General features: G+C 72.8%; 417 protein-coding genes, 7 tRNA genes, 3 rRNA genes, 2 other RNA genes, 1 pseudogene and 1 riboswitch (2 of these 431 running past the window's edge). Of the genes and pseudogenes, 305 read left to right on the top strand and 125 right to left on the bottom strand.

The genetic code is table 11. The features are described from left to right. The 5 genes from prfB to FB476_RS11235 all read left to right on the top strand — a co-directional run. Nucleotides 1-753: the 3' portion of a peptide chain release factor 2 gene (prfB, locus tag FB476_RS11255; RefSeq protein ID WP_141818827.1), read on the top strand. The gene continues 360 nt to the left of window position 1, outside the view; only the last 753 of its 1113 coding nucleotides appear in the window; its start codon lies off the left edge, out of view; it ends in the stop codon at nt 751-753. Nucleotides 754-769: 16 nt separating this feature from the next. Beyond that, nucleotides 770-2272: an aldehyde dehydrogenase family protein gene (locus FB476_RS11250; protein WP_141818826.1), complete on the top strand. Its 1503-nt coding sequence runs from the start codon at nt 770-772 to the stop codon at nt 2270-2272. A gap of 138 nt (nt 2273-2410) precedes the next feature. Continuing rightward, nucleotides 2411-3103 carry a cell division ATP-binding protein FtsE gene (gene ftsE, locus FB476_RS11245; RefSeq protein WP_141818825.1) on the top strand — a complete coding sequence of 231 codons (693 nt, stop codon included), beginning with the start codon at nt 2411-2413 and terminating at the stop codon, nt 3101-3103. Further along, complete coding sequence (ftsX, locus tag FB476_RS11240; RefSeq protein ID WP_141818824.1) at nt 3100-4023, top strand: permease-like cell division protein FtsX; 924 nt, start codon at nt 3100-3102, stop codon at nt 4021-4023. Before ftsE ends, ftsX begins: the two co-directional genes overlap by 4 nt. Nucleotides 4024-4034: 11 nt before the next feature. After that, nucleotides 4035-5693: a M23 family metallopeptidase gene (locus FB476_RS11235; RefSeq protein ID WP_141818823.1), complete on the top strand. Its 1659-nt coding sequence runs from the start codon at nt 4035-4037 to the stop codon at nt 5691-5693. A gap of 72 nt (nt 5694-5765) precedes the next feature. On the opposite strand, the gene FB476_RS11230 is transcribed toward FB476_RS11235, so the two are convergent. Together FB476_RS11230 and smpB are read right to left on the bottom strand one after the other, a co-directional pair. After that, complete coding sequence (locus tag FB476_RS11230; RefSeq protein ID WP_141818822.1) at nt 5766-6590, bottom strand: SDR family NAD(P)-dependent oxidoreductase; 825 nt, start codon at nt 6588-6590, stop codon at nt 5766-5768. A gap of 56 nt (nt 6591-6646) precedes the next feature. Further along, nucleotides 6647-7132, bottom strand: coding sequence for an SsrA-binding protein SmpB (smpB, locus tag FB476_RS11225; RefSeq protein ID WP_141818821.1), 486 nt, complete (start codon nt 7130-7132; stop codon nt 6647-6649). 165 nt (nt 7133-7297) lie between these two features. Between smpB and ssrA the strand changes: the two genes are divergently transcribed. Next, nucleotides 7298-7664: a transfer-messenger RNA gene (gene ssrA / locus FB476_RS11220) on the top strand. 162 nt (nt 7665-7826) lie between these two features. Further along, a complete protein-coding gene (locus FB476_RS11215; RefSeq protein ID WP_141818820.1) occupies nt 7827-9020 on the top strand; it encodes a tyrosine-type recombinase/integrase in 1194 nt (397 codons plus the stop codon). 66 nt (nt 9021-9086) lie between these two features. On the opposite strand, the gene FB476_RS11210 is transcribed toward FB476_RS11215, so the two are convergent. The 3 genes from FB476_RS11210 to FB476_RS11205 all read right to left on the bottom strand — a co-directional run bounded on the left by FB476_RS11210 (nt 9087) and on the right by FB476_RS11205 (nt 10821). Then, the gene (locus FB476_RS11210) at nt 9087-9845 is read right to left on the bottom strand and encodes an IS3 family transposase (protein WP_272949397.1); all 759 of its coding nucleotides are present in this window, start codon (nt 9843-9845) and stop codon (nt 9087-9089) included. 114 nt (nt 9846-9959) lie between these two features. After that, entirely contained in the window at nt 9960-10253 is a 294-nt protein-coding gene (locus FB476_RS17135; protein ID WP_022920031.1) for an IS3 family transposase, read from the bottom strand. A 229-nt stretch (nt 10254-10482) separates the two neighbouring features. Then, nucleotides 10483-10821 carry a histone-like nucleoid-structuring protein Lsr2 gene (locus FB476_RS11205; RefSeq protein ID WP_141818819.1) on the bottom strand — a complete coding sequence of 113 codons (339 nt, stop codon included), beginning with the start codon at nt 10819-10821 and terminating at the stop codon, nt 10483-10485. A 757-nt stretch (nt 10822-11578) separates the two neighbouring features. Here FB476_RS11205 and FB476_RS11200 point away from each other — a divergent pair. From FB476_RS11200 to FB476_RS11130, 15 genes and pseudogenes are all read left to right on the top strand, one after another. After that, nucleotides 11579-12694, top strand: a complete 1116-nt coding sequence (locus FB476_RS11200; RefSeq protein ID WP_141818818.1) for a queuosine salvage family protein — start codon at nt 11579-11581, stop codon at nt 12692-12694. Further along, nucleotides 12631-13800, top strand: coding sequence for a substrate-binding domain-containing protein (locus FB476_RS11195; protein ID WP_337678352.1), 1170 nt, complete (start codon nt 12631-12633; stop codon nt 13798-13800). Before FB476_RS11200 ends, FB476_RS11195 begins: the two co-directional genes overlap by 64 nt. 13 nt (nt 13801-13813) lie before the next feature. After that, on the top strand, nt 13814-14572 hold the full coding sequence (locus FB476_RS11190; RefSeq protein WP_202876965.1) for an ATP-binding cassette domain-containing protein: 759 nt from the start codon (nt 13814-13816) through the stop codon (nt 14570-14572). Beyond that, nucleotides 14569-15615, top strand: coding sequence for an ABC transporter permease (locus FB476_RS11185; RefSeq protein ID WP_141818816.1), 1047 nt, complete (start codon nt 14569-14571; stop codon nt 15613-15615). The genes FB476_RS11190 and FB476_RS11185 overlap by 4 nt, the downstream gene beginning before the upstream one ends. A gap of 12 nt (nt 15616-15627) precedes the next feature. Next, entirely contained in the window at nt 15628-16725 is a 1098-nt protein-coding gene (locus FB476_RS11180) for a phosphotriesterase family protein (RefSeq protein WP_141818815.1), read from the top strand. A gap of 32 nt (nt 16726-16757) precedes the next feature. Further along, complete coding sequence (locus tag FB476_RS11175) at nt 16758-17486, top strand: GntR family transcriptional regulator (protein WP_141818814.1); 729 nt, start codon at nt 16758-16760, stop codon at nt 17484-17486. Between the two features lie 3 nt (nt 17487-17489). Beyond that, entirely contained in the window at nt 17490-18626 is a 1137-nt protein-coding gene (locus tag FB476_RS11170; RefSeq protein WP_141818813.1) for a M20 family metallopeptidase, read from the top strand. Continuing rightward, entirely contained in the window at nt 18623-19387 is a 765-nt protein-coding gene (locus FB476_RS11165; RefSeq protein WP_202876964.1) for an MBL fold metallo-hydrolase, read from the top strand. Before FB476_RS11170 ends, FB476_RS11165 begins: the two co-directional genes overlap by 4 nt. Nucleotides 19388-19449: 62 nt before the next feature. Then, entirely contained in the window at nt 19450-20442 is a 993-nt protein-coding gene (locus FB476_RS11160) for a phosphoglycerate dehydrogenase (protein ID WP_141818812.1), read from the top strand. Next, complete coding sequence (locus tag FB476_RS11155) at nt 20439-21230, top strand: hydroxypyruvate isomerase family protein (RefSeq protein WP_141818811.1); 792 nt, start codon at nt 20439-20441, stop codon at nt 21228-21230. The genes FB476_RS11160 and FB476_RS11155 overlap by 4 nt, the downstream gene beginning before the upstream one ends. Next, nucleotides 21227-23176 (top strand): 3-oxo-tetronate kinase, encoded by a 1950-nt coding sequence (gene otnK, locus FB476_RS11150; protein ID WP_202876963.1) that lies wholly within the window; start codon nt 21227-21229, stop codon nt 23174-23176. The genes FB476_RS11155 and otnK overlap by 4 nt, the downstream gene beginning before the upstream one ends. Continuing rightward, entirely contained in the window at nt 23173-23823 is a 651-nt protein-coding gene (locus FB476_RS11145) for a class II aldolase/adducin family protein (protein WP_141818810.1), read from the top strand. Before otnK ends, FB476_RS11145 begins: the two co-directional genes overlap by 4 nt. After that, nucleotides 23820-24521, top strand: a complete 702-nt coding sequence (locus FB476_RS11140; RefSeq protein WP_141818809.1) for a substrate-binding domain-containing protein — start codon at nt 23820-23822, stop codon at nt 24519-24521. Before FB476_RS11145 ends, FB476_RS11140 begins: the two co-directional genes overlap by 4 nt. Before the next feature lie 26 nt (nt 24522-24547). Then, on the top strand, nt 24548-25333 hold the full coding sequence (locus FB476_RS11135; RefSeq protein ID WP_141818808.1) for an NAD-dependent epimerase/dehydratase family protein: 786 nt from the start codon (nt 24548-24550) through the stop codon (nt 25331-25333). Between the two features lie 396 nt (nt 25334-25729). Next, nucleotides 25730-25894, top strand: a pseudogene (locus FB476_RS11130) (winged helix-turn-helix domain-containing protein); the annotation flags it as partial. 105 nt (nt 25895-25999) lie between these two features. On the opposite strand, the gene FB476_RS11125 reads toward FB476_RS11130, so the two are convergent. Both FB476_RS11125 and FB476_RS11120 read right to left on the bottom strand, forming a co-directional pair. Continuing rightward, nucleotides 26000-27676 carry a choice-of-anchor I family protein gene (locus FB476_RS11125; RefSeq protein WP_238329676.1) on the bottom strand — a complete coding sequence of 559 codons (1677 nt, stop codon included), beginning with the start codon at nt 27674-27676 and terminating at the stop codon, nt 26000-26002. A gap of 174 nt (nt 27677-27850) precedes the next feature. Continuing rightward, entirely contained in the window at nt 27851-28255 is a 405-nt protein-coding gene (locus tag FB476_RS11120; protein ID WP_141818807.1) for an FAD-dependent oxidoreductase, read from the bottom strand. Nucleotides 28256-28369: 114 nt separating this feature from the next. Between FB476_RS11120 and FB476_RS11115 the strand changes: the two genes are divergently transcribed. The 6 genes from FB476_RS11115 to FB476_RS11090 all read left to right on the top strand — a co-directional run bounded on the left by FB476_RS11115 (nt 28370) and on the right by FB476_RS11090 (nt 32536). After that, a complete protein-coding gene (locus tag FB476_RS11115) occupies nt 28370-28738 on the top strand; it encodes an ArsR/SmtB family transcription factor (RefSeq protein ID WP_141818806.1) in 369 nt (122 codons plus the stop codon). A gap of 117 nt (nt 28739-28855) precedes the next feature. Continuing rightward, nucleotides 28856-29965 (top strand): ACR3 family arsenite efflux transporter, encoded by a 1110-nt coding sequence (gene arsB, locus FB476_RS11110; RefSeq protein ID WP_141818805.1) that lies wholly within the window; start codon nt 28856-28858, stop codon nt 29963-29965. After that, the gene (locus FB476_RS11105; protein WP_141818804.1) at nt 29946-30593 is read left to right on the top strand and encodes an arsenate reductase ArsC; all 648 of its coding nucleotides are present in this window, start codon (nt 29946-29948) and stop codon (nt 30591-30593) included. Before arsB ends, FB476_RS11105 begins: the two co-directional genes overlap by 20 nt. Further along, nucleotides 30590-31051 (top strand): arsenate-mycothiol transferase ArsC, encoded by a 462-nt coding sequence (locus FB476_RS11100; protein WP_337678351.1) that lies wholly within the window; start codon nt 30590-30592, stop codon nt 31049-31051. The genes FB476_RS11105 and FB476_RS11100 overlap by 4 nt, the downstream gene beginning before the upstream one ends. Further along, nucleotides 31048-32118, top strand: a complete 1071-nt coding sequence (locus FB476_RS11095) for an ArsO family NAD(P)H-dependent flavin-containing monooxygenase (RefSeq protein WP_141818803.1) — start codon at nt 31048-31050, stop codon at nt 32116-32118. Before FB476_RS11100 ends, FB476_RS11095 begins: the two co-directional genes overlap by 4 nt. Before the next feature lie 4 nt (nt 32119-32122). Then, nucleotides 32123-32536 carry an arsenate reductase ArsC gene (locus FB476_RS11090; protein ID WP_141818802.1) on the top strand — a complete coding sequence of 138 codons (414 nt, stop codon included), beginning with the start codon at nt 32123-32125 and terminating at the stop codon, nt 32534-32536. Between the two features lie 22 nt (nt 32537-32558). On the opposite strand, the gene FB476_RS11085 is transcribed toward FB476_RS11090, so the two are convergent. Beyond that, entirely contained in the window at nt 32559-32936 is a 378-nt protein-coding gene (locus tag FB476_RS11085; protein WP_141818801.1) for an ArsR/SmtB family transcription factor, read from the bottom strand. 273 nt (nt 32937-33209) lie between these two features. Here FB476_RS11085 and FB476_RS11080 point away from each other — a divergent pair, with 273 nt between their 5' ends. Next, nucleotides 33210-35210, top strand: coding sequence for a PhoX family protein (locus FB476_RS11080; RefSeq protein WP_238329675.1), 2001 nt, complete (start codon nt 33210-33212; stop codon nt 35208-35210). A 207-nt stretch (nt 35211-35417) separates the two neighbouring features. Here FB476_RS11080 and FB476_RS11075 read toward each other — a convergent pair whose 3' ends face one another. The 5 genes from FB476_RS11075 to trxA form a co-directional block, all read right to left on the bottom strand. Next, nucleotides 35418-36464 (bottom strand): zinc-dependent alcohol dehydrogenase family protein, encoded by a 1047-nt coding sequence (locus tag FB476_RS11075; RefSeq protein WP_141818800.1) that lies wholly within the window; start codon nt 36462-36464, stop codon nt 35418-35420. A gap of 165 nt (nt 36465-36629) precedes the next feature. Then, on the bottom strand, nt 36630-37445 hold the full coding sequence (locus FB476_RS11070; RefSeq protein ID WP_141818799.1) for a FadR/GntR family transcriptional regulator: 816 nt from the start codon (nt 37443-37445) through the stop codon (nt 36630-36632). 102 nt (nt 37446-37547) lie between these two features. Continuing rightward, entirely contained in the window at nt 37548-38741 is a 1194-nt protein-coding gene (locus tag FB476_RS11065) for a M14 family zinc carboxypeptidase (RefSeq protein WP_238329674.1), read from the bottom strand. 170 nt (nt 38742-38911) lie between these two features. Beyond that, nucleotides 38912-40333 carry an MFS transporter gene (locus FB476_RS11060; RefSeq protein WP_141818798.1) on the bottom strand — a complete coding sequence of 474 codons (1422 nt, stop codon included), beginning with the start codon at nt 40331-40333 and terminating at the stop codon, nt 38912-38914. Between the two features lie 114 nt (nt 40334-40447). After that, nucleotides 40448-40816, bottom strand: a complete 369-nt coding sequence (gene trxA, locus FB476_RS11055; RefSeq protein ID WP_141818797.1) for a thioredoxin — start codon at nt 40814-40816, stop codon at nt 40448-40450. Between the two features lie 70 nt (nt 40817-40886). Here trxA and FB476_RS11050 point away from each other — a divergent pair, with 70 nt between their 5' ends. The 11 genes from FB476_RS11050 to FB476_RS11000 all read left to right on the top strand — a co-directional run bounded on the left by FB476_RS11050 (nt 40887) and on the right by FB476_RS11000 (nt 53106). Continuing rightward, complete coding sequence (locus FB476_RS11050) at nt 40887-42518, top strand: ABC transporter substrate-binding protein (RefSeq protein WP_141818796.1); 1632 nt, start codon at nt 40887-40889, stop codon at nt 42516-42518. Then, nucleotides 42503-43498 (top strand): ABC transporter permease, encoded by a 996-nt coding sequence (locus tag FB476_RS11045; RefSeq protein WP_238329673.1) that lies wholly within the window; start codon nt 42503-42505, stop codon nt 43496-43498. Before FB476_RS11050 ends, FB476_RS11045 begins: the two co-directional genes overlap by 16 nt. Continuing rightward, nucleotides 43491-44378 (top strand): ABC transporter permease, encoded by an 888-nt coding sequence (locus FB476_RS11040; protein WP_141818795.1) that lies wholly within the window; start codon nt 43491-43493, stop codon nt 44376-44378. The genes FB476_RS11045 and FB476_RS11040 overlap by 8 nt, the downstream gene beginning before the upstream one ends. Next, nucleotides 44375-45892, top strand: coding sequence for an ABC transporter ATP-binding protein (locus FB476_RS11035; protein ID WP_141818794.1), 1518 nt, complete (start codon nt 44375-44377; stop codon nt 45890-45892). Before FB476_RS11040 ends, FB476_RS11035 begins: the two co-directional genes overlap by 4 nt. A 63-nt stretch (nt 45893-45955) precedes the next feature. After that, nucleotides 45956-47371 carry an NAD-dependent malic enzyme gene (locus tag FB476_RS11030; protein WP_141818793.1) on the top strand — a complete coding sequence of 472 codons (1416 nt, stop codon included), beginning with the start codon at nt 45956-45958 and terminating at the stop codon, nt 47369-47371. Between the two features lie 56 nt (nt 47372-47427). After that, nucleotides 47428-47754 carry a VanZ family protein gene (locus FB476_RS11025; protein ID WP_141818792.1) on the top strand — a complete coding sequence of 109 codons (327 nt, stop codon included), beginning with the start codon at nt 47428-47430 and terminating at the stop codon, nt 47752-47754. Nucleotides 47755-47773: 19 nt separating this feature from the next. Further along, complete coding sequence (locus tag FB476_RS11020) at nt 47774-48334, top strand: YqgE/AlgH family protein (protein ID WP_141818791.1); 561 nt, start codon at nt 47774-47776, stop codon at nt 48332-48334. A gap of 65 nt (nt 48335-48399) precedes the next feature. Continuing rightward, on the top strand, nt 48400-48741 hold the full coding sequence (locus FB476_RS11015; protein WP_141820206.1) for a DUF3039 domain-containing protein: 342 nt from the start codon (nt 48400-48402) through the stop codon (nt 48739-48741). A 102-nt stretch (nt 48742-48843) separates the two neighbouring features. Next, a complete protein-coding gene (locus FB476_RS11010; protein ID WP_141818790.1) occupies nt 48844-50595 on the top strand; it encodes a DEAD/DEAH box helicase in 1752 nt (583 codons plus the stop codon). 95 nt (nt 50596-50690) lie between these two features. Beyond that, nucleotides 50691-51362, top strand: a complete 672-nt coding sequence (locus FB476_RS11005) for an IclR family transcriptional regulator (RefSeq protein WP_141818789.1) — start codon at nt 50691-50693, stop codon at nt 51360-51362. A 58-nt stretch (nt 51363-51420) separates the two neighbouring features. Then, nucleotides 51421-53106 (top strand): ABC1 kinase family protein, encoded by a 1686-nt coding sequence (locus tag FB476_RS11000; RefSeq protein ID WP_170233601.1) that lies wholly within the window; start codon nt 51421-51423, stop codon nt 53104-53106. On the opposite strand, the gene FB476_RS10995 is transcribed toward FB476_RS11000, so the two are convergent. Beyond that, nucleotides 53089-53574: an Lrp/AsnC family transcriptional regulator gene (locus FB476_RS10995; RefSeq protein WP_141818788.1), complete on the bottom strand. Its 486-nt coding sequence runs from the start codon at nt 53572-53574 to the stop codon at nt 53089-53091. The genes FB476_RS11000 and FB476_RS10995 overlap by 18 nt on opposite strands. A 109-nt stretch (nt 53575-53683) precedes the next feature. Here FB476_RS10995 and hppD point away from each other — a divergent pair, with 109 nt between their 5' ends. Next, nucleotides 53684-54904, top strand: a complete 1221-nt coding sequence (gene hppD / locus FB476_RS10990) for a 4-hydroxyphenylpyruvate dioxygenase (RefSeq protein ID WP_141818787.1) — start codon at nt 53684-53686, stop codon at nt 54902-54904. A gap of 95 nt (nt 54905-54999) precedes the next feature. Beyond that, entirely contained in the window at nt 55000-55845 is an 846-nt protein-coding gene (locus FB476_RS16990; protein WP_141818786.1) for an RDD family protein, read from the top strand. Nucleotides 55846-55933: 88 nt separating this feature from the next. Here the strand turns inward: FB476_RS16990 and fahA are convergent, their stop codons facing one another. Both fahA and FB476_RS10975 read right to left on the bottom strand, forming a co-directional pair. Beyond that, a complete protein-coding gene (fahA, locus tag FB476_RS10980) occupies nt 55934-57145 on the bottom strand; it encodes a fumarylacetoacetase (protein WP_141818785.1) in 1212 nt (403 codons plus the stop codon). Nucleotides 57146-57197: 52 nt separating this feature from the next. Further along, nucleotides 57198-58100 carry a hypothetical protein gene (locus tag FB476_RS10975; protein ID WP_141818784.1) on the bottom strand — a complete coding sequence of 301 codons (903 nt, stop codon included), beginning with the start codon at nt 58098-58100 and terminating at the stop codon, nt 57198-57200. Between the two features lie 122 nt (nt 58101-58222). Between FB476_RS10975 and FB476_RS10970 the strand changes: the two genes are divergently transcribed. Beyond that, complete coding sequence (locus FB476_RS10970; RefSeq protein ID WP_141818783.1) at nt 58223-59530, top strand: homogentisate 1,2-dioxygenase; 1308 nt, start codon at nt 58223-58225, stop codon at nt 59528-59530. 4 nt (nt 59531-59534) lie between these two features. Here the strand turns inward: FB476_RS10970 and FB476_RS10965 are convergent, their stop codons facing one another. Continuing rightward, entirely contained in the window at nt 59535-60836 is a 1302-nt protein-coding gene (locus FB476_RS10965) for a nicotinate phosphoribosyltransferase (RefSeq protein ID WP_141818782.1), read from the bottom strand. A 114-nt stretch (nt 60837-60950) separates the two neighbouring features. On the opposite strand from FB476_RS10965, the gene clpS reads away from it, so the two are divergent. The 7 genes from clpS (at nt 60951) to FB476_RS10930 (ending at nt 65439) form a co-directional block, all read left to right on the top strand. Continuing rightward, the gene (gene clpS / locus FB476_RS10960; protein ID WP_238329765.1) at nt 60951-61208 is read left to right on the top strand and encodes an ATP-dependent Clp protease adapter ClpS; all 258 of its coding nucleotides are present in this window, start codon (nt 60951-60953) and stop codon (nt 61206-61208) included. Beyond that, the gene (locus FB476_RS10955; protein WP_141818780.1) at nt 61208-61792 is read left to right on the top strand and encodes a DUF2017 family protein; all 585 of its coding nucleotides are present in this window, start codon (nt 61208-61210) and stop codon (nt 61790-61792) included. The genes clpS and FB476_RS10955 overlap by 1 nt, the downstream gene beginning before the upstream one ends. A gap of 37 nt (nt 61793-61829) precedes the next feature. Then, the gene (gene gltX / locus FB476_RS10950; RefSeq protein WP_141818779.1) at nt 61830-63389 is read left to right on the top strand and encodes a glutamate--tRNA ligase; all 1560 of its coding nucleotides are present in this window, start codon (nt 61830-61832) and stop codon (nt 63387-63389) included. Nucleotides 63390-63392: 3 nt separating this feature from the next. Then, nucleotides 63393-64256: an HAD family hydrolase gene (locus tag FB476_RS10945; protein WP_141818778.1), complete on the top strand. Its 864-nt coding sequence runs from the start codon at nt 63393-63395 to the stop codon at nt 64254-64256. 49 nt (nt 64257-64305) lie between these two features. Next, nucleotides 64306-64377: transfer RNA gene (locus tag FB476_RS10940), tRNA-Gln, on the top strand. 97 nt (nt 64378-64474) lie between these two features. Next, nucleotides 64475-64547 (top strand) — tRNA-Glu (locus FB476_RS10935). A gap of 157 nt (nt 64548-64704) precedes the next feature. Then, nucleotides 64705-65439, top strand: a complete 735-nt coding sequence (locus FB476_RS10930) for an HU family DNA-binding protein (RefSeq protein ID WP_238329672.1) — start codon at nt 64705-64707, stop codon at nt 65437-65439. A 135-nt stretch (nt 65440-65574) separates the two neighbouring features. Here FB476_RS10930 and FB476_RS10920 read toward each other — a convergent pair whose 3' ends face one another. Then, nucleotides 65575-65808, bottom strand: coding sequence for a hypothetical protein (locus FB476_RS10920; protein ID WP_141818777.1), 234 nt, complete (start codon nt 65806-65808; stop codon nt 65575-65577). A gap of 9 nt (nt 65809-65817) precedes the next feature. After that, a complete protein-coding gene (cofC, locus tag FB476_RS10915; RefSeq protein WP_202876962.1) occupies nt 65818-66510 on the bottom strand; it encodes a 2-phospho-L-lactate guanylyltransferase in 693 nt (230 codons plus the stop codon). Between the two features lie 38 nt (nt 66511-66548). On the opposite strand from cofC, the gene FB476_RS10910 reads away from it, so the two are divergent. The 3 genes from FB476_RS10910 (at nt 66549) to FB476_RS10900 (ending at nt 69550) form a co-directional block, all read left to right on the top strand. Further along, nucleotides 66549-67316: a lysophospholipid acyltransferase family protein gene (locus FB476_RS10910; RefSeq protein ID WP_141818776.1), complete on the top strand. Its 768-nt coding sequence runs from the start codon at nt 66549-66551 to the stop codon at nt 67314-67316. Beyond that, nucleotides 67313-68314 carry an NAD(P)H-dependent glycerol-3-phosphate dehydrogenase gene (locus FB476_RS10905; protein WP_141818775.1) on the top strand — a complete coding sequence of 334 codons (1002 nt, stop codon included), beginning with the start codon at nt 67313-67315 and terminating at the stop codon, nt 68312-68314. Before FB476_RS10910 ends, FB476_RS10905 begins: the two co-directional genes overlap by 4 nt. A gap of 102 nt (nt 68315-68416) precedes the next feature. After that, nucleotides 68417-69550 carry a D-alanine--D-alanine ligase family protein gene (locus FB476_RS10900; protein WP_141818774.1) on the top strand — a complete coding sequence of 378 codons (1134 nt, stop codon included), beginning with the start codon at nt 68417-68419 and terminating at the stop codon, nt 69548-69550. Between the two features lie 33 nt (nt 69551-69583). On the opposite strand, the gene FB476_RS10895 is transcribed toward FB476_RS10900, so the two are convergent. Further along, a complete protein-coding gene (locus FB476_RS10895) occupies nt 69584-70006 on the bottom strand; it encodes a DUF3515 family protein (RefSeq protein ID WP_238329671.1) in 423 nt (140 codons plus the stop codon). 32 nt (nt 70007-70038) lie between these two features. Beyond that, on the bottom strand, nt 70039-70272 hold the full coding sequence (locus tag FB476_RS10890) for an Lrp/AsnC ligand binding domain-containing protein (protein WP_141818772.1): 234 nt from the start codon (nt 70270-70272) through the stop codon (nt 70039-70041). An 83-nt stretch (nt 70273-70355) separates the two neighbouring features. Here FB476_RS10890 and thiL point away from each other — a divergent pair, with 83 nt between their 5' ends. Beyond that, nucleotides 70356-71366 (top strand): thiamine-phosphate kinase, encoded by a 1011-nt coding sequence (thiL, locus tag FB476_RS10885; RefSeq protein WP_141818771.1) that lies wholly within the window; start codon nt 70356-70358, stop codon nt 71364-71366. A gap of 110 nt (nt 71367-71476) precedes the next feature. Here thiL and rpmB read toward each other — a convergent pair whose 3' ends face one another. Continuing rightward, entirely contained in the window at nt 71477-71662 is a 186-nt protein-coding gene (gene rpmB, locus FB476_RS10880) for a 50S ribosomal protein L28 (protein ID WP_141818770.1), read from the bottom strand. 240 nt (nt 71663-71902) lie between these two features. Here rpmB and FB476_RS10875 point away from each other — a divergent pair, with 240 nt between their 5' ends. From FB476_RS10875 to mutM, 10 genes are all read left to right on the top strand, one after another. Continuing rightward, on the top strand, nt 71903-73660 hold the full coding sequence (locus FB476_RS10875; RefSeq protein ID WP_141818769.1) for a DAK2 domain-containing protein: 1758 nt from the start codon (nt 71903-71905) through the stop codon (nt 73658-73660). Next, entirely contained in the window at nt 73660-75945 is a 2286-nt protein-coding gene (locus tag FB476_RS10870; RefSeq protein ID WP_141818768.1) for an ATP-dependent DNA helicase RecG, read from the top strand. Before FB476_RS10875 ends, FB476_RS10870 begins: the two co-directional genes overlap by 1 nt. A gap of 7 nt (nt 75946-75952) precedes the next feature. After that, nucleotides 75953-76534, top strand: a complete 582-nt coding sequence (rsmD, locus tag FB476_RS10865) for a 16S rRNA (guanine(966)-N(2))-methyltransferase RsmD (protein ID WP_141818767.1) — start codon at nt 75953-75955, stop codon at nt 76532-76534. A 114-nt stretch (nt 76535-76648) separates the two neighbouring features. Beyond that, nucleotides 76649-77386, top strand: coding sequence for a class I SAM-dependent methyltransferase (locus tag FB476_RS10860; protein ID WP_141818766.1), 738 nt, complete (start codon nt 76649-76651; stop codon nt 77384-77386). A gap of 58 nt (nt 77387-77444) precedes the next feature. After that, a complete protein-coding gene (locus tag FB476_RS10855) occupies nt 77445-78002 on the top strand; it encodes a hemerythrin domain-containing protein (protein WP_141818765.1) in 558 nt (185 codons plus the stop codon). 38 nt (nt 78003-78040) lie between these two features. Then, on the top strand, nt 78041-78529 hold the full coding sequence (gene coaD, locus FB476_RS10850) for a pantetheine-phosphate adenylyltransferase (RefSeq protein ID WP_141818764.1): 489 nt from the start codon (nt 78041-78043) through the stop codon (nt 78527-78529). Nucleotides 78530-78679: 150 nt separating this feature from the next. Beyond that, nucleotides 78680-79285: a YceD family protein gene (locus tag FB476_RS10845; protein WP_141818763.1), complete on the top strand. Its 606-nt coding sequence runs from the start codon at nt 78680-78682 to the stop codon at nt 79283-79285. Between the two features lies 1 nt (nt 79286). Next, entirely contained in the window at nt 79287-79481 is a 195-nt protein-coding gene (gene rpmF, locus FB476_RS10840; RefSeq protein ID WP_022920602.1) for a 50S ribosomal protein L32, read from the top strand. Nucleotides 79482-79497: 16 nt separating this feature from the next. Further along, nucleotides 79498-80259 (top strand): ribonuclease III, encoded by a 762-nt coding sequence (gene rnc / locus FB476_RS10835; protein ID WP_141818762.1) that lies wholly within the window; start codon nt 79498-79500, stop codon nt 80257-80259. A gap of 5 nt (nt 80260-80264) precedes the next feature. After that, complete coding sequence (gene mutM / locus FB476_RS10830; RefSeq protein WP_141818761.1) at nt 80265-81170, top strand: bifunctional DNA-formamidopyrimidine glycosylase/DNA-(apurinic or apyrimidinic site) lyase; 906 nt, start codon at nt 80265-80267, stop codon at nt 81168-81170. Here mutM and FB476_RS10825 read toward each other — a convergent pair. Next, a complete protein-coding gene (locus FB476_RS10825) occupies nt 81167-82186 on the bottom strand; it encodes a Gfo/Idh/MocA family protein (protein WP_141818760.1) in 1020 nt (339 codons plus the stop codon). The genes mutM and FB476_RS10825 overlap by 4 nt on opposite strands. A 24-nt stretch (nt 82187-82210) precedes the next feature. Between FB476_RS10825 and FB476_RS10820 the strand changes: the two genes are divergently transcribed. Continuing rightward, complete coding sequence (locus tag FB476_RS10820) at nt 82211-82492, top strand: acylphosphatase (protein ID WP_141818759.1); 282 nt, start codon at nt 82211-82213, stop codon at nt 82490-82492. Here FB476_RS10820 and FB476_RS10815 read toward each other — a convergent pair. From FB476_RS10815 to FB476_RS16490, 3 genes are all read right to left on the bottom strand, one after another. After that, a complete protein-coding gene (locus FB476_RS10815) occupies nt 82489-83181 on the bottom strand; it encodes a helix-turn-helix transcriptional regulator (RefSeq protein ID WP_141818758.1) in 693 nt (230 codons plus the stop codon). The genes FB476_RS10820 and FB476_RS10815 overlap by 4 nt on opposite strands. A gap of 149 nt (nt 83182-83330) precedes the next feature. Beyond that, nucleotides 83331-83807: a helix-turn-helix transcriptional regulator gene (locus FB476_RS10810; RefSeq protein WP_141818757.1), complete on the bottom strand. Its 477-nt coding sequence runs from the start codon at nt 83805-83807 to the stop codon at nt 83331-83333. 171 nt (nt 83808-83978) lie between these two features. Beyond that, a complete protein-coding gene (locus FB476_RS16490; protein ID WP_170233600.1) occupies nt 83979-84128 on the bottom strand; it encodes a hypothetical protein in 150 nt (49 codons plus the stop codon). 182 nt (nt 84129-84310) lie between these two features. Here FB476_RS16490 and smc point away from each other — a divergent pair, with 182 nt between their 5' ends. From smc to ftsY, 5 genes are all read left to right on the top strand, one after another. Further along, entirely contained in the window at nt 84311-87958 is a 3648-nt protein-coding gene (gene smc, locus FB476_RS10805; protein ID WP_141818756.1) for a chromosome segregation protein SMC, read from the top strand. Continuing rightward, nucleotides 87955-88479, top strand: a complete 525-nt coding sequence (locus FB476_RS10800) for a tetratricopeptide repeat protein (protein ID WP_141818755.1) — start codon at nt 87955-87957, stop codon at nt 88477-88479. Before smc ends, FB476_RS10800 begins: the two co-directional genes overlap by 4 nt. Next, nucleotides 88476-89126 (top strand): pyridoxamine 5'-phosphate oxidase family protein, encoded by a 651-nt coding sequence (locus FB476_RS10795; protein WP_202876961.1) that lies wholly within the window; start codon nt 88476-88478, stop codon nt 89124-89126. Before FB476_RS10800 ends, FB476_RS10795 begins: the two co-directional genes overlap by 4 nt. Before the next feature lie 133 nt (nt 89127-89259). Then, nucleotides 89260-89571 (top strand): hypothetical protein, encoded by a 312-nt coding sequence (locus tag FB476_RS10790; RefSeq protein ID WP_141818754.1) that lies wholly within the window; start codon nt 89260-89262, stop codon nt 89569-89571. 78 nt (nt 89572-89649) lie between these two features. After that, entirely contained in the window at nt 89650-90834 is a 1185-nt protein-coding gene (gene ftsY / locus FB476_RS10785; protein ID WP_141818753.1) for a signal recognition particle-docking protein FtsY, read from the top strand. 386 nt (nt 90835-91220) lie between these two features. Here the strand turns inward: ftsY and FB476_RS10780 are convergent, their stop codons facing one another. Then, a complete protein-coding gene (locus FB476_RS10780) occupies nt 91221-92153 on the bottom strand; it encodes an oxygenase MpaB family protein (RefSeq protein WP_238329670.1) in 933 nt (310 codons plus the stop codon). An 82-nt stretch (nt 92154-92235) separates the two neighbouring features. Here FB476_RS10780 and ffh point away from each other — a divergent pair, with 82 nt between their 5' ends. From ffh to FB476_RS10760, 4 genes are all read left to right on the top strand, one after another. Beyond that, on the top strand, nt 92236-93879 hold the full coding sequence (ffh, locus tag FB476_RS10775; protein WP_141818751.1) for a signal recognition particle protein: 1644 nt from the start codon (nt 92236-92238) through the stop codon (nt 93877-93879). Nucleotides 93880-93972: 93 nt separating this feature from the next. Further along, on the top strand, nt 93973-95022 hold the full coding sequence (locus tag FB476_RS10770) for an LLM class flavin-dependent oxidoreductase (protein WP_141818750.1): 1050 nt from the start codon (nt 93973-93975) through the stop codon (nt 95020-95022). Between the two features lie 66 nt (nt 95023-95088). Next, nucleotides 95089-96327 (top strand): M4 family metallopeptidase, encoded by a 1239-nt coding sequence (locus tag FB476_RS10765; protein ID WP_141818749.1) that lies wholly within the window; start codon nt 95089-95091, stop codon nt 96325-96327. Continuing rightward, nucleotides 96320-96922: a mismatch-specific DNA-glycosylase gene (locus FB476_RS10760; RefSeq protein WP_141818748.1), complete on the top strand. Its 603-nt coding sequence runs from the start codon at nt 96320-96322 to the stop codon at nt 96920-96922. Before FB476_RS10765 ends, FB476_RS10760 begins: the two co-directional genes overlap by 8 nt. Here the strand turns inward: FB476_RS10760 and FB476_RS10755 are convergent. Then, the gene (locus tag FB476_RS10755) at nt 96912-97574 is read right to left on the bottom strand and encodes an N-acetyltransferase (RefSeq protein WP_141818747.1); all 663 of its coding nucleotides are present in this window, start codon (nt 97572-97574) and stop codon (nt 96912-96914) included. The two genes, FB476_RS10760 and FB476_RS10755, sit on opposite strands and share 11 nt — an antisense overlap. Nucleotides 97575-97660: 86 nt before the next feature. Here FB476_RS10755 and FB476_RS10750 point away from each other — a divergent pair, with 86 nt between their 5' ends. After that, on the top strand, nt 97661-98764 hold the full coding sequence (locus tag FB476_RS10750; protein WP_141818746.1) for an amidohydrolase family protein: 1104 nt from the start codon (nt 97661-97663) through the stop codon (nt 98762-98764). A 54-nt stretch (nt 98765-98818) separates the two neighbouring features. On the opposite strand, the gene FB476_RS10745 is transcribed toward FB476_RS10750, so the two are convergent. Both FB476_RS10745 and aceA read right to left on the bottom strand, forming a co-directional pair. Then, nucleotides 98819-100411: an aldolase/citrate lyase/malate synthase family protein gene (locus FB476_RS10745; RefSeq protein WP_170233599.1), complete on the bottom strand. Its 1593-nt coding sequence runs from the start codon at nt 100409-100411 to the stop codon at nt 98819-98821. Between the two features lie 110 nt (nt 100412-100521). Continuing rightward, the gene (gene aceA, locus FB476_RS10740) at nt 100522-101829 is read right to left on the bottom strand and encodes an isocitrate lyase (RefSeq protein ID WP_141818744.1); all 1308 of its coding nucleotides are present in this window, start codon (nt 101827-101829) and stop codon (nt 100522-100524) included. Nucleotides 101830-101949: 120 nt separating this feature from the next. On the opposite strand from aceA, the gene FB476_RS10735 reads away from it, so the two are divergent. The 5 genes from FB476_RS10735 to trmD all read left to right on the top strand — a co-directional run bounded on the left by FB476_RS10735 (nt 101950) and on the right by trmD (nt 105686). Continuing rightward, nucleotides 101950-103443, top strand: a complete 1494-nt coding sequence (locus FB476_RS10735) for a helix-turn-helix transcriptional regulator (RefSeq protein WP_141818743.1) — start codon at nt 101950-101952, stop codon at nt 103441-103443. 175 nt (nt 103444-103618) lie between these two features. Next, a complete protein-coding gene (gene rpsP, locus FB476_RS10730) occupies nt 103619-104077 on the top strand; it encodes a 30S ribosomal protein S16 (protein ID WP_141818742.1) in 459 nt (152 codons plus the stop codon). Nucleotides 104078-104079: 2 nt separating this feature from the next. Beyond that, complete coding sequence (locus FB476_RS10725) at nt 104080-104322, top strand: RNA-binding protein (protein WP_141818741.1); 243 nt, start codon at nt 104080-104082, stop codon at nt 104320-104322. A gap of 105 nt (nt 104323-104427) precedes the next feature. Then, nucleotides 104428-104952, top strand: a complete 525-nt coding sequence (gene rimM / locus FB476_RS10720) for a ribosome maturation factor RimM (protein ID WP_141818740.1) — start codon at nt 104428-104430, stop codon at nt 104950-104952. After that, nucleotides 104949-105686 (top strand): tRNA (guanosine(37)-N1)-methyltransferase TrmD, encoded by a 738-nt coding sequence (trmD, locus tag FB476_RS10715; protein ID WP_238329669.1) that lies wholly within the window; start codon nt 104949-104951, stop codon nt 105684-105686. The genes rimM and trmD overlap by 4 nt, the downstream gene beginning before the upstream one ends. Nucleotides 105687-105717: 31 nt before the next feature. On the opposite strand, the gene serB is transcribed toward trmD, so the two are convergent. Next, complete coding sequence (gene serB, locus FB476_RS10710) at nt 105718-106596, bottom strand: phosphoserine phosphatase SerB (protein ID WP_141818739.1); 879 nt, start codon at nt 106594-106596, stop codon at nt 105718-105720. A 252-nt stretch (nt 106597-106848) separates the two neighbouring features. Between serB and rplS the strand changes: the two genes are divergently transcribed. From rplS to FB476_RS10660, 10 genes are all read left to right on the top strand, one after another. Beyond that, nucleotides 106849-107211, top strand: a complete 363-nt coding sequence (gene rplS, locus FB476_RS10705; RefSeq protein WP_141818738.1) for a 50S ribosomal protein L19 — start codon at nt 106849-106851, stop codon at nt 107209-107211. 123 nt (nt 107212-107334) lie between these two features. After that, nucleotides 107335-108102, top strand: a complete 768-nt coding sequence (gene lepB / locus FB476_RS10700) for a signal peptidase I (protein ID WP_238329668.1) — start codon at nt 107335-107337, stop codon at nt 108100-108102. Next, nucleotides 108099-108827, top strand: a complete 729-nt coding sequence (locus FB476_RS10695) for a ribonuclease HII (protein ID WP_238329667.1) — start codon at nt 108099-108101, stop codon at nt 108825-108827. Before lepB ends, FB476_RS10695 begins: the two co-directional genes overlap by 4 nt. Beyond that, nucleotides 108824-109144, top strand: coding sequence for a DUF2469 domain-containing protein (locus FB476_RS10690; protein ID WP_141818737.1), 321 nt, complete (start codon nt 108824-108826; stop codon nt 109142-109144). The genes FB476_RS10695 and FB476_RS10690 overlap by 4 nt, the downstream gene beginning before the upstream one ends. Nucleotides 109145-109262: 118 nt before the next feature. Beyond that, nucleotides 109263-109640, top strand: a complete 378-nt coding sequence (locus FB476_RS10685) for a YraN family protein (protein WP_238329666.1) — start codon at nt 109263-109265, stop codon at nt 109638-109640. Then, entirely contained in the window at nt 109640-111169 is a 1530-nt protein-coding gene (locus tag FB476_RS10680; RefSeq protein ID WP_141818736.1) for a YifB family Mg chelatase-like AAA ATPase, read from the top strand. The genes FB476_RS10685 and FB476_RS10680 overlap by 1 nt, the downstream gene beginning before the upstream one ends. After that, entirely contained in the window at nt 111166-112293 is a 1128-nt protein-coding gene (gene dprA, locus FB476_RS10675) for a DNA-processing protein DprA (RefSeq protein ID WP_141818735.1), read from the top strand. Before FB476_RS10680 ends, dprA begins: the two co-directional genes overlap by 4 nt. A gap of 179 nt (nt 112294-112472) precedes the next feature. After that, nucleotides 112473-112988, top strand: a complete 516-nt coding sequence (locus FB476_RS10670; protein WP_170233598.1) for a M23 family metallopeptidase — start codon at nt 112473-112475, stop codon at nt 112986-112988. A gap of 17 nt (nt 112989-113005) precedes the next feature. After that, the gene (locus FB476_RS10665) at nt 113006-113542 is read left to right on the top strand and encodes an SRPBCC family protein (protein ID WP_337678350.1); all 537 of its coding nucleotides are present in this window, start codon (nt 113006-113008) and stop codon (nt 113540-113542) included. Then, nucleotides 113539-114138, top strand: coding sequence for a DinB family protein (locus tag FB476_RS10660; RefSeq protein ID WP_425563823.1), 600 nt, complete (start codon nt 113539-113541; stop codon nt 114136-114138). Before FB476_RS10665 ends, FB476_RS10660 begins: the two co-directional genes overlap by 4 nt. A 29-nt stretch (nt 114139-114167) precedes the next feature. Here the strand turns inward: FB476_RS10660 and FB476_RS10655 are convergent, their stop codons facing one another. From FB476_RS10655 to FB476_RS10645, 3 genes are all read right to left on the bottom strand, one after another. Beyond that, on the bottom strand, nt 114168-114920 hold the full coding sequence (locus tag FB476_RS10655) for a VOC family protein (protein WP_141818733.1): 753 nt from the start codon (nt 114918-114920) through the stop codon (nt 114168-114170). 83 nt (nt 114921-115003) lie between these two features. Further along, a complete protein-coding gene (locus FB476_RS10650; protein WP_141818732.1) occupies nt 115004-115912 on the bottom strand; it encodes a tyrosine recombinase XerC in 909 nt (302 codons plus the stop codon). A gap of 54 nt (nt 115913-115966) precedes the next feature. Then, on the bottom strand, nt 115967-117133 hold the full coding sequence (locus FB476_RS10645; RefSeq protein ID WP_141818731.1) for a pyridoxal phosphate-dependent aminotransferase: 1167 nt from the start codon (nt 117131-117133) through the stop codon (nt 115967-115969). 245 nt (nt 117134-117378) lie between these two features. On the opposite strand from FB476_RS10645, the gene rpsB reads away from it, so the two are divergent. Together rpsB and tsf are read left to right on the top strand one after the other, a co-directional pair. Further along, nucleotides 117379-118278 carry a 30S ribosomal protein S2 gene (gene rpsB / locus FB476_RS10640; protein ID WP_141818730.1) on the top strand — a complete coding sequence of 300 codons (900 nt, stop codon included), beginning with the start codon at nt 117379-117381 and terminating at the stop codon, nt 118276-118278. Nucleotides 118279-118319: 41 nt separating this feature from the next. Next, nucleotides 118320-119147 carry a translation elongation factor Ts gene (gene tsf, locus FB476_RS10635; RefSeq protein ID WP_141818729.1) on the top strand — a complete coding sequence of 276 codons (828 nt, stop codon included), beginning with the start codon at nt 118320-118322 and terminating at the stop codon, nt 119145-119147. Nucleotides 119148-119275: 128 nt separating this feature from the next. Here tsf and FB476_RS10630 read toward each other — a convergent pair whose 3' ends face one another. Beyond that, entirely contained in the window at nt 119276-120190 is a 915-nt protein-coding gene (locus FB476_RS10630) for an NUDIX hydrolase (RefSeq protein ID WP_141818728.1), read from the bottom strand. Between the two features lie 97 nt (nt 120191-120287). On the opposite strand from FB476_RS10630, the gene pyrH reads away from it, so the two are divergent. Genes pyrH through rlmN form a run of 4 tightly spaced genes read left to right on the top strand, consistent with a single transcriptional unit; the run spans nt 120288 to nt 123819 of the window. Continuing rightward, nucleotides 120288-121067 carry a UMP kinase gene (gene pyrH / locus FB476_RS10625; RefSeq protein ID WP_238329665.1) on the top strand — a complete coding sequence of 260 codons (780 nt, stop codon included), beginning with the start codon at nt 120288-120290 and terminating at the stop codon, nt 121065-121067. A 47-nt stretch (nt 121068-121114) separates the two neighbouring features. Continuing rightward, entirely contained in the window at nt 121115-121681 is a 567-nt protein-coding gene (gene frr, locus FB476_RS10620; RefSeq protein ID WP_141818727.1) for a ribosome recycling factor, read from the top strand. 26 nt (nt 121682-121707) lie between these two features. Then, nucleotides 121708-122589 carry a phosphatidate cytidylyltransferase gene (locus tag FB476_RS10615; protein WP_141818726.1) on the top strand — a complete coding sequence of 294 codons (882 nt, stop codon included), beginning with the start codon at nt 121708-121710 and terminating at the stop codon, nt 122587-122589. A 36-nt stretch (nt 122590-122625) separates the two neighbouring features. After that, on the top strand, nt 122626-123819 hold the full coding sequence (rlmN, locus tag FB476_RS10610) for a dual-specificity RNA methyltransferase RlmN (RefSeq protein WP_141818725.1): 1194 nt from the start codon (nt 122626-122628) through the stop codon (nt 123817-123819). 3 nt (nt 123820-123822) lie between these two features. Here rlmN and FB476_RS10605 read toward each other — a convergent pair whose 3' ends face one another. Continuing rightward, nucleotides 123823-124395: a mycothiol transferase gene (locus tag FB476_RS10605; RefSeq protein ID WP_141818724.1), complete on the bottom strand. Its 573-nt coding sequence runs from the start codon at nt 124393-124395 to the stop codon at nt 123823-123825. 113 nt (nt 124396-124508) lie between these two features. Further along, on the bottom strand, nt 124509-125675 hold the full coding sequence (locus tag FB476_RS10600; protein WP_141818723.1) for an LOG family protein: 1167 nt from the start codon (nt 125673-125675) through the stop codon (nt 124509-124511). 125 nt (nt 125676-125800) lie between these two features. Here FB476_RS10600 and FB476_RS10595 point away from each other — a divergent pair, with 125 nt between their 5' ends. The 11 genes from FB476_RS10595 (at nt 125801) to FB476_RS10550 (ending at nt 137273) form a co-directional block, all read left to right on the top strand. Next, the gene (locus tag FB476_RS10595; protein WP_141818722.1) at nt 125801-127714 is read left to right on the top strand and encodes a propionyl-CoA synthetase; all 1914 of its coding nucleotides are present in this window, start codon (nt 125801-125803) and stop codon (nt 127712-127714) included. A gap of 149 nt (nt 127715-127863) precedes the next feature. Beyond that, on the top strand, nt 127864-128166 hold the full coding sequence (locus FB476_RS10590; RefSeq protein WP_141818721.1) for a hypothetical protein: 303 nt from the start codon (nt 127864-127866) through the stop codon (nt 128164-128166). After that, nucleotides 128163-129437 carry a hypothetical protein gene (locus tag FB476_RS10585; protein WP_141818720.1) on the top strand — a complete coding sequence of 425 codons (1275 nt, stop codon included), beginning with the start codon at nt 128163-128165 and terminating at the stop codon, nt 129435-129437. Before FB476_RS10590 ends, FB476_RS10585 begins: the two co-directional genes overlap by 4 nt. Continuing rightward, nucleotides 129434-130315 (top strand): hypothetical protein, encoded by an 882-nt coding sequence (locus FB476_RS10580; RefSeq protein WP_141818719.1) that lies wholly within the window; start codon nt 129434-129436, stop codon nt 130313-130315. Before FB476_RS10585 ends, FB476_RS10580 begins: the two co-directional genes overlap by 4 nt. After that, nucleotides 130312-131553 (top strand): 1-deoxy-D-xylulose-5-phosphate reductoisomerase, encoded by a 1242-nt coding sequence (gene dxr, locus FB476_RS10575; protein ID WP_141818718.1) that lies wholly within the window; start codon nt 130312-130314, stop codon nt 131551-131553. The genes FB476_RS10580 and dxr overlap by 4 nt, the downstream gene beginning before the upstream one ends. Continuing rightward, nucleotides 131553-132872, top strand: coding sequence for a M50 family metallopeptidase (locus tag FB476_RS10570; protein ID WP_337678361.1), 1320 nt, complete (start codon nt 131553-131555; stop codon nt 132870-132872). The genes dxr and FB476_RS10570 overlap by 1 nt, the downstream gene beginning before the upstream one ends. A 31-nt stretch (nt 132873-132903) precedes the next feature. After that, on the top strand, nt 132904-134079 hold the full coding sequence (gene ispG, locus FB476_RS10565) for a flavodoxin-dependent (E)-4-hydroxy-3-methylbut-2-enyl-diphosphate synthase (RefSeq protein WP_141818716.1): 1176 nt from the start codon (nt 132904-132906) through the stop codon (nt 134077-134079). 54 nt (nt 134080-134133) lie between these two features. Next, complete coding sequence (locus tag FB476_RS10560; protein ID WP_141818715.1) at nt 134134-134982, top strand: GNAT family N-acetyltransferase; 849 nt, start codon at nt 134134-134136, stop codon at nt 134980-134982. Between the two features lie 251 nt (nt 134983-135233). Continuing rightward, on the top strand, nt 135234-135710 hold the full coding sequence (locus FB476_RS16485) for a collagen-binding domain-containing protein (protein ID WP_170233597.1): 477 nt from the start codon (nt 135234-135236) through the stop codon (nt 135708-135710). Next, nucleotides 135707-136510, top strand: a complete 804-nt coding sequence (locus FB476_RS10555) for a VaFE repeat-containing surface-anchored protein (RefSeq protein ID WP_202876959.1) — start codon at nt 135707-135709, stop codon at nt 136508-136510. Before FB476_RS16485 ends, FB476_RS10555 begins: the two co-directional genes overlap by 4 nt. Nucleotides 136511-136556: 46 nt before the next feature. Next, a complete protein-coding gene (locus tag FB476_RS10550; RefSeq protein ID WP_238329664.1) occupies nt 136557-137273 on the top strand; it encodes a nucleoside/nucleotide kinase family protein in 717 nt (238 codons plus the stop codon). Nucleotide 137274: 1 nt separating this feature from the next. Here FB476_RS10550 and glpK read toward each other — a convergent pair whose 3' ends face one another. After that, entirely contained in the window at nt 137275-138798 is a 1524-nt protein-coding gene (gene glpK, locus FB476_RS10545) for a glycerol kinase GlpK (RefSeq protein ID WP_141818713.1), read from the bottom strand. Continuing rightward, on the bottom strand, nt 138795-140522 hold the full coding sequence (locus tag FB476_RS10540) for a glycerol-3-phosphate dehydrogenase/oxidase (protein ID WP_141820183.1): 1728 nt from the start codon (nt 140520-140522) through the stop codon (nt 138795-138797). The genes glpK and FB476_RS10540 overlap by 4 nt, the downstream gene beginning before the upstream one ends. A 134-nt stretch (nt 140523-140656) precedes the next feature. On the opposite strand from FB476_RS10540, the gene FB476_RS10535 reads away from it, so the two are divergent. Then, the gene (locus tag FB476_RS10535; protein WP_141818712.1) at nt 140657-141502 is read left to right on the top strand and encodes a GNAT family N-acetyltransferase; all 846 of its coding nucleotides are present in this window, start codon (nt 140657-140659) and stop codon (nt 141500-141502) included. A gap of 10 nt (nt 141503-141512) precedes the next feature. On the opposite strand, the gene FB476_RS10530 is transcribed toward FB476_RS10535, so the two are convergent. Then, a complete protein-coding gene (locus tag FB476_RS10530) occupies nt 141513-143582 on the bottom strand; it encodes a prolyl oligopeptidase family serine peptidase (RefSeq protein WP_141818711.1) in 2070 nt (689 codons plus the stop codon). Between the two features lie 194 nt (nt 143583-143776). On the opposite strand from FB476_RS10530, the gene FB476_RS10525 reads away from it, so the two are divergent. The 6 genes from FB476_RS10525 (at nt 143777) to FB476_RS10500 (ending at nt 151292) form a co-directional block, all read left to right on the top strand. Further along, nucleotides 143777-144979, top strand: coding sequence for an alpha-hydroxy acid oxidase (locus FB476_RS10525; protein ID WP_238329663.1), 1203 nt, complete (start codon nt 143777-143779; stop codon nt 144977-144979). An 81-nt stretch (nt 144980-145060) separates the two neighbouring features. Continuing rightward, complete coding sequence (locus FB476_RS10520; RefSeq protein ID WP_141818710.1) at nt 145061-146230, top strand: ABC transporter substrate-binding protein; 1170 nt, start codon at nt 145061-145063, stop codon at nt 146228-146230. A gap of 1 nt (nt 146231) precedes the next feature. Further along, nucleotides 146232-147107 carry a branched-chain amino acid ABC transporter permease gene (locus tag FB476_RS10515; RefSeq protein WP_141818709.1) on the top strand — a complete coding sequence of 292 codons (876 nt, stop codon included), beginning with the start codon at nt 146232-146234 and terminating at the stop codon, nt 147105-147107. Next, on the top strand, nt 147107-148804 hold the full coding sequence (locus FB476_RS10510) for a branched-chain amino acid ABC transporter ATP-binding protein/permease (protein ID WP_238329662.1): 1698 nt from the start codon (nt 147107-147109) through the stop codon (nt 148802-148804). The genes FB476_RS10515 and FB476_RS10510 overlap by 1 nt, the downstream gene beginning before the upstream one ends. Then, nucleotides 148801-149511 (top strand): ABC transporter ATP-binding protein, encoded by a 711-nt coding sequence (locus tag FB476_RS10505; protein ID WP_141818707.1) that lies wholly within the window; start codon nt 148801-148803, stop codon nt 149509-149511. The genes FB476_RS10510 and FB476_RS10505 overlap by 4 nt, the downstream gene beginning before the upstream one ends. 167 nt (nt 149512-149678) lie before the next feature. After that, nucleotides 149679-151292, top strand: coding sequence for a M20/M25/M40 family metallo-hydrolase (locus FB476_RS10500; protein ID WP_141818706.1), 1614 nt, complete (start codon nt 149679-149681; stop codon nt 151290-151292). Nucleotides 151293-151409: 117 nt separating this feature from the next. Here the strand turns inward: FB476_RS10500 and FB476_RS10495 are convergent, their stop codons facing one another. Further along, on the bottom strand, nt 151410-152393 hold the full coding sequence (locus FB476_RS10495; RefSeq protein WP_238329661.1) for a DMT family transporter: 984 nt from the start codon (nt 152391-152393) through the stop codon (nt 151410-151412). 115 nt (nt 152394-152508) lie between these two features. On the opposite strand from FB476_RS10495, the gene FB476_RS10490 reads away from it, so the two are divergent. The 3 genes from FB476_RS10490 (at nt 152509) to FB476_RS10480 (ending at nt 156470) form a co-directional block, all read left to right on the top strand. Next, nucleotides 152509-153753 carry a cysteine desulfurase-like protein gene (locus FB476_RS10490; RefSeq protein WP_141818705.1) on the top strand — a complete coding sequence of 415 codons (1245 nt, stop codon included), beginning with the start codon at nt 152509-152511 and terminating at the stop codon, nt 153751-153753. Nucleotides 153754-153846: 93 nt separating this feature from the next. After that, on the top strand, nt 153847-155658 hold the full coding sequence (locus FB476_RS10485) for a proline--tRNA ligase (RefSeq protein WP_141820180.1): 1812 nt from the start codon (nt 153847-153849) through the stop codon (nt 155656-155658). 14 nt (nt 155659-155672) lie between these two features. Continuing rightward, on the top strand, nt 155673-156470 hold the full coding sequence (locus FB476_RS10480) for a TSUP family transporter (RefSeq protein ID WP_141818704.1): 798 nt from the start codon (nt 155673-155675) through the stop codon (nt 156468-156470). A gap of 9 nt (nt 156471-156479) precedes the next feature. On the opposite strand, the gene FB476_RS10475 is transcribed toward FB476_RS10480, so the two are convergent. Beyond that, on the bottom strand, nt 156480-157745 hold the full coding sequence (locus FB476_RS10475) for a CapA family protein (protein ID WP_141818703.1): 1266 nt from the start codon (nt 157743-157745) through the stop codon (nt 156480-156482). Between the two features lie 10 nt (nt 157746-157755). Continuing rightward, nucleotides 157756-159723, bottom strand: coding sequence for a thioredoxin domain-containing protein (locus tag FB476_RS10470; protein WP_141818702.1), 1968 nt, complete (start codon nt 159721-159723; stop codon nt 157756-157758). 323 nt (nt 159724-160046) lie between these two features. Here FB476_RS10470 and FB476_RS10465 point away from each other — a divergent pair, with 323 nt between their 5' ends. Then, complete coding sequence (locus FB476_RS10465; protein ID WP_141818701.1) at nt 160047-161030, top strand: hypothetical protein; 984 nt, start codon at nt 160047-160049, stop codon at nt 161028-161030. 202 nt (nt 161031-161232) lie between these two features. Here FB476_RS10465 and FB476_RS10460 read toward each other — a convergent pair whose 3' ends face one another. Then, nucleotides 161233-162198 (bottom strand): aminoglycoside phosphotransferase family protein, encoded by a 966-nt coding sequence (locus FB476_RS10460; protein ID WP_170233596.1) that lies wholly within the window; start codon nt 162196-162198, stop codon nt 161233-161235. Continuing rightward, a complete protein-coding gene (locus FB476_RS10455) occupies nt 162195-163205 on the bottom strand; it encodes a DUF4439 domain-containing protein (protein ID WP_170233595.1) in 1011 nt (336 codons plus the stop codon). The genes FB476_RS10460 and FB476_RS10455 overlap by 4 nt, the downstream gene beginning before the upstream one ends. A 76-nt stretch (nt 163206-163281) precedes the next feature. On the opposite strand from FB476_RS10455, the gene FB476_RS10450 reads away from it, so the two are divergent. From FB476_RS10450 to FB476_RS10405, 10 genes are all read left to right on the top strand, one after another. Beyond that, the gene (locus tag FB476_RS10450; RefSeq protein ID WP_170233594.1) at nt 163282-163839 is read left to right on the top strand and encodes a ribosome maturation factor RimP; all 558 of its coding nucleotides are present in this window, start codon (nt 163282-163284) and stop codon (nt 163837-163839) included. Then, nucleotides 163839-164870: a transcription termination factor NusA gene (nusA, locus tag FB476_RS10445; protein ID WP_141818697.1), complete on the top strand. Its 1032-nt coding sequence runs from the start codon at nt 163839-163841 to the stop codon at nt 164868-164870. The genes FB476_RS10450 and nusA overlap by 1 nt, the downstream gene beginning before the upstream one ends. Nucleotide 164871: 1 nt before the next feature. After that, nucleotides 164872-165198 (top strand): YlxR family protein, encoded by a 327-nt coding sequence (locus tag FB476_RS10440; protein ID WP_337678349.1) that lies wholly within the window; start codon nt 164872-164874, stop codon nt 165196-165198. Between the two features lie 192 nt (nt 165199-165390). Beyond that, a complete protein-coding gene (gene infB, locus FB476_RS10435) occupies nt 165391-168300 on the top strand; it encodes a translation initiation factor IF-2 (protein ID WP_141818695.1) in 2910 nt (969 codons plus the stop codon). 114 nt (nt 168301-168414) lie between these two features. Then, a complete protein-coding gene (gene rbfA / locus FB476_RS10430) occupies nt 168415-168873 on the top strand; it encodes a 30S ribosome-binding factor RbfA (protein WP_141820178.1) in 459 nt (152 codons plus the stop codon). Then, nucleotides 168860-169816, top strand: a complete 957-nt coding sequence (gene truB / locus FB476_RS10425) for a tRNA pseudouridine(55) synthase TruB (protein ID WP_141818694.1) — start codon at nt 168860-168862, stop codon at nt 169814-169816. Before rbfA ends, truB begins: the two co-directional genes overlap by 14 nt. A 10-nt stretch (nt 169817-169826) precedes the next feature. After that, nucleotides 169827-170789, top strand: a complete 963-nt coding sequence (locus FB476_RS10420) for a bifunctional riboflavin kinase/FAD synthetase (protein WP_141818693.1) — start codon at nt 169827-169829, stop codon at nt 170787-170789. A gap of 18 nt (nt 170790-170807) precedes the next feature. After that, complete coding sequence (gene rodA, locus FB476_RS10415) at nt 170808-172010, top strand: rod shape-determining protein RodA (protein ID WP_238329660.1); 1203 nt, start codon at nt 170808-170810, stop codon at nt 172008-172010. Between the two features lie 2 nt (nt 172011-172012). Then, entirely contained in the window at nt 172013-173869 is a 1857-nt protein-coding gene (locus tag FB476_RS10410; RefSeq protein WP_141818692.1) for an AMP-dependent synthetase/ligase, read from the top strand. 83 nt (nt 173870-173952) lie between these two features. Beyond that, nucleotides 173953-175920 (top strand): TIGR03960 family B12-binding radical SAM protein, encoded by a 1968-nt coding sequence (locus tag FB476_RS10405; protein ID WP_141818691.1) that lies wholly within the window; start codon nt 173953-173955, stop codon nt 175918-175920. A 3-nt stretch (nt 175921-175923) separates the two neighbouring features. Here the strand turns inward: FB476_RS10405 and FB476_RS10400 are convergent, their stop codons facing one another. The 4 genes from FB476_RS10400 to serC all read right to left on the bottom strand — a co-directional run bounded on the left by FB476_RS10400 (nt 175924) and on the right by serC (nt 179794). Further along, entirely contained in the window at nt 175924-177075 is a 1152-nt protein-coding gene (locus FB476_RS10400) for an MFS transporter (protein WP_141818690.1), read from the bottom strand. A 139-nt stretch (nt 177076-177214) separates the two neighbouring features. After that, nucleotides 177215-177424: a dodecin gene (locus FB476_RS10395; RefSeq protein WP_141818689.1), complete on the bottom strand. Its 210-nt coding sequence runs from the start codon at nt 177422-177424 to the stop codon at nt 177215-177217. Between the two features lie 92 nt (nt 177425-177516). Then, entirely contained in the window at nt 177517-178707 is a 1191-nt protein-coding gene (locus FB476_RS10390; RefSeq protein WP_141818688.1) for a phosphoglycerate dehydrogenase, read from the bottom strand. Nucleotides 178708-178711: 4 nt separating this feature from the next. Then, nucleotides 178712-179794 (bottom strand): 3-phosphoserine/phosphohydroxythreonine transaminase, encoded by a 1083-nt coding sequence (serC, locus tag FB476_RS10385; protein ID WP_202876957.1) that lies wholly within the window; start codon nt 179792-179794, stop codon nt 178712-178714. A gap of 150 nt (nt 179795-179944) precedes the next feature. On the opposite strand from serC, the gene FB476_RS10380 reads away from it, so the two are divergent. The 7 genes from FB476_RS10380 to FB476_RS10350 all read left to right on the top strand — a co-directional run bounded on the left by FB476_RS10380 (nt 179945) and on the right by FB476_RS10350 (nt 189050). Further along, nucleotides 179945-180706, top strand: a complete 762-nt coding sequence (locus tag FB476_RS10380) for a TIGR03936 family radical SAM-associated protein (RefSeq protein WP_141818687.1) — start codon at nt 179945-179947, stop codon at nt 180704-180706. Nucleotides 180707-181026: 320 nt separating this feature from the next. Next, on the top strand, nt 181027-184068 hold the full coding sequence (locus FB476_RS10375) for an Rne/Rng family ribonuclease (RefSeq protein WP_238329659.1): 3042 nt from the start codon (nt 181027-181029) through the stop codon (nt 184066-184068). 183 nt (nt 184069-184251) lie between these two features. Then, complete coding sequence (gene rplU, locus FB476_RS10370; protein ID WP_141818685.1) at nt 184252-184566, top strand: 50S ribosomal protein L21; 315 nt, start codon at nt 184252-184254, stop codon at nt 184564-184566. Between the two features lie 27 nt (nt 184567-184593). After that, nucleotides 184594-184863: a 50S ribosomal protein L27 gene (rpmA, locus tag FB476_RS10365; protein WP_141818684.1), complete on the top strand. Its 270-nt coding sequence runs from the start codon at nt 184594-184596 to the stop codon at nt 184861-184863. A gap of 131 nt (nt 184864-184994) precedes the next feature. Next, nucleotides 184995-186503, top strand: coding sequence for a GTPase ObgE (gene obgE / locus FB476_RS10360; RefSeq protein WP_141818683.1), 1509 nt, complete (start codon nt 184995-184997; stop codon nt 186501-186503). 63 nt (nt 186504-186566) lie between these two features. Further along, a complete protein-coding gene (gene proB, locus FB476_RS10355; protein WP_141818682.1) occupies nt 186567-187691 on the top strand; it encodes a glutamate 5-kinase in 1125 nt (374 codons plus the stop codon). Nucleotides 187692-187763: 72 nt separating this feature from the next. Next, complete coding sequence (locus FB476_RS10350) at nt 187764-189050, top strand: glutamate-5-semialdehyde dehydrogenase (RefSeq protein ID WP_141818681.1); 1287 nt, start codon at nt 187764-187766, stop codon at nt 189048-189050. On the opposite strand, the gene FB476_RS10345 is transcribed toward FB476_RS10350, so the two are convergent. Then, nucleotides 189038-190024: a glycosyltransferase family 2 protein gene (locus tag FB476_RS10345; protein WP_141818680.1), complete on the bottom strand. Its 987-nt coding sequence runs from the start codon at nt 190022-190024 to the stop codon at nt 189038-189040. The two genes, FB476_RS10350 and FB476_RS10345, sit on opposite strands and share 13 nt — an antisense overlap. 43 nt (nt 190025-190067) lie before the next feature. Here FB476_RS10345 and FB476_RS10340 point away from each other — a divergent pair, with 43 nt between their 5' ends. The 5 genes from FB476_RS10340 to FB476_RS10320 all read left to right on the top strand — a co-directional run bounded on the left by FB476_RS10340 (nt 190068) and on the right by FB476_RS10320 (nt 192083). After that, nucleotides 190068-190295, top strand: a complete 228-nt coding sequence (locus FB476_RS10340; protein WP_141818679.1) for a hypothetical protein — start codon at nt 190068-190070, stop codon at nt 190293-190295. A gap of 14 nt (nt 190296-190309) precedes the next feature. Further along, nucleotides 190310-190882 carry a nicotinate-nucleotide adenylyltransferase gene (gene nadD, locus FB476_RS10335; protein WP_238329762.1) on the top strand — a complete coding sequence of 191 codons (573 nt, stop codon included), beginning with the start codon at nt 190310-190312 and terminating at the stop codon, nt 190880-190882. Then, nucleotides 190879-191262, top strand: a complete 384-nt coding sequence (gene rsfS / locus FB476_RS10330) for a ribosome silencing factor (RefSeq protein WP_141818677.1) — start codon at nt 190879-190881, stop codon at nt 191260-191262. Before nadD ends, rsfS begins: the two co-directional genes overlap by 4 nt. Nucleotides 191263-191270: 8 nt before the next feature. Further along, a complete protein-coding gene (locus FB476_RS10325) occupies nt 191271-191906 on the top strand; it encodes a histidine phosphatase family protein (protein WP_141818676.1) in 636 nt (211 codons plus the stop codon). 104 nt (nt 191907-192010) lie between these two features. After that, nucleotides 192011-192083, top strand: a tRNA-Ala gene (locus FB476_RS10320). Between the two features lie 81 nt (nt 192084-192164). Here the strand turns inward: FB476_RS10320 and FB476_RS10315 are convergent. Further along, nucleotides 192165-192689 carry a type II toxin-antitoxin system PemK/MazF family toxin gene (locus FB476_RS10315; protein ID WP_141818675.1) on the bottom strand — a complete coding sequence of 175 codons (525 nt, stop codon included), beginning with the start codon at nt 192687-192689 and terminating at the stop codon, nt 192165-192167. Continuing rightward, nucleotides 192686-193465: an IclR family transcriptional regulator gene (locus FB476_RS10310; protein WP_141818674.1), complete on the bottom strand. Its 780-nt coding sequence runs from the start codon at nt 193463-193465 to the stop codon at nt 192686-192688. The genes FB476_RS10315 and FB476_RS10310 overlap by 4 nt, the downstream gene beginning before the upstream one ends. A gap of 176 nt (nt 193466-193641) precedes the next feature. On the opposite strand from FB476_RS10310, the gene FB476_RS10305 reads away from it, so the two are divergent. After that, on the top strand, nt 193642-195438 hold the full coding sequence (locus FB476_RS10305; RefSeq protein WP_238329658.1) for an L-lactate permease: 1797 nt from the start codon (nt 193642-193644) through the stop codon (nt 195436-195438). A gap of 91 nt (nt 195439-195529) precedes the next feature. Here the strand turns inward: FB476_RS10305 and glcF are convergent, their stop codons facing one another. Genes glcF through aceB form a run of 4 tightly spaced genes read right to left on the bottom strand, consistent with a single transcriptional unit; the run spans nt 195530 to nt 201401 of the window. Continuing rightward, a complete protein-coding gene (gene glcF / locus FB476_RS10300) occupies nt 195530-196951 on the bottom strand; it encodes a glycolate oxidase subunit GlcF (RefSeq protein ID WP_337678348.1) in 1422 nt (473 codons plus the stop codon). Further along, nucleotides 196952-198256 (bottom strand): FAD-binding oxidoreductase, encoded by a 1305-nt coding sequence (locus FB476_RS10295; RefSeq protein WP_202877025.1) that lies wholly within the window; start codon nt 198254-198256, stop codon nt 196952-196954. Beyond that, nucleotides 198256-199734 (bottom strand): FAD-linked oxidase C-terminal domain-containing protein, encoded by a 1479-nt coding sequence (locus tag FB476_RS10290; RefSeq protein WP_141818672.1) that lies wholly within the window; start codon nt 199732-199734, stop codon nt 198256-198258. The genes FB476_RS10295 and FB476_RS10290 overlap by 1 nt, the downstream gene beginning before the upstream one ends. A gap of 47 nt (nt 199735-199781) precedes the next feature. Then, a complete protein-coding gene (gene aceB / locus FB476_RS10285) occupies nt 199782-201401 on the bottom strand; it encodes a malate synthase A (protein WP_141818671.1) in 1620 nt (539 codons plus the stop codon). 201 nt (nt 201402-201602) lie between these two features. On the opposite strand from aceB, the gene FB476_RS10280 reads away from it, so the two are divergent. From FB476_RS10280 to trmB, 4 genes are all read left to right on the top strand, one after another. Beyond that, nucleotides 201603-202100: a GNAT family N-acetyltransferase gene (locus FB476_RS10280; RefSeq protein ID WP_141818670.1), complete on the top strand. Its 498-nt coding sequence runs from the start codon at nt 201603-201605 to the stop codon at nt 202098-202100. Nucleotides 202101-202238: 138 nt separating this feature from the next. Continuing rightward, nucleotides 202239-203627, top strand: a complete 1389-nt coding sequence (locus tag FB476_RS10275) for a M20/M25/M40 family metallo-hydrolase (RefSeq protein WP_141818669.1) — start codon at nt 202239-202241, stop codon at nt 203625-203627. A 139-nt stretch (nt 203628-203766) separates the two neighbouring features. Next, the gene (gene lepA, locus FB476_RS10270) at nt 203767-205638 is read left to right on the top strand and encodes a translation elongation factor 4 (RefSeq protein WP_141818668.1); all 1872 of its coding nucleotides are present in this window, start codon (nt 203767-203769) and stop codon (nt 205636-205638) included. Next, nucleotides 205635-206429, top strand: coding sequence for a tRNA (guanosine(46)-N7)-methyltransferase TrmB (gene trmB / locus FB476_RS10265; RefSeq protein ID WP_141818667.1), 795 nt, complete (start codon nt 205635-205637; stop codon nt 206427-206429). Before lepA ends, trmB begins: the two co-directional genes overlap by 4 nt. A gap of 165 nt (nt 206430-206594) precedes the next feature. Here the strand turns inward: trmB and ppk2 are convergent, their stop codons facing one another. Then, complete coding sequence (gene ppk2, locus FB476_RS10260) at nt 206595-207485, bottom strand: polyphosphate kinase 2 (protein WP_141818666.1); 891 nt, start codon at nt 207483-207485, stop codon at nt 206595-206597. Between the two features lie 88 nt (nt 207486-207573). Between ppk2 and hemW the strand changes: the two genes are divergently transcribed. Further along, nucleotides 207574-208830: a radical SAM family heme chaperone HemW gene (gene hemW, locus FB476_RS10255; protein ID WP_141818665.1), complete on the top strand. Its 1257-nt coding sequence runs from the start codon at nt 207574-207576 to the stop codon at nt 208828-208830. Nucleotides 208831-209300: 470 nt separating this feature from the next. Here hemW and FB476_RS10250 read toward each other — a convergent pair whose 3' ends face one another. The 3 genes from FB476_RS10250 to fumC are packed head-to-tail and all read right to left on the bottom strand — an operon-like array spanning nt 209301 to nt 212131. Next, nucleotides 209301-209792 carry a DUF4870 domain-containing protein gene (locus tag FB476_RS10250; protein WP_238329657.1) on the bottom strand — a complete coding sequence of 164 codons (492 nt, stop codon included), beginning with the start codon at nt 209790-209792 and terminating at the stop codon, nt 209301-209303. A gap of 12 nt (nt 209793-209804) precedes the next feature. Further along, on the bottom strand, nt 209805-210674 hold the full coding sequence (locus FB476_RS10245; RefSeq protein ID WP_202876956.1) for a DUF3097 domain-containing protein: 870 nt from the start codon (nt 210672-210674) through the stop codon (nt 209805-209807). Between the two features lie 50 nt (nt 210675-210724). Next, nucleotides 210725-212131, bottom strand: a complete 1407-nt coding sequence (gene fumC, locus FB476_RS10240) for a class II fumarate hydratase (RefSeq protein ID WP_141820164.1) — start codon at nt 212129-212131, stop codon at nt 210725-210727. A gap of 145 nt (nt 212132-212276) precedes the next feature. Here fumC and hrcA point away from each other — a divergent pair, with 145 nt between their 5' ends. The 11 genes from hrcA (at nt 212277) to ptsP (ending at nt 224704) form a co-directional block, all read left to right on the top strand. Then, entirely contained in the window at nt 212277-213296 is a 1020-nt protein-coding gene (gene hrcA / locus FB476_RS10235; RefSeq protein WP_141818664.1) for a heat-inducible transcriptional repressor HrcA, read from the top strand. Nucleotides 213297-213399: 103 nt separating this feature from the next. Next, nucleotides 213400-214521, top strand: coding sequence for a molecular chaperone DnaJ (gene dnaJ / locus FB476_RS10230; RefSeq protein ID WP_141818663.1), 1122 nt, complete (start codon nt 213400-213402; stop codon nt 214519-214521). Between the two features lie 12 nt (nt 214522-214533). Continuing rightward, the gene (locus FB476_RS10225) at nt 214534-215271 is read left to right on the top strand and encodes a 16S rRNA (uracil(1498)-N(3))-methyltransferase (RefSeq protein WP_141818662.1); all 738 of its coding nucleotides are present in this window, start codon (nt 214534-214536) and stop codon (nt 215269-215271) included. Further along, nucleotides 215268-216653 carry an MFS transporter gene (locus tag FB476_RS10220; RefSeq protein WP_141818661.1) on the top strand — a complete coding sequence of 462 codons (1386 nt, stop codon included), beginning with the start codon at nt 215268-215270 and terminating at the stop codon, nt 216651-216653. Before FB476_RS10225 ends, FB476_RS10220 begins: the two co-directional genes overlap by 4 nt. A gap of 34 nt (nt 216654-216687) precedes the next feature. Then, nucleotides 216688-217716 (top strand): PhoH family protein, encoded by a 1029-nt coding sequence (locus FB476_RS10215; protein ID WP_141818660.1) that lies wholly within the window; start codon nt 216688-216690, stop codon nt 217714-217716. Further along, entirely contained in the window at nt 217713-218213 is a 501-nt protein-coding gene (gene ybeY / locus FB476_RS10210; protein ID WP_141818659.1) for an rRNA maturation RNase YbeY, read from the top strand. The genes FB476_RS10215 and ybeY overlap by 4 nt, the downstream gene beginning before the upstream one ends. After that, complete coding sequence (locus FB476_RS10205; protein WP_141818658.1) at nt 218210-219574, top strand: hemolysin family protein; 1365 nt, start codon at nt 218210-218212, stop codon at nt 219572-219574. Before ybeY ends, FB476_RS10205 begins: the two co-directional genes overlap by 4 nt. Beyond that, nucleotides 219564-220520 carry a GTPase Era gene (gene era / locus FB476_RS10200; protein WP_141818657.1) on the top strand — a complete coding sequence of 319 codons (957 nt, stop codon included), beginning with the start codon at nt 219564-219566 and terminating at the stop codon, nt 220518-220520. The genes FB476_RS10205 and era overlap by 11 nt, the downstream gene beginning before the upstream one ends. Before the next feature lie 37 nt (nt 220521-220557). After that, nucleotides 220558-221565, top strand: a complete 1008-nt coding sequence (dhaK, locus tag FB476_RS10195) for a dihydroxyacetone kinase subunit DhaK (protein ID WP_141818656.1) — start codon at nt 220558-220560, stop codon at nt 221563-221565. An 8-nt stretch (nt 221566-221573) separates the two neighbouring features. After that, entirely contained in the window at nt 221574-222200 is a 627-nt protein-coding gene (gene dhaL / locus FB476_RS10190; RefSeq protein ID WP_420359358.1) for a dihydroxyacetone kinase subunit DhaL, read from the top strand. Nucleotides 222201-222208: 8 nt separating this feature from the next. Then, nucleotides 222209-224704 (top strand): phosphoenolpyruvate--protein phosphotransferase, encoded by a 2496-nt coding sequence (gene ptsP / locus FB476_RS10185; protein ID WP_141818654.1) that lies wholly within the window; start codon nt 222209-222211, stop codon nt 224702-224704. Nucleotides 224705-224733: 29 nt separating this feature from the next. Here the strand turns inward: ptsP and FB476_RS10180 are convergent, their stop codons facing one another. Continuing rightward, nucleotides 224734-225369 carry an alpha-ketoglutarate-dependent dioxygenase AlkB gene (locus FB476_RS10180; RefSeq protein ID WP_141818653.1) on the bottom strand — a complete coding sequence of 212 codons (636 nt, stop codon included), beginning with the start codon at nt 225367-225369 and terminating at the stop codon, nt 224734-224736. Nucleotides 225370-225463: 94 nt separating this feature from the next. Between FB476_RS10180 and recO the strand changes: the two genes are divergently transcribed. Both recO and FB476_RS10170 read left to right on the top strand, forming a co-directional pair. Continuing rightward, the gene (gene recO / locus FB476_RS10175) at nt 225464-226195 is read left to right on the top strand and encodes a DNA repair protein RecO (protein ID WP_141818652.1); all 732 of its coding nucleotides are present in this window, start codon (nt 225464-225466) and stop codon (nt 226193-226195) included. After that, complete coding sequence (locus tag FB476_RS10170) at nt 226192-226989, top strand: isoprenyl transferase (protein ID WP_141818651.1); 798 nt, start codon at nt 226192-226194, stop codon at nt 226987-226989. Before recO ends, FB476_RS10170 begins: the two co-directional genes overlap by 4 nt. A 60-nt stretch (nt 226990-227049) precedes the next feature. On the opposite strand, the gene FB476_RS16480 is transcribed toward FB476_RS10170, so the two are convergent. The 5 genes from FB476_RS16480 to FB476_RS10150 are packed head-to-tail and all read right to left on the bottom strand — an operon-like array spanning nt 227050 to nt 230576. Further along, nucleotides 227050-227445 (bottom strand): Fur family transcriptional regulator, encoded by a 396-nt coding sequence (locus FB476_RS16480; protein ID WP_170233593.1) that lies wholly within the window; start codon nt 227443-227445, stop codon nt 227050-227052. Continuing rightward, nucleotides 227442-228458, bottom strand: a complete 1017-nt coding sequence (locus tag FB476_RS10165; RefSeq protein ID WP_170233592.1) for a metal ABC transporter permease — start codon at nt 228456-228458, stop codon at nt 227442-227444. Before FB476_RS10165 ends, FB476_RS16480 begins: the two co-directional genes overlap by 4 nt. Continuing rightward, nucleotides 228455-229216 (bottom strand): metal ABC transporter ATP-binding protein, encoded by a 762-nt coding sequence (locus FB476_RS10160; protein WP_238329656.1) that lies wholly within the window; start codon nt 229214-229216, stop codon nt 228455-228457. The genes FB476_RS10165 and FB476_RS10160 overlap by 4 nt, the downstream gene beginning before the upstream one ends. Beyond that, complete coding sequence (locus tag FB476_RS10155; protein ID WP_141818650.1) at nt 229213-230205, bottom strand: metal ABC transporter substrate-binding protein; 993 nt, start codon at nt 230203-230205, stop codon at nt 229213-229215. Before FB476_RS10155 ends, FB476_RS10160 begins: the two co-directional genes overlap by 4 nt. Nucleotides 230206-230246: 41 nt before the next feature. Beyond that, nucleotides 230247-230576, bottom strand: a complete 330-nt coding sequence (locus FB476_RS10150) for a DUF6703 family protein (protein ID WP_141818649.1) — start codon at nt 230574-230576, stop codon at nt 230247-230249. A gap of 56 nt (nt 230577-230632) precedes the next feature. Between FB476_RS10150 and FB476_RS10145 the strand changes: the two genes are divergently transcribed. The 3 genes from FB476_RS10145 (at nt 230633) to FB476_RS10135 (ending at nt 234366) form a co-directional block, all read left to right on the top strand. Continuing rightward, nucleotides 230633-232042: a glycine--tRNA ligase gene (locus FB476_RS10145; protein ID WP_141818648.1), complete on the top strand. Its 1410-nt coding sequence runs from the start codon at nt 230633-230635 to the stop codon at nt 232040-232042. Nucleotides 232043-232147: 105 nt separating this feature from the next. Continuing rightward, a complete protein-coding gene (locus tag FB476_RS10140) occupies nt 232148-233671 on the top strand; it encodes an alanine/glycine:cation symporter family protein (protein ID WP_141818647.1) in 1524 nt (507 codons plus the stop codon). Between the two features lie 146 nt (nt 233672-233817). After that, nucleotides 233818-234366 (top strand): type 1 glutamine amidotransferase domain-containing protein, encoded by a 549-nt coding sequence (locus FB476_RS10135; protein ID WP_141818646.1) that lies wholly within the window; start codon nt 233818-233820, stop codon nt 234364-234366. Nucleotides 234367-234469: 103 nt separating this feature from the next. Here FB476_RS10135 and FB476_RS10130 read toward each other — a convergent pair whose 3' ends face one another. Then, the gene (locus FB476_RS10130) at nt 234470-235081 is read right to left on the bottom strand and encodes a LysE/ArgO family amino acid transporter (RefSeq protein WP_141818645.1); all 612 of its coding nucleotides are present in this window, start codon (nt 235079-235081) and stop codon (nt 234470-234472) included. Between the two features lie 82 nt (nt 235082-235163). Here FB476_RS10130 and FB476_RS10125 point away from each other — a divergent pair, with 82 nt between their 5' ends. From FB476_RS10125 to trhA, 3 genes are read left to right on the top strand one after another with little or no spacing between them, the layout of a single operon-like run. After that, a complete protein-coding gene (locus tag FB476_RS10125; RefSeq protein ID WP_141818644.1) occupies nt 235164-236102 on the top strand; it encodes a LysR family transcriptional regulator ArgP in 939 nt (312 codons plus the stop codon). Continuing rightward, nucleotides 236099-237322, top strand: a complete 1224-nt coding sequence (gene dusB, locus FB476_RS10120) for a tRNA dihydrouridine synthase DusB (protein WP_141818643.1) — start codon at nt 236099-236101, stop codon at nt 237320-237322. Before FB476_RS10125 ends, dusB begins: the two co-directional genes overlap by 4 nt. Nucleotide 237323: 1 nt before the next feature. Next, nucleotides 237324-238022, top strand: coding sequence for a PAQR family membrane homeostasis protein TrhA (gene trhA, locus FB476_RS10115; protein WP_170233591.1), 699 nt, complete (start codon nt 237324-237326; stop codon nt 238020-238022). Nucleotides 238023-238054: 32 nt separating this feature from the next. On the opposite strand, the gene FB476_RS10110 is transcribed toward trhA, so the two are convergent. Further along, nucleotides 238055-238936 (bottom strand): sulfurtransferase, encoded by an 882-nt coding sequence (locus FB476_RS10110; protein WP_141818642.1) that lies wholly within the window; start codon nt 238934-238936, stop codon nt 238055-238057. Between the two features lie 61 nt (nt 238937-238997). Here FB476_RS10110 and FB476_RS10105 point away from each other — a divergent pair, with 61 nt between their 5' ends. The 7 genes from FB476_RS10105 to FB476_RS10075 all read left to right on the top strand — a co-directional run bounded on the left by FB476_RS10105 (nt 238998) and on the right by FB476_RS10075 (nt 245256). After that, a complete protein-coding gene (locus FB476_RS10105; RefSeq protein WP_141818641.1) occupies nt 238998-239264 on the top strand; it encodes a DUF2277 domain-containing protein in 267 nt (88 codons plus the stop codon). Continuing rightward, nucleotides 239264-239776: a hypothetical protein gene (locus tag FB476_RS10100; RefSeq protein ID WP_202876955.1), complete on the top strand. Its 513-nt coding sequence runs from the start codon at nt 239264-239266 to the stop codon at nt 239774-239776. The genes FB476_RS10105 and FB476_RS10100 overlap by 1 nt, the downstream gene beginning before the upstream one ends. 47 nt (nt 239777-239823) lie before the next feature. After that, on the top strand, nt 239824-241116 hold the full coding sequence (locus FB476_RS10095; RefSeq protein ID WP_238329655.1) for a deoxyguanosinetriphosphate triphosphohydrolase: 1293 nt from the start codon (nt 239824-239826) through the stop codon (nt 241114-241116). After that, the gene (locus FB476_RS10090; RefSeq protein ID WP_202876953.1) at nt 241113-242141 is read left to right on the top strand and encodes an NAD(P)H-dependent flavin oxidoreductase; all 1029 of its coding nucleotides are present in this window, start codon (nt 241113-241115) and stop codon (nt 242139-242141) included. Before FB476_RS10095 ends, FB476_RS10090 begins: the two co-directional genes overlap by 4 nt. Then, a complete protein-coding gene (locus FB476_RS10085) occupies nt 242138-243334 on the top strand; it encodes a hypothetical protein (protein ID WP_141818640.1) in 1197 nt (398 codons plus the stop codon). Before FB476_RS10090 ends, FB476_RS10085 begins: the two co-directional genes overlap by 4 nt. A 69-nt stretch (nt 243335-243403) precedes the next feature. Continuing rightward, nucleotides 243404-243910 carry a SigE family RNA polymerase sigma factor gene (locus tag FB476_RS10080; protein WP_141818639.1) on the top strand — a complete coding sequence of 169 codons (507 nt, stop codon included), beginning with the start codon at nt 243404-243406 and terminating at the stop codon, nt 243908-243910. Continuing rightward, nucleotides 243907-245256, top strand: coding sequence for an AMIN-like domain-containing (lipo)protein (locus FB476_RS10075; RefSeq protein ID WP_141818638.1), 1350 nt, complete (start codon nt 243907-243909; stop codon nt 245254-245256). The genes FB476_RS10080 and FB476_RS10075 overlap by 4 nt, the downstream gene beginning before the upstream one ends. A 6-nt stretch (nt 245257-245262) precedes the next feature. Here the strand turns inward: FB476_RS10075 and ligD are convergent, their stop codons facing one another. Beyond that, nucleotides 245263-246222 (bottom strand): non-homologous end-joining DNA ligase, encoded by a 960-nt coding sequence (ligD, locus tag FB476_RS10070; protein ID WP_141818637.1) that lies wholly within the window; start codon nt 246220-246222, stop codon nt 245263-245265. Nucleotides 246223-246230: 8 nt separating this feature from the next. Beyond that, nucleotides 246231-247733, bottom strand: a complete 1503-nt coding sequence (locus FB476_RS10065; RefSeq protein WP_141818636.1) for a DHA2 family efflux MFS transporter permease subunit — start codon at nt 247731-247733, stop codon at nt 246231-246233. Between the two features lie 155 nt (nt 247734-247888). On the opposite strand from FB476_RS10065, the gene dnaG reads away from it, so the two are divergent. From dnaG to FB476_RS10050, 3 genes are all read left to right on the top strand, one after another. Beyond that, a complete protein-coding gene (dnaG, locus tag FB476_RS10060; RefSeq protein WP_141818635.1) occupies nt 247889-249823 on the top strand; it encodes a DNA primase in 1935 nt (644 codons plus the stop codon). Beyond that, nucleotides 249824-250399: a hypothetical protein gene (locus FB476_RS10055; protein WP_141818634.1), complete on the top strand. Its 576-nt coding sequence runs from the start codon at nt 249824-249826 to the stop codon at nt 250397-250399. Between the two features lie 62 nt (nt 250400-250461). After that, nucleotides 250462-250534 (top strand) — tRNA-Asn (locus FB476_RS10050). Nucleotides 250535-250669: 135 nt separating this feature from the next. Here FB476_RS10050 and FB476_RS10045 read toward each other — a convergent pair. The 7 genes from FB476_RS10045 to FB476_RS10015 all read right to left on the bottom strand — a co-directional run bounded on the left by FB476_RS10045 (nt 250670) and on the right by FB476_RS10015 (nt 255695). Then, nucleotides 250670-251641, bottom strand: coding sequence for an amino acid ABC transporter permease (locus tag FB476_RS10045; protein WP_141818633.1), 972 nt, complete (start codon nt 251639-251641; stop codon nt 250670-250672). Beyond that, nucleotides 251638-252321 carry an amino acid ABC transporter permease gene (locus FB476_RS10040; RefSeq protein ID WP_141818632.1) on the bottom strand — a complete coding sequence of 228 codons (684 nt, stop codon included), beginning with the start codon at nt 252319-252321 and terminating at the stop codon, nt 251638-251640. Before FB476_RS10040 ends, FB476_RS10045 begins: the two co-directional genes overlap by 4 nt. Before the next feature lie 94 nt (nt 252322-252415). After that, nucleotides 252416-253255, bottom strand: coding sequence for a glutamate ABC transporter substrate-binding protein (locus tag FB476_RS10035; protein ID WP_141818631.1), 840 nt, complete (start codon nt 253253-253255; stop codon nt 252416-252418). Between the two features lie 38 nt (nt 253256-253293). Next, a complete protein-coding gene (locus FB476_RS10030) occupies nt 253294-254064 on the bottom strand; it encodes an amino acid ABC transporter ATP-binding protein (RefSeq protein WP_141818630.1) in 771 nt (256 codons plus the stop codon). 75 nt (nt 254065-254139) lie between these two features. Continuing rightward, nucleotides 254140-254216, bottom strand: a tRNA-Ile gene (locus FB476_RS10025). A gap of 34 nt (nt 254217-254250) precedes the next feature. Next, nucleotides 254251-254670, bottom strand: coding sequence for a CBS domain-containing protein (locus FB476_RS10020; RefSeq protein WP_141818629.1), 420 nt, complete (start codon nt 254668-254670; stop codon nt 254251-254253). Nucleotides 254671-254795: 125 nt separating this feature from the next. Continuing rightward, nucleotides 254796-255695, bottom strand: a complete 900-nt coding sequence (locus tag FB476_RS10015) for a C40 family peptidase (protein WP_141818628.1) — start codon at nt 255693-255695, stop codon at nt 254796-254798. 530 nt (nt 255696-256225) lie between these two features. Between FB476_RS10015 and FB476_RS10010 the strand changes: the two genes are divergently transcribed. Beyond that, nucleotides 256226-256741 (top strand): DUF3145 domain-containing protein, encoded by a 516-nt coding sequence (locus FB476_RS10010; protein ID WP_202876952.1) that lies wholly within the window; start codon nt 256226-256228, stop codon nt 256739-256741. A 118-nt stretch (nt 256742-256859) separates the two neighbouring features. On the opposite strand, the gene FB476_RS10005 is transcribed toward FB476_RS10010, so the two are convergent. From FB476_RS10005 to FB476_RS09975, 7 genes are all read right to left on the bottom strand, one after another. Further along, on the bottom strand, nt 256860-257981 hold the full coding sequence (locus FB476_RS10005; RefSeq protein ID WP_141818627.1) for a glycosyltransferase: 1122 nt from the start codon (nt 257979-257981) through the stop codon (nt 256860-256862). 62 nt (nt 257982-258043) lie between these two features. Continuing rightward, nucleotides 258044-259507 (bottom strand): acyl-CoA carboxylase subunit beta, encoded by a 1464-nt coding sequence (locus tag FB476_RS10000; RefSeq protein ID WP_141818626.1) that lies wholly within the window; start codon nt 259505-259507, stop codon nt 258044-258046. Beyond that, the gene (fabF, locus tag FB476_RS09995) at nt 259504-260766 is read right to left on the bottom strand and encodes a beta-ketoacyl-ACP synthase II (RefSeq protein ID WP_141818625.1); all 1263 of its coding nucleotides are present in this window, start codon (nt 260764-260766) and stop codon (nt 259504-259506) included. Before fabF ends, FB476_RS10000 begins: the two co-directional genes overlap by 4 nt. Nucleotides 260767-260940: 174 nt before the next feature. Further along, on the bottom strand, nt 260941-261189 hold the full coding sequence (locus FB476_RS09990; protein ID WP_141818624.1) for an acyl carrier protein: 249 nt from the start codon (nt 261187-261189) through the stop codon (nt 260941-260943). A 77-nt stretch (nt 261190-261266) separates the two neighbouring features. Continuing rightward, nucleotides 261267-262289, bottom strand: coding sequence for a beta-ketoacyl-ACP synthase III (locus FB476_RS09985; protein WP_238329654.1), 1023 nt, complete (start codon nt 262287-262289; stop codon nt 261267-261269). After that, nucleotides 262286-263464: an acyltransferase domain-containing protein gene (locus tag FB476_RS09980; protein WP_337678347.1), complete on the bottom strand. Its 1179-nt coding sequence runs from the start codon at nt 263462-263464 to the stop codon at nt 262286-262288. The genes FB476_RS09985 and FB476_RS09980 overlap by 4 nt, the downstream gene beginning before the upstream one ends. A 127-nt stretch (nt 263465-263591) precedes the next feature. Continuing rightward, the gene (locus FB476_RS09975) at nt 263592-264770 is read right to left on the bottom strand and encodes a PucR family transcriptional regulator (protein ID WP_238329653.1); all 1179 of its coding nucleotides are present in this window, start codon (nt 264768-264770) and stop codon (nt 263592-263594) included. 33 nt (nt 264771-264803) lie between these two features. Here FB476_RS09975 and FB476_RS09970 point away from each other — a divergent pair, with 33 nt between their 5' ends. Next, nucleotides 264804-265898 carry a glycerophosphodiester phosphodiesterase family protein gene (locus FB476_RS09970; protein ID WP_238329652.1) on the top strand — a complete coding sequence of 365 codons (1095 nt, stop codon included), beginning with the start codon at nt 264804-264806 and terminating at the stop codon, nt 265896-265898. Between the two features lie 89 nt (nt 265899-265987). On the opposite strand, the gene aceE is transcribed toward FB476_RS09970, so the two are convergent. Then, nucleotides 265988-268741 carry a pyruvate dehydrogenase (acetyl-transferring), homodimeric type gene (gene aceE / locus FB476_RS09965; protein WP_141818621.1) on the bottom strand — a complete coding sequence of 918 codons (2754 nt, stop codon included), beginning with the start codon at nt 268739-268741 and terminating at the stop codon, nt 265988-265990. Nucleotides 268742-268919: 178 nt separating this feature from the next. Between aceE and FB476_RS09960 the strand changes: the two genes are divergently transcribed. From FB476_RS09960 to FB476_RS09935, 6 genes are all read left to right on the top strand, one after another. Next, complete coding sequence (locus FB476_RS09960) at nt 268920-269354, top strand: DUF3052 domain-containing protein (protein WP_141818620.1); 435 nt, start codon at nt 268920-268922, stop codon at nt 269352-269354. Continuing rightward, a complete protein-coding gene (locus tag FB476_RS09955; protein WP_141818619.1) occupies nt 269351-269851 on the top strand; it encodes a redoxin domain-containing protein in 501 nt (166 codons plus the stop codon). The genes FB476_RS09960 and FB476_RS09955 overlap by 4 nt, the downstream gene beginning before the upstream one ends. A gap of 94 nt (nt 269852-269945) precedes the next feature. After that, a tRNA-Val gene (locus tag FB476_RS09950) sits at nt 269946-270018 on the top strand. Between the two features lies 1 nt (nt 270019). Beyond that, nucleotides 270020-270943, top strand: a complete 924-nt coding sequence (locus FB476_RS09945) for a Nif3-like dinuclear metal center hexameric protein (protein WP_141818618.1) — start codon at nt 270020-270022, stop codon at nt 270941-270943. After that, nucleotides 270940-271677, top strand: a complete 738-nt coding sequence (locus FB476_RS09940) for a zinc ribbon domain-containing protein (RefSeq protein ID WP_141818617.1) — start codon at nt 270940-270942, stop codon at nt 271675-271677. Before FB476_RS09945 ends, FB476_RS09940 begins: the two co-directional genes overlap by 4 nt. Beyond that, complete coding sequence (locus FB476_RS09935; protein WP_238329651.1) at nt 271674-273020, top strand: bifunctional RNase H/acid phosphatase; 1347 nt, start codon at nt 271674-271676, stop codon at nt 273018-273020. The genes FB476_RS09940 and FB476_RS09935 overlap by 4 nt, the downstream gene beginning before the upstream one ends. Nucleotides 273021-273083: 63 nt before the next feature. Here FB476_RS09935 and FB476_RS09930 read toward each other — a convergent pair whose 3' ends face one another. Further along, nucleotides 273084-273833, bottom strand: a complete 750-nt coding sequence (locus FB476_RS09930; RefSeq protein ID WP_141818616.1) for a YaaA family protein — start codon at nt 273831-273833, stop codon at nt 273084-273086. A 58-nt stretch (nt 273834-273891) separates the two neighbouring features. Between FB476_RS09930 and FB476_RS09925 the strand changes: the two genes are divergently transcribed. From FB476_RS09925 to FB476_RS16475, 3 genes are read left to right on the top strand one after another with little or no spacing between them, the layout of a single operon-like run. Then, complete coding sequence (locus tag FB476_RS09925) at nt 273892-275349, top strand: RNB domain-containing ribonuclease (protein WP_141818615.1); 1458 nt, start codon at nt 273892-273894, stop codon at nt 275347-275349. Next, nucleotides 275346-276176, top strand: coding sequence for an HAD family hydrolase (locus tag FB476_RS09920; protein ID WP_141818614.1), 831 nt, complete (start codon nt 275346-275348; stop codon nt 276174-276176). The genes FB476_RS09925 and FB476_RS09920 overlap by 4 nt, the downstream gene beginning before the upstream one ends. Next, on the top strand, nt 276173-276310 hold the full coding sequence (locus FB476_RS16475; protein ID WP_170233590.1) for a hypothetical protein: 138 nt from the start codon (nt 276173-276175) through the stop codon (nt 276308-276310). Before FB476_RS09920 ends, FB476_RS16475 begins: the two co-directional genes overlap by 4 nt. Before the next feature lie 3 nt (nt 276311-276313). On the opposite strand, the gene FB476_RS09915 is transcribed toward FB476_RS16475, so the two are convergent. The 9 genes from FB476_RS09915 to FB476_RS09880 all read right to left on the bottom strand — a co-directional run bounded on the left by FB476_RS09915 (nt 276314) and on the right by FB476_RS09880 (nt 282722). Next, nucleotides 276314-277279, bottom strand: a complete 966-nt coding sequence (locus tag FB476_RS09915) for a nucleoside hydrolase (RefSeq protein WP_170233589.1) — start codon at nt 277277-277279, stop codon at nt 276314-276316. Further along, on the bottom strand, nt 277276-278184 hold the full coding sequence (locus tag FB476_RS16470; protein WP_170233588.1) for a hypothetical protein: 909 nt from the start codon (nt 278182-278184) through the stop codon (nt 277276-277278). The genes FB476_RS09915 and FB476_RS16470 overlap by 4 nt, the downstream gene beginning before the upstream one ends. After that, nucleotides 278181-278759, bottom strand: a complete 579-nt coding sequence (locus tag FB476_RS09910; protein WP_141818612.1) for a hypothetical protein — start codon at nt 278757-278759, stop codon at nt 278181-278183. Before FB476_RS09910 ends, FB476_RS16470 begins: the two co-directional genes overlap by 4 nt. Further along, complete coding sequence (locus FB476_RS09905) at nt 278756-279610, bottom strand: ABC transporter ATP-binding protein (protein ID WP_141818611.1); 855 nt, start codon at nt 279608-279610, stop codon at nt 278756-278758. The genes FB476_RS09910 and FB476_RS09905 overlap by 4 nt, the downstream gene beginning before the upstream one ends. Then, nucleotides 279607-280455, bottom strand: coding sequence for a cupin domain-containing protein (locus FB476_RS09900; RefSeq protein WP_141818610.1), 849 nt, complete (start codon nt 280453-280455; stop codon nt 279607-279609). The genes FB476_RS09905 and FB476_RS09900 overlap by 4 nt, the downstream gene beginning before the upstream one ends. Beyond that, nucleotides 280452-280991 carry an RNA polymerase sigma factor gene (locus FB476_RS09895; protein WP_202876951.1) on the bottom strand — a complete coding sequence of 180 codons (540 nt, stop codon included), beginning with the start codon at nt 280989-280991 and terminating at the stop codon, nt 280452-280454. The genes FB476_RS09900 and FB476_RS09895 overlap by 4 nt, the downstream gene beginning before the upstream one ends. 108 nt (nt 280992-281099) lie before the next feature. After that, an RNA gene (gene rnpB / locus FB476_RS09890) (RNase P RNA component class A) lies at nt 281100-281486 on the bottom strand. A 16-nt stretch (nt 281487-281502) separates the two neighbouring features. Then, the gene (locus tag FB476_RS09885; RefSeq protein WP_202876950.1) at nt 281503-282066 is read right to left on the bottom strand and encodes a nitroreductase family deazaflavin-dependent oxidoreductase; all 564 of its coding nucleotides are present in this window, start codon (nt 282064-282066) and stop codon (nt 281503-281505) included. Next, nucleotides 282063-282722 (bottom strand): MBL fold metallo-hydrolase, encoded by a 660-nt coding sequence (locus FB476_RS09880; protein ID WP_141818609.1) that lies wholly within the window; start codon nt 282720-282722, stop codon nt 282063-282065. Before FB476_RS09880 ends, FB476_RS09885 begins: the two co-directional genes overlap by 4 nt. Nucleotides 282723-282788: 66 nt before the next feature. Here FB476_RS09880 and FB476_RS09875 point away from each other — a divergent pair, with 66 nt between their 5' ends. Beyond that, nucleotides 282789-284246 (top strand): GuaB1 family IMP dehydrogenase-related protein, encoded by a 1458-nt coding sequence (locus tag FB476_RS09875; protein WP_141818608.1) that lies wholly within the window; start codon nt 282789-282791, stop codon nt 284244-284246. A 177-nt stretch (nt 284247-284423) separates the two neighbouring features. Then, nucleotides 284424-285344, top strand: a complete 921-nt coding sequence (locus FB476_RS09870) for a type IV toxin-antitoxin system AbiEi family antitoxin domain-containing protein (RefSeq protein ID WP_141818607.1) — start codon at nt 284424-284426, stop codon at nt 285342-285344. A 113-nt stretch (nt 285345-285457) separates the two neighbouring features. Here FB476_RS09870 and ppgK read toward each other — a convergent pair whose 3' ends face one another. Both ppgK and map read right to left on the bottom strand, forming a co-directional pair. Next, nucleotides 285458-286213, bottom strand: coding sequence for a polyphosphate--glucose phosphotransferase (ppgK, locus tag FB476_RS09865; protein ID WP_141818606.1), 756 nt, complete (start codon nt 286211-286213; stop codon nt 285458-285460). A gap of 64 nt (nt 286214-286277) precedes the next feature. Beyond that, the gene (gene map / locus FB476_RS09860) at nt 286278-287138 is read right to left on the bottom strand and encodes a type I methionyl aminopeptidase (protein WP_141818605.1); all 861 of its coding nucleotides are present in this window, start codon (nt 287136-287138) and stop codon (nt 286278-286280) included. A 58-nt stretch (nt 287139-287196) separates the two neighbouring features. Here map and FB476_RS09855 point away from each other — a divergent pair, with 58 nt between their 5' ends. Genes FB476_RS09855 through FB476_RS09825 form a run of 7 tightly spaced genes read left to right on the top strand, consistent with a single transcriptional unit; the run spans nt 287197 to nt 294513 of the window. After that, the gene (locus tag FB476_RS09855) at nt 287197-287436 is read left to right on the top strand and encodes a methionine aminopeptidase (protein ID WP_141818604.1); all 240 of its coding nucleotides are present in this window, start codon (nt 287197-287199) and stop codon (nt 287434-287436) included. Nucleotides 287437-287455: 19 nt separating this feature from the next. Then, nucleotides 287456-287872 (top strand): MGMT family protein, encoded by a 417-nt coding sequence (locus tag FB476_RS09850; RefSeq protein WP_141818603.1) that lies wholly within the window; start codon nt 287456-287458, stop codon nt 287870-287872. Next, entirely contained in the window at nt 287869-289197 is a 1329-nt protein-coding gene (locus tag FB476_RS09845) for a glutamine synthetase family protein (RefSeq protein WP_141818602.1), read from the top strand. The genes FB476_RS09850 and FB476_RS09845 overlap by 4 nt, the downstream gene beginning before the upstream one ends. Before the next feature lie 14 nt (nt 289198-289211). Beyond that, the gene (locus FB476_RS09840) at nt 289212-292397 is read left to right on the top strand and encodes a bifunctional [glutamine synthetase] adenylyltransferase/[glutamine synthetase]-adenylyl-L-tyrosine phosphorylase (protein ID WP_141818601.1); all 3186 of its coding nucleotides are present in this window, start codon (nt 289212-289214) and stop codon (nt 292395-292397) included. A gap of 9 nt (nt 292398-292406) precedes the next feature. After that, nucleotides 292407-293048: a hypothetical protein gene (locus FB476_RS09835; RefSeq protein ID WP_141818600.1), complete on the top strand. Its 642-nt coding sequence runs from the start codon at nt 292407-292409 to the stop codon at nt 293046-293048. Further along, a complete protein-coding gene (locus FB476_RS09830) occupies nt 293045-293755 on the top strand; it encodes a HisA/HisF-related TIM barrel protein (RefSeq protein WP_141818599.1) in 711 nt (236 codons plus the stop codon). Before FB476_RS09835 ends, FB476_RS09830 begins: the two co-directional genes overlap by 4 nt. After that, the gene (locus FB476_RS09825) at nt 293752-294513 is read left to right on the top strand and encodes an SseB family protein (protein ID WP_141818598.1); all 762 of its coding nucleotides are present in this window, start codon (nt 293752-293754) and stop codon (nt 294511-294513) included. The genes FB476_RS09830 and FB476_RS09825 overlap by 4 nt, the downstream gene beginning before the upstream one ends. Nucleotides 294514-294672: 159 nt before the next feature. On the opposite strand, the gene FB476_RS09820 is transcribed toward FB476_RS09825, so the two are convergent. Then, entirely contained in the window at nt 294673-296253 is a 1581-nt protein-coding gene (locus tag FB476_RS09820; RefSeq protein WP_141818597.1) for a catalase, read from the bottom strand. A 371-nt stretch (nt 296254-296624) separates the two neighbouring features. Here FB476_RS09820 and FB476_RS09815 point away from each other — a divergent pair, with 371 nt between their 5' ends. From FB476_RS09815 to aspS, 31 genes are all read left to right on the top strand, one after another. Then, complete coding sequence (locus FB476_RS09815; protein ID WP_170233587.1) at nt 296625-297254, top strand: winged helix-turn-helix domain-containing protein; 630 nt, start codon at nt 296625-296627, stop codon at nt 297252-297254. Between the two features lie 159 nt (nt 297255-297413). Then, the gene (locus FB476_RS09810; protein WP_238329650.1) at nt 297414-301787 is read left to right on the top strand and encodes a S8 family serine peptidase; all 4374 of its coding nucleotides are present in this window, start codon (nt 297414-297416) and stop codon (nt 301785-301787) included. Between the two features lie 350 nt (nt 301788-302137). Continuing rightward, entirely contained in the window at nt 302138-302767 is a 630-nt protein-coding gene (gene infC / locus FB476_RS09805; RefSeq protein ID WP_141820139.1) for a translation initiation factor IF-3, read from the top strand. A gap of 84 nt (nt 302768-302851) precedes the next feature. After that, a complete protein-coding gene (rpmI, locus tag FB476_RS09800; RefSeq protein WP_141818595.1) occupies nt 302852-303046 on the top strand; it encodes a 50S ribosomal protein L35 in 195 nt (64 codons plus the stop codon). 51 nt (nt 303047-303097) lie between these two features. Next, nucleotides 303098-303469: a 50S ribosomal protein L20 gene (rplT, locus tag FB476_RS09795; protein ID WP_141818594.1), complete on the top strand. Its 372-nt coding sequence runs from the start codon at nt 303098-303100 to the stop codon at nt 303467-303469. A 29-nt stretch (nt 303470-303498) separates the two neighbouring features. Continuing rightward, on the top strand, nt 303499-304314 hold the full coding sequence (locus tag FB476_RS09790) for a TrmH family RNA methyltransferase (protein ID WP_238329649.1): 816 nt from the start codon (nt 303499-303501) through the stop codon (nt 304312-304314). 10 nt (nt 304315-304324) lie between these two features. Next, entirely contained in the window at nt 304325-304930 is a 606-nt protein-coding gene (locus FB476_RS17130; protein ID WP_141818593.1) for a pentapeptide repeat-containing protein, read from the top strand. A gap of 68 nt (nt 304931-304998) precedes the next feature. Further along, on the top strand, nt 304999-306093 hold the full coding sequence (gene pheS / locus FB476_RS09780; protein WP_141818592.1) for a phenylalanine--tRNA ligase subunit alpha: 1095 nt from the start codon (nt 304999-305001) through the stop codon (nt 306091-306093). Then, nucleotides 306093-308660: a phenylalanine--tRNA ligase subunit beta gene (gene pheT, locus FB476_RS09775; RefSeq protein ID WP_141818591.1), complete on the top strand. Its 2568-nt coding sequence runs from the start codon at nt 306093-306095 to the stop codon at nt 308658-308660. Before pheS ends, pheT begins: the two co-directional genes overlap by 1 nt. Beyond that, nucleotides 308657-309430: an SDR family NAD(P)-dependent oxidoreductase gene (locus tag FB476_RS09770; protein WP_141818590.1), complete on the top strand. Its 774-nt coding sequence runs from the start codon at nt 308657-308659 to the stop codon at nt 309428-309430. Before pheT ends, FB476_RS09770 begins: the two co-directional genes overlap by 4 nt. Before the next feature lie 68 nt (nt 309431-309498). After that, nucleotides 309499-309996, top strand: coding sequence for an arginine repressor (gene argR, locus FB476_RS09765; protein WP_141820135.1), 498 nt, complete (start codon nt 309499-309501; stop codon nt 309994-309996). Between the two features lie 73 nt (nt 309997-310069). Further along, on the top strand, nt 310070-311491 hold the full coding sequence (gene argH, locus FB476_RS09760) for an argininosuccinate lyase (RefSeq protein ID WP_141818589.1): 1422 nt from the start codon (nt 310070-310072) through the stop codon (nt 311489-311491). 4 nt (nt 311492-311495) lie between these two features. Continuing rightward, nucleotides 311496-312158, top strand: coding sequence for a DNA-3-methyladenine glycosylase (locus FB476_RS09755; protein ID WP_238329648.1), 663 nt, complete (start codon nt 311496-311498; stop codon nt 312156-312158). A 69-nt stretch (nt 312159-312227) separates the two neighbouring features. After that, entirely contained in the window at nt 312228-313487 is a 1260-nt protein-coding gene (gene tyrS, locus FB476_RS09750; RefSeq protein ID WP_141818588.1) for a tyrosine--tRNA ligase, read from the top strand. 361 nt (nt 313488-313848) lie between these two features. Continuing rightward, a 16S ribosomal RNA gene (locus FB476_RS09745) occupies nt 313849-315368 on the top strand. A 414-nt stretch (nt 315369-315782) separates the two neighbouring features. Further along, a 23S ribosomal RNA gene (locus tag FB476_RS09740) occupies nt 315783-318904 on the top strand. Between the two features lie 96 nt (nt 318905-319000). After that, nucleotides 319001-319117, top strand: a 5S ribosomal RNA gene (rrf, locus tag FB476_RS09735). The 16S, 23S and 5S rRNA genes sit together here, the layout of an rRNA operon. Nucleotides 319118-319223: 106 nt before the next feature. Beyond that, a complete protein-coding gene (locus tag FB476_RS16685; protein WP_202876949.1) occupies nt 319224-320489 on the top strand; it encodes a tetratricopeptide repeat protein in 1266 nt (421 codons plus the stop codon). After that, nucleotides 320486-321322 carry an HAD-IIA family hydrolase gene (locus FB476_RS09725; RefSeq protein WP_141818587.1) on the top strand — a complete coding sequence of 279 codons (837 nt, stop codon included), beginning with the start codon at nt 320486-320488 and terminating at the stop codon, nt 321320-321322. The genes FB476_RS16685 and FB476_RS09725 overlap by 4 nt, the downstream gene beginning before the upstream one ends. 2 nt (nt 321323-321324) lie before the next feature. Next, nucleotides 321325-321546: a hypothetical protein gene (locus FB476_RS09720; protein WP_141818586.1), complete on the top strand. Its 222-nt coding sequence runs from the start codon at nt 321325-321327 to the stop codon at nt 321544-321546. Continuing rightward, entirely contained in the window at nt 321543-322391 is an 849-nt protein-coding gene (locus FB476_RS09715; RefSeq protein ID WP_141818585.1) for a TlyA family RNA methyltransferase, read from the top strand. The genes FB476_RS09720 and FB476_RS09715 overlap by 4 nt, the downstream gene beginning before the upstream one ends. Continuing rightward, nucleotides 322388-323347 (top strand): NAD kinase, encoded by a 960-nt coding sequence (locus tag FB476_RS09710; RefSeq protein ID WP_202876948.1) that lies wholly within the window; start codon nt 322388-322390, stop codon nt 323345-323347. Before FB476_RS09715 ends, FB476_RS09710 begins: the two co-directional genes overlap by 4 nt. Continuing rightward, nucleotides 323344-325113 (top strand): DNA repair protein RecN, encoded by a 1770-nt coding sequence (gene recN, locus FB476_RS09705; protein ID WP_141818584.1) that lies wholly within the window; start codon nt 323344-323346, stop codon nt 325111-325113. The genes FB476_RS09710 and recN overlap by 4 nt, the downstream gene beginning before the upstream one ends. Beyond that, nucleotides 325110-326291 carry a putative cytokinetic ring protein SteA gene (steA, locus tag FB476_RS09700; RefSeq protein WP_141818583.1) on the top strand — a complete coding sequence of 394 codons (1182 nt, stop codon included), beginning with the start codon at nt 325110-325112 and terminating at the stop codon, nt 326289-326291. Before recN ends, steA begins: the two co-directional genes overlap by 4 nt. Beyond that, nucleotides 326292-327401 carry a copper transporter gene (locus tag FB476_RS09695; protein WP_141818582.1) on the top strand — a complete coding sequence of 370 codons (1110 nt, stop codon included), beginning with the start codon at nt 326292-326294 and terminating at the stop codon, nt 327399-327401. Further along, entirely contained in the window at nt 327398-328207 is an 810-nt protein-coding gene (locus tag FB476_RS09690) for a hypothetical protein (protein ID WP_238329647.1), read from the top strand. Before FB476_RS09695 ends, FB476_RS09690 begins: the two co-directional genes overlap by 4 nt. Continuing rightward, entirely contained in the window at nt 328204-329862 is a 1659-nt protein-coding gene (locus FB476_RS09685; RefSeq protein ID WP_141818581.1) for a lipid II flippase MurJ, read from the top strand. Before FB476_RS09690 ends, FB476_RS09685 begins: the two co-directional genes overlap by 4 nt. Then, complete coding sequence (locus FB476_RS09680; protein WP_141818580.1) at nt 329859-331004, top strand: glycosyltransferase family 4 protein; 1146 nt, start codon at nt 329859-329861, stop codon at nt 331002-331004. Before FB476_RS09685 ends, FB476_RS09680 begins: the two co-directional genes overlap by 4 nt. 69 nt (nt 331005-331073) lie before the next feature. Then, nucleotides 331074-332768, top strand: coding sequence for a CTP synthase (locus FB476_RS09675; RefSeq protein WP_141818579.1), 1695 nt, complete (start codon nt 331074-331076; stop codon nt 332766-332768). Between the two features lie 7 nt (nt 332769-332775). Then, the gene (locus FB476_RS09670; protein WP_141818578.1) at nt 332776-333393 is read left to right on the top strand and encodes an NUDIX domain-containing protein; all 618 of its coding nucleotides are present in this window, start codon (nt 332776-332778) and stop codon (nt 333391-333393) included. A gap of 296 nt (nt 333394-333689) precedes the next feature. Continuing rightward, the gene (aspS, locus tag FB476_RS09665) at nt 333690-335501 is read left to right on the top strand and encodes an aspartate--tRNA ligase (protein ID WP_141818577.1); all 1812 of its coding nucleotides are present in this window, start codon (nt 333690-333692) and stop codon (nt 335499-335501) included. Between the two features lie 48 nt (nt 335502-335549). Here aspS and FB476_RS09660 read toward each other — a convergent pair whose 3' ends face one another. Continuing rightward, nucleotides 335550-336359: a GNAT family N-acetyltransferase gene (locus tag FB476_RS09660; protein WP_170233586.1), complete on the bottom strand. Its 810-nt coding sequence runs from the start codon at nt 336357-336359 to the stop codon at nt 335550-335552. A gap of 196 nt (nt 336360-336555) precedes the next feature. Here FB476_RS09660 and FB476_RS09655 point away from each other — a divergent pair, with 196 nt between their 5' ends. The 11 genes from FB476_RS09655 (at nt 336556) to nusB (ending at nt 347944) form a co-directional block, all read left to right on the top strand. Next, complete coding sequence (locus FB476_RS09655; protein ID WP_141818575.1) at nt 336556-337851, top strand: replication-associated recombination protein A; 1296 nt, start codon at nt 336556-336558, stop codon at nt 337849-337851. A 90-nt stretch (nt 337852-337941) separates the two neighbouring features. Continuing rightward, nucleotides 337942-340632, top strand: a complete 2691-nt coding sequence (gene alaS / locus FB476_RS09650; RefSeq protein ID WP_141818574.1) for an alanine--tRNA ligase — start codon at nt 337942-337944, stop codon at nt 340630-340632. Further along, nucleotides 340629-341147, top strand: coding sequence for a Holliday junction resolvase RuvX (gene ruvX / locus FB476_RS09645; protein ID WP_141818573.1), 519 nt, complete (start codon nt 340629-340631; stop codon nt 341145-341147). The genes alaS and ruvX overlap by 4 nt, the downstream gene beginning before the upstream one ends. A 9-nt stretch (nt 341148-341156) precedes the next feature. Further along, on the top strand, nt 341157-342404 hold the full coding sequence (mltG, locus tag FB476_RS09640) for an endolytic transglycosylase MltG (protein WP_141818572.1): 1248 nt from the start codon (nt 341157-341159) through the stop codon (nt 342402-342404). Next, nucleotides 342398-343240 (top strand): shikimate dehydrogenase, encoded by an 843-nt coding sequence (locus FB476_RS09635; RefSeq protein WP_202876947.1) that lies wholly within the window; start codon nt 342398-342400, stop codon nt 343238-343240. Before mltG ends, FB476_RS09635 begins: the two co-directional genes overlap by 7 nt. After that, nucleotides 343237-343956 carry a prepilin peptidase gene (locus FB476_RS09630; RefSeq protein WP_141818571.1) on the top strand — a complete coding sequence of 240 codons (720 nt, stop codon included), beginning with the start codon at nt 343237-343239 and terminating at the stop codon, nt 343954-343956. Before FB476_RS09635 ends, FB476_RS09630 begins: the two co-directional genes overlap by 4 nt. A gap of 23 nt (nt 343957-343979) precedes the next feature. Then, complete coding sequence (gene aroC / locus FB476_RS09625; RefSeq protein WP_141818570.1) at nt 343980-345254, top strand: chorismate synthase; 1275 nt, start codon at nt 343980-343982, stop codon at nt 345252-345254. After that, nucleotides 345251-345766 carry a shikimate kinase gene (locus FB476_RS09620; protein WP_141818569.1) on the top strand — a complete coding sequence of 172 codons (516 nt, stop codon included), beginning with the start codon at nt 345251-345253 and terminating at the stop codon, nt 345764-345766. Before aroC ends, FB476_RS09620 begins: the two co-directional genes overlap by 4 nt. Next, nucleotides 345763-346860 carry a 3-dehydroquinate synthase gene (aroB, locus tag FB476_RS09615; protein WP_141818568.1) on the top strand — a complete coding sequence of 366 codons (1098 nt, stop codon included), beginning with the start codon at nt 345763-345765 and terminating at the stop codon, nt 346858-346860. Before FB476_RS09620 ends, aroB begins: the two co-directional genes overlap by 4 nt. 108 nt (nt 346861-346968) lie before the next feature. Then, nucleotides 346969-347529, top strand: coding sequence for an elongation factor P (gene efp, locus FB476_RS09610; protein ID WP_141818567.1), 561 nt, complete (start codon nt 346969-346971; stop codon nt 347527-347529). Nucleotide 347530: 1 nt separating this feature from the next. Beyond that, nucleotides 347531-347944 (top strand): transcription antitermination factor NusB, encoded by a 414-nt coding sequence (gene nusB, locus FB476_RS09605; protein WP_141818566.1) that lies wholly within the window; start codon nt 347531-347533, stop codon nt 347942-347944. A gap of 25 nt (nt 347945-347969) precedes the next feature. On the opposite strand, the gene FB476_RS09600 is transcribed toward nusB, so the two are convergent. Next, on the bottom strand, nt 347970-349643 hold the full coding sequence (locus FB476_RS09600; RefSeq protein ID WP_170233585.1) for a SulP family inorganic anion transporter: 1674 nt from the start codon (nt 349641-349643) through the stop codon (nt 347970-347972). 123 nt (nt 349644-349766) lie between these two features. Here FB476_RS09600 and pyrR point away from each other — a divergent pair, with 123 nt between their 5' ends. The 21 genes from pyrR to rpe all read left to right on the top strand — a co-directional run bounded on the left by pyrR (nt 349767) and on the right by rpe (nt 375967). After that, nucleotides 349767-350360: a bifunctional pyr operon transcriptional regulator/uracil phosphoribosyltransferase PyrR gene (gene pyrR, locus FB476_RS09595; RefSeq protein WP_141818564.1), complete on the top strand. Its 594-nt coding sequence runs from the start codon at nt 349767-349769 to the stop codon at nt 350358-350360. Further along, nucleotides 350357-351289 (top strand): aspartate carbamoyltransferase catalytic subunit, encoded by a 933-nt coding sequence (locus tag FB476_RS09590; protein WP_141818563.1) that lies wholly within the window; start codon nt 350357-350359, stop codon nt 351287-351289. Before pyrR ends, FB476_RS09590 begins: the two co-directional genes overlap by 4 nt. Further along, entirely contained in the window at nt 351286-352638 is a 1353-nt protein-coding gene (locus FB476_RS09585; RefSeq protein ID WP_141818562.1) for a dihydroorotase, read from the top strand. The genes FB476_RS09590 and FB476_RS09585 overlap by 4 nt, the downstream gene beginning before the upstream one ends. Continuing rightward, nucleotides 352635-353897 (top strand): glutamine-hydrolyzing carbamoyl-phosphate synthase small subunit, encoded by a 1263-nt coding sequence (gene carA, locus FB476_RS09580; RefSeq protein ID WP_141818561.1) that lies wholly within the window; start codon nt 352635-352637, stop codon nt 353895-353897. The genes FB476_RS09585 and carA overlap by 4 nt, the downstream gene beginning before the upstream one ends. Continuing rightward, the gene (carB, locus tag FB476_RS09575) at nt 353884-357249 is read left to right on the top strand and encodes a carbamoyl-phosphate synthase large subunit (protein WP_141818560.1); all 3366 of its coding nucleotides are present in this window, start codon (nt 353884-353886) and stop codon (nt 357247-357249) included. The genes carA and carB overlap by 14 nt, the downstream gene beginning before the upstream one ends. A gap of 12 nt (nt 357250-357261) precedes the next feature. Continuing rightward, nucleotides 357262-358074, top strand: coding sequence for an iron-sulfur cluster-binding protein (locus tag FB476_RS09570; RefSeq protein WP_141818559.1), 813 nt, complete (start codon nt 357262-357264; stop codon nt 358072-358074). Continuing rightward, nucleotides 358071-358931, top strand: a complete 861-nt coding sequence (locus tag FB476_RS09565; protein ID WP_141818558.1) for a beta/alpha barrel domain-containing protein — start codon at nt 358071-358073, stop codon at nt 358929-358931. Before FB476_RS09570 ends, FB476_RS09565 begins: the two co-directional genes overlap by 4 nt. Next, nucleotides 358928-359767: an orotidine-5'-phosphate decarboxylase gene (gene pyrF, locus FB476_RS09560; RefSeq protein WP_141818557.1), complete on the top strand. Its 840-nt coding sequence runs from the start codon at nt 358928-358930 to the stop codon at nt 359765-359767. Before FB476_RS09565 ends, pyrF begins: the two co-directional genes overlap by 4 nt. Before the next feature lie 214 nt (nt 359768-359981). Continuing rightward, complete coding sequence (gene mihF / locus FB476_RS09555) at nt 359982-360299, top strand: integration host factor, actinobacterial type (RefSeq protein WP_202876946.1); 318 nt, start codon at nt 359982-359984, stop codon at nt 360297-360299. Continuing rightward, a complete protein-coding gene (gmk, locus tag FB476_RS09550; RefSeq protein WP_141818555.1) occupies nt 360296-360910 on the top strand; it encodes a guanylate kinase in 615 nt (204 codons plus the stop codon). The genes mihF and gmk overlap by 4 nt, the downstream gene beginning before the upstream one ends. A gap of 5 nt (nt 360911-360915) precedes the next feature. After that, nucleotides 360916-361179, top strand: coding sequence for a DNA-directed RNA polymerase subunit omega (gene rpoZ, locus FB476_RS09545; RefSeq protein WP_141820124.1), 264 nt, complete (start codon nt 360916-360918; stop codon nt 361177-361179). A 17-nt stretch (nt 361180-361196) separates the two neighbouring features. Further along, nucleotides 361197-362432: a bifunctional phosphopantothenoylcysteine decarboxylase/phosphopantothenate--cysteine ligase CoaBC gene (coaBC, locus tag FB476_RS09540; protein ID WP_141818554.1), complete on the top strand. Its 1236-nt coding sequence runs from the start codon at nt 361197-361199 to the stop codon at nt 362430-362432. Nucleotides 362433-362519: 87 nt separating this feature from the next. After that, nucleotides 362520-363734 carry a methionine adenosyltransferase gene (metK, locus tag FB476_RS09535; protein ID WP_141818553.1) on the top strand — a complete coding sequence of 405 codons (1215 nt, stop codon included), beginning with the start codon at nt 362520-362522 and terminating at the stop codon, nt 363732-363734. Nucleotides 363735-363751: 17 nt separating this feature from the next. After that, nucleotides 363752-365839, top strand: a complete 2088-nt coding sequence (locus FB476_RS09530; protein WP_238329646.1) for a primosomal protein N' family DNA-binding protein — start codon at nt 363752-363754, stop codon at nt 365837-365839. 241 nt (nt 365840-366080) lie between these two features. Then, the gene (locus FB476_RS09525) at nt 366081-367919 is read left to right on the top strand and encodes an ABC transporter substrate-binding protein (RefSeq protein WP_141818552.1); all 1839 of its coding nucleotides are present in this window, start codon (nt 366081-366083) and stop codon (nt 367917-367919) included. A 240-nt stretch (nt 367920-368159) separates the two neighbouring features. Then, nucleotides 368160-369686 (top strand): ABC transporter permease, encoded by a 1527-nt coding sequence (locus FB476_RS09520; RefSeq protein ID WP_141818551.1) that lies wholly within the window; start codon nt 368160-368162, stop codon nt 369684-369686. Nucleotides 369687-369753: 67 nt separating this feature from the next. Next, complete coding sequence (locus FB476_RS09515; protein WP_238329645.1) at nt 369754-370866, top strand: ABC transporter permease; 1113 nt, start codon at nt 369754-369756, stop codon at nt 370864-370866. After that, nucleotides 370866-372668: an ABC transporter ATP-binding protein gene (locus FB476_RS09510; protein WP_141818550.1), complete on the top strand. Its 1803-nt coding sequence runs from the start codon at nt 370866-370868 to the stop codon at nt 372666-372668. Before FB476_RS09515 ends, FB476_RS09510 begins: the two co-directional genes overlap by 1 nt. An 88-nt stretch (nt 372669-372756) precedes the next feature. Then, nucleotides 372757-373695, top strand: a complete 939-nt coding sequence (fmt, locus tag FB476_RS09505; RefSeq protein WP_141818549.1) for a methionyl-tRNA formyltransferase — start codon at nt 372757-372759, stop codon at nt 373693-373695. Further along, entirely contained in the window at nt 373688-375268 is a 1581-nt protein-coding gene (locus FB476_RS09500; protein ID WP_141818548.1) for an RsmB/NOP family class I SAM-dependent RNA methyltransferase, read from the top strand. Before fmt ends, FB476_RS09500 begins: the two co-directional genes overlap by 8 nt. Nucleotides 375269-375292: 24 nt before the next feature. Continuing rightward, nucleotides 375293-375967 (top strand): ribulose-phosphate 3-epimerase, encoded by a 675-nt coding sequence (gene rpe, locus FB476_RS09495; protein WP_238329644.1) that lies wholly within the window; start codon nt 375293-375295, stop codon nt 375965-375967. Between the two features lie 111 nt (nt 375968-376078). Here rpe and FB476_RS09490 read toward each other — a convergent pair whose 3' ends face one another. Further along, a complete protein-coding gene (locus FB476_RS09490) occupies nt 376079-377377 on the bottom strand; it encodes an HNH endonuclease signature motif containing protein (RefSeq protein WP_141818547.1) in 1299 nt (432 codons plus the stop codon). Between the two features lie 127 nt (nt 377378-377504). Further along, nucleotides 377505-377633, top strand: a riboswitch (FMN riboswitch). Nucleotides 377634-377780: 147 nt separating this feature from the next. On the opposite strand from FB476_RS09490, the gene pnuC reads away from it, so the two are divergent. Together pnuC and FB476_RS09480 are read left to right on the top strand one after the other, a co-directional pair. Continuing rightward, on the top strand, nt 377781-378500 hold the full coding sequence (pnuC, locus tag FB476_RS09485; RefSeq protein WP_141818546.1) for a nicotinamide riboside transporter PnuC: 720 nt from the start codon (nt 377781-377783) through the stop codon (nt 378498-378500). Further along, nucleotides 378497-378970, top strand: coding sequence for a PH domain-containing protein (locus FB476_RS09480; RefSeq protein WP_141818545.1), 474 nt, complete (start codon nt 378497-378499; stop codon nt 378968-378970). The genes pnuC and FB476_RS09480 overlap by 4 nt, the downstream gene beginning before the upstream one ends. Nucleotides 378971-378983: 13 nt before the next feature. On the opposite strand, the gene FB476_RS09475 is transcribed toward FB476_RS09480, so the two are convergent. Further along, nucleotides 378984-379589, bottom strand: coding sequence for a nucleoside/nucleotide kinase family protein (locus tag FB476_RS09475; RefSeq protein WP_141818544.1), 606 nt, complete (start codon nt 379587-379589; stop codon nt 378984-378986). Next, on the bottom strand, nt 379579-380229 hold the full coding sequence (locus FB476_RS09470) for a TIGR03085 family metal-binding protein (RefSeq protein ID WP_141818543.1): 651 nt from the start codon (nt 380227-380229) through the stop codon (nt 379579-379581). The genes FB476_RS09475 and FB476_RS09470 overlap by 11 nt, the downstream gene beginning before the upstream one ends. A gap of 118 nt (nt 380230-380347) precedes the next feature. On the opposite strand from FB476_RS09470, the gene FB476_RS09465 reads away from it, so the two are divergent. The 13 genes from FB476_RS09465 to FB476_RS09405 all read left to right on the top strand — a co-directional run bounded on the left by FB476_RS09465 (nt 380348) and on the right by FB476_RS09405 (nt 392406). Next, nucleotides 380348-382180 (top strand): ABC transporter ATP-binding protein, encoded by a 1833-nt coding sequence (locus FB476_RS09465; protein ID WP_141818542.1) that lies wholly within the window; start codon nt 380348-380350, stop codon nt 382178-382180. Beyond that, nucleotides 382177-383982, top strand: coding sequence for an ABC transporter ATP-binding protein (locus FB476_RS09460; protein ID WP_141818541.1), 1806 nt, complete (start codon nt 382177-382179; stop codon nt 383980-383982). Before FB476_RS09465 ends, FB476_RS09460 begins: the two co-directional genes overlap by 4 nt. Continuing rightward, nucleotides 383979-384590 carry a Trp biosynthesis-associated membrane protein gene (locus tag FB476_RS09455; protein ID WP_141818540.1) on the top strand — a complete coding sequence of 204 codons (612 nt, stop codon included), beginning with the start codon at nt 383979-383981 and terminating at the stop codon, nt 384588-384590. The genes FB476_RS09460 and FB476_RS09455 overlap by 4 nt, the downstream gene beginning before the upstream one ends. Before the next feature lie 82 nt (nt 384591-384672). Continuing rightward, on the top strand, nt 384673-384882 hold the full coding sequence (locus FB476_RS09450) for an HGxxPAAW family protein (protein WP_141818539.1): 210 nt from the start codon (nt 384673-384675) through the stop codon (nt 384880-384882). Nucleotides 384883-384955: 73 nt separating this feature from the next. Beyond that, the gene (gene trpC / locus FB476_RS09445) at nt 384956-385792 is read left to right on the top strand and encodes an indole-3-glycerol phosphate synthase TrpC (protein WP_141818538.1); all 837 of its coding nucleotides are present in this window, start codon (nt 384956-384958) and stop codon (nt 385790-385792) included. After that, a complete protein-coding gene (trpB, locus tag FB476_RS09440; protein ID WP_141818537.1) occupies nt 385789-387063 on the top strand; it encodes a tryptophan synthase subunit beta in 1275 nt (424 codons plus the stop codon). Before trpC ends, trpB begins: the two co-directional genes overlap by 4 nt. Further along, nucleotides 387060-387875 (top strand): tryptophan synthase subunit alpha, encoded by an 816-nt coding sequence (trpA, locus tag FB476_RS09435; RefSeq protein WP_141818536.1) that lies wholly within the window; start codon nt 387060-387062, stop codon nt 387873-387875. Before trpB ends, trpA begins: the two co-directional genes overlap by 4 nt. Beyond that, a complete protein-coding gene (locus FB476_RS09430) occupies nt 387872-388405 on the top strand; it encodes a MauE/DoxX family redox-associated membrane protein (RefSeq protein ID WP_141818535.1) in 534 nt (177 codons plus the stop codon). The genes trpA and FB476_RS09430 overlap by 4 nt, the downstream gene beginning before the upstream one ends. A 3-nt stretch (nt 388406-388408) precedes the next feature. Continuing rightward, on the top strand, nt 388409-389134 hold the full coding sequence (locus FB476_RS09425; protein WP_141818534.1) for a DsbA family protein: 726 nt from the start codon (nt 388409-388411) through the stop codon (nt 389132-389134). After that, on the top strand, nt 389134-390021 hold the full coding sequence (gene lgt / locus FB476_RS09420) for a prolipoprotein diacylglyceryl transferase (protein ID WP_141818533.1): 888 nt from the start codon (nt 389134-389136) through the stop codon (nt 390019-390021). The genes FB476_RS09425 and lgt overlap by 1 nt, the downstream gene beginning before the upstream one ends. Before the next feature lie 43 nt (nt 390022-390064). Then, entirely contained in the window at nt 390065-391522 is a 1458-nt protein-coding gene (gene pyk / locus FB476_RS09415; RefSeq protein ID WP_141818532.1) for a pyruvate kinase, read from the top strand. Nucleotides 391523-391583: 61 nt separating this feature from the next. Then, nucleotides 391584-391666, top strand: a tRNA-Leu gene (locus tag FB476_RS09410). A gap of 62 nt (nt 391667-391728) precedes the next feature. Then, a complete protein-coding gene (locus FB476_RS09405; RefSeq protein WP_141818531.1) occupies nt 391729-392406 on the top strand; it encodes an ANTAR domain-containing response regulator in 678 nt (225 codons plus the stop codon). Between the two features lie 29 nt (nt 392407-392435). Here FB476_RS09405 and FB476_RS09400 read toward each other — a convergent pair whose 3' ends face one another. Together FB476_RS09400 and FB476_RS09395 are read right to left on the bottom strand one after the other, a co-directional pair. Further along, the gene (locus tag FB476_RS09400) at nt 392436-393212 is read right to left on the bottom strand and encodes a DUF554 domain-containing protein (protein ID WP_141818530.1); all 777 of its coding nucleotides are present in this window, start codon (nt 393210-393212) and stop codon (nt 392436-392438) included. A gap of 61 nt (nt 393213-393273) precedes the next feature. Then, on the bottom strand, nt 393274-393714 hold the full coding sequence (locus FB476_RS09395; protein ID WP_141818529.1) for a PaaI family thioesterase: 441 nt from the start codon (nt 393712-393714) through the stop codon (nt 393274-393276). A gap of 19 nt (nt 393715-393733) precedes the next feature. On the opposite strand from FB476_RS09395, the gene polA reads away from it, so the two are divergent. Next, complete coding sequence (gene polA, locus FB476_RS09390) at nt 393734-396436, top strand: DNA polymerase I (protein WP_141818528.1); 2703 nt, start codon at nt 393734-393736, stop codon at nt 396434-396436. A gap of 246 nt (nt 396437-396682) precedes the next feature. Then, nucleotides 396683-397966, top strand: coding sequence for an ABC transporter substrate-binding protein (locus FB476_RS09385; RefSeq protein ID WP_337678346.1), 1284 nt, complete (start codon nt 396683-396685; stop codon nt 397964-397966). A 456-nt stretch (nt 397967-398422) separates the two neighbouring features. Here FB476_RS09385 and FB476_RS09380 read toward each other — a convergent pair whose 3' ends face one another. From FB476_RS09380 to FB476_RS09360, 5 genes are all read right to left on the bottom strand, one after another. Beyond that, nucleotides 398423-399196, bottom strand: a complete 774-nt coding sequence (locus tag FB476_RS09380; protein ID WP_141818526.1) for an ABC transporter ATP-binding protein — start codon at nt 399194-399196, stop codon at nt 398423-398425. Further along, nucleotides 399193-400047 carry an ABC transporter ATP-binding protein gene (locus tag FB476_RS09375; protein ID WP_238329754.1) on the bottom strand — a complete coding sequence of 285 codons (855 nt, stop codon included), beginning with the start codon at nt 400045-400047 and terminating at the stop codon, nt 399193-399195. The genes FB476_RS09380 and FB476_RS09375 overlap by 4 nt, the downstream gene beginning before the upstream one ends. A gap of 166 nt (nt 400048-400213) precedes the next feature. Beyond that, nucleotides 400214-401191, bottom strand: coding sequence for a branched-chain amino acid ABC transporter permease (locus FB476_RS09370; protein WP_141818524.1), 978 nt, complete (start codon nt 401189-401191; stop codon nt 400214-400216). 13 nt (nt 401192-401204) lie between these two features. Beyond that, entirely contained in the window at nt 401205-402488 is a 1284-nt protein-coding gene (locus FB476_RS09365) for a branched-chain amino acid ABC transporter permease (protein ID WP_141818523.1), read from the bottom strand. Between the two features lie 210 nt (nt 402489-402698). After that, on the bottom strand, nt 402699-403523 hold the full coding sequence (locus FB476_RS09360; RefSeq protein WP_141818522.1) for a class I SAM-dependent methyltransferase: 825 nt from the start codon (nt 403521-403523) through the stop codon (nt 402699-402701). A 191-nt stretch (nt 403524-403714) separates the two neighbouring features. On the opposite strand from FB476_RS09360, the gene rpsA reads away from it, so the two are divergent. The 4 genes from rpsA (at nt 403715) to FB476_RS09340 (ending at nt 411136) form a co-directional block, all read left to right on the top strand. Next, entirely contained in the window at nt 403715-405169 is a 1455-nt protein-coding gene (gene rpsA / locus FB476_RS09355) for a 30S ribosomal protein S1 (protein ID WP_141818521.1), read from the top strand. Between the two features lie 119 nt (nt 405170-405288). Then, complete coding sequence (pepN, locus tag FB476_RS09350; RefSeq protein ID WP_141818520.1) at nt 405289-407727, top strand: aminopeptidase N; 2439 nt, start codon at nt 405289-405291, stop codon at nt 407725-407727. A 74-nt stretch (nt 407728-407801) separates the two neighbouring features. Then, complete coding sequence (gene uvrB / locus FB476_RS09345) at nt 407802-409907, top strand: excinuclease ABC subunit UvrB (protein WP_141818519.1); 2106 nt, start codon at nt 407802-407804, stop codon at nt 409905-409907. Between the two features lie 212 nt (nt 409908-410119). Next, nucleotides 410120-411136: a TerC/Alx family metal homeostasis membrane protein gene (locus tag FB476_RS09340; RefSeq protein ID WP_141818518.1), complete on the top strand. Its 1017-nt coding sequence runs from the start codon at nt 410120-410122 to the stop codon at nt 411134-411136. A gap of 42 nt (nt 411137-411178) precedes the next feature. Here the strand turns inward: FB476_RS09340 and FB476_RS09335 are convergent, their stop codons facing one another. The 6 genes from FB476_RS09335 to gltB form a co-directional block, all read right to left on the bottom strand. Continuing rightward, nucleotides 411179-412117, bottom strand: a complete 939-nt coding sequence (locus FB476_RS09335) for an EamA family transporter (RefSeq protein ID WP_238329643.1) — start codon at nt 412115-412117, stop codon at nt 411179-411181. Further along, nucleotides 412114-412806, bottom strand: a complete 693-nt coding sequence (locus FB476_RS09330; protein WP_141818517.1) for an MBL fold metallo-hydrolase — start codon at nt 412804-412806, stop codon at nt 412114-412116. Before FB476_RS09330 ends, FB476_RS09335 begins: the two co-directional genes overlap by 4 nt. Before the next feature lie 10 nt (nt 412807-412816). Beyond that, a complete protein-coding gene (locus FB476_RS09325; protein WP_238329642.1) occupies nt 412817-413473 on the bottom strand; it encodes an FAD-dependent oxidoreductase in 657 nt (218 codons plus the stop codon). Continuing rightward, the gene (locus FB476_RS16965) at nt 413389-414039 is read right to left on the bottom strand and encodes an FAD-dependent monooxygenase (RefSeq protein ID WP_238329641.1); all 651 of its coding nucleotides are present in this window, start codon (nt 414037-414039) and stop codon (nt 413389-413391) included. Before FB476_RS16965 ends, FB476_RS09325 begins: the two co-directional genes overlap by 85 nt. Nucleotides 414040-414193: 154 nt before the next feature. Beyond that, nucleotides 414194-415651 (bottom strand): glutamate synthase subunit beta, encoded by a 1458-nt coding sequence (locus tag FB476_RS09320; protein WP_141818516.1) that lies wholly within the window; start codon nt 415649-415651, stop codon nt 414194-414196. Next, complete coding sequence (gene gltB, locus FB476_RS09315) at nt 415644-420209, bottom strand: glutamate synthase large subunit (protein WP_141818515.1); 4566 nt, start codon at nt 420207-420209, stop codon at nt 415644-415646. Before gltB ends, FB476_RS09320 begins: the two co-directional genes overlap by 8 nt. 148 nt (nt 420210-420357) lie before the next feature. Here gltB and uvrA point away from each other — a divergent pair, with 148 nt between their 5' ends. The 11 genes from uvrA to FB476_RS09260 all read left to right on the top strand — a co-directional run bounded on the left by uvrA (nt 420358) and on the right by FB476_RS09260 (nt 432895). Next, entirely contained in the window at nt 420358-423366 is a 3009-nt protein-coding gene (uvrA, locus tag FB476_RS09310; RefSeq protein ID WP_141818514.1) for an excinuclease ABC subunit UvrA, read from the top strand. A 12-nt stretch (nt 423367-423378) separates the two neighbouring features. Next, entirely contained in the window at nt 423379-423849 is a 471-nt protein-coding gene (locus FB476_RS09305) for a Rieske (2Fe-2S) protein (protein WP_141818513.1), read from the top strand. Next, on the top strand, nt 423842-425794 hold the full coding sequence (gene uvrC, locus FB476_RS09300) for an excinuclease ABC subunit UvrC (RefSeq protein WP_141818512.1): 1953 nt from the start codon (nt 423842-423844) through the stop codon (nt 425792-425794). The genes FB476_RS09305 and uvrC overlap by 8 nt, the downstream gene beginning before the upstream one ends. 75 nt (nt 425795-425869) lie before the next feature. Next, nucleotides 425870-426784: an RNase adapter RapZ gene (gene rapZ, locus FB476_RS09295; RefSeq protein WP_272949401.1), complete on the top strand. Its 915-nt coding sequence runs from the start codon at nt 425870-425872 to the stop codon at nt 426782-426784. Beyond that, entirely contained in the window at nt 426781-427743 is a 963-nt protein-coding gene (locus tag FB476_RS09290) for a gluconeogenesis factor YvcK family protein (protein WP_141818511.1), read from the top strand. Before rapZ ends, FB476_RS09290 begins: the two co-directional genes overlap by 4 nt. 142 nt (nt 427744-427885) lie before the next feature. Then, on the top strand, nt 427886-428866 hold the full coding sequence (whiA, locus tag FB476_RS09285; protein WP_141818510.1) for a DNA-binding protein WhiA: 981 nt from the start codon (nt 427886-427888) through the stop codon (nt 428864-428866). 132 nt (nt 428867-428998) lie between these two features. Beyond that, nucleotides 428999-430003 carry a type I glyceraldehyde-3-phosphate dehydrogenase gene (gap, locus tag FB476_RS09280; protein ID WP_141818509.1) on the top strand — a complete coding sequence of 335 codons (1005 nt, stop codon included), beginning with the start codon at nt 428999-429001 and terminating at the stop codon, nt 430001-430003. Nucleotides 430004-430008: 5 nt separating this feature from the next. Further along, complete coding sequence (locus FB476_RS09275) at nt 430009-431220, top strand: phosphoglycerate kinase (RefSeq protein WP_141818508.1); 1212 nt, start codon at nt 430009-430011, stop codon at nt 431218-431220. Then, nucleotides 431220-432023 (top strand): triose-phosphate isomerase, encoded by an 804-nt coding sequence (tpiA, locus tag FB476_RS09270; protein ID WP_141818507.1) that lies wholly within the window; start codon nt 431220-431222, stop codon nt 432021-432023. Before FB476_RS09275 ends, tpiA begins: the two co-directional genes overlap by 1 nt. Nucleotides 432024-432156: 133 nt before the next feature. Then, nucleotides 432157-432399: a preprotein translocase subunit SecG gene (secG, locus tag FB476_RS09265; RefSeq protein ID WP_141820111.1), complete on the top strand. Its 243-nt coding sequence runs from the start codon at nt 432157-432159 to the stop codon at nt 432397-432399. 130 nt (nt 432400-432529) lie between these two features. Continuing rightward, entirely contained in the window at nt 432530-432895 is a 366-nt protein-coding gene (locus tag FB476_RS09260) for an RNA polymerase-binding protein RbpA (protein WP_141818506.1), read from the top strand. Nucleotides 432896-432969: 74 nt separating this feature from the next. Here FB476_RS09260 and pgl read toward each other — a convergent pair whose 3' ends face one another. The 5 genes from pgl to tkt are packed head-to-tail and all read right to left on the bottom strand — an operon-like array spanning nt 432970 to nt 441413. Continuing rightward, entirely contained in the window at nt 432970-434814 is a 1845-nt protein-coding gene (gene pgl / locus FB476_RS16675; RefSeq protein WP_202876944.1) for a 6-phosphogluconolactonase, read from the bottom strand. Next, nucleotides 434811-436361, bottom strand: coding sequence for a glucose-6-phosphate dehydrogenase (zwf, locus tag FB476_RS09250; protein WP_141818505.1), 1551 nt, complete (start codon nt 436359-436361; stop codon nt 434811-434813). Before zwf ends, pgl begins: the two co-directional genes overlap by 4 nt. Further along, complete coding sequence (locus FB476_RS09245) at nt 436358-438019, bottom strand: glucose-6-phosphate isomerase (protein WP_141818504.1); 1662 nt, start codon at nt 438017-438019, stop codon at nt 436358-436360. Before FB476_RS09245 ends, zwf begins: the two co-directional genes overlap by 4 nt. Further along, nucleotides 438016-439140 (bottom strand): transaldolase, encoded by a 1125-nt coding sequence (gene tal, locus FB476_RS09240; RefSeq protein ID WP_141818503.1) that lies wholly within the window; start codon nt 439138-439140, stop codon nt 438016-438018. The genes FB476_RS09245 and tal overlap by 4 nt, the downstream gene beginning before the upstream one ends. An 11-nt stretch (nt 439141-439151) precedes the next feature. Continuing rightward, nucleotides 439152-441413: a transketolase gene (gene tkt / locus FB476_RS09235; protein ID WP_420359357.1), complete on the bottom strand. Its 2262-nt coding sequence runs from the start codon at nt 441411-441413 to the stop codon at nt 439152-439154. A gap of 213 nt (nt 441414-441626) precedes the next feature. Here tkt and FB476_RS09230 point away from each other — a divergent pair, with 213 nt between their 5' ends. Together FB476_RS09230 and FB476_RS09225 are read left to right on the top strand one after the other, a co-directional pair. Further along, nucleotides 441627-442598, top strand: coding sequence for a heme o synthase (locus FB476_RS09230; RefSeq protein ID WP_141818501.1), 972 nt, complete (start codon nt 441627-441629; stop codon nt 442596-442598). Nucleotides 442599-442612: 14 nt separating this feature from the next. Continuing rightward, nucleotides 442613-443644, top strand: coding sequence for a COX15/CtaA family protein (locus FB476_RS09225; RefSeq protein ID WP_141818500.1), 1032 nt, complete (start codon nt 442613-442615; stop codon nt 443642-443644). 26 nt (nt 443645-443670) lie between these two features. Here FB476_RS09225 and FB476_RS09220 read toward each other — a convergent pair whose 3' ends face one another. Next, complete coding sequence (locus FB476_RS09220) at nt 443671-444483, bottom strand: ABC transporter permease (protein ID WP_141818499.1); 813 nt, start codon at nt 444481-444483, stop codon at nt 443671-443673. After that, nucleotides 444480-445172, bottom strand: coding sequence for an ABC transporter ATP-binding protein (locus tag FB476_RS09215; RefSeq protein WP_141820108.1), 693 nt, complete (start codon nt 445170-445172; stop codon nt 444480-444482). The genes FB476_RS09220 and FB476_RS09215 overlap by 4 nt, the downstream gene beginning before the upstream one ends. A 153-nt stretch (nt 445173-445325) precedes the next feature. On the opposite strand from FB476_RS09215, the gene FB476_RS09210 reads away from it, so the two are divergent. From FB476_RS09210 to FB476_RS09165, 10 genes are all read left to right on the top strand, one after another. Beyond that, nucleotides 445326-446114 carry a helix-turn-helix transcriptional regulator gene (locus FB476_RS09210; protein WP_141818498.1) on the top strand — a complete coding sequence of 263 codons (789 nt, stop codon included), beginning with the start codon at nt 445326-445328 and terminating at the stop codon, nt 446112-446114. Next, complete coding sequence (gene sufB / locus FB476_RS09205) at nt 446111-447532, top strand: Fe-S cluster assembly protein SufB (RefSeq protein ID WP_141818497.1); 1422 nt, start codon at nt 446111-446113, stop codon at nt 447530-447532. The genes FB476_RS09210 and sufB overlap by 4 nt, the downstream gene beginning before the upstream one ends. Next, nucleotides 447532-448746, top strand: a complete 1215-nt coding sequence (sufD, locus tag FB476_RS09200; RefSeq protein WP_141818496.1) for a Fe-S cluster assembly protein SufD — start codon at nt 447532-447534, stop codon at nt 448744-448746. Before sufB ends, sufD begins: the two co-directional genes overlap by 1 nt. Next, complete coding sequence (locus FB476_RS09195; RefSeq protein ID WP_141818495.1) at nt 448743-449078, top strand: non-heme iron oxygenase ferredoxin subunit; 336 nt, start codon at nt 448743-448745, stop codon at nt 449076-449078. Before sufD ends, FB476_RS09195 begins: the two co-directional genes overlap by 4 nt. Before the next feature lie 48 nt (nt 449079-449126). Continuing rightward, on the top strand, nt 449127-449885 hold the full coding sequence (gene sufC, locus FB476_RS09190; protein WP_141818494.1) for a Fe-S cluster assembly ATPase SufC: 759 nt from the start codon (nt 449127-449129) through the stop codon (nt 449883-449885). 11 nt (nt 449886-449896) lie between these two features. Continuing rightward, nucleotides 449897-451219: a SufS family cysteine desulfurase gene (locus FB476_RS09185; protein WP_141818493.1), complete on the top strand. Its 1323-nt coding sequence runs from the start codon at nt 449897-449899 to the stop codon at nt 451217-451219. Further along, entirely contained in the window at nt 451219-451704 is a 486-nt protein-coding gene (gene sufU / locus FB476_RS09180) for a Fe-S cluster assembly sulfur transfer protein SufU (RefSeq protein WP_141818492.1), read from the top strand. Before FB476_RS09185 ends, sufU begins: the two co-directional genes overlap by 1 nt. Then, nucleotides 451701-452033, top strand: a complete 333-nt coding sequence (locus FB476_RS09175; protein WP_141818491.1) for a metal-sulfur cluster assembly factor — start codon at nt 451701-451703, stop codon at nt 452031-452033. Before sufU ends, FB476_RS09175 begins: the two co-directional genes overlap by 4 nt. An 18-nt stretch (nt 452034-452051) precedes the next feature. Continuing rightward, complete coding sequence (locus FB476_RS09170) at nt 452052-452699, top strand: acVLRF1 family peptidyl-tRNA hydrolase (protein WP_141818490.1); 648 nt, start codon at nt 452052-452054, stop codon at nt 452697-452699. A 140-nt stretch (nt 452700-452839) separates the two neighbouring features. Next, on the top strand, nt 452840-454195 hold the full coding sequence (locus tag FB476_RS09165) for a dicarboxylate/amino acid:cation symporter (RefSeq protein WP_141818489.1): 1356 nt from the start codon (nt 452840-452842) through the stop codon (nt 454193-454195). Nucleotides 454196-454293: 98 nt separating this feature from the next. Here the strand turns inward: FB476_RS09165 and ypfJ are convergent, their stop codons facing one another. Further along, complete coding sequence (gene ypfJ / locus FB476_RS09160) at nt 454294-455169, bottom strand: KPN_02809 family neutral zinc metallopeptidase (RefSeq protein ID WP_141818488.1); 876 nt, start codon at nt 455167-455169, stop codon at nt 454294-454296. Nucleotides 455170-455336: 167 nt separating this feature from the next. Here ypfJ and FB476_RS09155 point away from each other — a divergent pair, with 167 nt between their 5' ends. From FB476_RS09155 to nhaA, 3 genes are all read left to right on the top strand, one after another. Then, on the top strand, nt 455337-456935 hold the full coding sequence (locus tag FB476_RS09155; protein WP_141818487.1) for an ABC-F family ATP-binding cassette domain-containing protein: 1599 nt from the start codon (nt 455337-455339) through the stop codon (nt 456933-456935). A 17-nt stretch (nt 456936-456952) separates the two neighbouring features. Further along, a complete protein-coding gene (locus FB476_RS09150; protein ID WP_141820106.1) occupies nt 456953-458815 on the top strand; it encodes an ABC transporter ATP-binding protein in 1863 nt (620 codons plus the stop codon). Between the two features lie 88 nt (nt 458816-458903). Continuing rightward, nucleotides 458904-460766: a Na+/H+ antiporter NhaA gene (nhaA, locus tag FB476_RS09145; protein ID WP_238329639.1), complete on the top strand. Its 1863-nt coding sequence runs from the start codon at nt 458904-458906 to the stop codon at nt 460764-460766. 17 nt (nt 460767-460783) lie between these two features. Here nhaA and FB476_RS09140 read toward each other — a convergent pair whose 3' ends face one another. Continuing rightward, nucleotides 460784-461373 carry the 3' portion of an SDR family oxidoreductase gene (locus FB476_RS09140; protein ID WP_141818485.1) on the bottom strand. Its footprint extends 178 nt past the window's final position, so the window shows 590 of its 768 coding nt (coding positions 179-768); the start codon falls outside the window, past its right edge — the gene reads right to left on this strand; it ends in the stop codon at nt 460784-460786.

Raw genomic sequence — 461373 nt, 5'->3', positions numbered from 1 at the left:
TACGACGAGCGTGAGGCCGTCGTGACCATCCGGGCCGGCGCCGGTGGCGTCGACGCCGCCGACTTCGCCGAGATGCTCATGCGCATGTACCTGCGCTGGGCCGAGCGCCACGGCTACCCGACCCAGGTGCTCGACACCTCCTACGCCGAGGAGGCGGGCCTGAAGTCGGCCACCTTCGAGGTCAAGGTGCCCTACGCCTTCGGCACCCTCGCCGTCGAGGCCGGCACCCACCGCCTGGTGCGCATCAGCCCCTTCGACAACCAGGGCCGTCGCCAGACCAGCTTCGCCGCGGTCGAGGTCATCCCGCTCATCGAGAGCACCGACTCCATCGAGATCCCCGAGTCCGAGCTGAAGATCGACGTCTTCCGCTCCTCGGGCCCCGGCGGCCAGTCGGTCAACACCACCGACTCCGCGGTGCGCATGACGCACATCCCGACCGGTCTGGTCGTCTCGATGCAGAACGAGAAGAGCCAGATCCAGAACCGCGCCGCCGCGCTCCGCGTCCTCCAGTCGCGACTGCTCCTGCTCAAGAAGGCCGAGGAGGACGCCGCCCGCAAGGAGATGGCCGGCGACGTCAAGGCCAGCTGGGGCGACCAGATGCGCTCCTACGTCCTGCACCCCTACCAGATGGTCAAGGACCTGCGCACCGGTCACGAGGTCGGCTCCACGGCAGCCGTGCTCGACGGCGACATCGACGACTTCATCGAGGCGGGCATCCGCTGGAAGCGCGCGCAGGAGAAGGCGACCGACTGATCCGTAGGCTGGGGGTATGACGAGCACCTCGCCGGCCCCCGCCCTCGCTCCCACGGCTCACGAGGCCGACGCGACGGACCAGATCGACCTCGGGCTGGACCTCGACCTGCTGCGTCGGACCGCCCGCGACGGCACGACCTACGACCTCGCCTGGCGGCGGGCGCAGCTCGCCGCGCTGCGCGACCTCGTCGTCGAGCACGAGGACGAGATCACCGAGGCGATCACCGCCGACGTGGGCAAGCCCGCCCTCGAGGTGCGGCTCACCGAGACCTCCGCCGTCGTGCAGGAGATCGACCACCTGCTCGCCCACCTCGAGGAGTGGACCGCACCCCGCACGGTGCCCGTCCCCGCCGTGATGCGGCCGGCGACCGCCGAGGTGCAGCTGCAGCCCAAGGGCGTCGTGCTCGTCATCGCGCCCTGGAACTACCCGCTCCAGCTCCTGCTCTCCCCGCTCGCCGGGGCGCTCGCCGCCGGCAACACCGCGGTGCTCAAGCCCAGCGAGACCGTGCCGCGCGTGGCCGCCCTGGTCGAGCGTCTCGTCCCGCAGCACCTGGGCCGCGAGGTCGTGCAGGTCGTCACCGGCGGCGTGCCCGAGACCACCGCCCTGCTGGCCGAGCGCTTCGACCACATCGTCTTCACCGGCTCCACGCGCGTCGGCCGCATCGTCATGAGGGCCGCGGCCGAGCACCTCACCCCGGTGACCCTCGAGCTCGGTGGGCGCTCGCCCGCCTTCGTGGACGGCACGATGGACCTGCAGGTGGTCGCCCGCCGCCTCGCGTGGGGCAAGTTCACCAACGCCGGCCAGACCTGCATCGCCCCCGACCACGTGCTCGTCACCCCCGAGGCCCGGGAGCCCCTGGTCGAGGCGCTGCGCGCAGCGGTCGAGGAGTTCTTCGGCCCGGACCCGCAGCGCAGCGGCGATCTCGGCCGGGTGGTCGACGCCGGGCAGCACGCCCGGCTCGTCGGGCTCCTCGACGGGCACGGCGGCCAGGTCGTGATCGGCGGGCAGCACGACGCCGCCGACCGGTTCTTCGTCGCGCCGACCGTCATCGTCGACCCCGCGCCCGACTCCGCCGTGCTCGGCGAGGAGATCTTCGGGCCGATCCTGCCGCTGGTGACCGTCGCGGACGTCGAGGAGGCCACCGCGCTGGTCCGGGCGGGGGAGCACCCGCTCGCGCTCTACGTCTTCTCCGACGATCCGGCCGTGCGGGCCGCCTTCACCACCGGCACCACCTCCGGCGGCATGACGATCGGGGCACCGCTGCTGCACATCGCCGCCCCCGGGCTGCCCTTCGGCGGCGTGGGCTCCTCGGGCATGGGCGCCTACCACGGGCGGGCGTCGATCGAGGAGCTCAGCCACCACCGCTCGGTGCTGACCAAGCCCGCGACGCCGGACACGCTGCGGGTCGTCTACCCGCCGCACCCGGCCTGGAAGCAGTCGGCCATCCGCCGCGTTCTGATGCCGCTGCGGCGGCCGGACGTGCTCGCGCCGGTGCGGCGCATCCTGCGGCGCGGCTGACGACCGCCCTCCAGCACGGCATACCCCGGTGGGGGCGGTGGGACCACGGCCGCCCGGCGCGGGCCCTTGGCCTCACCAATCACATCAGTTACCGTGTGTCACGGCCGCCACCCCTGTCCCGGAGAAGCCCCACGCCGCATGATCACCCTTGAGAACGTCAGTCTGCGCTACGCCAAGGGCGACCCGTGGGCCCTGCGCGAGGTGGACCTGGACGTCACCCGGGGCGAGTTCTGCTTCGTCGTCGGCCAGTCCGGGTCGGGCAAGAGCTCGCTGCTGCGGCTCATCAACCTCGAGCAGCAGCCGACCAGCGGCCGCGTCCTCGTCGCCGGCCACGACCTGGGGCAGCTGCCGCACCGTCGCGTCCACCTGCTGCGTCGTCAGATCGGCATCGTCTTCCAGGACTTCCGCCTGCTCTCCGGACGCACGGTGGCCCAGAACGTCGCCTACGTGCTCCAGGTGCTCGGTGCCTCCCGGCACGAGATCCGCCAGCGCGTCCCCGAGACGCTCGCGCTCGTCGGTCTGCAGGACAAGGGGCGCCGGCTGCCGCACGAGCTCTCCGGCGGCGAGCAGCAGCGCGTCGCCATCGCCCGCGCCATGGTCAACAAGCCGCCGATCCTGCTCGCCGACGAGCCGACCGGCAACCTCGACCCCGACACCAGCTCGGAGATCGTGGCGATCCTCGACCGCATCAACCGGGCCGGCACCACCGTGGTGATGGCCACCCACGACACGACCATCGTCGACCAGTTCCGCAAGCGCGTCGTCCAGCTCCACCAGGGGCAGGTCGTGCGCGACCAGGCCGAGGGCGGCTACCGGGAGGTGGCGCCGTGAGGCCGGGGTTCCTGCTCGGGGAGGTCGCCAACGGGCTGCGGCGCAACGCCTCGATGTTCGTCTCCGTGGTCCTGGTGACCATGGTCTCGCTCTTCTTCCTCGGCATCGGGCTGCTCGCCCAGGCGCAGGTCAACACGGCCAAGGGCTTCTGGTACGACCGTGTCCAGGTCTCGATCTTCCTGTGCACCCCCGACGCGGGCGAGGTCGCCTCGTGCGCCGGCGGCGCCGTCACCGAGGAGCAGCGCGACCAGATCCGGGAGGACCTGGAGAGCTTGCGACCGCTGGTCACCGAGGTCTTCTACGAGTCCAACGAGGAGGCCTACGAACGCTTCCGCGAGCAGTTCCGCAACTCCCCGGTCCTGGACTCCATCCCCCAGGAGGCCATCCCCGAGTCCTTCCGCGTCAACCTCTCCGACCCGAGCAAGTACGAGGTCATCCGGGCCGCCTTCGAGCAGGCGCCGGGCGTGGAGAGCGTGGAGGACCAGCGCGAGGTGGTGGACAAGCTCTTCACCTTCCTCGGCGTCCTCAGCGTCGGTGCGCTCGCGCTCGCGGTCGCCATGGTGGTCTGCGCGGTGCTGCTCATCTCGACCACGATCCGGCTCACGGCCTGGTCGCGGCGTCGAGAGACCGCGATCAAACGCATGGTCGGCGCCTCGGCGTTCTCGATCCACCTGCCGTTCATCCTCGAGACCGTGCTCGCCACGCTCGCCGGCGCCGCCCTGGCGATCGGTCTGCTGTGGGCGACCGTGCGCTACGGGATCAGCGGCTTCCTGTCCGAGCTGCTGGCCGGCGACAGCGGCCTCATCAGCCTGGTCGGCCCGCGCGATCTGTGGCTGATCACCCCGTTCCTGGTCGGTGGGGCGCTCCTGCTGGCCGTCATCACCGCCTGGTTGGCGCTGCATCGCCACGTGAGGGTATGAGGAGAGTTGCCATGAGCACACCCGTCGAGCCGCGCCGTCGCGGCCTGCTGGTCCGGCACCGGCTCCGGGGCGCCGTCGCCCTCGCGCTGGCCGGCGTCGTCCTGGGCGGACCCGCGCTCGCGTCGGACCTGACCGACATCCGCGAGAAGATCCGCGAGGTCGAGCGCAAGGAGAGCAGGACCGACCAGCAGCGCAAGGACGCCGAGAAGTCGGCCAAGGAACTGGGGCACGAGCTCGAGCACACCAGCTCGGCGCTGGTCGCCGCCGACAAGCGGCTCAAGGAGACCACGGCCAAGGTCGAGGCCGCCCGGATCGTGCTGGAGGAGGCCGAGGCGGACCTCGCCGACGCCGAGGCCGAGGCCCAGCGCATCGAGGCCGAGCTCGCGATCGCCCGCGCCAACGAGGCCACCATCGAGGAGTCGCTCGAGGCCAACGAGGCCGCGCAGGCCGACAGCCGCGCCACCGTCGGCGCCATCGCCCGCGACTCCTACAAGCAGGGGGGTATGGGGTCGCTCGCCACCACCCTGGAGCTGCTGGCGGGGGAGTCGGACGCCGTCGACCGGATGGCCATGGCCCGGACCGTGCTGCGCGTGCAGGACCAGCAGATCCGCGCCCTCGCCACCCAGGAGGCCGAGGCCGTCGCCGAGCAGGACCGCCTCGCCGGTGTGCGCCAGGACATCGCCTACCTGCTGGCCCTGGCCGAGGCCAACGTCGTCGCCAAGGAGGAGGCCCGCGCCGCCGCGGATGCTGCCAAGCAGGAGCTGGAGGCGCTGGAGGCGCAGCAGGCCGAGGACAAGGCCGCCCTCGAGACGGAGAAGGCCAAGGTCGAGGCCGAGCTGGCGGCCGAGCAGGCCCGTTCGGACGAGCTGGCCGACCAGCTCGCGCAGCTCGCCTCCAAGAAGCACCGTCTCAAGACCGAGGAGCGGGCCGAGGTCAAGCGTCTCGCCGAGGAGGAGGCCAAGCGCAAGGCCGCGGCCGAGGCCAAGCGCAAGGCTGAGGAGGAGGCCGCCAAGCGCCGGGCCGAGGAGGAGGCCGCCCGTCAGCGGGCCGCCGCCCGTGAGGCCGAGCGGCAGCGCCAGATCGCCGACGAGGCGCGACGCCGCCAGGACCAGGCCGCCGCCGACGAGGCCGCCCGCCGCGCCGCCCAGGCCCAGGCCGAGGCCGACCGGGCCGCCCGCGCCGAGCGCGAGGCCCGCGAGCAGGAGGCCGCCCAGGAGGCCGAGCGCGAGCGGGAGCGGCAGCGCGAGCGCGACCGGGCCCAGGGTGGTGCGTCCTCGGGCTTCCTGAGCCACCCGATGGCGGGCGGCATCACCAGCGAGTTCGGGATGCGCCTGCACCCGATCCTCGGCATCTACGTGCTGCACTCGGGCATCGACTTCGGCGCCGCCTGCGGCACCCCGGTCAAGGCCGCCGCCGACGGCGCGATCGTCTCGACGCCCTACGACAACAGCCGCGGCAACTACGTCGTCATCGACCACGGCGTGCAGCGCGGGGTCAACCTCACCACCGCCTACCTGCACCTGCAGAGCTTCGCGGTCTCTCCGGGGCAGTGGGTCAGCCGGGGCCAGGTCATCGGCTACGAGGGCACGACGGGCAGCTCGACCGGCTGCCACCTGCACTTCGAGACCCGCGAGAACGGCAACCCGGTCAACCCGCGCACCTGGCTCTGAGCGGTGGGGCGAGCGGCCGCTGCACACCTCTCGGTGCGCAGCGGCCGGTGGCCGTCCTCAGGGGTATGACGTTCAGACCCGGGCGGGCTCGCGCGTCAGCAGGCCGGCCATCTTTGTCGCGACGAGCTCGGTGGTCCGACGCGGCGCGAGCCGCGAGAGCCGGTCGAGCATCGTGGCGTCGGAGCCGACCGTGACGCGGTATCGGCCACGCTCGACGGCGCCCTCGATGATCTGGCGCGCCGCCTCCGGAGCGGGCAGCATGCGCGGGGCCGACCCGGGCTCGGCGTCGGCCTGACCGGGCAGGGTCACACCGGAGTTGGCGGAGATGTCGGTCGCGATGGCGCCGGGGTAGACGATGGTCACCGCCACGGGGCCGCCGTGCAGCTCGGCGTAGAGGCCCTCGGTGAGGAGCTTGACCGCGGCCTTGCTGGCGCCATAGAGCGTCTGGCCCGGGACGGGGACGAAGCCGCCCATGCTCGAGACGTTGACCAGGCAGGCCTCCGGGCGCTGCTGCAGGTGGGGGAGGAAGGCCCGCGTCGTGTGGATGACGCCCCAGAGGTTGACGTCGAGGACGCGCTGCATCTCCTCGTAGGACAGGTCCTCGAAGAGGACGAACTGCTGGATGACCCCGGCGACGTTGAGCAGGCCGTCGACCTGCCCATGGGCGGCGATCACCTCGTCAGGCAGCGCGGCGACGGCGTCGCGGTCGGTGACGTCCACCGCGTGCAGGCTCAGCCGGTCGCCGGCGTCCGTCATGGCGCGGGTGTGCTCGAGCGACCCGGCGCGGAGGTCGACGGCGGCCACCCGGGCGCCGCGCTCCAGGAGCCCCAGGACCACGTGACGACCGATGCCGTTGCCCGCTCCCGTGACGACGAAGACCTTGCCGTTGACCTGCATCAGAACCTCCTGGATCGATGGCTCCAGGATACTCCTACATGTCGTAGGAGATGGGCTTACGAGGTCTGCCGCTTCAGGTGCGCCGACATCGCGCGGTCGGCCTCGCGGCGGTCCTGACGCTCGCGGAGAGCCTGGCGCTTGTCGTGCAGCTTCTTGCCCTTGGCCAGGGCGATCTCGACCTTGACGCGCCCGTCCTTGAAGTAGAGCGAGAGCGGGATGATCGTGTGACCGGCCTGCTCGGCCTTGGCGACCAGCTTGTCGATCTGCTCGCGGTGCAGCAGCAGCTTGCGCCGGCGGCGGGTGGCGTGGTTGGTCCACGTGCCCTGGGAGTACTCCGGGATGTGCACGCCCTCGAGGTAGAGCTCGCCGTTGTACTCGGTGGCGTAGCCGTCGACGAGGGAGGCACGCCCCTGGCGCAGCGACTTCACCTCCGTCCCGGTCAGCACGAGGCCGGCCTCGACGGTGTCCTCGATGAGGTACTCGTGACGGGCCTTCTTGTTGCTCGCGATGAGCTTGCGACCGGGTTCCTTGGGCTTCGACATGGCGCGCCCAGTGTAGGTCAGGCGGCCCCGGCGCACCTGCGGTTATCCGGTGCCCGGCCGACCCGGGAATCCCCGTGGACCCCCGCGCGTTGACCACCTAGACTGAACGTCTGCCGGCACCGTCCGGCACGGGTCTTGACAACTGCACAGCGTGAGACACCCCATGGGGGTGATCGGTTTCGACGTTGCACGGCACTTCAGGGGAAGCGGGTCGAGGATGCAAGGTCATCTCGTCAACGCTCCTTGCGAAACCAATAGCTGCCAATTCCAAGCGCAGCGACTTCGCCCTCGCCGCCTGAGCGAGCCCGAAGTCTGTCAGCCTGAGCTAGTCCTCGACTCAGTGTCTGGCATCAGCTAGAGGACTTGCTGCGCCGTCATGTCACGGGACGGTGCGGGACTCCTACGTGACTGGGCCTGTCAGGGAACGTGTGCGCGCGAGCCCTGGGGCCGAGAAAATCCATAGCGCACTGCACCCGGAGAAGCCCTGATTTCCCGGTAACGGACGCGGGTTCGATTCCCGCCACCTCCACTCACGTGTCTCACGCTGTGCGAGTCGTCGCACGTCAGCCCCCGGATTCCGCACAACGACGCGGAGTTCGGGGGTTTTGTCGTTGGAGCACGTCCGAGCAGATGTAGGCTCTTGTGAGCAGTCAAACTGACACACAGCTGACACAGCAGTCGGAAGGCTCAATGGATGGGTAACTTGCGCTTCAAAGAACCCGACAAGCCGCTCCCCAGGGGAATCGTCCGGGTCCGGGACCGCTACCGGGTCCGGATGGACTACGAGGGCAAGACCCATTCCCTCGGGATGTTCGACACGATCACGGATGCGAAGGCCGCTCTCAGCATCGCCAAGGCTGATGCGGCTCGAGGCATCTTCGTCCCGCCTGCGGAACGTCGAGCGGCCAAACGTGCCAACGACGAGAAGGATGAGGCTCAGGCGGTCACCCTCAAGGAGTGGTCAGAGGTCTGGTTGGCGCGGTTGGAAGCCAACCCCGAGCGGTCCCGCGCCACCGTGCTCTCATACCGCTCGGTGATGAAGAATCACGTCTGGCCCGAGCTTGGAGATGTTCGCCTGCAGGATCTGACGACGCAGCAGGTCGCTGACCACCTGGGGCTTCTTGCGAGCCGCCCCAGCAAACGTCACCCCCACGCCCGGGTCAATGGTGTGACACCCAACGTGGTGATCGCGCTCCGCTCCTGTCTCAATGCCGCGGTCAAGGCCAACGCAGGGGGTCTGCAGTCCTTCACCTTCCCGGAGGCTCCCAAGCACCGTCGGGTCCGTCCCGAGGACGAGCATGGAGACGTGGCCACTCCCGAAGAGGTCCGAGCCATGACTGAGGCCATGCCCGTCCGCCTGCGCATCGCTGTGCCCCTCGCGGCGTGGTGCGCCCTCAGGCTAGGGGAGATCCTCGGCCTGGAACGTCGAGACCTCGAGCATCTCGACGAGCCCGAGCGGGCGGTTCTGCACGTCCGTCGGCAGTTCAACGTCAAGGCGAACACGCTCACCCCGCCGAAGGCGGACAGTGCGCGCACCATCGCCATCCCAGCCGCGCTGTTGCCCGCGCTGCGCCAGCATCTGGATGCCTATACTCCCGCCGCTCGAACAGGACCCGTCCTGGCCGGACCCACGGGCCAGCGCATCTCTCAAACCACCCTTGACCGGCACTGGAGGGCCGCCCGGGAGGAGGCCGGCCGCCCGGGCTTTCACTTCCACAACCTCAGACATACGGGCCTTAGTGCGTATGCCGTTCAAGGCGCGACGTTGGCCGAGCTGCTCCACAGGGGCGGCCACACCGACGTCACAGTCGCCTTGCGGTACCAGCACGCGACCGCAGCGCGCGACAGGGCGCTGACCGAGCGACTGAGCAGGGAGATCGCCCTCTAACCCTGCCTCAGTACCGTCTGCATACGCGTTAGGAGGGACTGCTGCACGGGTAGGTGACAGGGTGGGTCAGGCTGCGTGAGCGGCCGGTGTGGTCATGATGGTCTCGTACTCGATGGGGGTCAACCGGCCCAGGGCCTCCTGCCGGCGGCGGCGGTGGTAGGTGCGCTCGATCCAGGTGACGATCGCGATGCGCAGCTCCTGGCGGGTGGTCCAGGTGCGGCGGTCCAGGACGTTCTTCTGGAGCAGGGCGAAGAAGGACTCCATGGCGGCGTTGTCGCCGGCCGCGCCGACCTTGCCCATGGAGCCGACCATGCCGTGGCGGTGCAGGGCGCGGACGTGCTTCCGGCTGCGAAATTGGGACCCGCGGTCGGTGTGCAGGATGCAGCCGGCGACGTCACCGCGCCGGGCGACGGCACTGCTCAGGGCGTCGACGGCCAGGCGTGACTTCATCCGGTCGCTGATCGAGTAGCCCACGATCCGGTTGGAGAAGACGTCCTTGATGGCGCACAGGTAGAGCTTGCCCTCGCCCGTGCGGTGCGCGGTGATGTCGGCCAGCCACAGCCGGTTCGGTGCCTCGGCGGTGAAGTCGCGCTCGACCAGGTCGTCGTGCACCGGAGGCCCGGGCAACTTGGGCGTTCTTGCCGCGCTTCTTCCCGAACGCGGACCACCAGCCGTTCTGTGAGCACAGGCGCCACGCGGTCCGCTCGCACATGTCCTGACCAACGTCGCGGGCCTCGTCGGCCAGGTACCGGTAGCCGAACTCGGGGTCGTCCTCGTGCGCGTCGAACAGGGCGTTGGCGCGGTAGGCGGCCGCCCGCTCGGCATCGGTGACCGGGTCCGCGAGCCACCGGTAGTAGGGCTGGCGAGCGACCTTGAGCACCCGGCACGTCACCGTGACGGGGATCCCGTCGCCGGCCAGCTCGCGGACGAGCGGGTACATCATTTTCCCGGCAGGTTCGCCTGGGACAGGTAGGCCGCGGCGCGGCGCAGGACCTCGTTCTCCTGCTCCAGCAACCGGATCCGCTTCTTGGCCTCGCGCAGCTCGGCGTTCTCGGCCGCGGTGGTCCCGGGCCGGGCGCCGTCGGCGACGTCGGCCGCGCGCATCCAGTTGCGCAGGCACGACTCGGCGATGCCGAAGTCGGCCGCGATCTGCTTGATCGTCTGTCCAGGCTCACGATTCCGAGCGACGTTCACGACGTCGTCACGGAACTCCTGGGGATAGGGCTTGGGCACGGTGCACATCCTTCCAGCGACGCCTCGCAGCGTCACAGATCAGATGTCACCTACCCGTGCAGCAGTCCCCAGTGGTGACGGAATGCCCACGCGCAATCTTCGCACTCATCGGAAGTCCCCGATCAGGACCAGGTCGACGTGTGACACGAGGCTGAGATGGGCCAGGCTGCCTGTTACTGCGACACCCCCCCCGCAGATCAAGTCGGCCGGGGGTTGTCGTGTGGGTGGCTCAGTTCGCCGCGTGGTACGCGTCCTGAATTTCTTGGGCGATGCGTCCGCGGCTTGACACCTTGTAGCCGTTCTCCTTCGCCCACTCTCGCATCTTGCGAAGCTGCTCACGGTCGGTCGGGGCGCTGCCGCGGCTGCCCCCAGACTGGCGACGGCCACCGACACGGCGGGCGGCGTCGGTGTACTTCTCGAGGACGTTGGCGAACTCGTCCGCCTCCTGCTGCGAGAGGTCAATCTCGTAGTCCGCGCCGAGGAAGCCGAACTTCACGGTCTGCCCGTCCTCGCCCAAGTCCTTGCCACTCAGGTCCGAGACAAGGATGGTCTGCACCTTCTGCGCCACTATGGCTCCTACGGGGTGTGTGGAAATGACGTTTGATCCTACGCACTGTGCGGCCCCAGCCCCAAGAACGCGCACGCGGCCTCCGGCCACCGTGCCGACTGCTCCTTACCCCCGGGGTTGGACAATCGAAAGCTTCTGTGTGCGCGCTCTGGGTGGGCTCGGTACTCAGGGCCTCGCGCGGGTTCTCGGTGGGGGGCGAGACCTCAGGACATCTCCGGGTAGATTCCGTTGAGCGGCTCGGGCCGTTGGAGGCGCAGCCACATCGCTGGGCCGTGCCGCTCCGTCCGGACCGCGGCTTCGGTCGCGGCGCTTCGGTCGTCAGTGACGGCTGCCATCAAGCGGCTCCGGCCAGGATGGTGACCGTGCAGGCGGCCGCCTCCGGGTCCAGGTAGCCGCCGGCGTTCTCCGCCAGCGCCACCCGGCCACCTTGGACGACCCGGACCCTCGGGACCCCGGTCTACTTCTGCGACTCTCACTCACCCACCCCCTGGTCAGCACGGGCGTCGTTCAACATCCTGTTGCCCCCGTGTGAACCGTCGTGGGGGCTGAGCGGAACGAGCGGGCAGACCTCTGGTCGACGGCTTGCCATCCAAGGTGTCGACGGCACTCCTGGTCTGCCCGGCGGAGATGCTTGACGCGGCGTGGGCCGCTCTGTAGTCTCTTTTATATATTATCTAGAGCAGCGAGGCTCAGTGCAGCGCCGCTCTTCCGGCACCCGGACGGCGCAAGTCGTGACGAAACAGTCGAGAGGCTCCAAATGAGTGCGGCAGTGATCACGCGAGCGGCCATGGCCGCTGCTGTAGACGAGATCGTGGCTGGTGCGCAGCACGTGTCCATCAATGAGGAGAGACTGCAGTCGTTGGCGCAGAGCGTCCAGGACTACTTTCGTCATCGGCCCGTGTCCGACCTGGACGGCAACGCCGTCAACCCGGCCGAGGCGCCCGTGGTCAACGACCGGGACACCTTGCAGTACTTCCTCATGCGTCGGGCCCAGAGTTTCGTGATCTGGCGCTGGACCGGCCAGACGCAGCCGGCGGTGGAGGCGTTTGACTGCCAGGTCAACGGCGTGCTCTACACCGGCGAACGTGCGGTCAACGCTTGCATCATGCGGGCGGTGAACGAGGGCGTGCCGCTGCTCGACCCGAGCTACCTCAGCTCCATGACGATGGCGGACGTCGAGCACGTCTACCGGGACGAGCGAGGCGGCCCGCCGACCTACCAACTGCTGGACCGCCGACTAGCCAAGTTCAGAGAGGTAGGCCAGGTTCTGTCCGACCGCTACGACGGTCATATGGCCAACCTGCTCGAAGCAGCCGACGGTCAACTCTTTCGGTCAGACGGCAACGGCTCGATCCAGGCCCTCGTCCGGGAGTTCCCGCAGTGCTACGGCGACTACCCGTTCGCCAAGCTCGCCGTCACCTTGATGACGGCGTTGTACAACCGCCGCGACCTCGACATTCCGACGACGAATGAGTACATGCGGCTGACCCGGATCGACGACCCGGAGAACCTCTTCGGTCCAACCGACTACTACATCCCCATGTTCCTCATGCGCTGGGGCGTATTCGACCTCAGCGATGAGTTCAACGCCCATCTCGCCGAGCGCACGCTGATCGACCAGGACTCCGACATCGAACGCGAGTTCCGAGCCTGCACACTGCACGTCTTCGATCGGGTGCGCGAGCTTGCCGGTGTCTCGATGGCTGAGCTTGACATCGAGTTCTGGTACCAGGGCGCATTCCGGTGCCGGCCCTGCTCGCCGGCCGACCCTGACCCCGTGCCTTGCCCTCACCGGTCCGGTTGCCTCGCGTGGAACCAGGACCGGCGACGCATGGACCTGGGCTGGCCGCTGGTCTACACGCCCTTCTACTAGTCCGCCCACAGGGTCGGCTCCGGCACGACGTGCCGGGCAGCGGTCCCGACGGCCACCGGGCGTGCTCGTGTGCAAGCGCGCCACGACACCATCACGGCAGTACCCCGGACACCGGGCCTCTTCAAAGGAGAAGGATCTTGACAGTTTTCAATCGGCGAGGGCGCGGACGCGCCGCCCTGGGGATCGTCACCCTGACGGCCCTGGTCAGCCTTACGGCCTGTGGCAGCTCGGCTGGGAGTGACGAGGGTGGCGAGAGCGCGCCGCGTGTCGCTTTCGTCCAGGCTCACATGGCCTCGACCTTCCGGACGCAGATGATCGCCGGAGTCGAGGAAGCCGCAGAGGCCGAGGGCGTGGAGGTCGACGTCTACAACTCCAACAACGAGGTCATCAAGCAGAACGAGGCGATGGAGAACTACGTCACCCGTGGCGTGGACGTGATCGCGGTGGCGGCTATCGAGCTCGAGAGCGCCCTGCCTGCCGTCCGCGCCGCTAGCGAGGCCGGGGTGAAGGTCATCGCCGTCGATGCCCGGATCGAGGACCCGGCAGTGTCGGCCAACGTCGGCGTCGACAACCGCGCCGGCGGAGAGACCATGGGCAAACTGGTCGCCGAGGACGCTGCCGCGAGCGGCGGTGACGCCACCGTCGGGATTGTGGGCGCTCTTAACTCTGAGATCCAGAACGCCCGTGCGGATGGTTTCCAGGACGCCTTGGGTGGCAAGGTCGAGGTGGTCCAGATCGTGGACGGACAGAACCGGCAGGAAAAGGCGGTCGACGAGGCGGAAAACCTGCTGACCGCCTTCCCTGACCTGACCTACATCTACGCCACGGGTGAGCCGGCGCTCATCGGAACGCTTGCTGCTATCGAGTCTCAGGGCCGCACCGACGTCAAGGTCTACGGCTGGGACCTGTCGGCCGAGGGCATCCGTGCACTTGATAACGACTTGGTGGAGGCCATCGCCAACCAGCCTGCCAAGGAGGAGGGCGTCCAGGCCATCGAGATTGCGGCCCGCCTTGCCCGCGGCGAGGAGGTCGAGCGAGACAACCTGCTCGACATCAACGTGATCACCAAAGACAACGTCGACGAGTACCGCGCGGACTACTCCTGAAAGGGAGCCTGACATGACTACACCCCAGACGCTGGTCCCGCCCCGGATCCAGATGAAGGACATTTCCAAGTCGTATGGCATGGTGACCGCGCTCCAGGGCGTGAACCTCGAGATCGCCCCAGGCGAGGTCGTCGGGATCGTCGGTGACAACGGCGCCGGCAAGTCAACGCTAATGAAAGTCCTAGCCGGAACTGTGACCCCCGGGTCCGGTGAGATTTACGTGGACGGAGAACTAAAGCACTTCTCAGGTCCAAAGGACGCCAAGGATGTTGGCATCGAGATGGTTTACCAAGACCTGGCGTTGTGTGACGACATCGACGTCCCCGGGAACCTCTTTCTGGGGCGTGAGCCCAAGAAGCTGCTCGGGACGACCCTCGACAGGGAAAAAATGCTCAAGGACGCCAAGGAGCACCTGTCCAACTTGAACATTAGGGTGCAGCACTACGGCATCCCGGTCCGCAACCTTTCCGGTGGACAACGGCAGGCGGTCGCTATCGCGCGAGCGCTGACCTTCAACCCCCGGTTGCTGATCCTGGACGAGCCGACCTCCGCGTTGGCCGTGGAACAGGTCAGAGACGTGCTCCGGCTGATCAAGGAGACCGCCGCCAAGGGCGTCAGCGTCATCCTCATCACCCACCGTCTGCAGGACCTGTTCGAGGTCTGCGACCGGCTGTGCGTCATGTACGAGGGGTCGGTCTCCTCCAACCTTGACGCGCGGACCACCTCTCTGGAAGTTCTTGTCGAGCACATCGTGGGAAGGGCCGCAGCATGACCACCACCCCAGTCCAGACCCAGCCGCAGAAGGCCGGCGGCGGCAGGCAGCCCGCACCGGCGCGCACGACCGACCTGGGAGCGCGTCTGCGCATGGCCCTAGGCCTGAACGTGGCCCTCTACGCGGTCCTGCTCTTCCTGATCGTGATGGTCATCCTCTTCGCCATCACCACCCCCGGCTTCATGACCGGCGGCAATTGGATGAACATCCTGCAGCAGACGGCCCCCCGCCTCGCGGCGGCACTCGCCGTCACCTTCGTCATGACCTCCGGCGGAATCGACCTGTCGACAGGCTCGAATGTCGCCCTCAGCGGGTCTATCCTCGCCCTGCTCATCGCCGACGGGGTCAGCGTCACCCTCGCTGTCGGGATCGTCCTTGTCGTCGGCGCGGCCATTGGGGCTTTCCAGGGCTGGTTCGTGGCCTACCGCGGGGTGTTCGCGTTTATCGTCACGCTCGCGGGCTTCTACGCCTTCCGGGGGGTTGCCCTAGTCCTGACAGACGGCTATTCGGTGGCCATCCCCACGGACGCTTGGGTCCTGGGCCTGGGTCGGGGGTCGTTCCTCGGCATCCCGATCTCGGTTCTGTTGGTGACGGTCATGATCGCCTTCAGCTGGTACGTGTTCAACCGCACGAAGTTCGGGCGCTACGTCGTAGCAGTGGGTTCCAACAAGGAGTCCCTGCGACGCTCCGGAGTCAACGTAAAGCACGTGCTCCTGGGTGTGTACATCTTCTCCGGGGTGTTCTCGGCGATCGCCGGCCTGATGATCGCTTCCCGCCTGGCGTCCGGGTCCTCGAACGCCGGCATGTTCTTCGAGCTGGAAGTCATCACGGTCGTCGTTCTCGGCGGCACGGCGCTGTTCGGCGGCCGCGGCTCGATCATTGGCACGGTGATCGGTGCGCTGGTCTTCGGCGTCATCCTCAACGGCATGGTCCTCATGGGCGTCTCTGCGTTCTGGGTGCAGGTCGTCCAAGGGGCGATCCTGCTGGCCGCGGTGACCGTCAACGCGATGCTGGACTCGAAGCACTCGGTCCTGCGGTCCTGACGGCGCGATCCGATGACCAGCACCACCTCCGTCCCCGTGCAGTGCGTGGATAGGACGGTCCCGTCCGACACCCTGGGCATGACCCTGTTCCACGAGCACATCTTCACCGACAACCGGCGCCGCGCCCCGCGGCCCGACCCCACGGTGGAGGATGCCTGCGAGGTCTGGGCATCCCCCATGGATGCGCGCCTGGCGGCGCACCTCAGGGACAATCCCATGGCCTGCGAGGACAACTGCGTCCTGGAGGACGTCGACGTCGCGATCGACGAACTCGGCTACTTCGTGCGTGCCGGTGGCAGGACCGTGATCGAGCAGACCCCGATCGGTGCGGGTCGTCGGCTCGCGGACCTGGCGACTGTTGCCGCGGCTACTGGTCTGAACATCGTCGCCGGAACCGGCTTCTACATGGAGGTCATGCATCCGGAGGCCCTGAGCACGATCTCGGACCGGGAGATCACCGACCGCATGCTGAACGACCTGACCACGGGCCAGGACGGCGTACGGTGCGGGCTGATCGGGGAGATCGGCGTCTCGGCGGACTTCTCAGCCGCCGAGCGCCGCGTCCTCCAGGCAGCGGGACGAGCGCATGTGGAGACCGGTGTCCCCGTGTCGGTCCACCTGCCGGGCTGGCACCGCCTGGGGCACCAGGTTCTGGACTCTCTCCAGGCAGAGGGCGTGCCCGCGGAGGCCGTGGTCCTGTCCCACATGAACCCCAGCGTGGAGGACTCGGACTACCAGCTGTCGCTGGCGGAGCGGGGGGCCTACCTGTCGTTCGACATGATCGGCATCGACTGGTATTTCTCCCACACGGGTTTTCAGTCCCCATCGGACGTGCAGGTAGCTGGCGCGGTCCTCGGGCTTTGGGAAGCCGGTTTCGGTGCTCAAATCCTGCTTTCCGGCGACACCTTCCTCAAGATGCAGCTCCGTCGCTATGGGGGACCGGGGTACGACCACGTGCCCCGCCGTTTCGCCTCGCGGCTCCAGCGGGTCGGTCTAGAGGCCCACGACGTAGGGGCCCTGCTGGCTCGCAACCCGGCGAGGGTCTTCGAGACCGCAGCCCGGTCGGTGCGCTCGTCGGCAGGTGGTATGGCGTCCGGACCGGAAGGGTAGGGCGGGACGATCTTTGTTTCTGGTGGAACTCGGTGGTCAAGGAGAAGTACGTGACACGCATTGATCAACTCCCGTTAGCCGACCGGGTTTACGACGCACTGATGGTGGAGTTCATGAACGGCGTCCGGCCGCCGGGCCAGCGACTGAAGATCGAGGCGATCGCGGGAGACATGGGTATCAGCCCCACTCCGGTGCGCGAAGCGTTGGCGCGGCTGGAGCAAACCGGCTTCGTCGAGCGCCACGCGCGACGCGGGTACGTGGTGGCCCGGCTGCTCGACGGCTCGGAGATGGCGCAGCTGATGGACGCTCGACTGCTCATGGAGCCGACCATGTCCGGCCTCGCCGCGCAGCGCTGCGACGACGACTTCCTCGACAGCCTCCGGGCGACGATCGAGGCGATGGACCGCGCAGGCAACTCTGCTGATGGTCAGGCGCTGATCGAGTGCTGGATGGCGGACGAGGCCTTCCACACACTGATCGCCGAACGTTCGGGCAACCGCTTCATGGCCCAGGCGTACCGGTCGATCGGGGGCCAGTTGCAGCGGTTCCGGATCATCGGTGGAGCCGGTGTCTCGCACGCGCGGGCCGCCTGCGGCGAGCACCGACGAGTCTTCGACGCCCTGGTTGCGGGCTCGGATGAGGAAGCCAGCGCGAGCATGGCGACCCACCTCGTCAACGCCAAGGCCCGCGCCCTCGCGGACCTCCAGCGAGCCAGTGACCGGATGGACGGTCGCGGCATCAATCTGCGGGCCGAGGGGTGAGCCGTGCTCGCGAGTGACGACCCCGTCGGCCTGACCCAGCAACTCGTGCGCCTGGACACCTCCGCCGGCGACGAGGACGCCTGCACTGAGCCCTTGGCCAGCACCCTCGCCGCGGCCGGGCTGGAGGTCTCCTTGGTCGAGAGCGGCCCACGACGCAACAACCTGCTCGCGCGATGGCGAGGTGGGGGCTCGCTCGTGCTCTCGGGGCACCTGGACACGGTGCCCTTCACGGAGGCCGGCTGGGCCGAGCACCCGCTCTCCGGAGCCGTCGTCGGGGATCGGATCTACGGCAGGGGCACCAGCGACATGAAAGGTGGCCTCGCGGCGATGACCTCCGCCGCCTGCCGGGCGGCCCGAGAGGGTGCTCCCGCGTTCACCCTCCTATTCACCATCGGTGAGGAACTGGGCTGCCAGGGTGCCCGGGACGTCCTCGAACATGGCCCCCTGCCGAGCAACCCCGTCATCGTCATCGGAGAGTCGACCAGCAACACCCTGCGGTTCGGGCACAAGGGCGCCACGTGGCTGCGGCTGACCAGCCAAGGACGAGCTGCGCACGGCTCACGCCCCGAGCTCGGGAGCAACGCTGTGCTGTCACTCATGAGGGCCGTTCTGGCCCTCACCGACTCCTTCGCGCCCGCGCACCACGCTCACCTGGGGCTCCCCACCGTCAACGTGGGAACCTTCGCCGGCGGCGTCCAACCCAACATCGTGCCTGATGCGGCGAAAGTCGAGCTCGACTTCCGCACGGTGCCCGGCCTCGAACACAGCGACATCCTGAGCCTTGTACGCAGCTACGGACCAGACCTCCGGACCGAGACGATGCTGAACCTCGCACCGGTCTGGACGGACCCGGCGAGCGCAGTGAGCCGGCACTTGAAGCAAGTGGTGGACGAGGTCCGCCAGGGACCGCCCGGGGAGGAGTTGGCGGTCAGCTACTTCACTGACGGCTGCGTCCTGTCGGCGCTGCCCGGGTCTTCCGTCTACATCTGCGGACCGGGTGACCCGGACCAGCCGCACACCGCGGACGAGTCCTGCGCCGTCTCCCGGATCTACGAGGCCGCGGCGATCTACCACCGATTGATCCACTCCCTCTCCGAGGTCTCGAGGCCCGGCCAACTGCAGGCACAGGGGGAGCCGTGAGCCCGAGCACTCGCTACACCGTCACGAGCATCGTCGACGGCTTCCCGGGCAAGTCGGCCTCCCACGGCGCCTTCGGCTGGAGCAGCGCCCACCTGGCGCTCGGCTCCGACCGGGTCGTCCTGATCGAGACGGGGCCGCCCTCCTACATCCCCCTGTTGACCGCCGGGCTGGCCGCGCACGGGCTAACGCCCTCTGACGTCACTGACGTCCTGCTCACCCACGCTCACTGGGACCACCTGAGCAACATCATGATGTTCCCAAGGGCCCGGGTGTGGATCGGCGCAGGCGAGCTCGACTGGGCGCGGTCGCTACCCGACGACGCGCCGTTCATGTCCAGGCTGCACATCGACGAGCTGCACCGGCGCGGCGACGATGTCGGTCGGGTTCGGGACGGTGACAACATCCTCCCCGGCATCACGGTGATCGACACCCCCGGGCACACCCCCGGCCACCTCGCCTACGAGCTTGACGCGCGTGACGGGCCGATGATCTTCGCCGGTGATGCGGTGAAGAACGTCTACGAGCTGTCGACGGGTGAGGTCGACTCGACCCTCGACCGCACCGCCAGCCAGGCCAGCATCGACCGGCTGCGAGCGCGCATGAGCGCGACGGGCGCGCTCCTGGTTCCCGGCCACGATGTGCCGCTGCGGTGGGACACAGGCACAGCTCAGCGCGTTCGCCCCCAGTTCGCGCAGATCGACTTCTTCGCCACCAGCCATCACCCGGCCCTGGACCGCTCCATCACGGACGGCAGCGCGTGAGCCCTGAGCAAAGCCCTGCGGTCGGCCTCGGCCGCCGCCCCGACACAGGAAGTAGGAAACGCATGGAGCAGCACCGCGTCCTGATCACCACGAGTTATCTGGAACCGGGGGACGAGGTTCACCGCCTGCTTACCGAAGCCGGGTGCACGGTGCTCTACTCGCGCCCGCAGGACCGGAACGGCGGATTGTCTCGAGAAGCGGTGGCCGAGGTAGACGCCATCATCGCCGGCACGGAACCGCTCACGGCCGAGCTCATCGAGGGCGCGCCGGAACTACGGATCATCGTTCGGACCGGAGCGGGCTACGACAACGTCGACGTGGAGGCTGCGACTCGCCGTGGCGTCGTGGTGTGCACCACGCCAGGGGTCAACCGCCAGTCGGTCGCTGAGCTCACCGTGGGCCTGCTGCTGGACTGCGCCAGGGGGATCTCAGCGTCAACCGCCCAGGTCCGGGCAGGGGCGTGGGTGCAGAAGAGCGGGCGAGAGCTGTCGGGTTCCACGCTCGGCGTTATCGGACTCGGGGCGATCGGAAAGGAGGTGGCCAGCGTGGCGCAGGCACTGGGCATGACGGTGCTAGCCCACGACCCCGCCCTCGACCCGGCGTACGCAGACGAGCACGCCATTGCGTCACGCTCCTTCGAGGACCTCCTCCGGGAGTCGGACTTCGTCACGCTCCACATCGCCCTAAGCCCTGCGACATACCGGATGATCGACCGCGAGGCCATCGCGGCCATGAAGCCTGGAGCCTTCCTCATCAACACGGCACGTGGAGGGGTGGTGGACGAGCAAGCGCTCGGCGATGCCCTAACTGCGGGCCACCTTGCAGGAGCGGCGCTGGACGTCCTCGAGACCGAGCCGCTTCCCGCCGAGCACCCCCTACGGCACGTCCCTAACCTCGTCATCACCCCGCACATCGCTGCGGCCACAGTCCAGTCGCGCGCGCGATCCGGACTGCTGGCTGCTGCCCAGGTCCTCGAGTACCTCCACGAGGGCAGAGCCGCACACCTGGTCCCCGAATCCCGGCTTGTGCCGAGGCTGGAGCTGGAGCGACAGTGACCGAAGCGCCTTTCAAGTTCGCCGCCAACGTCCGCTGGCTCTATCCGGGAACCAGCCTCAAGGATGCCTTCCACGCCGCCTGGACCGAGGGCTTCCGTGGTGTCGAGATCCCGAACCCTTATTCCGAACCGGCGGAGGAGGTCCGACGCCTCCTCGTCGAATCGGGACTCGAGGCGGTGCTCATCAACACCCCCCTGGGTTCGCCGGGCTCGTCGACCGCCAACGGAGCTGCGTGCGTCCCTGAGGCGGTGGCGGAGTTCCGCGCAGGCGTGGAACGGGGCCTGCAGTATGCCGTCGCGCTGGGGTGTCCCACGCTGCACGTCGTCGGGGGACGCAGGCCCGAGGCGGTCAGCCGAGAACGAGCCTTCGCCCAGTACGTGCACAACATCGGCTGGGCGGCCGAGCAAGCGCGCTCGGCCGGGGTGCGGCTGGTGCTCGAGATGCAGAACCAGAGGAGCGTGCCGGGTTTCTTGCTCGACTCCCAGGCGACGACGGCGGCCGTGGTCGAGACTGTCGGAGAGCCGGTCGGGCTGCTGTTCGACGTCTTCCACACCCAGATGGCCGAAGGAGACGTGGTGGGCACCTTCGACGCAGTCCGTTCGCTCATCACGCACGTGCAGCTGGGCGACGCACCCCTGCGCAGCGAACCCGGCACGGGGGAGCTGTCCTGGCCCTTCGTACTCGGACACATCCAGCGATCGGGCTACAACGGCTGGCTCGGGTGCGAGTTCCAGCCCGACGGCAGTGCCAACGGCCTGCTGACCCGACTGGTGGAGGTGGCGCAGTGACGGAGCCTGACTATCTGGTGGCACTGATCAGTGCGACGCCACTCGCGATCCCTCCCGCGTCCGATGCGATGGCGGAGCACTTTCCCGAGGCGTCGGTGTGGAACCTCCTGGATGACCGGTTGCTCAAGGATGCGGCGCAGGCGGGAGGTCTGACGGAGCCACTCGCTGCCCGGATGCAGCGGCTGATCGCGCACGCGGTTGACGCCGGCGCCGACGCGGTCATGCTTACATGCTCCATGTACGGCACTGTGGCCCACGAAGCCGTGGCCCCGGTGCCACTGCTGGCGCCGGACGACGCCGCCTTCGCCGAGGCAGCGTCCGGCGCCTATTCCAGCGTTCTGCTGGTCGCGTCGCTGGAGTCAGCCCTGACTGACTCGCTGGAACGCTTCAAGGCCGTAGTGGCCGAGAGTGGCCACGAGATCGCGGTTAAGGGTGTTCACGTCCCGGCCGCCCTGGCCGCCACAACCGCGGCCGAGCTGGCGGAGGCGCTGATCGAGGCATGCCGACCTGTCGCCGATGGTGCCGATGCCCTCCTGCTCGCCCAGTTCTCGCTGGCCCCCGCCCAGCGGGCGCTCACCGCGGCACTGGGCAAACCGGTGATCTCTGGCCCTCAGAGCGCCGCCAGCAAACTCCGCGAGACCTTGTCCTCGACGCCGCAACGGACCTCGGTCGGCGTCGTCGCCGACGACTACACCGGCGCCACGGACGTGGCTCTGGCGCTGCGCGGGGCCGGCCTGCGGACCGTGCTGCTCTTCGGTCCGCCGGCACCGGACGTGGTGCTCCCGGCACACGACGCCGCCGTGATCGCCCTGAAGACGCGGACCGTGCCCGCTTCGGACGCCGTCGCTGCCAGCCTTGAGGCCGCGGACTGGCTGCAGGCGGCTGGGGCGCGGCAGCTGTACTTCAAATACTGCTCGACGTTCGACTCGACGGCGGAGGGCAACATCGGTCCGGTGCTGGACGCGCTCGCGGCGGCCTCAGGAGCCGACGTCGTCGTGACCACGCCCAGCTCGCCGGACCATGGACGGACTGTCTACCATGGCCAGCTCTTCGTCGACGGCACGCCGCTCGCCGAGTCGCACATGGCGCATCATCCTCTGACCCCGATGACGGACTCGTCCCTGCCGCGCCTGCTAGGTGCGCAGACAGAAGCCCAGGTGGATTTGCTCCCGTTGTCCACGATCCGGGAAGGCGTGCCCCGGGTGGGTGCAGCGATGCAGGAGGCCAAAGCTGGGGGTGTGGGCTATCTCGTCGCGGACGCACTCGACGATGCCGACCTGGCCGTCCTGGCCCGCGCCTGCGCCGACCAACCTCTAATCGCAGGGGCCGCCGGGTTGGCAAAAGCCCTCGGTCTGGTCACACCCGGGGCCATCGGCGGACAGGACCATGGGCCGACGCCAGACCCGGTCGGCACGGCTCGGTCGGCCGTGCTGGCTGGTAGCTGCTCCGCACGGACACTGCAGCAAATCGCTTACTTCGAGGAGGCGGGAAACCCGAGTCTCCGCCTGGACGCGCGTGAGCACCGAGAGCTGGACGAGATGGTCGCCCACGCCCTGGACTGGGTGGACGGTCTGTCGGACTCTGCGACGCCGCTGATCTACTCGTCCGTGCCGGCCGACCAGCTGCGTGAGGCGCAGGAGGCACTGGGCGCCCAGCAGTCGGCTCAACTGCTCGAGTCTGCTCTGGCCTTGATCGCGGTCGGGCTTATAGCCAGGGGTTTCAGGCGCCTGGTTTCCGCTGGAGGCGAGACCTCCGGCGCAATCGTCGACGCGCTACGGGTGAGCGGTGTCGAGGTGGGTCAAGAGGTCGCCCCCGGGGTGCCGTGGGTGTTCACCCTGGCGGACGCACCGCTCGCGCTGCTGTTGAAATCCGGCAATTTCGGCGACGTCGAGCTCTTCTGTCGCGCCGTGGACCCAGACCGAGGGTGGGGAGTTGACGACGCATGACTGACGCAGACCTCAGGGAAGAGCTCGTGCGAGCGGCACGCGCGGTCAAGCAGCGAGGGCTGAGCCACGGGACGACCGGAAATGTGTCTGTCCGCGCCGGAGACTCGATCATCATCACGCCAACGGCCTGCGACTTGGCGACCGTCCGCCCGGAGGAACTTGCCGCCGTGAGCCTTGACGGCGAGCCGCTCACCGACGCAGTGCCGTCCAAGGAGGCGTATCTGCACGCCGCGGTCTTCCGCAACCGTCCTGAGGCGAGCGCAATCGTGCATACCCACTCCCTGCACGCGACTGCAGTCGCGTGCCTGGCAGAACTGGACGTCCAGGACGCATTGCCGGCCCTGACCGCCTACTACGCGATGAAGGTGGAGGCGCTACCGGTGATCGACTACTGCGCGCCCGGGGACCGGCGCTTGGCCGACCTGGCTGGAAGCGCGGCCAGGAGACACGCCACAGTGCTGCTGCGCAACCACGGCCCGGTCATCGCGTCACCGTCCGTCGCCACCGCGGTGGACGTGGCCGAGGAGATCGAGCAGACCGCCAAGCTGTTCCTCCTGCTCCAGGGCAGGCCCTCGGCACCCCTCGACGACGTCGAACGACGGCGACTTTTCGAAGCAACCACAGCACGGGAGAGGAAGACACGATGAGTGACATGGTGACGCTGTTCAGCGGGCTGGCCGTCAAGGGGGTTTTAGAAGCTACGGTGCTTCCAGCCTTCACGGAGGAGACAGGCATCGAGGTGCAGCCGACCTACGAGCCCACCAAGGTCCTCGAGAGGCTTGTGTCCGAGGGTGCTCGCCCGGATGTCTTCCTCGGGGTAGCACCGGCTGTCCAGCAGCTCGCCGCAGCGGAGGTGCTCGATGAAGGGAACCTGCAGCCGCTCGTCCGGTCCGGGATCGGGCTGGCTGTGGCGCCCGGTGTGTCCGGCCCACGCATCGGTACCGTCGAGGAGCTCGTGGACGCCCTCCGATCTGCCCGGTCCGTGGCGTACTCCCGCACGGGAGCCAGCGGTGTCTACTTCGCCAGCCTGCTCGACCGGCTCGGCATCGCTGAGGAGGTCAACGAACGGGCCACCGTCCTCGCGGGTGGCTTCACCGGCGAGGCGCTGCTCGACGGTCGAGCTGACCTGGCCGTCCAGCAGGTCATCGAGCTCAAGGCGGTGGAGGGCGTGCACGTGGTCGGGCCCCTGCCGGACGATATCCAGCAGCACGTGGAGCTGTGGGCAGGGGCCGCTACAGGTGCCCTCGCACCAGCACAGCGGCTGCTGACGTTCCTCACCAGCCCCGCGGCGGTGCGCGCCTATGGCGAGGTCGGTCTGGACCCTGTCGTTGCCGAGCGCACCTGAGCATCAGCCGCGACCCGAGGAGGAGCATGAGCACGTTGCTACTGACCGGCGCGAGCGGCCGGATGGGCACTGCGATCAGACCTGCCCTGGCACAAGACCACGACCGCGTGCGGCTCTTTGCGCGAGACGCGCTCGACGACACCAGACGCGGTGAGGAGGTGGTCCTGGGGACACTGGAGGACTTCGACGCCGTGGCGCGAGCGGCGGAGGACGTCGACGTGATCGTTCACCTCGGCGGCAAGGCGGACGAGGCATCCTTCCCGGAAATCCTGTCGGCCAACATCGTCGGCACCTATAACGTCTTCGAGGCGGCTCGCCGGGCAGACGTACGCCGTGTTGTCTACGCCAGCTCCCACCATGTCACCGGTTTCCACCCCGTGACTGATCGCGTGAGCGTCCGCTCCGACGTCCGGCCGGACACCTACTACGGCGTGAGCAAGGTCTTCGGTGAGGCGCTCGGCAGGCTGTACCACGACAAGTGGGGGCTGGAGGTCGTGTGCCTGCGCATCGGCGTCTGCCGGGAGGAGCCGGAAAGTTCCGACCAGCTGCGTACGTGGCTCAGCGTGCCGGACAGCATCCGGCTCGTCCGAGCGGCCGTGACGAACGAGCTGGAGAATGGCTACCTCACGGTGTACGGGGTGTCGGACAATGCAGGGTGCTTCTGGGACACCGACACGGCCGAGCAACTCGGCTTCTTTGCTCAGGACAGCGCAGACGCTTACGAGGCTTCACTCGGGGGACGCCAACCCTTCTCTACGACGTGGCAGGGCGGCGCGTTCACTGATGTCGACTATCGCGGAGGGATCTGGTGACCGTCACGTCCTCGTGCAGGCCCAGTGGAGACCGTCTCTGTCAGGGACACTTGGTGCAAAGTGAGCAGAGGGGCGTAAGGAGACTGTCACAGAACTGACACGACGCACGCACGCCGTCCGACGCTGCAGATGAGAGCGATGTAGGTGCGTTTCCCGCCACCTCCACGAACGTGTCTCACGCTGTGCAGTACCCCTTCAACGTGGCCGAGATCCGCGCAACGGCGCGGATCTCGGCATGTGTATAAGTCGCCGTGGCGGCCGCCGTGTCGAGCAGGATGCCCAGGTTCCGCGCGCACGCAGCTGTCACAGGATTGTGCTTCGGGCGCGGCGGGTAACTAACGCGTGAAAGAACCCGATGGGTCATCGCGCGGGCTGCCGGGGGATGGGCAGTGACAGCGAGGGCAGCTCACCGACCAGGTCTGGGGCAGCGACTACGCCGGCGACACCAAGGCCCTCGACGTCCACATCAAACGCCTGCGCGCCAAGATCGAGCCGGACCCAGCCGCACCGCAGCACATCGTCATCGTGCGCGGCCTGGGTTACACGTTCGCCAGCCACTGAGGAGGCACGCGTGGGCCTCCTTCCCTGACCGACGCCGCCGCCCACCTCCTGGGCGGGGTCGGGCCACCGCGACAATACTGCCGTGGCCGGCCCACCCGTGGTTGTTCAACGCAGGTCGGTGACCTCGAAGAAGGTCGTCGTGCCGGACACCTCGTTGGCCACAATGAGCAGGGGTGACCCGGTGGGCGACTCAGCGGCCGGGACGAAGGCCAGGCCCTCGGCGCCGAGGTCACCGGCGGCTGCGAGTGCTGCGTCCACGTCCTGGGCGTCTTCGACCGAGACCGAGAAGTCGCGGTTGTTGACGTAGGTGACGAAGGACGCTTCTGCGGGGACGGTGACGTCGTAGACCATGACACCGCCGATGCGCTCCAGGCCGATGAACGCGTAGGTCCGCCCGTCGACCTCACCCAGGACCAGGCCCTCGGGCTCGGGGCCCTTGTCATCCGAGCGGCCCTCGAGGTTGGTCTCGGAGTGGTTGGAGTTGAAGAACTCCGGGACGGCCTCGGCGATGTTCTCCTCGAACTGAGAGCCGGAGTCGAAGACGAGGGCGCCCTGGCCGTCGAAGATGGAGAAGCCCCGGGTCCCGTAGGTGAACAGCTCGGCGTAGCAGCCGGCCTCCTCCTCCAGGCCCTGGGCCAGGGTGATGTTGAGGCGGCCGAGGTTCGCGTCGGCCTGCAGCTGCTCCACGCTCATGCCCGCCTGCTCGGCGACACCCTCGCAGACCGGGGGTAGGCCGTCCTGACCCAGGTCTTTGACGCGCGCCTCCTCGGAGTAGGCGTCGTAGTCGCGGGCGTCGCCCTCGTTGGCGGTGATCACGTAGTCGGTGCCGCGCACCCGATAGGAGTCGATCGCGTCCGGCAGCCGGTACCCCTGGACCGGCCAGGTGCCGAGGTTGATCCCGCCGTCACGGTCGGAGGGGTCGAAGGCGACCTCACGTCGGTCCACCGTCCCCAACGGCAGCAGGTCGGTCACCGTGGCGGTCCGGACGTCGAGGACCGCGAGGGTGTTGGCTTCCTGCAGCGACACCCACGCGGTGCGGCCGTCCTGGGAGACGGTGATGTACTCCGGCTCGAGGTTCTCCGACACGGGGAACGCCGGGGTCCCCGTGCCTGCGTCCTCCCTGCCGCCGAAGACACGCACGCCCTCGGGCAGGGCGTCGCCCTCGAAGGCGCGGAAGTCCGCGGTGGCTACCGCGTCCTGGGTGATCGCGGCGGTCCCGTGCTGGGCCGAGCGGCCACGGTTGGTCAACTGCTTGGGCAGGGTCACCACGGAGACGCTGCCCTCGGGGTCGATGCGGTAGTCGTCCGTCGGCTCGCCCTCGTTGGCGACCAGCGCACGGTCCCCGCGGGGGGTCAGGGTGACCATGTCCGGCAGTGCCCCGACGCGGTAGGCGCCCAGGACCACCGGCTCCTGCTCCCGGATGTCCGCGACGAGCAGCCAGCCCTCGTCGGTCTTCTGCGGGGCCTCCAGGGCGACGACCGCGAGCCCGTCGGCGCGGACGGCGACCGAGTTGGCAACGGTCCCCTCGGGCACCACGGACCCGTCGGCGGCCGTGAGTCCGACGGCGGAGACCTCGGCCACCTTGACCGGGTTCGTCGGGTCGGCGACATCCAGCATGTCCACCGTGCCGGTGCGCGCGTTGACGACCAGGGTGCGCTCGTCTTCGGCGTACCAGGCGACGATCTCCGCCGCGGACGCGTCGAACACACCGGTCTCGAAGCTGCCGACCGGGTCCAGGGTGAAGGCCGCGTCCGGCGCCGAGTGGCGCACGGGCGCGGGCACGACCCCGGCGACGGCCGGGGAGGCGGCAAGCCCGCCAAGGAGACACAGGACGAGAACCGAGCGGGCAGCACGAGTACGGAGAGGACGGTGAGGCCAGAGGGTGAGAGTCACGCCCAGGACACTAGGTAGCGCGCGTTCCCACCGGGTGACACCGAGGTGAACAGGACCGGTCCATCAGATGGTGACTGGACAGCACCCGGACTCGCCCGACCAGCCTGAAGCGGGACCGGAAACGCGGAGCGACGACACGGGTTCCATGACGCCACGGGACTGTAGCTCCGCGGGGAGAGGGCGCAGGTAGTGCTCCACCAGCTCCGCACCTGTGGGTGGGACCGGGGTGGACGGGCGGGCCCAGCCGGTCGGTGCGAGCAGTTCTTCCGCCGTGGCGTCGACGATGTACTGCCACGGCGTGAAGGTGCGGATGTGCCCCCACTCGGAGACGGCGGCACCGACGTCGTCCCCGGCCTCGAGGACCAGGAACGGCATTCCCCGGTCGGCCAGGTGCGCGGCGGCGGCCAGACCCACCGGCCCGGCGCCGATGACGACGACGGGGTGGTCCTCACGGATAGCAGTGCTCATGATGGTGTGTTGCCTCCTGGCGACGCCGCCGGTCGATTGGCCTATTATCGACGTCTGTCGATGAAGTGCATCGTGCATCCAATATTGATAGATGTCAATGAAGGAGCAGCCGTCATGTCGGGTCCCGTCCCCGCCTCGCCCGTCGTCCCTGCCCAGCCGGAGGTGGCGCAGTGCTGCGCTCCGCTGCGGGCGACGACGCTGGGTGCGGGGGAGGCCGCTGAGCTCGCCCGCCGGTTTGCGGCGCTGGGCGACCCGGTGCGTCTGCGCCTCCTGAGCCTGCTGGCCACCAGCACCGACGGTGCCGTGTGCGCCTGCGACCTGGTCGAACCGGTCGGCAAGAGCCAGCCCACGGTCAGCCACCACCTCAAGATCCTGCGCGAGGCGGGGCTGGTCACCAGCGAGCGGCGAGGCACCAACGTCTGGTACGCCGCCGTCCCGGCGGCCATCGAGTCGCTCCGCGAGACGCTGGCCGCAGGATCCTGACCGGGCGAAGCGCCGGGCGCCGGGCCACGAGATGGCCCACCTCGGACCTCTGATTGACATTCGTCTATGTGGCCGCCACCATGGCCGCATCGATCTTCGTCCATAGATTGGATCACGATGAGCCGGGCCACTCCCACTGCGCGCAACCAGGTTGCGAGCCCGTCGACCGCCCATCTGTCCACAACCGACAAGTACCTGCCCGTGTGGATCGGCGCGGCGATGCTGGTCGGGCTGCTCCTGGGCCGGCTGGTCCCGGGGCTGGACGACTGGCTGGGGGCCGTGGAGGTCGACGGTGTATCGCTGCCGATCGCCCTCGGCCTGCTGGTGATGATGTACCCGGTGCTGGCCAAGGTCCGATACGACCGGCTCGACACCGTGGTCGCCGACCGGAGGATGCTGGTCAGCTCCCTGGTCCTCAACTGGCTGGTCGGTCCGGCACTGATGTTCGCGCTGGCGTGGATCTTTCTGGCCGACCTGCCGGAGTACCGCACCGGGCTGATCATCGTCGGCCTGGCCAGGTGCATCGCGATGGTGATCATCTGGAACGACCTGGCCTGCGGCGACCGTGAGGCGGCCGCCGTGCTGGTCGCGCTCAACTCGGTCTTCCAGGTCGTCGCGTTCGCCGGTCTGGGCTGGTTCTACCTGTCCGTGCTGCCCGGCTGGCTGGGACTGGACCAGGCCGCCCTCGACGTCTCCGCCTGGCAGATCGCGAAGTCGGTGCTGATCTTCCTGGGGATCCCGCTGCTGGCGGGCTTCCTGTCCCGGGTCTGGGGGGAGAGGGCCAAGGGGCGCGCGTGGTACGAGGAGCGCTTCCTTCCCGCCGTCAGCCCGTGGGCGCTGCGCGGGCTGCTCTTCACGATCGTGCTGCTCTTCGCCCTGCAGGGTGACCGGATCACCTCCCAGCCGCTGGACGTGGCCCGCATGGCCGTGCCGCTGCTGCTCTACTTCGCCCTGATGTGGGGCGCCGGCTTCGCCCTGGGCAAGATCCTGGGTATGTCGTACGCGCGCACGACCACACTCGCCTTCACCGCGGCCGGCAACAACTTCGAGCTGGCCATCGCGGTCGCGATCGCCACCTTCGGAGTCACCTCCGGCCAGGCCCTCGCGGGCGTCGTGGGACCGCTCATCGAGGTGCCCGTCCTGGTCGGCCTGGTCTACGTCTCCCTCGCCCTGCGCGACCGCTTCTTCTCCTCGGAGGTCCCCGCCGATGTCCGCACCCACCCCTGAGACAGCCATGGCCCCCGGCGACCGCGACGATGCCGTGGGACAGATCGTCCAGGACCTGACCTACGCCTTCGAGGGCACATTCACCGCTGCGGAGGTGCGCCGCGCGGTCGAGGTCGCCTGGTCCGAGCTCACCGCGGTTTCGCGCATCCCGACGTACCTTCCGGTGCTGACCGCCCGCCTGGCGCGCCAGCGGCTCACCGCCGCCGCGCAGGCCGGCGGCCGCATCGTCAAGACCGTGCCCGAGCTGCTGTTCGTCTGCGTCCACAACGCCGGCCGCTCGCAGATGGCCGCCGCCCTCGCCGCGCACCTGGCCCCCCTCAAGGTGCACGTGCGCTCGGCCGGCTCCGCGCCCACCGGTGAGATCAACCCCGTCGTGGTGCAGGTCCTCGCCGAGCGCGGGATCGACCTGCGGGAGGCGTTCCCCAAGCCGCTGTCCGACGACGTGGTTCGCGCCGCAGACGTCATCGTCACGATGGGCTGCGGCGACAGCTGCCCGGTCCTCCCCGGAAAGCGGTACGAGGACTGGGACGTGCCCGACCCCGCCGGGCAGAGCATCGAGGTTGTCCGCGACATCCGCGACCAGATCCAGGGCCGCGTCACCGCACTGCTGCGCGAGCTCGACCTGTGACGGCACCCACCCACGGCCCGTCCGGAGAGGCCGCCCTCGTGTCCCGGATCCCCACGGTCCTGTTCGTCTGCGTCAAGAACGGCGGCAAGTCGCAGATGGCCGCCGCCCTCATGCGCCACAGGTACGGCCCCGCGGTGCGGGTGCTGTCCGCCGGCACCCGGCCCGGCAGGGCCCTGAACATCGAGTCGGTCGCGGCGCTGGAGCAGGTGGGCGCCAGCACCGCCGGGGAGCACCCCAAGCCGGTCGACCCCGCGATGGTCGAGAAGGCCGACCTGGTGGTCCTGCTGGGCGAGGAGGTCGAGCTCGAGACGAGCAGCACACCGGTTCAACGGTGGGTCACCGACGAGCCGTCCCGACGTGGGATCGAGGGCGCCGATCGTATGCGGCTGGTGCGTGACGACATCGCGGCCCGGGTCGCCGCCCTGGGCAGGCAGCTGGGGCTGCGACCGCAGGCATGACCGAGCGCTCTGCGCAGCAGGTCCGCGCACTGGTCGTCGGCGGCGGTCAGGCCGGTCTCGCGACGGCGTTCTACCTGCGCCGCCGGGGCATCGAGCACGTCGTGCTCGACGACCAGGCCCGCCCGGGCGGGGCGTGGCTGCACACCTGGGACTCGCTGCGTCTCTTCTCCCCGGCCGCCTACTCCTCCCTGCCCGGATGGCCCATGCCCCCGCCTGCCGATGAGGGTTATCCCGACGCCGCGCACGTGGTCGACTACCTCGCGCGCTACGAGCAGCGTTACGACATACCGGTCCGGCGGGGGGAGCGGGTCACCGCGGTCGAGCATGCCGAGAACGGCTTCACCGTGAGGACCTCACGCGGCACCTGGCACGCTGCGGCTGTCCTCAACGCCACCGGCACCTGGTCGCGACCCTTCGTCCCCACCTACCCCGGCGCCGGGGCGTTCTGCGGCAACCAGGTGCATTCCGCGGCCTACCGGTCGCCCGAGCGTTACGCCGGGCAGCGCGTGGTCGTCGTCGGCGGTGGCAACTCGGGAGCCCAGGTCGCCGCCGACCTGGCCCCCCACGCGCACGTGACCTGGTGCACCCTGCGCCCCCCACGCTTCCTGCCCGATGACGTCGACGGCCGCGAGCTCTTCCGGGTGGCCACCCTGCGTGCACGCGGCCAGGGCGAGGGCGTCGGCGGCCTCGGCGACATCGTCGCGGTCCCGCCCGTCCGCGCCGCCCGTGACGCCGGAGCGCTGCGGCGCACCCCGATGTTCGCGCGGTTCACGAGCGACGGCATCACCTGGGCCGACGGCACCACCCAGAAGGTCGACACCGTCGTCTGGTGCACCGGCTTCCGGCCCGCGCTGGCTCACCTTTCCCCGCTGGGGCTGCGCCGCACGAACGGCGTCCCGAACACCGATGGCCCGTTCGCAGCCGATCCCCGCCTCGCCTTCGTCGGCTACGGCGACTGGTGCGGCCTGGCCTCGGCCACCCTGATCGGCGTGGGCCAGTGGGCCCGCCGGGCCGTCCACCGCGCGTTCCCCGAAGATCCCGACACCACCCACCGACCGAGAGGCTGAACCCATGTCCGACAAGCCCACCGTCCTGTTCGTCTGCGTCCACAACGCCGGCCGCTCCCAGATGGCCGCCGCCTACCTCAAGCACCTCTCGGGAGGTGAGATCGAGGTCCTCTCGGCCGGCTCCGCCCCCGCCGACCAGGTCAACCCGGCCGCGGTGGCCGCGATGGCCGAGGAGGGCATCGACATGTCTGCCGAGCAGCCAAAGCTGCTCAGCGACTCCGCCGTCCGCGCCTCCGACGTCGTCATCACGATGGGATGCGGAGACACCTGCCCCATCTACCCTGGCAAGCGCTACGAGGACTGGGAGCTGGAAGACCCGGCCGGCCAGGGAATCGAGGGCGTCCGCCCGATCCGCGACCAGATCCGCCAGCGCGTCACCCTGCTCATCGAGTCACTCGGGCAGCCCGCCACCGACTAGTGGTGTCTCGAGGGCGACAGTCTCAGCAGCAGCGCTCTCGGACACCGCTCACCGGAAGGTCGAGGAAGCTGCGCACCCGGGCCAGCGCTTCGGGCCGCACCGTGTAGTGAACCCAACGACCTCGCCGCTCGCGCTCCACCAGCCCGGCATCGTGCAACTTGCGCATGTGGTGGGACAACGTCGGCTGAGTGATCCCCAGCGCGTCCGGCAGGTGGCACGCGCAGGCCGTCCCCAACGCGGACTCGGCCAGGTACTGCAGCAACCGCACCCGCGTCGGGTCGGCCAGCGCCCGCAGCACGGTGGCAAGCTCCTCGGCCTCGTGCTTGGGCATCAGCTCGCAGTCGGCCCCAGCGCAGCACTCGTCGTTCACCGAGACCACCGACCCCTGAACCTGTGTCATGGCACCAGCGTAGGCCCACATCGAAGATCGTCCATCAACCTAATGTGCGCAGGAGTGAGCAGAGTCCCCTTCAGGGCCTGTCAGGGAACTGGCACACCCGGCCGCGTGGAGGGCGGCGCCCGCGAGCCCGCACTGCTCGGGCAACGGTTCACTGCACTGCCGCGCGGGGTTCACCTGGGTGTCGCCCGTCCGATCACCTGTGCGCCCTAACGTCCGTGACGCCACGGGTCCCACCCGCGGGGCCTTGCCCAGAACGACGAGAAGGACGTGAACGTGTCGACTCCCACGACCCGACGCTCGATGCTGTCGCTGACCGCGGTCGGTGAGCACGTGACCAACCGCAGCGCCAAGACCTGCCTGTACCGCTGCGGCAACCAGTGTGCCCATCCGGTGCCCAACACCTCCGCGAACAGCTACTTCGGTGACATGATCGCGGCCGCCGTCTCCCGGCGCTCGGTGGTGCGGGGCGCCGCCGGCGCGGCGCTCATCAGCACTCTCGCCTGGAGCACCGCCGAGAACGCCTACGCCGCCCCTGGCAGGGGGAAGCCCACGATGGCGGGCTTCGAGCCGATCGCGCCGACCCCCAACCACGTCGACGACGTCGTGGTGCCCGAGGGCTACGCCTGGACGCCGGTCATCTCCTGGGGCGACCCGGTCGAGCCGGGCGCCCCCGACTTCGACGTGCACAACCAGTCCGTCGAGGCACAGAAGAGGCAGGCCGGCTACAACGCCGACTACCTCGCGCTGCGCCGAGGGGGTGCGGGCAACAACGCCGCCAACAAGGGTCTGCTCATCTTCAACAACGAGTACACCAACCCCGAGCTGATGTTCCCCGACTACGACGAGGCGAACGGGCCCACCGCCGAGCAGGCCGCCATCGAGATGGCCGCGCACGGTATGACGATCGTGGAGGTGCGACGCCAGGGCCAGTTCGCGCCCTGGACGTACGACCGCCACGGCGCCCGCAACCGGCGCATCCACGCCTGGACCCCGTTCCACGTTGACGGCCCAGCCGCGGGGGCGGAGTGGATGCGCACCAGCGCTGACCCGAGCGGACGGACCGTGCTGGGCACGCTGAACAACTGCGCCGGTGGCGAGACCCCATGGGGCACGTCCTTGTCCGGTGAGGAGAACTTCAACCAGTACTTCAACACCACCGGAACCGCCGACCCCGACGGCAGGCTGGCCCGGTACGGCATACAGTCCTCCGGGCGGGGTTGGGAGCGCGCCGACGGGCGGTTCATGGTCAGTAGCGAGCCCAACGAGGTGAACCGGTTCGGCTGGATCGTGGAGGTGGACGCCGACGACCCGACCTCGACGCCGGTGAAGCACACGGCCCTGGGACGTTTCAAGCACGAGGGCGCCACCATCCGGATCGCGACGGACGGCCGGGCGGTCGCCTACATGGGCGACGACGAGCGCTACGACTACGTCTACAAGTTCGTGTCCAAGGGCACCTACCGCAAGGGCGACAAGGCCCACAACAAGACACTGCTGTCGGAGGGCGACCTCTACGTCGCGCGGTTCGACGGGGACGGTCTGGGCGACGGTGAGTGGGACGGCACCGGGGTGTGGCTGCCGCTGGTGGTCGACGGCACCTCGCACGTGCCCGGCTGGTCCGTGGCCGAGGTCCTCACGTGGACACGGCAGGCGGCTGACCTCGTGGGCCCCACCAAGATGGACCGGCCCGAGGACGTGGAGCCCAACCCGCACACCGGCCACGTCTACCTCGCGTTGACCAACAACACCAGCCGCCGTCCGGCCGAGATCGACGAGGCAAACCCGCGGGCCAGCAACAAGCACGGGCACATCATCGAGTGGCGCGAGGCCGGCAACGACGCGGCGGCCCTCGAGTTCTCCTGGCGGATCGTGCTGCTGGCCGGCCAGCCGAACGACCCGACCACCTACTTCAACGGCTTCGACCGCCGCCTGGTCAGCCCGATCAGCTGCCCGGACAACGTGGCCTTCGACAGCGAGCCCGACCACCTCTGGATCTCCACCGACGGTGCACCGGGCACGCTGGGAACGTGCGACGGCATGTTCCTCATGCCGACCGACGGCCCGGACAAGGGCAAGGTGCAGCAGTTCCTCTCGGTGCCCGCGGGCGCCGAGTGCTGCGGACCCGTCGTGGAATGGACCGACCGCTCGGTGCTGATCTGCGTCCAGCACCCCGGGGACGGCCTGCCGAGCTCCTACCCCTATCTTGGCGACCCCGTGCCGCGCCCCGGGGTGGCGCACATCTACCGCCCGAACGGCCGGGGCACGGGCAGCTGAGCCTGACCCGGTGTCCCGTCGCTGGCACGAGGCCGCTCGCCGGAACCAGCAGGGCGAGGCCGGACCTACGTGGGGTAGGTCCGGCCTTCGTCCTTGGCCTGGCGCCGTCGGCGGGTGCCGCGGTGGCGTCGGCGGGGTCCGGGGCCAGCTCGGGCAGGACCCCGCCGACGGGGTGGCCGGATCGGCACGTCCCGGGGACGGAGCGGGTCAGGCGGTCACGATGACCTTGAGCGCGTGCTCGTCCGCCGCCCGCGAGAAGGTGTCGTAGGCCTGCTCCCACTCGTCGAAGGTGAAGCGGTGGGTGACGAACTTCTCCGGCGCGATCTTCCCGGTGGTGATGTCGGCCAGCAGCTGCTCGGTGGTCGTGGCGTTGACCAGGCCGGTCGTGACGGTGATGTTGTTGATCCAGTCGCGCTCGATCGGGAAGCTGACCGGAGCGCCGTGCACGCCGACGTTGGCCACGTGGCCGCCAGGGCGGATCGCGTCGAGGCAGGTGGCGAAGGTCGCCGGGATGCCGACGGCCTCGATGGCGACGTCGACGCCCAGGCCGCCGCGGCTCATGGCCTTCAGCTCGTCCACGACGTCCGGGCCGGCCTCGAGCGTGTCGGTGGCGCCGAACTCGCGTGCGGCCTCCAGCCGGAACTTGTTGCCGTCGACCGCGATGACCTTGGAGGCCCCGGACGACGCGGCGGTCATGATCGCCGCGAGCCCGACCGGGCCGGCGCCGATGACGGCGACGACGTCACCGTCGGAGACCTGGCCGTACTGCACGCCGATCTCGAAGCCGGTGGGCAGGATGTCCGAGAGCATCGCCCCCTGCTCGGCCGTGACGCCCTCGGGCAGCGGGATGAGGCCGTTGTCCGCGAACGGCACGCGGACGTACTCGGCCTGGGTGCCGTCGATGAGGTGGCCGAAGATCCAGCCGATGCCGCCGAGGGTCTGGCAGTGGGAGGTCAGGCCTTCCTTGCAGTAGTCGCACTCCATGCACTTGCTGATGCAGGAGATGATCACGCGGTCGCCGACCTTGACCCTGGTGCAGGCCTCTCCGACCTCGGTCACGACGCCGACACCCTCGTGGCCCAGGATCCGGCCGTCGGTGACCGCGGGCACGTCACCCTTGAGGATGTGGAGGTCGGTGCCGCAGATGGTCGTGGTCTCGACCTTGACGATCGCGTCGGTGGGGTCCTGCAGGACCGGGTCCGGGACCTCCTCCCAGGCTTTCTGACCAGGTCCGTGGTAGACGAGTGCCTTCATGGTGCGTCCTCTCCTCAAGCCTGCTCCCGGGTGCCGACGGCGGGTCCGGCGACCACTCCGACGAAGCTGCCTTCCGCCTGATACTACGCGCCGTAGGAGGAATCCGTCGACCGTGTGGGAGCTCGCCGACCACGCCGGGCTGGTGCGCCACGACCACGGTCTCGCTCAGGCGCTGCGGTAGAGCTCGGCGAGGCGCTCGAGGTGGCGGCGGGCGGCGTCCTCGGCGGCGTCGGGATCCTGCCGCCGCACCGCCTCGGTGATCTCGACGTGGTCCGCGTGCACGGCCTGCACGGTCTCCGGCTCGAGCGCCGGGGGCTTGAGGATGGAGGCGAGGACGGCCAGCAGCGGGTCCGCCAGGACCTGGAGCACCTCGTTGCCGCTGGCGGCCACGAGGGAGGAGTGGAAGGAGCGCTGGCCCACCGTCTTGCGCAGCCAGTCGGGCTCTCCCGCCTCCATGAGCAGCCCGGCGCTCATCCCCTCCAGGTCCTCCTCGGTCCGCCGTTCGGCAGCCAGCCGGGCGGCGGGGATCTCCAGGATGAGCCGCGCCTCGATGATGTTCTCCAGCGTGATGTCCTGGGCGCCGGACATCATGCCGATGCTCGCCTCGAGGTAGTCGCTGACGTCCTCGCCGCGGATCCGGTTGACGAAGGTGCCACCCGTCGTCCCGCGCAGGGTGTAGACGAGGCCGCGCGAGGACAGCACGCGGATGGCCTCCCGGATGGTGGAACGGCTCACCCCGAAGCTCGCGCACAGGTCCGCCTCGTTGGGCAGCCGGTCGCCGGGGGAGAGCGAGCCGCCGAGGATGAGCTCGCGGAGCTGGTCGGCGACCTGCTGGTAGGCCGGGCGCAGCCGGGAGACCGGCAGCGGCTCCGCCGGTCGGCGTCCCTGCTCGCCAGCGCCCACGGCGACCCTCCTCGGCACGATCTGGCCCCGCCGGTCGGCGGGGACGTCCCCGAGGATACGCGCGACGGCGGTGCTCACGGGCGGATCCGGGGAGGGGGGACGGAGCGACCCCGGTGCCGTCCGCGGGAGGACGGCACCGGGGTCGGTGTCCTGGTCAGGGGCGCGGCCCCGACCGGGGGATCAGTTGCGCGGGACGTTGCGACGCTCGGGGATGAGCTCGTAGCGCTCCGGGTCGATGTCGTCCAGCGTGCCGTCGGTGACGGAGTCGAGGATGGCGGTGAGGCCGGTCTCGACCTGCTTGGCCAGCTGGCCGTTCATCTTCTGGGCCGTCGTCTGGGTCATGCCGATGGTCTCGAAGAGGATGGTGGCACTGCCGCGGAGGGCGAAGGCGCCCAGCGCGGTGCCCGGCAGGTTGGTGTTCTGCGGGTAGAGCGTCACCTTGCTCTGCGGGGAGTTGTTGCCCTGCAGGGCGTCGTAGACCGCGACGTTGACGCGACGCGAGGCGTCGTAGTCGAACTTCGGCCAGTCGCCGAACTGGGTCGGGTCGGCGATGAAGCGGGCCGAGATCGACAGCGTGCTGTAGTCCTCGAGCGCGTCGTCGGTGTAGCACGGGCCCTGGTTGTGCAGGTCGACGAAGATGTCGACGGTGCCGAACTCCTGCTCCAGCGCCTTGTAGACGTCGCGGGAGGTGCGGGCCTCGGGCGTGATGTACCAGCCGGTGGACGCGCTGTTGCCCGGGAAGTCGCTCGCCTGCGGGACGAAGTCGAGGTCGGGGTGGAAGTCGCGGTTGACGTCGAAGCCGCCGTTGGCGGTGTTGAAGTTCCACGCGCGCGGCGCGCCGGCCAGCTGCGGGAAGTCCTCGACCACGTCGGCCCAGGTCATCGAGTTCTGGCGCTGCTGCAGGTCCGCGCCGTCGCCGTTGAGCTGCGGGAGCGCGACCACGGTGACGGCCTTGCGGATCTCCGCCGAGCGCTTGGAGTCGTTGGTCAGCGTCTTGAGGACCTCGAGCAGGGCGACGGTGCCGTGCGGCTCGTTGCCGTGGATCTGGCTCTCGATGAAGACGACCGTGTCGCCCTCGCCGACGCGAGCGGTGTGGATCGGCTTGCCGTTGTTGGTGTAGCCGGCCACGTCGAGGTCGAGGCGGCCCTTGCTGTTCTTCTCGATCTTGCGCAGCGAGTCGACGACCTCGGCCGAGGTCAGGAAGGACTCGTTGACCTTCTTGCCGGGCAGGTTGCCGCAGCTGGCCTCGAGCGGGCGCGCCTCGGACTGGGCGGGCATGGAGAGGGTGGCGAGACCGGACGCGGCGAGCACCGCGGCGAGGGTCAGCGCCATGCGCTTGCGGGCCGGGGACGGCGCGACGGAAGCGAACGACATACGGATGGACCTCCTGTGATGGATAACAACGTCGATACCCACAGACACAGCCTCCCCCGAGGTGCAGGTGCCCTGAAGTCTGACCCGTCAGGAGGCGGTCATCAATACCTCAGACATATCCATCTGTGATGCCGGGCATCGTTTCCCAGGCCCGGTATGTCGATATGTCGCTACGTCCGATCGTCGCCCTGTGGCGGCGCGGCGGGCTCGTCCGGGTCCTCGTCCTGCCGACCGGTCCCGAGGTCCGCCGGCGGCTCGGCCGGGAGGGACAGCCCGGGCACGATGGCCTCGCCACCGCGGAGCGCCTCCATGGCCCCCGGGTGCTCGGCGATGAGCTCGCGCCCCTTGCGGCGGTAGCGCAGCAGCTGGAGGGCGCCGATCGCCCAGAACGGGAACTGCACCGCCATCGCGATCCGGAAGTCGTCCAGCGTGTAGGTGCTCGGGCCCTCCGGGGCGAGCCGGTCCAGCACGAACCCGATGAGCCCGATCGTGCTCAGCGACGCGACGAAGCCGCCGACGTTGATCATCCCGGTCGCCCGGCCGTAGCGCTCGGAGGGGTGGAAGGTCCGGGCGAGGTCGAAGCTGACCATCGAGCCCGGGCCGCCGATGGCGGTGATCATGACGAGCAGGACGAGCAGCCACACTGGCGCCGGTCCTGGCCACAGGAGCGTCACGGCCCAGACCGTGGCGATCGCCCCGACGAGGACGAGCACGATCGTCGACCGGTGGTAGGGGATGCGGCTGGTGAGGATGCCGATGAACGGCCCGGCGACCATCGCCGTGGCGGTCATGAGGATGAGCATGCTGCTGGCGGCGGTCGAGCTCATGCCCTGGGCGAGGAGGAAGGGATAGCCCCAGAGCATCGTGAAGACGGTGGGCCCGAACTGGGAGGAGAAGTGCACCCAGAGGCCGAGCCGCGTCCCCGGGTTGCCCCAGACCTCGGCCATCGTCCTGGTGAGCGCGCCGATCTTGATCCGCTCGACGGACTCGCCGGTGTAGGGGGAGTCGCGTACCACGAGCAGCAGGAAGATGCCGAGCACGACGCCCATGCCGGCCGAGACGCCGTAGGACCAGGCCCAGCCGAAGGTCGCGAGCGCCGCGGCGAGCGGGGTGGCGGCCGCGACCGCGCCCAGCTGGCCGACCATGCTCGTGAACTGGGTGACCATGGGGGCCTGCTTGACGCGGAACCACAGCGCGATGAGGCGCAGCAGGCTGGTGAAGATCATCGCATCGCCGCAGCCCAGCAGGACGCGGGCGGCGACGCCGGCCTCGAAGGTGCCGGCGAGGGCGAAGCCGAACTGCCCGACGGTCATCAGCGTCAGACCGACGAGCATGAGCCGTCGGGAGCCGAAGCGGTCCAGCAGGACGCCGACCGGGATCTGCATGGCGGCGTAGACGGCCAGCTGCAGGACGGTGAAGGTCGACAGCTGGCTGGCGGAGATGTCGAAGCGCTCGGCGGCGATGATGCCAGCCACGGACAGGGAGGTCCGGTGGAAGACGGCGAGGGTGTAGATCGACAGGCCCACGGCCCAGATCGCCCAGGCGCGGCGTCGCCCGATGTTGTGCACCTGGCGTCTCAGGTCGGCGGCCACCCGGCCCCTCCTCGTCTCGTCGTGATCGTGTCCGGTCCGCTCCGCCCCCGAGCACAGCCGGACCCCGTCACCGGTCTGGGTGACGGGGTCGGTGTCCGCGGGGTATGGAGTCGGTCAGGCCTGCGAGGCCTGCTGCTCCATCCGGGCGCGCACGTCGTCCATGTCGAGGGCCTTGACCTGCTCGATGACCGAGTCGAGGTCACGGGCCGGGAGGGCACCGGACTGGCGGAACACCAGCATGCCCTCCTTGAACGCCATGATGGTCGGGATCGAGGTGATCTGCGCGCCGGCGGCCAGCGCCTGCTGGGCCTCGGTGTCCACCTTGCCGAAGACGACGTCGGCGTGCTGCTCGGCCGCCTTCTCGTAGACCGGGGCGAACATCTTGCAGGGACCGCACCAGTCGGCCCACCAGTCGACCAGCACGATGTCGTTGCCGGTGACGGTCTCCTCGAAGTTCTCCACGGTCAGCTCTTGCGTGCTCATGCGGGTGCCAACGCCGCGGGCCCCGGATTCCTTCCATGCCGTCCCTGGCCCGGTGAGAGGATGTCCGGCGATGAGGACCGACCAGACCCGCAGGCCGACGACCCGCAGGCGCACGCTGGGGGCGGCGCTGGCTGCCGTGCTGCTGCTCGGTGCCTGCGTGGACCCGGGGGCCGGGCCTTCCGGGGGCCAGGAGGACGGGTCGGCCGGCCCCGGCGACGCGACCAGCGTGGTCGTCGCGCTGGCAGGCGAGCCCGACACCCTCAACCCCGTTCTCGGCGCCGCCCGTTGGGGCGACGGCAAGGTGGTGGAGGGTCTCGTGGCCCTAGACGCCGACCTGCAGCCCGTGCCGCTGCTCGCGGCCGACCTGCCCGACGTCTCGGGCGACGGCCTCACCTGGACCTTCGAGCTGCGCGAGGGGGTCACCTTCCACGACGGGTCGCCCCTGACGGCGGCGGACGTGGTCGCCACCTACGAGGCGGCGCTCGACCCCGCCCTCGGCTCCCCGGTGGCCGCGGACCTGACGGCGCTCGCGGCGGTCGAGGCGCCGGACGCACGGACGGTTCGCTTCACCCTGGAGCACCCGCAGGCCTCCTTCCTCACCGCGACCGTGCTCGGCATCGTCCCGGCCGCGCGCCTGACCCCGCAGGCCCTGTCCTCGGGCCGGGGGCAGATCCCGGTGGGAACGGGCCCCTACCGCGTCGAGGACTGGCGCCCGGGGGAGCGGTTGGTGCTGGCCGCCGTCGACGACTACTGGGGAGACGTGCCCGAGGTCCGGCGGGCCACCTTCGTCTTCGCCCCCGACGACGCCGCCCGCGCCGCCCGGCTCGCCGCCGGCGAGGTGGACGCTGCCGTCCTGCCGCCTCAGGCCCTGGCGAGGTTCGAGGACGACCCGGCCTTCGAGGTGGTGCGCCGCGACACCGCCGACTTCCGCGCGCTGGTGCTGCCCGAGGCCGGACCCGTGACCTCCGACCCCGCCGTCCGTCACGCCCTGCACCTGGGCCTGGACCGGCAGGCCGTCGTCGACGGTGCTCTCGCGGGCGCCGGGCGCGCGGCACACGGACCCCTGCCGCCGGAGGCCGCGGACTACTCGCCGGCCCTCGAGGTCGAGCCCGACCGGGAGGCCGCGCGCCGGATCCTCGAGGAGGCCGGCTGGTCCGAGGGGCCTGACGGTGTCCGGGCCCGCGACGGCCTGCGTGCCTCGTTCCCGCTGATGTATCCCGCCGGAGACACCCTGCGGCAGAACATCGCCCTCGAGGTGCAGGACCAGGCGGCCGACCTCGGCCTCGACGTCCGCCCCGAGGGGCTGTCGTGGGAGGCGATCGAGCCGCGGATGCGCACCGACGCGCTGGTCTACGGCTCCGGCAACCCCTACGACGGCGATCTCGCCATGTATCCCCTCTTCCACTCCTCGCGTGCCTTCGTCGGCTTCGACAACCCCGGCGGCTACGTCTCGCCGGTCGTCGACGAGGCTCTCGAGCGCGGCCGCGCGAGCCTGGATCCGCAGGAGCGGGCCGCCGCCTACGCCGAGGTGCAGGAGCAGCTCGCGCAGGACCTGCCCTGGATCTTCCTCGTCCACGTCGAGCACGACTACGTCATCCGCGCCGGGGTCTGGGACGGCTACGACGTCGACCTGGTCGAGCCGCACGAGCACGGCCTGCAGGGCGGGCCGTGGTGGAACCTGCAGGCGTGGACGGCGCCCTGAGCCCGCGGCGCCCGCTGCTGCGCCTCGTCGCGTGGCGCCTGGCCGCGCTGCCGGTGCTCGTCGCGGCCGTCACGCTGTTGATGTTCGTGCTCGCCCAGTCGGCACCCTTCGACCCCGTGCTGGCGCTGCTGGGGGAACGGGCGCTGACCATGGACGGCCCCACCCTCGAGGAGATGCGGGCCCGCTACGAGGACGCCGGCCAGCTCGGCCGCTGGCTCGAGTGGTGGGGGCAGGTCCTCACCGGAGACCTGGGTGCCTCGACCAGCCAGCGGGCCCCGGTCGCCACCGTGCTCGCCCAGCGGCTGCCCTGGACCCTCGGCCTCATGGCCGCGGCGCTCGCCCTGGCGGTGGCCACCGGGCTGGCCCTGGGTGCCTTCCTGGGCACCCGCCCCGGCAGCCTCGCCGACAGGGTGCTCGGCCCGGGGCTGCTCGCGCTGCAGGCCGCGCCGCCGTTCTGGCTCGGCCTGGTGGCGGTGTGGCTGGTCGCGGTGCGGTGGGGTCTGCTGCCCACCGGCGGGGCCACGACCCCCGGTGCGGACGGGGTCGCGGTCGGTGACGTGCTGCGGCACGCCGTCCTGCCGGTGGGCGTGCTGGCCCTCTCGCAGCTGCCCTGGTTCGCCCTCGTCGTCCGGGACGCCACGCGCGACGCGCTAGCCGGCCCCGCGGTGCGCGGGGCCTGGGCGCGCGGGGTCCCGGAGCGTCGGGTGCTGCTCGCGCACGCCGTGCGGCCCGCCCTCCTGCCCCTGGTGACCGTCGTCGGGGTGCGGGTGCCCGAGCTCGTCACCGGGGCCGTGCTCGTCGAGGCCGTCTTCAGCTGGCCCGGCGTCGCGGCCGCGACGGTCGAGTCCGCGCTGCGGCTCGACTTCGCCCTGCTGGCGGCGTTGACCGTGGTCACGACGGTGCTGGTCGTCCTCGGCAACCTGGCTGCCGACGTCGTCTACCGGCTGGTCGACCCGAGGGTGGGAGCCGCCGATGGCTGAGCCCGGCACCTGGGCACCCGTCCCCGACCACGGCCGACCGTGGGACCGGCTCGCCCGGGGTCGCACGCCCCCTGGCCGGCTTCGCGGCGCCCGCGTCGCGGTGGCGGCCGGCCTGGTCGTCCTGGCGCTCGTGGTCCTCCTCCCCGGAGGAGAGGCGCACCGGGCCGACTTCGCCCACGCCCTGCTCCCGCCGTCGGGGGAGCATCCCTTCGGCACCGACCAGGCCGGCCGCGACCTCCTGACCCGCAGCCTCGCCGGCGCCCGCGTCTCCCTCCTCGTCGGGCTGGCGGCCGCGGTCTCGGCCGCCGTGCTCGGGACGCTCGTGGGTGGCGCGGCCGGCGCCCTGGCCCGTCGCGGTGGCGGGGGAGCCGACGCCCTGCTCATGCGGGTCGTCGACGGCGTCAACGCGCTGCCGCACCTGGTGCTGGGCATCGTCGTGGTGGCCATGCTGGGTCCCTCGCTGACGAGCGTGGTGATCAGCATCGCGGTGACGCACTGGACCACGACGGCCCGGCTGGTGCGCGCCGAGCTGCTCGCCCTGTCCACCGCGGGCTTCGTGGAGGCCGCCGTCGGCGCCGGGGCCTCCCGCCGCTCCGTGCTCGTGCACCACCAGCTCCCGCACGTCGCCGGGCGGGTGCTGCTCGCGACGGTCCTCATGGTCCCGCACGCCATCATGCACGAGTCGGCGCTGAGCTTCCTCGGCCTCGGTCTGGGAGACGACCGCACCTCGCTCGGGACGATCATCGAGCAGTCCCGCACCGCCGTGCTGGCCGGGGCGTGGTGGCCGGCCGTGCTCCCGGGGCTGGTGCTCGTGGGCCTGAGCCTGCTCGTCTTCCTCGTGGCCGAGCGGGTGCGCCCGCGCTCGGTGGGTCGCGCATGACCGGGCCGGCGGATCCCCACGGACCCGGGCGCACCCCCGACGGGCTGGTCGTGGAGCGGCTCGGCGTCGCGCTGCCGGACCCGCGGTCGGGCTGGTCGACGGTGCTGCACGAGGTCGACCTGCGGGTGCCGCCGGGCCGGGTGGTCGTCCTGCTCGGACCCAGCGGGGCCGGGAAGTCCACCACCCTCGCGGCCCTGCTCGGGATGCTGCCGCCCGGCGCCCTGGTGCGGGGCGGCGCCCGCTGGCACGGCACGGACGAGACGTGCGACCTGCTGCACGCCGGCACGGCGGAGCGGGAGCGCCTCCGGGGCCGGACCGTCGCCTGGCTGCCCCAGGCGCCGGTCGCCACGCTCACCCCCGTGCTCTCGGTGGGCGCGCACCTGCGCGAGAAGGCCCGTGTCCACGCCTCCGACCCACGCGCCGTCCAGGACCTCGTGACGGCGGCCTCGCGGCGGCACGAGGTCGAACCCGCCTGGTGGCGCCGCCTGCCCTCCCAGCTCTCGGGCGGGCAGGCCCAGCGGGTCTCCAACGCCCTCTCGCTCCTCGGCGACCCGGCCCTCGTCCTCGCCGACGAGCCGACCGCCGGGCTCGACGCGGCCCGCGCCCGCGCCGCCGGCCAGCTGCTGAGCCGTCTCGCGCACGAGGAGGGCCGGGCCGTGCTGGCCGTCACCCACGACCTGGCGCTGGCCGAGCAGGTCGCCGACGAGGTGGTCGTGCTCGACGCCGGCCGCACCGTCGAGTCCGGCGACGCGGACCGGCTCGTCGCCCGCGCCCGGACGGCGGCCCACCGGCAGGTGCCGCACCGCACGGCCCGGGAGGCGCTGGCCGCCGCCCCGACCGGGCGGGAGCTGCGCGTCGATCGGCTCACCGTCGTGCGCGGCGCCGACCGCGTCGTGCTGCGCGACCTCTCGCTCGCCGTGCCACGCGACCGCACCACCGGCCTGATGGCGCCGTCCGGATCGGGCAAGACCACGCTGCTGCGCACCCTCGCCCTCCTGCACCCGCCGCGCTCCGGCGCCGTCGTGCTCGACGGCATACCCCTGAAGGGCTGGGGGTATGCCGTGCCGGCGCGGGTCCGGCGCCGCATCGGCTACGTCGCCCAGGACCCCCGCGGCGCCGTCGACCCCCGCTGGACGGTGGGGCAGATCGTCGCCGAGCCGCTGCGGCTGGCGGGCCGACAAGAGCGAGGGCGCCGGCGGGCCAGCGTCCCCGAGGGCGCGGTCGTCGACCTGCTGGCCCGCGTCGGTCTCCCGCCCGACCTCGCCGGCCGCCGTCCCGACGAGGTCTCCGGCGGCCAGCTGCAGCGGGTGGTGGTCGCGCGGGCGCTCGCGCTCGACCCCGACTACCTGCTGCTCGACGAGCCGACCTCGATGGTCGACGCCGCGACCGCCGTCGACGTGCTGTCGGCGGTCCACCGGCACCAGCACGCCACCGGGTGCGGGGTGCTCGTGGCCTCCCACGACGAGGAGCTGCTGCGGCGCTGGTGCGACACGGTGCTGCGCTGGGAGGACTGACCCGACACGACGGGGGAGGGCACCGTGGCCGGCACGGGCCTCTCCATCGGAAACAATGGGGTCATGTCTCCCGTGCCCTCCGTCAGCAACTCCATCACCGTCCGTCTCGAGCTGCCCGCCCGCGTGACCGCCGTCAGCGAGATCACGACCGCCGTGGCCGAGGTCGGCGGCATGGTGACCGCCGTCGACATCAGCGAGTCGGGCACGGAGCGACTCCAGGCGGACCTGACGATCGCCACGCACGGCACCGACCACGCCGCGGAGGTGGTCGAGGCGATCAGCACGGTGGACGGCGTGGAGATCGGGCGCGTCAGCGACCGCACCTTCCTGGCGCACCTCGGCGGCAAGCTCGAGGTGCGTTCGCGGCTGCCGATCCGCAATCGCGACGACCTGTCCCTCGTCTACACCCCGGGCGTGGCCAAGATCTGCCAGGCCATCGCCCAGAACCCCGCCGACGCCCGGACGCTGACGATCAAGCGCAACACGGTCGCCGTGGTGACCGACGGCACCGCCGTGCTGGGCCTGGGCAACATCGGCCCCCTCGCCGCGCTGCCGGTGATGGAGGGCAAGGCGGCGCTCTTCAAGCGGTTCGCCGACATCGACGCCTTCCCGATCTGCCTCGACGCCCACGACGCCGACGAGATCGTCCGCATCGTCAAGGCGCTCGCGCCCGGCTTCGCAGGCATCAACCTCGAGGACATCTCCGCCCCGCGCTGCTTCCACATCGAGGCGCGGCTGCGCGAGGAGCTCGACATCCCGGTCTTCCACGACGACCAGCACGGCACCGCGATCGTCGCGCTCGCCGCGCTGAAGAACGCGCTGCGGGTCGTCGGCAAGGAGCTGGCCGACGTCAAGATCGTCATGTCGGGCGCAGGTGCCGCCGGGTCGGCGATCATCCGCCTGCTGCTGCGTGCCGGTGCCCGCGACCTCGTCGTCGCCGACGTCGACGGCATCATCCACTCGCGCCGCGAGGACGTCGTGCGCGGCAACAACGGCAACCTCGCCTGGATCGCCAGCCAGACCAACCTGGCCCTGGAGACGGGCACCCTCAAGGACGCGCTCGTCGGGGCCGACGTCTTCATCGGCGTCTCGGCGGGCAACATCCTCACCGGAGACGACATCGCGACGATGAACGAGGACGCCATCGTCTTCGCGATGGCCAACCCGGTGCCCGAGGTCGACCCGGTCGAGGCCGGGCGGCACGCGACGGTCGTGGCCACCGGCCGCAGCGACTTCGCCAACCAGATCAACAACGTGCTGGTCTTCCCCGGCGTCTTCCGCGGCCTGCTCGACGCCCGCAGCGACCACATCGACGACGAGATGCTGCTCGCGGCCGCCGCAGCCCTGGCCGACGTCGTCCACGCCGACGAGCTCAACCCGACCTACATCATCCCCAGCGTCTTCAACCAGGAGGCGACGACCGCCGTCGCGCGGGCGGTGGAGACCGCGGCCCGCGCCCGCCAGGAGCGCACGCCCTGACCGCCGCGACCGGGCCGCAGGCCCGCGCCCGAGGGCGTCTCCGGGCGCTGGGCCAGGTGCTCCTGGTCGCGGCGCTGGCGCTGCAGGTCGCCGGGCTCTACGCCCCGACGGTGCCGGGCCCCGACACCGGGCTGCCCGGCCTGGACAAGGTCGGCCACCTCCTGATGTTCGCGGCGCCGGCGGCCCTGGCCACCCTCCTCGGGGCCAGGTGGGTCCTGGTCGCCCTCGTCGTGCACGCGCTCGTCAGCGAGCCGCTCCAGGGCTGGGTGGCGCCGCAGCGCGAGGCCGACCCGCTGGACGCGGTGGCCGACCTGCTCGGGATCGCCGCCGGCGTGGCGCTTGCCCGCGCGCTGCGGCGACGGTCGGCCATCATGGAGGGATGAGGGCGCCGCGGGAGGGACGATGGACGACAGCGTGACGGGGCAGCTGCTGGTCGCGACCCCGCTGACGGGTGACGTCTTCCGGCGCACCGTGGTGCTCGTCCTGCACCATGACGAGGACGGTGCCCACGGGCTGGTCCTCAACCGCCCGCTCGACGCCACCGTCGACGTGGTGCTGCCGGAGTGGCAGGAGTTCGTCACCGCCCCCGGCGTGCTCTTCCAGGGCGGGCCGGTCGGCACCGACACGGCGATGGGGCTCGTGAGCGTGCCCGGGCACGACGTCACCGACCCGCCGTTGGGCACCTCCCTGCTCTTCGGCGGCATCGGCCTGGTCGACCTCGACGCCCCGGCTCCGCTGGTGGTCCCCGAGATCGCCGGCTTCCGGATCTTCGTCGGCTACTCCGGATGGAGCGCGGGGCAGCTGGACTCCGAGATCGCCCAGGGCGCCTGGTACGTCGTGGACCGTGAGCCCCGCGACCCCTTCTCGGAGCACCCGGAGGGCCTGTGGCGCGAGGTGCTGCTGCGGCAGCGCAACAGCCTGTCGTTCGTCACCACCGCGACCGACCACCCCGAGCTCAACTGAGCTCGGTCCGGTCCCGGGCCGTCAGGGGCGTGCCGCTCTACACTGAGGGCATGTCGACCGTCCGCATGTCCGACCAGCCGCTCGACGCGCCCGAGGCCCCGAGCGCCCCGCAGACCCAGACCGCGCTGCTGGAGCGGACCGACACCCGCGTCGAGCCCGACCTGTCCGAGCCGGGCGACCACGAGCGCTTCTCGCACTACGTGCGCAAGGAGAAGATCCTCGAGAGCGCGATGACCGGCAACCCCGTCATCGCCCTCTGCGGCAAGGTGTGGGTGCCCGGCCGCGACCCGGAGAAGTTCCCGGTCTGCCCCATGTGCAAGGAGATCTACGAGGGCCTGCGCGACCCGCAGGACGGTGGCGACGGGGGCTCCGGCTCCGGCGGCGGATCGGGCTCCGACGGCTCCTGACGGGGGTCGTGGCGACACGCCATAGCACGCCCCGAGGGGGTGCTCCGGTGCGTCGGGAGTCCGGGTGAGTCGCCCGAGAAGGGCACCTACACTGGACCGGCCATGTCGACCTCCGCCGCCTCCCATCTCCCTCCCGCCTATCCCGGACGCGCCGCGTGGGGCACCGCCCGCAAGCTGCGGGCCTGGCAGGCCGCCGCGCTCGAGCGCTACCTCGCCGAGCGGCCCCGCGACTTCCTCGCGGTCGCGACGCCGGGGGCCGGCAAGACCACCTTCGCCCTCCGGGTCGCCACCGAGCTGCTCGACCGCGGCGAGGTGCAGCGGGTGACGATCGTGGCCCCCACCGAGCACCTCAAGGTGCAGTGGGCCGAGGCCGCCGCCAAGGTCGGCATCCGCATCGACCCGCGCTTCGTCAACGCCCAGGGCAGGCACGGCCGCGACTTCGACGGCATCGCCGTGACCTACGCCGGGGTGGCGAGCAAGCCGCTGCTCCACCGGGCCCGCACCGAGGCCGCCCGCACCCTCGTCATCCTCGACGAGGTGCACCACGGCGGTGACGCGCTCTCGTGGGGCGACGCGATCCGGGAGGCCTTCGAGCCGGCCACCCGCCGCCTGTCGCTGACCGGCACGCCGTTCCGCTCGGACACCGCGGCGATCCCGTTCGTGCGCTACGAGATGGACGCCGAGGGCGTGTTCCGCTCCTCGGCCGACTACACCTACGGCTATGCCGACGCCCTGCGCGACGGGGTCGTGCGTCCGGTCCTCTTCCTCTCCTACGGCGGCACCATGCGGTGGCGCACCAAGGTCGGCGACGAGCTCGAGGCGCGGCTGGGGGAGCCGCTGACCAAGGACCTCACCAAGCAGGCCTGGCGCACCGCGCTCGACCCCGCCGGTGACTGGGTGCCGTCCGTGCTCCGCGCCGCCGACAAGCGCCTCTCGGAGGTGCGCCGCCACGTCGAGGACGCCGGCGGGCTGGTCATCGCCAGCGACCAGGCCTCGGCCCGCGCCTACGCCAAGCAGCTGCACGAGATCAGCGGCGAGCGTCCCACCGTCGTCCTCTCCGACGACTCCGGCGCCTCGGCGCGCATCGAGGAGTTCGCCGAGGGCACCTCGCGCTGGATGGTCGCGGTCCGGATGGTCTCCGAGGGCGTCGACGTGCCCCGCCTCTGCGTCGGTGTCTACGCCACCTCCACCTCGACCCCGCTCTTCTTCGCCCAGGCCGTCGGCCGCTTCGTGCGGGCCCGCCGCCGTGGCGAGACCGCCTCGGTCTTCCTCCCCAACGTGCCGATGCTGCTGGGCCACGCCGGCTCGATGGAGCAGGAGCGCGACCACGCGCTCAACAAGCGCAGCACCGACGACGAGGACGCCCTGTGGTCGGAGGAGGAGGGCCTGCTCGCCGCCGCCAACGCGACCGAGTCGGCCTCCGGCGAGCTCGAGGGCAGCTTCGAGGCGCTGCACTCGGCCGCGGAGTTCGACCACGTGCTCTTCGACGCCGAGCAGTTCGGCCTCGGCGGCCTGCCCGGGTCGGAGGACGAGGAGGACTTCCTGGGCCTGCCCGGCCTCCTCGAGCCCGACCAGGTCGCCACTCTCCTGCGCGAGCGCCAGAAGAAGCAGGTCGGGCGTGGCGGCGGCCGGCAGCGTGCCGAGGCCGTCTCGGCGCACCGGGCCCTGGCCGAGCAGCGCAAGGAGCTCAACAAGCTCGTCTCCGCCTACGCGCAGAAGACCAACCAGCCGCACGCGATCGTCCACGCCGAGCTGCGCCGCACCTGCGGTGGTCCCGAGCTCGCCACCGCCTCCACCGAGCAGGTGCAGGCCCGCATCGAGCGCATCCGCAACTGGTTCGTCGGGCGTCGCTGACGACCCGGGCGGGTCGCCCCGCCTGACCGGCCGCGACGGCCCGCCGCGCGGGCACGGCATACCCCGGGCTCGGCGCGGATGAGATGCTGCGGGGCATGCCCGACCCCCAGGAACCCCGGCCCGAGACCGCGCAGACGCTCGACCGCGGCCTGCAGGTGCTTCTCGAGCTCGGCCGGCCCGGGGGAGTGGGCGGGCTGACCGTGAGCGAGCTGGCGACCCGCCTCGGTGTGGGGCGCTCCGTGGTCTACCGACTGGTCGCGACCCTCGAGGCGAGGAGCTTCGTCAGCCGCGGCGACGACGGGCGGGTGCGGCTCGGCCTCGGCGTCGCCCGGCTGCAGTATGCGGTGCGTCCGGTCCTCGTCGAGGTCGCCCGCCCCGTGCTGCAGGAGCTCGCCGACCAGGCCGGGGCGACCGCCCACCTGACCCTCGCCGAGGGCGACCAGGCGGTGGCCCTGCTCGTCACCGAGCCGACCTGGACCGACTTCCACGTCGCCTACCGCGTCGGCAGCCGCCACCCCCTCGAGCGCGGTGCGGCCGGGCGGGCGATCCTCGCGGGCCGACGGGGGGACGTGGACCGCCCGGCCACCACCACCGGCGAGCTGCAGCTGGGCGCCCACGGTGTGGCCGCGGCCGTCCCCGACGTGCCCGGCCTGGAGGCCTCGGTCGGGGTCGTCACCATGGGGCCTCCGCCGCCCGTCGAGGAGCTCGTCCTCGCCGCCGCCCGGCGCCTGTCGAGACACCTCACGGGCGGCCCGACCGACGGGTAGGGTGACGCGCGAACGCCGCCGTGCACCCCGCCGGGGCGACCCGACGACGGAGGCCCGCGTGTCCCAGGCATCCGGCTCGCTGAGCCGCTACGCCGACCTGGTCCGGCTGCTGATCCGCTACGGCCGGTCCGACCTCGTGACCGGCAGCGGCCTGGCCGGCGTCGAGGTGGGCACGGCCGCGGCGGCCCCGGGCGACCCGGTCACCGCGGAGGCCTTCGCGGCCGACCTGGAGCGGATGGGTCCGACCTGGATCAAGCTCGGCCAGCTGCTCTCGACGCGCCACGACCTGCTGCCGGCCGCCTACACCGAGGCGCTCTCCCGGCTGCAGGACCGCGTGGAGCCCTTCGACGGCGACGAGGCCGTGGCGGTCGTCGAGGCCGAGCTGGGGGCGCAGCTGCGCCACCTCTTCGAAGAGTTCGACCGCGAGCCCCTCGCCGCCGCCTCGCTCGGCCAGGTGCACCGGGCCCGCACCCGCAGCGGCAAGGACGTCGTCGTCAAGGTCCAGCGCCCCGGCGTGCAGGAGGCGGTGGCGCAGGACCTGGCCGTGCTGACCCGCCTCGCGACCACCGCCGACCGGCGCACCGAGCTGGGCCGCACCTTCGGCGCGGCCGACCTGCTCCAGCAGTTCAAGCGGTCGCTGCTGGGAGAGCTCGACTACGTGCAGGAGGCGCGCAACCTCGTCACCTTCGGCGAGCTCACGGCCGACCACGAGCACCTCTTCGTGCCGCAGCCGTTGGCCGACTACACGACCGCGCGCGTGCTGACGATGGACTACGTCCCGGGCCGCAAGGTGACCTCGATCGGCAACCTCGGCATGCTCTCGGTCGACGGCGAGGCGATCGCCGAGGACCTCTTCGCCGCCTACCTGCGGATGATCCTCGACGAGGGGGTGCTGCACGCCGACCCGCACCCGGGCAACATGATCCTCACCGACGACGGCCGCCTGGCGCTGCTCGACCTCGGCATGGTCGCGACGGTGCCGCGCCGGGTGCAGGACCAGGTCCTCAAGCTGCTGCTGGCCGTCTCCGACGGTGACGGCGGGGAGGCGGCGCGGGTGCTCGCCGACATGGGTCATCCCCTGGAGGACTTCGACGCCGCCCACTTCCGCGACGACGTCAGCCACCTGGTCTCCTCCTCGGTGGCCGCCGGGGCCCGGCTCGACACCGGCGGGGTGATGGTCGAGCTGTCCCGGCTCTCCGGTGCCCACGGCCTGCGGCCGCCGCCGGAGATGGCGATGATCGGCAAGGCGCTGCTCAACCTCGACCAGGCGACCCTGCACCTCGACCCCGGCTTCGACCCCTCGGAGGCGGTGCGGGCCAACCTCGACCAGCTGATGCGCAGCAGCATGCGGACCAGCCCCGGCTCGGTGCTGGCCGCGGCCATGGAGGCCAAGGACTTCGCCGCCCAGCTGCCGCGCCGGGCCAACAGGCTGCTCGACGCCCTCGACGACGGGCGGCTCACGCTGCGCGTGGACGCCTTCGACGAGGAGCGGCTGCTCCGGGTGCTCCAGCACCTCGCCACCCGGCTGGTCGCCGGGATCGTGCTCTCCGCCGTCATCCTCGGCGCGGCGCTGACGATGCGGGTCGAGAGCGACGTGACCCTGCTGGGCTATCCGGCGATCGCCACGATCTTCTTCCTCGTCGCGGCCGTCGGCGGCCTGGCCCTGGTCGTCTCGGTCCTCGTCACCGACCGCCGCGACGCGCGGCGACGTGCCGAGCGTCCGGGGTCACCGACCGGCCGCTGAGGCGGCGGGCTCCACCAGCGGCATCGTCCGGAACGGGATCGGTGTCGACAGGCAGATGACGGTCGAGGAGCGTGCGACGAGCGGATGCCCGTCGATGAGGTCGATGACCCGCTGCAGGTCGCCGTTGTCCCGGGCGACGAGACGGATCATGACGTCCCCGGAGCCGGTGATCGTGTGCGCCTCCAGCACCTCGGGGATGGTGCGCAGGTGGTCCATGACCTGCCCGTCCCGGGTGCCCTGACGGATCTCCAGGGTCGAGAACGCCATCACCGGATAGCCCAGGCCCGCCGGGTCGACCTGGGGCGCGAAGCTGCGGATGGCGCCCCGACGCACCAGCTTGTCCAGCCGGCTCTGCACGGTGCCCCGGGCGACGCCCAGGGCGCGCGAGGCACCGAGCACGCCGACGTGCGGGTCCTCCTCGAGCAGGCGCAGGAGTCGGGCGTCGAGCTCGTCGATGGCGCTGGGCATGGTCACAGTGTGCAGTATGGACCCCTGTGGGCAGGACAGTCTGTGCAGTCTGACCATCGTGTCGGGCTCGGCTTGCACGCTGTGGCCAGGACCGCGAACCTTCCCTGTTATGACCGACATCGATGTCCGTTTGACCGACCAGGAGCGTGAGGCCGAGCTCGAGCTCGACCAGCTCAAGCAGCTCGTCGGGCTGGTGCCCTACGACGAGACCACCGACGTCTTCCCGGTGACCGGCTGGGACGCCATCCACTTCGTCGTGGGCAACGCCACCCAGACCGCCCACTTCTACGAGTCCGCCTTCGGGATGCAGCTCATCGGCTACTCCGGCCCGGAGACCGGCAACCGTGACCACAAGGCCTTCGTCCTGAAGTCCGGCTCCATCCGCTTCGTGATCAAGGGCGGCGTCGACCCGGACAGCCCGCTGCACGACCACGTCCGCCGCCACGGCGACGGCGTCACCGACATCTCCCTCGAGGTGCCCGACGTCGACCGCTGCATCGCCCACGCCCGCTCCATCGGCGCCACCATCCTGGAGGAGCCGCACGACCTGACCGACGAGCACGGCACCGTCCGCGTCGCCGCCATCGCCACCTACGGCGAGACCCGCCACACCCTCGTGCAGCGCAAGGGCGAGGGCATCGACTACACCGGCCCCTACCTGCCCGGCTACGTCGAGCGCACCTCGACCTACGTCAAGCGGGAGGGCGAGCCCAAGCGCCTCTTCCAGGCCCTGGACCACATCGTCGGCAACGTCGAGCTCGGCAAGATGGACGAGTGGGTGACCTTCTACAACAAGGTCATGGGCTTCGTGAACATGGCCGAGTTCATCGGTGACGACATCGCCACCGACTACTCCGCGCTCATGTCCAAGGTCGTCGCCAACGGCAACCACCGCGTGAAGTTCCCGCTCAACGAGCCGGCGATCGCCAAGAAGAAGTCGCAGATCGACGAGTACCTCGAGTTCTACCGCGGCCCGGGCGCCCAGCACCTGGCGCTGGCGACCAACGACATCATCTCCACGGTCGACCACATGCGCGCCAACGGCATCGAGTTCCTCGAGACCCCGGACTCCTACTACGAGGACCCCGAGCTGCGCGCCCGCATCGGCAACGTCCGCGCACCGATCGAGGAGCTGCAGAAGCGCGGCATCCTCGTCGACCGCGACGAGGACGGCTACCTGCTGCAGATCTTCACGCGACCGGTGCAGGACCGCCCGACCGTCTTCTTCGAGCTCATCGAGCGGCACGGCTCGCTCGGCTTCGGCAAGGGCAACTTCAAGGCCCTCTTCGAGGCGATCGAGCGCGAGCAGGAGCGTCGCGGCAACCTCTGATCCGTCCCACCAGGCCCGCCCCGATCCGCGTCCGGGGGCGACACCGACCCGGAGGGTGTGACCGGCGCCCCGCGCCGTCGTGGGACAGTTCTCCCATGACTCAGCAAGCAGGGTGGTACGACGACCCGCAGAACCCGGACAACCTCCGCTACTGGGACGGCGTGCAGTGGACCGACCACACCAGTCCCAAGCAGAAGCCCAACCTGGAGCAGGCGGGGCGGGCGATCGCCGCCGAGGACGGCTGGGGCACCGCGCCGGGCGCCCAGCAGGGCCAGGGTCAGCAGGGCTACGGCCAGCAGGGGTATGGCCAGCAGGGCGGCTACGGCGGCCAGGGCTACGGCTACGGCCAGCAGCCCGGCGGTGCCCAGCCGCCCTACCAGGGCCAGTGGCAGCCGATGCCCGGCGCCGGGCAGCAGCTCGCCGCCGGCCGGCCCACCACGCCGGACGGCCAGCCGCTGGCCGGCTGGTGGCACCGCGTGGGCGCACGCCTCATCGACGGCCTCCTCATCGCGATCGTCGGGTCCATCGTGGCCAACGTCGTGGTGCCGGGGGTGTGGGGCGACTACGTCGACTGGTTCATGGAGGCGGCCGACCCCGCGACGGCGGGCGCGGCGACCAACCTCGACCCGCCGGCCGACCTGCTGGCCCGGATCTCCACCTGGTCCCTCGTCGTGGCCGCCGTCGGCATGGTCTACGAGATCGTGATGGTCACCCTGGCCGGTGGCACGCTGGGCAAGCTGGCCCTCGGGCTGCGGGTCCGGCTGCGCGAGCAGGCCGGCAAGATCGGGTGGGGCAGCTCGATCCTCCGGGCCCTCGTCTACCAGGTCTGCGGCCTGTTCACGCCCGTCGCGGTCCTCAACGTGCTGTGGCCGCTGTGGGACGCCAAGCGCCAGGCGCTGCACGACAAGGTGGCCCGCACCAACGTCGTCCGCGTGCGCTGACGCAGACCCCCTGACGACAGCAGCAGAGCCCCGGCCGTTCCGAACGACCGGGGCCTCTGCCGTGCCCGCGGGCCCGCCGCGACCTCTCTCAGCGGGCGGGGAGGATGGTGCCGCTCACCTCGGCCAGGCCGACGACGGTCCCGTCCGGGCCGGGTGCGGTGGCGGTGATCGTGACGGTGTCGCCGTCCTCGAGGAAGGTGCGGGTGCTGCCGTCAGGCAGCGCCAGCGGCTGGCTGCCCGACCAGGTCAGCTCGAGCAGGCTGCCCCGGGTGGCGGGGTCGTCGCCGGAGACGGTGCCGGAGGCGAAGAGGTCGCCGCTGGACAGCGCGGCGCCGTTGACCGTCAGGTGGGCGAGCATCTGGGCGGGGGACCAGTACATCGACCGGTAGGGCGGTCGTGAGACGACAGTGCCGTTGAGCCGGACCTCCATCGTGATGTCGAGGCCGAAGAGCCCGGGCCCGGAGCCGCGCAGGTAGGGCAGCGGCTCGGGCTGCTGCTCGCCCAGCGGCACGCGGGCCGCCTCGAGGGCGGCCATCGGGGTGATCCAGGCGGCGAGGGAGGACGCGAACGACTTGCCGAGGAAGGGTCCGAGGGGGACGTACTCCCAGGCCTGGATGTCGCGGGCGGACCAGTCGTTGAAGAGGGCGACGCCGAAGAGGTGGTCGGCCGCGTCGTCGACGTCGACACGGGTGCCGACCAGGGTGCTTCGGCCGACGACGAAGCCGAGCTCGGCCTCGATGTCGAGGCGCACGCTGGGGCCGAAGACCGGGGCGGGGTCCTCCTTGCCCTTGCGCTGGCCGGTGGGGCGCACGACGTCGGTGCCGCTGACGACGACGGTGGAGGAGCGGCCGTGGTAGCCGATCGGCAGGTGCTTCCAGTTGGGGGTCAGCGGCTCGCCGTCGGGGCGGAAGATCCGGCCGACGTTGGTGGCGTGGTGCTCGCTGGCGTAGAAGTCGACGTAGTCGCGCACCTGCAGCGGGAGGTGCGCGTGGACGGTGTCCAGCGGGTGCAGGTGGGCGGCCATCGCCCCGCGCCGCGCCGGGTCGGACAGCCCGTCCTGCAGCCAGGTGCGCACGTCGGCCCAGGCCTGCGGCCCCAGCTCGAGGAAGGCGTTGAGCGTCGGGGTGCCCAGGGTCTGCGCCCACGGGGTGTCGGCCGAGGCGGCGCGCAGGTCGAGGGCGTGGTCGCCGACGCGGACGGCCAGGCGCACGTCGTCGTCACCCTGGGTGCTGATCGCGCCGTAGGGCAGGTGGTGCAGGCCGAACGGGTGGTCGGCGGGCAGGTCGAGGGGTCCGGTCACGGGGGGCTCCTTCGCGGTGGGGTGTGGTGCGCGCCGGGAGGCGGCGCCGGGGTCAGGGGGCGAGCAGGCCGAGGTCGACGAGCTCGCCGACGGGGTCGAGCACGCCGCAGCAGCCGAAGGACCGGAAACGGGCCCGCAGCCGGGCCACCGCCCGCTCGTCCAGGCCGCGCACGAGGGCGGCCAGGGCGGGCGCGTCGCGCAGCTCGAGGGTCGCCTCGAGATCGCGCAGCGTCGCGCCGCCCTCGAGGTGGTGCACGGCGACGAGGACGTTGAGCAGCCCGTGCTGGGGCTCGCTGCCGCCACCGGCGACCGGCTCGTCGTGGGCGACGACGTGGTGCAGGCCGCCGGTGAGCTTCAGGGGCAGGGCGCGCTCCCGGGCGGCCGTGAGGAACTCCGCGAGCTCCCGCGGCGTGGGCACCGGCGCGGCCGGGGTCGACTGGGTGCGCAGCTTGGCCAGCACCTCGACCGACCCGCCGCCCGCAGCCGCGGCCACCGCGTCGAGCGCGGCGTGGTGCACCGCCCCGTCCCGGGGGACCTCGACGGCGACCGGGACGCCCAGCTCGAGCGCACGGCGCCAGGAGCCGGCGTCGTCGTGCGCGAGCTCGACCGAGGCCACCCGCAGGGCGGGGGTGCCGCGCAGGACGTCCACGGCCTCGACCAGGTCCTCCACCGGGGTGCCCGGGCGGGCGATGACGCCCACCTCCACCGTTCCGGGGTAGGCCGTGCCGGCCGTCTCCGTGTCACGCCCGGGCGGAGACGCCGCCGCGACCGCGGCCAGCGCGCGTGCCGCGGACGCCCCGATCAGCAGCGGGCCGACGACGTCGCCGTAGGGGCCGGAGCGCAGCCGCAGGTGCTCGGCCCAGGCCACCTCGACCGGGGCGTTGCCGGGCGGGAAGACCGCCGCGTCGTCCACGAGCCGGTCGAAGAGCGACCGCGGCGCCGGAGTCGTTGACATGGCTGGCACCGTACTGCATGGTGACGAACGAGAGGACGCAGGTGTCCGCATAGCGGACGCCCAGACAGGCCTCGCCCGACCCGCACCCACCACCTCGCCCGAGCCACCCGAACGGAGCGCCCATGGCCCACTACCGCAACGTCGGTTTCGTCCCGCCCAAGCGGCACACCCAGCACCGCGACGAGCAGGGCCGGCTCTACTACGAGGAGCTCATGGGGGAGGAGGGCTTCTCCTCCGACTCCTCGCTGCTCTACCACCGCAACATCCCCTCGGCGATCGCCGGGGCCCGGGCCTGGGACCTCGGTGACATGTCGACCGTGCCCAACCACCCGTTGCTGCCGCGCCACCTGAGGCTGCACGACCTCTTCGTCGAGTCGCGGGCCGAGGACGGCACCCCGGTGCTGCAGCAGGGCGTCGACGTCGTCACCGGCCGCCGGCTCGTGCTCGGCAACGGCGACGTGCGGCTCCTCTACGTGGTCGCCGACACCCCGAGCCCCTACTACCGCAACGGCATCGGCGACGAGTGCGTCTACGTGGAGCGTGGCGGTGCCCGGGTCGAGACCGTCTTCGGCGCCTTCGAGGTGGCCCAGGGCGACTACCTCGTGATCCCGCGCGCGACCACCCACCGCTGGATCCCGCGGGTCGAGGGCGACGAGGACTACACCGAGCCGCTGCGCGCCTACGTCATCGAGGCCAACAGCCACATCACCCCGCCGAAGCGCTACCTGTCCCGCTTCGGCCAGCTGCTCGAGCACGCGCCCTACTGCGAGCGCGACCTGCGCGGCCCGGAGGGCCCGCTGCTGGCCGAGGACCTGGGCGCCGACCGGGACGAGCACACCGAGGTCTACATCAAGCACCGCGGCAGCGGGCCGCAGAGCACCGGCGGCATGGTCGGGACGATCTACACCTACCCCTACCACCCGTTCGACGTCGTCGGCTGGGACGGCTGCCTCTACCCCTACGCCTTCAACATCCGCGACTACGAGCCCATCACCGGCCGGGTCCACCAGCCGCCGCCCGTGCACCAGGTCTTCGAGGGCTACAACTTCGTGGTCTGCAACTTCGTGCCGCGAAAGGTCGACTACCACCCGCTGGCGATCCCGGTGCCCTACTACCACTCCAACGTCGACTCCGACGAGATCATGTTCTACGTCGACGGCGACTACGAGGCGCGCAAGGGCTCGGGCATCGGTAAGGGCTCGATCTCGGTGCACCCCGGCGGCCACGCCCACGGCCCCCAGCCCGGCGCCATGGAGGCCTCCCTCGGCGTCGAGTACTTCGACGAGACGGCCGTCATGGTCGACACCTTCCGCCCGCTCGAGCTCGGCGAGGCCGGCCGCGCCGTCGACGACGGGGTGTACGCCGCGTCCTGGAACCGCGGCCTGCCCGGTCGCGACGCGGGGGAGGGCGAGGTGTTCTCGACGACCTGAGCCGTCAGCTCCAGTCGGACAGGTAGGTGGTGGGCAGCGCGGGCTCGCCGTGCGAGAGTCGCAGGGCCCGGCGCGGCAGCTCCGCGCGCGCCATCGCGTGGTGCTCGCGGGCGGTGGCCGCGTCGGTGGGCACCACGACCTCGCCGCGCTCGACGAGCCGGACCATGAGCTCGCGGTCGTCGCCGTCGTCCTGGGGCCGCTCGTCGATGCCGACGATCTCGGCCCGGGCGACGCCGTCGGGGCCGCGGCGGCGCAGCCCGAACTTGCGACCCGCCACCGAGGTCTTGTCCTTGCTGGCCTTGGCCACCCCCTCCATCGCGCCCGAGTCGCCCTGGCGGCTCACGAGCTTGTAGACCAGGCCCGCCGCCGGGTGGCCGGAGCCGGTGACCACGCTGGTGCCGACGCCGTAGACGTCGACGGGCGCGGCCTGGAGCGCGGCGATCGCGTGCTCGTCGAGGTCGGAGGTGACGACGATGCGCGTGGACGTGGCGCCGAGGGCGTCCAGCTGGGCCCGCACCTCGTGGGCCTGCTCGACGAGGTCGCCGGAGTCGATGCGGACCGCGCCCAGCTCCGGCCCGGCGAGCTCGACGGCCAGCTCGACCGCGGCCGTCACGTCGTAGGTGTCGACGAGCAGGGTCGTGCCCAGGCCCAGGCTGGCCAGCTGGTTGGCGAAGGCGTCGCGCTCGTCGTCGTGCAGGAGGGTGTAGGAGTGGGCCGCCGTGCCCGCGGTGGGTATGCCGTGCCGGCGCCCGGCCTCGAGGTTGGAGGTCGAGCCGAAGCCCGCGACGTAGGCGGCCCGCGCGGCGGCGACGGCGGACCCCTCGTGGGTGCGGCGGGAGCCCATCTCGATGCACGGCCGGTCTCCGGCGGCGGCGGTCATCCGAGAGGCGGCGGAGGCGACGGCCGAGTCGTGGTTGAGGACGGAGAGCGCGAGGGTCTCCAGGACGACGCCCTCGGCGAAGGTGGACTCGACCACGAGGAGCGGCGAGCCGGGGAAGTAGACCTCGCCCTCGGCATACCCCCAGATGTCTCCGGTGAAGCGGTAGTCGGCCAGCCAGTCGAGGGTGCGCTCGTCGACGATCCGGTGCTCGCGCAGGAAGGCGAGCTCGTCCTCGCCGAAGCGGAAGTCACGCAGCGCCTCGAGGAACCGTCCCGTGCCCGCGAGCACGCCGTAGCGGCGACCGTCGGGCAGCCTGCGGGCGAAGGTCTCGAAGACGCAGGGCCGGTCGGCGTGGCCGCTGCGCAGCGCGGCCTGCACCATCGTCAGCTCGTAGTGGTCCGTCAGCAGGGCGGTGCTCGGGTTCACGGGCCCACCCTAGTTCGGCCCGCCTAGAGTGGGACCGTGCCCACCGACCCGCCGCAGCCGCCCGCTCCGCCCCCCGGTCCGTCGACGACGCCCGAGCGCGAGGGCAGCGTCGCCGTGCTCGACCGACCGGAGGCCGACACCCCCTGGGTGACGCTGGTGTGGAACGACCCGGTCAACCTCATGACCTACGTCACCTGGGTCTTCCAGACCCACTTCGGCTACCCGCGCGAGAAGGCCGAGGCGCTGATGATGGACGTGCACACCAAGGGCCGTGCCGTCGTCTCCACCGGCACCCGCGAGAAGTGCGAGGCCGACACCGAGGCGATGCACGGCTACGGCCTGTGGGCGACCTTCCAGAAGGCCGACGACTGATGGCCACCGCCTTCCGCCGCAGCGGCAACCGCCTGGTCGCCTCCTTCGACGAGGAGGAGATCGGCGTCGTGGCCCACGTGCTCGAGCTCACCCGCGCCTTCGTGGCGCCGGAACGTCCGGAGACCGGCGACCCCTTCCTCGACCTCGTCGCCGGGCTGGGGGACGAGATCGACCCGCAGGAGCCGAGCGACCCCGCGCTGGCCCGGCTGCTGCCGCCCGCCTCGCGCGAGGACCCCGAGCAGGCCGCCGAGTTCCGCCGGCTCACCGAGCACGGGCTGCGGTCGCGCAAGGCCGCCACGATCAGCACAGCGATCGCCGCGCTCGAGCAGGCCACCCCGCCGGCGCTGGAGATCGACCTCGACCAGGCCCGGGCGCTCGCCGTCGCCCTCACCGACGCCCGGCTCATCCTCGGCGAGCGGCTGGGGCTGCGCACCGACGAGGACTCCGAGCGCCTCCACGGCATCCTCGAGGCGGCCCTGGCGGGGGAGGAGGACCTCGACCCCGCGACCGTGCAGAAGATGGCCTACTACGACTTCCTCTCCTGGATGCAGGAGTCGGTCACCGCAGCGCTGCTCGACGGCTGAGTCGGCCGCGCGGCGGGCGGATAGGCTGGCCCGCATCATGACCACTCATCCCGCTCCTGCCGCCCGGTCGGCGACCGAGGACCACGAGGTCACCGGTGCCGACGTGCGCGTCCGCTTCTGCCCCAGCCCGACCGGCACCCCGCACGTGGGGATGGCCCGCACCGCCCTGTTCAACTGGGCCTTCGCCCGCCACCACGGCGGCACCCTGGTCTTCCGCATCGAGGACACCGACGCGGCCCGCGACAGCGAGGAGTCGGCCGAGCAGCTCGTCGACGCCCTCGACTGGCTGGGCCTGGACTACGACGAGGGCCCCGGCGTCGGCGGCCCCTACGGTCCCTACCGCCAGAGCGAGCGTCGCGAGACCTACGGCGACGTCGCGACCAGGCTGCTCGAGGCCGGCTTCGCCTACGAGTCGTTCTCGACCCCCGAGGAGGTCGAGGCCCGCCACCGCGCCGCCGGCCGCGACCCCAAGCTGGGCTACGACAACTTCGACCGCGACCTCACCGAGGAGCAGCGTGCGGCCTACCGGGCCGAGGGCCGCGAGCCCGTGCTGCGCCTGCGCATGCCCGACGAGGACATCACCTTCACCGACCTGGTCCGCGGCGAGGTGACCTTCCGCGCCGGCTCGGTGCCCGACTTCGTCATCGTGCGCGGCAACGGCCAGCCCCTCTACACGCTGGTCAACCCGGTCGACGACGCGATGATGCGCATCACGCACGTCATCCGCGGCGAGGACCTGCTGTCCTCCACCCCGCGCCAGATCGCGCTCTACCGCGCGCTGGTCGAGATCGGGGTCGCCGAGCGTGTGCCGGTCTTCGCCCACCTCCCGCTCGTGCTGGGGGAGGGCAGCAAGAAGCTCTCCAAGCGCGACCCGCAGTCCAACCTCTTCCTGCACCGCGAGCGCGGCTTCGTCCGCGAGGGCATGATCAACTACCTCGCGCTGCTCGGCTGGGCCATCGGCCCCGACCGCGACGTCTTCACGCCCCAGGAGCTCGTCGAGGCCTTCGACGTGCGCCAGGTCAACCCCAACCCCGCCCGCTGGGACCAGAAGAAGGCGGAGGCGATCAACGCCGACCACCTGCGGATGCTCAGCCTGCAGGAGTTCACCACCCGCCTGCTGCCGGTGCTGCGCGAGGCCGGCGTGCTCGGCCCGCAGAGCGACATGGGCGAGCTGGCCCGCCTCGAGGCCGTGGCCGAGCTCATCCAGACCCGCATCCAGGTGCTCTCGGAGGCCGTGCCGCTGGTCGCGCCCTTCTACGTGCGGGGCGAGGAGCTGCAGATCGCCGACGACGCCCGGGCGACCCTCAAGGAGGACGCCGGGGCGGTGCTCGACGCGGCCATCGCCGCCCTGGAGCCGCTCTCGGGCCGTTATCCGGAGCCGCTGGGCGGCGGGGTGGAGTGGACGACCGAGCGCATCGAGACCGCGCTGCGCGAGGCCCTGATCGACGGGCTGGGCCTCAAGCCCCGCTTCGCCTTCGGCCCGCTGCGCACGGCCGTCTCCGGCCAGCGCATCAGCCCGCCGCTCTTCGAGTCGATGGAGATCCTCGGCAAGCACGAGACCCTGGCCCGCCTGCGCAGGCTGCGCGCGGAGGTCTGACCGGTGGCGGCCCCCGCCACCGGTGCGCTGCGCTCCTGCCCGGCCTCCGGCCTGGCGACCCCGGCCGGTGGGCCCACGCCCGTGGCGCTCCCGGCCGGGCCCGTGCGCGGCCTGCTCCTCGACCTCGACGACACCCTGCTCGGCACCCGCGAGGCCATGGTGCGGGCCGGGGCGCAGGCCGCGGCGCGGCTCTGGCCCACCGCAGACCCCGGCCGCGTCGCCGAGGCGGGGAGCCGGTTCCGCGAGGACCCCGGAGGCTACTTCCGGGCCTACACGCGCGGCGAGCTCGACTTCGCGACCATGCGGGCCCTGCGACTGGCCGACCTCGCCCGCTGGCTGGGCGTCGAGCCCTCCGCCGACGACGCCCGCCGCTGGGAGCAGCTCTACGAGGAGGCCTTCGCCGGGGCGCTCCGGGCCTTCGACGACGCCGTGCCGGCGCTCGAGGCGGCCTGCCGGGCCGGGCTGGCCGTCGGCGTGCTCACCAACAGCTCCGAGCCCTACACCCGGCTCAAGCTCCGCGTGACCGGGCTGGACGGGGCGGTGGAGCGGTTGTCGCCCGTCGTCGTGACCAAGGACACCCTCGGGATCGGCAAGCCCGCGCCAGAGGTCTTCGCCCATGCCTGCTCCCTCCTGGGCCTGGAGCCGGAGGAGGTGGTCTACGTCGGGGACGAGCTCGACGTGGACGTCTGCGGGGCCCTGGCCGCCGGCCTGGGCGCCGCCTGGTTGCGCCGGACCGGCTACGACCGGGTCGAGACCGACGTCGAGCACGCCACCGGTCACGGCCTGGCGGCCTGCGGCACCCTGCTCGAGGTCGTCGAGATGCTCTCCCGGGGACCCGGATTTGGGTCCGAGGAAGGGTCAGGGTAAGGTTTCTCCTCGGTTCGCCGCCCTGGGAAACCAGAGCGGGGATACCCCTTGGGGTATGGTGTAATTGGCAGCACGACTGATTCTGGTTCAGTTAGTCTAGGTTCGAGTCCTGGTACCCCAGCGCGGAGGAACGACCGGTCGCCAGACCGGCCCGATTTCGCGGAGAACATACCGATCAGGTAAGGTTTCTCCCCGGCGCGGAAGCGCCGGAAACACACGGCCCCGTTGTGTAGTGGCCTAGCACGCCGCCCTCTCAAGGCGGTAGCGCGGGTTCGAATCCCGTCGGGGCTACGCCGTGACAAGACCCCCACCACGTACGTGGTGGGGGTCTTGTGCTGTTCCGGGCGGACTGCTGCGAGCGGGATCACTGCGCGTCGCCCCTCCCGCCGCCCTCGTCGGCGACGTAGCGTGGGGAGCGCACAGGGACGCCAACGAGGAGGACACGCCCGTGGTGAACAAGAACGACCTGGTGGAGGCGCTCGCGCCCCGCCTCGGGGGCAGGTCGGCCGCAGCGCTCGCGGTCGAGACGATCGTCGACGTGGTGCTGCGGGAGGTGGCGGCCGGCGAGTCGGTGACGATCACCGGCTTCGGCACCTTCGAGCCGGTGGAGCGGGCACCGCGCACCGGCCGCAACCCGCACACGGGCGAGCCCGTGCCCATCCCCGCCACCCGCACGCCCCGCTTCCGACCGAGCAGCTACTTCAAGGCCGTCGTCTCCGACCCCCTGCGCCTGCCCACCCACGGGCTCGCGGGCGTCCGGACCCACGCCGTCGAGGGCGACGGCAACGGCGCCGACCACTGGGGGGCCTCCACCGGCCGCGCAGGGGCACCGGCCTCGATCCGCCGCTCGGAGGCTCCCGCCCAGCCCGAGCCCGAGCCCGAGCGCGGGCCGAGCGAGCCGGAAGCGCCCGCGCCCCCGAGCCGCGGCGGGCAGCCGGCGACGGTGCGCGCCGAGCGGCCCGCACCGGAGGAGCCGCCGGCCGTCGAGCCCGCCCGCGACCCCAACCCGGCCGCCGGCCGCAGCATCGGCGGCGACCAGATCACCGCCGACATGATCAGCGCCAAGAAGGCCGCCCGGGCGCGTGCCGCCAGCCAGCAGGGTGGCGAGCCCGAGCCGGGCAAGAAGAAGAAAAAGAAGAAGAAGGGCAAGAAGGACGGCAAGAGCGCCAAGAAGGGCTCCTGACGACCTGGCACCGCCCCCTCAGCACGCCCTCCCCGGCATGGCATGGCAGGGCTACTTCCACGACTCCGAGAACAACGTCCTCGGCGTGCACCAGCCGGACCCAGAGGCACGCTGAGCGGGGGCTGTCGGGCCCGGCTAGCGGATGACCTCGCCGTCGCCCACGCCGACCATCCACAGCCGCGTGAGGCGGGCGTCGGGGTGCTCCGGGTCGGCCGGGTCCACCTCGACGCTGACGCGCTGACCCATGCGCAGGTGGCGCAGCCCGCTCGCCTCGAAGACCTCGGGGGCGAAGGGCACCAGGCGCCCGGTGTCGAGCAGGACGGAGCCGCTGCCCGTGGTCAGGTCGAAGGTGTGCACGGTGGCCTGCATGCCGTCACCCTATGCGCCGCGCGCGGTCGCGAGGAGGGTGTGCGGTCCCGCGCCCAGCGCCAGGACCGACCGCAGGTCCGCCGCGACGTCGACGTCACGGCGCAGCCGCGGCAGGTCGAGCTCCAGCCGCACCGCGCCGGCCGCCTCGTGCCGGGCCGCCGACCCCGGGCCGAAGCGCCCCTGCGGCGGGGCCGTGGTCGAGGTGAGCAGCACGGTCCCCGTGCCCTCTGCGTCGGGCACGACAGCGGCGCGGTGGCCGGCGCAGGCCGCGAGGGCCTGGTGCAGGTCCTCCGGTCGCAGCGCCGCCAGGTCGCCCAGCAGGGCCGCCCACCCGATCCTGCGGCCGCCGAGGTCTGGCTCGTCCCGCCAGCCCGCGGCCACCGCGGCGTCGAGCCCGTCGCCGGGGTCGGCGACGACGCGGGCGCCGAGACCGGAGGCCAGGGAGGCCACCACCTCGTCGGAGGTGACCACGGTCAACGACTCCGCGCCGACCGCCGCGCAGGCCGCCTCGACGGTGTCTGCCGCCACCGCGCGGGCGAGGTCGGCGCGTCGCAGCGGTGCGGGGGCCTCGAGACGGCTCTTGGCGAGCGAGGCGTCCTTGACCGGCACGACGAGGTGCCAGTACACCCCGCCGGGGCGGGTCGACGTGGTGCCGGCGGGAGCGGAGCCGGTGCCGGGGAACGGGTGCGGATCGCGGGTCACCACGGCATCCTCGCTCACCGCCCCCACCGGGTGACAAGATGACCCCCGTGAGTCGTCAGCCGATCAATGACCGGATCCCGTGGTCCTACAAGGCCGTGATCGCCACCCTGCGACCGGTGCTGATGGGGGTCACCCGCCGCAACTGGTCCGGCGCCGAGCACATCCCGCGCACCGGCGGCTTCATCGTGGCGAGCAACCACTACTCCGAGGTCGACCCGCTCATGCTGGCGCACTTCCTCGTCGACCAGGGCCGGCCGGCCTTCTTCCTGGCCAAGTCCTCCCTCTTCGAGGTGCCCGTCCTCGGCGCGGCGCTGCGCCATCTCGAGCAGGTGCCCGTCTACCGCGCCACCTCGCGAGCCCAGGACGCCCTCGTGGCGGCGCGCGAGGCGCTCGCGGAGGGCAAGCCGATCGCGATCATGCCCGAGGGCACCCTGACCCGTGACCCCGACCTGTGGCCGATGAAGGCCCGCCCCGGCGTCGGACGCCTCGCGCTGACCAGCCGCGCCCCCGTCGTCCCGATCGGCCAGTGGGGCGCCCAGGAGGTGCTCGGCCGCTATGCGCGCACGCCGGGCAACCTGCTCCGCCGCCCCGTCCAGCACGTCAAGGCCGGGCCGCCCGTGGACCTGTCCGACCTCTACGACCGTGCCGACGAGCCGCGGGCGCACGTCGAGGCGACCGCGCGCATCATGCGCGCGGTGACCGAGCTGGTCGGCGAGCTGCGCGGCGAGACCCCGCCCGCCGTGCCCTACGAGCTGGGGCCCGGCGAGATGGACCGCCGTCCGAAGCGGAAGAAGAGCCGCTCGTGACCCGGGCGGCCGTCTTCGGCGCCGGCAGCTGGGGCAGCGCCTTCGCCCAGGTCATGGCCGACGCCGGGGTCGAGCGCATCACCCTCTGGGCCCGGCGCGAGGAGGTCGCGCGGGCGATCGCCGACGACCACCGCAACCCCGACTACCTCGACGACGTCGTCCTGCCCGACGCCGTCACCGCCAGCACCGACCCGGCGGAGGTCACGCGCGAGGCGGACGTCGTCGTGCTCGCCGTGCCCTCCCAGACGCTGCGGTCCAACCTGGCCGAGTGGGGCTCCGTGCTGCCCCCTCACGCGCTCGTCGTCTCCCTCATGAAGGGCGTCGAGCTCGGCACCGGGTTGCGCATGAGCGAGGTCATCGAGGCCTCTGGCATCGAGCGGGAGCGCATCGTCGTCGTCTCCGGGCCCAACCTCAGCCGCGAGATCGCGGCCCGGCAGCCGGCCGCGAGCGTCGTGGCCTGCACCGACATCGACGGCGCCGAGCGGGTCGCCGCGATGACGGCGGCGCCCTACTTCCGCCCCTACACCCAGACCGACGTGGTGGGTGCCGAGATCGGCGGCGCCGTCAAGAACGTCATCGCGCTCGCGGTGGGTATGGCGGAGGGGCTCGGCTACGGCGACAACACCAAGTCCTCGCTCATCACGCGCGGCCTCGCCGAGGTGGCGCGCCTGGGACAGGCCCTGGGCGCCGACCCCGGCACGCTCATGGGGCTGGCCGGCGTCGGTGACCTCATCGCCACCTGCATGTCGCCGCTCTCCCGCAACCACCGTGTCGGGGTGGCGCTGGGCCAGGGCCGCACGATCGACGAGCTGCTCGCGCTGCCGCACCAGACGGCCGAGGGCGTGAAGTCGTGCCGCTCGGTCGTCGAGCTCGCCGCTCGCAACGGGGTCGACATGCCGATCTGCGAGGGCGTGACGGCCGTCGTCGACGGCAGGGTGACGCCCGAGCAGCTGACGGCCGGCTTCATGTCCCGGGCCCGCAAGCACGAGCTCGCCTGAGCACGGGTGTCGACCCCGGGCTCGGCTGGGCCGGAGCGGATCTCGGGGCGGCGCGGGGCGTCATACCCGTCCGGGGGCCAGGCCCGGTTAGGCTCGGGCGCGATGGACAGCCAGCCCGCGCCCGACCCCGCCCAGCGCCACCGCGTCGCCCTCGTCTTCGGAGGTCGCTCCGACGAGCACGCGATCTCGTGCGCCACCGCCGCGAGCGTGCTCCGCGCGATCGACCGTGACCGCTACGACGTGCTGCCGGTCGGCATCACCCGCAAGGGCCACTGGGTGCTCGTCGAGGACGATCCCGAGGCGCTGGAGATCCGCGACGGCCGGCTGCCCGAGGTGCCCGACACCGGGCGGCAGGTCATGATCCCGATGGGCGGCGTCGACCAGGTGCTGCGCGTCGTCGAGCCCGACGGGTCGACGGCCGAGCTGGGCGCCGTCGACGTGGTCTTCCCGCTGCTGCACGGCCCGTTCGGCGAGGACGGCACCCTGCAGGGGATGCTCGAGCTCGCCGACATCCGCTACGTCGGCTGCGGCGTGCTCGCCTCGGCGGCGATGATGGACAAGCACGTCATGAAGGTGCTCTTCGCCTCGGCCGGGCTGCCCGTCGGCCCCTACACGGTCGTCCAGGACGTGCAGTGGCGCCGCGACCGGGCGGCCTGCCTCGACGCCGCCAACGCGCTGCAGTTCCCCGTCTTCGTCAAGCCGGCCCGCGCCGGCTCGTCGGTGGGCGTCTACAAGGTCGACGCGCCCGAGGAGCTCGAGGCCGCGATCGACAAGGCCCGCGACCACGACCCCAAGGTGCTGGTCGAGCAGGGCATCGTCGGGCGCGAGATCGAGTGCGGCGTGCTCCAGGGCCGTGGCACCGAGCCGCCCCGCGTCTCCCAGCTCGGCGAGGTGGCCGTCGTCGCCGGGCACGACTTCTACGACTTCGAGGCCAAGTACCTCGACGAGGGCAACGTGCGCATCACCGCGCCGGCCGACGTCGACGAGGAGGTGCGCGAGAAGGTCGGCGAGCTGGCGCGGACCGCCTTCGAGGTGGGCGGCTGCGAGGGCCTGGCCCGCGTCGACTGCTTCGTCACCCCGGACGGCGAGGTGCTGATCAACGAGATCAACACGATGCCCGGCTTCACGCCCTTCTCGATGTACCCCCAGGTGTGGGCCGCCACCGGGGTCACCTACCCCGAGCTCATCGACGAGCTGGTGCAGCTGGCGCTCGAGCGCCCGCTCGGCCTGCGCTGAGCCGACGCGCGGGCGCCGCGGTCCGACAGTCGCTCAGTCCGTGACCGAGGAGCACTCGCCGAGCGACTGCTCGACCTGGCGCACGGCCTCGCCGAAGGCGGGCAGCCACAGCGGTGCGGTGTCGTAGGCGTCCGGCACGAGGACCTCGATCGCCGGAGTGCGCCCGTAGGTCGTGAACATCGTCCCGTCGTCCAGCTCGGTCGCCACCCAGTCGATCCCGTCGATGTCGATGCACGGGTCGGTCGTGGGCTCCGGCGGCAGCTTGCCGCAGCGGGCCACGATCGGCGGATCGCCCCAGGCGGCCACGCCCGTGGACTGCACCGCGGTGACCCGGGGCTCCAGCCCGCCGACCGTCGACGGCCAGTGCTCGGCCACGGCCCGGCAGGCGGGGGAGTCGGACAGGTCGAACGGGACGGCGCGCACGGCGTCGTCCCCGCACGCGGCGAGCAGCGCCACGGGCAGGAGGGCGAGCAGCGTGCGGGCGGTCCTCAGAACTCGACGACCGTGCACGTCGTGGTGCGGGTGATGTGCGGCACGGCCTGGACGCGGGCGATGACCTCGCGCCCCAGCCCCTGCACGGTCGGCGACTCCACGAGCGCGATGACGTCGTAGGGCCCGGCCACGTCCTCCGCCGAGATGACTCCCGGCAGCTCGCGGATGGCCCGGGTGACCTGCGCCGAGGCGCCGACCTCGGTCTGCACGAGGATGTAGGCCCGGATCACGTGGCACCTCCTGGTCGCTGGTGGTTCGCAGGCTACCGTGCTCGGGTCAGGACGGGCAGCAGGGAGCAGGCAGGAGGGTCGGGATGGTCGACGACGGTGCGACGCTGGGCGGGCGGGGCGAGCGCGGCGTGCTCGCGGAGGTCTTCGCCGCCTACGCCGGCCTGCCGACCGACGGCGTGCTCGTCGGCCCCGGTGACGACACCGGGCTGCTGGCCGTGCCCACCGGCCGCGTCCTGGCGACCACCGACACCGTGGTGCGCGACCGGGACTGGCGCGACGACTGGTCCACGGCCCAGGACGTCGGCGTCAAGGTCGTCACCCAGAACCTCGCCGACCTCGCCGCCATGGGTGGGCGGGGCACCGGCCTGCTCGTCGCGCTCGCCGCGCCGCCGTCGCTGCCGCTGGCCTGGGCCCGGGGTCTCGCCGAGGGCATCGGGTATGCCGCGGGGCTGGCCGGGGTGCCGGTGCTCGGCGGTGACCTGTCCTCCACCGCGGGCGACGCCGTTCTGGTCGCGGTGACCGCGCTGGGCGAGCTGGCCGACGGCGTAACGGCACCGGTGCTGCGGTCCGGGGCGTCCCCCGGCGACGTGCTGGCGGTCTCCGGGCCCCTGGGGCGCTCCGGTGCCGGCCTGGAGCTGCTGCTGGGCGGTGTGACGGAGGCGCGCGACGAACAGGAGCGTCGGCTGCTCGACCACCACCGCCGGCCGCTGACCGACCTGGCCCAGGGCCCGTCGGCCGCCCGGGCCGGGGCCACCGCGATGATCGACGTCTCGGACGGACTGGTGCGCGACGGCGACCGCGTCGCGCGGGCGAGCGGGGTCGCGCTGGTGCTCGACCCGGGGGCGGTCGACCGTCTCGCCGGCGAGCTGGTCCCGGCCCTGCCGCTCGACCGGGCACGTCGCCAGGTGCTGTCCGGGGGAGAGGAGCACGAGCTGCTCGCGACCTTCCCGGGGGACCGGTCGCTGCCGGAGGGGTGGAGGCGTCTGGGGCAGGTCCTGCCCGTCGGCAGCGACGGCGCGGACGCCCCCGGCGTCTGGCAGGACGGCGCACGGCTGGACCCCGCCACCGGTGGCTGGGACCACTTCGAGGGCTGACGGCAGACCCCGGCACCAGGTGGCCGGGGACGCACAAGAGCCGACGCGCACCCTGAGGTGCGGCCGGCTCGCGTGCTGGTCCCGCGCGGTGCGCGGGCGCCGTCGTCAGGTCAGCGGCTGACCTTGCCCGCCTTGAGGCAGGAGGTGCAGACGTTGAGACGCTTCGGGGTCGCACCCACCATGGCGCGGACGCGCTGGATGTTGGGGTTCCAGCGGCGCTTGGTGCGGCGGTGGGAGTGCGAGATGCTGTGACCGAAGCTCGGTCCCTTGCCGCAGACGTCGCAAGTGGCAGCCACGGTGTTCTCCTGGTGTCGGTCTGGTGCGATGGTCGATGTGCCCGGTTCCGGCGGACATCCGTCGCGACCGGTCGCCAGGCAACCTCGCAAGCGTACCGGACCTGCGGGCGGGCGCCCAAATCAGCCCCGTCCACGCCCGCTCGGCGGGCTCCTCCACATCCCCGAGGAGGTGGCGACGACGCGTGGACATGCGTCGGGGACGACGGTCCGGACGTGCACGGTCAGGGATAGGTTAGGGCCGTGCCCCGCCCTGTCCTCGACCTCGTCACCGCCCGTCGGTGGGCCATGACGGCACGCATCCTGCTGGCGGGGGCGCGGGAGCGGATCGACGCGCTCAACGTCTTCCCGGTCGCCGACGGCGACACCGGCACCAACATGTACCTGACCATGGACGGGGCCCTGGAGTTCCTGCGCGGGCAGTTCGAGCTGGGCGCGGGCACCGAGAGCCTCGACGAGGGGCTGGCGCTCATCTCCCGCGGCATGCTCCTGTCGGCCCGCGGCAACTCCGGCGTGATCCTCTCGCAGCTGACCCGGGGCCTGTCCGACTCCGTCGGCCCCGACGTCGAGGCCGCCGGCCCCGAGGACCTCGCCGCCGCCTTCGAGACCGCCGCCCGCACCGCGTGGGACGCCGTCGCCGCGCCCGTCGAGGGCACGATCCTGTCGGTGGCCCGGGCCGCCGCCGAGGGAGCCCGCGCCGCGGTCGACCGGGGCCGCCCGCTCTACGGCGACGACGAGCCGCTCGACACCCTGCACGTCGTCCGCGAGGCGCTGGAGGCCGCACGGCAGGCGCTGGCGCACACCCCCGAGCAGCTCCCGGCCCTGCGTGCCGCGGGCGTGGTGGACGCCGGGGGAGCGGGGCTGGTCCTGGTCATCGAGGCGCTGGAGGCGGTCCTCGAGGACCGTCCGCACCGTCCCGCCGGCGACCTGCCCACCTGGTGGGAGGTGCAGCCCCGCCCCGCGGCCGTCGCCGACGGCACGCGCGCCTGCACGGAGGAGGACGCCGACCTCGGCGCGGGCAGCATCGAGGTCATGTACCTCCTCACCGCCAGCGACGAGGACCGCGCCGCCCGGCTCCGCGCCCACCTCACGCGGCTCGGCACCTCGGTCGTGGTCGCCGGCGGCCCCGAGGACTACCGCGTGCACGTCCACCTCGACGACCCCCGGCTCGCCGTCGAGGCCGGCGCCATGGCCGGCACCGTCGAGGACGTCCGGCTGACCTCGTTGGCCGACGGCAGCCGCCTCGACCCCCTGCCGGGCCCCGCCGGGCCGGGCTCCGGGCGGTCGCCCCACCAGGAGGCGCTCGCCGCCGCGACCCTGCCGTCCGACGAGGGCAGCACCGCCCTGGGTGTCGTGGCCTGCGGTCTGGGGGAGGGTGTGGCGCGCCTGCTGACCAGGGCCGGCGCCCAGGTCGTCCCGTCGGGCCCGCGGCGCCGGGCCTCCGCGGGCCAGCTGCTCGCGGCCGTCTGGGCCAGCGGTGCCCCGCGCGTGATCCTGCTCCCCAACGACGGCGACACCGTCATGGTGGCGATGGCCGCGGCCGAGGCGGCCGCCCGCGAGGGCGTCGTCGTCGACGTCGTGCCCACCCGCACGCTCGTGCAGGGGCTCGCGGCGCTCGCCGTGCTCGACCCCGAGGGCGACCCCGACGAGGTCGTGCCGGCGATGACCGCCGCCGCCGAGGGGGTGCGGCCCGGGGCACTGACCCAGGCCGAGCGCACCGCGGACACCCCCGCCGGCCCCGTCCGCCCCGGGCAGTGGATCGGCATCGTGGACCACGACATCGTCACGGTCGGCGACGAGCTCGAGCCGGTCGCCACCACGGTGCTCGACCTGCTCTGGCACGACGGGGCCGAGGTGCTCACCGTCCTCGACGGCGCCGACGCCCGCGACGGTGCCCTGGACCCCGTGCTCGACGCCCTGCTCGCCCGCCACCCGGGGGCCGAGGTGACGCGGATCGAGGGCGGGCAGCCGACCTACCCCTACCTGCTGGGGGTGGAGTGATGGCGGTCGACCTCGACACCCGCCTGCGCACCGTCGTCGGTGCCGCCGCGGCCAAGCTCGAGAAGGCCAGGGGCTTCACCACGGTCCGCGACCTGCTCGACTTCCTGCCCCGCACCTACCTCGACCCCGCGCGGCCCGCCGCCTTCCGCGACCTGCCGCAGGGCGAGGACGTCGTCGTGGTCGGCACGGTCCGGTCGGCCACCACCCGGCAGATGAAGAGCCGACGTGGACGGCTGCTCGTCGTCGACGTGGAGGACGAGGCCGGCGGCGGCACCCTCCAGCTGACCTTCTTCAAGCCCTTCGGCCACCAGGACCGCCTGGTCCCCGGAGCGCGCGTCGTCTGCTCGGGGCAGATCACCACCTACGGCCGGCAGCTGCAGCTGACCCATCCCGACTACGCCGTGCTCAACGACCCGACCGGCTCGTCCTCGGGCGGCTGGCTGCTGGGCGGCCTGGTCCCCGTCTACCCGGCGACGCCCAAGGTGTCGCCGATCGTCCACGGCGACCTCCTCGACCTGGTGCTGCACGCGATCGTCGACCTGCCCGACCCGCTGCCCGAGGAGGTGCGCCGCGAGCACGACCTGCCCGACCTGCTCGAGGCCTACCGGATGGCTCACCGGCCGCAGACCGAGGCCGAGGCGCGGCGGGGGAGGTGGCGCCTGAAGTTCCAGGAGGCCTTCGTGGTGCAGGCCGCGCTCGCCCGGGCGCGCCTGGCCAGCGACGCCGTCCCCGCGGTCCCGCGCGAGCCGGTGGAGGGCGGGCTCCTCGACGCCCTGCTCGAGCGGTTGTCGTTCGAGCTGACCGCGGGCCAGCAGGAGGTGCTCGCCGAGCTGCGCGCCGACCTGGCCCGCCCCGTGCCGATGCACCGGCTGCTGCAGGGCGAGGTCGGCTCCGGCAAGACCGTGCTGGCCCTGCTGGCGATGCTCGCGGTGGTCGACGGCGGCGCCCAGGCCGCGCTGCTCGCCCCGACCGAGGTGCTGGCGGCCCAGCACCACCGCGCCATCTGCGCGATGCTCGGCCCGCTCGCCGAGGGCGGCCTGCTCGGCGGCGCCGACAACGGCACCCGCGTCGCGCTCCTCACCGGCAGCCAGTCCGCGGCCGAGCGTCGCACCAACCTGCTGGCCGCCGCCTCGGGGGAGGCGGGGATCGTCGTCGGCACCCACGCCCTCATCCAGGAGCACGTGCAGCTCGCCGACCTCGGGCTGGTCGTCGTCGACGAGCAGCACCGCTTCGGGGTCGAGCAGCGCAACGCCCTGCGCGACAAGGCCGGCACCGCCCCGCACGTGCTCGTCATGACCGCGACCCCGATCCCGAGGACGGTGGCCATGACCGTCTACGGCGACATGACCACCTCCACGCTGCGCGAGCTGCCCCGCGGCCGCCAGCCGATCAGCACGCACGTCGTCACCGCCGATCGCCCCGGTTGGCTGCAGCGCACCTGGGAGCGCGTGGCCGAGGAGGTGCGCGGCGGCGGCCAGGTGTATGTCGTGTGCCCCCGGATCGGCGAGGAGGACGACCCCGACCTGCCGGGTGCCGACACCGTCGGTCCTGGCGGGCCCACCGACGTCCGCCCACCGGTGGCGCCGCAGGGCGAGGAGGCCGACGACCTGCTGTCCTCCGCCGTCGACCCGGATCCGGACGCCGAGGAGGTGGGCTCCGCGGCGGGGCCGTCGCTGCACGGCGTGCACCAGGTGGTGCGGGCGCTCAGGGCGCTGCCGTCGACCCGCGACCTCCGGATCGAGGCCCTCCACGGGCGGATGAGCGGCGACGAGAAGGACGACGTCATGCGGCGCTTCGCCGCCGGCGAGGTCGACCTGCTGGTCGCCACCACCGTCATCGAGGTCGGCGTGGACGTCGCGGACGCCACGACGATGGTCGTGCTGGACGCCGACCGCTTCGGCATCTCCCAGCTGCACCAGCTGCGTGGCCGCGTCGGCCGTGGCGGTCGCCCCGGCCTGTGCCTGCTCGTCACGCAGGGCGGCTCCGGCGACGAGGGGGCCGTGACGCGGCTCGACCACGTCGCCTCGACCACCGACGGCTTCGAGCTGGCGCGCCTCGACCTGGAGACCCGCCGCGAGGGCGACGTGCTCGGCGCCAGCCAGAGCGGCGGCCGCAGCGGGTTGCGCTTCCTGCGCCTGGCCCGCGACGAGGAGCTCATCGTCACCGCCCACGCGGCCGCCTGGTCCGCCGTCGAGGCCGACCCCGACCTCACCGGCAACCCGGCACTGCGCCGCGAGCTCGACCAGCTCGACGCCGAGCGCGCCGCCTTCCTGGAGCGGGGGTGAGCAGGCCGTGACCCGCATCATCGCCGGCCGCGCCGGGGGCAGGAGCATCGCCACCCCGCGCGGCGCCAGCACCCGGCCCACGACCGACCGGGTCCGCGAGGCCGTCTTCTCCCGCCTCGAGGCCCTCATCGACCTCGACGACACGCGGGTGCTCGACCTCTACGCCGGGTCGGGGGCGCTCGGGCTCGAGGCGGTCTCCCGCGGGGCGGCCCACCTCCTGGCGGTGGAGAAGCACCGGCCCACGGCCGCGCTCGTGCAGCGCAACGCGGCCGACCTCGGCTTCACCTCCTCCGTCGAGGTGCGCAACGCCTCCGTCGCGAGGGTGCTGGAGGGCGGCCCCGGCGAGGGCGGCGGCTACCACGTCGTCTTCCTCGACCCGCCCTACCCGTTGCCCGAGGCCGAGCTCGGCACCGTCCTCGAGCTGCTCGTCTCCCAGGGCTGGCTCGACCCCGAGGCGGTCGTCGTCGTCGAGCGCAGCGCGCGCTCGCCGGAGCCCGCCTGGCCGGAGGGGATGGAGCATCTCGGCACCCGGTCCTACGGCGAGACGGCCGTGCACGTGGCCGAGCCGGCACGGCATACCGAGGACTGATCGGGGCCGGCCCGGCCCCGCTGGTGACGGCATGAGGGAGCCGGAGACCCGGGAGGAGCCGCGATCCCGGAAAAGCGTTCGGTGACCGACCCCGTGACTTCCTAGGGTGGCGGGATGCCGGACGCGATCTTCGACCACCCCCGGGTCGCCGCCGTCCTCGACGCGCTCGACCCCGACCGCAGCGACCTGGACACCTACGTGGACCTGGCCCGACGGCTGGGAGCGGCCGACGTGCTGGACGTGGGCTGCGGCACGGGGATCCTCGCCTGCCGGCTCGCCGCCCTCGGGGTGCGGGTCACCGGCGTCGACCCCGCCGCGGCGTCGGTCGCCGTGGGCCGAGGCAAGCCGCACGCCGACCCGGTGACCTGGATCGTCGGGACCGCGCCGGACCTCCTCGCCCTCCCGGACCAGGAGGGGCGCTACGACCTGGCGACCATGACCGCCAACGTGGCGCAGGTGTTCCTGGAGGACGACGAGTGGCTGGCGACGCTCCGCGCGGTCCGGACCTGCCTGCGGTCCGGCGGGACGCTGGCGTTCGAGTCGCGCGTGCCCGCCGACCGCGCCTGGGAGCGCTGGACCGAGCAGCTCACCCGGCAGGTCGTGGACGTCGAGGGGGAGGGACCGGTCGAGGACTGGGTCGACGTCGTCTCCGTCGAGGGAGACCTCGTGACGTTCGCGTCGCCGACGATCTTCCACGCCGACGGGGAGCGGATCGACTCGGTGTCCACGCTGCGCTTCCGCCCGGAGGAGGAGCTGCGGCGGTCGGTGCTCGCCGCCGGCTTCGCCGAGGTGTCCGTCCAGGACCTGCCCTCCGCGCCGGGGAAGGGCGGGCTCGTCCTCGCCCGGGCCTGACCCGCCGCCGCACCCCGTCCGACGTGCGGCGACGTGCCCCCGGTGCCACGATCGCCCCATGACCGACTACGTGATCCCCCGGCCCGTCTCCGGCGACGTCGTGGACCTCATCCTCGAGGACCACCGCCTCTTCGAGTCCCTCATGCGCGAGATGCGCGACAGCACCGCCGACCGCGCGGCCGCGCGCCAGGCCTTCGCCGACGTCCTCGTGGCGCACGGGGAGGCCGAGGAGAGCCACGTCTACCCCCGGCTGGTGAAGAAGACCGAGGGCGTGGGGGAGCACGAGGCCCACCACGGCGAGGAGGAGCACGCCGAGATCAACGAGGCCCTCCTGGCCCTGATGGAGTGCAAGGGCACCGACACCCAGAAGTTCGACGACGCCGTCGAGGAGATGAACGAGGTCCTCCAGCACCACATCACCGAGGAGGAGCTGACGATCCTCAACCCGGCGCGCGAGGAGGTGCCCGAGGAGGAGCGGGCGGCGCTCGGCGAGGCCTTCCTCAAGGCCCGCAGCGAGCACCTCGACGCCGGTGCGGGCTCGATCGAGAACGTCCGTCGGATCGTGCAGGAGGCTCACGAGGAGGGCCTCCTGCCGGCCGACGACGAGGAGGAGTAGGCGACCGGGCGGGACCGGCGCCCACTAGGCTCGCCGCCATGACGCGTCCCACCCGCCGCTGCGTGTGCCCCGGCTCCTTCGACCCGGTCACCAACGGCCACCTCGACGTCATCGCCCGCGCGACCGCGCTCTTCGACGAGGTCGTCGTCGCGATCCTCCACAACCCGGCCAAGCGGGGGACCTTCCCCGTGGAGCGCCGGATGGAGCTGGTCCGCGAGGCGCTGCCGTCGGACCTCGCGGACCGGGTGCGCGTGGAGGCCTTCGCCGACCGGCTGCTCGTCGACGTCTGCCGCGACCTCGACGCCGGCGCCATCGTCAAGGGGCTGCGGGGCGGCACGGACTTCGCCTACGAGCTGCCGATGGCGCGCATGAACCGCCACCTCACCGGCGTCGAGACGGTCTTCCTGCCCGGCGACCCGGGGCTCGAGCACGTGTCCAGCTCCCTGGTCAAGGAGGTGCACCGCTACGGCGGCGACATCTCGGGCCTGGTGCCCGACGGGGTGCTGGCGGCGCTGCGCGCGCTCTGAGCGTCCGACGTCCAGCGGCACCGCCGGACCTCGGTTTGAGTCGGGGGCGGTCGAGCAGATAGTCTGATGCGTCGGTTTGTGTCCTTGCTGCGTCTCGCCCCGGGCACCGACCGTCCCCACCGACACGAGTGCACAAGGATGAGAACAGTCATGGCTGCTGCCGAGCTGGAGAGCCCCTGGGTGGTCGACACCCGGGAGCTGGTCCGGCGACCCGGCTCCATGCGTGAGCTCTCCCGCACCGTGTCGGCGCCCGAGCGCATCGGGACCGACGTCATCGCGATCCAGGCCGACCACACGGTCGAGATGGAGCTGCGGCTGGAGTCGGTCGTCGAGGGCGTGCTGGTGACGGGGACGGTGCAGGCCGAGGCGAGCGGGCTGTGCGTGCGGTGCCTGGACGACGTCGGGGAGACCCTCGAGGTCTTCTTCCAGGAGCTGTTCGCCTATCCCGAGCGGGCGTCCCACCACTCCGCGGTGGCGGCATCCCACAAGGGCGGCAAGGACCAGCAGACCGACGAGGAGGAGCAGCACGTGCTCGACGGCGACCTCATGGATCTCGAGGAGATCGTGAGGGACGCCGTGGTCACCGCGCTGCCCTTCCAGCCGGTGTGCCAGGACGACTGTCCGGGTCTGTGCTCCGAGTGCGGAGCACGCCTGGCTGACGACCCGGACCACCACCACGACGTGATCGACCCCAGGTGGTCGGCGCTCGCCTCGCTGAGCGTCCCGACCGACGACGACGAGAAGAAGAGGAACTGACGTGGCCGTCCCCAAGCGGAAGATGTCGCGCTCCAACACCCGCAGCCGCCGGGCCAACTGGAAGGCCGCGCCCATCGCGCTGTCGACCTGCCCGCAGTGCGGCTCCGTGCGCACCCCGCACCAGGCCTGCACCTCCTGCGGCACCTACGCCGGCCGGCACTACGCCGCTGCCGAGCGCACCGAGCACCAGGACTGAGCGCGGCTCCCGCAGCATGCGTCCTGCGAACGAGCTCAACGACTACCTGGAGGGGGTCGTCGGGCAGCGTGTCGACGAGGCGCTGCTGCTGCGTGCCCTGACCCACCGCTCCTACTCCTACGAGAACGACGGGCTGCCCCACAACGAGCGCCTGGAGTTCCTCGGGGATGCGGTCCTCGGGATCGTCGTCACCGACACGCTCTACCGTGAGCACCCCGACCTGCCGGAGGGCAAGCTCGCCAAGCTGCGGGCCGCCGTCGTCAACTCCAGAGCTCTCGCCGAGGTCGCCCGGGTCATCGACCTGGGCGACTTCGTGCTGCTCGGGAAGGGTGAGGAGACGACCGGCGGCCGCAACAAGGCGTCGATCCTGGCCGACACCACCGAGGCCGTCATCGGGTGCGTCTACCTGTCGGCCGGCCTGCCCGCCGCCGGCACCTTCGTGCACCACCTGCTCGACCCGCTCATGCGGCGCAGCGCGGCGCTCGGAGCCGCCCTCGACTGGAAGACCAGCCTCCAGGAGATGGCCGCCGACAGCGCGCTGGGCAGCCCGACCTACGAGGTCGAGTCGGAGGGTCCCGACCACGACAAGACCTTCACCGCCGTCGTCGTCGTCGACGGCCGGACCCTCGGCACCGGGGTGGGACGCTCCAAGAAGGGTGCCGAGCAGCAGGCCGCCGAGAACGCCTGGCGCGCGCTGAGCGAGGCGGTGGGGGTGACGGAGACCGACGGCTCCGAGGCCACCGAGGACACCTCGGACGCACCGGCCTCGAGCGTCTGAGGCCGGTGCCCGAGCTTCCCGAGGTCGAGGTCGTCCGCCGGGGCCTGCAGGACCACGTCCTGGGCCGGACGATCAGCCGGGCCGTGCTCACCGGGGCGCGCGTCGCGCGTCGGCACGCGGCCGGCCCGGCCGACCTCGCCGCCCGCGTGGCGGGCAGCCGGGTCGTCGACGTCGACCGCCGCGGCAAGTACCTCTGGTTGGTCCTGGACCCACCGGCCGACGACCCGCACGCCCTCGTCGTCCACCTCGGCATGAGCGGCCAGCTGCTCGTCGAGGACGCCGCGGCGCCGCGGGAGAAGCACCTGCACGCCGCCTTCGACTTCGCCGACGACGGCCCGCAGCTGCGCTTCGTCGACCAGCGCACCTTCGGCGGCCTCGCCCTCACCGGGCTCCTCCCGGACCGGCGCGGCGACGCCGGCCACCCGCACGGCATACCGGAGCCGGTGCTGCACATCGCCCCCGACCCGCTCGAGCCCGCCTTCGACCGGGCAGCGACGGTGAAGCGGGTGCGCGGCAAGGACAGCGAGATCAAGCGGGTGCTGCTGGACCAGACGGTGGTCAGCGGCGTCGGCAACATCTACGCCGACGAGGCGCTGTGGCGCGCGCAGGTCCACGGCCGCCGCACCGCGTCGGCGCTCACCGGACCGACGGTCGGCCGGGTCCTCGACCACGCCGCGGAGGTGATGCGCGAGGCGCTCGCGCAGGGCGGCACGAGCTTCGACGAGCTCTACGTCAACGTCAACGGCGCCAGCGGCTACTTCGACCGCTCGCTCGCGGCCTACGGCCAGACCGGCCGCCCCTGCCCGCGCTGCGGCACCCTCATCGCGCGCGAGCAGTTCGTCAACCGCTCCTCGCACTTCTGCCCGCGCTGCCAGCCGCGACCGCGGCCGCGGCGCACCCTGCCGCGCTAGGCGCGCAGCGGCTCGTCCTCCTGCGGGTAGCGCACGCCGATCTCGCGGCGCACGCTCTCCAGCACCGTCATGACCGCGATCGTGTCGTCGTGGGGGACCAGGGGCGACTCGACCAGCCCCTCGCGCAGGCAACGGTGCACCTCCTCGACCTCGTGCGCGAAGCCGCGCCGCTCGGCCGAGACGTGCTCCTCGTCCTCGCCGGGGCGGTGCACGGTGAAGGACTCCGGGTCGTTGACCGGGCCGTGCACCTCGATCCAGCCCGCGGTGCCACGCAGCACGGTGCGGGAGGCGCCGTGGCTGCGCGAGTCGCACAGCACCTGCACGAGGGCGCCCGAGTCGGTGTGCCACTGCAGCGCCACCTGGTCGTCGGCGCCGGTCGGCACGGTGCTCCCGAGCACCTGCACGTCGGTGGGGTGGCCGGCGAGCAGGTGGGCCAGGGTCACGGGGTAGACGCCGAGGTCCATCAGCGCCCCGCCGCCGTTGGCGAGGTCGAACAGCCGGTTGGTCTCGTCGTAGGGGAAGGGCACGGTGAAGGCCGCGGCGAAGGAGCGCAGCGCCCCGATGTCGCCGCGCGCGACCCGGGCGTGCAGCTCGCGCACGACGGGCAGGCAGCGTGTCCACATCGCCTCCATCGCGAACAGCCCGCGGGCGCGGGCCCGGTCCAGCACCGCCTCGGTGTCGGCGACGGTGAGCGCGAACGGCTTCTCCACGAGGACGTGCTTGCCGACGTCGAGGCACGCGAGAGCCTGGGCCGCGTGGAAGGGGTGGGTGGAGGAGACGTAGACGACGTCGACCTCCGGATCGGCGCCCAGCTCGGCGTAGGAGCCGTAGGACCGGGGTATGCCGTGCTCCTCGGCGAAGACCCGCGCGCGCTCGCCGTCCCGGGCGGCCACGGCGACGACCTCGCCGCCGTCCACGGAGGCGATGGCGTGGGCCATGGCCGAGGCGATGCGTCCGGCGGCCAGCAGGCCCCAGCGGATCGGGCGGTCGGGGACGGGCGGGTATGCCGTGCTCACGCCCCCACCGTAATGTTCTGGGCCATGGAGCGGGTAGTGGTCTTCGTCCGGGGTCGCGTCCAGGGCGTGGGCTTCCGCTGGTGGACCCGTGCCCGCGCGCTGGAGCTCGGCCTCGTCGGGCACGCGCGCAACCTGCCCGACGGCCGCGTGGAGGTCTGCGCCCAGGGGGCGACCGAGGCGGTCGACGCCCTCGTCGCGCTGCTGGGGGAGCAGCCCTCCACTCGCTCGCGCCCCGGCCACGTCGACGGCATCACGGTGCAGCGGCACGCCCCCCGGGAGGGGCTGGAAGGCTTCGTCGAGCGCTAGAGGGGCAGCGTCCCGGCGCGGGGTGCCAGCCCGTGCTCGATGCCCCACCGGACCGCCTCGGAGCGGCGGGTCAGACCGGCCTTGCGGTAGGCGTTGCGGATGTAGGACTTCACCGTGTTGGGCGACAGCCCGGTCCGCGTGACGATGTCGTCGTTGGTCAGCCCGAGGCTGATCATCCGCAGGACGTCGCTCTCGCGGGGCGAGAGACCGGGCTCGGCACCGGGCCACCGCCGCTCGGCGCCGATGCGGCCCTCCGGGCAGGTCGCCGACTCGAGGGCCTGCACGAGCTCCACCGCGGAGGAGCCCAGGTCGACCGATCCCGCGCAGCCACCGGCGATCGCGCGCCGCAGCTGCCCGGGCGGGAGCTGCCGGCCGTAGAGGAGCACGGCCGCCGTGCCGGGATGTGCCGCCACCCGCAGGGCCGCGCAGACGCAGGCCCCCGGGCCGACGAGCAGGACGTCGGCGTGCGCGGTCCCGGCGGAAGCGAGGTCCACGCCCGTCGTGCGGACCCGGCGGGAGTAGGGGGTCAGCCGGGCGGCGACGCCCATCCGGATGACGGGGGAGTCGCTGGCGACGGCGACCTCGAGGGGGCGTTGCCGGCTCTCGGCAGCGCGCGGGGCGACGTCGTCGGGGCGACGTCGTCGAGGGTCCTCGGCCGCGCTCGGCGGCTCCGCGATCAGGATGGTCATACGGTCTCCTGCCGGCTGGTGTGCACGTGGTGGGAGGCGCGGAGGCACCTCACCACTTTCCATAGGACCACGCCGGGGGCGTGGGGCCTAGTGCCGTACGCGCACGCTCCGGCCCGGTTCGCGCAACGTGGCGGACCCCGCCGGTCGGCTCAGCCGCGCAGGGTGCGGCTCGGCGGCTGCGCGTAGACCTGCTGGTAGTGCGCGGCGAACCGGCTCGAGCTCAGGAAGCCCCACCGGGCGGCGGCGGCGACCGTCGTCTCCTCGGGACTGCTGCGGAGCAGGTCGCGGTGCGCCTGCTCCAGCCGGGCGCGGCGCAGGTAGGCCGAGGGGGTGGTCCCCAGATGGCGCTGGAAGGCGAGCTGGAGGGTGCGGACGCTCACCGCGGCCGCGTCGGCGAGCGAGAGGTCCCGGTCGAGGTGGCCGTCGATGTGGGCCAGGGCGCGCCGCAGCGCGCGGGGGTGGGCGTCGGCGCTGTCGCGCCGGAGGTCCGGGGGCCGGTAGGTGCTCGGGAAGGTGGCCAGCGCGGTGGCCGCGAGCAGGCGGGACGCGGCGGCGTCCAGGAGCGGGGTGCCTCCTGCACCGCCGCACGACCCTGACTGCGGAGCAGGGCGACCGTCGCCCGCCAACGCCCCGCCGCGGCGGAGGACATCGGGGCGGCGCCAGTGAACCGGACCTCGCCGTCGCGGTCGCCGCCCGCGAGCTCGAGGAGCCCCTCGTGCGGGAGCTGGACGACGTCGACCACGGTCCTGTGGTGCTCGACGGCGAAGGGGATGCCCTGCTGGGCGGTGAGGCAGACGTCACCGGGGAGGTAGCAGGCTGTGCAGCTGCATCCGGCTCGCGCCGGGGTCGGTGGGGAGCAGGCGCATGGCGCCCTGGTACTGGCGGGAGAGCGCGTCCTCGACCGCCTCGACGCCCACGACCTCCAGGTCGTCCTGCCGCGTCCGCACCTCCTCGCGCGCGAACCACCGTCGGTCCTCGGCGCAGGTCCGATCCTGCGGGCACCGCTGACCTCGTCCCGACTGTAGCGCCGGGTTGGGGCGCGACGCGGGTGCGCCTGCCAGGACGGGAGCGCGCCCGCCGGTATCGTGACGGCACCAGCACCGTCGCCGACCGATAGAAGCCTGCCCGCGTGTACGTCAAGAGCCTGACCCTCAAGGGGTTCAAGTCGTTCGCCTCCGCGACGACGATGCGCCTCGAGCCGGGCATCACCTGCATCGTGGGACCCAACGGCTCGGGCAAGTCCAACGTGGTCGACGCGCTCGCGTGGGTGATGGGCGAGCAGGGGGCCAAGAGCCTGCGCGGCGGCAAGATGGAGGACGTCATCTTCGCCGGCACCTCCGGGCGCCAGCCGCTGGGTCGCGCCGAGGTGTCGATGACCATCGACAACACCGACGGTGCGCTGCCGATCGACTACACCGAGGTGACGATCACCCGGACGATGTTCCGCTCCGGCGGCTCGGAGTACGCCATCAACGGCACCTCGTGCCGGCTGCTCGACGTGCAGGAGCTGCTCTCCGACTCCGGCATCGGCAAGGAGATGCACGTCATCGTCGGGCAGGGCCAGCTCGACAGCGTGCTGCGGGCCACCCCCGAGGAGCGGCGCGGCTTCATCGAGGAGGCCGCCGGCGTCCTCAAGCACCGCAAGCGCAAGGAGCGGGCCCTCCGCAAGCTCGAGTCGATGGAGGGCAACCTCACCCGCCTCGCCGACCTCACCGCGGAGATCCGCCGCCAGCTCGGGCCGCTGGGTCGCCAGGCCGAGACGGCCCGGCGGGCCGCCACCATCCAGGCCGACGTGCGCGACGCCCGGCTGCGGCTGCTGGCCGACGACCTCGTCCAGCTCACCAGCGCCCTCGAGCAGGAGATCGCCGACGAGCAGGCGCTCGTCCGGCGCCGCACCGAGGTCGCCGAGGCCGTCGAGGCGGCCGACCGCACCGTCGCCGAGCTCGAGCGGGAGCGGGCCGAGGCCGCGCCCGCCCTCACCGAGGTCCAGGACCGCTGGTACACCCTGTCCTCCTCGCTGGAGCGGATGCGCGCCCTGCGCGACCTGGCCCGCGAGCGGGTGCGGCTGCTCGGCGCCGAGGAGGAGGAGACCCGCGAGGGCTCCGGAGGGGCCGGCCGCGACCCCGAGCGGCTCCGCGCTCAGGCCGAGCAGGTCCGTGCCGAGGAGGCCGAGCTGCAGGCGCGGGTCGCCGATCTCGCGCGTGCGCTGGAGGAGGCCGAGGAGGAGCGGGTCGCCGCCGAGCGGGCCCACGCCGAGGAGCAGAACCGGCTGCAGCGCCTCGCCCGGGCCGCCGCCGACCGCCGCGAGGGCCTGGCCCGGCTCGCCGGCCAGGTCGCGGCCCGACGCTCGCGCATCGAGGCGGGGGAGGGCGAGATCCAGCGGCTGGAGGCCAGCGCCGCCGCCGCGCTGGAGCGGGCCGCCCGCGCCGAGCGGGAGTTCGCCGCCCTCGAGGCGACGGTGCTGGACGTGGAGGAGGGCGAGGAGGGCCTCGACGCCGAGTACGAAGCGGCCGAGGAGGCCCGCGCCGCGGCCGAGGCCGAGGTCGTGCGGCTGGGCGAGGAGCTGCGCGCGGCGCAGGCCGAGCAGGCCACGCTGTCGGCGCGCGTCGAGGCGTTGTCCCTGAGCCTGCGCCGCACCGACGGCGCGAGCGCGCTGCTCGGGGCCGACGACGTCACCGGCCTGCACGGCACCCTCACCGGTCAGGTGCAGGTCGAGCCGGGCCGCGAGGCCGCGGTCGCCGCGGCCCTCGGCTGGGCGGGGGAGGCGCTCGTCGTCGAGGGTCTCGAGCCCGCGCGCGGCGCCCTGTCCTGGCTGCGCGAGCACGACCAGGGGCGGGCCGGCCTGCTCGTGCCCGGCATCGCCCCGGAGGTCGACCGCTCGGGCTGGCCGTCCCTCCCGGGGTATGCCGTGTGGGCCGCCGACGCCGTGCGCGTCGCCGACGAGGGCCTTGCCCGGGCCGTGACGGGGCTGCTGTCGCGGGTGGCGCTCGTGGAGACCTCCGACGAGGCGGTGCGTCTGGTCTCCGAGGTCGCGGACGTCACCGCGGTGACCGCCGACGGCGACGTCTACGGCCCAGGGTGGGTCCGGGGCGGGTCCAGCGCCGCGCCGAGCCTGCTGGAGCTGCAGTCCGCCCTCGACGAGGCGAAGGCCGGTGTCGAGGCCGCCACCGCGCTCGCCGAGCGGCTGACCTTCGCGCTCAAGGGAGCGCGGACCACGCTGGAGGAGGCCGAGCGCCGCGCCGACACCGCGATGGACGCCCTGCACGACTCCGACGCCCGGATGACCGCGGTCGCGGAGCAGCTCGCCCAGCTGGGCCAGACCATGCGCGCCGCGCGCTCGGAGCACGAGCGCACCACCGCCGCCGTCACGACCGCGCGCGCGGGCCTGGAGACGACCCGCACCGAGCTCGCCGAGCTCGAGCAGCGGCTCGCCGACGCCGAGTCGACGGCCTCGGAGGTCACGGTCGAGCCGGACACCTCCGAGCGGGAGCGCCTGGCCGAGGCCGCGGCCCGGGCCCGCACCGCCGAGACCGAGGCCCGGCTGTCGCTGCGCACCGCCGAGGAGCGCGCCCGCGCCCTCTCCGGCCGGGCCGAGTCGCTGGAGGCCGCCGCCCGCAACGAGCTCGCGGCGCGTGAGCGGGCCGCCCGCCGTCGGGCCCGCCGGGCCGAGGAGCGCCGGGTGGCCGAGGCCGTGGCGACCGGTGCGGCATACCTCGCCGAACGGGTAGAGACCCTGGTCGCGGTGGCCTCGAGGGAGCGCGAGAGCCTGCGCGAGGAGCAGGCCCGCCGCGACGAGCAGCTCGCGGCCGCCCGGTCCCGCGCCTCCGGCCTCGCCACCGAGCTGCGCGAGCTCACCGACTCCGTGCACGCCGACGAGATCGCCCGCGCCGAGCAGCGGCTGCGCATCGAGGCGCTGCAGACCCGGGCCGTCGAGGAGCTGGGCGTCGACCCCGAGACGTTGGTCGAGGAGTACGGCCCCCACCAGCCGATCCCGGCCATCCCCGAGCCCGGCCAGGACCCCGACGACCTGCCCGAGCCGCAGCCATTCGTGCGTGACGTCCAGGAGAAGCGGCTGCGGTCGGCCGAGCGCAAGCTCGCCCAGCTCGGCCGGGTCAACCCGCTGGCGCTGGAGGAGTTCGCCGCGCTCGAGGAACGCCATACCTTCCTCACCGAGCAGCTCGAGGACCTGCGGCGCTCCAAGGCCGACCTGCTCGAGATCGTCAAGGAGGTCGACGAGCGCGTCGAGCGCGTGTTCACCGAGGCCTTCCACGACACCGCGGCGCAGTTCGAGCGGGTCTTCGCGCGGCTCTTCCCCGGCGGCGAGGGCCGCATCACCCTCACCGACCCCGACAACATGCTGACGACCGGCATCGAGGTCGAGGCGCGGCCGCCCGGCAAGAAGATCAAGCGGCTCTCGCTGCTCTCCGGCGGAGAGCGCTCGCTGACCGCGGTCGCGCTGCTGGTGGCGATCTTCAAGGCCCGGCCGAGCCCCTTCTACATCATGGACGAGGTCGAGGCGGCGCTCGACGACACCAACCTCGGCCGCCTCATCACCCTCTTCGAGGAGCTGCGCGACTCCTCCCAGCTCATCGTCATCACCCACCAGAAGCGCACGATGGAGATCGCGGACGCGCTCTACGGCGTCTCGATGCGCGGCGACGGCGTCACCACGGTCGTCAGCCAGCGGGTGCGCGACGTGGCGCCGGCGGGGGCGAAGGGTCCGGGCGAGCCGGTCGGTGCCGGAGCGTCGGCCGGCCCCGGGGGCGCCCCCTCGTGATGCAGGTCTACGGCGGCGGCGAGTACCCCGCCTACGTCATCGACGACGACACTCTCCGCGAGGAGCTGCTCGACCCCGAGGAGGCCCGCGAGTGGTGCGAGGAGACACCCGACCACCCCGACGCCGTCTCCTTCTGGCGGATGCTGGGCGAGCTCGACCGCGCCCTCGTGGCCGGCGAGCGCGTGCTCCTCGACCGCGAGCCCGGCACCGTCGGCTGGGCCTCGGGCGCGGTGCGGCTGGCCCACGTGCACCACTGGCGCGAGGAGTATGCCGAGGCGCACGAGCTGCTCGACGCCGCCGAGGAGGTCTTCGCGACGGGGGAGGGTGCGCCGCTGCTCGCCTTCGTGCACCAGCACCGGGCCAAGGCGCTGCTCGACGAGGGCCGTCTCGAGGAGGCCGCCGACGCGGCGCGCCGCGCGCTCGCCCTGAGGACCGGCCGGGTCGGCGACGGCCTGCTCGCCTCCTCCCGCCAGACCCTGGCCCGCATCGAGCGGGCCCTCGCAGAACGGAGCACCCCGTGACCGCACCCCGCGCCATCCGCCGCCTGGGCGAGCGCTCCCGCTCCGAGCGGGACGACCTCGACGCCGTGCTCGACGCCGCATTCGTGGGCACCCTCTCGACCGTCGTCGACGGAGCCCCCTGGGTGGTGCCGATGCTCTACGCCCGGGATGGCGACCGGCTGCTCCTGCACGGCTCCACCGGTGCCGGGGCGCTCCGGCACGTGGCGGCCGGTGCACCCGCCGCGCTCAGCGTCGTCCACCTCGACGGCGTCGTCGTCGCGCACACCACCTTCGACTCCTCGGCGAACTACCGCTCGGCGGTCGTCTACGGCGAGCTCCGCCCGATCACCGACCCGGACGACAAGTGGGACGCCCTGACCAGGGTGTCCGAGGCCGTGCTGCCCGGCCGGGAGGCCGAGGTCCGGCCGATGACCGCCAGGGAGATCGCCGCCACCCAGGTGATGGAGCTGGCGATCCGCGACGGCGACTGGCTCGTCAAGGTCCGCACGGGCGGGCCGGGGGACCCCGACGAGCCGACCGAGGCCTGGACCGGCGTGGTGCCGCTGCGGGTCGTCGCCGACGAGCCGGTGCCCGACCAGCGCTCGGCCGAGCGGCCCGTGCCGGCCTCGGTGCGCGAGCGGGTCCGGAGGGGTGCAGGGGCCGTCTGATCCTGCGCCCGGGGCCGGGTGCGGCGACACGCCCGGGCGCGTGGAGGGGCGGGATCCTGTGACGTCGGTCGCGACCCGCTGACACGCCGCAGCCGATTCGTCGCGCGCGGCCCGGTGGCGTCACACTGGTGACATGCTCGCACTCATCCTGGCCATGCTCTTCTGCGTCGCGATCGGCGCGGGTGTCGTCGGCTACGTGATGGTCGAGGCCCGGCGCGAGGGCCGCGGCGACTTCTGGACGCCCGAGGGCGAGGAGCTCCTCGCCGGCGCCCGGCGCACCGGCGAGAAGGTGCGGAACCAGGGCGAACGCCTCGGGCGCACCGCCGCCGAGCGGACCCGTGACCTCAAGGCTCGACTGCCCGAGCGTCGCGCGGACCACGGCGGGGAGACCGCCCCGCGCGAGACCGACGCGCACAGCGGCGACGACTTCCGCGCCGCCAGCTGACCGCATACCCGACCTGCACCGGCCGAGGCCCCGCCCGGCCCGTCCGGTGCTGCCACCGAACTCTGGGAGACTGACCGCGTGGGACCGATCGATGAGCTCTGGGAGATCCTGACCCTCGTCACCGTGGTGGCGCTGGGCGGTCTCGCCGTCCTCGTGGCGCTGGTGCGCGGCGGCGGTGGCAAGACCAAGACCGCACCGCGACCGCCGCGCGTCGACGAGAAGGAACGCGCCGAGGAGCTGCCCTCGCCCGAGGCGCCGGCCGAGGTCGAGAACCGCGGCGGTGGTGTCGCGGTCGAGCCCGAGGTCGTCGAGCCCACGGCGCCCGAGGTCGAGCGCCCCGAGTCGGCCCGCGGCCGCCTCCAGCGCCTGCGCGCCCGGCTGGCCCGCTCCAACTCCGCCATCGGCAACGCGCTGCTCGCGGTGCTCTCGCGCGGTGGCCTGTCCGAGAGCGACTGGGAGGACGTCGAGGACACCCTGCTCGCCTCCGACCTGGGCGTCGAGGCCACCGAGGAGCTCGTCTCCTCGCTCCGCACGCAGGTCAAGGTCGACGGCACCACCGACCCCGAGCAGGTGCGGCGCTGGCTGCACGACGACCTGCTGCGGCTCGTCGACCCGACGATGGACCGTCGGATCGCCGCCAGCCGCGAGGGCGACCACCCCGCGGTGATCCTCGTCGTCGGCGTCAACGGCACCGGCAAGACGACGACCGTCGGCAAGCTCGGGCGCGTGCTCGTCGCCGAGGACAAGGACGTCGTGCTCGGTGCGGCCGACACCTTCCGCGCGGCGGCCGCCGACCAGCTGCAGACCTGGGGCGAGCGCGTCGGCGTGCCGACCGTCCGCTCCGACCGCGAGGGCGCCGACCCCGCGTCGGTCGCCTTCGAGGCCGCCAGGGCCGGCGTCGAGATGGAGGCCGACGTCGTCCTGATCGACACGGCTGGCCGGCTGCACACCAAGCGCGGCCTCATGGACGAGCTGGGCAAGATCAAGCGCGTCGTCGAGAAGGTCGCCCCCGTCAGCGAGGTGCTCCTCGTCCTCGACGCGACCACCGGCCAGAACGGCATGCGCCAGGCCGAGGAGTTCGCCCGCGAGGTCGACATCACCGGCATCGTGCTGACGAAGATGGACGGCACCGCCAAGGGCGGCATCGTCGTCAACGTCCAGCGCAAGCTCGGCGTCCCGGTCAAGCTCATCGGCCTGGGCGAGGGACCTGACGACCTGGCGCCCTTCGACCCGGAGGCCTTCGTCAGCGCCATCGTCGGCTGACGGGTTCGCGAGGACCCGCAGCGGAGCGAGGACCGGGGCCACCAGACAAGGTTGTGCCGCTGATGCGTCGTCGCTGACGTCGCCCGACCGGCACAACGTCGCCTCGGGCGGGGCGACCGGCGTCCGGCCGGCACAACCTTGCCTGCGGTCGCTCGTCCCTCGCTCGACACGCGATCTGCATCATCCGCGCACGCTCGAGCAGGGGCGGATGTCGCACTTCCGGTGTCGTCGTGCGCGCGCTCGGGAGTTGATGCGTCAGACAAGGTTGTGCCGCTGATGCGTCGTCGCTGACGTCGCCCGACCGGCACAACGTTGCCTCAGGCGGGGCGACCGGCGTCCGGCCGGCACGGCCTTGCCTCGCAAGCGCGCGGCAGCCGACGAGCCCCTCAGCGCGAGCGGTCGACGACCGCGGAGCTCTGGGGCGAGTTGCGCAGCTCGGAGGGGTCGGCGAGCGCCCACTCCACGACCCGCGTCCCGGCGATGCCGAGCGGGCCGGCGACGGCGCGCAACGCCATACCCTCGGCCGGGCGCAGCGGGCCGGGCAGCCGCAGGCCGAGCATCTCGCGGGCGTGATCGGGCAGGATCTCGACCGCGCCGGCGGCGAGCATCCAGAATCCGGGCCGGGCCGCCCATGGCAGCGGCGGCTCCTTGAGCAGGAAGCGCACGACGTCGAGCGCACCGGGTGTCGTCTCGAGCTCGGGGCGGTAGGAGTCGAGCACCCGCTGCAGGTCGGCGACCGTGTGGGGCGGGTCGGGGATGCCGAGGCGCGTGGCGACGTAGGCCGCCTGGTCGACGTAGGTGTCCGCCTCCTGCAGCGTCAGCGGGGTGCGCGACCAGCGCTGGTGCGCCACGAGGAAGCTGTCGATCTCCGCGACGTGCACCCACTCCAGCAGGTGCGGGTCGGTGGCGCGGTAGGGGCGGCCCTTCCGGTCGGTGCCCGAGACGGTCTCGTGCAGCCGGTTGATCCGGTCGATCAGCCGTTCGGCCTGCTCCACGGGCCCGAAGGTGGTCATCGCCAGGAACTCGCTCGTCCGCTGCAGCCGGCCCCACGGGTCGTCGCGGTAGCCGCTGTGCTCGCCGACGCCGGCCATCGCCAGCGGGTGCAGTGCCTGGAGCAGGAGGGCGCGCATGCCGCCGGCATACATCGCCGCGTGCCCCTGCACCCGGCAGATCGGGGCGTCGGGGGCGAACCGGCGCTCGCCCGGCGCCAGCCAGATCGCGTGGGCGCGCCGCTCGGCGTCGGGGCCGGCGACGCGGTCGCGCAGGGCCGTCGCCAGGCGGCTGCGCAGGCGGTCGGTCAGGGCGGGAGCGGCGGGCACGATCCCAGTATGCGGTGGGTCCGCCGGGTCGGGCTCGCGGAGGCGGCTGGGGGCTGGGCGCCCTGGCACGTATCCTTGCCGGGTGTTCACAAGCCTCTCCGACCGTCTGACGCTGACCTTCAAGAACCTCAAGCGCAAGGGCACCGTCACCGAGTCCGACCTCAACGCGACGATCCGCGACATCCGGCTCGCGCTGCTCGACGCCGACGTCGCGCTCCCGGTCGTGAAGCAGTTCACCCAGCGCATCCGCGACCGCGCGCTCGGCGCCGAGGTGCACCAGGCGCTCAACCCGGCCCAGCAGGTCGTCAAGATCGTCAACGAGGAGCTCGTCGAGATCCTCGGTGGCTCGACGCGCCGCCTCAACCTCGCCAAGAACCCGCCGACCGTGATCATGCTCGCGGGTCTGCAGGGTTCGGGCAAGACGACCTTTGCCGGCAAGCTGGCCCACCTGCTCAAGGGCGAGGGCCACACCCCGCTGCTCGTCGCGGCCGACCTCCAGCGCCCCAACGCCGTCACCCAGCTCGAGGTGGTCGGCGAGCGCGCCGGCGTGCCGGTCTTCGCGCCCGAGCGCGGCAACGTCTTCGGCCACGACGCCGCGCTGGAGTCCGGCGAGGGCACCCGCTCCTTCGGCGACCCGGTCGACGTCGCCGTCGAGGGCGTCGAGGAGGCCCGCCGCAAGGGCTACGACGTCGTCATCATCGACACCGCCGGCCGCCTGGCCGTCGACGTCGACCTCATGCGCCAGGCCAGCGACATCCGCATCGAGACCGGCGCCCACGAGGTGCTCTTCGTCATCGACGCGATGATCGGCCAGGCCGCGGTGGAGACCGCCAAGGCGTTCGCCGACGGCGTGGGCATCACGGGCTCGGTGCTGACCAAGCTCGACGGTGACGCCCGCGGTGGTGCGGCGCTCTCGGTGGCCACGGTCACGGGCCAGCCGATCCTCTTCGCCTCCACGGGCGAGGGCGTCAAGGACATCGAGACCTTCCACCCCGACCGGATGGCCTCGCGCATCCTCGACATGGGTGACGTGCTCACCCTGATCGAGCAGGCGGAGAAGGCCTTCGACCGGGCCCAGGCCGCGGAGATGACCCGCAAGTTCCTCGCCGACGAGGACTTCACCTTCGACGACTTCCTCGAGCAGATGGCCGCCATCAAGCGGATGGGCAGCCTCAAGCAGATGCTCGGCATGATGCCGGGCATGCAGGGCATGCGCGCCCAGCTCGACGCCCTCGACGAGCGGGAGTTCGACCGCGTCGAGGCGATGGTCCGCTCGATGACCCCCTTCGAGCGCAACCACCCCAAGCAGATCAACGGCTCGCGCCGCGCGCGCATCGCCCGCGGTTCGGGCGTCTCGGTCTCCGAGGTCAACCAGCTGCTCGAGCGCTTCGCCGACGCGCAGAAGATGATGCGCCAGCTCAAGAAGGGCGGCGGCATCCCCGGTATGCCGGGCATGCCCGGCATGGGCGGCGCCGGTGGCGGCAAGCGTGGAAAGCAGGCGCCCAAGAAGAAGGGCAAGTCGGGCAACCCGGCCAAGCGTGCGCAGCAGGAGCGGGAGGCCGCGCAGAAGGCGCAGGCCGCGCGCACCGCCTCGCTGGAGAACGCCTTCGGCGGCGCGGCCCTGGGTGCAGGTGCCGACCAGGGCGCCGGCGCCGGTGACGACGCGCTCGCCGGGCTCAAGCTGCCCCCGGGCTTCGAGAAGTTCCTGGACCAGGGCAAGAAGTAGGCCCGGACCCCAGCGGGCTGCCGCCGGGGGAGGGTCCGGCGGAATACGGCATACCGTAGAGTTGGTTGACACGTCAACGAACACGACGTGTCGATGTCGAGAGGAACGACCGTGACGGTAGAGCTGGGCCTGGACACCTTCGGCGACCTGACGCTGGACGACGACGGGGCTCCCGAGCCCGCCGCCCGCGTGATCCGCCACCTCGTCGACCAGGCGGTGCTGGCCGACTCGGTCGGCGTCGACTTCATCGGGGTGGGGGAGCACCACCGCCCCGACTTCGCGGTGAGCGCCCCGGACGTCGTCCTCGCGGGTATGGCGACGCGCACCAAGCGCATCCGGCTCGGCTCCGCGGTCACGGTGCTCAGCTCCGACGACCCGATCCGCGTCTTCGAGCGCTTCTCGACCATCGACGCCCTGTCCAACGGGCGCGCCGAGGTGGTGCTCGGCCGCGGGTCGTTCACGGAGTCCTTCCCGCTCTTCGGCTTCGACCTGCGCGACTACGAGGTCCTCTTCGCCGAGAAGCTCGACCTCTTCACGAAGCTCCTGGACGAGGGTCCGGTCAGCTGGCAGGGCTCGACCCGCCCGCCGCTCGTCGACCAGGAGGTCTGGCCCAGGACCGAGTCCGGGCGCCTGACCACCTGGATCGCGGTCGGCGGTTCGCCGCAGAGCGTCGTGCGCGCGGCCTCCTACCGGCTGCCGCTCATGCTGGCGATCATCGGCGGCCCGGCGCAGCGCTTCGCGCCCTTCGCCGACCTCTACCGTCGTGCCCTGGACGAGGCCGGCTCCCCGCACCTGCCCGTCGCGGTGCACTCGCCCGGCCACGTCGCCGAGACCGACGACCTCGCGCTGGAGCAGCTCTTCGGCCACTTCAAGGCCAATCGCGACCGGATCGGCGCCGAGCGCGGCTGGCCGCCCATGACCACGGACGAGTTCGTCTCCGAGGTCCGCTCCGGGGCGCTCTACGTGGGCTCGCCGGAGACGGTGGCGCGCAAGATCGCCTCGACCGTGCAGGCCCTGGGACTGTCGCGCTTCGACCTCAAGTACGCCAACGGGCCGATGCCGCACAGCCAGCTGATGCGCTCGATCGAGCTCTACGGCACGCAGGTCGTCCCCCGCGTCCGCGAGCTGCTCGCCGAGGGCTGACGTCCCGGCGAGGGGACGGGCCTGCTCGCGAGGCGACCTGTCGGCGGTGCGTGGCAGGGTGCTGGCATGACCTCCTCGCACTGCTCGATCGTCCCGCCCTACGTGCTGCGGCAGATCGCGACCGCCGAGCCCGACCTGGCGCCGGCGATCGAGTTCGCGCTGCACGACGGCGCCGAGCTGCGTCACCGGCGCGAGGTGACGGCGACGCGCTGGCCGCAGGGCGAGCCGCCGGCGGGCCAGGGGATCATCGCCTGGCCGATGCTCCAGCGGGTCGAGACCCCGGAGCGCGCCGAGCGCGGGCTGCTGGCGGACGTGCCCCCGGGTGCGGGGCCCCAGCGGTCGGTCCACGACGCGCAGCACGGCACGTCGCTGCCCGGAGTGCTGGTGCGCGACGAGGGTGACGGGGCGACGGGTGACGCGGCCGCCGACGAGGCCTACGACGGTCTCGGCGCGACCTGGGAGGTGCTGGCGCGGGCCTACGGCCGCGACTCCCTCGACGGCCGCGGGCTCGGGCTGGTCGCCACCGTCCACTACGCGCGCGACTACGACAACGCCTTCTGGGACGGTCGCCAGATGGTCTTCGGCGACGGCGACGGCGTCTACTTCGCCGGCTTCACCCGCAGCGTCGACGTCATCGCCCACGAGCTCGCCCACGGCCTGACGCAGTACACCTCGGGCCTGACCTACGTCGGGCAGTCCGGGGCGCTCAACGAGTCGGCCTCCGACGTCTGGGGCGCGATCGTGCGCCAGTGGGTCCGTGGCGAGACCGTCGACACGGCCGACTGGCTCATCGGCGCCGAGCTCTTCACCGACGCGGTGCAGGGTGTGGCGCTGCGGTCGATGGCGGCGCCGGGCACGGCCTACGACGACCCGGTCCTCGGGCGAGACCCGCAGCCCGGCCACATGGACGGCTACGTCGTCCTGCCGCACGACGCCGACCACGACAACGGCGGGGTGCACATCAACTCCGGCATCCCCAACAAGGCGTTCCACCTCTTCGCGACCGCCCTCGGTGGCAACGTCTGGGAGCGGGCGGGCCAGGTCTGGTTCGACACCATGACCACCCGCGGGCTGCTGCCGCGGGACGCCACCTTCGCCCGGTTCGCGGCGGCGACGGTCGACCGGACCGTCGCCCGCTACGGCCCGGGCTCGGAGGAGGAGCAGGCGCTGCGGGCGGCCTGGTCCGGGGTCGGGCTGGACGTCCCGGAGGACATCTCCGACGCGGCACCCGACGTCGACGGGTCGGTCGCGGCCCACCTCGACCTCGGCGAGGCCGCGCTGCGGGCCGACGACAGCGATGGCTGAGGCCGCGCCGCGGCGTCGCTTCACCCGCGAGGAGCTCGAGGCCTTCCGCGACGCGGAGGTGCCCGACCTGCTGCCGGTGGAGGGCTCGGCGACGCCGGTGCGGCTGCTCGTCGTCGGCATCAACCCCGGGCTGTGGACCGCGGCGACCAGCACGCACTTCGCCCACCCGGTCAACCGCTTCTACCCGGCGCTGCTCGAGGCCGGCATCATCGCGAGGCGCATCGACCCTTCCGCCGGGATGACCGACGACGACCGGGCCCACCTGCTGGCCCGCGGCATCGGCATCACCAACCTGGCGCCGCGCGCCACCGCACGCGCCGACGAGCTCACCGCGCAGGAGCTGCGCGACGGGGGCCGGCGGCTGCGCGCGACCGTCGCCCGCGTGCGTCCCGCCGTGGTCGCGGTGGCCGGCATCACGGCATACCGGAGCGCCTTCGGGGTGCGCACCGCGCGGGCGGGGGAGCAGCCCGAGCCGCTCGAGGGGGCCCGCCTCTGGGTCGTGCCCAACCCCAGCGGTCTCAACGCCCACGAGACCGTCGCCTCGCTCGCGGCCGCCTACGCCGAGCCCGCGCGGGCGGCCGGCGTCATCCCCTGATCCGGCGCGGGCGCCACTGCTGCACCGAGCCGACCGGCACGAAGCCGGAGCGGAGGAAGAAGCGCAGCGAGCGGGCGTTGCCCGGCGTGACCGAGGCCAGCACGACCTCGCCCTCGGGCACCAGCGCCAGCGCGCCGGCGAGCAGCTCGTCGGCCGGGGCGCCGAGCGCGTGCACGCCGAGCTCGGGCAGGCCGGCGATGCCCCGGGAGAGTGTCACCAGGGCGTCGCTGCCCGGGTCGGGCAGGCCGTGCACCGTGACGTCGTCCCTCCAGTCCCGCGCGTGGAGCGCCCGCTCGGTGGTGCCGAGGTCGGGGCGCGGCACCAGCGCAGACGGCCCGGGCCGGCCACGACCGACCATGAGCACGTCGAGCACGCCGATCTCGCCGTCCCCCGCGAGCGCGACGGTGGCGCGCGGGTCGTGCGCGCCGCCGTAGCCGTGCACCCCGAGCCGGGCCAGCTCGGCGTCGGTGACGTCCTCGCCCACGACCATCACCGCGTGGCCGGTGAGGGCCACCGCGGCCTCCACGCCCGGCCGCCACGGGGCCGCCCGGGAGAAGCCACCGTCGGGCTCGGGGAAGCGTCCGTCGGCGGCGTCGCGCAGCACCCGGGCCAGGTCGACCCGGGGCCCCGGGAGGTGTCCGTCGTCAGCCACGCCCGGAGTCTACGAGCCGGCGACGGCGCCGGGGCCGCGCCCGATAGCCTGACCGCGAGAGTCCCCCGACGACGAGGAGCACGACGATGAGCGCACCGGTCCTGCACGTCCGCGGCACGATCCTGGTCGGCCCCGAGGAGGTGCTCGACGAGCTGTGGGTCATCGACGGCCGGGTCAGCCTCACCCCGCCGGCGGGGGGAGAGGTCGAGACCGTCGAGGGGTATGCCGTGCCGGGCCTGGTCGACGCGCACTGCCACGTCGGCCTGGAGTCCCACGGTGCCGTCGAGCCCGAGCGGGCCGAGGAGCACGCGCTCGCCGACCGCGACGCCGGGGCGCTGCTGCTGCGCGATGCCGGCAGCCCGCTCGACACCCGCTGGGTCCAGGAGCGGGACGACCTGCCGCGGCTCATCCGCGCCGGTCGCCACATCGCCCGGACCAAGCGCTACCTGCGCAACTTCGCCTGGGAGATCGAGCCCGAGGACCTGGTCGAGTACGTCCGCCAGGAGGCCCGCAACGGCGACGGATGGGTCAAGCTGGTCGGCGACTGGATCGACCGCGAGACCGGCGACCTGGGCATCTGCTGGCCGGTGGACATCCTCACCGACGCCATCGCCGCCGCGCACGAGGAGGGTGCCCGGGTGACAGCGCACTGCTTCGGCGAGCAGTCGTTGGTCGACTTCGCGGCCGCCGGCACGGACTGCATCGAGCACGCGACCGGGCTGACCGACGACACGATCGACACCTTCGCCCGGCAGCAGATCGCGATCGTGCCGACGTTGGTCAACATCGACAACTTCCCCAAGTTCGCCGAGGCCGGGCGGGGCAAGTTCCCGACCTACGCCGACCACATGATGGACCTCTACGAGCGGCGCTACGAGACGGTGGCCAAGGCGCGCGAGGCCGGTGTGCCCGTCTACGTCGGCACCGACGCCGGCGGGCAGCTGCCGCACGGGCTCGTCGCCCGCGAGGTCGAGGCGCTGACGCGCACCGGCATGTCCAACCTCGAGGCGATCGGCGCCGCGACCTGGGGGGCGCGGGAGTGGCTCGGCCGCCCGGGCATCGCGGAGGGCGAGTCGGCCGACATCGTCGTCTACCGCGACGACCCGCGCCAGGACATCCGCACGATGGCCACCCCGCACCGCGTCATCCTGCGCGGGGTCGGCCACGAGCACTCCGGCGCGCGCGGCTAGCGACCTCGGACGCCACGTCCGGTCGCCGACCCGCAGGACGGCGACCGGAGCGGGTCAGGCGGCCGAGGTGCCCGCCGTGCCCTCGAGCGAGACCAGCGCCTCGTAGGCGAGGGTGCAGAGGAAGGGCGGCGGCTCCTCGGCCAGGACCGAGTCGCGCAGCAGCCGGACGGCGTGCTGCAGCAGGTCCTCGCGCGCACCGCGGCGGCGCAGCAGCGCGATCTCGTCCTCGAGCATCCGGTCGAAGAGCCGGACCGACATGGTGGGGCCCTCGGCGAAACGCTCGCCGTGCAGCATCCACTGCCACAGCTGCATGCGCGCCAGCTCGACGGTGCCGAAGTCCTCGATGTGCCCGGAGATCGTCAGCGTCCCCTCGCCGGCCAGCCAGCCGGTGAGGTAGGTCAGGGAGGAGCGGAGGGCGGTGCGCATGCCGGTCAAGGTGGCCGAGCCGGGGAGCGTGCTGACGTCGCGCAGCGCGTGCGCGTCGACGACGACCTCGGGCTGGGACTCGTCGCGGTGGCGCAGCCGCTCCTGGGCCCCGCTGCCCGCGCGCTCGTCGCGCACCTCGAAGGGGGCCCGGACGACCGGCACCAGGGCGGGGTGCAGCGCCCACGCGCCGTCGAAGCCCTGCGCCGCCTCGCGCGCCTTGTCGCGGTGGACCCGCGCGTGGGTCATCGCGACCGACTCGTCGAACGGCCCGCTCGCCGACAACGAGATGGGGCCGCCGATCGCCTGGACGCCCCGGCGGTGGCAGGTGCGGACGATCAGCTCGGTGTAGGTCCGCAGGAAGCGGGTGTTCATCGTGAAGGACGCGACGTCGGGCAGCGCGTGCTCCGGGCGGTGGCCGTAGGTGCGCAGATGGGAGAAGACGTAGTCCCAACGGCCCGCGGTCAGGCCGGTGACCCGGTCGCGCAGCGTGTGGAGGATCTCCTCCAGCTGGTAGGCGGCCTGCACCGTCTCGACGAGGATGCTCACGCGGGTGCACCCGGCGGGCAGGCCCAGCAGCTCCTCGGCCCGGGTGAGCAGGTCGCCCCACCAGCGGGCCTCCTGCCAGGACTCGAGCTTGGGGAGGTAGAGGTAGGGGCCCGAGCCGTTCTCGACCAGACGCCGGCCGCTGCGCGCGAGGAAGCACAGGACGTCGACGACCGAGGCGCTGGCGGGCGTGCCGTCGACGAGGACGTGGGCCTCGGGCAGGTGCAGCCCGCGTGGGCGGACCATGAGCGTCGTCACCCCGGGTGCGGGATCACCGGTCCGCGTCGCCGCGGTCTCCTCGATGACCTGCTGGGCCGCGAGCAGCCGGTCGGGGGTGGGGACGAGCATGTCCTCCAGGTCGGCCACCCAGACGTCCGCGCCGACCGCGAGCGCCGCCTTGGCCGCCTCGGCGGTGGCGGGGGTCGCGAGCTCGACGAGCCGGTAGGTCAGGTCGGCCGGGGGCGGGGCCACCCGCCAGTCCGGGTCCGTGCGGATGTCGGCCGTTTCCGGGAGGAGGCCCAGGTCCTCGCCGGCGTGCACGCGGCGGGCGAGATCCTTGCGCGCCTGCAGGAGCGCGGCGCGCTCCTCTCGGGTGGCACGCTCGAGCGTCTCGAGGGCGGCGAGACCACCCTCGTCGAGCAGGTCGGCGACGAAGCTGCGGCTGCGCGGGGTGTTCACGGGTCCATCCTCCTGGTTGGGCCAGCGGTCGGCCAGTGGGGTGCGGGAAAAGCCTGGGGCCCCGCCCGGCACCGGGGTCCGGTGCCGGGCGGGGCCCGCAGCGGTGCGGGTCAGTGGGAGAACTGCTCGGACTCGGTCGAGCCGGACAGCGCCGTGGTGGAGGAGTCGGGGTTCACCGCGGTGCTGACCGCGTCGAAGTAGCCGGTGCCGACCTCGGCCTGGTGGCGGACCGCGGTGTAGCCGCGCTCGGCGTCGGCGAACTCCGCCTCCTGCAGCTCGACGTAGGCCGACATGCCGGTGCGGGCGTAGCCGTGGGCCAGGGAGAACATCCCGTGGTTGAGGGCGTGGAAGCCGGCCAGGGTGATGAATTGGAAGGCGTAGCCCAGCTCGCCCAGCTTGTCCTGGAACTCGGCGATCTCGGTGTCGGAGAGCGCCGCCTTCCAGTTGAACGAGGGGGAGCAGTTGTAGGCCAGCTTCTGCCCGGGGAACTCCTTGTGCAGCTCCTGCGCGAACTCGCGGGCCAGGCCCAGGTCCGGCGTGCCGGTCTCGACCCAGATGAGGTCCGCGTAGGGCGCGTAGGCCTTGGCGCGGGCCAGCACCGGCTCGATGCCGTTGCGGACCCGGTAGAAGCCCTCGGAGGTGCGCTCGCCGGTGGTGAACTCCTGGTCGATCTCGTCGACGTCGCTCGTCAGCAGGTCCGCCGCGAGGGCGTCGGTGCGGGCGATGACGAGCGTCGGGACGCCCAGGACGTCGGCCGCCAGGCGGGCCGAGTTGAGGGTGCGGACGTGCTGGGAGGTGGGGACCAGGACCTTGCCGCCCAGGTGTCCGCACTTCTTCTCCGACGCCAGCTGGTCCTCCCAGTGCACGCCCGCGGCGCCGGCGGCGATCATCGACTTCATCAGCTCGAAGACGTTGAGCGGGCCGCCGAAGCCGGCTTCCGCGTCGGCGACGATCGGCGCGAAGTAGTCGGTCGAGGTGTCGCCGTTCATCCACGCGATCTGGTCGGCGCGCTTGAGCGCGTTGTTGATGCGGCGGACGACGGCCGGGACCGAGTTGGCCGGGTAGAGGCTCTGGTCGGGGTAGGTCTCGCCGGCCAGGTTGGCGTCGGCGGCGACCTGCCAGCCGGACAGGTAGATCGCCTCGAGGCCGGCCTTGACCATCTGGACGGCCTGGTTGCCGGTCAGCGCACCCAGCGCGCGGGTGAACGGCTTGGTCTCGATGGCCTCCCAGAGCTTCTCCGCACCGCGCCGGGCGAGGGTGTGCTCCTCGACGACGGAGCCGCGCAGCCTGATGACGTCCTCGGCGGAGTAGCGGCGCTGCACGCCGGCCCAGCGGGGGTCGGTCGCCCACTGGTGCTCCAGCTCGACGGCGAGCTCGGCGGGGGTGAGCGGGGTCTGGGTGGTGGTGGTGGCAGTCATCGGGGCGGTCCTTCCCTCGGCGGAACGATCGGGCTGTGTTGACAACTGTGGGGCATGTTCTGGCCTCGACAACCCCCTCAGGCTTGTCAACAAACGTCGAAGTTTCGCTATCGTGCACCCATGTCGATCGTTCACGAACGGGTGCTGCCGTTCTCGCCCACCCCGGCCCTGGAGGCGACCGAGGCCCCGGGTGGCGGGGCCGACCCCGTGTCCATCGGGCGCCGCGTCCGTCACCACCGCCGCGCGGCCGACCTGACCCTCGCGCAGCTCGCCGGGAGGGTGGGGATGTCGACCTCCGCGCTGTCGCTGCTGGAGAACGGCCGCCGCGAGCCGCGGGTCACGACGCTGACCGCCATCGCGTCCGCCCTCGGGGTCGACCTGGGCCGGCTGCTGGAGGGCGGCCCCCCGACCCGCAGGGCCGCGCTCGAGGTGAAGTGGGAGCGCGCCCAGCGCTCGCCCGGCTTCGAGAGCCTCGGCATCCCCGAGGTCCGCGTCGGTCCCGGTCTGCCCGACGACGCACTGGAGGCGCTCGTCGGCCTCTACGAGTCCGTGGTCGGGCTGCAGCAGCAGCGGGCCGCGACGCCCGAGTTCGCCCGCGCCGCCAACGCCCAGCTGCGCCGGCTCATGCGCGAGGCCGACAACTACTTCCCGGCCATCGAGCGGCAGGCGGCCGATCTGGTCCGGGCGGTCGACCACGGCGCCGGTCCGATGACCCGCGAGGCGGTCAACCGCATCGCGCGGCACATCGGCTTCGAGATCGAGCCGGTGCCCGACCTGCCGGCCTCGACCCGCACCGTCACCGACCTGGAGAACAGGCGGATCTACGTGCCCGTGCGCGGCGGGCACGACCTGCGCGCGACCGCGCTGCAGGCGCTCGGGCACGTCGTGCTCGGGCACGAGGCCCCGCGCGACTACGCCGAGTTCCTCGCCCAACGCGTCGAGATCAACTACTTCGCCGCCGCCGTGCTGCTGCCCGAGGCCAGCGTCGTGCCCTTCCTGCAGCGGGCGAAGGCAGCCCGCGACATCGCCCTGGAGGACCTGCGCGACGCCTACGGCGTCTCCTACGAGACCGCCGCGCACCGGTTCTGCAACCTGGCCACCCGCCACCTCGACCTGCGCGTGCACTTCATGCGCACCAGCGCCGACGGGGTCATCTACAAGGCCTACGAGAACGACGGCGTGCGCTTCCCGATGGACGCCACCGGTGCTATCGAGGGAGCGCGGGTATGCCGTTCCTGGACGGCCCGCGTCGTCTTCGAGCGCCCGGCCGGGGAGGTCTACCACCAGTACACCGACACCGGTCGCGGCACGTTCTGGTGCACCGCGGTCGCGGAGCAGACCCCCAACGGGCGCTTCTCGGTCAGCATGGGCGTGCCCTTCGACCAGGTCCGGTGGATGCGCGGTCGCGACACCACCGAGCGGCGGGTCTCGCGCTGCCCGGACCCGCGCTGCTGCACCGAACCGCCTCCGGTGCTCGCGCGCCGCTGGGAGGGGAAGGTCTGGCCCAGCGCCCGGGCGCACTCCCACCTGCTCGCGGTCATGCCGCCCGGCGTCTTCCCCGGCGTCGACGACACCGAGGTGCTGCAGTTCGTCGCCGAGCACGCACCGGAGTGATCGGCAGGGCTGCCGCACACGTTGGGAGCGGTGCCGAGGATCTGGCACAATGGACGGCTGTACCCGTCCGGCCGCCTCGGCTGGACCGGACGCCTACACACCGGGCAACGACTCCCCGCAGTGAATCGCCTGCGGTCTTGCCGTGCCCACAACCCCAGACAGGAGACACCCACTCGTGGCTGTCAAGATTCGCCTGAAGCGCATGGGCAAGATCCGTGCACCGTACTACCGCGTCGTCGTCATGGACTCGCGCACCAAGCGCGACGGCCGTGCGATCGAGGAGATCGGCAAGTACCACCCGACCGAGGAGCCCTCGCTCATCGACATCGACTCCGAGCGTGCGCAGTACTGGCTCGGCGTCGGCGCGCAGCCGACCGAGCAGGTCGCCGCGCTCCTGAAGATCACCGGTGACTGGCAGAAGTTCAAGGGCGAGCCGGGCGCCGAGGGCACCCTGAAGGTCAAGGCCCCGAAGCCGGACAAGAAGGCCCTCTACGAGGCCGCTCTCGCCGCCGCCGACGGCGCCGAGGACACCTCCGCCCCGGAGACCCGCAAGAAGTCGCCCAAGAAGGCCAAGGCCGAGGAGGCCCCGGCCGCTGAGGAGTCCGCCCCGACCGAGCAGTCCGACGAGGCCTGATCGTGCTCGAGGAGGCGCTGGAGCACCTGGTCAAGGGCATCGTCGACCACGACGGTGACGTGGCCGTGCGCACCAAGAGCGCGCGCCACGGCGACATCCTCGAGGTCCGCGTCCACCCGGACGACCTGGGCCGGGTGATCGGCCGTCGCGGCCGCACCGCCAGCGCGCTGCGCACGGTGGTCGGCGCCCTGGCCGGCGGGCAGAAGGTCCGCGTCGACATCGTCGACACCGACCGCGTCCGCTAGGACCAGCAACATCGGCACAGCACGGCCCGCCCGGCGCAACCCGCGCCCGGCGGGCCGTGCTGCGTCACGGCATACCCGTTCGACCCACGACCCCCGGAGGTAGGCATGAGCCCGGAGCCCGAGGCCTTCGTCGCCGCCCGCATCGGCAAGCCCCACGGCCTGCGCGGCGAGGTGACCGTCCAGGTGCACACCGACGACCCCGAGGGGCGGTTCGTCGTCGGTGCGGTCTTCGAGACCGAGCCGACCGAGCGTGGCCCGCTCACGCTGCGCAGCGTGCGGGTCCACCAGGGCGTCTACCTGCTCGGCTTCGAGGGGCACGCCGACCGCAACGCGGCCGAGGCGCTGCGCGGCACCCGGCTGCTCGTCGCCGAGGAGGACGAGTCCGACGACGACGCGTGGCGCGAGGAGGACCTGCTCGGCTTCGAGGTCGTCCTGCCCGACGGCAGCCCGATCGGCACCGTCTCCGGGCTGCACGTCCGTCCGGTGCAGGACCTGCTCGCGGTCCGCACCGACCGCGGCGAGGTGCTCGTGCCCTTCGTCGACGAGCTCGTCCCCGAGGTCGACGAGGAGCAGCGGCGCGTGGTCGTCGACCCGCCGCCCGGCCTGCTCGAGCTGGGGGAGGACGCGTGACGCTGCGCATCGACGTCGTCACGATCTTCCCCGACTACCTCGCGCCGCTCGACCTCTCGCTCATCGGCAAGGCGCGTCGCGACGGCCTGCTCGACGTGCACGTCCACGACCTGCGCGACTGGACCCACGACCGGCACCGCACCGTCGACGACACCCCCTACGGCGGGGGAGCGGGCATGGTCATGCGTCCCGAGCCGTGGGGCGAGGCGCTCGACGAGATCTGCGCGTCCGAGCCCGGCCGCACCCCCCACCTGATCGTGCCGGGGCCCGGCGGTGACCGCTTCACGCAGGCGGTCGCCGAGCGGCTCGCCACCGAGGAGGACTGGCTGGTCTTCCTCTGCGGGCGCTACGAGGGCATCGACGAGCGCGTCTACGAGGAGTACGCCGCCCGCTACCCGCTGTCGGTCCTGAGCCTGGGCGACTACGTCCTCAACGGCGGCGAGGTCGCCGTGCTGGCGATGACCGAGGCGGTGGCGCGGCTCGTGCCCGGCGTCATCGGCAACCGCGAGTCGCTCGTGGAGGAGTCGCACACCGGCGGGCTGCTCGAGTACCCCGTCTACACCAAGCCGCCCGTCTGGCGCGAGCACGCGGTGCCCGAGATCCTGCTCTCCGGCGACCACGGCCGCATCGCCCGGTGGCGTCACGAGCAGCGGCTCGAGCGCACCGCCCGTCGCCGGCCGGACCTCATGCGCGACTACCAGCAGCAGCAGGACGGGCAGGGCTGGGACGCCTGATCGGCCCGTCCTCCTCCGGTCGGACCGACCGTCAGGGGCGGACGAACTCCTCCACGGCATACCCCTGGAGGTAGAGGAGCGCGGTGAGGTCGCCGTGGTTGACCCGGACGTCCACCTGCGCGGCGACCGCCGGCTTGGCGTGCAGCGCGACCCCGGTGCCGGCCAGCTGCAGCATCCCGAGGTCGTTGGCGCCGTCGCCCACGGCGATCGCGTCGTCCGGGGTGAGCCCGAGGCGGCCCGTGATCTCGCGCAGGGCCGCGACCTTCGCGTCGCGGCCCACCACGGGCCCCACGACCGTGCCGGCGAACCGGTCGCCCTCGACCCCGAGGGTGTTGGCGCGGTGCTCGTCGAAGCCGAGGGTGGTCGCCACCGCTTCGGTGAAGGGCGTGAAGCCGCCGGAGACCAGGGCCGCGTAGCCGCCATGCGCGCGCATGGTCGCGACCAGCTCGAGCCCGCCGGGGGTGTAGGTGATCCGCTCGGCGAGGACGGTGTCCACCACCGACGTGGGCAGGTCGCGCAGCAGCGCCACCCGCTCGGTGAGGGCCTCGACGAAGTCGAGCTCGCCGTTCATGGCGCGGGCCGTGATGGCGGCGACCCGCTCACCCACGCCGGCGTGCGCGGCGAGCTCGTCGATGCACTCCTGCTGGACCATGGTGGAGTCCATGTCGGCCAGCAGGACCCGCTTGCGCCGGGCCTCGTCGGGCTGCACCGCGAGGTCGACCCCGCGCTCCTGCCAGCGCTGCCAGACCTCCTCGCGGTCGTCGGGCACGAGCGCCAGCTCCGCCTCGACGGCGACGCCGGGGGAGAGCCAGCGGTGCCGCCCCAGCGGCCACGCGGCCGCCAGCTCGGCGACCGCCGCCTCGGTCAGGTCGGCGCGCTCGGGGGAGGCCAGCAGGGTGAGGATGGGCACGCCGCGATGGTATGCGGCAGACCTCGCCCGGGACGGGCCGGCGCCGACTTGGTCACCACCGCACCGTTCTGGCAGACTTGACCCTTGCGTCCCGAGCCGGACCGATGCCCCACGCCCCTGCCACAGGGGGAGCTGCGTGGGAGACCGGCCCCGAGGGCGTCGACCGAGACCGTGCCCTCCCGCGCCGCGTGCGCGAGGCGGGCACCAGACCGCCGTGGGTGACCTGTGGCAGCCGTGGTGAGGAGAACGAACATGCACAAGCTCGACGACATCGATGCCGCCAGCCTGCGGACCGACATCCCGGAGTTCCGCGCCGGCGACACCGTCAACGTCCACGTGAAGGTCATCGAGGGCAACCGCTCCCGTGTCCAGATCTTCAAGGGCGTCGTCATCCGCCGTCACGGCGGTGGCATCGGCGAGACCTACACCGTCCGCAAGGTCTCCTTCGGCGTCGGCGTGGAGCGCACCTTCCCGGTGCACTCCCCGAACGTGGAGAAGGTCGAGGTCGTCACCCGCGGTGACGTCCGTCGCGCCAAGCTCTACTACCTGCGCGAGCTCAAGGGCAAGGCCGCCAAGATCCGCGAGCGCCGCGACACCCCGGCCGCCAAGGCCTGAGGCTCCGGCCCAGCAGCACCTCTCGATCCCCCGTCGGCACCGTCCGGCGGGGGATCGGTGCTCTCCCCAGGGGCGCGGGATAGTGTCTGACGGCGACCACGAGAACGAGAAGGACGGCACAGCTTGAGCGACCGGAGCAACGACCAGGTCCTTCCCGAGCAACCCGGGGACGGGAGCGAGGGGCAGGCCCGCGCCGGGCGTCGGCGCAGCGCCGGCTCACGGCTGTGGCACGGCTTCCGCGAACTGGTGATGATCGCGGCGACCGCGCTGGTCATCTCCTTCGTCATCAAGACCTTCATCGCCCAGGCCTTCTGGATCCCGTCGGGCTCGATGGAGAACACCCTCGTCTACGGCGACCGGGTGATGGTGAGCAAGATCCAGGCCGGCGCCTTCGACGTGGACCGCGGCGACATCGTCGTCTTCGAGGACCCGGGCGGCTGGCTCGCGACGAGCCCGCCCGCGGACCGGGGTCCGTTCATGGACCGCGTGTTCTCGGTGCTGGAGTTCATCGGCGTCGCCCCGGTCTCCGAGGGCAACCACCTGATCAAGCGGGTCATCGGCCTCGGCGGCGACACCGTCGCCTGCTGCGACGACGAGGGCCGCCTCACGGTCAACGGCGAGCCGCTCGACGAGCCCTACATCTACCCCGGCGACGAGCCGAGCTCGGTCGAGTTCGAGGTCCAGGTGCCCGAGGACCGCATCTGGGTCATGGGCGACCACCGCTCCAACTCGCGCGACTCCCGCGCCAACGACGACGGCAGCGGGGAGACCGGCTCGGTGCCCCGCGACCATGTCGTTGGCCAGGCGTTCGTGCTGCTCTTCCCCCTGGACCGCATCACGTGGTTCTCGGTGCCGGAGACCTTCGCGGCCGTGCCCGAGGTGGCGCCGTGACGGCGACCACCGCCGCCCGCAGGACCCGCCGCGCAGCGCGGTCCGGACCGGCCAGCCCCAGCCTGCGCGTGGAGCGGGCGCTCCAGCGCGAGGGGCACGCGGTGCTCGTCGGCATGGACGAGGTGGGTCGCGGTGCGCTGGCCGGCCCGGTGACCGTCGGCGTCTGCGCCATCGACCCGACCTGCCGCAGCGCCCCGCAGGGCGTCCGCGACAGCAAGCTGCTGACCGCCGGCGCGCGCGAGCGTCTGGTCGCGCCCATCCGGCGCTGGAGCCTCGCCTCGGCCGTCGGGCACGCGTCCCCGGCCGAGATCGACGAGGTCGGCATCATGGCCGCCCTCCGGCTGGCGGGGGAGCGGGCGCTGGCCCAGCTCGACCTGGTCCCGGACCTCGTCCTGCTCGACGGCAACCACGACTGGCTGACCGACCCGGTCCGCGACGGGCTGCTGGGCCTGGTCGGCGACCTGCCCCCCTGCCCGCCGGTGCGCACGATGATCAAGGCCGACATGCGCTGCTCCTCGGTGGCGGCGGCCTCGGTGCTGGCGAAGGTCACCCGCGACGCGCTGATGGTGGAGATGGCGGGCGAGCATCCGGTCTACGGTTGGGAGCACAACAAGGGTTACGCCGCGCCGGAGCACCAGGAGGCGCTGCGCACCCACGGCCCCAGCCCCTACCACCGGCGCAGCTGGCGGCTGACGGGCACCTGCACGGAAGGAGCGGTCCAGTGAGCGCCGAGGACCTGGAGCGGTACGAGACCGACATGGAGCTCGCGCTCTACCGCGAGTACCGCGACGTGGTCGGTCTGTTCTCGCACGTGGTGGAGACCGAGCGCAGGTTCTACCTGTGCAACGAGGTCGACGTCCAGGTGCGCACCGGCGGGGGCGAGACGTGGTTCGAGGTGACGATGGCGGACGCCTGGGTGTGGGACGTCTACCGCCCGGCCCGCTTCGTCAAGAAGGTCCGCGTCATCACCTTCAAGGACGTCAACGTCGAGGAGCTGGCGAAGTCGGACCTCGAGATCCCCAAGGGGTCCTTCGGCGGCTGAGAGCCGCACACATCCCACCCCGACCCCCGGCCTGCGTCCACAGGACCGGGGGTCGTGCGTTGTCCGGCCCTCCCGTGCCCGGTTGGCTCGAGGACATTCGTCGTCGAGGAGGGGACACATGGGCACAGGTATGCCGTGGCGCCAGGCGCGCGCGGTGGGCGACCGGGGCGAGGAGCTCGCCTGCGCGCACCTGGAGGCGCTGGGCTGGCAGGTGGTGGACCGCAACTGGCGGTGCCGCGAGGGGGAGATCGACGTCGTGGCGCGCGACCCCGACGGGGAGCTGGTCTTCGTCGAGGTCAAGACGCGGCGCTCGACCCGACTGGGCGGCCCGCTGGAGGCGGTGGGCCACGCCAAGGCCCGGAGGCTGCGCGTGCTCGCGTGGGCCTGGCAGGCCGCGCACGAGGTGCGCCCCGGACGGTTCCGCATCGACCTCGTGGCCGTCCTGGCGCCACCGGACGGCGAGCCGCGGCTGGAGCACCTCGAGGCGGTGGCCTGATGGGCTTCGCGCAGGCGCGCGGGGTGACGCTCTCCGGCGTCGAGGGGCGGGTGGTGACCGTCGAGGCCCAGTGCAGCTCGGGTCTGCCGGTCTTCGTCGTCAGCGGCCTGGCTGACAGCGCCTGCCGCCAGGCCCCCGACCGCGTGCGACCCGCCATCCGCAACCTGGGGGTGACGCTCCCGCAGGGCCGCTGGACCGTGAACCTCAGCCCCGCCGGCCTGCCCAAGGTGGGCAGCGGCCTCGACCTCGCGGTCGCCGCCGCGCTGCTGGCGTCCGAGGACCACCTCGACCCCGACCTCGTGTCTCGCACGGTCCACATCGGCGAGGTCGGCCTCGAGGGCGAGGTGCGCCCGGTCACGGGGGTGCTGCCGATGGTGGCGGCGGCCGCGCAGGCCGGTTTCGAGGAGGTCGTGGTCCCGGTCCAGGCTGCGCGGGAGGCGGCGCTGGTCACCGGGGTACGGGTCCATCCGGTGCGCACCCTGCGCGACGTGCAGCGCACCTACGAGGCGCGCGCGGCCGGGCTCGACCCCGGCGGGCAGCTGCCCGAGCCCGCACCGGTCGAGCCTGCCCGTCTTCCCGACCTGCGCGACGTCGTCGGGCAGGCGGTCGCCCGTTCCGCCCTGGAGGTGGCGGCCGCCGGGGGTCACAACCTGCTGCTGGTCGGTCCGCCCGGCGCGGGCAAGACGATGCTCGCCGAGCGGCTTCCCGGCCTGCTGCCGAGCCTGGCCCAGGACGACGCGCTCGCGGTCACCTCGGTCCACTCGGTGCTGGGGCTGCTGCCCGGCGGGGACGCGCTGGTCACCACCCCGCAGTTCGTGGCGCCGCACCACAGCGCCTCGATGGCGGCAGTCATCGGCGGCGGGTCGGGCGCGGTCCGGCCCGGAGCGGTCTCGCGGGCCCATCGGGGAGTCCTCTTCCTTGACGAGGCGCCCGAGTTCCGTCGCGACGTGCTGGACGGGCTGCGTCAGCCGCTGGAGTCCGGTGAGGTCGTCATCGCCCGCGCCGACCGGCACGTCCGCCTGCCGGCCCGCTTCCAGCTCGTCCTCGCCGCCAACCCCTGCCCGTGCGGCGGCGGCAACGGCCGGTGCATCTGCCCGCCCGCCCGGAGGGCCGGCTACCTCTCGCGCCTGTCCGGCCCCCTGCTGGACCGGGTGGACATCAAGGTCGCCGTGCAGCCGGTCGCGCGGGCCGACCTCGCCGGCGGCCCCGGCGAGCACACCGAGGTGGTCGCCGCCCGGGTGCGCAGGGCACGCGAACGCCAGGCGCGCCGGTGGCGCGGCCAGCCGTGGGGCGTCAACGCCCAGGCGCCCGGGTCGGCGCTGCGGCAGGGACCGTGGCAGCTGGCAGCGGCCGACCGCAGGCCGCTGGACGACGCGCTCGACCGAGGGACGCTCACGCTGCGCGGGCTGGACCGCTGCCTGCGCGTGGCCTGGACCCTCGCGGATCTGGAGGGCGTCGAGCGCCCGCGCTACCCGCACGTGCGGCACGCCCTGCACATGCGCGAGGCCGAGGGGGTGAAGGCGGCATGACCGGGACGGACGGGGCCGGAGCCCGGCTGGGGGAGCGCAAGGCCCGCATGCTGCTGGCCCGCATCGCCGAGCCCTACGACGACGTGGTCCGGCGGCTGGTGGCCACCTACGGCGTCCTCGACCTGGTCGGCTACGCCATCCACGACGGCCGCACCCCCGACGGGGTCGGGCTGGAGCGGCTCCGGACCCGGCTGCCCAGGGCACAGGCCGTGGACGACGACCAGATCTGCCGGGCGCTGGGGCTGCGGGTGCTCACCCCCGAGGACGCCGACTGGCCAACCGGTCTGGACGACCTCGAGGACCCGCCGTGGTGCCTCTGGGTCCGTGGGCCGGCCGCACCCGCGGACTGGGCCGGCAGGAGCGTCGCCCTCGTCGGGGCCAGGGCGAGCACCGCCTACGGCGACGAGGTCGCGACCCGGATGGCCTTCGAGCTGGCGGAGCGGGGATTCGCCGTGGTCTCGGGCGCCGCCTACGGCATCGACGCTGCCGCGCACCGGGGCGCGCTGCGGGCGGGCGGCACCACGGTCGCCGTCCTCGCCGGCGGCGTGGACGTGCCCTACCCCCGGGCCAACGCCGGGCTGCTGTCCGGCATCGCCGACACCGGCTGCGTCCTGAGCGAGACACCGCCGGGCGGAGCACCGGCCAGGATGCGCTTCCTGGCCCGCAACCGGATCATCGCCGCCGTCACCCCCGGCACGGTCGTGGTGGAGGCCAACGTGCGGTCCGGCGCCCGCACCACCGCCAAGATCGCCCGCGAGCTGGGTCGCCACCACATGGCCGTGCCGGGACCGGTCACGAGCGTCATGTCCTCGGGCTGCCACGAGGAGGTGCGTCTCGGTGCCACGCTCGTCACCGACGCGGCCGAGGTCGCCGAGCTCGTCGGCCGGATCGGCGACGACCTGGCGCCCGTCCGCCGGGGCGAGGTGCGTCCCGAGGACGGTCTGCCCGAGGAGACCAAGCGGGTGTGGCAGTGGCTGCGGCCCCGAGCCTCGGTCAGCGTCGACGAGCTGATGGTGCGGGCCGGTCTGGGGGTGTCCGACGTGCTCGTCGCCCTCTGCGAGCTCGAGGAGCGCGGACTGGCCGAGCAGCTGCTCGACGGCTGGCGACGGGCGGGTGGGCGATGAGACGGGCAACGACCCCTGCCGGGACCAGAAGCGTGGGCCGGGCACTGGCCCTGGTGGCGGCGCTCGCCCTCCAGACGGTCGGGGATGCGGTGACGGTCCCCGGGACGCCGCCGCCGGCGGTGGCGACGAACCACGGCGCACGACCTCCGGTGGCGGAGGATGGCGGAGGGACGTCCGAGGTGGCACGCCAGGCCGGCGCGACCTCCGCCGTCCTCGGCCTGCGGGTGGAGTCGCCCCGGCACGCCTTCTCGTCCGACTCACGACGCACCACCGTCTGGGACTGGCCCCTCTTCGGGCGCCCACCCGTCGCGCGCACCTTCGACCCGCCGGAGCATCGCTGGGGGGCCGGCCACCGGGGCATCGACCTGGCCGGGGTGGCGGGCGAGCCGGTCCGGGCCGTCGACGCCGGGGTCGTCGCCTTCAGCGGGACCGTCGCAGGCGTCGGCGTCGTCTCGGTCGACCACGCAAGCGGGCTCCGCAGCACCTACCAGCCCGTCACCGACGGGGCCCCCGCGGGATCGCGCGTCGGCAGGGGCGAGCGGCTCGGTCATCTCGGCACGGGTGGTCACTGCCTGCTGGCCGACTGCCTGCACCTGGGGGCCCGGACCGGGCGGGACAGCTACGTCGACCCGCTGCTCCTCCTCGAGCCGGTCGAGCTCTCGCTCCTGCCGATCGCCGGACAGGGAGGGGGCTGACGTGCTTGCATGGAGGCATGAGCGAGGACGGTCGGGAGCAGCAGGTGGTCAGCGCGTCACGGGCGGTGGCGGCACCGCCGGGGACGATCTTCGAGCTGATCGCCGACCCGTCGCAGCAGCCGCGCTGGGACGGCAACGACAACCTCGCCGAGGCCGAGACGGGCCAGCGCGTCACAGCCGTCGGGGACGTCTTCACGATGGTGATCACCAACCAGGCGATGGTGCGGGAGAACCACGTCGTGGAGTTCGCCGAGGGGCGGCTGATCGCCTGGCGCCCGGCGGAGCCCGGCCAGGAGCCGGCCGGGCACCTCTGGCGCTGGGAGCTGGAGCAGCTGGGCGACGGGCTCACGCGGGTCACGCACACCTACGACTGGAGCGAGCTGCACGACCCCACCGGTTCGCGCGTGCTCGGGCGACGACGCACGAACGCCTGCTCGCCTCCGTCGACCGGCTGGCGGTGCTGGCGGAGGAGCTGGCGGCTGGACAGGGCGGGACGGGCGCCGGCACGGACGCCGCCACCTCCAGGGGGTGCAGAGGGGCCGGTGGCGGGGTGAGCACCGGCGGCGCGGGGCCCATGGGCCCCCATGACCTGATCCACCACCTGCACGAGCAGCTCGACTGGCACTGGAAGGTCGCCGCACGGCCACGCCTCGACGGCCTCACCGACGAGGAGTACCTCTGGGAGCCCGCCCCCCGCTCGTGGAGCCTTCGACGTCGTGACGAGCCAGCGCCCGCCGGCGTGACCGACCGGCTGGGGTCGGGGGAGTGGCTTCTGGACTTCTCCGACCCGGAGCCGGAGCCGGTGCCCGTCACGACGATCGCCTGGCGGCTCGGTCACGTCATCGGGGGCGTGCTCGGTGCCCGGGCGCACTCGCACTTCGGCGGCCCGCCCACCGATCCGCAGACCTGGGCCTACGCGGGGACCGCGGCCGAGGCCCTGGCCCAGCTCGACGAGGCCTACGCGGCGTGGTCGGCCGGGGTGGTGGCCCTGACCCCCGAGGCGCTCGACCGCCCGGTGGGACCGGCCGAGGGGCCGTGGGCCGAGCACCCCATGATCGAGCTGGTCCTCCATATCAACCGCGAGACCATCCACCACCTGGCCGAGGTGGCGCTGTTGCGCGACCTCTGGGCCCACGGGCTCGGTCGCTGACGGCGAACCGGCTCCTCGGCGTCGGTCCGTCAGTCGAGGAGCCGGCGCGCCACCTGCTCGGGCGAGTTGTCGGTGACGCAGAACTCCGAACCGGCCGGGTCGCGCAGCACGTGCCACCCGCGCCCGGGACGGACGTCCTCGGCGCCGAGGGCCACCAACCGGTCGACCTCGGCCGCGCGGTCGTCGGTGCCCAGGTCGAGGTGGGCCCGCACGGGCCCGCCGATCTCGTCCAGGCGCTGGAACAGCAGCTGCACCGGTGCCCCGGCGTCGTCGTGCCACTTCCCGTCGAACTCCGACGACGGTGGCGACGAGACCCACCGGCCCTCGGGCAGCAGGTCCTGCCAGAACGCCTTCTCCGCCTCGTGGCGGTCCGCAGGGGCGTCGACGCACACCTGCACGAGCCGGGAGCGGTGACCGTCGGGCCAGGTCACCGGGCCGGGTGCGACGCGATCCCGACCGTGCACGACGCAGAACGGCAGCCCGCCGGGGGAGCGGAGCGCCACCCACCGCCGGGCGCGGCCGACCACCGTCGCACCCGCGTCGACGGCCGCGGCGACGGTGCGGTCCGGGTCCGGGGAGTCCAGGTCGAGGTGGACGCGGGGCGGACCGCCGATCTGCTGCAGGTGCACGTAGGGGTCCCCGTCCGCGGGCTCGAGGCTGCGCAGCTCGGGGTGACCCTCCCAGGGCGGCCCCGGGGCCCAGCCCAGCACGGACGACCAGAACCGGGCGCCGGTGGCGGCCAGCTCGGGCGGCAGGTCGATCACGGCGTGCACCCAGGCCATCCCTCGACCCTACGGCCCGCCCGCCCGGTGCGTCGGTTCGCGGCCCCGGACCACCTCGCGCGGCCGGACCACCGGGAGCGGCCTCAGGCCCGTGGGTGCGCCTGCTGGTAGGCCGCGCGGAGCCGTTCCACCGACACGTGGGTGTAGATCTGCGTGGTGGCCAGGCTGCTGTGCCCCAGCAGCTCCTGCACCGTCCGCAGGTCGGCGCCACCCTCGAGCAGGTGGGTCGCGGCGCTGTGGCGCAGCCCGTGCGGGCCCAGGTGCGGAGCGTCGGGCAGGTGCTGCAGCAGGCGTTCCAGGGCCGAACGCACCTGGCGCTGGTCCAGGCGCCGACCACGTCGCCCGAGGAAGAGCGCCGGTCCGGAGGCCTCGTTGACCAGCCGGGGGCGGCCGGTCGCGAGCCACGCCCTGAGCGCCTCCTCGGCGGGCCGGCCGAAGGGCACGATCCGCTCCTTGGCGCCCTTGCCCAGCACCCGCGCGGTGCCCGCGCCGAGGTCGACGTCGTCGACGTCCAGGCCGGTGAGCTCCCCGACCCGCATCCCCGAGGCGTAGAGGAGCTCGAGGACGGCGCGGTCGCGCACGTGGACCGGGTCGGCGTCGTCGGAGGCGACCGCGGCCAGGCCCATCAGCTCCTCGGCCTGGCCCTGGCGCAGCACGCCGGGCAGGTGCTTGTCGCGGCCCGGAGCCGCGAGCCGCACCGCAGGATCGGTCTCGACCCGGCCGGTCCGGGCGGCCCACCGGAAGAAGGTGCGCACCGCCGCGGCCCGGCGCGAGATCGTCGAGCGTGCGGCGCCGCCGGCGCCCTGGGCGCCGAGCCAGGCGCGCAGGTCGGCCAGCCGCACCTCCGACAGCCGCTCGACACCCGCTTCCTCGAGGTGCTCGACGAGACTGCCGACGTCGCCGAGGTAGGCCCGCACCGTGTGGGCGGACCGACCCTTCTCGTCCCGCAGGTGCTGCTCGAAGTCCGCGAGCAGGGCGTCCGCGTCCCTCACCGGACGGCTCCGGCGGAGGGGGACGGCGAGGGGGACGGCATACCTCTCAGGCTGTCACGCGCTCCCGAGACGCTGGAGGCGGCGCGCCGCCTCGCGGAGCACCTCCTCCTTCTTGCAGAAGGCGAAGCGCACGAGGGAGGCGACGGGTGCGGGGTCGGAGACGAAGACCGAGACCGGCACGCCCACGACGCCGATCTCCTCGGGCATCCGCCGGCACAGGTCGACCGCGTCGGTGACCCCGTGCGGGGCGAAGTCGGCGATGACGAAGTAGGTGCCCTGGCAGGGGGAGACCGGCACCCCGATGTCGCTCAGCGCCTCCACGAGGACGTCGCGCTTGCCCTGCAGCTCGCGGGCGAAGCCGGTGAAGAACTCCTCCGGCATCCGCAGCCCGTGCGCCACGGCGGGCTGCACGTGCGTGACCCCGACGAAGGAGAGGAACTGCTTGACCGCGGCCACGGCGTCCACCAGCGGCGCCGGCCCGGTGACCCACCCGGTCTTCCAGCCGGTGAGCGAGAAGGTCTTGCCCACCGACGAGATCGTCAGCGTCCGCTCGGCCATCCCCGGGAGCGTCGCGAAGGGGACGTGCTGCAGCCCGTCGAAGACCAGGTGCTCGTAGACCTCGTCGGAGACCACGATCAGGTCGTCGTGCTCGGCCACGATCGCGGCGAGCCCCTCCAGCTCGGCGCGGTCGAAGACCTTGCCGGTCGGGTTGTGCGGGCTGTTGATCATCAGCACGCGGGTGCGGGGCGTGACGGCGTCGCGGACCGCGTCCAGGTCGAGGTGCAGGTCGGGGAAGCGCAGCGGCACGGCGCGGCGGACCCCGCCGGCCATCGCGATGGAGGCGTCGTAGGAGTCGTAGGACGGCTCGACGACCACCACCTCGTCACCCGGCTCGACCAGCGCCAGCAGGGCGGCCGCGATCGCCTCGGTCGCACCGACGGTGACCAGCACCTGCGTCTCCGGGTCCAGGGGTATGCCGTAGAACCGGTCCTGGTGCTCCGCCACCGCCTGGCGCAGCACGGGCAGCCCCCGGGCCGGCGCGTACTGGTTGAGCCCGTCGCGCAGCCCCTCGGCCGCCAGCTCCCGCATCTCGGCCGGCCCGTCGGTGTCCGGGAAGCCCTGGCCGAGGTTGACCGCGTCGAAGCGCAGCGCCCGCTGCGTCATCTCCGCGAAGACGGTGGTGCCGAACGGCTGCATACGGCGCACGAGCGGGGAGGTCATGACGGCCACCGTAGCGACCCGGCGCGATTCGTTCCCGACCCCGTCCCTGCCGTAGGATGAGCGGCACGTGTGGTGTGCCCTGCCCTCCGGCCCGTCCGGGAGTCGAGGACCCGCACGAATTCGCGCCCGGGCGAGGTCGACCCGCTCGACGGCGTCCTCCGCGGTCCCGACACCATCCGGTGCCGGGTGGGGGACGTCCCCGGGCCAGGACAAACTGCACCTTCTCCAGAAAGCGAGACCTCGGCATGGCCGTCGTCACCATGCGCCAGCTCCTCGAGAGCGGCGTCCACTTCGGGCACCAGACCCGTCGTTGGAACCCCAAGATGAAGCGCTTCATCATGACGGAGCGCAACGGCATCTACATCATCGACCTGCAGCAGTCGCTGACCTTCATCAACGAGGCCTACGACTTCGTCAAGCAGACCGTCGCCCACGGCGGCTCCATCCTCTTCGTCGGCACCAAGAAGCAGGCGCAGGAGAGCATTGCCGAGCAGGCCACCCGCGTGGGCATGCCCTACGTGAACCACCGCTGGCTGGGCGGCATGCTCACCAACTTCCAGACCGTCTCCAAGCGCCTCACGCGCATGAAGGAGCTCGAGGAGATCGACTTCGACGACGTGGCCGGCAGCGGCCGCACGAAGAAGGAGCTCCTCATGATGCGTCGCGAGTACGAGAAGCTGAGCAAGACGCTCGGCGGCATCCGCGACATGCAGAAGGTGCCCTCGGCCATCTGGGTCGTCGACACCAAGAAGGAGCACCTCGCCGTCACCGAGGCCCGCAAGCTCGGTCTGCCGGTCATCGCGATCCTGGACACCAACTGCGACCCCGACGAGGTCGACTACAAGATCCCGGGCAACGACGACGCCATCCGCTCCGTCACCCTGCTGACCCGCGTCGTGGCCGACGCGGTCGCCGACGGTCTCATGGCGCGCTCCGGCGGCGGCTCCACCGAGGGCGACACCGCCGCGGCCGAGCCGATGGCCGAGTGGGAGCGCGAGCTCCTCGCCGGCTCCGAGGCCGAGCAGGCCGCGACGGAGTCCCCCGTCGAGGCTCCGGCCGAGGAGGCCCCGGCCGCCGAGGCCTCGGCCGAGCCGACCGTCGCCGAGGAGTCCCCGGCCGCGGACGACCAGTCCGTCCAGTCCTGATCATCTTCCGCACGCATCCCTGAAGGAGCGACACAGCACTCATGGCGAACTACACCGCCGCTGACATCAAGACCCTGCGCGAGTCCACCGGCGCGGGCATGATGGACGTCAAGAAGGCTCTCGACGAGGCCGAGGGTGACCTCGCCAAGGCGACCGAGATCCTGCGCGTCAAGGGCCTCAAGGGCGTCACCAAGCGTGAGGGCCGCTCGGCCTCCAACGGCCTGGTCCGCGCCCACGTCGAGGGTGGCAACGGCACCCTCGTCGAGGTCAACTGCGAGACCGACTTCGTGGCCAAGAACCCGAAGTTCGGCGAGCTGGCCGACCGCATGCTGGCCCAGGCCGTCGCGGTCGAGGCCGCCGACGCCGAGGCCTTCCTGGCCTCCGAGCTCGACGGCAAGACCGTCAAGGAGGTCCTCGACGAGGCCAACGCCGGGCTGGGCGAGAAGATCGAGGTGCGTCGCGTGGCTCGCGTCACGGGCGACAAGGTCGTGAGCTACCTGCACAAGACCAACCCCGACCTGCCGGCGCAGATCGGTGTCGTCGTGGCCTTCTCGGGCGACGACGAGCAGACCGCTCGTGACATCGCGATGCACGTCGCGGCGTTCTCCCCGACCGTCCTCTCCCGCGAGGAGATCGACGCGGAGACCGTCGAGAACGAGCGCCGCATCGCCGAGCAGACCGCTCGCGAGGAGGGAAAGCCCGAGCAGGCGCTGCCCAAGATCGTCGAGGGTCGCGTCAACGGCTTCTTCAAGGAGAACGTGCTGCTCGACCAGCCGTTCGCCAAGGACGCCAAGAAGTCGGTCGGCGCGATCGCCGAGGCGGCGGGCATCACCGTCACCGGCTTCGCCCGCTTCAAGGTCGGCGTCTGACCGCCTGACCGCACCGCGGACCTGACAGGGCCCGTCGCAGCCTCGGCTGCGGCGGGCCCTTCGCGTGCCCCCGGCGGGATGCACCGCACCCGGTGGGTATGCCGTGCCGCCGGCGACCCGACCCCTCGTCAGCGGGTGCGGGGCAGCTTGGTGCCGGCGACGCCGCGCTCGTCGAGCACCTCGCGCCGGAAGCGGTAGAGGCGGGCCGGGCGACCGCCGGTGTCGCTGTGGGTGGCGCCCGTCGGCTCGACGAGGTCCTGCTGGGTCACCAGCCGGCGGAAGTTCTGCTTGTGCACGGCCTGGCCGGCGATCGCCTCCACGGTGGCCTGCAGCTGGCCGAGCGTGAAGGCGTCGGGCATGAGCTCGAAGACCACGGGGTGGTACTGGATCTTGGCCCGCAGCCGGGCCAGCCCGGTCGAGACGATCCGGCGGTGGTCGCCGGCCATCCGCTCGCCGGGCACGTGCGCGGGGCCCGGACCGGCGTCGTCCCCGTCGGCCTCGGGGATCAGCCCGGCCTCGTAGAGCAGCTCGTAGCGCTGCAGCACCAGCTCGGGCGACCACGGACGCCCGTCGACGGCGAAGCAGACCCCGGCGCGCAGCTCGCGGCGCTCGCGCTCCTCGCGGGTGGACGCCATACCCGCCCAGTCGGCCAGCCGGGGCGCGACGAGGTCCTCGACGAGCGTGGCCCCGGGGGAGGAGGGGCGCCGGTCCTCCCAGGGGAAGAAGGCGTACCAGTCGCGCCAGCGGTCGTCGGCGCCGCCGGGGGCCCGGGTGAGGCCGAGGTAGGAGACCGAGACCACGCGGCCGCCCGCGAGCGAGCGGTCGGGGTCGGCGAAGGTGTAGAGCTGCTCGACGTAGCCCAGCGAGTGCCCGGTCTGCTGCTCGACCCAGGCCTGCAGGCCCGCCTGCATCGACCGGTGCTCGGTGCGCAGCGGGCCGGAGGGCAGCCGGCGCCCGTCGTCCGCGGTCAGCACGAGCGGGGTGCCGTCGGAGACGGCTGTCAGCACGGCCACGAGCTCGGCCCCCACACGCTCACTGGTCACCGCCCCATTCTGCCCCGGCAGCCCGCGCGTGCCCGCCACCGGTGCGGTGTGGCAGGATCGACCGACCGCCCCACGCGACCCCTCGGAGGAACTGCGCATGCCGACGTCCGCGACCAGCCCCGCCACCCTCCCCACCCCGACCTCGCCGGCGGTGCCGGACGAGCCGCACAGCGGCCGCCGGGTCCTGCTCAAGCTCTCCGGAGAGGCCTTCGGCGGCGGGAAGGTCGGTCTCGACCCCGACGTTGTCCGCGGTATCGCCCGCCAGATCGCGGCCGGTCAGCGCGACGGCGTGCAGGTCGCCGTCGTCATGGGCGGCGGCAACTTCTTCCGCGGTGCCCAGCTGCAGCAGCGGGGCATGGAGCGTGCGCGCGCCGACTACATGGGCATGCTCGGCACGGTGATGAACTGCCTGGCCCTCCAGGACTTCCTGGAGAAGGAGGGCGTCGACACCCGCGTGCAGACCGCCATCACCATGGGCCAGGTCGCCGAGCCCTACATCCCGCGCAAGGCGATCCGCCACCTGGAGAAGGGCCGCGTCGTCATCTTCGGCGCCGGCGCGGGTATGCCGTACTTCTCCACCGACACCGTCTCCGCCCAGCGCGCGCTGGAGATCAAGTGCGACGCCGTGCTCATGAGCAAGCACGGGGTCGACGGGGTCTACACCGCCGACCCCCGGGTCGACGACACCGCGGTCAAGCTCGACGAGCTGACCTTCACCGAGGCGCTCACCGGCAACCTGCGGGTCGTCGACGCCGCGGCCTTCAGCCTGTGCATGGACAACGACCTGCCCATGCTGGTCTTCGGCATGGACGGCGAGGACGCGATCACCCGGGCCATCCGGGGTGAGAAGATCGGGACACTGGTCACGGCCGGCTGAGTGCCCGCCACCCCTACGCACGACCCCACGAAGGAGCGAATGCACTGATGTCCGAGGTCATCGAGATGGCCCTCATGGAGGCCGAGGAGAAGATGGAGAAGGCCCTGGAGGTGGCGCGCGAGGACATGGCCTCGATCCGCACCGGCCGGGCCCACCCGGGCATGTTCGCCAAGATCGAGGTGGACTACTACGGTGCCCCGACACCGCTGCAGCAGCTGGCCTCGTTCACCGTGCAGGACGCCCGCACCCTGCTCATCACCCCCTACGACAAGGGCGCGATGGGCGCGATCGAGAAGGCGCTGCGCGACTCCGACATGGGCGCCAACCCCAGCAACGACGGCAACGCGATCCGCATCGTCATCCCGCAGCTGACCGAGGAACGTCGCCGCGAGTACGTCAAGCTGGCCCACACCAAGGGCGAGGAGGCCAAGGTCTCCGTCCGCCACGTCCGGCGCCACGCCAAGGACACGATCGACAAGGCCGTCAAGGACGGCGAGGTCGGCGAGGACGAGGGCACCCGCGCCGAGAAGGAGCTCGAGGCGCTGACCAAGCGTCACGTGGAACTCGTGGACGAGGTCCTGAAGGCCAAGGAGGCCGAGCTGCTCGAGGTGTGAGCGGACAGGGCGAGCGGGGTCGGACGATGACCGAGACGACGGGGGAGAGCCCGGCATCCCGGCGGGACTACCGATCCCGCCGGGAGCAGCAGGCTGCCCACAAGAAGCCCGGCAAGGCCGGTCGCAACCTGCCCGCCGCCATCGGCGTCGGCCTGTTCCTCATCGGCCTGGTCGTCGCCAGCCTCCTCGTCTACCAGCCGATCTTCGTCGCCCTCGTGACCGTCGTGGCGGTCATCGGGGTGTGGGAGCTCGACCACGCGCTGCGCGTGGCCCGCTACTCCGTCCCGCTGCCGCCGCTGCTGCTCTCGACGGCCCTGGTCCCGCTCGCCTACTGGGGCGGGCCGACGGTGCTGGCCGCCGGCTTCGCCGGGGCGGCGGCCCTCGTGCTGCTGTGGCGCTCCGTCGGGCCGCCCGAGGACGCCCTGCGCGACGTCGCGGGCGGCACCTTCGTCGTCGCCTACGTCCCGCTGCTCGCCGCCGTGCCCGCCCTCATGGTCGCCGAGCCCGACGGCGCGGCCCGGGTGCTCACCTACGTGCTGGTCACGGTGGCCAGCGACACCGGCGGGTATGTCGTGGGCGTGCTGCGGGGGCGCACGCCGATGGCGCCCTCGTTGTCGCCCAAGAAGTCGTGGGAAGGCTTCGGCGGCTCGGTCGGGCTCAGCACGATCGTCGGTCTGCTGGCCGTCGTCCTCCTCCTCGACGGGCCGTGGTGGGCCGGGCTGCTGCTCGGCGCGGTCGCGGCGGTCTTCGCCACCGTCGGCGACCTGGCCGAGTCCTCGCTCAAGCGCGACATCGGCATCAAGGACATGGGCAACCTGCTGCCCGGCCACGGCGGCATCATGGACCGCCTCGACTCGCTGCTCGTGACCGCCCCGGTGTGCTGGGCGCTGATGCGGCTCTTCGTCTAGGCGCGAGGACGCGCCAGGGATGGGACACTGGTGGGGATGACCACCGAGCTGCCCGAACCCACCACCCGCCGTCCCGAGCCCGGACGGCTGACCTTCAGCGCGCCCCGCAGGGGCAAGCCGCCGACCCACCTGGCGGACCTCGACCTGGCCGGCCGCAAGGCCTGGGCCAAGGAGCTCGGCGTCCCGGCCTTCCGCGCCGACCAGGTCTCGCGCCACTACTTCGAGCGCCTGACGACCGACCCGGAGGAGATGACCGACCTGCCCAAGGCGGGCCGGGCCGAGCTCGTCGCGGGGCTGCTGCCCCCGCTGCTCACGCCCGTGCGCACGCTCTCGGCCGACGAGGGTGCCACCCTCAAGCAGGTGCACCGCCTGCACGACGGCGCCCTGGTCGAGTCGGTGCTCATGCGCTACCCCGGCCGGGTGACCATGTGCATCTCCAGCCAGGCCGGCTGCGGCATGAACTGCCCCTTCTGCGCGACGGGGCAGCAGGGCCTGACCCGCAACCTGTCCACCGCCGAGATCGTCGAGCAGGTGGTGGCCGCGGCGCGCGCCCTGCGCCACGGCGACCTGCACCGGGGCACCGCCGTCGAGCACGGCGACCCGGACGGTCCGACCACGGTCGAGCAGGCGCTGCGCGTGAGCAACGTCGTCTTCATGGGCATGGGCGAGGCGCTGGCCAACTACAAGGCGGCGCTGGGCGCCATCCGGCGCCTGGTCGACCCCTCGCCCGAGGGTCTGGGCATGTCCGCCCGCGGCGTCACGATGTCGACCGTCGGGCTGGTGCCGGCCATCGACAAGCTCGCCGGCGAGGGCATCCCGGTCACGCTGGCGCTGAGCCTGCACGCCCCCGACGACGAGCTGCGCGACGAGCTCGTGCCGATCAACACCCGCTGGAAGGTCGACGAGGCGCTCGACGCGGCCCGCCGCTACTTCGACGCCACCGGCCGCCGGGTGAGCATCGAGTACGCCCTCATCAAGGACATCAACGACCACGCCTGGCGCGCCGACCTGCTGGGGGAGAAGCTCAACGCCCGCGGGCGCGGCTGGGTGCACGTCAACCCGATCCCGCTCAACCCCACGCCCGGCAGCAAGTGGACGGCCTCGCGCCCCGGCGTCGAGCAGCAGTTCGTCGAACGGCTGCGCGCGCACGGCATACCCACCACGGTGCGCGACACCCGCGGCTCGGAGATCGACGGCGCCTGCGGCCAGCTGGCCGCCGTGACCGCCTGACGCCTAGGAGGTCTCCTCCGGCGGCGGCAGCATCGGCCAGTCGCGCGGCGGGTCCTCGCCGACGCGCCCGTCGAGGGCCTCCCGCAGCAGGTCCATGTGCCCGGTGTGGCGGCCGTACTCCTCGATGAGGTCGTGCAGGTGCCGGCGCACCGTGGGGTGGATGCCCTGGAACTCGAGGTGGCCGGGCTGGTCGAGGCCGCCGGAGGCGAGCAGCTCGCGGATGCTCTCGCGGGAGCGGGCCACGGCGGCGGCCCAGAGGCCGTAGACGCTCTCGGCGGTCTCGTCCGGGTCGACGGTGAACTGCCAACGGGCGACGTCGTCCTCGGGCACCATCAGCCAGGTGGTCGGCGGTCGCCCGCGCATCCGCCAGGAGAAGACGTCGTCCTCGCAGACGGCCAGGTGCTTGAGCAGGCCGCCGACGGTCAGCGCGGTGGTCGGGATGGGTCGGGCCCGCAGCTGCTCGACCGTCAGCCCGTCGGCCTTCCAGCGGAAGGTGGCGCGGAGGCGCTCGAGCGTGCCGAGCGCGTGCTCGACGTCGGTCCCGGCGAGCGGGGGTTCCCAGAGCGGGTCGTCCATGGCGGCTCCTCGTGTCGTGGTCGGACCGATCCGACGCTAGTCGTGAGCCGTCCACCCGTCACCGGTCCGCGCGAGCACTCAGGACAGGTCGTGTCCGCGAGGTGCCGAGGCCCTCAGGTCGTGACGACGTCGGCCGCCTCCTCGACCGAGTCGACCAGGTGCAGCGCCCCGGCCATCGGTCGGCCGCTGCCGAGTGCCCGCAGCAGCGGCTCCACCGGCAGCCGCTCGGTCCAGTGCTCGCGCCCGACGAGCACCAGCGGCGGGAGCACGTCCGGTCCGTCGACCTCGTAGTAGAGCCGCGTGGCCATCTGGAAGACCTCCTGCACGGTGCCCGCGGCGCCGGGCAGCACGACCAGCCCGCCGCGGGAGTGGGCGAGCAGCAGGTCCTCCCGCAGGGCGTTGGAGAAGAACTTCGCGACCAGCTGGGCGAAGGCGTTGGGCGGCTCGTGGCCGTAGTACCAGGTCGGGATGCCGACGCTGCGCAGGCCCTTCGGGGAGGGCACGGCCCCGGAGCGCAGCGCCAGGGCCGGGCGCACCCAGGCCTCGATGTCGGGGACGAACTCCGGCACCTGCGCGACGGCGTCCAACGCCGCTGCCAGGACCTCCTCGTCGACCGCCCAGGCGCCCAGGTTGGCCGCCTCCATCGCGCCGGGGCCGCCGCCGGTGAGGACGAGCGCGCCCGACCGTGCGACGCGGTGGCCGAGCAGCGCGGCCTCGGCGAACTCCGGCGTGCCGCGCCGCAGCGCGTGCCCGCCCATGATCCCGACCACCCGGCGGTCCTCGAGGAGGGCGGTGAGGGCGTCGGACATCGCGTCGTCGTGGATGGCGCGCAGTGCCGTCACGTAGGCGTCGTGGCGCACCGTCGCGTCCTCGAACCACCGGTAGGCACGGGCGTCCACCGTCGAGTCGTAGCCACCCTCCTCGAGGCCGGCGTAGAGCTCCTGCGGGGTGTAGAGGCGGGCGCGGTAGGGGTCGACCGGGGCCCGAGGGACGCTCGGGAAGATGATGGCGCCGTGACGGCGCAGGTGGCGCTCGACCTCGCGGTCCAGCTCGCCGCCCAGCACGACGATGTCCTCCAGGTCGTCGCGGGCCAGCAGCTGCTCGCGGTGGCGGGTCAGGTCCAGGCCCTGCAGCCGCAGTGCGTGCAGCGGCTCGGGGGAGGCGAGCAGCCGCGCCCAGGTGCGATCGTCCTCGACCTCGCGCCCTGCGGTCGGGGCCAGGCCCTCGACGCGGTGGTAGCGCACCTCGGTGCCGGACAGGGGACGCTCGCTGCTCTGCATACCCGCACCCTAGGAGGCCCTCCCGCCGCCCGCGCACGGCCGTCGGTCGCACGATCCCACCCGCTGGTCGCCGCCTGCCGCCGGGATCCCGGCGCGGGCCGACCCCAGGGGTGTTGACTAGGACCATGAGCACCGACGCCCAGCAGAGCTACCGCGACACCGTCGCCGCGAGCCTGGCCGACCCCGCGTCCTTCTGGGGCGAGGCTGCCCGGCTCGTCGACTGGATCACTCCTCCCAGGCAGGTCCTGGACGACAGCAACCCCCCGTTCTACCGGTGGTTCCCCGACGGGCGTCTCAACGTGTGCTTCAACGCCCTCGACCGGCACGTCGTGCACGGGCGCGCCGACCAGACCGCGCTGATCTACGACAGCCCGGTGACCGGCACCACGAAGGAGTACACCTACGCCCAGCTGCTCGACCTCGTGGCCCGTTTCGGTGGCGTGCTGCGCGACCTGGGCGTCAGGAAGGGCGACCGGGTCGTCATCTACATGCCGATGATCCCCGAGGCGGCGATCGCGATGCTGGCCTGCGCGCGCATCGGCGCGGTGCACTCGGTGGTCTTCGGCGGCTTCGCGCCCGCCGAGCTCGCGGCGCGCATCGAGGACGCCGAGCCCACCGTCGTGGTCTCGGCCTCGTGCGGCATCGAGCCCTCCCGCACCATCCCCTACAAGCCGATCCTCGACGAGGCGATCCGGCGCTCGGAGCACAAGCCGGACCACTGCGTGATCGTCCAGCGCGAGCAGCTCACCTGCGACCTGGGCGAGCGGGACCTGGACTGGGCCCAGGTCATGCACCCGGATGCCGTCGCACCCGCCGAGTGCGTGCCCGTGCAGGCGACCGACCCCCTCTACGTGCTCTACACCTCCGGCACCACCGGCAAGCCCAAGGGCATCGTCCGGGACAGCGGTGGGTATGCCGTGGCGCTGCGGTGGTCGATGACCAACCTCTACGGCGTGCAGCCGGGGGAGACCTGGCTCTGCGGCTCCGACGTCGGCTGGGTCGTCGGCCACTCCTACATCGTCTACGCGCCGCTGCTGACCGGGGCGACGACGATCCTCTTCGAGGGCAAGCCGGTGGGCACGCCCGACGCCGGCACCTACTGGCGCCTGATCCAGGAGCACGGCGCGGTGGCCGCCTTCACGGCCCCCACCGCGATCCGGGCGATCAAGAAGCAGGACCCGGACGGCGAGCTCGTCAAGGCCTACGACCTGTCGACGCTGCGCACCCTCTTCCTGGCGGGGGAGCGGCTGGACCCGGACACCTGGCAGTGGGCCACCGACCAGCTGGGCGTGCCGGTCATCGACAACTGGTGGCAGACCGAGACCGGCTGGCCGATCGCCATCAACCCGGTCGGGACGGCGCAGTTCGAGATCCGTCCCGGCAGTCCGGCGCTGCCCACCGTCGGCTACGACGTGCGGGTGCTCGACGAGCGGGGCGAGGAGGTGCCCCCGGGCACCGAGGGGGCGATCTGCATCAAGCTGCCGCTCCCGCCCGGCACGCTGCCCACGCTGTGGCGCGACGACGAGCGCTACGTGTCCTCCTACCTGTCCGCCTACGACGGCTACTACCTGACCGGTGACGGCGGCTTCGTCGACGAGGACGGCTACCTCTACGTCATGGGCCGCACCGACGACGTGCTCAACGTCGCCGGCCACCGCCTGTCGACCGGGTCGCTCGAGGAGGCGCTCGCCGGGCACCCCGCGGTGGCCGAGTGCGCGGTCATCGGCGTGGCGGACTCCCTCAAGGGCCAGGTGCCGCGGGCGCTCGTGGTGCTCAAGGCCGGGATCGACCTCGACGAGAAGGGCACCGAGCAGCTCGAGGCCGAGCTCGTCCAGCGGGTCCGCGACGAGGTGGGTGCCGTGGCGGCGCTGCGGCAGGTCGACGTCGTAGAGGCGCTGCCCAAGACCCGGTCCGGCAAGATCCTGCGCAAGACGATGCGCCAGATCGCCGACGGGCAGGAGGCGCAAGTCCCCTCCACGATCGAGGACCCGTCGGTGCTCGAGGCTCTCGGACCGGTGCTGCGCACGCCGTCGGCCTGAACGACGCGGTCGACGCGGCACGGGGCGATGCGGGTCCCCGAGACCGGGCGCCCGGCTGTGGACAACTCCGGCCGGGCGTCCGCCCGTTCTCCTAGGGTCGTCCCCACGCGCCGGGCGACCGTCCCGGGGCGCACCGGGGAGGAGGCCCCATGGGGGGAGCGGCGCACGTGGAGGTCCACGACGGTGCCCTGACGGCGGGGGCGCGGCAGCTGGAGTCCGCCGCGGGGACGCTCGAGGGCCTGGCCTCGACGCTGGCCGGGCTCTGCTCGCGCGCTGGTGAGGCGGTGGGCCCGTCCGAGCTGGCGGGCGCGCTCGCCGGTCTCGGCACGGATTTCTCCCGGGCGGTCGGGACGGGAGGTGCGGTCGTCGCCGAGGTCGCGGAGCAGACGCGTCAGGCGGTGGTCGCCTACCGGACGCTCGAGGAGACGCTGGCCGGCCGGTGGGCGTCGTGAGCACACTGCCGGCCCACGACGAGGGTGGCGCGGCCGCGGTGCTGGCCTGCGACCCCGACGCGCTGGAGGAGGTCGCCGCCGGTCTGCGGCGGCTGGCGGCGGAGCTCGACGCGACCGCGACGGCGGTCGCCGAGCCGGGCCCGGCCGGCTGGAGCGGTCTCGCGGCCATCGAGCAGGCCAGGTGCCGCGCCAGCACGGGTGCTGCCGTCGGCCGGACGAGGGAGCCGGTGGGCCGGGCCGCGGCCTGCCTGGACCTGCTGGCGGGGACGGCGCGCGAGCAGGCGGTGGTCGTGCGCCGCCACCAGCGGCTGGCGGAGGAGGTCGACCTCGCCCGGGCCCGCCTGGCTGCCTACGGCGCGCTGTCCGACGCGGACGCGCTGGTCCGGACGGTCCGGCTGCGCGAGCTCGAGGAGGAGTCGCGCTGGCACCGGCGGGCCGTGGCCGCAGCCGTGGAGGCCTTCCAGGAGGTGCGGCGGTGGGTCACGCGGTTGCTGGAGGAGCTGCGCGCCTCCCTGTCCGAGCTGGCCTTGAATCTCGCTGTCGTCGTCGGTGCCGTTTCCCGCGTGACCCGAAGCGCTGGCCAGGTGCTGGCCGTCGAAGCGATCGCCGACGCCGGCCGCCGGTTGCGCCGGGTGGGCGACCAGGAAGCGCCGCGGACCCGGCACCAGATGGACGAGCGGCTCAAGAAGAACGTCGCGCGCTTCCGAAGCCCGAAACCATCGGAGACCCTCCCGGTCGGGAAGATGCCGTTCGGCGCCGCGGTGCGACACTTCGGCAGGCTCGTCCCCGTGGTGGCCCTCGCCGACGCCGGATACACCCTGTGGACCGGCGGCGGCTACGACGGTTGGCGGGGCGGTGTGACGCGTGGCCTGGCGGCCGCCGGGGTGGTGGGGGTCGGCCTCGTCGTCTTCCTCCCGATCACGGCTCCGGCCGCCGTGGTCGGCGCCGGTGCGATGGCGGTCTACGGGGCGTGGATGACCGGCAACTGGATCTACGACAACCGCCACCGGCTCGGACGCCTCGCCTCGCGCGGCTGGTCGGGTGCACGTCGGGTGGGCGGCCGGGCGTGGACCGGGACCCGGGACGCCGCCGGTCGGGCCTGGACCGGTGGCACCGATCTGGCGAGGCGGGCGCGGGACCGGGTCGGCTCCGGGCTGTCTCGATTGCGCGACCGCGTCCGCAGGGACCGGGGCCGGCCGACGCAGCCGGAGCAGCCGGTCACCCCGCCGGTCGCGCCGGGCACCGCCCCGCCCGTCGGGAGCACCGCATGAGCGCGGCCCTCGGCGACGCCTCCGACCCCGGGTCGATCCCCGGCACCGAGCAGGAGTCCGTGTCGCTCGGCCCTGTCGTGGTGACCGACCTCGAGCTGGCGGTCCTCGAGGAGGAGCACCTGCGCTCGCTGGGCGAGCGGCCGGAGGGGCCCGGCTCGGACGACCCCGCCGAGCAGGCCGCCCGGGACCAGGCCCGCCGGTCGCTCGTCGCCCGTGGTCTTCTCGGCGCCGACGGCCGTCTCGGCGAGGACGACGACGTGGGGGTCCTGATGACCACCGTGCTCGACGTCCGGCTCGGTGCCGACGTCGTGCTCGTCGTCGAGTGCACCACGGTGGCGCCTCCCGCGCGGCGCAGCACCCGGCTCGTGCACGTCCTGGGCGACGCAGCCTGCGTCGAGGACCTCGGCGACGGGGGCGCGCACCACCTCGCGCTGGTCCTGGACAGCGCCGAGGTCGACGCCTGGGTGGCCGCCGGGGTCGTGCCCGACGACGCCGCGCCGGTGACGGGTCCCGACCGGGTCGTCCGCGCGACAGGGGAGGACCTGCCCACGGCTCTCGGGCACCCCACCGTGCTGGCCGAGCTGGCCGAGCTGCGCCACGGGCCCGAGGACGACCACGACGGCGACCACGACGGCGACCACGACGACGAGGGCGAGGACGCCGGCGCCCCCCACCACCTGGTCGCGCTCGGCCCACGCGGGTGCTGGGTGGCGCTCGTCCACCCCGGACGCCCGCTGCCGCGGCAGATGATCTTCGACGCCGTGGACCCGGGGTGGGTCCGCCGCTGGGCACGCTCCGCGATCGCCGGGTCGGTCCGCGGGAGCGAAACCACGGAAGGCACGGAAGGAGCAGGAGGGCAGGGCACAATGACCGGGTGAGCCAGCGCAGCGTGACCATCCTGGGGTCGACCGGGTCCATCGGCACCCAGGCCATCCAGGTCGTGCAGGCCCACCCGGAGCGTTTCCGGGTGCGTGCCCTGTCGGCCGGCGGCAGCGACGTCGGGCTGCTGGCCCGGCAGGCGGTCGAGCTCGAGGTCGAGCAGGTCGCGGTCGCGCGCGACGACGAGGACACGGTCCGGCAGCTGCACGACGCCCTGGTCGAGACGGCCCGGGCCGCCGGTCGCACGGCATACCGCCCGGAGGTCGTCGTCGGGCCCGAGGCGGCCGAGCAGCTCGCGGGCAACGGCGCCGACGTCGTGCTCAACGGCATCACCGGCAGCATCGGCCTGCGCCCGACCCTAACCGCGCTCGCCGCCGGCAGCACGCTGGCCCTGGCCAACAAGGAGTCGCTCATCGTGGGCGGGCCGATCGTGCACGCCGCGGCGAAACCCGGGCAGATCGTCCCGGTCGACTCCGAGCACAGCGCCATCGCCCAGTGCCTGCGCGGGGGCCGCGCCGAGGAGGTGCGCCGGCTGGTGCTCACCGCGAGCGGCGGTCCCTTCCGCGGGCGCACCCGTGAAGAGCTCGCCCGCGTCACGCCCGCCGACGCGCTGCGACACCCCAACTTCGCCATGGGCCTGGTCATCACCACCAACTCCGCCACCCTGGTCAACAAGGGCCTGGAGGTCATCGAGGCCCACCTGCTCTTCGACGTGCCGTTCGACCGCATCGACGTCGTGGTCCACCCCCAGCAGCAGATCCACTCCATGGTGGAGTTCCACGACGGGTCGACGCTGGCGCAGATGGGCCCGCCCCGGATGCTCGTGCCGATCGGCCTGGGGCTCTCCTGGCCCGACCGGCTCGAGGACGTCGACGTCCCGTGCGACTGGAGCACGGCCAGCACCTGGGAGTTCCACCCGCTCGACCACGAGACCTTCCCGGCCGTGCGGCTGGCCGAGCGTGTGGGCCGTGAGGGCGGGACCTTCCCGGCTGTCTACAACGCCGCCAACGAGGAGGCCGTCGCGGCCTTCCACGACGGCCGCATCGGCTTCCTCGACATCGTCGGCGTCGTCGAGCAGGTCGTCGACGAGCACGCCTCCGGCGCCGGGAACTCCGTCCGGGGCTCGTCGGTTGAACTCACCGTGGAGCACGTGCTCGCCGCCGACGCGTGGGCACGCACGACCGCGGCCGCCCGGATCCGGGCGACCTCCGAGACCGGGCAGGAGGCCCTCCGGTGATGTACCTGCTCGGCGTCCTCGTGATCGTCGTCGGCATCGCGCTGTCGATCGCGCTGCACGAGGTCGGGCACCTGGTGCCGGCCAAGAAGTTCGGCGTCAAGACCACCCAGTACATGGTCGGCTTCGGCCCCACCGTGTGGTCGACCCGGCGCGGCGAGACCGAGTACGGCCTCAAGGCCGTCCCCCTGGGCGGCTACGTGCGGATGATCGGGATGTTCCCGCCCCGGGCCTCCGACGGCGGCAAGCTGCGACGCGCCACCTCCAACCCGTTCCACCAGATGATCGAGCAGGCCAGGCAGGACAGCCTCGACGAGGTGACCCCGGGCGACGAGCACCGCGTCTTCTACCGCCTCCCGGTGTGGCAGCGGCTGGTCATCATGGCCGGCGGGCCGCTGATGAACCTGGTCATCGCCACCGTGCTCGTCACCCTGCTGCTGACGGTCCACGGCATCGGCGTCCTCACGCCCACCGTCGCCACGGTGGCGCAGTGCGCCAACACCGACGTGGCCGACGACGACTGCACCGGCAAGGACCCCTCGCCGGCGCTCGCGGCCGGCTTCCAGGAGGGCGACACGATCGTCGCCGTCGACGGGCGCGCCGTCTCCACCTGGCCCGAGACCACGTACGCCATCCAGAACGCCGGCGAGCAGGCCACCTTCACCGTCGAGCGCGACGGCCGCGAGGAGACGCTCGTGGCCGACCTCGTCATGCGCGAGCGGCCGCTGGTCACCCCGGAGGGCGAGTACCAGCTCGACGACGAGGGCGAGCTCGTGTGGGGCGAGGTCGGATTCCTCGGGGCCACGCCCACCTTCGAGTACCAGCCGCAGCCGATCACCGACGTGCCCGCCTTCGTCGGCGACATGTTCGTCCAGACCGCGCGCATCGTGATCACGCTTCCCCAGCGGCTCGTCGACGTCTCCCAGGCCGCCTTCGGCACCGAGGACCGCGACCCCGAGGGACCGATGTCGGTCGTCGGCGTCGGTCGGGTGGCCGGGGACGTGGCCTCCGGCGGTCTCGGCGACCTCACCCAGGGCGTGGGGGACCGATTGTGGGTGCTGCTCTCGCTCATCGCCTCGCTCAACATGGCGCTCTTCGTGTTCAACCTCATACCCCTGCTGCCGCTGGACGGCGGCCACATCGCCGGGGCGCTGTGGGAGGGCGTGAAGAAGACCTGGGCCCGCCTGCGCAACCGCCCCGCGCCCGGCCCCGTCGACACCGCCGCGGCGCTGCCCGTCGCCTATGCCGTCGCGATCAGCCTGCTGGGCATGACCGCGCTGCTCATCTACGCCGACATCGTCAAGCCGATCAGTCTCGGCTGACACCCAGGCTGGGCCTGCGATACTGGACGGCATGACTGCTGGCACCCCCATCTCCCTCGGTATGCCGTCCGCCCCGGCCCCGGTCCTCGCCCCGCGACGGCAGAGCCGGAAGATCCGGGTAGGCAAGGTCGAGGTCGGTGGAGACGCCCCGATCTCGGTGCAGTCGATGACGACCACCCCGACCACGGACGTCAACGCGACGTTGCAGCAGATCGCCGAGCTCACCGCCGCCGGCTGCGACATCGTCCGCGTGGCCTGCCCGAGCCAGGACGACGCGGAGGCGCTGCCGGCCATCGCCCGCAAGTCGCAGATCCCGGTCATCGCCGACATCCACTTCCAGCCCAAGTACGTCTTCGCCGCGATCGACGCCGGCTGCGCGGCGGTCCGCGTCAACCCCGGCAACATCCGCAAGTTCGACGACCAGGTCAAGGAGATCGCCCGCGCAGCCAAGGACGCCGGGGTCTCGATCCGGATCGGCGTCAACGCCGGCTCCCTCGACAAGCGGCTGCTCGACAAGTACGGCAAGCCGACCGCCGAGGCCCTCGTCGAGTCGGCGGTGTGGGAGGCGAGCCTCTTCGAGGAGCACGACTTCCACGACTTCAAGATCTCGGTCAAGCACAACGACCCGGTCGTCATGGTGCGCGCCTACGAGATGCTCGCCGAGCGGGGCGACTGGCCGCTGCACCTCGGCGTGACCGAGGCCGGGCCGGCCTTCCAGGGCACCATCAAGTCCTCGGTCGCCTTCGGTGCACTGCTCTCCAAGGGCATCGGCGACACCATCCGCGTCTCCCTGTCGGCCCCACCGGTGGAGGAGGTCAAGGTCGGCAACCAGATCCTGCAGAGCCTCAACCTCAAGCCGCGCAAGCTCGAGATCGTCTCCTGCCCGTCGTGCGGCCGCGCCCAGGTCGACGTCTACACCCTGGCCGAGGAGGTGACCGCCGGCCTGGAGGGCATGGAGGTGCCGCTGCGCGTCGCCGTCATGGGCTGCGTCGTCAACGGTCCGGGCGAGGCTCGCGAGGCCGACCTCGGCGTCGCCTCCGGCAACGGCAAGGGCCAGATCTTCGTCAAGGGCGAGGTCATCAAGACCGTCCCCGAGTCGCAGATCGTCGAGACGCTCATCGAGGAGGCCATGCGCATCGCGGAGGAGATGGAGTCGCGCGGCGAGCTGCCCGAGGCGGGCGGCACGCCGGACGTCGTCGTCGGCTGATCCCCTCCTGGGACCGCCGGACGCACCCTGGCCGGGCTGCGGTAGCGTCACCCCATGGCAGACGGGCCGATCAGTCGTGAGACGGCGCGCCGTACCACCTGGGACGACGTGTGCGAGGCCTTCCACCTGCTGGACCGCAACGACCTCTCGGTGACCCAGGAGGTCCTCCCGCCCGGCACGAGCAGCCGGGCGCACGCCCACGACCGGGTGCGGCAGTTCTTCTTCGTGCTCGCCGGCGAGGCCACGATGCTGCTCGGGTCGACGTCGGTTCCGGTCCCGTCCGGGTCCGGCCTGGAGGTCGCGCCACGCACCCGCCACCAGCTGCGCAACGACGGCGACGAAACGCTTGAGGTGCTCGTCGTCTCGAGCCCGCGCGTCTCCGGCAACCCGCACGGCCGGAGACCCGCGCGCCGGGACCGGGTGGTCGTCGGCACCTACGTGCGGCCGACGCGACCAAGCGACCTCGACGCCGTCGTGCGCATCGAGACGGCCGCCGACACCAGCCACTGGTTGGGGGAGGGCGGTGCCGACTGGCACCGGCGCGTGCTCGAGGACCCTGACATGGAGCACTGGGTGCTCGTCGACCGGCTCGACCACGTGCTGGCCTTCGGCATCCTCGCCGGCCTGCAGCAGCAGGACACCACGGCCGCGGTGGAGGTCCGGAGGATGGTCGTCGCGAGCGAGGGTCGTGGTCAGGGTCTGGGCCGCCTTCTCATGCGCCAGCTCCTCGAGCAGGCGCTGGCCCGGCCGCAGGTCTCCACCGTCTGGCTCGACGTGGGTGAGGACAACGTGCGCGCGCAGAGCCTCTACCGCAGCTTCGGCTTCCAGCAGAAGCCGGCACCGTCCTGGGCACGGCTGCTGGACAACGGTATCTACATGGAGTGGTCGGCCCGCCGGGCCTGATCCATCTCCGTTCCTGATCGACATCATCCCGCGTGATGATGCGTGCCGCCTGCCCGGCAGGCCGCGTCGACCCGGCGTGCAAGTGGAGAGTTACCTTCCAGTAGAGTCGTGGAGCACGAGTCTGCGTGCAGAGGTCTGCGCGCCGCAACCGGCGCGTGGGAGAACGAGTCCCGTGACGGACTCCTCTGAATTTCTAGGAGAGAATTCATGCCCCCGATTTGTCGCGCCCGAAACCGGGACGAATCAAGAAGATGCTGGCCTCCGCCACGACGGCGTTGCTGGTCGCGAGCGGTCTGACCGCAGCTGGTTCTGCATCTGCGGAGACCACCACCATCAACCCCTTCGCCACCAACAACGGGTTCTCGATCGTCGCCAAGGGAAATGCGACGCTCGGCAACAACGAGATCGAGGGGTCGATAGCCGCATTCGGCTCGATCGCCGCGACCTCGTCGAACTACCCCCTGGTCCACAAGGTGGCAGGGGTGGGGGACTGCGCCATCCCGACGATCGACGGCGACCCCCGTCCGCATCCTGGCCGGTCCTTCGTCGGGATCGGCAACATCGCGGTGACGAATGCCGGCCATGGAGGGGGCCCCCGGCGTGTCCGGCGCGATCGCCAAGCTTGCGAGCGTGGATGGCCTGAAAGGGCGGCCCGCGCGGCGACTGGCTCCGCGTCAGCAACAGCTACGGCAGCTCCGAGCAGGGCAACCTCGACCTCGAGGCCTTGAAGCTGTCCACGAACCCCACGCCCGAGGGGAACGTGAAGACCAAGCTCGGCCCGGTCGCCGCCTACTTCGGCTGCCTCGACCAGCCGGTGCAGCAGACCAACTCCTGCCTCTCCAGCCTGTACGGGTCCGAGCTCGCGACCCGCGTCCAGGTCCGGAGCGACGGCGGGATGGTGTTCCCCTCCGGGTTCAGCTCCAGCCAGCCGAACTACCTCGACTACAGCGAGGTCGCGGGCAAGATCATCAAGCGGGACAACTTCGGGGGATACGTCCCCAACTCCGACGTGACCTTCGACTCGAACGTCACGCACAACGGGCAGATCTTCGCCGGCGGCAGCTTCACCAGCCGCGGTGCGGGCGAGCTGCACCACCACACCTTCATGGGCAACCTGCCCTGCGCCGTCAGCGAGCCGGAGCCGGAGCTGGACCCGCGCATCGCCACGACGGTGTCGGTGCCGGGTTCGGAGGGCAAGGTCGTGCCGTTCACCGGTGGGACGCTGGTGGACACGGTGGCCTACGAGGACCTGACGCCGGGGGTGGAGTACACCCTGGATGGTCAGGTGCGTGTGGTGGCTGATGGCTCGGCGACCGGGATCGTGGCGTCGGCGACGTTCGTTCCGGAGTCGGCCTCGGGCACGGTCGAGGTGACGTTCGAGATCACCGGTGAGCAGGCCGCGGAGTACGCGGGCCAGGCGCTGGTGGTGTTCGAGTACCTCAAGGCCGGTGGTGAGCTGGTGGCCGAGCACGCCGACCTCGAGGACGAGGCGCAGTCCGTCGTCGTCCTGGCCGAGCGGACCGACTGAACCCTCGTGGCTCGGAGCAGTCCTCCCCACTGCATACCCTGGGCGTATGACGTCGCCCGGGTTCCTCCCCGTCCGCCAGCTGGTCCTCGTCGACCTGCTGGCGATGATGTGCGCCACCAACCCCGGCCAGCGGGCGATCGTCGCGGTCGACGGCCCTGACGGGGTGGGCAAGACCCGGCTGGTGGGGGAGCTCGTCGCGCTGGCGCCGCACGTGGCCGGCCGTCAGGTGCTCAGCGTCTCGGTGGACGGCTTCCACCACCCCCGCGAGCGGCGCTACGCCCGCGGGCGCACCGCGCAGACCTGCTACGAGGACGCCTTCGACTACGACGCGCTGCGGCGGGCCGTGACCCACCCCTTCCGCGCCGGCCTCGAGATCGTCCCGGCGGTCCACGACGTCCGCACCGACCAGGTCGTGCACCCCGACCCGCTCGAGCCCGACGAGGACGCGCTGCTCGTCGTCGAGGGCGTCTTCCTGCGGCGGCCCGAGCTGCGTGGGGAGTGGGACGCCACCTGCCTCGTGACCGCGCCGCTGCGCGTCACCGTCCCGCGTGGCAACGCGCGCTTCCCGAGCTCGCGGGTCCCTGGCGACCACGACCCGGAGCACCCGGCCAACGAGCGCTACGTCGGCGCCCAGCGGCTCTACCAGCAGCAGGCCCGCCTGTGGCAGCCGACCTGGATCGTCGACAACAGCGACCTCTCCCGCCCCGAGCTCGTCGTGCCCGACCCCGAGGACCCGCAGTGGTTCGGGGACGAGCCGGACTGAGCTAGGGCTCGGCCGTCTCGGTGTCCTCGTCGACCCAGTCGAACGTCCGGGTCACCGCCTTGCGCCACTGCCGGAAGAGGCGCTCCCGCTCGGCCTCGTCCATGCGCGGGCTCCACCGGTGGGCCTCGCTCCACTGCCGGACCAGCTCGTCCTGGTTCTTCCAGAAGCCGACCGCGAGGCCGGCGGCGTAGGCCGCGCCCAGCGCGGTCGTCTCGGCGATCTGCGGACGCACCACGTCGATGCCGAGGATGTCGGCCTGGAACTGCATGAGGGTGTCGTTGGCGACCATGCCGCCGTCGACCCTCAGCTCGCGCGCGGGCACCTCGGCGTCGGCGTCCATCGCCTCCATGACCTCGCGGGTCTGGTAGGCCGTGGCTTCCAGCGCGGCGCGGGCGATGTGGTGGCGGTCGACGAAGCGGGTGAGCCCGACGATGGCGCCGCGGGCGTCGTCGCGCCAGTGCGGGGCGAAGAGCCCCGAGAAGGCCGGGACGATGTAGCAGCCGCCGTTGTCGTCCACCTTCGTGGCGAGCTTCTCGATCTCGGCCGCGTCGCGGATGATCCCGAGGTTGTCGCGCAGCCACTGGACCAGCGAGCCGGTCACCGCGATCGATCCCTCGAGGGCGTAGACGGCGTCCTGGTCGCCGAGCTGGTAGCAGACGGTCGTGAGCAGGCCGTGCTCGCTGCGCACGATGTCGGTGCCGGTGTTGAGCAGCAGGAAGTTGCCGGTGCCGTAGGTGTTCTTGGACATCCCGGGCTCGAAGCAGGCCTGGCCGACCATCGCCGCCTGCTGGTCGCCGAGGATCCCGGCGATCGGGGCCCCGAGCTTGGTGCTGGTGCCGTAGACCTCCGAGGAGGACCGGATCTCCGGCAGCATCGCCAGCGGCACGCCCATGGCGTCGGCCACCTCGGACGACCAGTCCAGGGTCTGCAGGTCCATGAGCATGGTGCGCGAGGCGTTGGTGACGTCGGTGACGTGCACGCCGCCGCGCGGTCCGCCGGTGAGGTTCCACACCAGCCAGCTGTCCATCGTGCCGAAGAGCAGCTCACCGGCCTCCGCCCGCTCGCGGGCCCCGTCGACGTGGTCGAGGATCCAGCGCACCTTGGGCCCGGAGAAGTAGGTTGCCAGCGGCAGGCCGCAGACGTCCTTGAACCGGTCCGCCCCCTCTTCGCCGCCCAGCTCGGAGACCAGTCCGGTGGTGCGGGTGTCCTGCCAGACGATCGCGTCGTGCACAGGCTTCCCGGTCCTGCGGTCCCACACCACGGTGGTCTCGCGCTGGTTCGTGATCCCGATGGCCGCGATGTCCGCGCCGGTGCGGTCGGCCTTGCCGAGGGCCGTGCCGATCACCTCGCGGGTGCTGGCCCAGATCTCGCTCGCGTCGTGCTCGACCCAGCCTGCGCGGGGGAGCAGCTGACGGTGCTCCTTCTGCCCGACCGAGAGGATCGCGCCCTCGCGGTCGAAGACGATGGCCCGGGTGCTCGTGGTGCCCTGGTCGATCGCCAGGACGCAGCTGTCGCGGTCGCTCACCGGCGCACCCCCTGCAGCACGCGGTCGCGGGCCGCGACCGCCGCCTCGTCGGTGGTCTCCCGCGCGGCCGCCTCGTCGGCGAGCACGCGCCGCTCGTAGGCCTCGACCTCCCCGGCCTCTCGCGCCTCGTTCCAGCCGAGCCACTGCACGGCGATCTCGGCGATCTCCGGCACGGCGGCCAGACCCTTGCGCGGCTCCTCGTAGTAGAGCCGGGTGCGGCGCATCATGACGTCCTCGAGGTGGAGCACGCCCTCGCTGATGCACGCGTAGGCGATCTCGACCCGCAGGTAGGCCGGTGCGTGCTCGAGAGGGCGCGCCAAGGAGGGGTCCTCGACGATGAGGTCGAGCAGCTGCTCGACCAGCGAGCCGTAGCGGTGCAGCAGGTGGTCGGTGATCTGCTCGGACCAGCCGAAGCGGTCGCGCAGGGCGGGCATCCGGCGCCGCATCGCGGCCTCCCCGACGGCACCGAGCAGCGGGATCTGGTGGGTGATCGACGGCAGCTCCGACGCCCGGTCGCCCAGGGACAGGTCGACGGCGTCCTTGGCCATCACCCGGTATGTCGTCAGCTTGCCGCCCCCGACCACCGTCAGGCCGGGGAGCGGGGAGACCACGGTGTGCTCGCGGCTGACCTTGGCCGAGTCGGTGTCGCCCTCGACGCCCGGCTGGAGCAGCGGGCGCAGGCCGGCGTACCAGCCCACGACGTCGTCGCGGGTGAGGTGGGTGGTGAGCACGGAGTTGGCGTGCTCCAGCACGTAGTCGATGTCGGTGGCGGTGGCGACGGGGTGCCCGCGGTCGAGGCGCCAGGGGGTGTCGGTGGTGCCGATGATCCAGTAGCGCGCCCACGGGATGAAGAAGAGGACCGAGCGCTCGGTCTGCAGGAAGAGACCGCTCGTGCCGCGGATGCGGTCGCGCGGGACGACGAGGTGGATGCCCTTGGAGGCCATCACCCGCAGGCAGCTCGGGTCGCCGGTGAGGCCACCGACCTCCTCGGTCCACACGCCGGCACAGGAGACGACCTGGTTGGCCCGGGCCTCGAAGACCTCCCCGGTCTCCTCGTCACGCAGCCGCGCGCCGACGATGCGGTCGCCCTCGCGCAGCAGCCCGACCGCCCGGGTCCGGCTCGCGACCGAGGCGCCGTAGGTGTGGGCGGTGCGCACGAGGGTCGAGACGAGGCGGGCGTCGTCGACCGTGGCGTCCCAGTACTTCACGGCACCGATCGCCCGTCCCTCGCGCAGGTCGGGGAACTCCCGGTGGAGGCCCCGACGCCCGGCGTGCTGGTGGATGGGCAGGGCGCGCTGGCCCGGCAGCGCGTTGGCCAGCAGGTCGTAGAGCGTCACCCCGGCGCCGTAGTAGGCCCGCTGCCAGACGCGGTGCTCGAGGGGGATGAGGAAGGGCATCGGCTTGACCAGGTGCGGGGCCAGCGAGCGCAGCAGCAGGCCGCGCTCCGTCAACGCCTCGTGGACCAGGCCGAAGTCGAGCATCTGCAGGTAGCGCAGGCCGCCGTGGACCAGCTTGGTCGACCACTGGGACGTCCCGGAGCCCCAGTCGGACGCCTCCACGAGGGCGGTCGCCAGGCCCCGCGTGGTGGCGTCGAGGGCGGCTCCGGCGCCGGTGACGCCACCGCCGACGACCAGGATGTCCAGGGGCGGCCGGGTCGTGCCGCTCTCGCGCAGCGTGCGCAGGGCCTCGTCGCGGTCGCGCCCCGTGAGGGCCTTGGGCTGCATGCTCGCTCGCACCTTCTCTCGCACCGACGTGGTGGTCTGCAGCAAGCCTCTCATCCCCGCTCCTCGGCGGGGCGCGGACCCGGACCCGGCGGGGTGCTGTCGACGTGGCGTGCGGCGTGGGGCAGGCTGGTCCCATGCTGCGCAGCCTCGGGACCGTGCGGGCGCTCGGCCTGCAGGACGTCGAGGACGCCCTGGAGGTGTGCGGGCGCGACCCGGTGACCAACGTCTTCGTCGCCGCGCGCATCCTCGAGAGCGGCCTGGCCGGCACCCGCGGCCCGCTGTTCTCCTACGACGGCGGCGGCGAGCGTGCCCTCTGCTGGTGCTCGGCCAACGTCGTGCCGGTGGAGGCCACGAGCAGCCGGGCACTCGGCGCACTGGCTGCCAAGGTGGTGCGCCGCCGCGCCTGGGCGAGCTCGGTCTTCGGCCCCGCCGACCAGGTCCTCGACCTGTGGGGCCGCCTGGCCCGGCACTGGGGCGAGCCGCGGGAGATCCGCGAGAACCAGTACCTCATGACGATGAGCACGTCACCGGTCGCGCTCGGCCGGCCGGTCGACCCAGCCGTGCGGGTGGCCCGCCGCGACGAGCTCGACCTCGTCGTGCCGGCCGCGGCCGCGATGTTCACCGAGGAGATCGGCTACCCGCCCTACCAGGGCAGCGGGCTGGCCTACCGGCAGGGCGTCGCGACCCTCGTCGAGCGGGGCCACTGCCTGGTGCGCGTCGAGGACGGCCAGGTGGTCTTCAAGGCCGACCTGGGCTCCGTCGCGCTCGGCGTCGCGCAGGTGCAGGGGGTCTGGGTGCACCCGGCCTGGCGCGGACGCGGCATCGCGGCACCGGCCATGGCGGCGGTCGTCGAGCACACGCTGCGGCACGTCGCCCCGACGGTCACCCTCTACGTCAACGACTTCAACGCCCCCGCCGTGGCGACCTACCGCCGCGTGGGCTTCGTGCAGACGGGGACGTTCGCGACCGTCCTGCTCTGAGCCCGGGCGCTCAGCCGGCCAGCCGCTCGTGCAGGAAGCTCCAGGCCAGCGCGTGCCAGCTCGCCCACTGGTCGGCCGTGCTCGCGCCGCCGTGGCCGCCCTCGGTGTTCTCCCAGTAGGTGACGTCGCAGCCGTGCTCCTCCAGCAGCGCCGCCATCTTGCGGGCGTGACCGGGATGGACGCGGTCGTCGCGCGTGGACGTCGCCAGGTAGACCGGCGGGGTCGGTCGGGCGGGGTCGAACCGGTGGTAGGGCGAGTAGGTGCGCAACCACTCCCACTGCTCCGGGTCGTCCGGGTCGCCGTACTCGGCCATCCACGACGCGCCGGCGAGCAGCAGGTGGTAGCGCTGCATGTCGAGCAGCGGGACCTGGCAGACCACCGCCCCGAAGTCCTCTGGGTAGCCGGTCAGCATGTTGCCCACGAGCAGCCCGCCGTTGGAGCGACCGGTGCAGCCGAGCCGCGGCACGGAGGTGACCCCGCGGGCGACCAGGTCGCGCGCGACCGCCACGAAGTCCTCGTAGGCGCGGTGCCGCTCCGGGCCCAGCGCCGCCTGGTGCCAGCGCGGCCCGAACTCCCCGCCGCCGCGGATCCCCGCGACGACGTGCACGTGCCCCGCGGCGAGCCAGGCCCGCCCGACGATCGGGTCGTAGGCCGGGGTGAGCGCGTGCTCGAAGCCGCCGTAGCCGTGGAGGACGGTGGGCGTGGTGCTGTCCAGGGGGAGGTCGGCCGGGCCGACCTGCCAATAGGGCACCCGGGTGCCGTCCTGGGAGGTTGCCCAGTGCTGGGTGACCTCCAGCCCCGAGGCGTCGAAGCGCGGCGGCGCCGAGCGCAGCGGCTCCAGCGTCACCCCGCCGCCGAGGTGGGCGACCGACAGCGCCATCGGCTCCAGGAAGCCGGTCGTGACCAGCCAGAGGTCGTCGCTGTCGTGGCGGTCGACGGCGCTCACGCTCACGGTGCGCAGGCCGACGTCGAGGCGGTCGGTCAGGTCGTCGGTGCGCCACGCGCCGTCGGGTGCGGGGGAGTGGACCTGGACGGTGTGCCGGACGTCCACGAGCGCGGTCGTCACCAGGTGGGAGGCGGTCCAGGTGAGGTCGACCAGCGCCGAGCGTTCGTCGGGGACGAACACGGAGGTCCATCGGGCCCGTCCGGCGAGCAGGTCGTCCAGGGACGTCACGAGCAGGCTGCCCGCGGGCCACGACGTGTCCCCGCCGTCCGGTCCGGGCGCGGTCCAGGGGTCGCGCAGCCGCACGGCCACGCGCGTGTCGTGGACCGAGGCCTCGGCGCTCGGCGGCAGCGGGAGCGGTCGCAGACCGTCGTCGGTCAGGACGAGCGTCTCCTCGGTCCAGAAGGTGATCGCACGTCGCAGCACGGTCCGCCCGGTGTGCTGGTCGTGCTCGACGAAGAGGCCCAGGTCGGTCTCCTCGATCGTGTGGATCGCCTGCGCCTCCGCCACGGGCGTGCCGCGCCGCCACAGCCGCGCGGTGCGGGGGTAGCCGGAGCGGGTGGCGCCGGTCGGGTCGTCGGCCGTGACGAGGTAGACGTGGTCGCGGTCGCGCCAGGTCAGCCGGCCCTTGGCCTCGCCCTTGACGAACCCCTCGGGGGCGGCCACCCAGCGGCCGGTGGTCAGGTCGAGCTCGCGGGTCGTGCCGGCATCGGCACCACCGCGGGAGAGATGGACCAGGGCCCGGTCGTAGGTCGGCCGCAGCAGCGCGGCGCCCTGCCACACCCACGGCACGTTCTCATCGCGGGCGAGGGCGTCGACGTCGACGAGCACCTCCCACTCCGTCTCCTCGGCGCGGTAGGAGTCCCAGGTGGTGCGACGCCATACCCCTCGCGGGTGCTCGGCGTCCGTCCAGAAGCCGTAGAGGTGCTCGCCCGCCTGGCTGACCAGCGGGATCCGGTCGGGGGCCTCGAGCGCCTCGCGGATCGCCGCGTGGCGCTGCGCGTGGCCGGGCACGTCCCGCAGACGGCTCTCGGACGCCGAGCTCCGGGTGCCGACCCACTCCAGCGCGGCCGGGGAGTCGACCTCCTCCAGCCACGCGTAGGGGTCCGGCTCGGCAGGTCGGGCGGAGGTCGTCATGGGGCTCACTCCACCACATCCTGGCGACGCGCCCGGAGCCGACACCCGAGCGGGAATCTGTGAGAGGTACCCTGCCAGGGACGTGTGGCCATCCGCGCCCGCGCATAATCATCCAGCGCCTCCCGAGGAGTGCTCTCGTGTCTCCCTTGCGTCGCCGGGTCCCGACATGGTCCGAGCTCCGTCCGCTCGTCCGGGTGGAGCCGCCGTCCCTCGCGCGGACGGCCGCCGCCCTGCGGCGCGCCCAGACCGTCGAGGACCTGCGGGTGCTCGCGCGCCGGCGCACGCCCCGCGCGGTCTTCGACTACGTCGACGGGGCCGCCGAGGGCGAGCGGTCCCTGGCCCGAGCGCGCCAGGCCTTCGCCGACGTGGAGTTCCGCCCCCGGGTGCTGCGCGACGTCAAGCACGTCGACGCCCGCGTCGAGCTGCTCGGGGTCTCCAGCCCGGTCCCGCTCGTCCTGGCCCCGACCGGCTTCACCCGGATGATGCACACCCAGGGGGAGTGGGCGGTGGCCCGTGCCGCCGCGGCCGCCGGGGTGCCCTACACGCTCTCGACGATGGGCACCGTCTCCGTCGAGGACCTGGCCGCCGACGTCCCCGACGTGCAGCGCTGGTTCCAGCTCTACCTCTGGCAGGACCGCGAGGCCTCCCGCGCGCTGATCCGCCGGGCCGCCGCCGCGGGCTTCGGCACCCTCGTGCTCACGGTCGACACGGCCGTCGCCGGCCAGCGGCTGCGCGACGTGCGCAACGGCCTGACCATCCCGCCGGCGCTCACCGCCCGCACCCTGGGAGGTATGGCGCTCCACCCCCGGTGGTGGGTCGACATGCTCACCAGCGAGCCCATCGAGTTCGCCTCGCTGCGCACCTCCGGCGGCACCGTCGCCGACCTCGTGGACCGGATGTTCGACCCGTCCATGACCACGGACGACCTCGCGTGGCTGCGCGAGGAGTGGCCCGGCCGCATCGTCGTCAAGGGCGTCCAGCACCCGCAGGACGCCGCCGACCTCGTCGCCCTCGGCATGGACGGGCTCGTCCTCTCCAACCACGGCGGGCGCCAGCTCGACCGGGCCGTCGCCCCGCTCGACCTGCTGCCCGAGGTCCGCGCCGCGGTCGGCCCCGACGTGCCGCTGCTCATCGACGGGGGCGTCATGCACGGCGGCGACATCGTCGCGGCCCGCGCCCGCGGCGCCGACGCCGTCATGGTCGGCCGTGCCTACCTCTACGGCCTCATGGCCGGTGGCGAGCCGGGCGTCGCCCGCGCCCTGGAGATCCTCGTCTCGCAGGTCCACCGCACCCTGCGGCTGCTCGGTGTCTCCCGGATCGCCGACCTCGGCCCCGACCACGTGCCGCCGGCGGCAGCACGGCATACCCCCGCTCCGGGGGCGCTGCCCACCTCCTGACCTTCCGTGCGCCCGGGACCGTCCCCGGACGCACCCCCAGCTCCACCGAACCCGACCGAACCCGACCGAAAGAGAAGCACCATGAAGACCTCCGTCAAGACCCTGGCCCTGACGGGCACCCTGGCCCTGATCCTCACCGCCTGCGGCGACAGCGGCAGCGGCGACGCCGGGGGGGAGGGCGAGCTGGTCGGGTCCGGCAGCGGCGACTCCTGCGTCATCGAGACCCCCGTCCCCGTCGGCGCCGTCGTCTCGCTCACCGGCGCCGCGGCGTCCTACGGCGAGTCCCAGAAGAAGGGCCTCGAGCTGGCCCTCGAGCAGCTGACCGAGAAGGGCGGCGTGGAGTACGACCTCAAGATCGAGGACGACGCCACCGACCCGCGCCAGGGCATCACCGTCTTCGAGCAGCTCAGCGAGGACCGCAGCGCCATCATCGGCCCCACCCTGTCCAACGGCGCCTTCCAGGCCCAGCCGATCGCCCAGGAGGCGGGCGTGCCGGTCGTGGCCATCTCCAACACCGCCGACGGCATCACCGCCCAGGGCGACTACATCTTCCGCGTGTCCCTCACCGAGGCCCAGGTCATCCCGCAGACCGTCGAGGTCGCCAAGGCCGAGTACGGCCTGGAGAAGGTCGTCGTCATGTACTCCAACGACGACGCCTTCACCGAGTCCGGCTACAAGGTGTTCGCCTCCGCGCTCGAGGAGCAGGGCGTCGAGGTGCTCGACACCCTGACCTTCTCCAAGGCCGACACCGACTTCCGCGCGCTGCTCACCGAGGCCAAGGGCGACCAGCCCGACGCGATCGTGGTGTCCGGTCTCATCGAGGCCGCCATCCCGCTGGTGACCCAGGCCCGCGAGCTCGGCATCGACGTGCCGATCATCGGCGGCAACGGCTTCAACAACCCCAAGCTCATGGCGGACGCCGGCGAGGCGGCCGAGGGCGTCGTCGTCGGCGCGGCCTGGAACTCCGCCTCCGAGGGCGAGCTCAACACGGCCTTCCTGGCCGACTTCGAGGAGAAGTTCGGGTCCAAGCCCGACCAGTTCGCCGCGCAGGCCTACGTCGGTCTGGCCGCGATCGACGCGGCGGTCCGCTCGGGCTGCTCGGGCGAGCGCGACGCGATCAAGGAGGGCCTGGCCGGCCTGACCGACCTCGAGACCGTCCTGGGCACCCTGTCGATCAACGCCGACCGCGACTCCGAGCACCCCGCCGTGGTGCAGGTCGTCGAGGGCGGCACCTTCACGCCGCTGAACTGACATGCAGCAGCTGCTGAACGGCCTCTTCCTGGGGTCGATCTACGCGCTCTTCGCGATCGGGTTCACGCTCGTCTTCGGCATCCTCGACCGGCTCAACCTGGCGCACCCGGCCGTCTTCGCGGCCGCGGCGTTCGTCGGGATCGAGCTGGTCGCCGTCGGCGGGCTGTCGATCTGGGTGGCGCTCCCGCTCGTCGCCCTCTTCGGCGCCGTCCTGGGCCTGGTCATCGAGCGGGTGGCCTTCCGCCCGCTCAAGGGCAGACCCGACGCCCACTTCGCGGGGCTCATCGGCTCGATCGGGCTCGGCGGGATGGTCGTGGCGCTGCTGCTGTGGCGCTACGGCCCGGACACCCGCCGCTTCCCGGCCGACGCCTTCCCGAGCACGGCCTTCGAGATCGGCTCGGCCCGCGTGACGCTGCTCCAGGTCGCGATCCTGGCGATCTCGATCGTGCTCATGGCCGGGCTGACCTGGCTGGTCGGGCGCAGCCCGCTCGGCCGCGCCATGCGCGCGGTCGCGGAGAACCCGCGGGCCGCCACGGTCCTCGGGCTCAACGTCGACCGCGTCACCGCGACCACCTTCGCCCTGTCCTCCGCCCTCGGCGCGGTCGCCGGCGCCCTCTTCGCGATGAACGTCAACTCGGCCCAGCTGGGCATGGGCAGCGCCATCGAGCTCAAGGGCCTGGCGGTCATCATCGTCGGGGGTATGGGGTCGCTGCCGGGTGCGCTCGTCGGCGGCCTCCTCCTGGGGCTGGCCGAGGTCTTCGCGGTGCAGTACGTCGGCTCGAGCTGGCGCGACCTGGTCGCCTTCGGCCTGCTCTTCCTGCTGCTCATCGTGCGCCCGCAGGGGCTGTTCGGCAGCAAGCGCGTGAGGGAGGTGTGATGAGCGAGTCCGTCCTCGTCTTCATCGCGCTCAACGCGATCTTCGCCTACTCCTTCTACGCCGTCCTCGTCGCCGGGCAGCTCAGCCTGGGCCAGGCGGGCTTCGGCGCCCTGGGTGGCTTCACCGCCGCCGCGCTCGCGCCCGCCCCGTCCGACATCGGCGACGTGCCGGCCCTGGTGATCGCGATCGTCATCGGCATGGTCGTCGGTGCCCTCGCCGCCGTCGTGCTGGGTCTGCCGACGATGCACCTGCGCGGCGTCTTCCTGGCGATCGCGACCCTCGGTTTTGCCGAGGCGGTCCGCATCCTGCTCATCAACGCGGAGTGGACCGGCGGCGCCAACGGCATGTCGGTGCCCAAGATCGTCACCCCCTGGATGGCCTGGCTCTGCCTGGCGCTGGTCACCTACTGGTTCTGGCGCCAGGGGCCGAGCTCCTACGGCCGCGCCCTCGCCGCCATCCGCGAGGACGAGCTGGCGGCCCGGGCGATGGGTGTCGACGTCGGTCGGCACCGGCTGTCGGCCTTCGTCACCGCGGGCGCGGTGGCCGGCCTCTACGGCGTGCTGTGGGCCTACTACGTCCGGCTGCTGGCCCCCGAGGACTTCGCCTTCAGCACCGCGATCGACGGTCTCGTCATGGCGGTCGTGGGCGGGTCCACGGTCTGGGTCGGTCCGCTCCTGGGCGGCGCCTTCATGACCTCGGTCCCCGAGGTGCTGCGCGCCGTCGGGGTCGAGGCGGGCTGGATCCGGCCGTTCATCTCCAGCGCCCTGCTGCTCGTGGTCATCATCTTCCTGCCCGGTGGTCTCGCCTCGCTGCTGCCCCGGCGGCGGCTGCGGGTCCCCGCGGGGGAGACCGACGTCCACCTGTCTGCCTCCGAGTCGGGCCGCACGCTGCCGGCACCGGGCGAGACGATCGTCCGCGTGAGCGGCGGCACCAAGGACTACGGCGGCGTGCACGCCGTGCGGGGCGTCGACCTGACCGTCGCGGCGGGCGAGGTCGTGGGTCTCATCGGTCCCAACGGCGCGGGCAAGACCACGCTGGTCAACATGATCAGCGGCCTGGTCCCGCCGTCGTCGGGCACCTTCGAGGTGCTCGGCACGACGCCCGGGCGCACGCCGGTCCACAAGGTGGCGCAGGCCGGCGTGAGCCGGACCTTCCAGCACTCCAAGCTCTTCCCGCGGCTCTCCGCGCTGGAGAACGTGCTGGTCGGGGCGCACGTCGTGAGCCGGCCGACCTTCCTGCGGCGGCTGCTCTGGCTCCCCGGGGCCCGGCGTGACGAGGCCCGCGCGGCCGCGCACGCCGCCCGCTGCCTGGCCCGCGTGGGGCTGGGCGACCGGGCGTCGGAGGACGCCGGCTCGCTGTCCTACGGCGACCAGCGCCGCCTGGAGATCGCCCGCGCGCTCGCGGCCGAGCCGTCGCTGCTCGTGCTCGACGAGCCCGCAGCCGGCATGAACCACGTGGAGGCGGACGCGCTGTCCGAGCTCATCGGCTCGCTGGCGGCGGAGGGCCTGACGATCCTGCTCATCGAGCACAACGTCGGCATGGTCATGAAGACCTGCGACCGCATCGTGGTGCTCAACTTCGGCCAGGTGATCGCCACCGGCACGCCCGACGAGGTGATCGCCAACCCGGCCGTGGTCGAGGCCTACCTCGGCGGCGACGAGGCCACGCCCGGCAGCACGACGGAGGAGGCGCGATGAGCGATCCGATCCTGACGGTCGAGGACCTGACCGTCTCCTACGGGCGGGTGCACGCGGTGCGCGGCGTCAGCTTCACCGTCCCGCGCGGCGGGCTCGTGACGCTGGTCGGGGCCAACGGCGCCGGCAAGAGCTCGATCATCAACGCCGTCAGCGGGGTGGTCCGGCCCTCCGGCGGGCGGATCACCTTCGACGGACGGGACGTCACGCGCACGCCGGCCCACAAGCTGGTCTCCGCCGGCCTGGTGCAGGTGCCCGAGGGTCGCCAGATCCTGGCCACGATGACCATCGAGGAGAACCTCCAGCTGGGAGCCTGGCACACCTCCGGGGCCCGTACAGGCGAGGTCTACGACCGCTTCCCGGTCCTGGCGGAGCGGCGCAAGCTGCCCGCGGGCAGCCTCTCGGGCGGTGAGCAGCAGATGCTGGCCATCGGCCGGGCGCTGGTGGCCGAGCCCACGCTGATGCTCCTCGACGAGCCGTCCATGGGCCTGGCCCCCAAGGTCGTCGACGAGGTCTTCAAGGTCATCGAGGACATCCGTGCCGGCGGCACGAGCGTGCTGCTCGTGGAGCAGAACGCCCGCCGCGCGCTTCGCGCCGCGGACCACGGCTACGTCCTGAGCAGCGGCGAGGTGGTCCGCTCCGGACCGGCCGACGAGCTGCTCGCCGACGAGGGCATCGTCGCGGCCTACCTCGGCCTCGAGCGCGACTGAGACGCGTCGGACCGCCCGCCCGCTCCCGCGCGGGCGGGCGGTCCGGCGCGTTCTTTCTTGACCATTTCTTGGTGTGATCTTGAACACATCTTGACCATCGCAGGGTTAGGTTGCAGGGCGAACCGGCCGTCTGGCCGAGTTCTCCCCCCTGAGGACAAGGAAGTTCGATGACAAGATCCATGTGGAGCAGGCGCACCCTGGGAGTGGCCGCAGCAGGGGCCCTGGTCGGGTCCACCCTGGTCGCGGCGCCGTCGGGGGCGGCACCGTCGCAGCAGGGATGTGACAAGAGGAGCAACAACACCTACGACAAGCTGCTGGAGTGCGTCCGGGTCGAGGGCGTCCTGGAGCACCTGGAGGCCTTCCAGGCCATCGCGGACGCCCACGACGGCACGCGGGCCGACCAGACGCCGGGCTACCTCGCCAGCGTCGACTACGTCGTCGACGTGCTCGAGGGCGCCGGGTGGACTGCCGAGGTCGTCCCCTTCACCTACGACGCCGCCGATGTCCGCCTGGAGCAGCTCAGTCCGGTCAGCGCCAGCTACATCGCCTACGACGCCGAGGGCACCGGTGAGGGCGACGTGACCGGCAACGTCATCCCGGTGGACATCAACCTCGACACCGCGACCGACCGGGCGAACGACAGCGGCTGCGAGGCCTCCGACTTCGTCGGCCTCGACTTCTCGGGGCCCAACGACATCGCCCTGATGCAGCGCGGCTTCTGCGCGTTCGGGCTCAAGGCCGAGCTCGCCCAGGCGGCCGGTGCCGAGGCGGTCGTGCTCTTCAACCAGGGCAACACCGTCGAGAACGACGACCGGTTCGGTCCGGTCAACCCGACGCTGCTGCCCTTCGAGGCCAGCATCCCGGTGGTCGGCACCACGTTCGCCGCCGGTGAGGCCCTGGCCCAGCCCGGCGCCACGGCGACGGTCACGGTCCAGTTCGACGAGGTGACCTCCTACAACGTCATCGGCGAGCTCGCCGGCGTGCGGGACGACAACGTCGTCATGGCCGGTGCTCACCTCGACTCGGTCCCGGCCGGCCCGGGCATCAACGACAACGGCAGCGGCTCCGCCGGCCTCCTCGAGGTCGCCCAGCAGATGGGCAAGACGCGTCCGCACAACACCGTGCGCTTCGCCTGGTGGGGCGCCGAGGAGCTCGGCCTGATCGGCTCGACCGCGTGGGTCGAGCAGCGCAGCCAGGAGGAGCTCGACGAGATCGCGCTCTACCTCAACTTCGACATGATCGGGTCGCCGAACTACTACCTCGGCGTCTACGACGCGGACGAGTCGACGTTCGACGCGCCGGTCGTGGTCCCCGCGGGGTCGACTCACGTCGAGGACACCTTCGAGTCCTTCTACACGCTGGTGGGCGAGCCCTACGACGACTCGGCCTTCAGCGGTCGCAGCGACTACCAGGCGTTCATCGCCAACGGCATCGCCTCCGGTGGTCTCTTCACCGGTGCCGAGGGCGTCAAGACGCCGCTGCAGGCGACCGTCTGGGGCGGCACCGCCGGCGACTGGTACGACCCGTGCTACCACGCGGACTGCGACACCATGGACAACCTCGACCACCACGCCCTCGACGTGAACGCCGACGCCATCGCCTTCGCGGTGCTGCGCTACTCGGCGTCCACCGAGGAGGTCAACGGGGTCAAGGGCGTCAAGGTCCCGGGCAACTTCCGGATCCCCGCCCCGGCGGGCGAGGCCGGCACCTTCAAGCCCGGTGCGGCCGGAGGTGCAGGCGGTGGTCACGACCACGACCACGACCACCACGAGGCCCGCTGACACGGACCAGACCCGATGACGACGGGGCGTGTGGACCGGACGGTCCACCCGCCCCGCTCGTCGTTCCCGGGCGTTTCCTCGGCCTGGCTCGTCGTCCTGGGCGGCCCAGGATCCTGGTCAGTCCGGACCGACCGGGGCCGCCGGCTCCGACCCACGCAGCGACACGACGATGCCGGTCATGACGAGGGCGCAGCCGAGGAGCATGCGCGGGCTCATGACCTCGTCGAGCAGCAGCCACCCGCCGAGCGCGCCGAAGACCGCCTCGAGGCTGAGGAGCAGGGCCGCGTGGGAGGCCTTGGCGTGGCGCTGGGCGACGACCTGCAGGGTGTAGGCGACGCCGACGGCGAAGAGGCCGCCGTAGAGCACGGCCCCGACCGCGGCCCCGAGGCCGGCGAACGGGCGCTCCTCGACGACCAGGGCCAGGCCACCCGACAGCAGGGCGCACGCCGCGAACTGCGCGGCCGAGAGGCGCAGGGCGTCGACGGTCCGCACGAAGTGGTCGATGACGAGGATGTGCACCGCCCAGAAGACCGCCCCGGCCAGCACGAGCAGGTCGCCGGGGGCGATCGTCAGGTCCTCGGTCATGCTCAGCAGGTAGAGCCCGGGCACGGCCAGGGCGAGGCCGACCCACACCGCTCGCGAGGCCCGGTGCCCGACCAGCAGCCCCAGCACGGGGACGAGCACGATGTAGAGGCCGGTAATGAAACCGGCCTTGCCCGCCGTCGTGGTGGCCAGCCCCGCCTGCTGCAGCCCCGCGGCCGCGAAGAGCACGCCACCGGCGGCCAGCCCGGGCAGGAAGGGGGAGCGCCCCAGGCCGGCCGCGGGCGGCGTCTCGTCGTAGATCTCGCCCGCCGGGGGCTCGGGCACCACGAGCGGCGTCGCGGCCCGTCGCCGCGCGAACCACCAGATGAGGGGCAGCAGCGACAACGAGCCGATCGCGAAACGGGCGGCGTTGAAGCTCATCGCCCCCATGTGGTCGGCACCGAGGCGCTGGGCGACGAAGCCGAAGCCCCAGATCGCGGAGGTGAGGACGAGCAGGAGGTTGGCGCGCGTGCGCAGCGCCGGGTCGACGGTGCCCGTGGGCGCCGTCCCGGTGCTCACGCGCGGCCCTCGGTCCCGTGCGGTGCCGGGGAGGCGGGGGGAGGGGTCATGACGGCAAGGGTAGGACCGGCCACCCCGCGCGATGCGTCCGGGAGGCGGTGGCTACCTTGTGCCCATGACGTATGACGTGTCCGCCGTCCGGGAGCACTTCCCGGCGCTCCGCACCGGCACCGCCCACTTCGACGGCCCCGGTGGCTCCCAGACCCCGGACGTCGTGGCCGAGGCCGTGGCCTCGACCCTGACGAGCTCGATCGCCAACCGCGGCACGGTGACCGAGGCCGAGCTGCAGGCGGAGCGCACCGTGCTCGAGGCACGGGCGGCCATGGGCGACCTCCTCGGCGTCGACCCGGGCACCGTCATCTTCGGGCGCAGCATGACCGCCAACACCATGGACCTCGCCCGCACGCTGGCCCGCTGCCACGGCTGGGGGCCCGGCGACGAGGTCGTCGTCACCTCCCTCGACCACGACGGCAACATCCGGCCGTGGGTGATCGCGGCCGAGGCCGTCGGCGCCACGGTGCGCTGGGCCGAGATGGACCCCTCGACCGGCGAGCTGTCGCTCGAGGCGGTCCAGGAGGTGCTCTCCGACCGCACCCGCCTCGTCGCCGTGACCGGCGCGAGCAACCTCATCGGCACCCGGCCGGACCTGCCCGCCATCGTCGGTGCCGCGCACGCCGCCGGTGCCCTGGTGCACGTCGACGCCGTCCACCTCGCGGCGCACGAGACCCTCGACCGGGAGGCGCTCGGCGCCGACCTGCTGTCGTGCTCGCCCTACAAGTTTCTCGGCCCCCACATCGGGGTCACCACGGGCCGGGCGGACCTGCTCGAGGAGCTGCGCCCCGACAAGCTGCTGCCGTCCACCGACGCGGTGCCGGAGCGCTTCGAGCTGGGCACCCTGCCCTACGAGCTGCTGGCCGGCACGACGGCCGCAGTCGACTTCCTCGCCGGCCTGGCCTGGCTGGGCGAGGGCGCCGAGGGGCGTCCCGAGCCCGGGAGCTTGTCCCGTCGCGAGCGGCTCGCGGCCTCCTTCGCCGCGCTCGAGCGCCACGAGGACGCCCTGCGCGACCGCGCCGAGGCCGGTCTGCGCGCGATCGACGGCGTGATCGTGCACTCCCGCGCCGCCCGCCGGACCCCCACCCTGCTCTTCACGCTCGAGGGCGTGGAGCCCTCCGCGGTCCACCGCCATCTCGCCGGGCTCCGGGTCAACGCCCCCGCCAGCCACTTCTACGCCTGGGAGCTCAGCCACCGGCTCGGCCTCGGGGCCACCGGCGGCGTGCGCGTCGGCATGGCGCCCTACACCACGACCGAGGAGGTCGACCGGCTCCTGAAAGGCGTCGAGGAGCTCGCCGCCGCCCGGTAGGCTCTGACGGTCCGTCCGACACCGGCCGGGGACGCCGCAGCCGCGGCATACCCGGCCTCCACCTGCCCGACTCGAGGAGTGCTCCACGTGGCCATGCGCATGTCGACCCTGTTCCTGCGGACCCTGCGCGAGGACCCGGCCGACGCCGAGCTGCCGGGGCACAAGCTGCTCGTGCGCGCGGGCTACATCCGCCGCGCCGCCCCCGGCGTCTACACCTGGCTGCCGCTGGGCCTGAAGGTGCTGCGCAAGGTCGAGACGATCGTGCGCGAGGAGATGGACGCCATCGGCGGCCAGGAGCTGAGCTTCCCCGCGCTGCTGCCGCGGGAGCCCTACGAGGCCACCAACCGGTGGACCGAGTACGGCGACAACCTCTTCCGCCTGCAGGACCGCAAGGGCGTCGACATGCTCCTCGGCCCGACGCACGAGGAGATGTTCACCCTCGCGGTCAAGGACATGTTCAGCTCCTACAAGGAGCTGCCGCTGACGCTCTACCAGATCCAGACGAAGTACCGCGACGAGGCGCGTCCGCGCGCCGGGCTGCTGCGCGGCCGGGAGTTCATCATGAAGGACTCCTACTCCTTCGACGTCGACGACGCCGGGCTCGAGGCGGCCTACCAGCGTCACCGCGCCGCCTACGTGCGGATCTTCGACCGGCTCGGCTTCGACTACGTCATCGTGCACGCCGACTCCGGCGCGATGGGCGGCTCGGCGAGCGAGGAGTTCCTCGCCGTCAGCCCCGTCGGCGAGGACACCTTCGTGCGCTGCGAGGCGACCGGTTACGCCGCCAACGTCGAGGCCGTCGTCGTGCCCCAGGCCCCGCCGGTCGACCCCGCCGTGGTCGCGGCGACGCCCGCCGCGCACGTCGAGGACACCCCCGACAGCCCCACCATCGAGACGCTGGTCGCGCAGGCCAACGCGCTGCACCCGCGCGCCGACGGCCGGGAGTGGACCGCCGCCGACACCCTCAAGAACGTCGTCGTCATGCTCACGCACCCCGACGGCACCAAGGAGCCGCTGGCCATCGGCCTGCCCGGTGACCGCGAGGTCGACGCCAAGCGCCTCGAGGCCCAGGTGTCTCCGGCCGAGTGGGCGCCCTTCGACGAGAAGGACTTCGCGGCCTACCCGATGCTCGTCAAGGGCTACATCGGTCCGCGCGCCCTCGGCGAGGACAGCCCCTCGAAGATCCGCTACCTGCTCGACCCCTCGGTCGCCGAGGGCTCGGCGTGGATCACCGGCGCCGACGAGCACGGCAAGCACGTCTTCGACCTGGTGGTCGGCCGCGACTTCACCGCCGACGGCACGATCCAGGCCGGCGAGATCCGCGAGGGCGACCCCAGCCCCGACGGCGGTGGCCCGCTGACGCTGGCCCGCGGCATCGAGATGGGCCACATCTTCCAGCTCGGCCGCAAGTACGCCGAGGCCCTCGACCTCAAGGTGCTCGACGAGAACGGCAAGCTCGTCACGGTCACCATGGGCTCCTACGGCGTCGGCGTCTCCCGGGCCGTCGCCGCGGTCGCCGAGGCGACCCACGACGACCTCGGCCTGTGCTGGCCGCGGGCGCTCGCCCCGGCCGACGTGCACGTGGTGGCCACCGGCAAGGACCAGGCGGTCTTCGACTCCGCCGGGCTGCTCGTCGCCGACCTCGAGGCCGCCGGCCTCTCGGTGATCTACGACGACCGTCCCAAGGTCAGCCCCGGCGTGAAGTTCAAGGACGCCGAGCTGCTGGGCGTGCCCACGATCGTCGTGGTCGGCAAGGGCCTCGTCGACGGCACCATCGAGATCAAGGACCGCGCCAGCGGCGCCCGCCGGGACGTCCCGGTCGAGCGCGCGGCCGGCGAGGTCCTCGCCGAGGTGCGCGGGATCGTCGAGCAGGGCGACGGGGCGGCTCCGGCCGACCCGGCCTGACGGCATACCCGTCGGTGGTCGAGCACCTCGACGCGAGCCTTCTCGTCTTCATCGCCCTCGCTGGTCTGGCGGCGGGCTTCGTGGACGCGGTCGTCGGGGGAGGCGGGCTGATCCAGCTGCCCGCCCTCCTCGTCGGTCTGCCCGGGGCCAGCCCCGTGCAGCTGCTCGCCACCAACAAGATCGGCTCGATCATGGGCACCACGACGAGCTCGATCACCTACTTCCGGCGGGTCCGCCCCGACCTGCGCACCGCCGTGCCGCTGGCGCTCGCGGCCTTCGGCGGCAGCCTGGCCGGCGCGAGCCTGGCCTTCCTCATCAGCAAGGCGGCCTTCAACCCGCTGATCCTGGCCGTGCTCGTGGGCGTCGGCGCCTACACCCTGGCCAAGCCGACGATGGGGCAGATGCAGAAGCTGCGCTTCGGGCACCGGCGGCCGCGTCGCCACCTGGCCGCCGCGCTGGCCATCGGCGCGGCGGTGGGCAGCTACGACGGGGTGCTCGGCCCCGGCACGGGCTCGTTCTTCGTCTTCGCGCTCGTCAGCGTCCTCGGCTACGGCTTCCTCGAGGCCAGTGCCAAGGCCAAGATCGCCAACTTCGCCACCAACCTGGCCGCCCTCGTGGTCTTCGTGCCGCAGGGCGCCGTGATGTGGAAGGTCGGGCTGCTCATGGGCGGCTGCAACGTCATCGGCGGCTACCTCGGCGCTCGGGTCGCCGTCGCGCGGGGCAGCGGCTTCGTGCGCGTCTTCTTCGTCGTGGTGCTCTCGGCCTTCGTGCTCAAGATCGGCTGGGACACCTGGGTCCAGCTGACCGGCTGACGGCCCGACCTACGGGTGGACCGGGGTGGCCTCGCAGGTCCCCAGCGCGTCCACGGTGGCGGTCGTCCGCGCCCACGTCTCCGGATAGGTCTCCGGCGAGACCAGCCGCACGACGTGGGGGCCGGGCTGGGCGCCCGGGACGATCTCGACCCGGGTCGGCTGGTACTGCATCTGCGTCGTCACCGTCCCCGCCTCGTCGCGGCGCAGGGTGAAGGTGGCGACCATGCCCTCCTGGGTGGGGGCCGAGAGGTTGACGTTGGTGTCCGGCGACTGGTTGGACAGGAAGTTGCCCAGGCCGTAGGCGACGTGCTTGCCGTTGATGCGGTCGCACGGCTGGATGACGTGCACGTGGGTGCCCAGGATGAGGTCGACGTCATCCGACTCCAGCAGCGCGTGGGCCAGCTGCACCTGCTCGTCGAGCGGCTGGGCGTTGTACTCCCCGCCCCAGTGCATCGAGACGACGACGAAGTCGGCGCCCTCGTCGCGCGCCCGGGACGCCTGCTCGAGGATGCCCTCGGCGCCGAGGTTGGGCCAGGAGCTCTCGACCAGCCACGGGGCCTCGCCCGGGACGTCGGTCGTCGGCCCGCCCGCGTTGGGGTAGGTGTAGGTGTAGGCCAGGTGGGCGACGCGCGCGGTCGCGCCCTCGCTCGTCGGGACCTCGTAGACCTCGGCCTTCCCGGCACGGTCCTCGTGCGCCGTCGGCCCGGCATAGCCCAGCCCCGCGTCGCGCAGCACCTGCTCGGTCGCCTCCACGCCCGCGATGCCGCGGTCCATGGTGTGGTTGGAGGCGAAGTCGCAGCCGTCCACCCCCGCACCCTTGAGCGCGTCGACGATCTGGTGCGGGGTGTTGAACGACAACGTGTCGGGGATCGACAGGTTGGTGTTGTCGGGGGAGACCGGGGTCTCCATGTGGCACAGGGCGAGGTCGGCCGCGGAGATCAGCGGCCCCACGTCGACGAACATCGGCGTGTAGTCGTAGGCGCCCTCGACGCCGCCGGCGTAGGCGTTGGCGGTGAGGTTGAGCCGCGAGTGGGCCAGGATGTCGCCGGTCGCGGCCAGCGTGATCTCGAGGGGGCCCTCCGCGGGCTCCGGCTCGGCGGGCTCCTCGGTCTCCCCGTCCGTCGGCTCCTGCGGCGCGGGGGCCGCGGTGCCGTCGCCGCCCGACGAGCCGTCCGCCGGCGGGGCGGTGGCGTCCGGCACGTCGCCCCCGCCGCACCCGGTCAGCAGCAGGGCGCCGGCCGCAGCCAGGCTGGTCGCAGCTCTCCTCGTCCGCATGCCGCCGAGACTAGCCCTCGGACGGGGCCGCCCCGTCGAGGTGTCCCGGCAGGTCGCCCGGCCGGGTGGTCGGCAAACCGCACACGGTGCCGCGGCAGACCACGGCGCTGCGACCGCCCTCGACGGGCAGGTCCGCGTCGCCGTCGACGACCAGCGTCCCGACCGGGGTATGCCGTGCCGCCCGGCCGAGGGGGTCGTCCCCGTCGGCGGGGGAGAGGCGCACGAGCGTGGGTCCGGCCACCAGCTCCTCGGCGGCCGTGAGGGCCCAGCCGGCGAAGCGGGGCGCCTGGCGGGCGAGCGACGCCATACCCTCCAGGGCGGTGCCGGCCAGCCCCAGCGAGGTCGGGTCGGCGGCCTGCGCACCGTGGCGCGCGAAGGCCAGGGCGAGCGCGCTGACGCCGCCCGGCTCGGCGTTGTCGCCCTCGGCGCGCGGGGTCAGCACGAGCTGCTCGGCGTCCGAGCCGGTGGCGCGGAAGGTGCCGTCCGGCTCGCCGAAGAGGTCCACCGCCGCGTCCAGCAGCCGGCCGGCCTCCTGGAGCCAGGCGGGGTCGCCGGTCGCGCGGTGCAGGGCGAGCAGCCCGTCGGCGAGGTTGCCGTGGTCCTCGGCCACCCCGAGCGCGGCGCCCACGCGACCGTCGCGCGAGCTGCGGCGCAGGCGGCCGTCGACGACGTGCTCGCGGAGCAGGAACCGGGCGCAGCGGGCGGCGACGTCGACCCAGTCGGGCTCGGAGAAGGTCCACCCGGCCGTGGCGAGCGAGGAGACGAGGAGGCCGTTCCAGGCCGTGATCACCTTGTCGTCGCGGCCCGGCTGGGGCCGGAGCGTGCGGTGGAGGAGCAGCCGCTCGCGGACGCCGCGCCACCAGTCGGGGTCGCCGGGGTCGCTGCGCAGCTGCAGCGTCGAGGCGCCGTGCTCGAAGGTGCCCGTGGGGGTGACCCCGAGCAGCTCGGCCGCGCGCTTGCCGTCGTCGTCGCCGAGGGCGTGGCGCAGCTGGTCGGGCGTCCAGACGTAGGTCAAGCCCTCGACGCCGTCGGTGTCGGCGTCCAGCGAGCTGGCGAAGGCCTCCTGCTCGGTCCACATCTCCTGCAGCAGCCACTCCACGGTCTCGCGGACCACCCGCTCGGCCCACGGGCGGGCGGTCGCGTCGGCCCGGGCCAGGTCGGCGTAGACGCCGAGCAGGAGGGCGTTGTCGTAGAGCATCTTCTCGAAGTGGGGAACGACCCAGGAGCGGTCGACGGCATACCGGGCGAAGCCCCCGCCGAGCTGGTCGTAGAGGCCCGACCGCGCCATCCCCTCGCAGGTGTCGCGCACCATGGCCAGGGCGGTCGCGTCGCCGGTGCGGCCGGCGTGGCGCAGCAGGAAGGCCAGCACCAGGTGGGGCGGGAACTTGGGGGCGCCGCCGAAACCGCCCCACTGGTGGTCGTACTCCCGGGCCAGGGCGGCGACCGCGGCCGACAGGTCCTCCTCGGTGAGCGCCGGGCCACGGGCGCCGCGCCCGGTCGCCTCCTTCAGCGCGGCGACCACCTGCGTCCCGCCCTCGACGAGCCGCGCGCGGTCCTGACGCCAGGTGGCGGAGGCAGCCGTCAGCAGCTGCAGGAACGACTCGCGCGGAAGGTAGGTCCCGGCCCAGAAGGGCTCGCCCTCGGGCGTGAGCAGGCAGGTCATCGGCCAGCCGCCGTGACCGGTGAGGGCCGTGACCGCCGCCATGTAGACCGCGTCGACGTCCGGACGCTCCTCGCGGTCGACCTTCACCGCGACGAACCCGTCGTTGGCCAGGCGGGCGACCTCCTCGTCCTCGAAGGACTCGTGGGCCATGACGTGGCACCAGTGGCAGGCGGCGTAGCCCACCGAGAGCAGCACCGGCACGTCGCGCCGCCGCGCCTCGGCGAAGGCGTCCTCGCCCCACTCCCACCAGTCGACCGGGTTGTCGGCGTGCTGCTGCAGGTAGGGCGAGGTGCTGGCGGCCAGGCGGTTGGGCATGCCTCCCACGCTACGGGCCGCCGGCGGCCCTCGCGGTCCGAGGCAGCGGGGCTATGCCGTGCCGCGGCTCAGCCCCGGGTTAGCCGGCCTCAGCATCGGCTCGACCGGCAGCTCGCCACCCCGCCAACCCCCACGCTCCGACCCCACCACCCCACGGGCCGGCGTGTCGTGCACATCGACAAGGTGTCCTGCGGCGTGTCGGTCGCCCTGGCGACCATCCTGCACAGCGTGTGCGATCCACATCGGCACGCACCGGGCCGATCTCGTCCCCAGGCCGTCGCCACGAGGCGGTGGAGCGGAACGAGGCGCGGGACCCTCTCGCGATGCGCACCGGTCCGCCCGTCTTCCCCGATCACCCCGACCAGCACGGCCTCGCCACCCGCGCCCAGCTCCTGATGGCCGGCTTCACGAGATCCGCGGTCCGCAACGCCGCCCGGCGGGACTGGCAGCAGGTCAGGCCGGGTGTCTTCGCGCCGCACCGGGGGCCGCTGGAACCAGAGGTGCGTCTCGCGGGGGCGGCCCTGTGGGCGGGTCCGCCTGCCGTGCTGTCCGGGACGATCGCGCTCAGGCAGCACGGCCTGACGGGGGCACGCACCGACGAGGCGCTCTTCCTGGTGCCGACGACCCACCGCAGTCGCCAGGAGGGACGCGTGCGCGCGGTGCGGACGGGGCGGCCTGTCCGGGTTGCCTTGCATGCAGGGTGCATCGCGGTGACCAACGTCGAAAGGGCGCTGGTGGATGCCGCCATCTACCAGGGGGGTGCGGACCTGACGGCCCTCACGATCGCGGCGCTGCAACGCCGGCTCACGACGAGCGACCGGCTCGAGGCGGAGCTCGCAGCGGCCCCACGTCGCGGCACCCGCCCGGTCCGCCAGGGGCTGGCGACCTTCGTCAGGGGAGCGTGGAGCATGCCGGAAGGAGCGCTGGCCGATCTCGTCGAGGATGACCCCGACCTCCCTCCCATGCTGCTCAACGTGCCGCTCCTCACCACCGACGGCGCGTGCCTCATCGGGACCCCGGACGGCTTCTTCCCGGCTGCGGGCGTCGCGGTGCAGGTCCACTCCCGGCAGTTCCACAGCGGCTACGACGACGAGGGCACCGACCTGTGGAGCCTCACGGTCGAGGGCGACGGCGCCTACCCCGAGCACGACGTCATCTGCCTGGGGGTCACGCCGTGGTCGATCCATCGTCGACCGGAGGCCACGCTGGCGCGGATCCGGACGGTCGTGCTGCGCAACGTCGGCCGCGCCTACGGTCCCGTCCGGGTCGGGGACGAGGTCGTCGGCAGCGTGGGCGAGACGGGGTGACCCGGCGTGGCGTGTGCACGATGGTCGCCAGGGCGACCGACACGCCGCAGGACACCTCGTCGATGTGCGCGACACGCCGGGCAGGAAGCAGAGGCCGCTGGCGTGATCGGCGGCGCGCGTGATGAGCGCCGACGGGCGGCGGCGTGCACGCGGGGGAGGCTCCCGGGCGGCGCCTGACAGCGGGGTATGCCGTGCGCCGCGGTCAGCCGCGCTGCATCGCCTTGACGATGGCGACGGAGCGGGTGACCTCCTCGGCCACGTCGTCGCGGCCGGCGCGGATCGACCGGAGGGCGTTGTCGGCGACGCGGACGATCGTCATCGCCCGGGCCCGGTCGGGGTCGAGGCCGGCGGCGCCGCAGATCAGCTCGACGCGGAACGAGAGGTGGGAGCGCAGGTCGGGCGCGGCGAGGGCCCCCGACCAGCGGTTCCAGATCGCGGGGGCCACGGCCCAGTGCGGGTCGCCGGCCACCGTCTTGGGGTCGATGGCCACCCACTCGCCTGGCTGCGGGCGCCACAGCACGTTGGCGTGGTGCAGGTCGGTGTGGACCAGCCGCTCGTCGAGCCCTCCGTCGCCGACGAGGCCGGAGGCGAGCGAGGCGGCCTGCTGGAGCATGCGTCGCGGGAAGCGGTGGGCCACGTCCGCGTCGGTGGCGGCCGCGGCCAGCCGGTCCGCCTGGCGGGCGAGCTGCTCCGAGAGCGGGGGCGCCCACGGCGAGGCGGGCCGGTCGAGGCGGGCCAGGAGCTGCCCGAGGGCCTCGGACGCGTCGAGCATGCTCACGGTGGTGAGGTCGCGCTCGGCGTCGAGGCGCTCGAGCAGGAGGGTGCCCGAGGCCGGGTCGGCGGCCAGCAGCTCCACGGCACCGCGACCACGCCAGGCGCGCAGGGCCAGGTGCTCGGTGTCGGACTCGACGTGGGGCCAGCCGATCTTGAGGACGCCGGCGTCGCCGCGGGGGCGGCGCACCGGCACGACGAGCGCCGTGAAGCCCCACCGCAGCGGGGCCTGCCCGTCACGGGTGAGGCTCCAGCGGTCGAGGGCCTCGTCGACCAGGCCCGGCAGCCGGCGCAGCCAGGTCTCCCCGTCGACCCGTCCGGGCCGGTCGTCGTCCGGCCGGTGCTGGGCGACGGTCGCCACGAAGGCGGGCGGCAGCTCGGCCGCGGAGAAGGTCACGGCAACGTCATACCGGGGAAGGGCTGCGTCCGCCCGCCGAGCCGGGCGAGCCAGACCGTGGCGTCGGAGACGACCTGCACGACGCCCGAGAGCTGGGCGAGGTCGCCGGGGACCCGCTGGGCGGCGTCGAGCGCGGCGGGGGCCAGGTCGGCGACGAGGGCGCGGGCGAGCTCGCGGCGCTCCTCGACGGACTCGAGCGGCTCGGGCAGGTCGTAGCCGAGCGGGGCGACGGGTGCGGCGGCACCGGCCAGCGTCGACAGCTGGCGGGTCAGGCCCTGGAGCGGCTCCAGCACGGCCTCGTAGGCAGCGCGCTCGTCGCTGCCCGCCGCGCTGCGGGCGGCGACCACCTCGAGCCCGAAGACGGCGGGTCGTGCGGCCGCCAGGACCGGCACGGCCGCCGCACCGGCGGGCCCGCCCATCGGCTCCCACTCGACCCGGGCCCCCAGACGGGCGGCCGAGGCGACGTGCTGGGCGGTGAGCGAGGCGAGCAGCAGCAGGTTGGCCGGCGTGGCCGTGGACAGCTCCCGGCAGGCCTCGGTGCGGTCGGCCCGCAGCACCCGGCCGAGGTCCGACGCCTTGGGCGCGTCGGCCGTCGGCGAGGACGTGGCGTCCGAGGGGTCCGCCGTCGCGGAGGAGGTGTCCGCGGCACGGGTCACCGCGGGCCGGTCGGCGAGCTCCGGCAGCGGGACGCCGCCGAGCGTGACGAGCAGCTCCAGGCGCTCCTGCTGCGCCCGCCAGAGCCGGTCGAGGTCCTTGGCCACCGAGCTGGAGCCGGTGCCCACCGCCTCGAGCCCCAGCCGGTAGCCGTGCAGCCGCTGCCGGGCCGAGATGAGCAGCGCCGTGTCGGCGGGCCAGGTGGCCGGGTCGTCGGGCTCGACCCCGTCGGTCGGGGAGACCCGGTCGGCGGGCGTGTCCTCGCACGCGGCGAGGACCAGGGCCCCGCCGGTGAGCGCCGCGGCGCGGAGGAGGGCACGACGGGACACGGGAGGCGGCATGACGGGGTCCATGGTTGACGGTAGGGTAGTCGCTTCCGGACCGGTGGTCGGGCGCCCCGTGCTGCCTGCCGCCGGCACACAGCAGAAGATGGCAGGGAGGCACCCGATGGACGCCCGGGCACGTACCGAGACGATCAGCCGCCAGGTCTCCGAGGCGCTCGCCGGCAGCGGCGTCGTCGTCGACGACGTCACGGTGCAGCCTGCCGGACGCCGCCGCCTGGTCCGCGTCTTCCTGGCCCGTGACGTCTCCGGGCTCCCGCCCGAGGACACCACCAGCCGCGTCGAGCCGCTGAGCCTCGACGAGATCGCCGAGGCCACGCGCACCGTGTCCGCCGAGCTGGACGGCTCCGAGGTGATGGGGGAGGCCCCCTACACGCTCGAGGTGAGCTCGCCCGGCCTGGACCGCCCGCTGCTGACCCGTGACCACTTCCGGCGCAACGTCGGACGCCTGCTCACGGTCGTGCTCGCCGCCGAGGGCGCCGGCACGACCACCGGCCGGCTCGCCGAGGTGCGCGCCGACGGCATACGCCTGATCCCCGACGGGGACGCCGCAGGGGACGGCGACGGCCTTGACCTCCCCTGGGAAGGACTGACCCGGGCGACCGTCCAGGTCGAGTTCTCCCGACCCGACGGAAAGGACCTGTGATGGACATCGACATGGCGGCGCTGCGGCTCTTGGAGCGCGAGCGCGAGATCCCCATGGACATCATCGTCGAGGCGATCGAGCAGGCCCTGCTGTCGGCCTACCAGAAGGTGGAGGGCCACTACCGGCACGCCCGCGTCGAGCTCGACCGCAAGAGCGGCCACGTGACGGTGTGGGCGCGCGAGGACGCCCCGACCCTCGAGGACGGCTCGCGCGGGGAGCCCGGCCCCGAGTTCGACGACACCCCAGAGGGCTTCGGTCGTGTCGCGGCGGCGACCGCCCGCCAGGTGATCACGCAGCGGATGCGCGAGCTCGAGGACGACGCCGTGCTGGGCGACTTCCGCGCCCGGGAGGGCGACATCGCCTCCGGCATCATCCAGCAGTCCAACGACCCCCGCTTCGTGCTCGTCGACTTCGGCACGGTCGAGGGCGAGCTGCCCACCGCCGAGCAGGTGCCGGGCGAGCGCTACGAGCACGGGCAGCGCATCCGCTGCTACGTCGTCAGTGCCAAGCGCGGCCCGCGCGGCCCCCAGATCATGCTGTCGCGCACGCACCCCAACCTGGTGCGCCGGCTCTTCGCCCTGGAGGTCCCGGAGATCGCCGACGGCAGCGTCGAGATCGCGGCGATCGCCCGCGAGGCCGGGCACCGGACGAAGATCGCCGTGCACGCCAAGGTGCCCGGCGTCAACGCCAAGGGCGCCTGCATCGGCCCGATGGGCCAGCGCGTCCGCGCCGTCATGGCCGAGCTGCAGGGCGAGAAGATCGACATCGTCGACTACAGCGAGGACCCCGAGGAGTTCGTGGCCTCCGCGCTGTCGCCCGCGAAGGTCCAGTCGGCCCGCATCGTCGACCAGCGCACCCGCCAGGTGCGGGTCGTCGTGCCGGACTACCAGCTGTCGCTGGCCATCGGCCGCGAGGGGCAGAACGCCCGTCTCGCGCACCGACTGACCGGCTGGAAGATCGACATCCGCGCGGACACCGAGGAGCAGCAGGCCGACGCGCCGCAGGACGGCCCGGACACCGCGAGCGTGTAGAGTGGGGGGCGATGCCCGTCGCTGCACCGTGCCCTCCGACACTGGGTCGCACCGTTCTCCGGTGCGCACCTGCGTGGGGTGCAGGCGCAGGGACGGCCAAGATGTACTGCTGCGTGTCGTCGCGCTCGGAGACCCCGGCACCACCCGGTGGCGGCTGGTCCCCGACGAGCGGCGACGTGCTCCCGGCCGGGGTGCCTACGTGCACCTCGATCCCGAGTGCCTGCAGACCGCGATCGCACGACGTGCGTTCGGCCGAGCGCTCCGCCTCCCGGCGGGGTCGGAGGTCGACGCCACGGCGGTGCAGGACCGGGTGCAGCAGCGGTCGTGACACGGCCTGCTCGCCTGAGCAGTCCGACGTAAGGGCGGGCCCGACAGGGCCTGTCATCGAGTAACCGGAAGCGGGTTTGACGCTGATGAGCACCCGATGAGTACTCAGCGATGAGCACCCACCAGCACTAGTCGCGGCTGTGCCCTGAGAGAGGGCCCGGTCGTGGCGCAACCTTCAAGGAGACACCACACCGTGGCCAAACTCAGGGTCTACGAGCTCGCCAAGGAGCTCGGGGTAGAGAGCAAGGAATTGCTCGCCCACCTGAAGGCGCAGGGAGAGTTCGTGAGGTCGGCGTCGTCGACCATCGAGCCCCCCGTCGTCCGCAAGATTCGCGAGAACCCCCCGCCCGCCGCCACCTCGGCGTCGAAGGGCGAGGGCGGCAAGGACGGCGCGTCCGGCAAGCCCGCGCGCCCGTCCACCTCCGGCTCGTCGGCCAAGCCCGGCGCGCCCACCCCCGGTCCGCGACCGGCCCCCCAGCAGGAGCGCCCCGCGCCCCAGCAGGAGCGTCCGGCCGCCGAGCGTCCGGCTCCCAGCCGTCCCGGCTCCGAGCAGGCCCGTCCGGCCGAGACCGCTCCCGCCAAGGAGTCCGAGTCGCGTCCGGCCGCCGAGGCCCCGCGCCCCGGCTCCCGGCCCGCGCCGACGCCGGGCGACCCCCGCAGCCGCAAGCCCGCGGCCGAGGGGCGCGCCCCGTCCGACGCGGCCCCCGGTCCCCGTCCGGCCCGTCCGGGCGCCAAGCCCGGTCCGCGTCCCGGCAACAACCCGTTCTCCTCGAGCCAGGGCATGGGCCAGACCCGTGACCGTCGAGGCGGCGGCGCCGACCGCGGTGAGCGTGGCGAGCGTGGCGGCGGCGCCCCGCGTCCCGGCAACAACCCCTTCGCGCCCAGCCAGGGCATGCCCCGCCCCGGTGGCACCCGTGGTGCCGGTGCGGCAGGCCCCGGCGGCCCGCGTCCGGGCGGTCCCCGTCCGGCCCCGCGTCCCGGTGGCGTGCGCCCGAACCCCGGCATGATGCCCGAGCGGGCCTCCGTGCCCCGTCCGGGCGAGCGCCCGGCCCGTCCGGCCGGCGGTCGCGGTCGTCCCGGTGGCGGCCCCGGTGGTGGCCCCGGTGCTGGTGCCGGCGGCGGTTTCCGCGGCGGCCCCGGTGGTCGTGGCGGCGGTCCCCGCGGTCGCGGTGGCACGGCCGGTGCGTTCGGTCGTGGCGGTGGCAAGGTCCGTGGGCGGAAGTCGAAGCGGGCCAAGCGCCAGGAGTTCGAGGCGATGCAGGCGCCCGCCATCGGCGGCGTCAACGTCCCTCGGGGCAACGGCCAGGTCATCCAGGTGCGCCGCGGCGCGTCGCTGACCGACTTCGCCGACAAGATCAACGTCGACCCCGCGTCGCTGGTGACGGTGCTCTTCCACCTCGGTGAGATGGCGACCGCGACCCAGTCGCTCGACGAGGACACCTTCGCGGTGCTCGGCGCCGAGCTGGGCTACGACATCCGCGTCGTCTCCCCCGAGGAGGAGGAGCGCGAGCTGCTCAGCGCCTTCGGGCTCGACCTGGAGGCCGAGGCCGAGGCGGAGTCCGACGAGGACCTGCAGCCGCGTCCCCCGGTCGTCACGGTCATGGGTCACGTCGACCACGGCAAGACCCGCCTGCTCGACGCCATCCGGCGCTCGGACGTGGGCGGTGGCGAGGCCGGCGGCATCACCCAGCACATCGGTGCCTACCAGGTCCGGACCGAGCACGAGGGCGTCGAGCGCGCGATCACCTTCATCGACACCCCGGGTCACGAGGCGTTCACCGCCATGCGTGCCCGTGGTGCCAAGGTGACCGACATCGCGATCCTCGTGGTCGCCGCCGACGACGGCGTCATGCCGCAGACGGTGGAGGCGCTCAACCACGCCCAGGCGGCCGACGTGCCGATCGTGGTCGCGGTCAACAAGATCGACGTCGAGGGTGCCAACCCCGCGAAGATCCGCCAGCAGCTGACCGAGTACGGCCTGATCGCCGAGGAGTACGGCGGCGAGACCATGTTCGTCGACGTCTCGGCCAAGCAGGGCCAGAACATCGACGCGCTGCTCGACGCCGTCCTGCTCACCGCCGACGCGGCGCTCGACCTGCGGGCCAACCCCGACAAGGACGCGCGCGGTGTGGCCATCGAGGCCAACCTGGACAAGGGCCGCGGCCCGGTCGCGACCGTCCTCGTCCAGCAGGGCACCCTGCGGGTCGGCGACGCCATCGTCACCGGCGCCAGCCACGGCCGCGTCCGCGCCCTGCTCGACGAGCACGGCAACAACGTGTCCGAGGCGGGCCCGTCCCGTCCCGTGCAGGTCCTCGGTCTGGACTCGGTGGCCCGGGCGGGCGACACCTTCGTGGTGGCGCCCGACGACCGGACCGCCCGTCAGATCGCCGAGAAGCGCGAGGCTGCCGACCGGCAGGCCGCGCTGGCCAAGTCGCGCAAGCGGATCAGCCTCGAGGACCTCAACCAGGCCCTCGCCCAGGGCAAGGTCGAGACCCTCAACCTCATCCTCAAGGGCGACGTGTCCGGTTCGGTCGAGGCGCTGGAGGACGCGCTGCTCCAGATCGACGTGGGCGACGAGGTCGACCTGCGGATCATCGACCGCGGCGTCGGTGCGATCACGATGAACAACATCAACCTCGCCGTCGCCTCCGACGCCATCATCCTGGGCTTCAACGTCCGGGCCGAGGGCCAGAACGCGGACTACGCCGAGAAGGAGGGCGTCGAGATCCGCTACTACTCGGTGATCTACCAGGCCATCGAGGACATCGAGAACGCCCTCAAGGGCATGCTCAAGCCCGAGTACGAAGAGGTCGAGACCGGCACGGCCGAGATCCGCGAGATCTTCCGCAGCTCCAAGTTCGGCAACGTCGCGGGCTGCCTCGTCCGCAGCGGCACGATCACCCGTGGTGCGAAGGCCCGGATCACCCGTCAGGGCGTCGTCGTCACCGAGAACCTCGAGGTGGCCGGTCTGCGCCGGTTCAAGGACGACGTGACCGAGGTCCGCGAGGGCTACGAGTGCGGCATCAACCTGGGGTCGTTCAACGACCTCCAGATCGATGACGTCATCACCACCTACGAGATGCGCGAGATCCCGCGCACCTGACCCCCACCGGGTCGCCGTCGGACCGGCCTCGCCCTCGGGCGGGGCCGGTCCGCGCGTCCGGACCACGTCCCTAGGATGGGAACCGCTCCCGTCCCCGACAGCCAGGAGGCCGCCATGGTCGACAACGCCCGAGCCCGCCGGATCGCCGAGCGGATCAAGCAGCTGGTGACCCAGGGGCTGTCGCAGGTCGTCAAGGACGAGCGCGTCGGTTTCGTCACCATCACCGACGTGCGCGTGACCGGCGACCTCCAGCACGCCAGCGTCTTCTACACCGTCCTCGGCACCGACGAGGACCGGACCACCGCCGCCGAGGTGCTCGAGGAGTACCGCGGCCGGCTGCGCTCCTTCGTCGGCAAGGGCCTCGGCATCCGGCTCACCCCGACCCTGGAGTTCCTCCTCGACGCCCTGCCCGAGGACGCCCAGCACCTCGACGAGCTGCTGCGCGAGGTCGCCCGCCGCGACGCCGAGCTCGCCGCGGCCCGCGCGGCCGCCGGCTACGCCGGTGACGAGGACCCCTACCGCAAGCCCCGCACCGACGACGAGGACGACGCGGACGCGGATGACCGCGACTGACGCGCCCGTCGGCGACGGCCTGCTCGTCGTCGACAAGCCCGCCGGCTGGACCAGCCACGACGTGGTCGGACGCGCCCGGCGGCTCTGCCGCACCCGCCGCGTCGGCCACGCGGGCACCCTCGACCCGATGGCCACGGGCGTGCTCGTGCTCGGCGTCAACAAGGGCACCAAGCTGCTCACCTTCCTGGTCGGCCACGACAAGGGGTATGCCGCCACCGTGCGGCTCGGGCAGAGCACGTTGACCGACGACGCCGAGGGCGAGGTCACCGGTGGCGCCGACGCGTCGCGGGTGACCGACGAGCAGGTGCGCGAGGCCGTCGCCGGCCTGACCGGCGACATCGCCCAGGTGCCCAGTGCCGTCAGCGCCATCAAGGTGGACGGCAAGCGGTCCTACGCCCGCGTGCGCTCCGGCGAGGACGTCGAGCTGGCCGCCCGTCCCGTCACCGTGAGCCGCTTCGACGTACTCGCCGTCCGCCGGCCGGGGGAGCCCGGTCCCGACGGCGAGCCGCTGCCCGACGGCGTCCTCGACCTGGACGTCGAGGTCGACGTCTCCTCCGGCACCTACGTCCGGGCCCTGGCCCGAGACCTGGGCGCGGCCCTCGGGGTCGGCGGGCACCTGACCGCGCTGCGCCGCACCCGCGTCGGCGGGCTCACCCTCGATCACGCCGTGCCCCTCGAGCAGCTGGATCCCGAGACGGGACCCGGCCCCACGGCATACCTCGTCGACCTCGCGGACGCCGCCCGCGCCGCCCTCCCGGCCCGCGAGCTCACCGAGGAGGAGGCGCGCGCGCTCGGCTACGGCCAGCGCGTGGACTCCGGCGAGCCCGGGCGCACCGGCCCGGTCGCCGCCTTCGGCCCCGACGGCAGGCTCGTGGCGATCCTGGACGAGAGCCGCCGCACGGCCCGCCCCCACGTGGTCCTCGCCCCGGCCGGCGCGAAGTAGAGTGACGCGCGTGCATCGCTGGAGCAGTCTGGACGACGTCCCCGCCGACCTCGGCCCGACGGTCGCCACGCTGGGCAACTTCGACGGGGTGCACCGGGGCCACCGCGCCGTCATCGAGACCGTGACCCGGATCGGCGCCGAGCGCGGGCTGGCGTCCGTGGCCGTCACCTTCGACCCCCACCCCGTCGCCGTGCTGCACCCCGAGCGCGCGCCCGCGGCGATCGCCAGCCTGGAGCACCGGCTCGACCTGCTCGAGGAGCTCGGCCTGGACGGCGTCGTCGTCATCGAGTTCACCCGTGAGTACGCCCGGCTCACCCCCGAGGACTTCGTCCGCGAGACCTTCGTCGAGGGTCTGCGCTCGCAGGTCGTCGTCGTGGGGGAGGACACCCGCTTCGGGCTGCACAACTCCGGCGACATCACCACGATGCGGCAGCTCGGCGAGCGCCACGGCTTCGAGGTCGTCGTGCAGGGCACGGTGGGCGACCACCTGACCGACGGCCTGCGCAGCTGGTCCTCCAGCGCGCTGCGGGTCGCCATCGCCGAGGGCAACATGCGCCTGGCCGCCGACATCCTCGACCGGCCTCACCGCGTCTCCGGGGTGGTCGTGCACGGGCACAAGAGGGGCCGCGAGCTCGGCTACCCGACGGCCAACCTCTCCTCCGACAGCGAGGGGCTGGTGCCCGCCGACGGCGTCTACGCCGGCTGGCTGGAGCGTCCGTCGCTGCCCGAGGACCACCCCGACCGGCGGTTGCCGGCGGCGATCTCCGTGGGCACCAACCCGACCTTCGACGACGTGGTCCGGCGCACCGTCGAGGCCTACGTGCTCGACCGGACGGACCTCGACCTCTACGGCGAGCAGGTCCGGGTCGACTTCGTGCAGCGCCTGCGCGACAACCTGCGCTTCGACTCGATCGAGGCGCTGCTGGAGCAGATGGCCACGGACGTCGACCGCACGCGCGAGCTGCTCGGCTGACCGGCCGGGGGCGGCACCGTGCTCGGCACCAGGACCTCGCTCGCCCCACGGCCCCTGCGGGCCCGTTACGCCCGCACCGACTGGGGCCTCTTCGTCGCCGCGGCCGGCCTGTCCCTCATGGGGGCCCTGCTGGTGTGGTCGGCGACCCACCGCGAGGTGGGCGCGGCGCTGGCCGTCCGCCACCTGGTCAACGCCGCGGTCGGCTGCGCGGGGGCCGTGGCCCTGGTCGCGGTCGACGTGCGTCGGCTGCGCGCCGCCGCCCCGTGGATCTACCTCGCGGGGGTGGCCGGGCTGGTCCTGGTCCTGACCCCGGTGGGGCAGACCGTCAACGGCTCCCGCTCCTGGCTCTTCCTGCCCGGCGGCTTCTCGCTGCAGCCGGCCGAGCTGGCCAAGATCGGCCTCGTCATCGGCCTGGCGATGATCCTGGCCGAGGGGCGTGACCCCCTGCGGCCGCCCCGCTGGCGGGACGTGCTCCTGGCCTGGGCGCTCGCGGCCGTCCCCGTGGGCCTGATCCTGCTGCAGCCCGACCTCGGCAGCGCGCTGGTCCTGGGCATGCTCACGGTCGGGGTGGTCGCCGCCTCGGGTGCCGCCTTCCGCTGGACCGGTGCCGCCCTCCTCGCCACGGTCGCGGCGGTGGTCGCCGCGGTCCGGGTGCCGCTGCTCGACCCCTACCAGCTGGACCGGCTGCTGGCCTTCCGCGACCCGTCCCTGGACCCCGAGGGCATCGGCTACCAGACCCGGCAGGTGCGGCTCGCGATCGGCTCGGGCGGGTGGTCGGGCACCGGCCTCGGGGAGGGCCCGGTGACCCAGGGCGGCTTCGTGCCCTACCAGGAGACCGACTTCGTCTTCTCCGTCGTGGGGGAGGAGCTCGGCTTCCTCGGCGCGTCCGGGCTGCTGCTGCTCCTGGGCTTCCTGGTCGTCCGGGCGCTGCTCGTGGCGCTGCGCTGCGAGGACCCCTTCGGCCGGCTGGTCGCCGTCGGCGTGGCCGCGTGGTTCGCCTTCCAGGTCTTCGAGAACGTCGGCATGAACCTCGGCCTCATGCCGGTCACCGGCCTGCCCCTGCCGTTCCTCTCCTACGGCGGGTCGTCGATGCTCGCGTGCTGGCTGGCCGTGGGCCTGCTGGCCTCCGCGCAGCAGGATCGCGCAGGTACTTGGCCTGGGGTGGTCGACCTGAGAGGATCTGGGCACCCTGTGCAGGGGAGAACGCGACGAAGGAGTTGACGATGGGCATGTCCGCCACCGACGAGAAGGTCGACCGGAGCCGGATCGAGAACCGGGCGCCGAGCGTGGCCCACATGTTCCGCGAACGGGTGGTCGCGCTGCCCGACGGCGAGGCCTTCCGTCACCCGGTGGGGGAGGAGTGGCACTCACTGACGTGGAGCGAGACCCGTGACCGCGCCTACGCCCTCGCGGCCGGGCTGATCGACCTGGGGGTGGCGGCCGAGGAGCGGGTGGCCGTCATGTCCAACACCCGGCTGGAGTGGGTGCTGGCGGACCTGGCCGTCATGTGCGCGGGGGCGGCGACGACCACGATCTACCCGACGACCATCCACGACGACGTCGCCTACATCCTGGCCGACTCCGGGAGCCGCGTGGTCATCGCGGAGGAGGCCGAGCAGGTCGAGACCCTGCGCTCGCACCGTGGCGAGCTGCCCGACCTGCTCAAGGTCGTGGTCATCGACGGCGAGGGCGACGGCGACTGGGTGATCTCCTGGGCCGAGCTGGAGGAGCGCGGCCGGGCCCGGCTGGCCGCCGAGCCGGGGCTGGTCGACGCCCGGATCGACGCGCTCACCCCCGACCACCTGGCGACGATCATCTACACCTCGGGCACCACCGGGCGCCCCAAGGGCGTGCGCCTGCCCCACTCCGCCTGGACCTACGAGGCCGCCGCGGTCGACGCGATCGGCATCCTCGGCCAGGACGACCTGCAGTACCTCTGGCTGCCGCTGGCGCACGTCTTCGGCAAGGTGCTGCTGGCCCTGCCGCTGCAGATCGGATTCCCCACCGCCGTCGACGGCCGGGTCGACAAGATCGTCGAGAACGTCGGCGTCGTCCAGCCGACCTTCATGGGCGCCGCTCCGCGCATCTTCGAGAAGGCCTACGGCAAGATCACGACGATGATGCACGCCGAGGGCGGCGTGAAGGCCAAGCTCTTCGACTGGGCGGCCGGCGTGGGCACCGAGGTGGGGCGCATCCGCGCCGCGGGCGGCGAGCCCGGCGGCCTGCTCGCGGTCAAGTACCGCCTGGCCGACAAGCTCGTGCTCTCCAAGATCCGCGCGCGCTTCGGCGGCCGCGTCCGCTTCTTCATCTCGGGCTCCGCGGCGCTCAACCAGGACGTCGCGCGCTGGTTCGACGCGATGGGGCTGCTCATCCTCGAGGGCTACGGCCTGACCGAGAGCAGCGCGGCCTCCTTCGTCAACCGGCCGTTCGCGGGCGGCTACAAGTTCGGCTCCGTGGGCTGGCCGCTGCCGGGCACCGAGGTGCGGATCGCCGAGGACGGCGAGATCCTGCTGCGGGGCCCCGGGATCACGCCGGGCTACCACCAGCTCCCCGACCAGACCGCCGAGGCCTTCACCGAGGACGGCTGGTTCGCCACGGGTGACATCGGCGAGGTCGACGAGCACGGCTTCCTGACGATCACCGACCGCAAGAAGGACCTGTTCAAGACCTCGGGCGGCAAGTACGTCGCCCCGTCGATGATCGAGTCGATGTTCAAGGGCATCTGCCCCTACGCCAGCCAGCTCGTCATCGAGGGCGACGGGCGCAAGTTCGTCTCCGCGATCGTCACCCTCGACCCCGAGGCCATCACGGCCTGGGCGGCGCGCAACGGCATGGCCGGCGACTCCTACAGCCAGATCGTCACCTCGCAGGCCTGCCGCGAGATGGTCCAGGGCTACATCGACGAGCTCAACTCCAAGCTCAACCGGTGGGAGCAGATCAAGGCCTTCCACATCCTCGACCACGACCTGAGCATCGAGAGCGGTGACCTCACGCCGAGCATGAAGCTCAAGCGCAAGGCCGTCACCACCAAGTACAAGGACGCCCTGGACGAGTTCTACGTCGAGAACGACACCGTCTGACGGCCCGCCCGTATCCGTCCCCGCCGGCCGCCGCGGCGGGGACGGATTCGTCGTGACCCCGGGGCACTGCATACCCTGGACGCATGTCCGTCGTGCAGTCGTCCACCCGCGTCCGCGAGCCCGGTGCCTCCCTGCTGGCCGAGCTCGAGCCGCTGCTGGAGCAGGTCTCCAAGCCCGTGCAGTACGTCGGCGGCGAGCTCAACAGCCAGGTCAAGGACTGGAACTGCGGGGGTGAGCACACCGCCCGCTGGGCGCTGATGTACCCCGACGCCTACGAGGTCGGTCTGCCCAACCAGGGCGTCATGATCCTCTACGAAGTGCTCAACGAGCAGCCGGACGTGCTCGCCGAGCGCACCTACTCGGTGTGGCCGGACCTCGAGGCGCTCATGCGCGAGCACGGCGTGCCGCAGTTCACCGTCGACGGCCACCGCGCGGTCGGCGACTTCGACGTGCTCGGCCTGAGCTTCTCCACCGAGCTGGGCTACACCAACATGCTCACCGCGCTGGACCTCGCCGGCATACCGCTGCACGCCGCCGACCGCGGCGAGGAGCACCCGATCGTCCTCGCCGGCGGACACGCGAGCTTCAACCCCGAGCCGGTCGCGGACTTCCTCGACGCCACCATCGTCGGCGACGGCGAGGAGGCGGTGCTCCTCACCTCGCGGATCATCAACGCGTGGAAGGCCGCCGGGCGCCCCGACGGCCGCGAGGGTCTCCTGCTGGAGCTCGCGCGCACCGGTGGGGTCTACGTCCCGGCCTTCTACGACGTCGAGTACCTGCCGGACGGCCGCATCCAGCGCGTCGTGCCCAACCGTCCGGGGGTGCCGTGGCGGGTCTCCAAGCACACCGTCATGGACCTCGACGCCTGGCCCTACCCCAAGCAGCCGCTCGTCCCCGTCACCGAGAGCGTGCACGAGCGCATGAGCGTGGAGATCTTCCGCGGATGCACCCGGGGCTGCCGCTTCTGCCAGGCCGGCATGATCACCCGCCCCGTGCGCGAGCGCTCCATCACCGGCATCGGCGAGATGGTCCAGCGGGGCCTCGAGGCGACCGGCCTCGACGAGGTCGGCCTGCTGTCGCTCTCGTCCGCCGACCACTCCGAGATCGCCGAGATCACCAAGGGCCTGGCCGACCGCTACGAGGGCACCAACACCGGCCTCTCGCTGCCCTCGACCCGCGTCGACGCGTTCAACATCGACCTCGCCAACGAGCTGACCCGCAACGGCAGGCGCTCCGGGCTGACCTTCGCACCCGAGGGCGGCAGCGAGCGGATGCGCAAGGTCATCAACAAGATGGTGACCGAGGAGGACCTCATCCGGACCGTAGCGGCCGCCTACGCCGCGGGCTGGCGCCAGGTCAAGCTCTACTTCATGTGCGGGCTCCCCACGGAGACCGACGAGGACGTGCTGGCGATCGCCGACCTGGCCAAGAAGGTCATCGACACCGGCCGCGAGGTCTCCGGCCGCCGCGACATCCGCTGCACCGTCTCGATCGGCGGGTTCGTGCCCAAGCCGCACACCCCCTTCCAGTGGGCCGCACAGCTCGGTGCCGACGAGACCGACGCCCGGCTCGCCAAGCTGCGCGACGCCATCCGCGCCGACCGTCGCTACGGCTCGGCCATCGGATTCCGCTACCACGACGGCAAGCCCGGCATCGTCGAGGGCCTGCTCTCGCGCGGCGACCGGCGCCTCGGCGCCGTCATCGAGCAGGTATGGCGTGACGGCGGCCGGTTCGACGGGTGGAACGAGCACTTCTCCTACGAGCGGTGGATGACGGCGGCCGAGCGCGCGCTGGCCGACCAGCCCGTCGACGTGGCCTGGTACACCACCCGCGAGCGCGGCGAGCACGAGGTGCTGCCGTGGGACCACATCGACTCCGGGCTCGACAAGGAGTGGCTGTGGGAGGACTGGCTGGACGCGCTCGAGGAGCGTGAGGTCGAGGACTGCCGCTGGACCCCGTGCTTCGACTGCGGCGTCTGCCCGCAGATGAACACCGAGATCCAGATCGGCCCGACCGGCAAGACGCTGCTGCCGCTCACCGTCGTCCGCTGAGGCTCACCCCGGCGGTGCCCGCCACGCGGTGAGCGTGGCGGGCACCGCCAGCAGCAGCGCGACCCCGGCCACGACGACGGACAGGTCCGCGACGAGGGTGCCCAGCCCGACGAGGGCGAGGGTGACCAGGAAGCCGACCTCGGCGGTCAGTGCCGCCACCGAGGTGACCGTGGCGCGGGCGTCGCCCGACATGGTCGCCTGCAGCCGGATGTCGCCGGCGACGTAGGCACTGCTCACCACCGCGTAGCCGGCGCCCAGAGCGACGAAGCTCCACGGCCCGCTCCCCGCGGTCCAGGCACCTGCCGCGAGCAGGAGCGTGCCGGTGAGCACGAGACCCGCGTGGGCGCGTCCCTCGAGCCGGGCGACCCGGTCGGCGAGCCAGGTCCCGACCGCCTCGGCCAGCACGACGCCCGCCATCACCCAGGCGATCACCCCGACCGACGTGCCGCCGTCGGCCAGCACGAGGTTGAAGAACTCGTCGAGCCCCACGACGGCGACGACCGTCGTGTAGGCCAGGAGCACTCGACGCACCGCAGGTGCGGCCACGGCCTCGCCCAGCCCGGACCGCAGGGCGGAGAGCCAGGCCTGCACCGAGACCGGTTCCGGCTCGGGCAGGTCCTCGGCCGCGACGTCGTCCGGGCCGGGAGGCTCGGCGCGGGCCGCGCGGGGCAGCGAGAGCGCCACGAGCAGGTGCACCAGCGTGACGCCGACGCTCACCCAGCCGACGAGCTCGAAGCCGCCGATCCGGTGCAGGGGAGCGGCGGCCGCGATCGCGACCGCCATCGTCAGCACGCCGGCCGTCTCTGCGCGCGAGCGGACCAGCCCGTAGCGGTGCTCCCGGCCGACGGCGGCCAGCTCGTCGTAGAGGAAGGCCTCGAAGGTGCCGGACTTCATCGCGTCCGAGAGCGACCACAGCACGAAGCCCGCGACGAAGCCGGCGTAGCTGGGCACCAGCAGCCAGCAGGTGAACGCCGCCGTGTAGACGACGCCCGCCGCCACGAGGAGCCGGCGCCGGTCGAGCACGTCGGCCCACGCCCCGGAGGGCACCTCGAGCACGAAGGCGGAGACCGACCACACCGCGAGCATGGTGGTGATCTGGGCGGCGTCCAGTCCCCGGTCGGCGAAGAACAGGGCGTAGACGCCGAAGAGCGGCATCGCCTCGTGCGTGGCACGGTAGGCGACCGCCCGACGTTCGACGGAGGTTCAAGCCTCCCCGGCGGGGAAGACCCGTCGACGCCGCGGCGCGGGGTCGGGGCCGGGCCCGGACCCGGGGACGGTGCGGCTCACCGGCGACCTACCGCTCGACCCGGAAGCCGACCTTGAGGGCCACCTGCCAGTCGGCGACGGCGCCGTCGACCAGGTGCCCCCGGATCTCGGTGACCTCGAACCAGTCGAGGTTGCGCACCGAGCGGGCGGTGGTGTCGATGGCGTTGGTGATCGCCGCCTCCAGCCCGTCGGGAGAGGTCCCGACGATCTCCGAGACGCTGTAGACGTGGTTGCTCATCCTCGACCTCCTCGGCGGGGCCGGGGCCGACCCCTGCCTGGCACCCTAGCCCGGGAGCGGGCGGGCGTGCAGGGGTCGGCCGGACGAGGTGGTCAGGCCTCGATCTTGCGGGCCCGGATGATGCCCTCGATCGCCAGGATCTCCTGCTTGAGCTCGTCGCGGACCTCGCCCTCGACGTCGACCAGGGTGTAGGCGTAGTCGCCCCGGGACTTGTTGGTGAACTCGGAGACGTTGAGGCCCGCGGCGGCGAGGGCCGCGGTGATCTGGCCGATCATGTTGGGCTTGTTCTCGTTGAAGATGCCGAGCCGGGTGGTGCCCGGGGTGCGGGTCATCACGACGTCCGGGAAGTTGACCGCGTTGCGGATGTTGCCGTTGAGCAGGTAGTCCGCGAGCTGGTCGACCGCCATGACCGCGCAGTTGTCCTCGGCCTCGCCGGTCGACGCGCCCAGATGGGGGAGCGCGATGACCTTGGGGTGCACGGCACCGGCCTCGGTCGGGAAGTCGTTGACGTAGGAGTGCAGGTGGCCCGAGTCCAGGGCGGCGATCACCGCGGCCTCGTCGACGACCCCGCCCCGCGCGAAGTTGAGCACGACGCCGCCCTGCGGCATGAGGGCGATCCGCTCCGCGTTGATCATGCCCCTGGTGCCGTCCACGAGCGGGACGTGCAGCGTGACCATGTCCGAGCGCGAGAGCAGCTCCTCGACGGAGGAGACCTGCTCGACGTTCGGGGACAGCTGCCAGGCGGCCTTGATCGTGACGTTCGGGTCGTAGCCGAGCACCTTCAGACCCAGCGACTGCGCCGCGTTGGCGACCAGCACGCCGATGGCGCCGAGGCCGATGACGCCGAGGGTCTTGCCCGGCAGCTCGAATCCGGCGAACTGCTTCTTGCCCGCCTCGACCTGCTTCTCCAGGTCGGCGCCGGACAGGCCCTGCACCGCGACGAGGTCCCTCGTGTAGTCGGCCGCGTGGTAGAGGTTGCGGGCCGCGAGCAGCATGCCCGCGATGACGAGCTCCTTCACCGCGTTGGCGTTGGCGCCGGGGGTGTTGAAGACCGGGATGCCCCTGGCCGCGAGGCGGTCGACCGGGATGTTGTTGGTGCCGGCGCCGGCGCGCGCGACGGCGTAGAGGCTCGGGGGCAGCTCGACGGAGTGCAGGTCGGCGGAGCGCAGCAGGATCGCGCGGGGGCTGTCGATGTCGGTGCCGACGTCGAAGACCGAGCGGTCGAGACGCTGCAGGCCGACCGGCGAGATCGCGTTGAGGGTCTGGATGGGGAAGGTCGTCATGGGGTCAGCCGTTCTGCTTCTCGAAGTCGGTCATGAAGTCGACGAGGGCCTGGACACCCTCGAGCGGCATGGCGTTGTAGAGGCTCGCGCGCATGCCGCCCACGCTGCGGTGCCCGCCGAGCCCGGACAGACCGGCCTCGGCCGCCTGCGCCACGAATGGCTTCTCCAGGGCAGGGTCCGGGACGAGGAAGGGGACGTTCATCCAGGAGCGGGCCGCGGGGGCGACGGGGTTGGAGTAGAAGTCGGAGGCGTCGATCGCGCCGTAGAGCAGCTCGGCCTTGGCGCGGTTGCGCTCGGCCATGGACTCCAGGCCGCCCTGCTGCTCGACCCACTCCAGCACCAGGCCGACGAGGTACCAGGCCAGGGTCGGCGGGGTGTTGAGCATCGAGTCGGCCTCGGCCATCGCGGACCAGTCCAGCACCGAGGGGGTCTCCGGCCGGGCCTGGCCCAGCAGGTCCTTGCGCACCACGACGAGCGTGAGCCCGGCGGGGCCGAGGTTCTTCTGGGCGCCGGCGTAGATGACGCCGAACTTCGAGACGTCCAGCGGCCGGGACAGGATCGTGGAGCTGGCGTCGGTGACCAGCGGCACGTCGACCTGCGGCACGTAGGGGAACTCGACGCCGCCGATGGTCTCGTTGAGGGTGTAGTGCAGGTAGGCGGCGCCCTCGGGCACCTCGAGGCTGCCCTCGGCCGGCACGGTGGCGTAGTTGGAGGCCTTCTCGTCCGCGACGACCTGGACGTCGAGGTACTTCCGGCCCTCGGCGATCGCCTTCTTGCTCCAGGAGCCGGTGCTGACGTAGGCCGCGCTCGCGCCGGCGGGCGTCAGGTTCAGCGGCACCGCCGCGAACTGGCCGGTCGCGCCACCCTGGAGGAAGAGCACCGCGTAGTCGTCCGGCACCCCGAGCAGGGAACGCAGCCGGGCCTCGGCCTCGGCGGCGATGGAGACGAACTCCTTGCTCCGGTGGGACATCTCCATCACCGACATGCCGGAACCTCGCCAGTCGAGGAGCTCGGACTGCGCGCGCTCGAGAACCTCGAGGGGCATGGTGGCCGGGCCGGCGGAGAAGTTGTAGACGCGCACAGTCATCCTCGGGTGTGTCGGGGCGACCGCAGCGCTCGCTGGCCCGCGGCCGCGGGTTCTCAGCGTTGAGCTTGCTGGGCCCCACCGTACCGCGTGGAGCCGGACCCGCCGTACCGGCCCCCGGGCGCCTCCGTCCGGCGGCTACCCTTCCTCCTCATGGCCGGATCCCGTCGTGTCCCCGAAGGACCAGCTCCCGACCCCGCCGTCCAGCGGCTGCGCGTGCGCTACGCCAAGCGCGGGCGTATGCGGTTCAGCTCCACCCGGGACTTCCAGCGGGCCCTCGAGCGCGCCGTCCGCAGGGCCGGCCTGCCGGTCGCCTACTCGGCCGGCTTCCACCCCCACCCCAAGATCTCCTACGCCAACGCCGCTCCCACGGGGACCGCCAGCGAGGCGGAGTACGTCGAGATCTCGGTGACCCGGCAGCTCGACCCGGCCACGGTCGCCCCCCTCCTGGACGAGTCGCTGCCCGACGGGCTCGACGTGCTGGAGGTGTCCGACGCCGCCGACCTGCCCGGTGCGCTCGCCGACCACCTGCAGGGCAGCCTGTGGGCGCTGCGCTTCCGCGCCGGGGAGGACGGGCCCGGGCCCGCCGCGGTGCCGGCCGCGGTCGCGGCGCTGCTCGCCGCCGAGGAGGTCGCGGTCTCCCGGATGATGAAGAAGGGCCCCCGGGACCTGGACGTCCGCGGTGCGGTCCTGCATCTGGAGGTGGCCCCGGCGCCCGTGCCCGAGGTGCCGGTCGCCGAGGGCGACGTCGTCGTGCTCGCCAGCGTGCGTCATACCACCCCCACGGTGCGGCCGGAGGAGATCTGGACGGCCCTGCGGCAGGTGTCGGGGGCCGATCTCCCACGGCCCGTCAGCACCCGGCTGCGGCAGGGCCCGATCGTGGACGGACGCGTCGCGGAGACGCTCCTCGGCTGAGCCCTTCTGCCCGGCGTGCGCCCGTCCGGGGCCGCGCTGTGCGATACTCGCAGTGGACGGGCGGTCGAGCCACACCGCCGCCCGGCCCGGTGCGAGTCCCCTCGCTGTGCGGCAACCCTGCCGGCACGCGCGACGCCCGCCAGGCGCGTCGAGCCGACTCCTGCCGGCCCATCGGTGCCGCGCCCTAGCGCGAACCGAGCGGCAACCAGGACGACTTCCGTCCACGGCCGACCGGCCTGGACGACTGCACCCGCCGCGCGGGGAGAGGGCCCGGGAGGGCCCCAGGAGTGGGCTCGGCCGCGCGGCTGGAAGGACACATCGTGTCTGAGGACAGCACCCGCACACCCGACGGCGAACACGCCTCGCAGGACGACGACCGCCAGCTCCGCGCCGCCGAGCTCGCCGCCGAGGCCCAGGCCCTCTTCACCAGTGGTCTCCCGCCCGTCATCGACGAGGACGAGGCCGAGGACGAGGCGGAGAAGACCGAGGGCGAGGACGCCGCCGAGGGCGGCGAGCTCGACGAGGGGCCGGACGTGCCCGTCGTGGCCGTCGTCTCGGACGAGGACGCCGACGAGCCGGACACCGGGGACGACGAGGACGCGACCGAGGAGCCCGAAGAGGCCCCCGCCGCACCCTTCCCGTCCTTCGGCGTCGTCTTCCAGGCGCCGGACCTCTCCGACCTGCCGCGCCGGCGCTCGCGCCGCGCCACGTCCGGGGTCACGACCCCGCAGGTCCGCCCGGTCGACGAGGTCGAGGACGAGCCAGAGGGCGTGGCGGACGAGCAGGAGCCCGGCTCCGACGACGCCACCGGCACCGGCGAGGACACGGGCTCGCGCTCGAACCGCCGCCGCCGCCGCGGGGGCAAGGGCCGCCGCCGCACGGGTTCGACCGACGCGGGGGAGGAGACGCAGGACGGTGACGAGACCGAGTCCGCACCCGAGCAGGGCGAGGACGAGGAGAGCCCGGAGGCGGGCTCGACCACCCGTCGTCGGCGACGCCGGTCGACCGGTTCCTCGACGTCCACGGACGCCTCGCCCGAGGGCGAGGCGGAGGCGGAGGACGCCGACGGATCCGACGACGACGCCAGCAGCACCCGTCGCCGTCGCCGCCGCCGTCGCAGCGGGGAGGCCGCCACGGGCGAGCGCTCGGCGCGCGACGAGGTGACCTCGGTCAAAGGCTCCACCCGCCTGGAGGCCAAGCGCCAGCGGCGCCGTGAGGGCCGCGAGGCCGGTCGCCGCCGCACGATCATCACCGAGGCCGAGTTCCTCGCCCGCCGCGAGAGCGTCGACCGCGTCATGGTCGTGCGCGGGCTCGAGGACCGGACCCAGATCGCCGTCCTCGAGGACGGCGTGCCGGTGGAGCACTACGTCTCCCGCTCGGCCCAGAGCACGATGGTGGGCAACGTCTACCTCGGCCGGGTCCAGAACGTCCTGCCCAGCATGGAGGCGGCGTTCGTCGACATCGGCAAGGGCCGCAACGCCGTGCTCTACGCCGGCGAGGTCAACTGGGACGCCGCGGGCCTGTCCTCGGGCGAGCCCAAGCGCATCGAGAACGCCCTCAAGGCCGGCGAGTCGGTGCTGGTCCAGGTCACCAAGGACCCGATCGGCCACAAGGGCGCCCGTCTGACCTCCCAGATCTCGCTGCCGGGTCGCTACCTGGTCTACGTCCCCGGCACCTCGATGACCGGGATCTCGCGCAAGCTGCCGGACACGGAGCGCGCCCGGCTGAAGAAGATCCTCAAGGAGGTCGTCCCCGACGACGCCGGCGTCATCGTCCGCACCGCGGCCGAAGGCGCCTCCGAGGCCGAGCTGCGGGCCGACGTCGAGCGCCTCACCGCCACCTGGGACCGGATCAGCGCGGCGGCGAAGAAGAGCTCCAACGCCCCGACCCTGCTGCACGGCGAGCCCGACATGACCGTCCGCGTCATCCGCGACGTCTTCACCGAGGACTTCTCCAAGCTGGTCGTCTCGGGCGAGCAGGCCTGGACCGAGGTCAAGCGCTACATCGACGACGTCGCGCCGGACCTGGCGGACCGGGTCGAGAAGTACACCGGCACGACCGACGTCTTCTCCACCTACCGGGTGCACGAGGCGATCGCCAAGGCGATGGACCGCAAGGTGTGGCTCCCCTCGGGCGGCTCGCTGGTCATCGACCGCACCGAGGCGATGACGGTCATCGACGTCAACACCGGCAAGTTCACCGGCTCCGGGGGCAACCTCGAGGAGACGGTGACCAAGAACAACATCGAGGCGGCCGAGGAGATCGTGCGTCAGCTGCGGCTGCGCGACATCGGCGGCATCATCGTCATCGACTTCATCGACATGGTGCTGGAGAGCAACCGCGAGCTCGTCGTCCGGCGTCTTCTCGAGTGCCTGGGCCGCGACCGCACCAAGCACCAGGTCGCCGAGGTGACCTCGCTGGGACTGGTCCAGATGACCCGCAAGAGGGTCGGCTCGGGGCTGATCGAGGTCTTCTCCGAGACCTGTGCGCACTGCAACGGCCGGGGCGTGATCGTCCAGAGCGAGCCGGTCCACCGCAACGGCAACGGGAATGGCAACGGCGGCGGTCACGCGGCCGCCGAGGAGTCCTCGGGCTCCAGCCGTCGCGGGCGCGGCAAGGGGCGCGGATCCTCGTCCTCGTCGGCGTCGTCACCGGCCGTCGAGAAGCACGTCCTGCCTCCGCCCAACCCCAACGGTCCGACGCCGGCCCAGATCGCGGCGGCCGCCCACGCGGCCGCGCTGCAGGCCGGTGCCAGCTCCGAGGCGGCCAACGCCGCCGCCGGTGCGGCCACGGAGGCGGCGACGCAGGACCCCGCGACGCCCGAGGGGTCCACGAGTCCCGAGACGGTTCCCCCGACGTCGCAGGCCCCGGATGCCCCCGAGGACGCCAGGGCGGTCGACACCGTCCCCACCGCCGAGCAGGACGCCGCGCCGACCGCGGGGGAGGGTCCGGAGCCCCGGACCGCCGAGACCCCGGCGACGGGGCAGGCCGGCGCGCCGGTCGACAAGCCCGCCTCCGGTCGGGCGCGCTCCCGCGCCACCCGGGCGACCGGGACCCGGGGCGGCAGCCGCCGGGCCTCCGCGGCCACCAGCGAGCCGGCGCCCGTCGCGACTCCCGAGCCGGCACCCGCGGCCGCTCCCGAGCCGGCACCCGCGGCCGCTCCCGAGCCGGTCGCGGCCTCCGCTCCCGAGCCGGTCGCGACGCCGGACCCCGCACCCGCGGGTGCCGCGCCCGTGACCGCAGACGCCTCCGTCGAGCCCGCCCTGGCACCGCCCAAGCGGCGTCGACGTGGCCGTGTGGTCGCCCCCGCCGGCCCCCCGACGGGGGTCGTCGAGACCACCGCACCGCCCGAGCAGTCCTGACGCGCTCGCCCGCCGCACCGGGCCCCGCGGCCGAGTTTGGTCGAGGGGCCCGGGCACGGTACGCTAGTGCGTCGGTTCGCCCCGGTTTACCGGGTCGGGTCTAGAGACGACGCGCGTCGCGGCGGCTCGACCCCTCCCAGCCGGGAGCTGCATACCCACCCAAGACGAGGAAGTGAGTTCAACGTGTACGCGATCGTCCGTGCTGGCGGCCGCCAGGAGAAGGTGTCCGTCGGCGACGTCCTGACCATCGACAAGGTCGGCGGTAACGCTGCTGCGGGCGACACCGTGGAGCTCGCCCCGGTGCTGCTGGTCGACGGTTCCACCGTCACCACCGACGCCGACGCCCTCGCCAAGGCCACGGTGACCGCCGAGATCCTCGGCGCCGCCAAGGGCCCCAAGATCATCATCCAGAAGTACAAGAACAAGACCGGGTACAAGAAGCGTCAGGGCCACCGCCAGCCGCTCACCCAGGTCAAGATCACCTCGATCGACGCCTGACGTCGTCGCAACCAGGAGGCTCCAGCCATGGCACACAAGAAGGGTGCGTCCTCGACCCGCAACGGTCGTGACTCCAACGCCCAGCGTCTCGGCGTGAAGCGGTTCGGCGGCCAGGTCGTCGGCACCGGCGAGATCATCGTCCGCCAGCGCGGCACGCACTTCCACCCCGGTGAGGGTGTCGGTCGTGGCGGCGACGACACGCTGTTCGCGCTCGTCCCGGGTGTGGTCGAGTTCGGCAGCAAGCGTGGCCGCAAGACCGTGAACGTCGTCGCCGACGCGGCGACCGTCGACGCCTGAGGCTCTCGCCGCAGCGCACGACTCAACGCACGTTCCGACGCCGGTGGGGCACCTGCCCCCACCGGCGTCGGCGTATCTCCACCCCCCAGCAGGACCGGCACCGATCTCGGCGCCGATGAGAGGATCTCCCCATGGCCAACTTCGTCGACCGCGTCGTCCTGCACCTGCGTGCCGGCAACGGCGGCCATGGCGTCGCCTCGGTGCACCGTGAGAAGTTCAAGCCGCTCGGCGGCCCCGACGGCGGCAACGGCGGGCGCGGGGGCAACATCGTCCTGCGCGTGGACCCGCAGATCACCACGCTGATCGACTACCACCACTCGCCGCACCGCAGCGCACCCAACGGGCGACCGGGCGAGGGCGACGAGCGCCACGGCGCCCAGGGGCAGGACCTCGTCCTTCCCGTGCCGTCCGGCACGGTCGTCACCACCCGTTCCGGCGAGGTGCTCGCCGACCTCGTGGGCGAGGGGGCCGAGTACGTCGCGGCCCGCGGCGGACGCGGGGGACTGGGCAACAAGGCGCTGGCGTCGCCCCGCCGGAAGGCCCCCGGCTTCGCCCTGCTCGGCGAGCCGGGCGAGGAGGCCGAGGTCGTCCTCGAGCTCAAGACGCTCGCCGACGTGGCCCTCATCGGGTTCCCCTCCGCGGGGAAGTCCTCGCTGGTCTCGGTGGTCTCCGCCGCGCGGCCCAAGATCGCCGACTACCCCTTCACCACCCTGGTGCCCAACCTCGGAGTGGTCACGGCCGGCGGCGAGCGGTTCACCATCGCCGACGTGCCCGGTCTCATCCCCGGCGCCTCCGAGGGCCGCGGCCTGGGCCTGCAGTTCCTCCGGCACGTCGAACGCTGCCACGTGCTCGTCCACGTCATCGACTGCGCGACCCTGGAGCCCGGTCGCGACCCGCTGACGGACCTCGAGGTCATCGAGGCCGAGCTCGCCGCCTACGTGCCCCACGGGTCGCTCGGCGGCATCCCGCTGTCCGAGCGCGTCCGCGTCGTCGTCCTCAACAAGGCTGACGTCCCCGAGGCTCGCGAGCTCGCCGAGATGGTCAAGCCGGACCTCGAGGAGCAGGGCTACGAGGTCCACATCGTCTCGGCGGTGGCCCACCAGGGCCTCAAGGAGCTCACCTACGCCCTCGCTGCGCACGTCAAGCGTGCCCGCGAGGAGCAGGTGGTCGAGGAACCCACGCGCGCCGTCATCCGCCCGCGAGCGATCGACGACCAGGGCTTCTCGGTCCGCCGCGAGACCGCCCCCGACGGCACCGAGGTCTTCCGCGTGCTGGGCGAGCGACCCACCCGCTGGGTGCGCCAGACCGACTTCGCCAACGACGAGGCCGTCGGCTACCTCGCCGACCGGCTCAACCGCCTGGGCGTCGAGGACGAGCTCCTCAAGGCCGGGGCCGTCGCCGGCTCGACCGTGCTCATCGGCCCCGAGGACGACGCGGTCGTCTTCGACTGGGAGCCGACGATGGCGGCCGGCGCCGAGCTGCTCGGCGCGCGGGGGAGCGACCTGCGTCTCGACGACCGGGCCCGCCCCACCCGCTCCGAGAAGCGCGAGGCCTTCCACGACAAGATGGACGCCGCTGCCCGTGCCCGGGCCGAGCTCGAGGCGGAGCGCAAGGCCGGACGCTGGGTCCAGGACAACTGAGCGCTCTCCGTCGCCCGGGGAGGCGATGCATGAGTATGACGAATCGTGGATTAGTATTCAGCCATGTCCTCGAGCCTCGACCGTAGCGTCGTCACTGACGCTCGCCGCCTGGTCGTCAAGGTCGGCTCCTCGTCCTTGACCGGCCCGCGGGGCGGGCTGGACGGCTTCCGGCTGCAGGCCCTCGCCACCACGCTGGCCAAGCGGGCCCTCGACGGGGTCCAGGTCGTCCTGGTGTCCTCCGGCGCGATCGCCGCCGGGATGGGCCCGCTCGGGCTGACCCGGCGGCCCAAGGACCTCGCCACCCAGCAGGCCGCCGCCAGCGCCGGCCAGGGCGTGCTCATGGCCGCCTACACCAACGCGTTCACGCTGCACGGTCTCAAGGTGGGGCAGGTCCTGCTCACCGCCGACGACATGCACCGGCGCAGCCACTACGTCAACGCCTCGCGCACGCTCGAGCGGCTGCTCGAGCTGGAGGTGGTGCCGATCATCAACGAGAACGACACCGTCGCCACCGACGAGATCCGCTTCGGCGACAACGACCGGCTGGCCGCCCTGGTGGCCCATCTCGTCGACGCCGACGCGCTGCTGCTGCTCTCGGACGTCGACGCGCTCTACGACGGCCACCCCAGCGAGCCGGGGTCCCGACGGATCCCGCACGTGCGCACCGTCGAGGAGATCGCCCACGTCGACGTCTCCGGCCACGGCTCGCAGCTGGGCACCGGGGGCATGGCCACCAAGGTGGCGGCGGCCCAGATGGCCACGGCCGAGGGCATCAGCGTGCTGCTCACCAGCGCCGACCGTCTGGTCGAGGCCTTCGCCGGCGAGGACGTCGGCACCTTCTTCACCCCGACGGGCGAGAAGAGCCCGGCGCGGCGGCGCTGGCTGGCCCACGCCACGAGCGCGAGCGGCCGGGTCGTCCTCGACGACGGTGCCGTGGAGGCCGTGGTGCGACGCCGCACCTCGCTGCTGCCGGTCGGCATCACCCGCGTCGAGGGGAAGTTCGCCGCCGGTGACACCGTCGACCTGTGCGACGTCTCCGGCCGGGTCGTGGCCCGCGGGCTGGTGGGTTACGACGCCGAGGAGCTGCGACCGCTCGTCGGTCAGCGCCTGGAGCGCGGCACCCGCCTGCGGACCGGCGCGCCGGCGCCCCGCCCGGTCGTCCGGCGCGACGACCTCGTCGTCCTCTGACCCCCTCCGGGCACCCCGCCCGGACCCCCTACCCTGGTCCCACGTCCCGCCCGAGCAGGAGCAGCAGAGCACATGAGCACCGCCCCCGTCGCACCCGAGGTCGTCGCGTACGTCCACGACATCGCCCGCCGGGCCCGTGGCGCCGCCCGCGAGCTGGCGCTCCTCACCAGGGCCGAGAAGGACGCCACCCTGCACGCGATGGCCGACGCCGTGGAGGCCGGTGCTGCCGAGGTGGTGACCGCCAACCAGGAGGACCTCCGACGCGGGCGCGAGAAAGGTCTCCCGGAGAACCTCCTCGACCGGCTCACCCTCGACGAGGAGCGGGTGCGCGCCGTCGCCGGCGCGCTCCGCGAGGTCGCCGCGCTGCCCGACCCCGTGGGCGAGGTGGTCCGTGGCTCGACGCTGGCCAACGGCCTGCAGATCCGCCAGGTGCGGGTGCCCATGGGCGTGGTGGGCATGATCTACGAGGCTCGTCCCAACGTCACCGTCGACGCCGCCGGTCTCGGGCTCAAGAGCGGCAACGCCGTCATCCTGCGCGGCGGGTCGGCCGCCGGCTCGACGAACGCCCGGCTCGTGGAGCTGCTGCGCGGCGCCCTCGTCGGCCGCGGTCTGGACCCCGACGCCGTCAACCTGCTCACCGAGGGCGGGCACGACGCCGGCCGCGCCCTGATGACTGCCCGCGGCCTGGTCGACCTGGTCATCCCGCGCGGCGGGGCGAGCCTGATCAGGACCGTCGTCCTGGAGTCCACCGTGCCGGTCATCGAGACCGGCACCGGCAACTGCCACGTCTACGTGGACGCGGCCGCCGACACCGAGATGGCCGTGCAGGTCGTGCTCAACTCCAAGACCCACCGGACATCGGTGTGCAACTCCGCCGAGTCGCTGATCGTGCACCGCGACGCCGCCGAGCGGGTGCTGCCCGGCATCATGGCCGGCTTCGCCGCCGCGGGCGTCACCGTGCACGGCGACGCCGAGATGGAGCGCTACGCCGAGGCGGCGGGTGCCGCGCACGTGCCGGTGACCGACGAGGACGACGACACCGAGTTCCTCTCCCTCGACATCTCGGCCCGGGTCGTCGACAGCCTCGAGGACGCCATCGCCCACGTGCAGGCCCACACCAGCGGCCACACCGAGGCGATCGTCACGGGCGACCGGGCCGCGGCCCGGCGCTTCATCGCCGAGATCGACGCCGCGGCCGTCATGGTCAACGCCTCGACGCGCTTCACCGACGGCGGGGAGTTCGGCTTCGGGGCCGAGATCGGCATCTCGACGCAGAAGCTCCACGCCCGCGGCCCGATGGCGCTGCCCGAGCTGACCACGACCAAGTGGGTCGTGGAGGGTGACGGTCAGGTGCGATGAGGCCGCTCCTCCGCGTCCGCGGGCGCGGGGGAGGAGTCGCGCAGCGAGTCGTGGGCGACGTAGTAGGTGGGCCGGCGCTGCAGCGTGGCGTAGATGCGGCCGACGTACTCGCCGAGCACGCCCAGGCACAGCAGCTGGATCGCCCCGAAGGCCGCGACGATGACGACCGTCGAGGTCCAGCCGGCGACCGTGTGCCCGACGATCTTCGCCACCAGGGCGTAGCCGAGCAGGACCACGGCGAGGACGAAGCCGCCCAGGCCGAACCACGTCGCCAGCCGCAGCGGCGCGCTCGAGAATCCGGTGACGGCGTCGACGGACAGCCGGACCATCCTGGCCAGGGGGTACTTGCTCGCGCCGGCCGCGCGCTGCTCCCGGACGTAGCCCACCGTCGTCGAGGGGAAGCCGAGGGCGGGCACGACCAGGCGGAGCACCCGGTGGTCCTCGGGCAGGGCGTTGACCGCGTCGACGGTCGCCCGTGACATCAACCGGTAGTCGCCGGCGTTGTCCGGGGCGTCCTTGGCGCCCATGGCGCGCATCAGGCCGTAGAAGGCACGGGCCGAGCGGCGCTTGAAGGCACTGTCGCTCGACCGGTCGGTGCGCACGCCGTAGACGACGTCGGCCTCCTCGGCCCGGGCCGCGCGCAGCATGTCGGGGATGATCTCGGGCGGGTCCTGGAGGTCGGCGTCGAGCGTGACGACCCAGGCGCCGCGCGCCGCGGCGAGCCCGGCGGAGATCGCCGCCTGGTGGCCCGCGTTGGCCCGCAGCCGCAGCACCCGCAGCTCGGGCCAGGTCCGGCGGGCGGCCTGGAGCAGGACCGGGGTCGCGTCGCGGCTCCCGTCGTCGACGGCGACCAGCTCGTAGGCCTCGCCCAGGCCGTCCAGCACCGGGCGCAGGCGCTCGATGAAGAGGGGCAGCACGTCCGCCTCGTCGAGCATGGGGACGACCACCGACAGGACGGGGGCGGAGGCGGGCATGGCACCACTGTATGTCCGCAGCGGCCGGGGTACAGTGGCACCCATGACGTCTGCGCTGTCCCAGATTCTGGTGGCCTCCGGCGAGCACGCCGAGGAGGGTGGCCACGCCATCGTCAACGAGCTGCCCTTCGAGCCGATCTGGTTCGGCGTGATCGCGCTCGGCGCCTTCGCCGCCCTGCTGCTCCTGCTGATGGTCTTCCGCAACTCGCTCGCGCTGGACCCGCACACGGACAGCCACGGCGCCGACGCCTCCGGGACGCGCACCCACTGATGCGTCTCGGGGTGATGGGTGGGACGTTCGACCCCATCCACCACGGCCACCTCGTCGCGGCCAGTGAGGCCGCGCACCTCCTCGGCCTCGACGAGGTCGTCTTCGTCCCGACCGGACAGCCCTACCGCAAGGACGCCGCGGAGGTCAGCCCGGCCGAGCACCGTTACCTGATGACGGTCATCGCGACGGCGTCCAACCCGCGCTTCACGGTGAGCCGCGTCGACATCGACCGTCCCGGACCCACCTACACCCGCGACACCCTGCGCGACCTGCGCGCGCAGCGGCCCGACGACGAGCTGTTCTTCATCACCGGCGCCGACGCCCTGGGACAGATCCTGTCCTGGCAGGGCGTCGAGGAGCTGTGGGACCTCGCGCACTTCGTCGGCGTCACCCGGCCGGGCCACGAGCTCTCCGGAGCCGGCCTGCCCGAGGACAAGGTGACCCTCCTGGAGGTCCCCGCCATGGCGATCAGCTCCACCGACTGCCGAGAGCGGACCGCCACGGGAGAACCGGTCTGGTATCTCGTGCCGGACGGCGTCGTGCAGTACATCGGCAAGTACCACCTCTACAGGGAGGACCCCCAGTGACCGCGACCCCCCGAGCGGTCGAGCTGGCGCAGGCGGCCGCCGCCGCCGCGCACGACAAGCTCGCCCAGGACGTCGTCGGCCTCGACGTCTCCGACCAGCTCGCCCTGACCGACGTCTTCGTCATCGCCTCGGCACCCAACGAACGCCAGGTCGGCGCCATCGTGGACGCCGTCGAGGACCGGCTGCGCGAGCTCGGCTCCAAGCCGTTGCGCCGCGAGGGCCAGCGCGAGGGCCGGTGGGTGCTGCTCGACTTCGGCGATGTCGTCGTGCACGTCATGCACACCGAGGACCGGCAGTTCTACGACCTCGAGAGGCTCTGGAAGGACTGCCCGCCCGTGGTCCTCCCGGACGCCGACGGCGCCACCCCGTCCGGCGCCTGATCCCGGGCATGCGGCGCGTTCTCGTCTGGCGGCACGGGGAGACCGGACACAATGCCGGGGGGATCTACCAGGGGCAGCTGGACAGCCACCTGTCGCCACGCGGCCGCGAGCAGGCCGCCGCGGCCGCGCAGGCGCTCGCGACGCGCGGTGTCAGCCGGCTGCTCAGCAGCGACCTCGCGCGGGCGTCCGACACCGCCGACGCCCTCGCGGCCCTGACCGGCCTGCGCGTCGAGCACGACGAACGCCTGCGCGAGATCCACGTGGGGGAGTGGCAGGGCCTGTCGCACACCGAGGTCGTCGCCCGCTTCCCCGACGTCGTTGCCGCGCTCGACCGGGGCGAGGACGCCGTGCGCGGCCGCACCGGCGAGCGGGTGGCCGACGTGCAGGTCCGCATGCGCGCCGTCTTCGACGAGCTGGTGGCCCGTCTCGGGCCCGACGACACCGCCGTGGTGACGACCCACGGCATGGCCAGCCGGGCGCTGGTCGCCGACGTCGTGGGACTGAGCTACCGCCAGGCCTGGCTCTCGCTGGTCGGTCTCCACAACTGCCACTGGGCCGAGCTCGTGGAGCACCGGACCGGCTGGCGGCTGGAGGCCTGGAACGTCGGGGTCACCGCCAGCGTGGGCAGCGTCACCGACCGGTGACGAGCCCGTCCGCAGCGGCCCGCTGACCTGCGAGAACGGCATACCGGACCCCGATTTGGAGATTGCTCCGGAGCCACTGTAAGGTTGACGAGTCCTCGCGACGAGGGGCTGTAGCGCAGTTGGTAGCGCACCTCCATGGCATGGAGGGGGTCAGGGGTTCGAATCCCCTCAGCTCCACAAGATCGAAGGCCCGGGTGATCTCACCCGGGCCCTTCGGCGTTCTTCCGGCGGTCGGCTGGGCACCTGTCCCGGCGGCGCTCAGGGCGTGGGGAAGAACCTCGTCACCTGCGTCATGACCTCGTCGAAGATCTTCCGGTCGAGCACGGCCCCGACCCGGCGCACGGCCGACGGGTGCAGCCGCAGCAGCCGGTCGACGCGTGCCTCGCTGGGACGGCGTCGCACGTCCCAGGCGCCCGTGCCGATGTCGACCCAGAAACGACCGGCAGCGGCCTCCTGCGCCTCGTCGAGATCGTGGTCCTTGCTCGTCAGCTGCAGCGCCAGCAGGTGGCGGCCGTCGCGGCCCACGACCAGCACCGGACGGTCCTTGCCCTTGCGCGCGTCCTCCTCGTAGGGCACCCAGGCCCAGACGATCTCGCCGGGGTCGGCGCGGTCGTCGTCGACGGGGGCGTAGGAGTAGGAGGCCGGGCGGGCGCCCTCCGGGGCGATCACGCGGGGCCGGCGGGAGGGGGAGACGAGGCGCCCGACGGCGTCGACGGCCCGCCGGGCACCCGTGCGGACCCGCTCAGCCCCGGGGACGGCGGGGGTGCGGTGCTCGGCGCTCACGCGGTGGCGCCCAGGCTGCGCTCGGCCAGGTCCGCCGCGATCTGCCGCAGGCCGGGGACGGCGGCGACGGCACGCTCGCGCGTCATCCGCTCGGTCGGGCCGCTGACCGAGAGCGCCAGCGAGCCGAGGGCGCCCGAGGCGACCGGGACGGCGACGCAGCGCACGCCGAGCTCCATCTCCTCGTCGTCGAGGGCGTAGCCCTGCTCGCGCACGCGGTCGAGCTCGGCCCGGAGGTCGTCGAGGTCGGTCAGGGTGCGGGGGGTGCGCGCCCGCAGCTCCACGCCGGGACGGGTCAGCATGTCCATGGCCCGGGCGGGCTCCATCCGGGCGAGCACCACCTTGCCGACGGCGGTGCTGTGCAGGGGGACCCGGCGGCCGACCTCGGCGAAGATCCGCAGGGTGTGGGGCGAGGGCGCCTGGGCGACGTAGACCATCACGTCACCGTCCAGGGAAGCCAGGTTGGCGGTCTCCTCCGTGAGCTCGACGGCGGCCCGCAGCGCGGGGACCGCGAGGGTGGCCAGCTGGGCTCCCGACGCGTCCCCGAGGCGGCGCGCGGCGAGTCCGACGCCGTAGCGACGACCAGGGTCCTGCCGCACCCAGCCGCGACGGGCCAGCGCGACCAGCAGGCGGTGGGTGGTGCCGGGGGCCAGCCCGACCTCGCGGGCGATCTCCGTCACCCCCATCGTGCTCTGGTGCCCGGCCAGGAGCTCGAGGATGTCGAGCGCGCGGTCCACCGACTGGACCCCTCGCGGCCGCTCCGCCTCCGGCGTGCTCATGCACCAACCCTACCGGCGGTTCCGCAGGTCAAGAACGGGCAAGGTGGGGTGTCGGTCGTTGACCGGCCCCGAATGCAGGGGCATAGTCCGACGCACGCAGAGGGCGACGCCCGCCGCCCACGCCCGATCTCCGGGGGAGAGGTGTCAATGTGGACAACCTTGCATTTCTGAGTCTGATGGCCGTCGCACCCATCGTCATCGTCGGCATCCTGCTGGCCGGCTTCCGATGGCCCGCCAAGTTCGCGATGCCGGTCGGCTACGTCGTCGCCGTCCTCATCGCCCTGCTCGTGTGGGAGATGCGGCCGGGCGCCGTGGCCGCGGCCACGGTGGAGGGCCTCATCGTCGCAGTGACGCTGCTCTACATCGTGTTCGGGGCGCTTCTCCTGCTCTCGACGGTCATCGCCAGCGGGGCGATGAGCACGATCAGGGCCGGGTTCACCGCCATCTCGCCGGACCGCCGGGTCCAGGCGATCATCATCGGCTGGCTCTTCGGGTCCTTCATCGAGGGCGCGTCCGGCTTCGGCACGCCGGCCGCCGTCGTGGCACCGCTGATGCTGGCCCTCGGTTTCCCGGCCATGGCCGCCGTCATGGTCGGCCTGATCATCCAGTCGACGCCGGTGTCCTTCGGCGCGGTCGGCACCCCGATGATCGTGGGTGTCGGGCAGGGACTGTCCGGTGACCCGGGCGTCGCCGCGCGCGAGCAGGAGCTCGGGCTCTCCCACGGCGAGTACGTCGCGCACATCGCCACGCAGGTCTCCGTCATCCACGCCCTCGTGGGCCTGCTCATCCCGCTGATCATCTCGGTCATGCTCACCGGCTTCTTCGGAGAGCGGCGCAGCTTCGCCGAGGGGCTCAAGGTGTGGCCCTTCGCCCTCTACGCCTCGGTCGCCATGACCGTGCCCTACGTCCTGGTGGCCTACCTCGCCGGCCCGGAGTTCCCGTCGCTGCTGGGCGGCCTGATCGGCCTGGCGCTGGTGATGTTCACCTCGAGCAAGGGCTTCCTCATGCCGAAGGAGACCTTCGACTTCGGCCCGCGGGCCTCCTGGGAGGAGCGGTGGATGGGTGCCCTCGACACCGACCACCTCGGCGACGACGCGGCCCGGCGCCGGATGAGCCTGCCGGTGGCGTGGGCGCCCTACCTGATCATCGCGGTGCTGCTGCTCGCCACCCGGCTCATCGACCCCCTGACGGCGGCGCTCACGTCCAGCAACCCCGTGGTCACCCTCCCGTTCCAGGACATCTTCGGCACCGGGATCTCCACCACCTGGCAGTGGCTCTACAGCCCCGGGACCGTCTTCATCGTCACCTGTCTGATCACCTACGCGCTGCACCGCATGAACGCCCAGCAGATCAGGAAGACCTGGTCGGTCGCCGGGCGTCAGATCCTGGGGACGGCCGTCGCCCTGCTCTTCGCCGTGCCGTTGGTGCGGATCCTCATCCGCTCCGGTGCCGACTTCACCGACTCGGGCCTGGCCTCGATGCCGGTCACGCTCGCCGAGGGTGCCGCCGCGGTGGCAGGGGCCAACTGGCCCCTGATCAGTCCCTGGATCGGTGCGCTGGGCGCCTTCGTGGCCGGCTCCAACACCGTCTCCAACCTGACGTTCTCGCTCTTCCAGTTCGCGACCGGCAACGAGATCGGGGTGCCTCCGGAGACCGTGGTCGCCACGCAGGCCGTCGGTGGCGCGGGCGGCAACCCGGTGGCGATCCACAACATCGTCGCGGCCTCGGCGACGGTGGGTCTGCTCGGCCGGGAGGGTGACCTGATCCGCAAGACCGCGCTGGTGACGACCTACTACTGCCTGGTCGCCGGCGGCATCGGTTGGTTCATGATCTACGGCGTCGGGCTGGCCGGGATCGTGCACGCGACCGTCGTGCTGGCCATCCTCGTCGCGACCGTCGTCTGGATGCTGCGGCGGGAGAAGACCCTGCCCCCGGTGGCGGCGGAGGCGGACGACACGGGCGCGGCCCGCTGACGGCATACCCTCCGACGACACCGCAGCGCCCCGGTCCGCGAGGACCGGGGCGCTTCGTGGTGGGCGTGGGCGGGACGCCCGCCGCCTGCCTTCAGACCAACCGTTCGCCGCGGATCGAGGCGTCCAGGATGGTGGCGGTGTGCACGAAGGGCAGTGGCCGCCCGGCCCGCTCCAGCGCCTGGCTGATCTGCATGAGGCAGCCCGGGTTGGCCGTGACGAGCAGCTGGGCCCCGGTGGAGAGGATGTTGGCCGCCTTGCGGTCGCCGAGCTCGGTCGCCGGCTCGGGGTTGAGGATGTTGTAGACGCCGGCCGAGCCGCAGCAGATCTCGGCGTCCGGGATCTCGGTGAGCCGCAGGCCGGGCACCTGGCCGAGCAGCTGGCGCGGCTGGGTGACGACCCCCTGGGCGTGCCGCAGGTGGCAGGCGTCGTGGTAGGCGACCACCAGCTCGGCGTCGGAGTCCCCGACCGGGTGCCGCTCGGCGACCGGACCCAGCTCGACGAGGATCTCCGCGAGGTCACGGACCCGCTCGCTGAAGGCGCGTGCGCGGTCGGCGTAGGTGGGGTCGTCGGCCAGCAGGTGGACGTACTCCTTCATGGACGACCCGCAGCCGGCGGAGTTGACGACGATCCAGTCGACGCCCGACTCCTCGAAGGTGTCGATGAGACGTCGGGCGAAGGACTGACCCTCCTCCTCGCGGCCGACGTGCACCGACAACGCACCGCAGCAGCCCTGGCGGCGCGGCGCGATGACGTCGCACCCCTCCGCGGCCAGCACCCGGGCCGTCGCGGCGTTGACGTCACCGAAGAACTCCCGCTGCACGCACCCGGTGAGCATCCCGACCACCGCCCGGCGGGTGCCGACGGCAGGGGTGCGCTCGGGCACCTCGACCCGTGGGCCGAGCGGGGGAGCGAGCCGCTGCATGACCTCGAGCTCGGGGCTGACCCGTCGCACCAGACCGGTCTTCTCCACGAGCCGCAGGGCGCCGGTGCGCTGGGCCAGCCGCAGCGGCCCGCGCATCAGCCGGAGGCGGCGGGGGTAGGGGAAGAGGCTGAAGATCAGGGTGCGCAGCGCGCTGTCCTTGGCCGGCCGGTCGACGCGGCGCTCGACCTGCGCGCGGGTCTGCTCGATGAGGCGGTCGTACTGCACGCCCGACGGGCAGGCGGTGACGCAGGCCATGCACCCCAGGCAGGCGTCCCAGTGCTTGACCATCGACTCCGTGAGCGGCGCGCCCTCGGACGCGGCGCGCATCAGGTCGATGCGACCGCGCGGGCTGTCCATCTCCTCGCCCCACAGGTTGTAGGTCGGGCAGGTGGTCAGGCAGAACCCGCAGTGCACGCAGTCGTCGAGCAGCTCCTCGCTCGGGGGGTTGTGCGCGTCGAAGGCCGGGGTCGCGAGCACCTCCGAGGTGCCACGGACGGTGGGCATGCCCAGCGCGACCGGCTCGTCGATGCGGGGCGCCCGCCGGCGGGGGACGCCGGTGGGTGTCTCGGCCCGGCTGTCCTGGGTCGTCATCTACATTCCTCCCACGTAGCGTCCCGGCGCGAGGATCCGCCCGGGGTCGAACTCCTGCTTGACGCGGCGCATCAGGTCGAGCCCGGGCACGGACCCCCAGCTGTCCACGGCGGCCTTGACCTCCGGCACGGCGTCGAGCACCACGGTGGAGCCGCCGAGCCGGACGCTGGTCGCGCGGAGCGCGTCCACCGCGCCCACGGTCCCGGCCACGCCCCGCCCCTCGGGGGAGCTGGCGTAGAGCACCCCGCTGCCGGCGGAACCGGACATCGTGAACCCGTGCGCGGTGGCGGTCGCCACGAGCTCGGGTATGCCGCTCAGCCGCGCCGTGGTGCGCACCAGGGTCGGGCGGCCGGCCTCGCCCATGTCGGGGAGGACCGGGGAGACGTCCGCCTCCACGGCGGAGGTGCGCGGGGTGCCGTCGCCGTTGTCGGAGGCGTCGACGGGGCCACCGCCGAGCTCACCCAGCAGGGCCGTCAGCGTGCCGACCCGAGCCTCGACGCCCTGCCGGGTGCCCTCGAGCAGCGCGGAGACCACGGCGTCGCCACCGAGCTCGGGGCCGGAGACCACCTCGACGGCCCGCGGCGCCAGTTGGGAGCGCACGAGCTCGGCCAGGACGGCCGGGAGCCGCTCGGCGCCCACCCGCGTATGGACGGACCAGCTGGCCTCCGGCAGCGGGTGGAGCCGGACCGTCACCTCGGTGACGACCGCCAGGGTGCCGTAGGAGCCGGTCAGCAGCTTGGACAGGTCGTAGCCGGCGACGTTCTTGACGACCTTGCCGCCGGCCCGGGCGATCGTGCCATCCGCGCGGACGAAGCGGACCCCGATGACGAGGTCGCGCATCGACCCGGTCCACATCCGGCGCGGTCCTGACATGTTGGTGGCCAGGGCGCCCCCGAGGGTGGAGCCCACGCCCTCGGGGCCGGCGTCGCGGCCGCGGCCCAGGGCCAGGTCGTCCACGACCAGCTGGTGCCCACCCTCGGAGAGGAGCGACTGGAGCCGGGCAAGCGGCATACCCGCCCCGGCGGTGGCGATGAGGTCGCCTCGGGAGTGCTCGACCAGCTCGGCCATCCGCGTGGTGTCGAGGACGACGTCGACGCGTTCCGGGGCGCGGCCCCAGGTCAGCTTGGAGCCGTGGCCGCGGACGACGACGGCGAGGTCCTGCTCGGAGCAGGCCCGCAGCAGCGCCGACGTCTCCTCGGTGGAGGCGGGGGAGGCGACGACCGAGGGCGTCATCCCATCGACCTGGTCATGATCGCCGGCGGGGCGCACGTCGCAGGCGCCGGCGAGGTTCTCGACGAGACCCATCAGAACAGGTCAACCCCTTCGTGGTCGGTCAGCGGGTGGGCACCCCGGACGACGCGCGGGCGCTCGCCGCACAGCCGCGGGGTGGGGTAGATCTTGCCCGGGTTGGCGATGCCGGCCGGGTCGAAGGCGCAGCGCAGCAGCTGCATGGTGTCGAGGTCGTCGTCCTCGAACATCCTGGGCATGTACTTGGCCTTGTCCGCGCCCACGCCGTGCTCGCCGGTGATCGACCCGCCGTGCTCGATGCACAGGTCGATGATCATCCCGCTGACCTCCTCGGCCCGCTCGGTCGCGCCCTCCTCGGCCGCGTCGAAGAGCACCAGGGGGTGCAGGTTGCCGTCGCCGGCGTGGAAGACGTTGGCGACCCGCACGCCGCGCTCGCGGCTGATCTCGCCCATCCGACGGAGCACCGTCGGCAGCGCGGTGCGGGGGACGACGCCGTCCTGGACGATGTAGTCGGGGGAGATGCGGCCCACGGCGGCGAAGGCCGACTTGCGGCCCTTCCAGATCTCCGCGCGCTCGGCGGCGTCGGTGGCCATCCGGAACTCGAAGCTGCCCTCCTCCAGGCAGATCCGCTCGACCGCGGCGTACTCGTGCTCGACCTCCTGGGCCGGGCCGTCGAGCTCGACGACGAGCACCGCGCCGGCGCCCTCGGGATAGCCGCAGCTCACGGCCTTCTCGGCCGCCTCGATCGCGAGGGCGTCCATGATCTCGATCGCGGCGGGCACGATGCCGGAGGCGATGATCGCGCTCGTCGCGGCCCCGGCCTGGTCCGTCGTCTCGAAGCCCGCCAGGATCGTGCGGACCTCCTCCGGCAGGCGCGTCAGCCGCACCGTGGCCCTGGTCGCCACCCCCAGCGTCCCCTCGGACCCGACGAAGGCGCCGACGAGGTCGTAGCCGGGCGCGTCCGGCGCCTCGGTGCCGAGCGTCACCTGCTCGCCGTCGGGGGTGACGACCTCGAGCGACAGGACGTGGTTGCTGGTGAAGCCGTACTTGAGGCAGTGCGCGCCGCCGGAGTTCTCCGCGACGTTGCCGCCGATCGAGCAGATCTGCTGGCTGCTCGGGTCGGGGGCGAAGTAGTAGCCCAGCGGGCTGGCGGCCTTGGTCACCTGCAGGTTGATGACGCCGGTGTCGACGACCGCGCGCTGGTCCTCCGGCCGCACCTCGTGGATCGTCCGCAGCCGGCTGGTGACCACCAGCACCCCCTCGGCGTGGGGGAGGGCGCCACCGGACAGGCCGGTGCCCGACCCCCGCGCCACGAACGGCACCCCGTGCCGCGCGCAGGCCGCCACGGTGGCCGCGATCTCGTCGGCGTCGTCCGCCAGCACCACCAGTCCCGGGGTGACGCGGTAGGCGGCGAGCCCGTCGCACTCGTAGGTCGCCAGCTGCGCCGGGTCGGTCAGCAGACGGGAGGGGGGTATGACGTCACGCAGGTCCAGCAGGACCTCCCCCACGGTCCCGCGCTCGGTCTGGATCGTCATACCCGCCCCTCCACGTCGTCGTCGAACTGTCCGTCGAGCCTAGGCGCTCAGGCCATCCGCTCGTAGGCCGGCACGGTCAGGAAGTCGGCGAAGTCATCCGCCACCGCCACCTGCAGGAAGGTGTCGGTCGCCTCCTGGTAGTCCGCCGGGTCGCCCGGGAGCTCGGCCAGGACCTCCTGGGTGAGCTGCTCCACCAGCTCGCGGGTCACGGTGCGGCCCGTGTCGGCGAGCGTGACGTCGTTGTGGATCCACTGCCAGATCTGCGAGCGCGAGATCTCGGCGGTCGCGGCGTCCTCCATGAGGTTGTGGATGCCGACCGCGCCGCGGCCCGTGAGCCAGGCGGCGAGGTACTGGATCGCGACGTCGATGTTGGCGCGCAGCCCGGCCTCGGTGACCTCGCCCGGCGTCTCGCGGACGCTGAGCAGGTCGGCGGCGGTGACGGAGACGTCCTCGCGCAGCTTGTCGACCTGGTTGGGCCGGTCGCCGAGGACCGCGTCGAAGACCTCCTTGCAGGTCTGGACCATGCCCGGGTGGGCGACCCAGGAGCCGTCGAAGCCGTCGGCGGCCTCCCGCTCCTTGTCGGCACGCACCTTGTCGAAGGCGGCCTTGTTGATCTCCTCGTCCTTGGACGGGATGAAGGCGGCCATGCCACCGATCGCGTGCGCGCCGCGCTTGTGGCAGGTGCGCACGAGCAGCTCGGTGTAGGCGCGCATGAAGGGGGCCGTCATCGTCACCGCGTTGCGGTCGGGCAGCAGCATCTCGGCCCCACGGGTGCGGTAGGTCTTGATGACGCTGAAGAGGTAGTCCCAGCGACCGGCGTTGAGGCCCGCGGAGTGATCACGCAGCTCGTAGAGGATCTCCTCCATCTGGAAGGCCGCCGGGTAGGTCTCGATGAGGCAGGTGGCGCGAATGGTGCCGCGGGGGATGCCGAGGGCGTCCTGGGCGATCACGAAGGCGTCGTTCCACAGCCGGGCCTCGAGGTGGTGCTCCATCTTGGCCAGGTAGAAGTAGGGGCCCTTGCCCGCGTCGAGCTGCGGCTGCGCGCAGGCGGCCATGTAGAGCGCGAAGTCGACGAGGCTGCCCGACGTGCGCTGGCCGTCGACGAGGATGTGCTTCTCGTCGAGGTGCCAGCCGCGCGGGCGCATGACGATCGTCGGCAGCTGGGACTGGTCGGTGGTGGTGAGGCGGTACTCCTTGCCCTCGGGCGAGGTGAACTCGATGGTCCCCAGCACCGCGTCGCGCAGGTTGCGCGGGCCTTCGACGATATTGGCCCACATCGGGGTGTTGGCGTCCTCCTGGTCGGCCAGCCAGACCTTGGCGCCGGAGTTCATGGCGTTGATCGTCATCTTGCGGTCGGTCGGACCGGTCATCTCCACCCGGCGGTCGACCAGGCCCGGGGCGTGCGGGGCCACGCGCCACGAGTCGTCCTCGCGGACCGACGCGGTCTCGGTGAGGAAGTCGAGGTCCTGACCGTCGGCGACCGCGCGGACGACCTCCTTGCGGGCGGCGAGGCGCTCCTGGCGGCGTGGCTCCAGCTCACGGTGCAGGGTCGCGACGAGCTCGAGGGCGGTGCGGGACAGGATCTCCTCGTAGCCGGGGCGCAGCTCGCCGGTCACCTCCACGCCGTCGGGCAGGTCGAGGGTCGGAGTGGTCGTCGTGTCGGTCATGCGGCGCCTCCCAAGGTGCGGATCGTGTGGGCCTGCATTCCATAATGTGGAATGATCAGTCCGTTGTGCGAAAAAGACTGTACAGGTCCTCCCCGCAGGGGTCCAGAGTTCCCGCCTCCGCCCCCGGCGTCACCCGCGACACGGCGGCTCACCCCGGCGGGGGGTGCCGGAGGGGGCGGGGGATCGCCTAGGGTGGAGAGCGTGGGAGCCCACGAGATCGTCATCAGCGCCGATGACCGGCCGGGCCGCGAGGAGCTCGTCGAGCTCTACGACGCGGTCGGCTGGACGAGCTACACGACCGACCCCGACGTGCTCGTCGCGGCGGTCGAGGGGTCGACGCGGGTCGTGACGGCCCGCTACGGCGAGGACCTCCTGGGGCTCGCCAGGGTGGTCTCCGACGGTGCCAGCATCGCCTACCTCCAGGACGTCCTGGTGCGCCCGGAGCTCCAGCGCGAGGGGGTCGGCCGCCAGCTCGTGCAGGCGGCCATGGAGCCCTTCGAGCACGTGCGCCAGAAGGTGCTCCTCACCGACGACGAGCCGCGCCAACGCGCCTTCTACGAGTCGCTGGGCTGGACCGAGCTGCGCGACCACGGCGACGGCCGGCTGCGGGCCTTCGTGCGCTTCGCCGAGGTGCCGGGGGAGCCGGCCGGCACCGACGCCGACGAGGACCTGGCCGACACCGCGTCCGTCTCGGTCTGACAGTCCCGCAACCGATCCCGACGGTCACGGTTGGGTAAGGAGACGCCGAGCCGACTTGAGCGGACCCGACGTCAGGCTGCAGGGTCCGTGGTGCGACACCGAGGTCGCACTTTCCCTGCAGCAGTTAAGGATTCCCCGATGTTGAACAGCAAGCTGTCCCGTCGTGCCTTCCTCGCCCTCACCGGAGGAGGCGCCGCCAGCACCGTGGCCTGGCCGAGCTGGGCCGCTGACGGCACCCGTCCAGGCGCCGCCCAGGCCCCCAGGCTCACCGCCTGGGACCGGCAGATCGTGACCCAGCTCCGCCCGGAGAACGCGATCGAGCACCTGACCCACCTGACCCAGACCATCGGCCAGCGCTACAGCGGCTCCCCGCAGGAAGCGGCGGCCGCCGACTACATGGCGGGCGTCCTGGACGGCTACGGCTACGACGTCGAGATCCAGTCCTTCTCCGTGCCCGCCCGTCGTCTGGGCGAGCTCTCGGGGCCGGGCCTCGACCCCGACCTGTGCTGGGGCGTCGCCTCGGCGACCCGCGGTCGTCAGGACGTGACCGTCACCGGCTCGCTGGTGCTGGCGCCCTCGGCCTCCGCCGCCGACCTGCCGGCCGACCTGACGGGCAAGGTCGTCATGCGGGTCGTCAACGCCAACAACGAGAACATCACCACCCTCGCCAACGGCGCCGCCCAGCGCGGGGCCGTGGCCTTCATCGCCACCCGTGCCGACAGCGTCTACCCGCGCCAGACAGCGGTGTCGGCGCCGAGCACCACCGTCGACATCCCGATCCCCGTCGTGGGCGTCGGCCAGGTGCAGAAGCACGCGCTGCTCGCCGCGCTGGCGACCGGCCCGCAGACGATCACCGTCACGACGGTCTTCTACCCGGCGCCCACCAGCCAGAACGTCATCGCCACCCGTCCGGGCAAGAAGGCCGGCCCTCCCGGCAACCGACGCAACGTCATGGTCTGCGCCCACTACGACTCGGTCATCGGTGCCCGCGGCGCCAACGACGACGGCTCCGGCACCGTCCTCGCGCTCGAGCTGGCCCGCACCATGCGCAACCTCCCCACCAACGCCGACCTCACCTTCGCGCTCTGGGGCTCGGAGGAGATCGGGCTCGTCGGCTCCCGCCACTACGTGGCGCAGCTGCCGGAGTCCGAGCGGGCCCGACTGCTCGGCGTCTTCAACAACGACATGGTCGGCACCAGCTGGGACCCGGCCGAGACCTACTGGGTGCTCGACTACTACGGCCTCCTCAACAAGGTCAACACCGAGGTGCTGGCCGCCGGCGAGCGGCTCGGCTACCGCGCCCGCATGAGCGACGTGACGCAGCGCGGGTCCAGCGACCACCAGTCGTTCTCCGAGGTCGGCATCGACTCGGGCAACTTCTCCTGGCGCGGCGTGGAGAGCCCCGCGCTGCTCGAGCCCGGCTACCACTCCTCCGACGACACGATCGCCCGCAACATCTCGGTGGAGCGCCTCACCGTGTCGATGGAGCTGCAGGGCTGCGCGGCCTACGCGCTCGCCCGGTCCTGACCGGCAGGTCCTGCGGGGGTGGCGGCGTCGTCGCCCCCGCAGGGCACCAGCGGCACCCCGCAGGTCCGGGGGTCCGGTCGTGGGACACTAGGTGGACCTGCCCGCGCCCATACGCCATACCCCGAGGTGCCAACCCGCTGTGTCTCCCCTCGCCCGCCCCGACTCGGTGCCCCAGCCCGCGGCCACCCCGCCGGAGCGCATCCGTAACTTCTGCATCATCGCCCACATCGACCACGGCAAGTCCACCCTGGCCGACCGCATGCTGCAGGAGACCGGGGTCGTCGAGCAGCGTCAGATGCGCGCCCAGTACCTCGACCGCATGGACATCGAGCGCGAGCGCGGCATCACGATCAAGAGCCAGGCCGTGCGCATGCCGTGGGCCCTGGACGGCGACGGCACCTACGTGCTCAACATGATCGACACCCCGGGGCACGTCGACTTCACCTACGAGGTCAGCCGCTCCCTGGCGGCCTGCGAGGGTGCCGTCCTGCTCGTGGACGCCGCGCAGGGCATCGAGGCGCAGACCCTGGCCAACCTCTACCTGGCCATGGAGAACGACCTCACGATCATCCCGGTCCTCAACAAGATCGACCTGCCCTCGGCCCAGCCGGAGAAGTACGCCGCGGAGATCGCCGGCCTCATCGGCTGCGACCCCGAGGACGTCATGCGCGTCTCCGGCAAGACCGGCGAGGGCGTGCCCGAGCTGCTCGACCGCATCGTCGAGCTGCTCCCGGCCCCGGTCGGCGACGCCGACGCCCCGGCGCGCGCGATGATCTTCGACTCCGTCTACGACACCTATCGCGGCGTCGTCACCTACGTCCGGGTCATCGACGGCTCGCTGTCACCCCGCGAGCGCATCACCATGATGTCGACCAGGGCCACCCACGAGCTGCTCGAGATCGGCGTGAGCAGCCCCGAGCCCGTGCCCTGCAAGGGGCTGGGCGTCGGCGAGGTCGGCTACCTCATCACGGGCGTCAAGGACGTGCGGCAGTCCAAGGTCGGTGACACCGTCACGAGCCAGGCCCGGCCGGCCACGCAGGCGCTCGGGGGCTACAAGGACCCCAAGCCGATGGTCTTCTCGGGGCTCTACCCGATCGACGGCTCCGACTACCCGATCCTGCGCGACGCGCTCGACAAGCTCAAGCTCAACGACGCGGCGCTGGTCTACGAGCCCGAGACCTCGGCGGCGCTGGGCTTCGGCTTCCGCGTCGGCTTCCTCGGCATGCTGCACCTGGAGATCGTCCGGGAGCGTCTCGAGCGCGAGTTCAACCTCGACCTGATCTCCACGCTGCCCAACGTCGAGTACGAGGTGACCCTCGACGACGGCAAGGTCGTCGACGTCACCAACCCCAGCGAGTTCCCCGCGGGCAAGATCGCCAAGATCACCGAGCCGGTCGTGCGGGCCACCATCCTGGCGCCGAGCGAGTTCATCGGCGCGATCATGGAGCTGTGCCAGACCCGTCGCGGCACGCTGCGCGGCATGGACTACCTCTCGCCCGAGCGGGTCGAGATGCGCTACACGCTGCCCCTGGCCGAGATCGTCTTCGACTTCTTCGACGCGCTGAAGTCGCGCACCCGTGGCTACGCCTCGCTCGACTACGAGCCCGACGGGGTCCAGGAGGCCGACCTGGTCAAGGTCGACATCCTGCTCCAGGGCGACACGGTCGACGCCTTCAGCGCGATCGTGCACAAGGACAAGGCCTACGCCTACGGCGTGCAGATGGCCGGCAAGCTCAAGGAGCTCATCCCGCGGCAGCAGTTCGAGGTGCCGGTGCAGGCCGCCATCGGCGCCCGGGTCATCGCCCGCGAGACCATCCGCGCGATCCGCAAGGACGTGCTCGCCAAGTGCTATGGCGGCGACATCAGCCGCAAGCGCAAGCTGCTCGAGAAGCAGAAGGAGGGCAAGAAGCGCATGAAGATGGTCGGCTCCGTGGAGGTCCCGCAGGAGGCGTTCATCGCCGCGCTGTCCCAGGACGGGGGCTCGGCCGCCGCCGAGAAGGGCAAGAAGTGACCGCGTCGGACACCGCCGGGTTCGAGACGCCCGGCAGCCCCGACACGTCCGGGCACTACGCGCTCGGCCACCCGGCGATCGGGCCACGCCCGCTGGCCCGGACCCGCTCGTTCACGCGCCGCGGCGGACGTATGCCGCGCACCCACCAGGCCGCGTGGGACCGCCATGCCGAGCAGGTCGTGCTCGACGTGCCCCTGGCCCACGGCGACACCTCCACGGTGGTGGACCCGGCCTACCGGCTGGACGTCGAGCAGGTCTTCGGCCGGCGTGCCCCGCTCGTCGTCGAGGTCGGCTCCGGCGCGGGTGACGCTCTCGTGGTCGCGGCCACCGCCCGACCCGACTGGGACTTCCTGGCCTTCGAGGTCTGGCGCCCCGGCATCGGCCACGCGCTCGCCAAGATGGAGCAGGCCACGGGCGGGCCGCTGTCCAACGTCCGGGTCGTCGAGGCCGACGCCCAGGTCGCGCTGCGGACCCTGCTCGAGCCGGGCTCGGCGCACGAGGTCTGGACCTTCTTCCCCGACCCGTGGCCCAAGGCCCGCCACCACAAGCGCCGGATCGTCAGCCGCGACTTCGCCGACACGGTGCTGCGGCTGCTCGCGCCCGACGGCGTCTGGCGGCTGGCGACCGACTGGCAGGACTACGCCGAGGCCATGCGGCAGGTGCTCGACGCCCACGAGGGCCTGCGTCTCGTGTCGACCGACCGCGCACCCCTGCGCCCGGTCACCCGCTTCGAGCGCCGCGGCGTCGAGGAAGGTCGGTCGATCACCGACCTCGCCTACGCCCGGGCGTAGCGCGACGGACACACGTCAACCTCGGCCAGGCCCCAGCACACGCCTCCACCCCGGCGAGTGCACCGGTTAGGTCGCCTGAACCTAAGAGGCAGGATCGTCGACGTAAGCGGTGCACTCGCCGGGGCCGGACAGGGCCAGCCGCCGCACGACGGCTCAGCCGTCCCGTCAGTCGCCGACGGCCTCGCGCGCCCGCTTGACGAGCCGAGGGTCGGGGCGCAGCACCACGTCGTGGTCCTTGTTGTCGTAGTCGAACTGGCTGAGGAAGTGGCGCATGGCGTTGATCCGCGCGCGCTTCTTGTCGTTGGACTTGATCGAGATCCACGGGGCCCAGTCGGTGTCCGTGCGCCGGAACATCTCCTCCTTGGCGGCCGTGTAGTCCTCCCACCGGTCCAGCGACTCCAGGTCCATCGGCGAGAGCTTCCACTGCCGGACCGGATCGAGCTGGCGGATCGCGAAGCGGGTGCGCTGCTCGGTGCGCGTCACGGAGAACCAGAACTTGGTGATCGTGATCCCCGACTCCACGAGCATCTGCTCGAAGAGCGGCGCCTGCGACATGAAGATCTCGTACTCCTTGTGGGAGCAGAAGCCCATGACCCGCTCGACACCGGCGCGGTTGTACCAGCTGCGGTCGAAGAAGACCATCTCCCCGGACGTCGGCAGGTGCTGGACGTAGCGCTGGAAGTACCACTGCCCCTGCTCGACCTCGGTCGGCCGGTTGAGCGCGACGACGCGCGCGCCACGGGGGTTGAGGTGCTCGGTGAAGCGCTTGATCGACCCACCCTTGCCGGCGGCGTCACGTCCCTCGAAGACGAGCACGTGGCGGCTGCCGTTGTCCTTGGCCCAGTACTGGAACTTCAGCAGCTCCACCTGCAGCAGCCACTTCTCGACCTCGTAGTAGTCGCGGCTCATCCGCTCGGAGTAGGGATAGTCCTCGCGCCAGGTGTCCACCGCCCGGCCGTCGGGCGTGATGAGGTCCGGGTCCGACCCCTGGTCGTCCCGGACCGTGTATCCCTCCTCGCGGAGCTGGTCGATGTACTCGCGGAGGCGCTGCTGCACGTCTCCGACCCTAGCGCGACACCTCCCGTCCCCGCGGGAGCCCCGGACCGTTCCGGGGCGGGGTCGCGCGGGTGGGACACTGGGAGGTATGCCGTCCGCCTTCCCGCCCGGGGACCCCGCCCCCGCCGACGGCTCGCTCCCGGCCTCCGCCCTCGAGGGTATGCCGTCGCGCACCTTCTCCGTCTACGTCCACGTGCCCTTCTGCCGGGTGCGCTGCGGCTACTGCGACTTCAACACCTACACGCTGCCGGAGCTGGGGGAGCGGCCCGGCGACGACGGCACCCCGAGCGCGCCCACCGGCCTGCAGGGCGACTACGTCCGCGCGGCCCACGCCGAGCTCGACCTCGCCGCGCGGGTGCTCGCTCCTGGGCGACCGCCGGCGGTCTCGACGATCTTCCTCGGGGGCGGCACGCCGACGATGCTGGCGCCGGACGTCCTCGGCGGGCTCGTGGCGGGCGTGCGCGACCGCTGGGGCCTGGCTCCGGACGCCGAGGTGACGACCGAGGCCAATCCCGACACCCTGACGCCCGCGGTCGCCGAGGCGCTCGCGGCCTCGGGCTTCACCCGGGTCAGCATCGGGATGCAGTCGGCGGTGCCCCACGTGCTGCGCACCCTCGACCGCACCCACGACCCGGCCAACGTCGCCTCGGCGGTGGCCGCCGTGCGTGCGGCCGGCCTGCAGGTCAGCCTCGACCTCATCTACGGCACGCCGGGGGAGTCGCTCGAGGACTGGCGGCGCAGCCTCGAGGCCGTGACCGCGCTCGAGCCCGATCACGTCTCCGCCTACGCCCTCGTCGTCGAGGAGGGGACCCGGCTCGCCGCGCAGGTGAGGCGCGGCCAGGTGCCGGCTCCCTCCGACGACGACGAGGCCGACAAGTACGAGCTGGCCGACGAGCTGCTCTCCGCGGCCGGCTACTCCTGGTACGAGATCTCCAACTGGTCGCGCGGCGCGGCCACGCGGTGCCGTCACAACGTGGCCTACTGGCGTGGCGGGGACTGGTGGGGGATCGGGCCGGGCGCGCACAGCCACGTCGGCGGCCTGCGCTGGTGGAACGTCAAGCACCCCCGGGCCTACGCCGAGCGCCTCGACGCCGGGCTCAGCCCGGCGCACGCGCGCGAGCTGCTCGGGCCGGAGGAGCGGCACGCCGAGACCGTCCTGCTCGGGTCGCGACTGGGGGAGGGGCTGCCCGTCGAGGCGCTGTCCCCCGCCGGCCGCACCGCAGTGGCGGGCCTCATCGCGGACGGCCTGGTGCAGGGTCCGGGCGCGCTGCGCGGCCGGGTCGTCCTGACCCGTCGCGGTAGACTGCTGGCCGACACCGTCGTCCACCGGCTGCTCCCCGACTAGGGGGTCGCGGGCCGCGTCCCGGCAGGGCCGGACGAGACAGACGGGTCGATTCCTCGACACGCCCGCCGTCCTGGCGTGCCCGTGCGCGCGGCGCCGGTAGACAGAAGCACGACCCTGCCGGGTATGAGCCGGCAGGGCCTGCGAACGCGTCAGATCACAAGGAAGTGGCCCGCTTCGCGAAGTATGAGTTCGCGAAGCGGGCCACGGACCAGCGGCGACGCACTGGACGGTGCGCAAGGTGTCCGGAGGCTCGCCCCCCGCGTCACCGGGAGCGTCGTGCGGGGTGCTCCACGGCACCCGTCGGACGTGCGAATCCTCGACAAGTCTTGCGACCCGCTCTTCCTCGGGAGGAAGTGCGTACCGAGATGTCTACTCCACCCGGGCTCGACCGCGCAAGAGGTCTGCGGCGCAAAAGGCGCCCGACCCGGCGTGTCGCTCTTGACACGCCGGGTCAATCGGTCGACAGAACCTCAGCTGAGGATGCGCAGCTGGAACGGGTAGTCGTAGACCTGGCCGTTGGAGGCGGCGAGGGCGCCCTTGATGTGCACCCAGAGCTGCACGACGAAGAGCGCGATCCAGATCGGGATCGCCCACAGCAGGCCTATGCCCAGCGTGAGGATGACGCTGATCCACGTCAGGATCGACACCGCGGTGATCGAGACGTTGAAGTTGAAGGCGCCCGCCGAGACGACGCGCACCGGCTGGCTCTTGTCCTTGTAGAACAGCCACACCAGGAGCGGGCCGAGGAACGGCAGCCAGCCCGCGCTCACGAGCATGGCGACGGGCGCTGAGAGGTGGGCGATGAGCATCATGGAACGCTCGTCGCCGGCGACGGACCCGGTCGTGCCCGGGTGGCCGGCGCCGTAGGCGGGGCCGGGCGGCGGCGTGGGGCCGGGCGGCGGCGTGGGGCCGGGCTGCCCGGCGGGTCGGCCGGTGGTTGGGTCGTAGGGCTGCTGGCTCATGGTCGAGCCTCCTTACTCGGGCGGTACGGTGACGAAGTCGATCAGCTCTTCGACGCTGGCGAGCAGCGTTGGTTCCAGGTCGCTGTAGGAACGCACGGTGGAGAGCATCTTCTTCCAGCCCAGGCCCACGTCGGCCTGGGTCTCGTGCGGCCAGCCGAGCGCCTCCAGCACGCCGTGCTTCCAGGAGCGTCCGCGCTCGATGACGGGCCAGGCGTCCAGGCCCAGCCGGGCCGGCTTGATCGACTGCCAGACGTCGACGTAGGGGTGCCCGAGAATCTTCACGTACGGGCTGACGCGCGCGGCCTCGGCCACGATCCGGCTCTCCTTGGTGCCGGGCACCAGATGGTCGACGAGGATGCCCAGCCGCCGGTCGCGCGTGGGGGCGAACTGCCGGATCATCGCCGACAGGTCGTCGACGCCGTCGAGCATCTCCACCACGACACCCTCGACCCGCAGGTCGTCGCCCCAGACCTTCTCGACGAGCTCGGCGTCGTGGCGTCCCTCGACCCAGATCCGGGAGCCGCTCGCGACGCGGGCCGGCTGCCCGCTGACCCGCACCGAGCCGCTGGCGGTGCGGCTCGCCGCCTGCTTCGCGGCCGCGACCTGGGCGCGCCGCTCGGCCGTGGGCGGCGTGAGCACCACGGGCTTCCCGTCGACGAGGAAGCCCGGGCCGAGCGGGAAGCCCCGCACCTTGCCGCGGCGGTCCTCCAGGTGGACGACCTGCATGCCTCCCGCCTTCTCCACCCGCACGACGGCGCCGACCCAGCCGGTCTCGACGTCCTCGACGACGAGACCGCGCTCGGCCTCGAGGTCCTGCGCGCGCCCCCGCCGGGGAGTTCGCCAGTCGGTCTTGAGCACGTCCGTCCCGTAGCGGTCCATCACAGCAGGCGAGCGTATGCCGTGTGACGGGTGTGACCCGTGAGGCGCGCTGGTCAGTCGACCTGGCGCGGCCGGGTCATGTCGACCGGCACGACCCAGGCGTCGAACTGCTCCTCGGTCAGCTCGCCGCTGGCGATGGCGGCCTCGCGGAGGGTCAGGCCCTCCTTGTGGGCCTTCTTGGCGATCGCGGCGGCCTTGTCGTAGCCGATGTGCGGGTTGAGCGCGGTGACCTGCATGAGGTTGCTGTCCAGGTTGGCCTGGATGCGCGCCGTGTTGGGCTCGAGGCCGACGGCGCAGCCGTCGTTGAAGGCCCGGCAGGCGTCGGCGATCAGTCGGATGCTCTCCAGCACGGCGTGGACCATGACCGGCTTGTAGACGTTGAGCTGGAAGTTGCCCTGGGTGCCGGCGAAGGCGACGGTGGCGTCGTTGCCGAAGACCCGGGTGGCGACCATCGTCAACGCCTCGGACTGTGTCGGGTTGACCTTGCCCGGCATGATGCTCGAGCCGGGCTCGTTCTCGGGGATGTTCAGCTCGCCGATGCCGTTTCGGGGGCCGGAGGCCAGCCACCGCACGTCGTTGGCCATCTTCATCAGCGCTCCCGCGAGCGTGCGCAGCGCGGCGGAGGTCTGGACGAGGGCGTCGTGCGCCGAGAGGGCGGCGAACTTGTTGGCGGCCGAGCGCAGCTCCAGCCCCGCCTCCTCGCCCATCTTCTGCGCGGCCAGGTCGCCGAAGCGCGGGTGGGCGTTGAGGCCGGTGCCGACCGCGGTGCCACCGATCGCGAGCTCGTGCAGCCCCTCGGCGGCGTGCCGCACCTCGGCCATCGCGTAGTCGATCTGGGCGACCCAGCCGCCGATCTCCTGGCCCAGCGTGATCGGGGTCGCGTCCTGGAGGTGGGTGCGGCCGACCTTGACGACGTCGGCGTAGGCCTCGGCCTTGGCGGCGAGGGTGTCGCGCAGCACCTGCACGCCGCCCTCGAGGCGGTCGCGCAGCTCGAGGAGCACGGCGATGTGCATCGCGGTGGGGAAGGTGTCGTTGCTGCTCTGGCCCCGGTTGACATGGTCGTTGGGGTGGACCGGGGTCTTGCTGCCCATCTCGCCGCCGGCCAGCTCGATGGCGCGGTTGGAGATGACCTCGTTGCTGTTCATGTTGCTCTGGGTGCCCGAGCCCGTCTGGAAGACCACGAGCGGGAAGTGGTCGTCGAGCTCGCCGGCGATGACCTCGTCGGCGGCGCGGACGATGAGGTCGGCCACCTCCTGCGGCAGCTCGCCGAGCTCGGCGTTGGCCTGGGCGGCGCCCTTCTTGAGGATGCCCAGGGCCTTGATGACCGGACGCCCCCAGACGAAGGTGTCGCGCCCGATCGGGAAGTTGTGGATGCTGCGCTGCGTCTGCGCGCCCCAGTACCGGTCGGCCGGAACCTCGACCTGTCCCATGCTGTCGGTCTCGATACGCACCTGGCTCATGCTCATGGACAGCCATGCTAGGCCGGGCGGCACGCTGCGGGCGCACGAGGTCGTCGGTGGCCCGGCAGGCTTGCACCGGGCGCGTAGACTGGCACTCAGAGACCGAGAGTGCCAACAGCCACCAGCATGCCGGGAGGAGGGTGGGATGAGCGACGACCGCCGCCTCGAGGTCCTGCGCGCGATCGTGCAGGACTACGTGCGCACGTCCGAGCCCGTCGGATCCAAGGCCCTGCTCGAGCGCCACCAGCTCGGTGTCTCCGCGGCGACCGTGCGCAACGACATGGCCGCCCTCGAGGAGGAGGGCCTGATCACCGCGCCCCACACCAGCGCCGGCCGGGTGCCGACCGACGCGGGCTACCGGCTCTTCGTCGACCGGCTGAGCACCATCAAGCCGCTGACGCGCGCGGAGCGGACCGCGATCGAGCGCTTCCTGCACGGCGCCGTCGACCTCGACGACGTCGTCGCGCGGACGACCCGGCTGCTGTCCAGCCTCACCTCCCAGGTCGCGGTCATGCAGTACCCCAGCCTGACGAGCTCGACGGTGCGTCACATCGAGCTGGTCCCGCTCGGCGGTCCCCGGCTGATGGTCGTGCTCATCGTCAACACGGGGCGCGTGGAGCAGCGCGTCCTCGACGCCGGCCGGGACCTCACCGGTTCCGAGGACGTCGTCGCCGAGCTGCGCGCCCGCGTCAACGCCACGTCGGTCGGCCAGCCGCTCGCGGCGGTCCCGGCGCGGCTCGCGACGCTGGTCGACGCGGCGCGCCCGGAGGACGCCTCGCTGACCTCCGCCGTGGCCGACGTGCTGCGCGACGCGCTGGAGGAGCAGACCGAGGAGCGGGTCGTGCTCGCCGGCACGGCCAACCTGGCCCGCGTGGGCACCGACTTCCCGACCTCGCTGTCCTCCGTGCTCGACGCCCTGGAGGAGCACGTCGTGCTGCTCCGGCTCATGGGCAACCTCTCGAGCACCCGCGAGGGCGACCAGGTGGCCGTGAGCATCGGTGCGGAGAACCCCTACGCCCCGCTGCGCACGACGTCCGTCGTGGCCACCAGCTACGGTGTCGCCGGCGGGCTCGGCATTCTCGGTCCCACCCGGATGGACTACCCGCAGGCGATGGCCGCGGTCCGGGCCGTGGCGCAGTACGTCGCCGAGATCCTCGACGGGTGACGCCCGTCCCGCACGACCCGACGCCAGCGGGCGGCATACCGGAGCGCCGCCCGTCGTTGCACCACCGTTGCCCGCGACCGACGACCCAAGGACGCCCCACCCCGTGAACGACTACTACGCCGACCTCGGAGTCTCCCGCGACGCCACCGCGGACGAGATCAAGAAGGCCTACCGCAAGAAGGCCCGCCAGCTGCACCCGGACGTCAACCCCGGGGCGGAGGCCGAGAGCGAGTTCAAGCGCGTCTCCCAGGCCTACGACGTGCTCGGCGATCCCGAGAAGCGGGCGGCCTACGACCGCGGGCAGGACCCCTACGCCGGCGCGACCGGCGGCTTCGGTCAGGGCTTCACCTTCAGCGACATCATGGACGCCTTCTTCGGCGGCACCGCCGCGGGCGCCCGCGGCCCGCGCTCGCGGGTCCAGCGCGGCCACGACGCCCTCGTGCGCCTCGACGTCCCGCTCTCCACCGCCGTCTTCGGCGGCGAGGAGACGCTGACCATCGACACCGCCGTGGTCTGCGGCACCTGCGCGGGCTCCGGCGCGCAGGCCGGCAGCGGCACCCGCACCTGCTCGGTGTGCGCCGGCCGCGGCGAGGTCCAGCAGGTGCAGCGCTCCTTCCTCGGCCAGGTCATGACCTCCCGCCCGTGCCAGGCGTGCCGCGGCTACGGCGACGTCATCGAGCACCCCTGCTTCGACTGCTCCGGCGAGGGTCGCGTCCGCACCCGCCGCGACCTCACCCTCAAGGTGCCGGGCGGCGTCGACACGGGCACGCGGATCCAGCTGGCCGGCGAGGGCGAGGTCGGCCCCTTCGGCGGCGAGCCCGGCGACCTCTACGTCGAGATCGCCATCGAGCCCCACGAGACCTTCACCCGTCGCGGCGACGACCTGCACTGCACCCTCGAGGTGCCGATGACGGCCGCGGCGCTCGGGGCGACCCTGCCGGTGGACACCCTCGACGGACCCACCGATATCGACATCGCTCCCGGCACGCAGCCGGGGGAGACCGTCACGCTGACCGGGCTGGGCGTGACCCATCTGCGCTCGCACGGCCGCGGCAACCTCGTCGTCCACCTGGACGTCAAGGTGCCCACGCGCCTGACCGACCGGCAGCGCGAGCTGCTGGCCGAGCTCGCCGAGGAGCGCGGCGAGGCCCGTCCCGAGGGGCGGATGGCGGCTGCCGGCCACGGCCGGGGCAGCAAGTTCTGGGACGTCCTGCGCGGCCGCTGACGGAACACCGAGTTGAGCGCACCCCTCTTCCTCGTCGGCCCGGGCACGCTGGCCGACGGCACGACCACCGTGCACCTCGACGGCCCCGAGGGCCGTCACGCCGCCGACGTGCAACGCCTGAACCCTGGGGAGCAGGTCCTGCTCGCCGACGGCACCGGCCGGGTGGCCGTGTGCACCGTGACCGCGGTCGGTCGCGGGGTCCTCGACCTCGCGGTCGAGCAGCTCCGCGACGAGCCAGAGCCGGCGCGCCGGCTGGTGCTCGTCCAGGCCCTGGCCAAGGGCGACCGCGACCTGATGGCCGTCGAGGCCGCCACCGAGCTCGACGTCGACGAGGTCGTGCCGTGGCAGGCGGACCGGTCGATCGTCCGTTGGAAGGGCGAGCGCGGCGACAAGGCCCGTCGCAAGTGGGAGCAGACCGCCGTCGCCGCGACCAAGCAGTCCCGCCGGGCCCGGGTGCCCGTCGTCGGGCAGCTCGCGGGCCGAGCCGCTCTCCTCGAGCGGGTGCGCGCCGCCGACCTCGCCGTCGTGCTCCACGAGGAGGCGACCGAGCCGCTGACCGCCCTGCCCCTCCCGGAGCAGGGCGAGGTGCTGCTCGTCGTCGGCCCCGAGGGCGGCATCACCCCGGAGGAGCTCGACGCCCTCGCCGCCGCCGGGGCGCGGCCGGTCCGGCTGGGGCGCACCGTCCTGCGCACCTCCACCGCGGGTGCGGCCGCGCTCGCGGCCCTGCACACCCTGGGAGGTTGGCGATGAGCGTCGCCACCAGCAAGCCTGCGGCGCCGCCCGTCCCGCCCTCGATCTTCTCGCCCGGCCTGCGCAGCGCCTCGATCGGTGCCACCGCGCTCATCGCCCTGCTGGCGCTGGAGTACATCGCCGTCGGCGCCGCCATGCCGACGGTCGCCGGCGCCCTCGACGGCTACGGCCTCTACAACATGGCCTTCGGTGCCACCGTCGCCGCGAGCGTCGTCGGCATGATCGTCGGCGGCTGGTGGAGCGACAAGGCCGGGCCACGCCCGGTCACCGTCACCGGCGTGCTGACCTTCGCCGGTGGTCTGCTGCTCGCCGGGCTCGCGCCGCTCATGGAGGTCTTCGTCCTGGGCCGCGCGGTGCAGGGGCTCGGCAGCGGCATGACCACGGTCGCGGTCTACGTCGTCATCGCGCAGCGGGTGCCCGACGTCCGGCGACCGGCGGTCTTCTCCCTGCTCGCGGCCGCCTGGGTGGTGCCGGGCCTCGCCGGCCCGCTCCTCACCGGTGTCATCGTCGAGCACCTCACCTGGCGGTGGGTCTTCCTCGGCGTCGCCCCGGTCGCGCTGGTTGCCCTGGGGGTCTTCTGGCGGGCCCTGAGCGCCACGAGGGCCAGCTCGGACGACACGCGGGCACGGCCCGCCACGCTGTTCTGGGCGGTGGTCGCCGCGGTCGGCGTCGGCCTGCTCAACATGTCCGGCGAGCGGATCGAGGGGATCGAGCTCGTGGTCGGCCCCGTGATCCTCGTGCTGGTGGCGGTCGCCAGCTGGCGGCTGCTGCCGCCGGGCACGCTGCGCTTCGGCCGCGGCCTGCCGTCCGTCATCGGTGTCCGCGGGGCGATGGGCGGCTCCTTCCTCGCGGCCGAGGCCTACCTGCCCCTCATGCTCCGCGACGAGCACGCCTACTCACCGGCCCAGGCCGGCGCCGTCCTCGCGGCCTCCTCGGTGGCCTGGGCGCTGGGCTCCTGGGTCCAGGGCCGGCTGCGCGAGAGCATCGACCGCTACCAGGTCATGACCCTCGGCGTGGTGATCTTCATCGCGATGATGGGTCTGCTCGCGGTGTCCGTGTGGCTGCGCTGGCCGGGCTGGGTCCCGATCCTCGTGTATGCCGTCGCCACCCTCGGCGTGGGCCTCGCCTACCCGACGACCACGCTGCTCACCATGCGGCTGTCCCCGGCCGCGGAGATGGGGCGCAACTCCTCCGCTCTGCAGGTGGGAGAGTCCCTCACCGGTGCGGTCTCGCTCGCGGTCACCGGCGTCGTCTTCGGCTACTTCTACGCGGCCCAGCCGCACGCGGCCTTCGTGGGCGCGCTCGGCGTGTCGGCCGCCGTGGGCATGCTGGCCCTCGTCAGCGTGCTGCGCTCACGACCCGTGCCCGACGCGACTGGCTGAGCCCGAGGCCGCACCCGCATAGACTGGAGGTCTGATGACAGAGGCCAGCACGGAGCACCGCACGTCACCCACCCACACCGTCGTGATCCCGGAGGACGTGCCGATGGTCACGCTCCTGGGTCCCCACGACGAGCTGCTGCGCACGGTCGAGCGCGCCTTCCCCAAGGTGGACGTCCACGTGCGGGGCAACGAGTTCCGGCTCTCCGGCGACTCCGGCGAGCTCGTCCTCGTGGAGCGGCTGATCGACGAGCTGCTCGCCGTCACCGCCGCCGGCCAGCCGCTCAACCGCGACGCGGTGGAGCGCTCCATCGGCATGCTGCGCACGGCGACCACCGGTCGCCCGGCCGAGGTGCTGACGACCAATATCGTCTCCAGCCGCGGGCGCACGGTCCGGCCCAAGACGCTCAACCAGAAGCACTACGTCGACGCGATCGACCGGCACACCATCGTCTTCGGGCTCGGCCCCGCCGGCACCGGCAAGACCTACCTGGCGGTGGCCAAGGCCGTCGCCGCGCTGCAGGCCAAGGAGGTCAACCGGATCATCCTGACCCGGCCCGCCGTGGAGGCGGGGGAGCGGCTGGGCTTCCTGCCGGGCACGCTCACCGACAAGATCGACCCCTACCTGCGGCCGCTCTACGACGCGCTGCACGACATGGTCGACCCGGACTCCATCCCGCGGCTCATGGCCGGAGGGACCATCGAGGTGGCTCCGTTGGCCTACATGCGCGGGCGCAGCCTCAACTCCGCGTTCATCATCCTCGACGAGGCGCAGAACACCTCGCCCGAGCAGATGAAGATGTTCCTCACGCGCCTCGGCTTTGGCTCCAAGATGGTCGTCACCGGCGACACCACGCAGGTCGACCTCCCCAGCGGGACCAGCTCGGGCCTGCGCGTCGTCCAGGAGATCCTCGCCGGCGTGGACGACATCCACTTCGCCCACCTCACCAGCCAGGACGTCGTCCGACACCGGCTGGTCAGCGACATCGTCGACGCCTACGGCCGGCACGAGGCCAGGCGCGGCGGTCAGGGCGGCCGGCGCGGCGGCGGGACGGAGGAGCGATGAGCATCGAGGTGCTCAACGAGTCCGGGGAGGTGCCGTCACCGGTCCCCGAGCAGGAGCTCGCCGACCTCGGACGCCACGTCCTGGAGCAGCTGCGCGTGCACCCGCAGGCCGAGCTGACGATCACCCTCGTCGACGAGGCCGCGATGGCTGCGCTGCACGAGCGGTGGATGGACCTGCCTGGACCCACCGACGTCATGAGCTTCCCCATGGACGAGCTGCGTCCGGGCCACGACGAGGAGGACCCCGCGGAGGGAGTCCTCGGCGACGTGGTGCTCTGCCCGTCGGTCGCCCGCAAGCAGGCCGCTGCCGCGGGGCACGCCGTGGGCGACGAGCTGCTCCTGCTCACCACGCACGGCATCCTCCACCTGCTCGGCTTCGACCACGCCGAGCCCGAGGACGAGTGTGAGATGTTCGACCTGCAGCGCACGCTGCTGCTGACCTTCCTGGCCCAGCGCGGCCGCACGACGACCGCCGCCCCGGAGGCGGGCCGGGCATGACTCCGCTCGTCGCCGTCGCCGTCGTGACGACGGTGATCGCCTTCCTCCTCTCGGCCGGCGAGACCGCGCTGATGCGCACCAGTCGTCATCGCGCGGAGCAGCTCCTCGAGGAGGGGCGTCGTGGTGCCCGCGCCCTGGTGCGCATCACCGCCGACTCCCCGCCCTACCTCGCGGTGGCCAACTTCGTCCGCGTCGCGGCCGAGGCGGCGACCGCCGTGGCCGTGACCGTCGCGGTCGACATCGTCACCGACTCCCACTGGAAGACCGCCCTCATCGCCACGGCGATCATGGCCGTGGTCTCCTTCGTCGTCGTCGGGGTCTCGCCGCGCACGCTGGGGCGCCAGCACGTCGAGGCCGTGGCGCTGACCGCGGCGCCGGTGGTGCGCACCCTGCGGCTCTTCCTCGGACCGGTGGCAAAGCTGCTCGTCGTCTTCGGCAACATGGTCACCCCGGGCCGCGGCTACGCCGAGGGTCCGTTCGCCTCGGAGGCCGAGCTGCGCGACCTCGTCGACCTGGCGGGGGAGTCGGCAGTCATCGAGGACGAGGAGCGGGAGATGATCCACTCCATCTTCGAGCTCGGCGACACCGTCGCGCGCGAGGTCATGGTGCCCCGCCCCGACCTCGTGACGATCAAGGCCGAGAAGGTGCTTCGTCAGGCGATGTCGCTCTTCCTGCGCTCGGGCTTCTCCCGCGTGCCGGTCGTCGGGGAGGACACCGACGACGTGCTCGGGATGCTCTACTTCAAGGACGTCGCCCGGGCGGTCAACGCCAATCCCGACGCCGCGCACACGGTGCCCGTGACCGAGGTCATGCGCCCCGTCCAGCGGGTGCCGGAGATGAAGCGGGTCGACGACCTGCTGCGCGACATGCAGCGCGACCGGCAGCACGTCGCGATCGTCATCGACGAGTACGGCGGGACGGCCGGCCTGGTGACGATCGAGGACATCCTCGAGGAGATCGTCGGCGAGATCACCGACGAGTACGACCGCGACCAGGCCGAGGTCGAGACCGTCGAGACCGACGACGGCAGCGTGCTGGTGCGCGTCCCGGCCAACCTGCCGGTGGACGACCTGGCCGAGATGTTCGACGTCGAGATCGAGTCCGAGGACGTCGACTCGGTCGGCGGGCTGCTCGCGACGGTGCTCGGCCGCGTCCCGATCCAGGGCGCCGTCGGCGTGGTGTCGGGCCTCGAGCTGACCGCTGAGCGGATGGCCGGCCGCCGGCGCCGGGTGGCGACCGTGCTGGTCCGCCCGCTCCCGCCGGCCCCCGACCGCGACGACGACCACGAGCAGGGCCGCCAGGCCGCTGACGCAGGTGCCGCCCCCGGCACCGAGACCACGGAGGTGAGCCGTGCCCACTGACCCCACGACCGAGGGGAGCGCGCCCGAGGGCGGTGCGACGCCCTACCGGAGCGGCTTCGCGTGCCTCGTCGGCCGGCCCAACGCCGGCAAGTCGACGCTGACCAACGCCCTCGTCGGCAGCAAGGTCGCGATCACCTCGTCCAAGCCCCAGACCACGCGGCACACCATCCGCGGGATCCGGACCACCGAGACCTCGCAGCTGGTCCTCGTGGACACCCCGGGACTGCACCGTCCGCGCTCGCTGCTCGGCCAGCGCCTCAACGACCTGGTGCGTGACACCCTCCTGGGCGTCGACGTCATCGGCTTCTGCCTGCCCTCGGACCAGCGGATCGGGCCCGGCGACACCTTCATCGCCAACGACCTGCTCGACCTGCACCGGGTGCGGAAGGTGCCGGTGGTGGCGATCGCGACCAAGTCCGACGCGGTCACCCGCGACCGCCTGGCCGAGCACCTGGTCGCCATCGACCAGCTGGGCGACTGGGCCGCGATCATCCCCTGCTCGGCCGTCCGCGGCGAGCAGGTGGAGGAGGTCGCCGAGCTGCTCGCGTCCTTCCTGCCCGAGTCTCCACCGATGTATCCCGCCGACCAGCTCACCGACGAGCCGGCCGTCGTCATGATCGCCGAGCTGGTCCGGGAGGCGGCCCTCGAGGGCGTGCGCGACGAGCTGCCGCACAGCCTGGCGGTGCAGGTCGAGGAGATCGTGCCGCGGCCGGACCGCCCGGCGGACGACCCGATGAGCGACGTGCGCGTCAACGTCTACGTGGAGCGACCGAGCCAGAAGGCCATCATCATCGGCCGCGGCGGGTCGCGGCTGCGCGAGGTCGGCACCACGGCCCGTGAGGGCATCGAGCGGATCCTCGGGCACCGCGTCTACCTCGACCTGCACGTCAAGATCGCCAAGGACTGGCAGCGCGACCCCAAGCAGCTGGACCGCCTGGGCTTCTGACCTGCCCGGGAGCGGGTCGGCGTGGCAGAGTGAGCGCATGACGAAGCTCCTCAACGATCCCGCGCAGGTCGTGGGGGAGGCGCTGGCCGGTCTGGTCGCCGCCCACCCCGGCCTCGTGGAGGTCGACGCGGAGCACCGGGTGGTGACCCGCCGGGGCGGGCCCACCGAGGGCAAGGTCGGCGTCGTCTCTGGCGGGGGCTCGGGTCACGAGCCGATGCACGCCGGCTACGTGGGGCGGGGCATGCTCGACGCCGCCTGCTGCGGGGAGGTCTTCACCTCTCCGGTCCCCGACCAGTTCGTGGCCGCCTGCCGCGCGGCCGACGGCGGGGCGGGCGTGCTCCTGGTCCTGAAGAACTACACCGGCGACGTCCTCAACGCCGAGATGGCCGTCGAGCTGCTCGCCGAGGAGGGCGGCCCGGCGGTGGAGACCGTCGTGACCGACGACGACGTCGCCGTCGAGGACAGCACCTGGACGGCCGGCCGTCGCGGCACCGGGGTCACGGTCCTCGTGGAGAAGATCGTCGGTGCCGCGGCGGAGGAGGGCCGCGACCTGGCCTCGTGCGCGGCGCTGGCGCGGGAGGTCAACGCGCGCGGACGGTCGATGGGGGTGGCGACCTCGGCGTGCACGCTGCCGTCGACCGGCAGGCCCTCCTTCGACCTGCCGCCCGGCCAGATGGAGCTGGGCGTCGGGATCCACGGGGAGCCGGGGAGGCGACGCCTGCCGCTGGGGACGGCGCGGGAGGTGGCCGAGGCCCTGGTGGTACCGGTGGTCGAGGACCTGGGACTGCGGCGCGGCGACCCGGTGGTCGTGCTGCTCAACGGGATGGGCGGCACCCCGCTGCTCGAGCTGCACCTCATGTTCGCCGAGGTGCGCACCCTGCTCCACCAGACGGTGGGCGTGACCGTGGTCCGCAGCCTCGTGGGCAACTACATCACCTCGCTGGAGATGGCTGGCTGCTCGGTCACCCTCCTGCGGGCCGACGACGAGATCGTGCGGTTGTGGGACGCCCCCGTGGTGACCCCCGGCCTGCGATGGGGAGCGTGAAAGACGACGTGGCTGACCTGACCGCCTTCCAGTCCTGGATCGCCGGGGCCGCCGCCGAGCTGGCAGCGGCCGCCGACCATCTCGGCGAGCTCGACCGCGCCATCGGGGACGGCGACCACGGCACCAACATGGCCCGTGGCTTCGGGCGCAGCGCCGCCCTGGCGAAGGAGGAAGACTTCGCCAGCATCGACGCCTACCTCAAGAAGGTCGGCATGACCCTGGTCAGCACGGTCGGGGGAGCATCGGGACCGCTCTACGGCACCTTCTTCCTGCGCTTCGCCGGCCCGATGGCGGCCACCGAGGACGCCGGCGTCCACGCCTTCGCGCAAAGCCTGCACGCGGGCGTCGACGGCATCGTCGCCCGGGGCAAGGCGGAGGTGGGCGACAAGACCATGTACGACGCCCTCGCCCCCGCGCTGGAGGCCTTCGACGACGCCAACGCCGAGGGCGCCTCGCTGGCCGACTGCCTGCGCGCCGCGGCCGACGCCGCAGCCGCCGGTCGCGACGCCACCGAGCCGCTCGTCGCCCGCAAGGGCCGGGCCTCCTACCTCGGGGAGCGCAGCGCCGGCCACGTCGACCCCGGCGCGAGCAGCGCGGCGATCCTCCTCGAGACCGCCGCGCGGACCCTGGGCTGAGCCCACCCGTGATCTCCCTCGTCGTCGTCGCCCACAGCCGTCCCCTGGCACGGGCGGCCGTGGCGCTGGCGGCCCAGATGGTCGCCGGCCCCGACGCTCCGCACGTGGGCGTGGCCGCCGGGCTCGACGAGGAGACGACCGGGACCGACGCCGCCGCGGTCGCGGAGGCGCTCCGCGTGGCCCACGCGGCCTCCGGGGGAGCCGGGGTGCTGGTGCTGCTCGACCTGGGCAGCGCCGTCCTGTCGACGGAGATGGCCCTCGAGCTCGTCGACCCCGAGGTGGCCGAGGCGGTGCGGGTCACGTCCGCCCCGCTCGTCGAAGGGCTGGTCTCGGCCGTCGTCACGGCCGCCGCGGGAGGGGACCTCGACGCCGTCGAGCGCGAGGCGCGTCGCGCCCTGCTGCCCAAGGCGGTGCATCTGGGGGACGAACGGACCGCTGATCCCCCGGAGCAGCACGTCGGCCCGGCCGGTGAGGCACTGACCGCGGAGCTGCCGGTCGTGGGCGAGCACGGGCTGCACGCCCGCCCGGCCGCCCGGCTCGTCGCGCGCGTCGCCGAGCTGGCGCCCCGCACGACGGTGCGGGTGCGCAACCTCACCTCCGGCCGGGGCCCGGTGGACGCCCGCAGCGTCTCGGCCGTGGCGACCCTCGACGCCCGCCGGGGCCACGTGCTGCAGGCGGAGGCCAGGGGCCCCGAGGCCGAGACGGTGCTCGAGGCGCTGACCGACCTCGCCGCCCGGGCCTTCGGCGACCTCCCCGGCCCGGCCGAGCCGCTCGCCGACGTCGTCCTGCCGGCCCCGACGGTGTCGGCCGAGCCCGGGGTCGCCGGCTCCGGGCTCGAGGCCGCCGTCGGTCCCGCCGTGCTCGTCGACGTCCTCCCGGACCCTCACGGGATCGAGGCCGAGGACACCGCCACCGAGCTCGCCCGGCTCGAGGAGGCCGTGCAGGCCGCCCTCGCGCAGTTCGCCGAGCTCTCCGAGCAGGCCGGGCGCGACCTCGGGGAGGAGGAGGCCGAGCTCTTCCTGGCCCAGTCGATCCTGCTCCGCGACCCCCGCATCACCACGCGCGCCCACGAGCTCGTGGCCGGGGGAGCCTCCGCCGCGGCGGCCTGGAGCGACGCGGTGACGGAGACCGCGACGGCCTTCGAGCAGCTCCCGGACCCCTACCAGCGCGAACGCGCCCAGGACATCCGGGGCATCGGCGAACGGGTGCTGCGCCTGCTCCTCGGGCTGGAGCAGCCCAGGGTCGTCGAGGAGGGGGTGCTGGTCGTCGACGAGCTCGACGCGGCCGTGGCCATCTCCGTCGACGCCTCCCGGGTGCACGGCATCGTCACCCGGGCGGGCGGTGACACCGGCCACGGCGTCCTCATCGCGGCCTCCCGCGGCATCCCGGTGCTGACCGGGGTGGGGGAGCGGGCCGACGTCGAGCCGGGCACGCTGCTGGCCTTCGACGTCCGCAGCGGCGAGCTCGCGGTCGACCCCTCGCCCCCGGTGCGGTCCGCCTTCGAGGAGATGGTGGCCACCCGCCGGGCCGAGCGGGAGGCGGCCCTCCACAACGCGCACCTGCCGGCGGTGACGACCGACCACGTGCGGATCCGGGTCAAGGCCAACGTCTCCTCGGTCGCCGTGGCCCGGCTCGGCGCGGGGCTCGGGGCCGACGGCTCGGGCCTGATCCGCACCGAGGCGGTCTTCGCCCAGTGGCGGCAGGCGCCCACGACGGACCAGCAGGTCGAGGTCTACCGCGCCATCGCCGACGTCTACCACCCGCACCCCGTGACCATCCGCACCTGGGACGCCGGCGGCGACAAACCGCTGGCCTTCGTGCCCCGCGAGGCCGCCACCGCCAACCCCTTCCTGGGGGCCCGTGGGCTGCGCGCCTTCGCCGACGACCCGACGCTGGTGCTCGAGCAGCTCGAGGCGATCTGCCGGGTGGCGGTCGACCGCCGCATCCGTGTGCTCTTCCCGATGATCACCACGGCCGCCGACGTCGCCACCGCGCGCGAGCTGCTCGACCGCGCGGCCCGCCGCGCGGGGCTGGGCCGCCCGCCCGAGCACCTGGAGGTCGGGATCATGATCGAGGTGCCCGCGGCGGCGCTGCGGGTCCGTCAGCTGGCGACGGGGCTCGACTTCGTCTCGATCGGCAGCAACGACCTGGTGCAGTACGTCCTGGCCGCCGAGCGCGGCAACCCCGCGGTGGCGCCCTGGTCGGACCGGCTGGAGCCGGCGGTGCTGGAGCTGATCCGGCACGTCGCCGACGGGGCGCCGGACGGCGTGGACGTCTCGCTGTGCGGCGCGATGGCCGCCGACCCCGACCTCGCCGGCCTCCTCGTCGGTCTCGGGGTGACGGAGCTGAGCACGTCGGCCGCCACCGTCCCCATGGTCAAGCAACGGCTGCGGGCCGGCTCCACGGCGGAGTTCCGCGCCCTCGCGGACCGGGCCCTGGCCGCGGCCGACGCCGGGGAGGTGCGTGCCCTGCTGGAGCGGGCCGGACGGCGGGCGACCGCCTGAGGGCGGACGCCCACGGCATGTCCGGGCGTTCAGCGCACCCCGCGCGGCCGGAACTGCACGCTGATCCGCGGCCCGACGGGCTGGGAGGTCTTGGGGACGCAGTGGTCCCAGGTCCGCTGGCAGGACCCGCCCATGACGAGCAGGTCGCCGTGCCCGAGGACGTGACGGATGCTCGACCCGCCGCCGCGGGGACGCAGCAGCAGCGCCCGCGGCGCGCCCAGGCTGACGATCGCGACCATGGTGTCCTGCGTGGTGCTGCGGCCGTGCCGGTCGCCGTGCCACGCCACGCTGTCGCGGCCGTCGCGGTAGAGGCACATGCCCGCGGTGCGGAAGGGCTCGCCGAGCTCGGGGGCGTAGTAGGCGCTCAGCTCGTCGCGCGCCCGGGTGAGCACGGCGTCGGGGAGCACCTCGTGCTCGCGGTAGAAGCGGAGCAGCCGAGGCGTGTCCACCTCCTGGTCCCACATGGTGCGCCGCTCGGCGCGCCACTCCACGCCGGCAGACCCGCCCAGCGTGAGGCGCGCGAAGAGCTCGTCGGCGCCGGTGACCCAGCCGGGGCGGACGTCGACCCACGCGCCGGAGGTCAGGACGGTCCGGCGCAGCCCGTCGGCGAGCGGCCGGAGGCCGACCTCGTCGACCTGGTCGAGGAGAGAGCCCTGGAGCATCATGACGCCCACTGTAGAACAGGTGTACGATACACGCCATCCTCGTGCGGCGCCCCACCTGCCGGGCGCGAGGGGGTCGCGGTGGGAGGATGGACCCATGCCCACCTACCGCGAAGCAGCCGTCGTGCTGCGCACGCACAAGCTGGGCGAGGCCGACCGGATCGTCACGCTGCTGACCCGCGGCCGGGGCCGGGTGCGAGCGGTGGCCAAGGGCGTACGTCGCACCAAGAGCAAGTTCGGCGCCCGGCTGGAGCCGGGGATGGTCGTCGACGTCCAGTGCTACGAGGGCCGCAACCTCGACACGATCACCCAGGCCGACGCGCTGGCCACCTACGGCGAGGCCATCGCGCGCGACTACCCGGCCTTCACGGCCGCCAACGTCATGCTCGAGACCTGCGAGCAGCTCACCGACGAGGGACAGCCCGCGCCGCAGCACTTCCGGCTGCTGGCGGGCGGCCTGGCAGCGCTCGCGACGGGCGAGCACGACCCACGGCTGGTCCTCGACTCCTACCTGGTCCGGGCCCTGGCCATCGCGGGCTGGCGGGCCAGCTTCACCGACTGCGCGCGGTGCGGCATGACCGGTCCCCACCGCGCCTTCCACGTCCCGTCGGGCGGCTCGGTCTGCTCGGTATGCCGTCCGCCGGGCAGCTCGGCGCCCGCGCCGGAGACCCTGGAGCTGCTGCGTGCGCTCTTCGACGGAGACTGGTCGGTCGCCGACGTCAGCCAGCGGCGGCACCGCAGCGAGGCCAGCGGCCTCGTCGCCGCCTACCTGCAGTGGCACCTGGAGCGCGGCGTCCGGTCGCTGCGCCACGTCGAGAGGACACCATGACCCGCGAGCCGCGCCCGCCCTTCCCGCACCCCTCGGGGGCCCGCCCCCCCGCCGTCCCCCGCGAGCTCGTCCCGCGGCACGTGGCGATCGTCATGGACGGCAACGGCCGGTGGGCCAACCAGCGGGGCCTGCGTCGGACGCAGGGCCACGAGGCGGGGGAGGCGAGCCTGCTCGACGTCATCGCCGGCGCGATCGAGGTCGGCGTCCAGTGCGTCTCGGCCTACGCCTTCTCGACGGAGAACTGGCGGCGCAGCCCCGAGGAGGTGCGCTTCCTCATGAGCTTCAACCGCGACGTCATCCGGCGCCGGCGCGAGGAGCTCGACTCCTGGGGGGTCCGGGTGGTCTGGTCCGGCCGACGACCGCGGCTGTGGAAGTCGGTGATCTCCGAGCTCGAGGACGCCCAGGAGCGCACCAGGGACAACCGGGTGATCACGCTCAACTTCTGCGTCAACTACGGCGGGCGGGCCGAGATCGCCGATGCCGTGCGCGCCATCGGCCAGGACGTGGCCGAGGGCCGGCTGCGACCCGGTGGCATCGATGAGCGGACGGTGGCGCGCTACCTCTACCACCCCGAGGTGCCCGACGTGGACCTCTTCCTGCGCAGCTCGGGCGAGCAGCGCACGTCCAACTTCCTGCTGTGGCAGAGCGCCTACGCCGAGATGGTCTTCCTCGACACGCTGTGGCCGGACTTCGACCGGCGCCACCTGTGGCAGGCCATCGAGACCTATGCCGCTCGCGACCGCCGCTACGGCGGTGCCGTCGACGCGGCGGCCGGCGAGGCCGGGGGCTCGTAGGGCTCCGGCGCCGACGGCTCCGGCTCCGTGCCGCTGCCTGGGGCGCCGGGGCGCGACGTCCTACCGGTCGGTGCAGCCGGCGCAGGTGCCGAAGACCTCCAGCGTGTGGCTCACGTCGGTGAAGCCGTGCTCGGCCGCGACCCGGTCGGCCCACTTCTCCACGGCCGGACCCTCGATCTCGACGGTGCGGCCGCAGTGCCGGCAGACCAGGTGGTGGTGGTGCCCGGTCGAGCACATCCGGTAGACGGCCTCGCCCTCGTCGGTGCGGATCATGTCGACCTCGCCCGCCGCCGCCAGGGACGTGAGGGTCCGGTAGACCGTGGCCAGCCCGACCTTGTCGCCGGCCTCGCGCATTCGGGCGTGCAGCTCCTGCGCGCTGGTGAAGTCCTCGCTCTGCCCGAGGCGCTCGACGACGGCGGCCTGCTGGCGGGTCGGGCGGCGGCGGGGGGCGGTCACGGGCGCACCTCCTGGGCGTCGGGCTCGGCGGGGGAGTGGTCGAGCGGGTCGTCGCTGTGCTCGTCGTAGTGGCCCTCGTGCGCCGCGTGCCGGTGGCCGTCGTGCAGGTAGTCGACGTGGTCGCCGTGGGGGATCGCCTCGTGGCCGCACCCGGGGCCGTGCTCGTGGGCGTGCCGCTCGGCGAGCCGGTGGCGGCGCCGGGCCAGCGCGCGGACGGCCGCCCCGGCCGCCATCGCCAGCGCGAAGACGGCGATGGTGAGGAGCACGATCGTGCCGCCGGTGGCCGTGTCGAGGCGGTAGGAGAGCGCGACGCCGCCGACCGAGGAGGCGACCCCGAAGAGCACGGCCCAGGCCGTGGCGCTGCGGAAGCTGCCCGACACCTGCTGCGCCGCGGCGTTGGGGATGATCATGAGGGCGCTGATGAGCAGCAGCCCGATGACCCGCATCGCGACCACGACGGTCACCGCGGTGAGCACGCCCAGCAGGATGTTGAGGGCCAGCACCGGCAGGCCGCTGGCGCGGGCGTACTCCTCGTCGCCGGCGACCGCGAAGAGGCGCGGGCGGAGCACCAGGGTGATCGCGACGATGACGGCCGAGAGCAGCCCGAAGACGACGAGGTCTTCGCGGGACGTCGTGGTGATCGCCCCGAAGAGGTAGCCGTTGAGGCTGCCGGTGCGCCCGCCCTCGGAGCGGTTGATGATGACCACGCCCGCCGCGATGCCGCCGTAGAACATCAGCGCGAGCGCGACGTCGCCGGTGGTGCGGCCGCGGGCGCGCACGACCTCGATGACGACGGCGGCCAGGGCGGCGGTGACCAGGGCGGTGAGCACCGGGGCCTGACCGGTCAGGACGCCGACCGCGACGCCGGCCAGGGCCACGTGCCCCAGCCCGTCGCCGATGAGGGAGAGCCGCCGCTGGACCAGGAAGATCCCGACCATCGGGGCGGCCAGCCCCACGAAGAGGGCGGCCAGCAGCGCGTTGCGCATGAAGTCGAGCCCGAGCATCTCGCTCATCCGAGCACCTCCCGTCCGGACCGTCGCGCGAGCTCCGCCTGGTGATCGGCATACCTCTCGGGGGTGCCGTCGAAGGTCACGTGCGAGGAGTCCACCTCCACGATGCGGTCGACGATGCCGCGCAGCGCGCTGAGCTCGTGCGTGACGATGAGCATGGTCGTGCCCTCCGCGGCGAGCCGGCGCAGCACGCGGGCCAGCACGTCCTGGCTGGCGCGATCCACGCCCGCGGTCGGCTCGTCCATGACGAGGACCTCCGGGCGCGCCACGAGGGCGCGCGCGATGAGGACGCGGCGCTGCTGGCCGCCGGAGAGGCTCTCGACGTCGAAGCGGAGGCGGTCGCCCAGCCCGGCGGCCTCGACGGCGGCCCTCACCGCCTCGCGGTCGGCGCGGCGGGCGGGGCGCCACCAGGGGCGGCGGGAGAGCAGTCCGGTGGCGACCACCTCGCCGACCGTGGCGCGCACCCCGCCGACGAGGGTGTGACGCTGGGGCACGTAGCCGATGCGGGCCCGGTCGTGCAGCCGGGCCACGGGCGTCCCGAGCACCTCGACGGTCCCGGAGAGGTGCTCGGACAGGCCGAGCAGGCCCTTGACGAGCGTGGTCTTGCCCGAGCCGTTGGGACCGAGGACGGCCACCACCTCGCCCGCCCGGACCGTGAGGTCGACGTCGGTCACCACCGGGCGCCCGGCGTAGCCGAAGGACGCCGAGCGCATGATGATCACCGGGGCGGGACCGGTGGTCGCGGCGGGGGCGGAGCTCACGAGCAGCCCAGCCCCTCGCGCAGCGCGTCGAGGTTGTCGCGCATGATCGACGGGTAGTCGGTGTCCTCGTCCGCGGTCAGCCCGTCGGCGGGATCGAGCGTGAGGACCTGCGCACCGGTCTCGGCGGCGACGGTCTCGGCGATCGCGGTCGGCAGCAGGGGCTCGGCGTAGACCGTGCCCACCCCCAGCTCCTCGACGAGGGCGGTCACCTCCGCCAGCCGGGCGGGGGAGGGCTCGGCGTCGGGGGCGATGCCGGTGATCCCGACGACATGGAGGTCGTAGCGGGCGCCGAGGTAGCCGAACGCGTCGTGGGTCGTCACCACCTCGCGGCTCGCGCAGGTCTGCAGGCCGTCCGCCAGCTCGTCGTCGAGGTCGCGCAGCTCGTCGGTGAGGACCCGGACGTTGGCGCGGTAGTCCTCCGCGTGCTCGGGGTCGACCTCGGCCAGGTGGTTGGCCAGCGTGGCGGCGACGTCGGCGTAGCGCTTCGGGTCGAGCCAGAAGTGCGGGTCGAACGCGCCGTGGTCGTGGCCGTCGTCGACGGAGTGCTCCTCGGTGGCCTCGGCGGCCTCGTCGTCGTGCCCGGCCTCGTCGTGCTCGTGCCCGTGCCCGTGGTCGTGGTCGTCGCCGTCGGAGGGCAGCAGCGAGGCGCTGGGCATGACGTCCAGGGCGTGCTCGGCGGCCTGGCTCGACACCGCGTCGTCCACGGCCGGCTGCATGCCCGCGGCGTAGACGACCAGGTCGGCGCTGCCGAGGCTGCCCACCTGCCGGGGCGTGAGCTCCACCTCGTGCGGGTCGACGCCCGGCGCCGTCAGCGTCGTGACCTGCGCGTGCTCGCCCGCGATCCGCTCCGCGAGGTACTCCAGGGGGTAGAAGCTCGCGACCACCTGCAGCGCGTCCGGGTCGGCCCCCGGGGCGGTGCCGCCGCCGCAGCCCGTCAGGACGAGGGGGAGGGCGAGCAGAGGCAGGAGGAGGCGAGGACCACGGGGCATACCCGTCAGTCTGCGCCTAGTTGAGAATGATTGTCAAAATCTCAGCCGCGGGGCACGAGCTGCACCACGGTCACCGCCATGAAGAGCAGCAGCACCGCCACCCGCATCAGCCGGTCGACGCCGTTCAGCCGAGGCCAGGACAGGTAGAACAGCCAGAGGATGAAGGCCAGCGCGAGGCCGACGAGGACCCAGCCGACGGGTCCGCCCAGGAAGCCGCCGCCCAGCATGAGGAGGAGCAGCACGAGGAACGGCAGCCAGACGGGCAGCTTGGCGAGCTGCTCGAGGGCCGGCAGCGAGGCCTGCTCGATCGAGCGCCGGACGGGGCCGGGCTCGGTGGTGCGGTCGGGGCCGGGGGCGGGTGCGCTGGACACCCGGACAGCCTAGTCCGGCACCGGGAGAGGTCCGACGCCCCCGTACACTGGCGCGCATGGCCCAGACCTCCACCGTCGATCTCGTCGTGTCCCTCGCCAAGCGCCGTGGCTTCGTGTTCCCGTGCGGCGAGATCTACGGCGGCACCCGCTCGGCCTGGGACTACGGGCCGCTCGGCGTGGCGCTCAAGGAGAACATCAAGCGCCAGTGGTGGCGCTCGATGGTGCAGACCCGCGACGACGTCGTCGGCCTCGACTCCTCGATCATCCTGCCGCGCCAGACCTGGGTCGCCTCCGGTCACGTCGGCGAGTTCTCCGACCCGCTGACCGAGTGCCAGTCCTGCCACAAGCGCTTCCGCGTCGACCACATGCAGGAGGCCGTCGCCGAGAAACGCAACAAGAAGGCGCGCGCCGGCGAGGAGGTCGACCCCGACGACATCCCGCTCGACGAGATCACCTGCCCCAACTGCGGCAACAAGGCCTGGACCGAGCCGCGCGAGTTCAACATGATGCTCAAGACCTACCTGGGCGTCATCGAGGACGAGTCCGGGCTGCACTACCTGCGCCCCGAGACCGCGCAGGGCATCTTCATCAACTTCGCCAACGTCATGGGCGCCTCGCGCAAGAAGCCGCCGTTCGGCATCGCGCAGACCGGCAAGAGCTTCCGCAACGAGATCACGCCGGGCAACTTCATCTTCCGCACCCGTGAGTTCGAGCAGATGGAGATGGAGTTCTTCGTCAAGCCGGGCGAGGACGAGGAGTGGCACCAGTACTGGATCGACGAGCGCACCCGCTGGTACGTCGACCTCGGGATCGACCCGGACAACCTGCGCCACTACGAGCACCCGGCCGAGAAGCTCTCGCACTACTCCAAGCGCACCGTCGACATCGAGTACCGCTTCAACTTCACCGGCAGCGAGTGGGGCGAGCTCGAGGGCATCGCCAACCGCACCGACTTCGACCTCGGCACGCACAGCAAGCACTCCGGCGCCGACCTGTCCTACTTCGACCAGGCCAGCGGTGAGCGCTACACCCCCTACGTCATCGAGCCCGCGGCCGGTCTGTCGCGCTCGCTCATGACCTTCCTCGTCGAGGGCTACACCGAGGACGAGGCCCCCAACGCCAAGGGCGGGGTCGACAAGCGCACCGTGCTCAAGCTCGACCCGCGCCTGGCCCCGATGAAGGTGGCCGTGCTGCCGCTGTCGCGCAACGCCGACCTCTCGCCCAAGGCTCGTGACCTCGCCGCCCAGCTGCGCCAGCACTGGATGGTCGACTTCGACGACGCCGGTGCCATCGGGCGCCGCTACCGCCGCCAGGACGAGATCGGCACGCCGTTCTGCGTCACGGTCGACTTCGACACCCTCGAGGACCACGCCGTGACCGTGCGCGAGCGCGACACGATGTCCCAGGAGCGGGTCGCCCTGGACCAGGTGGAGGGCTACCTCGCGCAGCGCCTGATCGGCTGCTGACCTCCGGCGCGTCCCGCACGGGACGCGCCGAGGGCCCTCGCCCCGCGCGGGACAGCCGTGGCACACTGCCGCCCGACCGTTTTCCCGACGGAAGGGGGAGCCCCCATGTCCCTGCCAGAGCTCGTCAACCGCGCCAACGACATCGTCTGGTCGAGCGCGCTCGTCTACCTGTGCCTCGCCGCAGGCCTGTACTTCACGATCCGCCTGCGGCTGATGCAGGTGCGGCACTTCGGCGGCATGATCCGCCAGCTGCGCGAGGGCGAGTCCTCCGAGGCCGGTGTCTCCTCCTTCCAGGCGCTGGCGATGAGCCTGGCCGGACGGGTCGGCATGGGCAACATCGGTGGCGTGGCCACCGCGATCGCCTTCGGCGGCCCCGGCGCCATCTTCTGGATGTGGGTCATGGCCTTCCTGGGGTCGGCCACCTCGTTCATCGAGAGCGCCCTCGGCCAGATCTACAAGGAGCGCGACGACCGCGGCGAGTACCGCGGTGGCCCGGCCTACTTCATCGAGAAGGGCCTGGGCATGAGGTGGTACGGCATGCTCTTCGCCGTGGTCACGGTGATCGCCATGGGCATGCTCCTGCCGGGCGTGCAGGCCAACGGCATCACCTCCTCGATGCGCAACGCGTGGGGCCTGGACGCGCGGATCGCCACCATCGGGGTGATCATCGCCCTGGCCTTCATCGTCGTCGGCGGCCTCAAGCGCATCGCGGTCTTCGCCAGCATGGTCGTGCCGTTCATGGCGATCGCCTACATCCTGCTGGCCGTCATCGTGCTCTTCATCAACGTCACCGAGATCCCCGCGATGTTCGCGCTGATCTTCAGGAGCGCCTTCGGCCTCGACGCGGCCTTCGGCTCGATCCTCGGCATGGCCGTCATGTGGGGCGTCAAGCGCGGCCTCTACTCCAACGAGGCGGGCCAGGGCACCGGCCCGCACGCCGCCGCGGCGGCCGAGGTCTCCCACCCCGCCAAGCAGGGGCTGGTCCAGTCGTTCGCGGTCTACGTCGACACGCTCTTCGTCTGCACCGCGACCGCGATCATGATCCTGTCGACCGGCATGTACCGGGTCCACGAGGACGGCGCCGAGTCGGGCGCCGTGATCTACAGCGGCGGCACGGCGGTCGACGGCGTGGAGGTCGGTCCGGCCTACACCCAGGCGGCGCTCGACACGGTCTTCCCGGGGCTGGGCGGCAGCTTCGTGGCCGTGGCGCTGCTCTTCTTCGCCTTCACCACGATCGTGGCCTACTACTACATGGCCGAGGTCAACGTCACCTACCTGCTGCGCGGGCGCAGTGCCCAGGTGACCGCCGTGGGCATGCGGCTCCTGCAGCTCGCGCTGCTGATCACGGTCTCCTACGGTGCGCTGACGACGGCCGAGGCCGCCTGGGCCGCCGGCGACCTGGGGGTCGGGCTGATGGCCTGGCTCAACATCATCGCGATCCTCATCCTCCAGCGGCCGGCCATCAAGGTCCTGAAGGACTACGAGGCGCAGCGCAAGGAGGGTCTGGACCCGCAGTTCGACCCCCGGCCGCTGGGCATCAAGAACGCCACCTTCTGGGAGGAGCGCGCCGACCGGCTGGCGGGACGCCCCGGCGGCGAGGCCGTCGGGACCCACGCGGACGCCGACTGACCCGACCGGCCCCGATCGACGTCGCGCCGGCGGTGCACGGCCCACCCCCGGGTCGGCCCCGCCGGCGCGCGTCGTTCCCGGGTGCGACGGCCTCGCGCCGCTCCTACCGTGGAGGAGTTCCCGGACATCGACCACGGAGGTACCCCATGCCCGCCCTTGACGGCAAGAAGATCGCGTTCCTGGCCACCGACGGCTTCGAGGACAGCGAGCTGACCAGCCCGTGGCAGGCGGTGTCCGACGCCGGTGGGCAGGCCCTGCTGGTGTCGCCCTCCGAGGGCTCCATCACGGGCAAGAACGGCCACGAGGCGACGGTCGACCAGTCCGTCTCAGGCGCCGACGCGGCGGACTTCGACGGGCTGGTGCTGCCCGGCGGAGTCGTGAACGCGGACGACATCCGGATGGACGCGGACGCCGTCGCCTTCGCGCGGGCCTTCTTCGAGGCCGGCAAGCCGGTCGGCGTCATCTGCCACGGCGCCTGGATCCTGACGGACGCCGACGTGCTCCGCGGCCGCACCCTCACCTCCTACGCCTCGCTGAAGACCGACCTGCGCAACGCCGGCGCCACCTGGGTCGACGAGGAGGTCCACGTCGACGCCGGCCTGGTCTCCAGCCGCACACCCGACGACCTGCCGGCCTTCAACGCCAAGATCGTCGAGGAGTTCGCCGAGGGCGAGCACGAGGAGCAGACCGCCTGACCCGGGGGCCGTGACCGGCCCGCACCCCGGACGACGGACGCCCGTGCACGAGCACGGGCGTCCGTCGTGTCGTTCCCCGAGGGGTATGCCGCGGTGCCGGGACTCAGCCGCCGGCGATCAGCCCGGCGCCGATCGAGACCATGACCACCGCGATGAGCGCGTCGAGCACCTGCCAGGAACGGGGCCGGGCGAAGAACGGCGCGAGCCGGCGCGAGCCCGCGCCCAGCACGGTGAACCACAGCGCGCTGCCGGCGACGATCCCGGCGTAGAACCACCAGCGACCGTCGGGTCCGTGGCTGTTGGCGATGGTGCCCAGCAGCACGACGTCGAGGTAGACGTGCGGGTTGAGGACCGTCAGCGCCACCATCGTCGCCAGCGACCGCGCCAGGTCGCCGCCACGCCCGCCGTCGGCCTCGAGCACCTCGCCCGGGTGCAGCGCCCGCCACGCGGCGTGCAGGCCGTAACCGATGACGAACAGCCCGCCACCCCAACGCGCGACCGTGAGGAAGGCCGGCCAGGTCGTGACGACCGCGCCGATCCCCAGGACCGCGAGACCGATGAGCACGGCGTCCGCCAGGATGCAGAAGGCGACGAGCGGCCCGACCTGCTGGCGACGCAGTCCCTGCCGCAGCAGGAAGGCGTTCTGGGCGCCGATGGCGACGATGAGTCCGAGGCCGGTCAGCAGGCCGGTCAGCAGGAGGGCGAGGGGGGTCACGGGCGACCACGATAGAGCTGGGGGCAGCCTCGACCACCATCAGCTCCGGTGAGTATTTGTGCAGGACCATTAGCCTGTCTTCATGAGGATCGACCCGGTGGCGCTGGCCACGCTGTCCGCCGTCGTCACGGAGGGCACCTTCGACCGGGCCGCGGTCCGGCTGCACGTGACGCCGTCGGCGGTCTCGCAGCGGATCCGCGCGCTCGAGCAGTCGGTCGGGCAGGTGGTGGTCGCCCGGACCCGGCCGGTGGCGCCGACGGTCGCGGGCGAGGTGCTGCTCCGGCTCGCCCGGCACTGGGACCTGCTCGTCACCGACGCGCTCGCCGAGCTCGTGCCGGGGGAGGACGGCCCGGCCGTCCCGCAGGTGCCGGTCGTGGTCAACGCCGACTCGCTCGCCACGTGGACGATGTCCGCCCTGGCCAGGGCGCAGGAGGAGCTGGGCGTCACCCTCGACGTGATCCGGGAGGACGAGGGGCACGCCTCGGAGCTGGTCCGCTCGGGGGCGGCTCTCGCCGCCGTGACGGGCGACGCGCGGCCCGTGGCGGGGTGCCGGCTCACGCCCCTCGGCTCGCTGCGCTACGTCGCGGTCTGCACGCCCGCCTACCGGGACCGCTGGCTGCCCCGCGGGGCCCGGGCCGCCGACCTCGACCGGGCACCGGTGGTCCGCTTCGACCGCAAGGACACCATGCAGCACCGGGTGGCGCGCCGCTGGGCCCGGCGCGAGATCGACCCGCCGACCACCTTCGTGCCCTCCAGCCGCGAGTTCGCCGAGGGGATCCGGCTCGGGCTGGGGTGGGGCATGATGCCGGTCGGCTGGGCCGAGGACGAGCTCGCGGCGGGAGCGCTCGTGACCGTGGCTCGGCGGGCGCACCACGACGTGCCCCTCTACTGGCTGGCGTGGCGGCTGCCGTCCCGCATCCTCGACGTCCTCACGCGCTGCGTCGTCGAGCAGGCGGCGGCGAGCCTGGTGCGCGACGGTTCGGGCCAGGGCCGCGCGGATGGGACAATCGGAGCGACATGAGCACGCTTCCCACCCTCCTGCCGCCGCTGCGCATCGGCCCGCACACCATCGACTCGCCGGTGGTGCTGGCACCGATGGCGGGCATCACCAACCGCGCCTTCCGCAAGCTGTGCCGCGAGTACGGCGACCAGGGGCTGGCCGCCGCGGCGACCGCCGCCGGGGCCGAGGAGGGTGCCGCGTCGGGCTCGGGCTGTCTCTACGTGAGCGAGATGGTGACCTCGCGTGCCCTCGTCGAGCGCACCCCGATCTCCATGAAGCTCATCGAGCACGACCCCGAGGAGCAGCCGCGCTCGGTCCAGCTCTACGGCGTGGACCCGGCGACCGTGGGTGCCGCCGTGCGGATGCTCGTGCAGGAGGACCGCGCCGACCACGTCGACCTCAACTTCGGCTGCCCGGTGCCCAAGGTCACCCGCAAGGGCGGCGGCTCGGCCCTGCCCTGGAAGACCGACCTCTTCCGGGGGATCGTGCGCGCCGCCGTGCGCGAGGCCGGCCCCGCGGGCATCCCCGTCACCGTCAAGATGCGGGTCGGCATCGACGGCGAGCACGAGACCTTCCTCGACGCCGGTCGCATCGCCGAGGAGGAGGGCGCCGCCGCGGTCGCGCTGCACGCGCGCACGGCCGCGCAGGCCTACTCCGGCCAGGCCGACTGGAGCCGCATCGCCGAGCTCAAGCAGGCCGTCACCTCGATCCCCGTCCTGGGCAACGGCGACATCTGGTCGGCCGAGGACGCGGTCCGCATGGTGGAGGAGACCGGCTGCGACGGCGTCGTCGTGGGCCGCGGCTGCCTCGGACGGCCGTGGCTGTTCACCGACCTCGCGGCCGCCTTCGCGGGCTCGCGCGTCCGGGTCGAGCCCACCCTCGGCGAGGTATGCCGTGTGCTGCGCCGCCACGCCGAGCTGCTCGTGGAGTTCCACTCCGACGAGGGCAAGGGCTGCCGCGACATCCGCAAGCACATCGCCTGGTACACCAAGGGCTTCCGCGTCGGCGGCGAGATGCGTCACCAGCTGGGGCTCGTCAACACGCTGGCCGACCTGGACCGGCTCATCGGGACGCTCGACCTCGACCAGCCCTGGCCCGGCGACGCGGCCGAGGGCCAGCGCGGTCGGGCCGGCTCACCGCGCGTCGTGGCGCTGCCCGACCGGTGGCTGGAGTCGCGCGAGCTGGACGCGCAGCAGCGCGCCGTCGTGGCCCAGGCCGAGCTCGACGTCTCGGGAGGCTGAGATGGGGCAGACCCATGAGGACCTGGCCACCGCGCCGCGCAGCCGTGACGGCAGCGTGCACGTCACCGACGAGCGCATCAACACCATCACGCACCTCGTCGGCTCCTGCCTGGCGGTGGCGGGCGTCGCGCTGCTGGTCGCCCAGGCCTCGGCCCAGGGCGACCCGTGGAAGATCGTCGCCTTCTCCGTCTACGGCGCGAGCCTGGTCCTGCTGCTCGTTTCGAGCACGCTGCACCACGGCCTCGACCGCGGCGAGCGGGTCAACGACGTGCTGCGCACGATGGACTACACCTCGGTCTTCGCCCTCATCGCCGGCACGGTCACCCCGGTGGTGCTCGTCCTCATGCGCACCACCTTCGGCTGGACCCTGCTGGGCGTGGTCTGGGGCCTGGCGGTGGCGGGCATCGTCGTACGCTCGGTCTGGCGGCAGCTGCCCAAGTGGGTGACCAACACCCTGTACATCTCGCTGGGCTGGACCACCGTGCTCCTGGCGCTCGGCGACGTCGCGCTGCCCTTCGGCGCCCTGGCCCTGATGGCCGCCGGCGGTCTCGTCTACACCGTCGGCTTCGTCGTCTTCGTGATCGAGCGTCCCAACCCGGTGCCGGGCGTCCTGGGGTTCCACGAGCTGTGGCACGTCCTCGTCGTGGTCGCCGCCGCCCTGCACTTCGTCATGATGTACGTCTACGTCCTGCCGGCCTGAGCAGGACGGACCGCACCAGCGGGACCGGCGGGTCAGGCCGGACCGGTCGCCACCGGGCGCGAGGGGTCGCTGACCCAGTCGCTCCAGCTGCCGACGTAGACCGCGGGCTCGGTGGCCAGCAGGCCGGCCGACTCCAGGGCGAGAGCCGCGTGCGCCGCCGTGACGCCCGACCCGCAGTAGAGCGCCGTCGGTGTCGCCGGGTCGACGCCGGCCTCGGTCAGCAGGGCGGAGAGGGCGTCGGCTGGCAGGAAGGTGCCGTCCTCGGCCAGGAGCGAGAGGGACGGGAGGTTGCGCGCCCCCGGCACGTGGCCGGCGACGGGGTCGATCGTCTCGTCCTCGCCGCGGAAGCGGTTGGCGGGGCGGGCGTCGAGCACCTGCCCCCCGCGCTCCAGCCAGGCGGCCAGGCCGTCCGCGTCGAGCAGCTGCCTGTCGCCGGGCGTCAGCCCGACGTCTCCCGGGGCCACGTCGACCTCGCCGGTCTCGACCGGCAGCCCGGCCTCGGTCCAGGCGTGCAGCCCGCCGTCCAGGACGCGCACGTCGGTCAGGCCGTGGTAGCGGGCGACCCACCACGCCCGGGCGGCCCCGGCCGAGATGCGGGCGTCGTAGAAGACGACCGGCCGGTCCCGCCGGACCCCGGCCGCCCGCAGCGCGTCCTGCACCCGCTCGAGCGAGGGCATCGGGTGGCGGCCACCACGCCGGTCCGGCGCCACGGGGTCCGCGAGTCCGGAGTCGAGGTCGAGGAAGGCGGCACCAGGCAGGTGACCCTCGAGGTACTCCGCCCGGTTGCGCTCGGGTGGCGTCCCCAACGACCACCGCACGTCCACGAGGACGGGGCGTGAGGCCTCCGGGCGATCGGGCGAGAGCTCGGCCGCGAGGTCGGCGGCGCTGACGAGGGGGCGGGAGGGGCTCGGCATGGCCCGACCCTACCCAGCCGGCCCCTGCCGGGCGCGGCGGCGCCGTGGCAGAGTGAGCAGCATGTGTCGCAGCATCCGTCCGCTCAACAACTTCGCGCCCCCCGCGAGCCGGGAGGAGGTGCGCGCGGCCGCGCTGCAGTACGTCCGCAAGGTCGGCGGCGCGAGCCGCCCGGCCAAGGTCAACGAGCAGGCCTACGCGACCGCGGTGGAGAAGATCGCGCTCGCCACCCAGGAGCTGCTGGACTCCCTGGTGACGACCGCGCCGCCGAAGGACCGCGAGGTGGAGGCCGCCAAGGCCCGAGCCCGCGCCCAGGCCCGGTACGCCTAGTGGGCGTCCCGCTGCGCCACGTCCTCAACTGGGTCAACCTCTCGACCCCGCTGGGGCTGGCCGTCGCGCGCGCCGGGGGCTGCCGGATCCGCCGCGGACCGGACAGCTGCTTCCTGGCCGACCACTACCGGTGGGGCTTCCCGACGGGCGGGGCGTTCACGGTGGGCGACGTCGTGATCAGCCGCCACGACCTCGACGTGCTCATGGCCCGGCGCCCGGGGCTGATCGGCCACGAGCTGGTGCACAGCACGCAGTGGGCCTACTGCCTGGGTCTGCCCTTCCTGCCGCTCTACGTCGGGTCGATGGCGTGGTCGTGGATCCGCACCGGGGACAGGGCTGCGCGCAGCGTCTTCGAGCGGCAGGCCGGCCTCCTCGCCGGAGGGTATGCCGACGTGCCCACCCGTCCGTTCGCCCCCGTCGTGCGCGGGGCGGCGGCGCGGCTGGCCCGCACCGTGGCCGGGCGTCGGGGCATGGACGCCGGCGCCACGCTGGGCACCGGCCGGGACACCTGACCGCGGCCTTCCCTCACCCTCCGGCACGAGCACGACATACTCGACCCGTGACCACCTCGACCGGCGCCGACGTGCCCGGCTACACCGCCGCCGACCGGGAGCGCTGGGTCGCCGAGGACCCCGCGCTGAAGCGGTCGGACCGGCACGACTTCGCCCGCGACCGGGCGCGGGTGGTGCACTCCGCGGCGCTGCGGCGGCTGGCGGCGACGACGCAGGTGGTCCGGCCCGACAGCGACGACTTCGTGCGCAACCGGCTGACCCACTCGCTGGAGGTCGCGCAGATCGGGCGCGAGTTCGGGGCGGCCCTCGGCTGCGACGCCGACGTCGTCGACACGGCCTGCCTGGCCCACGACATCGGTCACCCGCCCTTCGGGCACAACGGGGAGGCGGTGCTCGACGAGATCGCCGCCGACATCGGCGGCTTCGAGGGCAACGCCCAGACGCTGCGGGTGCTCACCCGGCTGGAGGCCAAGCGCACGCACCCCGACGGCCGTCCCGCGGGCCTCAACCTCACCCGGGCCAGCCTCGACGCCGCGACGAAGTATCCCTGGGCACGCGGCCGGGGCCGCCCGGACGCCGGGCGGAAGTTCGGGGTCTACGAGGACGACCTCGACGTCTTCACCTGGCTCCGCACCGGGGTGCCGGACGGCCCGAGCGACCGCCGCTGCCTCGAGGCCCAGGTCATGGACTGGTCCGACGACGTCGCCTACTGCGTGCACGACGTCGAGGACGCCATCGCCTCTCGCCGGGTCGACCCCGCGGCGCTGCGCTCGCGCGACACCCAGACCGACGTGGCCGCGCTCGCCCGCGAGTGGTACGCCCCCGACCTCGAGGTCGAGGCGCTGCGGACCGCGCTGGTGGAGGTGCTCGACAGCGGCGTCGTGCCGATGCACCACGACGGCACGCGCGCCGACCTCGCCGCGCTCAAGGACATGACGAGCCGGCTCATCGGGCACTTCGTCCACACCGTCGAGCTGGCGACCCGCGAGCGCTACGGCCCCGGCGTGCTCAGCCGCTACGCCGCCGACCTCGTCGTGCCCGACCGGGTGCGCGCCCAGGCCGCGGTGCTCAAGGCCGTCGCCGCCCGCTTCGTCATGCTCACCGAGGAGCGTCGCGAGGTGATGAGCGCCGAGCGGGAGGTGCTGGAGTCCCTCGTGGCGAGCTATCGCGCCGACCCCTCGCTGCTCGACCCCGTCCACCGAGAGGCCTACGACGCCGCGCCGGACGACACCGCCGCGCTCCGCGCCGTCGTCGACCAGGTCGCCAGTCTCTCCGACGCACGGGCGCTCGCCGTCCACGCCGAGCTCTCCCGCCGGTCTCCCCGGGGTTCGTCGGTATGACCGTGCTGGCGCGCCTGGGTCTGCCGGTCGTCGGCGCGCCGATGGCGGGCGGGGTGAGCGGGCCGATGCTGGTCTCGGCGGTCAGCGACGCCGGCGGCCTGGGCATGCTCGCCGCCGGCTACCGCACGCCCGAGCAGCTGGCCGCCGACCTGGTGCACGTGCGCGACCTCACCGACCGGCCGTTCGGGGTCAACCTCTTCGTGCCCCGACCCCTCGACCGCGCGGCGCTGGAGCCCGCGGTCACGGCCTACCGGGAGGCGCTGCTGCCCCGGGCGGCGGCCCTCGGCGTCGAGCCGGGGCACCCGGTCTGGCACGACACCGACGCCTGGGCGGAGAAGGTGCTCCTCGTCGAGACGCTCGCCCCGACCGTGGTCTCCTGCACCTTCGGCGTGCCGGACGCGGAGGCGGTGGAGCGCTGGCGGGCCGCCGGGTGCGAGGTCCACGTGACCGTGACCTCTGTGGCAGAGGCGCTCGCGGCCGAGGCCGGGGGCGCCGACGTGCTGGTGCTGCAGGGGCAGGAGGCCGGAGGGCACCGGGGCACCCACGACCCCGCGGCGGAGCCGGAGGCGATCGACCACCTGGGGCTGCTCGAGGCCGTGCGCGGCGCAGGCGTGGGCCTGCCGCTCGTGGCGGCTGGTGGCATCACGACACCCGGCGACGTGCGCAGGGCGAGCGAGGCCGGGGCCGTCGCGGTCCAGGTCGGCACCGCCCTGCTGCTCGCGCCGGAGTCCGGGGCGTCGCCGACCTACCGTGCCGGGCTCCGCGACCCGTCGCTGACCGAGCGGGTGCTCACCCGCGCCTTCACCGGACGGGTCGCGGGCGCCGTGCGCAACCGCTGGGTCGACGAGCTCGCGGACCTGGCACCTCGGGCCTTCCCGGTCGTCGACCAGGTCAGTCGCCCGCTGCGCGCCGCGGCCGCGCGGGCCGGTGACCTGCACGGGCTGCACCTGTGGGCAGGGGCCGGCTGGCGGGCGTGCCAGGAGCGACCCGCGGCCGAGATCGTGCGCGACCTGGTGGGCGGATGACCGACGAGCACCACCCGGAGGCGGATCCGGGGACCGGCGAGGCGGCCGGCACCGCCGCGGCGGTGCCGGGGCTGCCCGTGGGGGTCGAGCTGGGCCCGGGCGTCGACCTCGGCGGGTCGACCCGGTCGGAGGTCCGGCGGCACGAGGTCCGGCGCGGCCCGGCGGACTGGGGCCCCTCGGTCGTGGTCAAGCGCTTCCTGCCCCAGCAGGTGGGGTCCCGGGCGGCGATGGGCTACACCCGCGAGCTCGTCGGCCTGGGCCACCTGCCCGGCACCCCGCGGCTGCTGGCACGGCACGACGACTCTCGGACGCTGGTCATGGAGGACCTGGGCGAGCAGCTGCCTACGCTCGCCGACGCCCTGCTGGGCACCGACCCGGGCGCGGCGTGGCGGCACTGCCTCGCCTGGGCCGCGGCGCTCGGGGCGACGGTGCGACCGGACCCCGACCTGCTGGTCGAGGTGCGCGGCGAGCTCGGCGAGGCGGTGATCGAGGACAGGGACGCCCGCCGCGACCTTCCCCGTCGCGGGCTGATCCGGCTGCACGAGGCCGCCGGCCTGCGCACGACGGCGGCCGCGTGCTCCGAGATCCTCGACGCCGTCGAGTGGCTGGAGCAGGACACCCGCCGTCACGTGCTCGGCCCGGGGGACACCTGTCCAGACAATGCCGTGCTCACGCCCGGAGGGGTGCGCTTCATCGACCTCGAGGGCGCGGGTGTGCGTCACGTCGCCTACGAGGCCGCCTACGCCGCCGAGCCGTTCAGCACCTGCTGGTGCGTCTTCACTCCGCCGAGCGGGCTCACGGACGCGATGCTCGGGGCCTTCACGGCTGGGGCCGCGCGGCGGCTGCCCGACCTGGTCGACGATCCCGACTGGCCCCGCCAGGTGCGGGCCGCCGCGGCGATCTGGGTGCTCAGCAGCACCCTGTGGCTGATGGACGGGGCGCTGGAGGACCGCACGTTCGGCGGCGGAGCAGGGCAGCACGGCCCTGCCTTCCGAGCCCTGCTCGCGGCCCGCTGGGGGTGGGTGGAGCGCGAGTGCCGCACCGAGCTGCCCGACGTGGCGGCGGCCTGCGGGGAGGCCCGGACCTGGGCGCTCCGGACCTGGGGCGCCGGCACGTCGTCCCTCGCCCTGCCGGGTTATCCCGCCTGGTCCGCCCGGGATGAGGCGCGCAGGGCCGTCGCGGGTGGAGACTGAACCATCGGGGACTCGCGCGCGACTCAAGGACGAGGAACGGCGCGGCGCACACACCCGGAGGGAGGCGGAATGGTCACGAGCGACCCGGCATACACCGAGTTCGTGCTCGCGCGCCAGGCCCGGCTGCGCCGGGTGGCCTACCTGCTGTGCGGGGACGCCGCCCTGGCGGAGGACCTGCTGCAGGAGGCGCTCATCGCGCTGGCCTCGCGGTGGGAGTCGGTCGACAACCCCGACGCCTTCGTCCGGCGCGTGATCTACCGCCAGCGGGTCTCCTCGTGGCGCAAGCAGCGTCACGAGGTCGTCCGGGACGAGCTGCCCGACCGCGGCGTTCCTGACGGCGCGGACGACCGGGCCCGCGACCAGGAGGTCCACGACGCGCTCCGCGCCCTGCCACCGCGGCAGCGGGCCGCGCTGGTCCTGCGCTACTTCGAGGACCTGACCGAGGCGCAGACCGCCGAGGTCATGGGTGTGCGGCTCGGGACGGTCAAGAGCCTGTCGCACCAGGCGGTGGCCAGGATGCGCGCCGAGCTGGAGGCGCGCCGCGCCAGCCAGCGGGAGAGGGAGGGAACACGATGAGCGAGCTGCGCGACACGGAGCTGCGCGACCTGCTCGAGCGCGTCGCCGATCTCGACGGGGACGTCGACGTCGAGCGCTCCTGGGCGGCCGGTCGGCGCCGGAGGGCGCAGCGCCGTGCCGGGATCGGTGCGCTCGCGGTGACCTCGGTCGCGGCCGTCGCCCTGGCCCTGGGCACGGGCGGGCTGCTCGGTGGCCAGGACCCGACTCCGACGGGCCCCGCCGCCGTCCCCGACGACCTGGACACGTTCGTCTTCGCCCCGCGTGGTGCGGAGCCTGCCGCCCCGGTCGGCACCGTGGACCCGTCGGCTGAGCTGAGCCCGGCGACCGCGGCAGAGCTGTCCGGCACGTCGTGGGTGCTGCAGGACGGGCTGTGGAGCTCCGCCACCCCGGCCGCGGACCTCACCGGCAGCGATGCGGAGACCACGCTCGTCTTCGGGGACGTCGGCGAGCGCGGCGGGTGGGGCCTGAGCATCGGCGGGTGCGGCGATGCGGCTGTCCAGGGCCTGGTGCTGGACGAGCGGGGACGGTTCGTCGACCCGGCGGTCCGGACGAACGACATGGGCTGCCCCGAGGACGTGCAGGCGGCCGAGAACTTCTGGACCGCGGCGCTGCAGGGCGGGGGGCAGCTCACCGTGGTCGGTGACGCGGAGTGGCTGCTGCTCTCGGTGGACGCGCCCGAGACCGACGCCGCCACCGACGAGCCGGAGACCGCCGCACCCACGACGACCGGGTCCGCGACCGCGACCGGGTCCGCGACCGCGACCGCGACCGACGACGGGACGGGCACCCCGGACGACGAGGGGACGGCCGCCCCGAGCGGCACGACGTCGCCGCCCGCGTCGACGGCGCCCCCCGTGCAGCCGCCGCCCACCGTGCCGCCGGCGGCGGAGGGATTCACCGCGCCGGAGGAGGTGGCGGTCGGGGGCGGCTGGCCCGGCGGGGGCGGAGCGCTCCTGGCCCCCACGGTGCGGGCGGGGGTCCACGACGGCTTCGACCGGGTGGTGGTCGACCTGACGGGCACGGGGGAGCCGGGCTGGCGCGCGGCATACACCGACGACCCACGGCTGGACGGCTCCGGCCTGCCGGCCGACATCGCCGGCGACAGCGTGCTGCAGGTGACCCTCGCCGGCATGGGCTATCCCGAGCCGGGGTCGGAGGTCTACGACGAGGGGATCTTCGGGCTCGACACCCACACCCTGTCCGCCGTGGTCGAGGTCTGGCGCACCCCGCCGTTCGAGGGGCAGCTGCAGCTCTTCGTCGGGATGCAGGGGGAGCCGCGCCCCTATCGGGTGTTCCTGCTCCAGAACCCGCTCCGGCTGGTGGTCGACGTGCAGACCGCCCCCTGAGATGGGTCAGACCTCCTCGGGCGGGGCGTCATGGCCCTCGGCCTCGTCACGGTCGGCCCACTCGAGCAGCGGCGCGATGGCGAAGACCGCGTCGTCGATGCCGGCGTGGAGGTCGCCGACCTCGGCGTAGCGGCCCGGCATCGTCAGCATCGTGAAGTCGGCCGGGTCGCAGTCCGGCACCTCGTCCCAGGTGAGCGGGGCGGAGACGCGGGCGTCCGGGGTGGCACGGACCGAGTAGGCGGCGGCGATGGTGTGATCGCGGGCGTTCTGGTTGAAGTCCACGAAGACCTTGGCCGGGTCGCGGTCCTTGCGCCACCACGTCGTGGTCGCCTCGTCGGTGCGGCGCTCCACCTCGCGGGCGAAGGCCAGAGCGGCCCGGCGGACGTCCCCGAAGCCGTGATCCGGGGGGATCCGCACGTAGACGTGGATGCCCTTGCTGCCGGTCGTCTTGGGCCAGCCGACGGCCCCCAGCTCGTCGAGCACCTCTTTGGCGACGCCGCAGACGCGGCGCACGGTGGCGAAGTCGCACTCGTCACCCGGGTCGAGGTCGATGCGCCACTCGTCGGGCTGCTCCACGTGGCCGCGGCGGCTGTTCCAGGGGTGGAACTCCACGGTCGACATCTGCACTGCCCAGACGACGTGGGCGAGCTCGGTGACGCAGAGCTCGTCGGCGGTGCGGTTCCAGCGCGGGAAGGTGACGTGCACCGTCTCCATCCAGTCCGGGGCCCCGCGGGGCAGCCGCTTCTGGTGGACGCGCTCGCCGGCGGTGCCGTCGGGGAAGCGGTGCATCATGCACGGTCGCTCGCGCAGGGCGTTGACGATGCCGTCGCCCACCGACAGGTAGTAGTGGACGAGGTCGAGCTTCGTGAGGCCGAGGTCGGGGAAGTAGACCCGGTCAGGATTGCTGATCCGGACCGTGCGTCCCCCGACCTCGACCTCCGTCGCCGGCGTGCTGGACGAGGCCATGCCTCACCCTAGCGAGAGTGCGTCGACAGCTCCGGCTCGTCGGACACGGTGGGCCCGGCGGGTTCGGCCCCGGGCTCGGCGACCTCACGCCCGGGGGCGGACCGCACGAAGGTCGAGATGACGACCACCACGACGCCCAGCCCGATCCCGACCATCAGCGCCGCGCGGACGCCACCGTCGAGGGCGCTGTCCGCCGTCGCGCCGTCACCGAGCAGGTTGCCCTGGCGCCACGAGAGGACCGCGATCGCCATCGCCGTGCCGATCGCGGCCGCGACCTGCTGGACGGTGCCGAGCAGCGCGCTCCCGAAGGAGTACAGCGACGGCGGCAGCGCCCCGAGTCCACCGGTGAAGGCCGGGGTCATCATGAGCGCGAGGCCCACGCTGGCCGTGACGTGGCCGACCAGGAAGGGCCACCACGGCGCGAAGAGCGTGGCGGCCGCCATCCCGCAGAGGGAGACCAGCAGCACGAGCGCGCCGGGCACGACGAGCGGGCGCCCGCCGACCTTGTCGAACCACCGGCCGACCTGCGGGCCGAGCAGACCCATGATCAGGCCGCCCGGCATGAGCAGCAGACCGGCCTGCAGCACCGAGAGCCCGCGGACCTGCTGCAGGTAGAGGGGCAGCAGGATCATCAGGCCCATCATGCTCATGAAGGCGACCGAGCCGAGCAGGAGCGCGACGGTGTACTGGCCACGGCGCAGGACGCGCAGGTCGAGCAGCGGCGAGCCGGAGCGCTGGAGCGCCAGCTGGCGCCAGACGAACAGCGCCAGGCCGGCCGCGCCCACGAGCAGCGCGATCCACGGGGCGACGAACGGGTTGGCGCCCGCGCCGCTCTCGCCACCGGCCTCCGCCAGGCCGTAGACGAGGAAGCCGAAGCCGACTGCGGTCAGGAGGACGCTGAGGGCGTCCAGGCGGGGGCGCGGGCCGGTGGGGTCGGAGACCTCGGCGGCCTTGAGCGCGCGCAGGCCCACCAGGGTCACCACGAGCGCGATGGGCAGCACCAGGCCGAACAGCCAGCGCCACTCCAGCCACTGCAGGACCACGCCGGACACGGCCGGGCCGAGCGCCGGGGCGACCGCGATGGTCAGCGTGACGTTGCCCATGACGCGGCCGCGGGTGTGCGGTGGGACGAGCTCCATGAGCGTGGTCATGAGCAGCGGCATCATGATCGCCGTGCCGCTGGCCTGGACGACCCGGCCGGCGAGCAGCAGCGGGAAGGTCGGGGCCAGCGCGGCCGCCGTCGTGCCGAGCAGGAAGAGCACCATCGCCAGCCGGTAGGCCGAGCGCACCCCGAGCCGCTTGAGCAGCCAGCCGGTGGTCGGGATGACCACCGCGAGGGTCAGCATGAAGCCGGTCGTGAGCCACTGCGCGGCGCGCTCGTCGATGTCGAGGCTCTCCATCAGCTGCGGCAGCGCGTTGACGAGCAGCGTCTCGTTGAGGATGACGACGAAGGCGGCGACCACCAGCGTCCGCAGCACGGTCGTGGTGCTGGAGGGAAGGCGTTCCTGCATGACGGTTTGGACCTCTGCTCTCGGGCTGACTCATCGCCGTTGCGCCTCGACGGGGCACCTCGACGACCCACAGGAGTGGGCGGATGGCGATGGCATAACACTGACCGACCTAGACTCCTTCCCACAACCCGATTTCCTTCGGTCAGGAGGTGCGCGTGGCACGACGGATCAAGCCCGAGGACGTCCAGACCGTCAAGGAGCGCGCCTCGATCGAGGACGTCGTGCGCGAGCACGTCAACCTGCGCGGCGGTGGCGTCGGCACCCTCAAAGGGTTGTGCCCCTTCCATGACGAGAAGACCCCGTCCTTCACGGTGCGTCCCGCGGTCGGCTACTTCCACTGCTTCGGCTGCGGCGAGGGTGGCGACGTGCTCGACTTCGTGCAGAAGATCGATCACCTGACCTTCTCCGAGTCGGTCGAGCGGCTCGCCGACCGGCTCGGGATCGCGCTGCGCTACGACGAGAGCGGCGGTGGCCGGGGCGACCAGGGCCCGTCGGTCCCGACGGGGCAGCGCACCCGCCTCATGGAGGCTCATCGGGTGGCCGAGGAGTTCTACCACGAGGCGCTGCTGCGCAGCCCCGAGGGACGGGCCGCCCGGGACTTCATGCGTGCCAAGGGTTTCGGCGCCGACGACTGCACCCGCTTCATGGTCGGCTACGCCCCCAACGGCGGCGAGGCGCTCGTCGCGCACCTGCGGTCCAAGGGGTTCACCGAGGAGGAGCTCGTCACCGGCGGGCTGGCGGGCAAGGGCCGGGGCCTCTACGACCGCTTCCGTGGTCGGGTCATGTGGCCGATCCGCTCGATCGCGGGCGACACGGTCGGCTTCGGTGCGCGACGGCTCTACGACGACGACCGCATCGCGGCCAAGTACCTCAACACCGCCGAGACTCCGATCTACCGCAAGACCTCGGTGCTCTACGGCCTCGACCTGGCCAAGAAGTCGATCGCGGCCGAGCGCCGGGCCGTCGTGGTCGAGGGCTACACCGACGTCATGGCCGCCCACCTGTCCGGCGTGACGACCGCCGTCGCGACCTGTGGCACGGCCTTCGCCGCCGACCACATCACGATCCTGCGCCGCATCCTGCGCGACGAGGCCGGTCAGGCACCGGCTCGCGTCATCTTCACCTTCGACGGCGACGCCGCGGGGCAGAAGGCCGCGATGAAGGCCTTCGAGCAGGACCAGCGCTGGGTGGCGCAGTCCTTCGTCGCCGTGGCCGAGGACGGCAAGGACCCCAACGACCTGTGGCTCAGCGGCGGCCCCGAGGCGGTCCAGGGCCTCGTCGAGAGCGCCCGACCGATGTTCGAGTTCGCCGTGCGCACGACGCTGCGCCCCTACGACCTGTCCCTGGCCTCCGAGCGGGTCCAGGCGATGCGCGCGGTCGCGACGATCCTGGCGAAGGTCAAGGACCGCACGCTGCGTCCCGAGTATGTCCGTGACGTCGCCGGCTGGATGGGCGTCGACCCGGCGGCCCTGGGTGCCGAGGTCGCCCGGGCGGCCTCGGCGCCGGCCCGCCCGGAGCCTGGCCAGCGACGCGAGGAGGCGGCGGGGGAGCGGCGGCCCGACGGCAACGGCATACCTCCGCAGGGTGTGTCGATCCCGCGACCCGACCTCACCGACCCGGTGCAGATGGCCGAGCGCAACCTGCTCCAGGTGGCGCTGCAGTATCCCCTCGCGATCGTCGCCGAGGACATGGACGAGCTGCCCCCGGAGCAGCTGCGGGCGCCGATGCACCGCGCGATCTGGCACGCGCTGCAGCAGGCCGGGGGAGTCCGTGCGGCGGCCAGCATGAGCGCGACGGCCTGGAACCAGGTCGTCCTGGCCCAGACGCCGCCCGTGGTGCACCCGCTGGTGCTCGAGCTCGCGGTGGCGCCGTTGCCGACCAAGCTCGACCCCGCGTCGGGTATGCCGTCCGAGGCCTATGTCGACTCCCTGGTGCTCCGGGTGCGGCTGGCCAGCCTCGAGCAACGGATCGCCACGACGCTGGGCGAGCTGCAGCGCCACCCCCCGGGCGCACCGCAGACCCGGCAGCTGGACGAGGAACTCATGGCGCTGCAGCGCGAGCGGGCCGCCCTTCGAGACAGGATGAGCTGAATGCGCTTGTGGAAGAAGCGGGTCATCGGACCCGAGGTGCCCCCGCCCGAGGGGCGCCCGGGTGACGTGCCGCGCGTCGCGCTGCCCGAGCTGGGCCGCGGGGAGCAGGTCCTGGCGACCGCGCGGGAGGACGGCAACGGCCACTGGCTGGTGCTCACCACCTGGCGCCTGCTGGAGCGCACGGTCGACGGCGGGACGGTCCTGGAGCGCGCCTGGCACGAGGTCGACACCGGCTCCTGGAACCCTGACAGCTGGGCGCTCTCGGTGCTCTTCGTCGACGGCCTCGACGGCCGTCAGTGGGTGCTGCAGCGGCAGACCGGCCCGGGGAAGGTCCCCGAGGTCTTCCGCGACCGGACGACCGCCAGCGTGGTCCTCACGCGCGAGGTCGACCTGGGCCCCCGCCGCACCGCCCGCGTGAGCCTCCGCACCGACCTGCGCACCCGCGAGCTGCAGGAGCAGGTGCTGCTCGGACGGGGGTCGCGGGCCGACGACGAGGAGCTCGCGGAGCAGGTCCTCGCGGCTCGTCGCGAGCTGCGCGAGCAGGCCGGGATGGACCCCGTCGACCCTCTCGACTGAGGGCCCGGGGGGCGATTTTTTTACCGGCGGACGGACTGCTACAGTCTGTCCTCGCCAAGCATTCCCCTGTAGCTCAATTGGCAGAGCAGCCGGCTGTTAACCGGCAGGTTGTTGGTTCGAGTCCAACCGGGGGAGCGTTTCTCGAAGGGCCCGGCACGCACGTGCCGGGCCCTTCGTCATGCCTGGGCCGCAGGAGACCCTTGCAGCACGACGTAGGCCCGGCACGAACGTGCCGGGCCTACGTCGATCCGTGGGCGGAACGCCCGCGAGCTAGCGCGGGGTGCGGTCCTGTCGGGCAGCGCGGGAGACGTCGTCCTCGAGGTTGGTGTGGACGTGGCCCTGGGCGTCCTCCATGACCTGGGCCCCGTCGACCAGACCGGCGCCCAGCGTCGCGGTCTCGGCGTGCACGACACCTCCGGCCGAGCGGGCCCGGCGGCGCTGGCGCGCCTCGACCCAGCGGGCCGCCCGCTCGATGCCGTAGTTGACGGCGATGAAGACGGCCGCCGCGACGACATAGGCCTGGAAGGGTGCGCCGGCCCAGGAGCCGACGTTGCGCGCGGCCGTGACCAGCTCGGGGTAGAGGATCATGAACCCGAGCGCCGAGTCCTTGGTGATGACGATGACCTGGCTCACCAGGCTGGGGAGCATGGCCGTCAGCGACTGCGGCACCAGGATCATGCGCCGGGTCTGGCCGGGGGAGAGGCCGATCGACAGGCCGGCCTCGCGTTGGCCCTTCGGCAGCGACGCGACGCCGTTGCGGATGACCTCCGCCAGCACCGAGGAGTTGTAGGCCACGAGGCCCACCACGGTGCCGACGAGCGGGTTGACGCTGTCCGGCAGCCATCCGACGGCGACCAGGAAGTAGAAGGTGAACAGCATCATGATGAGGACCGGCACGCCGCGGAAGAACTCCACGAAGATCGTCGCGGCCCACCTCAGGACGAAGATCTCGGACATGCGGGCCAGGGCGAGACCCAGGGCCAGTACCGTCGAGATGACGATCGCCAGGACGGCCGCGGTCAGCGTCGCCCGGAGGCCGGGCAGCAGGTAGTAGCGCCAGGCGTCCCAGGAGATCGCCTTGCTCCACTTGGTGGGATCCAGCTGGCCCTTGGCGTCCATCCGCATGAGGATCCACGCGAGGATGGCGAGCAGGACGAGACCGCCGACGACGGCGAAGATGCGGTGACGCACCCGGGCCCTCGGGCCGGGGAGGTCGAACAGGACGCTGGCCTCGGCGCTCATCGCTTCACCGCCAGACGGTGCGCGAAGTAGGAGGTCAGCAGACCCGTCGGCAGCGTGATGAGCACGAAGCCGGCCGCGACCAGGATGAACGCCGTCCACAGCAACCCGGGGTCGAACTCTGCGACGTTGCGCATGAGCAGCGCGGTCTCCGCGACGCCGATCGCCGCGGCGATCGTGGTGTTCTTCGTCAGCGCGATGAGGGTGTTGCCCAGCGGCGTGATCGCCCCGCGGAAGGCCTGCGGCAGGATGATCTGGGTCAGGCTCTGCCCGAAGGTGAGCCCGATCGAGCGGGCGGCCTCGGCCTGGCCGAGCGGGATCGTGTTGACGCCCGAGCGGATCGCCTCGCACACGAAGGCGGCGTGGTAGACGGACAGGCCCAAGATGGCCAGCCGGATGTTGTTGGTGGTGATGAAGCCACCGGGGGCGTCACGGGAGGCCAGCTCGATGCCCAGCTGGGCCCACAGCCCGATGCTGCAGAAGATGATGATGAGCGTGAGCGGGGTGTTGCGCAGCAGGGTCACGTAGGCCGTGCCCGCGCGGCGCATGATGCCGACGGGGGACAGGCGCATGACGGCCACGATGGTGCCGAGGATCAACGAGAAGATCGCCGACCAGAAGGTCAGGCGGAGCGTCATCCAGAAGGCGGCGAGGAGGCCGAAGTCCTCGAAGATGGTCTGCATGGGACTCCCGTGCTGATGGGACCCCGGCGGGTATGCCGTGGCTCACGGCATACCCGCCGGTGTCAGGTTGAGCGGGCTGGGTCGGGGAGCCGACTCAGCAGTTGCCGCCGGCCTCCGGCGGGTTGAGCTCGGTGTTCATCTCGTAACCGGCGGCGCCGAGGTTGTCGGCGATGATCTGCTCCATCGTGCCGTCCTCCCAGAGGCCGGCGATGATCTCGTTGATCTCCTCGCACTGCTCGGAGCCCTTGGGCAGACCGACGCCGTACTTCTCCTCGGAGAAGGTGCCACCGACCAGCTTGAGCTTGCCGGCGTAGGCCTCCTGGGAGGCGTAGCCCGCCAGGATGGTGTCGTCGGTGGTCAGCGCGTCCAGGCTGCCGTTGGCGACCTGCTCGGCGCACTCGGAGTAGGTGGAGTACTCCTGCAGCTCGACGCCGGGGATCTCCTCCTTGATCTTCTCGGCGGAGGTCGAGCCGGTGACGGAGCACAGCAGCTTGCCGTCGAGGGACTCGTCCAGGCCGGTGATGTCGCTGTCCGCGCCGACGAGGAGGCTCTGACCCGCGATGAAGTACGGGCCGCCGAAGGAGACCTCCTCCTTGCGCTTGTCGGTGATCGAGTAGGTCGCGAAGATCATGTCGACCTGGCCGGTCTTGAGCAGCTGCTCGCGCTGCGGGGACGGCGACTCGACGAAGGTGATCTTGTCCTCGGAGACACCCAGCTTCTCCGCGACGGCCTTGGCGACGTCGACGTCCATGCCCTTGAAGGTGTCACCGTCCTTCAGGCCCAGGCCGGGCTGGTCGAACTTGATGCCGATGGTCAGGCCCTCGCCGTCGCCGGAGGCCGCGCCCTCTCCGTCGCCGGAGTCGCTCCCGCAGGCGGACAGGGTCAGGGCCGCGGCCGCGGCGAGCGCAGCGATGCGGAAGGAAGTGCTTCTCATCTGATGGGTCTCCTTGGTGGGGGGGATTTCTCGGGTTCTCAGTGGGTGAGGATCTTGGCCAGGAAGTCCTTGGCCCTGGCGCTCTGGGGGTTGGTGAAGAACTCCTCGGGGGTGTTCTCCTCCACGATCGCGCCGTCGGCCATGAAGACGACCCGGTCGGCAGCCTTGCGGGCGAAGCCCATCTCGTGGGTGACGACGATCATCGTCATGCCGCTCTGCGCCAGGCGGGTCATGACGTCGAGGACCTCGTTGATCATCTCCGGGTCGAGCGCCGAGGTGGGCTCGTCGAAGAGCATCACGGTCGGCTCCATCGCCAGCGAGCGGGCGATGGCCACCCGCTGCTGCTGGCCGCCGGAGAGCTGGGCGGGGTACTTCTCGGCCTGGTGGTCCACGCCGACCCGCTTCAGCAGGTCCATCGCGCGCTCCTTGGCGGCGTCGGGCTTCATCTTGCGGACCTTGACCGGTCCGAGCGTGACGTTCTCGAGGATCGTCTTGTGGGAGAACAGGTTGAACGACTGGAAGACCATGCCCACGTCGGCGCGGAGCTTGGCCAGCTCCTTGCCCTCGTGGGGCAGCTCCCTGCCGCCGATCGTGATGTTGCCCGACTCGTAGTTCTCGAGGCGGTTGATGGTGCGGCACAGCGTCGACTTGCCCGAGCCCGAGGGGCCGATCACCACCACCACCTCGCCCTCGTGGACGGTGAGGTTGATGTCCTTGAGGACGTGCAGGTCGCCGAAGTGCTTGTTGACGTTCTCGAGCACGACGAGCGGCTTGCCCAGGTCACGCTGGGATCCGGAGGTGTCCGTCATGCGGGGCAGACTAGCGGCCCCGGGAGGTCGCGTGGCACGCCTCGCTGAGGTCGTCACCGCATTGTGACCTTTGCGTGGTGGGCCAGCAGGGGCTTGAACCCTGGACCGACGGATTATGAGTCCGCTGCTCTGACCGGCTGAGCTACTGGCCCCGACCGGACGATCCTACGGGGCCGGACGGGGTGCTCAGCGGCGCAGGTAGTCCTCGAGCATGTCGCGCTCGGCCTCGAGCGCGTCCAGGCGCGCCTTGACGACGTCGCCGATGGAGACGATGCCGCGCAGGGCGCCGTCCTCGACGACGGGGAGGTGGCGCAGCCGGCGCTCGGTCATCGTGGTGGCCAGCTGCACGAGGTCGTCCTCGGCCGTGACGGTCTGGACGTCGGAGGTCATCAACGAGGTCAGCGAGGAGAAGTGGTCACCCCCGCCACGCAGGTGGTGGACGACGTCGCGCTCGGAGACGATGCCGACGACCCGGTCGTCGTCGACGACGACCACGGCACCGATCTTGTGGTCGTCGAGGGTCTCGAGGAGCTGCGCGACGGTCGCGGTGGACGGCAGGGTGACGACGGAGCTGCCCTTCTTCTTCAACAGGTCGGCGACGCGCATGTTCGACCGTAGCACGCGATCCGGCGCGTGCGCCGGGATCCGGAGCCGGCTCCTCGAGGCCCCCGCGGGGACGACGAGACCCCACGCCCGAGGGGTCGTGGGGTCCGTCGTCGATCGTCCGGTGATCAGCCGATGCGGCCGTACCAGACGTTGCTGGACAGCAGCGGGCCGTAGCGCACGCCGGTGCCCGGGTTGAGCGCCTCGTAGGTCATGCCGTTGCCGGCGTAGATGCCCACGTGGTGCCAGTCGTTGTAGAAGATCAGGTCGCCCGGCTGCGGGTTGCTCACCGGGGTGACCGCGCCGCGCTGGCCGGCGACGCTGCGGGGGATGCTGATGCCCGCCTGCTGGAAGACCCACCAGGTGAAGGCGGAGCAGTCGAAGGAGCTCGGGGGCGTGCCCATGAGCTGGTAGGGGTAGCCGACGTAGGAGGCGGCGACGCCGAGGACCGAACCGCCGACGGGCGCGGGGGCCGGGGTGGCCTGCTGCGTCTGCGTGGCCGCGGCCTGCTGCTGCTGGGCCGGCTGGGCCTGGGTCTGGGTCTGGGTCTGGGTCTGCGACTGGGCGGCGGCCTGGACCTGCTCCTGCTGGGCGGGCTCGGCGGCTGCCTGCTCGACCTGCTCGACGGGAACCTCGACCTCGATGGTGGTGCCGGTGAAGCCGGAGTCCTGGAGGAGCGTGGTCACCGAGGCGGCGTCCTCGGGGGCGGACCGGGCCTGGCTGCGGTCGGCGGCGCCCTGGTCGCGGAGCTCGGCGAGGGACTCGCTGCGCAGGACGGCGGCCTCGGGGGCGGGCGTCTCGGCGGTGGTCTCCTCGGCGGCCGACTCGTCGGTGCCCGGGTCGAGGGTGCTCGAGAGGTTGGCGGCCAGCCCGGACGAGGGCTGGTCGGCCTTGGTCGTGAGGGTGGTGGCGCCGGCGGTCGCGACGGTCCCGGCGACCAGGCCGCCGATCATCAGCGCGGCTGCTCCGTTGCGCGGAGCGGCAGAGCCGCCCGACCGGTGCTTGGCGCGGTGGGTGGTGGACTTCATAGAACCTCCGGGGCGGCAACCCGGGGGTTGCAGCCTCGTCTCAGGGGCGGTGGGCGCAGGGACGCGCTCACATCACGGGACGTGCAGGGCTGACGCGTTCTTGCGGGACAGCAGGGACAAACGCGCCTTCGTCAGGTTACGAAAAGATCACGGAACGTCCAAGTCTCAGCCTCAATTTGTGATGGATGTGACAAATGAGTCGTATGAGGCGGTATTCCGGGGGCGTGGGACCGCGCCAGCACTGGACCTGGCGCGACACGCCGGGAACGCACGACGGTCGCGCGTCGGCCGGGGACGCCGCCGGGTGGTAGGCGCGGGTGCGGCGTGCGCGTGCCGAGCCCGGGCGACGGGTCACGGACCGGTGTCGGCGCAGCGTGTCGGGCACGGATCTGACCCTGGCACTTGATACAGATGTGGCGAGGGAGCATGATGTGACCACAACCGCACAGCGGGCGCGACCGACCTGGGTCGCTCCGAGACGTGGACGAGGTCGTTGGGGAAGACGTCCCTCACCACACAGGAGGTCCAGGATGTCCGTCGTCATGCCACGAGTCATGACGCGTGGGGTGGTCTTCATCCACTCCACGCCCACCGCACTGTGCCCGCACATCGCCTGGGCCCTCGAGGGGGTCCTCGACACGCGCGTCAGCCTCGACTGGGTGCCGCAGCCGGCGCAGCCGGGCACGATGCGCACCGAGTTCTCGTGGACCGGCGAGGCCGGCACGGGAGCGCTCATCGCCAGCGCCATGCGCGGCTGGGACGGCCTGCGGTACGAGGTCGTCGAGGAAGCCAGCCGCGGCAGCGACGGCATGCGGTGGACGCACACCCCGGCCCTGGGCATCCACCAGGCGCGCCTCTCGGCCAACGGTGACGTCGTCGTCAACGAGGACCGGCTGCGCAGCCTCGTCGAGGCCTCGGCCGGCAGCGCCGCGACGCTGATCGCCGAGCTGGACCGCGCCCTGGGTGCGGCCTGGGACGCCGAGCTGGAGCAGTTCCGCCACGCCGGCGAGGGTGCTCCGCCCACCTGGCTGCACAAGGTCGGCTGACCGACCGCACCACCTGACCGACGCACGGTCCTGCCGGGGTCGCCTGTGAGGCCCGGGCAGGACCGTGCGTCGTCCGCTGTCCGCTGGCGAGGACGGGAGAGTCCGGAGGGGAGACGCGTCAGCGACGTGCCGACCGCACCCGGTCGAGGATCTCCTCGTGGATGGCCAGCATGTTCTCGGCGGAGGCGCGCCAGTTGAAGCGCTCGGCCTGCCGGCGGGCGATCTCGTGGGCGCGGGGTCGGGCCAGGAGTGCCTCGACGCCGTCCGCGAAGGCCGAGGGGGTGGACGGCGCGACGTAGCCGCCGTCGCCCACGACCTCCTGCAGCGCGCCCTCGTCGGGGCACACGGCGGGAACGCCGCACGCCATGACCTCCAGGGCCGCGAGCCCGAAGGTCTCCAGCGGGCCGGGGGAGATGGCCACGTCCGCGGCGCCCATCTTCGCGGCCAGCTCGGCGCGGTCGGTGATGTAGGAGTGGAAGACCACGGGCAGGTCGTTGGCCCGCTCGAGCAGCTGGTCGCGCATCGGGCCGTGCCCGAAGACCGTCATCGACACGTCCATGCCCCGACGGACGAGCTCGCGCACGGTCTCGATCGACAGGGCGGGCCGCTTCTCGGGGGAGAGTCGGCCGCAGTGGACCAGGTGGACGGGTTCACCGGGGGCCGGCGGCACGTAGCCGGCGGGGTCGCCCGGAGGGTGGAAGGTCTCGAGGTCGACCCCCAGCGGCACCACGCGGGCGTCGATGCCGTTGCGGTGGAACTCCTCGGCCGCGAACCGGCTCGGGCAGACGATGACGTCGTAGTCGTGGGCGCTCCGTCTGTTGATGACGTCGGCCATCCACGCGGCCGGGGCGTCCGGCACCGGGGTCCGGCGCACGAGGATGCCCGTCATGTGCTCGTGGCTGATCATCATCGACGCGATCCCGCGCCGCCGGGCCCAGCGGCCCATCCAGCGGGTCGTGGAGCGGTCGGACACCTCGATCACGTCGGGGCCGATGGCGTCCATGAGCCTGGAGAGCCCGCGGCGGTCCCACATGAGCGAGTAGCCGGTGCCGGGCACGGGTGTCGCCGGGACGCGGAAGACGGTGCCCTGGGACTCCTCGCTGATCTCCGGTCCCGGTCCGGGGATGATGAGCGTGGCCCGGTGGCCGAGCGCCTGGTAGTGCTCGCCCCAGGCCCGCAGAGCTGTCTTGATGCCACCCGACGTCGGGCTCACGAAGTTGGCGACGCGCAGGATGTGCATGGTGCGGCGAGCCTACCGGCGGAGCATGGGCGGACCCTGGAGGCGAGGCGCCGGGCCCCGGCTCACAGCGGGATGTTGCCGTGCCGGCCGCGCCGCTGCGGTGCTGCGGCGATGGCGGCGGCCAGCGCCCGGCGCGTCGCGGCGGGTTCGACGACCTCGTCGACGACCCCGATCTCGACCGCGCGCGCCAGGCCGCCGGACTGCTCGGCGTGACGCTCCGCCAGCTCCTGCTCGACCCGCGCGCGGTCGGCCTCGTCGACCTCCGCGAGCTTGCGCCGGTGCAGGATGCGGACGGCCGCGACGTGGCCCATCACCGCGACCTCGGCACCGGGCCAGGCGAACACCCGGCTGGCACCGAGCGCGCGGGCGTTCATCGCGATGTAGGCGCCGCCGTAGGTCTTGCGGGTCACCAGCGTGACGCGGGGGACCACGGCCTCGGCGAAGGCGTGCAACAGCTTGGCGCCGCGACGGACGACGCCGTCCCACTCCTGCCCGACGCCGGGCAGGTAGCCGGGGACGTCCACGAGGACGACCAGGGGCACGCCGAAGGCGTCGCACATCCGCACGAAGCGCGCGGCCTTCTCGGCGGAGGCGGAGTCGAGGCAGCCGCCCAGGCGCATCGGGTTGTTGGCGACGACGCCGACGGTGCGGCCGCCGATCCGGCCGAGGGTGGTCACGATGTTGGGGGCCCACCGCGGGAAGAGCTCCAGTGCCGCCTCGGGGGAGCCGTCGTCGAGCAGGTCCTCGACGACGGGGTGCACGTCGTAGGCGCGGCGTGGCGACTCGGGGAAGGTCGCCGCCAGGTCGCGGTCCTCCACGGCGTCGAGGTCGAGCTCGCCCTGCCGGGAGAGCAGCGTGCACAGCAGCCGGGCGCGCGCGTAGGCCTCCTCGGTGGAGTCCGTCGTGACGTGGACGACGCCGGAGCGACGGCCGTGCGGCTCGGGACCGCCGAGGCGCAGCGCGTCGACGGCCTCGCCGGTGACCGAGCGCACGACGTCGGGGCCGGTGACGAAGACGCGCCCCTCCGGCGCCATGATCACGACGTCGGTCAGGGCGGGCCCGTAGGCGGCGCCACCGGCCGCGGGGCCGAGCACGACGGAGATCTGCGGCACCACGCCCGAGGCACGGGTCATGATCGCGAAGACCCGGCCCACGGCGTGCAGCGAGGCCACGCCCTCGGCGAGGCGGGCACCGCCGGAGTGCCACAGACCCACGACCGGTATGCCGTCGGCCAGGGCACGCTCGTAGGCGGCGAGGATGACCGCGCAGCCCTCGGTGCCCATCGCGCCGCCCTGGATCGTCGCGTCCGAGCAGAAGGCCACGACGGGGGCGCCGTCGACGGTCCCCGTGGCGGCGAGGAAGCCGGAGTCGTCCTCGTCGGTCAGCAGCTCGAGGCTGCCGTCGTCGAGGAGGTCGGCCAGCCGGGTGCGGGGGTTGCGCGGGTCCTGCTCCCGGGGGACGGCGACCCGGGCGGTGACGGAGGCGGAGGCCTGCGCCGAGGCGGTGCTGGGGGTCCGGGCGCTCACGCCCAGCTCCGGAACGCCAGCGCCACGTTGACGCCGCCGAAACCGAAGGAGTTGTTGAGGGCGGCCAGGTCGCCGTCGCCCAGCTCGCGGGGGGAACCGGTGACGACGTCGAGGTCGATCTCCGGGTCCTTGTTCTCCAGGTTGATGGTGGCCGGGGCCCGTCGGGCGTGGAGGGCCTGCACGGTGAGGACCGCCTCCAGCGCGCCGGCGGCGCCCAGCAGGTGGCCGGTCATGGACTTGGTGCCGCTCACGGCGATGCGGTCGGCGTGCGCGCCGAAGGCGCGGCGGATGGCCTTGGCCTCGGCGAGGTCGCCGACGGGGGTCGAGGTCGCGTGGGCGTTGATGTGGACGACGTCCTCGAAGGACAGCCCACCGTCGGTCACGGCCTCCTGCATGGCCCGGGCCGCGCCCGCGCCCTCCGGCTCGCCGGCGGTGATGTGGTAGGCGTCGCTGGAGGCGCCGGCACCGGCCAGCTCGGCGTAGATGCGGGCGCCACGGGCGACCGCGTGCTCCTCGGCCTCGAGCACGACGATGCCCGCGCCCTCGGCGATGACGAAGCCGTCGCGGTCGACGTCGTAGGGGCGGGAGGCGCGCTCGGGCTCGTCGTTGCGGTTGGACAGCGCGGTCATCGAGGCGAAGGCCGCGATCGGCAGCGGGTGGATGGCCGCCTCCGTGCCGCCGCAGACGACGACGTCGGCGCGCCCGGTGCGGATCATCTCCAGCGCCATCTTCATCCCCTCGGCGCCGGAGGCGCAGGCGCTGACCGGGCAGTGGGCGCCGGCGCGGGCGGAGAGGTCGAGCGAGACGGCCGCGGCCGGGCCGTTGGGCATGAGCATCGGGACCGTGAGCGGGAAGACCCGGCGGGGGCCCTTGGCCTTCATCACCTCCCACTGGTCGAGGAGGGTCCACACACCGCCGATGCCCGAGCCGATGGCGACGCCGAGACGCTCGGGCTCGACCTCGGGGGAGCCGGCGTCGGCCCAGGCCTCGCGCGCGGCGACGAGGGCGTACTGGCCGGACGGGTCGTTGCGGCGGACCTCGACCTTGGCCAGGACCTCGGCGGGGGAGGTGTGGATGCTGCCGGCGAAGGTGACGGGGAGCTCGTGCTCGGCGACCCAGTCCTGGGTGAGCGGACGGATGCCGGAGCGGCCCGCGGTGATGGCCTCCCACGTGTCGGGGGCGCTGCCGCCGACGGGTGTGGTGGCGCCGAGCCCGGTGACGACGACTCGGCGGTTCTTCTGGGGGGTGCTGGCGGACATCGGCTCGGCCTCTTCCTGGGAAAGGTCGGTGCGGCGGCGACGGTGCCGCCTGCTCACGGTGTGGCTTGGTCGGACGACCCGGTGGGGCCGGCCGGTGGGTGCGCCGCCCCGGTGGGCGGCGGCGACCCGTGCGGCCGCGGGCGGGCGGGAGGCCCGCCCGCGACGCGCTGCGGGTCAGCCCTGGTTGTTCGCGATGTAGGTGACGGCGTCGCGGACGTGCGTGAGGTTCTTGACCTCGTCGTCGGGGATGCGCACGCCGAACTTGTCCTCGGCGTTCACCACGATGGTCATCATCGAGAGGGAGTCGATGTCGAGGTCCTCGGTGAAGGACTTGTCCATCTGGACCTCCTCCGGCTCCAGACCCGTCTCCTCGTTGACGATCTCGGCCAGGCCCGACAGGATCTCCTGCTCGCTCAGTGCCATGTGTTCTTCTCCTTGTGTGCGGGGGTGGGCTGACCCGGATGTGCCCGCCGGGTCTCGGGAGTATGGGGTGGGGCCCGTCAGGGCATGACGACGACCTGCGAGGCGTAGACGAGGCCGGCGCCGAAGCCGATCTGCAGGGCGAGCCCGCCGTGCGGGGCCTCGCCCTCGGCGAGCATGCGCGACATGGCCAGCGGGATGGAGGCCGCCGAGGTGTTGCCGGTCTCGGCGATGTCGCGCGCGACCGGCACGTGCTCGGGCAGCTTGAGGGCCTTGATCATCGCGTCGGTGATGCGCATGTTGGCCTGGTGCGGCACGAAGGCGTCGAGGTCGTCGGGGGTGATGCCCGCGGCCCTGACGGCCTCGACGGCGACGGGGGCCATCGAGAAGACGGCCCAGCGGAAGACCGACTGGCCCTGCATGACGAAGCTCGGCCAGGTGATCGGCTCGCCCGTGGACTCCATCCGCTCGCGCAGCTGCGTCCAGGACTCGCGCTGCGTGATGACGTCGCGCTGGTCGCCGAGGCTGCCCCAGAGTGTCGGGCCGATGCCCGGGTAGTCGGACACGCCGACCACCGCGGCGCCCGCGCCGTCGCCGAAGATGAAGGCGGTGCCGCGGTCGTACTTGTCGGTGAAGTCCGAGAGCTTCTCCACGCCGATGACGAGGACGTAGTCGACCGTGCCGACGCGCACCATGTCGTTGGCCAGCGAGATGCCGTAGCAGTAGCCGGCGCAGGCCGCGGACAGGTCGAAGGCGGCCGGGTTGGGGATCCCGAGGCGGAAGGCGAGCTCGGGGGCGGCGGCCGGCGTCTGGAAGGGGTGGGTGACGGTGGCCATGATGACCGCGCCGATCTGGTCGGGGGAGACCCCCGCGGAGGCGATGGCCTCCCGGGCGGCCGCCTCGGCCATGTCGATGACCGTCTCGTCCTCGCCGGCGACGCGCCGGGTGACGATGCCGGAGCGCTGGCGGATCCACTCGTCGGAGGAGTCGATGTTCTGGATGACCTCCTCGTTGGTCACCACCCGCTCCGGGCGGTAGCCGCCGAGGCCGTGGATGCGCGCGTGGCGCATCCCGGTCGGGACCGTCAGGGTCTTGGTGCTCACAGGGCGTCCTCCTCGGGGTACAGGCGCAGCAGGGGCTGGCCCGGGCTCACGGGGTCGCCCGGCGCCACGAGCCACTCGACGGCCCGGCCGCCGTGCGCCGCGACCACGGGGTGCTCCGCGCGCAGCGTGGCCACCGTCGCGACCGTGTCGCCCGCGGCGACGGTGCCGCCGAGCTCGACGGACGGGGTGACGGCGCCCTTGACGGGGGAGACCACGACCGACCAGGACGCCTCGACCGGCGAGAGCTCGGTGGGGGCGCCGTGCTCGCGGATCATCCGGTGGGCGGCCTCCAGGTCGTCGGGGGTCTTGAGCGCCAGGGTCTCGACGCCCTTGAGGGCGCGCTTGGCCAGGCCCGCCAGGGTGCCGGCGGGCGGGATCTCGATGAGCCCGGTGACGCCCATGTCGGCGAAGGTCTCCATCGTCAGGTCCCAGCGCACGGGGCTGGAGACCTGGCTGACGAGGCGGCGCAGCACCTCGCGGCCGTCCTGCACGACGGTGCCGTCGGCGTTGGACACCAGCGGCAGGCGCGGGTCGTGGGTGGAGATGGCGCGGGAGTAGGCGGCCAGGCGGTCGACGGCCGGCTGCATGTGGGAGGTGTGGAAGGCGCCGGCGACCTGCAACGGGATGACCCGGGCCCGGGCGGGCGGGTCGTCGCGCAGCGCGGCGAGCTGCTCGAGGGTGCCGGCGGCGACGACCTGCCCGGCGCCGTTCATGTTGGCCGGGGTCAGCCCGTGACGCTCCAGCGCCGCGGCGACCTCCTCCGGGTCGCCCCCGACGACCGCGGTCATGCCGGTCGGCGTCATCGCGGACGCCTCGGCCATCCCACGGCCGCGCTCGCGGACGAAGACCATGGCCTGCTCGGCGGAGAGCACGCCGGCCGCCGACGCGGCCGTGATCTCGCCGACGGAGTGCCCGGCCCCGGCGCCGACGACGCGGAAGCCGTCGGCCGGGTGGGCGAAGAGCGCCAGCAGCGAGACGAGCCCGGCGCCGACGATGAGCGGCTGCGCGACGGCGGTGTCCTTGATGGTCTCCGCGTCGGAGGTGGTGCCGTGGGCGACGAGGTCCATCCCCGCCACGGCGCTCAGCCATCCCATCCGGTCGCGGAAGCCCGGGAGCTCCAGCCAGGGGGAGAGGAAACCGGGGGTCTGGGAGCCCTGTCCGGGCGCGACGATCACGAGCACCCCCTCACTCTGCCTGTACGGACCCGCCAGTCACGTCAGCGTTACCGACGAGAAGGAGCCCGATTGTTTGGAGGATCCCTACAACGGGAAACGCGCTCGAGGTGTGCGTGCAGAGTATGGCTCAGCGTTGGCCGGGGCGCGTCCGGAGATGGTCGGTGACCCGTCCGAGGGCCAGCGCCACCTGCAGCACCCAGGCGTCGCGCGGCGTGTGGGCGTCCAGCCCGACGGACTCGCCGACCTTGCGCAGGCGGTAGCGGACGGTGTTGGGGTGGAGGAAGAGCTCGCGGGCCGTCGCCTCCAGTGCACGGCCGTTGTCGAGGTAGGTCTGCACCGTCTCCAGCAGGGCGGCCGAGTCGTCGCGCAGCGGCCGGTAGACGCGGTCGACGAGCATCCGCCGGGCCGGCACCTCCCCGAGCAGGGCCCGCTCGGGGAGCAGCTCGTCGGCCGCGACCGGCCGCGGCGCCCCCGTCCAGGCGGGGGCGGCGTCGCAGCCGGAGAGCGCGGCGCGCGCGCTGCGACCCGCGGCGAAGAGGTGCGGCACGCGGGGGCCCACGACGACAGGGCCGGGGCCGAAGTGCGCGGCCAGCCGGGCGGCGTCCTCGACCGGGTCCTCGGAGCCACCGAGGATGCAGACCAGGCGGGCCCCGAGGGCGGCGGTCAGCGCTTCCCGTCCGCGTCGGCGGGCGGCGTCGCGGAGCACCGTGAGGGCGGGGCCGGAGTCGCCCTCGGGCAGGTTGCCCACGACGACGCAGACCCCCGTCACGTCCTCCCAGCCGAGCTCGGCGGCCCGGGAGGCCAGCGTCTCGTCGGCCTCCCCGCGCACCACGGCGTGCACGACCAGCGACTCCAGCCGGGCGTCCCACCCGCCGCGCTGCTCCGCGGCCCGGGCGTAGACGGCCGCGGCGGCGAAGGCGACGTCGCGGGAGTAGCGCAGGACGGCCTCGCGCAGGCGCGGCTGCTCGTCCTCGTCGACGAGCTCGGCCACGGCGTCCTCGACGGTGGCGATCGCGGTCCGGGTCAGGTCGAGGGCCTGGCGCAGCGAGATCGTCTGGGCCAGGCTGCGCGGCGCGGCGGCGAACACCTCGCCCGGCACCGTGCCCTCCTGGGCGCCGGCGTCGTACCAGCCGAGGAGCGCGGTGATCCCGGCCTGGGCGACGAGGCTGACCCAGGAGCGGTCGTCGGGGCTCAGCGTGCGGAACCAGGCGTGCTCGGCCGCCATCCGCCGGGTCGCCCGGGTGGCCAGCTCGCCCGCGCGACGGGGGAGCGGCTCGGCGGCCGGGACGGCGTCGGAGGGGACCACCTCCCCAGCCTAGCCAGGCGTACGGTGGCCCTCGTGCCGACCACCGACCCCGGTCCTCGTCCCCTCCCAGCGCCTCCCCGGCCGGTGGTCATCGGCCACCGCGGCGCCTGCGGCTACCTGCCCGAGCACACCCTGGCGAGCTACGAGCTCGCAGCGCGCCAGGGGGCCGACTTCCTCGAGCCGGACCTGGTGGCGACCCGTGACGGGGTGCTCGTCGCCCGCCACGAGAACGAGATCTCCACGACCACCGACGTCGCCGACCACCCCGAGCTCGCCGACCGGCGGACGACGCGGACCGTCGACGGCGTCGAGGTCACCGGCTGGTTCACCGAGGACCTCACCCTGGCCGAGCTGCGGACCCTGCGCGCCGTGGAGCGCCTGCCGCAGCTGCGCGCGGCCAACGTCTCGCACGACGGGGTCCACCCCGTGCCGACGTTCGCGGAGATCCTCGACCTGCGCGCGCGTCTCGGCCGCGAGCTCGGCCGCGAGATCGGCGTCTACCCCGAGACCAAGCACCCGACGCACTTCCGCGAGCGGGGGCTCGCGCTCGAGGAGCCCCTGCTCGACGCCCTGCGCGGGGCGGGCCTGGACTCGGAGGAGGCGCCGGTCTTCGTCCAGTCCTTCGAGCTCTCCAACCTCGTCCACCTGCGGCGCGTGCTGGGGTCGCGGGCGCGCCAGGTGCTCCTCGTGACCGCGGAGGACGAGACCCCGTGGGACCTCGCCCACCCCGCCGGGCCGTGGCCCGACGCGCCCGGGCTCTGCCCGGCGGGCCGCACCTACGGCGACGTCCTGTCGCCCGCGGGCCTGGCGGCCCTGCGCGGCGTGGTCGAGGGCCTCGGCCCGGACAAGGAGATGGTGCTGCCCTGGTCGCCCGACGGCACCCTCGGTCCTGCCACCCGGCTCGTCGCCGACGCCCACGCCGCCGGGATGGTGGTCCACCCCTGGACCTTCCGGGCCGAGAACGCCTTCCTGCCGCCCGAGCTGCGCGCCGGGGGCGACCCGGCGGGGCACGGCCACCTGCGCACCGAGCTCACGGCATACCTCGAGGCGGGCGTGGACGGGGTCTTCAGCGATCACCCGGACCTCGCGGTGGCCGCCCGCGACGCGCTGCACCCGCCCACCCCCTGAGGCCGTCCTGCGGGGCAAGCCCCGGGGAACGGCGAGGGCGCCGCACCCGTCGTGGGGTGCGGCGCCCTGCCGTCGCGGGCGACCGACGCTCAGGCGTCGCCGCCGACGTTGCCGGAGGAGCCGGCGTTGACGTCGAGCAGGCGGTACTTCTCGGCCGCCTGGCGCGGCACGTCGGGGTCGATCTCGCCGCGGTCGGCCAGCATCTGCAGGGCCTTGACCGCCATCGAGGGACCGTCGATGTGGAAGAACCGGCGGGCCGCCGCACGGGTGTCGGCGAAGCCGAAGCCGTCGGCGCCGAGCGCGTAGTAGTCCTCGGGCACCCAGGGGGCGATCTGGTCCTGGACCGCCCGCATGTAGTCGCTGGTCGCGATGACCGGACCGCTGCCCTCGGAGAGGCGCTGCGTGACGTAGGGGACGCGCCGCTCCTGCTCGGGCCGCAGGAAGGCGTCCTCGTCGCAGGCCATCGCCTCGCGGCGCAGCTCCGACCACGACGTCACCGACCACACGTCGGCGCTGACGCCCCAGTCCTCGCGGAGCAGCTCCTCGGCCTCCAGGGCCCACGGCACGCCGACGCCCGAGGCGAGCAGGCGCACGTGGCGGCCGCCGTTGGGCTCGGAGCGCAGGATGCGGTGCATGCCCTTGACGATGCCCTCGACGTCGACGTCCTCCGGCTGGGCCGGCTGCTGCATCGGCTCGTTGTAGACGGTGATGTAGTAGAAGACGTCCTCGGGCTTCTCGCCGTACATGCGCCGCAGCGCGTCAGGAAGGATGTGCGCCAGCTCGTAGGCGTAGGCCGGGTCGTAGCTGATGCAGGCCGGGTTGGTCGAGGCCAGCAGCGGCGAGTGGCCGTCGGCGTGCTGCAGGCCCTCGCCCGTCAGCGTGGTGCGACCGGCGGTGGCGCCGATCATGAAGCCGCGGACCAGCTGGTCGGCGGCCGCCCAGACCCCGTCACCGGTGCGCTGGAAGCCGAACATCGAGTAGAAGATGTAGAACGGCACCATCGGGACCGAGTGGGTGTCGTAGGACGTGCCCGCGGCGGTGAAGGCCGCGACCGAGCCGCCCTCGTTGATGCCGACGTGCCAGATCTGGCCGCTCGTCGACTCCTTGTAGGCGAGCATGAGGTCGGCGTCCACCGAGGTGTAGTTCTGGCCGTGGACGTTGTAGATCTTCGCCGTGGGGAAGAAGCTGTCCATGCCGAAGGTGCGGGCCTCGTCCGGGATGATCGGCACCAGGTGCTTGCCGAACTCCTTGTCGCGCATCCACTCCTTGAAGATGCGGACGAGCGCCATCGTGGTCGCGACGTTCTGCTTGCCGGACCCCTTCTTGGCGACGTCGTAGACCTTCTCGTCCGGCAGCCGCAGCGCGGGAGCCTTCTCCGGCTCGCGCCTGGGCAGGTAGCCGCCGAGCTTCTGTCGGCGGTCCTTCATGTAGCGGATCGCCTCGTCGTCCTCGCCCGGGTGGTAGTAGGGCGGGCGGTAGGGGTCGGCCTCGAGCTGCTCGTCGGAGATCGGGATCTTGAGGCTGTCGCGGAAGGACTTCAGGTCGTCCAGCGTGAGCTTCTTCATCTGGTGGGTCGCGTTGCGGCCCGCGAAGTGGGTGCCCAGGCTGTAGCCCTTGATGGTGTGGGCCAGGATGACCGTCGGCTGACCGGTGTGGCGCATCGCCGCGGCGTAGGCGGCATACACCTTGCGGTAGTCGTGGCCGCCCCGCTTGAGCTTCCACCAGATGTCCTCGTCGGACCAGTCCTTGACCATCTCCTTGGTGCGCGGGTCGCGCCCGAAGAAGTGGTCACGGATGAAGGCGCCGTCGTTGGCCCGGAAGGTCTGGAAGTCGCCGTCCGGGGTGGAGTTGAAGAGGTTGACCAGCGCGCCGGAGGTGTCGCGGGCGATGAGCTCGTCCCAGCCGCGGCCCCACAGCACCTTGATGACGTTCCAGCCGGCGCCGCGGAAGAAGCTCTCGAGCTCCTGGACGATCTTGCCGTTGCCGCGGACGGGGCCGTCGAGGCGCTGCAGGTTGCAGTTGACGACGAAGGTCAGGTTGTCGAGCTCGTCGTTGGCCGCGACCTGCAGCAGGCCGCGCGACTCCGGCTCGTCCATCTCGCCGTCGCCGAGGAAGGCCCAGACGTGCTGCTGGCTGGTGTCCTTGATGCCGCGGTTGTGCAGGTACTTGTTGAAGGCGGCCTGGTAGATCGCGTTCATGGGGCCCAGGCCCATCGACACCGTCGGGAACTGCCAGAAGTGCGGCATGCTCCGCGGGTGCGGGTAGGAGGGGAGGGCCTCGCGGCCCTCACGGGCCTTGCTCTTCTCCTGGCGGAAGCTGTCGAGGTCGTCCTCGCTCAGCCGGCCCTCGAGGAAGGCGCGCGCGTAGATGCCGGGGGAGGCGTGGCCCTGGAAGAAGAGCTGGTCGCCGCCGCCCTCGTGGTCGCGTCCGCGCCAGAAGTGGTTGAAGCCGACCTCCCACAGCGTGGCGATCGAGGCGTAGGTGGAGATGTGGCCACCGACGGAGATCTCCGGGTGCTGGGCGCGGTGCACCATGACCGCGGCGTTCCAGCGGATCCACGCGCGGTAGCGGCGCTCCATGTCCTCGTCGCCGGGGAACCAGGGCTCGCGCTCCGGCGGGATGGTGTTGATGTAGTCGGTGGTCGTCAGCGACGGCAGACCCACCTGGGAGTCCCGGGCCCGCTCGAGCATGCGCAGCATGAGGTAGCGCGCCCTCTGGCGTCCGCCGGTCTCGATGGCGGCGTCGAGGGAGTCGAGCCACTCCTGGGTCTCCTCGGGGTCGACGTCCGGGACCTGGCTGGGGAGTCCGTTGAGGATAGGACCGACGGGGCGCTCCGTGGGCATGAGGCATGTCCTTTCCGAGGTAGTGACGTTCCTCAGTCTGTCACGGGTCCTTGCCGCTGCGTCCGCCCGGTGGCCCCGCTCGCCGGCCCCGCCCGGCGCGCCCCGACCGCAGGTCGCGGCGCTGCTGCGGTGCGTCGCGCTTTACAAGCAGCCGTCGCTCTAGTTGTGTAGGGCCACCATGCGCAGCGAAGGGACGGACGAGGTGGACGTGGCCGAGGGCAACCCCCTGGCGGCACCGGTGACGAAGCTCGGTTTCGCACCCGGTCAGATCGTGATCGAGTACGGCTACGACGACGACGTCGACGATGCCGTGCGGGAGGCCGTCGAGCAGGTGGTCGAGGGGCCGCTGGAGGACGAGGACTACGACGGGGTCGTCGACGTGGTGCTGCTGTGGTGGCGCGACGGTGACGGCGACCTCGCGGACGAGCTGGTCGACGCGCTCACCACGATGGAGGAGGGCGGCTTCATCGCCCTGCTCACCCCGGGCGCCGGGCGGGGTGACCGCGTGCCCGCCCACGACGTGCAGGAGGCCTGCACGGTGTGCTCGCTGACCGCCTCCGGCGGTGTCGCGCTGGGCGAGTGGGTCGGCCAGCGCCTGGTGGGCAGGAAGTGAGCCCGGCGGGCCCGGACTCCCCGCGGCACGGTGCCGCCCCCGTCCCGCGCCCGGGTGACCGCGCGCCGGACCTCGTCCTGCCCGACCAGTACGGCGAGCCGACCAGCCTGGCGGAGGCGGTCCAGGACCGGGCGGCCCTGCTCGTCTTCTTCCCGTTCGCCTTCTCGGCGATCTGCACCGGCGAGCTGCTCGAGGTGCAGCTCGACATCGACCGGTTCTCCAACGACCGCGTGCAGGTGCACGGCATCTCCTGCGACTCCACCTACGCCCTCCGTGTGTGGGCGGCGCAGGAGGGCTACCGCTTCCCGCTGCTGTCCGACTTCTGGCCGCACGGGGAGGTCTGCCGGGCCTTCGGCGTGCTCGACGAGGAGTCGGGGCACCCGGTGCGGGGCACCTTCCTCGTGGGCACCGACCAGAAGGTGATCTGGAGCCTGGTCCACGGGCCCGAGGAGGAGCGGCCGATCGGCCTCCTGCACGAGGCCGTCGCGCTGCTCTGAGCGACCCCGCCCGCGCTCGCCGTCGGGGCGCCACGCGCGCCCCGACGCAGAGTTGCCGAGCACGTCCGTCGGGCTGGCACAATGGGCGACCCCAGGGCCTGTAGCTCAGTTGGTAGAGCGCCGCGTTTACACCGCGTAGGTCGTCGGTTCGAGCCCGGCCGGGCCCACGTGGACAACAGCAGAGCGGAGCGCACGGCGCCCGCCGCCGACGGCGTCGACCGCCGCGCGGACGGGCCCCGGCTGGCGGACGTCCTGGCGGTGCTCGAGGAGCTCTACCCACCGGCGACGGCGCAGTCCTGGGACCGGGTCGGCCTGGTCGCCGGTGATCCCGACCAGCCCGTCGGTCGCATCCTGCTCGCGGTGGACCCCACCCTCGACGTCATCGCCGAGGCGGTGGACGCGGGGGCCGACCTGCTCGTCACGCACCACCCCCTGCTCCTGCGCGGCATCCACTCGGTCGCGACCACCACCGCCAAGGGCGCCGCGGTGACCGACCTCGTCGTCAACGACGTGGCGCTCTACTGCGCCCACACCAACGCCGACGTCGCCGACCCGGGCGTGGGCCACGCCCTGGCCGCCGCCTGCGGGCTCGCGGAGACCGAGCCGCTGCAGCTGGCGGAGGAGCAGGAGCTCGGCCGGGTCGGCGACCTGCCCGAGGAGACCTCGCTCGCCGAGCTGGCGCGGCGGCTCCACGCGGCCCTGCCGCCGACCGCCGGGGGCGTCCGCGTGAGCGGGCCCGCGGAGGCCCCGGTGCGCCGCGTGGCGGTCCTCGGCGGCGCGGGCGACTCCTCCTTCGGGGCGGTCCGCCGCAGCGGCGCCGACGTCTACGTCACGGCCGACCTGCGCCACCACCCGGCCCTCGAGGCGCGGGAGGAGGCCCGGGCGGCGGCGCGGGCCGGTGCCGCTGGCACGCCCTACCTGGTCGACGCCGGGCACTACGCGAGCGAGTGGCTGTGGCTGCCCGGCCTGCGCGACCTCCTGCGCGACCGGCTCCCCGCTAGCGTGGACATCCAGATCTCGACCGTGCGCACCGACCCCTGGGACTTCGTGGTCGGGGCGCAACCACCCACCGACGCAGGAGGTATGCCGTGAAGGCGTCCCCCGAGATGCAGGCCCGACTCCTGGACCTGCTCGCCATCGACACCCGGCTCGACCAGCTGGACCACAAGGTCCGCACGCTGCCCGAGCTGACCGACATCACGCGCATGGAGGCCGAGGCGGCCGACCTCGAGGCCGAGGTCGTGCGCACCGAGACGGCGGTGGGCGACCTGCAGCGGGAGGTGGCCCGCGCCGAGGCGGCGGTCCAGCAGGTGCGCGAGCGCGCCGAGCGCGACCGTGCCCGCCTCGAGTCCGGCACCGGCACGTCCAAGAGCCTGCAGGGCCTGCAGCACGAGCTCGAGTCGCTCGCGCGCCGCCAGAGCGTGCTCGAGGACGAGGAGCTCGAGGTCATGGAGCGCCTCGAGCAGGCCCAGCAGGAGGCCGACGCCGCGACCCGCCGCCGCGACGAGCACGCCACCAGGCTCACCGAGCTGCGCGCCGCCCGCGACGAGAAGACCGCCGCGGCCACCACCGAGCGGGCCGAGGTCGCCTCCGGCCGCGACGCGGTGGTCGCCGACCTGTCGGCCGAGCTGGTCGCCCTCTACGAGCGCGTCCGTGCTCACACCGGCGCGGGCGCCGCGCCGCTGGTGCAGCGCCGCTGCGGCGGCTGCCGGCTCGACCTCAACGCCGTCGACATCGCGCGTCTGCGGTCGGCGCCCGAGGACGAGGTGCTGCGCTGCGAGGAGTGCGGCCGCATCCTGGTCCGGACCGCGGAGTCCGGTCTGTGACCCTGCGTCCCGCGCTGGTCGTCGAGGCCGACGGCGGCTCCCGGGGCAACCCGGGTGTCGCCGGCTACGGCGCCCTCGTCCGTGACGCGCGCACGGGCGAGCTGCTCGCCGAGCGCGCGGCCCCGCTGGGCAAGGCCTCCAACAACGTCGCCGAGTACACCGGCCTCGTGGCCGGCCTGCAGGCGGTGCTCGACCTGGGCCTGGCCGACGACGCGACCATCGAGGTCCGAATGGACTCCAAGCTCGTCGTCGAGCAGATGTCGGGGCGCTGGAAGATCAAGCACGAGGACATGCGCCGGCTGGCCATGCAGGCCCGTCGGCTGGTCGATGCCATCCAGCAGCGCGGCGGCAGCGTCGAGCTGACGTGGGTGCCGCGCGCGAAGAACGGCGCCGCCGACGCGCTCTCCAACGTCGCCATGGATGGCGAGACCGTCGTCCGCGACCACGTGCGCCCGGCCTCCGAGGGGTCCACCGCCGAGACGGTCTCGGAGCAGGACGACGACCAGGCGTCCGTCGACCCCTGGTCGCTGCTGGAGATCGACGAGGACGAGCCCGACCAGCCCGCCGACGCGCTGCGCCCCACCTTCGGTGACGGCCGGGTCCCGCTGAGCGACGTCTACGTCTCCGACGAGACGGTGCCCACCCTCGAGGGCCAGACCCGCCTGATCCTGGTGCGGCACGGCGTCACCGACTTCACCCAGCGCCATCTGCTCGACGGGCGGGGCGGCGCCGACCCCGCGCTCAACGCCACCGGTATGGCGCAGGCACGCGCCGCGGCCGTCGCCGTCCGCCGGCTCGTGGAGCGCTCGCAGCCCGGCCCGCTCGTGGTCGTCTCGTCCTCGCTCCAGCGCGCCCGCCAGACGGGCCAGGCGATCGCCGACCACCTCGGCGTCGCCCGCGAGGAGGACCGCGACTGGGACGAGCAGGGCTTCGGCGAGTGGGACGGCCGCGCCATGGGCGACCTGGTGCGCGACCACGGCGACGAGCTCCTGCGGCTGCGCACCGACCCCGACTTCGCCCCGCCCGGCGGCGAGACCCGCCGCGAGCTGGACGCCCGCGTGGGGGAGGCGCTGGCCCGCGCGATCGGCCGTGGCGGCACCGTCGTGGTCGCCACCCACCGGGTCGTGCTGATGTCGGTCCTCGGCCGTCTTCTCGGCGTCGACTCCGGGCGCGCGTGGTCGATCGCGACCGCGCCGGCGTCCCTGACCGCCATCGAGGTGTGGCCCGACGGCGGCGCCCAGGTCGCCTTCGTCAACGACACCCACCACCTCTACGACCCCGCCTTCGGGGACGTCGAGGAGCGCCCCGCCAACGTCACGATCGTCGACGCCTCGCGGGACTGACGGTCCGACGGGGTGCGGACGTGCCGGGGCCGCGGCACGGCATACCCGTGCCGGCGAGGTGCCTCAGGCGGGCGGCACGTCCAGCACCCAGGGCCGCCCCGGTCGGGCGGGCTCGTACAGCTCGACGCCGTCGAACCGGTCGGCGAGCAGCGGCATCAGCGCCTCCGGGCGGCGCGGGTCGGACGGCTCCTCGCACAGGACCCGAGCCACGAGCCCGCGGGTGTGCTTGGCCATGTGCGAGGCGCCCGGCACCCGGACGGTGACCCAGCGCCGGGCCAGCTCGCCCGTCGGCGTCCAGGCGGCGGCGTAGGTGCTCGAGCGGCAGTCGACGACGAGGCCGTGCCCGGCGTCCTCGGGCAGGACCTGCTCCAGGTGGGGCCTCCAGGCCGTGGCGAGGGGCCCGACGCCGGGCAGGTTGACACCCATCGACAGCCGGTAGGGCGCCAGCCGGTCGCTCATGCGCACGAGGCCGTAGAGGGCGGAGACGACCCGCAGCCGGCGCGTCGCCCGTCGGGCCGAGGCGGGGTCGAGCGTCGTCAGGTCGAGCGCGTCGTAGAGGACGCCGGTGTAGAGCTCCCGAGCCGGCAGCGTGGGGGCCGTGGCCAGCCGCGTGTTGCGCGCGACCTCCTCGGTCAGCGACGCGCCGACGCCCAGGACCTCCATCGCCTCCGGGCCTGCGCTGACCTGCGCCAGGGCGGCCGCGACCCGCTCGCGCTGCGGCGCGAGGGCAGGTGCCGAGAGGGTCTCGGGGCGCAGCGCCGCACCCCTCGCGCGGACGGCCTTGGACTCCGACGGGGGCAGCAGGATCAGCACGCGCACAGGCTAGGCGACGCGCCGTTCGTCCTCGCGGGCGACACCGTAGGGTGACGGCATGGTGCAGCGAGCGACGAGGCTGACGGGGCCGGCGGGAGACCGCGGCCGCCTTCTCGAGCAGGCCTTCCGGGCGGCCCGGGAGGACGCCGGGGTGCGGCAGGAGTTCCCCGAGGAGGTGCTCGCCGAGGCGCTGCGGGCCGCCGGGGAGCCAGAGCTCCCCGAGCGCGACGAGACCGCGGTCGAGCTGGTGACCGTCGACCCGCCCGGGTCCATGGACCTCGACCAGGCCCTGCACATCGAGCGGGACGGCGACGGCTACCGCGTGCGCTACGCCATCGCCGACGTGCCGGCCTTCGTCGCCCCCGGCGGGGCGGTCGACGAGGAGGCCCGGTTGCGGGGGAGCACCGTCTACTGCCCCGACCAGCGCGTGCCGCTGCACCCGACCGAGCTGAGCGAGGGGGCCGCCAGCCTGCTGCCGGACGTGGTGCGGCCCGCCTACGTCTGGGACGTGCACCTCGCGGCCGACGGCCGGCGCGAGGGCGCCGACCTCTACCGGGCGCTGGTGCGCTCGCGGCGCCGCTACACCTACGAGGAGGTGCAGCAGCTGGTGGACTCGGGGGAGGCCGAGGAGTCGTTGCTGCTCCTCAAGGAGGTCGGCGAGCTGCGGATGCAGCGCGAGGCCGACCGCGGCGGCGCCAGCCTGCCCATGCCCGAGCAGGAGGTCGAGGTCGACGAGGCCGGCACCTACCGCCTCCGCCTGCGCCCCCTGCTGCCGGCCGAGGAGTGGAACGCCCAGATCTCGCTGCTCACCGGCATCGTCGCCGCCGAGATCATGCTCGAGGGCGGGGTCGGCATCCTGCGGACGATGCCGGCGCCGGACGAGCGGGCCATCGCCCGCTTCCGTCGCGAGGCCCGCGCCCTGGGCCAGGAGTGGCCGAAGGGCATGCGCTACGGCGACTTCCTGCGCAGCCTCGACAAGACCTCACCGGCGCACCTCGCGGTCGTCAACGCCGCCACCAGCCTGTTCCGCGGCGCGGGCTACACCGTCTTCGACGGCGAGCTGCCGCCCGAGGAGGAGCGGGTGCAGGCCGCGATCGCGGCGCCCTACGCCCACGTCACCGCGCCGCTGCGCCGGCTGGTCGACCGCTTCGGACTGGCCGTCTGCGAGGCGCTCGCCTCCGGCCGTCCGGTGCCCGACTGGGCGCGCGAGGCGCTTCCCGGCCTGCCCGATCTCATGCGCGCCGCGGACGACCGCTCCCGCACGGTCGAGCGGGCCTGCCTCAGCGCGGTGGAGGCCGCCGTCCTGGTCGACCTCGTGGGCGAGCGGCTCGAGGCGGTCGTCGTCGACGAGCACCAGCGCGGCGTCGTCGTCCAGCTCATCGACCCGCCGGTGTCCGAGCCGGCCGAGGGCGAGGCCGGGCTCGGCACCGCCGTCGTCGTCGAGGTCGTGGGCGCGGACATCCTCGAGGGCCGGGTCGACGTGCGCGTGGTCCCCGGGGAGGCCGAACGGGTATGACGCTGCCCCCGGTCGTGGCGACCGACCTGGACGGCACGCTGCTGCGCCCGGACGGACGGGTCTCCGCCTTCACCCGCGACGTGCTGCGGGAGGTGACGGCCGCCGGGACCACGGTGGTGCTCGTGACCGCCCGTCCGCCCCGGTGGATGGACGAGCTCGGGGAGCTGGGCGTGCACGCCGTGGCCCTGTGCGGCAACGGGGCGTTCACCTACGACATCGCCTCCCGGCAGGTCGTCGGCCACCGGCTCCTCGGCCCCGAGGTGCTCGGTGCCCTGCTCGCTGACCTGCGCGACCGCATACCCGGGATCCTGCTGGCGACCGAGGGCGTGGAGGGGCCGGCCTGCGAGACCGGGTGGGAGCTGGACGACCACCCGGGGGCGTGGACGGTCGGCGGCTGGGAGGAGCTGGCCGCGCGACCCGTCGGCAAGGTGCTCGTGCGCCACGCCGAGCTGCACACCGAGGAGCTCACGCGGCTCGTGGACGAGGTGGTCGGCGACCGGGCCCAGGTCTCCCACTCCGGCGCGGTGCGGCTGGCGGAGATCGGCCCGCGCGGGGTGACCAAGGCGGTGGCGCTGGCGGAGTGGTGCGCGGAGCAGGACCCCCAGGTGGGCGCCGACGAGGTGTGGGCCTTCGGGGACATGCCCAACGACCTGCCCATGCTGACGTGGGCCGGCCGGTCGTTCGCGGTGGCCAACGCCCATCCCGAGGTGCTCGCCGCGGCGAGCGACCGCGCCCCGGCCAACGACGACGACGGCGTGGCCCGGACCCTGCTGGCGCACCTGGATCCCGGTCGGAGGCGCGCCGTGTGGCAGGATCCTCGACCATGAGCCAGAACGTTCCCACCGGCACCGTCGACGCCCGTCCCCTCAACCGCGTGCTCGCGGTCATCCCCGGAGGCGTCCTCGTGCTGACGGTCGTCGCCGTGATCATCGACGTCGCCACCGGCGCGCTGCACTTCTGAGCCTCAGCCCGGGAACGCCCGGGCGTACTCCTCCTCCAGCCGGGACGCGTCCAGCGACCGGTAGACGCTGACGTCGCCCCGGCCCGCGCGCACCAGGCGCCCGGGAGGCTCGTCGACGGTCCAGCTGCCGGTGGTCGCCTCGCCCGCCTCGGGCGCGACGAGCGCGACCACGGCGGCCAGGTCCCACCAGGCGGGCAGCTCGGCCGCGTGCGAGACCCGCCCGACCACGGCGCCGGTCAGCGACGTCGGGGTGCCCGGGGGCACGGCGTCCTCGGGCACGACCGTCACGGGCACGGGCCCCGACAGCACCGCGGCGAGGGCGTCGGGGTCGGCCGCGGCGTTCCACTCCGCCACGCCGTCGACGGCAGGTCCGGCCAGCGAGCCCGCCATGGCGTGCACCCCGGCGAGCCGGGCGTAGGCCTCCGGGTCGTCCTGGGCCAGGGCGGCCACGTCGGTGAGCGGCCCGAGGGCGACGAGCACCAGGTCCTCGTGGATGCGAGCCTGCTCCGCCAGCAGCTCGGTCGCGTCGGCCTCGTCCGGCTGGAGGACTCCCGGGCGCGGTTCCAGGCCCCAGCCGGCCTCGCCGCTGGCGCGCCAGGCCGCGGGGAAGGGACGGCCGGAGGGCCCGGCCGTCCCTTCCCCGCAGGCCACCGGCACGGGATCGGCGTCGAGGGCCTCCAGCAGGCCGCCGAGCACCGCGAGGCCCGCCTCGCAGCCCACGAGGCCGGTCGTGCGCACGGTCAGCGCCCGGACCTCGACCTGCGGGTGGCGCAGCAGGTAGGCGAGGGCCAGGAGGTCGTCGGCCCCGAGGTCGGTGTCGACCACCACGGGGATCGTCGTGCCGTCGGTCGCCTTCGGCGGCGCCGGCGGCAGGGTGCCGCTGCCCGCGGCTCCGGTCGTGCACCCGGCGAGGGCGGTGGTGGCGAGGGCCGTGGCGAGGAGGGCCGCGAGGCCCGACCGGGCCCTCACAGCCGCACCATCGCCTGGACCAGCACTCCGGCGGCAGCCGTGAGAGCGCCCGCGAGGAGCAGGATCCCGCGGGTGCGGCCCCGCACGGCGACCGCGGCGAGCACGAGGGCGAGCCCGACGAGGTAGACGTCGTGCCCGACCGCGAGGCCCGGGGAGAAGGTGATCCGGGCCCAGAAGTCCTGGTAGATCCCCGGCGCCTGGAGCACCCACTCGTCGGGGAGGGTCGCCGGGTCCGTCGTCGGGGGAGCGGCCCAGACGTCCAGCGGCTGCACCTGCACGAGGGTGAGCCAGCGCAGGACCGGGCCGTTGGAGGTCCAGTAGGCGGGTCCGGCGAAGAACCACACGACGACCAGCGCCACGGTGGCGGGCAGCACGTGCCGGAGGAGGTGTCCGGCGACGGCCCCCAGGGCGACGGCGACCACGGCGACCGCCACGGGCTGCAGGAGCTCGGGGACCGAGGGGTTGGCCTCGGTCACCGTGCCGGGCTCGATGTACATCCGGACCCCACCGGTCGCCCGCAGCGCCAGGGCGCCCAGGGCCACCAGGACCGCGACGGGACCGACGAGCGCCAGCCCGCCGAGCAGGCGCGCCAGGGCGCGCCGGTCCTCGGGCAGGGGCGCCTCCTCGGCCAGGCGGATCCGTCCCCGCACCCCGACGCCCGTGGTGGCGACCGAGATCCCGAGTCCGAGCAGTGCGGTCGCGGCGGTGATCTCCGTGTAGGGGGCGGTGGGCCAGCGCGGCTCCCCGCGCAGGACGAGGACGACGACGGCGAGCCAGCCGGCGGCGGCCGCCCACGGCGCGGGGTGCCGCAGCACCCGTGCGGCCTCCAGCCGCACGAGCGACCAGAAGGGCGTTCCGCTGCTCGCCCCGATCGGAGGGGCGACGGTGAGGGTGGAGGAGGTCATCGACGAAGTCCTGTTCCGAGAAGGGCGGCGAGCGCCGCGAGGGTCACGATCCACGGGTGGTGCTGGTAGGCGGCCAGCAGCTGGTCGCCCCGGGTGTCGAGCCCGGCGGCCGCACGCCCGAGGACGATCCAGACGAGCGGGGCGGCCGCGCCGGCGGCCACGGCATACCGGGCGGGTGAGACTGCCGCGACGGCGCAGCCGGTGAAGGTCAGGGCCAGGAAGGGGCCGACCGGCCATCCGGGGCCCGGGCCGGCGCCGACGAGGGCGGTGGCGAGGAAGGCCAGCCAGATGGTGAGGCCGGCCGGGACGAGCAGGGCGAGCCGGTGGAGCCGCCGCGCCGACCGGCGGGTGGGCAGGGCGTCGAGGAGGTCCGCGGCCGGGTCGGCCAGCCCGCTGACGACGGCGGACGCCAGCCCGGCGGCCGCGATGTCGGACGCGACGAGGGCCGTGCGGTCGACGGCGGCCCCGAGGGCGGCCGAGGCGACCAGGACGGGCGCCACCGCCACCAGCGCGTGCCAGGGCACGGCGCGGCCCGTCGGCGCCAGCCAGGCCGGCGCCGGGAGGGCGGTGGTCACGCGTGGGCCTCCCGGGCCAGCAGGAGGTAGCCGTCGTCGAGCGTGGGCGCCACCACCTGGGCCCCGGCGGGCGGGTCCCCGAGGTGGCGGTAGGTGCCGGTCGGGGTGGCCCAGCTGCGCACCGCGCGCGGGTCCTGCGCGTCGTCCTCCCAGACTCGTCCGGAGGCGAGCGCGGCCAGCTCGGCCGGGGTGCCGGCGAACCGGATCCGGCCGGCGAACATCACGTAGACGCTCTGGCAGAGCGCGGCCACCTCGGACACGTCGTGGGTCGACATGACGACGGTCGGGGCCGCGGTGAGCAGCGACCGCAGTCGCAGCCGCTGGTCGGGGTCGAGGCCGGTCGCCGGCTCGTCGAGCACGAGCAGGTCGGGGTCGCCCACGAGGGCCGCGGCCAGGCCGACACGCTGCCGCATACCCCCCGAGAGGCGTCGGATGCGTCGGTGCATGACGTCGGTGAGGCCGACCGCCTCGAGCACGCGGCGGGTCTCCTGCCGGCGCCAATCGCGGTCGGTGTGCTCCTTGAGCACCGCGACGTAGTCCACGAGGTCGAAGGGCGTGAAGCCGGGGTAGAGGGCCGGGGCCTGGGGCAGGTAGCCCAGCCGGCGACGCGCCTCGGTCCGCTGCGCGGGGTCGGACGGGTCGAGACCGAGCAGCCGCACCGACCCGGCGTCGGGGGCGAGCACGGTGGCGAGCATCCGCAGCAGCGTCGTCTTGCCGGCGCCGTTCGGCCCGAGCAGACCGATCACGCCGCGGCCGGTGGAGAGGCTGACCTCGTCCACCACGCGGGCGCGGCCGAAGCTCTTGGTCACGGCCTCCAGGTGGACGGGGGCGGTCGAGAGGGCGGTCGTCATGCGGTCCTCCGGTAGGAGACGGTGTCACGGCGCGCCACGGTGAGGACCGCGGCGACGAGGGCGACGGCGAGGGCGAGGTACTGGGTGGCCGGGCTGGCCAGGACGTCGAGCACGAGGTCGGGCCGCAGGGCGCGGCGGACCGTGGACCCGGTGATCACGAGGGCCGCCCAGGCGGCGGCGAGCGTGGTGGCCACCCGCAGCGGGTCCAGCCGGGTGGTGCCGGCGAGCAGGACCAGGGTGGAGAGCGCCACGCCGGGCAGGCACCACGACAGGACCGCCCTGGGCGACAGCTCGACCCAGGGACCGGCGAGCAGCAGGCCTGCGACGGCCAGCGCGAGGGCCCCGCCGGAGACCACGACGGCCCGGGCGGCGACGAGGCGCAGGCCGGACGACGGGGTGGCGAGGCTGATCTCGCCCGCGGGGTCGGCGAGGTCGCGGTAGGCCAGACCGGCCGCGGCCACGGGGGCCAGCGGCGCAACCACGAGGAGCGTGAGGAGGGCCGCCTCGTCGCCGGCGACGGTCGCCAGCACGGGCACCATCAGCAGGAGCGCCACCGCGGCCAGGGCGCTCAGGACCATCACCGGCGTGGCGACGGCGGAGCGCGCCAGGCGCGGGGGCAGGCCGAGGCGCTCGAGCGGCCCCGGGGTGGGCCGGTCGACGTGGTCCGCCAGGCGTGCCCAGGCGGCCTCGACGGCACCGGGGTCGACCTGCGCCGCGAGGCGGTCGCGGCAGCCGGCGCAGCCGAGCAGGTGCGCCTCGACCGAGGCGGCGAGGACCGGCGCCGCGGTCCCGCCCGAGTATGCGGTCAGGCTCGCGTCGTCCACGTGCCATGCGTGCGTGCTCACAGCAGCGCCTCCCTCAGCTCGAGCCGGGCCCGGCTCATGCGGCTCTTGACGGTCCCGCTCGGGATCACGAGCAGCTCACCGGCCTCTCGCGTCGACAGCCCGTCGATGACGGTCGCCTGGACGACGGCGAGGAGCTCCGGTGACAGCTTCTGCAGCGCCTGGCCGACGTCGCTGTGCTCGACGCGCAGCAGCACGGCCTCCTCGGCGGAGGGCACGTGGTCGTGGCGGAGCTGGCGCAGGCGGTCCAGCAGCGGCTTGCGCGGGCGCAGCTGGTGCAGCAGCGTGCGGATCGCGATGCCCCAGAGCCAGGCCGCGACCTCGCCGTCCCCCGAGTAGCGGGTCGGCTGCTGCCAGACCTTGAGGAAGGTGTCGTTGACGACCTCGGCGACGATCGCCGGGTCGGAGCAGCGCTGGCGCACGCGGGCGGCCAGCCACGGCTGGTGCCTGGTGAACAGGCTGTGCAGCGCGCCGCGGTCTCCCTCGGCGACCTGCGCGAGCAGCTCCCGGTCGGTGGGAGCGTCCTGGTCGGTGGTCACGACTCCTTGTTCCCTCGAGCGTCCCGATCGGTTCACGGGACAGTCTGGCGGGGGAGGAGGGGAGCGTGGGGGAGCCCGGCCGGAAGCGGTTCCGGCGGGGGAGTGGTGCGGATGAGTCGGCCGGTACGCCGGGTTCTGTCCCTCCGCGCCGTTGCCGGCACTGCGAAGGTGGCGACCATCCATCTAGGACGACCGTTGCCGGCCGCCTCCAGCGGTCTACCCGTGCACTCGGGCGGGCCGCCCTCGAACGCGCACTGTCTGACCTTGCTCCAGGTGGGGTTTACCTAGCCACGCCGGTCGCCCGGCGTGCTGGTGGTCTCTTACACCACCCTTTCACCCTTACCCACCGGCGAACCGGTGGGCGGTCTGCTCTCTGTGGCACTGTCCCGCGGGTCACCCCGGGTGGCCGTTAGCCATCACCTTGCCCTGTGGAGCCCGGACGTTCCTCGGCGGGTCCCCGCGGACGGGGCCCGACGCGGCCGCCTGGCCGACTCATCCACGACCGGGAAGTCTACCTGTCCGCCGGGGTCGTGCCGTCCGCGTCGGTCGTCGCCGGGTCCCCCGCGTCGTCGAGCACGAGCTCGACGGCCGGCAGGTGGTCGGTGGGGGAGACGCCCGGCGGGACGTGCTCCCGGGTGGCGCGCTCGAGGACGGCCCACGCGGTGGGGTGCGCCTCGGCATACCTCTCGAGCACCCTGCGCACCTCGTGCTGGGGGACCGGGTATGCCGTGGCCGGCACGTCCGCGAGCTCGCCGGTGCTGACGCGGCAGCCGGGGTGGGCGAGGAGGTTCTGGTACCACTGCGACCGGGGCCCGAGCGCGGAGACGACCCGGTAGGTGCCGGGGCGCGGCTCCTCGACGACCTCCAGGACGACCTGGCGGGGGAGCCCGGAGGAGCGGCCGACGTGCTCGAGCATGAGCATGCGGGGTCCCAGGTGCCGCCCGAGGCCGCGGCGGTACATCCCCAGCGGGGAGCGCGCCAGCCACGGCGTGCGGAGGAAGAACGCGGTCGCGCGCCCGCCGACCTCGGCGAGCAGCCCCCGGGCCGCCGCGGCGGCACCGGAGGTGCGGGTCACAGGGTGGTGGGGCCGGCGCCCCGCAGGTCGAGGACCTCGACGCCGCCGTCGAGGCCGTAGCCCCCGATGTGCGTGAGGTAGAAACCGCGGCCGGCGTCGTTGAGCAGGCCGTCGTGGATCGGGATGACGCCGCGGCTCGGAGCGACCCGGCGGACGAACTCGATGGTCTCCGAGACCTTGCCCCAGGGGGCGTTGACGGGGACGGCGAGCAGGTCGACCTCGCCCGGGTCGGCGTCGAGGGCGTCACCGGGGTGGAAGAGGGCGGGAGCGCCCTCGGCCGAGAGGACCACGCCGCGGTTGCCGATGCGCTCGATGTAGTCGTGGATCACCGCGTGCCGGTCGCCCACCGGCGTCACCGTGAGGTCGCCCAGCCGGATCGGGCTGCCGGTGTCGAGCCGCTCCGTGCGCGCGCCCAGCCCCTCCTTCGCCAGCAGGTCGGCGGTCTCGGGCTCGACGAGGAGCCGGGCGTCGGGGTTGGCCGAGAGCAGCTCCGGCACCCGCTGCTGGTCGAGGTGGTCGGCGTGCTGGTGGGTGACGACGACGGCGGTGACCCCGCTCAGGTCGTCGAGCCGGGAGAGGCTGCCCGGATCGACGAGGACGCGCTGGTCGGCGACCTCGACGAGCAGGCAGGCGTGGCCGAGGTGGGTGATCTGCATACGCAGACCGTAGAGGGTGCCCCGTGCCGCCCGCCAGGCTCCGTGCCCGGGACTAGCCTGTCGCCCGTGGAGTTCCTCAACGGCACGCAGCCCGCGCACGACCTGACCTACAACGACGTCTTCATGGTGCCCTCGAGGTCGGGGGTGACCTCGCGCCTCGACGTCGACCTGAGCACGCCGGACGGGGTCGGCACGACCATCCCCGTCGTCGTGGCCAACATGACGGCGGTCGCCGGGCGCCGGATGGCCGAGACGGTGGCGCGGCGCGGCGGCGTGGCGGTCCTGCCGCAGGACATCCCGCTGCCCGAGGTGCGGCGGACCGTCGAGCGGGTCAAGGCGAGCCACCCCGTCTACGAGACGCCGATCGTCGTCGAGCGCTCGGCACCGGTCGCGCAGGTGCTCTCCGTCATGCACAAGCGCGCCCACCGGGCCGCGGTCGTCGTCGAGGCGGGCCGGCCGCTGGGGATCGTCACCGAGGCCGACACCGAGGACGTCGACCGGTTCGCCACGGTCGGCGCCGTCATGCAGCAGCCCAGGGTCGTGCTCGAGGACGGGGTGGACCTGCGGGTCGCCTTCGACCAGCTCGAGGACGCGCGCGCCGACCTCGCGCCCGTCGTCGCCGGTGGCCTGCTGCGCGGCATCGTCACCCGGACCGGCCTGCTGCGCTCCGCGATCTACCGTCCCGCGCTCGACGACGACGGCCGGCTGCGCATCGGCGCGGCCGTGGGCATCAACGGCGACGTGCCGGCCAAGGCGGCCGAGCTGCTCGACTCCGGCGCGGACGTGCTCGTCGTCGACACCGCCCACGGCCACCAGGAGAAGATGCTCGACGCCCTGCCGCAGGTCGTCGCCGCGCGCGACGCCCACCTCGCCGCCACCGGCCGCCGCGTGCCGGTCGTGGCCGGCAACGTCGTCTCGCGCGCCGGCGTGCAGGACCTGGTCGACGCCGGCGCGGACATCGTCAAGGTCGGCGTCGGCCCGGGCGCGATGTGCACGACCCGCATGATGACCGGCGTGGGCCGGCCGCAGTTCTCGGCCGTGCTGGAGTGCTCGGAGGCGGCGCGCGAGCTCGGTGCGCACGTCTGGGCCGACGGCGGCGTGAAGTATCCCCGCGACGTCGCGCTGGCGCTCGCCGCCGGCGCCGCCTCGGTCATGGTCGGCTCGTGGTTCGCCGGGACGCTGGAGTCGCCCGGCGACCTCATGCGCGACGCCGACGGGCGCTACTACAAGGAGTCCTTCGGCATGGCGTCCGCCCGGGCCGTCCGCAACCGCACCAAGGACCTCTCGGCCTTCGACCGGGCCCGCTCGGCCCTCTTCGAGGAGGGCATCTCCTCGGGCCGCATGTTCCTGGACCCGCAGCGCCCGGGTGTCGAGGACGTCCTCGACCAGATCGTCTCGGGCGTGCGCAGCGCCTTCACCTACGCCGGCGCCCGCACGATCGGCGAGTTCCACACCGGCGCCGTCGTGGGCGTCCAGGGCGCCGCCGGCTACGAGGAGGGCCGCCCGCGCCACACCTCCTGGTGAAGCCCGCCCACTCACCGCACGGACGCCCCCGCACGGACTGACGTACTCATCTTGTAGGTGGCTCGGGATACATCCTGAGCCACCTACAGGACGGGTACGGGAGTGGATGTCGGGGGTTGTCCACAGGCTCGGCCGTGCTCCCGCTCGGCCGAGGCTCATCCTGAGCATGCTGGGGCGATGGAGCCTCGCCTGCGCGACCACCTCGACCGGCACCAGGGAGTCGTCTCCGCCCGCGCGGCGTCGGCGCTCGGCCTGGACGGCAACGCCCTACGCGCCCTGACCCGAGCCGGGACGCTGGTGCGGGTGACGCGAGGGGCCTATGTCGACGGAGGCCTGCTGCGCTCCGGATCGCCGGAGGCCCAGCACGCGATGCGCACCCGGGCGGTCGTGCTCAGTCGTGGAGGCGCGCTCGCGGCGAGCCATGAGAGCGCCGCGGTGCTGCACGGCCTGCCCGTCATGCGCAGCGAGCTGGCGACGGTGCACGTCGTGCACACGACCGACCGGGTGAACACCCGCCGGCACGACGCCTTCACGGTGCATCCCTGCCCGGGGACCGACGCCCTGACGACACGGGGCGGGGTGAGGATGGTCGTCCCAGCGCTCGCGATCCTGGGCACCGCCGTCTCGGCCGGCGTGCGGTCCGGGCTCATGGCGGCTGATGCGGCCCTGCACGGCGGGCTCACCTCCAAGGACGACCTGCACGACTGGTTGGGCAGGATGCGCCGGCACCCTGGTATCTCGCGGGCCCGCCACGTGGTGCTGGCCGCCGACGCCAGCGCGGAGTCGCCGGGAGAGTCGTTGCTCCGGGAGATCCTGCTCCGCCTCGGCTACGAGGTCGCGCCGCAGTCGGAGATCCGCGAGGGCGGCGTGCTCGTGGCGCGCGTCGACTTCCTGCTCCCGCGGCTCGGCGTCGTCGTCGAGTTCGACGGGATGGTCAAGTACGAGGGCAGCCAGGGTCCCGAAGCGCTGGCGGCCGAGAAGGCCAGGGAGCGTCGGCTGCGCCGTCTCGGGTACGGCGTGGCCCGCATCGTGTGGCGCGACCTCTTCGACGAGGCGCGCATCGAGGCCGAGATCCGCGACGCGGCCCGTGGCCGCTGAGCCCGACGAACGACATACCCACCCGTCTGGTAGATCACTCGCGATCTATCCCGAGCGATCTACAAGATGAGTACGTGAGTACGAAAGTCGGGGCGCAGGGCGACGGACCGCCCTCAGGACTCGTGCGCCGCCTGCCAGGCGGCGCCGATGATGCCGGCCTCGTTGCGCAGCTCGGCCGGGACGATCGGGGTGCGCAGCTCCAGGCGGGGGAGGAACTTGTCCGCCTTCCTCGAGACGCCGCCGCCGACGATGATCAGGTCCGGCCACAGCAGCGCCTCGACGTGGGAGTAGTAGCGCTGCAGGCGCTTGGCCCAGTCCTTGTAGGACAGGCCCTCCTCGTCCTTCACGCTGCTCGCCGCCCGGGTCTCGGCGTCGTGGCCGTCGATCTCGAGGTGCCCCAGCTCGGTGTTGGGCAGCAGCCGGCCGCCGACGAAGAGCGCGCTGCCGATACCGGTGCCGAGGGTGGTCAGGAGCACGACGCCGTCGTTGCCCTTGCCCGCGCCGAAGTGCATCTCGGCGACCCCGGCGGCGTCGGCGTCGTTGAGCACGTGCACCGGACGGCCGAGCCGTTCGCGGAAGAGCTTCTCGGCGTCGGTGCCGATCCAGTCCTTGTCGATGTTGGCGGCCGTCCGCACGACGCCGTGGTCGACCACGGCCGGGACCGTGATCCCGACGGGGGTGCCGTCCTCCACCTCGTCCGCCAGCTGGTCGACGAGGTCGGCCACGACGTCCGCGACCGCCTCGGGGGTCGACTCCTCCGGCGTGGCGATCTTGATCCGCTCGCGGGTGAAGCGGCCGGCGTCCAGGTCGACGGGGGCACCCTTGATGCCGCTGCCGCCGATGTCGATGCCGAGGATGGTGGGGGCCATGTCAGGTGGGTCCTTCCCGGAGGGTGGGAGCGTGCCGGACCCACAGGGTAGGTCCGCGCGCGGCTCAGGGCAGCGTGAGGATCTCGGCGCCGTCGTCGGTGACGAGGATGGTGTGCTCGAACTGCGCCGAGGGTCGCCCGTCGGCGGTGAGCACCGTCCAGCCGTCGGCCCACTCGACCCAGTCGGGGGTGCCGAGGTTGAGCATCGGCTCGATCGTGAACGTCATACCGGGCTCGATGACGGTGTCGTAGGCGGGCGCCGCGTCGTAGTGGGGGATGACGAGCCCGGAGTGGAAGGCCTCGCCGACGCCGTGGCCGGTGTAGTCGCGCACCACGCCGTAGCCGAAGCGCTTGGCATAGCTCTCGATCACGCGCCCGATGACGTTGATCTCCCGGCCCGGACGCACCGCCCTGATCGCGCGCAGCAGCGCCTCCTGGGTGCGCTCGACGAGCAGCCGCGTCTCCTCGGCGACGTCGCCGCACAGGAAGGTGGCGTTGTTGTCGCCGTGCACGCCCCCGACGTATGCCGTGATGTCGATGTTGCAGATGTCGCCCTCCTGCAGCTCGCGGTCGTCGGGGATGCCGTGGCAGATGACCTCGTTGACCGAGGTGCACAGCGACTTGGGGTAGCCGCGGTAGCCGAGCGTGGAGGGGTAGGCGCCGTGGTCGAGGAGGAACTCGTGGCCGACGCGGTCGATCTCGTCGGTCGTCACGCCGGGGCGGACGAGCTCGCCGCAGACCTGCAGCGCCTGGGCCGCGATGCGCCCCGCCACCCGCATCCGCTCGACCGTCTCGGCGTCCTTGATCTCGCTGCCCGTGAAGGGCGCGGGGGCGGGACGGTCGACGTACTCCGGGCGGGCGATGGAGGCGGGCACCGGCCGGCGAGGGCTGACGGTTCCCGGGGCGAGGGGAGCGGTGGTCGGCATAGGGTGGATTCTAGGTCGCCGCAGCAGGCGGCCCTGTCGACGCGAGGAGGCTCACGGCATGGGCAAGGAGTACTGGTTCAACACCAGGACCAAGCAGGTCGAGGCGCACGACGACCCCGAGCGTGCGCGCAGCGCCGACCTCATGGGTCCCTACGGCAGCGAGGACGAGGCGTCCCGCGCGCTGGAGATCGCGGCGTCGAAGACGGCGGCCTGGGACGAGGAGGAGCGCAAGGAGCGCGAGTGGGCGACCGGCGACGCCGACGCGGCCGCCTGGGACAACAACCCGCTCAACGACTGACCGGAGGACGACCGGCGCCGTGGACGACGTCCTCGTCGAGCGGGTCCTGCGCGCGGTCGAGCTGGTGCCGCCCGGCCGGGTCGTCTCCTACGGCGACCTGGCCGAGCTGGTCGGCACCGGCCCCCGCCAGGTCGGCTCCGTGATGCGGCACTGGGGCGGCGGCGTCGCCTGGTGGCGGGTGACCAACGCCTCCGGCGAGCTGCCCGCACCGCTGCTGGCCCGGGCGCTCCCTCACTGGCACGAGGAGGGCATCCGGCTGCGCGACACGGGTCGCGGCTGCCGGATCGCCGACCACCGCGCGGACCTCGCGGCCCTCGCCGCCGCGCACGCCGAGGCGGTCGCCGACCTGGCCGACCCGGGCCCTCCGGACGCGCCGCCACCTGCGGCGCACTCGGCCGTCCCCGGCGCAACGGCATACGGCAGGATGGGCGCATGAACCGCCAGCAGGAGTACGTCCTCCGCACCATCGAGGAGAGGGACATCCGGTTCGTCCGGCTCTGGTTCACCGACCTCCTCGGCACCCTGAAGTCGGTCGCCGTCGCTCCCGCCGAGCTGGAGCAGGCCTTCCGGGAGGGCATCGGCATCGACGGCAGCGTCATCGAGGGCTTCACGCGCGTCTACGAGGCGGACATGGTGATCCAGCCCGACGCCGACACCTTCCAGGTGCTGCCCTGGCGCGAGCGCACGGCCCGCATGTTCTGCGACATCCACATGCCCGACGGCTCCCCGGCCGCGACCGACTCGCGCCACATCCTGCGCAAGGCGCTGGACACCGCCTCCCAGCAGGGGTTCACCTTCTACACCCACCCCGAGATCGAGTTCTACCTCTTCAAGGAGCCCTACGACCCCAAGCGGGGGCCGGTGCCGGTCGACCAGGCGGGCTACTTCGACCACGTCGCCCGCGGCGACGGCCACGACTTCCGCCGGGCGGCCATCGAGATGCTCGAGCAGATGGGGATCTCGGTCGAGTTCAGCCACCACGAGGGCGGCCCGGGCCAGCAGGAGATCGACCTCCGCTACGCCGACGCGCTGTCGATGGCCGACAACATCATGACCTTCCGCACGGTGGTCCGGGAGGTCGCGCTCCAGGAGAACGCCTTCGCGACCTTCATGCCCAAGCCGCTGGCCGCCCACCCCGGGTCCGGCATGCACACGCACATGTCGCTCTTCGAGGGCGACACCAACGCCTTCTACGAGCCGGGCGCGTCCTACGAGCTCTCCCAGACCGGCCGCCGCTTCATGGCGGGCGTGCTGATGCACAGCCGCGAGATCTGTGCGGTGACCAACCAGTGGGTCAACTCCTACAAGCGGCTCTGGGGCGGGGGCGAGGCGCCGGCCTACGTCTGCTGGGGCCACAACAACCGCTCCGCCCTGGCCCGCGTGCCGATGTACTCCATCGGCAAGGGCCACTCGCGCCGCATCGAGGTGCGCTCCATCGACTCCGCGTGCAACCCCTACCTCACGTATGCCGTGATCCTCGCCTCCGGCCTGCGCGGCATCCGCGAGGGCTACGACCTTCCGCTGGAGGCCGAGGACGACGTGTGGGCGCTCACCGACGCCGAGCGCCGGGCGATGGGCATCGCCCCGCTGCCGCAGAGCCTCGGCGAGGCCGTCGCGGTCATGGAGGACTCCGACCTCGTCGCCGAGGTGCTCGGGGAGCAGGTCTTCGACTTCTACCTGCGGAGCAAGTGGCAGGAGTGGGGCGACTACCGCTCCCAGGTCACCCAGTTCGAGCTCGACCGCTACCTGCTGCACCTCTGAAGGAGGGGTATGCCGTGACCACCGAGCCCCCGACCGACCCCGGGGGGCGTCGCGGCCGGCCGGCCGGGGAGTCCTCCGGCCCGGTCCCCACCGCGGCGCTGGTGCGCGCGGGCGTCGAGGACACCCGCCGCGCCGCCCGTCTCATGGAGGAGATCGCCGGTCGTGACCCCGGGCTCGACCTCGTCGAGCTGCTCGGCGACCTCGGCGGGGTGGCCGACCCCGACGCGGCGCTGCTGTCGCTGGTCCGCCTGCTCGACCCCTCGACCTCGAGCCGCTCCGGCGGCACGCCGGGCGAGCTCGTGCTCCCCGTCCTGCGCGAGGCGGGGGAGCCGCGCCGCCGGCTGCTGACCCTGCTCGGCGGCTCCGACGCGCTCGCCGACCACCTCGTGCGGCATCCCGAGCACGTCGACGCCGTGGCCGGCGGGGAGGAGCCCGACCCCGCCGCCGTCGCGCACGCCGTGGAGGGGCTGTCCGGCCGGGAGGGGGCCGAGGCGCTCCGGGTCGCCTACCGCCGGGAGCTCCTGCGGGTCGCCACCACCGACCTCGTGAGCGAGGACCCGCTCGCGCTCATGCCCACCGTGGGCGCCTGGCTCGCCGACCTCGCGGCGGCGGCGCTCGAGGGCGCTCTGCTGCTCGCCCGGGCCGAGACCCCGGGGGAGGAGACCTGCGACCTGGCGGTCATCGGCATGGGCAAGACGGGCGGCTCGGAGCTCAACTACATCAGCGACGTCGACGTCATCTTCCTGGCCCGACCTCGTGGCGACGTCGGCGAGGAGGAGGGCCTGCGGGTCGGCACCGCGCTGGCCTCGGCCGTCATGCGCATCTGCGGGCAGTCGACCTCCGAGGGAGCCCTGTGGCAGGTCGACGCGGCCCTGCGCCCGGAGGGCAAGCGCGGCCCGCTCGTGCGCACGCTGCACTCCCACCGCGAGTACTACCAGCGCTGGGCGCGCACCTGGGAGTTCCAGGCCCTGCTCAAGGCCCGTCACGTGGCCGGCGACGAGGACCTCTCGCGCGAGTGGCTCGACCTCGTCGGTCCGATGGTCTGGGAGGCGTCGGGCCGTGACAACTTCGTCGACGAGGTGCAGTCGATGCGCCGGCGCGTCGAGGAGCACGTGCGACCCGCGGAGGCCGAGCGCCAGATCAAGCTCGGCGCGGGCGGCCTGCGCGACATCGAGTTCAGCGTCCAGCTCCTGCAGCTCGTCCACGGCCGCTCCGACGAGGAACTGCGCTCGCGCACGACCCTCGAGGCGCTCGCCGCGCTGCGCGACGGCGGCTACGTCGGGCGCGAGGACGCCAAGGTGCTCGACGAGGCCTACCGGCTGCTGCGCTGCCTCGAGCACCGGGTGCAGCTGCACAAGATGCGCCGCACCCACCTCATGCCGACCGCGCAGCCCGAGCTGCGGCGGCTGGGTCGGGCGATGGGGGAGCGGCGGGAGGCCGACCGGGCTCTGGTGGAGCGGTGGCGGGCCGTCCGGCGCGACGTCCGCCGCCTGCACGAGCGGCTCTTCTACCGGCCACTGCTGTCGGCCGTCGCCCGGCTGTCCCCGGAGGAGGCCCGGCTCTCGCCCGAGGCGGCCCGCGAACGACTGGCGGCGCTCGGCTTCCGCGATCCCGCCGGGGCCATCCGGCACCTCGAGGCGCTCACCGAGGGAGTGAGCCGCCGGGCCGCGATCCAACGGCACCTGCTGCCCGTCATGCTCTCGTGGTTCGCCGACGGCGCCGACCCCGACGCGGGGCTGCTGGCGTTCCGCCAGATCAGCGACGCCCTCGGCACCACGCACTGGTACCTCGGCATGCTCCGCGACGAGGGCAGCGCCGCCCAGCGGCTCGCCACCGTCCTCTCCACCAGCCGGTATGCCGTGGACCTGCTCATGCGCTCGCCGACCACCGTGGCCCTGCTCGGCGACGGCGACGGGCTGGTCCCGCCGGGGGGCGACGACCTCGTGCGCCGGATGACCGCGTCGGCGCAACGCCGGGAGAGCACCGAGGACGCCTTCACGGCCATCCGGACGGTGCGTGCCCGTGAGCTGGTCCGCGTGGTCCTCGGCGACCTCGTCGGCGCGTGGACGGGCGAGCAGGTCCGGGGCGCGCTCACCGACCTCACCGACGCCTACCTCGAGAGCGCCCTGACCGTGGCGACCGAGCGGGTGCTCGCGCGCCGCGAGGAGCAGGCCGCCGTCGCGATGCTCGTCGTCGGCATGGGCCGGCTGGGCGGGCGCGAGATGGGCTACGCCAGCGACGCCGACGTCATGTACGTCCACGACCCCCTCCCGGACGTCGACCCGCAGGTGGCCACCGAGCAGGCGACCGAGATCCTCGCCGAGCTGCGCAAGGGGCTCTCGGGCACCGGCCCCGACCCCGTGCTGGAGCTCGACGCGGGGCTGCGTCCCGAGGGCCGCAACGGTCCGCTGGTCCGCAGCCTGGAGAGCTATCGCACCTACTACCAGCGCTGGTCGGCGGGCTGGGAGTCGCAGGCGCTGCTGCGCGCGCGTCCCGTCGCCGGCGACCCCGCGCTCGCGGAGCGCTTCGTCGAGATGATCGAGCCGCTGCGCTGGCCCGCCGAGGGGATCGACACGGCTGCCGTCCACGAGATCCGACGGCTCAAGGCGCGGATGGAGGCCGAGCGGCTGCCCCGCGGCGCCGACCCCCGCACCCACCTCAAGCTGGGCCGGGGTGGGCTCAGCGACGTGGAGTGGGTCGTGCAGCTGCTGCAGCTGCAGCACGCGGCGCGGGTCCGGGGGCTGCGCACGACGAGCACCATGGGCGCTCTGGAGGCCGCGGCCGAGGCCGAGCTGGTGAGCGAGGCGGACGCCGAGACGCTGGCCGAGGCCTGGCAGCTGGCCTCCCGGTTGCGGGACGCCGGCGTGGTCTGGCGGGGCCGGGCCGTGGACTCGGTCCCCAGCAGCGTGCGCGACGCCGAGGGTATGTCGCGGGTCATGGGCCGTGCGCCCGGCCGCGGCGGCGAGCTGGCGGAGGAGTGGCGTCGGGCCGGGCGCCATGCCCGCGCCGTGGTCGAGCGCCTGCTCTACGGCGAGACGTCGCCCGCCCCGGGGCGTGCCCCGGAGCCGGCCCGCGGCGTGCGACGGACCTATCCCAACCGCGCGGCCGGCTTCTCCCGGGCCGCCGCCGGACCCCCGCCCTCGCCCGACCGGTTCCCGCCGCCTCGCCCGGGGTCGGAACGACCCCCTCGGTCTTCGTAGGATGAGCCGATGACCTCGGCTCCCTCCGCCCCGCAGGGCGACCCCACCGGTGTCCTGCTCCTCGGCGGCGACCGGGGGGAGGTGGACGGCTGGGTTGCGCACCACGTCGCCCCCCTCGTCGTCGCGCCGGTGGAGCGGTGGACCCTCGTGGTCGCCGCCGGCCCGTCCCGCGTGGGCGCTCCCTACGACGACGCGGCCACCGTCCTCGCGGCCCGCCCGGTCCCCGCCAAGGCCGGCCCGGCGCTGGGCTTCTTCGAGATCGACGGCCGTGCGGTCGTGACGGTCCACGCCGGGGGACGCCGCAAGGCACCCTCCTGGGTGGTCTGGGAGCCCGACCTCGGGCTGCTGCGCCCGCCCGGCCTCGACCTCGCCGGACCGGCCGAGGTCGTCCGCGCCGCGGGCCGCCCGTCGGCCGTGCGCGACGAGCTGGTGGACCTGCTCCACGAGACCTCGGCCCGCCCGGTGACCATGCTGCAGGCCGTGATGGCGACCCTCGAGCTGCCCGGCACGCGCTACCTGACCGACCCCGCCCCGGCCGCCGAGCTGCCCGGTGCGCGACGGCACGAGCCCGACGCCCGCGAGGTCGGGTGGTTCGAGGACGCCGTCGCCGACTCGGTGCGGCTGCGGCGCGAGCTCGGGGTGCTGGAGTGAGCGGCACCTTCGAGCTGCTGCCCGCCGTCGACGTCGCGGGACGCCGGGCGGTCCAGGTCGTCGACGGCACCGACGACGACCCGCTGACCGTGGCCCGACGGTGGGTCGAGCAGGGCGCCACGTGGGTGCACCTGGTCGACCTCGACCGCGCCTACCGCCGGGGCGCCGACCTGCCCTTCCTCGCCGACCTGGTTGCCCGCCTCGAGGTGCCGGTGCAGCTCTCCGGTGGCCTCGACTCGCCCGCCGCCGTCGCAGAGGCCCTCGGCAGCGGTGCCCGACGGATCAACCTGGCCGCCACCGCCCTGCGCGACCTGACCTGGGTCGCCGAGCTCGTCGGGGAGCACGGCGACCGGATCGCCGTCGGCGTCGACGTGGCCGGCGACCGGGTCGTGGCCCGCGGCAGCGGGGAGGAGATCGGGCCGCTCGACGTCGTCCTCGACGACCTCGCCGAGGCGCTGGCGGGCACGACGCCAGGTGCCTTCGTTGTGGCCGACGCCTCCCGCGACGGGCGGCTGGCCGGTGCCGACCGCGACCTCTTCGCCACCGCCGCCGCGCGCCTGCCCGGCCCGGTCGTGGCCTCGGGCGGCGTGGCCGGCCTCGACGACCTGCTCGTGCTGCGCGACGCCGGGGTGTCCGGCGCCGTGCTCGGCGCGGCCCTGCACTCCGGCAGGTTCACCCTGCCCGACGCCCTGGAGGCACTGCGATGACCCACCGCTTCAGCGGCCACGACCCGGCGGCCGGCACCGACACCGGTGGGACCCCCTGGCAGGGGCGGACCCTCACCGGGACCGGCTTCGACTCCGACACCGGCGAGGCCGACGCGCGCCTGGCCGAGCTCCTGGCGCAGGAGGCGCCCGACCCTGCCGAGCTGGTCGCGGCGGTCGCGGCGGCGAGGCTTCTCGTGCCGATCGTCGCGGTGCCCGGGAGGATCGACGACTCCAGCGGCATCCCGGTCGACGCCACGAGCGACATGGCGTCCGTCACCCTCGTCGCCCCCGACGGGCAGCGCGCGCTCCCGGCCTTCACCAGCACGGCCGCGCTGGCGGCGTGGGACCCCACCGCCCGACCCGTGCCGGTCACCGCGCAGCGGGCGGCCCTCGCGGCCGTCCAGGAGGGCTGCGACGTCATCCCCATCGACCTCGCCCCGCCGCCCGGCCCGGCCGCCTGCACGCTGCGGCCGTCCATGGTCTGGGCGCTGGCGACCGGGCGCACCTGGGTGCCCGCGCACCTCGACGAGCACGTCGCGGCCGCCGTGGCCGCGGCCGTTGCCGACGAGCCGGCGGTCAGCGGGCACGGTCTCGAGGCCGGCGCCGGCGATGCGCTGCAGGTCAGCCTCGTGCTGCGCCCCGGGCTCGGTCAGGCCGACGTCCAGGCGCTCGTCACCCGGGTGGGGGAGCGGCTCGCCGCCGACGGCGAGACCCGCGCCCGGATCGACGCCCTCGCCTTCCGGCTGCGCGCGTCCTGACCACGTCGGCACCGGATCTGCCCACGAGCTGACCATCGGCTGACCACGACGGCCCGCCCCCGTGGGCGACGCACGGCACACGTCGAGCCGGACGCACGACGGCCCCCGCACCTCGAGAGGTGCGGGGGCCGCCAGTCGTGCGCTACGGCATACGGGGGATCAGCGGGAGCTGCCCACGGCGTCGTCCGCGGGCTCCCGCAGGGCGTCGGTCCCGTCGACCCGGGCTGAGGCGGCGCCGGGGACGTCCGCGGCCTGGACCGAGGCGGCGGCGATGCGGTCGCCGACCTCCTGGTCGATGCTGCGCCAGTAGGCGTAGACCCGCTCACGGACCTGCGGCTCGACCTCGCTCATCATCCCGGCGACGGTCCGCACCAGGCGCTCTCGCTGCTCCTCGGAGTAGACCTCCCGCACCAGGGTGTGCGCCTGGCCGAAGTCGTCGTCGTCCTCCCGCAGGTCGTAGGCCTGCCGGACCAGGGCGCCGTCGGCCTCCCAGCCGTTCTCGACCGGGCCGGTGCGGTCCGACCAGGGGCGGCCGAAGGAATTGGTCGCGTAGGTCGGCTGGTCACCGGAGTGCAGGTAGGCCATCGGGCCGTCGAACTGGTAGGCGTTGACCTGCACCTTCGGCTGGTTGACCGGCAGATGGGTGAAGTTGGCGCCGATGCGGTGCCGCTGGGCGTCCGGGTAGGAGAACACCCGGGCCAGCAGCATCTTGTCGGGTGAGACGCCGGTGCCCGGCACCTGGTTGGACGGGCTGAAGGCCGCCTGCTCGATCTGGGCGAAGAAGTTCACCGGGTTGCGGTCCAGCGTCATCGTGCCGACGCGGTGCAGCGGGTAGTCGGCGTGCGGCCACACCTTGGTGAGGTCGAAGGGGTTGAAGCGGTAGGTCTTCGCGTCCTCGTAGGGCATGACCTGCACGGAGAGGGTCCAGCTCGGGTGCTCGCCCCGCTCGATCGCCTCGAACAGGTCGCGCCGGTGGAAGTCGGCGTCGGTGCCCGCCAGCTCCGCGGCCTCCTCGTTGGTCATGTTCTGCACCCCCTGGTCGCTGTGCCAGTGGTACTTCACCCAGAAGCGCTCGCCCTGGGCGTTCACCCACATATAGGTGTGGGAGGAGTAGCCGTTCATGTGACGCCAGGAGCGCGGCAGGCCGCGGTCACCCATGAGGTAGGCGACCTGGTGGGCGGACTCGGGGTTGGCGGTCCAGAAGTCCCACTGCATGTTGGGTGAGCGCAGGCCGCTGTCGGGCGTGCGGCGCTGGCTGCGGATGAAATTGGGGAACTTCATGGGGTCGCGCACGAAGAAGATCGGCGTGTTGTTGCCGACGATGTCGAGGTTGCCCTCGTCGGTGTAGAGCCGGACGGCGAAGCCGCGGACGTCGCGCCAGGTGTCGGGGGAGCCCTGCTCGCCGGCGACCGTGGAGAAGCGGACGAGCGACTCGGTCGTGGCGCCGGGCTGGAAGGCGGCCGCCTTCGTCCAGCGCGAGACGTCCTCGGTCACCCGGAAGGTGCCGAAGGCACCGGAGCCCTTGGCGTGGGGCAGCCGCTCGGGCACCTTCTCGCGGTCGAAGTGGGCGAGGTTCTCGATGAGGGCGACGTCGTGCAGCAGCAGCGGGCCGTTCGCGCCCACGGAGAGGCTGTTGCGGTCGGAGTCGCTCGGGGCGCCGTTGCTCGTCGTCGAGCCGGTGGGGACCGGGCCGGTGCCGCTGTGCTCGGCGTTGACGTAACCGGGATGGGTCGAGGTCATGCGTGCTCCTTCGTCGGGGTGGAGGGGGCACAAGGTCCGGCGCACCCTCCGTGTCTGGAGTCACTCCAGTTTAGCCTGTCCGTCCCGTTGGGAGAGGGCCGACCCTCGGGTGCGGGTATGCCGTGGGTATGAGGTGGGCAAGCGGTCGGTAAGAACTTGGTCAAGAGGCTTGAGGTCCGCTGAGAGGCGTGCCTAGGTTCGAGGGACAAGCCGTCCGGCCCGCAGGGCGGTGACATCGGGGAGGTGCACGCGAGGCAATGGTTGCCCACGTCGTAGAGGCCGAGTTCGACCCGTACGACCAGGCCGGTCCGCCGGCGACCGCACCGTCCTCGGACGGCGCTGCCGGGGCGACCCCCGTTGCTCCACCCGCCGTGGCGGCCGCGACCGCCACCGCCGCCGCAACGGGCGCGGTGCCCGTCGTCGGGTCGGCCGGCGTCCTGGTGCTCCTGATGTCGGCCGCCTCGGTCGAGGGGCTGCAGCGCGTCGCGCAGGGCTGGTCCGGCCCCGTCCTCGTCGTCGGGTCGCCCGAGGAGGCGCGCGAGGTCATCGCCGGCGAGGGTGTCGACGTCCCCGGCGAGGCGGGGGCGGACACCCCTTCGCCCACCGTGGCGCAGCCGGCCGCACCGCCGGCCGGTGCGCAGGCCACCACCCCCGCGCTGCCCGTCGTCGCCGGGCCGGGGACCGTCGAGGGCCCGCCCCTGCACCTGGACGCCGACCGCCAGGTCGTCGTCCACCGCGGCAAGGAGGCGCCGCTGACCCCGCTGGAGTTCGGGCTGCTCTCCGCCCTGCTCGCCCGACCCGGCCGGGTGCGTCGCTTCGAGCAGCTCACCCAGGAGGTCTGGGGCACCTCCCACGTCGGCGACGCCGCGCCGGTGCACTCGGTGGTCAAGCGGCTGCGCCGCAAGCTGGAGAAGCTGCGCGCCCCCGTGCAGCTGCAGGCCGTGCGAGGGATCGGCTTCCGGCTCGCAGATCGTCCTGTGCTGTCGGTCGTCGACCGCTGATCCGACGGCGATCCGGCTCGTCGGCCGACCCGACGCGAACTGCCCAGGTTGCCCACTGATCACCCACGTTTGACCGTTGAGACCCCCTGCGGGGCTTCCTAGCGTCGAGGCGGGGGCCCGACCGGGCCTTCCACCTCGATGGAGAGGAAGAACCTGTACATGGAACCGATACGTCGTCGGCGGGGGTGGGTCACCGGTGTGGCCGCCGCGTCGCTCGTGGTGTCGGGGCTCGGAGCGACGGGGGCGGCCCAGGCCGCGCCCGGCGACCCGAGTCTCGCGGAGAAGGTCGACGCCGAGGTCGACACACAACTCGCGGAGCAGGGGAGGACCGACGTCTGGGTCCGCCTGGCGGACCGGGCGGACCTGAGCGCCGCCGCATCCGTCTCGGACTGGAACGCGCGCGGTCAGGCCGTCGTGGACGCCCTGAAGAAGACCGCGGAGAGCAGCCAGAAGGAGCTGCGCGCCGAGCTCGACGATCTCGGCGTCGAGTACGAGGCCTTCTGGGCCACGAACTCGATCCGGGTCGGAGGGGCGGACGCCGAGCTGGTCGCCTCGCTGGCCTCCGAGACCGCGGTCGAGGGCATCTACCCGACCATGCAGATCGAGATCCCCGAGCTCGAGGAGGGTCCGCCGCAGATGGCGCCGGCCGCCGTCGAGTGGGGGATCGACGACATCAACGCACCCGACGTCTGGGGCGACCTGGGCATCCGGGGCGAGGGCATCGTCGTCGCCTCGATCGACACGGGTGTGCAGTACGACCACCCGGCGCTGGTCAACCAGTACCGTGGCAACAACGGTGACGGCACCTTCGACCACAACTACAACTGGTTCGACGCGGCCGGCAACAGCCCCAACGAGCCGTACGACAACAACGGTCACGGCTCGCACGTGACCGGCACGATGGTCGGTGACGACGGCGGCGACAACCAGATCGGCGTGGCGCCCGGCGCCACGTGGATCGCCGCGAACGGCTGCTGTCCGAGCGACGCCGCCCTGATCAACTCCGGTCAGTGGATGCTCGAGCCCCGCGACCTGCAGGGCGAGAACCCGGACGTCTCCAAGCGGCCGCACATCATCAACAACTCCTGGGGCACGACGGTGCCGTCGAACGACCCCTTCATGGAGGACATCATCATCGCCTGGGCCGCCTCCGGGCAGTTCGGCGTGTTCGCCAACGGCAACAGCGGCCCCGGGTGCAACACCTCGGGCGCGCCGGGCAGCCGGATCGCCGCCTATTCGGTCGGCAACTACACGAGCAGCCACGTGATCGCGAGCTCCTCGGGCCGCGGCGCGGGCCAGGACGGCGAGATCAAGCCCAACATCTCCGCCCCCGGCACCGCGGTCAGGTCCTCGGTCCCCGGCAACGGCTACGCCTCCTACACCGGCACCTCGATGGCCAGCCCGCACGTCGCCGGCACCGTCGCGCTCGCCTGGTCCGGGGCTCCCGCGCTGGCCGGTGACGTCGAGGGCACCCGTGCCCTGCTGGACGGCACCGCCATCGACACCGCCGACGCCCAGTGCGGCGGCACCGAGGCCGACAACAACGTCTTCGGCGAGGGCCGGCTGGACGCCCGCGCCCTCCTGGAGGCCGCGCCCATCGGCGACACCGGCACCCTCGAGGGTACGGTGACCGACGGCGAGACGGGTGCCCCGCTCACCGGTGTCGAGGTCGACGTCGTCGGCCCGGTCGACCGCGACCTGACCACCAACGACGAGGGCGCCTACAGCGCGCTGCTGTCGACCGGTGACTACGAGCTGACGATGAGCAAGTTCGGCTACGTCACCGAGGAGGCCTCGGCCACGATCTCGGCCGGCGCCACCACCACGGTGGACGTCGCCCTGGACCCCGCAGCCAGCGCCACCGTCAGCGGCACCGTCACCGACGGCTCCGGCTACGGCTTCCCGCTCTACGCGCGGGTCGCCGTCCAGGGCACCTCGGTGGCGACCTTCACCGACCCGGTCACCGGCGCCTACAGCCTCGACCTGCCCCAGGGCGAGACGTTCACGCTCGTCACCCAGGTGCAGTACCCCGGCTACCTGTCGCCGACCACCGAGGTGACCGTCGACGGTGACACCACCGCCGACGTCTCGGTCGAGGTCGACGCCTACGCCTGCACCGCTCCCGGCTACGGCTTCGTGGTGGACGGCGTGACGGAGTCCTTCGACGGCACGACCCTGCCCGAGGGCTGGGAGGTCGTCGACCACGCCGAGACCGGCCAGGTCTGGCTGTTCGACAACCCGAAGGGTCGTCAGAACCTCACCGGTGGTGAGGGCAACTTCGCGATCATGGACTCCGACCACCACGGCTCCAGCGGTGTCCAGGACACCTCCCTGGTCACCCCGTCGGTGGACATGAGCGAGCTGACCACCCCGGTCGTCGGCTTCAAGCAGGACTGGTACTCCCTCTCCACCAACGCCGACGTGGACGTCAGCGTCGACGGCGGCGAGACCTGGGAGACCGTCCTGGCGCAGACCGCCTCCAGCCGCGGGCCGGACGACCGGGTCGTCCCGCTGCCGATGGCGGCCGGCGAGGGCGACGTCAAGGTCCGCTTCCACATGTACAACTCGGACTACGACTGGTGGTGGCAGGTGGACGACGTCTTCGTCGGCAACCGCGCCTGCCTCCCGCAGGGTGAGGGCGGCTACGTCGTCGGCACCGTGACCAGCGCGGAGACCGAGGAGGGCATCGTCGGTGCCCGCGTGACCAACCTCGACACCGAGGAGTCCGCGGTCACCACCGCCACCCCGGCCGACGACAACCTCGGCGACGGCTTCTACTGGATGTTCTCCTCCACCCCGGGCACCCACCCCTTCGAGGTGACCGCCCGCGGCTACGAGACGCTCACCCAGGACGTCACCGTCGAGCACGCCGCCGTCGTCGTCGCGGACTTCGCGCTCGGCTCCGGTCTGGTCGTGGTCGACGAGACCGGCATCGAGGTCTACCAGCCGCTCGGCTCGACCCGGGCGCACCGCTTCTGGGTGAGCAACACCGGCAGCGGCGCCGCCGAGGTGCAGCTGACCGAGCAGGCCGGTGACTTCACGATCCTCCGTGCCGACGGCACCGAGGAGAAGGTGGGTGCGGCCGCCGAGCTCGAAGGGGCCCCGCTGAAGTCGGTGAAGGTGCCGACGTCCTTCGCGGCCGGTGCGACCGGTATGGCGGGCTTCGGCGCGCCGGACCTGGTGCGCGCCCCGTCCGAGGCCTGGGAGACCCTGCCCAACTACCCGCGCGTCGTCATGGACAACCGGGTGGTCAACCTCGACGGTGACTGGTACTCCCTCGGGGGCACCAACGGGACCGCGTCGTTCCCCGACTCGTACCGCTACGACGCGGCGGGCCAGACCTGGTCCTCCGTCGCCCCGCTGCCCGAGGCGGCCTCCGCCATCGGCGCCGCGGCGGTCGACGGTCGCATCGTCGCCCACGGTGGTTGGGTCGGCTCCGGCGTGAGCTCCTCGACGGCCGTCTACGACCCGGCGGCGGACGCCTGGTCCGACGGGGCCGACGCCCCGGCGGCCGTGTCCGCGATGGGCACCGCGGTGCTCGACGGCAAGGTCTACTCCGTCGGTGGCTGCACGACCTCGTCGTGCACCCCGATGACCGACGCCGTGATGGCCTACGACGTCGCGGCCGACGCGTGGGAGACGCTGGCCGACTACCCGGTCGGCGTGGCCTTCGCCAGCTGTGGCGCGGTCGACGGTCAGGTCATCTGCACGGGTGGCAACCCGGGCACGACCGGTGTGACGGACACCTACGCCTACGACCCGGCCGCGGACACCTGGACCGAGCTGGCCGACGCGCCCTACGGCGTGTGGGCCGCGTCCTCGGCCGCCGCCAACGGCAAGCTGGTCGTCATCGGTGGTGTCCAGAACGACGAGGTCACCAACCGCACCTTCGCCTACGACCCCGCCTCGGGCGAGTGGGAGAACCTGCCCAACGCGACGGCCGCGGTCTACCGCGGTGGCGCCGCCTGCGGCATCGTCAAGGTCGGTGGCTCCAGCGGTGGCTTCACCCCGGTGGACGCGACCGAGCAGCTGCCCGGCTACGACGACTGCGGCGCCTCGGCGACCGACGTCGACTGGCTGGACATCGACCCGGCGGAGTTCACGCTCGCCCCGGGCGAGCGCGTCCGGGTCACCGTCACCACTGACGCCAACGTCGCCCAGCCGGGCACGTACACGGCGGCGGTGGGGGTCAAGGCGAACACCGCCCAGCGGTTCGACCCGATCCCGGTCGTCATGCACGTCACGCCGCCGAACGCCTGGGGCAAGTTCCAGGGCACGGTCAGCGGCACGACCTGCGACGGCGGCACCGCCGGCCTCGGTGGCGCCGTGGTGGACCTCTCGCCGAACAACGGTGAGGGTGCCGGCTACAGCCTGGTGACGGGGGCCGACGGCTCCTACGCCTACTGGGTGAACGCCGGTCGCTACCAGACGATCGCCGCCAAGGACGGTCACCGCCCGCAGGTGGACACCGTCCAGATCACCCGTGGTCGCATCACGACCAAGGACTGGACGCTCACCCGGATCGGCTGCTGACGCAGCTCGCTCCACGGTCGGCCCGTCCCGCGTCCGCGCGAGGCGGGCCGACCCGCGTCGTCTGCTACGATGGTTCATCGACCAGTCGGAGTCCTGTGCCCTGTGCGCCGGACCCTGACGTGCAAGAGGGGCTCGCGCCCCCACCCGCGTCGACCTCAGGGTCGCCGGGTCCCAGGTCCGCCCTCCCGGGCTCGCCCGGAAGGTGAGGTAGGACGTGACCGTGCGTCACGGCATACCTCGTCGGCATGAGCCGGCACCCGCGGACCGGTGGCGAAGGCCTCTTGCGCACCCCGTGCCAGGAGGCCTTTCTGGTGTCCGGGTGGAGAGGACGACAGACGAAGGAGCAGCACATCAGCGAGCCTCGCATCAATGACCGCATCCGGGTTCCGGAGGTGCGGTTGGTGGGCCCCAACGGGGAGCAGGTCGGCATCGTGCGCGTCGAGGACGCGCTGCGGCTTGCCGCAGAGGCCGACCTCGACCTCGTCGAGGTGGCCCCCATGGCACGTCCCCCGGTCGCCAAGCTCATGGACTACGGCAAGTACAAGTACGAGACCGCCATGAAGGCGCGTGAGGCCCGGAAGAACCAGGTCAACACGGTCATCAAGGAGATCAAGCTCCGTCCGAAGATCGACCCCCACGACTACGGCACCAAGAAGGGCCACGTCGAGCGGTTCCTCAAGGCCGGCGACAAGGTCAAGGTCACGATCATGTTCCGTGGTCGCGAGCAGTCCCGCCCCGAGCTGGGCTTCCGGCTGCTGCAGCGGCTGGCCGAGGACGTCGCCGAGCTGGGCTTCGTCGAGAGCGCCCCGCGCCAGGACGGCCGCAACATGGTCATGGTGCTCGGCCCCGCCAAGAAGAAGACCGCCGTGCGGCAGGAGCAGAAGAAGCGCGACGCCGAGCGCGCCGCCGCCACCGAGGCCGCCCCCGGGGCGACCGAGGACACCGCCGGCACGACAGAGACCACCCCCGAGCAGGAGTGAGCGGCGGCGCCCAGCGCCACGCAGTGCCCGGACACACCCATGCGCGCCCGCCCCGGCGCGCGGTCAGTTGAAGGAGATCGGCCCATGCCGAAGATGAAGACCCACAGCGGTGCCAAGAAGCGCTTCCGCGTCACCGGCTCCGGCAAGGTGATGCGTCAGCGTGCGCGCCACGTGCACAAGTTCCAGGAGCGTCCGGCCCGCCAGGCCCGCCGCCTCGTCAACGACGTGGTGGTCGCCCCCGCCGACACCCGCAAGGTGAAGAAGATGCTCGGCCTCTAAGGCCTGAGCTCTCTCACCCTTTCCCCCCAGAACTCAGCAAGGAGACATCACGTGGCACGCGTGAAGCGGGCGGTCAACGCCCAGAAGAAGCGTCGGGTCGTCCTGGAGCGCGCCAGCGGTTACCGCGGCCAGCGCAGCCGGCTCTACCGCAAGGCCAAGGAGCAGGTCACCCACTCCCTCGTCTACAGCTACAACGACCGTCGCGCCCGCAAGGGTGACTTCCGTCGGCTGTGGATCCAGCGCATCAACGCCGGCGCCCGCGCCAACGGCATGACCTACAACCGGTTCATCCAGGGCCTGAAGGCCGCCGGTGTCGAGGTCGACCGCCGCATGCTCGCCGAGCTCGCCGTCAACGACGAGGCCGCCTTCGTGGCGCTCGTCGAGCTGGCCAAGGCCAACGTGCCGGCCGCCGACGCCGCCTGAGGCTCAGCACTCCTTCGACGCCCCAGCCCGTGATCATCCCCGGCCGCCCGCCGCTGCTCAGCAGCACGCGCGGCGAACGGGTCCGCCAGGTCGCGGCGCTGGGGCGTCGTGCTGCCCGGGAGAAGTCGGGCAGGTTCCTCGTCGAGGGGCCCCAGGGCGTGCGGGAGCTGCTCCGGTATGCCGCGCCCTCGGCCGAGGCCCTGTACGTCACCGAGCCCGCCGCGGCACGGCATACCGAGATCGTGGCGGAGGCCGACGAGGCGGGGGTGCCCGTGCACCCCTGTACCGAGCAGGTGCTCGCGGCGATGGCCGACACCGGGACCCCGCAGGGTATGCTCGCGGTCGCGCGGCGGGTCGACGTGCCGCTGCAGGAGGCGCTGGACGCGGTCGGCGAGGACGGCTTCGCGGTCGTGCTGACCCACGTGAGGGACCCCGGCAACGCCGGGACGGTCCTGCGGGGTGCGGATGCCTTCGGGGCGGCCGCCGTGCTCGTCAGCGCCGCCTCGGTCGACGTCTACAACCCCAAGGTCGTCCGGTCCACGGTCGGCTCCCTCTTCCACCTGCCCGTCTCCGTCGGCACGCCCGTCGAGGACCTGCTGCAGACCTGCCGCGAGCGCGGCATCCGGCTGCTCGCCGCCGACGGCAGCGGCACCACCATGCTTCCCGATGCCGACCTGTCCGCTCCGCACGCCTGGGTGATGGGCAACGAGGCGTGGGGGCTCGAGCCCGAGGTGCTCGAGCTGTGCGACGACGTCGTCGCGATCCCGATCCAGCGGGCCGAGTCGCTCAACCTGGCCATGGCGGCAACCGTCTGCCTGCACGCCTCCAGCGCCGCCCAGCGGTAGCGTCGACGCCGTGGCGGTACTGCTCGAGGACCTCGTCGCCGGATCCCTGCTCGTCCGCGAGAGGCTGACCGGGGCGCTCGCCGAAGGGGACCGGCTCGTCGACGTCGAGCTCGAGGGATGCACGCTGTTCGACGCCGTGCTGGCCGGGACCGAGCTCTCGGGCGTCAAGCTGGAGGACTGCTCGGTGGAGCGTGTCGACCTCTCCCGCGCCCGGCTGCCGGACGTGACCCTCGACGGCTGCACGTTCGTCGGGTGCAAGGCCCTGGCGACGTCGTGGTCGATGATGCGGCGGCCTGCGCTGACCCCGAGCCCGAGCAGCTGGCTCGACTGCCGGCTCGACCTCGGGAGCCTGTCGGGGCTGGACCTGCGCGGCAGCCGGTTCACGGGCTGCTCGTTGCGCGACGCCGACCTCAGCGGGGCGGACCTGCGGGAGGTGACCTTCCTCGACTGCGACCTCACGGGTGCCCGGCTGGACGGGGCCGACCTGCGGGGAGTCGACCTGCGAGGGTCCTCCGGCTACGGGGTGGACGTCCGCGACGCCCGCGTCGAGGGGCTGCGCGTGGACGTCGCCGGGGCCGAGGCGCTGCTCTCGATCCTGGGCGTCGAGGTGGACTGAGGCCGCCCCCACCACCCTCGCCCGAACCGCGTACGGAGCAGCCTCTCCGGTTGCCTAGACTTGCGCAGGTGTCCGGACCCAACACCAACTACGACCCCGTCGAGGTCGCCGCGCTCGCGCCGGAGGCCGTCGAGGCCGCCGTCGCCGCCGCGCTCGAGGCCATCGCCGCCGCCGCCGATCTCGACCAGCTGAAGGCCGCGCGCCTGGCCCACGCGGGAGAGCGTTCCCCGCTCGCCCTGGCCAACCGCGAGATCGGCGCCCTGCCGCCGAGCGCCAAGGCCGAGGCGGGCAAGCGGGTCGGGCAGGCCCGGGGCCGTGTCAACCAGGCCCTCGCCGCCCGGCAGGCCGAGCTCGAGGCCGAGCGCGACGAGCGGATCCTCGTCGAGGAGGCCATGGACCTCACCGCCGTGCCGGCGCGCCGGCCGCTGGGTCGCCGCCACGTGCTGACGGTGACCGCCGAGCGGATGGCCGACGCCATGGTCGGCCTGGGCTGGGAGATCGCCGAGGGGCCCGCGGTCGAGGCCGAGTGGTTCAACTTCGACGCGCTGAACTTCGACAAGGACCACCCGGCGCGTCAGATGCAGGACACCTTCTTCGTCGAGCCGGCGGACGCGGGTCTGGTGCTGCGGACCCACACCTCGCCGGTGCAGGCCCGTTCGCTGCTCGAGCGCGGCGTGCCGCTCTACGTCGCCGTGCCGGGCAAGACCTTCCGCACCGACGAGCTGGACGCCACGCACACCCCGGTCTTCCACCAGCTCGAGGGCCTGGCGATCGACGAGGGCCTGACGATGGCCCACCTCAAGGGCACCCTCGACCGCCTCGCCGAGGCGATGTTCGGTCCGGGCATCGTCAGCCGCCTGAGGCCGGCCTTCTTCCCCTTCACCGAGCCCAGCGCCGAGATGGACTTCCGCTGCTTCGTCTGCCGCGGCGAGGACACCTCGTGCCGGACGTGCGGCGGGACCGGCTGGATCGAGTGGGGCGGCTGCGGCATGGTCAACCACAACGTGCTGCGCGCCTGCGGGGTCGACCCCGAGCGCTACCAGGGCTTCGCCTTCGGGATGGGCGTGGAGCGGACCGCGATGTTCCGCCACGGCATCAGCGACATGCGGGAGATGATCGAGGGAGACGTGCGCTTCAACGCGCAGTTCGGGATGGAGATCTGATGCGGGTTCCGGTCGACTGGCTGGGCGACTACGTCGAGCTGCCCGAGGGCGTGACCGGCGAGCAGATCGCCGCCGACCTCGTGGCCGTCGGGCTCGAGGAGGAAGGCCTGCACACCAGCGGTGTGAGCGGTCCTCTCGTCGTGGGCCGGGTGCTCGAGAAGCACCCCGAGCCGCAGAAGAACGGCAAGACCATCAACTGGTGCCAGGTCGACGTCGGTCCAGAGATGAACGCTGTCAACGGCTCCGTCGCCGAAGGCGTGGGCATCGTCTGCGGCGCGCACAACTTCGAGGCGGGCGACCTGGTCGCCGTCATCCTCCCCGGCGGGGTGCTGCCCACCCCCTCGGGCCCGATGACGATCTCCGCGCGCAAGACCTACGGCCACGTCTCCGCCGGCATGATCTGCTCGGTCCGCGAGCTCGGGATCGGCGACGACCACGACGGCATCATCGTGCTCCCGCGCCTGCTGGGCCAGGAGCGCGTCGAGGAGCTGGGCCTGGCCCCGGGCGACGACCTCATCGGCGTCCTCGGCCTCGACCGCGAGGTCGTCGAGGTCAACGTCACCCCCGACCGCGGCTACTGCTTCAGCATCCGCGGCATCGCCCGCGAGTACTCCCACTCCACCGGCGCGCCCTTCCGCGACCCGGCCGACCTCCCGGTCGACCCCGCCACCGAGGATGGGTATGCCGTGGAGCTGCGTGACGAGGCGCACCGCGACGGCGAGGCGCCCGGCTGCGACCGCTACGTGGCGCGCATCGTCCGGGGCATCGACCTGACCCGCCAGACGCCGGAGTGGATGGCGCGCCGCCTCACCGAGGCCGGCATGCGCCCGATCGGCCTGGCCGTCGACGTCACCAACTACGTCATGCTCGCGCTCGGGCAGCCGCTGCACGCCTTCGACCTGGCCACCCTCGACAGCCCGATCGTGGTCCGCCGCGCCCGGGCGGGGGAGCGGCTGCGCACCCTCGACGACGTCGACCGCGAGCTGCACCCCGAGGACCTGCTCATCACCTGCGGCCCCGACGGCGGACGCATCCTGGCGCTGGCCGGCGTCATGGGCGGCGAGGACGGCGAGGTCACGCCGGGCGAGACGACCGACGTGCTCGTCGAGTCGGCCCACTTCGACCCGCGCACGGTGGCGCGCACCTCGCGCCGGCACAAGCTCTCCAGCGAGGCCGCCAAGCGCTTCGAGCGCGGCGTCGACCCGGGCGTCACCGCCGCCGCGGCGCAGCTGGCGGTCGACCTGCTCGTCGAGCTCGGCGGCGGCACGGCCGACGCGGCCATCACCGACCGCGACGAGCGCGCCTCCACCGCAATGCCGGCGATCGAGCTCGACCTGGACATGCCCACCCGCTACGTCGGGGTCGACTACGGCCACGAGCGCGTCGTCGAGCTGCTGCGCCTGATCGGGTGCGAGGTGAGCACCGAGGGGAGCACCGCGACCGTCGTGCCCCCGACCTGGCGCCCCGACCTCACCGACGCCCCGACGCTCGTCGAGGAGGTCGCGCGGATCGACGGCTACGACAAGATCCCGTCGGTCGTCCCGCGGGCCATCGGCGGTCGCGGGCTCACCCACGGCCAGCGCTCCCGTCGTGCCGTCGCCTACGCGCTGGCGGGCCAGGGCCTGCACGAGGTCCTGACCTACCCCTTCGTGGGCACCGACCGCTTCGACGAGCTCGGCCTGGCGGCAGGCGACCCGCGCCGCGCGGCCCTGCGCCTGGCCAACCCGCTCTCCGACGAGGCGCCCTTCATGCGCACCGAGCTGCTGCAGACGCTTCCGGAGGCGCTCAGGCGCAACATCTCGCGCGGCTCGCGCGACGTGGCGCTCTTCGAGATCGACACCGTCACCGTCCCCCACCACGCCGCCTCGGCCCCGGTGCCCGGGGTCGGCGCGCGGCCGGACGACGCGACGCTGCAGCAGATCCGCGACGCGGTGCCGCACCAGCCGTGGCACGTGGCTGTCGTGGCCGCGGGCCAGGCCGACCGGTCCGGCTGGTGGGGCGAGGGCCGTCCGGTCGACGTCACCGACGTCGTGGGCTGGGCCCACTCGGTCGCCGATACCCTCGGGGTCCCGGTCCGCAGGCGCCAGGGCGAGCGTGCGCCCTTCCACCCCGGACGCTGCGTCGAGCTACTCCTCGAGGACGGCACGTCCGTCGGCTGGGCCGGCGAGCTGCACCCCAAGGTCGTCCAGCGGCTCGGGCTGCCGCCGCGCACCAGCGCCGCCGAGCTCGACCTCGACGTGCTCGTGCGCGCCAGCGACCACCGCACCCAGGTGAGCCCCTTGTCCACGCAGCCGGTGGCCGGCTCCGACGTGGCGCTCGTGGTGCCCCGCACGGTGCGCTACGGCGACGTCGAGGAGTCCCTGCGCGCCGGTGCCGGTGAGCTGCTGGAGGACATCGCACTCTTCGACGTCTACGTCGGCGACCAGCTCGGACCCGACCAGCAGTCGCTGGCCTTCCGCATGCACTTCCGCGCGCCCGACCGGACGCTGACGACCGAGGAGGTCAACGCGGCCCGCGACGCCGCCGTCGACCGCGCGGCCCGCGACCACGGGGCGGTCCTGCGGTGACCGGCGCTCGTGTCGCCCTCGTGACCGGTGCCTCCCGGGGCATCGGGGACCACCTCGTCCGCGCCCTCCTCGGCGCGGGCTGGGCGGTCGTCGGCCTGTCCCGTTCCGGGTCGGTCGCCGACGGCGCCACGGGTCTACCGTGCGACGTCACCGACGCCGGGTCCGTCGACGAGGTCGTCGGCCGGGTCGTGGCGGAGCACGGTCGCATCGACCTGCTCGTCAACTGCGCAGGCCTGGTGGAGCCCGAGCGGCCGGTCTGGGAGGCCGACGTCGACGAGTGGTGGCAGGTCATGGTCACCAACGTGCGTGGGCCCTTCCTGCTCACCCGCGCCGTCGTGCCGCACATGATCGCGGCCGGCGGCGGGCGGATCGTCAACCTCAACTCCGGCGCCGGCACGCGCGAGCGTGCCGACCTCACCGCGTACTGCGCGTCGAAGTCGGCCCTGGCCCGTCTCACGGGCGGCACTGCGCTGGCGGGTGCCGAGCACGGCGTGCTCGCCTTCGACCTGGCCCCCGGCGTGGTCGAGACGGACATGACCCACTCGATGCGCATGCACGACGGGCGCACCGAGTGGACCGCGCCGGAGGACGTCGTCGCGCTGCTGCTGGCGCTGGCCGACGGCGAGCTCGACGGCTTCTCGGGCCGCATGGTGCGGGCCGGGTCCGACGACCTCGACACCCTGCGCCGTCGCTCGACCGAGGGTCTGGGCGAGGGGGAGCGCATGCTCCGCCTGCGTCCCTGGGGTCCCGACGACCCGCTGTCCGGCTGAGGACGGCCGTCCGCGACTGGATATTCATGCACAACCCTGTATAGTTCCGCGACGTGACCAGCATTCCCATGACGCGAGCGGCGCGGCACCAGCGCATCGCCGACCTGCTCGAGCGTCACGCCGTGGGCTCCCAGGGCCAGCTGCTGGACCTGCTCGCCGAGGACGGCATCTCGGTCACCCAGGCCACCCTCTCGCGTGATCTCGTCGACCTCGGCGCGGTCAAGGTCCGACGCGGTCGTCACCTCGTCTACGCCGTGCCGGGGGAGGGAGGCGACCTGACACCGCGCCCCGCCCAGGACGCGCTCGAGGTGTCCTCGCGCCTGGTGCGGCTGCTGCAGGAGCTGCTCGTGAGCGCCCGGGCGGTCGGCAACCAGGTCGTCCTGCGCACCCCGCCCGGTGCGGCGCAGTTCCTCGCCGCGGCGATCGACCGCAGCGACGACCCCGAGATCCTCGGCACGATCGCCGGTGACGACACCATCCTGGTGATCACCACCGCCCTGGACGGCGGGCCTGCCACCGCGCACCGCCTGCTGTCCCTCGCGCACGACACCGAGACCCGCGACTAGCCGCGCAGGGCGTCGCCGCCCGCGCACCACGACCGCCGACCGCCGTCCCGGCGGACTGAGGGAGGATGGACCCATGACTGTGAGCCTGTGGGGAGGCCGCTTCAGCGGCGGACCGAGCGACGCCCTCGCGGCGCTGAGCAAGAGCACGCACTTCGACTGGCGCCTGGCGCCGTACGACCTGGCGGGCTCGCGCGCGCACGCCCGGGTGCTGCACAAGGCCGGGCTGCTCTCCGACGAGCACCTCGCGACCATGCTCGAGGGGCTGCGCTCCCTCGGTGCCGACGTCGAGTCGGGCGCCTTCGCCCCGGCCGAGACGGACGAGGACGTCCACACCGCGCTCGAGCGGGGGCTCATCGAGCGCGTCGGTCCGGACGTGGGTGGCCGCCTGCGTGCCGGACGTTCGCGCAACGACCAGGTCGCGACCCAGTTCCGGATGTACCTGCGCGACCAGGCCCGTCTCCTGTCGGCCAAGATCCTCGACGTCGTCCAGGCCCTCGTCGAGCAGGCCGAGCGGCACGCCGACGTCGCCATGCCCGGGCGCACGCACCTGCAGCACGCGCAGCCGGTGCTCCTCGCCCACCACCTGCAGGCCCACGCCTGGGCGCTGCTGCGCGACGTCGACCGCTTCGTGGACTGGGACCGCCGTGCCGCGATCTCGCCCTACGGCTCGGGTGCCCTCGCGGGCTCCTCCCTCGGCCTGGACCCCGCCTCCATCGCCGCCGACCTCGGCATGGCGGCCCCGACCGAGAACTCCATCGACGGCACGGCCTCCCGCGACTTCGCCGCCGAGTTCTCCTTCATCACCGCGATGGTCGGCGTCGATCTGTCCCGCATCGCCGAGGAGGTCATCCTCTGGGCGACGGCCGAGTTCGGCTTCGTCTCGCTCGACGACGCCTTCTCGACGGGGTCGAGCATCATGCCGCAGAAGAAGAACCCCGACGTCGCCGAGCTCGCGCGCGGCAAGGCGGGTCGTCTCATCGGCGACCTGGCGGGTCTGCTGGCCTCGCTCAAGGGCCTGCCGCTGGCCTACAACCGGGACCTCCAGGAGGACAAGGAGCCGGTCTTCGACGCCGTCGACACCCTCGAGGTGCTCCTGCCGGCCGTCTCCGGGATGGTCGCGACGCTGACCTTCCACCCCGAGCGACTCGAGGCCCTCGCGCCGCAGGGCTTCTCGCTCGCCACCGACGTGGCCGAGTGGCTCGTCCGGCAGGGCGTGCCCTTCCGCATCGCCCACGAGGTGGCGGGGGAGTGCGTCCGGGTCTGCGAGTCGCGCGGCATCGGCCTGGAGGACCTGCAGGACGACGACCTGGCCCGGATCAGCGAGCACCTCACCCCGGACGTGCGCGCGGTGCTCACGGTCCCGGGGTCGCTGGCCTCCCGCAACGCCCGTGGGGGCACGGCGCCGGTGCGCGTCGCCGAGCAGCGTGCCCACCTGCTCCACGAGACGGCCTCCCGTCGGCACTGGGTCACCGAGATGCCGGTGATCCGGGACTGATCCGGTGACCGCGCTGCGTCCCGCGGTGCGGGCCGACCTCGCACGCCCCGTGCTCGAGGTCGCGCCCGCCCTGCTCGGGGCGCACCTGTCCGCCGGGGGAGTGACCGTCCGCCTCACCGAGGTGGAGGCGTATGCCGGCACCTCCGACCCCGGGTCGCACGCCTTCCGCGGTCCCACGCCGCGCACCGAGGTGATGTTCGGCCCGGCCGGCCACCTCTACGTCTACTTCTCCTACGGGATGCACTGGTGCTGCAACGTGGTGTGCGGCCCGGACGGCGAGGCCGCCGCGGTGCTGCTGCGCGCGGGGGAGGTGGTGGCCGGGGAGGAGATCGCGCGAGGGCGCCGCGACGCCGGACGGAGCCGCCCGCACCCGGCCCGCGACCTGGCGCGCGGTCCCGCCCGTCTCGCCTCCGCGCTGGGGCTCGACCGGCAGCACGACGGGCTCGACCTGCTCGACCCCGCGACAGGGGTCGACCTGCTGCTCGTCCCGGAGCCGGCGGCGGCCGTGCGCTCCGGCCCGAGGGTCGGCGTCTCGGGCGAGGGCGGCGACGCCTCCCGCTACCCGTGGCGCTTCTGGGTGGAGGGGGAGCCGACCGTCTCGGTCTACCGGCCGGCCGTCCGGCGCCCGCGCACCCGGCCCGACGGAGCCGGTGCGGCCCGCCCGTAGGCTTGACCCCATGCGGGTGGGCCCGGGCACCGGGCCGCACCCAGACCGCACCGGAAGGACCTGGACACCGTGACGAACATCCTGGACGAGCTGCAGTGGCGCGGACTGGTGGCGCAGACCACCGACGAGGCCGCGCTGCGCGAGGCCCTCGACGACAGGATCACGGTCTACTGCGGTTTCGACCCCACCGCCGCGAGCCTGCACTTCGGCAATCTCGTGCAGCTCATCGTCCTGCGGCACCTGCAGCGCGCAGGGCACCGGGTGATCTGCCTCGTCGGCGGGTCGACCGGCCTGATCGGTGACCCCCGTCCCACGTCCGAGCGGGTGCTCAAGACCAAGGAGCTGACGGCCTCGCACGTCGCCCGGATCCAGGAGCAGGTGCGACCGTTCCTCGACTTCGACGGGGACAACCCCGCGGTCATGGTCAACAACCTCGACTGGACGGCGGGCCTGTCCGCCCTCGACTTCCTGCGTGACATCGGCAAGCACTTCCGCGTCAACCAGATGATCCGCAAGGAGGCGATCGCCGCGCGGCTGGAGAGCCAGGAGGGCATCTCCTACACGGAGTTCAGCTACCAGCTGCTGCAGGCGCTCGACTTCCTCCACCTCTACCGCGAGTTCGGCTGCACCCTGCAGACGGGTGGGCAGGACCAGTGGGGCAACCTCACCGCGGGCGTCGACCTCATCCACCGCGCTGAGGGCGGGTCGGCACACGTGCTCACCACCCCGCTCATCACCGACGAGCACGGCGAGAAGTACGGCAAGTCCGCCGGCAACGCGGTCTGGCTGGCCGCCGACATGACGAGCCCCTACGCCTTCTACCAGTACTGGATCAACGTCGCCGACTCCGAGGTGGGCAAGCTGCTCCGGGTCTTCACCGACCGGAGCCAGGACGAGATCGCCGCCCTGGAGACCGAGGCCGCGGAGCGACCGCACCTGCGCCAGGCGCAGCGGACGCTCGCCCGCGACGTCACGAGCCTCGTCCACGGGGAGGAGGCCACCGCCCAGGTCGAGGCCGCGAGCCAGGTGCTCTTCGGCAAGGGTGACCCCGCGGGCGTGGACGCCCGCACCCTGGAGGACGCCACGGCCGAGCTTCCCGGCGCCGAGGTGGAGCCCGGCACGACCGTGATCGAGGCGCTCGTGGCGGCCGGCCTTGCCGAGAGCAAGGGCGCTGCCCGTCGCCTCGTGGGGGAGGGTGGCGTCAGCGTCAACAACGCCAAGGTGACCGACGTCGAGCAGGTCCTGACGGACGAGGACTTCCTCCACGGACGCGTCGCGCTGCTGCGACGGGGGCGCAAGCACCTCGCAGCCGCCCGAAAGGTTGGTTGACCTGCGGATTTGTCTCCGCCGCGGAACCGTTCTACAGTTACATCTCGCCCCGCCGACAGGGAGGCACGGACACCAGCCGGTGGCCGGTCCCGGGCAGGCACAAGACTTCGATCTCCTCGCACGAGAGCGCGAGACGCGGATTTGACTGCGGAAGAACGAAGCGAATAACCTGAAGAGGTTGCCCCAGAAGAACAAGGCCGGAAGGCCGGATCGACTGGTGTGCGTCCGATCCTTGAGAACTCAACAGCGTGTCAGATTATTGATGCCATAGTTTGTATTTTGGCCACCATGCTTTGCCGCCCCCGGTGGGGTGTGGTGGTGTTTGTCAGGTACCAATTCTCTTGGATAAGAGTTTAGGTTTTTATCGGAGAGTTTGATCCTGGCTCAGGACGAACGCTGGCGGCGTGCTTAACACATGCAAGTCGAACGATGAAGCCCAGCTTGCTGGGTGGATTAGTGGCGAACGGGTGAGTAACACGTGAGTAACCTGCCCTCCACTCTGGGATAACTCCGGGAAACCGGTGCTAATACTGGATATGACCTTGTTCTGCATGGGACGGGGTGGAAAGATTTATCGGTGGTGGATGGACTCGCGGCCTATCAGCTTGTTGGTGGGGTAATGGCCTACCAAGGCGACGACGGGTAGCCGGCCTGAGAGGGTGACCGGCCACACTGGGACTGAGACACGGCCCAGACTCCTACGGGAGGCAGCAGTGGGGAATATTGCACAATGGGCGAAAGCCTGATGCAGCGACGCCGCGTGCGGGATGACGGCCTTCGGGTTGTAAACCGCTTTCAGCTCTGACGAAGCTTTTGTGACGGTAGGAGCAGAAGAAGCACCGGCTAACTACGTGCCAGCAGCCGCGGTAATACGTAGGGTGCGAGCGTTGTCCGGAATTATTGGGCGTAAAGAGCTTGTAGGCGGCTTGTCGCGTCTGCTGTGAAAACCCGGGGCTTAACCCCGGGCTTGCAGTGGGTACGGGCAGGCTAGAGTGTGGTAGGGGAGACTGGAATTCCTGGTGTAGCGGTGGAATGCGCAGATATCAGGAGGAACACCGATGGCGAAGGCAGGTCTCTGGGCCATTACTGACGCTGAGAAGCGAAAGCGTGGGGAGCGAACAGGATTAGATACCCTGGTAGTCCACGCCGTAAACGTTGGGCGCTAGGTGTGGGTCCCATTCCACGGGGTCCGTGCCGCAGCTAACGCATTAAGCGCCCCGCCTGGGGAGTACGGCCGCAAGGCTAAAACTCAAAGGAATTGACGGGGGCCCGCACAAGCGGCGGAGCATGCGGATTAATTCGATGCAACGCGAAGAACCTTACCAAGGCTTGACATATACCGGAAACCCTCAGAGATGGGGGCCCCGCAAGGTCGGTATACAGGTGGTGCATGGTTGTCGTCAGCTCGTGTCGTGAGATGTTGGGTTAAGTCCCGCAACGAGCGCAACCCTCGTTCTATGTTGCCAGCACGTGATGGTGGGGACTCATAGGAGACTGCCGGGGTCAACTCGGAGGAAGGTGGGGATGACGTCAAATCATCATGCCCCTTACGTCTTGGGCTTCACGCATGCTACAATGGCCGGTACAGAGGGCTGCGAAACCGCGAGGTGGAGCGAATCCCTTAAAGCCGGTCTCAGTTCGGATTGGGGTCTGCAACTCGACCCCATGAAGTCGGAGTCGCTAGTAATCGCAGATCAGCAACGCTGCGGTGAATACGTTCCCGGGCCTTGTACACACCGCCCGTCAAGTCACGAAAGTCGGTAACACCCGAAGCCGGTGGCCCAACCCTTGTGGAGGGAGCCGTCGAAGGTGGGACTGGTGATTGGGACTAAGTCGTAACAAGGTAGCCGTACCGGAAGGTGCGGCTGGATCACCTCCTTTCTAAGGAGCATCACTGACCGAACCCGTGCCGGCGTTGCTGGTGGGGGTTGGTCGTATGTGGCCTGCTTCGTGGACGAGTGTTCCACGGTGGGTTGCTCTGGGTGGAACGTCGATGATCTGTCGCCGCGCGCATGCTGTGCGCCTGGTTCGTGAGTACGGCCCTTTCGGGGGTGGGGAAAGCGTCGGGTGCGTGGGTGGGTGTGGTGCTGACACGTTGTTGGGTCCTGAGGGATCGGGCCCGACCGCTCCGTGATGGGGTGGTGGGGTACGAGTGCCTCTGGTTTCCGGGGCCCCGGGTTCTTCCAGACCCGCGCCTGGCTCGCATGAGCTGGGTGTGCGTGGTGGAAGGAACTGCCTGGGGTGGGCCTGGTCGTATGTTGAGAACTGTACAGTGGACGCGAGCATCTTTGTAGCTTTTAAGTTTTTAAGGGCGCACGGTGGATGCCTTGGCACCAAGAACCGAAGAAGGACGTAGGAATCTGCGATAAGCCTCGGGGAGTCGATAACCAGACATTGATCCGAGGATTTCCGAATGGGGAAACCCGGCAGGCTTCATCGCCTGTCACCCTCACCTGAATATATAGGGTGAGTGGAGGGAACGTGGGGAAGTGAAACATCTCAGTACCCACAGGAAGAGAAAACAACCGTGATTCCGTGAGTAGTGGCGAGCGAAAGCGGAAGAGGCTAAACCAGTTCTGTGTGATACCTGGTAGGGGTTGCAGTTCTGGGGTTGTGGGAATGTGTGTACCAGTGCTACCACGCTGGTGCGGAGTAAGAAATCAGAGTCATAGACGAAGGGTCTGGAAAGGCCTGGCACAGACGGTGACACCCCGGTAGTCGAAATGTCTCTGACTCCGTATCGCATCTCCCAAGTAGTACGGGGCCCGAGAAATCCCGTACGAATCTGGCAGGACCACCTGCTAAGCCTAAATATTCCTTGGTGACCGATAGCGGACAAGTACCGTGAGGGAAAGGTGAAAAGTACCCCGGGAGGGGAGTGAAATAGTTCCTGAAACCGTGTGCCTACAATCCGTCGGAGCCTCCTTGTGGGGTGACGGCGTGCCTTTTGAAGAATGAGCCTGCGAGTTAGTGCTCAGTGGCGAGGTTAACCCGTGTGGGGAAGCCGTAGCGAAAGCGAGTCCGAACAGGGCGCCCATAGTCGCTGGGTCTAGACCCGAAGCGGAGTGATCTACCCATGGCCAGGGTGAAGCGCGGGTAAGACCGCGTGGAGGCCCGAACCCACTTAGGTTGAAAACTGAGGGGATGAGCTGTGGGTAGGGGTGAAAGGCCAATCAAACTCCGTGATAGCTGGTTCTCCCCGAAATGCATTTAGGTGCAGCGTCATGTGTTTCTTGCCGGAGGTAGAGCTACTGGATGGCTGATGGGCCCCACCGGGTTACTGACGTCAGCCAAACTCCGAATGCCGGTAAGTGAGAGCATGGCAGTGAGACTGCGGGGGATAAGCTTCGTAGTCGAGAGGGAAACAGCCCAGATCACCAGCTAAGGTCCCAAAGCGTGTGCTAAGTGGGAAAGGATGTGGAGTTGCTGAGACAACCAGGAGGTTGGCTTAGAAGCAGCCACCCTTTAAAGAGTGCGTAATAGCTCACTGGTCAAGTGATTCCGCGCCGACAATGTAGCGGGGCTCAAGCACACCACCGAAGCTGTGGCAGTGACACAGTGCTCGGCCCACACTTGTGTGGGTCCAGGCGTGTTGCTGGGTAGGGGAGCGTCGTGTCGCGAGTGAAGCATCCGAGTGATCGAGGTGTGGACGCGACACGAGTGAGAATGCAGGCATGAGTAGCGAAAGAGGAGTGAGAAACTCCTCCGCCGAATAACCAAGGGTTCCAGGGTCAAGCTAATCTGCCCTGGGTAAGTCGGGACCTAAGGCGAGGCCGACAGGCGTAGTCGATGGACATCCGGTTGATATTCCGGAACCGGCGAAGAACCGCCCAGTACCGAATCACGTGATGCTAAGCGCCTGAAGCTTCCCGTCGCTGTTCACCTTCGGGTGGATGGCTGGGGAGTGGAACGCGTGACCCGAGCGTGTAGTAGGTAAGCGATGGAAGGACGCAGGAAGGTAGCCTCCGCGTGGCGATGGTAGTCCACGTCCAAGAGCGCAGGACCGGGGAGTGGCAAATCCGCCCCATCAGTGTCCGAGGCTTGATGGTGACCGTGTATGCGGGAAGTAGGGTGATCCTATGCTGCCTAGAAAAGTTCCTAGCGAGGTTCGAGCCGCCCGTACCCCAAACCGACTCAGGTGGTTAGGTAGAGAATACCAAGGCGATCGAGTGAATCGTGGTTAAGGAATTCGGCAAAATGCCCCCGTAACTTCGGGAGAAGGGGGGCCGAAGACGTGAAACCCCTCGCGGGTTAGCGTCGACGGCCGCAGAGACCAGGGAGAAGCGACTGTTTACTAAAAACACAGGTCCGTGCGAAGTCGCAAGACGATGTATACGGACTGACGCCTGCCCGGTGCTGGAACGTTAAGGGGACGGGTTAGCCGTAAGGCGAAGCTCTGAACTTAAGCGCCAGTAAACGGCGGTGGTAACTATAACCATCCTAAGGTAGCGAAATTCCTTGTCGGGTAAGTTCCGACCTGCACGAATGGCGTAACGACTTCTCCACTGTCTCAACCGCGAACTCGGCGAAATTGCACTACGAGTAAAGATGCTCGTTACGCGCAGCAGGACGGAAAGACCCCGGGACCTTTACTATAGCTTGGTATTGGTGTTCGGTACGGCTTGTGTAGGATAGGTGGGAGACTGTGAAGCGGGCACGCCAGTGTTCGTGGAGTCATCGTTGAAATACCACTCTGGTCGTTCTGGATATCTAACCTCGGTCCGTGATCCGGATCAGGGACAGTGCCTGGTGGGTAGTTTAACTGGGGCGGTTGCCTCCCAAAGGGTAACGGAGGCGCCCAAAGGTTCCCTCAGCCTGGTTGGCAATCAGGTGTCGAGTGTAAGTGCACAAGGGAGCTTGACTGTGAGACAGACATGTCGAGCAGAGACGAAAGTCGGGACTAGTGACCCGACGGTGGCTTGTGGAAGCGCCGTCGCTCAACGGATAAAAGGTACCCCGGGGATAACAGGCTGATCCTGCCCAAGAGCTCATATCGACGGCATGGTTTGGCACCTCGATGTCGGCTCGTCGCATCCTGGGGCTGGAGTCGGTCCCAAGGGTTGGGCTGTTCGCCCATTAAAGCGGTACGCGAGCTGGGTTTAGAACGTCGTGAGACAGTTCGGTCCCTATCCGCTGCGCGCGTAGGAAACTTGAGGAGAGCTGTCCCTAGTACGAGAGGACCGGGATGGACGAACCACTGGTGTGTCAGTTGTTCTGCCAAGAGCACCGCTGATTAGCTACGTTCGGACGTGATAACCGCTGAAAGCATCTAAGCGGGAAGCACACTTCAAGATGAGGTTTCCATGCCCCTTAAGGGGTGAGAGGCTCCCAGCTAGACTACTGGGTTGATAGGCCGGATGTGGAAGCACAGTAATGTGTGGAGCTGACCGGTACTAATAAGCCGACAACTTAAAACAACAAAGATGTTACGCGTCCACTGTACGGTCTCTCGAGATACGAACACCCCCCACATCCGTGTGGGCCCGGTAGATGTTCGAACAACTCGATATTGTTACGGCGGTCATAGCGTCAGGGAAACGCCCGGTCACATTCCGAACCCGGAAGCTAAGCCTGACAGCGCCGATGGTACTGCACTGGAGACGGTGTGGGAGAGTAGGACACCGCCGGACCACACTTCTAGAGTGGGCCCTGACCACTCCTCGGCGACGAGGAGATCGGTCAGGGCCTACTCGCATGTCCGGGTCTTGTCTGCAGCAGTGAGGGAAGGTGTGTCTGGTGAGCGATGAGCGTGCTGAGCGCCGCGACGACCGTGAGCGTCCGCGCGGCGAGGGGCGCGGTCCGCGCCGCGACCGGTCCGAGCGTGACCGACGGTCCGACGACCGCCGTGACGAGCGCCGGCGGGACGAGCGGCCCTCCCGGTCCCGTGACGACCGTCCCTACCGCCCCCGGGACGAGCGCCCCGCCCGCGGGGCCGAGGATCGGCCCGCCCGCGGTCGCGACGAGCGGCCGACCCGGTCCCGCGAGGACCGCCCCGCCCGTAGCGGGGAGGACCGTCCCTACCGCGGACGCGACGACCGACCCGCCCGGGGCCGCGACGACCGTGGTCGTGAGGACCGTCCGTTCCGCGGGCGGGACGACCGCTCCGGCCGGGACCGTTTCGACCGGAGCGGTGACCGCCGTCCCGACCGCCGTGAGCGCGAGGATCGTCCCCGCGAGCCCGAGCTGCCGGACGACATCGAGGCCGGCCAGCTGGACAAGGTGCTCCGCTCCGAGCTCCTCACGCTGAGCAAGGACAACGCCGACGGCACCGCGCGCCACCTCGTGGCCGTGGGGCGGGCTCTCGACGAGGAGGACTTCGACCGCGCCCTGCTGCACGCCCAGGCGGCGACCCGACGGGCCGGCCGTGTCGCCGGTGTCCGGGAGACCCTGGGCGTCGTGCACTACCGCCGTGGCGAGTGGGCCAAGGCCCTCGCGGAGTTCCGTACCGCCCGCCGACTCTCCGGCCTGGACCACCTGCTGCCGCTCATGGCCGACGCCGAGCGGGGCCTGGGCCGGCCCGAACGGGCGCTCGACCTCGCCGCGACCCCCGAGGCCGCGCGGCTGCCCGCCGCCGAGCGCGTCGAGATGGCGATCGTGGTCTCCGGCGCCCGGATCGACCTGGGCCAGACCGCGGCCGCCGTCCAGCACCTGCGCGACCTGGCGCGGGCCGGCAGCCCGAAGGCCCCGTGGGCCGCGCGCCTGCGCTACGCCTACGCCGCGGCCCTCGAGGCCGACGGTCAGGTCGAGGACGCGCAGGAGTGGTACCGGCGGGCCGCCGAGGTGGACGAGACGGGCGAGACCGATGCGGCCGAGGTGCTCGGCTGGGACGACGAGCCCGAGTTCCTCGACCTCGCGGACGACGACGAGCAGGACGGCCCCGCAGCCGACGGCGAGCAGGTGGTGGCCTCCGCCGACGAGCCCACGGGCGGGGCACCCGCCTCCGACGACGGCTCGGTGCCGGGCGACGGCCCCGAGAGCGGGGCCGGGAGCTCCCGGTCGTGACGGTCCGCGGCCTCCTCTGCGACCTCGACGGCGTCGTCTACCGTGGCGACACCGCGTGCGAGGGCGCCATCGACGGGCTGCAGGGGGCCCGGGACGCCGGGGTGCGGCTGCTCTTCATGACCAACAACGCCTCGCGTCCCCCCGAGGAGGTCGCCGCCCACATCTCGCGACTGGGCCTGGCGACCTCTCCTGAGGAGGTGCTCAACGCCTCGCAGGTCGCGGCCGACGTGCTGCGGTCCCGCGTGGACGGCGGAGAGCTGGCGCTGGAGGACGGCCTGGTCCTCGCGGTCGGCGGCCGCGGAGTCGGGCTCGCCCTCGACGACGTCGGCCTGCCGTGGGTGTCTCCGGAGCGCACCCGGGAGGCAGCGACGTCCGGCGAGCCGCTGCGGATCGTCGCGGTGGTCCAGGGCTACGGGCCCGGGCTGGGCGTGCTCGACCTGACGGAGGCCGCCTACGCCGTCGCCGGCGGCGCCACCTGGGTCGCGACCAACGACGACGCCACGCTCCCCACCGAGCGTGGGCTCGCCGTCGGCAACGGCTCGCTCGTCGCCGCGGTCGCCAACGCCACCGGATCGCGTCCCGAGGTGGTCGGCAAGCCCCACGCCCCGGCCTACCGGATCGCAGTCGACCGGCTCGGGCTGCCGCTCGAGGACTGCCTGATGCTGGGGGACCGGCTCGACACCGACATCGCCGGGGCGGCCGCCCTCGGCCTGCGCAGCGCACTCGTCCTCACCGGCGTCTCCGGTCGCGAGGACGTCGAGGCGCTTCCCGAGCACCTGCGGCCCGACCACGTGGCCGCCACCATCCCCGACCTGGCACACCTGTGGAGGTAGGCATGAGCGACCAGGGCCGGCCCGGCACCCCTCCGGCACCCGAGCGTCCGGTGACGGGTGACCGGGGTGTGGACGACGTGCTCGCGGCCTTCGACCGTGCCGTCGCCGAGGGGCCTGGTGCGCACGCCGAGGCTGCGGCCGAGGCCCACCGCACCCTGCAGGCCCGGCTGACGTCGCCGCCGGAGCCCGCTCCGCCGGGGCAGGCACGTCCCGGCCCGCGATGAGCGCCCGACGTCTCGACACCGAGCTCGTCGCCCGAGGCCTGGCACGGTCCCGCACCCAGGCGCAGGCGCTCGTGCGCGACGGGCTCGTGCGCCTCGAGGGGGAGACCGTGACGCGTCCGGCCACCCCCGTCGCGCCGGAGCAGGAGCTCTCGGTCGAGCCCGACCCCACCGCCACGTCCGCGTGGATCACCCGCGGCTGGGTCGGCCGCGGGGCCGTCAAGCTCGATGCCGCCCTGCAGGCCTGGGAGCCCCAGGGGCTGCGGGTACGCGGGCGACGGTGCCTGGACGTCGGCGCCTCGACCGGCGGCTTCACCCAGGTCCTGCTCGAGCACGGTGCCGCCTCCGTGGTGGCCCTCGACGTCGGCCACGGCCAGCTCGACCCCCGTCTCGTCGAGGACCCGCGTGTCACGGATCTCTCCGGCACCAACGTCCGCACCGTCACCGCCTCGGACGTCGGTGGCCCGGTCGGTGTCGTCGTCGGCGACCTGTCGTTCATCTCCCTGCGCCTCGTGCTGCCGGTCCTCCCGGGCCTGGTGGACGAGGACGCCGAGCTCGTGCTGCTCGTCAAGCCGCAGTTCGAGGTCGGGCGCGAGGCCCTCGGCTCCGAGGGCGTCGTGCGATCGGCCAGGGCCCGTCACGACGTCCTGCTGGACGTCACCACCGCCGCCCGGGAGCAGGGCCTGGCGGTGATGGACCTGGCACGGTCCCCGTTGACGGGCGAGGCCGGCAACGTCGAGTACCTCCTGTGGCTGCGACCCTGTCGGACCGGCATGATTGGCTGGGGCCTCGCACCCGAGGAGCTGGCGCAGCGCTGCCACGACCTGAGCCAGGAGGAGGACCGGTGACCCGTCGCATCATGCTGGTGACGCACCCGACGCGCCCCGAGGTGCCCGACCTGGCCGAGGAGTTCGCGGAGCGGTTGGCCGGGCACGGCATCGAGGTCGAGGTCGTGCCGGAGGCACCGCCGACCCACGAGACGGTGCCGACCGACCGGGTCGTGAGCCCCAAGTCGCCCGTCCCCTCCCACGTCGACGCCACGGGCTACGAGCTCGTGGTCGTCTTCGGCGGCGACGGCACGATCCTGCGCGGCGCCGAGATCGCGCGGCCGGCCGGGGTCCCGCTGCTCGGGGTCAACATGGGCCGGGTGGGCTTCCTGGCCGAGGCCGAGCGCGACGACATCGAGACCGTGGTCGAGCGCATCGTGGGCGCCCGCTACCACGTGGAGGAGCGGATGACCCTCGAGGTCGACGTCCTCCACGAGAACCGCGTCGTCGCCCAGAACTGGGCGCTCAACGAGGCCTCCGTCGAGAAGTCGGCGCGCGAACGCATGCTCGAGGTCGCCGTCGAGGTCGACGGCCGCCCGCTGTCCACGTGGGGCTGCGACGGCGTGGTGATGTCCACGCCGACCGGCTCCACGGCCTACGCCTTCTCGGGCGGCGGCCCGGTGGTCTGGCCCCAGGTGCAGGCCCTGCTGCTCGTCCCCATCTCCGCCCACGCCCTGTTCGCCCGGCCCCTCGTGCTCGGCCCCGACACCCGGCTCGCCGTCGAGGTCGTCCCGCACTCCCACGTCCACGGCGTGATGTGGTGCGACGGCCGCCGCACCGTCGAGCTGCCTCCCGGCGCCCGGGTCGAGGTGCGCCGCAGCGCCACCCCGGTGCGTCTCGTCCGCTTCTCCGAGGAGCCCTTCACCGACCGCATCGTGGCCAAGTTCGCGCTGCCCGTCACCGGGTGGCGCGGCCCCGCGGCGCAGGCCGGTCTCGTGCGCCCGGCTCCCGGCCGTCACCGCGGAGGCGAGGTATGACGTTGCGCCGCATCCGCATCCAGGGGCTGGGCGTCATCGACGACGCCGAGCTGGAGCTCTCCGACGGACTCAACGTCATCACGGGCGAGACCGGAGCCGGCAAGACGATGGTCGTCAGCGGCCTCGGGCTCCTGCTCGGTGCGCGCGCCGACGCGGGCATGGTCCGGGCCGGCACCCCGCAGGCCGTCGTCGAGGGTGAGGTCGACGTGCCCGCGACCCATCCCGCGGCCGTGCGCGCCGAGGAGGCCGGGGGAGACGCGACGGACGGCCTGCTCCTGGTGCGCTCCGTCGCGGCGGGGGGACGCTCGCGCGCCCATGTCGGCGGACGGGCCGCTCCGGTCGCCGTGCTCGCGGAGATCGGCGAGCACCTCGTGGCCGTCCACGGCCAGGCCGACCAGTGGCGCCTGCGAGACGCCGACCAGCACCGGCTGCTCCTCGACACCGCCGGGGGGAGCGAGGTCGCCGAGGCGCGCGGCGCCTACGAGCGGGCCTACGAGGCCTGGCGGGCCTCGGTCGCCCGGCTGCAGGAGCTCACCCGCACCGCCGCCGAGCGGGCCGTGCGCGTGGGCATGCTCCGTGGTGCCCTGGAGGAGATCGAGGCCGTGGACGCCGAGGAGGGCGAGGAGGACCGCCTGCGGGCGGAGTCCGAGCGCCTGACCCACGCCGAGGAGCTCCGGTCCGCGGCGCTCCTCGCCCACGACGCGCTCGTCGGCAGCGACGACCCCGGCCCCGACCAGCCCAGCGTGACCGCCCTGCTCGCCACCGCCGGTGCCGCGCTCGGGCCCGCCGCCGCGCACGACGAGGAGCTCGCGGCGCTGCGTGGCCGCCTCGACGAGCTCGCCTACCTGGGCTCCGACCTCGCGGCCGACCTGGCCTCCTACGGCACGGCCGTCGAGGTCGACGAGGAGCGGCTCGCGGAGGTGCACCAGCGCCGGGCCGACCTCACCGCCGTGCTGCGCAAGTACGGCGGGTCCACGACCGAGATGCTCGCACTGGCCCGCCGTTTCGCGGACGAGCTGGCCGAGATCGACGTCTCCGACGACGACCTCGCCGAGCTGCGACGGTCCACCGAGGCCCTCCGTCAGGAGGTCGCGCGGACCGGGGCCGCCCTCACCGCGGCCCGCACGGCGACCGCGGAGCGCGTGGGGGCCGCGGTGACCCGCGAGCTGTCCCACCTCGCCATGGGCAGCGCCGAGGTGAGCGTCCGCGTGGAGCCGCGGTGGGTCTCCGGCGACGCCGAGGACGGCGACGGCGGGGCGGCCGCGACCGTCGTGCTCGAGGACGGTCGCTCCGTCCGCCCGCGCCCGCACGGCCTGGACGAGGTGGAGATCCGCCTCGCCGCCAACCCGGGGGCACCGGCCCGATCGGTCACGCGTGCGGCCTCCGGCGGCGAGCTCTCCCGCGTCATGCTCGCCCTGGAGCTCGTCTGCGGCGACGGCACCGTCCCCACCTACGTCTTCGACGAGGTCGACGCGGGCGTCGGCGGCAGCGCCGCCCTCGACCTCGGCGCCCGGCTGGCGACGCTGGCCCGGACCGCCCAGGTGCTCGTCGTCACCCACCTGGCCCAGGTGGCCGCCTACGCCGACCGCCACCTCGTCGTGCGCAAGAGCACCGACGGACAGGTCACCAGCAGCGGGGTCGTGGCCGTGGAGGGTGCCGAGCGGGAGGCCGAGCTGGCCCGCATGCTCGGCGGGGTCGCCGACTCCGACGCCGCGCTGGAGCACGCCCGCGAGCTGCTGTCGCGACGTGCGACGATGGCCGGATGACCGCCCCGGGACCCACCCGCAGGGGCCCGCGCGAGCCCGTCGGGCCCGTGTCCGGGCCGCTCCGGGTCGACCCCCGGACCAAGGACCTCACCAAGCGCCTGCAGCCCGGTGACATCGCGGTCATCGACCACGACGACCTCGACCAGGTGAGCGCCTTCGCGCTGGTCGCCTGCTCGCCCGCGGCCGTCGTCAACGCCGCGCCCAGCACGACCGGCGCCTATCCCAACCGCGGGCCGGAGATCCTCCTCGACGCCGGGATCCCGGTCGTGGACATGTGCGGCCCGGAGGTCATGCGCCTGCCCGAGGGGACGCTGGCGGTCGTCGAGGGGTCCGAGCTCGTCGTCGACGGCTCCGTCGTGGCGCGCGGGGTGCGGCTGACGCCCGCGCTGGTCGCCTCGCAGATGCAGGACGCGCGCGCCAACCTTTCGGCGCAGATCGAGGCGTTCTCCCAGAACACCATGGACTACGTCCGCGCCGAGCGCGAGCTGCTCATCGACGGCATCGGCCTGCCCGAGCTGCGCACGGACCTCACCGGCCGCTACGTCCTCGTGGTGGTGCGCGGCTACCACTACAAGGAGGACCTGCAGACCCTGCGCCCGTTCATCCGCGAGGCCCGGCCCATCCTCATCGGGGTCGACGGCGGCGCGGACGCGCTCCTGGAGCAGGGGCTGCGCCCCGACCTCATCGTCGGCGACATGGACTCGGTGTCCGACGCGGGCCTCACCTGCGGTGCCGAGCTCGTCGTCCACGCCTACCGCGACGGTCGGGCCCCCGGCCTGGAGCGGGTGCAGGCGCTCGGCATCGAGGACGCCAAGGTGCTGCCGGCGCCCGGCACCAGCGAGGACATCGCGATGCTGCTCGCCGACGACAAGGGCGCCGAGCTCATCGTCGCCGTCGGCACGCACGCCACGCTCGTCGAGTTCCTCGACAAGGGGCGCCAGGGTATGGCCAGCACCTTCCTCACCCGGTTGCGCGTCGGCAGCAAGCTCGTCGACGCCAAGGGCGTGAGCCTGCTCTACCGCTCCCGCATCTCCAGCCTCTCCCTGCTCTGGCTGGCGCTCGCCGGCCTGTCGGCGCTGGTCGCAGCGCTGCTGGCCACCCCCGGAGGTCGGGCCTTCTTCGGCGTCCTCGCCGTACGATGGGACGACGTCTGGGCCTGGATCGAGGGATTGTTCTAGTTGATCGACTTCCGATACCACCTGGTCTCGCTCGTCGCCGTCTTCATCGCGCTCGCGGTGGGGATCGTGCTGGGAGCGGGCCCGCTGCGCGAGGGCCTGTCCTCCACCCTCGAGGGGGAGGTCAGCCAGCTGCGCGCCGAGCGCACCGAGCTGCGCAACGAGGTCGACCTGGCCAACCAGCGCGCCGAGGCGCGCGAGCGCGCCCTGGAGCGCACCGCCGGGCGGGCCCTCGACGGCACCCTCGAGGGGGTCCGCGTCGGCGTCGTGATCTTCCCGGGCGCCGACCGCAACGTCCTGGAGCAGCTCGAGCGCCAGCTGGACCGCGCCGGTGGCCAGGTCGGCCTCACCGTGGAGGTGTCCGAGGACTGGGCCGGTCCCACCCCCGACGAGGAGCTGCTGACGCGACTGGCCGAGACCCTGGAGGTCCCGGCGCCCCGCGAGGGCACGAGCCCGACCACCGCCACCGTGCTCGCCGCGGTGCTGGCCGGCGCCGACCAGCCCGGGAGGCTGGGCGCCTGGATCACCGCCGGTGCGGAGCTGGAGGACGCCGGCCTGGTCGAGCTCACCTGGCGCGGAGGCACCGTCGACGCCTTCACCGACCGCCGTCCCTCCGACGCGCTCGTCGTCGTGGGCGGCGACCTCGACGCCGCCGCCGCGCAGGAGGAGGACGGGCAGCGCGCCCTCGCGCTCCGTCTCGACCTCGTCGACGGCCTGGGCGAGCTCGGGGTCCCGCTGGTGGTGACCGGCACGGGCACGGAGCGGCCGCCGGCCGAGGGCGAGGACACCCTCGATCCGCTCGTCGCCGCCGTGCGCGACGACCGCGACCTCGCCGACCGCGTGTCGACGGTCGACAACGTCGAGCACCTCTCGGGGCAGATCGCCGCGGCCCTCGGGCTGGCCTGGGAGCTCCAGGAGGAGTCCGGCCACTACGGCCTCGGACGGGGCGCCGACGAGCCGCTGCCGGCCATGCCCCCGGTGCGCGCCCCGGGCGTCGCCGTCCCCCTGCCCGAGGAGACCGGGCCGGCCGACGGCACCGACGACGAGGGCGGCGACGACGGCTTCGTCGGGGACCCGGCGGGCGACGGGGCGACGAGCACCTCGGCGCCGTGAGAGCCCTGCCGACCGCCGCGCTGTGCGCCGCGACCGCCGCCGCGGCGACCGCCGGGGTCCTCGCCCTGCACCGCGCCGGACGGCTCCCGGGCGGCAGCCGGCGGTGGGAGCGCACCAACCACGCCGGCGACACCGTCACGCTCGTCGAGGGGCTCGCCCTGGCGGCCGGCACCACCGCGCCGCTGGTCCTCCTCGACCCCCCGGCCGCGCTGGCCGTCGCGGGCGCCGCCGTCGCAGGGGCGGCCGACGACCTCGCCGGGTCGGCGACCGCGGCGAAGGGTCTGCGCGGTCACCTCACGGCGCTGCGCCGGGGGGAGGTGACCACCGGGGCCCTCAAGATCGCCCTCCTCGCCGGCTCCGGCCTGGCCGCCTGCGCCTGGGTGGACCGGCGCCAGGGGCGCCACGACCCGCTGGCGACGCTGGCGGGTGCTGGGCTGGTCGCCGGGTCCGCCAACCTGGCCAACCTCTTCGACCTCCGTCCGGGCCGTGCCCTCAAGGTCTTCCTCGCCCCGGCGCTGCCGCTCGCGCTGGCCGGCAGCCCCGCAGCGGGGGCCACGGCCGGGTCCGCCGCGGTCGTCCTCCGTGACGACCTGCGCGGCACCACGATGCTCGGTGACACCGGGGCCAACCCGCTGGGGGCCGCCGTGGGCGTCGCGGCGGCGCGGGCACTGGGCACGCGTGGCCGGTGGGCGGCCCTGGCCGTCGTCACGGCGCTGACGCTCGCCAGCGAGCGGGTCAGCTTCAGCCAGGTCATCGACTCCACCCCGGTGCTCCGGCGCCTGGACCGCTGGGGCCGACCGTCGTGACCATCGGCCGACCGGCCGGCGGGGGCCCGGGCACGCCACGGCCGGGGGAGTCGCCCAGCCCCCGGCTCTCGGCCCAGGGGATGCTGGCGGCGGCCGGGCTGGTCGCGGCGGTCACGCTCGCCGCCCGGGCGGTGGGCCTGGTCCGCTGGTTCGTCTTCTCCGGCTCGGTCGGCGCGACCTGCGTGGGCGAGGTCTACGTCACGGCCAACCAGGTGCCCAACGTCCTCTTCGAGGTGGCGGCCGGCGGAGCGCTCGCCGCCGTCGCGGTGCCGCTGGTCGCGGGCCACCTGCAGCGCGGTGACGAGGACAGCGCCGACCGCACGGCGTCGGCGCTGCTGACCTGGGCGCTCACCGTCCTGCTCCCGCTGGCCGCGCTCGTCGCCGTGGCGGCCGGCCCCGTCACGCTGTGGCTCCTCGGCACCCCTGACGGGTGCGACCCCCGCGCCGCCCTCGACGCGGCGCGTCTGATGCTCGTCCTGTTCGCCCCCCAGCTCGTCCTCTACGGCGTCGGCATCGTGCTCGCGGGCGTCCTCCAGGCGCACCGGCGGTTCCTGGCGGCCGCCCTGGCGCCGCTGCTGTCCAGCGTCGTGGTGATCGCCGTCTACCTGCTCTTCGGCGCCGCCTACGACGCGGGAGACCCGCTGGTCGCACTCCCCGCGCGAGCGGTCTGGCTGCTGGCCGGCGGCACCACGCTCGGGGTGGCCGCGCTCAGCCTGCCGCTCCTGATCCCCTCGGCACGCCTCGGCGTGCGCTGGCGGCCGACCTGGCGCTTCCCGGCCGGCACGGGCCGGCGCGCCGGGGCCCTCGCGCTCGCCGGGATCGCCGTCGTGGGCGCCCAGCAGCTGACCACGGTGGTGGTCCTCCTGCTGGCCAACGCCGCCACCGGCGTCGCCGCCCTGACGGTGTGGACCTACACCCAGACCGCCTACCTGCTGCCCTACGCCGTCCTGGTCGTGCCTCTGGCGACCGTCGCCTTCCCGCGGCTCACGGGCGCCCGGGCCGAGGCCGTCCCGGTCCTGCGACGGGCGCTGGTCCTCTCCGTCGCCGTGTCCGTGGTCGCCGCCGCCGTCCTGGTGGGGCTGCGGGCCCACGTGGGCGTCGGCTTCCTGCTGCTGGACGTCGGTGCGGACGGCGCCGGCAGGGCCGCCCTCGACGCGCTGCCGACCACGCTCGCCGCGCTGGCGCCGGGCCTGGTCGGCTTCGCCCTGGTCGCCGTCTGCACCCGTGCCCTCTACGCCCTCGGGTCGCCGGCGCGGGCCGCGGCGGCCGCGTGCCTGGGGTGGGCGGTCGCCGGGCTGCTGCCGCTGCTGCTGGTCGCGCCCGGCTCCGACGCCGCACGCACCCTTCTCCTCCTCGCCGTGGGGTCCAGCGTCGGGATGACGGTGGCCGGGGTGCTGCTGCTCGTCGAGGTCGTGCGCGCCTGGGGCCCGGAAGTCGTCCAGGGGGTCGTGCGCGGCGGGCTGGCCGCCCTCGTCGGCGCGGGCGCGGGGCTGGCCGTCGTCGAGCTGGTCCTGCCCGACCCGGCCGTGCGCTGGCTCGACGTCCTCGGTGGCGCGGTGGTCGCCGGGGTCGTCGTCCTCGCCCTGGCCGCCCTCGGCCTGCGCGTCCTCTCACCGAGCACCTGGCGCGAGATCGTGGAGAGGATGAGGTCATGAAGGTGCTGCTCGTCATGGGGATGGTCGCCGGTGGGGTCGGCACGCACGTGCGCTCGCTGGCCGAGAGCCTCGGGGCCGCGGGCCTCCGCGTCGTCGTGGCCTGCCCGTCCCCGGTCGTCGCCTCCCTGGGCCGCCCCGCGGAGGGCGTGACCTGGTTCGAGGTGCCGATCGGCTCCCGCCCCCACCCGGTGCGCGACCGGCGGTCGGTGCAGCTGCTGCGCGGCGTCCTGCAGGGGGCCGACGTGGTCCACGCCCACGGGCTGCGGGCCGGGGCGCTGGCGGTGACCGCCCGCAAGGTGGCGCGGGGCCAGCGACCCTGCCTCGTCGTGACCAGCCACAACGCTCCTCCTGAGGGCCGGGCCGCGCGGACCGTCTACGCCGTCCTCGAGCAGGTGGTGGCGCACGGGGCCGACCTGGTGCTGGGCGTCTCGCCCGACCTCCTGGAGCGGGCCGCCCGGGCCGGCGCCCGCGAACCGCGCCTGGCGGTCGTCGCGGCGCCCGTCCCGGTGGCGGTCACCGAGGAGGAGCGTCGGAGCATCCGGGCACGCGTCCGCCGGGGGCTGGGCCTGGCGCCCGACGACGACGTCGCGCTGGTCGTCAACGCCGGCCGGCTCAGCAGCCAGAAGGACCAGGTCACCCTCGTCGACGCGGTCGACCTGCTCACGGCCCGGTGGCACGGGCAGGGGCACACCGGCCCGCCGCCCGTCGTCGTGGTCGCGGGGGAGGGGCCCGCCCGCGCAGCCCTCGAGGCGCGCATCACCGCGGCCCACGAGCTCACCGACGTGCGGCTCCTCGGGCACCGCGCGGACCTGCCCGACCTGCTCCTGGCGGCCGACGTCGTCGTGTCCGCCGCCCGGTGGGAGGGCCAGCCGGTCTGGATCCAGGAGGCCATCCACGCGGGCGCGCCCGTCGTCGCCACCGACGTCGGCGGGACGCGCACCGTCGTCGGCGACGCGGGTCTGCTCGTCGGTGCCGAGCCGGGACCGGAGCGGGCGCGCGAGCTCGCCGACGCCCTGGACCGGGTGCTCACCAGCCCCGAGCTGCGCGCCGACCTGCGCCGCCTCGCCCGTGCGCGGTCCGCGCAGCTGCCCGACCGCGAGGACGAGCTCGAGGCCGCGCTGACCGCATACCGGGGGGTCTGAGCGATGCCTCCGGAGGTGGGCGGGGTGTCGGCCGTCGGCACCCCCTCGGGTCACGTAGACTGGTAGCCCGTGGTGGAGACGACAAAGCACATCTTCGTGACCGGGGGCGTCGCCTCCTCGCTCGGCAAGGGCCTGACGGCCTCCAGCCTCGGGTTCCTCCTCAGGTCCCGCGGGCTCCGGGTGACGATGCAGAAGCTCGATCCGTACATCAACGTGGACCCGGGGACGATGAACCCGTTCCAGCACGGGGAGGTCTTCGTCACCGAGGACGGCGCCGAGTGCGACCTCGACATCGGGCACTACGAGCGATTCCTCAACACCAACCTCTCCGGGCGCTCCAACGTCACGACCGGGCAGGTCTACAACGACGTCATCGCCCGCGAGCGGCGCGGCGAGTACCTCGGTGACACCGTCCAGGTCATCCCGCACATCACCAACGAGATCAAGGCCCGCATGCGTGCGGCGGCCGACGCCACCGACGGCCCGCGGCCCGACATCATCATCACCGAGATCGGCGGCACGGTCGGCGACATCGAGTCGCTGCCCTTCCTCGAGGCCGCCCGTCAGGTGCGCCACGACATCGGGCGCGCCAACTGCTTCTTCCTGCACGTCTCGCTGGTGCCCTACCTGGCCCCGAGCGGCGAGCTCAAGACCAAGCCGACGCAGCACTCCGTGGCCGCCCTGCGCCAGGTCGGCATCACGCCCGACGCGCTCGTCCTGCGCGCCGACCGCGAGATCCCCGAGGGCATCAAGCGCAAGATCTCGATGATGTGCGACGTCGACGCGGACGCGGTCGCGGCCTGCATCGACGCCCCGAGCATCTACGACATCCCCAAGGTGCTTCACCGGGAGATGCTCGACGCCTACGTCGTGCGCCACCTGGGTATGCCGTTCCGCGACGTGGACTGGACCGCCTGGGACGCGCTCCTCGAGCGCGTCCACGAGCCCGAGCACCGCGTGGAGATCGCCCTCGTCGGCAAGTACATCGACCTGCCCGACGCCTACCTGTCGGTGACCGAGGCGATGCGCGCCGGCGGCTTCCGCCACGACGCCCGCGTCGACATCCGCTGGGTCGCCTCCGACGAGTGCTCGACCGAGGCCGGCGCGAGCCGCGCCCTGCAGGGCGTCGACGCCATCCTCGTGCCCGGCGGCTTCGGCGTGCGCGGCATCGAGGGCAAGATCGGCGCGCTGCGCTGGGCCCGTGAGCGCGGCATCCCGACCCTGGGCATCTGCCTGGGTCTGCAGGCGATGGTCATCGAGCACGCGCGCAACGTCGCCGGCATCGAGGGCGCCAGCTCGACCGAGTTCGACCCCATGACCCCCGAGCCGGTCATCGCCACGATGGCCGAGCAGGAGGCGATCGTCTCCGGCGCGGGCGACCTGGGCGGCACCATGCGGCTGGGGTCCTACCCGGCGGCGCTGGTCCCGGGCTCGGTCGTCGCCGAGACCTACGGCACCACCGAGGTCACCGAGCGCCACCGGCACCGCTACGAGGTCAACAACGCCTTCCGCGAGCGGCTGAGCGACGCAGGCCTGGTCTTCTCGGGCACGTCCCCGGAGGGCACCCTGGTGGAGTTCGTCGAGCTGCCGCGCGAGGTGCACCCCTACTACGTGGCGACCCAGGCCCACCCGGAGTTCAAGTCCCGCCCCGACCACGCGCACCCGCTCTTCGCCGGGCTGGTCGCGGCCGCGCTCGACCAGCAGCGCAGCCAGCGCCTGGTCGAGGTCGAGGGTCGCCAGCACCAGCACGAGCTGCCGGCCTGAGCCGCGCATGACCCTCGACGCGCCCCGTCTCACGGCGTCCGACCTGCGCGACGTCGAGGGCCGGCGCCCGGTCCTCTCGCGGGAGGTCGCCTTCGCCGGTCGTGTCTGGGACGTGCTGACCGAGCGCGTCGACCTCGGCGACGCCGGGGTCGCGGTGCGCGACTTCCTCGAGCACCCGGGGGCGGTGGCCGTCCTCGCCGTGCGCGAGGACCGCGGCGAGCCCGAGATCCTCGTGCTGCGGCAGTACCGCCACCCCGTCGGCGCCGAGGACTGGGAGCTGCCCGCCGGCCTGCTCGACGTCGAGGGCGAGCCACCGGTCGAGGCCGCGCGTCGCGAGCTCGCGGAGGAGGCGGACCTGCGCGCCGAGGAGTGGGAGGAGCTGCTCACCCTCACGCCGTCCCCGGGCAGCCTGGGGGAGCGGATCACCGTCTTCGTCGCCACCGGGCTCTCCGACGTGCCGGAGGACGAGCGCCACGAGCGCGAGCACGAGGAGGCGGGTATGCCGGTGGGCTGGATCTCCCTGTCCGACGCGGTCTCGGCGATCCTCGCGGGCCAGGTGCACAACGGCCCGATGCTGGTGGCCGTGCTGGCCCTCGCGGCCCGTCGGGCGCGGGCCGGGGGCTGACCCCGGGGCCGGGGTGCTGGCACGGCATACCCCGGGGAAGCGTGTGGAGACCGCACCGCCGGGGTCGTAGACTTGATCCTCGTGCGCGGGGGCGGAGTGACGACCCGCCTGGACCACGGCCGACCGGCCGGTCCGCCCGGGCACCGCGCGTGCGGCGTACCGACGAGAGGCCAGGACTTCTCCTGGCGAAGGTGTGGTGGCACCGCGACCTGGCCCCCGCCCACACCTCCCGGGCTTTCCCGTCGTCGACGGCGGAGGTCCTCCCCTCCGTCGCCCGCGACCCGAGAGGAGAAGAGATGCTTCGCACCCACGAGGCCGGCACGCTGCGTCCTGAGCACGTCGGCACCACCGTGACCCTGACCGGCTGGGTCGCCCGTCGCCGCGACCACGGCGGCGTCGCCTTCATCGACCTGCGCGACGCCAGCGGTGTCGTCCAGGTCGTCGCCCGCGACGAGGTGCTCACCGGCACCGCCCACGACCTGCGCAGCGAGTACTGCGTCAAGGTGGTCGGCGAGGTCACCGCCCGCGCGGAGAAGGACGTCAACCCCGACCTGCCGACCGGCGCGATCGACGTCGTCGCCTCCGACATCGAGGTGCTCAGCGAGGCCGCGCCGCTGCCGTTCCAGATCGACGAGCGCGTCAACGTCGGGGAGGAGGCGCGCCTGCGCCACCGCTACCTCGACCTGCGCCGTCCGGGCGCCAACGCCGTGGGGCAGAACCTGCGGCTGCGCTCGCAGGTCAACGCCGCGGCCCGCGACCTGCTCAACGCGCGCAACTTCGTCGAGATCGAGACCCCGACGCTGACCCGGTCCACCCCGGAGGGCGCCCGTGACTTCCTCGTGCCGGCCCGCCTGCAGCCGGGCAGCTGGTACGCCCTGCCGCAGAGCCCGCAGCTGTTCAAGCAGCTGCTCATGGTCGCCGGCATGGAGCGCTACTACCAGATCGCGCGCTGCTACCGCGACGAGGACTTCCGCGCCGACCGGCAGCCGGAGTTCACCCAGCTCGACATCGAGATGAGCTTCGTCGAGCAGGACGACGTCATCGAGCTCGGCGAGGCCATCGCCAAGGCGGTGTGGGCCGTGCGAGGCATCGAGCTGACCACGCCGTTCCCGCGGATGTCCTACGCCGAGGCGATGCGCCGCTACGGCAGCGACAAGCCCGACCTGCGCTTCGACCTCGAGATCACCGAGTGCACCGACTACTTCGCCGAGACCCCGTTCCGGGTGTTCCAGGCGGACTACGTCGGCGCGGTCGTCATGCCCGGCGGCGGCTCGCAGCCGCGCCGGCAGTTCGACGCCTGGCAGGAGTGGGCCCGCCAGCGCGGCGCCAAGGGCCTGGCCTACGTCACGGTCGGCGAGGACGGCGAGCTCGGCGGCCCGGTCGCCAAGAACCTCTCGGACGCGGAGCGTGCCGGCCTGGCCGCGCACGTCGGCGCCGCCCCGGGCGACGCGGTCTTCTTCGCCGCCGGCCCCACCAAGGCCTCGCGCGCGCTGCTCGGCGCCGCCCGCCTGGAGATCGGCCGTCGCTGCGAGCTCATCGACGAGGACGCCTGGAGCTTCCTGTGGGTGGTCGACGCGCCCCTCTTCGAGCCGGCGTCCGACGCGGTCGAGGCCGGTGACGTCGCCGTCGGTGCCGGTGCCTGGACGGCCGTGCACCACGCCTTCACCTCGCCCAAGGCGGAGTACCTCGACACCCTCGAGTCCGACCCGGGTGCGGCCCTCGCCTACGCCTACGACCTCGTCTGCAACGGCAACGAGATCGGTGGCGGGTCGATCCGTATCCACCGCCGGGACGTCCAGGAGCGCGTCTTCGCGATCATGGGCCTGGACCAGGAGCAGGCCGAGGAGAAGTTCGGCTTCCTGCTGGAGGCGTTCAAGTACGGCGCCCCGCCGCACGGCGGGATCGCCTTCGGCTGGGACCGGATCGTGGCGCTGCTCGCCGGCACCGACTCGATCCGCGACGTCATCGCCTTCCCCAAGTCCGGTGGCGGCTTCGACCCGCTCACCGAGGCGCCCGCCCCGATCACCCCGGAGCAGCGCAAGGAGGCCGGCGTGGACGCCGTCCCGGAGCCCAAGGGGGAGAAGGCCGAGCAGGCCGCCCAGGGCTGAACCGCCTGACCACCCGGGCCGTCCCCTCTCCGGAGGGGGCGGCCCGCGTCAGCTCCCGGCCAGCCGCCGGGAGAACCAGCGGCGGGCGGTGCGGTAACCGAGGCCGCGGTAGAGACGCCGCGCCCGGTCGTTGTCGCGGAACATCCCCAGGGTGCACACCCCGTGCTCCCGCAGCGCCTCCCGGGTGAGCGCGGACGAGACCACCCGGCCCCAGCCCTGCCCCCGGGCGGGCACGGCGGTGAGGATCCCCGCCAGGTGCGGGGCGCCCGAGGCCTCCCGCTCGGCCCCGCCCACGGCGACCAGGCCTCCTGCGACGTCACGCACCCCGACCCAGCGGACGACCTCGCCCTCGCCGATCCGCGTCCATACGCGCGGGTTGTGGGCGTGCGCGAAGGCCCGCAGCTCCTCGGCGTCGGCCCGGTCGTCCAGCTCGACCAGCAGCCGCTCCCGGGACTCGGGCGGCGGCGCGGCCTCGGTCCACATCCAGTCCCAGTCCCCGCCCTCCTCGGAGAGCGGCAGGACCGCGCGAGCCGTCCCCGCGTGCTCGGCCGGCGCGGAGATCGAGGCTCCGGGGCGCGCGGCGGGGAACAGGCCCTCGCGGACCAGCCGCAACGCCGTCGCCACTCGCGCGGCCTCGGCCGTGAGGGCCGGGCCCTCCGGCACCGCCCCCGCGGGCAGGCCCGGGCGCAGCGGCGCGACCCACAGTCCCGGGCGCGGACCGCCCCGCTCGACGAGCGCCACGTCCGCGACGACGAGGGCCGCCCCGGCGAGCGGGTCGGGCAGCGCCCAGCGCGCCCAGGGATCGCCGCCGGAGAGCTCCAGCAGCTCTGCGCGGGAGACGGGCACGGGTTCGCTCACGTCGGCCTTCCGTGGGTGGGGAGGGCAGCAGGCTATCCGCGGTCCGGCGCACCGCCCCGTGCGGGTACGGGTCGGGGACGGCGGTGCCCGCGGGTAGCCTGCCAGGGTGTCGGCGAGCAGTGGATCGGACCTCTTCAGCGCGGCGGCGGGCGGGCCGGAGCGTGCCGGCGACCTGCGCCCTCCGCTGGCCGTCCGCATGCGTCCGCGCACCCTGGAGGAGGTGGCCGGCCAGGAGGACGTCCTGCGCCCCGGCTCGCCGATGCGCCGCCTCATCGAGGGCGCGGGCGGGCTCGCGGGCCCGCTGTCGGCGATCCTCTGGGGGCCGCCCGGCACCGGCAAGACCACCCTGGCCCATCTCGTGGCGACCGCGGCCGACCGCCGCTTCGTGGAGCTGTCCGCCGTCACGGCCGGTGTCAAGGACGTCCGGCAGGTGATGGACCAGGCGATGCAGGAACGCTCGCTGCACGGACGCCAGACGGTGCTCTTCCTCGACGAGATCCACCGGTTCACCAAGGCGCAGCAGGACGCCCTGCTGCCGGGCGTCGAGAACCGGCTCGTCATCCTGGTGGCGGCGACGACCGAGAACCCCTCGTTCTCGGTGATCGCCCCGCTGCTGTCCCGCTCGGTGCTGGTGCGTCTCGGGCCGCTGGACGACGACCAGGTCCGCGGCGTCATCCGCCGCGCGCTCGCCGACGAGCGCGGTCTGGACGGGGGGTTCACCCTCGACGACGACGCGCTCGACCACCTCGTGCGGATGGCCGGCGGCGACGCGCGCCGGGCCCTCACGACCCTGGAGGCCGCCGCCGGGGTGGCCGCCGACGAGCGTCCCGCGGGCCGGGAGGACCAGCTGGCCGCGATCACGCTCGCCACGGTCGAGCAGGCGATGGCGCACGCCGCGGTCCGCTACGACCGGGCGGGGGACCAGCACTACGACGTCGCCAGCGCCTTCATCAAGTCCATGCGGGGCTCCGACGTCGACGCCGCCCTGCACTACCTCGCCCGGCAGCTGGAGGCGGGGGAGGACCCGCGCTTCATCGCGCGGCGCATCGTCATCGCCGCCAGCGAGGACGTCGGCCTGGGGGACCCGTCGGCCCTGCAGACCGCGGTGGCGGCGCTGCACGCCGTCGCCCAGATCGGGATGCCCGAGGCGCGGATCATCCTGGCGCAGGCGGTCATCCACAACGCCCTCGCGCCCAAGTCCAACGCCGCCTACGCCGCGATCAACGCCGCCATCGCCGACGTCCGGGCCGGCCGGGGCGGGCCGGTGCCCGCCCACCTCCGGGGGAGCGGCTACGCCGGTGCCGAGCGACTGGGGCACGGCAAGGGCTACCGCTACACCCACGACGAGCCCGCCGGCGTCGGCCCGCAGCAGTTCCTCCCTGACGACCTCGCCGAGGCCGACGTCGACTACTACCACCCGACCGGTCGCGGGTGGGAGGAGCGGCTCGGCTCCCGCTGGCGCGAGCTGCGCCGCATCATCCGCGGCCGCTGAGCGGCGCCACGCCCCGGGGCGGTCGGGCCAGGGGACGTCCAGACGTGGCGGCTAGAGTAGGCAGGTCCGTCTGCACCCCGTGAGGAGACCATGGAAACCGCCGAGATCCGCCGTCGCTGGCTGAGGTTCTTCGAGAGCAAGGGCCACGCGGTGGTGCCGAGCGCGCCGCTCGTCTACGACGACCCCAACCTGCTGTTCGTCAACGCCGGGATGGTCCAGTTCAAGCCCTACTTCCTGGGGCAGCAGACGCCCCCGTGGCCGCGCGCCACCAGCGTGCAGAAGTGCGTGCGCACCCTCGACATCGAGGAGGTCGGCAAGACCACCCGCCACGGCACGTTCTTCCAGATGAACGGCAACTTCTCCTTCGGCGACTACTTCAAGGAGGGGGCGATCAGCCACGCCTGGGAGCTGGTCACCGGCTCGCAGGCCGACGGCTACCTCGGCTTCGACCCGGACTCGATCTGGGTGACCGTGCTCGATGGTGACGACGAGGCCGCCGACCTGTGGCACCGCATCGCCGGGCTCCCGCAGGAGCGCATCCAGCGCCGCGGCCTGGCCGACAACTACTGGCACATGGGTGTCCCGGGGCCGGGCGGTCCGTGCAGCGAGATCTACGTCGACCGTGGCCCCGAGCACGGCCCCGACGGTGGCCCGGTCGTCGACGAGGACCGCTTCCTGGAGATCTGGAACCTCGTCTTCATGCAGGAGGAGCTCTCCGCGGTCCGCTCCAAGGTCGACTTCGACATCGCGGGCGAGCTGCCGCGCAAGAACATCGACACGGGTATGGGGCTCGAGCGCGTCGCCTACCTGCTGCAGGGCGTCGACAACCTCTACGAGATCGACGAGGTCTACCCCGTCATCGAGCGCGCCGAGGAGCTCTCCGGCCGCTCCTACGGCGCCGACGGCGAGGACGACGTCCGCTTCCGCGTGGTCGCCGACCACGTGCGCTCCGGCCTGATGCTCATGGGTGACGGCGTCACCCCCGGCAACGAGGGCCGCGGCTACGTGCTGCGCCGGCTGCTGCGCCGCGCGGTCCGCTCGATGCGCCTGCTGGGCGTCCACGACGCCGCGCTGCCCGAGCTGCTGCCCGTCAGCCGTGACGTGATGAGCACCTCCTACCCCGAGCTGGCCCGCGACTGGTCGCGCATCAGCGAGACCGCCTACGCCGAGGAGGAGGCCTTCCGCCGCACCCTGGCCAGCGGGACGACCATCCTCGACACCGCGGTGCGCAAGGCCAAGGAGTCCGGCTCCACCACGCTCGGCGGCGCCGAGGCCTTCCAGCTGCACGACACCTACGGCTTCCCGATCGACCTGACCCTGGAGATGGCCTCCGAGCAGGGCCTGGAGGTCGACGAGGCGGGCTTCCGCGCCCTCATGACCGAGCAGCGCCAGCGGGCCAAGGCCGACGCGAAGTCGAAGAAGGCCGGCCACGGCGGCACCGGCGCCTACCGCGCCCTGGCCGACCGCCTCGGTCGCTCGGTCGAGTTCACCGGCTACGAGCAGATGCGCGGCGACGCGCCCGTCGTCGGGCTCCTGGCCGACGGTCACGAGGTGGACCGCCTCGCGCTCGCCCCGGAGCAGGCCGAGACCGGTGCAGAGGTCGAGCTGGTGCTCGCCCAGACCCCGTTCTACGCCGAGGCCGGTGGTCAGCTGCCCGACCACGGCCTCATCCGGCTCGACTCCGGCGCCGTGGTCCAGGTCACCGACGTCCAGCGCCCGATCCCGGGCCTCATCGTCCACCGCGGGACGCTGCTCGAGGGCGAGCTGGCCGTCGGTCAGACCGCCACGGCCGAGATCGACACGCTGCGGCGCGCGTCCGTGTCCCGGGCGCACACCGCGACGCACATCGTGCACAAGGTGCTCCGCGAGACGCTCGGTGACACCGCGACCCAGGCGGGCTCGGAGAACGCGCCGGGCCGGCTGCGCTTCGACTTCCGCGCCACCCGTGGCCTGTCCCCGGACGAGCTGGCCGCGGTCGAGGCCCGCATCAACGAGCGCCTGATGGACGACCTGCAGGTCAGCGCGGCCGAGATGCCGCTGGCCGAGGCCCGCGAGATGGGCGCCATGGCCCTCTTCGGCGAGCGCTACCCCGACATCGTGCGCGTGGTCTCCGTCGGCGGCCCGTGGTCGCTGGAGCTGTGCGGTGGCACGCACGTGCTCAACTCCGCGCAGCTGTCCCTGGTCAAGATCATGGGCGAGGCCTCGATCGGCTCCGGCGTGCGACGTGTCGAGGCCCTCGTCGGCGCCGACGCCTACCAGCACCTGGCGCGCGAGACGGTGATCGTCAACCAGCTGACCGACACCCTCAAGGTCCGCCCGGACGAGGTCCCCGACCGCGTCGCCCAGCTCATCGCGCGGCTCAAGGACGCCGAGCGCGAGATCGCCCGCGCCAAGGCGCAGCAGGTCCTCGCGGCGGCGAAGGGGCTCACCGACCAGGCGCGCGACGTGGCCGGCGTGACCTTCCTCGGCCACGACCTCGGCGACGGCGCCTCCGGCGACGACCTGCGCCGTCTGGTCACCGACCTGCGGGGCCGTCTCGGCAACGACCGGCCCGTCGTGGTGGCGCTCACCGGCGTCGCCTCGGGCCGCCCCAGCGTCGCGGTCGCGACCAACGAGGCGGCCCGGGAGCGGGGCATCCGCGCTGGTGCCCTGGTCAAGGTGGCCGCGCAGACCCTCGGCGGCGGCGGTGGCGGCAAGGACGACCTCGCCCAGGGCGGCGGTCAGGACCCGACGCGCACCGCGGACGCGCTGCGTCGGGTCGAGGACGCGCTCACGGCGTGACCGGACCAGGACCCGGCGGGGACGCGGCGGGCAGCGGCGTGCTGCTCGGGGTCGACGTGGGCGAGGCCCGCGTCGGCCTCGCCGCGAGCGACCCCGTCGGGCTCCTGGCCCATCCCGTCGCGACCCTGCCCCGCGACCACGAGGGGGGTGCGGACCTCGACGAGATCGCCGCGGAGGTGCTCTCCCGGGGCGCCGTCGCGGTCGTCGTGGGCCTGCCCCGCTCGTTGTCCGGGGCGGAAGGATTGGCCGCGCAGCGTGCCCGGCACTACGCTGACTCCCTGCAGCGGCGCGTGGAGGTGCCGGTGCGCCTGTGGGACGAGCGCCTCACCACCGTGGACGCGCACCGCAACCTGCGCCGCAGCGGGGTGCGGGGCCGTGACCAGCGGAGCGTCGTCGACCAGGCCGCAGCGGTCCTCATCCTCCAGGCGGCGCTCGACGCCCGAAACGCCGGCCGACCGGTCGGCGTCCCCCTGCGGGCGCGCAAGCCCCGGGCCCGGCGGTCCGGACCGACGTAAAGGACACCCATGAGTCAGCCTCCGCACGAGGACTGGGACGAGCACGACGTCCGTGACAGGTCGCGCCCCGTCTTCGACGGCGACGTCCTCGGGCTGCGCCGCGACGTCGAGCACGACGAGTCCCTGGCCTCCGACGTGCTCGACCCCGTCGAGCCCGAGGTGCCGCAGTTCCGTCCGCGCCGCCGGCGCCGCCGCAACCCGATCGGCACGGTCGTGGCCCTGGTGCTCGCCGGGGCGATCGTGGTCACCGCGTCCATCTACACCTTCGGCTGGGTGAGCGACATGCTCCCCAGCATCTCCTTCGGCGAGGAGGCCCCCCAGGACTACGAGGGCGCCGGCACCGGCGAGATCCTCGTCGAGATCCCCCAGGGCGCCGGTGGCGGTCAGATCGCCCAGATCCTGGCCGCCGAGGACGTCGTGGCGTCCTCCGCCGCCTTCACGGCGGCCCTGCAGGCCGACCCACGGTCCGGGTCCATCCAGCCAGGCACCTACCGGATGGCGAGCAAGATGAGCTCCCAGGCGGCGCTCGCGCGCCTGCTCGACGGCAACTACCGCAACATCAACGGCGTCACGATCCGCGAGGGGCTGTGGGTCTCCGAGACCTTCGCGATCCTCGCCGAGGCGACCGGCCACGAGGTGGCCGACTACGAGGCCGTCGACGTCTCCACCCTGGGCCTGCCCGAGGCCGCCGAGGGCGACCTCGAGGGCTTCCTGTTCCCGAGCACCTACGAGTTCGACACCGAGTCGACGCCCGAGGAGCAGCTCAAGGCGATGGTCGACCTCGCCAAGCAGCGCTACGCCCAGATCGGGGTCCCCGAGGACGAGCTGCGCGACGTCATCATCAAGGCCAGCATCGTCCAGGGCGAGGGCATGTTCTCCGAGGACCTGCCCAAGATCGCCCGCGTCGTCGAGAACCGCCTCCAGCCCAACCCGGAGACCAACGGCTACCTGCAGATGGACTCCACGGTCCACTTCATCTACCAGGAGCGCGGCCTGGCGGGCACGACCGACCAGCAGCGGGCCAACGAGGACAAGCACAACACCTACCTCTACGCGGGCCTGCCCGTCGGGCCGATCAACAGCCCGGGCGAGGAGGCGATCCGCGCCGCGATGAACCCCGAGCCCGGCAACTGGCTCTACTTCGTCACGGTCGACCCGTCCACCGGCGAGACCCGGTTCGCCGACGACTACGCGGCCCACCAGGAGAACGTCGCGCTCTTCCAGCAGTGGTGCGCGAACAACCCCGACCAGTGCTGAGCGGGCCGCGGCGGGCGGGCGTGGTCGGCTCGCCGATCTCGCACAGCCTCTCGCCGCTCCTGCACGGCGCCGCCTACGCGGCGCTCGGGCTGGACGGGTGGACGTTCACCGCGCAGGAGGTGCCGGCCGGCGGGCTCCGGTCCTACGTCGAGCAGCTCGGCCCCGGGTGGGTCGGGCTGGCGGTGACCATGCCGCTCAAGGAGGAGGCGCTCGCGCTCGGCACCGAGGTCGGCCCGGCCGCCCGGCTGGCCGGCGCGGCCAACACCCTGGTGCGCCGCGACGGGGGCTGGCTGGCGGACAACACCGACGTCCACGGCGTCGTGCAGGCGCTCACCGAGGCCGGGGCGCTCGCGCCCCGGTCCGCCACCGTGCTCGGCGGGGGCGCGACCGCCCGCTCGACGCTCGTCGCCCTCTCGGAGCTGGGCGTGCAGGAGGTGACCTTCCGGGTGCGCGGCGACCTGCGGCCCGGGACCGCCGCCCTGGCTGGGCAGCTCGGTCTGAGGACCCGTGTCGTCCCCCTCCTCACCGACCCGCTCGTGCTCGACGGCGCCGAGAGCCAGGTCGTCGTGAGCACCCTGCCGCCGACCGCGGAGCCCGGCCCGGTCCTCGCGCCCCCCGATGCCGTGACGCCCGTCGTCATGGACGTCGTCTACCGCCCCTGGCCCAGCCGGTTCGCGACCGCGGTCCGCGAGGCCGCGGGGGGCGAGGGCCTCCCGGTCGCCCGCGGCACGGGCATGCTCCTGCACCAGGCGGTCCGTCAGGTCGAGCTGATGACCGGGCACAATGGCCCGGTCGCCGCGATGCGCGCGGCGCTGGACGGGACGGGGTCGCAGTGACGGAGGTCTGGGTGCCGGTCGCCGTGGGAGCGGTGGCCACGGTCCTCGGCATACCCGTGGGGCGGTGGCTCGAGGCCACCACCTACCGCAAGCCGGACGAGGACGACGTCCCGCACCCGGGCCGTCGCTGGTGGGTGCCGCTCGTCCTCGGCGTCGTCACCGCCTTCGTCGTGCACCGGATCTGGTTCGTCCCCGACGACGCCGTGCCCGGGTGGCCCGTGGCGGCCGTCCTCACCGCCACCGGGCTGGTGATGACCCTGAGCTGCGTGTGCCTGGCGGCGATGGACCTCGACGTGCACCGGCTGCCCGACCGGATCATGTGGCCGACGATGGGTTTCCTCGTCGCGGGCGTGAGCCTGGCGGCGCTGGTCGGCGGCGGTTTCGAGCCGTGGCTGCGCTCGCTGCTGGCGGCGGTCGGGAGCGGCGGGTTCTACTTCCTCCTCGCGCTGCTCTCCCTCGCCCGCGGCTCGCTCGCGCTCGGCCTCGGCGACGTCAAGCTCGCGGTCGTGCTCGGGGGAGTCCTCGGCTGGTTCGGCTGGCCCGAGACCCTCGCGGGCATCTACGCAGGCTTCCTCGTCGGCGGCCTCTTCGCCCTGGCGCTGCTGGTGGGGCGCCGCGTGGGCTGGAAGGACGACTTCGCCTACGGCCCCCCGATGATGGTCGGGGCCCTGCTGGGCCTGCTCCTCGTGCCGCAGGCGGTGGGCGGGCTGCTCTAGCCAGCGTGGGAGAATCTGTGCCCATGCTGCGTTGGTTGACCGCCGGAGAGTCGCACGGGCCCGCCCTGACCGCCGTCCTCGAGGGGCTGCCCGCCGGGGTCCGTGTCGAGCGGGCCGCCGTGGAGGGGGCCCTGGCCCGCCGCCGGCTCGGCTACGGCCGCGGGGCCCGGATGAAGTTCGAGGCCGACCAGCTCAGCTTCCTCGGGGGTCTGCGCCACGGCCTCACCCTCGGATCCCCGCTGGCCCTGCAGATCGCCAACACCGAGTGGGCGAAGTGGGAGGCGGTGATGAGCCCCGAGCCCGTCGAGGACGAGGCCATCCGACGCGCCGACGACGTGGGCGCCCCGCAGGAGCTCGCCCGCAACAAGCCGCTCACCCGCCCCCGCCCCGGTCACGCCGACCTCGTGGGCATGACCAAGTACGGCTTCGACGAGGCCCGACCCGTCCTGGAGCGCGCCTCGGCGCGCGAGACGGCCGCCCGGGTCGCCCTCGGCGCCGTCGCCGCCGCCTTCCTCGAGCAGGCCGTCGGGGTGCGCCTCGTCTCCCACACCGTGAGCATCGGCCGGGCCGGCGTGCCCGACCTGGACGCCGACGCCCCCGACCTCGACGCCCTGCCCGGCCCGGACGACGTCGCCGCGGTCGACGCCGACCCGGTGCGCACCCTCGACCCCGAGCTGTCGGCCGCGATGGTCGCCGAGGTCGACGCCGCCCGCAAGGACGGCGACACCCTCGGCGGGGTGGTCGAGGTGCTCGCCTACGGCCTGCCGCCGGGGCTCGGCTCGCACGTCCACTGGGACCGCCGGCTCGACGCCCGGCTCGCCGCGGCCCTCATGGGCATCCAGGCCATCAAGGGTGTCGAGGTGGGGGAGGGCTTCCGCACCGCCGCCCGCCGCGGCAGCGAGGCCCACGACGAGATCGTCGCCGGCGAGGACGGCCTGGTGCGTCGCGTGAGCCTGCGCAGCGGCGGGACCGAGGGCGGCATGAGCACGGGCGAGGTGCTGCGGGTCCGTGCGGCCATGAAGCCGATCTCCACCGTGCCGCGGGCCCTGCGCACCGTCGACACGACCACGGGGGAGCCCGCCACCGCCATCCACCAGCGCAGCGACGTCTGCGCCGTGCCGGCCGCGGGGGTCGTGGCCGAGGCCATGGTGGCGCTGGTCCTCGCCGACGCCGTGCTGGAGAAGTTCGGCGGCGACTCGGTGGCCGAGGTGGCGCGCAACCACGCCGCCTACCTCGCCGCCGTGCCGCAGCACCTGCGCACGCCCGCGACCGTCCTCGACGGGGAGGAGCGCCCGTGAGCCCCGTCGTCGTCCTCGTCGGCCCCCCCGGGGCGGGCAAGACCACCGTCGGCCGGCTGCTCGCGGAGCGGCTCGGGGTCGACTTCCACGACACCGACGTCGCGATCGAGCGCGCGGCCGGGCGCTCGGTGAGCGACATCTTCGTCCAGGACGGCGAGGCGCACTTCCGCGAGCTCGAGCGGGTCGAGGTCGTGCGGTCCCTCGCCGAGGAGCGTGGTGTGGTCGCGCTCGGCGGCGGCGCCGTCATGCAGGAGACCGTCGCGACCGCGCTGCGGGAGGGCGACCACCGCGTCGCCTTCCTGGACGTGACGATCGCCGACGCCGCGGGGAGGGTCGGCTTCGACGCCTCCCGGCCCCTGCTCGTGGTCAACCCGCGCGCTGCGTGGACCCGCCTCATGAACGCCCGTCGCCCCGTCTACGAGTCGCTCGCGACCGTGCACGTCCAGACCGGGGGTCGCACCCCCGAGGAGGTGGCCGAGGAGCTGCTCGGCGCCCTGGGACTGGAGCCGTGAGCGCACCCGCGACCCGCACCGTCGAGGTCCGCGGCGAGCCGGGATATGCCGTGCACGTCGGCCCGGACGCGCTGGCGCACCTGACCGCCCACGCCAGGGAGGGCCGCCGGGTCCTCCTCGTGGTGCAGCCCGGTCGTGCGCAGCTCGCCGCGCAGGCGGCGGCCGTCCTCGCCGACGCCGGTGCGCGGCCGGTCGTGGTCGAGGTGCCGGACGCCGAGGCCGCCAAGACCGCGCAGGTGCTGGAGTCGTTGTGGCGACGCCTGGGCCAGGAGGGCTTCACCCGCGACGACCTCGTGGTCGGGGTCGGCGGGGGAGCGGTGACCGACCTCGCCGGCTTCGTCGCCGCCACCTGGCTGCGCGGCGTCGAGTCCGTGCTGCTGCCGACGTCCCTGCTCGGGGTCGTCGACGCGGCGGTCGGCGGCAAGACCGGGATCAACACCCCCGAGGGCAAGAACCTCGTCGGCGCCTTCCACCCGCCGCGGGCGGTGCTCTGCGACCCGGCCTGGTTGGCGAGCATGCCCCGCGCCGACTACGTCTCCGGGCTCGCGGAGGTGGTCAAGGCCGGCTTCATCGCCGATCCGGTCATCCTCGACCTGGTCGAGGCCGACCCCGTGGCGGCGGGCGACCCGACGGCCGCCCCCGGGCTCGCGGTCGAGCTGATCACCCGCGCGGTGCGCGTCAAGGCCGAGGTGGTGGCGGCCGACCTCCGCGAGGCCTCGCTGCGCGAGATCCTCAACTACGGCCACACCTTCGGGCACGCCGTGGAGCAGGTCGAGGACTACCGCTGGCGCCACGGCGACGCCGTCGCCGTCGGCATGGTCTTCGTCGCCGAGCTCGCACACCGGGCCGGCCTCGTCGACCAGGCCCTGCTCGAGCGGCACCGCACGGTGCTGGGGTCGCTGGGCCTGCCCACGGCATACCCCGGCCCGGACCGGTGGGAGGAGCTGCGCACGGCGATGGCCCGCGACAAGAAGTCCCGGGGCAGCACGCTGCGGTTCGTGGCTCTCGAGGGCCTGGCGAGCCCCACCCGCCTGGAGGCCCCGGACGAGGCGCTGCTGCGGGAGGCCTACGAGGCGGTCCGCCGACCCCGGTGACGCCTCGGGCGTGCCGGAGGGGCCTCCGGCGCCGCTAGACTTGCCCGGGTTCGGGCCCCAGCGGCCCGCCCTACCTACCTTCGACCCCGATTGTGAGAGCGACGAGACGTGGCGACGACGAACGACCTGAAGAACGGCATGGTCCTGGACATGGACAACGGGCTGTGGCAGGTGCTGGAGTTCCAGCACGTCAAGCCCGGCAAGGGTCCGGCGTTCGTGCGCACCAAGCTCAAGAACGTCACCTCCGGCAAGATCATCGACAAGACTTTCAACGCCGGCACCAAGGTCGAGACCGCGACGGTGGACCGTTCGGACTTCCAGTACCTCTACAACGACGGCACCGACTACATCTTCATGGACGAGAAGACCTACGAGCAGGTCCACGTCTCGCCCGAGGTCATGGGTGATGCCGCCAAGTTCCTCCTGGAGAACGGCCGGGCGATGATCGCCCAGCACGACGGCCAGGTGCTCTACGTCGAGCTGCCGGCCTCCGTCGTCCTGGAGATCACCCACACCGAGCCCGGCCTGCAGGGCGACCGCTCCACCGGTGGCACCAAGCCCGCCACCGTGGAGACCGGCGCCGAGATCCAGGTGCCGCTCTTCCTCGAGACCGGCACCAAGGTCAAGGTCGACACGCGTGACGGTTCCTACCTCGGCCGCGTGAACTGACGTGGCGGCCCGCACCAAGGCGCGCAAGCGGGCCCTCGAGCTGCTCTTCGAGGCCGAGCAGCGCGGCCTCAACGTCGGCGACCTGCTCGAGCAGCGGGTCGCGGCGCCGACCACCCAGCACCCGCTGCCGGAGTATGCCGTGCAGCTGGTGCGGGGCGTGCTCGAGCGCTGGTCGCAGATCGACGAGATCCTGACGACCTACTCCCAGGGCTGGACCCTCGAGCGCATGGCCGCGGTCGACCGGGCCGCCCTGCGCCTGGGCGTGTGGGAGATCCTCTGGAACGACGAGGTGCCCGACTCCGTGGCGATCTCCGAGGCCGTGTCGCTCGTCGAGGCGCTGTCCACGGACGACTCGCCCCGCTTCGTCAACGGCCTGCTGGCGCGCGTCTCCGAGGTCCGGGACACGCTGGTCTGACCGCCGCCGCCCGGTCGACGCGCCCTCAGCGCGCGTCCCGGGCGGCGCGGAAGGCCCGCACCGCGGCGTTGATCGTCGCGTAGGGGTGCAGCGGCCCCTCGGGGGCCAGCAGCCCGACCCGGCGCAGCCGGTCCAGCACCTTGGCGTTGCCGCGCGCGACCGCGACCCGCTGCAGCCCCTCGGTCCGCAACGCCTCCACCAGGTCGCCGAGCTCGTCGAGCGCCGTCGCGTCCAGGTCGCCCACGCCCTCGAGGTCGAGCACGAGCCACTCCTCCTCGCCCGGGTTGGCCTCCAGCGTCGCGAGCACGCGGCTGCGGAAGCGCTCGGCGTTGAGGAAGAACAGCGGCGCGTCGAACCGGTAGACGAGCAGGCCCGGCTCGACCCGCGCCCGCGGGTCCGTCTCGACCTCCACCCAGCCGTCGAGGTCGGGCCGGTCGCCCAGCACCGCGTCGTGCGGGCGCGCCATCCGGGCGAGCGCCACGAGGACCGACAGCCCGACGGCCACGAGCACCCCGACGAGGACGTCCGCGACGATCACGCCGAGCGCCGCGACGCCGGCCAGCAGGGCCTCCGAGCGGCTCACCCGCCACAGCGAGCGGTAGCCGGGGACGTCGATGATCGCGATCGCCGCCGCGACGACGACGGCCGCCAGCGCGGCACGCGGCACCTGCCCGAGCGCCGGTCCGAGGAAGAGCAGGGTGGCCGCCACCAGCACGGCGGCGGTGAGCGAGACGACCTGGGTCCTGCTGCCGAGGGCGGCCGGGACGGCGGTGCGGCTGGCGCTGGAGGAGACCGGGAAGCCCTGGGTCAGGCCCGAGGAGAGGTTGGTCAGGCCCAGCGCGAGCAGCTCCTGGTTGGGGTCCACGCGGTAGCCCTGTCTGGCCGCGACGGACCGGGCGGTGAGGACGTTGTCGGTGAAGCCGACGAGCACGATGCCCGCTGCCACGGGCAGCAGGGCCACGAGGTCGCCCGCGCCCACGAGGGGAAGGGCCGGCACGGGCAGGCCCTGCGGGACCTCGCCGACGAGCGGCACCCCGGCGCCGTCGGGGAGCAGGGCGACGACCACGGTGGCGGCCCCGACCGCGACGAGCGCACCGGGCACGCGGGGGGCCACAGTGCGCAGGACGAGCACCACGGCCAGCGAGCCGGCGCCGACGGCGAGCGTGGGCAGGTGCACCGACCCCAGTCCCTGGGCCAGCTGCAGGACGCGGGGGAAGAAGCGGTCAGCGGTGATCGGGACGCCGCTGAAGGCGGCGACCTGGCTCGAGAGCAGCGTCAGGCCCACCCCGGTGATGTAGCCGACGAGCACCGGCTTGGACAGCACCGAGGCGACGAAACCCAGCCGGGCGACGGCTCCGAGCACCGCGATCGCCCCAACGAGCAGGGCCAGCGCCGCCATCAGCACGACGTAGCGCGCAGGGTCGCCCGAGGCGATCGCGCCGACCCCGGTGGCGGCCAGGATGGCGGTCCCCGGCTCGGGCCCGACGCCCAGGTGCCGGCTGGTGCCGACGAGGGCGTAGACCACCAGGGGCACCAGCACGGCGTAGAAGCCGTGGACCGGCGGAAGTCCTGCGAGCTCGGCGTAGGCCATCGACTGGGGGACCAGCATGGCGCCCACGGTGGCCCCGGCGACGAGGTCCGGACGCCACCATCCGCGCTGGTAGGAGCGCAGGACGGCCAGTCCCGGCAGGACGTTCACGCCTCGACGGTAGTGCACCACGGCGGGGCCCCGGGCGAGGGGTCCGGGGCGGGGGAGTATGGTGGCACCACCGCAAACCATCCTTTAACCACCGTCCAGCGAGGCGGGGAAGGAGACGGGCTGTTGAGTGCTGCCCACCCCTCCGCGGATCCAGGACGCATCGTCCTGTCCAGCGATGACATCAACCGGGCCGTGCGGCGTATCGCCCACGAGATCCTCGAGGCCAACAAGGGTCCGGAGGGCCTGCTGCTGCTGGGGATCCCCACGCGTGGCGCCCACCTCGCCCGCCGCCTCGCCGAGGCCCTCCGTCAGGTCGAGGGCACCGAGGTGCCCGTCGGGTCGCTCGACGTGACCATGTACCGCGACGACCTGCGCTCCCAGCCCACGCGGGCGGTGGAGCCCACCCACATCCCCGGCGACGGGGTCGACGGGCGCGTGGTCGTGCTCGTCGACGACGTCCTCTACTCCGGGCGCACCGTGCGCGCCGCCCTCGACGCGCTGGCCGACCTGGGCCGGCCCCGGGCGGTCCGGCTGGCGGTCCTCGTGGACCGGGGGCACCGCGAGCTGCCGATCCGTGCCGACTACGTCGGCAAGAACCTGCCGACGGCCCAGAGCGAGCGCGTCATGGTGCGCCTCGCCGAGCACGACGGTGCGGAGGCCGAGGGCGTGCGGATCGCCGGGCCGGCCGCTCCTGCCGGGGCGGGGGCGGGGGAGTGAAGCACCTGCTCTCGATCGCGGACCTGTCCCGCGAGGAGATCCTCGGCGTCCTCGACACGGCAGCCTCCATGCACGAGGTCCAGCACCGCGACGTCAAGAAGCTGCCGACCCTGCGCGGCCGCACGATCATCAACTTCTTCTTCGAGGACTCCACCCGGACCCGGAGCAGCTTCGAGATCGCCGGCAAGTGGCTCAGCGCCGACACCATCAACCTCACGGGCAAGGGCACCTCGGTGTCCAAGGGCGAGAGCCTGCGCGACACGGTGATGACGGTCGACGCGATGGGCGTGGACATGCTCATCGTCCGGCACCCCGCCAGCGGCGCCCCGGCGCAGATCGCCGACTGGGTCGACTGCTCCGTCGTCAACGCCGGCGACGGCACGCACGAGCACCCCTCGCAGGCGCTGCTCGACGCCTACACGATGCGCAGGGCGCTGGGTGACCTCGAGGGTCGCCACGTCGCGATCGTCGGAGACCTGACCCACTCGCGGGTGCTGCGCTCCAACCTGCTGTGCCTGCGCGCCCTCGGCGCCCACGTCACGCTCGTCGCGCCGCCGACGCTCATGCCCAGCGGCATCGGTGCCTGGGCCGCGGTCGACGGCTTCGACACCTCCTACGACCTCGACGCCGTCCTGCCGACCGTCGACGCGGTGATGATGCTCCGCGTCCAGCGTGAGCGCATGAGCGGTGGCTACTTCCCGACGGCCAAGGAGTATGCCGTCACCTACGGGCTCACGGCGCGGCGCCTGGGCCTGCTCCAGGACCACGCGGTCATCTGCCACCCCGGTCCGATGAACCGGGGCCTGGAGATCTCCGCCGACGCCGCCGACGCGGCCCGCTCCCTGGTCCTCGACCAGGTCTCCGCGGGCGTCGCGGTGCGCATGTCGATCCTCTACCACCTCCTCGCCGGCGAAGGCAGCGACTCGTGACCCGACCCTCTCCCACCGCTCCCCGACCCGTCCTCGTCGAGGGCGCCGACATCCAGGGCGAGGGGGTGCAGGACGTGCTCGTCGTCGACGGGCGCATCGCGGCCGTCGGACCTGACGCCGCGTCGGAGGCCCCCTCGGGCGTGCAGCGCCTGGCCGCCTCCGGCCTGGTCCTGCTCCCCGGCCTGGTCGACCTGCACACCCACCTGCGCGAGCCCGGCCGCGAGGACGCCGAGACCGTCTCGACCGGCTCCCAGGCCGCCGCGGCCGGCGGCTTCACGGCCGTGCTCGCCATGGCCAACACCGACCCGGTCACCGACAACGTCGAGGTCGCCGAGCGGGTCCTCGACCTGGGCCGCCGCGCCGGCTACGTCGACGTCCACCCGGTCGGGGCCGTCACGAAGGGGCTGGGCGGCGAGGAGCTCGCCGAGCTCGGGCTCATGGCGCGCTCCCGCGCCCGCGTCCGGGTGTTCTCCGACGACGGCCGGTGCGTCCACGACGCGCGTGTCATGCGCCGCGCGCTCGAGTACGTCAAGAGCTTCGACGGCGTCATCTCCCAGCACAGCCAGGACCCGAGCCTGGCCGGGGCCGCCGCCTGCTGCCACGAGGGCGAGCTGTCCGGGCGGCTGGGCCTGCCGGGCTGGCCCTCGGTCGCCGAGGAGACCATCGTCGCCCGCGACGTCATGCTCGCCCGCCACACCGGCTCCCGGGTGCACGTCGCCCACGTGTCGACGGCCGGCAGCGTGGAGGTGCTGCGCTGGGCCAAGGCCCAGGGCATCGACGTCACCGCCGAGGTGACGCCGCACCACCTCATGCTGACCACGGACCTGCTCGCCGGCTACGACCCCGTCTACAAGGTCAACCCGCCGCTGCGCCCGACCGAGGACGCGCTGGTCCTGCAGGAGGCGCTCGCCGACGGCACGATCGACGCGGTCGCCACCGACCACGCGCCGCACGTGCGCCACGACAAGGAGCACGCCTTCGTCGACGCCGCCTTCGGCATGCTCGGGCTGGAGACGGCCCTGCCGGTCGTCAGCACCGTCATGGTGCGGTCCGGGCGCATGGGCTGGGCCGACGTCGCCCGGGCGATGTCCACCACCCCCGCGCGCATCGCCAGGCTGGCCGACCAGGGCCAGGGTGTGCGCGTCGGCGCCCCGGCCAACCTCACGCTCGTCGACCCCGACCGCGAGACCACCGTCGACAGAGCACTGTCCAAGTCGCTCTCGCGCAACAACCCCTGGCACGGCCGCACCCTCGTCGGCGCCGTGCACCTGACCATGCTGCGCGGCCGCGTGACCGCCCGCGAGGGCCTGGTGTGGGGCAACGAGGACGTCACCGAGGAGGAGCTGTGAGGACACCCGACCAGGCCACCGACCGGAGCCCGGTCCCGCCCGCCGAGGCCGTCCTCGTGCTGGAGGACGGCCGCACCTTCCGCGGCGAGGCCTACGGCGCGGTGGGGCGGACGGTGGGGGAGGCGGTCTTCTCCACCGGCATGACCGGCTACCAGGAGACGCTGACCGACCCGTCCTACCACCGGCAGGTCATCGTCATGACCGCGCCCCACATCGGCAACACCGGCGTCAACAGCGCCGACATGGAGAGCCGACGCATCTGGGCCGCCGGCCTCGTCGTCCGCGACCCGGCGCTGCGCCCCTCCAACTGGCGCGCCCAGGGTCCCCTGGAGAACGCGCTCCGCGACGCGGGCGTCGTCGGCATCAGCGGGGTCGACACCCGCGCCCTGACCCGCCACCTGCGCGACCGCGGTGCCATGCGCGTCGGCATCTTCTCGGGGGAGGCCGCCGGGCGGCCCCACGAGGAGCTGCTCCGCACCGTCACCGAGGCGCCCCGGATGGCGGGCTCGGCGCTCGCCGCCGAGGTGAGCACCGACCAGCCCTACGTCGTCTCGCCGCCCGAGGGCGTCCCGGTCCGCTACACGGTCGCGGCCCTCGACCTCGGCATCAAGGGCACCACGCCGGCCCTCATGGCCGAGCGGGGCGTGCGCGTCCACGTGCTGCCCGCCACGAGCACCTTCGAGGACGTCCTCGCGGTCCAGCCCGACGGCGTCTTCTTCTCCAACGGTCCGGGCGACCCGGCCACCGCCGACCACGAGGTCGGGCTGCTGCGCCAGGTCCTCGACGCCGGTATGCCGTTCTTCGGCATCTGCTTCGGCAACCAGCTGCTGGGCCGGGCCCTCGGCCTGGGCACCTACAAGCTGCCCTTCGGGCACCGGGGCATCAACCAGCCGGTCCTGGACCGGTCCACCGGCAAGGTGGAGGTCACCGCGCACAACCACGGCTTCGCCGTGGCGTGGCCCGAGGGCGTGCCGACCGACCAGCCGACGGAGACGCCCTACGGCCCGGTCGTCTGCTCGCACATCGCCCTGAACGACGACGTCGTGGAGGGCCTGCACTGCCAGGCGGTGCCGGCCTTCTCCGTGCAGTACCACCCCGAGGCCGCGGCCGGGCCGCACGACGCCGCCTACCTCTTCGACCGGTTCCTGACCCTGATGGACCGACGACGCGGCGACGCAGGTCCCGCCGGCCCCGGCGGGCCGGGGACGACCGCCCCCACCACCACGACCCACGAGGAGAACAACCGTGCCCAGGCGTGAGGACATCCGGAGCGTCCTGGTCATCGGCTCCGGGCCGATCGTCATCGGCCAGGCGGCGGAGTTCGACTACTCCGGCACGCAGGCCTGCCGCGTGCTCCGCGAGGAGGGCGTGCGCGTCGTCCTGGTCAACTCCAACCCCGCGACGATCATGACCGACCCCGGCGTCGCCGACGCCACCTACGTCGAGCCCATCACCCCCGAGATCGTCGAGGCGATCATCGCCAAGGAGCGTCCGGACGCCGTCCTGGCCACCCTCGGCGGGCAGACGGCGCTCAACACCGCGATCGCCCTGCACGAGGCCGGGGTCCTGGAGAAGTACGGCTGCCCGCTCATCGGCGCCGACGTGCGCGCGATCCAGCTGGGCGAGGACCGCCAGCTCTTCAAGGGCGTCGTCGAGCGCTGCGGCGCGGAGGTCGCCCGGTCGGCCATCTGCCACACGATGGACGAGGTCCTGGCCGCCGCGGAGGACCTCGGCTACCCGGTCGTCGTCCGCCCGTCGTTCACCATGGGCGGCCTGGGCTCGGGCTTCGCCCACGACGAGGAGTCGCTGCGCCGCATCGCCGGCGCCGGCCTGCAGGACAGCCCGACCACCGAGGTGCTCCTGGAGGAGTCGATCCTCGGCTGGAAGGAGTACGAGCTCGAGATCATGCGCGACCACGCGGACAACGTCGTGGTCGTCTGCTCGATCGAGAACCTCGACCCGATGGGCGTGCACACCGGGGACTCCATCACCGTCGCCCCGGCGATGACGCTCACCGACCGGGAGTACCAGCGGCTGCGCGACATCGGCATCGCGGTCATCCGCGAGGTCGGCGTCGACACCGGCGGCTGCAACATCCAGTTCGCGGTCAACCCCGAGGACGGCCGGGTGATCGTCATCGAGATGAACCCCCGCGTCTCCCGCTCCTCGGCGCTGGCGTCCAAGGCCACCGGCTTCCCGATCGCCAAGATCGCCGCCAAGATGGCGCTGGGCTACACCCTCGACGAGGTCCCCAACGACATCACCTCCGGCGGGGCCGGGTCCGGCGAGTTCTACTCGGCCGCCTTCGAGCCGGCGCTCGACTACGTCGCGGTCAAGGTGCCCCGCTTCGCCTTCGAGAAGTTCCCGGCCGCCGATCCCACCCTCACCACCACCATGAAGTCGGTGGGCGAGGTCATGGCGCTCGGCCGCAGCTTCGCCGAGGCGCTGCAGAAGGCCCTCCGCTCGGTGGAGCGGCGCGGCAGCTCCTTCCACTGGCGCGAGGAGGAGATGCCGACCCCCGAGATGGCGAGGGCGCTGCTCGACCAGGCCCGCACGCCGACCGACGGGCGCCTCGTGCTCGTCCAGCAGGCGATGCGCGGCGGCTGCACCGTCGAGGAGGTCCACGACGCCACCGGGATCGACCCCTGGTTCCTCGACCAGATCGCCCTGGTCAACGGGATCGCCGAGGAGGTGCGCAGCACCGCCCGCGCCGCCTCCGGCGGGCAGCTCACCCCCGCGCTGCTGCGCCGTGCCAAGCGGCACGGCTTCTCCGACGCCCAGCTCTCGGGGCTGACCGGCATGACCGAGGCCGTCGTCCGCGGCGTCCGGCACGCCCTGGGTGTCCGGCCGGTCTACAAGACCGTTGACACCTGCGCGGGCGAGTTCGTGGCCCGCACGCCCTACCACTACTCCTCCTACGACGAGGAGACCGAGATCGCGCCGCGCGAGCGGCCGGCGGTGATCATCCTGGGCTCGGGCCCCAACCGCATCGGGCAGGGCGTGGAGTTCGACTACTCCTGCGTGCACGCCTCGCTCGCGCTGCGCGAGCACGGTTTCGACACCGTGATGGTCAACTGCAACCCCGAGACCGTCTCGACCGACTACGACACCTCCAGCCGCCTCTACTTCGAGCCGCTCACGCTCGAGGACGTGCTCGAGGTCGTCCACGCCGAGCGTCAGGCCGGCCCGCTGGCTGGCGTGATCGTGCAGCTCGGCGGGCAGACCCCGCTGGGGCTGGCCGCGGCGCTCAAGGCCGAGGGCGTGCCGGTGGTGGGCACCTCGCCGGAGGCGATCCACCTGGCGGAGGACCGGGGCGCCTTCGGCCGCATCCTCGCCGAGACCGGCCTCACCGCGCCGCGCCACGGCATCGCCTACTCGGTCGACGAGGCGCTCGAGGTCGCGCACGAGATCGGCTACCCCGTCCTCGTGCGGCCCTCCTACGTCCTGGGAGGCCGGGGCATGGAGATCGTCTACGACGACGAGACCCTCGCCGCCTACGTCGGGCGGGCCACCAAGGCCTCGCCCGAGCACCCGGTGCTCGTCGACCGCTTCCTGGACACCGCGGTGGAGATCGACGTCGACGCGATCTACGACGGTCACGACCTCTACGTCGGCGGCATCATGGAGCACATCGAGGAGGCCGGCATCCACTCCGGCGACTCGGCCTGCGTGCTGCCGCCGTTCACCCTCGGCCGCAGCGAGCTGGAGCAGGTCCGCGAGGCCACGCGTCGGCTCGCCGACGCCATCGGCGTGCGCGGCCTGATCAACGTGCAGTTCGCCCTCGCGCAGGACGTCCTCTACGTGCTCGAGGCCAACCCGCGCGCCAGCCGCACGGTCCCGTTCGTCGCGAAGGCGACCGGGGTGGCCCTGGCCCGGGCCGCCGCCCGCGTCATGCTCGGCGCCACCATCGCCGAGCTTCGCGAGGAGGGCGTCCTGCCCCGCGAGACCGACGGCGGGTCGATGCCCACCGACGCGCCCTTCTCGGTCAAGGAGGCGATCCTGCCGTTCCGGCGCTTCCGCACCCAGACGGGTCAGGCCGTGGACTCGATCCTCGGGCCCGAGATGCGCTCGACCGGTGAGGTCATGGGCATCGACGCGAGCTTCGGCGCGGCCTTCGCCAAGAGCCAGCTGCGGGCGGGCTCCAGCCTGCCGACCCGGGGCACGGTCTTCGTGTCCGTGGCCAACCGGGACAAGCGTTCGATGATCTTCCCGGTCAAGCGCCTGGTGGACCTCGGCTTCACCGTGATCGCCACCGCCGGCACCGCCGACGTACTGCGCCGCAACGGCATCTCTGCCAGGGTGGTCCGCAAGCACGGCGACGGGCAGGGCCGGGGAGGGGAGCCCACGGTGGTCGACCTGATCACGGCCGGCGAGGTGGACATGGTGATCAACACGCCGTCCGGCCGGGACGCCCGGGCGGACGGCTACGCCATCCGTGCCGCCACCACGAGCCTGGACAAGCCGATCATCACGACCGTGCAGCAGCTCGCCGCCGCCGTGCTCGGCATCGAGGCGATGCGCGAGGGCCCGCTCACCGTGGCGTCGCTGCAGGAGCACTCCGGGCGCCTGGACCTCTTCTCGCGAGGGGCCGCCGAGCGGTCCGCGGTCTGACCCGGCCTGCCCGTGGCGGCCCCGGTGCAGGCGATGGAGGCGGTGGTGACGGCGGTGCGCCCCGCCGGCGCCCGTGACGTCGTCAGCCTGACCGTGGCCGGCGGGCCCGGCACGGCGCTGGCCGGGGCACGCCCCGGCCAGCTCGTCGTGGTCCCGGTCGACCCCCTCGCGGGCCGCGTGCTGCCCGAGGTGCACTGGCTGGCCGGGGTCTCGGTCGACCCGGTCCACGGGACCAGCATGGAGCTGCTGCTCGACGTGGTCCGAGGGACGGCACCGGGGGAGCGGATGCGTCTGCTCGGTCCGCTCGGCTCCGGCTTCCGCGCACCCGCCAGCCCGGTGCCCACCGTCCTCGTCGGGCAGGGGGTGGGCGCCGTGCCCCTGCGGTGGCTCGCCGAGCTGCTGCGCGCTCGCGGCTGCCCGGTCCACGTGGTGCTGGGCGCCGACGACCCGGAGCAGCACCTCGACCTCGTGCACCTGCGTCGGCACGCCCGCTCGGTCGTGCTGGCGCTGCCGCCGGACCTGCCGGCCGCGGTCGACCGGGTGCTCGACGGCGAGGCGTCCGACGCTGCGGTGCTCTACGCCGCCGGGCCGGTCCGGGTGCTGCGCGACGTCGCGGCCCGTGGGTTGCGCAGAGGCATGGCGGTGCGCGTGGCGGCGCTGGACCTCGCCACCGACGGGGTGGTCTGCGGCACCGGTCTGTGCGGCACGTGCGACCTGCCGGTGCGGACGACGGACCGGGACGGTCGGCTCGTCGAGCGGGTCCTGCGGCCCTGCCTGGAGGGACCGGTGGTGCCGGGGGAGTGGCTCGTGGAGGAGCTGCGGTGACCCGGCGTGGCCCGGCGCCCCTGCCGCGCGTCCTCCTGGGGGTGGGCGCCGTGACGGACCCGCGCGCGCTCGCCCGCTTCGACGACCTGCAGGACGTCCTGCTGCCGGTCGGCCCGGTGGAGGCCGGGTCGCGCCGGCGCCGCCCGGGCCGGCCGGTCGTGCACGGTCTGGGCGTCGGCGGGCTGGACCACGAGGACGTCCGCGCGATCGGCGTGGACGGTGCGCGTGAGCTGCTGGCCTGGGTGGCGACGCGCGGGCTCGGTGGGTTCCTGGGCGTGCGCGGTGCCACCACGGGCGACCTGGCCGCCGTCGTGGACCGGGTGCACCGCAGCGTCGAGGGCGACGCCGTGCGCGCCGTCGAGGTGGACCTGCGCGGTGCCGACGAGCAGACCGTCCTGCGGTCCATGTCGCGGGTGCGCGAGGCCGCACCCCGCGACCAGCAGCTGCTGGCCCGGCTCGCCGCGGCCGACCCCGATCTCGTCTCCTGCGCCCGGTCGGCGGTGGCCGGCGGGGCCACCGGTGTCGTCGTCTCCGGGCAGGTGCCACTGGGCGCGGGCCGCTGGTGGTCCGGTCCCTCGACGGCCGCGCTCTGCCTGGCCGGGCTGCGTCTCCTCACCACCGGGGCGACCGAGCAGCGCTGGCCGGGGGCGCCCCTCGTCGCCGCCGGCGGTGTCCACTCGGCCGCCGCCGCCCGTGCGGCCCTCGCCGAGGGCGCCTCCTCGGTGCAGCTCGGCACCGCCCTGTGGGCCGACCCCACCCTCCTCGCCGCCGTGCGCGAGGCCGTCCGTCCGTCGCCCGCGGGAGACACGTCCCGCCCCGGCACCCGTCCCAGCGACCCACCCTGGAGGACCCCATGACCCAGCACTTCGGCGCCCGGCTCTCCGCAGCGATGCAGGAGCACGGCCCGCTCTGCGTCGGCCTCGACCCCCACGCCTCGGTCCTCGCGGACTGGGGGCTGCCCGACACCGCGGACGGGCTGCGCACCTTCAGCCGACGCGTCCTCGACGCCGTGACGGGGGAGTGCGCCGCGGTCAAGCCGCAGTCGGCCTTCTACGAGCGGCACGGGTCGGCGGGCCTGGCCGTCCTCGAGGAGGTGCTCGCGACCTGTCGGGACCGTGGCGTCCTGAGCGTCCTGGACGTCAAGCGGGGCGACATCGGCTCGACCATGGGCGCCTACGCCGAGGCCTTCCTCGCCGAGGGCGCACCGCTGGCCGCCGACTCGATCACGGTCAGCCCCTACCTGGGCTACGGCTCGTTGCGGCCCGCCCTCGAGCTCGCCCGCCGCGGCGGCCGGGGCGTCTGGGTGCTCGGGCTGACCTCCAACCCCGAGGGCCGCGACGTGCAGCTGGTCGGCGAGCCGCCGGTCGCCGCACGGGTCGTCGAGGCGGTCGCGGCGGACAACGCCGGGCTGGCTCCCGTCGGCGACGTGGGCCTCGTGGTCGGCGCCACGCTGCCCGTGCCGCCCTCCGAGCTCGGGATCGACCTCGCGGCGTCCGGGGCCCCGGTCCTCGCCCCGGGCGTCGGTGCCCAGGGCGCCGGGCCGGACGACGTCGCGCGCACCTTCACCGGGCTGCGGGACCGGGTGCTCGTGCCGATCAGTCGTGGCGTCCTGGCCGCCGGACCGGACGGGGAGGAGCTGCGGTCCACCGCACGCGGGTGGACGACGCGCCTCCGCGCAGCGCTGACGTCCTGACCCCGCCCCGGGCCTCCGCGGACGCCGTCCCGCGCGGACGTCGTCCTCGCGCCCGGACCGGAGGCGCACCGACCCCCTGACCTGCGGGAGAACCGTTCGGCGCACGTCGACGGCGACACGGCTGCCCGGGTTGGCAAGGGTGCGCCGCACTCGGTAGGTTCACCTGCTAGCGGGCGGTTCGTCCGCGCAGTTTGCACCCCCGGAGGAGTTGAGCGTGGCCCTTCCCCAGCTGACGCCCGAGCAGCGAGCCGAGGCGCTCGCCAAGGCGGCGGCCGCCCGCCGCGAGCGTGCTGCCGTCAAGAACCGTCTGAAGAACGCCCAGGGATCCCTCAAGGAGGTCATCGACCAGGGCAAGGAGAACGACGTCATCGGCAAGATGAAGGTCTCCGCCCTCCTGGAGTCGATGCCGGGGGTGGGGCGGGTGCGCGCCCGCCAGATGATGGAGGAGATCGGCATCTCCGAGAGTCGCCGCGTGCGCGGACTGGGCGCCAACCAGGTGTCCCAGCTCCTCGAGCGCTTCGGCGAGCACTGAGCACGCCCCCAGCCCACGGTCGGCCCTCTCCCGGTCGGGCCGACCGGCGTCTCGTCGTCCTCGCCGGGCCCACCGCGGTGGGGAAGGGGACCGTCGCCGCCTACGTGCGCGAGCACTACCCCGAGGTCTGGCTCTCCGTCTCCGCCACGACGCGCCGTCCGCGACCGGGCGAGGTCGACGGTCGGCACTACCACTTCGTCGACGACGCCGAGTTCGACCGGCTGGAGCGCGAGGGGCAGCTGCTGGAGTCGGCCCACGTGCACGGCCGGGCGCGCTACGGCACGCCGCGCGGGCCCGTCGAGGACGTGCTCGCGGAGGGCCGGCCCGCCCTGCTCGAGATCGACCTCCAGGGCGCGCGCCAGGTCCGCGAGGTCATGCCGGAGGCGCTCTTCGTCTTCCTGGCCCCGCCCTCGTGGGACGAGCTGGTCTCCAGGCTCGTCGGCCGGGGCACCGAGACCCCCGAGGAACGGGAGGTCCGCCTGGGCACCGCGCGCGAGGAGCTGGCGGCCCAGGACGAGTTCGACGTGACCATCGTCAACGACGATGTCGCCCGGGCCGCCGAGCACCTCGTATCATTGATGGTTGACCGCCCCCCAGCAAAGGACTCGTGACGAACGTGACCGGCACCATCGCCCACCCCGACGGCATCACCAACCCGCCGATCGACAGCCTCCTGGAGCGCGCCGACAGCAAGTACGCCCTGGTGATCTACGCCGCCAAGCGGGCCCGCCAGATCAACGCCTACTACTCCCAGCTCTCCGAGGGTCTCCTCGAGTACGTCGGGCCCCTCGTCGAGGCCGACGCCACCGACAAGCCGCTGTCCATCGCGCTGCACGAGATCAACCAGGGCAAGCTGCACCTCAGCTCGCCCGAGAGCTGACGGCGGGTCCGGCCCCCGTGCGGGTCGTCCTGGGCGTGTCCGGCGGCATCGCCGCCTACAAGGCCGCCCTCGTGCTGCGCCTGCTCACCGAGGCGGGCCACCAGGTCACCGTCGTCCCGACGGCCGCCGCCCTGCGCTTCGTCGGGGCCCCCACCTGGGAGGCCCTCAGCGGCCGCGCGGTGAGCACCGAGGTGTGGGACGACGTCCCGTCGGTCAACCACGTCCGGCTCGGCCAGGAGGCCGACCTGGTGCTCGTGGCCCCGGCGACCGCCGACCTGATGGCCCGCGCGGCCCACGGTCTCGCCGACGACCTGCTCACCACCACGCTGCTCGCGGCCCGCTGCCCGGTCGTGCTGGCTCCCGCCATGCACACCGAGATGTGGACCCACCCGGCCACGGTGGCCAACGTCGCCACCCTGCGCGAGCGGGGCGTCACGGTTCTCGATCCCGCCTCCGGCCGGCTCACCGGCAAGGACACGGGTCCGGGGCGGCTCCCCGACCCCGAGGAGATCGTGGCCGCCGCGCTGGCGGCCGTGGCCCCCGTCGAGGAGGCGGCCACGCCCGCCGACCTCGCCGGCCGCCACGTGCTCGTCTCCGCGGGCGGCACCCGTGAGCCGCTCGACCCCGTCCGCTTCCTGGGCAACCGATCCTCCGGCAAGCAGGGGTATGCCGTGGCCGCCGAGGCCGCCCGCCGGGGCGCCCGCGTGACGCTGGTCTCCGCCAACGTCGAGCTCGCGACCCCCGCGGGGTGCGACGTCGTCCGCGTCGGCACCGCCTTGGAGCTGCAGGAGGCGATCGTCGCCGCCGTGGACGCCGGCGACGTGGACGTCGTGGTGATGGCCGCCGCCGTGGCCGACTTCCGTCCGGCCACCTACGCCGGGGCCAAGATCAAGAAGACGCACGGGGACGGCGACGACAGCGCGCCCACCATCGAGCTGGTCCGCAACCCCGACGTCCTCGCCGGCCTCGTCGCCGCGCGCGGCGGCGCCACCTCGCCCTTCGTGGTCGGCTTCGCCGCCGAGACCGGCGACGCCACCGGTGGCGTGCTCGACCTGGCCCGCGCCAAGCTCGCCCGCAAGGGCTGCGACCTGCTGGTCGCCAACGAGGTCGGCGCCGACAAGACGTTCGGGCAGGACACCAGCACGGTCCACCTGCTCGCCCCCGGCGTCGACGAGCCCGTCACCGTCGGCCCGGCCAGCAAGGCCGACATCGCACGGGCGATCTGGGACGTCGTGGCGGCCCGGCTGTCCTGAGCGCCCGCTCCGGGCGTCGGTCCGTCGGCCCTGCGCCGTAGACTCTGGGGCAGCCAGCAGCCGCTGCACGCCCCCGCGAGGAGACCCATGGCCCGCCTGTTCACGTCCGAGTCCGTCACCGAGGGACACCCCGACAAGATCTGCGACCAGATCAGCGACAGCATCCTCGACGAGCTGCTGCGCCAGGACCCGCAGTCCCGGGTCGCGGTCGAGACGATGGTCACGACCGGCCTCGTCCACGTGGCGGGCGAGGTCCGCACCTCCGGCTACGCCAACATCCCCCAGATCGTCCGGGACACCATCCTGGAGATCGGCTACGACAACTCCTACAAGGGCTTCGACGGCCGCACCTGCGGCGTCGAGATCTCGATCGGCGACCAGTCCGAGGACATCGCGGTCGGTGTGGACACCGCCATGGCGAGCCGCGACGACGGCGCGGCCGACCCCTTCGACCTCCAGGGCGCGGGCGACCAGGGTCTGATGTTCGGCTACGCCTGCGACGACACCCCCGAGCTCATGCCGATCCCGGGGCACCTGGCCCACCGGCTGGCGGAGCGGCTCACCGCGGTCCGCAAGAGCGGCGAGCTCGACTACCTCCGCCCCGACGGCAAGACCCAGGTGACGATCGCCTACGAGGGTGACCGGCCGGTGCGCCTCGACACCGTCGTGCTCTCCACCCAGCACGCCCGCGACATCTCCCTCGAGGACCAGCTCGCGCCCGACATCCGCGAGCGGGTCGTCAGCCCGGTGCTGGCCGAGCTGCACGAGAGCGGGGTCGACCTGCGGACCGACGGCTACCGCCTGCTCGTCAACCCCACCGGGATCTTCACGATCGGCGGACCGATGGGCGACGCCGGCCTGACCGGCCGGAAGATCATCGTGGACACCTACGGCGGTATGGCGCGTCACGGCGGCGGCGCGTTCTCCGGGAAGGACCCCTCGAAGGTCGACCGGTCCGCGGCCTACGCCATGCGCTGGGTCGCCAAGCACGTCGTGGCGGCCGGGCTGGCGCGACGGTGCGAGATCCAGGTCGCCTACGCGATCGGCACCGCCCAGCCGGTCGGTCTCTACGTCGAGACCTTCGGCACCGAGAGCGTCCCGGTGGAGCGCATCCAGGACGCCATCCCGAAGGTCTTCGACCTGCGCCCGGCTGCCATCGTGCACGAGCTGGACCTGCTGCGGCCGATCTACCGTCCGACCGCCGCCTACGGGCACTTCGGGCGCACCACGGCCGAGGGCGTGGACGACGCCTTCACCTGGGAGCGGCTCGACCGGGTCGAGGAGCTGCGTCGGGCCGTCTGAGGGGAGCCGGGTCGGCCGTGGGGAACGACGGGGAGCAGCTGGCCCTGGTGCCGGTGCCGAACGCCCGCCGCCGCACGCCCCGTCGGGCGCCGGCGGCGGAGCGTCCGGTGGCGCAGGACGCACCGGTGGCCACCGTGGCCGTGGACACGCCGCTGTCGCACCTGGACCGTCCCTTCGAGTACCTCGTGCCCGCCGAGCTCGACGAGCAGGCGCGGCCGGGGGCGCGGGTCCGGGTGCGCTTCGCGGGTCGCGACCACGACGGCTTCCTGCTGACCCGTGGCGACGTGGCCGAGCACACCGGTCGCCTGGCGCCCCTGCGCACCGTGGTGAGTCCCGAGCCGGTCCTCACGCCGCCGGTCGTGCGGGCGGCACGCGCCGTGGCCGACCACTACGGCGGCACCCTCGCCGACGTGCTCCGGCTGGCCGTCCCGCCGCGCCACGCCCGCGCCGAGCGCAGCGTGCCCCCCGAGGCGGAGGGCGCCCCGTCCGCGACCACGGCACCGGAGGCGGGCGGCGACCTCTCGCCCGACGAGGCGTGGTCCGCCTACCCGGCCGGTTCCGCCCTGCTGCGCCGCCTGGCGGCCGGGGAGTCGCCCTGGGCCGCCTGGCAGGCCCTGCCGGCGCAGCCGCCGGAACGGAGCTGGACACGCGCCGTCGCCGAGGCCGTGCGGGCGACCCGGCGCAGCGGCAGGGGCGTGGTCGTCGTGGTGCCCGACCACCGGGACGTCGCGCGTCTCGTGCCCGAGCTGGACGCCCTCCTGGGGCCGGGGGAGTGCGTGCAGCTGACGGCCGACCTCGGGCCGGAGGCCCGCTACCGCGCCTTCCTCTCGGTGCTGCGCGGGCACGCGCGCGTCGTGGTCGGCACCCGCGCCGCGGCCTGGGCGCCGGTCCGCGACCCGGGACTGTTCCTCTGCTGGGACGACGGGGACGACCTGCACGAGGAGCCTCGTGCGCCCTACCCGCACGTGCGCGAGGTGCTCCGGGTGCGCGCCCGGGAGGAAGGGGCCGCCCTGCTCGTCGGCGGCACCGGGCGCAGCGTGGAGCTGCAGGCCTGGGTCGAGCGCGGCGAGCTGCCCGACGTCGCTCCGACCCGGGCCGTGGTCCGTGCGGCGGCCCCGGCGGTCGTCGTCGCGGGGGAGGGCCACCAGGAGGACCGTGACCCGGCCGCCCGGACCGCCCGCATCCCCTCGGTCGCCTGGCGCGCGCTGCGCGACGGCCTGGCGCACGGGCCGGTGCTGGTCCAGGTCCCGCGGCACGGCTACGTCGTGTCGCTGGCCTGCCAGGACTGCCGCGCCCCGGTGCGCTGCCCCCGCTGCGAGGGCCCCGTCGGTCTGGGCGCGGGCGCGGCCGCCCCGGCCTGCCGCTGGTGCGGGACCGCCGCCCGTCCTGGGCAGACCTGCCGCAGCTGCGGCTCGCACCGGCTCCGGTCCGCCGGGGTGGGGGACCAGCGCACGTCCGAGGAGCTCGGCCGCGCCTTCCCGTCGGTGCGGGTGGTCAGCTCCGGCGGAGCGCACGTCGTGCCCGCCGTCGACGACGCGCCGGCCCTGGTCGTCGCCACGCCCGGCGCCGAACCGCTCGCCGAGGGGGGCTACCACGCCGTCGCGCTCCTCGACGCCTGGCGGCTCCTCGACCGGGCGTCCCTCGACGCGGGGGTCGAGGCCCTGCGGCGCTGGACGGCCGCGGCATCCCTGGCCCGGCCTCCGGGCCCGGAGGGGCGACCCGTGCGCGTCGTCGTCTGCGGCGCACCTCCCCACGGCGGGGTCCCCGCGGTCGAGGCGCTGGTGCGCTGGGACCCGGCCTGGCTGGCCTCCGGCGAGCTCGCGGAGCGCGTCTCCCTCGGGCTCCCGCCGGCACGTCGGCACGTCGCCGTGCGCGGTCCGGCCCGCGGGGTGCAGGAGGTCGTCGCCGCCCTCGTCGACGCCGGTCACGTCGCGCTCGGCCCCGTGCCTGCGGGTGGCGCGGACGAGGTCCAGGTCGTGGTGCGCGAGGAGGGCGGCGCCCGCCCGCTCGCCGCCGTCGTCCACGAGGTCCGCGCCGCCCGCAGCGCGCGCAAGGCTCCCGACGTCGTCAGGACGGTGCTCGACCCCGGGGACGGCCTCCTCTGAGGCGACCTCGCGGCCCGGGCACCTCCCCGACAGCGCGGTCCGGCATGCGGTCGGGCATGTCTCAAATGAGTAACGATCGGGTCACCGTGCGGACACATGGCTGGCGTCCGGCGGGAGGGGATGCCTATGTTCGACGAGCAACCCCCCGGCTCGGCGCCGGCCCGGGCGCGGCCACCGTGGACCGCGAGCCGGCGGCACGAGCTTCTCACTAGGAGGAACATTGAAGATCAGGCGCGCGACCATGGCTGTCGTTGCGGCCGGTGCTCTGGCCCTGGCCGGCTGCACGTCCGAGACGGAGACCCCCGACGAGACCACCGCCGCGGGCGGCTCGGACTCCGGCGACACCGGCGAGGACACCGACGAGGAGACCTCGTCCGGCGAAGAGGCCGGCGGGGACGAGGAGTCGACGGGCAAGGCCGACCTGGGTGACGTCGTCACCGCCGAGGACGAGATCTCGTTCTCGACCGGCTCGGAGCAGTACAACGCCTACAACGGCGACACCTCCGGCACCAACTCGACCTACAACGCGGTCGTCAACAACCAGCTCCAGAGCGGCTTCTGGTACTGGGGCACCGACGGCACGATCTACCCCAACGAGTGGTTCGGCTCCTACGAGGTCACCTCCGAGGACCCGCTGACCGTCGAGTACACCATCTCCGACGAGGCGGTCTGGTCCGACGGCACCCCGATCACCGTCAACGACTACCTGCTCGAGTGGGCCTCCTCCAACCCCGAGGCGCTCGGCGGCGTCGACGCCCTCGGCTTCGACCCGGTGTCCGACACCTTCGGCGCCTACGTGCCCGAGGGCCCGCAGGGCGAGGTCGACGGCAAGAGCTTCACCGTGGTCTACCCGGAGCCCTACCCGGACTGGGAGCTCGTCGTCTCCGGCGCCAAGCCCGCCCACGTGGTCGCCGAGCAGTCGGGTCTCGACCCGGCCGAGCTGGCCCAGGCGATCGTGGACGGCGACGGCGAGACCGTCGCGAAGGCCTCCGAGTTCTGGAACACCGGCTGGACCTTCAACGACTACGAGATCAAGGACGAGTCGACCGTCCCCTCCAGCGGCCCGTACACCCTCGAGGGTGCGGTCTGGGAGAAGGACCAGTCCCTCGGCCTCGTCCCCAACGAGAACTTCTGGGGCACCCCGCCCGCGACGGCCAACCTGGTCTTCAAGTTCGCCGCGCCGGAGACCCACGTCCAGGCCCTGCAGAACGGTGACATCAACGTCATCGAGCCGCAGGCCACCGTCGACACCGTCGACCAGCTCAAGAACATGGGCGACACGGTCGGCGTCCTCAACGGCGACGAGATGACCTGGGAGCACCTGGACTTCAACTTCGGCGAGGGCAGCGTCTTCTCCGACGACGAGGGTGGCCTGGCCGCCCGCGAGGCGTTCGCCATGTGCGTGCCGCGTCAGCAGATCGTCCAGAACCTGATCCAGCCGATCAACCCGGACGCGGAGGTCATGAACCTGCGCGAGAAGTTCCCCTTCCAGCCCGACTACGCCGAGGTCCTCGACGCCGCCTACGACGGCCGCTACGACGAGGTCGACATCGAGGGTGCGAAGGCCAAGCTGGAGGAGGCCGGTGTCGAGACCCCGGTCACCGTGCGCATCGGCTACTCGGCGCCCAACCAGCGCCGCACCGACGAGGTCACGACCATCAAGGCCTCCTGCGACGAGGCCGGCTTCGACATCGTCGACGCCGGTGACCCGACCTTCTTCCAGCAGGGCGGTCCGCTCGAGACCGGTGACTGGGAGGTCGCGCTGTTCGCCTGGGCCGGCTCCGGCCAGATCGCCTCGGGCCAGCCGATCTACTCCACCGGTGGTGGCCAGAACTACGGTGGCTACTCCAACGAGACCGTCGACGAGGCCTGGAAGACCCTGGCCTCCTCGAACGACCCGGCCGTCCACCTGGAGCAGGTCAAGGTCATCGAGAAGGAGCTGTGGGACACCCTCTACGGCATCCCGGTCTTCGCCCACCCCGGTGTGGTCGGCTACGACAGCTCGCTGGAGAACGTCCGTCACACCTCGGTCCAGACCGGTGTGTCGTGGAACGCCGAGCAGTGGGTCCGCGCCAACTGACCCGCGACCGCTCTTCGGCCCAGCGCCGGTGACCTAGTCACCGGCCCGGTCCACAGATGGGGCGGGGGGGCATCACGCCCTCCCGCCCCGTCCTGTGCCCGGACCTCCTGACCCCGCGTCAGCCGCGCTGCCGTGCGACGCTCGCGAGGCGCGACATTTCCCCCGGTGCTACCGGTCGGTTAGTCTGCCTCGGTCACGAGCCGCCGTGCCGGTGGCTTCCGCAGGAAGGTTTTCACTCTCGTGCTCCAGTTCATCCTCCGCCGGATCGCGATCTCAGGGGTCGTCCTGCTCCTGGGCTCCGCCCTGATGTACTTCGCGACCATCAACTCCGGCGACCCGCTCCAGGACCTTCGCGAGACCCGCGCCGAGAACCGCGACCAGCTCATCGCCGCGCGCATCGCGAACATGAACCTGGACATGCCCTGGTGGCAGCGGTACCTCACCTGGTTGGGCGGCGCCAGCCGGTGCCTCGTCCTCCAGTGCGACCTCGGCACGTCCCGTGACGGTGCCAACATCAACACCCTTCTCATCAGCTCGGCGGGCGCCAGCCTGCGCCTGGTGACCCTCTCCGTGGTCCTGGCCATCGTCATCGGCGTGGCCCTCGGCGTGCTCTCGGCGATCCGTCAGTACTCCGGCTTCGACTACGCGATCACGTTCCTGGCCTTCCTGTTCTACTCGCTGCCGGTCTTCTGGGCCGCGGTGCTGCTGAAGGACTTCGGCGCGATCCGCTTCAACAACTGGATCGCCGATCCGGCCCTGAGCACCACGGCGATCGCCGTGGTCGCGCTGATCTTCGCGTTGCTCGTGGCCTCGGTCCTCGGCGGTGACATCCGTCGGCAGGCGTTGACCTTCCTGGCCACGGCCGTGGTCGTCTTCGGGGCGGTCTACGTCTTCGACCAGGTCGGCTGGTGGCGCCAGCCCGCGCTCGGCCTGCCGCTCATCATCCTGGGCGGGCTGCTGGCGCTGGCGTTCTTCCTCACGCTGACCGTGGGGCTGTCGCAGCGCAAGATCGTCTACGCCGGCCTGGGCACCATCGTGGCGGGCGTCGTCGCCTACTTCGTCACCGCCCCGATCATGAAGGACCCCACCTGGCTGACGGTGCTCGGCCTCGCCGCGGCGGCCGCCGTGGTCGGTGCCGCGATCGGGTGGTTCTTCGGCGGCTTCGAGAAGCGGGTGGCCATGGCGGTCTGCTCCGGCACCGCGCTGGCCTTCGCCTTCCTGGTCTTCATGGACCAGCTGCTGCGCAACTGGAACTCCTTCCTGCAGCTGGCGCCGCGCCCGATCAGCACGATCGGTGACGCCCGGATCCCGTTTGCCCGGCTGGATGGCAACTTCTACGTCTTCCTCTACAACTGGGGCGTCCAGCTGATCCTGCCGACGATCATCCTGACCCTGATCTCGATCGCGGCCTACAGCCGCTACACCCGGGCCTCGATGCTCGAGACGATCAACCAGGACTACATCCGCACCGCCCGCTCCAAGGGCCTGTCGGACCGCGTCGTCTACTCCAAGCACGCCCTCCGCAACGCCCTGATCCCGATCACCACGATCGTGGCCTTCGACTTCGCCAACCTGCTGGGTGGCGCGGTGGTCACCGAGACGGTCTTCGGCTGGAAGGGCCTGGGCGACATGTTCCGCGTCGGCCTCAACTTCGTGGACCCGGGTCCGGTCATGGCCTACTACCTGGTGGCCGGTGGCGCCGCGGTGCTCATGAACATGCTCGCGGACATCGCCTACGCCTTCCTCGACCCGCGGATCCGGCGGTGAGGTGGTCAGCCATGCCCACCCGCCCGTCGCAGGCCGGATCCCCGGCCCGAACAGCTAGGACCATCCGATGAACGACAACACCAACCCGCCGGAGGGCGACCGCCCCGACCAGGACCGTCCCCAGGTCCCGGGCTCGGGCGACGAGGGCCTCTCGCCGGTCCCCGGCCAGCACGACCACGCGGCCCCCCAGGACCCGGACGTCGCGGACGAGATCAGCGACCTCGGCGACTCCGACCCGCTGTCGACCCGCTACTCGGTGGAGAAGCAGCTCGACCTGAGCCAGAAGTCCTACTCCCAGGGGCAGCTGGTCCGGCGCCGCTTCCTGCGGCACCGGGGCGCGATGATCTCCCTCTTCGCGCTGCTGGCGATCACCGCCTTCGCCTTCACCTCCATCGGCTACGGGATCATCCCCGGCTGGTGGGGCAAGAACTTCTGGGAGGGCGCGCTCGTCGAGGACGGCGGACGACCCACGCTGAGCCTGTGGCCGCCCGCGATGGGCGAGCACCCGTTCGGCCAGGACAACGCCGGCAAGGACTACTTCGCGCTGACGATGCGCGGCACCCAGCGTTCGCTGATCGTCGCCTTCACCGTCGGTCTGGTCTCGACCATCATCGGAACGATCGTGGGCGCCGTCGCGGGCTACTACCGCGGCTGGCTCGAGGCCATCCTCATGCGCATCACCGACCTCTTCATCGTCATCCCGGCGCTGGTGCTGGCCGCCGTCCTGGGCAAGATGGCCAACGGCGGCATCTGGCCGCTGGCCTTCCTGCTGAGCGTCATCGGCTGGACGGGTCTGGCCCGTCTGGTGCGTGGCGAGGTGCTCTCGCTGCGCGAGCGCGAGTTCGTCACGGCCGCCGAGGCCATCGGCACCGGGTCGGGCCGGATCATCTTCAAGCACATCCTGCCCAACACCATCGGGACGATCATCGTCAGCGCGACGCTGGCGATCGCCGCGACGATCCTCACCGAGTCGGCCCTGTCCTTCCTGGGCTGGGGCGTGCGCCCGCCGGACACCTCGCTGGGTCTGCTCATCTCGACCTACCAGACCAGCTTCCAGTCGCGCCCCTGGCTCTTCTGGTGGCCCGGCATGATCATCCTCGCGATCGCCCTCGCCGTGAACTTCCTCGGTGACGGCCTCCGCGACGCCTTCGACCCCCGTCAGAACAGGACCGCGGACTGATGACGACCCCGACCGACAGCTACACCGGACAGGCCTACACCGGCTCCGGCTCGCCGACGGACGGTGAGGAGGTCGTCCTCTCCTTCGACGACGTCGACGTCCGCTTCAAGACCGAGTTCGGCAGCGTCCACGCCGTCAAGGGGGTCGACCTCAAGGTCCGCCCCGGCGAGGTCGTCGCCCTCGTGGGCGAGTCCGGCTCCGGCAAGTCCGTCACCTCGATGACCGCCATGCGGCTGCTGCCGCGCAACGCCACCATCGGCGGCGCGGTCAACGTGGCCGGCCGTGAGGTCGGCCGCCTGGGCGAGCGCGCGATGCGCCGCCTGCGCGGCAACGAGGTCGCGATGGTCTTCCAGGAGCCGATGACCGCCCTCAACCCGGTGCTGACGATCGGCACCCAGATGGTGGAGTCGATGGAGCTGCACCACGTGGCCCGGGGCCAGGCGGCCCTCGACCGTGCGGTCGAGCTCCTCGAGATGGTCGGCATCCCCGAGCCGGAGCGGCAGCTGAAGAAGTACCCGCACGAGCTCTCGGGCGGCCAGCGCCAGCGCGTGGTCATCGCGATGGCGATCAGCTGCGACCCCAAGGTCATCATTGCCGACGAGCCCACCACCGCCCTCGACGTGACGGTGCAGGCCGACATCCTCGACCTGCTCCGCTCGCTCAAGGACAAGCTCAACACCGGCATCCTCCTCATCACCCACAACATGGGCGTCGTCGCCGACATGGCCGACCGCGTCGCGGTGATGTTCAAGGGCGAGATCGTCGAGCGCGGCACCGTCGAGGAGGTCCTGCTCCGTCCGCAGCACGAGTACACCCGGATGCTGCTGGGCTCGGTGCCCCGGATGGGCCAGGGCCGCGGTCAGATGGGCATCCACGTCAAGGAGGAGGTCGACGCCGAGGCGCCGCTGGCGATCGAGCTGAAGAACCTCGTCATCGAGTACCAGCGCCTGGGCAAGCCGCCGTTCCGTGCCGTCGACGACGTGAGCTTCACCGTCCGCAAGGGCGAGATCGTCGGCCTGGTCGGCGAGTCCGGCTCGGGCAAGTCCACGATCGGCCGGTGCGCCCTCGGGCTGATCCCGGCCGCGAGCGGGGAGTTCCGCCTCCTGGGCGAGGACATGACCCGGCTCAACAAGCGCCAGAAGAAGGCCCTGCGAAAGCGCATCGGCGTGATCTTCCAGGACCCGGCCGCCTCGCTCAACCCGCGGCTGCCGATCGGCGAGTGCATCGCCGAGCCCCTGGTCGTGCACGGCGTCGGCGACCGCAAGAGCCGGCAGGACAAGGTCTACGAGCTGCTGGACGCGGTCCACCTCCCGCGCGAGGTCTACAACCGCTACCCGCACGAGGTCTCCGGTGGCCAGCGACAGCGCATCTGCGTGGCGCGCGCGCTCACGCTCGACCCCGAGCTGCTGGTGGCCGACGAGCCGACGTCCGCGCTCGACGTGTCCGTCCAGGCCCGGGTGCTGAAGATCTTCGCCGAGCTGCAGGAGCAGTTCGGGTTCGCCTGCCTCTTCATCAGCCACGACCTGGCGGTCATCGACCTGCTGGCCCACAAGGTCGTCGTGCTGCAGAACGGCAAGGTCGTCGAGGCCGGCCCGCGCGAGCAGATCATGGAGAACCCGCAGGAGGACTACACCCAGCGCCTCCTGGCGGCGGCCCCCGTCCCGGACCCGATCGAGCAGGAGCGCCGGCGCCGCGAGCGCCACGAGCTGCTGCTCTCCCAGGGCGAGGAGATCGCCGAGCTGCAGATCGACAGCGTGGAGGAGTTCCGCGAGTCCATCTCCGACGAGGCCGACGAGGCCTGAGCGTCGGCGACGCACGCACGCGCACGGCGGCCCCACCCGGAGAGGTGCGGGCCGCCGTGCCGTGCCACAGTGACGGTGGAGGTATGAGGTGAGAGTGGTCTTCGCGGGCACCCCCGAGGTGGCCCTGCCGTCCCTGCGGGCGTTGCTGGAGTCCGAGCACGAGGTGGTCGGCGTCCTGACCCGTCCCGACGCCCAGGCCGGACGTGGCCGCCGCACCCGGCCCTCGCCGGTCCGGGAGGCGGCGGAGGCCGCCGGCATCCCCGTCGCGACGCCCGCCCGGCTGCGGGACGAGGGCGTTCGCGAGCAGCTCGAGGCCTGGGCCCCGGACGTGTGCGCCGTGGTCGCCTACGGCGCCCTGGTGCCCCCGGAGCTGCTGGCCCTGCCGCCCCACGGCTGGGTCAACCTGCACTTCTCGCTGCTGCCCGCCTGGCGCGGCGCGGCACCGGTCCAGCACGCGGTGATGGCGGGTGACGAGATCACCGGGGCGGTCACGTTCGTGCTCGAGGAGGGCCTCGACACCGGGCCCGTGCTGGGGCGCCTGACCGAGACCGTCCGGCCCCGTGACACCAGCGGGGACCTGCTCGAGCGGCTGTCCGTCTCCGGGGCCGCCCTGCTCGTGGCCACCTTCGACGCCCTGGAGCGCGGTGAGCTGGTGCCGGAGCCGCAGCCCGTGGAGGGCGTCAGCCTGGCTCCCAAGATCGAGGTGGAGGACGCCCGCGTCGACTGGACCCGTCCGGCCTTCGCCGTCGACCGGCTCGTCCGGGGCTGCACCCCGGCTCCGGGCGCCTGGACCACCTGGCGGGGCGAGCGGATGAAGCTGCACCCCGTCGAGCCCGTCGAGGCGGACGCGGGCGAGCCTGTCCTGGCTCCGGGTGAGGTGCGCGCCGGACGGCGCGAGGTGCTCGTCGGGACCGGCACGACACCGGTCCGTCTGGGGCAGGTGCAGCCGCACGGCAAGAAGGTCATGGCCGCCGCCGACTGGGCGCGCGGCGTCCGTCCCGAGCCCGGGGAGCGCTTCGATGGCTGATGCAGGACGTGGCGGCGACGGCCGCCGGGACGAGCGTCGCGGTGACGGCCGGCACGGCGACGGACAGCGCGGTGGGCGCGGCGGAGGACCCGCCCCGCGCCGTGGCGCATCCGGTGGCGGTCGCGAGGGCCGTCCCACCGGTGGGCACCGAGGACCCCGCCAGCGATCGGCCCAGACGCCCGGTCAGCGCGCCCGGACCGCAGATCCCGCGCGCGACACGGCATACACGGTCCTGCGGTCCGTCCACGAGGACGGGGCGTACGCCAACCTCGAGCTGCCCCGCGCGCTGCTGCGCGCCCGGCTGCGCGGCCGCGACGCCGCCTTCGCGACCGAGCTGACCTACGGCACCCTGCGCATGCAGGGGCTCTACGACGCGGTCGTCGCCCACGCCGCCGACCGCGCCGCCGCGAGCATCGACGTTCCCGTGCTCGACGTCCTGCGGCTCGGTGTGCACCAGCTGCTCGGCATGCGCGTGCCGGACCACGCTGCCGTCAGCTCGACGGTCGCGCTGGCGCGCCAGCACGTGAGCCAGGGCGCGGGCGGCTTCGTCAACGCGGTGCTGCGCCGGGTCACCGAGCGCGGCGCCGGCGCCTGGGTGGAGCTCGTCACCGCCGGGATCGAGGACCCGATCGCGCGAGCGGCGCTCGAGCACTCCCACCCGGAGTGGATCGTGCGGGCCCTCCGGGCGGCGCTGGTGGCCAACGGCCTGCCGGACACCGAGCTGCCGCAGCTGCTCGCGGCCCACAACACCCCCGGCCCGCTGACCCTGGTCGCCCGACCCGGGCTCGTGGCGGACGCCGAGCTCGAGGAGGCCGGGGCGACCCCCTCGCCGCTGGCTCCCACGGCGTGGACCCTGCCCTCGGGCGACCCCGGGGACCTGGCGAGCGTGCGCGAGGGACGGGCCGCGGTGCAGGACGCCGGCTCCCAGCTGCTGGCGCTGGCGCTGGCCTCGGCCCCGCTGGACGGACCCGATGCCCGGTGGCTCGACCTGTGCGCCGGTCCCGGCGGCAAGGCCGGCCTGCTCGCCGCGCTGGCGCACCAGCGTGGTGCGTCGCTGCACGCCAACGAGGTCAGCCCGCACCGCGCCCAGCTGGTCCGCCAGACGCTCTCCGGGGCGGTGGAGGCGGGCGCCGACGTCACCGTGACCGTGGGCGACGGCCGGGAGGTCGGGGCCAACGAGCCGGACTCCTACGACCGGATCCTCGTCGACGCCCCGTGCACCGGGCTGGGAGCGCTCCGTCGCCGACCGGAGGCTCGGTGGCGGCGGACCCCCGCCGACCTGACCGAGCTCGGCCCGCTCCAGCGCGACCTGCTCCGCTCGGCCCTCGACGCGGTCCGTCCCGGCGGGCTCGTGGCGTGGGCGACGTGCTCCCCGCACATCGCCGAGACGCACCTCGTGGTCAAGGACGTGCTCAAGCGGCGCGACGACGTCGAGCTCGTCGACGTCCGGCCGTTCCTCCTCGACCGCGGCGGGCAGCCTCTGGCGGACACGGGGGAGGGGCCCTGGGCACAGCTATGGCCCCACCGGCACGACACCGACGGCATGTTCGTCGCCCTGCTCCGGAAGCGCTGAACCCACCTGGCTAGGGTGTGCGCCATGGCGACCCCGCACCTGCAGATCAGCCCGTCCATCCTCTCGGCCGACTTCGCCAACCTGGAGCGCGAGCTGGGGCGGATCGCCGACGCCGACTGGGCCCACGTCGATGTCATGGACAACCACTTCGTCCCCAACCTGACGCTCGGGCAGCCGGTGGTCGAGGCGCTCGTCCGGGTCAGCCCGGTCCCGATCGACTGCCACCTCATGATCGAGGACCCCGACCGCTGGGCCCCCGGCTACGCGGAGGCCGGCGCGAGGTCGGTGACCTTCCACGTCGAGGCCGCTGCCGACCCGGTCGCGACCGCGCGCGCCATCCGGGCGGCGGGGGCCCGGGCCGCCTTCGCCGTCAAGCCGGGGACGCCGTTCGAGCCCTACGAGGAGCTCCTCGCCGAGGTCGACATGGTGCTCGTCATGACCGTCGAGCCGGGCTTCGGCGGCCAGTCCTTCATGGCCGACCAGATGCCCAAGGTGCGCGCGGTGCGCGAGGCGGCGAAGCGGCGGGGCACGGACGTCTGGATCCAGGTCGACGGGGGAGTGTCCCTCGACACCATCGGTCAGTGCGTCGAGGCGGGGGCCGACGTCTTCGTGGCGGGGTCGGCGGTCTACGGCGCCGACGACGTGGCGGCGCGCATCGCCGAGCTGCGCGCGACCGCTCACGCCGCCTGCGGGGCCTGACGGGGCGACGGGCACGGACGCACAGGTCCAGGGCGCGCAAGGAAGGACGCGTTCGCCGGCAGGCAGGCACACCTCGTCGCCCGGCCGACTCGGGCCGGGCTCGGGGCTGGGTCATCTCAGATGCCACCTCACACCGAGCTCGGTCACGGTCGCGGTGAGGTTCCGGTCGTGCACGAAGGTGTGGTGCCTCGGGCACAACAGGGCGTAGTTGCCGAGGTCTGATCGCCCGCCCATCGCCCAGGGGATGACGTGGTGGGCGTCGCACCAGGTCGCGGGCACGGTGCACCCCGGGATCGTGCACCCCCGGTCCCGCGCGGCCAACCTGACGCGCTGGGCGGGGGTGATGAGGCGCTTGCGGCGGCCCTGGTCGAGGATCTCCGACGGTCCACCGAGCACGACGGGGATGATGTCGGCCTCGCACGCCAGCTTGCGGATCGCCTCCGCCCGCAACGGCACCCCACCCAGGGTCGAACCCACCCCGGGCAGGTGACCACCGGTCTCGGACAGCTGCCGCTTGAGCGTCTCGAAGTCCAACGTCACCATCAGCATCGCCTTCGGTGTCGTCGGCTGACCCTCGGTCCCGGCGACACCACGGCGGAGCACGGTCAGGAACGCGTCGTACCTGCGCTGGGTCGCCGTCCGCAGCTCCAGCTCACCGGTCGCTTCCTGCTCCTCCTTCGAGGCCGGCGCGGCCAGCGGGGAGTCGATGATCGCCTTCGCAGCTTCGTAGTCGGCGTCGTCACCGAAGGTGATGACCCACCGCTTCACCGACCCGTCGGCCAGGCTCGACTCGTAGATGCCCCGCATCGCGTGCTTCTTGCGGGCCTTCGCCTCGTGGTCCCGCTCGTCCACGCACTGCGCGACGAGCCGGTCCACGATCCTGCCGATGTCCTTGTCGTCGAACACCGGGTCGGACCCGGCCTTGGCCAGCAGTTCCACGGCGGCGGCGTACTCATCCACCGGCATGCCCGGCCGCACCCGTTGCAGGGCCCGGTGCAGCCTCGCCGCCCGCGCCAGGCTCATCTGCCCGTTCTTGACGCGCTCGATCAACGGGGCGTGCACCGACTCACGCCCGGCCTGCGCCAACCGGGCCAGGTCGTACAGCGCACGCCGCTCCAGGTCCGGACACCGCAGCGCGAGCCAGTCCACCACCGAGAACCCCCCGGCCAGGTGCAACCCCCGGTCGACGGCCTCCGTGGCCATCACCAACCGGGACCGCTCCAGGTCCGCCACCGCCCGGGGGATCCACCCCAACGACTCGACCACCAGGTCGTCCTGCACCAGCTCCGGACGGCTCACGTCAACCGGGAAGTCTCTGGGCAGCCACGCCCGATCGGCCAGCAGCCAGGAGTCACCGGCCGCCGACTCGATCCCCCTCGGCGGCCGCGCCCTCCCCGGCACCTGCTGCATGAATCGAACATACATCCGAACACCGACGCCCCTCCGTCGCCGTCCACAGGCCATAAGACGATGTTGGAAAGGTCATCACCCGGGGGGTAGGAGCCGTCGGGGTCCGAGCGGTAGACTCGGCGCTGCACACGTGCTCCGGGGTCGGTGAAATTCCGAGCCGGCGGTGATAGTCCGCGACCCGGCCGCAGCCAGCGGCCGGTTGACCTGGTGAAACTCCAGGACCGACGGTGAAAGTCCGGATGGGAGGAAGCACGCGGGTCTCGAGGCCCCTCGGTGTCGGCGTACGCCGGCGTCGTCGGCCGCGGCACCCGTCTCAGCTACTCGCACGACACCCCGGCGCCCACACCGTACGCGGCCGGGGCTCTTCGTCGTTCCGGCCGCACGATCCGCAAAGGATGCAGCCGTGGACGTCTGGAACGACCTGTTCAACGCTCAGCTCACCATCGCCGGCCACCCGATCGCCTGGCGCGAGGTGGTCGGCAACGGCTTCGGCCTCGCCTCCGCCATCCTCGGCATGCGCCGCAAGGTCTGGGCCTGGCCGGTGGGCATCATCGGCAACCTGCTGCTCTTCACCGTCTTCATGGGGGTCTGGTTCGCAACGCCCCAGGAGCACAGCCTGTTCGGGCAGGCCGCCCGTCAGGTGTTCTTCATCCTCACCAGCGTCTACGGCTGGTGGGCGTGGCGCCGCTCGCAGCGCACCCGTGAGCGGCACGAGCCCGCCATCACCCCGCGCTGGGCGACCGCCCGCGAGCGCACGGCATACCTGATCGGTGCCGCCGTGCTCGTGCTGCTGGCCCAGTGGGTCTTCGCCCAGGTGGGTGCCGGTTGGCCCGCGCCCCGCTGGTACTACTGGACCGACGCCTGGATCTTCGTCGGCTCGATGCTCGCGACCTACGCCATGGCCCGCGGCTGGGTGGACTTCTGGCTGGTCTGGATCGCCGTGGACCTCGTCGGGATCCCCCTGCTGTGGCACTCCGGCTACTACCCGTCGGCGGTGCTGTATGCCGTGTACGGCGCCTTCGTCCTCTGGGGCTTCGTCGTCTGGCGCAAGGCCGCCCGCGTCGAGGCGCCCACCGGCGGTGGTCCGAACCTCGCCGAGGAGGACCGTACGCTGGTGGGATGACCGCCGCGACGCCCCGCAAGGACCCCTACGCCGTCTTCCGGCCGGTGGTCGGGGCCTGGGTCGCGCGGGTGATGGCCGTGGCCTGCGTCCTCGTCTTCGGCGCGGTCGCGGTCTTCTCCCCGATGCCGATCGGCAGCGACCCGTCGGTGCTCCTGCTCAACAGGATCGCCATCGCGCTGCTGGGCGTCGTCGGCGCGCTGTTCCTGTGGCGCTACGCGCGGATCCGCGCCGTGCCGAGCCCCTCCGGGTTGCGGGTGGTCAACCTCTTCACCACCCGCGACCTGGAGTGGGCGGAGATCCTGCGCGTCGGCTACTCGGGCGGGGCCCCGTGGGCCGTGCTGGAGCTGACCGACACCGAGGAGCTCGCGCTGATGGCGATCCAGCGCTCCGACGGGCAGCGGGCCGAGCAGGACGCCTCGCGTCTGGCCGCCCTCGTCGAGCACCACCACCGGGGCGTGGCCGACCGCTGAGGTCCGGGGCGGCTCAGCCGCGCCGCACCCGGCCGGTGCCCGTGTCCGCGACGAGGTCGGCGGGCGGGGGGCCGGCGGCGAAGAGGGCATCCTCCTGGTCGGCCCACTCCTGCCAGTGGGGCGCGAAGACCTCGCCGTCCCGGCGCAGCGCCCGCTCCCTGCGCACCCTGGCCGGGGCCTCGAGCCAGATCCGCAGGTCGAGCAGGTCGGCGCAGGGGGCGGCCAGCGTGCCGACGCCCTCGACGACCACCACCTGCTCCACCGGCACGTCCCGCCGGCGACCCGGCCTGGAGGCATGCCAGTCCCAGGAGACATAATTGCCCGCCTCGCCGCGGGAGAGCGGCGTCACCACCCCGGCGCACAGGGGCTCCAGGCCGGCCGCCAGTCCCGACCACCCCGGGTAGAGGTCGTCGAGGTGCACCTCGCCGCACGTCCTGCCCAGCTCGCGCACGGCGGACACCAGGCAGGCGGCGAGGTCGGTCTTGCCGGACCCGCTGCGGCCGTCGACCCCCACGAGCACCGGCCGGCCGTCACCACGACCGGCGCCCTCCACCACCGGGCGGACGTGCGGCCAGAGCGCCTCGAAGGTGGACCGGTCCGGGGCGTCCTCAGAAGGCACGGGTGTGCGCGAGCAGGGCGCCCACGTCGGCGTCCGAGCCCTCGAGCCGGACCTGCGCGGCGTCGGTGCGCCCGAAGGCGTGCAGGAGCAGCTCGATCGGCTCGCCGCGCAGCACGACGGTGCCGGTGCCCGGGCGGGGGCGGCGCAGCGCGACCCGGCCGTAGTCGTCGGCCACGGCCACGACGCCCACCGGCGCCGACCGGTAGGCCACCCGGCCGGCCTGGCGCAGCTGCTTCCACAGCGCGGTCGCCAGCTCGGGGCCGTAGGGGGAGGGCCCCGGCTCCCATCCGGGCTGGGCCCGGACCATGTCCTCGTGGTGCACGGCGAACTCGGCCGTGTTCACCAGCTCGTCGACGCCCGGGAGGCGGGTCGGCCACCACACGGGCGGACCCTGACGGACCGTCCGCACGAGCTCCTCGAAGTCGCGGCGCGCGATCTCGGCCTGGACGGTCTCGGTGCGCCGGCGGAGCACGCCGACGTCGAGGCCGATGCCCGGCAGGGCGTCGGGGCGGGACTGCCGCACCACCTCGTGGGCGACGAGGTCGCGCACGGTCCAGGGGGTGCACAGGGTGGGGGCGTCGGGGCCGAGGGAGAGGGCCGTGTCGGCGAACAGGTGTCGCATGGCGGTGCCGGGCTTCATACCGTCAATCTCATCACGCCACGGCCGTCACGACCTCCCGACGGGCGGACGTCGGACGACGTGACAAGATGACGGAACCCCACCCCGCCCCCGCCGCCGTCGAGAGGTCTACCCACGCATGTCCACTGCCAGCCAACCGGTGCCCCGGCTCGCGGCCGACCGAGCGGTCCTGCGCCGAGGCCTGAAGGTCGTCTGGAGCGGGATCAGGGAGCAGCCGAAGCCGTTCTCCGTGGCGGTGCTGGGGTCGGTGCTGTGGGCTGCCGCGACCGTCGGGACGGCCGGCGCGATCGGCTGGGTGACCGACACCGTCATCGAGCCCGCGGTCGGGGAGGGGCGGCTCACCACGGTCGGCTTCTGGACGATCATCGGCGTGCTGGTCGCGGTCCTCGTGGTCAACGTCGTCGGCGTCATCCTGCGCCGCGTCTACGCGACCGTCGCCGGCTTCAACCTGCAGGCCGGCTACCGCCGCAGGGTGACCCGGCAGTACCTGCGCCTGCCCCTGTCGTGGCACCACGCCCACCCCTCGGGCCAGCTGCTCAGCAACGCCCACGCCGACATCGAGGCGACGTGGCAGGTCTTCAACCCCCTGCCCATGGCCATCGGTGTCATCTTCATGCTCGTGATCGCCGGGACGATGATGGTCGTCGTCGACCCGCTGCTGGCCTTCATCGGCCTGCTCGTCTTCCCGGGCCTGTTCGCCGCCAACCTCGTCTTCCAGCAGTTCATGTCGCCGCGCATCACCCGCGCGCAGCAGCTGCGTGCCGAGGTCGCCGCCGTCGCGCACGAGTCCTTCGAGGCCGGCCTGGTCGTCAAGGCGATGGGGCGCGAGGACGAGGAGGCCACCCGCTTCCGCTCCTCGACGCACGACCTGCGCGACGCGCTCATCCTCGTGGGCCGTACCCGTGGCACCTTCGAGCCCGTCATCGAGGCCATCCCCACCCTGGGCACCCTGGCGGTGCTGGGCGCGGGGACCTGGCAGGTCGCCCGCGGCGAGCTCGACGCGGCCCAGGTCGTCCAGATGGCCTACCTCTTCTCGATCCTCGCCTTCCCGGTCAGGGCGCTCGGCTGGGTCCTCGCCGAGCTCCCGCGCTCCGTCGTCGGCCACGACCGCGTGCAGCACGTGCTCCGTGCCCAGGGGGCGATGGAGCACGGCGACGTGCGCCTCCCCGCCGAGGGGCCACCGGCGCGCGCCGCCCTCGAGCAGGTCGTCTACACCCACGAGGGCGAGGACGAGCCGACCATCCGCGGCGTCACCCTCACCGTGGAGGCGGGGTCCACGACCGCGCTCGTCGGGCCCACGGGTTCGGGCAAGTCCACGCTCGTCAACCTCTCGCTGCGCCTGGTCGACCCCGTCAGCGGCGTGGTGCGCCTCGACGACGTCGACGTGCGCGAGCTGGCGCGGGGCGTCGTGCCCTCGGTCGCCACCCTCGTGTCCCAGCAGACCTTCATGTTCGACGACACGGTGCGCGGCAACGTCACCCTCGGCGAGGACGCGACCGACGAGTCGGTCTGGGAGGCGCTGCGGGTCGCGCAGGCCGACGGCTTCGTCTCCACCCTGCCCGACGGCATCGACACCGTCATCGGCGAGCGGGGCGGCTCCCTCTCCGGCGGCCAGCGGCAGCGCATCGCCCTGGCCCGCGCGGTCTGGCGTGACCCCCGCCTCCTCGTCCTCGACGACGCGACGAGCGCGGTCGACCCGTCCGTCGAGCAGGCCATCCTGGCCGCCCTGCGCGAGGCCAGGGCGGGCACCACCGTCCTGGTCGTCGCCTACCGGATGGCCACGATCACGCTGGCCGACCAGGTCGTCTACGTCGAGCACGGGCGGGTCGTCGACCAGGGCACCCACGACGAGCTCGTGGGCCGCTGCCGGGGGTATGCCGATCTGGTGCACGCCTATGCACGCGAGGCGGCCGAGCGGGCCGCCGTCGAGCGAGGGGAGGAGGGCCTGTGAGCGACGACAGCTTCACCAGCAGCCGGATCGAGGGGCAGAGCTCCCTCGGGACCCTGGCGACGCTGCGGCGCGGCCTCGAGCTCTCGCCCGAGCTCAAACGCGGCATCGGCCTCACCGTCGTCCTCGCCGTGGTCGCCACGCTCGGGCGCGTGCTCATCCCGTTCGTCGTCCAGCAGACCACCGACAACGGCATCCTCGCCGACGGCGGCCCCGACACCGGCTTCGTGCTGCGCGCGATCCTCGTCGCGGCGGCCGCCGTGGTGGTCACGAGCGTGGCCCAGTACCTCGTCAACGTGCGGCTCTTCACCGCGGCCGAGTCGGGCCTGGCGACGCTGCGGATGCGGGCGTTCCGCCACATCCACGACCTGTCGGTCCTCACCCAGAGCACCGAGCGTCGGGGGTCGCTGGTCTCCCGCGTGACCAACGACGTCGACACGATCTCGATGTTCGTGCAGTTCGGCGGCCTCATGCTGCTGATCTCCACGGCGCAGATCATGCTGGCGACGCTCCTCATGCTGTTCTACAGCCCGGTGCTCGCCCTGGTCGTCTACCTGTGCTTCATCCCGCTCGTCTTCCTGGTGCGCCGCTTCCAGCCGATGCTGGGGGAGGCCTACGGTGCCGTCCGCACACGGGTGGGCGACATGCTCGGCGCGATCAGCGAGGCGATCGTCGGCGCGGTGACCATCCGCGCCTACGGCGTCGAGGACCGCACGGCCGAGCGCATCGACCGCGCGATCGAGGAGCACCGCCGGTCGGCGATCCGCGCGCAGGTCCGATCGGTCATGGCGTTCGTCTCCGGCCAGGGCTTCGCCGGCCTGACGACGGCGATCGTGCTGGCCGTCGGGACGGTCCTGGCGGTGCGGGGCGACGTCACCCTGGGCCAGCTGCTGGCCTTCCTCTTCCTGGTCAACCTCTTCACCCAGCCGGTCCTCATGGCGACCGAGATCCTCAACGAGCTCCAGAACGCCGTGGCGGGCTGGCGGCGCGTCATCGGCGTGGTCGACACCCCCGCCGACGTGGCCGACCCGGGCGAGCAGGGCGTGCACCAGGAGCGCGGCCCGATCACCGTCGTCTTCGAGGACGTCTCCTACGCCTACCCCGGTGGCGAGCCGGTGCTGCGGGACGTGAACCTGCGCATCGAGCCGCACACCCGCGTCGCGATCGTGGGGGAGACCGGCTCGGGCAAGACCACGATGGCCCGCCTCCTCACGCGCCTCATGGACCCCACCGAGGGGCGCGTCCTGCTCGACGGCGTCGACCTGCGCCGGTTGGCCTTCGCCTCGCTGCGGCGCCGGGTCGTGCTCGTCCCGCAGGAGGGCTTCCTCTTCGACGCCGACGTCGCCGCGAACATCCGCTTCGGCCGGCCGGAGGCCACCGACGAGGACATCGCCCTGGCGATCACCGAGCTCGGCCTCGACCCCTGGGTCGAGGGGCTCCAGCACGGCCTCGCCACGCACGTCGGCCAGCGCGGCGAGTCGCTGTCGGCGGGGGAGCGGCAGCTCGTCGCGATCGCCCGGGCCTATCTCGCCGACCCCGACCTGCTCGTCCTCGACGAGGCGACCAGCGCGGTCGACCCCTCGACGGAGGTCCGCGTCCAGCGGGCCCTGGAGGGGCTGACGCGCGGCCGGACCTCGGTGGCCATCGCGCACCGGCTGTCCACCGCCGAGGCCGCCGACGTCGTGGTCGTCGTGGACAAGGGCCGGGTCGTCGAGGTCGGGCCCCACCGCGAGCTCGTCGGGCACGGCGGGGTCTACTCCCGGATGCACGCCTCGTGGGCGGCCCAGCAGCGCAGCGGCGGATGAGCCGGCGCGGGGCCGCCGCCCTCGCCCTCCTCGGGTGCGGGCTGGTCCTCCTCGCGTCCACCCAGCCGTGGGTGGGCACGGTGACCGAGGCGGCCCCCGGGGCGCCCCGCACGCGCGGTGCCCTCGGGGCGGCCGAGATCGTGCCGTGGCTGGCCCCGGCGACCCTCGTGTGCGCCGCTGCGCTGGTCGCCGGCCTGGCGGGGCTGCGCGCGGCGCGCCCGGTGGCCGCCCTCGCCGGGGTCGCCGTCGCGGCCGGCGCGGTGCTCGCGGCGGCGACCTCGACGGCCGGCGCGCCGGGCGTCGTGTCCGCGGCCCGGACCGGCTGGCTCTGGGCCGCTGTCGTGTCCGGCCTGCTGGCGGCGGTCGGCACCCTGCTCTGGCTCGCACCCTCCCGCGCCGGCCGGAGGGACGACGCGTCGCCGCGGCGCACCGACGGGTCGCCCGGCGACGCGATGCGTGCCCCGGGGCCGGGGGAACGGCATACCCCGGCGCCGGAGGCCGAGCTGGAGCGGCGCCGGGACGCCGAGGACTGGCGCGCGCTCTCGGAGGGGCGTGACCCCACCGCCCCGGAGGACGACACACCTCCGGGGCGTCCGGCGGAGGGGTGACCCGACGGGCTCCGGCTGCTGGCACAATGAGGGCGGACCATCGCCGGGCCGCACGCCCCCGACCTCTCGAGGAGACCCTCAGATGCACGACGAAGACCACGGCCACAGCCCCGCCGCCTGGACCGGGACGATCGTCATGCTGGTCACCTCGGCGGTGGCCTGCTACGCCGCCGTCTTCGGCCCCGGCTGGCTGATGTGGGCCGGCATCGCCGGCTTCCTGCTGGGCGCGCTCGTCTGGTACGGCATGGCCAAGGCGGGCTTCGGCTCCGAAGGGCGTCACGCGAGCTCCTGACGCGCCGCCCCGGACCGTCGGGGATCCACCCCGCCGGTCCGGGCACCCGGCTCGGGCGTCTACGCTGGGGGGCGTGTCGACCGTGCTGGATGAGATCATCGAGGGAGTCCGCGAGGACCTCGCCGCCCGACGTGCGGCCCTCCCGCTGGAGGCGTTGAAGGAGCAGGCCCTGCGTGCTCCCTCCGCCCGCGACGCGGTCGCCCACCTGGCCCCGCGCGACGGGGTGCACGTCATCGCGGAGGTCAAGCGCAGCAGCCCCAGCAAGGGCGCGCTCGCGGCGATCGCCGACCCGGCGGGCCTGGCGGCGGACTACGCCGCAGGTGGGGCGAGCGTCATCAGCGTGCTGACCGAGGCCCGGCGCTTCGGCGGCTCGCTCGCGGACCTGGACGCCGTCCGGGCCCGCGTCGACGTGCCCGTGCTGCGCAAGGACTTCGTCGTGGATCCCTACCAGGTCTGGGAGGCCCGGGCGCACGGCGCCGACCTGGTGCTGCTCATCGTCGCCGCCCTCCCGCAGGAGGTCCTCGTCGGGCTGCTCGAGCGCGTCGAGTCCCTCGGCATGAACGCCCTCGTGGAGGCGCACGACGAGGCCGAGCTCGAGCGGGCCGTCGCCGCCGGCGCCCGCATCATCGGCATCAACAACCGCAACCTCAAGACGCTCGACGTCGACCGCGACACCTTCGCGCGGCTGGCCCCGGGGGTGCCCGACGGGGTGATCCGGGTGGCCGAGTCCGGGGTCCGCGGACCGCTCGACGTGATGGCCTTCGCCGAGGCCGGCGCGCACGCCGTGCTCGTGGGCGAGGCCCTGGTCACCGGCGCCTCGCCCCGCGACGCGGTCGCGCAGATGCTGGCCGCCGCGTCCCACCCCGCCGTCCACGGCGCGGGCCACCGCGGCACCGGGAGCCGGTCGTGAGCCCCGCGGTCGGCGGTCGGTTCGGCGACTTCGGCGGGCGCTACGTGCCGGAGGCCCTGGTCGCTGCGCTCGAGGAGCTCGAGGAGGCCTGGAGGGACGCCATGGGCGACCCCGACTTCACCGACGAGCTCGCCCGGCTGCACCGCGACTACACCGGGCGCCCCAGCCCCCTGACCGAGGTGCCCCGCTTCGCCGAGCACGCGGGCGGGGTGCGGGTCCTGCTCAAGCGCGAGGACCTCAACCACACCGGCTCGCACAAGATCAACAACGTGCTCGGCCAGGCGCTGCTGACCGTGCGCATGGGCAAGAAGCGGGTCATCGCCGAGACCGGCGCCGGCCAGCACGGCGTCGCCACCGCGACCGCCGCCGCGCTGCTGGGTCTCGACTGCGTCGTCTACATGGGCGAGGTCGACACGCGCCGGCAGGCGCTCAACGTCGCCCGTATGCGGCTGCTCGGCGCCGAGGTGGTGCCCGTCGCCACGGGCAGCGCCACCCTCAAGGACGCCATCAACGAGGCCATGCGCGACTGGGTGACCAACGTCGAGGACACCCACTACCTGCTCGGGACCGTCACCGGTCCCCACCCCTTCCCGAGCATGGTGCGCGAGTTCCACTCGATCATCGGCACGGAGGCGCGCGAGCAGGTCCTCGAGCGCACCGGCCGGCTCCCCGACGCGGTCTGCGCGTGCGTGGGCGGTGGCTCCAACGCCATGGGCATCTTCTCCGGCTTCCTCGACGACGAGGGCGTGGCCCTCTACGGCTTCGAGGCCGGGGGAGAGGGCATCGAGAGCGGCCGCCACGCGGCCCGCTTCTCCGGCGGCGAGCCCGGCGTCCTGCACGGCGCGGCCACCTACGTCCTGCAGGACGAGGACGGCCAGACGCGCGAGACCCACTCCGTCTCGGCCGGTCTCGACTACCCCTCCGTGGGGCCCGAGCACGCCTACCTGCACGACACCGGTCGGGCGACCTACGAGCCGGTGACCGACGCGGAGGCCATGGACGCCTTCGCCCTGCTGTGCCGCACCGAGGGCATCATCCCCGCGATCGAGAGCGCCCACGCGCTGGCCGGGGCGCTGCGCGTCGGCCGCCGCCTGGCCGAGGACGCGGGCGACGAGGTGCCCGTCGTCGTGGTCAACCTCTCCGGCCGGGGCGACAAGGACGTGGACACCGCCGCCCGGTGGTTCGGGCTCGTCGACGCCGAGGACCTGGTGGAGGCCGAGCAGCTCAAGGCCGAGGAACCCGTGTCCGAGGCGGAAGGGAGCGGCTGGTGAGCGCGCTCGAGCAGGTCTTCGCCCGCTGCCGTGAGGAAGGGCGTGCCGCGCTGGTCGCCTACCTGCCGGCCGGCTATCCCGACCTGGAGACCTCCGTCGCGGCCGTCCGGGCGGTCGCCGAGGCCGGTGCCGACGTCGTCGAGGTCGGTGTCCCCTACACCGACCCCCTCATGGACGGGCCCGTCATCGAGCAGGCCGCCTCCCAGGCGCTGGCCGCCGGCTTCCGGCTGTCGCAGGTCTTCGAGGTCGTGCGGGCGGTGGCCGAGGCCGGCGCCGTCCCCGTGGTCATGTCCTACTGGAACCCCGTCCTGCGCTACGGCCCGGACCGCTTCGCGCGCGACCTGGCCGCTGCCGGCGGGGCGGGTCTGATCACCCCCGACCTGGTCCCCGACGAGGCCGGTGCCTGGCTCGCCGCCGCCGACGCGCACGGCGTCGACCCGGTCTTCCTCGTCGCCCCGAGCTCGACCGACGAGCGGCTCCGGATGACGACGGAGCACTGCCGCGGCTTCGTCTACGTCGCCTCCACGATGGGGGTCACCGGGGCCCGCAGCGAGGTCGGCTCCAGCGCCGAGGGACTCGTGGCGCGCACCCGCGCCGTCACCGACCTGCCGCTGTGCGTCGGCCTCGGCGTCAGCACGGGGGAGCAGGCCGCCCAGGTGGCGGCCTTCGCCGACGGCGTCATCGTCGGGTCCGCCCTGGTCCGCACCGTGGGCGAGGACCCAGGTCTGGACCGGTTGCGCGAGCTGACGGCCGAGCTGGCCCGGGGGGTCGTCAACCCGGCGGCGGCTCCGCCCGCCGGCGCCGGGGCATGACGACCTCCCGCGCCGACGACCGTCCTGGCGCGGCCTCTCCCGCGCAGGACCCGTCGTCGGCGCCCCGGCGCCGGTGGGTCGACGTCGTCGGCCTGCTGGCCCGCCTCGTGCTCGGCGGCGTCCTGCTCGTCGCGGGCTGGATCAAGGTCACCGACATCACCGGGTCGATCCAGAGCGTGCTCGCCTACGAGCTCATGGGCTACGACCTCGCCCGGGTGGTCGCGATCGCGGTGCCCGTCGTCGAGGTCGCGGTCGGGCTGCTGCTCGTCCTCGGCCTGCTGACCCGTCCCGCCGCAGCAGTCGGCGGCGTCCTCATGGTGGTCTTCTCGATCGCCGTCGCCTCCGCCTGGGCCCGGGGGCTGGCCATCGACTGCGGGTGCTTCGGCACCGGGGGACCGGTCGACCCCGAGGACACCCGCTACCTCTCCGAGATCCTGCGCGACCTGGGGCTGCTGGCCCTGGCCGGATGGCTCGTCGTCCGTCCGCGCACCCTGCTCTCCCTCGACACCCTGCTCGCGAAAGGTCGATGACCCATGCCCCGTCCGCCCGCCCCCGAGGTCAAGCAGGTCCGCGCCGGAGGCCCGCCCGCGGCTCTCATCGGCGGTGTCGTCGTCCTCGTCGTGGCCCTGATCGCCGTCCTGGTCTGGGCGGCCACGCGCGGCGGGGGCCTCGACGCCGAGGGCAGTGTCAGCAGCCTGCCCGAGGGCGGCGGCGTGGTCGTCGGTCCGGGCGTCGACGCCGACGTGCCCCAGGTCCGGCTCTACGAGGACTTCCAGTGCCCCTGGTGCGGCCGTCTGGAGAGCTCGATCGGGGAGGCCCTCACGGACAGGGCCGAGGCCGGCGAGATCACCATGACCTACCAGATCATGTCCTTCCTCGACGGTTCGCTCGGCAACGACTCCTCGGTCCGTGCGGCCAACGCGGCCCTCTGCGCCGACGACGCCGGGGCCTTCGTGCCCTTCCACGCGGCCGTCTTCTCCGACATGGGCCAGGAGGGCCAGGGCTACACCGACGCGCAGATCCTCGGCTGGGCCGAGGGCGCGGGGATCTCGGGCGGCGACCTCGAGACCTTCCAGCAGTGCACGGCCGACCAGACCTACGCCGACTACGTCGAGGCGATGCAGGAGCGTGCCAACCGCGACGGGGTCACCGGGACGCCGACCCTCGTGGTCAACGGCACCACCCTCTCCAACGAGGAGATGAGCCAGCTCATGCAGGACCCCTCGTCGCTCGACGCCATCCTCGAGGCCCACTCCTGATGGGCCTCCTCGCGGCGGTGGCCCCCGCGGCCATCCCCAGCCCCGAGCGGTCGATCTGGTGGCTGGGACCGCTGCCCGTCCGCGGCTACGCCCTGGCGATCCTGCTCGGGATCCTCGTGGCCCTGTGGATGACCTCCCACCGGTCCCGAGCCCGGGGCGGGACGGGCCAGGAGATCTACGACGTCGCCGTGCCGACCATCGTGCTCGGCATCCTCGGCGGCCGGCTCTACCACGTTCTCTCCAGCCCGCGGCCCTACTTCGGCGAGGACGGCAACGTGCTCGACGCCGTGAAGATCTGGGAGGGGGGCCTGGGCATCTGGGGCGCGGTCGCGCTGGGGGCCCTGGGCGCCTGGTGGGCGACGCGCCGCCGGGGCCTGGTCTTCCTCGACCTCGCGGACGCGATGATGCCGGGCCTGCTCGTCGCCCAGGCTCTCGGTCGGTGGGGCAACTGGTTCAACAACGAGCTCTACGGCGGGCCCTCCGACGCCCCCTGGGCCGTCCAGATCCACCGGATGGGCGCCGGGGGAGAGGCGGTCCGCGACGCCGACGGCCAGGCCGTCGTCCTCGGGACCTTCCAGCCGACCTTCCTCTACGAGTCCCTGTGGTGCCTCGTCGTGGCCGTCGTGATCCTGGTGCTCGACCGGCGCCTGCGGTTCGCCCGGGGCCAGGTCCTCGCGCTCTACCTCATGGGCTACACCCTCGGCCGGTTCTTCTTCGAGATCATGCGCACCGACCCGGCCGAGCTCGTCCTCGGTCAGCGCGTCAACGTCTGGGTCGCGATCGCCGTCTTCCTGCTCGGTCTGGCGCTCTACGTCTGGCGCGGACGGGTGGGCGACCTCCCGCCCCGGGGACCCCGCCCCGAGGTCGAGGAGCCGACCCCGGCCTGAGGCGAGTCGGCCCTGACGCCACGGCAGGCATAGGGTTGGTCCCATGCGTCGAGCGAAGATCGTCTGCACCCTCGGTCCGGCGACCGACACCACCGAGCAGATCGAGGCCCTGGTCCGCGCCGGTATGGACGTGGCACGGCTGAACCTGTCCCACGGCAGCTACGAGGAGCACTACGAGCGCTACCTGCGCGTCCGCAGGGCGGGCGACCGCACCGGGCACGCCGTGGCCGTGCTCGTGGACCTCCAGGGCCCCAAGATCCGCACGGGCAACTTCGCCGACGGCCCTGTGACCCTCGTCTCCGGGGACCGCTTCACCATCACCACCCGCGACGTCCCCGGCGACCGCACCACCGTCGGCACGACCTACGACGGGCTGCCGGGAGACGTCCACCCCGGCGACGACCTGCTCATCGACGACGGCAAGGTGCTGCTGCGGGCCGTCGAGGTCACCGGCACCGACGTCATCACCGAGGTCGTCGTCGGCGGCGTCGTGTCCGACCACAAGGGCATCAACCTCCCGGGCACCCCGGTGAGCGTCCCCGCGATGTCGGACAAGGACGAGGAGGACCTCCGCTGGGCGGTCCGCTCCGGCGTCGACTTCGTGGCCCTGTCCTTCGTCCGCTCGGCCGCCGACTACGAGGACGTCCGGCGGATCATGGAGGAGGAGGGCCGCATCCTGCCGGTCATCGCCAAGATCGAGAAGCCGCAGGCGGTCGACAACCTGGAGGGCATCGTCGAGGCCTTCGACGGCATCATGGTGGCGCGCGGCGACCTGGGCGTGGAGATGCCGCTCGAGCAGGTGCCGCTGGTGCAGAAGGACGCCATCGCGTTGTGCCGCGAGAAGGCCAAGCCGGTCATCGTGGCCACCCAGGTGCTGGAGTCGATGATCGACAACCCCCGCCCGACCCGGGCCGAGGCCAGCGACTGCGCCAACGCCGTCCTCGACGGCGCCGACGCGATCATGCTGTCGGGCGAGACGTCCGTCGGCGCCTGGCCGATCCGTGCGGTCGAGACGATGGCGACGATCATCGAGAGCACCGAGGACCACGGGCTCAACCGGATCCTGCCGATCAAGACCAAGCCGAAGACACCGGGCGGGGCGGTCACCCGCGCGGCCATCACCCTCGCCGACTCCCTCGAGACGGTGAAGTTCCTCGTCACCTTCACCAAGAGCGGCGACACCACGACCCGGATGGCCCGGGTGCGCCCGTCGGTCCCGATGCTCGCCTTCACGACCGAGCAGTCGACGCGCTCGCGCCTGGCGCTCACCTGGGGCGTCGAGACCTTCTTGGTGCCCTTCGTGTGGCACACCGACCAGATGGTCATGCAGGTGGAGGACGCGCTGCTGCGCGAGGGCCGTTGCCACAAGGGCGACCTCATCGTCATCGTGGCGGGCTCCCCGCCCGGGGTGTCCGGCACCACCAACGCCCTGCGCCTGCACCGGATCGGCGACCCCGTCTACGGCGCGGCACCCGGCTACGACGACGAGCCGGTCGTCTGAGGCCGCCCGGTCCGGCCCGCCGCCGACCGGTAGGTATGCTGTCCTGTGGTCCAGCTCCGACGCCGGGGTGGTGGAACGGCAGACACGGGGCACTCAAAATGCTCTGCCCGCAAGGGCGTGCGGGTTCGAGTCCCGCTCCCGGCACGACACAGGTTGACCCGCTCCGACCATGGTCGGGGCCTCGCGAAGACAGATAGGCTTTCCACGTGACCGATGCCCAGACCCAGCCCACGGACCCCGCCGACGACGACCTGGCCACCCCGGCCGGAGCGGCCGAGGAGGAGACCGAGGGGTCGGCGTCCGACGACGGGCTGCGCATCGTGCTCGCCGAGGACGAGGCGCTGATCCGCATGGACCTCGCGGAGATGCTCACCGAGGCCGGTCACGAGATCGTCGGCCAGGCCGCCGACGGCGAGCAGGCCGTCGCGCTGGTCAAGGAGGCCGCTCCCGACCTCGTGATCATGGACATCAAGATGCCGGGCATCGACGGCATCTCGGCCGCCGAGCAGATCGGCCGCGAGGGCCTGGCCCCGGTCATCATGCTCACCGCCTTCAGCGACAAGAACCTCGTCGAGCGCGCCCGCGACGCCGGCGTCATGTCCTACGTCGTCAAGCCGTTCAGCGCCGCCGACGTGCTCCCGGCCATCGACATCGCCCGCGCCCGCTGGGCCGAGCGCAAGGCGCTCGAGGCGGAGGTCGCCGACCTGGGCGAGCGCTTCGAGACCCGCAAGCGCGTCGACCGCGCCAAGGGCCTGCTCATGACCCAGCTCAAGCTCTCCGAGCCCGACGCCTTCCGCTGGATCCAGAAGGCCGCCATGGACCGTCGCCTGTCCATGCGCGAGGTCGCGGACGCCGTCATCGCGGGGATGCCCGCGAAGAAGTAGCCGGTCGCGCCCGCCGTGGACCGCTGCGCTCAGCGGAAGGCGGCGACGAGGCTGACGAGGACCGGCGCCACCACCAGTGCCGGCAGCAGGTCGCCCACGGGGATCTGCCGCACGCCCAGCAGGCGGAAGGCGATGCCCACCAGCAGCAGCCCGCCGGTGGCCGTCAGGCCCGCGATGTGCGCCTCGGGCACCACCTCGCCCAGCGTGACGCCCAGCAGCGTCAGCGAGCCCTGCACGACGACCACGGACACGGCCGACATCAGCACGCCCACCCCGAAGGTCGAGGCGAAGGCGACGCTGGCGAAGAAGTCGAGGGCCGACTTGAGCACGAGCTGGTCGATGCCACGGCCCAGCCCGTCCGAGAGGGAGCCGAGGATCGTCAGCGGCCCCACGCAGAAGAGCAGGGAGGCGGTCAGCCAGCCCTCGATGAAACGCTCCCGCTGCTCGTGGCCGGAACCCTCCCCGCCCGGGATGTGGCGACGCTGCACCCACCCCTGCACGACGCCGGCCAGCGACTCGAGCCGGTCCTCGATGCGCAGCAGGGAGCCGACGATGCCGCCGACCAGGAGGCTGCCGAGCACGACGAGCACCGGCACACCCGACCCCACCGCGTCCCGCAGGGCGGGCGACGTCACCTCGAGCGCGGAGAGCCCCGCGACGAGCAGCGTGACCAGTCCCAGGGAGTCGGTGACGACCGCGCGCACCCGCTCGGGCAGCCGGTTGCCGGCGAGCATGCCCAGCACGGCCCCCGCCAGGACGGCGAGGACGTTGATCACGGTCCCGAGCCCGGGGAATGCGCCGTCCATGGCGGACAGCGTAGGGGCGCACGAGGTCGCCGCTGCGGCCGGGCCGGGAGAACGCTGCTGCTCAGGCCCCCGGCGGGCGGTCGCGCAGCATGCAGGTCAGGCGGGCGGTGCACACGCGCTCGCCCGCGTCGTCACGCACGACGATCTCGTAGCTGGCCACCGAGCGGCCGAGCGACAGCGGTGTGGCCGTACCCGTGACGTGCCCCTCGCGCACCGCACGGTGGTGGGTGCAGCTGAGGTCGACCCCGACCGCGATCCGGTCCGCTCCGGCGTGCACGGCGGCCGCGATCGAGCCCACCGTCTCGGCCAGCGCCGCGGAGGCGCCGCCGTGCAGGAGGCCGTAGGGCTGGGTGTTGCCGGCGACCGGCATCCGCGCCACGGTGCGCTCCGCACCCACCTCGAGCAGCTCCATACCCATGCGCTCGGTGAGGGTCCCTGCCAGCTGCTCCGGGGACATCCCCGGGATGCCCTGCGGGGGGACGGACTGGGAGGTGTCGGTCATGGGACATAGGCTGCCATGCGTGAGTCGACTGCTGCTGCTGGACGGACACTCCCTCGCCTACCGCGCGTTCTACGCCCTGCCGGTGGAGAACTTCTCCACGACGACGGGCCAGAGCACCAACGCGGTCTACGGGTTCACCTCGATGCTCATCAACGTGCTGCGCGACGAGGCGCCCACGCACGTCGCGGTGGCCTTCGACCGCTCCCGGCAGACGTTCCGGACGGAGCAGTACGCCGAGTACAAGGCGGGGCGGGCCTCGACCCCGAGCGAGTTCGTGGGGCAGGTGGACCTCGTCAAGGAGATCCTCGACGCGTTGCGGATCGTCCACGTCGAGGTCGACGGCTACGAGGCCGACGACATCATCGCCACGCTCACCTCGCAGGCCCGGGCCCAGGGGCTGGAGGTCGTGATCCTCTCCGGCGACCGCGACGCCTTCCAGCTGGTCGACGAGCGCACCACGCTCCTCTACCCCGTGCGCGGTGTCTCCGAGACCTGGCGGATGACGCCGGACAAGATCGAGGAGAAGTACGGCGTGCGCCCCGAGCGCTACAGCGACCTCGCCGCGATGGTGGGGGAGAGCTCGGACAACCTGCCGGGCGTGCCCGGGGTCGGGCCGAAGACGGCCGCCAAGTGGCTCGCCCTGCACGGCTCCCTCGAGGGCATCGTCAACGCCGCGGACCAGCTCACCGGCAAGGCCGGCCAGTCGCTGCGCGACCACCTCGACCAGGTGCTGCGCAACCGCCGCCTCAACCAGCTCGTCGCCGACGTGCCGCTCGAGGTGACGATCGACGACCTCGAGGCCCGCGGGTGGGACCGCGAGGAGGTGCACCGCGTCTTCGACGGCCTGGAGTTCCGGGTGCTGCGCGACCGGCTCTTCGCGACCCTGGAGTCCGCCGAGACCGAGGCGGAGGAGGGCATCGAGGTCGAGGGCCGGGCCCTGGCGGCCGGCGAGGTCGGCCCGTGGCTGGTGCAGCACGCCGCCGCCGGCACGCGCACGGCGATCGTCGTGCAGGCCGCGCCGCGCACCCCGATCGGGCCGGGGGAGGCGCTCGCCGTCGGTCTGGCCGGCGCCGAGCAGGCGGCCTTCGTCGAGCTCGTCGACCTGGGACCCGAGGACGAGGCCGCCCTGGCGGGCTTCCTCACCGACCCGACCCGCGAGAAGGTCCTCCACGACGCCAAGGGGCAGATCCGCTCCCTGGAGGTCCGCGGGCTGCCCGTCGAGGGCGTCGTGAGCGACACCGCGCTCGCCGCCTACCTCGTGCGCCCCGACCAGCGCTCCTACGACCTGGCCGACCTCTCGCTGCGCTACCTCAAGCGCGAGCTGCGCCTCGACGACGAGGAGCCGGAGCAGGGCCAGCTCGAGCTCAGCTTCGGGGCCGACGACGCCGCGGAGGCCGCCGCGGCCCGCTCCGCGATGGTGCACGCGCGCGCCGTGCACGACCTGTCGCTCGCCCTCGACGAGGAGCTCGCGGACGAGGAGGAGAAGACCCTCCTGCGCGACGTCGAGCTCCCGCTCGTGGGTGTGCTGCGACGCATGGAGACCGCGGGCATCGCCGTCGACCTCCCTGCCCTGCAGCGGTTGGAGGCGCAGTTCGCCGACGCCATGACCGAGGCCCAGCAGGACGCCTGGGACGCCATCGGCGACGACACGATCAACCTGGGCTCGCCCAAGCAGCTGCAGACGGTCCTCTTCGACACCCTGGCCCTGCCCAAGACGCGCAGGACCAAGACGGGCTACACGACCGACGCCGACGCCCTGGCCGGCCTCTACGCCCAGACCGAGCACCCCTTCCTCGAGGCCCTGCTGCGTCACCGCGACAAGGCGCGGCTGCGGATCACGGCCGAGGGCCTCATCAAGTCGGTGGCCGACGACGGCCGGATCCACACCACCTACCAGCAGACCATCGCCGCGACCGGCCGCCTCAGCTCGACCGAGCCCAACCTGCAGAACATCCCGATCCGCACCGAGGAGGGCCGGCGCATCCGCGAGATCTTCGTGGTGGGCCGGGACGAGCAGGGCGAGCTCGAGTCGCTGATGTCGGCCGACTACAGCCAGATCGAGATGCGCATCATGGCCCACCTGTCGGGCGACGAGGGGCTCATCGAGGCCTTCCGGACGGGCGAGGACCTGCACCGCTATGTCGGCTCCCGGGTCTTCGGCGTCCAGCCGGAGGACGTCACCCTGGAGATGCGCTCCAAGGTCAAGGCGATGAGCTACGGCCTGGCCTACGGCCTCTCGGCCTTCGGCCTGTCCAAGCAGCTGGGCATCTCCACCGGGGAGGCCAAGGGACTCATGGACGAGTACTTCGAGCGCTTCGGCGGGGTCCGTGACTACCTGCGCGACGTCGTGGCGGAGGCCCGGCGCACCGGCTTCACCGAGACCATCCTCGGCCGGCGCCGCTACCTGCCCGACCTGCTCAGCGACAACCGCCAGCGCCGCGAGATGGCCGAGCGGATGGCGCTCAACGCCCCCATCCAGGGTTCGGCGGCCGACCTCATCAAGGTCGCGATGCTGCGCACCGAGCGAGGCCTCCGCGACGCCGGGCTGCGCTCCCGCATGCTGCTGCAGGTCCACGACGAGCTCGTGCTCGAGGTGGCCCCCGGGGAGCAGGAGCAGGTGGAGCAGATCGTGCGCGCCGAGATGGGCGCCGCGGCCGACCTGCGCGTCCCGCTCGACGTGAGCGTCGGCGTGGGGCGCACCTGGCACGACGCCGCCCACTGACCGGGCCCGCGGGTGTGAGCCACGTCATACCCTCTGACCTGCGAAAAGCGGGGTTGCTTCGGGATGCAACACGTTTGCCTGGGTGCTAGATAACAATGTGAGCACAATCGCGCGCGAACGTGCGCGCGACTCTTGTCAGGGCGGCCCTCGCACTTCTAGGTTCAGGGCACACCGTGACGGCACCGTTGCCGCCACATCGACAAGAGGAGCACCATGAGCCCAACCTCTCTTCGCTCTCGAGCGTCCGTGACCGCCCGCGGGATCGCTGCACTGACCGCCGCCACTCTTGTGCTGGCCGCCTGCAGCGGTGGAGGAGATGACCCGGAGCCCAGCGCCGAGGACACCTCTGCGCCGGAGGAGTCCGCCGATGCCGGCGGCGACGCCACCGGCGAGGCCGGCGAGCGCGACCTGACCCTGGAGGTCGGCACCGTCCTGCCCCAGACCGGTTCGCTGGCCTTCCTCGGCCCGCCGGAGGAGGCGGGCGTCCTGCTCGCCGCCAAGCACATCAACGACGCCGACCTCGGGATCACCGTGAACGTGACCCTCGGTGACTCCGGCGACCCGGACAACCGTGCCTACGCCACGACCGTCCCGCAGCTGCTCAACGCCGGCGTGAACGTCATCGTCGGTGCGGCGTCCTCGGGCGTCTCCAAGCTGTTCATCGACGAGGTCGTCGCCGCCGAGCGCCTGATGATCTCGCCGGCGAACACCTCGCCCGACTTCACCACCTGGGACGACAACAACCTGTACTGGCGGACCGCCCCGTCCGACCTGCTGCAGGGCGAGGTCCTCGGCAACCTAATCGCTCAGGACGGTGTCGCCAACCTCGGCATCATCTACCTGAACGACGCCTACGGCACCGGCCTGGAGAAGGTCCTCAAGGAGACCTTCGAGGCCGCCAACGGCTCGGTCGTCGCCAGCGAGTCCTACAACGCCGGTGACACCACCTTCGACGCCCAGATCAGCTCCGTCATGGCGCAGAACCCCGACGCGATCGCCCTGATCACGTTCGAGGAGGCCAAGACGATCATCCCGGCGCTCGACTCCGCGGGCTTCGACACCTCCAAGCTGTACTTCGTCGACGGCAACATCGCCGACTACAGCGCGGACTTCGACGCGGGCCTGCTCGAGGGCTCCAAGGGCACCCAGCCCGGCCCGGACCTGGGCGACGAGTTCCGTGACGCGCTCAACGAGGTCTGGACCGCCGAGGGCAACGACGAGCTCACGGACTGGAACTACGCGGCCGAGTCCTACGACGCCGTGATCCTGGCCGCCCTGGCCGCGCTCGCCGCCAACTCGGTGGACGGCCCGGACATCGCCGCCAAGATGCAGGAGGTCTCCGGTGGCACCGGTGGCGGTGAGAAGGCGACCGACTTCGCGTCGGCCGCGCAGATCATCGTCGACGGTGGCGTCGTGGACTACGACGGCCCCTCCGGCCCGATCTCCTTCGACGAGAACGGCGACCCGACCGAGGCCACCATCGGCATCTTCGAGTACGACGGTGACAACAAGCTGGTCCGCCTCAACTGAGGTGATCCGCTGAGTCGCTGATCCAGCCGCAAGCAGCAAGGCCCCCGGGACCCTGTCCCGGGGGCCTTCTGCATGCCCGGGAACGTGCTCCCGGATGGGACGGCCCCGGGCACGCAGCCGGATCTCGGGCGAACGCGCAACGGCGGGTATGCGGTGCGTCTCGCGGGTCCGGGGTCCCCGGGCGGTCCGCGTCACCTGCTCGACACCGGCTACGCGTCACACGCCAGTGCTCGAGCACGGGCAGATGTCGCAGATCGAACGTCCTGCGGTGGGCCCGGACAAGGATGCGCCGCCCAGGCGTCGTCGCCGACGCTGCACGGGCGGCGGGAGCGTGTCTCGGAGGAGGCCACGGATCCGTGGTCCCGGACCAGTGCGGGCATGACGAGGGCCCTGGAACCGTGCGGTTCCAGGGCCCTCGTGCGTCAGGCGGCTGCGCGCCCCGGTGTCGGGTCCAGGTCAGTCCTGGCCGAGCGTGCCGAGGTAGAGGCCGATGACCTTGTCGTCGTTGAGCAGCTCGCGGCCGGTGCCCGTGTGGGCGTCACGGCCCTGGTCGAGCACGTAGGCGCGGTCGCAGATCTGCAGGCAACGACGGGCGTTCTGCTCCACCATGATGACCGTCACGCCCGCCTTGTTGATGTCGGAGACGCGGATGAAGGCGTCGTCCTGACGGGCGGGGGAGAGGCCGGCCGAGGGCTCGTCGAGGAGCAGGACGTCAGGACGCATCATCAGCGCCCGAGACATCGCCACCATCTGCCGCTCTCCACCACTGAGGGAACCCGCCAGCTGGTTCATGCGGTCCTTCAGGGGCGGGAAGATGCCGGTGACGAACTCCAGGCCGTCCTTGACCGTCTGCGGACGCTGGTAGGCGCCCATCTCCAGGTTCTCCCGGATGGTCAGGGCGGGGAAGACGTTCTCGGTCTGGGGAACCAGGCCGACACCCTTGGCCACGAGCTTGTTGGCCTTGAGGTTGGTGATGTCCTCGCCCCGCAGGGTGATCGAGCCGGCGCGCACCGTGACCAGGCCGAAGATCGACTTGAGCAGGGTCGACTTGCCGGCACCGTTCGGGCCGATGATGCCGATGAGCTCACCCTCGTAGGCCACCAGGTTGGTGTCCGTGAGGATGTCGATCCCCGGCAGGTAGCCGGCGGTGACGTTCGTGGCCTTGACGACGACGTCGTCGCGGGCGGGGCCGGGCGCGCCGGCCGTGTCGAGAGCGGTGTCGGTGCTCATGAGATGCGCCTGCCTTCCTCGTCGTAGCGGCCGGTGATGACACCGATGTCGGCATCGAGGTGGCTGCCCAGGTAGGCGTCCACCACGGCGGGGTCCTGCATGACCTCGCGCGGCGGGCCCTCGGCCACGATGCGGCCCTCGGCCATCACGACGACCCAGTCCGCGATGTGGCGGACCATGTGCATGTCGTGCTCGACGAAGAGGACGGTCATGCCCTCCTTCTTGAGGTTGATGACGTGGTCCAGCAGCGACTGGACCAGCGCCGGGTTGACGCCCGCCATGGGCTCGTCCAGCAGGACGAACTCCGGGTCGGTCATGAGCGCGCGCGCCATCTCGAGGAGCTTGCGCTGACCGCCGGACAGGGCGGCGGAGAAGTCCGCGCGCTTGTCGTAGAGCTTGAACTTCTTCAGCAGCTCCAGCGCACGGACCTCGATCTCCTTCTCCTGGGAGCGCCAGAGGAAGGGGAAGACGCTGGCGAGGAAACGCTCACCCTTCTGACCGGTGGCCCCGAGCTTCATGCTCTCGAGCACCGTGAGGCGCTGCAGGACCTTGGTCAGCTGGAAGGTGCGCACCTGACCCCGGCGGGCGGCCTTCCAGGCGGGGATGCCTGCCAGCGAGCGGCCGTTGAAGGACCACTCGCCGGTGTCCGGCTGGTCGAAGCCGGAGAGCAGGTTGAACAGCGTCGTCTTGCCGGCACCGTTGGGACCGATCAGCGCCGTGATGGCGTTGCGCGGGATCTCCAGGTGCTCGACGTCGACGGCCTTGATGCCGCCGAACGAGCGGGAGATGTTGTCCGCGACGAGGATCGGGTCCTTCTTGGGCACACCGGGCGCGGCCGGGCCGGTCGCCAGGTCGTAGTCGTGGTGGACGTCGACGGTCGGCTCGACCTCGAGCGTCTCCACGACCTCGCCCTGCTCGTCGAGCACCGGGTCGCCGAAGTCACCGGTGTGGTCCACGACCTCGGCCTCGCCCTCGGGCTCGGTCCACGGCTCGTCGGCCGGGGTGCTGGTCTGGTCGTTACTTGACAAAGGTCATCTCCTTCTTGTTCCCGAGGAGGCCTTGCGGTCGGAAGGCGACCAGCAGCATCAGGGCGACACCCACGACGACGAACCGCAGGTTGCCGGCGGCGGTCGCGCTGATGGGCAGGTAGCCGGCGTTGGCGGCGGCCGGGAGGACGCCCGCCAGGAAGGCCATGAGCACCCAGTAGAGGATCGCCCCGAGGACCGGACCGAAGATCGTCGCGGCACCACCCAGGAGGAGGGCGGTCCAGACGAAGAACGTCAGGCTCGGCAGGTAGTACTGCGGGATGACCGCCGAGGGGAGGGCGATCACGACACCGCCGAGGGCGCCGAGGACACCGCCGATGATCAGGGCCTGCATCTTGTAGAGGAAGACGTTCTTGCCGAGCGAGCGCACGGCGTCCTCGTCCTCGCGGATGCCCTTGAGCACGCGGCCCCAGGGGCTGCGCATGAGCAGCCAGACGATCAGCACGGCCAGGGCGACCAGCAGCAGGCCGAAGAGGCGCGCCCACCAGCCCTGGTCGGTGTAGGTCCACGGGCCGATGCCGTAGGTGCCGGCCGGCAGCGGGTTGGCCGCACGGAAGGACTCGTGGTAGCCACCCAGGCCGTCCGCCGAGTTGGTGTACTCGTCGAACAGCTGCGTCTGGAGCAGCAGTCGGACGATCTCCGCGGCGGCGATGGTCACGATCGCCAGGTAGTCCGCCCGCAGGCGGAGCGTCGGGATGCCGAGGATGACGGCGAAGATGATCGCGCCGACGATGCTCACGCCGATGGCGGCCCACCAGGGGAAGCCGAACGAGAGGATCGAGATGGCGTAGCCGTAGGCCCCGATCGCCATGAAACCGGCCATACCGAAGTTGAGCAGGCCCGCGTAGCCGAAGTGAACGGCGAGGCCGATGGCGGCGAGCATGAACCCGATCGTCTCTGCCGACAGGATGAAGCTCGCGGTGTTGTTGAGGATCTGTCCCCAGTCCATCGCAGTGCCTCCCTTATCCGATTCGTGCCCGTCGGCCCAGGAGACCCTGGGGCCGGACGAGGAGGATGATGATGAGGACGCCGAGGGCTCCGACGTACTTGATGTCGGAGGGGATCCACAGGGTGGACACCTCGACCAGGACGCCGATGATCAGCGCGCCGACGAGGGCGCCGAAGGCGGTCCCCAGGCCGCCCAGGACGACCGCGGCGAAGATCAGCAGCAGGATCTGGACACCCATGTCCCACTTGATGCCGGGCCGGAAGTAGGCCCAGAGGATGCCCGACAGGCCGGCCAGGGCGCTGCCGGCGACCCAGACGATGCGGGTCACGGCGTCGACGTCGATACCGCTGGCGGCCGCCAGGGACCGGTTGTCCGAGACCGCGCGCGTGGCCTTGCCGGTGCGGGTCTTCAGCAGCCAGTAGGCGACGCCGAGCAGCACGACGAGGCTGACGGCCATGCTGATCATGTCGATCGTGCTCAGCTTGATCGGGCCGAGGATCTGGTGCTTGGGGCCACCGGCACCCGGCAGCTGCAGGGTGCCACCGCCGATGAAGAACTGGAAGACGTAGCGGCCGGCGAGCGACAGACCGATGGTGAGGATCATCAGCTGGACCAGACCGGTCCCGCGTCGCCGCAGGGGCCGCCAGATCGAGGCGTCGACCGCCCATCCCAGCGCTCCGCTGAGGATGACCGAGATGATGATCGCCAGCCAGATGGGCCAGTCGAGGAAGACACCGAAGACCAGGGCCATGACGGCGCCGAAGGTCACCATCTCCGCGTGGGCGAAGTTGGTCAGCCCGGTGGTGCCGAAGATCAGCGAGAGGCCGATCGCGGCGAGGGCGAGCTGCAGACCGAAGTTGAGGCCGTTCGTCAGCCGCTCCACGAACTGGTCGAAGAAGGACGTGGTCTCACGCACGCCCTCGCCCAGGAAGAAGTTGGCGGGCTGGAAGAACTGCGAGCCGTAGTTCACGGTCAGCGGGTTGTCACCGCTGACGATGATGCCTTCCGGCAGGCTCTCCTCGTCGATCAGGACCTCGTAGGGGTCGGTGGTCGGAACACCGATCCGGGCCTGGCCACGGTCGTTGGTGAGGGCTTCGGCCTCGTAGCCGCCTCCGCTCACGACGACCCGGGCGCCCGGGACGGGTTCGTTGTCGTTCTTGACGTTGACGGTGATGGCCTGGTCGTGCTCCTCGACGTTGACCTGGGATTGGTCGTCGGGGGACGCGGCCTGCGCAACGACAGGGGCGAACACCTGGAAGGCGAACAACGTCGCCAGCAGGAGACCGAGCTTTTGCACGGTGCTCCTGCCGCGATGGCGTTCCCGGTGTGGGGTGGTGGGCGGCACTGCTCCTCCAGCCTGGGGTCACGGGCAAGACTCCACGCACCCTCAGCGGTGCGTGGCTGGGGTGGAGCATAGGGGAACACCGTCCCGATCGATACACCCCGGTCTGTGCCGTATCCGGATCGTGACCTTCCGCAACCGGGGCGGTACGTCAAGCAGGCCCGTCTACCGCGGCTCGCACACCAGGATCGCCGTGCCGGGCACCAGCTCGCCCCGCAGCCGGCTCCAGCCACCCCAGACGTGGTCGCTCCCGGCGGGCCACTCCGGTTCGACGAGATCGACGAGGGAGAGCCCGGCGCCGGTGACCGCGCGCACCAGGTCACCCAGCGTGCGGTGGTGCTCGCTGTAGGTCACGGTGCCGTCCGAGGTCTCCTCGACGTAGGGGCGGCGGTCGAAGTAGGAGTGCGTGACGACGAGGCCCTCCTCGCCGGGGACGTCGGGCAGGGTCCAGCGCACGGGGTGCGGCAGCGAGAACGCGATCCTTCCGCCCGGGCGCAGCACGCGGGCCCACTCCTGCAGGGCCCCCTCGGCGTCCGGGACGAAGGCCAGCACGCCGTGCGCGGTGACGACCCGGTCGAAGCTGTCGGTGGCGAAGGGCAGCCGCGCGCCGTCGCACTGCACGTAGGCGGGGACAGCCCCCTCGCGGCGGGTGTCGATGCGGCGAGCCACCCGCAACATCCCGCCCGAGAGGTCGGTGGCCACGACGCGCGCGCCCTGGCCCGCGCACCACCGGCCGCCCTGGGCCGCGCCGGCGCCGACCTCGAGGACGTCGAGGCCGCGCAGGTCGCCCAGCACGTGCAGGTCGTCCTCGGTCCAGCCCTCCGGCCCCCAGACGAGCGCGTCGTCGCCGAGGAAGCCGCCGTGCTCGTCGTAGTAGTCGTCGGCCTCAGCGTCCCACCAGGAGCGGCCGGCGCGCACCGAGTCCCCGTGGCCCACGGGGCGGCGGCTGACCCGGTCGGGCGACGGGGGAGGGGTGGGCAGCAGGCTCATCCCGTCAGTCTCGCAGGGGCGGCTTTGACCCGGGGGACCTGCCTCGATAGGGTGGTAAGGCGCGTCGCGTGCGCTCACGCGTGCCTACGGTCACCGCCCGGACATCCGGACGACCTCGGGGACGTCTCGTGCGCGGCTCCCGCTGCACCATCGTCCATCTTCATCATGTCCACAATCGGAGTCCCTACTACATGACTGCCACCACGGCCGACAAGGCCATCTCCCAGATCGCTGTCAACGACATCGGGTCTGAGGAGGAGCTGCTCGCTGCGATCGACGCGACGATCAAGAACTTCAACGACGGCGACATCGTCGAGGGGGTCATCGTCAAGGTCGACCGCGACGAGGTCCTGCTCGACATCGGCTACAAGACCGAGGGTGTCATCCCCTCGCGCGAGCTGGCCATCAAGCACGACGTCGACCCGTCCGAGGTCGTCTCGGTCGGCGACGAGGTCGAGGCCCTGGTCCTCCAGAAGGAGGACAAGGAAGGCCGCCTGATCCTGTCCAAGAAGCGTGCGCAGTACGAGCGTGCCTGGGGCTCCATCGAGCGCATCAAGGAGGAGGATGGCGTCGTCACCGGCACCGTCATCGAGGTCGTCAAGGGTGGCCTCATCCTCGACATCGGCCTGCGCGGCTTCCTGCCCGCGTCCCTCGTCGAGATGCGCCGCGTCCGCGACCTGCAGCCCTACGTCGGCAAGCAGATCGAGGCCAAGATCATCGAGCTGGACAAGAACCGCAACAACGTGGTCCTGTCCCGCCGCGCCTGGCTCGAGCAGACCCAGTCCGAGGTCCGCACGACCTTCCTCAAGGAGCTGCAGAAGGGCCAGGTCCGCTCCGGTGTGGTCAGCAGCATCGTCAACTTCGGTGCGTTCGTCGACCTGGGTGGCGGCGTGGACGGTCTGGTCCACGTCTCCGAGCTGTCCTGGAAGCACATCGACCACCCGGGCGAGGTCGTCGAGGTGGGCGACGAGGTCACCGTCGAGGTGCTCGACGTCGACATGGACCGCGAGCGCGTCTCGCTGTCGCTGAAGGCCACCCTCGAGGACCCGTGGCAGACCTTCGCGCGCACCCACGCCATCGGCCAGGTCGTGCCCGGCAAGGTCACCAAGCTCGTCCCGTTCGGTGCGTTCGTGCGCGTCGAGGACGGCATCGAGGGCCTGGTCCACATCTCCGAGCTGGCCGAGCGCCACGTGGAGCTGCCGGAGCAGATCGTCACCGTCGGTGCCGAGGTCTTCGTCAAGGTCATCGACATCGACCTGGAGCGTCGCCGCATCTCGCTGTCCCTCAAGCAGGCCAACGAGGCCGTCGCGGCCGAGTTCGACCCGACCCTCTACGGCATGGCCGCGGAGTACGACGAGCAGGGCAACTACAAGTACCCCGAGGGCTTCGACCCCGAGACCAACGAGTGGCTCGAGGGCTACGAGGCCCAGCGCGAGAAGTGGGAGAAGGAGTACGCCGACGCCCACGCCCGCTGGGAGGCCCACAAGGCCCAGGTCGAGGCTGCTGCCACCGCCGACGCCGAGGCCGGCGTCGAGGTCGCCCCGGCCGCCGCGTCCTACTCCTCGGAGTCGGACGACGAGGCCGCCGGCACCCTGGCTTCCGACGAGGCGCTGGCCGCGCTGCGTGAGAAGCTGACCGGCAACTGACGCACCCGGGCGCCTCGCGCGTCCGGCCGCACCTGGAGCCCGACCCCGTCCGCGGGGTCGGGCTCCTCGCGTCTCCAGGGGTATGCAGCGGCGCCGGCCGGTCGGGGTACGGTGCCCGGATGGCCCTCACCCTCGACGACGCCCGAGGCCGCGCGCGCATCGTGCGCGACGTGTCCTACGACCTCTTCCTCGACCTGAGGGAGGAGGACACCTTCCTCGCCCGGAGCACGGTCCGCTTCGCGGCGGAGCCCGGGAGCGGGACCTTCCTCGACCTCCAGCACGCCTCCGAGGTGCGCGTGGAGCTCAACGGCCGCCAGCTGCCGGAGGAGGTGCACGCGGGGGACCGCGTCGCGCTCCCGGGCCTCGAGGCCGACAACCTCGCCGTCGTCGAGGCCCGCCTGCCCTACGTCACCGACGGCGACGGCATGAACCGCTTCGTCGATCCGGCGGACGGCGCGGTCTACCTCGGCTGCTACGGCGGCATGGACGTCGCACGGCGGGTCTTCGCCTGCTTCGACCAGCCCGACCTCAAGGCGCCCTTCACCCTGACCGTGGCCGCTCCCGAGGGCGCGGTCGTGATCTCCAACGGCCGGTGCGACGAGCCGGACGCCGAGGGCACCTGGAGCTTCCCGGCCACGCCGCCCGTCGCGACCTACCTCGTCGCGGTCTGCGTCGGCCCGTTCGCCTCCCGCACCTGGGAGTCGGGGGGCCAGCGGTTCGGCTGGCACTGCCGCGCCTCGCTCGCGGCCGACCTCGACCGTGACCTGCCGCAGCTGCGGCTGGTCACCGAGGCCGCCTTCGCCTACTACGCGGAGCGCTTCACCGAGCCCTACGCCTTCTCCGACTACGACCAGGTCTTCGTCCCGGGGCACAACTGGGGTGCCATGGAGACGCCGGGCGTGGTGACCTTCCGTGACGAGCTGCTGCCGCCCGGGGTGACCGACCCCGCCCTGGCCCGCCGTCGCGCGATGACGATCGCGCACGAGATGGCCCACATGTGGTTCGGCGATCTCGTGACCTTCCGCTGGTGGGAGGACACCTGGCTCAACGAGTCCTTCGCCGACTACATGGGCTTCCTGGTCGGCGGTGTCGCGCTGCCGGGGGAGAACGCGCTGGCGGAGTTCGACATCTCCCGCAAGGCCGGCGGCTACGCGGCCGACGCCCGTCCCACCTCGCACCCGGTCGCCCCGCTGCCGGAGGACGTGCCGGACGTGGACGCGGCGTTCAAGAACTTCGACCCCATCTCCTACGCCAAGGGCAACTCGTGCCTGCGCCAACTGGCCTTCTGGCTGGGGGAGGAGACCTTCTTCCGCGGCGTCGACCGTCACCTCTCGCGCCACCGCTTCGGGACCGCGACGCTGGAGGACCTCGTCGGCGCCCTCCAGGAGGAGACCGACCGCGACGTCACCGGCTGGGCCGAGGCATGGCTGCGCACCACCGGCCACGACACGCTCCGGGTCGTGCGCTGCGAGGGCCCCGACGGTGGCACCGTGCTGCGCCGCGAGGGCAGCCGGCCCCACCGCGTCCGGGTCACGGGCTACGACCGGTCCGGCTCCGACGGGCTGGACCGGGCCTGGGAGGAGGTCGTCGACCTCGCGGACGCCGACGTCCCGCTCCCGGACGCCGAGCTCGTGGTGCCGAACAGCACAGGTGACACCTTCGCCCGCGTGGACCTCGACGAGCGGTCCCGGACGGCGGTCGCCGACCTGCTGCGGGCCGTCCCCGACGAGCACCCCCGCATCCTGCTGTGGGCGACCCTCCTCGACGAGGCGGCCCGCGCCCTGCTCCCCGCCGACGAGCTGGTCGCGCTCGTCGAGCAGCACCTGCCGGGGGAGCGGGCCACCGTCGTGCTCGAGCACGTCCTCACCCGGTCCGCCGGCCTCGTGAGGGGGCGCGCGCTCCCGGCCGAGGTGCCCGTCCTGCTCGAGCGGCTCAGCCAGGTCGCCCTCCACCTCCTCCACCGGGCCGACACCCCGGATCCCGTGGTCCAGACGGCCGTCTCCGTCGTCGTCTCGAGCACGACCGACCCCGGGCTGCTGCGGGCCTGGCTCCGGGAGGGCGGCCCACGCGGCGCGCTGACCCCGACGCAGCGCTGGGACGCCCTGGTGCGCCTCTCGACGCTCGGGGAGGACACCGCCCCGCTCGTCGAGACCGAGCTCGCCGCCGACTCCTCCAGCAGCGCCCGCCTCGCCGCCCTGTCGGCCGCAGCCGCGGTGCCGGACGTCGCGGCCAAGGCGGACGCGCTCGACCGGCTCGTCGCCGAGGGCACCTCCAACCGCGAGATCGTCGCGCTGGCGCGCGGGCTCTGGTCGGCCGAGCAGCGTGACCTCGTCGACCCGTTGGTCCCGACGTTCCTGGAGCAGGCCCCGGCCGTCGCGCGTCGCGGCCAGGCCCTCGGCCTCGTCGTCGGGCGGGCCACCCCCGGGTTCCGCTGGCGCGCGGAGCACCTGGCGGCCCTCGAGGCGGTCCTCGACGCCGGCGACCTGCCGCCCGTCCTGGCGCGCACCTGGGCCGACGTCCTGCACGACCAGCGGCAGGCGGACGGGACGGCCGGCTGAGCGAGGACCGGCCGGCCCGGGCGGGGCAGCGCGGACGGGAAGGGTCTGTCGGTGCCAGGCGTTAGCGTGAACGTATGAGACCCACGACCGACCTCCAGCGCACGGTCAACCCCTTCCGCGTCGTCTCGGAGTTCCAGCCCAGCGGTGACCAGCCGCGGGCCATCGCCGACCTCGCCGAGCGCATCAAGCGGGGCGAGCAGGACGTGGTCCTCCTGGGCGCGACCGGCACCGGCAAGTCGGCCACGACCGCCTGGCTCGTCGAGCAGGTGCAGCGACCCACCCTCGTCATGGCACCCAACAAGACGCTCGCGGCCCAGCTCGCCAACGAGTTCCGCGAGCTGCTCCCGCACAACGCGGTCGAGTACTTCGTCTCCTACTACGACTACTACCAGCCCGAGGCCTACGTCCCCCAGACGGACACCTACATCGAGAAGGACTCCTCGATCAACGACGAGGTGGAGCGATTGCGCCACTCGGCGACCAACAGCCTGCTCACCCGCCGCGACGTCGTCGTCGTGGCCTCGGTGTCCTGCATCTACGGCCTGGGCACCCCGCAGGAGTACGTCGACCAGATGGTGCGTCTCACGGTGGGCCAGACCATCGAGCGCGACGAGCTGCTGCGCCAGTTCGTGCGTATGCAGTACACCCGCAACGACATGGCCTTCTCCCGCGGCACCTTCCGCGTCCGCGGCGACACCGTCGAGATCATCCCGCAGTACGAAGAGCTCGCGGTCCGGGTCGAGTTCTTCGGCGACGAGATCGAGAGCATCTACACGCTGCACCCGCTCACGGGCGAGGTCGTGCGCCAGGAGCAGGAGATGTACGTCTTCCCGGCCTCGCACTACGTCGCCGGTCCGGAGCGGATGGAGCGGGCCATCAGCCGCATCGAGGCCGAGCTCGAGCAGCAGCTGGCGAAGTTCGAGCGCGAGGGCAAGATGCTGGAGGCCCAGCGGCTGCGCATGCGCACCACCTACGACATCGAGATGATGCGCCAGGTGGGGTCCTGCTCCGGCATCGAGAACTACTCCTCGCACATCGACGGCCGCGGGCCCGGGACCGCCCCCAACTGCCTCCTCGACTACTTCCCGGAGGACTTCCTCCTCGTCATCGACGAGTCGCACGTGACCGTGCCGCAGATCGGCGCGATGTACGAAGGCGACATGTCGCGCAAGCGGACCCTCGTCGAGCACGGCTTCCGGCTGCCCAGCGCGATGGACAACCGGCCCCTGAAGTGGGAGGAGTTCCTCGAGCGCATCGGCCAGACCGTCTACCTCTCCGCGACGCCGGGGGACTACGAGATGGCCAAGGCCGACGGGGTCGTCGAGCAGATCATCCGCCCGACCGGCCTGGTGGACCCCGAGGTGGTGCTCAAGCCCACCAAGGGCCAGATCGACGACCTGCTGCACGAGATCGGCGAGCGGACGGCCCGTGACGAGCGCGTCCTGGTCACCACGCTGACCAAGAAGATGGCCGAGGACCTCACCGACTACCTGCTCGACAAGGGGGTCCGGGTGCGCTACCTGCACTCCGAGGTCGACACCCTGCGCCGTGTCGAGCTGCTGCGCGAGCTGCGGCTCGGCGAATACGACGTCCTGGTCGGCATCAACCTGCTCCGTGAGGGTCTCGACCTGCCCGAGGTGTCGCTCGTGAGCATCCTCGACGCCGACAAGGAGGGCTTCCTCCGGTCGGCACGCTCGTTGATCCAGACCATCGGGCGCGCGGCCCGCAACGTCTCGGGCCAGGTGCACATGTATGCCGACACGGTCACCCCGTCGATGCAGGAGGCCATCGAGGAGACCAACCGGCGCCGCGAGAAGCAGCTCGCCTACAACGCCGAGCACGGCATCGACCCCACGCCGCTGCGCAAGAAGATCGCCGACATCACCGACATGCTCGAGCGGGAGGACGCCGACACCGAGACCCTCATGGGCAGCGGGCGTCGCCAGTCGCGCGGCACCGGCCGGGGCCGCGGGGCCGCCGCGTCGGTCGGCACCTCGGTGCTCGACCGCCGCTCGACCGACCAGCTGCCGGCGACCGAGCTCGCCCAGCTCATCCACGAGCTGACCGAGCAGATGCACCAGGCGGCGACGGACCTCCACTTCGAGCTCGCGGCGCGCCTGCGCGACGAGATCGGCGACCTCAAGCGGGAGCTGCGGCAGATGCGCGAGGCCACCGGCTAGGGACGCGCCGCCGATCCGTGGCCGGGCGCCGCGGAAGTCCTCCTGTGCGAGAATGACACGCGTCCATCGGAGGGGAGTATCCCCGGCGGCCACCTCGTCAGGACGGCACGGCCCCAGCCGCCGTGCCCGGGGAGCCGGCACCGACCAGGACCCTCCGGGGCCCGCGGTGTGGGAGAGACCTCCGGTCGTCCCCTGACCGGAAGGTGCCCTGCATGAGCATCCCCTCGTGGGTGTGGATCGTCACCCTCGTCGTCGTCGTCGTGGTCTTCGCGTTCGACCTCCTCGTCCTCGGGCGGCGCCCGCACGAGCCGTCGCGGCGGGAGGTCAGCATCGCGCTCGGCGTCTACATCGCGGCGGCCGTCCTCTTCGGCCTGGGCGTCTGGGTCTTCAGCGGAGGGCAGCACGCCGGTGAGTTCTTCGCGGGCTGGTTGACGGAGTACTCGCTGTCGATCGACAACCTCTTCATCTTCCTCATCATCATGGCCAAGTTCGGCGTGCCGAGGAAGTACCAGCAGTTCGCGCTGATGGTGGGGATCGTCATGGCGCTCGTCATGCGTGGCATCTTCATCCTCGTCGGCGCGGCGGCCATCAACCAGTGGTCGTGGATCTTCTACATCTTCGGTGCCTTCCTCATCTACACCGCGGTGAAGCTGGCCAAGGAGAACATCGGCCACGGCGAGGAGGACGACGAGGACTTCCAGGAGAACGCCCTGCTCCGGGCGATCGAGAAGCGCTTCCCCGTCACCCAGTCGTGGGACCACGGCACCAGGTTGCGGGCGCTCGAGAACGGCAAGCGGGTGCTCACCCCGATGGCCATCGTCGTCATCGCGCTGGGCACCACCGACCTGCTCTTCGCGCTCGACTCCATCCCCGCGATCTTCGGCCTGACCCAGGAGCCCTACCTGGTGCTGATGGCCAACGTCTTCGCGCTCATGGGTCTGCGCCAGCTCTACTTCCTGCTCGGCGACCTGCTCAAGCGCCTCGTCTACCTGGGCCTCGGCCTGGCCGTGCTGCTCGCCTTCATCGGGGTCAAGCTCATCCTCCACGCCCTGCACGAGAACGAGCTGCCGTTCATCAACGGCGGCGAGCACGTCCCGGTCTGGGACATTCCGATCTGGTTCTCGCTCGGCGCCATCCTGGTCATCCTCGGCGTCACCGCCATCGCCAGCCTGGCGCGGACCCGAGGCAAGCGCCGCGCCGCCGCCCGGCGGGGCGAGCCGCAGGACTGAGGACCGACACCCGGGGCGGCCGCCCGGACCGGCGGGGAGGTCTCAGCCGGCCGACGCGCTGTCGAGGTGCCCGCCGTCGCCGGGGTCGGCGTTGGGGGTGCCGCCCCCGCGGCTGGTGGGCCGCCCGAGGACCAGCACGCTCGCGACGACGACCAACGCCATACCCCCGACCTGGACCCACGAGAGCACCTGACCGAGCACGAGCAGGCCGGCCAGCGCGGCTGCGGCGGGCTCCAGGCTGAGCATCACGCCGAAGGTGCCGGCCGACAGGCTCCGGAGCGCCATGAGCTCCAGGCTGTAGGGGATGGCCGAGGAGAGCAGGGCGATGCCCAGACCCCGGGCCAGGGCCTCCGTGGTCCAGAGCGCCGAGCCCGCGGTGACCAGGCCCACGGGCAGGGTCAGGACCGCCCCGATGATCATGCACAGCGCGATGCCGTCCAGGCCGGCGAAGCGCGCCCCGGTGTGCCGGCTGAGGACGATGTAGGCCGACCAGCACGCGCCCGCGGCCAGGGCCAGCAGGATGCCCACCAGGTCGAGCTCGGCCCAGGGGGTGGTCAGCGCCTCCGAGATGAGCACCACGCCCACGAGCGCAGCGGCGACGGCGCCCAGGTCACGCGCTCGTCGGGACAGGACGGCCGCCAGGGCCAGGGGGCCGAGGAACTCGATCGTCACCGCGACCCCGATGGGGAGCCGGGTCAGGCTGCCGTAGAACGTCAGGTTCATCGCGGTGAGGGCCAGCGCGAAGAGCAGCACCACGGCCCAGTCGGAGCGGCTGCGGCCCCGGACCCGCGGCCGCACGACCGCCACGAGGATCAGCGCGGCCAGCCCCAGGCGCAGCGCCACGGAGCCGAACACGCCGACCAGCGGCAGGAGGGTCGCCGCGAGGGCACCGCCGAGCTGCACCGATCCCACGGCGAGCAGGACGAGCACGACGGGGTGCGCCCCGCCCGGTCGACGGGACGCCAGGACGGAGCCGCTCACCAGCCGCGGGCCCGCCAGCTGCCCAGCTGCGGCCGCTCGCGACCCAGCACGGTGTTGTCGCCATGGCCGGGCAGGACGAGCGCGGTGTCGTCGTAGACGCCGAAGACGCGCGCCTCGAGGTCGTCCATGAGCGAGGTGAAGTCCTCGGGCGCCCGCGTCCTGCCCGGGCCGCCCGGGAAGAGGCTGTCACCCGTGAAGAGCACCGTGCGGGGCACGTCGCCGCCGGCCGTCAGCGCGAGGGCGACCGATCCGGGCGTGTGCCCGCGCAGACCGACGACGTCGAGGACGAGGTCCCCCACGCGCACGGTGTCGCCGTCCTCGAGCCGCCGGTCCGCGGGCACCGGGAGGGCGTCGGCGTCGTCCGCGCCCGCGAGGGTGGTCGCTCCGGTGGCGGCCACCACCTCGGGCAGGGCCCGGTGGTGGTCCCAGTGCTGGTGGGTCGTCACCAGCTGGCCCAGCGTCGTGCTGCCGTCCGCCGAGGTGCTGCGGAGCAGGTCGAGGATCCGGTCCGCGTCGTCGGCGGCGTCGACGAGCAGCCGCTCGCCGGTGGCCGTGCAGGTCAGCAGGTAGACGTTGTTGTCCATCTCGGACACGCTGAGCTTGTGCACCGTCGCACCGGCCAGGTCCAGCCGCCAGGGCGCGCTCCCGGGGGTGACGTGGCCGCGGTCGTCGTCGCCAGGATCGCTCATGCGCGCGAGTCTACGGTTCGGACCCTCCCAGCACCCGGGTGGCCGCCACCACGAGCTCGTCCTCAGAGCGGACCCGCGCCGCGGTGTGCGCGTCGGGCCTGACCAGCCACAGGTCGCCCGGCTCCCACGCCAGCCCGGCGCGGACCGGGTCCCCGCCCGGCAGGGACGAGAGGTCGAGAGCGGCCAGCGGCACCTGCGGAGGCAGCGTCCGTCGCAGGACCGCCAGCGCCCGGGCCGCGGTGCCGGGGGCATCGGCGAGCACCGACAGCCGTCCCCGGACCAGCGCGCGCAACCGGCTGCCGGGAGAGGCCGCGTCACCCGGAGTCCCGTGCACGGCCGAGTCCGGCACGATGACGCCGGGCACCGGTGCCGGAGGGGCCCCGCGCGGGGGCCGGCCCGGCCACGGACGCGACGGATCGGGCGTCGTGAGCGGGGAGTCGACGTACCAGAAGGACTCGTAGAGCCGTCCGGAGTCGATCTGCGACCGGGCCGCGGCGTCGTCGACCGCCCGGTCCAGCACCTGCTGCCGCCTCGCCCTCCTCTCCGGCGACCTCGGCACCAGGAAGTCCATCGTCGCGGTCGTCACCTCGAGGTTCTCGCGGGCCGCCGCGACCCGCTCGGCCTCGTAGCTGTCGAGCAGCGACGGGGGAGCCCACCCACGGAGCACGGCCGCGAGCTTCCACGCCAGGTTGTCCACGTCGGCGACGCCGGCGTTGAGCCCCCGCCCGGGACCTGCTCCTCGCCGTGCGCGGTGCGGACACCGAGCGTGACGCCGTCGGCGTCCTGCGTGATGACCTGCACCTCGTGCCCCCAGCGGACGTCGACGAGCGGCTCCGCCTCGAGGAGCGCGTCCAGCACCTCCTCGGTGCGGGCCTGGGAGATGTTGACGAACGGGGGGAGCGGGCTGTCGCCCGGGTCCGGCAGGTCGAGGGCGAAGAGGTCGCGGTCGCGGTAGAAGGTCCGGGCGCGCCGCCAGGTCAGGCCCTCGCGCACGATCGTCGTGGCGCCGCACCACGACCACACGTCGAGCACGTCGCGCTGCTGGCAGATCAACCGGCTGCCCACCGGCTCGCGCCGCTGCCGGGCCTCCAGCACGGTCACCGGTATGCCGTAGCGCGCCAGCAGCAGGGCGGCGGTCTGCCCGACGGGGCCGGCACCGACCACGAGGACGCGCTCGTCCGGCGGGAGGGGCTCCAGGGTCCCGCCCGCCGTGACGACCGCCCTACCGGCCACCAGGCGCTCCTTCCGGGAGCGACGCACGGCACCCGGGTGGTGTCACGCCGTCGGCAACCCCAGGACCTCAGGGTATGCCGTTCCGCCGGCCGGTGGGGAGGTCCCACCGGCCGGCGGTCGAGGCGGTCCGGTCGGGCGGGCCCGACCGGGGCCGTCAGACGGTCAACGGACGGTCCGTCGAGCGGATCGGGGCCGGCAGGGTCGTGCTCCCGGTGAGGTAGCGGTCCACCGCGGCCGCGGCCGCCCGGCCCTCGGCGATCGCCCACACGATGAGCGACTGACCGCGTCCGCAGTCGCCCGCCGCGAAGACGCCCTCGAGCGGGGTCGCGAACTGCGCGTCGCGCTCGTAGGTGTTGCGGGGGGTGCGGGGGAGCAGCTCGGCGGGGGCGGCCGATTCGTCCGGCCCGACGAAGCCCATGGCCAGCAGCACGAGCTGCGCCGGGATGTCGCGCTCGGTGCCGGGCACGATCTCGACGCGACCGCCGCTGAGCCGGGCGTCGGCCATCCGGACGCCGCTCACGCGGCCGTCGGTGCCGAGGATCTCGACGGTCGAGACGCCGAAGGCTCGGTCGCCGCCCTCCTCGTGCGCCTCGGAGACCTTGTAGAGCATCGGGTAGGTCGGCCAGGGCTGGTCGGCCGGACGCTCGGTCGGGGGCGTGGGGAGGATCTCCAGCTGCAGGACGCTCCTCGCACCGTGCCGGTGGGCGGTGCCGAGGCAGTCGGCCCCGGTGTCGCCGCCGCCGATGATGACGACGTCCTTGCCCTCGGCGTCGATGCCCCGCGCCGCGCCGAGCGCCTCGCGGTTGGCGGGGACCAGGTAGTTCATCGCCGCGTGCACGCCGTCGAGGTCGGCGCCGGGCACGTCGAGCATCCGCGGGACGGTCGACCCGGTGGCCAGGACGACGGCGTCGAAACGCTCCCGCAACTCGTCCAGCGACAGGTCGTCGGGCCCGTCGCCGCCGATCGTCACGCCGGTGACGAAGCGGATGCCCTCGCCGCGCAGCTGGACGAGGCGCCGGTCGAGGACCGACTTCTCCATCTTGAACTCGGGGATGCCGTAGCGGAGCAGGCCGCCGACGGCGTCCGAACGCTCGTAGACCACGACCGTGTGCCCGGCGCGGCCGAGCTGCTGGGCGGCGGCCAGGCCGGCGGGACCGGAGCCCACGACGGCGACGGTGCGGCCGCTCAGCCACTCGGGCTCTTGCGGCGTGACGCGGCCGTTGGAGAAGGCCCGGTCGATGATCGAGACCTCGATCTGCTTGATCGTCACCGGCGGCTGGTTGATCCCCAGCACGCAGGCCGTCTCGCACGGCGCGGGGCACAGCCGCCCGGTGAACTCCGGGAAGTTGTTGGTCGCGTGCAGCCGCTCGATCGCGTCGGCGAAGTTGGCCCGACGGGTGTGGTCGTTCCACTCCGGGATGAGGTTGCCCAGCGGGCAGCCGGTGTGGCAGAAGGGGATGCCGCAGTCCATGCAGCGGCTCGCCTGGCGCTGCAGGACCTTGGTCTCCTGCTCGCCGTGCACCTCCTTCCAGTCCTGGATGCGGACCGGCACCGGGCGGCTGGGGCGGTTCTCCCGCTCCCGGTAGGTCAGGAAGCCTTTGGGGTCAGCCATGCGAGTCCTCCAGGATGAGCTGCCAGGCGTGCGGGCCGTTGGGGTCCTCGCCGCGCTCCTCCACCTCGCGGCGGATGCGCAGGACGCTCGCGTACTGGCGGGGGGTGATGACGGTGATGCGCTGCGCCCAGTCGTCGTCGGCGAGCAGGGCGGCGGCGGTGCTGCTGCCCGTGAGCTCGAGGTGCTCGGCGATCAGCGCGCGGACCTCCTCCACGTGCCCGGTCTCGGTCAGCGGGTCGAGGTGCAGGTCCTTGCCGGCGGCGGCCAGCGGGTTGACGAGGGCGGGGTCGAGGTCGAGCACGAAGGCCGTGCCGCCCGACATGCCGGCGCCGATGTTCCGGCCGGTCGGGCCCAGGATGAGGGCCCGGCCGCCGGTCATGTACTCGAGGGCGTGGTCGCCCACACCCTCCACGACCGCGGTCGCGCCGGAGTTGCGGACGCAGAAGCGCTCGCCGACCGTGCCCCGCAGGTTGACCTGGCCGGACGTCGCGCCGTAGCAGATGACGTTGCCGGCGATGACCTGGTCGCCGTCCAGCGGCGCCACCTCCGGCGGGCGGACGACGATCCGGCCGCCCGAGAGGCCCTTGCCCACGAAGTCGTTGGCGTCGCCCACCAGACGCAGGGTCACGCCCCGCGGCAGGAAGGCGCCGAAGGACTGGCCGGCGGAGCCGGTGAAGGTCAGGTCGATCGTGCCGTCCGGCAGGCCGTCCGGCCCGGCCGCGCGGGTGACGTGGTGCCCGAGCAGGGTGCCGACCGTGCGGTTGACGTTGGTCACCGGGAAGGACGCGGTGACCGGCGTGCCGTCCTCGAGGGCCGGTCGCGCGGCCTCGACGAGCTGGTTGTCCAGCGCCGCCTCCAGGCCGTGGTCCTGGGGGACCGCGCTGCGGCGGGAGGCCCCCTCGGGCAGGTCCGGCACGTGCAGGACCGGGGCCAGCTCCAGGCCCTGCGCCTTCCAGTGCTCCAGGGCCCTGGAGGTGTCGAGCAGGTCGGCGCGACCGATGACCTCGTCCAGGCTGCGGTAGCCGAGCGAGGCCAGGAGCTCGCGCACCTGCTGGGCGATGAACTCGAAGAAGGTGACCACGTGCTCGGCCTTGCCGGTGTAGCGGTCGCGCAGCTCGGGGTTCTGCGTCGCGACGCCGACGGGGCAGGTGTCGAGGTGGCAGACCCGCATCATCACGCAGCCGGACACCACCAGCGGGGCGGTGGCGAAGCCGAACTCCTCGGCGCCGAGCAGGGCCGCGACGAGCACGTCCCGCCCGGTCTTGAGCTGGCCGTCGCACTGCACGACGATCCGGTCACGCAGCCCGTTGAGCAGCAGCGTCTGCTGCGTCTCGGCCAGGCCGAGCTCCCACGGGGTGCCCGCGTGCTTGAGCGAGGTGAGCGGGCTGGCGCCGGTACCGCCGTCGTGGCCGGAGATGAGGACGACGTCCGACTTGGCCTTGGCCACGCCCGCCGCCACGGTGCCGACGCCGACCTGGCTGACGAGCTTGACGTGGATGCGCGCCCGGGGGTTGGCGTTCTTGAGGTCGTGGATGAGCTGCTTGAGGTCCTCGATCGAGTAGATGTCGTGGTGGGGCGGGGGCGAGATGAGCCCGACGCCCGGCGTGGAGTGCCGGGTCTTCGCCACCCACGGGTAGACCTTGCCGGGGGGCAGCTGGCCGCCCTCGCCCGGCTTGGCTCCCTGGGCCATCTTGATCTGGATGTCGTCGGCGTGGGTCAGGTAGGCCGAGGTGACGCCGAACCGGCCCGAGGCCACCTGCTTGATCGCCGAGCGACGCTCGGGGTCGAGCAGGCGCTCGACGTCCTCGCCGCCCTCACCGGTGTTGGACTTGCCGCCCAGCCGGTTCATCGCGATCGCGAGGGTCTCGTGCGCCTCCTGGGAGATGGAGCCGTAGGACATGGCACCGGTCGCGAAGCGCGTGACGATCGAGCTGATCGGCTCGACCTCCTCGATCGGCACCGGCTCCCGGTCGGGACGCAGCGAGAACAGCCCGCGCAGGGTCATCAGCCGCTCGGACTGGTCGTCCACCAGCTGCGTGTACTGCTGGAAGACGTCGTAGCGCTGCGCCTTCGTCGAGTGCTGCAGGCGGAAGACCGCCTCGGGGGAGAAGAGGTGCGGCGGACCCTCCCGGCGCCACTGGTACTCGCCACCGATGTCGAGGGTGCGGTGGTAGGGCGGGATGCCCGAGAGGGGGTAGGCCGTGGCGTGCCGCAGCGCGACCTCCTGGGCGAGCACCTCGAGCCCGACCCCGTCGATCTGGCTGGTCGTGCCGGTGAACCACCGGTCGACCAGCTCGCGGGACAGGCCCACGGCCTCGAAGGTCTGCGCGCCGCGGTAGGAGGCGATGGTGGAGATGCCCATCTTGGACATCACCTTGAGCACGCCCTTGCCCAGCGCCTTGATGAGGTTGCGGATCGCGACGTCGGGGTCGAGCCCGTCCAGCTGCTTGCCGGCCGAGCACAGCGTCTCCACCGACTCCATGGCGAGGTAGGGGTTGACCGCGGCGGCGCCGTAGGCGACGAGCAGGGCCACGTGGTGCACCTCGCGGACGTCGCCGGCCTCGACGAGCAGGCCGACCCGGGTGCGGGTGTTGTTGCGGACCAGGTGGTGGTGGACCGCGCTGGTCAGCAGCAGCGACGGGATCGGCGCGTGCTCGCGGTCGGCGTGCCGGTCGGAGAGGACGACGAAGAAGGCGCCGGCCTCGACGGCCGCGTCCACCTCGGCGCAGATCTCCTCCAGGCGGCTCTCGAGCGCGGCGGCGCCGCCGTCGACGCGGTAGAGGCCGCGGACCACGGTCGCGCCGAGGTCCTGGTGCCCGGAGATGTTGAGGCGGCGCAGCTTGGCCAGCTGGTCGTTGTCGATGACGGGGAAGTCCAGGACGACCTGGCGGGCGTGCGCCGGGGTCTCCTCGAGCAGGTTCGGCTCCGGGCCGGTCGAGCCGACGAGGGAGGTGACGATCTCCTCGCGGATCGCGTCGAGCGGCGGGTTGGTGACCTGCGCGAACGCCTCGACGAAGTAGTCGAAGAGCAGGCGCGGCCGGTCGGAGATGGCTGCGATGGGCGTGTCGGTGCCCATCGCGCCGATGGGCTCGGTGCCGCTCTGCGCCATCGGCGCGAGCAGGATGCGCAGCTCCTCCTCGGTGTAGCCGAAGATCTGCTGACGGCGGGCCACGGACGCGTGGGTGTGCCGGACGTGCACCTGGTCGGGCAGGGTCTCCAGGCGGACCAGGTTGGCGTCGAGCCACTCGCGGTAGGGGGCGCGGGCGGCGAGCTCGCGCTTGAGCGCGTCGTCGTCGACGATCTCGCCCTTCGCGAGGTCGACGAGGAACATGCGGCCGGGCTTGACGCGACCCTTGCGCACGACCTTCTCGTCGGGGATCGGCAGCAGACCGGTCTCGGAGCCGAGCACGACCAGGCCGTCGTCGGTCACCCAGTAGCGGGACGGGCGCAGGCCGTTGCGGTCGAGGACGGAGCCGACGAGGGTGCCGTCGGTGAAGACCAGGTTGGCCGGGCCGTCCCAGGGCTCCATGAGCATCGAGTGGTACTCGTAGAACGCCTGGACGTCGGGGTCGATGGTGGCGTGGTTCTCCCACGCCTCCGGGATCATCATGAGCACCGCGTGGGGGAGCGACCGGCCGCCCAGGTGCAGCAGCTCCAGGACCTCGTCGAAGGTCGCCGAGTCACTGGCCTCGGGCGTGCAGATCGGCAGCGCGTCGGCGAGCGGACCGGGGAAGGCGTCGCTCTCCAGGCGCGACTGGCGCGCGTTCATCCAGTTGCGGTTGCCCTTGACGGTGTTGATCTCGCCGTTGTGGGCGATCATCCGGTAGGGGTGGGCCAGCGGCCACGACGGGAAGGTGTTGGTGGAGAAGCGCGAGTGCACGACCGCGAGGGCGCTCGCGTAGCGCGCGTCGAGCAGGTCCGGGAAGTAGGCCGGCAGCTGGTCGGTGGTGAGCATCCCCTTGTAGGTGATGGTGCGCGAGGACAGCGAGACGGGGTAGGCCGCGGTGCGCCGCTCGATCCGCTTGCGGGCCAGCCACACCCGACGCTCGAGGTCGAGGCCGCTCTCGGTCGCCGCCTCGCCCGCGCCGGTGACGAACAGCTGGCGCATGACGGGCATGACGGACAGGGCGGTGGGACCGACCATGTCGGAGACGACGGGGACGTCGCGCCACCCGAGCACCTGCAGGCCGGAGGCGGCGACGATCTCGTCGACCTCGGCCTGCACCGCGTCGGCGGAGTCGGCGGGCAGGAAGACGATGCCCGCGGCGTAGCGGCCCTGCTCGGGCAGCTCGAAGGGCAGTTCGTCGCGGAAGAAGGCGTCCGGCAGCTGGGTGAGGATCCCGGCGCCGTCGCCGGTGTTCTCCTCGGAGCCGACGGCACCGCGGTGGTCGAGGTTGTGCAGCGCGGTCAGCGCCTGCTGCACGACCGAGTGGCGGGGAACCCCGTCGAGCATCGCCACGAAGGCGACACCGCAGGCGTCGTGCTCGTGGGCGCCGTCGTAGAGCCCCTGGCCCGGTGGGCCGGAGACGGCGGAACGCGTGTACGTCGTCGAGGACATGTGTGTTCCCGATCTGGAGGGGCAACCATGGGGCGCCGGACGGAACGTGCGGGCGGCGCTGCCCGACGAGGGATCTGGAGCAGCATACATATGCAGGGGTGTGCATGAAAAGGACAGTCGGTCGGGTGTGTCAGGAGAGCGACCTACCATGAACCCCGTGCCGTCTCCCTCCGTCCACCCGACCGCGCCCGTCCGCCCGCGCCACGACCGGATCGAGGTGCGCGGCGCTCGCGAGCACAACCTCAAGAACGTCTCCGTCGACATCCCGCGCGACTCCCTCGTCGTCTTCACCGGGCTGTCCGGCTCCGGCAAGTCCAGCCTCGCGTTCGACACCATCTTCGCCGAGGGGCAGCGCCGCTACGTCGAGTCGCTGTCGGCCTACGCCCGGATGTTCCTCGGCCAGCTCGACAAGCCCGACGTCGACTTCATCGAGGGCCTCTCGCCCGCGGTCTCCATCGACCAGAAGTCGACCAACCGCAACCCGCGGTCGACCGTCGGCACCATCACCGAGGTCTACGACTACCTGCGACTGCTCTACGCCCGTGTCGGGCGCCCGCACTGCCCGGTCTGCGGCGAGCCGGTCGAGCGCCAGACCGCCCAGCAGATCGTCGACCGCCTCCTCGAGCTGCCCGAGGGCGTCCGCTTCCAGCTGCTCGCCCCCGTCGTGCGCGGCCGCAAGGGCGAGTTCGTCGACCTCTTCTCCGAGCTCCAGGCCTCCGGCTTCGCCCGCGCGCGGGTCGACGGCGAGGTCGTCCAGCTCGCGACGCCGCCCACCCTGGAGAAGCAGCGCAAGCACACCATCGAGGTGGTGGTGGACCGGCTGGTCTCCAAGCGCGGCGCCGACGGCACCCCCGACAGCTCCCACCTGCGCCGGCTCACCGACTCGGTCGAGACCGCGATGCGGTTGGCCGACGGCATCGTGCTCGCCGAGTTCGTCGACGTCCCCGCCGACGGGGCGGACGCCGGCTCGCGCCCCGCGCCGCTCGACGCCGAGGGCCGGCCCCTCCCGCGCGAGCGCCGCTTCTCGGAGCGGATGGCCTGCCCCAACGAGCACCCGCTCGGCATCGACGAGCTCGAGCCGCGCAGCTTCTCCTTCAACAGCCCGTTCGGCGCCTGCGCCGAGTGCACGGGCATCGGCTCCGAGCTCGAGGTCGACCCCGAGCTGGTGATCCGCAGCGAGGACACCTCCATCCTCGAGGGTGCGCTCATCCCGTGGTCGACCACCTCGGGCCTCAACGAGTACCACCAGCGGGTGCTGGGCGGCCTCGCCGAGGACCTGAAGTTCCGCCTCGACGTGCCGTGGCGCCAGCTGCCCGCGCGGGCCAAGGACGCGATCCTGCACGGCTACAAGCACAAGGTGCACGTCAGCTACCGCAACCGCTTCGGCCGCGAGCGCAGCTACTCCACCGGCTTCGAGGGCGTCATCCCCTACGTCAAGCGCAAGCACGCCGAGACCGAGTCCGACAGCAGCCGGGAGCGCTACGAGGGCTTCATGCGCTCGGTCCCGTGCCCGGCGTGCAAGGGTGCCCGGCTCAAGCCGGAGATCCTCGCCGTGCTGGTCGGCGGCAAGAGCATCGCCGAGGTCTGCGAGATGCCGATCGACCGGTGCGCGGAGTTCCTCGCCTCCGTCGACTACACGCCGCGCGAGCTGGCCATCGCCGGGCAGGTCAACCGCGAGATCGCGGCCCGCCTGGGCTTCCTGCTCGACGTGGGCCTCGACTACCTCTCGCTGGCGCGTCCCGCCGGCACCCTGTCGGGCGGCGAGGCGCAGCGCATCCGCCTGGCCACGCAGATCGGCTCCGGCCTGGTCGGCGTCCTCTACGTCCTCGACGAGCCGAGCATCGGGCTCCACCAGCGCGACAACCACCGGCTCATCGAGACGCTGACCAGGCTGCGCGACCTGGGCAACACGCTCATCGTCGTCGAGCACGACGAGGACACCATCGCCGTCGCCGACTGGGTGGTCGACATCGGCCCCGGCGCCGGCGAGCACGGCGGTCACGTGGTGCACAGCGGGTCCGTCGAGGAGCTGCGCACGCACCCGGACTCCCTGACCGGCCAGTACATCTCCGGGCGCCGGAGCATCCCGGTCCCTGCCCGGCGTCGTCCCCAGGACGGCCGCGTGGTGACCGTGCGCGGCGCGCGGGAGAACAACCTGCGCAACATCGACGTGTCGTTCCCCCTGGGCAACCTGGTCGCCGTGACCGGCGTGTCCGGCTCGGGCAAGTCCACGCTGGTCAACGACATCCTCTACCACGTCATGGCCAACCAGCTCAACGGCGCGCGTCACGTGCCGGGGCGCCACCGGCGGGTCGAGGGGCTGGAGGAGCTCGACAAGGTCGTGCACGTCGACCAGAGCCCGATCGGCCGCACGCCGCGCAGCAACCCGGCGACCTACACCGGCGTCTTCGACCACGTCCGCAAGCTCTTCGCCGAGACGACCGAGGCGAAGGTGCGCGGCTACCTGCCCGGCCGCTTCTCGTTCAACGTCAAGGGCGGCCGGTGCGAGGCCTGCTCGGGCGACGGCACGCTGAAGATCGAGATGAACTTCCTGCCGGACGTCTACGTCCCGTGCGAGGTGTGCCACGGCCGCCGCTACAACCGCGAGACCCTCGAGGTGCACTTCAAGGGCAAGACGATCGCCGACGTCCTCGACATGCCGATCGAGGAGGCGGCCGAGTTCTTCGCCGCGGTGCCCGTCATCAGCCGGCACCTGACGACGCTGGTGCAGGTCGGCCTCGGCTACGTGCGCCTCGGCCAGCCCGCCACGACGCTCTCCGGCGGCGAGGCGCAGCGGGTCAAGCTCGCCTCCGAGCTCCAGAAGCGGTCGTCGGGGCGCACCATCTACGTGCTCGACGAGCCGACCACCGGCCTGCACTTCGAGGACATCAACAGGCTCCTCGGCGTCCTGCAGGGCCTGGTCGACAAGGGCAACACGGTGATCGTCATCGAGCACAACCTCGACGTCATCAAGTCGGCCGACTGGATCGTCGACATGGGGCCCGAGGGTGGCAACGGGGGCGGTACCGTCGTCGTCGAGGGCACGCCCGAGACGGTGGCCGCCCACCCCACCAGCCACACCGGTGCCTTCCTGGCGCCGCTGCTCGAGGCCGGGAGCGGTCCGGTGCGCCAGAACCGTCGTCGCACCAGCGCCTGAGGAGGAGGAAGCATGCCAGACCTGTCGACCGTCCCGGCGGACCAGGGGCCGGGCGCCGCGCGCACCTGCTGCGCCTCGCGGCGCCAGGTGCTGCGGGCCGCGGGTGCCACGGCGCTCGTCCCCGCCGGCGTCACCGCGCTCGCGGGCTGCGGGCCGGACGGCGGGGGGTCGGAGCCCACGGTCGCCGACGACGGCACCGTGACGGTGCCGGCCGCCGACACGCCCGTGGGCGGGGCGACCTACTACGCCGACCCCGGGCTCGTGGTGACCCAGCCGACGGAGGGCGAGTTCCACGCCTACGACGCGACCTGCCCGCACCAGGGCTGCGCCGCCTCGCTCTTCGAGGACGGCCGGGTGGTGTGCCCGTGCCACGGCAGCGCCTTCGACCCGGCCACCGGCGACGTCGTCGACGGGCCGGCCGAGACCGGGCTGACGGCGCGCACGGTCACCCTCGACGGCGGCGACCTGCAGATCCGTGGCTGACCCGCGGAGCTACCGCCCGCGCCCCGGTGAGATCCCCACCGAGCCGGGCGTCTACCGCTTCCGCGACCAGCACGGTCGTGTCATCTACGTCGGCAAGGCGCGGTCGCTGCGCTCGCGCCTGTCCTCCTACTTCCAGGACATCTCGGCGCTGCACCCGCGGACCCGGCAGATGGTCACCACGGGCGCCAGCGTCGAGTGGACCGTCGTCCGCAACGAGGTCGAGGCGCTGCAGCTCGAGTACTCCTGGATCAAGGAGTTCGACCCGCGGTTCAACGTCAAGTACCGCGACGACAAGTCCTACCCCTACCTGGCCGTGACGATGGGGGAGGAGTACCCCCGGGCCCAGGTGATGCGGGGCCGCAAGCGGCCCGGCACCCGCTACTTCGGTCCCTACGCGCACGCCTGGGCCATCCGCGAGACCCTCGACACCCTGCTGCGGGTGTTCCCGGTGCGCACCTGCTCCGCGGGGGTCTTCCGGCGCGCGGAGCAGACCGGCCGGCCGTGCCTGCTCGGCTACATCGACAAGTGCTCCGCCCCCTGCGTGGGACGGGTCTCGGCGGAGGAGCACCGCGCGATCGCCGAGGACTTCTGCGACTTCATGGCGGGCGACGGCGAGCGCTTCGTGCGCCGCATCGAGGACCGGATGAGGGCCGCCTCGGCCGAGCTCGACTTCGAGACCGCCGCCCGGCTGCGCGACGACGTCGGCGCGCTCCGGCGGGCGCTGGAGCGCTCCGCCGTCGTGCTCCCCGACGCCACCGACGCCGACGTCTACGCCCTGGCCGACGACGAGCTCGAGGTGGCCGTCCAGGTCTTCATCGTCCGCGGCGGACGGGTGCGCGGCCAGCGCGGCTGGGTCTCGGAGAAGGGGGCCGAGGACCTCGCCTCGATCGTCGAGCACCTGCTCCAGCAGGTCTACGGCGGCGAGCGCGGCGACGACGTGCCGCGCGAGGTGCTCGTCCCGGTGCTCCCGACCGACCACGCCGAGCTGGAGGAGTGGCTCAGCGGGCTGCGGGGCGCGCGGGTCCGGATCCGCGTGCCGCAGCGCGGCGACAAGCGCACGCTCATGCAGACGGTCGCCCGCAACGCGGAGCAGTCGCTGGCTCGCCACAAGGTGGCCCGTTCCGGCGACCTGACGCTCCGCTCGCAGGCGCTGCAGGACCTCCAGGAGCTGCTCGACCTCGACGAGGCGCCGCTGCGCGTCGAGTCCTTCGACATCAGCCACGTCCAGGGCACCGACGTCGTGGGCTCCATGGTCGTCTTCGAGGACGGCCTGCCCCGCAAGTCCGAGTACCGCCGCTTCATCGTGCGCGAGGGCACCGGCGACGACACCGCGGCGATGCACGAGGTGCTGACGCGCAGGTTCCGCTACCTGTCCCAGGGCAAGAACGCGCCGGTCGTCGACGACGAGAAGAACCCGGGGAAACCCGGCAAGGACGGCGCCGACGAGAAGTCGTCCAAGTTCCGCTACCCGCCCAACCTGGTCGTCGTCGACGGCGGCCTGCCCCAGGTCAACGCCGCGCAGGCCGCGCTGCGGGCCGTGGGCGTCGACGACGTGGCCGTGGTCGGCCTGGCCAAGCGGCTGGAGGAGGTCTGGATCCCCGGGCAGGACTACCCCGTCGTGCTGCCCCGGACCAGCGAGAGCCTCTACCTGCTCCAGCGCGTCCGCGACGAGGCGCACCGCTTCGCCAACACCTTCCACCGGCAGCGCCGCTCCCGCTCGATGACCACGAGCCAGCTCGACGGCATACCCGGGCTGGGCAAGGCGCGCCAGCAGGCGCTGCTGGCGCGGTTCGGGTCGGTCAAGGCGCTGCGCCGCGCCCGCGTGGAGGAGCTGCAGGAGGTGCCCGGCATCGGCCCGGCCGTCGCCGCGGCGGTCGTCGCGAGGCTGCAGGGCGCCGACCCCGGCCCGGCGGTTAACCTGAGCACAGGCGAGGTCCTGGACTGAGGCGCCCCGGAGCCGGGCGCCCCAGGTCGGGCCCGACCCGCCAGCCCCCGAGACGACAGGTGGACCGTGACTCCGCTGGACAGCACCGCCGACACCGCGCCCGACACGACGGGTGACGGCACCCGCCGTCACGACGTCGTCATCCTCACCGGCATGTCCGGCGCGGGGCGCACGACCGCGGGCGACGTGCTGGAGGACCGCGGCTGGTACGTCGTCGACAACCTCCCGCCGTCGATGATCGTCGAGCTCATGGAGCTCACCGCCGACGACCCCCAGCGGCAGCGGGTGGCCGCGGTGGTCGACGTCCGCAGCCGCGACTTCACCACCGAGCTCTCGGGCGCCCTGCAGGCCCTCAACGAGCGCGGCTGGCGCCCCCGGGTCGTCTTCGTCGACGCCTCCGACGAGGCCCTCGTCCGGCGCTTCGACGCCGTGCGGCGCCCGCACCCGCTGCAGGGGGAGGGGCTGCTCCTCGACGGCATCCGGCGCGAGCGCCGCATGCTGGCCGACCTGCGCTCCAACGCCGACGTGGTCGTCGACACGACCAACTACAACGTCCACCAGCTCAGCGCGAAGGTCGACTCGCTCATCGAGACGGGCGTGCGCGTGCGGCTGCGGCTGGCCGTCATGTCCTTCGGCTTCAAGTACGGCATCCCGCTCGACGCCGACATCGTGCTCGACCTGCGCTTCCTGCCCAACCCCTACTGGGACCCCGCGCTGCGCCCCTACACCGGCAAGGACGCCGCGGTGCGCGACTTCGTGCTGGGCCAGGAGCTGGCCGGCAGCTTCCTGGACCACACCGAGCGGATGCTGCGCGCCGCCGTCGCCGGCTACCTCGCCGAGGGCCGCCGCTTCGTCACGGTCGCCGTCGGCTGCACCGGTGGCAAGCACCGCTCCGTCGCCATCGCCGAGGACCTCGCGCTGCGGCTCGGCGACCTGGAGGACAGCGGGGTGCAGCTGACCACCTTCCACCGAGACCTGGGACGCGAGTGACCGGGTCCCGTGTCGTCGCGCTGGGGGGAGGGCACGGGCTCTCCGCCTCCCTCCAGGCGCTGCGCCACATGACGGAGTCGATCACCGCGATCGTCACGGTCGCCGACGACGGCGGGTCCAGCGGCCGGCTGCGCCAGGAGTTCGACATCCTCCCGCCCGGCGACCTGCGGATGGCGCTGGCCGCCCTGTGCGAGGACACCAAGTGGGGCCACCAGTGGTCCGCCGTGCTGCAGCACCGGTTCCGGGGCAACGGCGACCTCGGCGGGCACGCCCTCGGCAACCTGCTCATCACCGCGCTCTGGGACCTGCTGCCCGACCAGCACGTGCGCGGGCTGGACCTCGTCGGCCGTCTCCTCAACACCCGCGGTCGCGTCCTGCCGATGTCGCTGGTGCCGCTCGACATCGAGGCCACCATCGTCGTGCCCGACGACATGGGGGAGCCGGCCGAGATCACCGTCCGGGGCCAGTCCCGCGTCGCCAAGCACCCCGGCAAGGTGGAACGGGTTCGCCTGCACCCCGACTCGCCCCCGGCCTGCCCCGAGGCCCTGGAGGCCATCAAGCTGGCCGACGTCGTGGTGCTCGGTCCGGGGTCGTGGTTCACCTCGGTCATGCCGCACCTCCTCGTGCCCGAGCTGCGCCAGGCCCTCCTGGACACCCCGGCGACCCGGGTCCTCACCCTCAACGTCAGCCTCAACGACGACGAGGCCAGCGGCTACACCGTGGCCGAGCACGTCTCGGCCCTCGTCGACCACGCGCCAGGTCTGGGCTTCGACCACGTCATCGCCGACCCGCAGGTGGTCCGCACCCAGGCCGAGAGGGAGGCCCTGGAGGCCGCCGCCGACCTGGTCGGGGCCGAGCTCGTCGTCAGCGCGGTCGCCAGCGCCCGCGAACCCGGCCTGCACGACACCCTGCGGCTGGCGGCCGCCTACCGCGACATCATCTCGGGGTCGGTGGGGTGAGCCAGCGGGCCACGGGGGAGGCGGGCCGCCCGGACGGAGGCCTGGGGTGAGCCCGCGACAAGGTAGCCTGCCGGACGCGGGGCGGGACCGGCTCGGGTCGCCGCCCACCACCCCGCCCGAGCGCACCAGGAGGTTGACGGCTGTGGCGATGACCGCGAAGGTCAAGGACGAGCTGAGCAGGCTCCCGGTGACCAAGACGTGCTGCCGCAAGGCGGAGGTCTCCACCATGCTCCGCTTCGCCGGCGGGCTGCACATCGTCGGCGGGCGCATCGTGATCGAGGCAGAGCTCGACACCGCCCAGAGCGCGCGCCGGCTGAGGGCCTTCATGGCCGAGGTCTACGGCAGCAGCAGCGAGCTCATCGTCATGAGCCCCGGCGGGCTGCGCAAGCAGACGAGGTATGTCGTGCGCGCCACCTCCGACGGGGAGTCGCTGGCGCGCCAGACCGGCCTCATCGACCACCGCGGGCGTCCGGTCCGGGGCCTGCCCCCGCGGGTCGTCGGCGCGGCCGTCTGCGACGCCGAGGCCGCCTGGCGCGGGGCCTTCCTCGCGCACGGCTCGATCACCGAGCCGGGGCGCTCCTCCTCGCTGGAGATCACCTGCCCCGGGCCGGAGGCCGCCCTGGCGCTGGTCGGCGCCGCGCGCCGGCTGGGGATCTCGGCCAAGGCCCGCGAGGTGCGGGGCGTCGACCGGGTCGTGATCCGCGACGGCGACGCCATCGGCGCCATGCTGACGCGGCTGGGCGCCCACGACGCCGTCCTCGCCTGGGAGGAGCGGCGGATGCGCCGGGAGGTCCGCGCGACCGCCAACCGGCTGGCCAACTTCGACGACGCCAACCTGCGGCGCTCGGCGCGGGCGGCCGTCGCCGCCGGGGCCCGCGTGGAGCGGGCCCTGGAGATCCTGGGCGAGGAGGTGCCCGACCACCTGCGGGTGGCCGGCGAGCTGCGCCTGCAGCACAAGCAGGCCTCGCTCGAGGAGCTCGGCCAGCTGGCCGACCCGCCGATGACCAAGGACGCCGTCGCGGGCCGGATCCGCCGCCTCCTGGCGATGGCCGACAAGCGGGCCGAGGAGCTCGGCATCGAGGGCACGGAGGCCAACCTCACGGCCGACATGTTCGAGGACTGACGAGCTCTCCTGGCCGGGCACCCTGCCTTGGAGGGGAGTCGCCAGGGCCGATAGGTTGGCCTCATAGACGACGTCGTCGCCACTGTGACGCGCAGACCGCGCGTCCGCCACCTCACGAGGGAAGGTTCTTCCATGACCGTTCGCGTAGGTATCAACGGATTCGGGCGTATCGGCCGCAACTTCATGCGGGCCGTGCTGGCGTCCGGGGCCGACATCGAGATCGTCGCGGTGAACGACCTCACCGACAACGAGACGCTGGCCCACCTGCTCAAGTACGACTCGATCCTGGGCCGCCTCGAGGGTGAGGTGACGGCCACCGAGGACGAGATCATCGTCAACGGCAAGGCGGTCAAGGCCTTCGCGGAGAAGGACCCGGCGGCGCTGCCGTGGGGCGAGGTCGGCGCGGACGTCGTCGTCGAGTCCACCGGCATCTTCACCGACGCGACCAAGGCGAAGGCGCACCTCGACGGTGGCGCCAAGAAGGTCATCATCTCCGCACCCGCGAAGAACGAGGACATCACCCTGGTGCTGGGCGTCAACGACGGCGACTACGACCCCGAGGCGCACACCATCATCTCCAACGCCTCCTGCACCACCAACTGCCTGGCGCCGATGGCCAAGGTGCTCCACGAGGAGTTCGAGATCGTCCGCGGTCTCATGACGACCATCCACGCCTACACCGCCGACCAGAACCTCCAGGACGGCCCCCACAAGGACCTGCGCCGCGCCCGCGCCGCCGCCCTCAACATCGTGCCGACCAAGACCGGCGCCGCCCAGGCCGTCGCGCTCGTGCTGCCCGAGCTCAAGGGCCGCTTCGACGGCTACGCGCTGCGCGTCCCGGTGCCCACCGGCTCGGCCACCGACCTCACCTTCGAGTCCGGCCGTGAGACCACGGTCGAGGAGGTCAACGCCGCGGTGAAGAAGGCGGCCGAGGGCCCGCTCAAGGGCATCCTGCGCTACACCGAGGACCCGATCGTCTCCAAGGACATCGAGACCGACCCGGCCTCGTGCATCTTCGACGCCGGCCTGACCAAGGTCATCGGCAACCAGGTCAAGGTCGTCGGCTGGTACGACAACGAGTGGGGCTACTCCAACCGCCTCGTCGACCTGGTCGCGCTGGTCGGCTCGAAGCTCTGAGCCGCATGCGCACGATCGAGCAGCTGGGCGAGGAGCTCGGTGGCCTCGCCGGACGCACGGTGCTGGTCCGCAGCGACCTCAACGTCCCGCTGGACGGCACGACCATCACCGACGACGGCCGCGTCCGCGCGTCCGTGCCGACGATCCGCGAGCTGGCCGAGGCCGGTGCCCGGGTCGTCGTCACGGCGCACCTGGGCCGCCCCAAGGGCGAGCCGGACCCGCGCTACTCGCTGGCCCCGGTGGCCGCCCGGCTGGGTGAGCTGCTCGGCCGGCCGGTGACCTTCGTCGAGGAGACCGTCGGCGAGCGGGCGACCGCCGCCGTGCGCGCGATGTCCGACGGTGACGTCGTCGTCCTGGAGAACCTCCGGTTCAACGCCGGCGAGACGGCCAAGACGGACGAGGGGCGCGAGGAGTTCGCCCGGCAGCTCGCCGGGCTCGCCGACGCCTACGTCTCCGACGGCTTCGGCGTCGTCCACCGGGCCCAGGCGTCCGTCTACGACGTGGCACGGCTGCTGCCGCACGCTGCGGGCGGCCTGGTCCGCGCGGAGGTCGAGGTCATGCGCCGGCTGCGGGAGGACCCGCAGCGGCCCTACGTCGTGATCCTCGGCGGCGCCAAGGTGAGCGACAAGCTCGGCGTCATCGAGTCCCTGCTCACGGTGGCCGACAAGCTGCTCGTCGGCGGCGGCATGGTCTTCACCTTCCTCAAGGCCCAGGGCCACGAGGTCGGCAGGAGCCTGCTGGAGGAGGACCAGGTCGACACCGTGCGCGGCTACCTCGAGACCGCCGCCGAGCAGGGCGTGGAGATCGTGCTGCCCGTCGACGTGGTCGTCGCCGACGCCTTCTCGGCCGACGCGCACCACGAGGTCGTCCCGATCGACGCGATCCCCGCCGACATGATGGGCCTGGACATCGGTCCCGAGTCGGAGAAGGTCTTCGCCGAGACGCTGGCCGACGCCCGGACCGTCTTCTGGAACGGGCCGATGGGTGCCTTCGAGATGGAGCCCTACGCCTCAGGCACGAAGGCCGTGGCGCAGGCGCTCGTCGAGCGCACCCGTGACGGGGCCATGACCGTGGTCGGCGGCGGCGACAGCGCCGCGGCCGTGCGTGACCTGGGCTGGGCCGACGACGACTTCGGGCACATCTCCACCGGTGGTGGGGCGAGCCTGGAGTACCTCGAGGGCAAGGAGCTCCCGGGCCTGCAGGTGCTGGAGGACTGATGGCGACGACGACCACCCGCACGCCCCTGATGGCGGGCAACTGGAAGATGCACCTGGACCACCTCCAGGCCACGCACCTCGTGCAGAAGCTCGACTGGACGCTCAAGGACGCCCGGCACGACTTCGCGGCCGTCGAGGTGGCCGTCCTGCCGCCGTTCACCGACCTGCGGTCGGTGCAGACGCTGGTGCAGGGCGACAACCTCGAGCTGCGCTACGGCGGTCAGGACCTGTCCCAGCACGACGAGGGTGCCTACACCGGGGAGATCTCCGGGGCGTTCCTGGCCAAGCTGGGGTGCACCTACGCGATCGTGGGGCACAGCGAGCGGCGCCAGTACCACCACGAGGACGACGTCCTCGTGGGCGCCAAGGTGAGGGCCGCGCTGCGTCACGACCTGACCCCGATCCTGTGCGTCGGCGAACCGCTCGAGGTCCGCACCGCCCAGCAGCACGTGGAGCACGTCCTGGCCCAGCTGCGCACGGCCCTGGAAGGCCTGGACGCCGACCAGGTGTCCCGTGTCGTCGTGGCCTACGAGCCCGTCTGGGCGATCGGCACGGGCGAGGTCGCCACGCCGCAGGACGCCCAGGAGGTCTGCGCGGCGATCCGGGCCTGCGTGGGCGAGCTCGTGGGGGAGCAGGTGGCCGTCGGCCTCCGCGTCCTCTACGGCGGCTCGGTCAAGCCGGGCAACGTCGCCGAGATCATGGCCCAGGAGGACGTCGACGGGGCTCTCGTCGGCGGTGCCTCCCTCTCCGTGGAGGACTTCGCGGCGATCTGCCGCTACCGCTCCCACCACGGCGCGGCCTGAGGAGTCGGCGGGTCGGACCCGTGCGGTGTCCGACCCGCCCGCCCGGCTGCGTTACGCTGTCTGTCGCTCCGCGGCCGTCCGTGGCCCGGAGCGACAATGTTGTCCCGACTGCAAATGACGAGGTGTGTCCCGCGTGGACTACGTGCGCTGGTTCCTGAACGCCCTGCTGGTGATGACCAGCTGCTTCCTCGTGCTGCTCATCCTCATGCACAAGGGCCGCGGCGGCGGCATGTCCGACATGTTCGGCGGCGGCATGAGCAGCAGCCTCGGAGGCTCCTCCGTGGCGGAGCGCAACCTCAACCGCATCACGATCGCCGTGGCCGTGGTGTGGATCACCGTCATCGTCGGCCTGGGCCTGCTCGTCCGCTTCGGCTGACCGTCGCGCCGCGCCGACGGCGACCCCACCCTGGTCTCCCCGGGTGCCCGGGGGCTACGCTGCCCACCTGGAACAACGCTGTGACCGTCTCCCGTGACACGGTCGTCACAGGGGTAGAAGGAGGGACTGCATGGTAGGGACCAACGCCATCCGCGGCAGCCGCGTGGGCTCGGGTCCGATGGGGGAGTCCGAGCGGGGCGAGAGCGCCCCGCGCGTCATCGTCAGCTACTGGTGCGCCAACGGGCACGAGACCCGTCCCAGCTTCGCCAAGGACGACGAGATCGAGATCCCGGAGACCTGGGACTGCCCGCGCTGCGGGCTGCCGGCGGGCACCGACCGGGACAACCCGCCCGAGGCCCCGCGCATCGAGCCCTACAAGACCCACCTGGCCTACGTGAAGGAGAGGCGCAGCGACGACGACGGCGCCGCCCTCCTCGCGGAGGCGCTGGAGGCCCTGCGTGCCCGCGGCTACGGCGGCGGGTCGGTCCAGGGCTGACGCCACCCGCCGGCACGTCCGAGGACGTGCCGGCAGGAGCATCCTGGCCAGGACGCCATCCTGGCCGGTGAGGCTCAGCGCAGCCGGGCCGCGGCCGCCTCGTCGAGCCACCAGAGCGTCTCGAGCCGCCCCCGCACGCACGAGGCGGGCATCTCGTGGTCGTCGTGGGTCCCGCGCGCCCGCTCCACGGCCCGGGCCTTGTCCTCGCCGGTGACGACGAACCAGACGGCCTCGGCCGCGGTGAGCGCGGGCAGCGTGAGGGTGACGCGGACCGGCGGCGGCTTGGGGGAGTCCGTGACGGCAGCCGTGGTGCGGTCGGTGACGTCGAGCTGCGGTCGGCCGGGGAAGAGCGAGGCGACGTGGGCGTCGGGCCCGACGCCGAGCAGCACGACGTCGAGGTGCGGCACCCGGGATCCTTCGGGGGCGTGGGTGGCCAGCTCGGCGGCGTAGCGCGCAGCCGCCTCCTCGGCGCGGTCCGGGTCGGAGCCGGCGGGGACGCGATGCACGTTGCGCTCGAGCACCGGCAGGTCAGCGAGGCCGGCGGCGTCGGCCTGGGCGTCGTTGCGGTCCTCGTGCCCCGCGGGCACGAAGCGCTCGTCGCCCCACCACAGGTGGACGCAACGCCATACCTCGCGCTCCAGCTCACCGGCGCGGGCCCGGGCGGCGAGCGCCGTCGTGACGGCCGTGCCGGCGGAGCCGCCGGTCAGCACGACGTGGGCCTCGCCACGGTCCGCGACGGCGGCCTCGACACGGCGGACGAGCTCGTCGGCGACCGCCTCGGCCACCGCGTCGCGGTCGCCGAAGGTGCGAACGTCGTCCTCGCGGGCGGCGGACAGCCCGGCGTCCACCCGGGCCTGCACGCCCTCGTCGCTGCCCCGCTCGGAGGGGGTGAGCCCTTCCAGGCTGCGGCTGGACACCGAGGAGCGGGAGGAGGTGTCGACCGCGCCGGGCCCGTCGGGGACCTGGCCCGCCCGGACCGCGCGCGACCGCGTGGTGCCGCGCGTGACGACGGGCAGGCCGTCGAGGAGGGCGTGGGCGTAGACCTCGTCGGCGTCGAGGCGCCGCAGCTCCTCGGCCAGCGCCTCCGCGAGGGTCGGGGTGCGCAGCGCCACCAGCCGGGCCGGGCTGCCGGCGCGGGTCAGGGTGGCCGTGTCACCGCCGTCGGTGCTGCGGACCAGGTCGATGGGCCCCGAGGCCCGGTCCAGGCGGACGCTGACCAGCCCGGTCCCCGCCGCGCTGCGCACGAGGGAGACGGGACAGCGCAGCGACGCCGCCAGCCAGCCGGCCAGGAGGGCCGCGCTGGGGTCGTCGGGCTCGGCCGTCACGGCGGCGGACTCCACCGGCTCGAAGGGGGCGGCCTCGAGGGAGGCGGCGAGCAGGGCCCGCCACCGGGTGAGGCGGGTCCACGCCAGGTCGGTGTCGCCGGGGGCGTAGTGACGGGCCCGGCGCTTGAGCAGGGTGGCGGGACGGGGTCCGGTCGCGGCGTCGGTGATCCGCCGGTTGGCCATCTGGCCCACCGGCGAGCCGGCGACGTCTGCCGGGGCGTCACCGGGCCACCAGGCCACGATGGGGGAGTCGGGCAGCAGCAACGGCGTGACCACGGCCGCCTGCTGGCGGCTGAGGTCGCCGTAGAGACGCAGCACGACGATCTCGCTGGCCCCGGCGTCGCCGCCCACGCGGATCTGCGCGTCGAGCCGGCCCTTGCCGCGGCTGTTGGCCCTCACCAGCACGAGGATGCGGGCCGGGTGCTGACGGGTCGCGTCGTTGGCGGCGCGGATGGCGTCGTCGGCGAGCTCCTCGTCGACGGACACGAGGAGCGTCAGCACGCGTCCCATGGCGATGGCGCCGACCTGGTTGCGGATCCGCACGAGCTCCTTGGAGACGGTGCGGGTGGAGGTGCTGGGCAGGTCGCGGATCACGGCAGCCTCCAGGCCCGGCCGTCGCGGGCGAGCAGCTCGTCGGCGGAGGGTGGCCCCCACGTGCCGGCGGGATAGTCCTCCGGGACGCTGCGGCTGCGCGACCAGCTCTCGATGATCGGGTCGAGGATGCGCCAGGAGAGCTCGACCTCCTCGTGCCGCGGGAAGAGCGGCGGCTCGCCCAGGAGCACGTCGAGGATGAGGCGCTCGTAGGCCTCCGGGCTGGACTCGGTGAAGGACGCGCCGTAGCCGAAGTCCATGGTGACGTCGCGGACCTCCATCTGCGTGCCCGGCACCTTGGAGCCGAAGCGCAGGGTCACGCCCTCGTCGGGCTGGATGCGGATGACGATGGCGTTCTGCCCGAGCTCCTCGGTCGCGGTGTCGGTGAACGGCAGGTGCGGGGCCCGCTTGAGCATGACCGCGATCTCCGTGACGCGCTTGCCCAGGCGCTTGCCGGCCCGCAGGTAGAACGGGACGCCCGCCCAGCGGCGGGTGTGCACGGACAGCTTGACCGCGGCATACGTCTCGGTGCGGGAGCCGGGGTCCACCCCGTCCTCCTCGAGGTAGCCGGGCACCTTCTCGTCGCCCTGCCAGCCGGCGACGTAGCGACCACGTGCCGTGCCCGTCGAGAGGTCCTCCGGCAGCCGCACCGACGCGAGCACCTTGACCTTCTCGGCCTGGACGGCGCGGGGGGTGAAGGCGATGGGGGGCTCCATCGCGGTGAGGGCGAGCAGCTGGAGCAGGTGGTTCTGGATCACGTCGCGGGCGGCGCCGACCTCGTCGTAGTAGCCCGCGCGGCCACCGATGCCGATGTCCTCGGCCATGGTGATCTGCACGTGGTCGACGTAGTGGCTGTTCCAGACCGGCTCGAAGAGCTGGTTGGCGAAACGCAGGGCCAGCAGGTTCTGGACGGTCTCCTTGCCGAGGTAGTGGTCGATGCGGAAGACCGAGTCCGCAGGGAAGACCTTCTCGACGATCGTGTTGAGCTCCTGCGCGCTCTCCAGGTCGTGGCCGAAGGGCTTCTCCACGACCACGCGGCGCCAGGTGCCCGGGTGCGGGTCGGACAGCCCCGAGGCCTGCAGCTGGTCGCAGACCGGGCCGAACCACGCCGGCGGGATCGACAGGTAGAAGGCGTGGTTGCCGCCGCTGCCGCGCTGCTCGTCGAGCTCGCGGACGGTCCGGGCCAGCAGCTCGAAGGCCTCGGGGTCGTCGAAGGACCCGGGGACGAACCGGAAGCCCTCGGCCAGGGAGCGCCAGACCTCCTCGCGGAACTCCGTGCGGGCGTGCGCGCGGACGGAGTCGTGGACGATCTTGGCGAAGTCCTGGTCCTCCCACTCCCGTCGGGCGAAGCCGACGAGGGAGAAGCCGGGCGGCAGCAGCCCGCGGTTGGCGAGGTCGTAGATCGCCGGCATGAGCTTCTTGCGGGCCAGGTCGCCCGTCACGCCGAACATGACCAGGCTGCAGGGGCCCGCGATCCGCGGGAGCCGCTTGTCGTCGGGGTGCCGGAGCGGGTTCTCCTCCGGGGTGACCCGGGCGGGGCCTGAGGTCATCGGGCCAGGACCGCCCGAAGCTGCTCGAGCCCACGGGCCTGGTCGGTGAGGTGCAGCCGCAGGACGGGCCGGCCGGCGTCGGCGAGCACGGCCGCGTCACCGGCCGCCTGGGCCGCGATGACCTGCCCGAAGGTGAAGTCCTGCCCGGGCACCGGGAGGTCGGACACCGGGGCGCCGGTGACCTGCAGGTAGACGCCCTGGGCAGGACCGCCCTTGTGGTACTGACCCGTGGAGTGCAGGAAGCGGGGGCCCCACCCGAAGGTCACCGGGCGACCGGTGCGCTGCACCAGGGGCGCCTGGACGGCCGCCAGGTCGGCGTGGCGCAGCCGGTCGAGGTAGACCATCACGGCGAGGTAGCCGGAGGCGGGGTCGAGCCGGCCCAGCAGGGCGTCGACGGCCTCGGCCACCGTGCTCGTGCCGGCCGGCAGCCAGGACCCGGCACGGATCTCCACGGCGCCGTCCACGGCGAGCGGGTCGTCGCCCTCGGGCGCCCCCTGCTCCATGATCTCGCGGGCGGCCTTCTTGGCGCTCTCGACGTCGGGCTGGTCGAAGGGGTTGATCCCGAGCAGCCGGCCGGCCACCGCGGTGGCCACCTCCCAGAGCAGGAACTGCGCCCCGAGCGGCCCGGCCACGTTGACCTGCGACCCGGCGGCGGGGCTGGTGGGGGAGGCGGTGCCCTCGTCGGGCCCGTCGTCGGCCAGGAGGTCGGTGTCGGGGTCGGCGGTGAACGCCACGACGGTGCAGTCGCCGGCGTCCGCGAGTCCGGCGAACGGGTCGGCGTCGGAGGGTGCGACGACGGGGAGCACCCCGGTGCCCTGCTTGCCGGTGGACTCGGCGATGAGCTGCTCGGCCCAGTCGGCGAGGCCGACGATGCCGGACCCCTGGTCGGTGAAGACCAGCTTGTCGCGCAGCGGCTCGGTGCCCCCGAGAGCGGCTCCGAGCCGGAGCCCGGGGTTGCCGCGGTCGTCGTCGGACAGCAGGTCGACGACCTCCTCGGCCTCGTCGAGGAGGGCGGCGATGTCGGCGCCCGCCAGGCCGGAGGGCACCAGGCCGAAGGCGGTCAGGGCGGAGTAGCGCCCGCCGACGTGGGGGTCGGCGTTGACGACGCGGTAGCCCTCGGCCCGGGAGCGCTCGTCGAGCGGGCTGCCGGGGTCGGTGACGACGACGATCCGCTCGGTGGGGTCGATGCCGGCGTCGGTGAACGCCTGGACGAAGGCCCGGCGCTGGGAGTCGGTCTCCAGCGTGGAGCCGGACTTGGAGGAGACCACCACGGCCGTGGCCGCGACGTCCTCCTCGAGGGCGGCGCGGACCATGTCGGGATCGGAGCTGTCGAGGACGACCAGGGGCACGCCCTGGGTGGCGCAGATGACCTCCGGGGCCAGGCTCGAGCCGCCCATGCCGCAGAGCACGATGCGGGTCACCCCGCGCTCGCGCAGCTGCTCGCGCAGCGCCGCGATCTCCCCGACCAGGGGCCGGGAGGTGCGGGCCAGACCGACCCAGGCGAGCCGGATGGAGGCCTCCTCCTCGGCCTCGGGTCCCCAGAGGGTGGCGTCCTGGGCGAACAGCCGGGAGGCGACGCGCTCCTCGACCAGCTCGCCCAGGTGGCGCTCGACCGCGTCGGCGGCGGCCCCGAGGGCCTCGACCGTCATCGTGCTCACGCGGTCTCCTGGTGCTTGTCCAGCTCGGTCTTGACGGTCTCGAGGAGCTCGTCCCAGGACTTCACGAACTTGTCCACGCCCTCGGTCTCGAGCAGCTCGACGACGTCGGTGTAGGAGATGCCGACGCGCGCGAGGTCGTCGAGGACCTGCTGGGCCTCGGCGTAGGAGCCGGTGACGGTGTCGGCGGTGATCTCGGCGTGGTCGATCGTGGCCTTCATGGTGGCCAGGGGCATGGTGTTGACCGTGTGCGGGGCCACGAGCTCGGTGACGTAGAGCGTGTCGGGGTAGTCGGGGTTCTTCACGCCCGTCGAGGCCCACAGCGGGCGCTGCAGGTTGGCGCCGTCCTCGGCGAGGTTGTGCCAGCGCGGGGTCCCGAAGACCTCCTCGAAGGCCTGGTAGGCGAGCCGGGCGTTGGCGACGCCGGCCCTGCCGCGCAGCGCCAGCGCCTCGTCGGTGCCGATCTCCTCCAGGCGCTTGTCGATCTCGCTGTCGACGCGCGAGACGAAGAAGCTGGCCACCGAGTAGATGGTGGACAGGTCCTTGCCGCGCTCGCGGGCCTGCTCGAGGCCGGTGAGGTAGGCGTTCATCACGCCGCGGTAGCGGTCGAGGCTGAAGATCAGCGTGACGTTGACGCTGATGCCCTCGGCCAGCGTCTGGCTGATCGCGGGCAGACCCTCGACCGTCGCGGGGATCTTGACGAGCAGGTTGGGCCGGTCGATCTCGGCCCAGAGTCGCTTGGCCGTCTCGACGGTGCCGGCGGTGTCCTTCGCCAGCCCGGGGTCGACCTCGATGGAGACCCGGCCGTCTAGGCCGCCGGTCCGCTCGAAGACGGGCATGAAGAGGTCGCAGGCGTTGCGGACGTCCTCGGTCGTGAGGGCGAAGACGGCCTCCTCGACGCTGCCGGCCGAGAGCGTCTCGATCTGGGAGGTGTAGGCCTCGCCCTCGGAGAGCGCTGTGGCGAAGATCGTCGGGTTGGTCGTCACCCCCAGCACGCCGCGGTCGATGTGGGCCTGCAGCGTGCCGTCGGTGATCATCGGCCGGTTGAGGTCGTCGAGCCAGACGGAGACGCCTGCGTCGGCGAGCTGGTGCAGGGCGGTGCGGCCCTCGGTGCTGTCGCTCATGGTCGCTGTCCTCACTTCTGGGTTGCGTCGGTGGATCGGGTGCCGCCCTCGCCGGCGTCGCCGAGCGTGCTGGCGTCGGACGACGGCTCGTGCGGGGTGCTCGTGCCGGGGGCGGACGGCGCGGAGCCGGACACGGCGGCGAGGGACTCGCGCGCGGCGGCCACGACGGCCTCGGCCGTGATGCCGAACTCGCGGTAGAGGGTCTTGTAGTCGGCGGAAGCGCCGAAGTGCTCCAGGCTGACCATCCGGCCGGCGTCGCCGACCAGCTCGCGCCAGCCCATCGCGATGCCCGCCTCGACGGAGACGCGGGCGCGCACGTCCGGCGGCAGCACCTCGTCGCGGTAGGCCTGGTCCTGGGCGTCGAACCACTCCCGGCAGGGGAGGGAGACGACGCGGGTCGGGACGCCGTCGGCCTGCAGGGTCTCGCGCGCCTCGAGGGCCAGCTGGACCTCGGAGCCGGTCGCGAGGAGCACGACCTCGGGGCGGCCGCCGTCGGCCTCGGCGAGCACGTAGCCGCCGCGGGCGACGCCCTCGGCCGAGCCCAGCTCGCTGCGGTCCAGCGTCGGCACGTCCTGGCGGGTCAGGGCGAGCGCGGCCGGGTGGTCGACCGAGCCGAGGATGGTGCGCCAGGCGACCGCGGTCTCGTTGGCGTCGGCCGGGCGGACGACGTCCAGGCCCGGGATGGCGCGCAGCGCGGCGAGGTGTTCGACGGGCTGGTGGGTGGGGCCGTCCTCGCCCAGGCCGATGCTGTCGTGGGTCCAGACGTAGATCACGGGCAGCTGCTGGATGCTGGCGAGGCGGACCGCGGGACGCATGTAGTCGGAGAACACCAGGAAGGTGCCGCCGTAGGGACGGGTCAGGCCCTCCAGCGCGATCCCGTTGAGGATCATGCCCATGGCGTGCTCGCGGATGCCGAAGTGCAGCGTTCGGCCGTAGGGGTTGCCGGGGAACATCTCCGTGGCCTTGCTCTCCGGCACGAACGAGGGCACGCCCTTCATCGTCGTGTTGTTGGAGCCGGCGAGGTCGGCGGAGCCGCCCCACAGCTCGGGCATCACGTCGGCGAGGGCGGTGAGCACCTCGCCGGAGGCCTTGCGGGTGGCCATGCCCTTGGGGTCGGCGTCGAAGACCGGGAGCGCGTCGGCCAGGCCCTCGGGGAGCTCCTTGGCCAGCAGGCGGTCGAGGAGGGCCGCACCCTCCGGGTTGGCCTCGCGCCAGGCGTCGTAGCGCTGCTGCCACTCCTCGCGGGCGGCCCGGCCGCGCTCGACGACGGCGCGGGTGTGGGCGATCACCTCGTCCTCGACGGGGAAGGCGACCTCGGGGTCGAAGCCGAGCAGCGTCTTGGTCGCGGCGACCTCGTCCGCCCCCAGGGCCGAGCCGTGGGAGGCGCCGGTGTCCTGGGCCTCCGGGGCCGGCCAGGCGATGATCGTGCGCAGGATGACCAGGGTGGGCCGGTCGGTGCGCTCGCGGGAGGCCTGGAGCGCGGCGTGGAGGGCGTCGACGTCCTCGGTGTAGCCGCCCTCCTCGGCGGAGGCGCGCCAGTCGACGGTCTCGACGTGCCAGCCGTAGGCCTCGTAGCGCTGGCCCACGTCCTCGCTGAAGGAGATGTCGGTGTCGTCCTCGATCGAGATGAAGTTCTGGTCGTAGACGACGGTGAGGTTGGACAGCTCCTGGTGCCCGGCCAGGGAGCAGGCCTCGGAGGTGACGCCCTCCATGATGTCGCCGTCGGAGGCGATGACCCAGACGTGGTGGTCGAAGGGGGACTCGCCGGCGGGGGCGTCGGGGTCGAGCAGACCGCGCTGGCGGCGCTGCGCCATGGCCATGCCGACGGCGGAGGCCAGGCCGGAGCCCAGCGGGCCGGTGGTGATCTCGACGCCGGTGGTGTGGTGCACCTCGGGGTGGCCGGGGGTGGCGCTGCCCCAGGTGCGCAGCGCCCTGAGGTCGTCGAGCTCCAGGCCGTAGCCGGAGAGGTAGAGCTGGATGTACTGGGTCAGGCTCGAGTGGCCCGCCGACAGCACGAAGCGGTCGCGGCCCAGCCAGTGCGGCTCGGACGGGTCGTGGCGCATGACGTTCTGGTAGAGCAGGTAGGCCAGCGGGGCCAGGCTCATCGCGGTGCCCGGGTGACCGTTGCCCACGTTCTGGACGGCGTCGGCGGCCAGCACTCGCGCCGTGTCGACGGCCCTGACGTCCACGTCGGTCCAGCCGACGGCGTCGGCGACGGGGCGGTTGAGACCGGCGTCGCGGCCGGCGGTCAGGGTGGGGGCGGTTTCGCTCACGGGGGCTCCTACGGGTGCTCGACGGGCATGCCGTCCCGGGCCTGGAGGGCGGCCGGGAGGTCTCTTCTCCGACCTTAGCCGTTCGGGTCCGGCCCGGTCGTCCCGGCCGACCCCGGAGGCGACGGCGGTTCGGGCCCCGCACCTGCGACGGAGTACCATCGGGTGGACATCCAGCGTCCCCTCGGACGACGCCGCCACCCCCCGAAGGACACCGTGACCTCGCTCGACCCGCGCCCTGCGCCCGACGGCCCCGTCGACGTCAGCGAGGGCTCCTCCCGGGACCGCGGCTGGCGCGACGTCGTGCGCGACTACGTCTCGCTCACGAAGCCGCGGATCATCGAGCTCCTCCTCGTCACCACCTTCCCGGTGATGTTCCTGGCCGAGCGCGGGATCCCGCCGATCTGGCTCATCGTGGCCACCCTCGTGGGCGGCACCCTCGCCGCCGCGTCGGCGAACGTCCTCAACTGCTACCTCGACCGCGACATCGACGCCCGGATGCACCGGACCTCCAACCGGCCGCTGGTCACCGGGACGGTCTCGCCCCGTGCCGCGCTCGTCTTCGGCGGGGTCCTCGGCGTCGCGGCCGTGCTCTGGCTCGGCCTGGTCGTCAACTGGCTCTCGGCCTGGCTGGCGCTCGGGGCGATCGCGCTCTACGTCGTCTTCTACACGATGGTCCTCAAGCGGCGCACCAGCCAGAACATCGTCTGGGGCGGCGTCGCCGGCTGCATGCCGGTGCTCATCGGCTGGTCCGCCGTCGCCGACTCGCTCTCCTGGTCGGCGCTCATCCTCTTCCTCGTGGTCTTCTTCTGGACCCCGCCGCACTACTGGCCGCTGTCGATGCGCTTCCGCGACGACTACGCCAACGCCGGCGTGCCGATGCTGCCGGTCGTCGCCCAGGACGTGGCGGTGGGCAGGCAGATCGTCGTCTACTCCTGGGTGACCGTCCTCGTCTCCCTGGCGCTGATCCCCGTGGCCCCGATGGGCTGGGTCTACACCGTCGTCGCCGTCGTCTCCGGCGCCCTCTTCGTCGTCGAGTCCCACCGCCTCCTGGGGCGCGCCCGCCGTGGCGTGACCGGCAACGCGCTGGGTGCGATGAGGCTGTTCCACTACTCGATCAGCTATCTGACGCTGCTCTTCCTCGGGGTGGCCGTCGACCCGCTGCTGCACCTCCCGCTGCCCCTCTGACCCCAGGTCCCGCCATGACGTCCCCGTCCCCGACCGCCCACGTCCGCGAGCAGGCGAGCCCCGGCTGGCGCGACCCCCTGATGCCGACCGAGGTCGACGGCTGGGTCCGCGCCACCGCGTGGGCCTCGCTGGTCGCCAACGCGCTCCTCATCGTCACCGGGGGAGCGGTGCGCCTCACCGGCAGCGGGCTCGGGTGCCCGACCTGGCCGCGGTGCACGGACGCATCGTGGACCAACACCCCCGAGATGGGCGTCCACGGCTACATCGAGTTCGGCAACCGCACGCTGACCTTCCTGCTGGTGGTCATCTCGGTCCTGACCTTCCTCGCCGTGTGGCGGCTGCGCGACCGGCACCCCTCCTTCCTCCGGTATGCCGTCGCCATCGCCGCGGGCATCATCGTCCAGGCCGTGGTGGGCGGCATCACCGTCCGCACCGGGCTCAACCCCTGGGTCGTCGGCATCCACTTCGTCATCTCGGCGGTCCTCATCGCCGTGGCGACCGTGCTCGTCGTCCGCACCCGACGCGCCTCGCTGCCGCACGTGGCCGAGGCCGAGCGGCCGGGCCAGCTCGTCGGCGGCCAGGCCCGCGTGGCCCGGGCGGTCGCGGCCGTCGTGGCCGTCACCGGTGCGCTGACGATCTACCTCGGCACCCTCGTGACCGGCACCGGTCCGCACTCGGGCGACGCCGGCGTCGTGGCCCGCCACACCTTCGACCCCTACGTCATCACCCGCGTCCACGTCGTGCCGGTCTACGTGATCGTGGCCACCACGGTGCTGGCCCTGGGGCTCGCGTTCGCGCGGCGCTGGCCGGGCGCCCTGCGGCGGGTGCTGGTGGCGCTGGCCCTGTTGCTGGCCGCCCAGGCGGCGATCGGCTACTACCAGTTCTTCAACGGCGTGCCGGAGCTCGCAGTCGGCCTGCACATGGCCGGCGCGGCGGCCCTGGCCGCGGTGGTCACGGCCACGGTCGAGAAGCTCGTCGCGCTCTCGGCCCCGGCCGGCGCGCACGAGGCCCGCGGCCCGCGCCCCACCGCCCTCGCCGACGCCTGAGGCCCGGTCCGTCCGGTGGCGCAGCCCTAGTCGGACCAGCGCAGGAAGCGGCGGGCGACGGCACCGGCGACGACGCCCCAGACCAGCAGGACCGCGACGGCCCGCAGGTCCACCGCGCCGTCCACGAGGGCGGCGCGCAGCGCGTCCGCGAGCGCGGCCGACGGCAGCAGGCCGACCACGGCGGCCACCGGGCCCGGCATCGCCCCGGCCGGCAGCAGCACCCCGCCGCCGGCGGCGAGCAGCACCCAGACCAGGTTGCCGAGCGCGAGGACGGCCTCCGCGCGCAGCGTGCCGCCGAGGCACGCCGCGAGCAGCGCGAAGACGGTCGCGCCGAGCACGACCACCACGAGGGTGAGCAGCAGGCCGGGCAGGCTCGGACGCCAGCCGAGCGCGAGGCCGACGCCGCTGACCACCACGAGCTGGAGGGCGAGGACGACCAGCACCGAGAGCGCCTTGGCCGCGAGCAGGCCGCCGCGCCCGAGGGGAGTGGTGCCGAGCAGGCGCAGGACGCCCCAGCGACGCTCGAAGCCGAGCAGGATGGCCTGGCCGGTGAAGGCGGTCGACATCACGGCTAGCGCGACCACCCCCGGCGTGAGCACGTCGATCCGCGCGGCGCCCTCCCACCGGCCCACGGCCAGGTCGGGGTAGTCGACGAGCGCGAGCCCGACGAGGGCCATCAGGGGCAGCACCATCGAGACGAGCAGCTGCTCGCCGTGGCTGAGCAGGCCGGCCGCCTCGAAACGGGCCTGCGCGAGGATCCGGGCGGCCGGGGGAGCGGCCCGTCCCGCGCCGTCGGGCCGGCCGGCGGCGGGCGCCGGGGCACCGTCGGGCGTGCTCATCGGCGGGCCTCCTCGGTCAGGGCGAAGTAGACGCTCTCCAGCCCGTCGTCGCCGGCGACCTCGGCGAGGGTGCCGGAGGCGACGGCGCGGCCCGCCGCGATGACGACGACGTGGTCCGCGAGGCGCTCGGCCTCGTCGAAGGAGTGGGTGGTGACGACGGTCGCGGTGCCGGCCGCGGCCGTCTCGCGCACGATCGCGTGCACCTCGCGGCGCGAGTGGGGGTCGAGCCCGGCCGTCGGCTCGTCGAGGAAGGCGACCTCCGGCCGGCCGACGAGGGCGGCGGCGAGGGCGACGCGCTGGCGCTGCCCGCCCGACAGCCGCCTGATCGTCGTGCCGGCGAAGTCGTCGATGCCGAGCCGGGCCGCCAGGGCGTCGACGTCGGCAGGACGCGCCCAGAAGCGGGCGAGATGACGCAGCAGCGCCATCGGACGGACCGACTGGGGGAGCCCGCCGTCCTGGAGCATGACGCCCACCCGGGCCCGGTGCTCGGCGTCGGCGCCCCACGGGTCGGAGCCCAGCACGCGGACGGTGCCGCCGTCCGGACGCTGCAGCCCGGTGGCGATCTCCACGGAGGTGGTCTTGCCCGCGCCGTTGGGCCCCAGCACGCAGGTCACCTCGCCCGCGCGGGCGCGCCAGGTGAGCCCGCGGAGGGCGTCCACGCCGCCGAACGATCGGGTCACCTCGTGCATGACAAGGGCGTCGGAGGGGGCTGCTTCCACCCGTGAGACTCTAGTTCGTGAGGACAGGTGCGCCGGTCCCGGGAGGTCCGTGCGGAGGTTAGGTCTGCCTCGCTTTCGATCGGCGACCAAATAGGTCACACTGAAGTAGTGAATTTGGTCGAGATGCATCAGGAGTCCCGCACGCGGGACCGGGTGCGTCGGGCGGTGGGGGAGCAGGGACCGGTCACCGCGAGCACGCTCGCGAAGGAGCTCGGACTCACCCCGGCTGCCGTCCGCCGGCACCTGGACGCCCTCGGGACCGCGGGGCTGATCGCGGAGCACGTGGCCCCCGCGGGGGCCCGTCGTGGCCGCGGCCGTCCCGCGCGCGCCTACGTGCTGACCGAGCTCGGTCAGGACCAGTTCCGCACCGCCTACGACGACGTCGCGACGGCGGCCCTGCACTACCTCGCCGACTCCCTGGGTGGCGAGGCCGTCGACAGCTTCGCCGCCGACCAGATGTCGGGTCTCGAGGAGCGGCTCCGCGCCCGGGTCGAGGAGATCCTCGCCGAGCAGGGCACCGCCCCCGACGACCTGGACGCCCGCGCCCAGGCGCTCGCCGTCGCGCTCTCGGCCGAGGGGTATGCTGCCTCGGCCCGCCCGGTGGGACAGGGCACCGGCCTCGCCGGGATCCAGCTGTGCCAGGGCCACTGCCCGGTGCGCTCGGTCGCCAGCGAGTTCCGTGCCTTCTGCGACGCGGAGACCGACGTGATCTCCCGCATCCTCGGCGTGCACGTGCAGCGGCTGGCCACCCTGGCCGCCGGCAAGCACGTGTGCACGACCTTCGTCCCGACCGGCGCCCTGGGCACCGGACCCCCCACCGACGAGGAGCGCGCGCGAGCGCGGCCCTACGTCATACCCCGCACCACCGAACGCACCACCGACCACCCTGCCGACGAGAGGGCAACGCGATGAGCACCAACATCGAGGAGCTGAACCCGGGTCTGAAGGACCTCGGGCGCTACGAGTACGGCTGGGCCGACAGCGACGAGGCCGGCGCCTCCGCACGGCGCGGCCTGAGCGAGGACGTCGTCCGCGACATCTCCGCCCGCAAGAACGAGCCCGAGTGGATGCTCGAGACCCGGCTCAAGGGCCTGCGCCTGTTCGGCAAGAAGCCGATGCCGCACTGGGGCGCGGACCTGTCGGACATCGACTTCGACACCATCAAGTACTTCGTGAAGTCCACGGAGAAGCAGGCCACCAGCTGGGAGGAGCTGCCCGAGGACATCAAGAACACCTACGACCGCCTGGGCATCCCGGAGGCCGAGAAGCAGCGCCTCGTCGCCGGCGTCGCCGCGCAGTACGAGTCCGAGGTCGTCTACCACCAGATCCGCGAGGACCTGGAGGAGCAGGGCGTCATCTTCGTCGACACCGACACCGGCCTGCGCGAGCACGAGGAGCTCTTCAAGGAGTACTTCGGCTCGGTCATCCCGACCGGCGACAACAAGTTCGCCGCGCTCAACACCGCGGTCTGGTCGGGTGGCTCGTTCATCTACGTCCCCAAGGGCGTGCACGTCGAGATCCCGCTGCAGGCCTACTTCCGGATCAACACCGAGAACATGGGCCAGTTCGAGCGGACGCTGATCATCGCCGACGAGGGCTCCTACGTGCACTACGTCGAGGGCTGCACCGCGCCGATCTACAAGACCGACAGCCTGCACAGCGCCGTCGTCGAGATCATCGTCAAGAAGAACGCCCGCGTGCGCTACACGACGATCCAGAACTGGTCGAACAACGTCTACAACCTGGTCACCAAGCGCGCCACCTGCGACGAGGGCGCGACCATGGAGTGGATCGACGGCAACATCGGCTCCAAGGTCACCATGAAGTACCCGGCCGTCTACCTCCTCGGCGAGCACGCCAAGGGCGAGACGCTGTCCATCGCCTTCGCGGGCGAGGGCCAGCACCAGGACGCCGGCTCCAAGATGGTGCACGCCGCGCCGCACACGTCCTCGACCATCGTCAGCAAGTCGGTGGCCCGCGGCGGCGGCCGCTCGTCCTACCGCGGCCTGGTCCAGATCAACGAGGGCGCCCACCACAGCAAGTCCTCGGTGGTCTGCGACGCCCTGCTGGTCGACCAGATCTCCCGGTCCGACACCTACCCCTACGTCGACGTCCGCGAGGACGACGTGCAGATGGGCCACGAGGCGACCGTCTCCAAGGTGTCCGAGGACCAGATGTTCTACCTCATGTCCCGAGGCCTCTCCGAGACCGAGGCCATGGCGATGATCGTGCGCGGGTTCGTCGAGCCCATCGCGCGCGAGCTGCCCATGGAGTACGCCCTCGAGCTCAACCGCCTCATCGAGCTGCAGATGGAAGGAGCCGTCGGCTGATGTCGCTTCTGATCGACGAGACGTCCCACACCGACCCGGCCGCCCAGCTGGGTGGCGAGCACCGCATCCCCGACCAGTCCCGCGCCGCGCGGCGTCGGTCCTTCGAGGTCGACGCCTTCGGGCTGCCCACGGGCCGCGAGGAGGAGTGGCGCTTCACCCCGGTCGACCGGCTCGGCAACGTGCTCGCCGACGCCCCCACCGACACCGCGGGCGACTCCGCCGCCTCCTTCACGGTCGAGGCGCCGGAGGAGGCCGTCGCCGGCTCCCTCGCGCCGGGCCAGGCCCCGCGCGGCACCGTCCTGGTGCCCGAGGACCGCGGCGCCGTCGTGGCCAGCGCCAACACCCCCGAGGCCCTCCACCTCAGCATCCCCGCCGAGGCGGAGTACGCCGAGCCGCTGCGCGTCCACGTGCACGGCAACGGCGCGGGTCGTCGCAGCAACGCCCACTACGTCCTCGAGGCCGGCCGCCACAGCAAGGCGCTGGTCGTCCTGGACCACACCGGCAGCGCCGACCACACCGGCAACCTCGAGGTGATCGTCGGTGACGGCGCCCAGCTGACCGTCGTCACCCTGCAGCGCTGGGACGACGACGCGATCCACCTGGGCCAGCACGAGGCCCTGGTCGGCCGCGACGCGACCTACAAGCACATCGCCGTCACGCTCGGCGGCGGCATCGTGCGGGTCAACTCCAACGTCCGTTACGCCGGCCCCGGTGGCGACGCGACCCTGCTCGGCGTCTACTTCGCCGACGCGGGCCAGCACCTGGAGCACCGCTCCTTCGTCGACCACAACGCCCCCCGGTGCACCTCGCTGGTCACCTACAAGGGCGCGCTGCAGGGCGAGACCGCCCGCACGGTCTGGGTCGGCGACGTCCTCATCCGCAAGGAGGCCGAGGGCATCGAGACCTACGAGCTCAACCGCAACCTTCTCCTCACCGACGGGGCGCGGGCCGACTCGGTCCCCAACCTGGAGATCGAGACCGGAGACATCGAGGGGGCCGGCCACGCCAGCTCCACCGGTCGCTTCGACGACGAGCAGCTCTTCTACCTGATGTCGCGCGGCGTCCCGGAGGCCGAGGCCCGCCGCCTCGTCGTCCGCGGCTTCTTCGCCGACATCATCGCCAAGATCGGCGTCCCGGAGGTCGTGGACCGCCTGATGGCTGCGATCGACGAGGAGCTCGAGCTCACGCTGACCCTGGAGCCGGCGAGCGCATGAGCGAGCAGGTGCGCACCGGTGAGCCGGTCCACGTCTGCAGCGTCGACGACCTGCCGGCCGTGGGCGCGGTCGTGGCGGACATCCACGGCCGTCGCGTGGCGATCGCCCGGGACTCCGCCGGGCACGTCCACGCCTTCGACGACACCTGCACCCACGCCAACGTCTCGCTCGCCGAGGGCGAGGTCGAGGGCGAGCTGATCGAGTGCTGGCTGCACGGCTCGCAGTTCGACATGCGCACCGGCGAGCCCAAGCAGCTGCCGGCCACCGTCCCGATCGCGGTCCACACCGTCACGCTCGACGGCGACGCGGTCTACGTCACCCTCGCCGACTGAGCCCGGCAACCCCCCACCCCGAACGACCCTCCGCCCGAAGGAGCACGCATGACCACCCTCGAGATCCGCGACCTGCGCGTCAGCGTCCAGACCGACGACACCGCCAAGGAGATCCTGCGCGGCGTCGACCTGACCATCAACTCCGGCGAGACCCACGCCATCATGGGCCCCAACGGCTCGGGCAAGTCCACCCTGGCCTACGCCATCGCGGGCCACCCGAAGTACACCGTCACCGGCGGCTCCGTGCTGCTCGACGGCGAGGACGTCCTGGCCATGGGCGTCGACGAGCGTGCGCAGGCCGGTCTGTTCCTGGCCATGCAGTACCCCGTCGAGGTCCCCGGCGTGACCGTCTCCAACTTCCTGCGCACCGCCAAGACCGCGATCGACGGCGAGGCCCCCAAGCTGCGCACCTGGGTCAAGGACGTCAAGACCGCGATGGAGGCCCTGCGCATGGACTCCTCCTTCGCCGAGCGCAACGTCAACGAGGGCTTCTCCGGCGGTGAGAAGAAGCGCCACGAGATCCTCCAGATGGAGCTCCTGAAGCCGAAGATCGCCATCCTCGACGAGACCGACTCCGGCCTCGACGTCGACGCGCTCAAGGTCGTCTCCGAGGGCGTCAACCGCGTCAAGGAGGCCAGCGACCTGGGCATCATGCTCATCACGCACTACACGCGCATCCTGCGCTACATCAAGCCCGACTTCGTGCACGTCTTCGTCGACGGCCGGGTCGCCGAGTCCGGTGGCCCGGACCTGGCGGACCGCCTCGAGAACGAGGGCTACGACCGGTTCCTGACCACCTCGGTCTGAGGAGGAGACGTATGACGCGGGGCCGGCTGACCGCCGAGCCGTTCGGCAGCGAGGAGCTCGCCCGGATCCGGGCGGACTTCCCCCTGCTCGCGCGCACGGTCCGGGACGACCGGCCCCTCGTCTACCTGGACAGCGGGGCCACCTCCCAGAAGCCGGGCACGGTGCTGGACGCCGAGCGCGAGTTCTACGAGCAGCACAACGCCGCCGTGCACCGCGGTGCGCACCAGCTCGCCGAGGAGGCCACCGAGGCCTTCGAGGGCGCGCGGGCGACCGTGGCGCGCTTCCTGGGCGCCGACGCGGGCGAGATCGTCTTCACCAAGAACGGCACCGAGGGCCTCAACCTGCTCGCCTACGCCTTCTCCAACGCCGGTGCCCCCGGCGCCCTGGACGGCGCGGACGAGGAGTGGGCCGCCCGGCTGCGGCTGGGGCCCGGTGACGAGGTCGTGGTGACCGAGATGGAGCACCACGCCAACCTCGTGCCGTGGCAGGAGCTGTGCCGCCGCACCGGCGCCACGCTGCGCTGGATCGGTGTCACCGACGACGGCTACCTCGAGGACCCGACCGGTGTCATCGGCGAGCGCACGCGCGTCGTCGCCGTCACGCAGGTGTCCAACGTCCTCGGCACGCTCGTCGACCTGGACCCGGTGGTCGCCGCCGCCCGGGCCGTCGGGGCGCTCGTCGTCGTCGACGCCTGCCAGTCGGCGCCGCACCTGGACATCACCGGCCTGACCGCCCCCGGCTCGGGGGTGGACGCGCTGGTCCTCACGGGTCACAAGACGCTCGGCCCCTCGGGCGTCGGCGTCCTGTGGGCGCGCCGCGAGCTCCTCGAGGCCATGCCGCCCTTCCTCACCGGCGGGTCGATGATCGAGGTCGTGCGGATGGAGGGCTCCACCTGGGCCCCGCCGCCGCAGAAGTTCGAGGCCGGCGTGCCGATGGCCGCGCAGGCCGTCGGGCTGGCCGCCGCCCTCGACTACCTCACCGGCCTGGGCATGGACCGCGTCCACGCCCACGACCAGCACCTGATGCGCCACGCGCTGGCGGTGCTGGCCGAGCGCCCGTGGGTGCGCGTGCTCGGCCCGTCCGACCCTGCCGACCGCGTCGGGGCCGTGGCCTTCGTCGTCGACGGGGTGCACCCGCACGACGTGGGGCAGATCCTCGACGACGCGGGCGTCGCGGTCCGCACCGGCCACCACTGCGCGTGGCCGCTGCACCGGCGCCTGCGGGTGCCGGCCTCGACCCGCGCGAGCTTCTCGGTCTACACCACACCTGCGGAGATCGACGCCTTCGCCGAGGCGCTCGACCGGGTGCCGCAGATCTTCGGGGTGGCCGTCTGATGGACCTCTACGGCGAGCTCATCCTCGACCACGCCAAGCGGCCGCTCCACGCGGGGCTGCGGGAGCCCTACGACGTCGAGGTCAACCACGTCAACCCGACCTGCGGCGACGAGATCAGCCTCCGGGTGCGCCTGCGCCGCGACGGCGGCACCGTCGTCGTGGAGGACGTCTCCTACGACGCCCTGGGCTGCTCGATCTCGGTCGCCTCCGCCTCGGTCCTGGCCGAGGAGTCCATCGGGCGCCCGCTCGAGGAGACCCTCACCACCTACCGCCACCTGCACGCCATGCTGACGAGCAGGGGCGCCGACCCCGGCGATCCCGAGCAGATCGGGGACGCCGTCGCCTTCGCGGGCGTCTCCCGCTATCCGGCGCGCGTGAAGTGCGCGCTGCTGTCCTGGTCCGCCTACCTCGACGCGCTCGCCCGGGCGGGCGCCGACATCTCCGCCGCGAGCACCGCCACGACCCCCACCCTGGAGGAACGATGAGCCAGACCAGCCTGCCCCAGCCCCCCAACGTCGCCGACATCGAGGAGGCGCTGCGCGACGTCGTCGACCCCGAGCTCGGGATCAACGTCGTCGACCTCGGCCTCGTCTACGGCGTGACCGTCGACGCCCAGTCGCACACCGTCATCGACATGACCCTGACGAGCGCGGCCTGCCCGCTGACCGACGTCATCGAGGACCAGGTCGCCCAGTCCCTCGAGGGCCTCGTGCCCAGCCACCGCATCAACTGGGTGTGGATGCCGCCGTGGGGCCCGGACAAGATCACCGAGGACGGCCGCGAGCAGCTGCGCGCCCTCGGCTTCAACGTCTGAGCCGACCCTCTCTCCGCCATGCCTGCCGTCCGGGTCGCCCCCGAGCGTCTGACGGGCTGGGTGGAGCGCTTCGGCACCTCGCACGGGGAGGTCGGCCGGTCCGTCGACCGGCAGACCTCCCCGTCGTCGTACCTGCTGCAGGCCGCCGACGGGTCGTGGGCACGGCTGGCGTCCTGGCGTCCCGCCGAGGAGGGGGAGTGGGCACCGGGGGAGTGGGCCGCCCCGCCCGCCCTGCTGGTCGTGCTCGTCCGCCGCGGGGGGTATGCCGTGGCCGTCGCCGCCCCCGACGGGCGGCTGGCCGCGCACAAGGTGGGCACGCGCTACGTGCAGTCGCGCACAGCGGCCGGCGGCTGGAGCCAGCAGCGCTACGCGCGGCGCCGGTCCAACCAGGCCGACGCCCTCGTCGAGGCGGTCGCCGGCCATGCCGCGCGCGTCCTGGGTGAGGGGGAGGCGACCACCGGACCCGTCGGCGGGCTGGTCCTCGGCGGCGACCGGTCGCTGGCGGCCGCGGTGCTGGAGGAGCTGGTGACGGGCCCGCTGGCCCGGCTGCACGGCCTACCCCGCAGGGAGCTGCCCGACCTGCCCGACCCGCGCCGGGCCGTGCTCGACGACGCCGTCGCCCGCGGGCGGGCCGTCGAGGTGGAGGTCGTCAACGCCGGAGGGTGACCCACCTCACACCCAACACGGGGAATGGCAATCCATAACGTAGGGTTGGACCTTGTCGTGGCCGCGCCGATCGCGGCCCGCCGGGTCCCCTCCGTCGTGGGCCGGCGACGAACAACCTCCTCGCACGAAAGGCTGCCTCCGTGCTGTCTCGTCTTCCTCGGGTGTCCTTCGGCACCCAGGTGCTCATCGGCCTGGTGCTGGGCGTCGCGCTCGGCCTCGTGGCCCGCTCCATGGGTGCCACCGCCGACGACCCCAACTGGCTCTCCGAGACGCTGAGCATCATCGGGTCCTCCTTCGTCACCCTGCTGCGCGCCATCGTGCCGCCGCTGGTGTTCCTCGCCATCGTGTCCTCGATCGCCAACCTGCGTGAGGTCACCGGCGCCGCCCGCCTGGCCTGGAACACCCTGCTCTGGTTCGCGATCACCGCGCTCATCTCGGTCGGCATCGGCATGGTCGTCGGCTGGGTCGTCGACCCGGCCCGCGGCGCCGGCGTCACCGCTGCCGACGCCGCCGCCCCGGGCCGCGCGGGCTCCTGGCTGGACTTCCTCACCGGCATCATCCCCGCGAACGTGCTCGGCCTGTCCGCCAAGGCGGGCGAGGAGGGCGCGGTCTCGCTGTCCTTCAACGTCCTGCAGATCCTCGTGGTCGCGATCGCCGTCGGCATCGCCGTGCTCAAGGTCGGCAAGGGCGCCGAGCCCTTCCTCGCCTTCACCCGCTCGGCCCTGACCGTCGTGCAGAAGGTGCTGTGGTGGATCATCCTGCTCGCGCCGCTGGCGACCGTCGGCCTGCTCGGCAACGCCGTCGTCTCCTACGGCTGGGACACCATCGGCTCGCTGGGCCGCTTCACCGCCGCGATCTACATCGGTCTGGCGCTCGTCCTCTTCGTCCTCTACCCGGTGCTGCTGCGGGTCAACGGCCTGTCGATCAAGCAGTTCTTCACCGGCGCCTGGCCCGCGATCCAGCTGGCGTTCGTCTCCCGTTCCTCCATCGGCACCCTGCCCGTCACCCAGGCGGTCACCGAGCGCAACCTGGGCGTGCCCCGCGCCTACTCCTCCTTCGCCGTGCCGCTGGGCGCCACGACCAAGATGGACGGCTGCGCCGCGATCTACCCGGCGATCGCCGCGATCTTCGTCGCGCAGTTCTTCGGCGTCGACCTCGGCGTGACCGACTACCTGCTGATCGCCTTCGTCTCGGTGATCGGCTCCGCCGCCACCGCCGGCGTGACCGGCGCGACCGTCATGCTCACGCTGACGCTGTCGACCCTGGGCCTGCCGCTCGAGGGCGTCGGCCTGCTGCTCGCCGTCGACCCGATCCTCGACATGGGCCGCACCGCCACCAACGTCGCGGGCCAGGCGCTCGTGCCGACCATCGTGGCCAAGCGCCAGGGCATCCTCGACCAGGAGGCCTACGACGCCAGCCGCCGCGGCGAGCCGTGGCGCGAGGACGTCGAGGCTGCCGCGGACGAGCAGCGCGAGCCCGTCCCCGCGGGCGTCTGAACGACGACCTCGCCACACCCGCGCGTCCCTGACGTGCGACAAGGGCCGCCGGCATCCTGCCGGCGGCCCTTCGTCGTGCGCGGGGGGAGCGGTGCCCGTCAGTAGTCGTTCACGCTCGAGGCGTTGAGCACGTCGCACTGGTTGGGGTCGGCCGACTCGTAGCCGCGCATGAACCAGCCCATCCGCTGCTCGGAGGACCCGTGGGTCCAGGTGTGCGGGGTGACCTGACCCTGCATCTTCTCCTGGATGGAGTCGTCACCGACGGCCGAGGCGGCCGACAGGGCCGACTCGATGTCCTCGCGGCTCAGCGGCTCCAGCAGCAGGTTGCCGTCGGCGTCCTTGGTCTGCGTGGCGTTGCCCGCCCAGGCGCCGGCGAAGCAGTCGGCCTGCAGCTCGACCCGGACGGCGCCGGACTCCGGGCCCTGCGCGTCCTGCTGGGACGCCTTGAGGGCGCCGGTGTAGTTCTGGATGTGGTGGCCGTACTCGTGGCCCAGGACGTACATCTGCGAGAAGCTGCCGCCGTCACCGCCGAGCTGACCCTCCAGCTGCTGGAAGAAGGCGGTGTCGAGGTAGATGTGGCGGTCGACCGGGCAGTAGAACGGCCCGACCGCGCTGGAGGCCTGACCGCAGCCGGTGTTGACGCCGCCGCTGAAGAGGATCGCGTCGGCGGGCTGGGCCGAGGGGTAGGCCGCGGTCCAGTAGTCCTCGAGCGAGAGCATGGTCGCCTTCATGCGGCAGTCGATGTTCTCGTTGGCGTCCGCGCCCGTCCGGCACTCCGCCAGATCGACGTTCTGGGCGTTCGAGGTGGTGGGCTCCTGCCCGCCCAGGATGGCTCCAGGGTCGCCGCCCAGCAGCATGACGACGAGGGCGAGCACGAGCGCGCCGAGACCGCCGCCGACGGCGAGACCCCCGCTGCCTCCGCCGCCGCGGCTCGCGCGGCCGGCCCCGATGTTGGCGTTCTCCCGGAACGTCATGTCACCCTCCACGGTGCGAGGAAAACGGCTGGTCGGCCGACCAGGCCATGCGCGTAGACTAGCCAGCCGACCCTGCGGCCGCATGCGCGGTCCTCGCGAGTCGCACCCATCACCCTCACCGCCCCTCCGTGCGGTGACGCACGCCCGTGCCAGGAAGGAGCCCGCCGATGATCACCGCCTCCGGCGTCGAGGTCCGTGTCGGTTCCCGCCTGCTCATGGACGAGGTGAACTTCCGGGTCGGTCCCGGCGACCGCGTCGGTCTCGTCGGACGCAACGGTGCCGGCAAGACGACGCTGACGAAGATCCTCGCGGGGCAGGGGCAGCCGGCGGCCGGCACGATCACCCGCACCGGCGAAGTCGGCTACCTGCCGCAGGACCCGCGCACGGGCGACCTCGAGGTCCTGGGCCGCGACCGCATCCTGTCCGCCCGCGGCCTCGACACCGTCATCCGGGACATGCGCGCCGCCGAGGAGACGATGGGCAGCGCCGACGGCGAGCTGCGAGACAAGGCGATGCGCCGATACTCCCGCCTGGAGGCGGAGTTCACGTCGCGGGGAGGCTACGCCGCGGAGTCGGAGGCGGCGTCCATCGCCAGCTCCCTCGGCCTGCCCGAGCGGGTCCTCGCCCAGCCGCTGCGGACGCTCTCCGGTGGCCAGCGCCGCCGCATCGAGCTCGCCCGGATCCTCTTCTCCGGCGCCGAGACCCTGCTCCTCGACGAGCCGACCAACCACCTCGACGCCGACTCCATCGTCTGGCTGCGCGAGCACCTGCGCTCCTACGCCGGTGGTCTCATGGTGATTTCCCACGACGTCGACCTCGTCGAGACCGTCGTTAACAAGGTCTTCTACCTCGACGCCAACCGGCAGGTCATCGACATCTACAACATGGGCTGGAAGGCCTACCTGCTGCAGCGCGAGGCCGACGAGCGCCGCCGGCACCGCGAGCGTGCCAACGCCGAGAAGAAGGCCGCGGCGCTGCTGGCGCAGGCCGACAAGATGCGGGCCAAGGCCACCAAGGCCGTGGCCGCCCAGAACATGGCCCGCCGCGCCGAGCGCATGCTCTCCGGGCTGGAGGCCGAGCGCCAGACCGACCGGGTCGCCAAGCTGCGCTTCCCGACCCCCGCGCCCTGCGGCCGCACGCCGCTCACCGCCGAGGGGTTGTCGAAGTCCTACGGGTCGCTGGAGATCTTCACCGACGTCGACCTGGCGATCGACCGCGGCTCCAAGGTGGTCGTGCTCGGGCTCAACGGTGCCGGCAAGACCACCCTGCTGCGCATCCTTGCCGGCATCGACAGGCCGGACACCGGCGAGGTCGTGCACGGCCACGGGCTGCGGCTGGGCTACTACGCCCAGGAGCACGAGACGCTCGACGTCAAGCGCTCGGTGCTCGAGAACATGAAGTCGGCCGCGCCCGACCTCGACGAGACCGAGACCCGCAAGGTGCTGGGCTCCTTCCTCTTCACCGGGGACGACGTGGACAAGCCCGCCGGGGTGCTCTCCGGCGGCGAGAAGACCCGCCTGGCCCTCGCCACGCTGGTCGTCTCCGCCGCCAACGTGCTGCTCCTCGACGAGCCCACCAACAACCTCGACCCGGCCTCCCGGGAAGAAGTTCTGTCCGCGCTGCGTAACTACGAGGGTGCGGTCGTCCTCGTGAGCCACGACGAGGGAGCGGTCACCGCCCTCGAGCCGGAGCGCGTGCTGCTGCTCCCCGACGGGGTGGAGGACCTCTGGGGCCGTGACTACGAGGACCTGATCGCCCTGGCCTGAGGAGGCACCGCATGACGATGGGTGTGGGGATGCGCCCAGGCGCCTCCATCCGCAGCTTCGCGAAGGACCCGTCGGTGCGCGACCACCGGCTGCGCCGCGGCACCGCGCGACGCGTCCTGCGCTACGGCGGGCCGTTCCGGCGCGAGATCACGGCCTACCTGCTGCTGACCGTGCTGGCCGGCGGGCTGGTGACCCTCGTGCCGCTGCTGCTGCAGCGGATCATCGACGACGGCGTGGTCCCGCAGGCCCGCGACGTCGTCGTGCGCCTCGGCCTGCTCGTCGCCGCGATCGCGGTGCTGGAGTCGGTCGTCACGGTCGTGAGCCGCTGGCTGGGCTCGCGCATCGGCGAGGGCCTGATCCTCGACCTGCGCACCGAGGTCTTCGCGCACGTGCTGCGCCAGCCGATCGCCTTCTTCACCCGGGCCCAGACCGGAGCCCTGGTCAGCCGGCTCAACAACGACGTCATCGGCGCGCAGACCGCCTTCACCTCGATCCTGTCGGGGCTGGTGAGCAACGTCGTCCAGATCGTCCTCATCCTGGCCGCGCTGCTGTCGATGAGCTGGCAGATCACGGTGCTGGCGCTCCTGCTGCTCCCGATCTTCCTCGTCCCGGCCCGGCTCATGGGTGCGCGGCTGTCCGCCCTGACCCGGCGGCAGATGACGCTCAACGCCGAGATGCAGGCGCGGATGACCGAGCGCTTCAACGTCGCCGGCGCGCTCCTGGTGCGTCTCTTCGGACGCCCGGCCGAGGAGGACGAGGAGTATGCCGCCCGCGCCGCCGGGGTGCGCGACGCCGGCGTCTCGATCGCCGTCAACCGGGTGATCTTCATGGCCGGGCTCGGGCTGGTGGCGTCGCTGGCCACGGCTCTGGTCTACGGCCTCGGCGGCCTGATGGCCGTCGCCGGGGAGCTGACGGTCGGCACCCTGGTCGCGATGGCCGCCCTGCTCTCGCGGCTCTACGCCCCGCTCACGGCGCTGTCCAATGTGCGTGTCGACATCATGACCGCGCTGGTCTCCTTCGAGCGCATCTTCGAGGTGCTCGATCTGCAACCGCTGGTGCGGGAGGCCGATGAGCCCGAGGAGATCCCCGACGGGCCGGTCGGGGTCCGCCTGGAGGACGTCACCTTCGCCTATCCCGCGGCAGACGAGGTGTCGCTGGCGTCGCTGGAGCAGCGCCCCGGCGCCGAGACCTTCGACGGCCACCCGGTGCTGCGCGGCATCGACCTCGACGTGCCGGCCGGGGCCATGGTCGCTCTCGTGGGGCCCTCGGGCGCCGGCAAGACCACGCTCACCACCCTCGTCGCCCGGCTCTACGACCCCACAGAGGGGCGCGTGAGCATCGGCGGCGTGGACCTGCGCAAGGCGTCCACCGAGTCGCTGCGGCGGACCGTCGGTGTGGTCACGCAGGAGGCCCACATGTTCAACGACACCGTGGGCGCCAACCTGCGCTACGCCCGTCCCGGCGTGAGCGACCCCGAGATCTGGGAGGCGCTGCGGGCCGCCCGGATCGACGGTCTGGTCGCGAGCCTGCCCGACGGGCTCGACACCGTCGTCGGTGACCGCGGCCATCGCCTCTCCGGCGGCGAGAAGCAGCGTCTCGCCATCGCCCGCCTGCTCCTCAAGAGTCCGGCGGTCGTCGTCCTCGACGAGGCGACCGCGCACCTCGACAGCGAGTCCGAGGCCGCCGTGCAGCGGGCCCTCGACGAGGCGCTGACCGGGCGCACCTCGCTGGTCATCGCCCACCGGCTCTCCACGGTGCGCGACGCCGACCTCATCCTCGTGCTCGACCGTGGCGAGGTCGTGCAGCGCGGCACCCATGCCGAGCTCCTGGCCGCGGGCGGGCTCTACAAGACGTTGCACGACACGCAGTTCCGGGACTGAGCGATCCCTACGGTCCCGGCGGGGGAGCCCCTCGCGGGTCTACCCTGACCCCCAGCCGGAGCCGCAGCATCGCAGGGAGGTGGCCCCCGTGGCGCGGGAATCTCGCGGGCGGCACGACGCCGCCCGGTCCCAGACCCGCCGACGCAGTCTCGTCGGCCAGCTGCCCACGCCCCTCCGAGCCTTCCTGGCCACCGAGGCCGGTGGGGCCCTGCTGCTGCTGGTCGCCACAGCGGTCGCCCTGGTCTGGGCCAACTCGCCGTGGTCGGGGTCCTACGAGGCGCTGTGGGGGACCGAGGCCGGGATCCGCGTCGGCGCCCTCGACCTGGCCATGGACCTCGGTCACTGGGTCAACGACGCGCTCATGGCGCTCTTCTTCTTCGTCATCGGGCTGGAGGTGCGTCGTGAGCTGTCGGTCGGCGAGCTGACCGACCGCCGCCGCGTGACGGTGCCCCTGCTCGCGGGCGTGGGCGGCATGCTGCTGCCGGCCGCGATCTTCCTGCTCGTGGCCCCGGGGGGAGAGGCGGCGCGTGCCTGGGCGGCCGTGATCGGCACCGACACCGCCTTCCTGCTCGGCGCGCTCGCCGTGGTGGGACCCCGGCTGTCCACCCAGCTGCGCGTCTTCCTGCTGACGCTGACCGTCGTGGACGACGTGGTGGCGGTGAGCGTCATCGGCCTCTTCTACTCGGGCGAGGTGCGCGTCCTGCCGATGGTCCTCATGGCGGCCCTCGGCGCCGTCATCGCCCTGCTCAGCAGTCGGGGGGTATGGCGCACCGCCCCCTACGCGGCCCTCGTCGTGCTGCTGTGGCTGGCGACGGTCGAGGCGGGGCTGCACGCCTCGATCGCCGGGATGCTGGGTGGGCTGCTGGTCGGAGCCTCCCGGCCGCGGCGCGACAGGGTGCTGGAGGCCGCCGAGCGCGTGCGCGCCTTCGCCCAGTCGCCCATGGTCGAGGTGGGCCGCTCGGCCAGGGCCGGGCTGGAGCGGTCGATGTCGGTCAACGAGCGGCTGCAGGCGGCGCTGCACCCGTGGTCGAGCTATGTCGTCGTCCCGGTCTTCGCGCTCGCCAACGCCGGTGTGGACCTGCGTGGTGGGGTCCTCGCCGACGCCCTCTCGTCGCGGCTGACGTGGGCGGTGGCGCTCGGGCTCGTCGTCGGGAAGTTCGTCGGCATCGGGACGACCGCCCTCCTGGCCGCGCGGCTGGGGGCGGGCTCGCTGCCGGTGGGCGTCGGTCGCGGGCACGTCCTGGGCGGCGCCGCCCTGTCGGGCATCGGCTTCACGGTCTCCCTGCTCGTGGTCGGGCTCGCGCTCGACGACCCTGTCCTGCGCGACGAGGCGACCGTCGGCGTGCTGCTGGCGGCGCTCCTGGCCACGGCGCTCGGTTGGGCGACCTTCCGCCTCGCGGCCCTGCGCGGCGAGGGGGACGCCGACCTGCCCCGCCGGCTCGCCCGGCCCGTCGACCCCGAGGTCGACCACGTCAAGGGGCCCGCGGACGCCCCGCTGACCCTGGTGGAGTACGGCGACTACGAGTGCCCCTTCTGCGCCCGCGCGACGGGGGTCGGCGACGAGCTCCGGCGGCGCTTCGGCGACCGGCTGCGTTATGTCTTCCGCCACCTGCCCCTGCACGACGTCCACCCGCGCGCCGAGCTGGCGGCCCGGGCCGCGGTGGCCGCCGGGCTGCAGGGGCGCTTCTGGCAGATGCACGAGGCGCTCTACGCCCACCAGGACGCCCTCGACTACGACGACCTGGTCGGTCACGCCCAGGACGTCGGGCTCGACGTCGACCGGTTCGTCCGCGACCTCGACAGCCCGGAGGTCGTGCTGCGCGTGCGCGACGACGTGGCCAGCGCCGAGGCCAGCGGGGCACGCGGCACGCCGACCTTCTTCGTCGGGGAGGAACGTCATACCGGCCCGTGGGACGCCGAGACGTTGGCGAGGGCCCTCGAAGAGGGCTGACCGGGACCGGGCGAGCCTCAGAGGGCGCGGGTGGAGCCTCCGTCGACGGTGATCACCGAGCCGGTCACGTAGGACGCCATCGGTGAGGTCACGAAGGCGGCGACCGCCCCGAACTCCTCGGGCTGGCCGTAGCGGCGCAGCGGGATCGCGGCGAGGGCCCGCTCGCGCACGGCGGCGGGGTCGTCGGCGGCCTCCTCGAGCTCGCGCAGCCGGTCGGTCTCGAAACGGCCGGGCAGCACCGCGTTGACCCGGTGGCCGCGGGGACCGTGCTCGTCGGCGAGGCTCTTGGCCGCCATCGCCAGGCCGGGGCGCAGGCCGTTGGAGATGCCGAGGCCCGCGAGCGGGCTGCGCACCGAGGTGGACAGCACCAGCGTCACGGCGATGGGGGAGCGGGCGGTCGTCAGGGCCGTTCGCGCGAGCCGGACGGCGCCGAGGAAGACGCTGTCGAAGGCGTCCCGCCACTGCTCGTCGGTCGCCTCGGTCACGCTGCCGCCGGGCGGACCACCGACGCTGATGACGACGCCGTCGAGCCGGCCGAAGGTCTCCTCCGCCTCCTCGAGCAGCCGCTCCGCGGCGTCGTCGTCGGCCAGGTCGGCCACGGACCCGA

The sequence above is a fragment of the Ornithinimicrobium humiphilum genome, assembly GCF_006716885.1.
GTDB lineage: Bacteria > Actinomycetota > Actinomycetes > Actinomycetales > Dermatophilaceae > Ornithinicoccus > Ornithinicoccus humiphilus.
Note: the sequence above shows the minus strand (reverse complement) of the source record. Positions and strands in the feature narration are given on the sequence as shown.

Bases quoted from the DNA above. Each gene is read 5' to 3' on its own strand.
- FB476_RS11250 (WP_141818826.1), top strand. From the start codon at position 770: ATGACGAGCACCTCGCCGGCCCCCGCCCTCGCTCCCACGGCTCACGAG.
- ftsE (WP_141818825.1), top strand. From the start codon at position 2,411: ATGATCACCCTTGAGAACGTCAGTCTGCGCTACGCCAAGGGCGACCCG.
- FB476_RS11235 (WP_141818823.1), top strand. From the start codon at position 4,035: ATGAGCACACCCGTCGAGCCGCGCCGTCGCGGCCTGCTGGTCCGGCAC.
- FB476_RS11230 (WP_141818822.1), bottom strand. From the start codon at position 6,590: ATGCAGGTCAACGGCAAGGTCTTCGTCGTCACGGGAGCGGGCAACGGC.
- smpB (WP_141818821.1), bottom strand. From the start codon at position 7,132: ATGTCGAAGCCCAAGGAACCCGGTCGCAAGCTCATCGCGAGCAACAAG.
- FB476_RS11215 (WP_141818820.1), top strand. From the start codon at position 7,827: ATGGGTAACTTGCGCTTCAAAGAACCCGACAAGCCGCTCCCCAGGGGA.
- FB476_RS11210 (WP_272949397.1), bottom strand. From the start codon at position 9,845: ATGCCGAGCGGGCGGCCGCCTACCGCGCCAACGCCCTGTTCGACGCGC.
- FB476_RS11200 (WP_141818818.1), top strand. From the start codon at position 11,579: ATGAGTGCGGCAGTGATCACGCGAGCGGCCATGGCCGCTGCTGTAGAC.
- FB476_RS11190 (WP_202876965.1), top strand. From the start codon at position 13,814: ATGACTACACCCCAGACGCTGGTCCCGCCCCGGATCCAGATGAAGGAC.
- FB476_RS11185 (WP_141818816.1), top strand. From the start codon at position 14,569: ATGACCACCACCCCAGTCCAGACCCAGCCGCAGAAGGCCGGCGGCGGC.
- FB476_RS11180 (WP_141818815.1), top strand. From the start codon at position 15,628: ATGACCAGCACCACCTCCGTCCCCGTGCAGTGCGTGGATAGGACGGTC.
- FB476_RS11160 (WP_141818812.1), top strand. From the start codon at position 19,450: ATGGAGCAGCACCGCGTCCTGATCACCACGAGTTATCTGGAACCGGGG.
- FB476_RS11145 (WP_141818810.1), top strand. From the start codon at position 23,173: ATGACTGACGCAGACCTCAGGGAAGAGCTCGTGCGAGCGGCACGCGCG.
- FB476_RS11140 (WP_141818809.1), top strand. From the start codon at position 23,820: ATGAGTGACATGGTGACGCTGTTCAGCGGGCTGGCCGTCAAGGGGGTT.
- FB476_RS11135 (WP_141818808.1), top strand. From the start codon at position 24,548: ATGAGCACGTTGCTACTGACCGGCGCGAGCGGCCGGATGGGCACTGCG.
- FB476_RS11120 (WP_141818807.1), bottom strand. From the start codon at position 28,255: ATGAGCACTGCTATCCGTGAGGACCACCCCGTCGTCGTCATCGGCGCC.
- FB476_RS11115 (WP_141818806.1), top strand. From the start codon at position 28,370: ATGTCGGGTCCCGTCCCCGCCTCGCCCGTCGTCCCTGCCCAGCCGGAG.
- arsB (WP_141818805.1), top strand. From the start codon at position 28,856: ATGAGCCGGGCCACTCCCACTGCGCGCAACCAGGTTGCGAGCCCGTCG.
- FB476_RS11105 (WP_141818804.1), top strand. From the start codon at position 29,946: ATGTCCGCACCCACCCCTGAGACAGCCATGGCCCCCGGCGACCGCGAC.
- FB476_RS11095 (WP_141818803.1), top strand. From the start codon at position 31,048: ATGACCGAGCGCTCTGCGCAGCAGGTCCGCGCACTGGTCGTCGGCGGC.
- FB476_RS11090 (WP_141818802.1), top strand. From the start codon at position 32,123: ATGTCCGACAAGCCCACCGTCCTGTTCGTCTGCGTCCACAACGCCGGC.
- FB476_RS11085 (WP_141818801.1), bottom strand. From the start codon at position 32,936: ATGACACAGGTTCAGGGGTCGGTGGTCTCGGTGAACGACGAGTGCTGC.
- FB476_RS11075 (WP_141818800.1), bottom strand. From the start codon at position 36,464: ATGAAGGCACTCGTCTACCACGGACCTGGTCAGAAAGCCTGGGAGGAG.
- FB476_RS11065 (WP_238329674.1), bottom strand. From the start codon at position 38,741: ATGTCGTTCGCTTCCGTCGCGCCGTCCCCGGCCCGCAAGCGCATGGCG.
- trxA (WP_141818797.1), bottom strand. From the start codon at position 40,816: ATGAGCACGCAAGAGCTGACCGTGGAGAACTTCGAGGAGACCGTCACC.
- FB476_RS11050 (WP_141818796.1), top strand. From the start codon at position 40,887: ATGAGGACCGACCAGACCCGCAGGCCGACGACCCGCAGGCGCACGCTG.
- FB476_RS11040 (WP_141818795.1), top strand. From the start codon at position 43,491: ATGGCTGAGCCCGGCACCTGGGCACCCGTCCCCGACCACGGCCGACCG.
- FB476_RS11035 (WP_141818794.1), top strand. From the start codon at position 44,375: ATGACCGGGCCGGCGGATCCCCACGGACCCGGGCGCACCCCCGACGGG.
- FB476_RS11030 (WP_141818793.1), top strand. From the start codon at position 45,956: ATGTCTCCCGTGCCCTCCGTCAGCAACTCCATCACCGTCCGTCTCGAG.
- FB476_RS11020 (WP_141818791.1), top strand. From the start codon at position 47,774: ATGGACGACAGCGTGACGGGGCAGCTGCTGGTCGCGACCCCGCTGACG.
- FB476_RS11015 (WP_141820206.1), top strand. From the start codon at position 48,400: ATGTCCGACCAGCCGCTCGACGCGCCCGAGGCCCCGAGCGCCCCGCAG.
- FB476_RS11010 (WP_141818790.1), top strand. From the start codon at position 48,844: ATGTCGACCTCCGCCGCCTCCCATCTCCCTCCCGCCTATCCCGGACGC.
- FB476_RS11005 (WP_141818789.1), top strand. From the start codon at position 50,691: ATGCCCGACCCCCAGGAACCCCGGCCCGAGACCGCGCAGACGCTCGAC.
- FB476_RS10995 (WP_141818788.1), bottom strand. From the start codon at position 53,574: ATGCCCAGCGCCATCGACGAGCTCGACGCCCGACTCCTGCGCCTGCTC.
- hppD (WP_141818787.1), top strand. From the start codon at position 53,684: ATGACCGACATCGATGTCCGTTTGACCGACCAGGAGCGTGAGGCCGAG.
- FB476_RS16990 (WP_141818786.1), top strand. From the start codon at position 55,000: ATGACTCAGCAAGCAGGGTGGTACGACGACCCGCAGAACCCGGACAAC.
- FB476_RS10975 (WP_141818784.1), bottom strand. From the start codon at position 58,100: ATGTCAACGACTCCGGCGCCGCGGTCGCTCTTCGACCGGCTCGTGGAC.
- FB476_RS10970 (WP_141818783.1), top strand. From the start codon at position 58,223: ATGGCCCACTACCGCAACGTCGGTTTCGTCCCGCCCAAGCGGCACACC.
- FB476_RS10955 (WP_141818780.1), top strand. From the start codon at position 61,208: ATGGCCACCGCCTTCCGCCGCAGCGGCAACCGCCTGGTCGCCTCCTTC.
- gltX (WP_141818779.1), top strand. From the start codon at position 61,830: ATGACCACTCATCCCGCTCCTGCCGCCCGGTCGGCGACCGAGGACCAC.
- FB476_RS10920 (WP_141818777.1), bottom strand. From the start codon at position 65,808: ATGCAGGCCACCGTGCACACCTTCGACCTGACCACGGGCAGCGGCTCC.
- FB476_RS10910 (WP_141818776.1), top strand. From the start codon at position 66,549: ATGACCCCCGTGAGTCGTCAGCCGATCAATGACCGGATCCCGTGGTCC.
- FB476_RS10900 (WP_141818774.1), top strand. From the start codon at position 68,417: ATGGACAGCCAGCCCGCGCCCGACCCCGCCCAGCGCCACCGCGTCGCC.
- thiL (WP_141818771.1), top strand. From the start codon at position 70,356: ATGGTCGACGACGGTGCGACGCTGGGCGGGCGGGGCGAGCGCGGCGTG.
- FB476_RS10870 (WP_141818768.1), top strand. From the start codon at position 73,660: ATGGCGGTCGACCTCGACACCCGCCTGCGCACCGTCGTCGGTGCCGCC.
- FB476_RS10860 (WP_141818766.1), top strand. From the start codon at position 76,649: ATGCCGGACGCGATCTTCGACCACCCCCGGGTCGCCGCCGTCCTCGAC.
- FB476_RS10855 (WP_141818765.1), top strand. From the start codon at position 77,445: ATGACCGACTACGTGATCCCCCGGCCCGTCTCCGGCGACGTCGTGGAC.
- coaD (WP_141818764.1), top strand. From the start codon at position 78,041: ATGACGCGTCCCACCCGCCGCTGCGTGTGCCCCGGCTCCTTCGACCCG.
- FB476_RS10845 (WP_141818763.1), top strand. From the start codon at position 78,680: ATGGCTGCTGCCGAGCTGGAGAGCCCCTGGGTGGTCGACACCCGGGAG.
- rnc (WP_141818762.1), top strand. From the start codon at position 79,498: ATGCGTCCTGCGAACGAGCTCAACGACTACCTGGAGGGGGTCGTCGGG.
- FB476_RS10820 (WP_141818759.1), top strand. From the start codon at position 82,211: ATGGAGCGGGTAGTGGTCTTCGTCCGGGGTCGCGTCCAGGGCGTGGGC.
- FB476_RS10815 (WP_141818758.1), bottom strand. From the start codon at position 83,181: ATGACCATCCTGATCGCGGAGCCGCCGAGCGCGGCCGAGGACCCTCGA.
- FB476_RS10790 (WP_141818754.1), top strand. From the start codon at position 89,260: ATGCTCGCACTCATCCTGGCCATGCTCTTCTGCGTCGCGATCGGCGCG.
- FB476_RS10770 (WP_141818750.1), top strand. From the start codon at position 93,973: ATGTCGAGAGGAACGACCGTGACGGTAGAGCTGGGCCTGGACACCTTC.
- FB476_RS10765 (WP_141818749.1), top strand. From the start codon at position 95,089: ATGACCTCCTCGCACTGCTCGATCGTCCCGCCCTACGTGCTGCGGCAG.
- FB476_RS10760 (WP_141818748.1), top strand. From the start codon at position 96,320: ATGGCTGAGGCCGCGCCGCGGCGTCGCTTCACCCGCGAGGAGCTCGAG.
- FB476_RS10750 (WP_141818746.1), top strand. From the start codon at position 97,661: ATGAGCGCACCGGTCCTGCACGTCCGCGGCACGATCCTGGTCGGCCCC.
- aceA (WP_141818744.1), bottom strand. From the start codon at position 101,829: ATGACTGCCACCACCACCACCCAGACCCCGCTCACCCCCGCCGAGCTC.
- FB476_RS10735 (WP_141818743.1), top strand. From the start codon at position 101,950: ATGTCGATCGTTCACGAACGGGTGCTGCCGTTCTCGCCCACCCCGGCC.
- rimM (WP_141818740.1), top strand. From the start codon at position 104,428: ATGAGCCCGGAGCCCGAGGCCTTCGTCGCCGCCCGCATCGGCAAGCCC.
- rplS (WP_141818738.1), top strand. From the start codon at position 106,849: ATGCACAAGCTCGACGACATCGATGCCGCCAGCCTGCGGACCGACATC.
- FB476_RS10685 (WP_238329666.1), top strand. From the start codon at position 109,263: ATGGGCACAGGTATGCCGTGGCGCCAGGCGCGCGCGGTGGGCGACCGG.
- FB476_RS10680 (WP_141818736.1), top strand. From the start codon at position 109,640: ATGGGCTTCGCGCAGGCGCGCGGGGTGACGCTCTCCGGCGTCGAGGGG.
- dprA (WP_141818735.1), top strand. From the start codon at position 111,166: ATGACCGGGACGGACGGGGCCGGAGCCCGGCTGGGGGAGCGCAAGGCC.
- FB476_RS10665 (WP_337678350.1), top strand. From the start codon at position 113,006: ATGAGCGAGGACGGTCGGGAGCAGCAGGTGGTCAGCGCGTCACGGGCG.
- FB476_RS10655 (WP_141818733.1), bottom strand. From the start codon at position 114,920: ATGGCCTGGGTGCACGCCGTGATCGACCTGCCGCCCGAGCTGGCCGCC.
- FB476_RS10645 (WP_141818731.1), bottom strand. From the start codon at position 117,133: ATGACCTCCCCGCTCGTGCGCCGTATGCAGCCGTTCGGCACCACCGTC.
- rpsB (WP_141818730.1), top strand. From the start codon at position 117,379: ATGGCCGTCGTCACCATGCGCCAGCTCCTCGAGAGCGGCGTCCACTTC.
- tsf (WP_141818729.1), top strand. From the start codon at position 118,320: ATGGCGAACTACACCGCCGCTGACATCAAGACCCTGCGCGAGTCCACC.
- pyrH (WP_238329665.1), top strand. From the start codon at position 120,288: ATGCCGACGTCCGCGACCAGCCCCGCCACCCTCCCCACCCCGACCTCG.
- frr (WP_141818727.1), top strand. From the start codon at position 121,115: ATGTCCGAGGTCATCGAGATGGCCCTCATGGAGGCCGAGGAGAAGATG.
- FB476_RS10615 (WP_141818726.1), top strand. From the start codon at position 121,708: ATGACCGAGACGACGGGGGAGAGCCCGGCATCCCGGCGGGACTACCGA.
- rlmN (WP_141818725.1), top strand. From the start codon at position 122,626: ATGACCACCGAGCTGCCCGAACCCACCACCCGCCGTCCCGAGCCCGGA.
- FB476_RS10605 (WP_141818724.1), bottom strand. From the start codon at position 124,395: ATGGACGACCCGCTCTGGGAACCCCCGCTCGCCGGGACCGACGTCGAG.
- FB476_RS10600 (WP_141818723.1), bottom strand. From the start codon at position 125,675: ATGCAGAGCAGCGAGCGTCCCCTGTCCGGCACCGAGGTGCGCTACCAC.
- FB476_RS10595 (WP_141818722.1), top strand. From the start codon at position 125,801: ATGAGCACCGACGCCCAGCAGAGCTACCGCGACACCGTCGCCGCGAGC.
- FB476_RS10590 (WP_141818721.1), top strand. From the start codon at position 127,864: ATGGGGGGAGCGGCGCACGTGGAGGTCCACGACGGTGCCCTGACGGCG.
- FB476_RS10580 (WP_141818719.1), top strand. From the start codon at position 129,434: ATGAGCGCGGCCCTCGGCGACGCCTCCGACCCCGGGTCGATCCCCGGC.
- FB476_RS10570 (WP_337678361.1), top strand. From the start codon at position 131,553: ATGTACCTGCTCGGCGTCCTCGTGATCGTCGTCGGCATCGCGCTGTCG.
- ispG (WP_141818716.1), top strand. From the start codon at position 132,904: ATGACTGCTGGCACCCCCATCTCCCTCGGTATGCCGTCCGCCCCGGCC.
- FB476_RS10560 (WP_141818715.1), top strand. From the start codon at position 134,134: ATGGCAGACGGGCCGATCAGTCGTGAGACGGCGCGCCGTACCACCTGG.
- FB476_RS16485 (WP_170233597.1), top strand. From the start codon at position 135,234: ATGCTGGCCTCCGCCACGACGGCGTTGCTGGTCGCGAGCGGTCTGACC.
- FB476_RS10550 (WP_238329664.1), top strand. From the start codon at position 136,557: ATGACGTCGCCCGGGTTCCTCCCCGTCCGCCAGCTGGTCCTCGTCGAC.
- FB476_RS10540 (WP_141820183.1), bottom strand. From the start codon at position 140,522: ATGCAGCCCAAGGCCCTCACGGGGCGCGACCGCGACGAGGCCCTGCGC.
- FB476_RS10535 (WP_141818712.1), top strand. From the start codon at position 140,657: ATGCTGCGCAGCCTCGGGACCGTGCGGGCGCTCGGCCTGCAGGACGTC.
- FB476_RS10530 (WP_141818711.1), bottom strand. From the start codon at position 143,582: ATGACGACCTCCGCCCGACCTGCCGAGCCGGACCCCTACGCGTGGCTG.
- FB476_RS10520 (WP_141818710.1), top strand. From the start codon at position 145,061: ATGAAGACCTCCGTCAAGACCCTGGCCCTGACGGGCACCCTGGCCCTG.
- FB476_RS10515 (WP_141818709.1), top strand. From the start codon at position 146,232: ATGCAGCAGCTGCTGAACGGCCTCTTCCTGGGGTCGATCTACGCGCTC.
- FB476_RS10510 (WP_238329662.1), top strand. From the start codon at position 147,107: ATGAGCGAGTCCGTCCTCGTCTTCATCGCGCTCAACGCGATCTTCGCC.
- FB476_RS10505 (WP_141818707.1), top strand. From the start codon at position 148,801: ATGAGCGATCCGATCCTGACGGTCGAGGACCTGACCGTCTCCTACGGG.
- FB476_RS10500 (WP_141818706.1), top strand. From the start codon at position 149,679: ATGACAAGATCCATGTGGAGCAGGCGCACCCTGGGAGTGGCCGCAGCA.
- FB476_RS10490 (WP_141818705.1), top strand. From the start codon at position 152,509: ATGACGTATGACGTGTCCGCCGTCCGGGAGCACTTCCCGGCGCTCCGC.
- FB476_RS10485 (WP_141820180.1), top strand. From the start codon at position 153,847: ATGCGCATGTCGACCCTGTTCCTGCGGACCCTGCGCGAGGACCCGGCC.
- FB476_RS10475 (WP_141818703.1), bottom strand. From the start codon at position 157,745: ATGCGGACGAGGAGAGCTGCGACCAGCCTGGCTGCGGCCGGCGCCCTG.
- FB476_RS10470 (WP_141818702.1), bottom strand. From the start codon at position 159,723: ATGCCCAACCGCCTGGCCGCCAGCACCTCGCCCTACCTGCAGCAGCAC.
- FB476_RS10465 (WP_141818701.1), top strand. From the start codon at position 160,047: ATGCGCACCGGTCCGCCCGTCTTCCCCGATCACCCCGACCAGCACGGC.
- FB476_RS10455 (WP_170233595.1), bottom strand. From the start codon at position 163,205: ATGGACCCCGTCATGCCGCCTCCCGTGTCCCGTCGTGCCCTCCTCCGC.
- FB476_RS10450 (WP_170233594.1), top strand. From the start codon at position 163,282: ATGGCAGGGAGGCACCCGATGGACGCCCGGGCACGTACCGAGACGATC.
- nusA (WP_141818697.1), top strand. From the start codon at position 163,839: ATGGACATCGACATGGCGGCGCTGCGGCTCTTGGAGCGCGAGCGCGAG.
- rbfA (WP_141820178.1), top strand. From the start codon at position 168,415: ATGGTCGACAACGCCCGAGCCCGCCGGATCGCCGAGCGGATCAAGCAG.
- truB (WP_141818694.1), top strand. From the start codon at position 168,860: ATGACCGCGACTGACGCGCCCGTCGGCGACGGCCTGCTCGTCGTCGAC.
- FB476_RS10410 (WP_141818692.1), top strand. From the start codon at position 172,013: ATGGGCATGTCCGCCACCGACGAGAAGGTCGACCGGAGCCGGATCGAG.
- FB476_RS10405 (WP_141818691.1), top strand. From the start codon at position 173,953: ATGTCCGTCGTGCAGTCGTCCACCCGCGTCCGCGAGCCCGGTGCCTCC.
- FB476_RS10400 (WP_141818690.1), bottom strand. From the start codon at position 177,075: ATGCCGCTCTTCGGCGTCTACGCCCTGTTCTTCGCCGACCGGGGACTG.
- FB476_RS10395 (WP_141818689.1), bottom strand. From the start codon at position 177,424: ATGAGCAACCACGTCTACAGCGTCTCGGAGATCGTCGGGACCTCTCCC.
- FB476_RS10390 (WP_141818688.1), bottom strand. From the start codon at position 178,707: ATGACGACCTTCCCCATCCAGACCCTCAACGCGATCTCGCCGGTCGGC.
- serC (WP_202876957.1), bottom strand. From the start codon at position 179,794: ATGACTGTGCGCGTCTACAACTTCTCCGCCGGCCCGGCCACCATGCCC.
- FB476_RS10380 (WP_141818687.1), top strand. From the start codon at position 179,945: ATGGCCGGATCCCGTCGTGTCCCCGAAGGACCAGCTCCCGACCCCGCC.
- rpmA (WP_141818684.1), top strand. From the start codon at position 184,594: ATGGCACACAAGAAGGGTGCGTCCTCGACCCGCAACGGTCGTGACTCC.
- obgE (WP_141818683.1), top strand. From the start codon at position 184,995: ATGGCCAACTTCGTCGACCGCGTCGTCCTGCACCTGCGTGCCGGCAAC.
- proB (WP_141818682.1), top strand. From the start codon at position 186,567: ATGTCCTCGAGCCTCGACCGTAGCGTCGTCACTGACGCTCGCCGCCTG.
- FB476_RS10350 (WP_141818681.1), top strand. From the start codon at position 187,764: ATGAGCACCGCCCCCGTCGCACCCGAGGTCGTCGCGTACGTCCACGAC.
- FB476_RS10345 (WP_141818680.1), bottom strand. From the start codon at position 190,024: ATGCCCGCCTCCGCCCCCGTCCTGTCGGTGGTCGTCCCCATGCTCGAC.
- FB476_RS10340 (WP_141818679.1), top strand. From the start codon at position 190,068: ATGACGTCTGCGCTGTCCCAGATTCTGGTGGCCTCCGGCGAGCACGCC.
- nadD (WP_238329762.1), top strand. From the start codon at position 190,310: ATGGGTGGGACGTTCGACCCCATCCACCACGGCCACCTCGTCGCGGCC.
- FB476_RS10325 (WP_141818676.1), top strand. From the start codon at position 191,271: ATGCGGCGCGTTCTCGTCTGGCGGCACGGGGAGACCGGACACAATGCC.
- FB476_RS10310 (WP_141818674.1), bottom strand. From the start codon at position 193,465: ATGAGCACGCCGGAGGCGGAGCGGCCGCGAGGGGTCCAGTCGGTGGAC.
- FB476_RS10305 (WP_238329658.1), top strand. From the start codon at position 193,642: ATGGCCGTCGCACCCATCGTCATCGTCGGCATCCTGCTGGCCGGCTTC.
- glcF (WP_337678348.1), bottom strand. From the start codon at position 196,951: ATGACGACCCAGGACAGCCGGGCCGAGACACCCACCGGCGTCCCCCGC.
- FB476_RS10295 (WP_202877025.1), bottom strand. From the start codon at position 198,256: ATGGGTCTCGTCGAGAACCTCGCCGGCGCCTGCGACGTGCGCCCCGCC.
- FB476_RS10290 (WP_141818672.1), bottom strand. From the start codon at position 199,734: ATGACGATCCAGACCGAGCGCGGGACCGTGGGGGAGGTCCTGCTGGAC.
- aceB (WP_141818671.1), bottom strand. From the start codon at position 201,401: ATGACCGACACGACGACCACTCCGACCCTCGACCTGCCCGACGGCGTG.
- FB476_RS10275 (WP_141818669.1), top strand. From the start codon at position 202,239: ATGTTGAACAGCAAGCTGTCCCGTCGTGCCTTCCTCGCCCTCACCGGA.
- hemW (WP_141818665.1), top strand. From the start codon at position 207,574: ATGCCGTCCGCCTTCCCGCCCGGGGACCCCGCCCCCGCCGACGGCTCG.
- FB476_RS10250 (WP_238329657.1), bottom strand. From the start codon at position 209,792: ATGAGCCAGCAGCCCTACGACCCAACCACCGGCCGACCCGCCGGGCAG.
- fumC (WP_141820164.1), bottom strand. From the start codon at position 212,131: ATGAGCCAGGTGCGTATCGAGACCGACAGCATGGGACAGGTCGAGGTT.
- hrcA (WP_141818664.1), top strand. From the start codon at position 212,277: ATGAGCGACGACCGCCGCCTCGAGGTCCTGCGCGCGATCGTGCAGGAC.
- FB476_RS10220 (WP_141818661.1), top strand. From the start codon at position 215,268: ATGAGCGTCGCCACCAGCAAGCCTGCGGCGCCGCCCGTCCCGCCCTCG.
- FB476_RS10215 (WP_141818660.1), top strand. From the start codon at position 216,688: ATGACAGAGGCCAGCACGGAGCACCGCACGTCACCCACCCACACCGTC.
- ybeY (WP_141818659.1), top strand. From the start codon at position 217,713: ATGAGCATCGAGGTGCTCAACGAGTCCGGGGAGGTGCCGTCACCGGTC.
- FB476_RS10205 (WP_141818658.1), top strand. From the start codon at position 218,210: ATGACTCCGCTCGTCGCCGTCGCCGTCGTGACGACGGTGATCGCCTTC.
- dhaK (WP_141818656.1), top strand. From the start codon at position 220,558: ATGACGAAGCTCCTCAACGATCCCGCGCAGGTCGTGGGGGAGGCGCTG.
- FB476_RS10180 (WP_141818653.1), bottom strand. From the start codon at position 225,369: ATGATGCTCCAGGGCTCTCTCCTCGACCAGGTCGACGAGGTCGGCCTC.
- recO (WP_141818652.1), top strand. From the start codon at position 225,464: ATGCCCACCTACCGCGAAGCAGCCGTCGTGCTGCGCACGCACAAGCTG.
- FB476_RS10170 (WP_141818651.1), top strand. From the start codon at position 226,192: ATGACCCGCGAGCCGCGCCCGCCCTTCCCGCACCCCTCGGGGGCCCGC.
- FB476_RS10165 (WP_170233592.1), bottom strand. From the start codon at position 228,458: ATGAGCGAGATGCTCGGGCTCGACTTCATGCGCAACGCGCTGCTGGCC.
- FB476_RS10155 (WP_141818650.1), bottom strand. From the start codon at position 230,205: ATGCCCCGTGGTCCTCGCCTCCTCCTGCCTCTGCTCGCCCTCCCCCTC.
- FB476_RS10145 (WP_141818648.1), top strand. From the start codon at position 230,633: ATGGCCCAGACCTCCACCGTCGATCTCGTCGTGTCCCTCGCCAAGCGC.
- FB476_RS10140 (WP_141818647.1), top strand. From the start codon at position 232,148: ATGTCCCTGCCAGAGCTCGTCAACCGCGCCAACGACATCGTCTGGTCG.
- FB476_RS10135 (WP_141818646.1), top strand. From the start codon at position 233,818: ATGCCCGCCCTTGACGGCAAGAAGATCGCGTTCCTGGCCACCGACGGC.
- FB476_RS10125 (WP_141818644.1), top strand. From the start codon at position 235,164: ATGAGGATCGACCCGGTGGCGCTGGCCACGCTGTCCGCCGTCGTCACG.
- dusB (WP_141818643.1), top strand. From the start codon at position 236,099: ATGAGCACGCTTCCCACCCTCCTGCCGCCGCTGCGCATCGGCCCGCAC.
- trhA (WP_170233591.1), top strand. From the start codon at position 237,324: ATGGGGCAGACCCATGAGGACCTGGCCACCGCGCCGCGCAGCCGTGAC.
- FB476_RS10110 (WP_141818642.1), bottom strand. From the start codon at position 238,936: ATGCCGAGCCCCTCCCGCCCCCTCGTCAGCGCCGCCGACCTCGCGGCC.
- FB476_RS10105 (WP_141818641.1), top strand. From the start codon at position 238,998: ATGTGTCGCAGCATCCGTCCGCTCAACAACTTCGCGCCCCCCGCGAGC.
- FB476_RS10090 (WP_202876953.1), top strand. From the start codon at position 241,113: ATGACCGTGCTGGCGCGCCTGGGTCTGCCGGTCGTCGGCGCGCCGATG.
- FB476_RS10085 (WP_141818640.1), top strand. From the start codon at position 242,138: ATGACCGACGAGCACCACCCGGAGGCGGATCCGGGGACCGGCGAGGCG.
- FB476_RS10080 (WP_141818639.1), top strand. From the start codon at position 243,404: ATGGTCACGAGCGACCCGGCATACACCGAGTTCGTGCTCGCGCGCCAG.
- FB476_RS10075 (WP_141818638.1), top strand. From the start codon at position 243,907: ATGAGCGAGCTGCGCGACACGGAGCTGCGCGACCTGCTCGAGCGCGTC.
- ligD (WP_141818637.1), bottom strand. From the start codon at position 246,222: ATGGCCTCGTCCAGCACGCCGGCGACGGAGGTCGAGGTCGGGGGACGC.
- FB476_RS10065 (WP_141818636.1), bottom strand. From the start codon at position 247,733: ATGCAGGAACGCCTTCCCTCCAGCACCACGACCGTGCTGCGGACGCTG.
- FB476_RS10055 (WP_141818634.1), top strand. From the start codon at position 249,824: ATGCGCTTGTGGAAGAAGCGGGTCATCGGACCCGAGGTGCCCCCGCCC.
- FB476_RS10045 (WP_141818633.1), bottom strand. From the start codon at position 251,641: ATGAGCGCCGAGGCCAGCGTCCTGTTCGACCTCCCCGGCCCGAGGGCC.
- FB476_RS10040 (WP_141818632.1), bottom strand. From the start codon at position 252,321: ATGCAGACCATCTTCGAGGACTTCGGCCTCCTCGCCGCCTTCTGGATG.
- FB476_RS10035 (WP_141818631.1), bottom strand. From the start codon at position 253,255: ATGAGAAGCACTTCCTTCCGCATCGCTGCGCTCGCCGCGGCCGCGGCC.
- FB476_RS10030 (WP_141818630.1), bottom strand. From the start codon at position 254,064: ATGACGGACACCTCCGGATCCCAGCGTGACCTGGGCAAGCCGCTCGTC.
- FB476_RS10020 (WP_141818629.1), bottom strand. From the start codon at position 254,670: ATGCGCGTCGCCGACCTGTTGAAGAAGAAGGGCAGCTCCGTCGTCACC.
- FB476_RS10015 (WP_141818628.1), bottom strand. From the start codon at position 255,695: ATGAAGTCCACCACCCACCGCGCCAAGCACCGGTCGGGCGGCTCTGCC.
- FB476_RS10010 (WP_202876952.1), top strand. From the start codon at position 256,226: ATGTCCGTCGTCATGCCACGAGTCATGACGCGTGGGGTGGTCTTCATC.
- FB476_RS10005 (WP_141818627.1), bottom strand. From the start codon at position 257,981: ATGCACATCCTGCGCGTCGCCAACTTCGTGAGCCCGACGTCGGGTGGC.
- fabF (WP_141818625.1), bottom strand. From the start codon at position 260,766: ATGTCCGCCAGCACCCCCCAGAAGAACCGCCGAGTCGTCGTCACCGGG.
- FB476_RS09990 (WP_141818624.1), bottom strand. From the start codon at position 261,189: ATGGCACTGAGCGAGCAGGAGATCCTGTCGGGCCTGGCCGAGATCGTC.
- aceE (WP_141818621.1), bottom strand. From the start codon at position 268,741: ATGCCCACGGAGCGCCCCGTCGGTCCTATCCTCAACGGACTCCCCAGC.
- FB476_RS09960 (WP_141818620.1), top strand. From the start codon at position 268,920: ATGCGCAGCGAAGGGACGGACGAGGTGGACGTGGCCGAGGGCAACCCC.
- FB476_RS09925 (WP_141818615.1), top strand. From the start codon at position 273,892: ATGGTGCAGCGAGCGACGAGGCTGACGGGGCCGGCGGGAGACCGCGGC.
- FB476_RS09920 (WP_141818614.1), top strand. From the start codon at position 275,346: ATGACGCTGCCCCCGGTCGTGGCGACCGACCTGGACGGCACGCTGCTG.
- FB476_RS16475 (WP_170233590.1), top strand. From the start codon at position 276,173: ATGAGCCAGAACGTTCCCACCGGCACCGTCGACGCCCGTCCCCTCAAC.
- FB476_RS16470 (WP_170233588.1), bottom strand. From the start codon at position 278,184: ATGACCTCCTCCACCCTCACCGTCGCCCCTCCGATCGGGGCGAGCAGC.
- FB476_RS09905 (WP_141818611.1), bottom strand. From the start codon at position 279,610: ATGACGACCGCCCTCTCGACCGCCCCCGTCCACCTGGAGGCCGTGACC.
- FB476_RS09880 (WP_141818609.1), bottom strand. From the start codon at position 282,722: ATGCAGATCACCCACCTCGGCCACGCCTGCCTGCTCGTCGAGGTCGCC.
- FB476_RS09870 (WP_141818607.1), top strand. From the start codon at position 284,424: ATGGAGCCTCGCCTGCGCGACCACCTCGACCGGCACCAGGGAGTCGTC.
- ppgK (WP_141818606.1), bottom strand. From the start codon at position 286,213: ATGGCCCCCACCATCCTCGGCATCGACATCGGCGGCAGCGGCATCAAG.
- map (WP_141818605.1), bottom strand. From the start codon at position 287,138: ATGCCGACCACCGCTCCCCTCGCCCCGGGAACCGTCAGCCCTCGCCGG.
- FB476_RS09855 (WP_141818604.1), top strand. From the start codon at position 287,197: ATGGGCAAGGAGTACTGGTTCAACACCAGGACCAAGCAGGTCGAGGCG.
- FB476_RS09845 (WP_141818602.1), top strand. From the start codon at position 287,869: ATGAACCGCCAGCAGGAGTACGTCCTCCGCACCATCGAGGAGAGGGAC.
- FB476_RS09835 (WP_141818600.1), top strand. From the start codon at position 292,407: ATGACCTCGGCTCCCTCCGCCCCGCAGGGCGACCCCACCGGTGTCCTG.
- FB476_RS09825 (WP_141818598.1), top strand. From the start codon at position 293,752: ATGACCCACCGCTTCAGCGGCCACGACCCGGCGGCCGGCACCGACACC.
- FB476_RS09820 (WP_141818597.1), bottom strand. From the start codon at position 296,253: ATGACCTCGACCCATCCCGGTTACGTCAACGCCGAGCACAGCGGCACC.
- FB476_RS09810 (WP_238329650.1), top strand. From the start codon at position 297,414: ATGGAACCGATACGTCGTCGGCGGGGGTGGGTCACCGGTGTGGCCGCC.
- rpmI (WP_141818595.1), top strand. From the start codon at position 302,852: ATGCCGAAGATGAAGACCCACAGCGGTGCCAAGAAGCGCTTCCGCGTC.
- pheT (WP_141818591.1), top strand. From the start codon at position 306,093: ATGCGGGTTCCGGTCGACTGGCTGGGCGACTACGTCGAGCTGCCCGAG.
- argR (WP_141820135.1), top strand. From the start codon at position 309,499: ATGACGCGAGCGGCGCGGCACCAGCGCATCGCCGACCTGCTCGAGCGT.
- argH (WP_141818589.1), top strand. From the start codon at position 310,070: ATGACTGTGAGCCTGTGGGGAGGCCGCTTCAGCGGCGGACCGAGCGAC.
- FB476_RS09720 (WP_141818586.1), top strand. From the start codon at position 321,325: ATGAGCGACCAGGGCCGGCCCGGCACCCCTCCGGCACCCGAGCGTCCG.
- FB476_RS09715 (WP_141818585.1), top strand. From the start codon at position 321,543: ATGAGCGCCCGACGTCTCGACACCGAGCTCGTCGCCCGAGGCCTGGCA.
- recN (WP_141818584.1), top strand. From the start codon at position 323,344: ATGACGTTGCGCCGCATCCGCATCCAGGGGCTGGGCGTCATCGACGAC.
- steA (WP_141818583.1), top strand. From the start codon at position 325,110: ATGACCGCCCCGGGACCCACCCGCAGGGGCCCGCGCGAGCCCGTCGGG.
- FB476_RS09680 (WP_141818580.1), top strand. From the start codon at position 329,859: ATGAAGGTGCTGCTCGTCATGGGGATGGTCGCCGGTGGGGTCGGCACG.
- FB476_RS09670 (WP_141818578.1), top strand. From the start codon at position 332,776: ATGACCCTCGACGCGCCCCGTCTCACGGCGTCCGACCTGCGCGACGTC.
- aspS (WP_141818577.1), top strand. From the start codon at position 333,690: ATGCTTCGCACCCACGAGGCCGGCACGCTGCGTCCTGAGCACGTCGGC.
- FB476_RS09655 (WP_141818575.1), top strand. From the start codon at position 336,556: ATGCGTCCGCGCACCCTGGAGGAGGTGGCCGGCCAGGAGGACGTCCTG.
- alaS (WP_141818574.1), top strand. From the start codon at position 337,942: ATGGAAACCGCCGAGATCCGCCGTCGCTGGCTGAGGTTCTTCGAGAGC.
- mltG (WP_141818572.1), top strand. From the start codon at position 341,157: ATGAGTCAGCCTCCGCACGAGGACTGGGACGAGCACGACGTCCGTGAC.
- aroC (WP_141818570.1), top strand. From the start codon at position 343,980: ATGCTGCGTTGGTTGACCGCCGGAGAGTCGCACGGGCCCGCCCTGACC.
- pyrF (WP_141818557.1), top strand. From the start codon at position 358,928: ATGACCCAGCACTTCGGCGCCCGGCTCTCCGCAGCGATGCAGGAGCAC.
- metK (WP_141818553.1), top strand. From the start codon at position 362,520: ATGGCCCGCCTGTTCACGTCCGAGTCCGTCACCGAGGGACACCCCGAC.
- FB476_RS09525 (WP_141818552.1), top strand. From the start codon at position 366,081: ATGGCTGTCGTTGCGGCCGGTGCTCTGGCCCTGGCCGGCTGCACGTCC.
- FB476_RS09515 (WP_238329645.1), top strand. From the start codon at position 369,754: ATGAACGACAACACCAACCCGCCGGAGGGCGACCGCCCCGACCAGGAC.
- FB476_RS09510 (WP_141818550.1), top strand. From the start codon at position 370,866: ATGACGACCCCGACCGACAGCTACACCGGACAGGCCTACACCGGCTCC.
- FB476_RS09500 (WP_141818548.1), top strand. From the start codon at position 373,688: ATGGCTGATGCAGGACGTGGCGGCGACGGCCGCCGGGACGAGCGTCGC.
- rpe (WP_238329644.1), top strand. From the start codon at position 375,293: ATGGCGACCCCGCACCTGCAGATCAGCCCGTCCATCCTCTCGGCCGAC.
- FB476_RS09490 (WP_141818547.1), bottom strand. From the start codon at position 377,377: ATGCAGCAGGTGCCGGGGAGGGCGCGGCCGCCGAGGGGGATCGAGTCG.
- FB476_RS09480 (WP_141818545.1), top strand. From the start codon at position 378,497: ATGACCGCCGCGACGCCCCGCAAGGACCCCTACGCCGTCTTCCGGCCG.
- FB476_RS09470 (WP_141818543.1), bottom strand. From the start codon at position 380,229: ATGAAGCCCGGCACCGCCATGCGACACCTGTTCGCCGACACGGCCCTC.
- FB476_RS09465 (WP_141818542.1), top strand. From the start codon at position 380,348: ATGTCCACTGCCAGCCAACCGGTGCCCCGGCTCGCGGCCGACCGAGCG.
- FB476_RS09455 (WP_141818540.1), top strand. From the start codon at position 383,979: ATGAGCCGGCGCGGGGCCGCCGCCCTCGCCCTCCTCGGGTGCGGGCTG.
- FB476_RS09450 (WP_141818539.1), top strand. From the start codon at position 384,673: ATGCACGACGAAGACCACGGCCACAGCCCCGCCGCCTGGACCGGGACG.
- FB476_RS09430 (WP_141818535.1), top strand. From the start codon at position 387,872: ATGACGACCTCCCGCGCCGACGACCGTCCTGGCGCGGCCTCTCCCGCG.
- FB476_RS09425 (WP_141818534.1), top strand. From the start codon at position 388,409: ATGCCCCGTCCGCCCGCCCCCGAGGTCAAGCAGGTCCGCGCCGGAGGC.
- lgt (WP_141818533.1), top strand. From the start codon at position 389,134: ATGGGCCTCCTCGCGGCGGTGGCCCCCGCGGCCATCCCCAGCCCCGAG.
- pyk (WP_141818532.1), top strand. From the start codon at position 390,065: ATGCGTCGAGCGAAGATCGTCTGCACCCTCGGTCCGGCGACCGACACC.
- FB476_RS09400 (WP_141818530.1), bottom strand. From the start codon at position 393,212: ATGGACGGCGCATTCCCCGGGCTCGGGACCGTGATCAACGTCCTCGCC.
- FB476_RS09395 (WP_141818529.1), bottom strand. From the start codon at position 393,714: ATGACCGACACCTCCCAGTCCGTCCCCCCGCAGGGCATCCCGGGGATG.
- FB476_RS09380 (WP_141818526.1), bottom strand. From the start codon at position 399,196: ATGAGCACCGACACCGCTCTCGACACGGCCGGCGCGCCCGGCCCCGCC.
- FB476_RS09370 (WP_141818524.1), bottom strand. From the start codon at position 401,191: ATGGACTGGGGACAGATCCTCAACAACACCGCGAGCTTCATCCTGTCG.
- FB476_RS09360 (WP_141818522.1), bottom strand. From the start codon at position 403,523: ATGAGCCTGCTGCCCACCCCTCCCCCGTCGCCCGACCGGGTCAGCCGC.
- rpsA (WP_141818521.1), top strand. From the start codon at position 403,715: ATGACTGCCACCACGGCCGACAAGGCCATCTCCCAGATCGCTGTCAAC.
- pepN (WP_141818520.1), top strand. From the start codon at position 405,289: ATGGCCCTCACCCTCGACGACGCCCGAGGCCGCGCGCGCATCGTGCGC.
- uvrB (WP_141818519.1), top strand. From the start codon at position 407,802: ATGAGACCCACGACCGACCTCCAGCGCACGGTCAACCCCTTCCGCGTC.
- FB476_RS09340 (WP_141818518.1), top strand. From the start codon at position 410,120: ATGAGCATCCCCTCGTGGGTGTGGATCGTCACCCTCGTCGTCGTCGTC.
- FB476_RS09330 (WP_141818517.1), bottom strand. From the start codon at position 412,806: ATGAGCGATCCTGGCGACGACGACCGCGGCCACGTCACCCCCGGGAGC.
- FB476_RS09320 (WP_141818516.1), bottom strand. From the start codon at position 415,651: ATGGCTGACCCCAAAGGCTTCCTGACCTACCGGGAGCGGGAGAACCGC.
- gltB (WP_141818515.1), bottom strand. From the start codon at position 420,209: ATGTCCTCGACGACGTACACGCGTTCCGCCGTCTCCGGCCCACCGGGC.
- uvrA (WP_141818514.1), top strand. From the start codon at position 420,358: ATGAACCCCGTGCCGTCTCCCTCCGTCCACCCGACCGCGCCCGTCCGC.
- FB476_RS09305 (WP_141818513.1), top strand. From the start codon at position 423,379: ATGCCAGACCTGTCGACCGTCCCGGCGGACCAGGGGCCGGGCGCCGCG.
- gap (WP_141818509.1), top strand. From the start codon at position 428,999: ATGACCGTTCGCGTAGGTATCAACGGATTCGGGCGTATCGGCCGCAAC.
- FB476_RS09275 (WP_141818508.1), top strand. From the start codon at position 430,009: ATGCGCACGATCGAGCAGCTGGGCGAGGAGCTCGGTGGCCTCGCCGGA.
- tpiA (WP_141818507.1), top strand. From the start codon at position 431,220: ATGGCGACGACGACCACCCGCACGCCCCTGATGGCGGGCAACTGGAAG.
- FB476_RS09260 (WP_141818506.1), top strand. From the start codon at position 432,530: ATGGTAGGGACCAACGCCATCCGCGGCAGCCGCGTGGGCTCGGGTCCG.
- zwf (WP_141818505.1), bottom strand. From the start codon at position 436,361: ATGACCTCAGGCCCCGCCCGGGTCACCCCGGAGGAGAACCCGCTCCGG.
- tal (WP_141818503.1), bottom strand. From the start codon at position 439,140: ATGAGCGACAGCACCGAGGGCCGCACCGCCCTGCACCAGCTCGCCGAC.
- FB476_RS09225 (WP_141818500.1), top strand. From the start codon at position 442,613: ATGACGTCCCCGTCCCCGACCGCCCACGTCCGCGAGCAGGCGAGCCCC.
- FB476_RS09220 (WP_141818499.1), bottom strand. From the start codon at position 444,483: ATGAGCACGCCCGACGGTGCCCCGGCGCCCGCCGCCGGCCGGCCCGAC.
- FB476_RS09215 (WP_141820108.1), bottom strand. From the start codon at position 445,172: ATGCACGAGGTGACCCGATCGTTCGGCGGCGTGGACGCCCTCCGCGGG.
- FB476_RS09210 (WP_141818498.1), top strand. From the start codon at position 445,326: ATGCATCAGGAGTCCCGCACGCGGGACCGGGTGCGTCGGGCGGTGGGG.
- sufB (WP_141818497.1), top strand. From the start codon at position 446,111: ATGAGCACCAACATCGAGGAGCTGAACCCGGGTCTGAAGGACCTCGGG.
- sufD (WP_141818496.1), top strand. From the start codon at position 447,532: ATGTCGCTTCTGATCGACGAGACGTCCCACACCGACCCGGCCGCCCAG.
- FB476_RS09195 (WP_141818495.1), top strand. From the start codon at position 448,743: ATGAGCGAGCAGGTGCGCACCGGTGAGCCGGTCCACGTCTGCAGCGTC.
- sufC (WP_141818494.1), top strand. From the start codon at position 449,127: ATGACCACCCTCGAGATCCGCGACCTGCGCGTCAGCGTCCAGACCGAC.
- FB476_RS09185 (WP_141818493.1), top strand. From the start codon at position 449,897: ATGACGCGGGGCCGGCTGACCGCCGAGCCGTTCGGCAGCGAGGAGCTC.
- sufU (WP_141818492.1), top strand. From the start codon at position 451,219: ATGGACCTCTACGGCGAGCTCATCCTCGACCACGCCAAGCGGCCGCTC.
- FB476_RS09175 (WP_141818491.1), top strand. From the start codon at position 451,701: ATGAGCCAGACCAGCCTGCCCCAGCCCCCCAACGTCGCCGACATCGAG.
- FB476_RS09170 (WP_141818490.1), top strand. From the start codon at position 452,052: ATGCCTGCCGTCCGGGTCGCCCCCGAGCGTCTGACGGGCTGGGTGGAG.
- ypfJ (WP_141818488.1), bottom strand. From the start codon at position 455,169: ATGACGTTCCGGGAGAACGCCAACATCGGGGCCGGCCGCGCGAGCCGC.
- FB476_RS09155 (WP_141818487.1), top strand. From the start codon at position 455,337: ATGATCACCGCCTCCGGCGTCGAGGTCCGTGTCGGTTCCCGCCTGCTC.
- FB476_RS09150 (WP_141820106.1), top strand. From the start codon at position 456,953: ATGGGTGTGGGGATGCGCCCAGGCGCCTCCATCCGCAGCTTCGCGAAG.